The 370,026-nt window shown below is 63.3% G+C and carries 377 protein-coding genes, 9 tRNA genes and 3 pseudogenes; 180 read left to right on the top strand and 209 right to left on the bottom strand.

Features of this window, described 5'->3' with window-relative positions:
• Nucleotides 1-395 precede the first annotated feature (395 nt).
• Nucleotides 396-1,118 (top strand): endonuclease III domain-containing protein, encoded by a 723-nt coding sequence (locus CF15_RS07840; protein ID WP_058371294.1) that lies wholly within the window; start codon nucleotides 396-398, stop codon nucleotides 1,116-1,118.
• On the opposite strand, the gene CF15_RS07835 is transcribed toward CF15_RS07840, so the two are convergent.
• The 3 genes from CF15_RS07835 to cutA form a co-directional block, all read right to left on the bottom strand.
• Complete coding sequence (locus CF15_RS07835) at nucleotides 1,115-1,459, bottom strand: hypothetical protein (protein WP_058371293.1); 345 nt, start codon at nucleotides 1,457-1,459, stop codon at nucleotides 1,115-1,117. The two genes, CF15_RS07840 and CF15_RS07835, sit on opposite strands and share 4 nt — an antisense overlap.
• Nucleotides 1,460-1,587: 128 nt before the next feature.
• Nucleotides 1,588-1,695, bottom strand: a tRNA-Lys gene (locus CF15_RS07830).
• Nucleotides 1,696-1,741: 46 nt separating this feature from the next.
• Complete coding sequence (cutA, locus tag CF15_RS07825; protein WP_058371292.1) at nucleotides 1,742-2,071, bottom strand: divalent-cation tolerance protein CutA; 330 nt, start codon at nucleotides 2,069-2,071, stop codon at nucleotides 1,742-1,744.
• Between the two features lie 87 nt (nucleotides 2,072-2,158).
• Between cutA and CF15_RS07820 the strand changes: the two genes are divergently transcribed.
• Nucleotides 2,159-2,680 (top strand): phosphate-starvation-inducible PsiE family protein, encoded by a 522-nt coding sequence (locus CF15_RS07820; RefSeq protein WP_058371291.1) that lies wholly within the window; start codon nucleotides 2,159-2,161, stop codon nucleotides 2,678-2,680.
• Here CF15_RS07820 and CF15_RS07815 read toward each other — a convergent pair.
• From CF15_RS07815 to CF15_RS09100, 3 genes are all read right to left on the bottom strand, one after another.
• Nucleotides 2,677-3,699 carry an FAD-dependent oxidoreductase gene (locus CF15_RS07815; RefSeq protein WP_058371290.1) on the bottom strand — a complete coding sequence of 341 codons (1,023 nt, stop codon included), beginning with the start codon at nucleotides 3,697-3,699 and terminating at the stop codon, nucleotides 2,677-2,679. The genes CF15_RS07820 and CF15_RS07815 overlap by 4 nt on opposite strands.
• Before the next feature lie 149 nt (nucleotides 3,700-3,848).
• Nucleotides 3,849-5,021 (bottom strand): inositol-3-phosphate synthase, encoded by a 1,173-nt coding sequence (locus CF15_RS07810; RefSeq protein ID WP_058371289.1) that lies wholly within the window; start codon nucleotides 5,019-5,021, stop codon nucleotides 3,849-3,851.
• Between the two features lie 242 nt (nucleotides 5,022-5,263).
• Nucleotides 5,264-5,779 (bottom strand): GIY-YIG nuclease family protein, encoded by a 516-nt coding sequence (locus tag CF15_RS09100; RefSeq protein ID WP_083494612.1) that lies wholly within the window; start codon nucleotides 5,777-5,779, stop codon nucleotides 5,264-5,266.
• A 99-nt stretch (nucleotides 5,780-5,878) separates the two neighbouring features.
• Between CF15_RS09100 and CF15_RS07800 the strand changes: the two genes are divergently transcribed.
• A complete protein-coding gene (locus CF15_RS07800; protein ID WP_058371287.1) occupies nucleotides 5,879-6,289 on the top strand; it encodes a hypothetical protein in 411 nt (136 codons plus the stop codon).
• Between the two features lie 10 nt (nucleotides 6,290-6,299).
• Here the strand turns inward: CF15_RS07800 and CF15_RS07795 are convergent, their stop codons facing one another.
• Both CF15_RS07795 and CF15_RS07790 read right to left on the bottom strand, forming a co-directional pair.
• Entirely contained in the window at nucleotides 6,300-7,271 is a 972-nt protein-coding gene (locus CF15_RS07795) for a ribose 1,5-bisphosphate isomerase (RefSeq protein ID WP_058371286.1), read from the bottom strand.
• Nucleotides 7,272-7,277: 6 nt separating this feature from the next.
• On the bottom strand, nucleotides 7,278-8,267 hold the full coding sequence (locus CF15_RS07790; protein ID WP_168371346.1) for an eIF2B alpha/beta/delta subunit family protein: 990 nt from the start codon (nucleotides 8,265-8,267) through the stop codon (nucleotides 7,278-7,280).
• 81 nt (nucleotides 8,268-8,348) lie between these two features.
• On the opposite strand from CF15_RS07790, the gene CF15_RS07785 reads away from it, so the two are divergent.
• On the top strand, nucleotides 8,349-9,011 hold the full coding sequence (locus tag CF15_RS07785; RefSeq protein ID WP_058371284.1) for a biotin transporter BioY: 663 nt from the start codon (nucleotides 8,349-8,351) through the stop codon (nucleotides 9,009-9,011).
• 6 nt (nucleotides 9,012-9,017) lie between these two features.
• Here the strand turns inward: CF15_RS07785 and CF15_RS07780 are convergent, their stop codons facing one another.
• On the bottom strand, nucleotides 9,018-10,361 hold the full coding sequence (locus CF15_RS07780; protein WP_058371283.1) for an amidohydrolase: 1,344 nt from the start codon (nucleotides 10,359-10,361) through the stop codon (nucleotides 9,018-9,020).
• 129 nt (nucleotides 10,362-10,490) lie between these two features.
• On the opposite strand from CF15_RS07780, the gene CF15_RS09000 reads away from it, so the two are divergent.
• The 4 genes from CF15_RS09000 to CF15_RS07760 all read left to right on the top strand — a co-directional run bounded on the left by CF15_RS09000 (nucleotide 10,491) and on the right by CF15_RS07760 (nucleotide 13,202).
• A complete protein-coding gene (locus CF15_RS09000; RefSeq protein ID WP_058371282.1) occupies nucleotides 10,491-10,976 on the top strand; it encodes a MogA/MoaB family molybdenum cofactor biosynthesis protein in 486 nt (161 codons plus the stop codon).
• 153 nt (nucleotides 10,977-11,129) lie between these two features.
• Nucleotides 11,130-11,525, top strand: coding sequence for a hypothetical protein (locus CF15_RS07770; RefSeq protein ID WP_168371345.1), 396 nt, complete (start codon nucleotides 11,130-11,132; stop codon nucleotides 11,523-11,525).
• An 85-nt stretch (nucleotides 11,526-11,610) separates the two neighbouring features.
• On the top strand, nucleotides 11,611-12,123 hold the full coding sequence (locus CF15_RS07765) for a YbhB/YbcL family Raf kinase inhibitor-like protein (protein WP_201783102.1): 513 nt from the start codon (nucleotides 11,611-11,613) through the stop codon (nucleotides 12,121-12,123).
• Nucleotides 12,124-12,239: 116 nt separating this feature from the next.
• Complete coding sequence (locus CF15_RS07760) at nucleotides 12,240-13,202, top strand: carbamate kinase (protein WP_236698179.1); 963 nt, start codon at nucleotides 12,240-12,242, stop codon at nucleotides 13,200-13,202.
• Here CF15_RS07760 and CF15_RS07755 read toward each other — a convergent pair.
• Together CF15_RS07755 and CF15_RS07750 are read right to left on the bottom strand one after the other, a co-directional pair.
• Nucleotides 13,199-13,642 carry a hypothetical protein gene (locus CF15_RS07755; protein WP_058371279.1) on the bottom strand — a complete coding sequence of 148 codons (444 nt, stop codon included), beginning with the start codon at nucleotides 13,640-13,642 and terminating at the stop codon, nucleotides 13,199-13,201. The two genes, CF15_RS07760 and CF15_RS07755, sit on opposite strands and share 4 nt — an antisense overlap.
• Nucleotides 13,643-13,768: 126 nt before the next feature.
• Nucleotides 13,769-14,380 carry a hypothetical protein gene (locus CF15_RS07750; RefSeq protein WP_236698178.1) on the bottom strand — a complete coding sequence of 204 codons (612 nt, stop codon included), beginning with the start codon at nucleotides 14,378-14,380 and terminating at the stop codon, nucleotides 13,769-13,771.
• A 186-nt stretch (nucleotides 14,381-14,566) separates the two neighbouring features.
• Between CF15_RS07750 and CF15_RS07745 the strand changes: the two genes are divergently transcribed.
• The 4 genes from CF15_RS07745 to CF15_RS07730 all read left to right on the top strand — a co-directional run bounded on the left by CF15_RS07745 (nucleotide 14,567) and on the right by CF15_RS07730 (nucleotide 18,444).
• A tRNA-Leu gene (locus tag CF15_RS07745) sits at nucleotides 14,567-14,654 on the top strand.
• Nucleotides 14,655-14,829: 175 nt separating this feature from the next.
• Nucleotides 14,830-15,582 carry a Fe-S cluster assembly ATPase SufC gene (sufC, locus tag CF15_RS07740; RefSeq protein ID WP_058371278.1) on the top strand — a complete coding sequence of 251 codons (753 nt, stop codon included), beginning with the start codon at nucleotides 14,830-14,832 and terminating at the stop codon, nucleotides 15,580-15,582.
• Nucleotides 15,583-15,662: 80 nt separating this feature from the next.
• On the top strand, nucleotides 15,663-17,093 hold the full coding sequence (gene sufB, locus CF15_RS07735) for a Fe-S cluster assembly protein SufB (protein ID WP_058371277.1): 1,431 nt from the start codon (nucleotides 15,663-15,665) through the stop codon (nucleotides 17,091-17,093).
• 148 nt (nucleotides 17,094-17,241) lie between these two features.
• Nucleotides 17,242-18,444: a SufB/SufD family protein gene (locus CF15_RS07730; protein ID WP_058371276.1), complete on the top strand. Its 1,203-nt coding sequence runs from the start codon at nucleotides 17,242-17,244 to the stop codon at nucleotides 18,442-18,444.
• 357 nt (nucleotides 18,445-18,801) lie between these two features.
• On the opposite strand, the gene CF15_RS07725 is transcribed toward CF15_RS07730, so the two are convergent.
• Together CF15_RS07725 and argC are read right to left on the bottom strand one after the other, a co-directional pair.
• Nucleotides 18,802-19,623 (bottom strand): [LysW]-aminoadipate/[LysW]-glutamate kinase, encoded by an 822-nt coding sequence (locus CF15_RS07725; RefSeq protein WP_236698177.1) that lies wholly within the window; start codon nucleotides 19,621-19,623, stop codon nucleotides 18,802-18,804.
• 23 nt (nucleotides 19,624-19,646) lie between these two features.
• A complete protein-coding gene (argC, locus tag CF15_RS07720; RefSeq protein WP_058371275.1) occupies nucleotides 19,647-20,705 on the bottom strand; it encodes an N-acetyl-gamma-glutamyl-phosphate reductase in 1,059 nt (352 codons plus the stop codon).
• Nucleotides 20,706-21,015: 310 nt separating this feature from the next.
• On the opposite strand from argC, the gene lysW/argW reads away from it, so the two are divergent.
• From lysW/argW to CF15_RS07700, 4 genes are all read left to right on the top strand, one after another.
• Complete coding sequence (gene lysW/argW / locus CF15_RS07715; RefSeq protein ID WP_058371274.1) at nucleotides 21,016-21,189, top strand: alpha-aminoadipate/glutamate carrier protein LysW; 174 nt, start codon at nucleotides 21,016-21,018, stop codon at nucleotides 21,187-21,189.
• Nucleotides 21,190-21,343: 154 nt separating this feature from the next.
• Complete coding sequence (gene lysX, locus CF15_RS07710; protein ID WP_058371273.1) at nucleotides 21,344-22,204, top strand: lysine biosynthesis protein LysX; 861 nt, start codon at nucleotides 21,344-21,346, stop codon at nucleotides 22,202-22,204.
• Between the two features lie 39 nt (nucleotides 22,205-22,243).
• Nucleotides 22,244-23,410 (top strand): aspartate aminotransferase family protein, encoded by a 1,167-nt coding sequence (locus tag CF15_RS07705; RefSeq protein ID WP_058371272.1) that lies wholly within the window; start codon nucleotides 22,244-22,246, stop codon nucleotides 23,408-23,410.
• Nucleotides 23,385-24,476: a M20/M25/M40 family metallo-hydrolase gene (locus tag CF15_RS07700; protein WP_058371271.1), complete on the top strand. Its 1,092-nt coding sequence runs from the start codon at nucleotides 23,385-23,387 to the stop codon at nucleotides 24,474-24,476. Before CF15_RS07705 ends, CF15_RS07700 begins: the two co-directional genes overlap by 26 nt.
• A 206-nt stretch (nucleotides 24,477-24,682) precedes the next feature.
• On the opposite strand, the gene CF15_RS07695 is transcribed toward CF15_RS07700, so the two are convergent.
• The 3 genes from CF15_RS07695 to CF15_RS07685 all read right to left on the bottom strand — a co-directional run bounded on the left by CF15_RS07695 (nucleotide 24,683) and on the right by CF15_RS07685 (nucleotide 27,232).
• On the bottom strand, nucleotides 24,683-26,155 hold the full coding sequence (locus CF15_RS07695) for a B12-binding domain-containing radical SAM protein (RefSeq protein ID WP_058371453.1): 1,473 nt from the start codon (nucleotides 26,153-26,155) through the stop codon (nucleotides 24,683-24,685).
• 63 nt (nucleotides 26,156-26,218) lie between these two features.
• Nucleotides 26,219-26,584 carry a hypothetical protein gene (locus CF15_RS07690; protein ID WP_058371270.1) on the bottom strand — a complete coding sequence of 122 codons (366 nt, stop codon included), beginning with the start codon at nucleotides 26,582-26,584 and terminating at the stop codon, nucleotides 26,219-26,221.
• A gap of 315 nt (nucleotides 26,585-26,899) precedes the next feature.
• Complete coding sequence (locus tag CF15_RS07685) at nucleotides 26,900-27,232, bottom strand: PadR family transcriptional regulator (RefSeq protein WP_058371269.1); 333 nt, start codon at nucleotides 27,230-27,232, stop codon at nucleotides 26,900-26,902.
• Nucleotides 27,233-27,432: 200 nt separating this feature from the next.
• Between CF15_RS07685 and CF15_RS07680 the strand changes: the two genes are divergently transcribed.
• The 4 genes from CF15_RS07680 to CF15_RS07665 all read left to right on the top strand — a co-directional run bounded on the left by CF15_RS07680 (nucleotide 27,433) and on the right by CF15_RS07665 (nucleotide 30,557).
• Entirely contained in the window at nucleotides 27,433-28,239 is an 807-nt protein-coding gene (locus CF15_RS07680) for a sulfite exporter TauE/SafE family protein (RefSeq protein WP_168371343.1), read from the top strand.
• A gap of 70 nt (nucleotides 28,240-28,309) precedes the next feature.
• Nucleotides 28,310-28,678, top strand: coding sequence for a hypothetical protein (locus CF15_RS07675; RefSeq protein WP_058371267.1), 369 nt, complete (start codon nucleotides 28,310-28,312; stop codon nucleotides 28,676-28,678).
• Between the two features lie 44 nt (nucleotides 28,679-28,722).
• Nucleotides 28,723-29,661: an ADP-ribosylglycohydrolase family protein gene (locus tag CF15_RS07670; RefSeq protein WP_058371266.1), complete on the top strand. Its 939-nt coding sequence runs from the start codon at nucleotides 28,723-28,725 to the stop codon at nucleotides 29,659-29,661.
• Between the two features lie 206 nt (nucleotides 29,662-29,867).
• On the top strand, nucleotides 29,868-30,557 hold the full coding sequence (locus CF15_RS07665; RefSeq protein ID WP_168371342.1) for a hypothetical protein: 690 nt from the start codon (nucleotides 29,868-29,870) through the stop codon (nucleotides 30,555-30,557).
• Between the two features lie 142 nt (nucleotides 30,558-30,699).
• Here CF15_RS07665 and bchH read toward each other — a convergent pair whose 3' ends face one another.
• The 6 genes from bchH to CF15_RS08995 all read right to left on the bottom strand — a co-directional run bounded on the left by bchH (nucleotide 30,700) and on the right by CF15_RS08995 (nucleotide 40,327).
• Complete coding sequence (bchH, locus tag CF15_RS07660) at nucleotides 30,700-34,266, bottom strand: magnesium chelatase subunit H (protein ID WP_058371264.1); 3,567 nt, start codon at nucleotides 34,264-34,266, stop codon at nucleotides 30,700-30,702.
• A gap of 445 nt (nucleotides 34,267-34,711) precedes the next feature.
• Nucleotides 34,712-35,554 carry a CbiQ family ECF transporter T component gene (locus tag CF15_RS07655; protein ID WP_058371263.1) on the bottom strand — a complete coding sequence of 281 codons (843 nt, stop codon included), beginning with the start codon at nucleotides 35,552-35,554 and terminating at the stop codon, nucleotides 34,712-34,714.
• On the bottom strand, nucleotides 35,547-36,899 hold the full coding sequence (locus CF15_RS07650) for an ATP-binding cassette domain-containing protein (RefSeq protein WP_058371262.1): 1,353 nt from the start codon (nucleotides 36,897-36,899) through the stop codon (nucleotides 35,547-35,549). Before CF15_RS07650 ends, CF15_RS07655 begins: the two co-directional genes overlap by 8 nt.
• Entirely contained in the window at nucleotides 36,880-38,424 is a 1,545-nt protein-coding gene (locus tag CF15_RS07645) for a hypothetical protein (protein ID WP_058371261.1), read from the bottom strand. The genes CF15_RS07650 and CF15_RS07645 overlap by 20 nt, the downstream gene beginning before the upstream one ends.
• Nucleotides 38,425-38,426: 2 nt before the next feature.
• Nucleotides 38,427-40,100: an outer membrane protein assembly factor BamB family protein gene (locus CF15_RS07640; RefSeq protein ID WP_083494572.1), complete on the bottom strand. Its 1,674-nt coding sequence runs from the start codon at nucleotides 40,098-40,100 to the stop codon at nucleotides 38,427-38,429.
• Entirely contained in the window at nucleotides 40,097-40,327 is a 231-nt protein-coding gene (locus CF15_RS08995; RefSeq protein WP_168371341.1) for a hypothetical protein, read from the bottom strand. The genes CF15_RS07640 and CF15_RS08995 overlap by 4 nt, the downstream gene beginning before the upstream one ends.
• A 113-nt stretch (nucleotides 40,328-40,440) precedes the next feature.
• On the opposite strand from CF15_RS08995, the gene CF15_RS09310 reads away from it, so the two are divergent.
• From CF15_RS09310 to CF15_RS07620, 3 genes are read left to right on the top strand one after another with little or no spacing between them, the layout of a single operon-like run.
• Complete coding sequence (locus tag CF15_RS09310) at nucleotides 40,441-42,849, top strand: cobaltochelatase subunit CobN (protein WP_168371340.1); 2,409 nt, start codon at nucleotides 40,441-40,443, stop codon at nucleotides 42,847-42,849.
• A complete protein-coding gene (locus CF15_RS09305; protein ID WP_058371257.1) occupies nucleotides 42,846-44,423 on the top strand; it encodes a cobaltochelatase subunit CobN in 1,578 nt (525 codons plus the stop codon). The genes CF15_RS09310 and CF15_RS09305 overlap by 4 nt, the downstream gene beginning before the upstream one ends.
• A gap of 56 nt (nucleotides 44,424-44,479) precedes the next feature.
• Nucleotides 44,480-46,516 carry a VWA domain-containing protein gene (locus tag CF15_RS07620; protein WP_058371256.1) on the top strand — a complete coding sequence of 679 codons (2,037 nt, stop codon included), beginning with the start codon at nucleotides 44,480-44,482 and terminating at the stop codon, nucleotides 46,514-46,516.
• A 120-nt stretch (nucleotides 46,517-46,636) separates the two neighbouring features.
• Here the strand turns inward: CF15_RS07620 and CF15_RS07615 are convergent, their stop codons facing one another.
• On the bottom strand, nucleotides 46,637-48,106 hold the full coding sequence (locus tag CF15_RS07615; RefSeq protein ID WP_058371255.1) for a leucyl aminopeptidase: 1,470 nt from the start codon (nucleotides 48,104-48,106) through the stop codon (nucleotides 46,637-46,639).
• A gap of 194 nt (nucleotides 48,107-48,300) precedes the next feature.
• Between CF15_RS07615 and CF15_RS07610 the strand changes: the two genes are divergently transcribed.
• Together CF15_RS07610 and CF15_RS07605 are read left to right on the top strand one after the other, a co-directional pair.
• Nucleotides 48,301-48,498 (top strand): hypothetical protein, encoded by a 198-nt coding sequence (locus tag CF15_RS07610; RefSeq protein WP_058371254.1) that lies wholly within the window; start codon nucleotides 48,301-48,303, stop codon nucleotides 48,496-48,498.
• Between the two features lie 125 nt (nucleotides 48,499-48,623).
• The gene (locus CF15_RS07605) at nucleotides 48,624-50,609 is read left to right on the top strand and encodes a beta-propeller domain-containing protein (RefSeq protein WP_058371253.1); all 1,986 of its coding nucleotides are present in this window, start codon (nucleotides 48,624-48,626) and stop codon (nucleotides 50,607-50,609) included.
• On the opposite strand, the gene CF15_RS07600 is transcribed toward CF15_RS07605, so the two are convergent.
• Nucleotides 50,606-51,073, bottom strand: a complete 468-nt coding sequence (locus tag CF15_RS07600) for an acyl-CoA thioesterase (RefSeq protein WP_058371252.1) — start codon at nucleotides 51,071-51,073, stop codon at nucleotides 50,606-50,608. The two genes, CF15_RS07605 and CF15_RS07600, sit on opposite strands and share 4 nt — an antisense overlap.
• A 79-nt stretch (nucleotides 51,074-51,152) precedes the next feature.
• Between CF15_RS07600 and CF15_RS07595 the strand changes: the two genes are divergently transcribed.
• Complete coding sequence (locus CF15_RS07595) at nucleotides 51,153-51,455, top strand: transcriptional regulator (RefSeq protein ID WP_058371251.1); 303 nt, start codon at nucleotides 51,153-51,155, stop codon at nucleotides 51,453-51,455.
• Here CF15_RS07595 and CF15_RS07590 read toward each other — a convergent pair.
• Nucleotides 51,452-52,174 carry a nucleotidyltransferase family protein gene (locus CF15_RS07590; RefSeq protein WP_058371250.1) on the bottom strand — a complete coding sequence of 241 codons (723 nt, stop codon included), beginning with the start codon at nucleotides 52,172-52,174 and terminating at the stop codon, nucleotides 51,452-51,454. The two genes, CF15_RS07595 and CF15_RS07590, sit on opposite strands and share 4 nt — an antisense overlap.
• A gap of 167 nt (nucleotides 52,175-52,341) precedes the next feature.
• On the opposite strand from CF15_RS07590, the gene CF15_RS07585 reads away from it, so the two are divergent.
• The 3 genes from CF15_RS07585 to CF15_RS07575 all read left to right on the top strand — a co-directional run bounded on the left by CF15_RS07585 (nucleotide 52,342) and on the right by CF15_RS07575 (nucleotide 54,644).
• Nucleotides 52,342-52,665 (top strand): hypothetical protein, encoded by a 324-nt coding sequence (locus CF15_RS07585; protein WP_058371249.1) that lies wholly within the window; start codon nucleotides 52,342-52,344, stop codon nucleotides 52,663-52,665.
• 105 nt (nucleotides 52,666-52,770) lie between these two features.
• Nucleotides 52,771-53,775, top strand: coding sequence for an ATP-binding cassette domain-containing protein (locus CF15_RS07580; RefSeq protein WP_058371248.1), 1,005 nt, complete (start codon nucleotides 52,771-52,773; stop codon nucleotides 53,773-53,775).
• Between the two features lie 17 nt (nucleotides 53,776-53,792).
• On the top strand, nucleotides 53,793-54,644 hold the full coding sequence (locus tag CF15_RS07575) for an ABC transporter permease (protein ID WP_058371247.1): 852 nt from the start codon (nucleotides 53,793-53,795) through the stop codon (nucleotides 54,642-54,644).
• Here the strand turns inward: CF15_RS07575 and CF15_RS07570 are convergent.
• Entirely contained in the window at nucleotides 54,641-56,008 is a 1,368-nt protein-coding gene (locus tag CF15_RS07570) for a bifunctional hydroxymethylpyrimidine kinase/phosphomethylpyrimidine kinase (protein ID WP_058371246.1), read from the bottom strand. The two genes, CF15_RS07575 and CF15_RS07570, sit on opposite strands and share 4 nt — an antisense overlap.
• 239 nt (nucleotides 56,009-56,247) lie before the next feature.
• On the opposite strand from CF15_RS07570, the gene CF15_RS07565 reads away from it, so the two are divergent.
• The 4 genes from CF15_RS07565 to CF15_RS07550 all read left to right on the top strand — a co-directional run bounded on the left by CF15_RS07565 (nucleotide 56,248) and on the right by CF15_RS07550 (nucleotide 60,681).
• Nucleotides 56,248-57,285 (top strand): MraY family glycosyltransferase, encoded by a 1,038-nt coding sequence (locus CF15_RS07565; RefSeq protein ID WP_236698176.1) that lies wholly within the window; start codon nucleotides 56,248-56,250, stop codon nucleotides 57,283-57,285.
• A 101-nt stretch (nucleotides 57,286-57,386) separates the two neighbouring features.
• The gene (locus CF15_RS07560; protein WP_058371244.1) at nucleotides 57,387-59,351 is read left to right on the top strand and encodes a hypothetical protein; all 1,965 of its coding nucleotides are present in this window, start codon (nucleotides 57,387-57,389) and stop codon (nucleotides 59,349-59,351) included.
• A 129-nt stretch (nucleotides 59,352-59,480) separates the two neighbouring features.
• Nucleotides 59,481-60,059 (top strand): hypothetical protein, encoded by a 579-nt coding sequence (locus CF15_RS07555; protein WP_058371243.1) that lies wholly within the window; start codon nucleotides 59,481-59,483, stop codon nucleotides 60,057-60,059.
• Nucleotides 60,060-60,138: 79 nt separating this feature from the next.
• A complete protein-coding gene (locus CF15_RS07550; protein WP_058371242.1) occupies nucleotides 60,139-60,681 on the top strand; it encodes a hypothetical protein in 543 nt (180 codons plus the stop codon).
• Here CF15_RS07550 and CF15_RS07545 read toward each other — a convergent pair.
• Together CF15_RS07545 and CF15_RS07540 are read right to left on the bottom strand one after the other, a co-directional pair.
• Nucleotides 60,662-61,363, bottom strand: coding sequence for a DUF432 domain-containing protein (locus tag CF15_RS07545; RefSeq protein ID WP_058371241.1), 702 nt, complete (start codon nucleotides 61,361-61,363; stop codon nucleotides 60,662-60,664). The genes CF15_RS07550 and CF15_RS07545 overlap by 20 nt on opposite strands.
• Nucleotides 61,364-61,433: 70 nt before the next feature.
• Nucleotides 61,434-61,655, bottom strand: coding sequence for an Lrp/AsnC ligand binding domain-containing protein (locus CF15_RS07540; protein ID WP_236698175.1), 222 nt, complete (start codon nucleotides 61,653-61,655; stop codon nucleotides 61,434-61,436).
• Nucleotides 61,656-61,982: 327 nt separating this feature from the next.
• On the opposite strand from CF15_RS07540, the gene CF15_RS07535 reads away from it, so the two are divergent.
• Nucleotides 61,983-62,294: a helix-turn-helix domain-containing protein gene (locus tag CF15_RS07535; RefSeq protein ID WP_058371239.1), complete on the top strand. Its 312-nt coding sequence runs from the start codon at nucleotides 61,983-61,985 to the stop codon at nucleotides 62,292-62,294.
• Nucleotides 62,295-62,305: 11 nt separating this feature from the next.
• Here CF15_RS07535 and rimI read toward each other — a convergent pair whose 3' ends face one another.
• The 6 genes from rimI to CF15_RS07505 all read right to left on the bottom strand — a co-directional run bounded on the left by rimI (nucleotide 62,306) and on the right by CF15_RS07505 (nucleotide 66,652).
• Nucleotides 62,306-62,818: a ribosomal protein S18-alanine N-acetyltransferase gene (gene rimI, locus CF15_RS07530; protein WP_420820198.1), complete on the bottom strand. Its 513-nt coding sequence runs from the start codon at nucleotides 62,816-62,818 to the stop codon at nucleotides 62,306-62,308.
• Between the two features lie 95 nt (nucleotides 62,819-62,913).
• Nucleotides 62,914-63,897: a 2-oxoacid:ferredoxin oxidoreductase subunit beta gene (locus CF15_RS07525; RefSeq protein WP_058371238.1), complete on the bottom strand. Its 984-nt coding sequence runs from the start codon at nucleotides 63,895-63,897 to the stop codon at nucleotides 62,914-62,916.
• Nucleotides 63,887-64,507, bottom strand: a complete 621-nt coding sequence (locus CF15_RS07520; RefSeq protein ID WP_058371237.1) for a transketolase C-terminal domain-containing protein — start codon at nucleotides 64,505-64,507, stop codon at nucleotides 63,887-63,889. Before CF15_RS07520 ends, CF15_RS07525 begins: the two co-directional genes overlap by 11 nt.
• Nucleotides 64,498-65,421: a 2-oxoacid:acceptor oxidoreductase family protein gene (locus CF15_RS07515; protein ID WP_058371236.1), complete on the bottom strand. Its 924-nt coding sequence runs from the start codon at nucleotides 65,419-65,421 to the stop codon at nucleotides 64,498-64,500. The genes CF15_RS07520 and CF15_RS07515 overlap by 10 nt, the downstream gene beginning before the upstream one ends.
• Nucleotides 65,422-65,749: 328 nt before the next feature.
• Nucleotides 65,750-65,827: transfer RNA gene (locus CF15_RS07510), tRNA-Val, on the bottom strand.
• A gap of 219 nt (nucleotides 65,828-66,046) precedes the next feature.
• A complete protein-coding gene (locus CF15_RS07505) occupies nucleotides 66,047-66,652 on the bottom strand; it encodes an alpha/beta fold hydrolase (RefSeq protein ID WP_168371339.1) in 606 nt (201 codons plus the stop codon).
• Between the two features lie 469 nt (nucleotides 66,653-67,121).
• Between CF15_RS07505 and CF15_RS07500 the strand changes: the two genes are divergently transcribed.
• From CF15_RS07500 to CF15_RS07455, 10 genes are all read left to right on the top strand, one after another.
• Nucleotides 67,122-67,200: transfer RNA gene (locus CF15_RS07500), tRNA-Gly, on the top strand.
• A 191-nt stretch (nucleotides 67,201-67,391) separates the two neighbouring features.
• Entirely contained in the window at nucleotides 67,392-67,838 is a 447-nt protein-coding gene (locus tag CF15_RS07495; RefSeq protein WP_058371234.1) for a hypothetical protein, read from the top strand.
• Nucleotides 67,804-70,617, top strand: coding sequence for a YncE family protein (locus tag CF15_RS07490; RefSeq protein WP_058371233.1), 2,814 nt, complete (start codon nucleotides 67,804-67,806; stop codon nucleotides 70,615-70,617). The genes CF15_RS07495 and CF15_RS07490 overlap by 35 nt, the downstream gene beginning before the upstream one ends.
• 20 nt (nucleotides 70,618-70,637) lie before the next feature.
• Nucleotides 70,638-72,035, top strand: a complete 1,398-nt coding sequence (locus tag CF15_RS07485) for a hypothetical protein (RefSeq protein WP_058371232.1) — start codon at nucleotides 70,638-70,640, stop codon at nucleotides 72,033-72,035.
• 97 nt (nucleotides 72,036-72,132) lie between these two features.
• Nucleotides 72,133-72,210 (top strand) — tRNA-Glu (locus tag CF15_RS07480).
• A 261-nt stretch (nucleotides 72,211-72,471) separates the two neighbouring features.
• A complete protein-coding gene (locus CF15_RS07475) occupies nucleotides 72,472-74,364 on the top strand; it encodes a CBS domain-containing protein (RefSeq protein ID WP_058371231.1) in 1,893 nt (630 codons plus the stop codon).
• Between the two features lie 133 nt (nucleotides 74,365-74,497).
• Complete coding sequence (locus CF15_RS09095; protein WP_201783101.1) at nucleotides 74,498-75,331, top strand: phosphocholine cytidylyltransferase family protein; 834 nt, start codon at nucleotides 74,498-74,500, stop codon at nucleotides 75,329-75,331.
• Nucleotides 75,306-75,968, top strand: coding sequence for a CDP-alcohol phosphatidyltransferase family protein (locus CF15_RS07465; RefSeq protein WP_058371229.1), 663 nt, complete (start codon nucleotides 75,306-75,308; stop codon nucleotides 75,966-75,968). Before CF15_RS09095 ends, CF15_RS07465 begins: the two co-directional genes overlap by 26 nt.
• 68 nt (nucleotides 75,969-76,036) lie before the next feature.
• A complete protein-coding gene (locus CF15_RS07460; protein ID WP_058371228.1) occupies nucleotides 76,037-76,624 on the top strand; it encodes a DUF445 domain-containing protein in 588 nt (195 codons plus the stop codon).
• Between the two features lie 68 nt (nucleotides 76,625-76,692).
• Nucleotides 76,693-77,811 carry a formate--phosphoribosylaminoimidazolecarboxamide ligase family protein gene (locus tag CF15_RS07455; protein ID WP_083494568.1) on the top strand — a complete coding sequence of 373 codons (1,119 nt, stop codon included), beginning with the start codon at nucleotides 76,693-76,695 and terminating at the stop codon, nucleotides 77,809-77,811.
• Here the strand turns inward: CF15_RS07455 and CF15_RS07450 are convergent.
• The 4 genes and pseudogenes from CF15_RS07450 to CF15_RS07440 form a co-directional block, all read right to left on the bottom strand.
• Nucleotides 77,804-78,511 (bottom strand): acetate--CoA ligase family protein, encoded by a 708-nt coding sequence (locus CF15_RS07450; protein ID WP_058371450.1) that lies wholly within the window; start codon nucleotides 78,509-78,511, stop codon nucleotides 77,804-77,806. The two genes, CF15_RS07455 and CF15_RS07450, sit on opposite strands and share 8 nt — an antisense overlap.
• A gap of 47 nt (nucleotides 78,512-78,558) precedes the next feature.
• Nucleotides 78,559-79,032, bottom strand: a complete 474-nt coding sequence (locus CF15_RS09340; RefSeq protein ID WP_338052284.1) for an AMP-binding enzyme — start codon at nucleotides 79,030-79,032, stop codon at nucleotides 78,559-78,561.
• Nucleotides 79,033-79,092: 60 nt separating this feature from the next.
• Nucleotides 79,093-80,156, bottom strand: a pseudogene (locus CF15_RS09215) (AMP-binding protein); the annotation flags it as partial.
• Nucleotides 80,157-80,494: 338 nt separating this feature from the next.
• A complete protein-coding gene (locus CF15_RS07440; RefSeq protein ID WP_058371227.1) occupies nucleotides 80,495-81,160 on the bottom strand; it encodes a PDDEXK family nuclease in 666 nt (221 codons plus the stop codon).
• A 329-nt stretch (nucleotides 81,161-81,489) separates the two neighbouring features.
• Here CF15_RS07440 and CF15_RS07435 point away from each other — a divergent pair, with 329 nt between their 5' ends.
• Together CF15_RS07435 and cimA are read left to right on the top strand one after the other, a co-directional pair.
• Complete coding sequence (locus tag CF15_RS07435) at nucleotides 81,490-82,692, top strand: FAD-dependent oxidoreductase (protein WP_058371226.1); 1,203 nt, start codon at nucleotides 81,490-81,492, stop codon at nucleotides 82,690-82,692.
• 173 nt (nucleotides 82,693-82,865) lie between these two features.
• On the top strand, nucleotides 82,866-84,551 hold the full coding sequence (cimA, locus tag CF15_RS07430; protein ID WP_083494567.1) for a citramalate synthase: 1,686 nt from the start codon (nucleotides 82,866-82,868) through the stop codon (nucleotides 84,549-84,551).
• On the opposite strand, the gene CF15_RS07425 is transcribed toward cimA, so the two are convergent.
• Complete coding sequence (locus tag CF15_RS07425) at nucleotides 84,548-85,027, bottom strand: hypothetical protein (protein ID WP_058371225.1); 480 nt, start codon at nucleotides 85,025-85,027, stop codon at nucleotides 84,548-84,550. The genes cimA and CF15_RS07425 overlap by 4 nt on opposite strands.
• Before the next feature lie 799 nt (nucleotides 85,028-85,826).
• Here CF15_RS07425 and CF15_RS08985 point away from each other — a divergent pair.
• From CF15_RS08985 to CF15_RS07415, 3 genes are all read left to right on the top strand, one after another.
• The gene (locus CF15_RS08985) at nucleotides 85,827-85,982 is read left to right on the top strand and encodes a hypothetical protein (RefSeq protein ID WP_168371338.1); all 156 of its coding nucleotides are present in this window, start codon (nucleotides 85,827-85,829) and stop codon (nucleotides 85,980-85,982) included.
• Nucleotides 85,983-85,988: 6 nt separating this feature from the next.
• Nucleotides 85,989-86,471: a hypothetical protein gene (locus tag CF15_RS07420; RefSeq protein ID WP_168371337.1), complete on the top strand. Its 483-nt coding sequence runs from the start codon at nucleotides 85,989-85,991 to the stop codon at nucleotides 86,469-86,471.
• Nucleotides 86,472-86,892: 421 nt separating this feature from the next.
• Nucleotides 86,893-87,474 carry a DUF998 domain-containing protein gene (locus tag CF15_RS07415; protein WP_058371223.1) on the top strand — a complete coding sequence of 194 codons (582 nt, stop codon included), beginning with the start codon at nucleotides 86,893-86,895 and terminating at the stop codon, nucleotides 87,472-87,474.
• Here CF15_RS07415 and hemA read toward each other — a convergent pair.
• On the bottom strand, nucleotides 87,471-88,766 hold the full coding sequence (hemA, locus tag CF15_RS07410) for a glutamyl-tRNA reductase (protein ID WP_058371222.1): 1,296 nt from the start codon (nucleotides 88,764-88,766) through the stop codon (nucleotides 87,471-87,473). The two genes, CF15_RS07415 and hemA, sit on opposite strands and share 4 nt — an antisense overlap.
• Before the next feature lie 375 nt (nucleotides 88,767-89,141).
• Here hemA and CF15_RS07405 point away from each other — a divergent pair, with 375 nt between their 5' ends.
• Complete coding sequence (locus CF15_RS07405) at nucleotides 89,142-89,624, top strand: DUF2795 domain-containing protein (protein WP_058371221.1); 483 nt, start codon at nucleotides 89,142-89,144, stop codon at nucleotides 89,622-89,624.
• Nucleotides 89,625-89,681: 57 nt separating this feature from the next.
• Here CF15_RS07405 and CF15_RS07400 read toward each other — a convergent pair whose 3' ends face one another.
• The 7 genes from CF15_RS07400 to CF15_RS07370 all read right to left on the bottom strand — a co-directional run bounded on the left by CF15_RS07400 (nucleotide 89,682) and on the right by CF15_RS07370 (nucleotide 96,518).
• Nucleotides 89,682-89,996: a hypothetical protein gene (locus CF15_RS07400; protein ID WP_058371220.1), complete on the bottom strand. Its 315-nt coding sequence runs from the start codon at nucleotides 89,994-89,996 to the stop codon at nucleotides 89,682-89,684.
• A gap of 231 nt (nucleotides 89,997-90,227) precedes the next feature.
• Complete coding sequence (locus tag CF15_RS07395; RefSeq protein WP_058371219.1) at nucleotides 90,228-91,796, bottom strand: DUF7125 family protein; 1,569 nt, start codon at nucleotides 91,794-91,796, stop codon at nucleotides 90,228-90,230.
• 549 nt (nucleotides 91,797-92,345) lie between these two features.
• On the bottom strand, nucleotides 92,346-93,239 hold the full coding sequence (locus CF15_RS07390; RefSeq protein ID WP_058371218.1) for a type II secretion system F family protein: 894 nt from the start codon (nucleotides 93,237-93,239) through the stop codon (nucleotides 92,346-92,348).
• A gap of 28 nt (nucleotides 93,240-93,267) precedes the next feature.
• A complete protein-coding gene (locus CF15_RS07385) occupies nucleotides 93,268-94,125 on the bottom strand; it encodes a type II secretion system F family protein (RefSeq protein ID WP_236698205.1) in 858 nt (285 codons plus the stop codon).
• Nucleotides 94,126-94,141: 16 nt separating this feature from the next.
• Nucleotides 94,142-95,716 (bottom strand): type II/IV secretion system ATPase subunit, encoded by a 1,575-nt coding sequence (locus CF15_RS07380; protein WP_058371216.1) that lies wholly within the window; start codon nucleotides 95,714-95,716, stop codon nucleotides 94,142-94,144.
• 323 nt (nucleotides 95,717-96,039) lie between these two features.
• Complete coding sequence (locus tag CF15_RS07375) at nucleotides 96,040-96,279, bottom strand: hypothetical protein (protein WP_168371336.1); 240 nt, start codon at nucleotides 96,277-96,279, stop codon at nucleotides 96,040-96,042.
• Nucleotides 96,249-96,518 (bottom strand): archaellin/type IV pilin N-terminal domain-containing protein, encoded by a 270-nt coding sequence (locus tag CF15_RS07370; RefSeq protein WP_058371214.1) that lies wholly within the window; start codon nucleotides 96,516-96,518, stop codon nucleotides 96,249-96,251. The genes CF15_RS07375 and CF15_RS07370 overlap by 31 nt, the downstream gene beginning before the upstream one ends.
• Before the next feature lie 274 nt (nucleotides 96,519-96,792).
• Here CF15_RS07370 and CF15_RS07365 point away from each other — a divergent pair, with 274 nt between their 5' ends.
• From CF15_RS07365 to CF15_RS08975, 4 genes are all read left to right on the top strand, one after another.
• Complete coding sequence (locus CF15_RS07365) at nucleotides 96,793-97,080, top strand: hypothetical protein (RefSeq protein WP_058371213.1); 288 nt, start codon at nucleotides 96,793-96,795, stop codon at nucleotides 97,078-97,080.
• A gap of 58 nt (nucleotides 97,081-97,138) precedes the next feature.
• On the top strand, nucleotides 97,139-97,768 hold the full coding sequence (locus CF15_RS08980; RefSeq protein WP_058371212.1) for a hypothetical protein: 630 nt from the start codon (nucleotides 97,139-97,141) through the stop codon (nucleotides 97,766-97,768).
• A 143-nt stretch (nucleotides 97,769-97,911) separates the two neighbouring features.
• Complete coding sequence (locus tag CF15_RS07355; protein ID WP_058371211.1) at nucleotides 97,912-98,139, top strand: hypothetical protein; 228 nt, start codon at nucleotides 97,912-97,914, stop codon at nucleotides 98,137-98,139.
• 51 nt (nucleotides 98,140-98,190) lie between these two features.
• Nucleotides 98,191-98,361: a hypothetical protein gene (locus CF15_RS08975; RefSeq protein ID WP_168371335.1), complete on the top strand. Its 171-nt coding sequence runs from the start codon at nucleotides 98,191-98,193 to the stop codon at nucleotides 98,359-98,361.
• Here the strand turns inward: CF15_RS08975 and purB are convergent.
• The 4 genes from purB to CF15_RS07335 form a co-directional block, all read right to left on the bottom strand.
• Complete coding sequence (gene purB, locus CF15_RS07350) at nucleotides 98,358-99,737, bottom strand: adenylosuccinate lyase (protein ID WP_058371210.1); 1,380 nt, start codon at nucleotides 99,735-99,737, stop codon at nucleotides 98,358-98,360. The two genes, CF15_RS08975 and purB, sit on opposite strands and share 4 nt — an antisense overlap.
• A 54-nt stretch (nucleotides 99,738-99,791) precedes the next feature.
• Complete coding sequence (locus tag CF15_RS07345; RefSeq protein WP_058371209.1) at nucleotides 99,792-101,225, bottom strand: NAD(P)/FAD-dependent oxidoreductase; 1,434 nt, start codon at nucleotides 101,223-101,225, stop codon at nucleotides 99,792-99,794.
• Nucleotides 101,225-102,244 (bottom strand): adenylosuccinate synthetase, encoded by a 1,020-nt coding sequence (locus CF15_RS07340; protein WP_058371208.1) that lies wholly within the window; start codon nucleotides 102,242-102,244, stop codon nucleotides 101,225-101,227. Before CF15_RS07340 ends, CF15_RS07345 begins: the two co-directional genes overlap by 1 nt.
• Nucleotides 102,245-102,364: 120 nt before the next feature.
• A complete protein-coding gene (locus CF15_RS07335) occupies nucleotides 102,365-102,595 on the bottom strand; it encodes a hypothetical protein (protein ID WP_058371207.1) in 231 nt (76 codons plus the stop codon).
• 292 nt (nucleotides 102,596-102,887) lie between these two features.
• Here CF15_RS07335 and CF15_RS07330 point away from each other — a divergent pair, with 292 nt between their 5' ends.
• From CF15_RS07330 to CF15_RS07320, 4 genes are all read left to right on the top strand, one after another.
• Nucleotides 102,888-103,280, top strand: coding sequence for a hypothetical protein (locus CF15_RS07330; protein ID WP_058371206.1), 393 nt, complete (start codon nucleotides 102,888-102,890; stop codon nucleotides 103,278-103,280).
• Nucleotides 103,281-103,409: 129 nt separating this feature from the next.
• The gene (locus tag CF15_RS08970) at nucleotides 103,410-103,568 is read left to right on the top strand and encodes a hypothetical protein (RefSeq protein WP_168371334.1); all 159 of its coding nucleotides are present in this window, start codon (nucleotides 103,410-103,412) and stop codon (nucleotides 103,566-103,568) included.
• Between the two features lie 58 nt (nucleotides 103,569-103,626).
• A complete protein-coding gene (locus CF15_RS07325) occupies nucleotides 103,627-104,334 on the top strand; it encodes a B3/B4 domain-containing protein (RefSeq protein WP_058371205.1) in 708 nt (235 codons plus the stop codon).
• 12 nt (nucleotides 104,335-104,346) lie between these two features.
• Entirely contained in the window at nucleotides 104,347-104,640 is a 294-nt protein-coding gene (locus CF15_RS07320; protein WP_058371204.1) for a hypothetical protein, read from the top strand.
• On the opposite strand, the gene CF15_RS07315 is transcribed toward CF15_RS07320, so the two are convergent.
• The gene (locus tag CF15_RS07315) at nucleotides 104,612-104,947 is read right to left on the bottom strand and encodes a cupin domain-containing protein (protein ID WP_083494563.1); all 336 of its coding nucleotides are present in this window, start codon (nucleotides 104,945-104,947) and stop codon (nucleotides 104,612-104,614) included. The genes CF15_RS07320 and CF15_RS07315 overlap by 29 nt on opposite strands.
• 79 nt (nucleotides 104,948-105,026) lie before the next feature.
• Between CF15_RS07315 and CF15_RS07310 the strand changes: the two genes are divergently transcribed.
• The 13 genes from CF15_RS07310 to CF15_RS07250 all read left to right on the top strand — a co-directional run bounded on the left by CF15_RS07310 (nucleotide 105,027) and on the right by CF15_RS07250 (nucleotide 115,806).
• Complete coding sequence (locus CF15_RS07310; RefSeq protein ID WP_168371333.1) at nucleotides 105,027-105,683, top strand: LysO family transporter; 657 nt, start codon at nucleotides 105,027-105,029, stop codon at nucleotides 105,681-105,683.
• Nucleotides 105,684-105,696: 13 nt separating this feature from the next.
• Nucleotides 105,697-105,906 carry a hypothetical protein gene (locus CF15_RS07305; RefSeq protein WP_058371201.1) on the top strand — a complete coding sequence of 70 codons (210 nt, stop codon included), beginning with the start codon at nucleotides 105,697-105,699 and terminating at the stop codon, nucleotides 105,904-105,906.
• 61 nt (nucleotides 105,907-105,967) lie between these two features.
• Nucleotides 105,968-106,303 (top strand): BMP family lipoprotein, encoded by a 336-nt coding sequence (locus CF15_RS09300; RefSeq protein ID WP_058371200.1) that lies wholly within the window; start codon nucleotides 105,968-105,970, stop codon nucleotides 106,301-106,303.
• Nucleotides 106,294-106,581, top strand: coding sequence for a BMP family lipoprotein (locus CF15_RS09295; RefSeq protein WP_058371199.1), 288 nt, complete (start codon nucleotides 106,294-106,296; stop codon nucleotides 106,579-106,581). The genes CF15_RS09300 and CF15_RS09295 overlap by 10 nt, the downstream gene beginning before the upstream one ends.
• Before the next feature lie 3 nt (nucleotides 106,582-106,584).
• Nucleotides 106,585-107,055, top strand: a complete 471-nt coding sequence (locus CF15_RS09205) for a type 1 periplasmic-binding domain-containing protein (protein ID WP_058371198.1) — start codon at nucleotides 106,585-106,587, stop codon at nucleotides 107,053-107,055.
• 200 nt (nucleotides 107,056-107,255) lie between these two features.
• Complete coding sequence (locus tag CF15_RS07285; protein WP_058371197.1) at nucleotides 107,256-107,801, top strand: hypothetical protein; 546 nt, start codon at nucleotides 107,256-107,258, stop codon at nucleotides 107,799-107,801.
• A 150-nt stretch (nucleotides 107,802-107,951) separates the two neighbouring features.
• Nucleotides 107,952-109,379, top strand: a complete 1,428-nt coding sequence (locus CF15_RS07280; RefSeq protein ID WP_058371196.1) for a B12-binding domain-containing radical SAM protein — start codon at nucleotides 107,952-107,954, stop codon at nucleotides 109,377-109,379.
• Entirely contained in the window at nucleotides 109,376-110,917 is a 1,542-nt protein-coding gene (locus tag CF15_RS07275) for a radical SAM/SPASM domain-containing protein (RefSeq protein ID WP_058371195.1), read from the top strand. Before CF15_RS07280 ends, CF15_RS07275 begins: the two co-directional genes overlap by 4 nt.
• Nucleotides 110,918-111,152: 235 nt before the next feature.
• A complete protein-coding gene (locus CF15_RS07270; protein ID WP_058371194.1) occupies nucleotides 111,153-112,166 on the top strand; it encodes an arsenic resistance protein in 1,014 nt (337 codons plus the stop codon).
• 70 nt (nucleotides 112,167-112,236) lie between these two features.
• Nucleotides 112,237-112,752 (top strand): ATP-binding cassette domain-containing protein, encoded by a 516-nt coding sequence (locus CF15_RS07265; protein WP_236698173.1) that lies wholly within the window; start codon nucleotides 112,237-112,239, stop codon nucleotides 112,750-112,752.
• A 278-nt stretch (nucleotides 112,753-113,030) separates the two neighbouring features.
• Nucleotides 113,031-113,678 carry an L-threonylcarbamoyladenylate synthase gene (locus CF15_RS07260; protein WP_201783097.1) on the top strand — a complete coding sequence of 216 codons (648 nt, stop codon included), beginning with the start codon at nucleotides 113,031-113,033 and terminating at the stop codon, nucleotides 113,676-113,678.
• Between the two features lie 432 nt (nucleotides 113,679-114,110).
• Nucleotides 114,111-114,995 (top strand): mechanosensitive ion channel family protein, encoded by an 885-nt coding sequence (locus tag CF15_RS07255; RefSeq protein WP_236698172.1) that lies wholly within the window; start codon nucleotides 114,111-114,113, stop codon nucleotides 114,993-114,995.
• Nucleotides 114,949-115,806: a Rossmann-like domain-containing protein gene (locus CF15_RS07250; protein ID WP_058371192.1), complete on the top strand. Its 858-nt coding sequence runs from the start codon at nucleotides 114,949-114,951 to the stop codon at nucleotides 115,804-115,806. The genes CF15_RS07255 and CF15_RS07250 overlap by 47 nt, the downstream gene beginning before the upstream one ends.
• On the opposite strand, the gene CF15_RS07245 is transcribed toward CF15_RS07250, so the two are convergent.
• Nucleotides 115,766-117,091: a radical SAM protein gene (locus tag CF15_RS07245; protein WP_058371191.1), complete on the bottom strand. Its 1,326-nt coding sequence runs from the start codon at nucleotides 117,089-117,091 to the stop codon at nucleotides 115,766-115,768. The two genes, CF15_RS07250 and CF15_RS07245, sit on opposite strands and share 41 nt — an antisense overlap.
• A gap of 254 nt (nucleotides 117,092-117,345) precedes the next feature.
• Here CF15_RS07245 and CF15_RS07240 point away from each other — a divergent pair, with 254 nt between their 5' ends.
• On the top strand, nucleotides 117,346-119,484 hold the full coding sequence (locus CF15_RS07240) for an ATP-binding protein (protein WP_058371190.1): 2,139 nt from the start codon (nucleotides 117,346-117,348) through the stop codon (nucleotides 119,482-119,484).
• 23 nt (nucleotides 119,485-119,507) lie between these two features.
• A complete protein-coding gene (locus CF15_RS07235; RefSeq protein WP_201783096.1) occupies nucleotides 119,508-120,404 on the top strand; it encodes an ornithine cyclodeaminase family protein in 897 nt (298 codons plus the stop codon).
• Here the strand turns inward: CF15_RS07235 and CF15_RS07230 are convergent.
• From CF15_RS07230 to CF15_RS07215, 4 genes are read right to left on the bottom strand one after another with little or no spacing between them, the layout of a single operon-like run.
• Entirely contained in the window at nucleotides 120,348-121,505 is a 1,158-nt protein-coding gene (locus CF15_RS07230) for a branched-chain amino acid ABC transporter permease (protein WP_058371189.1), read from the bottom strand. The two genes, CF15_RS07235 and CF15_RS07230, sit on opposite strands and share 57 nt — an antisense overlap.
• Before the next feature lie 16 nt (nucleotides 121,506-121,521).
• Nucleotides 121,522-122,484: a branched-chain amino acid ABC transporter permease gene (locus tag CF15_RS07225; RefSeq protein ID WP_058371188.1), complete on the bottom strand. Its 963-nt coding sequence runs from the start codon at nucleotides 122,482-122,484 to the stop codon at nucleotides 121,522-121,524.
• 17 nt (nucleotides 122,485-122,501) lie between these two features.
• Nucleotides 122,502-123,227, bottom strand: coding sequence for an ABC transporter ATP-binding protein (locus CF15_RS07220; protein ID WP_058371187.1), 726 nt, complete (start codon nucleotides 123,225-123,227; stop codon nucleotides 122,502-122,504).
• Between the two features lie 6 nt (nucleotides 123,228-123,233).
• Nucleotides 123,234-124,037 (bottom strand): ABC transporter ATP-binding protein, encoded by an 804-nt coding sequence (locus CF15_RS07215; protein ID WP_058371186.1) that lies wholly within the window; start codon nucleotides 124,035-124,037, stop codon nucleotides 123,234-123,236.
• A gap of 214 nt (nucleotides 124,038-124,251) precedes the next feature.
• Here CF15_RS07215 and CF15_RS07210 point away from each other — a divergent pair, with 214 nt between their 5' ends.
• Nucleotides 124,252-125,622 carry an ABC transporter substrate-binding protein gene (locus CF15_RS07210; protein WP_058371185.1) on the top strand — a complete coding sequence of 457 codons (1,371 nt, stop codon included), beginning with the start codon at nucleotides 124,252-124,254 and terminating at the stop codon, nucleotides 125,620-125,622.
• Nucleotides 125,623-125,862: 240 nt separating this feature from the next.
• Here the strand turns inward: CF15_RS07210 and CF15_RS07205 are convergent, their stop codons facing one another.
• The gene (locus tag CF15_RS07205; protein WP_058371184.1) at nucleotides 125,863-126,762 is read right to left on the bottom strand and encodes a carbon-nitrogen hydrolase family protein; all 900 of its coding nucleotides are present in this window, start codon (nucleotides 126,760-126,762) and stop codon (nucleotides 125,863-125,865) included.
• Nucleotides 126,763-127,173: 411 nt separating this feature from the next.
• Here CF15_RS07205 and CF15_RS07200 point away from each other — a divergent pair, with 411 nt between their 5' ends.
• Both CF15_RS07200 and CF15_RS07195 read left to right on the top strand, forming a co-directional pair.
• The gene (locus CF15_RS07200; protein ID WP_058371183.1) at nucleotides 127,174-128,946 is read left to right on the top strand and encodes a hypothetical protein; all 1,773 of its coding nucleotides are present in this window, start codon (nucleotides 127,174-127,176) and stop codon (nucleotides 128,944-128,946) included.
• A 296-nt stretch (nucleotides 128,947-129,242) separates the two neighbouring features.
• Nucleotides 129,243-130,181, top strand: a complete 939-nt coding sequence (locus CF15_RS07195) for a cation efflux transmembrane domain-containing protein (protein WP_058371182.1) — start codon at nucleotides 129,243-129,245, stop codon at nucleotides 130,179-130,181.
• A gap of 6 nt (nucleotides 130,182-130,187) precedes the next feature.
• Here the strand turns inward: CF15_RS07195 and coaBC are convergent, their stop codons facing one another.
• The gene (coaBC, locus tag CF15_RS07190) at nucleotides 130,188-131,486 is read right to left on the bottom strand and encodes a bifunctional phosphopantothenoylcysteine decarboxylase/phosphopantothenate--cysteine ligase CoaBC (RefSeq protein WP_168371332.1); all 1,299 of its coding nucleotides are present in this window, start codon (nucleotides 131,484-131,486) and stop codon (nucleotides 130,188-130,190) included.
• A gap of 36 nt (nucleotides 131,487-131,522) precedes the next feature.
• On the opposite strand from coaBC, the gene CF15_RS07185 reads away from it, so the two are divergent.
• The 5 genes from CF15_RS07185 (at nucleotide 131,523) to CF15_RS07165 (ending at nucleotide 135,933) form a co-directional block, all read left to right on the top strand.
• Nucleotides 131,523-132,497 carry a GHMP family kinase ATP-binding protein gene (locus CF15_RS07185; RefSeq protein ID WP_083494559.1) on the top strand — a complete coding sequence of 325 codons (975 nt, stop codon included), beginning with the start codon at nucleotides 131,523-131,525 and terminating at the stop codon, nucleotides 132,495-132,497.
• Between the two features lie 52 nt (nucleotides 132,498-132,549).
• A complete protein-coding gene (locus tag CF15_RS07180; protein ID WP_058371179.1) occupies nucleotides 132,550-133,545 on the top strand; it encodes an acyl-CoA thioesterase in 996 nt (331 codons plus the stop codon).
• Nucleotides 133,546-133,548: 3 nt separating this feature from the next.
• Nucleotides 133,549-134,496, top strand: coding sequence for a ketopantoate reductase family protein (locus CF15_RS07175; protein ID WP_058371178.1), 948 nt, complete (start codon nucleotides 133,549-133,551; stop codon nucleotides 134,494-134,496).
• Complete coding sequence (gene panB, locus CF15_RS07170) at nucleotides 134,460-135,323, top strand: 3-methyl-2-oxobutanoate hydroxymethyltransferase (RefSeq protein WP_058371177.1); 864 nt, start codon at nucleotides 134,460-134,462, stop codon at nucleotides 135,321-135,323. The genes CF15_RS07175 and panB overlap by 37 nt, the downstream gene beginning before the upstream one ends.
• A gap of 277 nt (nucleotides 135,324-135,600) precedes the next feature.
• Nucleotides 135,601-135,933, top strand: a complete 333-nt coding sequence (locus CF15_RS07165; protein ID WP_058371176.1) for a hypothetical protein — start codon at nucleotides 135,601-135,603, stop codon at nucleotides 135,931-135,933.
• On the opposite strand, the gene CF15_RS07160 is transcribed toward CF15_RS07165, so the two are convergent.
• From CF15_RS07160 to CF15_RS07150, 3 genes are read right to left on the bottom strand one after another with little or no spacing between them, the layout of a single operon-like run.
• On the bottom strand, nucleotides 135,930-136,679 hold the full coding sequence (locus tag CF15_RS07160; RefSeq protein WP_201783095.1) for a CoA-transferase subunit beta: 750 nt from the start codon (nucleotides 136,677-136,679) through the stop codon (nucleotides 135,930-135,932). The two genes, CF15_RS07165 and CF15_RS07160, sit on opposite strands and share 4 nt — an antisense overlap.
• 13 nt (nucleotides 136,680-136,692) lie before the next feature.
• Nucleotides 136,693-137,517 (bottom strand): CoA transferase subunit A, encoded by an 825-nt coding sequence (locus CF15_RS07155; RefSeq protein WP_070807841.1) that lies wholly within the window; start codon nucleotides 137,515-137,517, stop codon nucleotides 136,693-136,695.
• A gap of 26 nt (nucleotides 137,518-137,543) precedes the next feature.
• Nucleotides 137,544-139,508: an acetate--CoA ligase gene (locus tag CF15_RS07150; protein ID WP_058371174.1), complete on the bottom strand. Its 1,965-nt coding sequence runs from the start codon at nucleotides 139,506-139,508 to the stop codon at nucleotides 137,544-137,546.
• Nucleotides 139,509-139,730: 222 nt separating this feature from the next.
• Between CF15_RS07150 and CF15_RS07145 the strand changes: the two genes are divergently transcribed.
• The 9 genes from CF15_RS07145 to CF15_RS07105 all read left to right on the top strand — a co-directional run bounded on the left by CF15_RS07145 (nucleotide 139,731) and on the right by CF15_RS07105 (nucleotide 149,535).
• Nucleotides 139,731-140,486: an ABC transporter ATP-binding protein gene (locus CF15_RS07145; RefSeq protein WP_058371173.1), complete on the top strand. Its 756-nt coding sequence runs from the start codon at nucleotides 139,731-139,733 to the stop codon at nucleotides 140,484-140,486.
• The gene (locus CF15_RS07140) at nucleotides 140,483-141,643 is read left to right on the top strand and encodes an ABC transporter permease subunit (RefSeq protein ID WP_058371172.1); all 1,161 of its coding nucleotides are present in this window, start codon (nucleotides 140,483-140,485) and stop codon (nucleotides 141,641-141,643) included. Before CF15_RS07145 ends, CF15_RS07140 begins: the two co-directional genes overlap by 4 nt.
• Before the next feature lie 23 nt (nucleotides 141,644-141,666).
• A complete protein-coding gene (locus CF15_RS07135) occupies nucleotides 141,667-142,440 on the top strand; it encodes a hypothetical protein (RefSeq protein WP_058371171.1) in 774 nt (257 codons plus the stop codon).
• Nucleotides 142,441-142,658: 218 nt separating this feature from the next.
• Nucleotides 142,659-143,819 carry an NrfD/PsrC family molybdoenzyme membrane anchor subunit gene (locus tag CF15_RS07130; protein ID WP_058371170.1) on the top strand — a complete coding sequence of 387 codons (1,161 nt, stop codon included), beginning with the start codon at nucleotides 142,659-142,661 and terminating at the stop codon, nucleotides 143,817-143,819.
• A gap of 13 nt (nucleotides 143,820-143,832) precedes the next feature.
• Entirely contained in the window at nucleotides 143,833-146,469 is a 2,637-nt protein-coding gene (locus tag CF15_RS07125; RefSeq protein ID WP_058371169.1) for a molybdopterin-containing oxidoreductase family protein, read from the top strand.
• 12 nt (nucleotides 146,470-146,481) lie between these two features.
• Nucleotides 146,482-147,126, top strand: a complete 645-nt coding sequence (locus CF15_RS07120; RefSeq protein ID WP_058371168.1) for a 4Fe-4S dicluster domain-containing protein — start codon at nucleotides 146,482-146,484, stop codon at nucleotides 147,124-147,126.
• A gap of 194 nt (nucleotides 147,127-147,320) precedes the next feature.
• On the top strand, nucleotides 147,321-147,986 hold the full coding sequence (locus tag CF15_RS07115; RefSeq protein WP_168371331.1) for a restriction endonuclease: 666 nt from the start codon (nucleotides 147,321-147,323) through the stop codon (nucleotides 147,984-147,986).
• Between the two features lie 32 nt (nucleotides 147,987-148,018).
• A complete protein-coding gene (locus tag CF15_RS07110; protein ID WP_168371330.1) occupies nucleotides 148,019-149,038 on the top strand; it encodes a molybdopterin-dependent oxidoreductase in 1,020 nt (339 codons plus the stop codon).
• A 56-nt stretch (nucleotides 149,039-149,094) separates the two neighbouring features.
• Entirely contained in the window at nucleotides 149,095-149,535 is a 441-nt protein-coding gene (locus tag CF15_RS07105; protein ID WP_058371165.1) for an RNA-binding domain-containing protein, read from the top strand.
• Between the two features lie 25 nt (nucleotides 149,536-149,560).
• On the opposite strand, the gene CF15_RS07100 is transcribed toward CF15_RS07105, so the two are convergent.
• From CF15_RS07100 to CF15_RS07090, 3 genes are read right to left on the bottom strand one after another with little or no spacing between them, the layout of a single operon-like run.
• Nucleotides 149,561-150,319: a P-loop NTPase gene (locus CF15_RS07100; protein WP_058371164.1), complete on the bottom strand. Its 759-nt coding sequence runs from the start codon at nucleotides 150,317-150,319 to the stop codon at nucleotides 149,561-149,563.
• An 8-nt stretch (nucleotides 150,320-150,327) separates the two neighbouring features.
• Entirely contained in the window at nucleotides 150,328-150,747 is a 420-nt protein-coding gene (gene hypA, locus CF15_RS07095) for a hydrogenase nickel incorporation protein HypA (protein ID WP_058371163.1), read from the bottom strand.
• A 56-nt stretch (nucleotides 150,748-150,803) separates the two neighbouring features.
• Nucleotides 150,804-151,223: a 5-(carboxyamino)imidazole ribonucleotide mutase gene (locus CF15_RS07090; RefSeq protein ID WP_236698171.1), complete on the bottom strand. Its 420-nt coding sequence runs from the start codon at nucleotides 151,221-151,223 to the stop codon at nucleotides 150,804-150,806.
• Between the two features lie 362 nt (nucleotides 151,224-151,585).
• Here CF15_RS07090 and rgy point away from each other — a divergent pair, with 362 nt between their 5' ends.
• Entirely contained in the window at nucleotides 151,586-155,857 is a 4,272-nt protein-coding gene (gene rgy / locus CF15_RS07085) for a reverse gyrase (protein ID WP_058371162.1), read from the top strand.
• On the opposite strand, the gene CF15_RS07080 is transcribed toward rgy, so the two are convergent.
• Entirely contained in the window at nucleotides 155,854-156,447 is a 594-nt protein-coding gene (locus CF15_RS07080) for a class I SAM-dependent methyltransferase (RefSeq protein ID WP_058371161.1), read from the bottom strand. The two genes, rgy and CF15_RS07080, sit on opposite strands and share 4 nt — an antisense overlap.
• A 131-nt stretch (nucleotides 156,448-156,578) precedes the next feature.
• Between CF15_RS07080 and ileS the strand changes: the two genes are divergently transcribed.
• Nucleotides 156,579-159,536, top strand: coding sequence for an isoleucine--tRNA ligase (gene ileS, locus CF15_RS07075; protein WP_058371160.1), 2,958 nt, complete (start codon nucleotides 156,579-156,581; stop codon nucleotides 159,534-159,536).
• A gap of 161 nt (nucleotides 159,537-159,697) precedes the next feature.
• Nucleotides 159,698-160,966 carry a hypothetical protein gene (locus CF15_RS07070; protein ID WP_058371159.1) on the top strand — a complete coding sequence of 423 codons (1,269 nt, stop codon included), beginning with the start codon at nucleotides 159,698-159,700 and terminating at the stop codon, nucleotides 160,964-160,966.
• 55 nt (nucleotides 160,967-161,021) lie between these two features.
• Here CF15_RS07070 and CF15_RS09290 read toward each other — a convergent pair whose 3' ends face one another.
• Nucleotides 161,022-161,867, bottom strand: a complete 846-nt coding sequence (locus CF15_RS09290) for a protein phosphatase 2C domain-containing protein (RefSeq protein ID WP_058371158.1) — start codon at nucleotides 161,865-161,867, stop codon at nucleotides 161,022-161,024.
• Between the two features lie 132 nt (nucleotides 161,868-161,999).
• Here CF15_RS09290 and CF15_RS09075 point away from each other — a divergent pair, with 132 nt between their 5' ends.
• Complete coding sequence (locus CF15_RS09075; RefSeq protein ID WP_201783094.1) at nucleotides 162,000-165,890, top strand: PKD domain-containing protein; 3,891 nt, start codon at nucleotides 162,000-162,002, stop codon at nucleotides 165,888-165,890.
• Between the two features lie 90 nt (nucleotides 165,891-165,980).
• Entirely contained in the window at nucleotides 165,981-166,550 is a 570-nt protein-coding gene (locus CF15_RS07055; RefSeq protein ID WP_058371156.1) for a nucleotidyltransferase, read from the top strand.
• 48 nt (nucleotides 166,551-166,598) lie between these two features.
• Here CF15_RS07055 and CF15_RS08960 read toward each other — a convergent pair whose 3' ends face one another.
• Nucleotides 166,599-166,763 carry a hypothetical protein gene (locus tag CF15_RS08960; RefSeq protein WP_168371329.1) on the bottom strand — a complete coding sequence of 55 codons (165 nt, stop codon included), beginning with the start codon at nucleotides 166,761-166,763 and terminating at the stop codon, nucleotides 166,599-166,601.
• Nucleotides 166,764-166,980: 217 nt separating this feature from the next.
• Here CF15_RS08960 and CF15_RS07050 point away from each other — a divergent pair, with 217 nt between their 5' ends.
• The gene (locus CF15_RS07050; RefSeq protein ID WP_058371155.1) at nucleotides 166,981-167,388 is read left to right on the top strand and encodes a hypothetical protein; all 408 of its coding nucleotides are present in this window, start codon (nucleotides 166,981-166,983) and stop codon (nucleotides 167,386-167,388) included.
• A 50-nt stretch (nucleotides 167,389-167,438) separates the two neighbouring features.
• Here the strand turns inward: CF15_RS07050 and CF15_RS07045 are convergent, their stop codons facing one another.
• Entirely contained in the window at nucleotides 167,439-168,020 is a 582-nt protein-coding gene (locus CF15_RS07045; protein WP_058371154.1) for a signal peptidase I, read from the bottom strand.
• A gap of 39 nt (nucleotides 168,021-168,059) precedes the next feature.
• A complete protein-coding gene (locus tag CF15_RS07040) occupies nucleotides 168,060-169,199 on the bottom strand; it encodes an ATP-binding protein (RefSeq protein ID WP_058371153.1) in 1,140 nt (379 codons plus the stop codon).
• A 181-nt stretch (nucleotides 169,200-169,380) separates the two neighbouring features.
• Here CF15_RS07040 and CF15_RS07035 point away from each other — a divergent pair, with 181 nt between their 5' ends.
• The gene (locus CF15_RS07035) at nucleotides 169,381-170,625 is read left to right on the top strand and encodes a hypothetical protein (RefSeq protein ID WP_058371152.1); all 1,245 of its coding nucleotides are present in this window, start codon (nucleotides 169,381-169,383) and stop codon (nucleotides 170,623-170,625) included.
• 153 nt (nucleotides 170,626-170,778) lie between these two features.
• Here CF15_RS07035 and cyaB read toward each other — a convergent pair whose 3' ends face one another.
• Nucleotides 170,779-171,339 carry a class IV adenylate cyclase gene (cyaB, locus tag CF15_RS07030; protein WP_058371151.1) on the bottom strand — a complete coding sequence of 187 codons (561 nt, stop codon included), beginning with the start codon at nucleotides 171,337-171,339 and terminating at the stop codon, nucleotides 170,779-170,781.
• A 138-nt stretch (nucleotides 171,340-171,477) separates the two neighbouring features.
• On the opposite strand from cyaB, the gene CF15_RS07025 reads away from it, so the two are divergent.
• Nucleotides 171,478-172,782, top strand: a complete 1,305-nt coding sequence (locus tag CF15_RS07025) for an ATP-binding protein (RefSeq protein ID WP_058371150.1) — start codon at nucleotides 171,478-171,480, stop codon at nucleotides 172,780-172,782.
• On the opposite strand, the gene CF15_RS07020 is transcribed toward CF15_RS07025, so the two are convergent.
• Together CF15_RS07020 and CF15_RS07015 are read right to left on the bottom strand one after the other, a co-directional pair.
• On the bottom strand, nucleotides 172,779-174,152 hold the full coding sequence (locus CF15_RS07020) for a phosphoadenosine phosphosulfate reductase domain-containing protein (RefSeq protein ID WP_058371149.1): 1,374 nt from the start codon (nucleotides 174,150-174,152) through the stop codon (nucleotides 172,779-172,781). The two genes, CF15_RS07025 and CF15_RS07020, sit on opposite strands and share 4 nt — an antisense overlap.
• A gap of 38 nt (nucleotides 174,153-174,190) precedes the next feature.
• Entirely contained in the window at nucleotides 174,191-175,378 is a 1,188-nt protein-coding gene (locus CF15_RS07015) for an MBL fold metallo-hydrolase (RefSeq protein ID WP_058371148.1), read from the bottom strand.
• 114 nt (nucleotides 175,379-175,492) lie between these two features.
• Between CF15_RS07015 and CF15_RS07010 the strand changes: the two genes are divergently transcribed.
• The 6 genes from CF15_RS07010 to CF15_RS06990 all read left to right on the top strand — a co-directional run bounded on the left by CF15_RS07010 (nucleotide 175,493) and on the right by CF15_RS06990 (nucleotide 182,736).
• Nucleotides 175,493-177,151 carry an ATP-binding protein gene (locus tag CF15_RS07010; RefSeq protein ID WP_058371147.1) on the top strand — a complete coding sequence of 553 codons (1,659 nt, stop codon included), beginning with the start codon at nucleotides 175,493-175,495 and terminating at the stop codon, nucleotides 177,149-177,151.
• A complete protein-coding gene (locus CF15_RS07005; protein ID WP_058371146.1) occupies nucleotides 177,108-178,325 on the top strand; it encodes a DNA double-strand break repair nuclease NurA in 1,218 nt (405 codons plus the stop codon). The genes CF15_RS07010 and CF15_RS07005 overlap by 44 nt, the downstream gene beginning before the upstream one ends.
• 21 nt (nucleotides 178,326-178,346) lie before the next feature.
• A complete protein-coding gene (locus tag CF15_RS07000; protein ID WP_236698204.1) occupies nucleotides 178,347-178,931 on the top strand; it encodes a CDP-alcohol phosphatidyltransferase family protein in 585 nt (194 codons plus the stop codon).
• 66 nt (nucleotides 178,932-178,997) lie between these two features.
• The gene (locus CF15_RS09195; protein ID WP_236698170.1) at nucleotides 178,998-179,615 is read left to right on the top strand and encodes a hydantoinase/oxoprolinase N-terminal domain-containing protein; all 618 of its coding nucleotides are present in this window, start codon (nucleotides 178,998-179,000) and stop codon (nucleotides 179,613-179,615) included.
• Nucleotides 179,612-181,045 (top strand): hydantoinase/oxoprolinase family protein, encoded by a 1,434-nt coding sequence (locus tag CF15_RS06995; RefSeq protein ID WP_236698169.1) that lies wholly within the window; start codon nucleotides 179,612-179,614, stop codon nucleotides 181,043-181,045. The genes CF15_RS09195 and CF15_RS06995 overlap by 4 nt, the downstream gene beginning before the upstream one ends.
• A gap of 14 nt (nucleotides 181,046-181,059) precedes the next feature.
• Nucleotides 181,060-182,736 (top strand): hydantoinase B/oxoprolinase family protein, encoded by a 1,677-nt coding sequence (locus tag CF15_RS06990; RefSeq protein WP_058371144.1) that lies wholly within the window; start codon nucleotides 181,060-181,062, stop codon nucleotides 182,734-182,736.
• An 86-nt stretch (nucleotides 182,737-182,822) separates the two neighbouring features.
• On the opposite strand, the gene CF15_RS06985 is transcribed toward CF15_RS06990, so the two are convergent.
• The 5 genes from CF15_RS06985 to pyrD form a co-directional block, all read right to left on the bottom strand.
• Nucleotides 182,823-183,074 (bottom strand): hypothetical protein, encoded by a 252-nt coding sequence (locus CF15_RS06985; protein WP_058371445.1) that lies wholly within the window; start codon nucleotides 183,072-183,074, stop codon nucleotides 182,823-182,825.
• A 94-nt stretch (nucleotides 183,075-183,168) separates the two neighbouring features.
• Nucleotides 183,169-184,164, bottom strand: a complete 996-nt coding sequence (locus tag CF15_RS06980; protein ID WP_058371143.1) for an SIS domain-containing protein — start codon at nucleotides 184,162-184,164, stop codon at nucleotides 183,169-183,171.
• Nucleotides 184,165-184,301: 137 nt separating this feature from the next.
• Nucleotides 184,302-184,378 (bottom strand) — tRNA-Ile (locus CF15_RS06975).
• Between the two features lie 301 nt (nucleotides 184,379-184,679).
• The gene (locus CF15_RS06970; protein WP_168371328.1) at nucleotides 184,680-185,210 is read right to left on the bottom strand and encodes a hypothetical protein; all 531 of its coding nucleotides are present in this window, start codon (nucleotides 185,208-185,210) and stop codon (nucleotides 184,680-184,682) included.
• A gap of 116 nt (nucleotides 185,211-185,326) precedes the next feature.
• Nucleotides 185,327-186,235, bottom strand: a complete 909-nt coding sequence (gene pyrD / locus CF15_RS06965) for a dihydroorotate dehydrogenase PyrD (protein WP_168371327.1) — start codon at nucleotides 186,233-186,235, stop codon at nucleotides 185,327-185,329.
• 77 nt (nucleotides 186,236-186,312) lie between these two features.
• Here pyrD and CF15_RS06960 point away from each other — a divergent pair, with 77 nt between their 5' ends.
• Both CF15_RS06960 and CF15_RS06955 read left to right on the top strand, forming a co-directional pair.
• Nucleotides 186,313-186,552, top strand: a complete 240-nt coding sequence (locus CF15_RS06960; protein WP_058371141.1) for a hypothetical protein — start codon at nucleotides 186,313-186,315, stop codon at nucleotides 186,550-186,552.
• A gap of 82 nt (nucleotides 186,553-186,634) precedes the next feature.
• Nucleotides 186,635-187,129, top strand: a complete 495-nt coding sequence (locus CF15_RS06955; protein ID WP_058371140.1) for an NUDIX hydrolase — start codon at nucleotides 186,635-186,637, stop codon at nucleotides 187,127-187,129.
• A 12-nt stretch (nucleotides 187,130-187,141) separates the two neighbouring features.
• Here the strand turns inward: CF15_RS06955 and CF15_RS06950 are convergent, their stop codons facing one another.
• From CF15_RS06950 to CF15_RS06915, 8 genes are all read right to left on the bottom strand, one after another.
• On the bottom strand, nucleotides 187,142-188,302 hold the full coding sequence (locus CF15_RS06950; protein WP_058371139.1) for a hypothetical protein: 1,161 nt from the start codon (nucleotides 188,300-188,302) through the stop codon (nucleotides 187,142-187,144).
• A gap of 157 nt (nucleotides 188,303-188,459) precedes the next feature.
• The gene (locus CF15_RS06945; protein ID WP_058371138.1) at nucleotides 188,460-189,503 is read right to left on the bottom strand and encodes a hypothetical protein; all 1,044 of its coding nucleotides are present in this window, start codon (nucleotides 189,501-189,503) and stop codon (nucleotides 188,460-188,462) included.
• A gap of 22 nt (nucleotides 189,504-189,525) precedes the next feature.
• The gene (locus tag CF15_RS06940) at nucleotides 189,526-190,314 is read right to left on the bottom strand and encodes a VWA domain-containing protein (RefSeq protein WP_168371326.1); all 789 of its coding nucleotides are present in this window, start codon (nucleotides 190,312-190,314) and stop codon (nucleotides 189,526-189,528) included.
• A 45-nt stretch (nucleotides 190,315-190,359) separates the two neighbouring features.
• Nucleotides 190,360-191,145: a hypothetical protein gene (locus CF15_RS06935; RefSeq protein ID WP_058371136.1), complete on the bottom strand. Its 786-nt coding sequence runs from the start codon at nucleotides 191,143-191,145 to the stop codon at nucleotides 190,360-190,362.
• A 148-nt stretch (nucleotides 191,146-191,293) separates the two neighbouring features.
• Nucleotides 191,294-193,150, bottom strand: a complete 1,857-nt coding sequence (locus tag CF15_RS06930; RefSeq protein WP_058371135.1) for a WD40 repeat domain-containing protein — start codon at nucleotides 193,148-193,150, stop codon at nucleotides 191,294-191,296.
• A 132-nt stretch (nucleotides 193,151-193,282) separates the two neighbouring features.
• A complete protein-coding gene (locus tag CF15_RS06925) occupies nucleotides 193,283-193,861 on the bottom strand; it encodes a hypothetical protein (protein ID WP_058371134.1) in 579 nt (192 codons plus the stop codon).
• Nucleotides 193,858-195,363: an oxygen-binding di-iron domain-containing protein gene (locus CF15_RS06920; protein ID WP_058371133.1), complete on the bottom strand. Its 1,506-nt coding sequence runs from the start codon at nucleotides 195,361-195,363 to the stop codon at nucleotides 193,858-193,860. The genes CF15_RS06925 and CF15_RS06920 overlap by 4 nt, the downstream gene beginning before the upstream one ends.
• 154 nt (nucleotides 195,364-195,517) lie before the next feature.
• Complete coding sequence (locus CF15_RS06915; protein ID WP_058371132.1) at nucleotides 195,518-196,072, bottom strand: hypothetical protein; 555 nt, start codon at nucleotides 196,070-196,072, stop codon at nucleotides 195,518-195,520.
• Nucleotides 196,073-196,272: 200 nt separating this feature from the next.
• On the opposite strand from CF15_RS06915, the gene CF15_RS06910 reads away from it, so the two are divergent.
• From CF15_RS06910 to CF15_RS06895, 4 genes are all read left to right on the top strand, one after another.
• Nucleotides 196,273-197,100, top strand: a complete 828-nt coding sequence (locus CF15_RS06910; RefSeq protein ID WP_058371131.1) for a hypothetical protein — start codon at nucleotides 196,273-196,275, stop codon at nucleotides 197,098-197,100.
• A 26-nt stretch (nucleotides 197,101-197,126) separates the two neighbouring features.
• Complete coding sequence (locus CF15_RS06905; protein ID WP_058371130.1) at nucleotides 197,127-197,375, top strand: hypothetical protein; 249 nt, start codon at nucleotides 197,127-197,129, stop codon at nucleotides 197,373-197,375.
• A 9-nt stretch (nucleotides 197,376-197,384) separates the two neighbouring features.
• The gene (locus CF15_RS06900; RefSeq protein WP_058371129.1) at nucleotides 197,385-197,822 is read left to right on the top strand and encodes a PIN domain-containing protein; all 438 of its coding nucleotides are present in this window, start codon (nucleotides 197,385-197,387) and stop codon (nucleotides 197,820-197,822) included.
• Nucleotides 197,823-197,990: 168 nt separating this feature from the next.
• Nucleotides 197,991-198,839 (top strand): hypothetical protein, encoded by an 849-nt coding sequence (locus CF15_RS06895; protein ID WP_058371128.1) that lies wholly within the window; start codon nucleotides 197,991-197,993, stop codon nucleotides 198,837-198,839.
• Here the strand turns inward: CF15_RS06895 and CF15_RS06890 are convergent.
• Nucleotides 198,836-199,438, bottom strand: a complete 603-nt coding sequence (locus tag CF15_RS06890) for a hypothetical protein (RefSeq protein ID WP_058371127.1) — start codon at nucleotides 199,436-199,438, stop codon at nucleotides 198,836-198,838. The two genes, CF15_RS06895 and CF15_RS06890, sit on opposite strands and share 4 nt — an antisense overlap.
• Nucleotides 199,439-199,577: 139 nt before the next feature.
• Here CF15_RS06890 and CF15_RS06885 point away from each other — a divergent pair, with 139 nt between their 5' ends.
• Nucleotides 199,578-201,221, top strand: a complete 1,644-nt coding sequence (locus tag CF15_RS06885; protein WP_058371126.1) for an ABC-ATPase domain-containing protein — start codon at nucleotides 199,578-199,580, stop codon at nucleotides 201,219-201,221.
• Between the two features lie 175 nt (nucleotides 201,222-201,396).
• Here the strand turns inward: CF15_RS06885 and CF15_RS06880 are convergent, their stop codons facing one another.
• The 8 genes from CF15_RS06880 to CF15_RS06845 form a co-directional block, all read right to left on the bottom strand.
• Nucleotides 201,397-202,515, bottom strand: coding sequence for a hypothetical protein (locus CF15_RS06880; protein WP_058371125.1), 1,119 nt, complete (start codon nucleotides 202,513-202,515; stop codon nucleotides 201,397-201,399).
• Between the two features lie 777 nt (nucleotides 202,516-203,292).
• On the bottom strand, nucleotides 203,293-204,081 hold the full coding sequence (locus CF15_RS06875) for a hypothetical protein (protein ID WP_058371124.1): 789 nt from the start codon (nucleotides 204,079-204,081) through the stop codon (nucleotides 203,293-203,295).
• Between the two features lie 151 nt (nucleotides 204,082-204,232).
• Nucleotides 204,233-205,093 (bottom strand): 7-cyano-7-deazaguanine synthase, encoded by an 861-nt coding sequence (locus CF15_RS06870; RefSeq protein ID WP_083494553.1) that lies wholly within the window; start codon nucleotides 205,091-205,093, stop codon nucleotides 204,233-204,235.
• A gap of 45 nt (nucleotides 205,094-205,138) precedes the next feature.
• Complete coding sequence (locus CF15_RS06865) at nucleotides 205,139-205,876, bottom strand: tRNA(His) guanylyltransferase Thg1 family protein (RefSeq protein WP_083494552.1); 738 nt, start codon at nucleotides 205,874-205,876, stop codon at nucleotides 205,139-205,141.
• A gap of 20 nt (nucleotides 205,877-205,896) precedes the next feature.
• Nucleotides 205,897-207,120: a pyridoxal phosphate-dependent aminotransferase gene (locus tag CF15_RS06860; RefSeq protein WP_236698168.1), complete on the bottom strand. Its 1,224-nt coding sequence runs from the start codon at nucleotides 207,118-207,120 to the stop codon at nucleotides 205,897-205,899.
• A 252-nt stretch (nucleotides 207,121-207,372) separates the two neighbouring features.
• The gene (gene nrfD / locus CF15_RS06855; RefSeq protein ID WP_058371122.1) at nucleotides 207,373-208,617 is read right to left on the bottom strand and encodes an NrfD/PsrC family molybdoenzyme membrane anchor subunit; all 1,245 of its coding nucleotides are present in this window, start codon (nucleotides 208,615-208,617) and stop codon (nucleotides 207,373-207,375) included.
• A 5-nt stretch (nucleotides 208,618-208,622) separates the two neighbouring features.
• On the bottom strand, nucleotides 208,623-209,285 hold the full coding sequence (locus tag CF15_RS06850) for a 4Fe-4S dicluster domain-containing protein (protein ID WP_058371121.1): 663 nt from the start codon (nucleotides 209,283-209,285) through the stop codon (nucleotides 208,623-208,625).
• Nucleotides 209,286-209,307: 22 nt separating this feature from the next.
• Nucleotides 209,308-211,851, bottom strand: a complete 2,544-nt coding sequence (locus CF15_RS06845) for a molybdopterin-dependent oxidoreductase (protein WP_058371120.1) — start codon at nucleotides 211,849-211,851, stop codon at nucleotides 209,308-209,310.
• 174 nt (nucleotides 211,852-212,025) lie between these two features.
• Between CF15_RS06845 and CF15_RS06840 the strand changes: the two genes are divergently transcribed.
• Together CF15_RS06840 and CF15_RS06835 are read left to right on the top strand one after the other, a co-directional pair.
• Nucleotides 212,026-212,475: a hypothetical protein gene (locus CF15_RS06840; protein WP_058371119.1), complete on the top strand. Its 450-nt coding sequence runs from the start codon at nucleotides 212,026-212,028 to the stop codon at nucleotides 212,473-212,475.
• Nucleotides 212,476-212,517: 42 nt separating this feature from the next.
• A tRNA-Ala gene (locus tag CF15_RS06835) sits at nucleotides 212,518-212,594 on the top strand.
• On the opposite strand, the gene CF15_RS08620 is transcribed toward CF15_RS06835, so the two are convergent.
• From CF15_RS08620 to CF15_RS06825, 3 genes are all read right to left on the bottom strand, one after another.
• Nucleotides 212,573-213,088 carry a hypothetical protein gene (locus CF15_RS08620; RefSeq protein WP_083494551.1) on the bottom strand — a complete coding sequence of 172 codons (516 nt, stop codon included), beginning with the start codon at nucleotides 213,086-213,088 and terminating at the stop codon, nucleotides 212,573-212,575. The two genes, CF15_RS06835 and CF15_RS08620, sit on opposite strands and share 22 nt — an antisense overlap.
• Nucleotides 213,089-213,299: 211 nt before the next feature.
• Nucleotides 213,300-214,028, bottom strand: a complete 729-nt coding sequence (locus tag CF15_RS06830; RefSeq protein WP_269082830.1) for an HAD-IC family P-type ATPase — start codon at nucleotides 214,026-214,028, stop codon at nucleotides 213,300-213,302.
• Nucleotides 214,029-214,116: 88 nt separating this feature from the next.
• On the bottom strand, nucleotides 214,117-215,022 hold the full coding sequence (locus CF15_RS06825) for an HAD-IC family P-type ATPase (RefSeq protein WP_168371325.1): 906 nt from the start codon (nucleotides 215,020-215,022) through the stop codon (nucleotides 214,117-214,119).
• A gap of 151 nt (nucleotides 215,023-215,173) precedes the next feature.
• Between CF15_RS06825 and CF15_RS08615 the strand changes: the two genes are divergently transcribed.
• Nucleotides 215,174-215,278 carry a CopG family ribbon-helix-helix protein gene (locus CF15_RS08615; RefSeq protein ID WP_168371324.1) on the top strand — a complete coding sequence of 35 codons (105 nt, stop codon included), beginning with the start codon at nucleotides 215,174-215,176 and terminating at the stop codon, nucleotides 215,276-215,278.
• Nucleotides 215,275-215,553: a hypothetical protein gene (locus tag CF15_RS06820; protein WP_058371116.1), complete on the top strand. Its 279-nt coding sequence runs from the start codon at nucleotides 215,275-215,277 to the stop codon at nucleotides 215,551-215,553. The genes CF15_RS08615 and CF15_RS06820 overlap by 4 nt, the downstream gene beginning before the upstream one ends.
• Here CF15_RS06820 and aroE read toward each other — a convergent pair.
• Both aroE and CF15_RS09070 read right to left on the bottom strand, forming a co-directional pair.
• Nucleotides 215,550-216,401 carry a shikimate dehydrogenase gene (aroE, locus tag CF15_RS06815; protein WP_058371115.1) on the bottom strand — a complete coding sequence of 284 codons (852 nt, stop codon included), beginning with the start codon at nucleotides 216,399-216,401 and terminating at the stop codon, nucleotides 215,550-215,552. The two genes, CF15_RS06820 and aroE, sit on opposite strands and share 4 nt — an antisense overlap.
• A gap of 162 nt (nucleotides 216,402-216,563) precedes the next feature.
• Nucleotides 216,564-218,720 carry a hypothetical protein gene (locus CF15_RS09070; RefSeq protein WP_058371114.1) on the bottom strand — a complete coding sequence of 719 codons (2,157 nt, stop codon included), beginning with the start codon at nucleotides 218,718-218,720 and terminating at the stop codon, nucleotides 216,564-216,566.
• A gap of 216 nt (nucleotides 218,721-218,936) precedes the next feature.
• Here CF15_RS09070 and CF15_RS06805 point away from each other — a divergent pair, with 216 nt between their 5' ends.
• Nucleotides 218,937-220,145, top strand: coding sequence for a helix-turn-helix transcriptional regulator (locus CF15_RS06805; RefSeq protein ID WP_058371113.1), 1,209 nt, complete (start codon nucleotides 218,937-218,939; stop codon nucleotides 220,143-220,145).
• On the opposite strand, the gene CF15_RS06800 is transcribed toward CF15_RS06805, so the two are convergent.
• From CF15_RS06800 to lpdA, 8 genes are all read right to left on the bottom strand, one after another.
• Nucleotides 220,142-220,918, bottom strand: coding sequence for a beta/alpha barrel domain-containing protein (locus CF15_RS06800; RefSeq protein ID WP_058371112.1), 777 nt, complete (start codon nucleotides 220,916-220,918; stop codon nucleotides 220,142-220,144). The two genes, CF15_RS06805 and CF15_RS06800, sit on opposite strands and share 4 nt — an antisense overlap.
• A 34-nt stretch (nucleotides 220,919-220,952) precedes the next feature.
• Nucleotides 220,953-221,519 (bottom strand): anthranilate synthase component II, encoded by a 567-nt coding sequence (locus CF15_RS06795; protein WP_058371111.1) that lies wholly within the window; start codon nucleotides 221,517-221,519, stop codon nucleotides 220,953-220,955.
• Nucleotides 221,520-221,549: 30 nt separating this feature from the next.
• Nucleotides 221,550-222,842, bottom strand: coding sequence for an anthranilate synthase component I family protein (locus CF15_RS06790; protein ID WP_058371110.1), 1,293 nt, complete (start codon nucleotides 222,840-222,842; stop codon nucleotides 221,550-221,552).
• Nucleotides 222,833-223,489: a phosphoribosylanthranilate isomerase gene (locus CF15_RS06785; protein WP_058371109.1), complete on the bottom strand. Its 657-nt coding sequence runs from the start codon at nucleotides 223,487-223,489 to the stop codon at nucleotides 222,833-222,835. The genes CF15_RS06790 and CF15_RS06785 overlap by 10 nt, the downstream gene beginning before the upstream one ends.
• Complete coding sequence (gene trpD / locus CF15_RS06780) at nucleotides 223,477-224,517, bottom strand: anthranilate phosphoribosyltransferase (RefSeq protein ID WP_236698166.1); 1,041 nt, start codon at nucleotides 224,515-224,517, stop codon at nucleotides 223,477-223,479. The genes CF15_RS06785 and trpD overlap by 13 nt, the downstream gene beginning before the upstream one ends.
• On the bottom strand, nucleotides 224,514-225,809 hold the full coding sequence (locus CF15_RS06775) for a TrpB-like pyridoxal phosphate-dependent enzyme (RefSeq protein ID WP_058371108.1): 1,296 nt from the start codon (nucleotides 225,807-225,809) through the stop codon (nucleotides 224,514-224,516). The genes trpD and CF15_RS06775 overlap by 4 nt, the downstream gene beginning before the upstream one ends.
• Nucleotides 225,810-225,811: 2 nt before the next feature.
• Nucleotides 225,812-226,573, bottom strand: coding sequence for a tryptophan synthase subunit alpha (gene trpA / locus CF15_RS06770; protein ID WP_058371107.1), 762 nt, complete (start codon nucleotides 226,571-226,573; stop codon nucleotides 225,812-225,814).
• Between the two features lie 83 nt (nucleotides 226,574-226,656).
• The gene (lpdA, locus tag CF15_RS06765; protein WP_058371106.1) at nucleotides 226,657-228,033 is read right to left on the bottom strand and encodes a dihydrolipoyl dehydrogenase; all 1,377 of its coding nucleotides are present in this window, start codon (nucleotides 228,031-228,033) and stop codon (nucleotides 226,657-226,659) included.
• A gap of 90 nt (nucleotides 228,034-228,123) precedes the next feature.
• On the opposite strand from lpdA, the gene CF15_RS06760 reads away from it, so the two are divergent.
• Nucleotides 228,124-228,615 carry an alanyl-tRNA editing protein gene (locus tag CF15_RS06760; protein ID WP_058371105.1) on the top strand — a complete coding sequence of 164 codons (492 nt, stop codon included), beginning with the start codon at nucleotides 228,124-228,126 and terminating at the stop codon, nucleotides 228,613-228,615.
• Here the strand turns inward: CF15_RS06760 and CF15_RS06755 are convergent.
• Genes CF15_RS06755 through aroF form a run of 3 tightly spaced genes read right to left on the bottom strand, consistent with a single transcriptional unit; the run spans nucleotide 228,612 to nucleotide 231,221 of the window.
• A complete protein-coding gene (locus CF15_RS06755) occupies nucleotides 228,612-229,316 on the bottom strand; it encodes a type I 3-dehydroquinate dehydratase (protein ID WP_058371104.1) in 705 nt (234 codons plus the stop codon). The two genes, CF15_RS06760 and CF15_RS06755, sit on opposite strands and share 4 nt — an antisense overlap.
• Nucleotides 229,291-230,406, bottom strand: a complete 1,116-nt coding sequence (gene aroB / locus CF15_RS06750) for a 3-dehydroquinate synthase (RefSeq protein ID WP_058371103.1) — start codon at nucleotides 230,404-230,406, stop codon at nucleotides 229,291-229,293. Before aroB ends, CF15_RS06755 begins: the two co-directional genes overlap by 26 nt.
• On the bottom strand, nucleotides 230,403-231,221 hold the full coding sequence (aroF, locus tag CF15_RS06745) for a 3-deoxy-7-phosphoheptulonate synthase (RefSeq protein ID WP_058371102.1): 819 nt from the start codon (nucleotides 231,219-231,221) through the stop codon (nucleotides 230,403-230,405). Before aroF ends, aroB begins: the two co-directional genes overlap by 4 nt.
• Nucleotides 231,222-231,402: 181 nt before the next feature.
• Between aroF and CF15_RS06740 the strand changes: the two genes are divergently transcribed.
• The 3 genes and pseudogenes from CF15_RS06740 to CF15_RS09370 form a co-directional block, all read left to right on the top strand.
• Entirely contained in the window at nucleotides 231,403-232,209 is an 807-nt protein-coding gene (locus CF15_RS06740) for a transketolase (RefSeq protein ID WP_058371101.1), read from the top strand.
• On the top strand, nucleotides 232,187-233,155 hold the full coding sequence (locus CF15_RS06735) for a transketolase family protein (protein ID WP_058371100.1): 969 nt from the start codon (nucleotides 232,187-232,189) through the stop codon (nucleotides 233,153-233,155). The genes CF15_RS06740 and CF15_RS06735 overlap by 23 nt, the downstream gene beginning before the upstream one ends.
• A gap of 9 nt (nucleotides 233,156-233,164) precedes the next feature.
• Nucleotides 233,165-233,788 (top strand): annotated as a pseudogene (locus tag CF15_RS09370) (prephenate dehydrogenase/arogenate dehydrogenase family protein); the annotation flags it as partial.
• Nucleotides 233,789-234,493: 705 nt separating this feature from the next.
• Here CF15_RS09370 and aroC read toward each other — a convergent pair.
• Complete coding sequence (gene aroC, locus CF15_RS06725; RefSeq protein WP_070807840.1) at nucleotides 234,494-235,732, bottom strand: chorismate synthase; 1,239 nt, start codon at nucleotides 235,730-235,732, stop codon at nucleotides 234,494-234,496.
• Between the two features lie 43 nt (nucleotides 235,733-235,775).
• Nucleotides 235,776-237,080 carry a 3-phosphoshikimate 1-carboxyvinyltransferase gene (aroA, locus tag CF15_RS06720; RefSeq protein WP_058371098.1) on the bottom strand — a complete coding sequence of 435 codons (1,305 nt, stop codon included), beginning with the start codon at nucleotides 237,078-237,080 and terminating at the stop codon, nucleotides 235,776-235,778.
• Between the two features lie 104 nt (nucleotides 237,081-237,184).
• Here aroA and CF15_RS06715 point away from each other — a divergent pair, with 104 nt between their 5' ends.
• Nucleotides 237,185-238,069, top strand: a complete 885-nt coding sequence (locus tag CF15_RS06715; RefSeq protein ID WP_058371097.1) for a shikimate kinase — start codon at nucleotides 237,185-237,187, stop codon at nucleotides 238,067-238,069.
• Nucleotides 238,070-238,145: 76 nt separating this feature from the next.
• Here the strand turns inward: CF15_RS06715 and CF15_RS06710 are convergent, their stop codons facing one another.
• The 5 genes from CF15_RS06710 to pstS form a co-directional block, all read right to left on the bottom strand.
• Nucleotides 238,146-241,571, bottom strand: coding sequence for a hypothetical protein (locus CF15_RS06710; RefSeq protein ID WP_058371096.1), 3,426 nt, complete (start codon nucleotides 241,569-241,571; stop codon nucleotides 238,146-238,148).
• A gap of 184 nt (nucleotides 241,572-241,755) precedes the next feature.
• Complete coding sequence (locus tag CF15_RS06705; RefSeq protein ID WP_058371095.1) at nucleotides 241,756-242,517, bottom strand: phosphate ABC transporter ATP-binding protein; 762 nt, start codon at nucleotides 242,515-242,517, stop codon at nucleotides 241,756-241,758.
• A gap of 1 nt (nucleotide 242,518) precedes the next feature.
• Nucleotides 242,519-243,388, bottom strand: a complete 870-nt coding sequence (gene pstA, locus CF15_RS06700; RefSeq protein WP_058371094.1) for a phosphate ABC transporter permease PstA — start codon at nucleotides 243,386-243,388, stop codon at nucleotides 242,519-242,521.
• Complete coding sequence (gene pstC / locus CF15_RS06695) at nucleotides 243,381-244,367, bottom strand: phosphate ABC transporter permease subunit PstC (protein ID WP_201783093.1); 987 nt, start codon at nucleotides 244,365-244,367, stop codon at nucleotides 243,381-243,383. Before pstC ends, pstA begins: the two co-directional genes overlap by 8 nt.
• A 22-nt stretch (nucleotides 244,368-244,389) precedes the next feature.
• Nucleotides 244,390-245,589 carry a phosphate ABC transporter substrate-binding protein PstS gene (gene pstS, locus CF15_RS06690; RefSeq protein ID WP_058371093.1) on the bottom strand — a complete coding sequence of 400 codons (1,200 nt, stop codon included), beginning with the start codon at nucleotides 245,587-245,589 and terminating at the stop codon, nucleotides 244,390-244,392.
• A gap of 418 nt (nucleotides 245,590-246,007) precedes the next feature.
• Here pstS and CF15_RS06685 point away from each other — a divergent pair, with 418 nt between their 5' ends.
• The gene (locus tag CF15_RS06685; protein WP_058371092.1) at nucleotides 246,008-246,352 is read left to right on the top strand and encodes an MTH1187 family thiamine-binding protein; all 345 of its coding nucleotides are present in this window, start codon (nucleotides 246,008-246,010) and stop codon (nucleotides 246,350-246,352) included.
• Nucleotides 246,353-246,376: 24 nt separating this feature from the next.
• On the opposite strand, the gene CF15_RS06680 is transcribed toward CF15_RS06685, so the two are convergent.
• Nucleotides 246,377-247,429 (bottom strand): 60S ribosomal export protein NMD3, encoded by a 1,053-nt coding sequence (locus tag CF15_RS06680; RefSeq protein ID WP_083494544.1) that lies wholly within the window; start codon nucleotides 247,427-247,429, stop codon nucleotides 246,377-246,379.
• 164 nt (nucleotides 247,430-247,593) lie between these two features.
• On the opposite strand from CF15_RS06680, the gene CF15_RS06675 reads away from it, so the two are divergent.
• Both CF15_RS06675 and CF15_RS06670 read left to right on the top strand, forming a co-directional pair.
• The gene (locus CF15_RS06675; protein WP_058371090.1) at nucleotides 247,594-249,147 is read left to right on the top strand and encodes an amidohydrolase; all 1,554 of its coding nucleotides are present in this window, start codon (nucleotides 247,594-247,596) and stop codon (nucleotides 249,145-249,147) included.
• A complete protein-coding gene (locus CF15_RS06670; protein ID WP_058371089.1) occupies nucleotides 249,132-250,046 on the top strand; it encodes a triphosphoribosyl-dephospho-CoA synthase in 915 nt (304 codons plus the stop codon). The genes CF15_RS06675 and CF15_RS06670 overlap by 16 nt, the downstream gene beginning before the upstream one ends.
• Here CF15_RS06670 and CF15_RS06665 read toward each other — a convergent pair.
• Nucleotides 249,976-253,107 carry a DEAD/DEAH box helicase gene (locus CF15_RS06665; RefSeq protein ID WP_058371088.1) on the bottom strand — a complete coding sequence of 1,044 codons (3,132 nt, stop codon included), beginning with the start codon at nucleotides 253,105-253,107 and terminating at the stop codon, nucleotides 249,976-249,978. The two genes, CF15_RS06670 and CF15_RS06665, sit on opposite strands and share 71 nt — an antisense overlap.
• 92 nt (nucleotides 253,108-253,199) lie before the next feature.
• Here CF15_RS06665 and CF15_RS06660 point away from each other — a divergent pair, with 92 nt between their 5' ends.
• On the top strand, nucleotides 253,200-253,892 hold the full coding sequence (locus CF15_RS06660) for a diphthine--ammonia ligase (RefSeq protein ID WP_058371087.1): 693 nt from the start codon (nucleotides 253,200-253,202) through the stop codon (nucleotides 253,890-253,892).
• Nucleotides 253,893-254,491: 599 nt separating this feature from the next.
• On the opposite strand, the gene CF15_RS06655 is transcribed toward CF15_RS06660, so the two are convergent.
• Both CF15_RS06655 and CF15_RS06650 read right to left on the bottom strand, forming a co-directional pair.
• Nucleotides 254,492-254,734 carry a hypothetical protein gene (locus CF15_RS06655; RefSeq protein ID WP_058371086.1) on the bottom strand — a complete coding sequence of 81 codons (243 nt, stop codon included), beginning with the start codon at nucleotides 254,732-254,734 and terminating at the stop codon, nucleotides 254,492-254,494.
• The gene (locus CF15_RS06650) at nucleotides 254,731-255,531 is read right to left on the bottom strand and encodes a nucleoside phosphorylase (RefSeq protein ID WP_058371085.1); all 801 of its coding nucleotides are present in this window, start codon (nucleotides 255,529-255,531) and stop codon (nucleotides 254,731-254,733) included. Before CF15_RS06650 ends, CF15_RS06655 begins: the two co-directional genes overlap by 4 nt.
• A gap of 210 nt (nucleotides 255,532-255,741) precedes the next feature.
• Between CF15_RS06650 and speD the strand changes: the two genes are divergently transcribed.
• Nucleotides 255,742-256,137: an adenosylmethionine decarboxylase gene (gene speD, locus CF15_RS06645; protein WP_058371439.1), complete on the top strand. Its 396-nt coding sequence runs from the start codon at nucleotides 255,742-255,744 to the stop codon at nucleotides 256,135-256,137.
• 64 nt (nucleotides 256,138-256,201) lie between these two features.
• On the opposite strand, the gene CF15_RS06640 is transcribed toward speD, so the two are convergent.
• From CF15_RS06640 to glmM, 5 genes are all read right to left on the bottom strand, one after another.
• Nucleotides 256,202-257,200: a hypothetical protein gene (locus CF15_RS06640; RefSeq protein ID WP_058371084.1), complete on the bottom strand. Its 999-nt coding sequence runs from the start codon at nucleotides 257,198-257,200 to the stop codon at nucleotides 256,202-256,204.
• Between the two features lie 96 nt (nucleotides 257,201-257,296).
• Nucleotides 257,297-257,530 (bottom strand): hypothetical protein, encoded by a 234-nt coding sequence (locus CF15_RS06635; RefSeq protein ID WP_058371083.1) that lies wholly within the window; start codon nucleotides 257,528-257,530, stop codon nucleotides 257,297-257,299.
• 138 nt (nucleotides 257,531-257,668) lie between these two features.
• Nucleotides 257,669-258,514 carry a 5'/3'-nucleotidase SurE gene (surE, locus tag CF15_RS06630; RefSeq protein WP_236698165.1) on the bottom strand — a complete coding sequence of 282 codons (846 nt, stop codon included), beginning with the start codon at nucleotides 258,512-258,514 and terminating at the stop codon, nucleotides 257,669-257,671.
• Nucleotides 258,515-258,577: 63 nt separating this feature from the next.
• The gene (locus tag CF15_RS06625) at nucleotides 258,578-259,003 is read right to left on the bottom strand and encodes a Trm112 family protein (RefSeq protein ID WP_058371082.1); all 426 of its coding nucleotides are present in this window, start codon (nucleotides 259,001-259,003) and stop codon (nucleotides 258,578-258,580) included.
• The gene (gene glmM / locus CF15_RS06620) at nucleotides 259,000-260,385 is read right to left on the bottom strand and encodes a phosphoglucosamine mutase (protein ID WP_058371081.1); all 1,386 of its coding nucleotides are present in this window, start codon (nucleotides 260,383-260,385) and stop codon (nucleotides 259,000-259,002) included. The genes CF15_RS06625 and glmM overlap by 4 nt, the downstream gene beginning before the upstream one ends.
• A 117-nt stretch (nucleotides 260,386-260,502) precedes the next feature.
• Here glmM and CF15_RS06615 point away from each other — a divergent pair, with 117 nt between their 5' ends.
• The gene (locus CF15_RS06615) at nucleotides 260,503-261,525 is read left to right on the top strand and encodes a DUF1152 domain-containing protein (RefSeq protein WP_058371080.1); all 1,023 of its coding nucleotides are present in this window, start codon (nucleotides 260,503-260,505) and stop codon (nucleotides 261,523-261,525) included.
• Nucleotides 261,526-261,562: 37 nt separating this feature from the next.
• Here the strand turns inward: CF15_RS06615 and CF15_RS08950 are convergent, their stop codons facing one another.
• The 4 genes from CF15_RS08950 to CF15_RS06600 form a co-directional block, all read right to left on the bottom strand.
• Nucleotides 261,563-261,718, bottom strand: a complete 156-nt coding sequence (locus CF15_RS08950; RefSeq protein ID WP_168371323.1) for a hypothetical protein — start codon at nucleotides 261,716-261,718, stop codon at nucleotides 261,563-261,565.
• 97 nt (nucleotides 261,719-261,815) lie between these two features.
• A complete protein-coding gene (locus CF15_RS06610; RefSeq protein ID WP_058371079.1) occupies nucleotides 261,816-262,244 on the bottom strand; it encodes an Hsp20/alpha crystallin family protein in 429 nt (142 codons plus the stop codon).
• Between the two features lie 20 nt (nucleotides 262,245-262,264).
• Complete coding sequence (locus CF15_RS06605; protein WP_058371078.1) at nucleotides 262,265-263,038, bottom strand: proteasome assembly chaperone family protein; 774 nt, start codon at nucleotides 263,036-263,038, stop codon at nucleotides 262,265-262,267.
• A gap of 150 nt (nucleotides 263,039-263,188) precedes the next feature.
• Nucleotides 263,189-263,542, bottom strand: coding sequence for a hypothetical protein (locus tag CF15_RS06600; protein ID WP_168371322.1), 354 nt, complete (start codon nucleotides 263,540-263,542; stop codon nucleotides 263,189-263,191).
• A gap of 261 nt (nucleotides 263,543-263,803) precedes the next feature.
• Here CF15_RS06600 and CF15_RS06595 point away from each other — a divergent pair, with 261 nt between their 5' ends.
• Nucleotides 263,804-264,133: a hypothetical protein gene (locus tag CF15_RS06595; RefSeq protein ID WP_058371076.1), complete on the top strand. Its 330-nt coding sequence runs from the start codon at nucleotides 263,804-263,806 to the stop codon at nucleotides 264,131-264,133.
• Here the strand turns inward: CF15_RS06595 and CF15_RS06590 are convergent.
• Nucleotides 264,081-264,404 (bottom strand): DUF424 domain-containing protein, encoded by a 324-nt coding sequence (locus CF15_RS06590; RefSeq protein WP_058371075.1) that lies wholly within the window; start codon nucleotides 264,402-264,404, stop codon nucleotides 264,081-264,083. The two genes, CF15_RS06595 and CF15_RS06590, sit on opposite strands and share 53 nt — an antisense overlap.
• Before the next feature lie 90 nt (nucleotides 264,405-264,494).
• On the opposite strand from CF15_RS06590, the gene CF15_RS06585 reads away from it, so the two are divergent.
• The 3 genes from CF15_RS06585 (at nucleotide 264,495) to uppS (ending at nucleotide 266,754) form a co-directional block, all read left to right on the top strand.
• The gene (locus tag CF15_RS06585; RefSeq protein ID WP_058371074.1) at nucleotides 264,495-264,941 is read left to right on the top strand and encodes a translation initiation factor IF-2 subunit beta; all 447 of its coding nucleotides are present in this window, start codon (nucleotides 264,495-264,497) and stop codon (nucleotides 264,939-264,941) included.
• A gap of 62 nt (nucleotides 264,942-265,003) precedes the next feature.
• Nucleotides 265,004-265,897 carry a CBS domain-containing protein gene (locus tag CF15_RS06580; protein WP_058371073.1) on the top strand — a complete coding sequence of 298 codons (894 nt, stop codon included), beginning with the start codon at nucleotides 265,004-265,006 and terminating at the stop codon, nucleotides 265,895-265,897.
• 95 nt (nucleotides 265,898-265,992) lie between these two features.
• Nucleotides 265,993-266,754 (top strand): polyprenyl diphosphate synthase, encoded by a 762-nt coding sequence (gene uppS / locus CF15_RS06575; protein ID WP_236698163.1) that lies wholly within the window; start codon nucleotides 265,993-265,995, stop codon nucleotides 266,752-266,754.
• On the opposite strand, the gene CF15_RS06570 is transcribed toward uppS, so the two are convergent.
• From CF15_RS06570 to CF15_RS06550, 5 genes are all read right to left on the bottom strand, one after another.
• On the bottom strand, nucleotides 266,663-267,820 hold the full coding sequence (locus CF15_RS06570) for a DUF373 family protein (RefSeq protein ID WP_058371071.1): 1,158 nt from the start codon (nucleotides 267,818-267,820) through the stop codon (nucleotides 266,663-266,665). The genes uppS and CF15_RS06570 overlap by 92 nt on opposite strands.
• The gene (locus tag CF15_RS06565) at nucleotides 267,783-268,721 is read right to left on the bottom strand and encodes a coiled-coil protein (RefSeq protein ID WP_058371070.1); all 939 of its coding nucleotides are present in this window, start codon (nucleotides 268,719-268,721) and stop codon (nucleotides 267,783-267,785) included. The genes CF15_RS06570 and CF15_RS06565 overlap by 38 nt, the downstream gene beginning before the upstream one ends.
• Nucleotides 268,722-268,800: 79 nt before the next feature.
• Nucleotides 268,801-269,208 carry an SWIM zinc finger family protein gene (locus CF15_RS06560; RefSeq protein WP_058371069.1) on the bottom strand — a complete coding sequence of 136 codons (408 nt, stop codon included), beginning with the start codon at nucleotides 269,206-269,208 and terminating at the stop codon, nucleotides 268,801-268,803.
• Entirely contained in the window at nucleotides 269,205-269,954 is a 750-nt protein-coding gene (gene rpiA, locus CF15_RS06555; protein WP_058371068.1) for a ribose 5-phosphate isomerase A, read from the bottom strand. Before rpiA ends, CF15_RS06560 begins: the two co-directional genes overlap by 4 nt.
• Complete coding sequence (locus CF15_RS06550; protein WP_058371437.1) at nucleotides 269,944-271,239, bottom strand: tRNA (N(6)-L-threonylcarbamoyladenosine(37)-C(2))-methylthiotransferase; 1,296 nt, start codon at nucleotides 271,237-271,239, stop codon at nucleotides 269,944-269,946. Before CF15_RS06550 ends, rpiA begins: the two co-directional genes overlap by 11 nt.
• 166 nt (nucleotides 271,240-271,405) lie before the next feature.
• Here CF15_RS06550 and CF15_RS06545 point away from each other — a divergent pair, with 166 nt between their 5' ends.
• Entirely contained in the window at nucleotides 271,406-272,011 is a 606-nt protein-coding gene (locus CF15_RS06545) for a YbhB/YbcL family Raf kinase inhibitor-like protein (protein WP_070807838.1), read from the top strand.
• Between the two features lies 1 nt (nucleotide 272,012).
• On the opposite strand, the gene CF15_RS06540 is transcribed toward CF15_RS06545, so the two are convergent.
• Complete coding sequence (locus CF15_RS06540; RefSeq protein ID WP_058371067.1) at nucleotides 272,013-272,288, bottom strand: MoaD/ThiS family protein; 276 nt, start codon at nucleotides 272,286-272,288, stop codon at nucleotides 272,013-272,015.
• 202 nt (nucleotides 272,289-272,490) lie between these two features.
• Between CF15_RS06540 and CF15_RS06535 the strand changes: the two genes are divergently transcribed.
• On the top strand, nucleotides 272,491-272,886 hold the full coding sequence (locus CF15_RS06535) for a thioredoxin family protein (protein WP_058371066.1): 396 nt from the start codon (nucleotides 272,491-272,493) through the stop codon (nucleotides 272,884-272,886).
• Nucleotides 272,887-272,926: 40 nt separating this feature from the next.
• On the opposite strand, the gene CF15_RS06530 is transcribed toward CF15_RS06535, so the two are convergent.
• The 33 genes and pseudogenes from CF15_RS06530 to CF15_RS06370 all read right to left on the bottom strand — a co-directional run bounded on the left by CF15_RS06530 (nucleotide 272,927) and on the right by CF15_RS06370 (nucleotide 293,922).
• Nucleotides 272,927-273,256, bottom strand: coding sequence for a P-II family nitrogen regulator (locus CF15_RS06530; protein WP_058371065.1), 330 nt, complete (start codon nucleotides 273,254-273,256; stop codon nucleotides 272,927-272,929).
• A gap of 3 nt (nucleotides 273,257-273,259) precedes the next feature.
• Nucleotides 273,260-274,455, bottom strand: a pseudogene (locus CF15_RS06525) (ammonium transporter).
• 373 nt (nucleotides 274,456-274,828) lie between these two features.
• A tRNA-Ser gene (locus CF15_RS06520) sits at nucleotides 274,829-274,916 on the bottom strand.
• Between the two features lie 44 nt (nucleotides 274,917-274,960).
• A complete protein-coding gene (locus CF15_RS06515) occupies nucleotides 274,961-275,578 on the bottom strand; it encodes a class I SAM-dependent methyltransferase (RefSeq protein ID WP_058371064.1) in 618 nt (205 codons plus the stop codon).
• The gene (locus CF15_RS06510; RefSeq protein WP_083494540.1) at nucleotides 275,575-276,618 is read right to left on the bottom strand and encodes an RNA-guided pseudouridylation complex pseudouridine synthase subunit Cbf5; all 1,044 of its coding nucleotides are present in this window, start codon (nucleotides 276,616-276,618) and stop codon (nucleotides 275,575-275,577) included. Before CF15_RS06510 ends, CF15_RS06515 begins: the two co-directional genes overlap by 4 nt.
• Nucleotides 276,619-276,765: 147 nt before the next feature.
• Nucleotides 276,766-277,062: a 50S ribosomal protein L14e gene (locus CF15_RS06505; RefSeq protein ID WP_058371063.1), complete on the bottom strand. Its 297-nt coding sequence runs from the start codon at nucleotides 277,060-277,062 to the stop codon at nucleotides 276,766-276,768.
• Nucleotides 277,063-277,118: 56 nt separating this feature from the next.
• Nucleotides 277,119-277,712: a (d)CMP kinase gene (cmk, locus tag CF15_RS06500; RefSeq protein ID WP_083494605.1), complete on the bottom strand. Its 594-nt coding sequence runs from the start codon at nucleotides 277,710-277,712 to the stop codon at nucleotides 277,119-277,121.
• Between the two features lie 157 nt (nucleotides 277,713-277,869).
• Nucleotides 277,870-278,175 (bottom strand): 50S ribosomal protein L34e, encoded by a 306-nt coding sequence (locus CF15_RS06495; protein WP_058371062.1) that lies wholly within the window; start codon nucleotides 278,173-278,175, stop codon nucleotides 277,870-277,872.
• Between the two features lie 23 nt (nucleotides 278,176-278,198).
• On the bottom strand, nucleotides 278,199-278,699 hold the full coding sequence (locus CF15_RS06490; RefSeq protein ID WP_058371061.1) for a hypothetical protein: 501 nt from the start codon (nucleotides 278,697-278,699) through the stop codon (nucleotides 278,199-278,201).
• 68 nt (nucleotides 278,700-278,767) lie between these two features.
• Nucleotides 278,768-279,385 carry an adenylate kinase gene (locus CF15_RS06485; protein ID WP_058371060.1) on the bottom strand — a complete coding sequence of 206 codons (618 nt, stop codon included), beginning with the start codon at nucleotides 279,383-279,385 and terminating at the stop codon, nucleotides 278,768-278,770.
• Between the two features lie 116 nt (nucleotides 279,386-279,501).
• Nucleotides 279,502-280,881: a preprotein translocase subunit SecY gene (gene secY, locus CF15_RS06480; RefSeq protein WP_058371059.1), complete on the bottom strand. Its 1,380-nt coding sequence runs from the start codon at nucleotides 280,879-280,881 to the stop codon at nucleotides 279,502-279,504.
• 213 nt (nucleotides 280,882-281,094) lie between these two features.
• Nucleotides 281,095-281,556: an uL15 family ribosomal protein gene (locus CF15_RS06475; protein ID WP_058371058.1), complete on the bottom strand. Its 462-nt coding sequence runs from the start codon at nucleotides 281,554-281,556 to the stop codon at nucleotides 281,095-281,097.
• Between the two features lie 25 nt (nucleotides 281,557-281,581).
• Complete coding sequence (locus tag CF15_RS06470; RefSeq protein WP_058371433.1) at nucleotides 281,582-282,112, bottom strand: 50S ribosomal protein L30; 531 nt, start codon at nucleotides 282,110-282,112, stop codon at nucleotides 281,582-281,584.
• A gap of 122 nt (nucleotides 282,113-282,234) precedes the next feature.
• Entirely contained in the window at nucleotides 282,235-282,885 is a 651-nt protein-coding gene (locus CF15_RS06465) for a 30S ribosomal protein S5 (RefSeq protein WP_058371057.1), read from the bottom strand.
• Nucleotides 282,882-283,520 carry a 50S ribosomal protein L18 gene (locus CF15_RS06460; protein ID WP_058371056.1) on the bottom strand — a complete coding sequence of 213 codons (639 nt, stop codon included), beginning with the start codon at nucleotides 283,518-283,520 and terminating at the stop codon, nucleotides 282,882-282,884. Before CF15_RS06460 ends, CF15_RS06465 begins: the two co-directional genes overlap by 4 nt.
• Nucleotides 283,521-283,662: 142 nt before the next feature.
• Nucleotides 283,663-284,109, bottom strand: coding sequence for a 50S ribosomal protein L19e (locus tag CF15_RS06455; RefSeq protein ID WP_058371432.1), 447 nt, complete (start codon nucleotides 284,107-284,109; stop codon nucleotides 283,663-283,665).
• A gap of 98 nt (nucleotides 284,110-284,207) precedes the next feature.
• A complete protein-coding gene (locus tag CF15_RS06450; protein ID WP_058371055.1) occupies nucleotides 284,208-284,594 on the bottom strand; it encodes a 50S ribosomal protein L32e in 387 nt (128 codons plus the stop codon).
• Nucleotides 284,594-285,154 carry a 50S ribosomal protein L6 gene (locus tag CF15_RS06445; protein WP_058371054.1) on the bottom strand — a complete coding sequence of 187 codons (561 nt, stop codon included), beginning with the start codon at nucleotides 285,152-285,154 and terminating at the stop codon, nucleotides 284,594-284,596. The genes CF15_RS06450 and CF15_RS06445 overlap by 1 nt, the downstream gene beginning before the upstream one ends.
• A gap of 107 nt (nucleotides 285,155-285,261) precedes the next feature.
• Entirely contained in the window at nucleotides 285,262-285,663 is a 402-nt protein-coding gene (locus CF15_RS06440) for a 30S ribosomal protein S8 (RefSeq protein WP_058371053.1), read from the bottom strand.
• A 24-nt stretch (nucleotides 285,664-285,687) separates the two neighbouring features.
• A complete protein-coding gene (locus CF15_RS06435; protein ID WP_058371052.1) occupies nucleotides 285,688-285,852 on the bottom strand; it encodes a 30S ribosomal protein S14 in 165 nt (54 codons plus the stop codon).
• 29 nt (nucleotides 285,853-285,881) lie between these two features.
• Complete coding sequence (locus CF15_RS06430; RefSeq protein WP_058371051.1) at nucleotides 285,882-286,478, bottom strand: 50S ribosomal protein L5; 597 nt, start codon at nucleotides 286,476-286,478, stop codon at nucleotides 285,882-285,884.
• Complete coding sequence (locus CF15_RS06425; RefSeq protein WP_058371050.1) at nucleotides 286,475-287,245, bottom strand: 30S ribosomal protein S4e; 771 nt, start codon at nucleotides 287,243-287,245, stop codon at nucleotides 286,475-286,477. Before CF15_RS06425 ends, CF15_RS06430 begins: the two co-directional genes overlap by 4 nt.
• Before the next feature lie 20 nt (nucleotides 287,246-287,265).
• Nucleotides 287,266-287,712 (bottom strand): 50S ribosomal protein L24, encoded by a 447-nt coding sequence (gene rplX, locus CF15_RS06420; protein WP_058371049.1) that lies wholly within the window; start codon nucleotides 287,710-287,712, stop codon nucleotides 287,266-287,268.
• Nucleotides 287,713-287,727: 15 nt separating this feature from the next.
• Nucleotides 287,728-288,144 (bottom strand): 50S ribosomal protein L14, encoded by a 417-nt coding sequence (locus tag CF15_RS06415; protein ID WP_058371048.1) that lies wholly within the window; start codon nucleotides 288,142-288,144, stop codon nucleotides 287,728-287,730.
• An 84-nt stretch (nucleotides 288,145-288,228) separates the two neighbouring features.
• Entirely contained in the window at nucleotides 288,229-288,579 is a 351-nt protein-coding gene (locus tag CF15_RS06410) for a 30S ribosomal protein S17 (RefSeq protein ID WP_058371047.1), read from the bottom strand.
• Entirely contained in the window at nucleotides 288,518-288,871 is a 354-nt protein-coding gene (locus CF15_RS06405) for a ribonuclease P protein component 1 (protein ID WP_058371046.1), read from the bottom strand. Before CF15_RS06405 ends, CF15_RS06410 begins: the two co-directional genes overlap by 62 nt.
• Complete coding sequence (gene rpmC / locus CF15_RS06400; protein ID WP_070807927.1) at nucleotides 288,868-289,089, bottom strand: 50S ribosomal protein L29; 222 nt, start codon at nucleotides 289,087-289,089, stop codon at nucleotides 288,868-288,870. Before rpmC ends, CF15_RS06405 begins: the two co-directional genes overlap by 4 nt.
• Nucleotides 289,090-289,146: 57 nt before the next feature.
• On the bottom strand, nucleotides 289,147-289,893 hold the full coding sequence (locus CF15_RS06395) for a 30S ribosomal protein S3 (protein ID WP_058371045.1): 747 nt from the start codon (nucleotides 289,891-289,893) through the stop codon (nucleotides 289,147-289,149).
• Nucleotides 289,894-289,895: 2 nt separating this feature from the next.
• The gene (locus CF15_RS06390) at nucleotides 289,896-290,366 is read right to left on the bottom strand and encodes a 50S ribosomal protein L22 (protein WP_058371044.1); all 471 of its coding nucleotides are present in this window, start codon (nucleotides 290,364-290,366) and stop codon (nucleotides 289,896-289,898) included.
• Between the two features lie 445 nt (nucleotides 290,367-290,811).
• On the bottom strand, nucleotides 290,812-291,072 hold the full coding sequence (locus tag CF15_RS06385) for a 50S ribosomal protein L23 (protein WP_058371043.1): 261 nt from the start codon (nucleotides 291,070-291,072) through the stop codon (nucleotides 290,812-290,814).
• Nucleotides 291,073-291,085: 13 nt separating this feature from the next.
• Complete coding sequence (gene rpl4p, locus CF15_RS06380) at nucleotides 291,086-291,916, bottom strand: 50S ribosomal protein L4 (RefSeq protein WP_083494539.1); 831 nt, start codon at nucleotides 291,914-291,916, stop codon at nucleotides 291,086-291,088.
• Between the two features lie 25 nt (nucleotides 291,917-291,941).
• Nucleotides 291,942-292,985 (bottom strand): 50S ribosomal protein L3, encoded by a 1,044-nt coding sequence (locus CF15_RS06375; RefSeq protein ID WP_058371042.1) that lies wholly within the window; start codon nucleotides 292,983-292,985, stop codon nucleotides 291,942-291,944.
• Nucleotides 292,986-293,070: 85 nt separating this feature from the next.
• Nucleotides 293,071-293,922 carry a putative RNA uridine N3 methyltransferase gene (locus tag CF15_RS06370; protein WP_058371041.1) on the bottom strand — a complete coding sequence of 284 codons (852 nt, stop codon included), beginning with the start codon at nucleotides 293,920-293,922 and terminating at the stop codon, nucleotides 293,071-293,073.
• Between the two features lie 487 nt (nucleotides 293,923-294,409).
• Between CF15_RS06370 and CF15_RS06365 the strand changes: the two genes are divergently transcribed.
• Both CF15_RS06365 and CF15_RS06360 read left to right on the top strand, forming a co-directional pair.
• Entirely contained in the window at nucleotides 294,410-294,985 is a 576-nt protein-coding gene (locus tag CF15_RS06365; protein WP_058371040.1) for a YkgJ family cysteine cluster protein, read from the top strand.
• Between the two features lie 2 nt (nucleotides 294,986-294,987).
• Nucleotides 294,988-295,266 carry a hypothetical protein gene (locus CF15_RS06360; RefSeq protein WP_058371039.1) on the top strand — a complete coding sequence of 93 codons (279 nt, stop codon included), beginning with the start codon at nucleotides 294,988-294,990 and terminating at the stop codon, nucleotides 295,264-295,266.
• 3 nt (nucleotides 295,267-295,269) lie between these two features.
• Here CF15_RS06360 and CF15_RS06355 read toward each other — a convergent pair whose 3' ends face one another.
• Both CF15_RS06355 and CF15_RS06350 read right to left on the bottom strand, forming a co-directional pair.
• Nucleotides 295,270-297,285 (bottom strand): VWA domain-containing protein, encoded by a 2,016-nt coding sequence (locus tag CF15_RS06355; RefSeq protein WP_058371038.1) that lies wholly within the window; start codon nucleotides 297,283-297,285, stop codon nucleotides 295,270-295,272.
• Complete coding sequence (locus CF15_RS06350) at nucleotides 297,245-298,261, bottom strand: AAA family ATPase (RefSeq protein ID WP_083494538.1); 1,017 nt, start codon at nucleotides 298,259-298,261, stop codon at nucleotides 297,245-297,247. Before CF15_RS06350 ends, CF15_RS06355 begins: the two co-directional genes overlap by 41 nt.
• Nucleotides 298,262-298,427: 166 nt before the next feature.
• On the opposite strand from CF15_RS06350, the gene CF15_RS08945 reads away from it, so the two are divergent.
• A complete protein-coding gene (locus tag CF15_RS08945; RefSeq protein ID WP_058371037.1) occupies nucleotides 298,428-298,880 on the top strand; it encodes a hypothetical protein in 453 nt (150 codons plus the stop codon).
• On the opposite strand, the gene CF15_RS08610 is transcribed toward CF15_RS08945, so the two are convergent.
• From CF15_RS08610 to CF15_RS06315, 7 genes are all read right to left on the bottom strand, one after another.
• Complete coding sequence (locus CF15_RS08610; protein ID WP_083494537.1) at nucleotides 298,796-299,473, bottom strand: class I SAM-dependent methyltransferase; 678 nt, start codon at nucleotides 299,471-299,473, stop codon at nucleotides 298,796-298,798. The genes CF15_RS08945 and CF15_RS08610 overlap by 85 nt on opposite strands.
• 121 nt (nucleotides 299,474-299,594) lie before the next feature.
• Nucleotides 299,595-300,029 (bottom strand): 30S ribosomal protein S19, encoded by a 435-nt coding sequence (locus CF15_RS06340; RefSeq protein ID WP_058371428.1) that lies wholly within the window; start codon nucleotides 300,027-300,029, stop codon nucleotides 299,595-299,597.
• A gap of 79 nt (nucleotides 300,030-300,108) precedes the next feature.
• Entirely contained in the window at nucleotides 300,109-300,825 is a 717-nt protein-coding gene (locus CF15_RS06335; RefSeq protein WP_058371036.1) for a 50S ribosomal protein L2, read from the bottom strand.
• Nucleotides 300,791-302,251 carry an ATP-binding protein gene (locus CF15_RS08940; protein ID WP_168371321.1) on the bottom strand — a complete coding sequence of 487 codons (1,461 nt, stop codon included), beginning with the start codon at nucleotides 302,249-302,251 and terminating at the stop codon, nucleotides 300,791-300,793. Before CF15_RS08940 ends, CF15_RS06335 begins: the two co-directional genes overlap by 35 nt.
• A gap of 174 nt (nucleotides 302,252-302,425) precedes the next feature.
• Nucleotides 302,426-303,883 carry a hypothetical protein gene (locus tag CF15_RS06325; protein ID WP_058371034.1) on the bottom strand — a complete coding sequence of 486 codons (1,458 nt, stop codon included), beginning with the start codon at nucleotides 303,881-303,883 and terminating at the stop codon, nucleotides 302,426-302,428.
• Nucleotides 303,884-303,896: 13 nt separating this feature from the next.
• Entirely contained in the window at nucleotides 303,897-304,172 is a 276-nt protein-coding gene (gene cedA1 / locus CF15_RS06320) for a DNA import protein CedA1 (RefSeq protein ID WP_058371033.1), read from the bottom strand.
• Nucleotides 304,173-304,231: 59 nt separating this feature from the next.
• Nucleotides 304,232-307,093 carry a DEAD/DEAH box helicase gene (locus CF15_RS06315; protein ID WP_058371032.1) on the bottom strand — a complete coding sequence of 954 codons (2,862 nt, stop codon included), beginning with the start codon at nucleotides 307,091-307,093 and terminating at the stop codon, nucleotides 304,232-304,234.
• Between the two features lie 92 nt (nucleotides 307,094-307,185).
• Here CF15_RS06315 and CF15_RS06310 point away from each other — a divergent pair, with 92 nt between their 5' ends.
• Nucleotides 307,186-309,033, top strand: coding sequence for an ATP-binding protein (locus CF15_RS06310; protein ID WP_168371320.1), 1,848 nt, complete (start codon nucleotides 307,186-307,188; stop codon nucleotides 309,031-309,033).
• Nucleotides 309,034-309,125: 92 nt separating this feature from the next.
• Nucleotides 309,126-309,350 carry an RNA polymerase subunit Rpo13 gene (locus tag CF15_RS06305; RefSeq protein ID WP_058371030.1) on the top strand — a complete coding sequence of 75 codons (225 nt, stop codon included), beginning with the start codon at nucleotides 309,126-309,128 and terminating at the stop codon, nucleotides 309,348-309,350.
• 25 nt (nucleotides 309,351-309,375) lie between these two features.
• On the opposite strand, the gene CF15_RS06300 is transcribed toward CF15_RS06305, so the two are convergent.
• On the bottom strand, nucleotides 309,376-309,636 hold the full coding sequence (locus tag CF15_RS06300) for a hypothetical protein (protein WP_236698161.1): 261 nt from the start codon (nucleotides 309,634-309,636) through the stop codon (nucleotides 309,376-309,378).
• A gap of 389 nt (nucleotides 309,637-310,025) precedes the next feature.
• Here CF15_RS06300 and CF15_RS06295 point away from each other — a divergent pair, with 389 nt between their 5' ends.
• Nucleotides 310,026-310,268 (top strand): hypothetical protein, encoded by a 243-nt coding sequence (locus tag CF15_RS06295; protein ID WP_058371028.1) that lies wholly within the window; start codon nucleotides 310,026-310,028, stop codon nucleotides 310,266-310,268.
• A gap of 32 nt (nucleotides 310,269-310,300) precedes the next feature.
• Here CF15_RS06295 and CF15_RS06290 read toward each other — a convergent pair whose 3' ends face one another.
• From CF15_RS06290 to CF15_RS06275, 4 genes are all read right to left on the bottom strand, one after another.
• Nucleotides 310,301-311,062, bottom strand: a complete 762-nt coding sequence (locus tag CF15_RS06290) for a DNA polymerase sliding clamp (RefSeq protein WP_058371027.1) — start codon at nucleotides 311,060-311,062, stop codon at nucleotides 310,301-310,303.
• Between the two features lie 177 nt (nucleotides 311,063-311,239).
• On the bottom strand, nucleotides 311,240-312,037 hold the full coding sequence (locus CF15_RS06285) for a DUF72 domain-containing protein (RefSeq protein ID WP_058371026.1): 798 nt from the start codon (nucleotides 312,035-312,037) through the stop codon (nucleotides 311,240-311,242).
• A gap of 15 nt (nucleotides 312,038-312,052) precedes the next feature.
• Nucleotides 312,053-312,463 carry an AbrB/MazE/SpoVT family DNA-binding domain-containing protein gene (locus CF15_RS06280; protein WP_058371025.1) on the bottom strand — a complete coding sequence of 137 codons (411 nt, stop codon included), beginning with the start codon at nucleotides 312,461-312,463 and terminating at the stop codon, nucleotides 312,053-312,055.
• A gap of 56 nt (nucleotides 312,464-312,519) precedes the next feature.
• A complete protein-coding gene (locus tag CF15_RS06275) occupies nucleotides 312,520-313,392 on the bottom strand; it encodes an Mrp/NBP35 family ATP-binding protein (RefSeq protein ID WP_058371024.1) in 873 nt (290 codons plus the stop codon).
• Nucleotides 313,393-313,559: 167 nt separating this feature from the next.
• On the opposite strand from CF15_RS06275, the gene CF15_RS06270 reads away from it, so the two are divergent.
• The 4 genes from CF15_RS06270 to CF15_RS08935 all read left to right on the top strand — a co-directional run bounded on the left by CF15_RS06270 (nucleotide 313,560) and on the right by CF15_RS08935 (nucleotide 317,582).
• Nucleotides 313,560-314,240, top strand: a complete 681-nt coding sequence (locus CF15_RS06270; RefSeq protein WP_058371023.1) for a helix-turn-helix domain-containing protein — start codon at nucleotides 313,560-313,562, stop codon at nucleotides 314,238-314,240.
• A gap of 8 nt (nucleotides 314,241-314,248) precedes the next feature.
• Entirely contained in the window at nucleotides 314,249-314,794 is a 546-nt protein-coding gene (locus tag CF15_RS06265) for a hypothetical protein (RefSeq protein ID WP_168371319.1), read from the top strand.
• A gap of 123 nt (nucleotides 314,795-314,917) precedes the next feature.
• A complete protein-coding gene (locus tag CF15_RS06260; protein WP_070807836.1) occupies nucleotides 314,918-316,453 on the top strand; it encodes a DEAD/DEAH box helicase in 1,536 nt (511 codons plus the stop codon).
• 637 nt (nucleotides 316,454-317,090) lie between these two features.
• Nucleotides 317,091-317,582, top strand: coding sequence for a CARDB domain-containing protein (locus CF15_RS08935; RefSeq protein WP_168371318.1), 492 nt, complete (start codon nucleotides 317,091-317,093; stop codon nucleotides 317,580-317,582).
• A gap of 75 nt (nucleotides 317,583-317,657) precedes the next feature.
• Here CF15_RS08935 and hjc read toward each other — a convergent pair whose 3' ends face one another.
• Complete coding sequence (hjc, locus tag CF15_RS06250; RefSeq protein ID WP_058371019.1) at nucleotides 317,658-318,116, bottom strand: Holliday junction resolvase Hjc; 459 nt, start codon at nucleotides 318,114-318,116, stop codon at nucleotides 317,658-317,660.
• Between the two features lie 39 nt (nucleotides 318,117-318,155).
• Nucleotides 318,156-319,715, bottom strand: coding sequence for a PINc/VapC family ATPase (locus CF15_RS06245; protein ID WP_058371018.1), 1,560 nt, complete (start codon nucleotides 319,713-319,715; stop codon nucleotides 318,156-318,158).
• A 148-nt stretch (nucleotides 319,716-319,863) separates the two neighbouring features.
• Here CF15_RS06245 and CF15_RS06240 point away from each other — a divergent pair, with 148 nt between their 5' ends.
• From CF15_RS06240 to CF15_RS06230, 3 genes are all read left to right on the top strand, one after another.
• Nucleotides 319,864-320,082, top strand: coding sequence for a helix-turn-helix domain-containing protein (locus CF15_RS06240; RefSeq protein WP_168371317.1), 219 nt, complete (start codon nucleotides 319,864-319,866; stop codon nucleotides 320,080-320,082).
• Nucleotide 320,083: 1 nt separating this feature from the next.
• On the top strand, nucleotides 320,084-320,413 hold the full coding sequence (locus CF15_RS06235; RefSeq protein WP_058371016.1) for a hypothetical protein: 330 nt from the start codon (nucleotides 320,084-320,086) through the stop codon (nucleotides 320,411-320,413).
• A 160-nt stretch (nucleotides 320,414-320,573) separates the two neighbouring features.
• Nucleotides 320,574-321,092 carry a DUF2286 domain-containing protein gene (locus CF15_RS06230; RefSeq protein ID WP_058371015.1) on the top strand — a complete coding sequence of 173 codons (519 nt, stop codon included), beginning with the start codon at nucleotides 320,574-320,576 and terminating at the stop codon, nucleotides 321,090-321,092.
• 11 nt (nucleotides 321,093-321,103) lie between these two features.
• Here CF15_RS06230 and CF15_RS06225 read toward each other — a convergent pair whose 3' ends face one another.
• Nucleotides 321,104-324,145 carry a DNA-directed DNA polymerase I gene (locus CF15_RS06225; RefSeq protein ID WP_236698160.1) on the bottom strand — a complete coding sequence of 1,014 codons (3,042 nt, stop codon included), beginning with the start codon at nucleotides 324,143-324,145 and terminating at the stop codon, nucleotides 321,104-321,106.
• A gap of 138 nt (nucleotides 324,146-324,283) precedes the next feature.
• Here CF15_RS06225 and CF15_RS06220 point away from each other — a divergent pair.
• Nucleotides 324,284-324,361 (top strand) — tRNA-Arg (locus CF15_RS06220).
• A 131-nt stretch (nucleotides 324,362-324,492) separates the two neighbouring features.
• Complete coding sequence (locus CF15_RS06215) at nucleotides 324,493-325,410, top strand: hypothetical protein (RefSeq protein ID WP_168371316.1); 918 nt, start codon at nucleotides 324,493-324,495, stop codon at nucleotides 325,408-325,410.
• A 75-nt stretch (nucleotides 325,411-325,485) separates the two neighbouring features.
• On the opposite strand, the gene CF15_RS06210 is transcribed toward CF15_RS06215, so the two are convergent.
• Together CF15_RS06210 and CF15_RS06205 are read right to left on the bottom strand one after the other, a co-directional pair.
• Nucleotides 325,486-325,815, bottom strand: coding sequence for a hypothetical protein (locus CF15_RS06210; RefSeq protein ID WP_236698159.1), 330 nt, complete (start codon nucleotides 325,813-325,815; stop codon nucleotides 325,486-325,488).
• Nucleotides 325,816-325,874: 59 nt separating this feature from the next.
• Nucleotides 325,875-326,165 (bottom strand): hypothetical protein, encoded by a 291-nt coding sequence (locus CF15_RS06205; protein WP_168371315.1) that lies wholly within the window; start codon nucleotides 326,163-326,165, stop codon nucleotides 325,875-325,877.
• A gap of 349 nt (nucleotides 326,166-326,514) precedes the next feature.
• Between CF15_RS06205 and CF15_RS06200 the strand changes: the two genes are divergently transcribed.
• Nucleotides 326,515-326,901 (top strand): hypothetical protein, encoded by a 387-nt coding sequence (locus CF15_RS06200; protein ID WP_058371011.1) that lies wholly within the window; start codon nucleotides 326,515-326,517, stop codon nucleotides 326,899-326,901.
• Complete coding sequence (locus CF15_RS06195; protein WP_236698158.1) at nucleotides 326,867-327,493, top strand: MarC family protein; 627 nt, start codon at nucleotides 326,867-326,869, stop codon at nucleotides 327,491-327,493. Before CF15_RS06200 ends, CF15_RS06195 begins: the two co-directional genes overlap by 35 nt.
• A gap of 36 nt (nucleotides 327,494-327,529) precedes the next feature.
• On the opposite strand, the gene ppsA is transcribed toward CF15_RS06195, so the two are convergent.
• Complete coding sequence (gene ppsA / locus CF15_RS06190) at nucleotides 327,530-329,956, bottom strand: phosphoenolpyruvate synthase (RefSeq protein WP_058371010.1); 2,427 nt, start codon at nucleotides 329,954-329,956, stop codon at nucleotides 327,530-327,532.
• Nucleotides 329,957-330,140: 184 nt separating this feature from the next.
• Nucleotides 330,141-330,497, bottom strand: coding sequence for a hypothetical protein (locus CF15_RS06185; RefSeq protein WP_058371009.1), 357 nt, complete (start codon nucleotides 330,495-330,497; stop codon nucleotides 330,141-330,143).
• A 473-nt stretch (nucleotides 330,498-330,970) separates the two neighbouring features.
• Between CF15_RS06185 and CF15_RS06180 the strand changes: the two genes are divergently transcribed.
• Both CF15_RS06180 and CF15_RS06175 read left to right on the top strand, forming a co-directional pair.
• Nucleotides 330,971-332,131 carry an AAA family ATPase gene (locus CF15_RS06180; protein WP_058371008.1) on the top strand — a complete coding sequence of 387 codons (1,161 nt, stop codon included), beginning with the start codon at nucleotides 330,971-330,973 and terminating at the stop codon, nucleotides 332,129-332,131.
• A gap of 3 nt (nucleotides 332,132-332,134) precedes the next feature.
• Nucleotides 332,135-333,448, top strand: a complete 1,314-nt coding sequence (locus CF15_RS06175; protein ID WP_058371007.1) for a vWA domain-containing protein — start codon at nucleotides 332,135-332,137, stop codon at nucleotides 333,446-333,448.
• Here the strand turns inward: CF15_RS06175 and CF15_RS06170 are convergent.
• Complete coding sequence (locus CF15_RS06170) at nucleotides 333,445-334,308, bottom strand: TatD family hydrolase (protein ID WP_058371006.1); 864 nt, start codon at nucleotides 334,306-334,308, stop codon at nucleotides 333,445-333,447. The genes CF15_RS06175 and CF15_RS06170 overlap by 4 nt on opposite strands.
• A 352-nt stretch (nucleotides 334,309-334,660) precedes the next feature.
• On the opposite strand from CF15_RS06170, the gene CF15_RS06165 reads away from it, so the two are divergent.
• The gene (locus tag CF15_RS06165; protein WP_083494535.1) at nucleotides 334,661-335,203 is read left to right on the top strand and encodes a stage II sporulation protein M; all 543 of its coding nucleotides are present in this window, start codon (nucleotides 334,661-334,663) and stop codon (nucleotides 335,201-335,203) included.
• A gap of 107 nt (nucleotides 335,204-335,310) precedes the next feature.
• Nucleotides 335,311-335,712 carry an Lrs14 family HTH-type transcriptional regulator gene (gene lrs14, locus CF15_RS06160; RefSeq protein ID WP_058371004.1) on the top strand — a complete coding sequence of 134 codons (402 nt, stop codon included), beginning with the start codon at nucleotides 335,311-335,313 and terminating at the stop codon, nucleotides 335,710-335,712.
• A gap of 104 nt (nucleotides 335,713-335,816) precedes the next feature.
• Here lrs14 and CF15_RS06155 read toward each other — a convergent pair whose 3' ends face one another.
• Entirely contained in the window at nucleotides 335,817-336,116 is a 300-nt protein-coding gene (locus CF15_RS06155; protein ID WP_236698202.1) for a ribbon-helix-helix domain-containing protein, read from the bottom strand.
• A 141-nt stretch (nucleotides 336,117-336,257) separates the two neighbouring features.
• On the opposite strand from CF15_RS06155, the gene CF15_RS06150 reads away from it, so the two are divergent.
• A complete protein-coding gene (locus tag CF15_RS06150) occupies nucleotides 336,258-337,004 on the top strand; it encodes a ZPR1 zinc finger domain-containing protein (protein ID WP_236698157.1) in 747 nt (248 codons plus the stop codon).
• Between the two features lie 2 nt (nucleotides 337,005-337,006).
• Here the strand turns inward: CF15_RS06150 and hsp20 are convergent, their stop codons facing one another.
• On the bottom strand, nucleotides 337,007-337,546 hold the full coding sequence (hsp20, locus tag CF15_RS06145; protein WP_058371002.1) for an archaeal heat shock protein Hsp20: 540 nt from the start codon (nucleotides 337,544-337,546) through the stop codon (nucleotides 337,007-337,009).
• 130 nt (nucleotides 337,547-337,676) lie between these two features.
• On the opposite strand from hsp20, the gene CF15_RS06140 reads away from it, so the two are divergent.
• The 3 genes from CF15_RS06140 to CF15_RS06130 are packed head-to-tail and all read left to right on the top strand — an operon-like array spanning nucleotide 337,677 to nucleotide 340,221.
• Nucleotides 337,677-339,032, top strand: a complete 1,356-nt coding sequence (locus CF15_RS06140; RefSeq protein WP_058371001.1) for a digeranylgeranylglycerophospholipid reductase — start codon at nucleotides 337,677-337,679, stop codon at nucleotides 339,030-339,032.
• 13 nt (nucleotides 339,033-339,045) lie between these two features.
• Nucleotides 339,046-339,288, top strand: coding sequence for a hypothetical protein (locus tag CF15_RS06135; RefSeq protein WP_058371000.1), 243 nt, complete (start codon nucleotides 339,046-339,048; stop codon nucleotides 339,286-339,288).
• 6 nt (nucleotides 339,289-339,294) lie between these two features.
• Nucleotides 339,295-340,221 (top strand): PfkB family carbohydrate kinase, encoded by a 927-nt coding sequence (locus CF15_RS06130; protein WP_058370999.1) that lies wholly within the window; start codon nucleotides 339,295-339,297, stop codon nucleotides 340,219-340,221.
• Here CF15_RS06130 and CF15_RS06125 read toward each other — a convergent pair.
• Nucleotides 340,165-340,590, bottom strand: a complete 426-nt coding sequence (locus CF15_RS06125) for a thioredoxin domain-containing protein (protein ID WP_058370998.1) — start codon at nucleotides 340,588-340,590, stop codon at nucleotides 340,165-340,167. The two genes, CF15_RS06130 and CF15_RS06125, sit on opposite strands and share 57 nt — an antisense overlap.
• 218 nt (nucleotides 340,591-340,808) lie before the next feature.
• Here CF15_RS06125 and CF15_RS06120 point away from each other — a divergent pair, with 218 nt between their 5' ends.
• The 10 genes from CF15_RS06120 (at nucleotide 340,809) to tes (ending at nucleotide 351,097) form a co-directional block, all read left to right on the top strand.
• Nucleotides 340,809-341,072: a hypothetical protein gene (locus CF15_RS06120; protein ID WP_058370997.1), complete on the top strand. Its 264-nt coding sequence runs from the start codon at nucleotides 340,809-340,811 to the stop codon at nucleotides 341,070-341,072.
• A gap of 54 nt (nucleotides 341,073-341,126) precedes the next feature.
• A complete protein-coding gene (gene glyA / locus CF15_RS06115; protein ID WP_058370996.1) occupies nucleotides 341,127-342,443 on the top strand; it encodes a serine hydroxymethyltransferase in 1,317 nt (438 codons plus the stop codon).
• Nucleotides 342,444-342,598: 155 nt separating this feature from the next.
• Nucleotides 342,599-343,393: a nicotinamide mononucleotide deamidase-related protein gene (locus tag CF15_RS06110; protein ID WP_058370995.1), complete on the top strand. Its 795-nt coding sequence runs from the start codon at nucleotides 342,599-342,601 to the stop codon at nucleotides 343,391-343,393.
• Nucleotides 343,359-343,577, top strand: a complete 219-nt coding sequence (locus tag CF15_RS06105; RefSeq protein ID WP_058370994.1) for a hypothetical protein — start codon at nucleotides 343,359-343,361, stop codon at nucleotides 343,575-343,577. Before CF15_RS06110 ends, CF15_RS06105 begins: the two co-directional genes overlap by 35 nt.
• A gap of 110 nt (nucleotides 343,578-343,687) precedes the next feature.
• Nucleotides 343,688-344,137 (top strand): metal-sulfur cluster assembly factor, encoded by a 450-nt coding sequence (locus CF15_RS06100; RefSeq protein ID WP_070807834.1) that lies wholly within the window; start codon nucleotides 343,688-343,690, stop codon nucleotides 344,135-344,137.
• 321 nt (nucleotides 344,138-344,458) lie between these two features.
• Nucleotides 344,459-345,838: a serine--tRNA ligase gene (gene serS / locus CF15_RS06095; RefSeq protein ID WP_058370993.1), complete on the top strand. Its 1,380-nt coding sequence runs from the start codon at nucleotides 344,459-344,461 to the stop codon at nucleotides 345,836-345,838.
• Between the two features lie 64 nt (nucleotides 345,839-345,902).
• Complete coding sequence (locus tag CF15_RS06090; RefSeq protein ID WP_058370992.1) at nucleotides 345,903-346,181, top strand: hypothetical protein; 279 nt, start codon at nucleotides 345,903-345,905, stop codon at nucleotides 346,179-346,181.
• Between the two features lie 58 nt (nucleotides 346,182-346,239).
• Nucleotides 346,240-347,400 carry a radical SAM protein gene (locus tag CF15_RS06085; RefSeq protein WP_058370991.1) on the top strand — a complete coding sequence of 387 codons (1,161 nt, stop codon included), beginning with the start codon at nucleotides 346,240-346,242 and terminating at the stop codon, nucleotides 347,398-347,400.
• Nucleotides 347,401-347,437: 37 nt separating this feature from the next.
• Nucleotides 347,438-349,150, top strand: a complete 1,713-nt coding sequence (locus CF15_RS06080) for a radical SAM protein (protein WP_058370990.1) — start codon at nucleotides 347,438-347,440, stop codon at nucleotides 349,148-349,150.
• Nucleotides 349,151-349,267: 117 nt separating this feature from the next.
• The gene (gene tes, locus CF15_RS06075) at nucleotides 349,268-351,097 is read left to right on the top strand and encodes a tetraether lipid synthase Tes (protein ID WP_058370989.1); all 1,830 of its coding nucleotides are present in this window, start codon (nucleotides 349,268-349,270) and stop codon (nucleotides 351,095-351,097) included.
• 14 nt (nucleotides 351,098-351,111) lie between these two features.
• Here the strand turns inward: tes and CF15_RS06070 are convergent, their stop codons facing one another.
• Both CF15_RS06070 and CF15_RS06065 read right to left on the bottom strand, forming a co-directional pair.
• Complete coding sequence (locus tag CF15_RS06070; RefSeq protein WP_058370988.1) at nucleotides 351,112-351,855, bottom strand: TatD family hydrolase; 744 nt, start codon at nucleotides 351,853-351,855, stop codon at nucleotides 351,112-351,114.
• A gap of 229 nt (nucleotides 351,856-352,084) precedes the next feature.
• Nucleotides 352,085-352,768 carry a metallophosphoesterase family protein gene (locus tag CF15_RS06065; protein WP_236698201.1) on the bottom strand — a complete coding sequence of 228 codons (684 nt, stop codon included), beginning with the start codon at nucleotides 352,766-352,768 and terminating at the stop codon, nucleotides 352,085-352,087.
• Between the two features lie 392 nt (nucleotides 352,769-353,160).
• Between CF15_RS06065 and CF15_RS06060 the strand changes: the two genes are divergently transcribed.
• Nucleotides 353,161-353,853 (top strand): hypothetical protein, encoded by a 693-nt coding sequence (locus tag CF15_RS06060; RefSeq protein ID WP_058370987.1) that lies wholly within the window; start codon nucleotides 353,161-353,163, stop codon nucleotides 353,851-353,853.
• A gap of 30 nt (nucleotides 353,854-353,883) precedes the next feature.
• Here CF15_RS06060 and leuS read toward each other — a convergent pair whose 3' ends face one another.
• Nucleotides 353,884-356,952 (bottom strand): leucine--tRNA ligase, encoded by a 3,069-nt coding sequence (leuS, locus tag CF15_RS06055; RefSeq protein ID WP_083494533.1) that lies wholly within the window; start codon nucleotides 356,950-356,952, stop codon nucleotides 353,884-353,886.
• A 140-nt stretch (nucleotides 356,953-357,092) separates the two neighbouring features.
• On the opposite strand from leuS, the gene hxlB reads away from it, so the two are divergent.
• Both hxlB and CF15_RS06045 read left to right on the top strand, forming a co-directional pair.
• The gene (gene hxlB, locus CF15_RS06050) at nucleotides 357,093-357,725 is read left to right on the top strand and encodes a 6-phospho-3-hexuloisomerase (RefSeq protein WP_058370986.1); all 633 of its coding nucleotides are present in this window, start codon (nucleotides 357,093-357,095) and stop codon (nucleotides 357,723-357,725) included.
• 51 nt (nucleotides 357,726-357,776) lie between these two features.
• Nucleotides 357,777-358,778 carry an SPL family radical SAM protein gene (locus CF15_RS06045; protein ID WP_058371421.1) on the top strand — a complete coding sequence of 334 codons (1,002 nt, stop codon included), beginning with the start codon at nucleotides 357,777-357,779 and terminating at the stop codon, nucleotides 358,776-358,778.
• Here the strand turns inward: CF15_RS06045 and CF15_RS06040 are convergent.
• The 4 genes from CF15_RS06040 to CF15_RS06025 all read right to left on the bottom strand — a co-directional run bounded on the left by CF15_RS06040 (nucleotide 358,725) and on the right by CF15_RS06025 (nucleotide 360,656).
• Nucleotides 358,725-359,102 carry a hypothetical protein gene (locus CF15_RS06040; RefSeq protein ID WP_058370985.1) on the bottom strand — a complete coding sequence of 126 codons (378 nt, stop codon included), beginning with the start codon at nucleotides 359,100-359,102 and terminating at the stop codon, nucleotides 358,725-358,727. The genes CF15_RS06045 and CF15_RS06040 overlap by 54 nt on opposite strands.
• Entirely contained in the window at nucleotides 359,077-359,526 is a 450-nt protein-coding gene (locus CF15_RS06035) for a hypothetical protein (protein ID WP_058370984.1), read from the bottom strand. The genes CF15_RS06040 and CF15_RS06035 overlap by 26 nt, the downstream gene beginning before the upstream one ends.
• An 84-nt stretch (nucleotides 359,527-359,610) precedes the next feature.
• Nucleotides 359,611-359,925 carry a hypothetical protein gene (locus CF15_RS06030; protein WP_058370983.1) on the bottom strand — a complete coding sequence of 105 codons (315 nt, stop codon included), beginning with the start codon at nucleotides 359,923-359,925 and terminating at the stop codon, nucleotides 359,611-359,613.
• Nucleotides 359,922-360,656: a 60S ribosomal export protein NMD3 gene (locus CF15_RS06025; RefSeq protein ID WP_058370982.1), complete on the bottom strand. Its 735-nt coding sequence runs from the start codon at nucleotides 360,654-360,656 to the stop codon at nucleotides 359,922-359,924. Before CF15_RS06025 ends, CF15_RS06030 begins: the two co-directional genes overlap by 4 nt.
• 252 nt (nucleotides 360,657-360,908) lie before the next feature.
• On the opposite strand from CF15_RS06025, the gene CF15_RS06020 reads away from it, so the two are divergent.
• Nucleotides 360,909-361,400, top strand: a complete 492-nt coding sequence (locus tag CF15_RS06020) for a hypothetical protein (RefSeq protein WP_058370981.1) — start codon at nucleotides 360,909-360,911, stop codon at nucleotides 361,398-361,400.
• 3 nt (nucleotides 361,401-361,403) lie between these two features.
• Nucleotides 361,404-361,721, top strand: coding sequence for a hypothetical protein (locus tag CF15_RS06015; protein ID WP_058370980.1), 318 nt, complete (start codon nucleotides 361,404-361,406; stop codon nucleotides 361,719-361,721).
• A gap of 48 nt (nucleotides 361,722-361,769) precedes the next feature.
• Here CF15_RS06015 and CF15_RS06010 read toward each other — a convergent pair whose 3' ends face one another.
• The gene (locus CF15_RS06010; RefSeq protein WP_168371313.1) at nucleotides 361,770-362,270 is read right to left on the bottom strand and encodes a hypothetical protein; all 501 of its coding nucleotides are present in this window, start codon (nucleotides 362,268-362,270) and stop codon (nucleotides 361,770-361,772) included.
• A gap of 202 nt (nucleotides 362,271-362,472) precedes the next feature.
• A complete protein-coding gene (locus CF15_RS06005) occupies nucleotides 362,473-362,976 on the bottom strand; it encodes an adenosine-specific kinase (protein ID WP_058370978.1) in 504 nt (167 codons plus the stop codon).
• A gap of 163 nt (nucleotides 362,977-363,139) precedes the next feature.
• Here CF15_RS06005 and CF15_RS06000 point away from each other — a divergent pair, with 163 nt between their 5' ends.
• A complete protein-coding gene (locus CF15_RS06000) occupies nucleotides 363,140-363,751 on the top strand; it encodes a hypothetical protein (RefSeq protein WP_058370977.1) in 612 nt (203 codons plus the stop codon).
• A gap of 23 nt (nucleotides 363,752-363,774) precedes the next feature.
• On the opposite strand, the gene CF15_RS05995 is transcribed toward CF15_RS06000, so the two are convergent.
• Nucleotides 363,775-364,800, bottom strand: a complete 1,026-nt coding sequence (locus tag CF15_RS05995; protein WP_058370976.1) for an NAD(P)/FAD-dependent oxidoreductase — start codon at nucleotides 364,798-364,800, stop codon at nucleotides 363,775-363,777.
• 208 nt (nucleotides 364,801-365,008) lie between these two features.
• On the opposite strand from CF15_RS05995, the gene CF15_RS05990 reads away from it, so the two are divergent.
• The gene (locus CF15_RS05990) at nucleotides 365,009-365,323 is read left to right on the top strand and encodes an RNA-binding protein (protein ID WP_058370975.1); all 315 of its coding nucleotides are present in this window, start codon (nucleotides 365,009-365,011) and stop codon (nucleotides 365,321-365,323) included.
• 48 nt (nucleotides 365,324-365,371) lie between these two features.
• Here CF15_RS05990 and CF15_RS05985 read toward each other — a convergent pair whose 3' ends face one another.
• A complete protein-coding gene (locus CF15_RS05985) occupies nucleotides 365,372-365,767 on the bottom strand; it encodes a hypothetical protein (protein ID WP_058370974.1) in 396 nt (131 codons plus the stop codon).
• A 130-nt stretch (nucleotides 365,768-365,897) separates the two neighbouring features.
• Entirely contained in the window at nucleotides 365,898-366,215 is a 318-nt protein-coding gene (locus CF15_RS05980; protein ID WP_083494532.1) for a helix-turn-helix domain-containing protein, read from the bottom strand.
• A 180-nt stretch (nucleotides 366,216-366,395) separates the two neighbouring features.
• On the opposite strand from CF15_RS05980, the gene CF15_RS05975 reads away from it, so the two are divergent.
• The 4 genes from CF15_RS05975 (at nucleotide 366,396) to CF15_RS05960 (ending at nucleotide 368,402) form a co-directional block, all read left to right on the top strand.
• The gene (locus CF15_RS05975) at nucleotides 366,396-366,767 is read left to right on the top strand and encodes a hypothetical protein (protein ID WP_058370973.1); all 372 of its coding nucleotides are present in this window, start codon (nucleotides 366,396-366,398) and stop codon (nucleotides 366,765-366,767) included.
• A 153-nt stretch (nucleotides 366,768-366,920) separates the two neighbouring features.
• Nucleotides 366,921-367,280, top strand: coding sequence for a hypothetical protein (locus CF15_RS05970; protein WP_058370972.1), 360 nt, complete (start codon nucleotides 366,921-366,923; stop codon nucleotides 367,278-367,280).
• 87 nt (nucleotides 367,281-367,367) lie between these two features.
• The gene (locus CF15_RS05965) at nucleotides 367,368-367,961 is read left to right on the top strand and encodes a transcriptional regulator (RefSeq protein WP_058370971.1); all 594 of its coding nucleotides are present in this window, start codon (nucleotides 367,368-367,370) and stop codon (nucleotides 367,959-367,961) included.
• 30 nt (nucleotides 367,962-367,991) lie between these two features.
• Complete coding sequence (locus CF15_RS05960; RefSeq protein ID WP_058370970.1) at nucleotides 367,992-368,402, top strand: hypothetical protein; 411 nt, start codon at nucleotides 367,992-367,994, stop codon at nucleotides 368,400-368,402.
• On the opposite strand, the gene CF15_RS05955 is transcribed toward CF15_RS05960, so the two are convergent.
• Nucleotides 368,399-368,713, bottom strand: a complete 315-nt coding sequence (locus tag CF15_RS05955; protein ID WP_058370969.1) for a hypothetical protein — start codon at nucleotides 368,711-368,713, stop codon at nucleotides 368,399-368,401. The genes CF15_RS05960 and CF15_RS05955 overlap by 4 nt on opposite strands.
• A gap of 150 nt (nucleotides 368,714-368,863) precedes the next feature.
• Between CF15_RS05955 and prf1 the strand changes: the two genes are divergently transcribed.
• Nucleotides 368,864-369,976 carry a peptide chain release factor aRF-1 gene (gene prf1, locus CF15_RS05950; protein WP_058370968.1) on the top strand — a complete coding sequence of 371 codons (1,113 nt, stop codon included), beginning with the start codon at nucleotides 368,864-368,866 and terminating at the stop codon, nucleotides 369,974-369,976.
• Nucleotides 369,977-370,026 lie beyond the last annotated feature (50 nt).

Here is a 370,026-nt window from a genome sequence, read left to right as displayed (position 1 = left end):
CCCCCACCCCCACCTCCTCCCTCCCGTGAAGGGCCTCCCGGGCGCCCTCGCGTCGGCTTATCCCCCGTGTTGTTGAGGGCCCTGCGGCCCTCTGCCCGGCTTTGTGCTGGCTGATTCGGGCCCTCATTGGAGTGTTTTAGTTGCTAGTGGTGTTATGTAGCTCCTGTACATGTGCCGCCCCATATTTACCTATATGTAACGTGTTGTATAGGGTGCTATGGACGCCTCTACAGGCAGCGGCATAGAACGATTTACAGTAACATAAATCCTTGTCCCCGCCCCAGCCGAGGGGCCATGCATTACTTGCCCGAGGAATCCCGGGCCGGCGGAGCTAGCGGGCGCCAATACTATAGTAGAGGCGGCTCCGCGCGACTGGGGGTCCGGCGAGGAGGCCCTTGGCCGGCGGAGCTAGCATCTCCGAGCGGGTCGACGGGAAGACAGTGTTTAGGATCCTCTCCAGGAGCCTCCGCGTGGACTGGCGGGACTACGTGGTGCTTGTAGCCGACAGGCTTGACGGGAACCCCTTCGCCGTCCTGGCCGCAATCATACTAAGCCAGAATACGAGCTCCCGGAGCTCGATAAGAGCCTACCATAGCCTCCGGATGCTGCTGGGCCGTGTCACCCCGGAGGCTGTGCTGAGCGTGCCCGAGGAGAAGCTCGGGGAGGCGATAAGGGCCGCGGGGCTCTGGAGGCAGAAGGCCCGGGCGCTCCGGGAGGCGGCCCGTAGGATACTCGAGGCCGGGGGAGAGAGGGTCCTCATGGAGATGCCGCCGGAGAAGCTGCGTGAGTTCCTCCTCTCGATACCCGGGGTGGGGAAGAAGACTGCCGACGTGTTCCTCTCCTTTAAGCGCCGCGCCCCGGTCTTCGCCGTGGACACGCATGCGCTCCGCATAGCAAAGCGCTGGGGCCTGGTGGGCGAGAAGGCCGGCTACGACGAGGCCTCCCGGGCGCTCCTAGAGTTCTTCGGCCCCGAGAGGAGCGAGGAGGCCCACCGCCTCCTCATAGCGCTGGGCCGCCAGTACTGCCGCGCCCGGGGCCCGCGGTGCAGCGAGTGCCCTCTCCGAGGCTACTGCCCGTACCCCAGGCGGGCCGGCGGGGAGGCGAGAGCCGGGGGCTAGCGGCCGCCCCTGCAGGCGGCGAGCCTCCCCCGGGACCAGGCCTCCATAGCCTCTCCGAGCACCTCCCCCTCGCTCCTGCCCGTCTCCAGGAGCTGCCACTCCGCGTACCCAGGCTTCCTCTCGCCCCTTCCGAGCCGCCTGGCCTCCAGCTCCACCGCCCGCCGCGCCGGGTGAGCGGCAACCATGGCGTAGGCTCTCACAAGCGCGGCCACGACTGCCTCGTGGAGCACTATGACCTGGTCGCCGAGGTCCAGGAGGAACCTGGCGTGGAGATGGCCCTCGGGTATGAATGCTACTATCTTCCTGACGCACTCGTTCGGGTAGATCCTGGGCTCTTGCAAGACCCGGGCAACCCTCCGGGAGGAATAGGGCGAGGCGCTGGAGCATGCTAGGAGCGTAGGGACGTGCGCCGGGAGGCAAGCCCACGTGGAAGGGTAGGAGGAGGGGGTAGTGGATCCCGGCGTAGGTGTGGCGGGCCCGCCGGGATTCGAACCCGGGACCTCCGCCCAGCCAGGCCGAAGGCCCGCTGGTCTACGGGTTAAGAGCCCGCCGCTCTACCAGGCTGAGCTACGGGCCCAGCCACGCGGCTCCATGTCCTACCCGGCCACAGCAGCTGGGGGTATTTAAGCATTTCTCTGAGGCTTGGTCTCGCTGCGGGCCCAGCGACAGTAGTCACCCAGGCACGCGATGACGGGGAGAGCTATAACCTCGGGCACGCTATACGGGTGGATCTCCTTCACGCGCTCAATAAGCTCCTCCAGCCTCGAGACAGTGGTCTTTATAACGAGCAGCTCCTCCTCATCCTCCTCGATCCTCCCCTCCCACCAGTACATGCTCCTCACGCTCCCCACGTTGACGCAGGCGGCGAGCCGCTCTCCGAGAAGCCGGCGCGCTATCTCAGCCCCCTTGCCGCGGGGCGCGGTCACGAACACCACAACGAGCCCGGACTCCACGGCTTCATCCCCGTGAAACTCCTCTAGGCACCAGGCATAAAATCCTCCAAGCAGCTTGCACCAGCCGTGAGGGTGCCCGGCTGAGCCGTGACCGGCTGCGACGCTGAAGACGAGGAGAAGACCCGCGAAAGCAGGCTTGTACACATTATCGCGGAGATATATGAGGCCTTCGAGATTGCAGCCCTAGCGGCGCTCGTAACCGCGACCTCCCTAGCCATAGCCGACTTCTTCTACACAGTGCTCGTGCACGGCTTCATATACAACGAGGCGGTTGAGAGGATACTCCTCATATTCGTCTTCATAGACCTCACGCGCACAGTGGTAGGGAGCCTCATAGAGGGGCGCTTCAGAATGGACATACTCTTCGAGGCGATAACGATAGCCGTGGCGAGAGACCTCATAGGCACACTGGCACTCATGGGCACTAGCTTCGACGTTACGAGGACGGCGGTGCTTACCGGCATGCTGGCCACAGTGGTGGCGCTGTGGGTGCTGGCTAGGAGGACGGAGGTGCGGGAACCCGCTCCCCTGGGCGTGTATAGATACTTGAGGAAGGGGAGGCCGTCCGGCAAGGAGGCCGGAAAGAGGAGGGGCGGGGGAAAGGGCTAGACGTCAGTCCTCCAGCCTATCTCCCCGTTGAGGTACTTCTCGATAGCCTCCGCCGCCTCAAGCCCGCTCTTCATAGCAGGACCTATCAGGCTGGGCCCGTGGGCCACGTCTCCCGCGGCGAACACTGGCTCCCTGGTGGTCCTCTTGTACTCGTCGACGTCTATGGTGCCGTTGCTTCTCAGCCTTATCCCGTAGTCTCCCCCATTGAACGGGGGTGTCGGTATGAGCCCCACAGCCTCCAGCACCATGTCCGCCTCTATCGTAATGTACTCGCCGGGCACCGGGACGGGTCTGGGCCTCTTCTCCCCCGGCTGCTCCACGAGCCGCATACGCTGCAGCCTCACCGCTGCGACACGGCCCCCGCTGCCCAGGTACTCGACGGGCGTGACGAGCTCGTGTACTATGGCGCCTGCCTCCTCGGCCTCCCGGAACCCCTTCTCCCCGGCGGGGGCGTAGCGGCGGGTGCGCCGGTAGACCAGGTGTATCTCCTCGGCGCCGAGCCACTTGGCTACATGGACCGTGTCGACCGCTGTCAGCCCGCCGCCCACCACCACCACGCGGCGGCCCACCGGCGGCCTCTCAGCCCTATAGCCGTAGCGCCACATGTGGTAGCCCACTATCCACTCCATGGCTGGCAGCACTCCCTCCTGCTCCGAGCCGGGTATTCGGAGCCTCCTGCTCCTCCACGTCCCCGTGGCTATGAGGACGGCGTCGTACTCTTTTATCAGGTCGCCGAGCATCACATCCCTGCCGACCCGCGTCTCCTGCCGGAACTCTACGCCCATCTGCCGCAGCTCCTCTATCCCCTTGCGCACGCCATTCTTATCTATGTGTATGTCCAGCACGCCGAAGATTAGGAAGCCGCCGGGCTCCGGGTTCTGGTCATAGACCGTCACCCTGAAGCCGCGGCACCGGAGGTAGCCGGCAGCATAGAGGCCGGCGGGGCCAGCGCCGACTATCGCCACTCTCTCCCGCCGCTCGCCATGCTCGCCCGGCTTGCAGCGCAACACGAAGCGCATAGAGCATCATCCAGCTTCAGGGGCCGCCCCGCCCCCGGTAAATAGAGCTGCGTACAGGTGGGCAAGGGGAGTGAGAGGTGGGTAGGGGGAGGCACCGGCAGGCCCCAGGAGGAGAGGGATGCAGCCGGTGGCGTGCAGTAAAACAGCTCTTAGGCCTTGATTACGCCCTTCTCTCTCAGGTAGTCGAGCAGCTGGTAGTAGGCGCGTATACGGGCTATGTTCCTGGCGCCGCGGGGCCCCGGATCCTTCATGAAGAAGGCGTTCACCGGGTATGCTGTACCCTTGACGCCCCTCTCCACCAGCGCCTTACCTATCCTCACCAGGTCGGTTAGCAGGCCCGCCAGGGCGGGGCTGTCGTTTATCCTCATGTTCACCACTAGCTCGTCCTCCAGCCCGTTGAAGGTCTTCCACCATATATGCATGGAGACGAACTTCTTGTCGCCCAGCGGCTCCAGGTAGCCGGTGGGCTTGATGTAGTGGGGCGCATCGTAGCCGAGTATGTCCTTTACTATGCTGCTCTTGGTCTCCTCCTTCATCTTGTTGCGCTCTGGCACACTTAGGGCCAGGAAGTCGGTGTTGCCGCCTATGTTGAACTGGGCTATGCTGAGCACGTAGCGGTTCCTCTCCGCGAGGTGCTCGAGCAGGTCAGCGGTCAGGGGGGTCGCGCCAGTGGCGCCATCGTCGCCAAGCACGAGGCTCTCGGCCTCCTCGAAGAGCTTCGCCACCGCGTCGTCGCGGGCTATCGGGCTGGGTATAACGTTCACGAAGACCACCCTCCTCCCGGTCTCCTTGGCGTAGAGGTAGGCGGCGTATGCGTAGGCGTGGCTGGCGCTCAGCCTCCTCCTATCATCCCTCTCTATCGCCTCCTCGAGGGCCTTCACGTCGTTAAACGCCTTGGCTGGCTCGGTGGTTGCCACCTCCACTATCACGTCGGGCTGGAGCTGCTTCCACTCCTCAACAAGCCTCTCTATCGCGGCCTTGGTGGAGCCCAGCTCGTCCTCGAGCCCCTTGACCCGGAAGGGCAGGCCCTCGAGGGAGCCCAGGTGGATGCCGCGCCTAACAGTGACACTCTTGAGCGTCTCGGGCACCGGCAGTATGTCGCCGACGGACTTGATGGCTACATCGTAGAGGGTCTTGCCCACCTTCTCCTCGTCCACGTCGTAGCTGCCCACGATCTCTATGTCCTTTATATCGTAGACCATGTTGTACTTGGCGAAGGGCACTCCGTAGGGCTCTACCTCTCCCTTCTTTATCCTCTCCACGCCTACGGCGAAGTGCGTAGCCACGAGACCCTGGCCCACCAGCACCACGCGCACAGCCATGGCTACCACCCACCACGGAGTACATGTGGCTGCCTCGCGGGGGCCGTGGTAACGGAGCGCTAGGAGACCCTATGCAGGGAGCAATAACCTATGGATACCCATTTGGGTTTTCAAGGCCTCCCGGCTGCTGAGCCTGCGTTGAAGAGGCTTAATGAACTACTGGGTGTCAACGGCCCCAGGCTCCACCGCTAACAGGCCGGGCTTTATTTAAGCATTGCGCTCACGCAAACCATCAATTACTATTAAATTGAATTAATATGCTTATAGTGCCGGGGGCCGGCCAGGCCAGGGGCGGCCATATGGACCGCCAGGAGGCCGGGCAGGGAGGAGGCGAGGCCCAGGGCCGCCGAGAGGCAGTCGCGGGCAGCGCAGCGGAGCACATGGCTGAGCCCGTAGGGGTCGTCGGTGCCCCCGAGGCCGGGCTCGAGGGGCTCAAAGCACCTGGAGGCGTAGGCCGCGGCTGCGAGCAGGGGCTCAGAGCCGCGCGGAGCCCTCACAGCCACCGCGCCCAGGGGCCTGTAGCCCGGGGCAGCGGCTAGGTAGTCCATGTGCCAGTGGAGCCTGGCACGGCGGCCGTAGAGGTGGCGGCAGAGCCTGGCACGCACCCCGCCGGGGCCCCAGGCGCTCCCGAGGTAGGCGTAGACCCCGGGCTCGAGGCTCACAGCGGCCCGGGAGCCCACCCTGCCCCGGTAGCCCTCGCGGAGGGCGAAGACGACTATGTAGACGCCCTTCCAGCCTGGCAGCTGGGCGCAGGGCATCTTGCAGCCTCCTGCAGCCCGCCGGGGCCCGTAGCCGCTGGACCGGAGCATCCATTAACACTGCCCCCGTGGGGCCTGAGCCCCGGGGGTGGAGCCGGGATGGCCGAGGAGGCGGGCATACCCGGCCACGCGGCTAAGACTGGCTGGGCTAAGAGGCTGCAGGGCTTCCTCCGCGACCGTGGCATCAGCTTCGAGGCGGAGGGCGAGGCTACAAGGATACACCTGGGCGACATAGTGGTCGAGGTTGCCGAGGCCGGCGGGGGCAGGGGCTACGCGGTGGTGATAACCGTGCCGCTGCCGGGCTCCAGCCGCGAGGCCGACGAGGCTGCCGGGAGAGCGCTGGCCGACGCTATCCGGCTAGCCGGACTCCTAGGCGCTGAGGGGCTGGGCTACGAGCTGGACACGAGCCTGCCGGGCTACCCTAGCCTGAGGATAATAGTGGAGTACAGGGATCCACGGGAGCTTGCCGATACCCTGATAGCTGCGCTGGAGAAGTACCTGGCCGCCTAGCCCCCGGGTTTTAGGCCGTGGCGTCCTCCTCCACCTTCACGCCGCCGGCCTCGGCTGGGCGGCGGCGGAAGAGTTCCCAGAGCACGAGGGCCACCGACTTCGGGGGTATGATGCCCCTCTCGGTCACTATCATGTCTACATACTCGGGCGGCGTCGCGTCGAAGGCCGGGTTGCGTATGACGACGCCCTCCGGGGGGTTCTCCAGCACCTCCTCTGGGGGCCTCTCCTCTATCTCGACGGGCTGGCCCACGACCGTGTAGGGGCTGAACTTGTAGGTCTCGGTGGCCACTATGAATGGGATCCTATGGAGGTGGGCGGCGAGGGCTATCTGGCTGGTGCCGATCTTGTTTATCACCGCGCCGTTGGCGGCGATGGTGTCGGCGCCTACTATCACCCTGGTTATCCTCCTGGACCTCATCACGCTTAGCACCGCTGAGTCCGGCACAAGGGTGACGGGTATACCCTCCCTAGCCAGGTTCCTCGCTGTTATATAGCCCTGGAACCTGGGCCTCGTCTCGGTGGCGTAGACGTGGAACCTCTTCCCACTCCTCCACGCGGTCACCAGTATCGACTCCACGGCGTTGCTGTTGCAGTGGGTGATTATCCTATCCCCCGTCTCGATCAGCCTCGAGCCTATCTCGCCTATCCTCCTCACCGCCTGCAGCGAGTACTCTATGAAGTCCCTGGCCGCCTCCACTACCGCCTTGCGGGCATCCTCGGGGGACTGGAACCTGCCTTCGCGGAGCGCCCGCATGACGTAGTTGACCGCGTTAGGCAGGCTTACTGCCGTGGGCCGGGTGGAGATCAGGAGCCTCGCCACCTCCTCCATGTAGGCCCGGAAGTCTTCGAGGCTGTCCCCCTTGTAGGCCTCGGCCGCCAGCATGAGGGTCTGGGCCGCGGCTCTCGCTATGCGGCCGGCTCCGCGTATCCTCATAGCCTTTATGTCCTCGGCTATCCTCCTAACCTCCTCCGGCAGCTCCACTACGTGTCACCTATTCTCGGCCCTGGCTAGCTCCCTGAGCCTCTCCCTAGCCCTGGCGAAGAGCTTGTCGAGGGGCTCGAGGCGTGGGGGCCACTCGCCGTACTCCTCCCGTATAAGCACGGGCACCGCCTCGGGGGCTACGAGGCCCTTCTCCGTGGCGAGCGCGTCCACCAGGTTCGGCGGGATGTGCTCGAAGAGGGGCGCGTAGCCGCGGACTCCCAGCCTCCGGTGCTCCTCCGGAATTATCTCGTCGCCGAGCGCGGGGGTCTCTATGGAGAGGCCGTAGACCGTGTCGGGGTAGAGCTTGTAGGAGCCCGCCACCACGATGAGGCGCACCCGTGCCTCGTTGGCCGCGAGCGCCAGGAGCCCGGCGCCGGTCCTCGATATCACCGTGCCGTCAGCTGTCACCGCGTCGGCCCCTATGAGCGCTCTGGTGGCGTCCTTCACCATGAACCTCATAGCCGAGTCTACTATCAGCGTCACCTCTATGCCTATCCTGGCGAGCGCCCGGGCCGCCTCCACGCCGTCCAGGAGAGGCCTTGACTCGGCCACTATAACGCGTATATCCTTCCCCATCGCGGCCGCCTTCTCCAGGGCCCGTATGACGCTCCTGCTATACCCCTGGGTTAGCACAACGTCGCCATCCTCCAGCCTCCTGGCCGCTATCTCGGCAGCCGCCTCGGTCTCCTCCACGACCCTAGCCAGCACCCTATCGACGCTCTCGCTTATGCTCTTCCTAGCCTCGCCTATGCTTTCATACTCTTTCGACGCGAGGGCCTCGAGTATGCCCCGCGCGGTATTGACCAGAGGGGCGGAGAAGGGCCTGGCCGCTATACGGGCCTCCAGGAAGTCCAGGGCCTCCAGGAGCCCCCAGACGTCGCGGGCCTCCTCCACCAGCCTCCTAAGCCCCTTGAGAGCCTCCTCCGCCGCCTCGGTGGCCCCCAGCCCCCGGACGCCGTGGAGGCTGGGCTGCCGCCAGCTAGGCTCCTGGGGCAAGAGCAGGCATCCCAGGGTGCGGAGGAGCATAGAGGAGGCTAAATTAGCAGGCACCTGGGGGGCGGCGCCGGGGGCTGGACGGTGGGGGAGAGGGCTAGCCGTATAGCCGCGCTCCTGGCGGGGGGCAGCGTTGAGCAGGGCATGGTGAGGCTTGAGGGGCTCCTCCTGAGCCCGGGGAGGGCGGCTCTGGTCTCCCTCGCCGAGGCCGCCGTGGGGGTAGGTCTTCTCGCCGTCTCGGCCCGCGCCTCCCTCCGGCTCCTGGGCCTCCCGGTGCCGTTCACGCTCCAGACGTTCGCGCTCACGCTGCTCGTAGTGCTTCTGGGTCCGAGGGCTTGGAGGGCTGTGGCAGCCTACCTGGCCGCCGGGCTTGCCGGGGCACCTGTCTTCGCGCTGGGCGGGGGCCCCGGCTACCTGGCTTCGCCGAGCTTCGGCTACCTTCTCGGCTTCCTGCTGGCCGCCCTGGTGGCGGGCAGGCTCTCCCGGCCCTACAGCCGCCGGGCCCTCCTCCGGGGTGCGCTCCTGGTGCTGCCCCTAGTCTACCTCCCCGGGGCCCTCTGGCTATCCGGCTGGCTGGCGGCAGCGGGTGGCATGGCCTGGCGGGGGGCTGTGGCGGAGGCTCTCTGGGCCGGGGTGCTCGTCTTCCTGCCCTGGGACGTGCTGAAAGCTGTTGCCGCGGCCGAGGCCTCCTATCATCTCCTCAGGCTCCTCTACCGGGCCGGGCAGGCGGGGCGGCGGGGCGCCTAGCCCCTCTCACCGGCTGCAGGCCTGGGGCGGGCTGCAGGGCGGCTCGGGGTCCCGGCCCTCCCCTATCCTCTCCAGGAACCGGTTCAGCTGCTCTGCGCTCCTCTCCGCCAGGCTCCACAGCCTCTCCCGGTTCTCGGGCGTGTAGACGGGCCGGCCGTCTACGATGGTGTAGAGGGTGTCGCCGCCGGCCGCGGAGTAGAGCAGTGCCGAGGCCAGGTTGTCGGCGCGCAGGGGGAGGCTCCAGGGCCTGGATAGGTCGAGCACGAGTATGTCCGCCGGCGCCCCGGGCTCTATGGCGCCGGCGCCCCTCACCCCCATGGCCCGGGCTCCTCCCCGGGTGGCTGCCTCCAGGAGGTGGCGGGCCTTCACGCGGGTGTCCCAGTAGCTGTGGCGCTGGAGGAGGAGCCCCGTCTTCGCCTCCCTTATCATGTCGAGGCTGTTGTTGGAGGCTGGGCCGTTAGTGCCGAGCGCCACGTTCACCCCGGACTCCATGGCCTCGTAGAGGGGGAAGCTGCCCGCGGTGGCCAGCTTCATGTTGCTCGTGGGGCAGTGGACTAGGCTAGCCCCGGCGCGGCGCACCGCCTCCAGCTCCCAGCTGGCTATCCAGCCGGCGTGCACCAGCACAGCCCTCGGGCCCAGGGCGCCGAGGCTCTCGAGCAGCTCCACGGGGAACTTCCCAAACCTTTTCTTGGCCTCGTAGACCTCCCTCCTGGTCTCCGAGACGTGGATGTGGAAGGGCACGCCGAGCTCCTCAGCCGCCCTGTAGCCCTCCCGCACCGCCTCCAGCGGGGCGGCGTAGATGCTGTGCACATTCACCACCCCACCCGCCAGGGGGTCGCCCTGCAGGCTCCGGGCGAACCTGACTGCCTCTTCAACCGCCTTGTAGGGGTCGACGTCGCCCATTATGACCGGGCCTAGCCGGGCGCGCAGCCCCAGCTCCCGGGCCGCCCTAAGGGTCTCATGGGGCCAGAAGTACATGTCCATGAAGCCGCAGGTGCCCGTGGAGGCCATCTCCACCACTGCCAGGAGGGAGGCGTGGTAGGCCACGTCCGGGGTGACACGCTTCTCCACATGCCACATCCTCTCCAGCCACTCGTGCAGCTCGCTGTCGTCGTGGAAGCCGCGGAGCAGGGTCATGGCGGCGTGGGTGTGGGCGTTGTAGAGGCATGGCATGGCCACGGCGTAGCGGGGGCAGTCCACCACGGCGCCCCTCTTGGCGCCCGCCGGGGGCCCGTCGCCGATGTAGCCTATCCTCCCGTCCTCCACGTACACAGCCACGCCGGTGAGGGGGCTGCAGGAGGCGCATGGGAGCAGGAGCCGGCAGCGGAGCAGCAGCGGCTCTCCCCGCAAGGCTCCGCACTTGTGTCCACCAGGCACCCGCGCCCCGGGGCTTATCAGCGTAAGGCGCCGGGCCCCGGCGCTCCGCAATGCTTCTCTCCCCGGGAGCCTCCTCGGGGATGCAGGGGAGGAGAGGCCGCCGTGGCCCGCTGGGGCCTCGTAGTTACAAGCGACCGCGTGAAGGCTGACCCCTCGCTCGACAGGATAACCCCGGCGCTGCGCAGGATGCTCGCGGAGAACGGGCACGAGCTGGCCTACGCCGCGGTGGCCGGGAACGACCCAGTGGAGATACTCTACCGGCTGGCCGAGGCCCTCTACAAGGGGGCCGAGGTGGTCCTAGTGACGGGGGGCACCGGGCCCAGCCCCCGCGACGTCTCCGCGGACCTAGCGGCCAGGCTCTGCGACCGTGTCCTCCCCGGCGTGGGGGAGGAGTTCCGGCGCCGCAGCCTGGAGCAGGGCGTGGCCAACGCGGTGCTGAGCAGGGCCATGGCGTGCAGCTTCCGCGACCGCCTCATAGTGGTTAGCCCCGGCAACCCCGACGCCGCGAAGCTCATGGCGGAGCTCCTGCTGGGTGTGGTGGACCACGCGCTCCACCAGCTCCGGGGCCACCGCCACGGCGAGCGCTGAGGAGCCCTGCCCCCGGGCTCTGAGGAACCGTTTATTTGGATTCCAGCCCCACTCTATAGCTGAGACACCCGGGGCTGGTAACCTATGCCTCCGCTAGTACCCCAGAGAGCGCAGGGCGGGGCTGCGGACGCCAGGGGCCAGCTTCAGGGGCCCGTGGCTGCCGTGAGGCACGTGGTCCGGAGGCTGCAGAGGCTGGTGAACCAGGAGTACCCGAGGCTGGCTGACGCCGGCACGTGCGGGCACGAGTTCCTCGGGTTCGTGGATGCCCTGGAGAGGGAGGCGGACAGGGAGATGGCCTCCAGGGGGTTCGAGAAGCTTCCATCCCCCGCCGCCAGGGAGAGGCGCGACCTGGTCCTCGGCTGGTACCGGGGCGACGGCTTCGTAGTGGAGCTAGGCCTCCAGGGGCTCAACCGCTGCGGGGTGCTCCGGGAGCTGACCGGGGGAGAGCCACCCCACGTCTATGCGCGGTTCTACATCGGCGGGCAGGCGGCCTTCGTTATAGAGGCCGGCAAGGAGGAGGAGCTAGCGAAGACCACCTACATAATCTAGCGGCTTCCGCGGCCGGCGGACCGCCATTCTGCAGTAGAGCTTTATCCAGCGCCCCCGGGGGTGTAGGGTGGAGGAGGCCCGGGCTATGGTTCTGTTCCGCCGTCACCGGGAGTACCTGGTACGCAGCGGGATTCAGTTCACCCTCTCCTCCCCCGCCTTCAGCGACGGGGAGAGGATCCCTAGCCGCTACACCTGCGACGGCGAGAACGTGTCCCCCGCCCTCGAGTGGAGCGGGGCCCCCTCCACAACGGCTAGCTACGCCCTCATAGTCTACGACCCCGACGCCCCCAGGGGTACGTTCATCCACTGGGTGATCTACGATATACCCCGGGGGCTTAACGGGCTCCCGGAGGGGGTGCCCCGGGACCCGGTTGTGGAGGGCCTGGGCATCCAGGGCGTGAGCGACTTCGGCGAGATCGGGTACGGCGGCCCCTGTCCTCCGCGGGGCAACCGGCCGCACCGCTACGTTTTCGCCCTCCACGCGCTGGATCTGGAGAGCCTTGGCCTGGGCCCTGGGGCCAGGGCCGGCGAGGTGCTGGAGAGGATCAAGGGCCACGTAGTGGGCTATGCTGTGCTAACCGGGACCTATTCTAGGTGAACCAGGTAACTGGGTGGTCTCGCCTAGGGAATGGAGGAGGCCGCGGGGCGCCACGCCCTGGGCCCATCCCCGCCTCCATGCTCCTTGTGGACCCCTGGGGAGGGTGTAGCCGGGCTGTGCGGGGACTCCTCGTCGTTGCTCTCGGCGGCAACGCGTTCGTGAGGAAGGGGGAGGGGCTCGATAGCCAATGGCGCAACGTAAGGGCTGCGGCGGAGGCTGTGGCAAGGCTTGTGGAGAGGGGCTACCGGCTCGTGGTGACCCATGGCAACGGGCCGCAGGTTGGCGCGGTCCTGGAGTGCGCCCATAGCTGCCCTGGCCCCCGGGGAGCCGGGAGGGCTATCACCATGGACGTGGCCGTGGCTATGACCCAGGGCTGGCTGGGCTACATGCTCCAGCAGGCTATAGGCGACGCGCTGGAGGAGAAGGGGCTTGAGAGGAGGGTGGCCACGGTGGTCACGCAGGTGCTTGTGGGCAGGGACGACCCCGCATTCAGGAGGCCGAGTAAGCCGGTGGGGCCCTTCTATACCCGCGAGGAGGCGGAGAGGGCTGCTAGGGAGACCGGCTGGGCATTCGCAAAGGACCCCCGTGGCGGGTATCGTCGCGTTGTGCCGAGCCCGCGGCCGCGTGGGGTGGTGGAGATGGGCGCCATAGAGGCGCTGCTCCGAGCCGGCTACGTCGTCGTGGCCGGCGGGGGTGGGGGAGTCCCCGTGGTGCGGGGCGAGAGGTGGCTCCACGGCGTGGAGGCGGTGGTGGATAAGGACTACACCTCCAGCCTGATCGCCCGGCTGCTCGGGGCGGAGGCCCTCATCATACTCACCGATGTCCCCTACGTCTACCTGGACTATGGGAGGCCCGGGCAGAGGCCGCTGGAGAGGCTCACAGTCAGCGAGGCCCGGAGGCTGCTGGAGGAGGGCAAGCTCCCTCCAGGCAGCATGGGCCCGAAGGTGGAGGCGGCCGTGGAGTACGTTGAGGAGAGGGCTAGGAGCGGCTGCGTAGAGTGCTACGCCGCGATAGGGAGGCTTGAGGACGCGGAGCAGGTGGTTGAGGGGAAGAAAGGGACGAGGGTGGTACTGGGCTAGGCCCGCTGGTAGAGCGGGCAGAGGCCGCAGAACCAGGGCGCCTCCGCCACCTTCACCCGGTAGACGCCGTTGTCCTCCGCCACCGCCGTCTTGAGCCTCTCCGCGGCCTCGCGGCTGAGCCTCCACAGCCTGCAGACGCCGCCGCTGTTATAGATGCATGTCTGGGACTTCCAGCCCCCGATCATTGAGGCGGTCTGCTTGAAGGCCTCGAGGTCGGCTATACGCTGCTCGTAGAGGCTTAGGGAGGCCGCGTAGCCCTCAACCTGGCTCTGCAGGCTCTTCAGCGAGACGCCGGCCTCGGCCAAGCCCTCCTCGAGCCGCTGCAGCCTCTCCCGGAGCTCCTCGACCTCCCTCCAGGGCCTCTCCGCGGCGCCGGGCTCCGGCTCTATGAGTGCGTGGCGGTGCCCGTTCCTCTCAACGGCTAGCAGCTCGGCCGCCAATGCGCTTGTCACCTCCCTCCCCTCTTCTCTGGCTACAGTGGGTGGGCGGGGATTGCCCGAGCCCCAGGGGTGTGGTTGGCTACGGCTAGAGGCTAGGAGGCGTCCGGCCTGCTAACACCCGAGGGGCTATTGGCGCTCCTTCTGCTTCTTGAGGAAGGCGTCTAGGCCCATCTGCCTCCCCTTCTCCTCCATCTTGCTGAGGCTCTCCAGCCTCTCCATAATGCTTCTAGGGGGGCGGGGTTTCTCGCCGCGCAGGAGCTGGAGGAAGAAGGTGTCGCGCACAGGCTCGTAGACGAGTTTGTAGAACCTCTGGGGGTCGCGGAGCACCCACTCGGGGAAAAGGGAGACGTACTCCAGCGCGGCCTGCCACGCCTTATCCCAGGGGACGACCCTGGAGGCCCTGGAGGCGACCTCGCGGTCGAAGTCCCTTGGTGTCTGTTCCTCGCCCCCGATGGAGTACCATCCCCTGGGTCCGATGGCGACGCACTCTCCCAGCTCCTCCACCATGCCTTCCGGGCAGCGGCCTGCTCTCCCCTCCTCCGCGCCGCTGGGGCGGCGGAGGAGTTCCTCCAGCCTAGCGGCCCTCCTCCAGCCCCGGGGCCCGTAGTGCTTGGCCCACGCGTAGAATATGGCGCGATTTAGTCCCCAGCTCTTCGCCTTCTCCAGATCGCCCCGGAGCCTATAATGGCGGGCGGCCTGCAGCAGCGCCATCACCTGGAACCGGCCCACACCGGCCATGCGGAGCAGGTCCTCTGGCCTCGGCAGCCCTGGCACCCCCCGGGGGATGCCGGAGACCCCAGGAGTGCAACTATGAATCCTTATAGCCGGGTGGACGCCGCTACGCTCCCCATGGGCTGTGGGCCCCGGCGCCGGCCGCTGCGGGGATCTTCCGGCTCCGGCCCCCTTAGGCCGCCTATCCTGGAGGCGGGGGTGCCCGAGCCAGGTCGAAGGGGGCGGGCTCAAGACCCGCTGGCGTAGGCCGGCGTGGGTTCAAATCCCACCCCCCGCACCACGCTCTGGGCCCCATCGCGGTGTTGCTGCCTCCGCCCCTGGCCCGTCTTAGCTGCCCGAGCGCCCTCGTGCCGGTCCGCGTCTACGATTACGCTTTGTCTCTATCGCTGCGGGGGCTGGGCAACGCTATGCTTAATAGCGACTTTAACACCTGATAAAGGTGGGGTGCGTCGGAGATGGCTCTGGAGACGAGAAATCTAACAGCAGGCCCCGGGGATAAGGTAGTACTTCACGGCGTTAACATTAAGGTTTCTCCCGGGGAGATTGTAGCTCTAATGGGGCCCAACGGCAGTGGTAAAACAACGCTGGCCAGCGTCATCATGGGGCACCCGCGTTACAGGGTGAGGGAGGGCGACGTACTGCTCGACGGTGAACCGATAACCAAGCTGCCCACCTACGAGAGGGCCCGTAAGGGCGTGATGCTGGCCTTCCAGAACCCGGTGGAGGTGCCGGGGGTACGCTTCCTAAACTTCATAGCCGCCGCCTACAATAGGCGGTTTGGGCTGGAGGAGAGGCTGATAGGCGCTCCCAGGCCCGAGCTGCTGAAGCAGGCCAGCGAGCTGGCCGTGAAGCTCGGGCTGCGCCCGGACATGTTGCAGAGGGAGGTTAACGTCGGCTTCAGCGGCGGCGAGAAGAAGAGGGCTGAGATGCTGCAGCTCCTCCTCCTGCGCCCACGCTATGCCATACTCGACGAGCCCGACAGCGGCCTCGACGTGGACGGTGTACGTGTGATAGCGGGAGCGATAAATGAGCTGGCAGACCAGGGCGCAGGCGTAATAGTCATAACTCACTACGCGAGGATCCTAGAGTTCGTCGAGCCAAACCACGTGGTTGTGCTGGTGAACGGTCGCGTGGTTGATGAGGGCGGGCCCGAGCTGGCCCGCAGGATCGAGAAGGAGGGTTACGCGCGCTACCTGAGCTCGAAGTAGCTCTTGCCTATATCTCCCCATCCCGTGCACATGCCCCAAGACAGCTCCGTGGTAAAGCTCATGGGTTAGGGGTGCCTCCCATGGCGAGCGTGCGTCCCGCGCCCATAAAGGAGGTGCTCGAGGCTCGTAGTATCGAGGACCTCCTGGGCATTGAGAAGCCCTACCCGAAGGAGATCGAGATACGCGGCAGGATTGAAAGGAGCCTTGTCGAGGAGATCTCGCGGATAAAGAAGGAGCCGGACTGGATGCGTCGCCTCCGCCTCCGCGCGCTGGAGATGTTCTACAAGCTGCCAATGCCCCGCTGGGTCCGGGGGATCGAGGAGATTGATCTCGAGGAGCTGGCAGCCTATGTGAAGCCTAAGGCGGAGAAGGTAGAGAGCTGGGATGAGCTGCCGGACTGGATTAAGGAGTACTATGCCAAGCTGGGGCTGCCCGAGGCCGAGGCTAAGGCTCTCTCAGGGTTGACTGCTGTATTCGACAGCGAGGCCGTGCTCAACAAGGCTAAGGAGGAGCTGCGCAAGAAGGGTGTCATACTACTGCCTTTGGAGGAGGCCGTGCAGCGCTACCCCGACCTGGTGAAGCAGTACTTCGGCAGGGTCTTCCCCGTCGCCGACCACAAGTTTGCTGCACTGCACTACGCGCTCTGGAGCGGCGGCGCCTTCGTCTACGTGCCGCCGGGGGTGAAGGTGAGGCAGCCGATAGAGGCGTTCTTCTTCGTCGGCAGCGATCTCGAGGGCCAGTTCGAGCACTCCCTCATAGTGGCCGACGAGAACAGCTACCTGGAGTTCATAGAGGGCTGCGCCGCCCCGGTGCTGAAGAAGTTCAGCTTCCACGACGGCATGGTTGAGCTGTACGCGCACCGCGGCTCCAGGGTATACTTCTACACTGTGCAGAACTGGAGCAGGAATATAATCAACTTCAACAACAAGCGCGCTATAGCCGAGGAGGGTGCGTACGTAGAATGGCTGGAGGGTAGTATAGGCAGCAGGATGACCTACACCTACCCCTCCACTATCCTCAGGGGCCGCGGCGCCTCCACCAGAAACGTGTCAGTGGCTATAGCTAACGGTCCCTACATCAAGGACACCGGCGGCAAGGCTATACATGCTGCACCCGAGACCAGGAGCGTCATAGTATCGAAGAGCATTTCCAGCAACGGCGGCCTGGCAGTCTACCGGGGCCTAGTCCGCGTGAACCGCGGCGCCTACAACAGTGTGAGCCACGTGGAGTGTGACAGCCTAGTGCTTGACGAGAAGAGCAAGTCCTACACCTATCCGAGGAACGAGATAGAGGAGCCGACTGCCGAGGTAACCCACGAGGCCAGCGTGGGCAGGCTGGGCGAGGACCAGCTATTCTACATGACCAGCCGCGGGCTCACAGAGGGCGAGGTCAAGGCGTTGATAGTGCTGGGCTTCATACAGGATATACTGAAGAGCCTGCCGCTGGAGTACCTCAGCGTGCTCACTAAGGTGATAGAGCTGGAGTTTAGCGAGTACGGCGCCGTAGGCTGACACGCCCCGGGGAGCCCCCTGGAGGCACAGGGGCCCAGGACCCCCCACACACCTTTTCCAGGGTGGCCGAGGGGCCCATGGGCTGCACCCTAGTGCGAGACGCGCGTGTCGGCGCAGGGTTCCGGGTAGAGAAGAGGGTGAGGCAGTAGTGTCGAGGCAGGCTGTAGCCGGCCTGGAGGAGGCTAGGGAGAGGGCTAGGAGCCTTCTCGACAAGCTGCCCTGGCAGCACATAGCTGACTCCCCGACGACCAAGTACTATACGGACTGGAAGCTGTTCGAGGAGAAGCTGGAGAAGGCGCTCAGCGAGCCCCAGGCAGTGGGGGCCGGCGCCGGGGCTGGAAGGGGGCTGGAGGGCTATGACGCGGCTATAGGCTGCGGGGGCGGCGCTGCCGGGGGCATCCGCGTCTATAGGCTAGAGGAGGCGCCTAGCGAGCTAGCCAGGTTCTTCGCCTCGATGCTGCATCCGGATGAGAGCAGGCTTACAGCCGCACATTACGCGTTCCTCCGGGAAGCCTACGTGCTGGAGATCCGGGAGCCCGGCGTCTACAAGGTGGCAGTCTGCGGGCCGCGCGGCGTCTGGGCCAGCAGCCATCTACTCGTAGCAGTGATGCCGGGGGTTGAGGCCGGCCTGGTGCTGGACAATAGGCCCTCCTCCAGCGGCTCCACCGCTGTGGAGATGCTGGTAGGGGAGAAGGCGAAGCTTGAGCTGTTCACCCTGGCGAGGGCGCCGGAGGAGGCCGTCCACGCGCTGATGGGCCGCCGCTTGGTGCTGCATGGTGCCGAGCTGCGCTCCGCCACCATAGCGCTGGGCTCCGCCATGCACCGTGTGGAGGAGGAGACGAGGCTGGCCAACGGCTCCAGCTACACCCACTACGGCGCGGCCGTGGGCAGGTGGAGGCAGAGGCTGGACATGATAGCCGATACAATCCACCAGGGCGCTGGGAGCAGGAGCCGTGTGAGGGTCTACGGGTTCGCGCTGGATGAGAGCCTGGTGTCGGCTAGGGGGCTTGCAAGCATAAAGGAGAGCGCCCGCGGCAGTAGCACAGTCTTCGAGGCCGAGGTGCTCGTGATAGGCGAGAAGGCTAAGGGCTACACCATGCCCTTCCTGGAGATAGACACGGGCGACGTGGAGGAGGCCAGCCACCGCGCGGCCGAGTACAGGATATCGGGGGAGCAGCTCTTCTACCTGGAGAGCAGGGGGCTGAGCGAGGAGGACGCCCTGCAGCTCCTGCTGAGCGAGAGGCTGAGGACCGCGGCGGGGCACCTGGAGAGGCTCGCAGGCGAGGCAGAGAAGATGATAGAGGCTATACTGGTGGAGCTTTTCCACCCCCAGGGGCAGTGTAGTTTTTGATTGTTGTTGGAAAGTTTATATTGGTTGATGTTTAAATGTTATACCTGAAAACCCTGGGGGGTGATGGGGGCAGTGCTCCAAGCCCCTCAGGGCATAAGATCTTGGATGGGAGCCCCGTGCCGTTGGGCTCGACAGCCACCCATGACCCCATAACTCTAAGGAAAGAGTTATGGGCGAGGTGGAACTCCCTAGATGCAAACATAAACCCATATAAAATTGGGATGAACATCTAGGGAGAAACGGTAGGCTACGCACCACCCCCAGGGGCCGTGTGGAGGGCTGCAGCCGCCCTGATGGGCCGCCGAGCCCCCCCGGGCGGTGAGGTGGGCGAGGGACGGCCGAAGCCCTCCTGGCCTCCTAGCCCTTCTCGACGACAGTGCCTCTGCCTTCTAGCCCGCGCTGAACCGGGTCGGGCTGGGAGGCGCTGGTTATCACTGCACGGGCTACGCCCTCCTCGACCGCCCGGGCTATCTCGTAGAGCTTCCTGTTCATCCCCGCGCCTACTCGGCCCTCCTCCAGCAGCCTCCGGGCCTCGCTGACTGTGAGCCTCTCGACGAGCCTCCCGTCGAGGAGCAGGCCGTCGACGTCGGTGAGCACTATGAGCGCGTCGGCGTGGAGGGCTGCCGCTATTCGCGCCGCGGCCTGGTCGCCGTCGACGTTGAGTAGCGTGGCCTCCCGGGGGTCGAAGGCTATGGGGGCTACCACGGGAGTGTAGCCGTTATCGAGAAGCTTCTCGAGGAAGCCCGTGTCTACGCTGGTTATCCTCCCGGTGTAGCCGCCTTCAACGACGCGCTTCCTCCCGGTCTCGGGGTCCAGGACTACTATCCTCCGCCTCCTCTCGGCCTGGAGCACTAGGCCGTCGACGCCCGTGAGGCCTACCGGCCTGGCCCCCAGGCTTGCGAGCCGGCTGCAGATTCTCTTATTGAGGAGGCCGCCGAGCACCATTACGAAGACCTCCAGCTCCTCCCTCGTCGTGTACCTGCTCCTCACCCCCTGGGGGCTGGTCACGAACCTGGGCTCTATGCCGAGCCTCTTCTCGTACTCCGTCACCAGGTCGCCTCCCCCGTGGACGAACACCAGGCGGTGGCCCCGCCTGGCGGCGGAGGCTACGGAGGCTACTATGTTATCCATGTTGGCCATGAGGGCTCTGCCGCCGGCCTTGACCACCAGGGTTGCCACTCCACCGGCACCCCTCTCCCTCTCTAGGCTGGCTTGAGCGGGGGCAGGCGGAGCCCCGTGTCCTCGGGGAGCCCTGCTGCTATGTTCCAGGCCTGCACTGCCTGGCCGGCAGCGCCCTTAACCAGGTTGTCTATGGCGGCGAAGCCCGTCACCCTGCCCAGCCTCTTCTCGAGCGCGAACCCCACGTCAGCGTAATTGCTGCCGGCCACGTACTTCGGGTCGGGATAGCCCGGGGGAGTGCCGTGGACCAGGCGTACAAAGGGGCTGTCGCGGTAGAAGCCGGCGTAGAGCCGCAGCAGCGTCTGCTCCTCCACCTCTCTCAAGAGCCAGGCGTGGCCGCTGGCCAGGGCGCCCCTTATCGAGGAGACTGCGTGGGGGATGAGGGAGACCCTGACCTCTGAGCCGGCTAGCCGGGATAACTCCTGCTCCGCCTCGGCTGCGTGCCGGTGGCCCCGGGGCTCGTAGGGCCTTATCGCGTTCTCCCTCTCAGGGTGGTGGCTGCCCCTAGTGGGCTTCGAGCCCCCCTCGCTGCTCCCCACCTTCACATCGACTATTATCCTGGAGAGGTCCACCAGCCTCTCCTTGGCGAGAGGTGCGAGCGCAAGTATGGCCGCGGTGGCGTTGCAGCCGGGGGATGCTATCAGCCTGGCTCCTCTCAGCTCCTCCCTGTGGAGCTCGGGGAGCCCGTAGACCGCCTTCTCGAGCAGGTCGGGGTAGGGGTGCTCGAACCCGTACCAGGTCTTGTAGGCCTCGGGGTTCCTGAGGCGGTAGTCGGCACTGAGGTCCACCACGGTGAGGCCGGACTCGTAGAAGGTCTTAGTGTACTCTAGCCCCACGCCGTGGGGGAGGGCCGAGAACACCACATCGGCCTCGCTCTTCAGCACCGCGTCGACGCTGAAGGGCGTGAAGCGGAGCCCCCGGTACCAGCCCCGGAGATTGAAGTGGACGAAGTGCACCGGCTTGCCGGCATACTCCCTGGAGGTGGCAGCTACAACCTCTACCTCGGGGTGGAGGGCCAGCAGCCGGAGCAGCTCCCCTCCCGTGTAGCCCGACGCCCCCAGGACAGCGACCCGGTAGGCCATCCCGGCAGCGGCACCCAGGGCCCAGCCCCGAGCCAGGGGGTTTTAGGGGTCTGGTACGCCCACCGCACCAAGCCACGGCGGAGCCCCGCTGGCTGCACCAGAAGCTGCTCAGAGCAACAATTAGTGCACCTTGACGGGTTCTAGCCGGGGCTCCAGTTTAGATCGGTCCCTCCAAGCAGGGGGAACGAGGAGCACCACTCTATCGGCTGGTGCGGATACCGTTCAGGCCGGTAGATGAATCCGTACTGCACGAAAAGGGACAGCATTATTAGGGCTAATCGCGGCCCCGGCTCCCCCCGGGTGGCACGGTATGCCGACACTCAAGTGCCCCGTGTGCGGTGGCCCCGTAGAGGTCCCCGACGACGCCATGCCCGGCGAGCTGATAGACCACGACTGCGGCGTCACCCTGGAGGTCGTCAAGAGGGATGACGGCAGCATAGAGCTGAGGCCCTTCGAGGGCGTCGGCGAGGACTGGGGCGAGTAGCGGGAGGGGCCTCGGAGAAGCCACCGCTCCGCCCAGAGCCTTTCACCGAGGAGAGGGGCCTGGTCCCGGAGCCCGCGGGCCGGGTGCCTCTCCTCCCGGGGCTTGTCCCCGCGGATGGCGGTTGCACGGCCCCACTACCTGGATGGGAGGATGCATGGGGTTGGCCAAGATAGGCATGGCGTACATGGTGGCTAGGTGGGAGGAGAAGTCCATAGCCTCTGCCGCCAGGAAGCGGGGAGCCGATATCACGCTCATCCATCTCTCCAGCTTTCACGCTGTTATAGGAGACAGGGAGCTGGGCGGGAAGCTGCCGGGCGTGGTGCTCCAGAGGAGTGTGAGCCACTACGTCGCCGTTTCCTCCAGCCTTGTCCTGGAGAGCCTCGGGCTGCGGGTGGTGAACCGGGGCCAGGCCACCGCCGCCGCCAACGACAAGGTGTGGAGCCTGGCTCTCCTGCGCGCCGCGGGGATTCCCACCCCTGTCACCGGGGTCGCGTTCGGCTCCGAGGCTGCCGGGAGGCTCGCGGATGAGATAGGCTACCCGGTCGTGGTGAAGCCCACCAACGGGAGCTGGGGAAGGATGGTGGCGCTGGCCGACGACTGGGAGGATCTCCGTGTGATCCTGGAACATAGGGAGTACATGCCGCAGCCCGAGATGAAGGTCCACTTGATCCAGGAGTATGTGAGGAAGCCGGGACGCGACATAAGGGTCACCGTGGTGGGTGGTAGGCCCGTGGCGGCTATCTACAGGTACTCCAGCCACTGGATCACAAACACGGCGCGCGGGGGGAAGGCCGAGCCGGCGCCGGTCGAGGGGGAGCTGGGCGAGCTGGCGGTACGGGCTGCGGAGGCCGTGGGCCTGGAGATAGCCGGGGTAGACCTCTTCGAGGACCCGGAGCGGGGCTACCTGGTGAACGAGGTCAACCCGGTGCCAGAGTTCAAGAACACGGTGGCGGTCACCGGGGTGGACGTGGCGGCCGAGATAGTGGATTACCTCCTCGAGCTGGCCCGCCGCTAGGCCCGGGGCACCACCTCCAGGGGGGAGGCGTAGAGGGTCTTGGTACTCCGCTACCTCCACTTCTACGCTCCCCGCGGGCTCCGGGTCGCGAGGGCCCAGGGCCAGTATATCTGGGACCTTGAGGGCCGTCGCTACCTCGACGCCCACACGGGCCACGGGGTGGCGTTCCTGGGCCACCGGCACCCGAGGATAGTGGAGGCTCTCCGCGAGGCGCTGGACACCGTTATGGTCGCGCCGCCGGGGATGGCGGGGCCGTGGCTCGAGGAGATGCTCGAGGCCCTCACCCCCCTGCTGCCTGGTAGGATGGAGTACGTGACGCTGCTTAACAGCGGCGCGGAGGCCGTGGAGCTCGCGCTGAAGATAGCGCGCCGGGTGACCGGCCGGAGGGGGATAGTCTACTTCACCGGCAGCTTCCACGGGAGAACGATGGGTGCGCTCTCCGTCACCTCGAGCAACCCCCTCTACCGGAAGGGCTACGAGCCCCTGATCCCGGGGACCAGGAGGGCCAGGTTCAACCACCCCGAGGACCTTGACAAGGCTATAGGGGAGGACACGGCCGCCGCGATAGTGGAGCCCATACAGGGCGAGGGCGGCGTGAACCCCGCCACCCCCGAGTTCATGAAGGAGCTTAGGAGGAGGTGCGACGAGGCGGGCTGCCTGCTGGTCGTCGACGAGGTCCAGACGGGGTTCGGCCGCACCGGGAGGGTCTGGGCCCACGAGCACTACGGAGTAGAGCCCGACATACTAGCCGCGGGCAAGGCCATCGGGGGAGGCTTCCCGGTCAGCATGGTTGCGGTGCCGGGCTGGGTGGCGGAGAAGCTCCCCCCGGGCTTCCACGGCAGCACCTACGGCGGCAACCCTATGGCTATGAAGGCCGTGGCCGCGGCCAGCAGGGTACTCGTCGAGGAGAGGGTGCCGGAGCAGGCGGCGGAGAAGGGGGCAAGGCTCCGCGGCATACTGGAGGAGATGCTGGAAGGGGCCAGGGTGGTTAGGAGGGTGAAGGGAATGGGTCTCATGATCGGGGTGGAGCTGAGGCTCCGGCCCGACCCGGTTCTCCGCTGCCTCCAGGAGGAGAAGGCGATACTAGCCCTCAAGGCCGGCTCCACCGTGGTACGGCTCCTGCCCCCCTACCTGCTGGCCGGGAAGGACGTGGAGGCGCTGGCGCGGGGAGTGGCGGACTGTGTACTACGGCTCCAGGGCGGCTAGGCTGCTCCAGTCCCTGGTCGAGGCCTACAGCCCCACCTTCATGGAGAGGGACGCCGCCAGGCTGCTGGTCGAGGAGGCCTGGCGGCTCGGCTACAGCCAGGCCTACCTAGACGATGCGGGGAACGCCAGGCTCCTAGTTGAGCCCATGGAGCGGGTCGAGGAGCCTCCCAGGATAGCGCTGGTCAGCCACATAGACACTGTGCCAGGCTGGGTCGAGCCAGCCAGCCCGCCCTGCGTGGTGAGGGGCCGGGGGGCTGTGGACGCTAAGGCCCCGCTGGCAGCCATGGTGGCCGCCGCCTCCCTCTACCGGCCGAGGAGGGCGGTGGTCGAGGTCGTGGCGGCCGTGGGCGAGGAGGGGCCCAGCCACGGCGCATGGCACCTCGTGAAGACGGGGTGGAGGGCGGACGCCGTCATAATAGGGGAGCCAACTAACACGACTAAGGTGGCTATAGGCTACCGCGGCGGCGCCAGGCTCCGGGTCCACTGCCTCGGCGAGCCGGGGCACGCGAGCAGCAGCTGGCTCTACAGGAGCGCCTGCAGCCTCGTGGTGGAGGCCTACCAGGCGGTGGAGGAGCTGAGCGAGGCCACCGCGAGGGGCTATACCTACACCGTGACCGCTATGAGCTGTGGCTCCGGCGGCAACGTGGTAGCCGACGAGGCGACGCTGGTGGTGGACCTCCGCATACCGCCAGGCGGGAGTCTAGAGGAGGCCCTCGAGAAGCTGGGGCGGAGGCTCCCCGAGGGCTGCTGGGCGGAGAAGCCGGGCAGCTGGCTCCCACCGGTAGCCGTTAGGCCGGGCAGCCCCGCCGCCAGGGCGCTGATGCGCGGCCTTCTAGCCGAGGGCTACCGGGCCCAGCCCGTGCTGAAGGCCGGGACAAGCGACATGAACATACTCTACAGGGTGGCCGGGAGCATCGCCGCCTACGGCCCGGGAAGGAGCGAGCTGAGCCACACGCGGCACGAGGAGGTGACGCTGGCGGAGCTAGACCTGGCGGTGAGGGTCTACATAAACGCTATACGCTGGCTTGAGGACACGCTGGCCAAGACGAGGAGAAGTGCCGGCTGAGAGGCGGCAGCCCCCGAGGCCCCGCCCCACCTGCTCTTAGGGGCCGGCGAGCTCTCCAAGCCCTCCACATCCCGGCAGGGGTGGAAGTGCCCCTCTCCTCGCTAACGGGCGGGAGGCGTGGGTCCCTCCTACACGCTTCTCAGCCCTGAAGCCCCGGCGGGCGCCGAAAGAATAGTGACTGCGGAGCAGGAGCGGGCAAAAGGGGGCTAGGCGCGGAGCATGGCCTCGATCTTCGGCAGCATCTTCTCAGCCTTCCTCCTGGCATACTTTATGAAGGCCTCTATGCCCATCCTCACCGGCAGCATGTGCGGCTCCCGGAGGTAGAACTTGCTCAGTATGTCCTCGGCCCAGTAGAGGGAGTGGAGCAGCGTCCTCTTAAGCACCTCCACGTGCTCGGGCCTTAGCAGGTTCCTCTTGAACCAGTCCCTGTTCTTCAGCACGCCCATCGGCACGAAGAACATCGGCACTATGAGGCTCCTATAGGGCCTCAGCCTATCAAGCATCTCCGCCGTCATCTCCACATCCTCCGGCCTCTCCTCGGGGAGCCCTAGTATCAGCGTACCTGCCGGGATTATGTTATTCTCATGCATGATCCTGAAAGCATCCTCAACCACGTCCGGCCATTTCTCGGCCGGATAGGGGGCGGACTTGGCGGGCATTATTATCTTGGCTAGCCTCGGGCTCAGCGTCTCGATGCCTACCTCAACGCCGAGGAAACGCTGGTTAGTGAGCACTATATCGTTCATTATCCTCGAGACTAGGCGGTGCTTCTCCTCCGCGTACTTCACCGCCGCCAGGCTAGCGTGGCTCCAGGCTATGGTGCCAGGGACGAGCCTGCGAACCCTCTCATGGAGCTTGATGAGAGGCTCGGGCCTAGGCTTCACGCCATCAGCACCATAGAGGAGCACGTCCTCGCTGTGGAGTATCACAGACTTCACGCCGTTCCTGAGGTTCACCTTTATCTCTGCCTCGATCTTGTCGAACGGCATGTAGCGGAGCGGGCGGAGGGTGACGCTGCAGAACTTGCAGCCCCTCGGGCACCCCCTCATTATCTCCACTAGGCCGTTGACGCTAGCGCCCTTTATCACCGGGATCTCCTCTATGCTCGGGCTGTCCTGCGGCCCTACGTAGATGTAGTCGGGCAGGGGCCCACCGCTGAGAGCCCTCTCGGCGAGGTCCACTACCACCTTCTCGGCCTCACCATCGATTACCGTGTCCACGCCCCACTTCTGCCACTCCTCGAGGGACCAGAGCCACTGCCACGCCGCAGGCCCCCCGGCGATGATCTTCACTCCTTTCTCCTTAGCCTTCCTCACCGCCGGGCTCTCCATGAACCTCCTGAAGGACCTCCGATTCACCGGCTCCTTGCCGGTTATCATCCACCACTCACTGCTCGGAGGCCCGTAGGCGAAGTAGTCGTGATGACCTATCATAAGAACCTTCATAGTATCTAAGTGCTTATGCAGATGGTCGGGGTCGACTATAGCGGCGTTGAAGCCTGCATCCACAAGCTTTGCCTCTATCTTGCGGAGCCCGTAGGGCGCCTCACGGGGCCTGCCAAGCTCATCGGTCTCAACCTTGGGCGCTGCGAGCCACATCCAGACGCGCTCCGGCATCCCTATGGCAGGCCCCGTGGTCATGAAGCCTATGAACTCCCTGCCGTGGTGGTTGCTCATCATGGTGCGGTCTGTGGAGATCACTATCTCGAAGCCCTTCACTACCCCACACCTCCTGGCCTATGCCTAGACAACCACAGGGTTTAAACCATGCTCTCGCAAGATAGAAATATACTCCGGCAAATGAGAGTCAACAATATAGACGGCTTCATCACCCAGCTTCCTGGCGAGGTCCTCCAGGCTCCCCAGGTCTTCTCCATGATACCGGACCGAAAGCGTATAGACTATATTGTTCTGGATGAGCGTCCTCAACAGCTCCATGTACTCTACCCTTCCCAATGGCGAGACCACGTGTATCACGAACCTCGAGCTAACCTTGGGATCGCGGCTCCGGAGCTCATGCAGCTTCATAAGAGCCCGGGATATGACTCTCCCTCCCTCCCTACTAAATACTAGCACTACGTGCTTTGCACCCTCCTCGACCCACACCATCGCCCTACACCCCGGAGCCTCCGGGGAAGAGTCTCCTAAGGGGAAGCTTCCTGGGGCAGGAGCCGCGCTGGGCGAGGACCTTCAGGACGTCTATCATCCATGTGCGCCTACCTCGAGCATCTTGGGGGCGGGAGTGCCGCAGAGCATTGCATGCTCCTGGGTTGTCCTTTGCAGGAGGCCGGTGGATTCCATCTATCATTGTTTTGCTATACGCGTTTCTCTTGCTAGAATGGAGCGCTGCTGCAACCGGCCATGGACTGGGGAATGCCGACGCTACTGGCTGAAGGCCCGGCATGGCCCCATAGAGCCTGGGGACTACTTCCCGGCGCCGGTCTCCGGCCCCTCCGCCAGCGCCTCGATAGCCCTGCTCAGCTCCCAGAAGACGCTGTAGAGCTTGCGGAGCTTGAATACCCCCTTCTCCGTTATCTCGTAGAGCACTACCTGTCTCCCATCTTTCTCGCCTCTGACGGCTCTCACGAGGCCGCGCTGCGACATCCGGGAGAGGGCTGTGTATACGACGGCCTCGCTCACGTCGAGGCCGGCTGCGCGTAGCCTCTTGTAGAGACCGTAGCCGCATAGAGGCCCCTGCTTCTCGAGGAGTATGAGTATGGCTAGCTGTATGTAGGGTATACAGCCCTGGCGCGGCATTGCTCCCAACCGTCTGGGGGCGTCTAGCCTCTAAAGCCCTCTCCGGGGCGGCGGCGCAGCGCGCTCCAGCGGCTCTGGGCGGTTTGCCGCTACCATGTCGCCACTATATCGTATCACTATATCGTATTATGTCGTATTATGCGACGTAGATAAATTAATAACTGCAACTGTCCTGTAGGAAATGCCCTATCGGTGATAGGGTGCAGGGGGTCCAACAGCTCGCCCTAGCACCGGTGATAGGCTTTGTACTAAACATTATGGGCGGCTACCTCGGCCTAGGCGGCTGCGCGGTAATGCTTCCAGCAGTGCTTATGATTATTTTTAAGGAGCCTGTGCCCGTCGCGGTGGGTACGACCGCGTTGGCTGTGCTCATAAGCGCCAGCATAATAACCACGCGGGCCGGGCTCAGGATGATAGACCGGAGGTCCATGCTCGTCCTCGGCGCGTGGGGCGCCCTCGGGGCTGCTATAGGCGACCTCCTCTACGCCGCGGCGGCCAGGAAGCCGTGGGTGCTGTTGCTCAGCCTGAGCGCCGTCTTCGCCTACGCCGCGTTCAGAATGGTATGGGAAACGGTAAGGGGCGCCAGGGTACTCGCGGGGAGGCAGCTCGCCCGGCGCATGCCTGGAGGCGCTGTGGCGAAGTCCCTGCTGGGCCTCGTGGACGGCTTCGGGGCAGGGTTCCTAGGGCTCGGGACCTGCATCGTGATACCGGTCTCAATATACGTGCTGGGCGCCGAGCCCGGGGTAGCGGTGATGACTGCCATGTCCTCGCTCGTGTGGGCTGTGCTAGTGTCCTCTGCCCAGAAGCTGGCTATAGGCGCGGCTAGTGTGGTGGACGCAGTCCTACTAGCTGTGGGCATCATAGTGGGTGCTGTGGTTGGCGCCAGGCTTGTGCCTAGGACGCCTGGCTGGGCCGTAGTCCGGCTGAGGCAGCTATTCGCCATAATATTCGCGGCGGTCTCGGTCAAGCTGCTGCTGAGCGGGCTCGCATTGATGCATGCGGGCTAGCCGGGTGGCTTGATTTATACTCCCCCTGGGCGGTGCGCTAGTGGCTCAATTCCTGGGGGCTTCCCTGATCTTGGACCGCAGCGGGATATTGATGGGCTACACGCTCCCCTGCCGGAGGAGCGCTGCCCTAGACTTTCTCGGGAGGGTTGAGAGGAGTCTAAGGCTGGAGAGGCTTAACGCGCTTGTGGTACTCATAGTGGTGGTCGCTGTGCCTGGGCTGCTTCTCCCCTCGGCCCGGCTTACCAGGGCCGCGGAGGCGCTGCTAGAGGGCCTCTTCACCCTCGGGGCAGCGGCAGCCGGCGCCTCTGCCGTGTGGAGGACCATGCTCCTCGGGAGGCTGAGGAGGCTCCGCGCCAGGCTGGAGGCCCTTGGGGTGGAGGAGCTGCCCCAGGATCTCTGCAGCGTGGAGCTGAGAAGGCTGTTGAGCGGGGCTGGGTAGATAAGCCCCCCGCCGGCTGAGCGTGGACGGATAGGGCCTAGGCAGTGCCGCTCCTAGAGCCGCTGGATAGCGCTGCAAGGCTGTTCCAGGAGGTGCTCCTAGCAGCTGTACTGGGTGACGCGGTCGGCCTCCCGGTGGCCATGACTGGGGCGCCCGGCGCGCCGGGCATAGTGGTTGACGGGCTCTACGCCTACGGGAGCATCGCCGAGATGATGCTCCTGCTCGCCGAGAGCGTCGCCGAGAACTGCGGCTTCAACCCCCGCGGCTACGCGGAGGCCCTTGCCAGCCGCGCCGACGTGGAGAACCCGCTCCGCCTCTACCACCCGGCCACCGCCGCGGCGATAAACGGGATCCGGCGGGGCAAGCCCTGGTGGGAGGCGAGGCGCCAGCCCCTCCAGGACGGGCCCAGGATGGACGCGGCCGCGCGGGCGGTGCCAATAGCCCTCTTCTACCGCTCCAGGCGCGTAGCCGCCTCCATGGCTGAGGCCCAGACGCTCGTGACGCATACCAGCAGCCACGACGTGGAGGCCGCGAGGCTATACGTGATAGCCCTCTACGAGACGCTCCGGGGGCTAAGCCCCCGCCGGCTGGCCGGCGTGCTCGCCGACGAGGCAGGGGACCCGGTGCTCAGAGAGCTGATGGCGAGGCTCGAGGACCTGGCAGGGGAGCCCCTGGGGAGAGCGGCGAGGCTCCTAGCCCCGGTGCCGGGCGGCGACCCCCACCCCTTCGCTGCAGCCCTCTACGCCTACATGGAGAGCCCGGGCAACCCGCTCGAGGCGGCCAGGACCGCTGCGGCCGTAGCCCCCGGCTCCGCCGACGCCGCCGCGGCTATGGCGGCCGCGCTCGCCGCCGCCCACGGCGGGCTCGAGGCAGTTGACCCGGGGCTGCTAGGCCGGCTGGAGGCCGGGAGCTGGGCCCTAGAGGCCGGGAGGAGGCTCTACCAGGCAGCGAGGAGCCGCCACGGGGAGAGCCCAGCCTCCTAGACGCCCGGGTCCCCCCTCCCGGCGCCGCCAGGCCTCCACCGGCGGGGCTACCCGGGGGTAGCTCCTGATAATACGCCGGGGCTTCGGCCAGGCGGGGCTCCAGGACTGTACCCCGCTTCTAGATGTTACCCCGGAGCTATACCAAGGTCCCCGGGGGCTCCGGGGAGAAGGAGGGGTGTCTGCCGTTGGACCCCGCGGCGCCCGGTGTGAGGGAGAGGGTGCTGGAGTTTCTCGCGGAGTACGGTGAGAGAGGCTACGCCGTGCTCCGCGCCGCTGTGGACGCTGCGCTCGCCTCCCGGGGGCGCCGTGGGGTCCGCCTGGGCGACTTCAGCCACCGCGAGGTCGTGGCCAGGCTCAAGGCGTGGGGGATGGACTATAACCCCTCAATGCTCCTCCGCGCCCTGGAGCGGGGCTACGGGGTCATCGAGACGAGCTACCGGAGCAGCAACCAGCACTGGTGGAGGTTCCTAGACCTGGACGCGGTGGTGGAGGCGCTGGAGGCCTACGACCGGGGCGTCGAAGCCGCCGAGCCCGCGGGGGAGGAGGACGAGGAGCTCGACCCGGAGACGGAGCTGCTCCGGATACAGATAGCCAGCATAGACCCCGAGGGCGTGCTCGAGGAGCTGCGCCGGCTGGCGGCCAAGCCGAGGCTGGCCCGGCAGGACCTTGCCCGGCTGAGGATGCTAGCCTTCAACGAGCTGGAGCTGGCGGCCAAGCTGCTGCGGCGAGCCGGGGAGCTGGGCTACGAGGGCCCGGAGGTGGAGATGCTGCGCGAGGTCCTCAGGCTCGCCTCCAGGCTGAGCCGCCGCCTCCTCTCCAGCTCCAGGCTCCAGGCCGAGAGCCGCCGCACCCTGAGCGAGCTGGCCCGGGCGGGCTCGGAGCTGCTGAAGCCCTAGCATCAAACAGCATCCTATAGCCGTTGACTACGAAAAGAGTGGAGCGGAGGACAGGAGTACCTCGTGGTGCACTACGGCCAGGCCCTAAAAGCGTGATGCGGCGGAGCCCTGCAGGAATGAGGCTCGCAGCATAAAGGAGCCTCTAAGCTTCCTCCTCAAGCATCGCGTCAAGCTCCATATACCTCTCTTTTATCTTTTTAAGCACCTTCCTGTCCGCCTTCCAGTAACCTCTTTCGCTTGCCTCAAGAAGCCTCTCTAGGATCTTCTTTGCTGCATATGGGTTGCTGCTCTTTATCCTCTCGAAGAGGTTTTCATCGAGCACAAAGCGCTCAGCAACCTTGTCCCAGACCCAGTTCTCGACCGCCCCGGTAGTCGCAGCTAGGCCAAGGAGATACTCTACTCTATCAGCTATCTTCTGGGCTCCGTGGAACCCGTGTTTCAGCATAGCTTCTATCCACTTCGGGTTTAAAGTTCTCGTTATTGTCCCCCTTGTTATCGACTCTCTAACGTCTTCGACCTTCACCATCTCCCCGGTTGTGTCGGCTATCAGCATCTCTGGCTTCTTCCCTCTTAGCTGCTCAACGGACTTCGCTAAGCCGCCGAAGAACTCGTAGTAGTGGTCTAGATCCGTAATCTCATAGTCTTGTGAGTCTCTGACTTGTGTAACCATGTCGACCCTCTTTAGCAGGTCTTCGAATAGTTGCCTCGCCTTTTGAGAGTATATGCCTTCACCATACGCGTAGCTCATTGATTCCATGTAGGCCTCAGCTAAGTCTGCCTCATCTTTCCAGGCGCTGTCTTCGACTAGCTGGAGCATCCTAGTGCCATACTCTGTTGCTCTCGGCCCGAAGATTCTTACCTTTGCGAGACTTCCAAAGCCTCTAAGCTCCTTTACATGCTTCTTGACAAAGTTGAGCTCCTCGGGTTCATCGAGCTCCGCGACAAGCTTCACGGCCCTATCTATCAAAGCCATCACGTTTGGAAACATTTCCCTGAAGAACCCGCATATTGTGACCACGACATCTATACGTGGGTGGCCAAGCTCGCTGAGGGGTATGACTCTGAGCTCCTTCTCCCAGGGCGATTTGTGGATAACCTCAACCCCCAGATACTCAAATATCTGTGCAACGGTCTCGCCATAGGTCTTAGCCGTCTCAAAGCCCCATAGCACTACCCCAACGCTCTCGGGATATCTTCCATGCTTCTCAAAGTACTTTCTCAGAGTCTCTCTTGCAATGTATCTGCCCCTCTCTGTTGCAGCCTCCGTCGGCACTTTTAGCGGGTCGAATTGGTAGATGTTTCTCCCGGTCGGCAAAGCCTCAGGATTCCTTATCACATCTCCGCCAGGCGATGGCTCGATGTAATTACCTTTTAGGCCCTCTAGCAGGTTCTTTATCTCGAGAGAATTATCTGCATATTTCTTGGCGATCTCGAGGCTGTATCTCAGTGTCTTCTCATACCTTGCTGGGACTTTCTCACCTTTAAGGAACTTCTGGACTATTTGCCGAGCCTCCCTGTCCACCTCTCTAAGCCTCCTTGGATCCTTCAAAACCTCTTCGTAGCTCCACCCCTTGTCCTCACATATTAGTCTGTTGAGCGACTTTATCTCTCCTCTGTCATACCTTGCGAGAAGCACTATGAAGTCTTCGAGTTCTTCTAGGCTGTATTTCTGGCCGAGAACGTGTAGGCCCTTAGGTATTATTGAGCGCTTATACTCATATAGCTTCGCCTCAACCTCCTCAAGGTCTTCGCCTAGGTGAAGCTTCCTCGCTAGCTCAAGGGCCTTCCTCTTTGCGATCTCTGCCCTAGCTCTGTCTCCGCTGCTCAATGCCTCACGGTACTCGTCGAGATATCCCTCTAGCCTTGCATAGTCCTCGTAGAGATCTGCGGTTGTATAGGGAGGCGAGTTGTAACTTATAAGTGTCGCATAGAGTCTCCTCTTGGCTAGCGTGGCCTCAGACGTGTTGACGACATGATATATGTACAAGCTAGGCATGTCACCTATCAGTATGTCTGGGAAACACCTAGAGGAGAGGCCAACCTCCTTCCCCTTCATGAACTCGGCTGTACCATGAGTTCCTACATGGATGACGGCATCCGCCTTGAACACTCTTTGAAGCCAGAAGTAGAAGGCTAGGTACTGGTGGTGGGGGGGCCTAGTCGGGTCATGGATTGCATGGTAGACGTCCTCTTCCCTGGCTAGTGGCGGTCTTGATGGCTGGACGCCTATGAACACGTTCCCAAGCACAACCCCGGGTATTAATATACCCTTGTCATCTACCATTATTTCGCCAGGTGGCTCGCCCCAGTATCTTACCACCTCTCTTCTGACATCCTCCGGTAGCTCGTTGAAGTACTTCAGATACTCTTTGACGCTCATTCTCGGGCAGTCAATCTTCTCGGGAGGATAAATTGTTGGGTTGAAGAGCTTCTTCTCAATAAACATTTTCTTGAGGTCTTTAACTTCTGGGACCTGGTAGCCCTCCCTTCTAAGCTCCTCTAGTATTCTCTCTACGCTCTTGAAGGTGTCAAGGTAAGCTGCGTTGCCTAGATTCTCCTCGCCCGGCGGGTAATTGTATATTATTATCGCTATTCTCTTCTCATGGTTGGGCTTCCTCCGGAGTTCTAGCCACCTAGCAACCCTTCTAGCAACCTTATCCACTCTGTCATCGATAGGGACAACTTCGTCACCCTTAACCCCGCCCAGGGGTATAGGCTCGACGCCGCCGTCCATCTCAGGGAGGGTCACAGCAGTTACCGTTGTGAGTGCGTTTAACCCTCTCTCGCTTTTCCTCCAGTCCTCTATCTTTTGGTTATACATCATTACGGGGGTGAATAGCTTAGCCTTAAGCCTCTTCAATAGCTCGACAGTGGGCCTTGGGTCTCCACCATAGGGGCCGCCGTTCAGTCTGAACCAGAGAAGGCTTATTATCGCATCGACACCAGTGAAGAATTTTTCAACAGGTTTTAGCGCGAGTATACCGTCTGTATAGGCGGGTATAACATTTATATTCATCTCTTCGAGCCGTTTTACAAGCTCTTCAAGCGTTTTGGCGCATTGCCCGAAGTGCATTCCGCCATAGAAGAGTATGCCTACTGTCGGCTTACTTGGATCGATTATAGGATTGTAGTTGAAGCCGTGAACCGGATGGTATAGCCCATACTCCTGGAACTCGATGGGCTCTCTAACTTCTACTCTGGCTCCAGCTCTCCGGGCTAGGAGGAGAAACATGTTCTTGTAGTTCTCATAGCCCCCATTAGCCCAGTACTTTACCAGCCTCACATAGTCCCTTGCATCTCTTAGAGCGCCGAAGGGAATAATTCTTCCAAGGCTTTCAATAATCCTTTCCATCCTCTTTATCTTTGCAACCATAGATTCAGGGCTACTGACTGCTATGGACGCAGCTTTCGCAGGCATTCTAAATCTTCCAAGCTTCGTCCTAGCCATTAGGGTTGGCGAGCCGCCAACCAGGTAAACTACGTCCTTCTCTTTATAGTCTATTTCGCTGAGTACACCGGGGTCGCCCCTGACATCTATCAGGATTACGTCTGCCCAGTCAACGAGTCTCTGGAGATCCTCCCTGCTATAGCTCGGCAACTGGTGAGAATACAGCAGTTTAACATCCACATAGCTGCTAACATCTTTAATCGCTCTCTTCAAGTCACCGCTGATAACAGTAGATATTAGTAGAACCTTAAGCCTCCCCAAGTGCACCACCCGGGAGCCTGTGGTGCACCCGCATTAATGGTGTCGCCGCTGTATAAATACCTGGCCTTCATGATTCCGAGGACCGTGCTATGGGGGAGCATAGCCCTGGCAGCATTGTTCTGAAGAGTGACAAGTGCAGATGGAATACTTGTCGTAATCTATCTCAGCAGCCTCGACAGGTTTAACGCCTATAGCGTGTAGAGTGTGCCATAATCCTCCACATAAGCTACGGCCATTGCTTAAGCTTTTTCAGCCTGGTGCGGCTATAAGTTCATGGCTCAAGAAGGAGCCCCGCTACTGAGAGGAGCTGGGCCCTGCCTGCCCCTAGCTTTCCCGAGTCCGCTTTCCTCTTAGCTGGAGTGTGGTATGGCTGCACATTTCCACCCATTATATTGCAGCATGCTGCCCCTCCGGAGAAATGCTCCAGTGCATAGGCCACACTATGCTATGAGAACCAGAGCCTTAGCCACTCATAGAGCTCTTGTAGGAAGGGGCTGTAGAGCACCCCAGCGGAGTAGAGGAGATAGAGCACGTAAAGCACCATGAGGAGAGATGCTAGCCCGAAGAGCATCAGGGCTACTATGCCCCAGCCCTCAGCTACTCGGACGGGAGATGAATACTCTAAGGCTAGGGCGGTTGATGTAGCTCCAGCCTCTATGCGTCTTACAATCAATGGGATGAGCTTGTGGAGCCTCGAGAAGCCTAGACGCGCACCTGTAAGCTTTAGAGAGGCTAGCCCTTCTTCCAGCTCGTCGAGAAGCTTCTCGAGGCCACGGAGCCCAGCTAGAAGCGCTGCGAGAAGCCTAGGATGCCTGGCCAGGAGAGCATAGATGTCCATAATGCTCGTTGACGATGCCAGGCCCGCGCCTGCATATAGGCCTGCTAGCGCTCGCAGGCTCTGGCGGAAGCCGTAGCCTAGCCCCTCATAGTATATGTATATGCCACCCGTAAACCTGCCTATAATGGGTGTAGTCGACGGCACTAAGACCGCTATAGGTGTTCTAGGCGAGCCTTGGTAGAAGAGAGCCTGGGCAAGCACAATGCTCCAAACCACCGCCGCGGCTAGGAGGGATACAGAGAGGAGCTTGCGCAGACTGGGGCCCGAGAGCAGGAAGAATACTATACTGGCTGTTGCCAGGGCTACAAGCACCTCAATCCTACCGAAGACCATGCTTGACACCGATACGAGGAAGACGTAGGCGAGTCTTGTTCCAGGCCTAAGCCTGGAGAGGGGACCTCTACTGCGCCTCACATAGTCCCGTGAGAGTTTTAGAAGCCTCTCAGCCAACCATGTAGCACCCCCTATCAACCCTGTAGATGAGGTCGAATTCCCGGAGAAACTCCAGGTCGTGGGTTACTACTACTGAGCAACCTCCGCTGCGGGCTACAAGCCGAGCCGCCTCTAGGACAACCTCAGCGCTTCTCCTATCCTGGCCTCGGAGAGGTTCGTCGAGGAGAAGCAGCCTAGGCTTCTTCACAACAGCTCGTGCCACAGCAAGCCTGACCATCTCGCCTCCACTAAGCCTCCATGGCTTCTCTCCTAGGTACTCTTGTAGCCCAAGCAGCTTTAACACCTCTAAGGCGTCCTCCCTGAACGAGGAGCTTCCAGCCCTGCGGGCAGCCACAGCTACCTCGTCGAACACCGTGTCTTCCAGAAAGGATAGCCAGGGCGAGGCGGGGGCGTAGCCTATCATCCTCCAGTCCCAGCGCCCCCATGCGTAGTAGACACGGCCCCTCCAGGGCTTGGCCACTCCAGCAAGCAGCCTCAACATAGTCGTCTTACCCGAGCCGTTGGGGCCTATAACAGCCACCATGGCCCCTCTAGGACATATAAAGCTAAGGCCTTTTAGCACGGCCCTACCCTCGTACCCTGCGTAGACGTTCTCTAGCCCGGCCACAGCATCCTTCCAGCCACTAACGCTCTTGCAGCTGACATCAATCTCTACTTGTTCTCCAGTAGCGTCTGCAGGGCGTACACCGATATCCTCAGCAATCCGGAGACCCCCCTCCACGTTTTTACCGTAGTAGACTGGCCTCCCATCCTTACCGAGCACAAGGATCTTGTCGGCGAGCCCAGCAAGCTTTGAGACGCGGTGCTCAGCGACTATAACAGACCCTCCTTCCCCTGCGACTTCCTTGACGGTCCTATATGCTAGGCTTGATGAATATACGTCAAGATTTGCAAGAGGCTCGTCGAGGAGGACTATGCTCCTCCCCTGGCCGAGGACGGCTGAGAGGAGCAGTCTTTGTAGCTGCCCACTGCTCATCTCGGATACTCTCCGCTCCAGTAGCTCCTCTACCTCTAGGCGGGGCTTGGCGCCATAGAGGAGAAGTATCTCGGCACCGTAATCCCCTAAAGCTAGCTCGCTAGGGTCCTGGGGCATGTATGCTACCGGCCTGCGCCCCGGCGGCAGGCCTTCAATGCTTTCACCATGTACGAGTATGCTTCCATGTAGATGAGCATCCTCTATGAAGGGTATCACTCCTGCTATGGTTTTGAGAAGGGTGCTCTTCCCAGAGCCACTGGGCCCTACGACCAGCAACACCTCGCCAGGCTCTAGGCTTACATGGACGTTCTCGACAGCCACCCTACCCCCTGGATACGTGACCCGTCTAACCTGTGCCTCCAGCATGGCCACGCACCATTCTCAGTGCGAGGAGTGTGCCAAGGGAGGCGTAGAACCCCATTCCAAGACTGTATGCTGCAACATACCAGTGCGCATAGTATAGCCTGTATATGAATGCGTACAGGTTTATGTCAACGTAGCTGTCGAGGATCTTCGCGAGGCCGAAGTAAATGGGGAGCAGGCCTAGACGAGTACGTAGGGCTGCATACCCCGCTAGAGCTACCACGGAAAGCGTCGTGAGCACCCAGAGGCTACTGAGCACTATATTGCCGGGGCTGAGTATGAGCGATGAAAGCAGCCACTCAACAAGCACAGCGCCTGCCGTGACCATCCAATCACCTGTCGCGGCAAGACAGGCCGCCAGCAGGCCATAGTAAAGCCCACTGGTTACCGGGCCATAGACTATCCAGTCGAAGGGCCCCAGCACTTGCGAGAGACGGAGGAGGATACCCCCGATGATCCGTACAAGGGCGGTGAGAGAAGCACCCGTAAGAGCCATATAGGCTATCCTCCTGCTATCCTTCACCCTCGCGAGGGGGACAAGCACTAGGGCACCTGTAAGAGTTGCCGCGAGAGCAGTAACTATGTCACCGTGATATAGCAGCCTTACAATCACGTCATGGCTGTAGGTGGCTAGAGGCCTAGCAGACCCGGGCAGATATAGTCCCAGCGTGAGGCGATACCTTCCAGGCGGTATCACTTCCGCTAGAGACCATAGGGGGACCACAATACAGCCATGATATTCATTCCTTCCAGCAGTGCTGTTAACCACCACCATGGATCTTATGTAGGGGGAGCCCGCTCCCGGAGTTATGACCGTACTCGCCACTGGAGCAGGGCGGCCTTTAGAGTCGTATACGCGGCCGAGGACCAGGAAGCTGCCCGGCATACTCGACCTGACGCAAACACGCATGTAGCCGAGGAGAATGTTCTCCCCCACGCCCAGCAGCTTACGCAGGGGCGAGGGGTAGGACTCTACAAGGGTGAAAGGCTCTCTCCGTGGATCCCTCACACCCAGATAGTCTACAGGAAGGTAGACACTGCTAAAACCCGCCTTAAGCTCTACATTAGCTACGTGGAGGGCTATGCTGCGGGTGCGGTTCTGGGCTTGGAGCCGGGCAATCAGCTTGAAGCCTCCGCTACCAGCCTCGATGAGCCCATATAGTATGGCTCTATCCCCGTAGCCTTGCAGCACGCCTTCAAGGGGGCCGGATAGCTTCTCTAGGCTTGCATCACCCTCCACCTTCAAGTCGAGTTTGTATCTGACGAGTCTACCCGTATTGGACTCCACTATGAGCCAGAAGATGTAGCTACCCGGCAGGGGTAGTTTGAGAGAAGTATTGCTGTAATGCTTCTGGCCCGGGGGTAGCTCGACTACAAGGCTTACAGGGGGGCTGCCCCCTGCCCCCTTAGCATGTGCGTGTACAAGTAGGCTGCCGAGCAGGGCTAGGGCCGATAGGAGTGCGGCTACCCAGAGGAGCTTACCAGAGGAAAAACCCTCCGGGCCTCTCGGCACCGCGTTACCCCCCAACTCTAGCCAAGGCTGTATACCAGGATGCGGTAGCTGCCAACGAACCTCGGGTTCTCTAGCGTACCCAGGTTTATTGGATAAGTAACCGCCACGACCTTGGAGCCGTCGGGGCTTATGGCTCCCCCGATGACCACGCCGGCGTCTCTCGGCGGCTTAACCATGTATGTCAATGCCTCCCCGCTCCTAACCGCTTCGATGTCTGTGAGGTTGAGCACATAGACGCCGGTATACACCATTGTTCTGCTTATATAGTCGTGGCCCACTGGGACTGCTAGGAGGCCCTTAGCAGGGGAGTAAGTTGCCCACTGCTCGTAGTTTGGCCTACCATGCAGGGGATACTTTGCTACGAGCACCAGTTTTCCTCCCACCCATTCATATATGAAGAGGGAGTTCGCGTCAGGGTGGTTGAGGGTGGGCCTAGCGTTCTTACCTAGTGCTGTGACGCCGTAGGTGTTGCTTGTCCTCACTAGGAGTAGTGTACGGCCGTTAGGTGTTCTAAGGACCTTACTGTAGCCACTGAACGCGTAGGCATAGCCCTCCTCAGTAGTATTGCTTCCCTTGGGGATGACAAGGACCGGCAAGGGATTAGTCACGTTGATCTCGGCCTTCTCGGTGAGATTGGGCGCCTGTAGTATATGGATGATGCCGACGTCTGTCACATAAGCTATGGTTGTATTGTCGAGCCAGCCTAATCCGTTCCAGCTGCCGCACCAGCGGAATGGTGGGCGTGGGCTGGGCCGGAACCTGGCAAGCAGCTTCCCTGTAGCAGCGTCTAGTAGGAGGAGGTCGCCGCCCTTCCAGGCCTTGCCGCGGTAGTACCAGGTGGCCGCTGCTAGGTATGAGCCGTCAGGGCTCAACTCTATATCGCTTACAAGTGTGTCTATAAAGCCCTCTGGGGGGTACCTCCAGAGCAGCTGGCCCGTCTTAGCGTCAAAGCAGTATATTACCGAGTTCTTCCCATAGGAGGCTTGTGGCTTGGCCGCAGCCGCTACATAGACTCTTCCACCCCTATACCTTATAGCATGTACTTGCGGCCAGTACCACCTCGGCTCACGGGGGTCCCCCTTGCCAAGATCTCTACTGGTCGCATAGCTCCAGAGCATCCTGCCCGTTGACGCGTTAACCGCTACCACTCTCCCATCAATGCTGTCCTCTCCTATGAAGAGGATTGCGCCGTCACTGCTCCAGGCGAGGGAGCGGACATAGCCGCTCCCCACGCTGAACCTCCATAGCTCAGCGACCTTTCCACCCTCGACGCTGAACACGCGTACCTCGCTAACGGGCTTACCTCCTACAAATCTCGTCACTGTCACTGCGAACTCGTCTGAGGATGGTGCGAAGACTATCAAAGTGTATGGAGCGTGGCTACGCCATGACGATACCTGGACATAGGTGTAGGGTGGGAGCGAGCTTCTCGACGCGATAGGGATGTCGGCGAGGAGTCTAGGCCTTCTAGCCTCCTCGATAACAACAGTCCTAGTTACCGGTACTGTTACTGTCCTGGTGGTCGCCACGGTCTTTACAAGCGTAGCAGCCGGTGTAGCAACAGTTGTCCTGGCCACCGTTGTCGCCACAGTTTTCGACGCCGTGGAGGGGTGGCTGAGGACCTCGTAGCCGGCTACAAGGCCTGCAGCAATCAGTACTGCTACCACCGTGATTAGCCAAGTCCGGCTCATACCTGAGAACCCTCCATCAGAGGGGTAGGTGCACCAGAGAATATAAATCTGGTGCTGGTCGCCACGGTCTTTACAAGCGTAGCAGCCGGTGTAGCAACAGTTGTCCTGGCCACCGTTGTCGCCACAGTTTTCGACGCCGTGGAGGGGTGGCTGAGGACCTCGTAGCCGGCTACAAGGCCTGCAGCAATCAGTACTGCTACCACCGTGATTAGCCAAGTCCGGCTCATACCTGAGAACCCTCCATCAGAGGGGTAGGTGCACCAGAGAATATAAATCTGGTGCACCAGATTTATATTCTCTGGTGGCTTGGGAGTGGGGGAGGGTGCCCGGGGGGCTGTTCATGGGCTCGCTAGTCACGCTTGTAATAGGCTATGACAGCCCCGTGATAGAGCTGCTGCGCAGACTTGGAGCTGAGATGGGGGAGGCTGGCCAGTTCATCAGAGTCTTTTCCCCAAACACGCTTGAGGGGGGTAAGGGCCTGGATGATCTCAGAAGCTCCAGGGTAATCTTCCTCTACACGCATAGGCTTCCAAAAGAGGCGGAGGAGGCCATAGCATCATCGAGTGCCAGGTTTGTGATACCCGCGGGGGAGAGCTATGCGTATCTAGCCCGTGGAGAGGAGGGCGCTCTGCTCCAGGCGATGAAGTATTTTAGGATCGGTGGCGAGGAGAACCTGGGCCTCCTTCTCCGGTATCTCTTGTATCTGGCAGGTCTCGTGGAAGAAGAGCCCCCGCCTCCCAGGGAGATCCCTCTGCACGGGGTGTGGCACCCAAAGCTAGGCGTCTACGAGGATATCGACGACTATCTACGCGACTATTATATGGCTGACAAGCCTCTCATAGGCATACTTTACTACCGTAGCCTCTGGCTCTACGGGAACCGAAGACCCCTTGAAGCGCTCATAGATGCTTTGGAGACTGAGGGGCTTGGCGTCATTCCCGTCTTCACGCAGGGCTATAGGGATAGCGTGCTGGGCGGACCCAGCGCTGAGGACACTATACGCAGCTTCTTCCTAGGCGCTAAAGGGGCTAGAATAGATGTGCTCATAGATATGCTTAGCTTCTTCCTCCTCGACCATGGAAGCTACTCAAGAAGCACGGTTGACGAGAGGTTTAGGATTGTTAGAGGCGTTGAGCTGCTCCAACGCCTCGGGGTCCCAGTGCTTAAGCCCATCCGCGAGTGGTATCAGAGTGAGCACGAGTGGCTCGAGAACCCCCAGGGAGTCAACTATCTGACACAAGTATATGAAGTCATCATGCCCGAGGTTGACGGCGCAGTAGAGCCCATCGTCATTAGCACATCGACTAGGGTCTCCGATTACAGGAAGCACATACCCTATGAGCCTCACGTCAGGCTCATAGCTAGGAGGGTTAAGCGCTGGGTGATCCTGCGCAGGAAGAAGCCCAGCGAGAGGCGGATAGCCATAATACTCAATAATCCCCCATGTAGGCAGCTTGAGGCATCGATAGGAGTCGGGTTCGGGCTCGATGTGCCTGAGAGCCTTGTACGCTTCCTCCACCGTCTCCGCAGCCTAGGCTACTACACTGGCGAAGGCGAGCTGCCGAAAACGGGAGACGAGCTAATCCACTTGATACTCGAGAGGAGGGCTACGAGCGAGTTCCGCTGGACCCCCGTCGAGGAAATAGTTAGGCGGGGAGGATACCTTGACATGGTTGACCTCGACACATACATGAAGTGGTTCATGGAGCTTCCAGAGGAGGCTAGGAAGGTTATGCTTAAGTGGTGGGGTGATCCCCGTGACATCCTAAGCGGCAAGGTTAAGAGGCTATTCGCCGGCGCGGTGTACAACGGGAAGTTCGTAATACCCGGCATACGTTTCGGCAACATAGTTATCATGCCGCAGCCGAAGTTTGGCTGCGCCGGCGCCCTATGCGATGGGAGGGTCTGCAAGATACTCCACAACCCCACTATCCCTCCCCCGCACCAGTGGCTGGCAGCCTACCGGTGGGTGACCAGGATCTTCCGCGCAGACGTGATGATACATTGGGGGACGCATGGGTATCTTGAGTTCCGCCCAGGCAAGGGTGTCGGGCTTTCGCCCTACTGCTGGCCAGAGATAACAGTTGACGACATACCCTTCCTCTACATATACAATGTGACAAACCCCATGGAGGGTGTCATGGCTAAGAGGAGAGGCTACGCGGTGATAATAGACCATGCCCACCCGCCGTACATGAAGGCTGACACAGCTCTTGAGGAGCTTGACGAGCTCCTGGAGGAGTACAGCCGTGCAAAAAGCCTAGGCGAGGAGGCCCGTGCAAAAGTAATCTTTGAGCAGATTGTTGAGAAAGCTCGAGAGCGTGGCATCGATGTAGGCAAAGGGAGCCCTGATAAGATCACTGAGAGGCTTCATGAGTTCCTGGACGAGACAAGAGGAAGTACCGTCGAGAACGGGCTCCACGTCTTTGGTGAAACGCCTTCAGATCCTGAAAAGCTTGCAGAGCATGTAGCAGCTATAATGTCCTGGGACACTGGCGAGTGGATATCAATAGAGAGGGCAGTGGCAACACTACTCGGCCTAGACTACGACAAGATAGTGTCGAAGCCCAGCGAGTTCTGCAAGAAGCTGGGGGTTAGCAACAGGAAGGCTAGAGAGATCCTCCACAGTATAGCTGTTAGGGTCCTCGAGAAACTCTTGTCAAAGGATATAGATCCTGACATGCTTTCTTTCAATCTTCTCCAAGACCTTGTGGCTGAGGCTGCGCGCGGGGAGGGGGTGAAGATTTGACAGAGTTAGTCCAGCTTCAGAAGCCCTTAGGGGAGGAGACCAGACAAGCCTTAAACGCTTTCAGGAAGGCACTCCTAATTGCTAGGCTGTACCGGGAGAGCGGTAGGCACGAGATAGAGGGCCTACTCAGCGGGCTCTCTGGAGGCTTTGTGCCGCCAGGCCCCTCGGGAGCCATAACCCGCGGCAAGATAAATGTGCTACCCACGGGCAGGAACTTCTACGCCGTAGACCCAGAGGCTCTTCCCACACGTGCCGCGTGGAGGATAGGCGTTGAAACGGCTAAGAAGCTTCTAGAGGAGGCTAGGAGGAGGCTAGGCCGCTACCCCGAAACCATGGGTGAAGTATTGTGGAGCATTGACGGCTACAAGGCTGACGGAGAGCAGCTTGCCAGGGTTCTCTACCTGCTAGGCGTGCGTCCTGTATGGGATGCTAGCGGCAGAGTGAAGGGTGTGGAGGTCATACCGCTCAAAGAGCTTGGTAGGCCACGGGTAGACGTCTTCGTGAGGATAAGCGGTATAGTACGCGACACGCTGCCAAACTATGTGAGCTTGATAGATGAGGCTGTAGAGAAAGTTGTTAATCTAGATGAGCCGCTTGAGCTTAATTATCCACGCAAGCATTATCTCGAGTTCCTTGAAAGGCTGAGAAGGGAGGGTGTAGGCGAAGAAGATGCTAGAGAACTTGCCCGTGCACGCGTATGGGCTGCGCCACCCGGAGCCTATGGCACAGGAGTCAACTATGCTATATTCGCCTCCGCATGGCGCGACGAGAGAGACCTAGCAAAGGTGTGGGTTCAGTGGAGCAGCCACCCGTATACGCGGAGGACTTGGGGCAAGTCTCATCCAGCTGCAGCTAAGGCCCTAGTCCTACAGGTTTCACGCATAGACGTAGTGGCGAGAAACCATATAAGCGATGAGCATGACCCGCTGAACTGCTGCTCCTACTTCTCACATCAGGGCGGCTTGCACGCCCTCGTCAAGGTTGTCCGAGGGCGTGAGCCGCTAAACATGGTTGTCGATACCCGTGAACCCTTACGCCCCAAGATACGTGAGGTAAAGGATGAGCTGCTACGTGTAACCTACGGCAAGCTCCTAAACCCACGATGGATCGAGGGCATGAAGAGGCACGGGTACAGAGGAGCATACGAGATAATGAAGAAGATACAGAACCTCTACGGCTGGCATGCGACGACACACGCTGTCCCCGACAGGGTGTGGGACCAGATAACATACACGTACCTAGGAGACAAGACCAACAGGGAATGGATGAAGAAGGCTAACCCGTATGCGCTCGAGGAGATAACACGCCGTCTAGCAGAGGCTGTGGAGAGGAAGCTATGGAGGCCCAGCCCTGAGGCGCTGAGGATCCTCCGGGAGGCCCGTGCCGAGGTAGAGGCGCTACTCGAGGGCGAGGCGCCGTCAGGTGAAGCACAGGGTGGAGAGATATGGGTCTACACCAGCGAGGACGTTAAGGAGTGGGCAGAGAGCGCGAAGCCTGCCGAAGAAGCGCTTCAGTGGGCCCGCTCCCTGCTCTCTTCAAGACGCTCAACTAGGAGGGGAGGTGGGGGCTTCTGAACAGCCCGGAGGAGCGCGAGAGGAGGTTATACCTGCCCTTCACAGCAATAGTAGGCATGGAGAAAGCCAAGCTCGCCCTCCTGGCTGCAGTCATAGACCCTGAGGTAGGGGGAGTGCTGCTGGTAGGTGATAAGGGTACTGGGAAGACCACGCTTGTGAGAAGCCTCGCACAAGTGCTGTCAGAGATACCGGTGATTAAGGGCTGCCCCTTCAACTGTAACCCCTTCAACCCCAGGGAAATGTGCGACAAGCACTACAAGATGTGGCTGAGAGGCGAGAGGTTTGAAGTCGAGTGGAGGCCCATGAGGGTTATAGACCTGCCCCTCAACATTAGCGTTGATAGGCTCGTGGGGAGCATAGATGTCGATGCTGCACTGAAGAGAGGAGAGGTTGTGTTTAAGCCAGGGCTCCTGGCGGAGGCAAACCGTAACATACTCTACATAGATGAAGTCAACCTACTTGACGACCACATAGCAGATCTCATACTCGACGCTGCTGCTACTGGCTGGAATGTTGTGGAGAGGGAGGGCTTCTCGATCCGCCACCCCGCACGCTTCATACTGGTCGGCAGCATGAACCCGGAGGAGGGCGAGCTTAGACCTCAGCTTCTCGACCGCTTTGGCCTCTATGTTGATGTTAATGCCTCACAGGACCCAGAGGAGAGGGCACTGATAGTCGAGAGAGTTGAGGAGTTTCGCCGAGACCCTATAGGCTTCATGAAGCGGTACGAGAAGCAGGAGGCAGAGCTACGTCAGAGGATTAGGCGTGCTAGGGAGCTATTCCCCAGAGTAGAGATACCGAGAAGCCTACTGCGCCTCATTACAGAAACGACGGTTAAGCTCGGAATAAGGACGCATAGAGCAGACATAGTTACTGCACGGACAGCTAAAGCTCTGGCAGCGCTCGATGGCCGGACCACTGTAAGCATCGAGGATGTAAAGAAGGCTATGGAGCTAGCGCTGCCGCATAGGCTGCGTTCACAGCCCTTTGAGAGCCCAGAGGAGAAGATGAAAAAGCTACAAACCCTTCTGCAGAATCTAGGCCGGGATGGGCAACAGGATACAGGTAGGCAAAAAAATAGGCCAGAAAATGGGCGGAAAAATCCCCTAATCAACAACAGAAGCATGAATAACGGAAGCAAAGGCGGCGAGAGGGTGCAGGGAGGCAGAGAGGATGGCGGAGAAGACTACAGTGGCAAGCCAACCACGGGCTCTATTGGTAGCGGTGCAGGGTCCGGCGCCACGCCTCTCGCCAGGCTTGGAGACGTTAGGGCAGATCCCTGGTTCCATGAACCCCCCAGAAGCATTTACTATCTACCGGAGCATGCCGCGATAGCTCCTACAGGGCCTAGAGGAAGGGTACGCTGGCAACGCTACCGGGTAAGCTTCTATGGCTGGGGAAGGCATGTAGACTCTATACCCTTCCTCCGGGAGCCCGAGAGGCTCGGGGAAGGCTACCAGGTAGACTATTATGCTACCCTCCGTGCTGCCCTAAGGCGTAGAGCCAGGAGGCCATCGGTCCACGACATACATGTCCGTGTGTACCGTGAGGAGCCTGAGGTACTGCACATGATTCTGCTAGATGCCAGTGGCAGCATGTATGCTGAGAGAAGGCTCGTCCTAGCCAAATCTATAGCTGAGGGAGTGACGCGTAGGAGCTACGTCGAGCGCACATGGGTAGGCCTTATAGCGTTTCAGGGAAGGAATGCGCAAACCCTTGTGAAGCCTACGCGTAACTGGAAGAAGCTCATGGAGGCTCTAAACCAGGTCACTATAGGAGGTTCTACTCCCCTGCCTGCAGCATTGCTTGAAGCTAGTAGGCAGGCCAAAGGGTTCCTACTGAAGAGGCCTAACGCGCATCTAGTGCTCCATATAATAACTGATGGAAGGGCTAACGTTCCGCTAACGAACAGCATCGAAAGCGACATAATTAGAGTCTCTCAGGAGCTTAGGAGGCTAAAGGTGAAGGCAATAGTGTATGATACAAAGAGTACCAGGAGTCTAAAGCTACTAGACTATACGGAGCTGCTGGCAAAAGCCCTTGGAGCTGAAGTAGTCAAAATACCGTATCGGATGCCGGGGATTGATGCCTAAGACGGGCCCCCGGGGAGGCCCTGGGCGCTTACATGGAGGGCCTTTTGTAAAACATCTAGGGCCGGGGCCCGCGATTCCCGTAGCCCTGTTAAAGTTCAAAGCTTATAAAATAATATGATATTAGAGGCCCCGGAGGTACTCTACAACTGTTCTTACGCCCCAGCCGGTGGCGCCTCCTTGGTGGTAGTAGGGCTTCCAGGGTCCCTTCTCCTGCACCCAGGCCACGCCCGCTATGTCTAGGTGCGCCCAGGGCCTCCCATCGACGAACTTCTCCAGGAACTTGGCTGCCGTTATCGCTCCCGCCCAGCGGCCGCCTATGTTATTGGTGTCCGCCACCTTGCTCTCCAGCTGCTTCTCGTAGACCGGCCACATGGGAAGCCTCCAGGCGGGCTCGCCGGCGGCCCAGGCGGCCTTCTCGATCCCTGAGGCTAGGTCCTCGTTGTTGGACATGAGGGCTGCTGCGTGGTTTCCTAAGGCCACCACGGCGGCCCCGGTGAGGGTTGCAAGGTCTATCATTGCGTCGGGCTTGTACTTCTCCGCCGCGTATGCCAGGGCGTCTGCTAGTATTAGCCTTCCCTCTGCGTCAGTGTTCCCGACCTCGACAGTCAAGCCATTGTACATCTTTATCACGTCTAGGGGCTTGTAGGAGCGGCCGCTGGGCATGTTCTCCACGGCGGGGATCAGGGCTACGAGTTCTACGGGGAGGCGGAGCCTGGCGGCAGCGGCTATGATGCCCATGGCTGCCGCGCCGCCGCTCTTATCATACTTCATCTCCAGCATGTACTGGGAGGGCTTGAGGTCGAGGCCGCCGGAGTCGAAGGCCACCGCCTTGCCCACTACTGCTACCCTGCGGCCGCCGCCGTGGTACTCGAGCACTATGAGCCTGGGCTCCTTGTCGCTGCCGCTTCCGACGGCCAGTATCCCGCCCATGCCGAGGCTCTCCAGCTCGCCGCGGTGGAGCACTCTTATCCCGAGGCCTAGCCTCTTGGCCAGCTCTCTCGCGGCGTCCTCGAGGCCGTCCGGCCCCATTATGTTGGCCGGCGCGTTGGCCAGGTCTCTGGCCAGCCTCACGCCCTCGGCGATCGCGCTGGCACTCTCGAGGGCCTTCTCGTCGCCGGGCCCGATCCGGATCTCGTCCAGCACGTGGGGGCGGTCGCCGCGTCCATGGAGGCTGTAGACGTAGTTGGCCATGTCGGCGGCTATGAGGGCCTGCTCCACGGCCCACCTCTCGCCACGGCCCTCGCTGGCGGCCTTCTCGAGGAGCCCCTTCTCGACGACTATCCCTAGCCTACGGATCTGGCGGAGCCTCCGGGCCTGCTTTACCGCCGCCGCCACCGCCACGCGGAGCCGCTCGGCGTGGCCGATCCACTCGTCCTCGCCGCCAGCGCCCGAGAGAATAAGCCTGGGGACGCCCTCCAAGCGGTAGATGAGAGCGGTCTCCTCGAGCCCGGCCTTGAAGTCGCCCAGCTCTATCACACGGGACGCGGCCGGGTCCACGCCGCGGAGCCAGTCCAGGGCCTCGCGGCCAGCGACATACGCTATAGCGTCAACACCCTCGGCGGCGTCGCCCACCCTTATGGAGCCGCGCATAACAAGGCACCGGGGCGTAGGGATTACCATGCCTGGAGGGGTGATAAGAGCGCCGCCTGCCGGCAGCCGGGTCATGCAAAGTGTTTTGAACAGCACAGAGCAGGGGTAGGGTTCAATAACACAGTTCAATAACACAAGGGGTTAGTTAGGGGAGGGGCCTGGGGGAGCCCCCCGGGACCCCCTGGGGTGGCAGGGTGCCGCCCCTAATCATACCCAGCCTGGGAGCAGCTATAGCTCTTGTACTCTTCGCCAGCGCTAGGCTGCTCCGCAAGCGCAGAGACGAGGCCGATGGCCTGCTGAGGGGCTTCGAGACCTTCACAGGGATAGTATTGATGCTCGTAGCTGCGATGCTCCTGGTCGCGCTCCACGCCGCCGCCACCGCAGGCCACTGAGAACGCTGTCGAAGGCTTGTGAAGGCATGTTGGAGCTCCGGGGCCGGGCGGCAGAGATATTTTAGCGTAGATGTCAGCATATCGCAGCGTGGCCTCGGGCTCAGACCCTAATGGTGCACCACGCTTTGGGCAGGATCTCGTACAGCAGCATCACGATTATGGTCGCTGTCCTCCTCCTCGGTATTGCTGCCGGCTACATGCTCGGCTCCATCCACGGGAGGCCGGGCGGGGCCCAGCCGGAGGCAGCGACCGCCACGGTGACCACCACTGTTACCGCCGCGGCGGGGAGCGGGGCAGGGCCGCCGTCCACTACGACGGCCGGCGGCCGGGCTAACACCAGTCTAGCCGTGTCATGGACGGGCTATGGCTACAGAGTGCCGTGGAGCGTTGTGGAGGAGCTTGCTAGGCTGAGGCCTCAGAGCCCGGTGATGCCGCTGGGTGGGGCGTCCCCCGCGGGCCCGGCCACGAGGGAGGTGGGGGCTGCACCGGAGTATAGCTCCACTAACGTCCAGGTAGCCGGGGTGGACGAGCCCGATATAGTCAAGACTAACGGCACCCACATAGCCGTTGCAGCAGGCAGCGCGGCTGAGGTGTACAATGTATACCCGCCGGAGGCTCTCAGGCTTGTCAGTGTTTTCAACGCTAGCCGGGAGGTGGAGGAGCTTGTAGGCGACGAGGAGCTGGCACTGATATCCCATGGCAGGGTAGAGCCCGTCGCCAGGGTTGTGCACCGCGTGTGGGTGAGAGGCCTATTCATGGAGAACGGCCAGCTGGTGGTGGTGGCCGAGGAGGCTAGGAGCCCATGGCTGCTCCCCTCCAGGACCTGGGTGATCAAGCTAGGGCCTGGGATGAAGCCCCTATGGGCTAGGGCTGTCACCGGCAGCTTCTACGACGCGAGGCTCTACAACGATACGCTCCTGCTGATAACCTATACCGGCTTCCTCGTGCGCCCCCTGCTACTCGGGGCGGGCAGCGGCCCCACCCCCGTCCCGGAGCCGCCGCTCATCGTGGGCCCAGAGCCGCTCGAGACCATAGTGGCTGCCTTCAGCCTCAGGACCGGCCGTGTCTCCACGCTGACCCTCATAGGGGCCCACCCCTCCGCCATGTATATGCCGCGTGGAGGCCGGCTCTACGTAGTGCTTCCGGGGGTGGAGGAGCTCCACCGGATCCTGGGAGACAGGGGCAACGTGACCCCCGGGGAGCTGGCGGCGGATCTCCGGAGGCTATGGGGGTCTCCAAGCCGGTGGTCCCGGAGCCTGCTTGTCGAGCTGGCGGTGGAGCCGGGGCCAAGGCTGTCCGTCAGGGCTGTCGCCCGCCTACCCGGCGTGGTGAGGAAGCAGTGGATGCTCGACGAGTACCGTGGCGTGCTCCGCGCCGTCGTCGAGGAGCAGGGCTTCGAGGAGGGAAGGTGGGTTACGAGAGTGAGCCTCTACCTGTTCAACTCCACGAACCTGAGGGCGATAGCGAACACCAGCATCGTGGTGGGGGAGAGGGTGCACGCTACCCTCTTCCTAGGGCCCCGGCTCTACCTCGTAACGTACCGGAGGATTGACCCGCTATTCACCGTGGACCTGAGCGATCCACGTAGGCCGAGGGTGGTGGGGTTCATCAAGTCTCCGGGGTTCGACGAGTACCTCTACCCGGTAAACGAAACGCTCCTCATCGGCGTGGGGCGGGATGGACCCGCGCTGAGGGTGAGCCTCTACAAGGTTCAGCGTGGAGGCGTGGAGGTACTGGGCAGGGTCCACGTCGGGGGCAGGGGCTACGTGTGGAGCCCGGTGCTGGACCCGAGGCTGGGCCACCGGGCCTTCACCTTCGACCCTAGGCATGGCTACATACTGCTGCCGGTTAGCGGCGCTGTGGCCGTGCCCCTGAAGGGGGCCACCGGCATGGAGAAGGTGTACGGCGGTGTGGCTGTGGTGAAGCTTGATGCACGGCGTGGAGGGCTGGAGCTGCTGGGGGTGCTCGGCCACTCTGGCGCCGCTAGGAGCGTCTACATAGATGATGCCATATACACCGTCTCTCCCTACTCACTGCCCCGGGTGAAGGCATTCAACGCGACCACGCTGGAGCCCGTGACCGCCGCCCCCGCGGGAGGAGGGAGGGGCTAGCCCTCCTCTCCCCGGGCTTGGCTGTTCTTCTCCCTCTCAACGGCTCCTATCTCCAGCAGCTTTCTCCTCATCTCCTCCGGTATTGGTATCGACCTTCCCTCGGCTATGCTGTAGGCCACCGCCACGATGCTGCACTCCGCAGAGGGGCTGCCCAGGGTCTCATTCACGATCCTGAAGCTGTATCTTATACTCTTCCTGCCCAGCTCTATACCCGTGACCTCTACGCGGTAGGTATCGCCGAGCCTCAGCGGGGCCTGGTAAAGGCACTCGGCATGCACCCTGGGGAAGACTATCCTGGGCGGCATCTGGCCCACAATAGAGTCCATGAGGCCTAGACTGGCTAGCATGTCCTCCTCGCAGCGCTCCAGGGCGCGGAAGAAGTTGCTGAAATGCATTATCCCCGCGGCGTCTGTCTCGCTCCAGTGTACACGGTACCTTGCCGCGAACAGGGGCTCTCCCGCCACTGGGTGCCCCTGGGCCGGCTCTGCGCTGTCAGATTTTTATAGCACGTCCCGGGCGTTTACTGGCAGGGGGTATGAAGGGATGCCCTCTGACCGTGCTGTAGGCGCAGCTCTAATAGTGGTTTCACTGCTGGTGATAATAGTCTATGGCTGGCTGCTCTTCGCGCCGCCCAGGAAGGGGATAGATCTAGCCCTATTGAAGCTCACAGCTTTCATAGCCGTGGCGGGCGTCTTCGGCATACTTGCATGGATAGGCTACACCCTCGCCACAACACCGCCGCCCAAGCCGGTGGAGGAGATTGAGAAGGAGATAGAGGAGGAGATTAAGAAGCTCCAAGAGGAGCTAGAGAAGGAGGAGAAGGCGGGGAAGAGCGGGGAGAGCTAGGCTTTTTTGCTAAGAAGCTTCTCCTCTAGACGAAGAGCCCGGATCTGCTGGGCCGCCTCCTCTAGATCCTTCACCGTGTCTATGCTGCGCCAGTACGCGTCGGTAAACCGCTCCCCTAGGATGCGCCGCTCCTCGGCGAGCCTGGGGAACGCTGTACGCTCTATATCGCCCTTCTCGGGGAGGTAGTCGAGCACCTCTGGCTTCATCACGTACACGCCAGCGTTGATCCAGTAGTCGAGGGTGGGCTTCTCGACGAACTTGACCACGTGGTCCTCCTCGTCAAGCTCCACTACTCCATAGGGGCTCCGGAGGGGCACCAACGCTATCGCCGCGACGGCGTCTTCTCTACTCCTCAGCCTTGAGACGAGCCTCCCGAGGTCTAGATCAGTCACTATATCACCGTTGATGACTATGAAGAGGTCCTCGCCACGGAGGAGGTGTTCAGCATTCTTTATAGCGCCGCCCGTGCCGAGCGGCTCGTCCTCTACTACATAGGCTATTCTAACCCCGAGCTTGTGGCCGCTGCCCAGGTGCTCTACAAGCCTTTCCCACTTGTAGCCTAGGAGGACCACGATATCCTTCATACCATGGCTCCGGAGCCACAGGATCTGCCACTCTATGATGGGGCGCCCCGCCACCTCTACAAGTGGCTTGGGCCTGTCTTCTGTGAGGGGGCGGAGGCGCTTACCGAACCCGCCCGCGAGTATTACTGCCTTCAAAGCCCCTACCACCAGCCGGTGACACGGAGAGCTGCAGCCCTGGGGGTAGTCTGGGGCCAAGGTGCATAGGCCTGGCGACACGTTAAATATTATAGTATAGTGAGTGCCCATCTTGTTTGTCTGGTGCAGAGAGTGTAGACTCGGGGGAGCCTGGAGCGTGACAGGCCATGGCGTGGTGGCAGGGCCCGGGCTATGGCTACGGGTACTGGTGGGGCTATGGCGGTAGGAGGAAGAAGACGCACGGCAGGGAGGAGCCTCCGCCGCCACCGCCGTCGGAGCTTGCATCCTACTACCCTCCGCCCCCGCTGCTCTGGGCTGTGCCGCCCTACCCTGGGCCGTGGGGTAGGCCTAGCCCGGAGATAGAGCTTGAGATACTCCGGGCTCAGCGCAGCTGGCTGGAGACAATCAAGAAGATGATTGATGAGCAGATTAGGGAGATTGACGAACGCATTAAGGAGGTTGAGCGCGAGATAAAGGGGGATGAGGGCTAGGCCGGCCAGCCTCCGGGGAAGACGCCCCCATATATCGGAGGCCGACAGGTCTTTTTGGACCCGCAAGTCTCTCCGCTTCCGGGCCTACCGCAGGGAGGCTGCTTCATGGACGACTATGTGATTATCACGGAAGGGCTCCGGAAGAGCTACAACGGTTTCGAAGCAGTTAGAGGCGTCAGCTTTAGGGTCCGGCGTGGGACGGTGTACGGCCTACTAGGCCCCAACGGGGCCGGGAAGACAACTACCATAGGCATGCTCACCACCATTATCAAGCCTAGTGGGGGCCGGGCCCTGGTAGCAGGCTTCGACGTTACGCGTGATCCTCAGCGCGTAAGGGAGCACATAGGGGTTGTATTCCAGGAGCCTACCGTGGATCGCGACCTCACCGCGTGGCAGAACATGCTGACTCACGGCCTCATACATGGGCTCCCCAGGAGGCTGGTCGAGCAACGCATCCCCGAGCTGCTGGACCTCGTAGGGCTCAGGGAGCATGCGCATAGGCCGCTCAAGAGCTACAGCGGCGGCATGATACGCCGCCTAGAGATAGCCAGGGCGCTCCTCAACGAGCCGGATGTAGTGTTCCTCGACGAGCCCACCATAGGCCTGGACCCCCAGGCTAGGATGAAGGTCTGGGAGGTTATAGACAAGCTGCGCCGCAGTGGTGTGACCGTGTTCCTCACAACCCACTACATGGATGAGGCTGAGAGGCTCTGCGACAGGATAGCCATAATAGATCATGGCAGGATCATCGCGGAGGGCTCGCCGGAGGAGCTGAAGAGCATGGTCGGCGGCGACACGGTCTACGTCAAGCTGCCTGGCAGGGATGCGGCAGAGAAGCTGGCCTCCCTGCTCAGGGAGAGAGGGCTAGGCGAGGACGTCTCCGTGGCGGGCGACATGGTGGCGGTGGTGGCCCGGGACGCACCGAGGCTCATGCCTAGAATACTCTCGCTGGCCCAGGAGGCGGGCATTAGGGTCCTTGAGGCCCGCTACACCAGGCCGAGTTTAAACGACGTGTTTGTAAAGCTCACCGGCCGTAGCCTGCGCGACGAGGAGGGCGACTGGAGGGACTTCCTCAGACTGCATATACATGCCGGGAGGAGAGCCAGGTAGGGAGGTGGGGTTGAGGGTTGACGGAGCCGGTTAGCGAGGCCCGCGCCGGGGTGGAGGGTCTGGGGAGGCCGCGCCGCGGCGGGGCCCCGTCCTTCTGGCTGCAGGCCTTCGCCGCCATGGCTTACAGGCAGCTGGCGCGGTTCCGGGCCGCCCCGAGCAGGATTGTCAACTCTCTAGTGTTCCCGCTGATATGGCTCCTGTTCTTTGGGCTTGGCTGGAGCGCAGCGTTCAACGTTATAGGCCCTATGGCTAGGCAGCTCTTCAAGGGGCTGGACTACCTGGAGTTCCTGGCGCCGGGCATAATAGTGATGACTGTGTTCACGAGCGGGTTTGGCAGCGGCCTCGGGGTGATATGGGACCGCGAGTTTGGCTACCTCAAGGAGATACTCGTGTCGCCCGCCCCTCGTAGCGCTGTGCTCCTGGGGCGGATGACCGGGGACACCCTGGCTACCATGCTGCAGGGCGCAGTCATGGCCTTGCTGGTCTCCGTAGCGGCGGGTTATACTAGCGTGCAGGGTGTACTGGCTGGGCTGCTGGCGGCCTTCATAGCTGCCTACGCGTCTGCTAGCATAGGCACGCTCATAGCGCTGTCGATGAGGAGCCCGGAGGGCTTCCATACGGTCATAAGCCTTATAATGATGCCGATGCTGTTCCTCAGCGGCGCCTTCTACCCTATAGACCCGCTGCCGGGCTGGCTGAAGGCGCTGGCCTACGTGAACCCGCTGACATATGCTGTTGATCTCACACGGGGGCTTATGTACGGCGTCTATAGCCTATCGCCGGGTCTCGATATACTGGGGCTGCTGGCCGTTACCGGCGCCTTCACGGCCCTCGCTCTGGCCAAGTTCGGCAGGACATACATGGCCTAGCTGTGGGAGGCTCTCTCGAGTATTTTGAGGAGCTTTCTAGCCGCCTCCACGGCTGTACCAGCGAAGATTCTTATCATTGGCTCCTTGCCCCAGTCCCCCTCATCGTAGACTAGGTCGGCCGGGCTGTGGGGGAACACGCTCCTGGCTATCCACTTCATGGTGCCTCCTTCGGCTGTCCTTGTCTCGGGCGGCTCAGCTGCCCGGTCTATGCGGGCTACCCGGTAGCCTAGCTTGCGGGCTGCCTCGACGAGTTCCGGGGAGTACCTTATGTTTATCACCGACCTTATCCAGGGGGTATACTTCATCACTTCCAGTACCAGCCTGGCCAGGTGGTCCGAGGCCCCGAAGGCTACGGGGCCGGCGCGTAGCCCGCGGGGCGTCCTCACTATGCGGCCCAGTATCCCCGCTACATCCTCCCGGCTGCGGGCGTAGGGGGCCGGGAGGGCCTCTACCACGTTGGTGCCGACCTCGGGCACGTGGGGTGCTACCAGGCTTTCCGCCTGGAGGATCATCGAGCTGGCCCTCTCGACGCTCCGGGCTACCCTCCATCTCCACGCGTCCATCTCCAGGGCCGCTACGGGGTTCACGGGGCACGCCCCGCGGCCCAGCCTAGCTGCATACTCTATTGCTGCTGTCACCAGGCTCTTAGCTGTCCTGACTGCCTCTTCCAGGGGCCTGCCCTTGGCCAGCTCTGCTGTTATCGCTGCCGAGAGCGTGCAGCCCGTGCCGTGGCTGCAGCCGTGGCTCAGCCTCGGGGCCCGGTATTCGTGGAAGCCGCCCCTGTGGTAGAGCACGTCTATGCTCTCCCTGCCCCCTAGGTGCCCGCCCTTGACTAGGGCTGCCTCTGCGCCGTACTCCTCTACGAGGAGCTTCGCAGCTCTGCGTGCCTCCTCGATGCTCGTTATCCTAATGCCTGTGAGCATCTCGGCCTCAAGTGCATTGGGTGTCACGAGTGCTGCGCGCGGGAGCAGCTTCTCCCGCAGGGCTTCCAGCGCCCTGTCCGGCATGAGCCTCGTGCCGTCACTCTCAGCGGCCGTTACCGGGTCGACCACCAGGGGGAAGTCGTAGCTCTCCAGAACCCGTGCCACCTCCAGTATGGTCTCGGCGCTGCCCAGCATCCCGGTCTTGGCCGCGTCCACCCCCATGTCCTCGGCCACCGCCCTTATCTGGGCGGCCACCAGCCCGGGCGGGATTAGGTGGACCGCCTGGACCCCGAGCGTGTTCTGGGCGGTGACGGCGGTCACCGCGGCCGCTCCATGGACTCCCAGCGCCGCGAACGTCTTTAGATCGGCCTCTACACCCGCGCCTCCGCCGGAGTCGCTGCCAGCTATGGTCAGCGCCACCGGCCTTATGCGCCGCTCCATACCCCTTCAGCCCTCACGGGGAGCCCGGGGTGCTCCAAGGCTGCTTTAAGGGGTCTACCCGACCTGGAGCCTGCGGGCCGGTGAAGAGCATTGCCTCAGGGTCCTACCCGCCGACGCTAGGCAGTGGGGATCCCGGCAGGAGCTGAGGCCCCGCTTTCCTCCCGCGCCGAGGCCCGGTAGCGCTATTTACCTTGGCAGCCGCCTCGGCGCATTGAATGCCTCGGAGAAGGGCGTGCATCTTGACGCCAGGCGAGGCTGCGTACCTGCTGGCGTCGGCGGCGGTGGCGTTCACCCTCGTAATTGTGGTAGAGCCGGCGTGGATACGGGTCGCCAGAGAGAGGGGCCTCGTAGGCCGGGATATGAACAAGCCCGGTAGAGTCATGGTTGCCGAGGCCGGCGGCATCTGGGCCGTGGTGGCGGCCGCGTTCGGGTTGTTGACGCTCGAGGCCCTCTACACCTACCTCGGGGGCGGGCTCTACAGGCCCGCGGAGCTCTTTGCACTTGTGGCACTGCTCCTCCTCTCCAGCGTGCTGGGCTTCGTGGACGACATACTGGGGTGGAAGAAGGGGCTACCACGATGGCAGCGCGTAGTGTTCATGGCCCCTGTCTCGCTGCCGCTCGTGGTGATTAAGGCGGGTCATTCACGCCTAGAGCTGCCCCTTATAGGCGCTGTGGACCTGGGCCTAGCCTATCCTCTCGTAGCGGTGCCCATAGGCGTGCTGGGAGCGGCTAACGCGTTCAACATGATCGCCGGGTTCAACGGGCTAGAGGCGGGTATGGGGCTGCTCCTAATGCTCTTCACCGCAGCCTACGCGTACATGAAGAAGGTCTACTTCGTCCTCCAGGGCTCAGTCATAATGGCGGCAGCCCTGGCGGGCTTCCTGGTCTACAACTGGTACCCTGCCCGAGTCTTCCCGGGGAACGGGTTCACCTACGGGGTCGGGGCCTACTATGCGGCACTCGTGATAATAGGCAATATGGAGAAGTTCGGCCTATTCCTATTCACACTATACTTCATAAAGGCCCTCCTGAACCTTAGGGGCTACCTGCACCACGTCTGGAAGCCAGGCGTCATAGAGGACTTTGGCGTGCCGCTGCCAGATGGTACGCTGGACTCGCCGCTGGAGGGAATATACACGCTAACCCACGCTGTAATAAAGCTGCTTAAGAGGCTCAAGGGATCGGCGCGCGAGCCCGAAGTAGTAGCAGTCATCCTTGTGATGCAGGCTTTGATAGGCATAGCAGCCCTCATACTCGCTGCCCGCGGTATCCTCTAGCCCCCGGGGGCAGCCTCCTCGGAGTGAAGCCCGGCAATAGTTCCGGTCGACCGGCACGCAGCGGCAGCCCCCACCCCGGCTGACAGCAGTGGGAGAAGGTGATGAGAGGGCTTGGAAGCATTCTGGGAAGCGCGCTCCTTGCATCCATAGCAATAGTCTCCATAGCGGCGGTCACAGCCATGATGCACTACTGGGCCCTAAACCTCCAGGAATCCGTCGAGAAGGCAGCCGCCCTAGCGGCCCCGCCTCGGATGATCCTAGAGCCTCTGGAAGCATGCAACGCCAGCGGGTGGATGAAGGCGGCGCTGACCGTGAGGCCCCCTACCGGTGATGTCCGGCCCTGGATTGTGGAGGTGTACAGCGTCGCGGATAAGAAACTCCTATACACGGGAACCTTCAGCTCCAACGGGACAGCCGTACTCGACATACCCTGCAGCAGTAATGTCGAGATAGTAGTCAAGGGCAGGAACGGCGGTGCATGGCTCTATAGGTACGAGCTAGACCCCACTAAGCCATGCCTCTCCGGCCCTCGGGTCAACGGCAAGGTACTGCTGGAGAACGCTACAGCATGCATAGCTAGCCAGGACCCGAAGCAGGTAGTAGAGCGCGTAACGAGAAAGGCTGTTGCGGAGATGCTATCCCTGCAGTACGGCCCCCTCCTGCAGCCCCTGTGGATAGCAAGCGCCCTCCCACCTAACGTCGATCCCAGGTATGCTGCCAGCTGGGGCGTGGTACCGGGGCTCGATGTAGACACTACAAGGCTGAAGATGTACCCCATAAGTGAGTGGCCGGTTAAAGAGGTGAGGGACCGCATCGATGCGGCCCCATTACCTGAGAAAAGGTATACCCCGGGAGTAAGAAGGATCTACCTCTATCGCCGGATACTCGCACCCTATGCTGGCGGCGCATGGATAGTAGAGCACCGCGAGGCAGACATAATCGCGAAAAACTACCTGAGCAACATATATTACCAATTGTATCTAAGATTCACACCTGAAGGAATACTAGAGACGTACTACAAGCTATGTGGACTTGACAACAGCTGCAGCGATATACAAGGCTTCAGTATACCCGGCAAGCTCGACGTACAGAACACAGCTACATGGAGCCCAGTTTACTGGAAATCGGTAGGCGCCATAGGGGCATTCTACATACCATTCCTCATAACAGGGAATGCCGCGCAGAAGAATATAGCAGTGGTGATCGAGCCCTGGGGCTCAACCACCGCATACATGAAAGCAACCACACACACCATAGACTGTATCAACATAAACTTCTGCCTCCGCGACATGGAGAACACATACTTCATGAAGCCTCCTCTAGCACCAGCCTATGTATCGGTAAAACTGCATCTATTCTCCATCAACGGCTATGAGCCCGGGAAACTGATAGTAACACGTAAGCTTATCGGCAAGGTTGAAACCGGCTGGCAGAGCAGGGTAATCGAGCCGCTATACACTTACACACTACTAGACGCAGCCAAATTAGACCATCCAATACTTCTAAAAGTACCGCTAGGAGCTGAGCTCGTCAGAAAACTTGGCCCAACAGCTACCGCCGCCATAGCCGTTATCGAGGTAGACTATGCCGCAGGGGTGAGCAGGTGGATAACGAGCAGTCTTAGAGACGCTGCAGCAGTGGGGATAAGCTTCCTACTATACATAGCTGATGATCACACCGAGACAGCTAAGGCCGACGCGTTGCTCATACCATCAATATTCGATGTATCGTCCTGTGCCAGGAAAGAGATTGTTAAGGAAATATACATCTGGAACCATACATGGCGTTACTCTGATGTGAGGAAGGATGCATGTGGCGTATGTGGGCTCAAGAAGTACATACTATCCTACTATGTCGCGTCGGTGCTGGATGACCCGAAGCTGATACTCTGCCATGTAAAGCGGGGAACGCAGGTCAAGCTAACAGTAGAAGGGGGCTCCAGCGCGTCCCCCGCGGGCGGTGTTGCCGTAACACTTGACTCCGCGGATTTGAGCAGAGCCGTGTTCCCACGTAGCCTTATTGACGAGATCAGGGAGGAGGGGGCTAGCCCTCTGATAGTAAGCTAGGTCCTCCCTCACTATCTACACGTGCTTTTTCCCAGGTTTTTACTCGTGTCCCGGCTCTAGGGGAGGGCTCGTCGCCGCCTCCTAGAGGTTTAAAGAAGAGGCCCTAATTGGGAGGAGCTGGGTCGCTGCATGTCCAGCCGTAAGGGGGCTAGGAAGCTTATAGCAGTGCCCGAGGAGATTCTGCAAGAGCTCTCAGTAATAGCTAAACGCTCTGGTCTTACAATATCGGAGCTTGCATCCCTGATACTATCCTTCGCCGCACGTGCCCTCCACGGCAGGGATAATATTGCATCGCTTTTCACAGAGATGACGCTGCTCACCGACATGAGGAGGCTAGGGGGAGTGATTGTTCCACAGAAAGGGCTGGTAGAGCTGGTTAACTCTGCAGACCCAAGCGCCCGTGACACTTTTATAAAGGAGGTTGGGCGGCTCGCGACCTCCATAGCAGTGTTCGCAAAGGTGCGCGGGCTCGATGATATACTCACGAAGGATATAATATCGCTTTTCGTGCCAAACGCCTCCATAGAGGAGATCAATGATGGCAACTCGGGGAAGATAATCATATCAATAACGGAGAAGCCCTACTCGGGTATGCTTGATATGCTGAAAACCATAGCGACCAGCGTACTCGAGGCTATGGGCAAGAGGGTTGAGAAGATAGACGAGTATGATTCCATACTAGTTATCAACTATAGGCAGAGTAGCTAGCTTGCAGCAAGCCCCTAGGGGCGGCCAAACCTCTATCTCAGATACCCGAGCCTCTCAGCTGCTTCGGGGATACATCAGCTTGTCCGAGGAGAGCGCCGGCAGGAAGAGAAGACCCATAATGATCGACTCGAAGCTTGTCGACCTAATTAAGGGCATAGCCGCCAGGCACGGCATGACTGTATCGGCCTACATGAGGGCGCTCTTAACCGGGGCGGTGGAAGCCGAGGAGAGCAGTTCATTTGCGCCTCTCGTGCTCAGAAAGGCGCTGATATATAGTAAGCTTCGCCGTGTAGGCGTGGTGCTTATTCCTCTCTCGCTCCTGGATAGCTGCAATAACGCTAATATCCATGAACTTGCACGGGAGGAGGGGAGGAGGCTAGGTGCCCTACTGCGCAGCCTAGAGATTGGCCTAGAGGAGGCTCTTGACATAATGCTTGAGGACTCGAGGATAGCCATACGTGAGCGGGATAAGGTAATTCTGCTCCCCGCCACAAAACCCGGCGAAAAGGCCGTTAAGAGCATGATTGAGGGTGTTGCGGAGAGCTATGGAGCCGAAATAACGCGGGACAGCTCGGGCGTAGTAACTATAGCCCTCCCAGAGGCTAGATACCATAGCTCATGACGAAGCTCTGGCTCCATCTAGCCTGTGAGCCTACTCCGCTCCTCTGCAGCAGCCGCGGCGCCTCCCTGAAGCCCTCCAGCCTCTCCGGCTCCCGGAGGGAGACGATTGCTGTGAAGGGACTGGTTACTGTAACCTCTATATTTGAGCCCACAACCGCCCCCTCACCGTCATAGTAGAGGCTTAGGGCGCTGGCCGGAAATACTATCCTCGATACCCGTGCGGGCCTAGAGGACTTGCTTCTCGCAACAACCCTTACCATCGCGCTGCAGTCCTCCCTCTGCTGCCTGGGTAGCGGCCTTGCAGGGATAAACCGGGCTAGTATCCCCCGGCTGGGAGGCCCGTAGAGCGCGTACTTTCCAATCCCTTTAGACGGCATTGCATCGACCAGCTCATAGCCCGCGCCCTGAGAGCCTACTACAGCCACTATATCGTACTCAAGGCTGAGCCAGAACTCCTCTCCGCCCCCGCTCTCGACTACCACCGGCTCCTCCAGCCTCACCATAATGTAGCTGGCCAGGTACTCTGGGTAGAAGACAGGGGCTGCAGGGTAAAGGTGGGTTGACGTGCAGGGTACTATCGCTTTGACACCGTCCCTCCGGTACCTGCACTTACCCTCGTACTCCTCTAGCGATACTTCAAACCCGCATACCTTGTGGCTGCCAAGCGTTATCCTGCCGAACACGTAGATGCACCTTCACCTCTAGGAGCCGGAGAGAGGCCCAGAGGAGGCAAAAATCGGGGGCATACAGCAGCTAGGCAGCGATGAGAGTTACAGTCCTCATTACACCCGGGAGGCTCCTTATCATGGTCACAACCTTATCCACCTTCTTAAGCCCATCAGCCACAATCTTAGCCGCTACATCGTACTCTCCATAGACCACGTAGGCCTCAACTTCAACATCTGTCCGACGCGCAATATCCTTTATCCCTTCAACGACGTCATACTCCTTACCTATCTCGGTTACCGCGAGCACGAAGGCCACAACCTTCTCCTCTGCCAAAGGGACGCCACCCCAAACCTCTACCTAGCAACACGGGGGCTCTCGTCGCTAGAGGGAGGGTGCCGCGGCACCTCTTCATCCAGGAGGCTCAGCATATAGCCCGAGGCGTCATAGCCCCTGAAACCAGTCTAGCCTAGATACCGTGATATGAGCATTACCCTCTAGAGGGCCTCTAAAGCCCGATGGTAGTAGCGGCTTCATCACGCCAGTATTAGTGTATAGGCGGGTGGGGGGTCTGTGGTATGGAACCGAATGCTGAAATAAAGGCTGGAGAGCTGGAGAGCCAGGGCAGGAGCAGCAATGCCCTCCGTGGACGAATGCCTGGAGATTGTGGAGAAGCTCTACAGCCAGGGGCTGCCAGTAAAGGAGATAGCTAAACAATGCGGCAATAGTATGAGCACAGTGTACAAGACGCTTGATAGGCTGGAGGCTATGGGGAGGATACGCAGGAGGAAAGGACGCTACCGTAGGCACCGGCGGCTGAGCGACGAGGAGCTGGAGCAGATAAGAAGACTCTACCTCAGCGGGGCATCAGTGTACGAGATAGCCAGGCGCATGGATAGACCCGAGTCAACCATATACTATGCGTTGAAACGACTCGGCCTAAAATAGCCCGGGAAAGCCTACAGCTCCCGAGCCATTAGATACGCGTCCTCGCCATCAAGATAATACATCGGTATAACCCGGACCTTCTTAAACCCCAGTTTCTCGTAGAGCCTTATGGCAGGCTCGTTGGAGACACGTACCTCTAGATACACCTCCTTACAGCCATATCTCTCCTTAAGCGCCTTTAGGGCAGCTTTCATCAGCGCTGTCCCTATGCCGCGGCGCCTATACCCCTCCAGGACAGCGATAGATACGATATGACCCTTCTTGACTATCAAGCCCTTCGTGAATGTGGGAGCACCATACTCCACCCTGGACATTACGTAGCCGACTATCCTCCCTTCAACCTCGGCGACGAAGAAGGCGTCACCCCATTTCTCCAAGTGATCCCGCCAGAACCACTCAGGGTAATTCTCCGGCAGAGTGGCACGATTAATAGCTATTATCATTGGCAAGTCTTCTAGCCTGGCCTTCCTGATTAGGAATGGTTCCTCCCGGGCTGCCGCATTACTAGCATACACTGGCTCCACAAGAACCCCCCAGAGGGTGTTCTCAGGGTCCAGCCCTATGAATCCCTGGATTAGGCTTTCCGGTGAAAATTCTAAAAGCTTCAAATAGATGAGGGCTAGAGGGGGCTGGCAACCCGCTGTTTTCCTCTCACACCGCTCCTAACCGGTATGAGCTTACTCCTGAATATGCGGCGTACGGCCTCGCTATCGATAAGCGGCCTGCCATCCTCGGTGGATATCCTCTGGCGGGCCGGCGGTGCCTCGAGGTAGTTGCCCAGGCGTCTCTGCAGCCTCTCCTCGAAGCTCGGCTTCAGCGGGTTATGGTAGAAGATGCCTATCGGTATACGCTTACCCCACTCCATTGCCTTCGCCATAGCTTTCAGCCTCTTCTCCTCCTCCTCAGAGGGGTCGTGGACCAGGGGATCCCAGCCTGGATCGTCCTCCAAGCGGTACACTGCCTCACGGTAGAACTGGACGGTGTAGACATTGTTGTATGTAGGGCAGGGCTGCAGCACGTCTATGAAGGCGGAGCCGCGGTGCCTAATAGCCTGCTTCATGAGCTCCTTCAAGTGGGCCACGTCGGTCGCCAGGGCCCTGGCGACGAAGGTGTAGCCGCTCGCAAGCGCTACGAGAAGCGGGTTTATCGCATCTTGTATATTCGGCCCAGGCAGCGCCTTGGTCTGGACGCCCTCTGGGAGCGTGGGGGAGGCCTGGCCCTTAGTTAGCCCGTAGACCTGGGTGTCATGCATTATCACGGTAATGTCTACGTTGCGGCGGCCTAGGGCCACGAAGTGGCCGGCACCTATCCCCAGTAGGTCGCCATCACCACCGTTCACTATGACTGTTAGCTCGGGGTTTGCCAGTTTTATCCCAGTAGCGAACGGTATAGCCCTACCATGCAGCGTGTGCACGCCATTAACTTTCAGGAAGTGTGGCGTCTTCCCTGAACAGCCTATCCCCGACACCACCACAGTCTTCAGAGGGTCGAGGTCCAGCTCCGCCATAGCCTGCGCCATGGCTGTTAGTATGCCATAGTTGCCGCAGCCAGGGCACCAATCTACCCACAGGCTGGTACGGTACTCCATAGGGTTACGCGCCATAGTCGAGCACCACCCTCTCCTCTCCCTCAAGTATGCGGTGAACGGCTTCAACAAGCTCATGCGTGTAAATAGGCCGGCCCGTGAACTTGACAATACTCTTACGTATCACACGGCCGGTCTCCATGGCTATGAGCTTGGCCACCAGCGCCCCGTAGCTGTGCTCCACTGCGACAACCCTATCGGCGCCCATCCTGTCGAGAAGGCTGCTGATCATGCTTGTAGCCAATGGGTACATGTAGCGCACATTGAGGTACGATGCCTCTACCCCCTTCTCACGGAGGAGCCTAGCTGCCTCCAGCGCCGGGCCCTTAACGGAGCCCCAGCCTACTAGAAGTATGTCCGGCTCCCTACTGCCGTAGAGCTGGGCGCGCCTCTCCTCCGGTATCTCGCGCCTAATTATATCCATCTTCTGTATGCGCTTGGAGTACATCCTCTCCCGCATTATGGGGTCCTCGCATATATGGCCGTACTCGTCGTGCTCATCGCCCGCATGCCAGGACACCGCGTAGCCTAGAGGCGCGCGAGGCGAGACCGGCTCCTCTAGGCTGAACCGCTTATAGTTGAAGGGGTCCTTGACCTTGGTTACGAGCTTACCCCTGTCTATGACCATGCTGCCGGTGTCGGGGACCGGATGGTCGCTATGCTATTGGCGAGAAACTTGTCGAGGAGATGTATCACCGGGACCTGGTAGCGCTCAGCCACGTTGAACGCCTCCACCGCATCCCGCAGGGCTTCTTCATGGTCGCCAGAGGTTATGACCACGCGGGGGAACTCGCCATGGCCCGAGAAGAGGGCGGCGAATAGGTCGCTCTGAGACCCGCGGGTCGGCAGCCCGGTGGAGGGGCCTCCCCTCTGGTAGAAGGTTATCACCACCGGAGCCTCGTTCATGCCGGCCCAGGAGAGCCCCTCAACCATCAGGTCGAAGCCGGGACCGCTTGTCGCCGTCGCAGCCCTGGCACCGGCGAGGGAGGCTCCTATAGCCGATGCTATGGCCGCTATCTCGTCCTCGGTCTGGAATACTACTACAGAGCCAAGCTGCCTATCCCCGTCTTCTAGGCGCTCGTACTCTTCTAGGAAGAAGCTCTCATCCTGCGCCGGTGTGATCGGGTAGTAGGACTGGAACCTTAGCCCACCCACGACCTTGCCTATAGCTACTGCATCGTTACCGCTAACCACCATTAGCTCATCGTAGCCTAGCCTGCTCTCCTCGAGCCTAAGGGCATGACCATACTTGCTGGACACAGCGTCCGCCACGATGGATGCTACATACACGTTAGGATCCACAAGGCGCCTCCTCCGCTCACCGAAGCGGTAGAGGAGGCCCGCGCGCAGCGACTCCTCATCGAGGCCCATGAGGCCCGCTATGGCGCCGACTATTATGGAGCTAGTAAACCTTGAGAGGAGGCTATGACTGATACCATACTTCTCGTGGAGCTTCGCGAGCACCTCTTTATAGTCTATGCCTATTACGCGCACGCCTCTTGACTCGAGATACTCTACAACATCCCTGAGTACGGGCTCCACGCCCTTGCTCCTCAGGCTCTCCGTTTCTCCCTACCGCTTCATTTTGTGTGAGAGTGTATCACTTTAGGGAGTTCCACCTCAGCCATCTGGATTGAGAAATCCAGATGGCTTCACTGGTGGCGGTCGAGGCTAACGGCACGAGCCTCCCATCCACGGGAAAACCCTCCAGGGCTTAGAGCAGAGCCCCCATCACCCTGGAGGGCCCTCAAATTACACACCTACACACAACAATACACAATGAAACCTATAAAGTTTTCTGCCCTAGGGGAGAACCTTCCGGGGCTTCCAGAGAATGTGTGTGGACAACCCTGTGAGGAGGCTGGGGTGATGGTGGGCCCGCGGGGATTTGAACCCCGGACCTCCGCCGTGTGAGGGCGGCGTCCTAACCAGGCTAGACGACGGGCCCAGCCTGCAGGGGCTCCCATCAGACCCGGAAGCCGGCTTCCGGGGTTTTAAGCATTAGCCCTGTCTCCCGCCTTAGCCCCCGGGCGCCGTGCCCAGGCTCCCAGGTGCTCGTGACTGTAGAGCCTCCCACCCCTCTCCATTGATAGCCTGCCCCGGGGACGAGCCCCAGCCTTCGACTCCGAGGGGTGTACGGGACTGCCTCGGAAGCCCTAGGCGGCTCTCAAGCCGTGAACTCTTCCAGGAACTTTCTGAGTATCTCTCTGAAGGCTTCGGGCGAGTCTCTTTGGACCACATGCCCCGCGCCCTCGACGACCTCCAGCCTAGCATTGGGGAACACATTCAAGAGTTTCTCGACGGCACCCCTCCTAACGACCCTATCCCTATCACCCCAGACTATGAGCACCGGCGCCCTGACGCTCCTCGCCAGCTCCCAGGCTCTCTCATCCCTCCCCAGGGCGGGGCCTACCAGGACCAGCCCTTTGACGCTGGCCGAGTGGGCTAGGTACACGGCGTACCTAGCGCCTAGGCTCGCTCCGACTACAACGGCCTGCTCGATACCGGCTCTGCGAGCGGCCTCCCCCGCTACTGCAAGGTTTACATCAATCCTGGGGGTTCTTGAGGTGCATGAGGTCGACCTACCGTAGGGCATGTCGGGGGCTGCCCATGAGAGGCCTAGGCTCGCCGGCGCCTCCACGGCCCCTGTTTCCGTCCAGACCGTATACCTGAAGCTGTACCCGTGGAGGAAGAGGACTCCTGGGTTGCGGCCCCTCTCCACAAGGGCGCGGCACTCTACACCATTGCCTCCAACCACTACCTCAAGGGGCACCCTTACCCACCCTAAGCCACGCCTGTCGTATAGAGCCAGGGCCCCAGGCTCTGTATAGACGGCCACAGCCGGCTATGTAGAGCCTAAGCATCCACCCCCAGAGCCTCCACTTGGGGGCCTGCTGTGGCCGCCCCCTGCCGCCCGGCTCCACTGCCGGCGGGCCAGGGCCAGCCGCCGTGTGTCTAGCCTCCTCTGGCATCCATGATGCCGCGCGGTTGCTGCCGAGACGCTCGCGATGGGGGCGGGCTTCCCGCAATGCTTGTCGTAGGTGTTGTAAACCGTTATTATGGTGCTCCCTCCTGCTACGGCAGCCTCGCCTGGGGGCTGTGGGGAGGCCCTTTCGTGCCCGACCCTCCATGGCTGGGGATGTGGTGAGCCCCGACTCCCCTTAGCCCCCGCTGAGCCTCCGTAAAGCTTCTTAACCCGGGCCGGGCTAGGCCCTACACTACATGGCTGCCGGGGCCTGGACGCGGCGGTCGTCTAGCCTGGACTAGGACGCCGGCCTGCCAAGCCGGCGATCCCGGGTTCAAATCCCGGCCGCCGCACCAATCTTCCTACCCCCTCAAGCCCTTCGGCCGGGCTCTAGAGGCACCACGGCCCCCACCATACGCCCCGCCCATTGCCTAAGGTATGGTGTGCAGGGGCTGCGGCGTCCTGCTGCCAGTGCCTCAGGAAGCGCGCCTAGGCAGCATATATTAGGGCAAATGATGTTGTTCATCAGGATACACGGGGCCGTGCCATGCGCTATCGCGGTGTGAGCGAGCTTCTGTCGGCGACGCTGCTAGCGCTCATAGTGATATCGGTGGGCGGCTTCCTGCTGGCAAAAGTGCTCAGCACTGTTAACGAGAGGATGAACGAGATATCGCAGAGCGCTCTCAGGGCTGAGAACAGGCTCCACCAGGCGCTTGATATAGCCATGGCGTACATCGATTCTAGCGGAAACCTCCAGGTTGTAGTAGCCTCGGGCGACTACCCGGTGAAGCTGCAGAGGCTCTACGTCAACTCGACTTCTGCGAACTGTACAGTCTACCTGACCAATGGAGACCAGGGGCCGGTTGAGGGCTTCACCGTACCCCCCTACTCTCTCGCCAGGATAACCTGCAGCCTCGGGTCCGGTGCCGAGTCGGCTGACGTGAAGGTGGTCTATCAAGGTGGAGAGGTATATGCTCATGCGCAGAGGGTATAGGTCCGTAGGCAGTATAGTCGGCATGGTCCTCATAGCGGTGCTGGTGTTCATAGCGCTAGGCTTCTCGCTCGTAATTATATCGACCTTCGAGAAGTACGGCTCACTAATCTCAGCCATGCTTAGCGAGCGTGCAGCCTCGCTGGCGATAGCCCAGAGCATCCAGGGCTGGTGGCTCCTCCAGGGCGGTACTTTGACCGTGCACCTCGAGACAAGCTACCCCAAGACGGTGCTGCTGACCGGGGTCACGGTGCTCTGGAGCGATGGCAGCACCACTCTAATGGATCAGGGCAACGGCACCCTAAGCTCCGTGGCGATCACCGTCAAGGAGCCCAGCGGCGCAGTCCACAATGTGGCGGGGCTGCCGGTGGCGCTGGGCCCGGGCTATAGGCTCAACATAACACTACGCGCGCCGGCGGGGGTAGAGCCCGTCTCCATAGTAGCCAGCTTCTCGGCGAGCCCGGCAGTGGTGGTCATCCCGGTGAGGAGGTACGTACCCCCCTCGGGCAACGTGACCCCGGCTCCTCCCCCGAGCGGTAACTACACGTCCCCCGCCGTGTCCCTACAGCTCCTCCCCCAGGTGCTCTCGGGCTACACCACCGCGACCAGGATATACCAGGCAGTGCTCAGCCCAAGCCGGGTCCTGGAGCCTAGCGGCTACAGCATAGTCTACGGAACCCACGTGTCGGGCAGCCTATCCAGCCTCTCCGCCAGGGATGGCGACACGCTGAACATACAGTCCAGCGGGACAGTGCTCTGCCCAGCCTACACCGGGTGGCGCTACTACCGCGAGGTCACGGTAACCAACCCCAACCCCTACAGCTACACGGATATACAGGTGAGGATAGAGCTCGACACCACGAACTTCGACTTCAACAAGGCTAGGAGCGATGGAAGCGATATCCGCGTGCTCACGGAGGATTGTCGGCCCCTGCCCTACTGGGTGGAGGAGTGGAACACCACAGCAGGCAGGGCAGTCATATGGGTGAAGATACCCAGCATCCAGGCGAATGGACGGGTAAAGATCCTCTTAGTCTATGGCAACCCCTCAGCCACCCAGCCGGACCCGGACTACTACGGCCTAGAGAAGGTAATGACGCCCCTCCCAGCGGGCGACGGGCCCGGCTACACCATCCAGTACCAGGAGTGGGTAATGCCGCGCAGGGGAGTCATACCCGGCGGCACCCCCATGGGCTGGCACGCCGATGATGGTGCATGGAGGTATACGCTTCCCTTCAGCTTCCCCTTCTACGATAGAAGGCTCAGCAGCGTCTACGTGTGCAGCAACGGGTTCATATCCCAGAGCCGTATCACAGACTGGAGTGACAGCACGTACGAGCTAGAGAGGAGGCTAATGATAGCACCCTTCTGGGAGGACCTAATGACTTCCGGCGACGCGCACGACATATACATACTGAGCGGCTACAGCGACCAATACGGCTCCGGGGTAGTCATACGCTGGCACACCGACTTCTACTGGCACCACGGTGTAGCTGACTTCGACGTCGTGCTCTACGAGAACGGGCTCATAAGGTTCGACTACGGCTCAATAAACGGGTATAGCGGCGACAGGCCGACCATAGGCATCTCGCTCGGAGATAGGAGGCACTACACTATATCCAGCTACAACAACGCGAGGGCCAGCAGCCTCAACAACGCCCCCTCGCTGATGTTCTGGCCCCGGAAGAAGCCGGTGAGAGAGCTGGAGGCCGAGGTGGGGCCGGAGCGCCTCTTCACCATTCACAGGGCGGGCGTGGAGATAAGCTACAATACCAGCGGCAGGATCTCGATAACCGGCATCGAGGTATACGCTAATGACCCAGGCAGCCCCTACAGCTACCAGGTATCCATCATAAGCGGCGGCGTTCCCGTCTACAGCGTCGAGGCAGGCAATGCGAGCGGCCCCCTCAGCATAAGCCTCTCCGGCCTCAGGATACCCGTTGAGGGCTCCTTCAGTGTCAGGATAGTGGTCAGCCGGTTCACGGGCTTCCAGCTGCAGCTCGACCTGGTGAGTATCAACGCAAGCACGGTGACTATAACGGGCAGCAGGATAGCGATAGCCAGCGAGCAGTCAAGCAGTCTGCTGATATACGATCCCGCGAGCGGTGCAGCGGAGCAGGTGGACCTAACGGCCGCGGGGCTCCCAGGCACCGGGGCGACGCTGCTAGCCATGGACCCGGTGGTTAGGGGGGCGTCCACATGGCTCTGGGTGCTGCGTGGCAGCCGTGCAGTACCCTACGACCTCTTTAGGCGGCAGTGGCTGGCCAACAAGACTATAACGCTCGGCAGCAGCATAGCTGAGGGAGGCTTCGCAGCCTCCAACGGCACCCACCTATACGTGTACCCCGGCGGGGGCCTGGACAGGGTGTACGTCTACAGCATAGAGAACGGCACGCTGGTCTCCACCATACAGCTGCCCCTGGCGCCGGGCAACTATACTTCAACAGCGCAGGCCGGCTCGATCCTCTACATACACACCGGCGAGGCCGGCCGGCTCCTAGCGCTGAGCCTCTCCGACGGCAGGGTGCGGGACCTCGGCCCGGTGCCAGCCCTCTACCCGGTGGGCATGGACTACGACCCGGACCGTGGGAGGCTCTGGGCGATGCTCCGGGGCGGCGAGCTGGAATACTACGACCTCGCGGCTGGCTCCTGGAGCGCCTACCCGGTGACAGCGCCCTACTACCCCATGAGCCCGGGCGACCGGCTGGTATACATGGACGGCAAGCTCTACCACGTCAGAGAGGATGGCACGAGCAGCCTACTCGTACTCCAACTCGGCTAGGCGCCGCCTGGGTGTGGGCGATGCGCGGGGGCTCACGCGCGGTAGGCACGCTGGTGGGGGGCGTAATCCTGGCGCTGATACTGCTCTCAATACTGGGTGTGGGTATCCTCCTCCTCCGCTTCCTCGACAGCTATGGCCAGCTCGCCTCCCGCCTCGTGAAAGAGAAGTCCAAGTCCCCGATTGTAGCCAAGGCGCTCGACATCTTCTGGAGCCTAGACGGCTCCAACCTAACCATTGAGATAGCCTCCCGCTACGCCGACGCCCTGCTCGTCACCGGCGTCACGGTGCTCTGGAACGACTCGAGCATAACCATGCTCGACAGGTTGAACTCGAGCGGGGTAAGGATAGTCGCTGAAAGCCCTGACGGGAGCACCTACGTGGCTGACAGGCTCCCCGTAGCCCTGGGGCCGGGGTACCGGGTAAACATCACGCTGGTAGGGTACGCTAGTGGCCGCACCCCGGTGGCGGTGATCCCCGTTGTGAGTGGCAGCCCCCTGGTAGCCCCTGTGCCGGCGGCCCCGAGGGCCGCCGCGGCTGGGGGCGCCGCTAGCCAGCCCACCCGGTATTCCCTGGCCCTCCTCGAGTCCACAATGCTGGACTGCACGGTCACGTGGCTGGGCAGCGCCACGGTGAACGGGGCTGCGTCGACGATCCTGCTCGTCGCAAGAGGCGGCTCGAGAGACATAGAGGTCTACAACGTTACCGGCGCCGGGCTGGCCTACCTCTACAGCATCGACGCGGGCACGGTGTTCAACTGTAGCGCCGACATAGTGTATAGCCCCGCGAAGAGCCTGCTATACCTGGTCAACGCCAGCGGCATCTACGCCCGCAGCCTAAGCCAGGCGGACACCTGGAAGCTAGCAACCAGCGCGTGCAGAGCCCTGGGGCCGGGGACCCGCATCGAGGCCCTGGAGGCCCAGGGGCGCCCCTACCTCTTCGTCGCCCAGGGGGGCGGGAGCAGCTACTGCATCATAGATCTCACGGGCCAGGGTAAAACAATCGGGGCCGGCCACGTATCCGCGGGTGAGATGATTGTTAATGGTGGCAGGCTCGTGGCCGGGAACTACACCGTCTCGGCGGCTAGCGGCGACACAGTCTACATCCTAGCCTATAATGAGACCACTGGGGAGCCCTACATAGCGCTGTACAACGCCACCTCCTCGAGCTGGAGCCTCTTGGCGAAGGCCCCGGGCCGCTACGCGGTGGGAATGGCGTGCAACGGTACCACGCTCTGGCTCCTCCTCCAGCACAGCGGCCTCTACAAGATCGACGCCGGCACGGGGAGGCTGAGCCATGTAGACACGCTGCTCCCGGCAGCGCCCTGGGGGCCTGGAGACAGGCTGGAGTACCTGGGAGGCACGCTCGTCTTCATCCGGGCGGACGGAACCAGGGAGGCCTGGCTCATCAGCCCCGGGTAGCCCGTCAGCCAGCATGACTAAACCTAATTAAACCCTGCAGGGGGCACCCGCCCGTCAAGGGCCGCGGCCTCCCCCAGGCAAAGGGGCTGCGCGGCGTGCCGCGGTAGTATAGCCCGGCCAAGTATGCGGGCCTTTCAAGCCCGTGACCCGGGTTCAAATCCCGGCCGCGGCACCACCCCACCAGATCCTTCATGAGGCACCGGGTCCCCCGCCCCCCGCTCAGCTCCACAGCGTTCCGCCGGGCGCAACCCCTAGGGGGTCTCCGCAGCGACACCCGTTGCCAGGCGGCCCTGGGAGGGGTTTGAGAAGCACTCCATTGGAGAGAACGGTGCCCCTCACGGCCCCCCGGCCTGCTCTTCTTCTGTTAGGCCCTCATCTAACCATGAGTCTTTAATCCTCATGCACCCCCCTCTTCTATCCCTGGGTGGGCTTCGTAATGAAGGTGTGGGAGGCTGCTAGGAAGCCGCGGGTGGTGGTGCCCCCCGACACCCCTGCCACGGTGGTTAGGGCCCTGCTCCGGGAGAACGAGGAGCCTATAGCGGTGCTCGTGGACAGCGAGAAGACTATGAAGCTGCAGGGCTACGTCACCTGGAGGGAGGTTATACAGATAACCAGCCACTACTCCAGCCTCCGCGCCAAGGACATCGCGCTCGACTGGCCTGTCGCCTACCGCGACGAGGACGTGAGGGATGCTGTCAAGAGGATGGAGGAGGAGCGGGTATACGCTGTACCCGTGGTAGAGTCCAGGGACAACCCAGTTGTTGTGGGCGTGGTGAGCGTCGCGGACATAGTGAAGGCGCTGATGGCCGCCGGCTTCGAGCCCGCCGCTGAAACCGTCGCGGAGGTTATGACCACCGAGGGGCTGGAGGAGTACATTACCACCCAGCATGAGGGAGTTAACAAGGTCTGGAGCGACCTGGTCTACCACGGCAAGCTCGGCAAGATTGTTGTTAGGAGCAGGGAGGAGCCCATACCTGTAGGCATAGTATCGCTCAGAGAGTTCGCCGAGACCGGCCGCTGGTTCTTCCACCGCGAGTCCGAGAGGGGGTTGAAGAGCATAGCCAAGGTACGCAGTATAATGCTGCGCGGCGCGCCGGCCGCCACCCCCGAGACCCCGGTCCAGTACGCCGCCAAGATAATGGTGGAGAACGACTTCCCCGTGCTGCCTGTCGTAGACGAGGAGACGGGCAGGCTGGTGGGCGTGCTGACGATATTCGATGTGGCGAGGGCCTACCTGGAGGGCGCGAAGCCCGGCCGCGTGAAGCCGGCTAGGAGGGCTGCGCTGCCGATAGAGGTTAGGCCTGAGGAGCGCGTAACCTACGCCAGTACCGAGACGGTGCTGCAGCAGGTGCTTGTAGCCAAGCCGCAGGCTGAGGCTCTGGTGGGGCTCAGCGCCGCCGACGTGGCTAGGCCAGAGCTGCCGGCGGTGACGGTGAACGATACCGTGGAGCACGCCCGGAGGATGATGCTCCGCTACCGGACCAACTACCTGCTGGTGGTGGATGAGAAGGGCGAGATAGTAGGCGTGGTTAGCAAGTGGAGCATGCTACGTGCCATAGGCCTCAAGGACCCCATCTGGAAGAGGAGGGTGCATGACCGCTACTTCATAGACTACGTCATGGACACCGACATACCAAGGGTCAGGCCGGATGACAGCATCGAGCAGGTAGCGCTCCGCATGGTTGAGTCGAAGGCCGAGGTAGCGATAGTGGTCGGTGATGACGGCCGCCCCGTCGGCTTCATAACCAAGGACGATCTCGTGGACGCCTACGCGCGGCTCCAGGCCGGCCGCGCCAGGGTAGAGAACGTGATGACACCGGGCAGAATAGGGATAGTGCACCCGCACCACAGCCTCCACCACGCGGTCAAGAAGATGCAGACCTTCTACCTTGACGCCCTCACGGTCTACGACGGCTCCAGGATAATAGGAGTGGTCTCCGCCAACCGGCTGCCCTTCGTAGCCTACGAGGACGCCGTCACCGGGATCCGGAGCCGCAGGCTGGTATGGGTCAGGAAGCTCGTCCGCGGCGCCGCCAAGAAGGGCCGCTACGTCAAGGTGACCCCGCTCCTGGTGATAGACGCCACGGTGCCGCTCCGCGACGTATACGTGAGGACGAGCGACGACACGGTCAAGTCTATAGAGCTGATGCGCGAGCACAACGTGGACGGCGTGCCGGTTGTGGACGAGGAGGGCCGCGTAGTCGGCGTGGTGACGAAAACCGACATTGTGAGAGAGCTCGCGAGGACAGCCAGGCTCCGCATAGAGCGCGGCGAGACCGTGAAGATAGAGAAGAAGGAGAAGCCCGAGGCCAAGCCGAAGGCCGGGTAGGGGGCTCCTGCAGCCAGCCCTTCTTTTAACTGGGCCCCTGCACCTCCGGGGGCATCCCCGTAGGGCCCCTCTCCCGCTCCCTGGGGGTGAGCGGAGCCACCGACACTGAAGCCCCCGGGCCTCCGGGGGCGTGTTGAAGCCCAGCGATGGCGACCCCCTCGACGCCCTGCAGCCCGTGCGTTGGCCGCCACAGCTCGGAGGTGCCGGCCTCGTGGCCGCTGCCCGGTATGCGGTGCTGCTCGCGGCGGGGCTAGGGAGGAGGCTCGGCGGCCCCAAGCCCCTGGTGAGGCTCCGCGGCCGGCCCCTCGCCTGGTACCCGCTCAGCGTCCTCCACCTGCTAGGCGTCTCCGAGGCGTGCATAGTGACCCGGAGGGAGCTGGCCGGCGAGCTTAGGGGGCTGGCGGAGAGCATCTACGGCCCCGGGGCGGTGGACGTGGTTGTGAACGAGGAGCCGTGGAGGGAGAACGGCTACAGCCTCCTACTGGCTAGCCGGGGCTGCCCGGGCCTGGGCTGGGAGCCGGTCTACGTATCGATGAGCGACCACGTCTACTCGCCCCTCCTCCCGGCCAGGCTCCAGCCCCTCCCCGGCTGGGCCCACTACGGCATCGCCGGCGACGGCGACCCCTGCTGCGTGGACGTGGAGGAGGCGACCCGGCTGCAGGCATCCGGCGGCATAGGCTACGCGGTGGGGAAGGGGCTGCGGTACTGGAGCCACGTGGACACCGGGGTCCACGCGGCGAGGCCCGCCGGCCTGGCCGAGGAAGCCCGCCGGGCCCTCGCCTCCGGGGGCGGGGTCCTCTCCCTCAACACGCTCACCAGCGGCCTGGCGGCCCGGGGCCTCCTCTACGTGGCGGAGGCCTCCGGGCAGCCCTGGACGGAGATAGACACGCCCCGGGACCTCGAGGAGGCGGAGAAGGGGGAGAGGAGGAGGGTGGTGGACCATGTCCTCTCCTGGCTCCGCTGCTAGGCCGGCGGGCCTGGCTAAGCCCACCGACGGGCTTGTCTCGAGGCTGATAAACAGGAGGCTCTCAACCCGGATAACCCTGATGCTCCTACGCCTCCCGAGGCCCCCGAGCCCCGACGCGGTGACTGTGCTGGCCACCGTCCTCGTGGCCCTCGGGGGCCTGGCGTTCGCCGCCGGGCTTCCCTGGCTGGGCGGGCTCCTGGCGCAGGCGGGCTCCATAGTGGATGGGGTGGACGGGGAGCTGGCCAGGGCCCTTGGCAGGCAGAGCAGGGCAGGCGCGCTCCTAGACACGGTGCTGGACAGGCTCTCCGACATAGCCCTCCTAGCGGGCATGTCCCTCGCGGTGCTCGCCAGCCACGGGGGCCTGGCGGCGGGGGCGGCCGCGCTGCTCGCCGTCACGGGCGACCTGATGGTGTCCTACCTGCATGGCGTGGGGGAGAAGCTGGCCGGCCGGCACCCGGTGCTGGTGGGAAGGATACCGGGCATAGCGGGGAGGGATGTGAGGCTCTTTATAGTCTTCCTCGCCGGGCTCGCCGGCAGCCCCCTGGCGGGGCTCGTGGCGGTGGCGGCGCTCGGCCACTGCTACGTGGCCTGCAAGACCGTTGAGCTTCTCCGCTACATGGAGGAGCAGGGGCTCTAGGGTGCCCTATATACCGGGGCCGGGGGGCGGCCCCCCGGGGGCCTGCAGGAAAGAGGTGCCTAGCGGCCGTGGCCGGGGCCTTGGCTACGCTGCTCGTGTCCACGCTCGTGGGTGCCCTCGTCGGCTACGTTACCAACGTGGTGGCTGTCCAGCTCCTCTTCCGCCCCTACAGGCCCGTCCGCATACCCCTCCTCGGCCTGAGGGTGCAGGGGCTGATCCCCGCTAAGAAGGAGGAGTTCGCCAGGAGGCTCGGGGAGATCGCGGAGGAGTACCTGAAGACCCCGAGGCTGCAGCGGGACCTGCAGTCCAGCATGGAGGAGGCGGCGAGGAGCGCCATAGAGAACGCTCTCAGGGGCATGCTCCGCTCCAACCCTATCCTATACGCGGCGCTCGAGGGCTACGTGGCCAAGATAGCTGACGCTGTCTCGGAGAGCATAGTCTCGCCCATACTCCAGTCCCTAGCCTCCTCCGCGGCCGGCAGGGTCAGGGTTGGGGAGCTCGTCGCCGAGCAGGTATCAGCCCTCGACTCGAGGGAGATGGAGGCCCTCTTCCGCAGGATAGCGGGCAGGGAGCTACGCTTCATAGAGCTCGCCGGCCTAGCCCTCGGCGCGGTGATAGGTCTCGCCGAGGGCCTCGTGCTCGTAGCCCTCCAGTAGCCCCCACGGGGGAAGGGGCTGTTTTATCCCGCGCCCGGGGCCTCAGCGGCCCATACGGTGCCCCGGGCTTGCCCATAGAGCGTGGAGAGGTGGAGGAGGTACTCCGCCGCTACGACCCCTCCCGGGTAACCATAGGCGTACTCGCCAGCCACTCCGCCCTAGACGTGCTCCGCGGGGCCCGGAGGCTCGGGTTCCGCACCCTCGCCGTGGCCAAGCGGGGCCGGGACCTGGCGTACCGCATGCTCCCCGTGGTGGACGAGCTGCTGGTCCTGGACGACTACCGGGACATGCTCCGGGATGAAGTGCAGGAGAAGATGAGGAGGCTCAACACCGTCTTCGTGCCCAACAGGAGCTTCGCGGTCTACGTGGGCTACGAGGGGATAGAGAACGAGTTCCTCGTGCCAGTGTTCGGGAACCGGTTCCTCCTCCGCTGGGAGGAGAGGGTCGGGGGGAAGAACTACTACCGCCTCCTAGACGAGGCGGGCATCCCCAGGCCGAGGGTCTACGAGAGGCCCGAGGACGCGGACGGCCCCGTAATAGTGAAGCTCCCCGAGGCCAGGAGGAGGGTGGAGAGAGCCTTCTTCATAGCCCGCGACGGGAAGGCGGCGGTCGAGAAGCTCAGGGAGCTCATGGAGAAGGGGGTTATAGACGAGGAGAGCCTCAAGGCCATGACGGTTGAGGAGTATGTGCCGGGCGCCCACTTCAACCTCAACTTCTTCCAGAGCCTCGTCTACGGGAGGCTCGAGCTGCACAGCATAGACAGGAGGCTCCAGACCAACATAGACGATCTAAACAGGCTCCCGGCCTGGATCCAGGAGGGGCTTGAGGGCGCGGTGGAGCCCAGGATGATAGAGATAGGCCACATACCCGTGACGATAAGGGAGAGCATGCTCCACCGGGTGTTCGAGCTGGGCCTCCGCTTCGCCGAGGCGGCTGCGAGGCTCGAGCCCCCCGGCGTCCTGGGCCCATTTACCCTCCAGGCCATAGCGACCCCTGAGCTGGGCCTGGTGGTCTACGATATAGCCCCCAGGATAGGCGGTGGCACCAACGCGGTCATGGCCTGGGGCGGGCAGTACAGCAGCCTCTACTTCGACAGGCCCCTCAGCCTCGGGGAGAGAATAGCGCTGGAGATACACGAGGCCCTGCGGAGGGGCGGCGTCGAGGCCCTAGCCAGGCTGGTCACCTAGCCCCCTCCCCGAGCACCACGCGCGCGTCCACAGCCAGGGCCCCCTCCGGGTAGCTCAGCACCGGGTTTATGTCGAGCCCCCGCACCTCCGGGTTCTCCTCCATGAGCCTCTGGACAGCCATAACTATGTCGACGAGCGCCCCTATATCCCTCGGCGGCAGCCCCCTCACGCCCCGGAGGATGCGGTACGCCCTCACCTCCCTGATCATCTCCTCCGCGTCCCTCCGGGTGAAGGGCGACACGCGGAAGCTCACGTCCCGGAAGACCTCCACGAAGATCCCGCCCAGCCCGAACATGACCGCGGGGCCGAAGACGGGGTCCCGGACAGCCCCGACCACGAGCTCGACGCCGCCCGGGGGAGCCATGGCCTGCACCAGCACGCCCACCACGCGGGCCCCCGGCGCCCTCTCCCTCACCCTCTCGATTACCTCGCTGTAGGCCTTCTCCACCTCCCCGGGCGTGCCGAGGCCCAGCACCACGCCGCCCACATCGCTCTTATGCACTATGTCGGGGCTCACTATCTTCAGGGCCACCGGGAACCCGATCTCCCTGGCGGCCTCGGCGGCCTCGCGGGGGCTCCGGGCCAGCCGGTAGCCCGGAACCCGCACCCCGTAGGCCTCCACGAGCGCTAGGGCCTCGTGCTCGAGGAGCTTGGAGCGGCCCTCCCTGAGGGCTGCGGCGACTATGCTCCGGGGGTCCACGGGCAACGCGGTGCATCCTCGCCGCCGAGCCTAGGGCCCCGGGGGTGCTAGCCTTTCCCCTCCCCCGGAGCCTCCCCGGCCAGTATGCCGCGGAGCTGCGCTCTTAGCTTCTTCTTGTCTATCTTCCCGACGCTTGTCCTGGGCAGCTGGTCTACAACCACCACGCGGCCGGGGAGCCACCACTTCGGTATAGCGCCCTTCTCGACGAAGTTCTCCATGAGGAAGCGCCTTATCTCCTCCGTGGTCACCCTGTCCCCGCAGCCCGGCCTCGGAACCACGGCTGCCACGGGGCGCTCCTGCCACTTCGGATGGTAGGCCGCCACAACCGCCACCTCCGCCACGCAGGGGTGGAGGCTTATCGCGTCCTCCAGCCTCGTGGAGCTTATCCACTCGCCCCCACTCTTGATGATATCCTTCTCCCTGTCCACTATCACCACGCTGCCGTCGGGGTACCAGACCGCCACGTCGCCGGTGTGGAACCAGCCCCCGCGCCAGGCCTCCCGGGTCTTCTCACTGTCCATGTAGTACTCGGGCGCCACCCAGGGGGCGCGGACCACTATCTCGCCCATGGTCCTCCCGTCCCTGGGCACGGGCCTCATCTCCTCGTCCACGACCTGGAGGTCGACGAGGGGCACCGGCCAGCCGGTGCGGAGGGCGTAGTCCAGCCACCTCTCCTCCGCGTCCCGTATCCCGGCGTGGGGCAGCGCAATCGTCAGCACCGGCGCCGTCTCGGTCATGCCGTAGCCGACTACCACCCTTACCCCGCGCTTGGCCGCGAGCTCGGCCAGGCCCCTGGGGAGCGCGGAGCCGCCATTGATGAACTTGAGGCCCCTAAGGTCGTAGCGCTCGGAGTCGGGGTGGCTGAGCAGCATGTAGAGTATCGTCGGCACCCCGGCGGTGAGGGTGACCCCCTCCTCAGCTATGAGGCGGAGGAGCACGCCCGCGTCCAGCTTGTTAGGGTCACCTGCTTCATGCCCAGCAGGGTGGCTAGGTAGGGGAGCCCCCAGCTGTAGACATGGAACATCGGGACTATGTGGAGTATCGTGTCCCCGCTGCTCACCCTCACGCTGGGCGAGGACGCGGCCAGGTGCAGGCCGGCGGCCAGGGTGTGGAGCACTATCATCCGGTGGCTGTGGTACACCCCCTTCGGGAGCCCGGTGGTGCCGCTGGTATACCCCATTGCGGCGGGCTGGTCCTCGTCCAGCTCGGGCCACTCGTAGCCGCCCCGGTGCTCCCTCACCAGGTCCTCGTAGTTGTAGAGGGGCCTGCCGGCGATATGGTCGGGGTGGGACTCGGCGTCCACCACTATGACCGCCCGGAGCCGCTCGAGCTGCGGCGCCACAGCCTCCACCAGGGGGGAGGAAGTCGCGGTGGACTATCGCGACCCGGTCCCCGGCCTGCCTCATAATGTAGGCTATCTCCGCCGGAGCGAGCCGGACGTTGACCGGGTGGAGCACAGCCCCCATCATGGGACGGCGAAGTACGCCTCGTAGTGCCAGTGGGTGTTCCAGTCAAGGGTGGCCACCGGCTCGAGGCGGCCCACCCCGAGGCTCTCGAGGCCGGCGGCCAGGGCCTGCATCCTCTCGGCAGCGGCGGAGAAGGTGTACCTCTCCACGCCCCGCCGGGTACGGTAGACGATCTCCATCCCTGGGAAGAGGCTGAGCGTCCGCTCATAGATCCTCCTGAGGGTCAGCTCGTAGCCAGGCCTCCGGGGCACACGCTCGGGGAGCCCGGGCAAGGCCAGGCGCCTGAGACTGAAGGGATAACGGTCCAAGCCCGGATTAAACGGTTACCCCCCGCGTCTTCGCACCGCCCCCGTGGGCCAGCCCTCCTCCGCCGGAGCCCCCCGGGCGTGGGAGGCGGGTCTAAAGGGAGGGTCGGCGATGCGGGGCTCCAGTCACCCCCTCCCCCGGCCCCCCGGGGGAGGGTCTTCAGCCGGGTCTCACCGGGGTTACTCGTCACCCCCCTGAAGCCCTCAGGGGGCTAGAGGTGTACCGGTAGATCCCCCTGGTAGACCAGCTCCAGCCTCCCACCCCGGCAGCGGGCCCCGACACGGTAGGCCCGCAGCCCCAGCCTCGGAGCCCAGGCGGCCAGGAGCCCCCTCAAGCCATGATCCCGGACCGCGAGCCCCCCGGCGGGCCCCGCCACCGCCACCACAAGCTCGGCCCTCGCGCCTGCCTCCCCCGCGGCCCTCCACATGACCTCCAGCTGCCTCGCCAGCCTCGGGTCCACGCGGCCCCTAGGGTAGACCGCCTCCCCCAGGCCAGCATGCACCACGGTCTTGTGCTCCACCAGCACCAGGCCCCCGCGGGTGGAGACCAGGTAGTCCACCCTGGCGCCGTTGAGCCACCTCTCCCTCTCCACCACCGCCCCGGGGTCGCGGTAGAGGAGCCCAGCAGCCCTTGGAAACCCCGCTTCCACAAGCCGGTGGTCCACCGGCAGCAGGAGGCCCCCGCGGGCCACGGCAGCCAGCCTGTAGCCCCCGAGCCCGGAGGGCGTGAGGAGGAGCCTCTCCGCCCCGGCCACCAGCACCCGGGGAGCCTTGGCCGCGCTCACCCGGACCAGCCTGCCGCCGAGCCGCGCCAGGAGCCAGGGCCAGCGCAGCCCCGCAGGCTCGGCTTCCACCACCCGTGCCTCGGCAAGGATCAACCAGGGGCGCCCCCCGGGGGCTTATCGCCCTAGCCCTCCCGTCGCCCCCCTTTATCTCCCAGGCCTATACCGTGGAAGAGTTTCAATCATTATGTGTATAAAGTTTCGCATTGCTATGTGTATTGCCCTCGGGATCGGGGCCCCCGGGGGCTCCGCGCCCACCCGGGCCCCGCCCGCAGCGTTCTGCTAAGAGCCCGCCTCACCGAAGCAACTCCAACCAAGTCTATTATTTTCAATACGATGCAACTACGTTTTTATGCCCCTACACCCCGCGATGTATTTACACGCCCGAATACATGAAGGATAGCGCCAGGAGAGGGCGTGGAGCCATGGCCGGCCAGAAGAAGAGGGTAGTCATAATCGGCGGCGGCATAGCCGGCATGGGCGCGGCCCACAACCTGGTGGACCGCGTCGGCGACCAGGTAGAGGTGACGGTCATAACCAAGGACCCGTTCTACATGACCGGGCCCAGCCGCCCCCTGCTCCTGACCGGCGAGCAGAAGTATGAGAGGATGATACGCGGCTACGAGGAGGCTGCCGCCAAGGGCATCAACTTCGTGTTCGGCAACGTCTACAAGATCGACCCGGCCGAGCGCCGCGTCTACTACACCGAGTCCCCCACCAGGAGCTACGTCACCAGGAAGGAGAACAGCATAGAGTACGACTACCTCATAGTAGCCCCGGGCATCGTGTTCGACGGCTCCAGCATAGAGGGCTACAGGGAGAACTGGCACAGGATAGCCAACGTCTATGAGCCCGGCCGCGTGGACGTGCTGAAGCACCGCGTATGGACCGCCACCAAGGGCACAGTCGTCGTCTACGCCCCGCCCATGCCCTACCGCTGTGCCCCCGCCCCGACCGAGACAGCTATGGCCATCGACCAGGTGCTCCGCTACCGCGGCGTGAGGAACAACTTCAGGATAGTCCACGTGGACGCCAATCCGAAGACCCAGCCCCCCGTGATAGCCGACGTGGTGGCCAGGCTCTACGAGGAGGCCGGCATAGAGCTGATAACAAGCCAGAAGATAGTCGAGATAACCCCCAACGAGGTAGTGCTCGAGAGCGGCGAGAAGATAGAGTACACGATACTAGCCCTCCTGGAGCCCAACCGCGCCCCCAGGTTCATAGCCGAGGCGGGCCTCGGAGACCCCTGGATGGAGGTAAGGAACCCCACCGACCCCAGGAGCCCGAAGTACGACGACGTGCTGGCGGCCGGCGACACCGCGAAGCTGCCCTTCCCCAAGAACCAGGAGATAGCCTACGAGAGCGCCCTGTACGCATCCAACAAGATCATAGAGGAGCTGGGCGGCCAGCCGGCCAGCGTCCAGTACGCCTTCCTCGGCTGGGCCTACGTGGGCAACACCCAGGGCAAGCTGGAGACACTCAGCGTCCAGTTCGGCCTCAACTTCACCACCCAGCCGCCGAAGCCCAGCAAGGACCCGGAGCCCAAGCGCGACTACACCCTCCAGAAGGACCGCTGGGAGCAGAGCTACCTCAACCGCCTCTTCCACCCCAAGGAGGAGCAGAAGTAGCCCCGAACCCCCAGGGGCCCGCCTCCCCCTCTTTTGCACGCCCGCGGCTAGCCCTCCCCCAGCACCTCGCCCAAGCCCCTCAGCCCTCCCCAGGCGCCGCGGCACGTTTATAGAGGCCGCCGGCCCCCAGCCCACCCGCCTCCCACCCGCGGCGGGAGGGACGGAGGCTATGGGTGGTCGGGAAATCCGCGGCTAGACTCCACGCAGCCAGGTACCTCAAGCTCCTCCCAGGGGACGCGAGGCTCCCCGAGAGCGTCGAGGTCCTCGACACGACTCTCCGCGACGGCGCCCAGGCCCGCGGCGTCTCCTTCAGCCTCCAGGCCAAGGTGAGGATAGCGCTCGAGCTCGACAGGCTCGGGGTAGCGTTCATCGAGGCGGGCTGGCCCGGCAGCAACCCTAAGGACGCTGAGGTGTTCCGCGTCCTAAGGGACTACAGCCTCGAGAACGCCGAGATAGTGGCCTTCACCTCCACCCGGCGCAAGGGCGTGAGGCCCCAGGACGACCCGCTGCTCTCCAGGGTGCTCGACGCCGGCACACGCTGGGTAACAGTGTTCGGCAAGGCCTGGACCCTCCACGTGAGGGAGGTGCTCCGGGCCAGCCCCGAGGAGAACCTGGACATGGTCTACGACACCGTCCGCTACCTCCGCGAGCACGGGGTCCGCGTCATATTCGACGCCGAGCACTTCTTCGACGGCTACCTGGAGGACCCGGACTACGCGCTCAGCGTCCTCCGGGCGGCCGAGGAGGCTGGGGCCGAGAGGCTGGTCCTAGCCGACACCAACGGCGGCACGCCGCCCCACGTGGTCTACCAGGTGGTGCGCGAGGTACGCGGCAGGGTGAAGACGCCCCTGGGGCTGCACATGCACAACGACTGCGGCTGCGCCGTAGCCAACACGCTCATAGGCGTGGCCGCGGGCGCGTCCCACGTCCAGGCCACGGTCAACGGTATCGGGGAGAGGACGGGGAACGCCGACCTCTGCCAGGTGGTCCCCGGCCTGGAGCTGAAGCTCGGCGTCAGGGCGCTGCGGAACCCCGAGGGGCTCCGCCTCCTCCGCAGCGTCTCCAGGCTCGTCTACGAGCTAGCGGGGCTGAAGCCGAACCCCTACCAGCCCTACGTGGGCGACAACGCGTTCGCCCACAAGGCGGGGGTCCACGTCGACGCGGTCCTGAAGACCCCCAGGGCCTACGAGCACATAGACCCGGGCCTCGTCGGGAACGAGAGGAGGCTCACAGTCTCGGAGCTGAGCGGCGCAGCCAACCTCGCCGCCTGGGCTAGGAGCGAGCTGGGCCTGGAGCTGGACAAGCGGGACCCGAGGCTCCGCAGGGCCCTTGAGAGGGTGAAGCAGCTGGAGAACAGCGGCTACAGCTTCGACAACGCCCCGGCATCCGCGCTCCTCATCCTGGCGGAGGAGCTGGGCCTACGCGAGGAGGCCTTCCGGCTCGAGGCCTGGAGGGTGGTAAGCGAGGGCGGCCCACGGGGCTCAAGGAGCTGGGCGCTGGTGAAGCTCTCCACCGGCGCGGCCGAGGCGCTGGCGGCAGGCGAGGGGGGAGGCCCGGTGCACGCGGTCGACGAGGCCCTCAGGGCGGCGCTGGAGAAGCTGCTGCCCGGCACACCGGGGAACGTGAGGCTCATAGACTACCGCGTGACCCTCCCCGGCGAGGCCCGGCACACAGCCAGCAAGGTGAGAGTGGAGGTAACCCTCACCGACGGCTCCAGGGCATGGACAACTGTAGCGGTCTCCGACAACATCGTGGAGGCGAGCCTCGACGCGCTCATCCAGGGCGTAGAGTACTACCTCCTCCTCCGCCGCCTAGCCCAGGGGAAGAGGAGCCCGGAGAGCAGGCCCACCCCCGCCTAGCCCCTCCCCAGCCGCGCCTCCAGCTCCTCCACCAGCCTCCCAGCCCTCCCAGCCATGGCCTCCAGGTGCCTCTCATCGCCGATACCCTCCTTCCACGCTATATACGCGGCCAGCCCCGCATACCAGGCGTCAGCAGCCGCGCCCAGCTCCCCCATAGCCTCCGAGACAAGGCGCCAGTACTCCGCAAGCCCCCCAGGCCTCTCGCCCCCACGGAGGAGCGAGAGAGCATCAAGCGCCATGAGCACAGAGGCCCAGACACGGCGGAAAGCATCCCCAAGCCTACCCTCCCCAGCCAGCTCCCTGGCATGCTCCAGGCTCGTACGGGCAGCATCCAGCAGAGCCCCAGGCCTCTCCCCCGGCTCCACAAGCCGCAGGAGCATCCCTACAATCACAGCCTCTGGGGTACTCTCCCTCCTCTCAGCCTCCCTCTCCAGAGCACGTAGGATAGAATCCGGCAGGACGACACGCCCGGGCAACCCAGAGGCCACCACGCATATAGCCCCGGGAGGCCAGCTATACGCCTAGCCACCCACCACGCTCCCGGCAGAGCAGTGCACGCGTGCATCAACCGGTACACCCACCCACGGCCGCCCACAGCCCCTCCAGCCACCGGCTGACAGGTTAGGCGAGAGGCTTACACAGGCCCCAGGGTATACGGGCTTGCCCGCACACCCGAAGGCCCGGCGCACACCCCACGGAGGGTAACACCCAGGGCACAAGCCAACCTATTAACAGACGGGCAAACAACAAAACATGTCTGCACGCGGCAGTATAGGTTCCCCGGAGCCTTGACGCGGAGACGGGCGCACAGGGGCTAGCTAGCATGCAGGCGCCCCACGGCGCCGGGGGCCCACACGTATCACTCATCGAGGATCCTAACAGGTACGCCCAGGCTAATATACAAGCATGCCCCAAACATTAAACCCTGTGCTTAAAAGATTCGGAGAGAACAGCCCGCCGGGCGGGGCGTGGACGGGCTAGCTAGCGGGGGCCGGGGCCACGGGGCCGGCCGGGCACACGTAATACTCATGACGGCGCCTATACTGTAGCGCCTGCGTGAACCAGGTTAGGGAACCGGTTTATTTTTATTCACCTATTCGCGGGGTTCTGTAGCCCTTAGGGGCCGCTGGCGCGGCATTGCACTACTAGGGGTGTACCAGCGCTGCACCCCTTTGAAGCTAGATTATGTTCAATACCGGCCAGGTTGCACTCGTTTAGAGCGAGTGTGGGCTGAGCAAGGTTATCCCGATACGCCGTGAGGTCACGCCACCGGCTATGTACCTCTACGACAGGGGAGGCGACAAGGCCATACTGGCGGCTGTGCTAACGCTAGCCGCCTCCATCGCCGTGCTCGGCTTGATAGCAATGTTTGCCACCAAGCTGCCCGCCCACTACGCTGCGCGTAACAGTAGCCAGGAGGCCGTGCACTAGGCGCCCGTGGAGACGCAGGCTGCCAGCACCCCGGGGAGGAGCCACGTGGCCAGCACCACAGCCAAGGCAGGGGCGGAGGGCGAGAAGCCACCGCCCGCCCATAGCCCGGGTGCCCGGGTCCTCGTCGAGATATCCCCCCTGAGGCTCAACGCCACGCCCCCCTCGAGCGGCCAGCTAACGCTCCACGGCTGGATGAAGGTGCACATACCGGGCGGGAGTGGCGGGGTTAAGGTGGCACTGGTGCTCGCTAACGCCGAGCAGCTCGCAGCCTACTTCAACATGTTCGACATAGTCGTGGTGGACCCGCATACCGCCAGGGTGGTAGCGGTCCTAAGCATAGCAAAGCCCCGGGCGGTGGTGAGCCTTGGGGAGAGCGGCCCCGCTCCCAAGACCCTGGTGTTCGACGCCGTTGTGCGCTACGAGGAGCGTGAGCCCCTCCCCCACCCTCTCCCGGTGACGGTGAAGGCCGAGATCCAGGGGGCCGGATAGCCCCCGGGCCCCTGGGCCACGCTGGTGCAGGGTGTCATGCAGCCCTGGGGCTCCGCTACCGCCCCCGGGGCCTGGGACCTCTGGGGCGGCGGGGAGGCTGCTGCATCGCGGCCTGGGAGGCCCTGGCCAAGTGGCGGGCGGGTACTCGGGCGATGGTGCAGTTAACTGGCGGTTAACTTGACGCCCAGTAGAGTTAACCACCCATACCGGATTCGAAAGACCCGGCGCGCCGCCCGCGCCCCCACCCAAACGCCATGGAGAAGCCCCCGGGGCGGGGGAGTGGTAGGGCTCTGGGGCCTCCCTTCAAGGGCCTGCTGCGCTCTCCTGCCCCGGTGGCTCCGGGGTTTTAGCCCGGGGCCCCGGGGCTGCACCCCGGGGGCTCTCTGGCGCCGAGGCCGCGCGTGGGGGTGGCTGGCTCCTCTTGGCCAGGGCTGGCAGGCTTGTGGCGGTGCTGGCGGCCCTGGTGGTGGTCCTCGGCTGGGCCGTGATACTGGCCGCGTGGAGCCTTAACCCCTGGTTTAGCCCGCTCCGCGGCGCCTACAGCGACCTAGGCTCCCCCAGGGCCTGCTGCCCCCTGGTCTTCAACCTCGGCCTGGCTGTGGCCGGGCTGCTCGTCCTCTGCCTGGGCGCCGCCGTCTACAGGGCGTCGGCTACGCGGCTCGAGGCCGCCGGCGCGGCGCTGCTCGCGGAGGCCGGCGTCTTCCTCTCAATGATAGGCTTGTTCCCCGAGGGGAGTTATCCGCACAGGTTTGTCTCCTACTGGTTCTTCCTCCAGCTCTACGCCTCCTACACGGTGCTGGGCGCCGCGCTTTCGAGGAGGGGGCTGCGGGGGCTCGGCGCCTCGCTGGCGCTCCTGGGGCTCCTCGCCGCCCCGGCGGCGCTGCTCGTGGAGGCCCTGGCGGGCTGGCCTTCTATAGCGGTGCTGGAGACCTACGCGGTGCTGGTCGCGGATGCGGGCGCCCTGCTGCTGGCTGCGGCCTACACCCGGGCCGGTGGCCGCTAGCGGGGGCAGCTGGGCCTGCCCCTGGCGGGGCTGTCGCGCTCCGGCCTCGCCGAGGTCTTCTTCTCTATCTCGCGGCGGAACATCTCGACCAGCTCCTCCAGGTTCCCTGTCCTCCCGTTCTCGGCCGCGCGGTGGGCATAGACTATGAGGGGGCGGAGGAGCTTCTTCGCCAGGCTCTGGGCGAAGTCCCTGGTGATGCTTGCCGCCGCCCCGTCGACGCCGAGGCCCTGGAGCCTGCCCTGCAGCTCCCGCAGCTCCTCCTCGACGACCTGGCCCGCGTACTCCATCATCACCGTTATGGCCTCGTCGGCGGCCCTCCTCATCCAGGCCTTGCGGAACAGCGCCAGCTGCTCCTCGATCATCCTCCCCGCCTTCGGCACCTCCATGCGGCGGCGCTCCAGCGTCTTCTCGATAACCCTTTCGAGGCCCTGCAGCCCTATGTAGCCGAGGTGCTCGGGCACGGGCTGCTCTACCGCCGGCGGGTTCGAGACGTCCACTATCAGCGTGCCGGGCCTGACACGCTCGAGCATGCTCCGGGTGATCAGCGGCTCTCTCGCGGTGACGGCCAGGAAGACAACGTCCGCTCCCTCGAGGAGGCCTGGCAGCTCGTCGAGCCCGTGGGCCTCTCCCCGCACTCTCTCCGCGAGCTCCGCGGCCTTCTCGAGCGTCCTGTTGGCTACTATTATGCGGGCGCTCCGGCTCTTCTGCCGCACCAGGCTCGCTATTATCGAGCCCGCCTCCCCCGCGCCTACGACCAGCACGGTGCGCCTATCGTAGCTCCCCAGGAGCTTCTCCGCGGCGTGCACGGCGGCGCCCGGGGCGCCGACGTTGCCGTAGGATATCTGCGTCCTGCTCCTAACCAGCTTCCCGGTCTTCACCGCGTAGTGGAAGAGGAGAGACATGTACTTCCCGGCGTGGCCCCGCCTCCTCGCCTCCTCGTAGGCCTTGGCCACCTGGCCGAGGATCTCGTCCTCCCCCAGTATGGCCGACTCGAGCCCGGAGGCCACCCGGAAGAGGTGCCGGGCGGCGTCCAGCCCCCGGAGAACCCTGGCGTAGCGGGCGTAGCTGCCCAGGAAGCTCTCCGCCTCGGCGAGGAGCCGGGGCGAGTACAGGGCGTAGACCTCAAACCGGTTACAGGTGGCGAGCACCACCATCTCGTCCGTGTGGGCGTGGAGGCGCTCGTACGCCTCCCCCGCCCTGGGCTCCAGGGCCCCCACTACGCGGAGGGGCGCGGTACGGTGGTTGACCGTGACAACTACGAGGTCTTCCAGGGGCCTAGCCACGAGCACCACCAGGATGAACCCGGCCTCCCTCGACGCCCGCTGGGCGCGGTAGGGCTGTACCCTTTCTCCATGGTCACGTGTTTAGAATGCCTCTCCCGGATTAAATAGGTTAAACCGCACGGCTTCCGCCCTAGGCCGTGGACGGCTGCGGTGAGGGGTAGCACCGCTCCACAGCAGCCGCCGGCACCCCGGCCGCGAAGCCCGGGGCGTCGGTGCACCGGTGGATCCACCGGCCCCGCCGGCCTCCCCTGGAGGCTCTGCAGCGCCACGGGGAGGGAATCCCCCAGAACCTCCGGGGAAGCATTTAAGTAGAAGCGCTTCCTAATAACATAATGAATGTGCAGGAAATCCACGGATACTGTAGAAGAGTAGAGGTGGAGACCCATGCCCCGCCGGGGCATCAACTGGGCTGTAGAGGTGCTCAAGAGGATACGCGGGCTAGGCTTCCCGGTAACCAAGGAGCAGCTCCGCGAGAGGCTCAAGGACTTCTACTACCACGGGATACCCGCCACAAGGATCCTCGACGAGGCTGAGAAGGAGAGCTTCGCGAGCCCCGCGGAGCTGCTGCACGAGCTCGCCGAGGCGATAAGGAGGCTGGAGGAGCGCGGCGAGCTGCCGGTGACCGCCAGGAGGGGCATCAACTGGGCTGTAGAGGTGCTCAAGAGGATACGCGGGCTAGGCTTCCCGGTAACCAAGGAGCAGGTTAAGGAGAAGCTTGCCGGCCTAGCATGGCACGGCGTTAGCATAGAGAGGATCCTTGACGAGGTTGAGAAGGAGAGCTTCGGGAGCCCCGCGGAGCTGCTGCACGAGCTCGCCGAGGCGATAAGGAGGCTGGAGGAGAGAGGGGAGCTGCAGCCAGCCGCCTAGCCCCTCCAACCCACTGTTTTAACCCTCCCCGGGCGTCCATCAATGCAGCCCGGGGGGCTACCCCTTCTTCAGCCGGTTTATCAGCTGCTTTAGGGGCTCCGGGTCCCCCTTCTCGAGCGCGTCTATAGCCTCCAGCACCTCTGTGGCCGACTGGGCGAAGGGGAGCAGGATGCTGCGGAGGAGTAGGCGCGCCTTATGGGGGCTCCGCTGGTAGGCTAGGAGCACCTTGTACGCGGCCTGGGGGTCCCTCAGGAGGAGGGTAGCGAAGTCCACGCGGTACGTGGCGAAGGAGAGGCTGTCCAGGACCGCGAGCGCGCCCAGAGCGATACTGCGCAGCCTCTCCCGGATAAGCTGCACCGCCCTCTCCTCCATTCCAGGCCCCTCGGGCTGGGACGGGGCCGTGCTGCCCCCCCCCATAGCCCTAGGGGTGAGCAAGCAATTAGGTGTTTACCGCAGCGCTGCTGGGAGGCCAGGTAAGGAGGAGGACCCATACAGCGTAATACACAATGCCAGTGAGGAGAATAAATTATTGGCTAGGCTATTAGGTATCGACGCGCCTGGTACATGCCACCGGCCCCGGATGAGGGGCCGGGGAGGTTAGCTTTAGCCAAAGCAGTTCCAGCGGAGGAGCCGGTAGGTGTCTACGAGCATATTGAAGCTCGTATGGGCTATAGCGTGGTAAACCTCCAGGCTCAGCCCCAGTGCGAGCTTGCTGGCTCTACCCATTAGCTGGGACGACGTGTAGGGGCTGCCCTCAATATATATCCCCATGTCGAACATGGAGGCGAGCGCCTGCTTCAACATCGCCTGGCGGAGCGGGAATGACTGGAGCCAGAGCCCGGTAATGCCCCTCCTCTTGTACCGGAGCACCATATTGTACATGTTATATGCTATAGAGTTCTCGTTCCCCTTGCCGGCCACCGCCTCGAGTATTTCAAGCCCCTCCGTTATGGCTATGTCTGGCTTGAGCCTCCGCACAGCCAGGTCTATCATGTCGTTGATCTCGTTGACCGTGTAGGCGGTCGGGTTGAGCGATACCACGTATAACAGGTCATCTACTCTGCAGCTGTCCCCGCCCCCCTCCCGCTCGTTCCCCGCGTCGCTGCATGCCAGGCACCGTACAAGGCTCATTATGGACTGTGGGCTCGACTTGAAGCTCACCACTAGCGTTCTCCTGCCACTCTCCCTAGTGAGGGCTGCTGCTAGGAGGGAGGCTATTAGCTTGCTGCTAACTGTGCTCGAGAGGCCTACGAGAACCTGGGCCCCTCCGGGTATAGAGAGTATGCTGGATAGTACTTTCCGTGCATCCTCCCTATCCCTACGTGTTCCGGGCAGGCTTACCTCGATGAGCTTCTCCCCGCCTATGCTTAGGGCTAGGAGGGCTTCGAGCACGTTGCAGGTCCTGGTGTAGTCTACCGGGGGCACCTCTTCCGGCTCCTCTGGCAGGCTTATCTCAACCACGATGCCTGGCCTCATGTAGAAGGGCAGCTCTGCCTGATGTATTGGCGCCCACCGGGCTTTCCGCAGCTCTAGTATGCGCTGCAGCTTCCCCTGCTCTATCTTGAACCTTAGTATGAACACGGCGTCTACTATGAACTCTTCTATGCCGTGGCCTACGACTCTCGCTCCGTAGGGGTACTCCGCTATCAGGACTGATGTTATTCCGAGGGGCTTGAGGCCGTTGACGAAGAAGTTTTGGAGCAGCTCCCTGACCTTCGGTTTATCCTGGAGTATCTGGAGTATGGCGCTTATACTGTCTATCACTACCCTCTTTGCATTCATCTCTGTAGCCGTCCTTATTATGTCCTCGAGCTGGGATGCCAGCGTCTCTTCATCGGCTACGGTTAGGGCTTCCACGTAGCGGAAGAGCCCTTCCTCCTCAAGCGGCTCGAACTCCATGCCTAGCGAGGCCATGTGTCTGAGGAAGTCATGCCTCGGCTCCACGAAGCTGACGTATATGCCCGGCTCTTTGAGCTGGAGGGCGCCCTCGTATAGGAACTTGGCTGCGAATGTCGTCTTACCCGTGCCGGGGTTGCCGGCTAGTAGTATTACGGCTCCCCGGGGGAAGCCTCCTTGGAGCAGCTTGTCGAGCCCTGGTATCCCGGAGGGCGAGATCTCCATCTTGGCGCTGCCCATGCCGGTTAGCCCGTTAACGCCTGCGTCGGCCGTCACGGGGAGCCACCCTGTATCCGGGATTAGCATGTGTGAAAAACCGTGTTGTGGGGGCTCAGCATCCAGTGTATGCCCGGTGTCCTGGGCCGCGTTCCCGCACTCCTATACCCCATCCTGCGTGACCACTGTACTTCGCACCTCTCATTTATTGTTTATAGTATAACGCTGTTATGATATAAATTATAGTTTATAGTATGTTTATAGTCTGTGGCGCGGGGTGCCGTCTCCTCCGTGGGGCAGAAAACTTTATAGGTTTCATTGTGTATTGTTGTGTGTAGGTGTGTAATTTGAGGGCCCTCCAGGGTGATGGGGGCTCTGCTCTAAGCCCTGGAGGGTTTTCCCGTGGATGGGAGGCTCGTGCCGTTAGCCTCGACCGCCACCAGTGAAGCCATCTGGATTTCTCAATCCAGATGGCTGAGGTGGAACTCCCTAAAGTGATACACTCTCACACAAAATGAAGCGGTAGGGAGAAACGGCTGTGCACTGATGGGGTATATGGTGGCTTGTCATGGATGCGTCTTGAGGGGGCTCGGTGCTAGGGTGTATGCTCTAGCTTATCAGGAGGGGTGAGGCTAGGAAGGCTAGCATGCTTGCCGCTGTGAGCAGCATTATGTACTTTGACGCTAGTATGGTGTAGCCGTGGACAACCTTGGCTATCACTATCGATGAGGCAACGTTTATGACGAGGAGGGAGTAGAAGTAGAGGCCTCCGAGGAGGCCTGGGCTAACCATTGAGCTGAAGAAGCCGCCTCCAGCGGCCACCTTCTCCACGAGGGCCTGGACTATCCCTGCGGCCACGGCGTAGGTGAGCGACGCGAGTGAGACTACGAAGCTGTACTCTGAGAGTCTCGACTGGGTTAGCTTGCCCAGCCTCCTGCTCTCCCTGGTGTGGGTCGCTGCCGCCGAGAGGACCTCGTGGACTAGCCCGCCGCTCTTGGAGGCTGCCACTATGCTGCGGGCGAGCAGCCTGACCCGCGCGGGCGCGCCGCGGAAGGCTTCATCGAAGGCCTTCTCGAGGTCCCCGGTCACCTTGTATATCCTGGCCATCCTCTCCACGTAGGTGTTTAGCGGCGGCTTTATCACCTTCGAGGCCATTAGGAGGGCCTCGGCCACCGACCTGCTGGAGGCGATCAGCCCCGCGTAGGTTGAGAGGAGCTCCGCCAGCTCGTCATCCAGCCTCTCCATAACCTTGACGTAGCGCCTCGCGTAGAGGTAGATGGGCAGCGCCGCCGCGGCCAGCGCGCCTGCTATGAGTATCATTGTGCCCTTGTCGGTCACCACCGGGACCATGTAGAAGACTGTTATACTGTACCTGGGCGTGACCCACTCCGCGTGGAGCAGCCGGGCCAGCCTCGGGGCGAGGGCCGGGTAGCCTATAACCCAGGCGGCCGCGAGGCCCACAGCGGCTGCAACGGCCACTGCCTTCGCGAGCCCCCTCTCCATGGCCTACGCCCCCTCTCCACGGCCCCCTCTAGATCCTCACTCTGGACAGCATAGAGTCCACCAGCACCACCACGGTGGCGCTGACCACGGGCACGGCTATGAATGTTAGCAGGAACAGTATACTGTTTATGTTGAGCCCGGGTATTGCAGCGGCACCCTGGAAGCCTATGGCTAGTAGGAGGCCCACCACGCCCACCGCCACTGGGAGCATCGCGCTGGCAGCCACGTACACCTCGAGGATAGCGCCGAGACTCCTGGAGAGACGCTCTATCTCGGTCTCCAGGGAGTAGAGGTGCTCCCTTATCGCCGCCAGCACTATCTCGCGGACCCCGGTGCCCGTGCGGGCGGCTGCCGCCAGGCTTGTGAAGAGCCTCTTGAGGCTGGGGGATGGGGTCAGCCTGGCGGCCTCCTCTAGGACTCCCTCCGGGGGCATGCCGGCCCTCAGCCCGGAGGCTATGTACTCCACCTCTAGGAGGAAGTCCCTGAGCTCCTCCGCCTCCATCTCGTAGGTCATTATGAAGGCTGTGGCCAGGTCTGCGCCGGCGAGGAGCTTGGTGGAGAGCGACTCGGCGAAGAGCAGGAACCGGGGCTCCAGCTTGCTCCCCCTGTTGGCGTAGGCCAGCATTGGGAGCGAGATGTAGGAGGCAAGCATGATGGTGAAGGTGGCCAGGCCGCTCCCCGCCGCAGCGGCTGCGGCGACCGCGGCGGGGAGACCCCTGTACTCGAGGAGGGTGAACACGGCGGCGGCTACGCTGGGCACGGCTATAGCCATTACTATTAGGTATGCGAGCGTGTAGCGCTCCAGGCTAGTGGAGAGCCCGGAGCCGAGGACGTGGTAGCGTAGGTCCGGGTTCAGCTTCTCCCCGATGCCGGCCAGCCAGGCCACGGGGCTCAATGGGTGCTCACCGTGGGGGCTTGAACTCGTAGGGCTCTACCTCGGCCAGTGCCTCCTGGTACGTCTTCTCAGGGTCGCGCATATACCTTCTAACCGTCTCGTGCAGCTCCAGCGTGTCCATGCCCCGCTTGGCGGCCCAGCGGAGCACTGTGGCCCTCATCTGTAGGTCCCTCCAGACGTCCTCCGGCCTGACCACTAGAAGCTCGGCTATGGATTTTACGAAGCTGCTCTCCCTCGCCATAAGCCTCCAGTCGTCCTCGCTGCTCATCCACTGGAAGAGCCTTGCGAGCTCTATCTCGTCGCGGTCGGGGTCGTAGGATCCCGTCTCGTCCACGCGGGTGACCCTTCGGATCACCTGCCCGCCCCTCTCTATGCGGAGGATGTTCACGTAGAGCTTGGCGGCCGCTATTATGCTCTTAGGCACGTTCATTGGCGGCGAGGCGAGCCTCCTGATAAGCACGTCCGCCGACTCAGCGTGCACCGTGGTCAGCCCCCCGTGCCCCGTCGCCAGCGCCTGGAAGAAGGCATAGGCCTCGCGGCTGCGTATCTCGCCCACTATTATCACGTCGGGCCTCATCCTGAGCGCGCTCTCCACCTGGGCCTGCAGGGTCACGTTCTGGACGCCCGGGGCGTCGGAGAGCCTCGTGTGCATGGCGGCCCAGTTGTCGTGGAACGGTATGTAGATCTCCGGCGTGTCCTCGATAGTGACGATCTTGTACTCGGGGGGCAGGAGCATGGCCAGCGCGTTCAGCAGCGTAGTCTTGCCGGACCCCGTGGGCCCGTAGATAACCACGCCCTGCTTATACTGGATTGCCGCCCAGAGGGCCGCCGCGACACCCTCGTCGAGGGTGCGCCGCTGCAGCAGCTCCACGATGGTGAAGGGCTCGGCCCGGAACTTTCTAATGGTGAAGCTGTGGCCCCTCCGCGACACTATATCGAGCACTATGTGCACGCGGTAGCCCTCGGGCCGTAGCACGCCCTCAACCACGGGCCGGGCCAGGCTGGGCTCCTGGCCAGCCCGCAGGGCAAGCTTCATCACGACCCGCTCGAGCTCCCCCCTGTCGTTGAACGTGAGGCTCGTGGTGAGCCACTCGAACTCGGTATGGTAGACGAACACGGGGCTGTAGAGGCCGTTACACGATATATCCTCTATATGGGGGTCGCGGATGAGCGGGTCGAGCCTCCCATACCCCACAAGGTCCCGCGCGATATAGTACGCCACGCCCATGGCCTCCTTCTCCGGGTCCACGCCGGCCTTCCTAAGCCTCCTCCCCCACCGCCGGAGCAGGGGCTTAGCCAGGGCGTAGGCCTCCCGCAGCCCCTCACCCAGGTCCTCGAGCTCCGAGAACCGGCGCAGCAGCCGCAGGTCCCCCATGATCCTCCTCAACAGCTCCCCTTGCGCCCTCCTCCCGGCATCGGTGAGCTGCGGCTCCTCCACATGGTAGAAGCGCCTCCCATCCACATCCTCGACAACCTTCACAGCGACCCGGGGCTCCTCGAGCAGCGTGTACTCGCGCAGGACCCGCTGCCCCTCCCCCTTCGCGCCCTCCCCGGGCTCCCCGCCCTCAGCACTGCTCTCCATGGCTAGGCCCCCATGGGCTCCCTGTGGCGCCACCCAGCTCTAAGCTATAGAGTGTTCAGCCAGGCCACTCGCTTAGAATGCTCTCCCCCAGGCCGTGTAGATCATGCATGGATGCCTGGAGCGTGGATCGTGCGGCTGCCTGGCTGGAAGGGAGGGCTCCCTGGGAGCTGCACACTATAGGGGCTAGAGCTAGAACGGGTAGAGCACTGTAGAACGTGGAGCGCGTTGTAGTGGAGGCGAGGCCGGGGCTCCCCGGGAGAAAGAGGGGCTCGTTGTGGAGGGGCTTAGGCTGCCCCCGGGGGCTCCGCTGCCTAGCCCTGCCTTTAGCCTCTCAGCGTCAGGATGTATGTGGCCTCGACACCGTCCTGGGTTACCACCTTTATCTGCACCACTCTGCCAAGCTCGTTGGCGGGCACATTGTTTATGGTAACGGTCTCCACCTTGCCGGGCGCTATGGTGACGTTAAGGGTTGTGTAGGAGCCTGCCACGGTGCCGTTCTCGTTAATCACGTAGGCGCTGCTTATTCTTGCAGCTATCTGGCCGACGTTGCGCACATACGCCATGAAGTTATAGTAAGTGCCGCGAAGTTATAGTAAGTGCCGCTGCTGGTTGTGTTCTTGGTGTATTCTACCGCGTCTATCTTGATCTGCTCCTGCAGCTGGTTGGCGTTCTGGGGCACGTTCTGTACGGTGCCGCTTACCCATAGGTATAGGAGGGCTGCCGTGACCACTGATATGAGTATTAGCAGTGCCGTCGCTACTACCGGGGATACTCCTCTTAGGCGCGGCTTCTCGGGCCTCATTGCAGCCTCACTTCCAACTCTGCATAGAGGATGGCGGTCGTTTATTAGGATTTTGTCAAACTAGTCTGTCCAAACTGGACTGGTCTATCATGTGCGGCAATCCCCTACAGCATTCGGGGGCGTGCTAGCGCTCAGGGGCACGGTGTTACTGGTTTGTCCCGGCATATAGTATTCCAGCCATACTGAACTGAATAATAATATGTTTGTGGTTATCAACTGTGGCTGTGGGAGCAGTTAATTATGGCCCCGCGCCCCCGCTGCGGCGGGGCTCCTCGTGGACGCGTACCCGGCTCTGAGCCCCTCGGTAGGGCTTGCTTGGAGGCTTCAGCGGCTCCTGGATGCTGAGGGCTTCTACGTGTCCAGGCATGCCTCAAGCATGCTGGTCATGAGCGGGGGCAGGATCGTGGCGACGGTGCACGTGCACGGCGATACCTGCAGCATCCACCTCTATAGGCCGTGGCTGGGGGAGAACCGGGAGGCCGCTGAGAGGCTTAAGATCCTGGCGCGCAGGGTTTGCGGCAGGGTGGTCGAGGAGGAGGTGCCCTGGGAGAGCCCGCTGTAGCCCCGGCCGGCGGGCTCCCGGCGCGCCTCCATGGCCTTGGTGTGGGAGTGTCCCCGGGTTGAGCGGGGAGAAGGGTGGAGCGGCTGGCGGGCCGGCGGGTCCTGGCCCGCTGGGCCGGCTCGCGGGTAGGACCGGCCTCTGGGGCCTAGTGCTCATAGTGCTCGGGCTCTGGCTCGCCGAGGCCCTGCACTACGCCGTGGTGGCCGGCAGCCTTCACGGCCTCTCGGGGCTGGGGCTCCTGGCCTACTACGCGAGGGTTGCCGTGTTCGCCTCCGTCCTCGCTGCCACCCGGTGGCTCCTCTACATGGGTGCTGTGTGGCTCTTCGCCTGGCTTCTCGGGCTCCGGGGCCTCGACGGGAGGAGGGCGCTGGTGGCCGCGGCCTACACCGCGCCTGCCCACGCCCTCGTGGCCCTCGCCGCTACCCCCGCCTGGCTCCTCTCCGGGGGAGGGGGGCGCGCGGGGGTGCTGGTGGTTGTGGCTAGCTACTACTCCTCCCTGGCGGCTGCCGCCGCCGCCCTGGCCTGGGCGGTGAGGAGGATCACCGGCGGGGGCTGGGGCCGCGCCGCGGCCGCCGCCGCGCTCTCGGCGCTCCTGGTGGGGCTGCCGCCGGCCGCCATGCTGACGCCGGGCTTCAACGTCTATAGCGTCGTGCTCTACGTGCTGCAGCGGGGCCAGCCCGCCGGCTAGCGGCCCCCGGGGTTTGGGGTGGCCCCGGCCCCTATAGCCCCCCGGGTCGTCCGGCGGGCCTGGAGGGGCCTTGCTCTGGTTCGTGCTTACCATGGGCGGCTGCAACCTGCGCTGCAGGTACTGCGGGGTTCCCGGCGGAGGTTGTGCCGCCGCTCCCACGGTACCGTGTCGGGGAGCTTGTGGAGACCATTGAGAGGCTCGATAGGAGCCCGGTGGTGTTCTTCTACGGGGGCGAGCCGCTGCCCAACCCCAGGATGATAATGGAGGTTGTGGACCTGCTACCGGGGCCCGGCTCGGGATCCAGGCCAATGGCCTGCTCTACCGCAGGCTGCCGGACAGGTGCTGGGCCGGGTTCGGCAGGGTGCTGCTGAGCATAGACGGGGTGGAGCGGGCGGCGGGTCACGGACCGGTGGAGGGGCCGGATGGAGAGCGGGTACTGGCCCAGGGGTCTGCTGGAGGAGCTGGACCGGGTGACCAGGAGGAGCATAGACGTGGTGCTCTCCACGGTGGTGCCGGCGGTTGGGAGGGGCCTCATGAGCCCCGGCGACGTCTTCTACGACCCGCTGGAGGAGTCCACCGAGGTCGTCCCCTAGCCCTCCTCGAGGGGCGGGCAGGGGGCCCGGAGCACCCGCTCCGCGTAGCCCAGCGCCTGCTCCACCAGCCACCCCGCCGAGCCCGTGTAGCGCAGGGGGTCGAGGATCTCCCGGAGCCTCTCCGGGGGCACTCGGCCGGCCAGCGCGGGGTGGCTCGCCGCTAGCTCGTGGAGGGGCCTGCCGGTGGAGGCCGCCTCCTCCGAGAGCTTCTTCGCGAGCCTGTAGGCCTCCGGCCTGCTCATGCCGAGCTCCCTTATGAGCAGGCCCATGAGGGCCTCAGCCATTACCGCCCCGTGGCTCAGCTCCAGGTTCCTCCTCATCCTCTCTGGGCTGTAGCGGAGCCTGCCGAGCAGGGCCAGCGTGTCCTCCAGCATCTGGTCGAGGGTGAGCAGGAGGTGGGGGATGGCCACCCTCTCGGAGCCGCTGTTGCTCAGGTCGCGCTCGTGCCAGAGGACTATGTTCTCGAGGAAGGCTGTGGAGAGGCTCCTGGCTATCCTGGCCAGCCCGCTTATCCTCTCAGCCGTGACCGGGTTCGCCTTGTGGGGCATGGCGCTGCTCCCCAGGGTGCCGGCACGGTCCTCCCAAACCTCCATTATCTCTGGCCTTGCCAGCTCCCGGACCTCGGTGGCGAGGCGGTCCAGCTGGCTCGCGAGGATAGCGAGCGCGGCTGCGACCTCCGCGAAGCCGTCGCGGGGCGCCACCTGGGTGGTTATGACGTGGGGCTCGAGCCCGAGCCTCCTCGCCGCGGCCTCCCGCACCCTGGGCCCCGCCTCGCCCCACGCGGCCATGGTGCCCACAGCGCCGCCTATCTTAGCCCTCACCGCCCTGGAGGCGGCGGCGCATATCCTCTCCCGGCTGCGGGCGAGCTCGTAGACGTAGTTGGCTAGCTTGAACCCCAGGGTTATGGGGAGCGCGTGCTGCCCGTGCGTCCTCCCTATCATCACCACGTCCCTGGTCTCCCTGGCGAGCTGGGAGAGCCTCTGAACCAACCTGGAGAGTTTGCCGAGGAGCAGCCTTAGGGCGTCGCGGAGGACCAGCGCCCAGGCCGTGTCCACTATATCGTTGCTCGTCGCGCCGTAGTGGATCCAGCGGGCCGCCTCGCCCCCCGCCTTCTCTGCCAGCGCCTCAACGAGCGCTATCACCTCGTGCCCGGTCTCCCGCTCCCTCTCGTAGACCTCCTCCGGGTGCACCCTGGAGGCGGCCTCCCGGAGCCTCTCCGCGGCCTCCCTCGGGGCCAGCCCCGCCTCGGCCAGCGCCTCGAGGAGGGCCACCTCGACCCGGATCATCCTCTCGATAATGCCGCGGCGCGATACTATGGCTCTCATCTCCGGGCTGCCGTACCGCCACTCGAACGCGCAGACACTGTCAGCGCTCATGGCCGGGCGCCCTCGGCGAGCCCCCTGGAGCCGCGGGCCCCTACAGCCCGCCTCCTAGTCGCTCTCCTCCACGGGGAGCCTGGCCTCCGCCCCCAGCCTCTCGGCGGCGCCGCGCGCCGCCAGGTAGCCCGTAGCGGCCGCCACGTTGATCCCGCGGCTCAGCCCCGCCCCGTCACCCGCGGCGTACACGCCGGGGAGGCTGGTCTCCATGGTCGGCGTGCTCACCTTGACCTTGAGCGAGTAGTACTTGACCTCGGGGGCGTAGAGCAGGGTGTGCTTGCTCCAGACGCCCGGCGCCAGGTCGTCCAGCCTCTCCAGGCCCTCCAGTATGTCTGTGAGCACGCGGTACGGGAGCGCCATCCCTATATCGCCCGGCGTAGCGTCCTTCAGCGTGGGCTCCACGACGCTGCGCTCTATCCTCTCCGGGGTGCTCCTGCGGCCCGCCAGCAGGTCGCCCAGCCTCTGGACCAGGGGCTCGCCTCCCCCCAGCTTCGTGGCCATCCTTGCTATGCTCCTGCCGTACTCCAGCGCGTCCTCCATAGGGTCAGTAAGCTTTATGGTCACCAGGAAGGCGAAGTTGGTGTTCATGCTGCGTCTCGCGGCGAAGGTCTCGCCGTTCACGCCTACGAGGCCGTCCCCGTAGACCTCCTTCACGACGAAGCCGCCGGGGTTGGTGCAGAACGTCCTCACGCGGTCGTCGTAGGTCCTGGTGTGGAATATAACCTTGGGGTCCCAGACCACGCTTGTGAGGGGCTCCATAACCGTGTAGGGCACCTCCACCCTGACCCCGACGTCGAGGGGGCCGGGCTCGGTGTCGAGGCCCAGCCTCTTCGCCTCCCCGGCCAGCCAGTGGGCCCCGCTCCTGCCGGGCGCCAGGATTACCGTCTCAGCCTCCAGCTCGCCCCGGCTGGTGCGGAGCGTGTAGCCCCCGCCGGGCCGGGGGTCCACGTGCTCGACCCTGGTCCTGGTGTGGAGCCTCACGCCCTTCTTCTCCAGGTAGACAGTCATAGCCTCTATAACCTTAACGGTGTTGTCCGTGCCCATGTGCCGCTGCCTTATCGGGATGAACTTGGCCCCTGCCCTCACAGCCTTCCTCTCCAGCTCCCTCACCCTGGCGGGGTCGGGCTCGAATAGCCTGTCCCTGGGCGCGCCGAAGTAGAGGAACACCCTGTCAACCAGCTCTATGAGCTGCTGCGCCTGCTCCCAGCTGCCCAGGAGCCGGTGCAGCTCCCCGCCCACGTCGGGCCTCAGGTTTATTATCCCGCTGCTGAGCGCGCCCGCCCCGCCCACGCCCTGCATTATGGCGCAGGGCCTGCAGTTGGGGCACACCCCTATCTCGCGGAGCGGGCACCTCCGCTGCGAGGCGCGCAGCCCCTCCTCGATGAGTGCTACGCGGAGCCTGCCCCTCTCGGCCTCGCCGGCAAGGGCCAGGGCTGCGAACAGCCCCGCGGGGCCGGCCCCGACTATCGCCACGTCATAGCGGGGCATTAGGCCTCCACCCCCTTCTCCCTGGAGAGGTCTATGGTGCACTCCACGTCCTCGCCCGTACCTATGACCGTGACGGGGACCCCGAGCTTGTCCTCCACCTCCTCTATCCAGGCCCTGGCCTCCCGGGGGAGGTCCTCCCAGCGCCTCCTGCACCTGGCGCCGGGGAAGACCCGGTCCACCTTGGTGAGGGCCACGTCTGTGGCCGCGTTGGCCCGGACGGCGCGCCGGGCCAGCTCGGGGTTGAAGGGGGCCACCCTCCTCGGCCTACCGGTCACGGTGCCGTACTCGGCCCAGCCCAGCTCCAGGGCCTTATCCTGCGGCAGCTCGCCGGGCAGGGGGCCGCCCCCCACCCTGGTGACGTAGGCCTTGAGCACGACCGTTACCCGCTCCACGCTCCTGGGGCCCAGGCCCAGCTCGCTCAGCGCAGCCGCGGCGGTGGTGTCGCGGCTGGTCACGTAGGGGTAGGTGCCGTGGTAGAGGCTGAGCCAGTAGCCCTGCGAGGCCTCCACCAGGACCAGCTCGCCCCTGTCGAGCGCGTCGAGCAGCTCCGCCTGGGTGTCGGCCAGGTAGCCCCTCAGCTCGGGGTAGTCTCGGGCGAGCCGGAGCCGGCGGAGCACCCTGTCAACCATCGCGGCCCCCACGCCGGTGCCCGTGGAGCCTATGGTCTTCATCAGGTGGGGGTCGCTCCTCTCCCTCTCCACGTGATCCCGGGTTATGACCCCGGTGTTGTAGTCGAGCCATATCCTGCCCTGCAGCCCCAGGGCCTCGGCCTCGGCGAGGAAGACCTCCAGGTCCACGAGCGCGCCCCTGGCTATGTAGAGCCGGGCCCTGGGGTGGAGGAAGCCGCTCGGCGTGGCCCGCAGCTTCCAGACCCTGCCCTGGTACACCACCGTGTGGCCCGCGTTGGTCGCGCCGGTGCGGGCGCAGGCCCAGGGCCGGCGGGCGAGGGCTAGGTGGGCAGCTACCCTGCCCTTCCCCTCGTCTCCGAAGAAGCCGCCTACAACTACGTGTACCGGCACCGGGCTCCCAAACGCGCCGACGCCCGCCAGCAGGCTGAATATAACTGTTTCCGCTATCTGTAGCTCTCAGCCCACTTTACAACACCTCTTGTAAAAACGCCTCAGCCTCCTCCGGAGTCTTCACATGCTCTTCCCCAGCCGGATGGTGAAAGCCAGGGCCACCAGGTAGAGCAGGGTAACCGCGGCAGCCATAGCCCAGACCACAGCCTCCATGCCCCCGGGCAGCAGCCTCCCCGCGTCGAAGACGCCGCGGAGCGAGCCCAGGTAGAGGAGCGTGACCAGCACGAAGCCGACCATCAAGCCCCTCCTGCCGGTGAAGAGCGCAGCGACGCGCTTCGCCACACACGTCATAGCCGTGCAGACACCCCTGGGAAAGCCAGGGCTCCCAGGCCTCCGGGATACGCTTGTCCACAGCCCCTACCCGCCGGATGCATGCACAGCCTAAGAGCCCCCGGAGCCTCGGCATGTCGTAGTAGACTCGTTCACCATGATAAGCTCGGAAAAGCATTTAGTCTATTAGCCAGCTATACGAGGTTCTCGGAATGCACTTTCGAGCTAGATATGTTATCTACTTAGTAGCGTAGCCCTACGCATCGCCCTGGTCGAGCCTCCGACGAATACCGTGACTGGGGAGGTGTGCATCTTGAGCTCCAGGAGCGGCTCTGGGGAGAAGAGGGTGGGCATGGGGCCGGGCGCGGGCTTGGCCTCGGAGCTACTCGAGGCGGCGGTGAAGAACCCGGAGGCCGCGGCATACTGGCTCATGGTGTATATGACCTACTTCCGCAACGTGGTTGTTGAAGCTGCAGCCCACCTCTACCGGAGTATGGGGCTCCGGGCCGGCATGATGCAGCTTGGCAACATGGTTGAGGAGGCTATATACAAGAGCTTCCACGTGCAGGAAGCAGCGGCCAGGGCCCGCGGCGCGAGGCTGGAGACCCTGGACGACCTGCTTGAGCAGAGCCGGGTCTGCCACCACGATGCAGCGGCCAAGCTCTCACCGCTGGGTATAGAGATATTCCGATATAGGGAGGGATGAGCAGGGCCGCTACTACATGGAGACGGGCGAGTGCAACTTGTTCAAGCTCGTCGACGAGGTACCGATAGTAAGGGTGTTCCCCGTAGCCCTTGTCTCGGGGCTGATAAGGGGCCTCGGCTACCGGAGCAGGTGGCTCACAAGCCCCGGGGAGAAGAGGAGGCTCTGCCAGAGCATAGCCGGGGCCACGCGGAGAGGTATGACTACGTGGTCTACCTCGACGAGTCGGTGAAGCCTCCGGCCTGCAGGATACTCGTGGAGAAGCTCGACTGCGGCAAGGAGCTGGGCTAGCCCCGGGCCCCCTTTTTAAGCCCCCTCCTCACGCCGGCGGCCCCGGGTGGCCGCGGGCATGGATGACTGCGCCGGGCTCTGCAGCAGCCTCGACAGCCTGGTTGAGGTGGATGAGGAGGCCGGGGGGCTCGGGGCCCGGGTGGCCTACAGCCTCTCCTGGGGCAGGCCCGTCGGGGAGCTGAGCCCCGGGCCCCTCCGGGCTGAGGAGGAGAAGCTGCTCCACGAGCTGGCCGGGCGCTACAGCCTCGAGGCGCTCCGCGGGGAGCCGCTGGTGAGGGCTTACAGGGACTTCTACTGGAGGATAGGCATAGACCCCACCAAGACCCGGCCGAGCAGCGAGGCCCTGGTGCGCCGCGCCCTCCGGGGCCGCTGGCCCAGGGTCAACCCGGTGGTCGACGCCGGCAACATAGCCTCGGCCAGGCTCATGGTGCCGATAGGCCTCTACGACGCGGAGCGCTTCCAGCCGCCGGCGAGGATAACCCTCTCGAGGGGAGGCGAGCTGTTCAACCCCATAGGCGGGGAGCCGGAGAGGCTGGAGAAAGGGGTCCCCGTAATGGTGGACTCCCGGGGCGTGGTGATGCACCTCTACCCGCACCGGGACAGCAGGGAGACGATGATCAGGCCCGAGACCCGGTGCGTGCTGGTCCTCGCGGCCGGGGTGCCGGGGGTCCCCGCGGAGCGGCTGGGGGAGGCTGTCGGGGAGGTGCAGAGGCTCCTGGGGCTCCTCGGCTGGCAGGCCTGCGGCAGGGTGGCGCACGCGCCCTAAAGGGTGGCCCTCTTGCTGCTCCTCCCCCTGGCTCTCGCGGCCGGGGCGCTGCTGGGCCTGGCCCTCGAGAGGCTGGGCATCTACAGCCGCGTGTCGCGGCACGTAGGGCGGCTCATCGAGGCCCTGGTGTACCTGCTCGTCTTCCTCGTGGGCCTGGAGGCGGGCTCGGCGCTCCGCGGGGGCTCCCGCAGCCCAGTCCTCGTGGTGCTCGAGGCCCTCGCCTACGCCGCCGCCTCCAGCCTGGCGAGCCTCGCCTCCGCTGTAGCCCTGGCGCGCCTCACCCGCAGCCGGCGCCGAGCCTCCTAGCCAGCTCCAGCCGGTCGGGGGTTGCGGGCGCGTTAACGTCCACCACGAGGCTGTCCTCGAGCGCCTCGGCCCAGTGCGGGACGCCCGGCGGTATCACCCTGTAGCTGCCGGGGCCCAGCTCCTCGGCCCCCCGGCCCTCGACTCCCAGGAGGAGCCTCCCCCGTATCACGAAGGTGGCCTGCACCCCCTCGTGGCTGTGCCTCGGCACCCTCACACCCCTCTTCACGAGGGTCTCAACGACAACCATGTCCCTGCTGCAGTAGACCAGCCTGGAGCACACGCCCTCAAGGAGCTCCCTGCACTCCAAGGCTCTCAGAGCCCTCCTACAGCGCCCGGAGCCTCCCGGGGTGATAAGGGTGGGCCCCTGGGGCACCCCTTTAGAGGGGGTGCCGGCCCGCCAGCGCCTCCACGCCCAGGGCGCTGCCGGGGTGGCTGAGAGGCCGCCGCTGCCGCAGCCGGCCGCGACGCTGCTGGTCCTCCTGGCCGGCGTCGCCGCGGGCTATGCTGGGCTCCGGGCCCCGGAGGGGCTGGTGGAGCCGCTCCTCGCCGCGCTCATACTGGCGGCGGGGGTTGCCGTGGGCGGGCAGCTTCCCGCCCAGGAGGCGAGGCTGGCCCAGGCGGCCTCCCGGGGGCTGCTGCTGGCGGCCTCGACCATGGCCGCCAGCGCCTCCGCCTCCGCGGCGCTAGCCGCCTTCACCGGGACCATGCCTCCGGGGGCCGCTGCGGCCCTCGGAGCCGCCGCCGGCTGGTACAGCCTCGCGGGCCCCGCCCTGGCGGCGGTGGACCCTGTCTACGGGCTGGTGGCCTTCCTGGCCAACCTGGCTAGGGAGGCGATGCACCTGGCCTTCTACCCGGCGCTGGCCCGGCGGGGGCTGAGGGTCGAGGGGATAGCGGTCGGGGGAGCGACTACCATGGACACCGGGCTCCCCGTGGTGGCGCTCCACGGCGGGCCCTACGAGGCCGCCGTGGCGCTGGTTCACGGCGTGGTCATAACCCTCGTGGCGCCCGCCGTGGTCCCCCTCCTAGCGGCCGCCGGGAGGTAGCCCCGGAGACCTATTGAGGGCCCTCCTTGCCCTCGCGGTGGGGCAGTGTATGAGCGGCAGGACGCTGGCCGCCGCCCTGGCCGTAGTGGTCATAGTGGCTGCTGCAGCCGCCGCGCTCATGGCGATGAGGAGCGGCACCCACGGCGGGGCCGCGTCCCCCACAACGACGGCGGCTCCCCTGCCCAGCCACCAGCGCCGGCAAGACGGCTACCGCCCAGCTTAAGCGCAACAAGATCTGCGCCGTCTACGATATCCGCCTCCGCGGCGACCTAAGCTTCAACGACATGGCCTACCTGGGCGCGAGCAGGGCCGCCGGGGACTTCGGCCTCCAGCTGATAGAGGTGCAGAGCACGAGTGAGAGCGACTACCTGCCCAACCTCCACACCCTCGCCAGGCGCGGCTACTGCGCGGTGATAGTGGCTGTAGGCTTCCTCATGGCCGACGCCGTGAAGAAGGTGGCGGACGAGTACCCGGACCAGCTCTTCGCCATAATAGACGGCTACGTGCCCGACAAGCTCAACGCGCTGAGCGTGCTCTTCAAGGAGCCTGGGGGCAGCGTGCTCGCCGGCGCCTTGGCGGGCATGGGGCCCACTACTAGGGCTGCAAGGCGGTGGGCGTAGTGCTGGGCATGGAGATACCCGTGCTCTACAAGTTCGAGGCGGGCTACTACTGGGGCATCCGCTACGGCGAGAAGCTCTACGAGAAGCACACAGGAAAGAGGGTGGAGCCCCTCACGATGCTCTACACCTACACCGGCGCCTTCAACGACCCTGCCAGGGGCAAGACGGCCACCGAGGCCCAGCTGGCCCAGGGAGCCTGCATAGTATACAACGTGGCGGGCGCGACGGGCCTGGGCATATTCGAGGCGGTTGAGGAGGCTGCCAAGAAGCAGGGCTAGACCATGGGCCCGGCCTTCGCCGTAGGCGTCGACGCCGACCAGGACTGGATAAAGCCGGGCTTCATCCTAGCCAGCGTGATGAAGCGGGTCGACGTCGGCGTCTACAAGGCGGCCGGGAAGGCCCTCAAGTACTACCGCGGCGAGATCGAGAAGTACGGCGGCGTCATGGAGCTCGGCCTAGCCGATGGCGGTGTAGCGCTGAGCAGGCTAGAGGACCTCGAGACCCTCCTAGACCTAGCAGTGAAGGCTGGCAGCATAAAGCCTGAGCAGAAGCAGGAGATATACGAGAAGGTCGAGAAGATGAGGGAGCAGATACCGGGCTGGATCTGGGAGGAGGTCTACAAGCTAGCCGACACGCTCAAGAAGAATAAGGACCCGGAGGCCATGGGCGTGAAGTTCAGCGACATAGGGAAGGCGATACCCCTCGACTCCAAGGAGATACGGGAGATACGCGAGAAGCTCAAGGCGGGCTAACCCTATCCCCTCAGCCACCCGGGGGGCTGGAGGCCGGCAACGAGGCGCTTATCTCCAGCCCCAGGGCCCCTCCCCGGGGATAGGGGTTGCCCGCTCTGTGAAGCTGCAGCCATTCCTCGTCGAGGCGGTGGCGTGGTCGCTCGATAGGCTGCTGGGGAAGTGTGTTGAGCTGGGGCTGCGCTGCACCGACCCCCCCGGCGGTGATAACCCCTCTGCTGAGGTGCCTCGGCTACAACGAGTACCGGGTCCGCCGGTTCTGGGCCCTCCTGGAGGAGGCGGGGAGCCCCCTGGACATAGAGCTCTACCGCTACCCCCCGCTGAGCTTCAGCCTCACGCTCATCCACCGGAAGGGCGCGGTGGCTCACCTGCGTGACGGCTGCGTGCCCCTGGACGAGCTGGACTGCAAGACGCTGGGGGACGAGTGTATAAGGACGCCCCACTCACACATGCTCTACATCTACGTGGGCGGGGGCCTGGGCCAGGCCCAGGTGAGGGTGAACGCTGTGAGGCTCCTCCACCTCCTCCACCGGAGGAGCCCCGAGGCCGCGGAGAGGCTCCTCGACGCGGTGGTCGAGGCTGCCTGGGGCCGCGCGGGCCCCGAGAGGCTCTACGAGAGCGTCCTCGAGGCCCTCCGCGCGGGGAGTGACGTGCTGCACCTGGTCCTCCCCCTTGTCCCCTCCACGCTGGAGGAGCTGGCGCGGGTCTCGCCCGCCCTCCGTAGGCTGGCCCCTCTCCCCGGGCGCTAGGAGGGGCCCCGGGGGGTGCAGCGTAACCCGCACCATTCCCATACATTGTACATTCGTTAATCTGCGGGAGAACATGAGCCCCCTCGGTAACCGATCTACGGGCACCCGTATCAGTACGCGATAGGGTATTACCTACCGACGGGTGGATTATTGAAGGTCCTCCTCACGGTACCCCCCGACGTGCACCGGCTGGAGATCTACCGCGTGGCCGGGATGAAGGCGCCGCCGCTCGGCCTCGCCTACATAGCGGCGGTGCTGGAGCGCGCCGGCCACAAGGTCAAGATAATTGACACACCCACCCTCGAGATGGACACCAAGACCTGGCTCCACGAGGTCAAGTCCTGGAGCCCCGACGTGGTAGGCATCTCGATGCTCACCCCAACCGCGCCCAAGGGCTACATGGCGGCCAGGCTGGTGAAGCAGGAGCTGGGAGACGACGTGGTAGTGCTGGCTGGAGGCCCCCACCCCACGTTCATGTACGAGGAGGCCCTCAGCAACGGCGTCGACATAGTGGTGAGGGGTGAGGGAGAGTACACCACCCTGGAAGTGGTGAACGCGCTGGAGAAGTACGGGTTCAGCAGGGAGGTGCTCAGCGACATAAAAGGGATAGCGTTCAGGGACGAGGACGGCAAGGTCAAGGTTACACCACCCAGGCCGTTCATAAAGAACCTCGACGAGCTCCCCTGGCCGGCACGCCACCTCCTCCCCATGGAGAAGTACACGCTCTTCGGCAAGCCGATCCAGATAGCCCATGTCATGGCCAGCAGGGGGTGCCCCTACGGCTGCATGTACTGTATAACCAGCTACTTCTGGGGCCGCCGGATAAGGTTCCGCAGCCACGAGGATGTCGCTAACGAGATAGAGTTTCTGGTGGACAGGTACAAGGCCAAGCACATAGCATTCGCGGACGACGACCTGGCTATAAACAGGAGGTTCATCTACGGGCTCATAGACGAGCTGAAGAAGCGGGGGCTCGACATAACCTTCTCCTGCGGCTCCAGGGTAAGCCACATGGACAAGAAGACTCTGAAGCTCCTCTACGACAACGGGTGCACAGCCCTCTACTTCGGCGTCGAGTCGGCTAGCCAGGAGACGCTGGACAGGATAGGGAAGAAGGTGAGGCTCGAGCAGGCTGTGAGGGTGTTCCAGTGGGTGAAGGAGCTTAAGGGCTTCGCCCTAGGCTCCTTCATACTAGGCTTCCCCTGGGAGACTATAGAGGACATGAAGAGGACGGTGGAGTTCGCTATAAAGCTCGACCCCAACTACGCGCAGTTCACAGTGCTCACCCCCTACCCCGGCACCCCCCTCTACTACTACGCGAAGAAGCACAACCTGATAGAGGACTGGAACTGGGAGCACTACACCACGATAAGGCCGGTTATGAGGGGCTTCCACTTCACCCGCGAGGACCTCGGCAGGATGATCAAGTACGCCTACCGCCGTTTCTACCTCAGGCCCGCCTTCATAGGCAGGGAGCTGAGGGCGGGCAGGCTCCGGGACCTCGCCGGGATTCTCTTCAAGGAGGTTTTCTCCTGGATAAAGGATACCATTGTACACTACATGAGGTGGGGTAGATGAGCAGCGAGATGGTGGACACCCTGGTGGAGGGGCAGGGCGGCGGGAAAGAGCGGGGCGGGATGGGGGCCCTCCTGGCGGGCCTCCGCCTGCTCTTCAACAACCCCGCCACCAGGGCGCTGCTCCGCGCCGCCTGCCGGGACGCCAAGTGCGTCTACGACGGCAGGGAGGTGGAGGCGCCGGCGATATACCATGCCCTCTCGATGTTCGCGGGCGAGAGCGTCACCTCCTGTCCGGTGACAGCCAGGTTCATAGGAGTGGTGATAAAGCACATGCTGAAGCTCGGCGTCAGGCTGCTCCACGGCAACGAGGAGGAGGCCCGGGAGGCCCTCCGCGACCCGGCGGTGCGCCGCGGAGTAGCCCTGGTCATGAAGGGCCTGGGGCTCTACGGTGTCACCGTGCCCCAGAAGATGCCGGCGCCCTTCCTCGTAGTCTGGAACTTCACTAACATGTGCAACCTCCGCTGCCTCCACTGCTACCAGAGGGCGGACAGGCCGCTCCCCAACGAGCTGACCCTTGAGGAGAAGCTGAGGGTCGTGGATCAGCTCGACCGGGCCGGGGTGGCGGCGGTGGCGCTGAGCGGCGGCGAGCCGACAATACACCCTCATTTCTACACGGTGCTCCACGAGATAGCCTCCCGGGGCATGTACGCCGCAGTAGCCACTAACGGCTGGACCTTCGCGGATATAGAGAAGCTGGAGAAGGCTAGGAAGCTGGGCCTCCGCTACGTGGAGGTGTCGGTGGACAGCGCCAAGCCCGAGAGGCATGACAGGTTCCGCGGCGTGCCCGGCGCCTGGCAGAGGGCTGTGAAGGCGCTCGAGAACGCCGTCAAGCTCGGCATAAACCACGGCATGGCGGTCACGGTCACCAAGATAAATATTGACGAGGTAGAGGATATACTAGACCTAGCTGAGTCCATAGGAGTGAAGAGGGTGGTGTTCTTCAACTTCGTGCCGACGGGCCGCGGCAAGGAGAACATGTGGCTAGACCTTGACCCCGTGGAGAGGGAGGAGTTCCTACGCACAATATTCAAGGAGATGCAGCGGAGGAAGATAGAGATAGTGAGCACCGCCCCCCAGTACGGCAGGGTCGCCCTGCAGCTCAGCGGCGGCAGTAAGGTGGCTCCGACCCACTTCTACGTGGGCAACGACCCAGTGGTAAAGGCTGTAGCGGAGTTCGTGGGAGGCTGCGGCGCCGGGAGGATATACGCAGCGATAGAGCCCGAGGGCACGGTGACCCCCTGCGTCTTCCTGCCAATACCCGTGGGCAACCTGAGGGAGAAGACCTTCTGGGACATATGGAGCAACGCGCCCCTCTTCAAGCTTCTGAGGGACCGGTCGAAGCTCAAGAGCTTCTGCGGCAAGTGCCCCTACAGGAACATCTGCGGAGGCTGCAGGGCAAGGGCCTACGCCTACTTCGGCGACCCCACGGCGCCGGACCCCGGCTGCATATACAACAAGAGGGACTGGGACAGGCTAGTCGAGGAGTTCAAGAAGGTGCACAACATCAAGGTTCGGGTGGACGGTAAGGTGGTGGGCTAGCCGCCGCCCCGTTTTTCTCTCCGCCTTCCTCCCCGCGCCGTGCGCCTCCTCTCCTCCTTCTATTGGCCCCTGGTCTCGCCCGCGTCACGCGCTGCATCCAGCCGTGGCGGTGGCATTCCTCGACGCGTGTTAACATGGTATTTTGGTTATTGCACGCTGCAGCCAACAATATGTTTTTATACAGCATCTCTTCAATATCAGTGATAGGGGTCAGTGATAGGGATAGGTGGTTCATATGCCTGCCAGGGTTAAGCGTATAGCGAAGAACCTCTCGGAGAACATGCTGCAGTACACGATAATAGCCATTATACTCGGGCTCGTGACAGGCTATTACTTCAACCTCAGGCCGCTCTCGGTATTGATAACGCCTGTGGTCCTCCTAATGATCTACCCAATGATGGTTAACCTTTCGCTGGCCAGCCTGCTGAGGATACGGGAGACACTGAAGCCCGTTCTCGAGGCGCTTGTGCTGAACTTCGCGGTAGCGCCGGCTCTGATATACACGCTGGTAGAGGCGTTTCACGCTTCGACCTACATGAAGATAGCGTTGATGCTGCTGTCCGTGGCCCCGAGCTGCAGCATGGGGCTCGGCTACGTGGGGCTCGCGGGAGGCGACATGCTGACGGCCACTACAATAGTTGCCTCGGCCTTCCTGCTATCCCTCGCGGCGCTCCCGGCTGTGGGCTACGTGGCTGCCGGCTCCTCGCTCGGGGTGCCGCCGGGCCTCATACTCAAGAGCCTCGCGGTGGTGCTGGTGGCGCCGCTAGTCCTCGGCGTGGCCGCCAGGGAGTTCATCGAGAGACGCTATGGACTGGAGAAGTACGGGGAGCTGAAGCCATACTTCTCAACGGTGACCCTGGTGAACCTGTACCTGCTGATATACCTTATATTCGCCGTTAAGGCTAGGCTGGTGGTCAGCCACTACCACGACCTAGTGGTGCTCGCCCCGCTGATGCTGGTCTACTACGCTGCCGCTATCTCTCTGCTCCTGGCTGTCAACCTCAAGCTGCTGGGGCTGAGCTACGAGCAGCACCAGGCGGTTGTGTTCACTACTGCGGGCAAGAACGTGGCCCTCACGATAGCTGTGCTGGCCACAGCCTTCGGCAAGGCGGGTAGGTTTATGGCCGTGTACCCGGCTATGGTGGCTCTCATCCAGCCGATCGTGCTGATACTCTACCTCCGGTACAGCGGCCGCGTCAAGGCCTGGTTCGCCGCGAGGACCGCGGCCGCGCAGCGGGTGCCAGCTTAGCCCCCGGGCCTGGCCTATGTTTTTCATCCCCTTGCGGCCTCGGGCCTAACCCCCTCGGGGCCTAGGGGGATTGCAGCCCGGTGGCAGCCCCATCGTCGAGATGAGGGGTATAGTGAAGATCTATCCTGACGGCACCGCCGCGCTCCGTGGCGTCGACCTCCGGCTCGAGCCGGGGGAGATACACGGGCTCCTCGGGGAGAACGGCGCTGGGAAGACCACGCTTATGAAGATCCTTGCCGGCCTCCTCCGCCCCCCCCCCACCCGGGGCGAGATAATCCTCCGGGGTGGGCGGGTCCGGCTCCGGAGTGCAGCCGACGCCCTCCGCCATGGTATTGGGATGGTTCACCAGCACCTCTCCCTGGTCCCCGTGTTCACGGCCTACGAGAACATCGTGCCAGGGCTCGGGGGCAGGGAGCTTAGGACTGCCCGCCGGCGGATCGAGGAGCTTATGCGGGAGACGGGGCTCCACGTGCCGCTCGACGAGCCGGTGGAGAGCCTGTCCTTCGGGGCCCGGCAGAGGGTTGAGATACTCCGGATGCTCCTCCGCGAGGTCGACGTGCTGATACTTGATAGGGCCAACCACTAACCTCACTCCGCTGGAGACCCGGGAGCTCTTCCAGGCCCTCAGGAGGCTGAGGGGCCGCGGGAAGTGGGCGGCGCCGCGCTCTTCGGCTTCTTCGACACCCTCCGCGAGTGGGTCAAGGTCCTCCCGGCTGTGAAGGCCGTGGTGCCCCGACACGCTGATCAACACGATGCCCTACCTGGTGACCCTGGCGGCGGTGGCGGGTGTGCCGCGCCGCGTGAGGCCTCCAAGCCATATTAGGAGTGCCCTACCGCCGCGAGTAGGGGGGAAGGGAGGCCCCCTTGGCGCCGCCCAGGATACTCTACGCCTGGGGCATCCAGGAGGCCCGCCGCGCCGCGCTGGAGGCCTCCTGGCTGGTCAGGGCCGGGGGCTTGGTCGTCTACCCCACCGACACTGTCTACGGGCTCGGCGCCGACCCGCTGAACCCCTGGGCTGTGCTCCGCGTGTACCAGGCCAAGGAGAGGCCGCTGGACAGGCCCCTACCGGTCCTCGTCTCCGGCCCGGAGGAGGCGGAGAAGCTGGTAGCCGTCACCCCCGAGGCGCGGAGGCTCATGGAGAGGCTCTGGCCCGGCCCCCTGACCCTCGTGCTGGAGGCTAGGCCCGGCGTGCCCCGGGTGCTCCACGCCGACACCGGGAGGCTCGGGGTGAGGATGCCCAACCACCCGGCTGCGCTAGCGCTCATAGAGGCCTCCGGCGGCGCCCTGGTCGGGACCAGTGCCAACCTCCACCGGGGCCCCAGCCCGAGGACGGCGCGGGAGGCGCTGGAGCAGCTGGGCTCGAGGGTCGACGCGGTCATCGACGCCGGCCCTGCGCCCGGCGGCACCCCATCCACGGTCCTGGATCTCACCACTAGGCCCCCCAGGCTGGTCCGGAGGGGGCCGGTGGCGAGGGAGGAGATCGAGAGGATCCTCGGAGGCCCGGTTGAGTAGAATGAGTAGAATGTGGAGGAGGGGCCTCGGCGGCGCCCAAACCGCTCACCGCCCCCCGGAGGGCTCGCTCCCCGCAAGGTGGACGGCTCCCCACCGGCCCCCGGGGGCTGGCAGCCCGGGGCCCAGGGGCCTTGTGGCCGCCGCCCCCTGCCGGAGGGGCTGCAGGATGCCCCGGGCTCTGGTCCTCGTGGCTGCGGCTGCACCGTCCCGGGAGGAGCCTGCAGCGCCGGGGGCTATGCAGGGCCGCGAGGAGCAGCCCGGGGATGCGGGGAGCTGGACGCCGCCCTGTGGACCCCGCCCTCATCCAGCTTCCGGGGCGCCGCCCCGGCGTCCGGGCGGGTGGGCCGCCCGCCGTGCCTGGAGCCCAGCGAGCCCTGAGGCTTAAACCCGTCCCGCCCGGCCCTCCTCTAGCCAGCGTGCCCGGGGCCCGGGTTGGCCGGCTCTCTGGCGGCGCTGCTGGCTACGATCGGCTCCTACGTGTACCGGGGCCTCATCTTCGCGGCGGTCATGTCGGCCGGCGTGCTGGTAGCCATGATGGTCCGCCGCATGGTCCGGAGGACCCTCGAGCTGAGCCAGCTCCCCATGCCCGTGGTGGATATAGCGGCGAAGCTCACCTACTATAGCCTCGTGGCCCTCGTGGGCGTCCTGGCCCTTGGGCTGGCGGGCTTCAGCCTGACCGGCTTCGCGTTCGCGGGCAGCATGATAGGCGTCGCGCTCGGCTTCGCCAGCCAGACCGTGGCGTCCAACTTCTTCAGCGGCCTCTTCCTCTACTTCGACAAGCCCCTGAAGCCGGGGGATATAGTGGAGCTGCCGGAGACAGGCGTGCTGGGCCGCGTAGAGGATGTAACCATGTTCTCCACGAGGATAACGACCCTCGACGGGCTCAGCGTACGGGTACCCAACGAGACGGTGTTCCGGAGCACGATAAAGAACCTCTACAGCCACCCAGCCCGGAGGATAGAGTACCTGGTCGGCATAGGCTACGGGGAGAGCATCGAGGAGGCGCGGGAGACAATACTCCGCGTGCTGGCCGGCCACCCCCTGGTGCTGGCCGAGCCCGAGCCCAGGGTGTTCGTAGAGGAGCTGGGCGATAGCGCCGTGGTGCTTCGCGTAGCCTTCTGGGTGCCGAGCACCAAGTGGCTGGAGGTCAAGTGGGAGATGCTCGGCAGGATAAAGGAGGCGCTGGACGAGGCCGGGATAGAGATACCCTTCCCCCAGCGCGTGGTCTGGCTGAGGCGGGAGGAGCCCAGCGCCCCGGAGGAGGCGGGTGATGGAGGCCGGGGAGCCCTGGAGGAGGCTCTCGAGGGCGCTGCTTGAGGCCCTCGACGGCCCCCTCCGCCGCTGGGCGGGGCTGAGGCTGGCGGACGCCTTCGCGGGGCTCAGCCACGTCTACCTCGAGCTGGAGGGCGGCTGGTGCGGGGTCAGCCTGGTCCCCCGCTGGCTCCCCCTGGAGCCGCTCGACGCGGTGCTGGAGGACGCGACCCCCAGGATGCTCGCCAGGCTGGCCGCCCGCGGGGGAGGCCTGGCGGCAGCCTTCGCCGTCGCGGCGGTCAACGCCGCCACGGGTGCGTGGATAGAGTGCAGCCCCGAGCCGGGGGTGGCGGTGCAGAGGACCGGGCTCGCCAGCCTCCTCCGCGTGGAGCGGGGCGACACCGTGGTGATGCTCGGCTACATGCCCGGGCTAGCGGGGGAGCTGGCCGCCCGGGGCGCCAGGGTGGCGGTGGCGGAGCTGGACCCCTCCCTCCTCTCGGAGGCGGAGAGGGCGGGCTACCCCGTGCTCCGCTCCATGGAGGAGACGCTGGAGGCCCTCCGGGCCGCGGACATAGTAGTCGCCTCGGGGAGCGCCGTGCTCGACCCGCCTAGGCTCCTCAAGGAGCTGGCCGCCGCGGGGGCTGCGAGGGAGCGGGTGCTGGCCGGCCCCACCTCCAGCTTCCACCCCCTCGTCGCCGGGAGGCTCGGGGCCACCCTGGTCGCGGGGACCTACATCGATCGGAGCGTCTGCAGGGAGCTGCGCTGGGCGGTGGCGGCCGGCGCCGGGCCCCACAGCCTAGAGCGGCGGCGCCGGGCCCGGCTGGTCAAGTGGGTCGCTAGACCCCCGCCGCCATCCCCCACTCGCGGAGCCCGTTGACGGCCATGTAGAGGCTCCGCTGCATCGCGTGGGCCGTGTAGAGGCTGGCCGTCCTCGTGAGCCTGTAGCAGTCCCCCCTCCTCTCCTCGCCGATCATCCTTAGCAGCGCCTGCACCGTCGCGCTGAGCGGGGCTGCCAGCCGGCCGTAGCGCTCCAGCAGCACTGCGGGGCACCAGCGGAGCCCGAAGGCCATGGCCGAGGCGTAGTAGAGCATGTCCTCCACGGGGCTGAGCCTCCTGGCTAGCAGGGCTGCATGGCCCCTCCTCTCGACCATCCTCATGTAGCCCTCGGGGGTGAAGCAGTTAACGTATACATAGCGCCTGGTGCGGCCTATCCCGCTGAGCCCCAGCGCGAGGAACCTGTCATATTCAACCACGTACTCGTCTATGAGCCTAGAGCCCCGGTTCATACACCAGGGGGTCGCCGGCTGGTAGCCGGCCTCCAGGGCGGCCCTGAGTACAGCCTCATAGAGCCCCGGCTCCTCCGGGTGCCAGGGCCCCTCGCCCCGGATCATCATCAGCCTCCTCCGCCCCGGCGGGGGCATCAACGGGTAGAAGGTGACCTGGCTCGCTCCGAGCCTGAGCGCCCTCAGGGCTTCCTCGTACACCGTCCCGCGCGTGTCCCCCGTGGCGCCCCAGATCATGTCTATATTGAGGGTCTCGAACCGGCCCCTCGCAGCCTCCACTGCCCTCACCGCATCCTCCACTCTGTGGCTGAGCCTGCCGAGCCTCCGCAGCCTCTCGGCGGTAAGCGCCTGGACCCCTATGCTCAGCCTCCTCACGCCCGCCGAGCGGAGCACAGAGACACTTTCATCATTTATATCTATAGGGTTGGCCTCCACCGACACGGCCAGGCCGCGGCCGAAGTAGCTCCGGAGCACATCTATCGTCTCCGCCAGCCCGTATACATCCACGGTGGGCGTACCCCCGCCTATGTAGACGAGGGGCACCCGGACCCTCTCAGCAGTGGAGGCTAGCCACGCGGCCTCCACCGCTAGGGCCTTGAGGTACCTCCGGCTCCTCTCGGGGTCGAAGGGGTAGCGGACGAAGCTGCAGAAGCTGCAGAGAGGCTGGTGGCAGAAAGGCATGTGGACGTAGAGCGCGTGGTCCCCCTCCGCCGCGGCAACCTCCTTCACGTGGCTACGGGGCTCGGCCCTGCTCTCCCGGAGGCCTGTGAAGAACCTCTCGGCCTGCTGGAGCGCCGCGGCCGCGAGCACCCGGGCCAGCCGCACTGAAGCGGGCGGGATCCCGTAGGTCGGCGGCCTCTCGCCTTCTCTGCTGCCCAACCGCCGATCCCACGCCTATTTCTGCGGGATAGTAAGGCTAAATATGCGTCGATTATTTTGTTTATTAGTTTTGTTTCTTGTCTTGGTTTCCGGGATTCCGCTCCCGGGGGCCTCTCCGGGGCTTCTCCTGTCAGGCTCTGGGCCTGGATCTTGGAGACCTATACTTAAAGTAATACCTCCCATCCTAGGGGATGGGGCAGGGGTCCCTGGAGCAAGGACCCCCGGGATAGACTCTGCGGGGATGCAGCGGGGCCTTGAGGGGGAGTGCCAAGGGCGGCGAGCCGGTAGGCATGGTGACCGGTGACTCCAGGCCGGACTACTTCGTCTTCACCGTAGACCCCGAGAGGATACCACCCCTCTACGACTACGTCTACGTTGAGGCCTGGGAGACGCCGCCCGGCGAGGACACGAGGGTTATGGTGAAGATACTCGCCCAGATACGGGCGATGCGCCGGCTCGCCGTGGGCGTGTCCCCCGAGCACCCCTGGCCGGTGATAAGGAACCTCAGCCTCCCCCGGGGCAGCGACACTGTTGTCGCGGCGGCCCGGGTCCTGGGCTATAAGTGGAAGGGCCGCATCTACCTGCCCCGCCACGCTCCTCCGGTGGGGAGCTGGGTCTACCTCGCCTCCGACGAGCTTCTCCGCGACTTCTACTCGGTGGAGGAGCCCCGCCGGCTCCACGTGGGCAGCCTCATCTCGCGGCCCAGCGTCCCTGCCTACCTGGATCTCGAGGGCGTGAAGAGGCATGTGGCGATAATAGCGGCGACGGGCGCGGGGAAGACGTGGGCCAGCGTGGTGCTTATAGAGGAGCTGCTGAAGAAGGGTGCAACCATAGTTGTCCTGGACCCCCACGGCGAGTACACGGCTATGAAGAGGACGGCGTTCCGCCTGGGCCCTGGCTTCGAGGACTCGGTGCGCGTCCTCAAGGCCAGGAGGGACCAGGAGGGGGACATCCAGTACCGGGTCAGCGTGGCCAGCATGTCGGCGGAGGAGCTGGCCTCCATAGCCGGTGTGCCGGCTAAGGCCACGAGGATAAGGAGCGTGATCTACGGCGCTAAGCGGCTCGCCCGCTGGGTGGCCGAGGCGACGGGGGAGAAGAAGTGGCTAGGCCTCCGCGGCATGATAAAGGTGGTGCAGGCCGCCATAGACGCGGCCGAGGTCGCCAAACTGCAGGGTAGCAGGCTGGACCGGTTCGCCGCCGAGCTTCTGCGCCGCCTCAGCGTCACGGCTAGCAGGGACCTGCAGAAGGCCGCGGCCACGGGGAGGCGGCTGGAGGAGATACTCTCGGCCGACGAGGGGCTCGGCCGGGGGATAAGGAGGCTCTGGCTGGCCCTCAGCAAGGACAGCAGCCCCGGCTACGACGCGATACGCTACCTGGAGGAGCTGCGCCGCATAGGGGTCTACGGGGTCGCCCGCCTCCCCCTGGACCAGCTGCTCTGGCCGGGCACGGTCACGGTGGTGAACCTGGCCGGGCTCCGGGCCGAGGTGCAGGACCACCTGGCGTTCAACATCCTCTCGAGGGTGTTCAACGCGAGGCTCCGCCACGTGAGGGGCGTGGGCGGCGAGAGCTACCCCTACCCCGTGGTGGTCGTGGTGGAGGAGGCCCACAGGTTCATGCCGCCTAAGACGCAGAGGCAGACGCGGAGCCGCGACATAGCGGCGACCATAGCCAGTGAGGGCAGGAAGTTCGGCGTCTTCCTCGTAGCTATAACCCAGAGGCCCTCCAGGATAGACCCGGACGTGCTCAGCCAGCTCCAGGGCCAGGTGATACTCCGGATAGTGAACCCCAGGGACCAGGAGGCGGTCCGGGACGCCAGCGAGCAAGTGAGCCAGGACCTGCTGGACAACCTGCCGGGCCTCAACACCGGCGAGGCAGTGGTTGTGGGGCCCCTGGCCCCCAGCCCCATCATGCTCCGGCTCCGGGACAGGGTGCTGGACTACAGTGGCGGCGACCTGAGCCTCGCTGAGGCCTGGGCCGGCGGCCGCGAGGACGCTAGGCTGGTGGAGGAGATCAGAAAGGAGGCCCTGGAGAAGGCCGGCGAGCTTCTCGGCGAGAAGCCCAGCGACCTCGGGGACGCCTTGGCTGCTATAGCCGGGCTCGACCCGGCGCCGGAGATACTGGAGAGGGCGCTCCGGCTCCTCGCCAGGGAGAGGGTGTGGGCCAGCTACAGCGAGGAGACCGGCACGGTCTACGGCGAGGTGGAGACCAGCGGCGGCCGCACCTACGAGGCGAAGGTGAGCCTCGCCGACCGCCGGAGCAGCTGCAGCTGCGGCTCTAGGCAGCCCTGCAGCCACGCGGTCGCTGTCCTCCTCCGCGCCCTGCTCGACGGGCTCCTCGCGGCGCCCAGGCAGCGTGGCGGCCAGGAGGACGCCTGGTGGAGCGACTTCCTCTAGACCCCGTGGAGGTGTGGGCCTCCTTGACGGTCTACCTGGATGCAGGGGACGTGGACCGCCTGGTCGACCCGGAGGGCCTCGTGGAGGATGTGGAGAGGCTGCTGGCCTCCGGGGCCTCTGCGCCTCCCAGGCTCTCGCTGGAGCACCGCGGCTCCTGGCTCGGCGTGATGCCCGCGGCGGGCCAGGGCTTCTACGCGGTTAAGATCGTCGGGGTCTACCCTGGCAACCCGGGGCGGGGCCTGCCCCTGGTCCGGGGCCGCCTGCTCCTCCTGGACGCCGAGACGGGGGAGGCCCTGCTAGAGGCCGACGCCGCCCCCGCCACCGGCTGGAGGACGGCCGCCGCCACGGCCGCCGCGCTCCGCCTCCTGGGCGGGACCAGCGGGGTGCTCGGCGTAGTCGGCGCGGGGGTGCAGGCCCGCTACCACCTCAGGCTGCTAACTCGCCTATACAGCTACAGCACGGTCCTGGTAGCTTCGAGGAACAAGGCGAGGGCGTGGGAGCTGGCCAAGAGCTACGGGGGCGAGGCCGTCTCCCTGGAGAAGCTTCTCCGCCGCTCCGACGTGGTGGTGGCAGCCACCACGTCCCCCAGCCCGGTGGTGCTGGGAGGCCTCCTGCGCAGCGGCGCCGTGGTGGCCAGCGTGGGCGCGCCGAGGCCGGTCAGGGAGCTGGACCGGGAGGTGCTGCTCCGGGCCCGCTGCGCCCTGGTGGACACGAGGGAGGGCGTGCTGAGGGAGAGCGGCGACCTCGACGAGGAGGCGGTGGGGGAGACGGGGGTGGAGCTGGTGGAGCTTGGGGAGGCGCTCCGGGGGAGGAAATGCGGCTGGGGCGATATCGGGCTCTATAAGAGCGTTGGGACCGCGCTGCTAGACCTTGCTGCCGCCCTCCACCTCTACCGCAGGCTGCGCTCCGCCGGCTCTTAGCCCCTGGGCCTTCTCTTCCAGCCTCTTCCTGGGCAGCGGGTAGGTGGTCTTCTCGGGCAGCAGGCCCTGCGGCCTCACCATCAGCAGTATCACTAGCAGGGAGCCCAGCACCAGGTAGTCGAGCCAGGCGGGGTCGAAGGGCAGGTAGGGCGCTATAGCGGTCTTATTGTAGGTTATCATCTGGCGGACCAGCACCAGGGTGAAGACGCCCAGCAGCACGCCCAGGTTGTTAGCCATGCCGCCCAGTATCATCATGGCCCAGACCCAGAAGGTCCAGGACACCCTGTTGTAGGTGGTGGCTATCCAGCCCAGCGACCACGTCATGAACAGCGCGCCCGCCAGCGCCGCCAGAGCGGAGCCCACCATGAGGGTCTTCAGCTTTATCCTCGCCACGTCCTTGCCCAGGCTCTCGGCCGCGACCTCGTTCTCGCGTATGCTCTTCAGCAGCCTGCCCACCGGCGCGCGGGCCAGCAGCTCCATGTAGGCATAGGTTAATGCTGCTATCAGCAGGGTTATCAGCAGCACCGACACCGTGTGGGCGTGGGGCACGCCGGCGCCTCGGAGCATGCTATCCAGCCACACCAGCGTGTTGGGGACCGTCAGCCCCAGGGTGCCGCCCAGCTGGGGGGCGTTGTAGGCCACCCTCAGCGTCGCCTCGGCGGCGGCGAGCAGGAGTATGGCCAGGTAGTCCGCCCGGAGCCTTGCAGCCGGGTAGGCGGCCAGCCAGCCCACCACGGCGCCCAGTGCAGCTGCCACTACCAGCACCAGCAGGAAGAGGCCGGCGGCGAGCCCCGGGTGGGCTGCATAGTACTTGGTCAGCGCCTCCGCTATGAACGCGTTGTACTCGCCGGCGTAGTTGAGGCTCCCCCCAGTGGTTGAGGCCAGCTGCTGCTTCAGACTCTCGGGGAGCAGCGCCACCCCCAGGTAGCCCGGCAGGGCTGCCGCGACAACAGCGCCTATGATCACCGGCAGGTGCTTGCCGAAGTTGGGTATACCTGTTATACCGGCCTCCAGGTTGAGGCTGAGCGCCACGATAGAGTAGACCGCTACCCAGAGCCAGAAGCTAGGCTGGAGCGCCACACCTATAACCGGGATGGCCACGCCCCATCACCCCCTCCTAGCTTGTCTCAACAGCCTCCTCCCTCCTCAGGGTTACGCGTTTAACAAACTTCCTCCAGTTGACCCCCATCAGCCCCTCGGGGGCCAGGAGCAGTACTATAACTATGAGGGATAGGGAGACCACCTTACGGTAGACGACCAGCCCAGGCATGTTGAGCGCCTCGGCGAGCATGCCGGTGCCGAGGGTCTCGCTGAGCCCCACCAGGTAGCCGCCGAGCACGGCGCCCAGCAGGCTCTGCAGCCCGCCCACTATGCTGGCGGCAAACACGCTCACCACCTCCTCGCTGCCCACCACGGGGTTGATGCGGAGCACGAATGAGAGCAGCCCGCCGGCAAGCCCCGCGAACCCGCCGGCGATAATCCAGGAGAGCATGTAGACCAGGTCCACGTTGACCCCTAGCACCTCCGCCAGGCTGGGGTTCTCGATGCTAGCCCTCATCGCCACGCCGAGCCTGGTCCTTGTCAACAGCAGGTAGAGCGCCACCAGGCCGGCGAGCGTGAGACCGACGGAGATCCAGAAGCCCTCCGTCGCGCCCGCGACTCTGCCAGAGACCATGCCGCGGAGGCTCCAGTCCCTGCTCGTGCCCGTGGCCGGGTGCATGCCGGTCAGTATATCGGCGTATATGTTGAGAACGCCTATGAGGAATATGTCGACGCCCAGCGTGGATATCATGAGGCCCAGGGGGTCAGTGCCCCTCCGCTGGAGCGTGCGGAGGACGAGAATATACTGGAGCAGCCCCGCCAGGGCGCCGGCCAGGAAGGACGCGGCAAACCCCAGGCCTATTCCATGCCTATACACCGCTACCACGGTGAACAGCGCGTAGGCGCCCACGATGGCGAGGCTGCCGTGCGCGAAGTTGGGTATCTTAGTGGTTAGGTAGGTCAGCGTGAGCCCTATAGCGAGCAGCGTCAAAGCGTTGGCGTAGATGAGGCTGTTCTGGAGGAATATTATCGACACCATCGCCCCGGGCCTCCGGCTCAGCCCTCGCTGCTGACAAGGCCGAGGTACATGCGGGCCAGGTCTGGGTGCTTGAGGAGCTCGTCCGCCCCTCCCTCGAATGCCACGCGGCCGCCCACCAGGAGGACCGCGTGGTCGCCGTACTCGAGGGCCTTCCTGGCGTTCTGCTCCACCAGCAGGACCGTTATCTTGTACTCGTCGCGGAGCCTCGCTATTATATCGAGTATCTCGAGAGCTATCTTCGGCGCCAGCGCGGCAGTGGGCTCGTCGAAGAGTATGAGCTTGGGCCTCCTTATCAATGCTATCGCTATGGCCAGCATCTGCCTCTCGCCGCCGCTAAGCGTTCCCGCCCGCTGCCCCATCCTCTCCCGTAGCCGGGGGAAAAGCTCCAGGACCTCCTCCACCCGGTCCTGGGCCTGGTTCTCGTCGAGCCCGTAGGTTGCCATGGACAGGTTCTCCCTGACGGTGAGGTTGGCGAACACATTGTTGGTCTGCGGCACGTAGGCCACGCCGAGCTTGGCTATCCTGTGAGGCGGCAGGCCGGCTATGTTCTTGCCGTCGAGGAGTACCTCGCCGCTGTAGATGGTGGTGAGCCCGAATATGGTCTTCAGCGTAGTGCTCTTACCGCTCCCATTGGGCCCCACTATAACGGTTATCTTCTCCGGGGGCACGGTGAAGCTGACGTCAAACAGTATCTGGAGCTTACCATACCCTGCGTTTACCCCGCGGAGCTCAAGCTTGGGCACGGCTCATCACCCTCCAAGGTAGCTGTCGATTACGAGCGGGTTGGATACAACCTCCTCCGGCCTGCCCTCCGCTATGACCCGTCCCCGGGCCATGGCGTAGGCGTAGTCCACGTACTTCATAGCTATATCGAGCCTGTGCTCTATTATAAAGAAGGTTATGCCCTGGTCACGGAGCCTAACTATAAAGTCGAGTATCCTATGCGCGAGCGTAGGGTTAACGCCGGCAATAGGCTCGTCCATGAGCACGAGCTTGGCCCCGCTCATGAGGGTGCGGGCTATCTCCAGCAGCTTCATCTGGCCGCCGCTCAGCTGCCCCGCCGGATGGTCCCAGAGATGGTCGAGGCCCACAAGCCTGAGTATGGAGAAGGCCTTGTCCACGAGCTCCTCCTCCACGGGGAGCCACTTGCCCCGGGCGAGCGGGGCGGTGAAGGACTCGCCCGGGTGCCTCTTCGCAGCGAGGAGGACGTTCTCGAGCACGGTCAGCTTGGGGAAGGGCTGGGGCACCTGGAAGGTCCGGGCCATGCCCAGATGGTAGAGCCTGTGGGGCGGCAGGCCGGTCACATCCCTGCCCTCGAACACCACTCTCCCACCGTCGGGCCGGTAGTAGCCGGCTATCACGTTGAGGAGGGTGGTCTTGCCGCTCCCGTTGGGGCCGATCAGCAGCGTTATGGTCTTCCTGCGTATCTTGACCGTGGCATTGTCCACTGCCACCAGGCCGCCGAACCTCTTCACTATTCTCTCCGCAACAAGTATGTACTCGTTGCCGTGCCCCTCCCTGGGCTCCACCCGCTCCCCCGCCACGGCCTCCATGGAGGACCCTAGGCCCACGAATAGGGCATTAGAGTATTAAAGAGCTTATTCCGGCACACAGGTCAAGCATATAGTGTTATTGATAACGATTAATGATTAGGCAACCAATTATGGGTGCGCTTGGCTCGAAAACATAAAAGGGAGTGGGAATCCCGTACCCCCCGGCCATCAGAGGAATCACGGTCGCGTACGCGTGGGTGGAGGTGAATAGGCCGTGGCGAGCAGCCGTGTAGCCGCAGCAGCTGCAGCCATAATAGTCATCGCTATAGTCGCGCTCGCAGCCTACATGGCCAGCCACAGAGGCGGCGCCCCCAGCGCGCCGGCCAGCGCCCCGGCAACCACAGGTACCCCGCCGGCCGCCACCACGCCGGCGACAACGCAGCAGACGCAGACGGCGCAGGCAACCAGCACCGCTGCCCCCTCGGGCGGCCTCCAGGGCGAGGTGCTGATAGGCGCCCTGCTCCCGCTCACCGGCGACCTCGCCAGCTACGGTGAGAACAGTAAGGCAGCTCTCGAGCTAGCCCAGAAGGATATAAACAACTTCCTGGCCAAGGCCGGCGCGCCCTTCAGGATAAAGATAGTGGTCGAGGACACCCAGACCAAGCCCGAGGTCTGCCTCCAGAAGGTCCAGGCCATGGCCGCTAAGGGCATAAAGTTCTTCATAGGCCCCCAGACCAGCGCCGAGGTGCGCCAGATACTCAACTACGTCAACCAGAACCACCTGCTAATCATAAGCCAGAGCAGCACCGCCCCCAGCCTAGCCATACCCGACGACTACGTGTTCCGCTTCTGCCCCACCGACAACATACAGGGCCCAGTGATAGCCAAGATGGCCAAGTACTTCGGCGCCAAGGCTATAGTGATCATGTGGCGCGGCGACGCCTGGGGCGACGGCCTCCACGATGCCATTAAGAAGGAGGCCCAGAAGCTCGGCATAGAGGTCATCGACGGCCCCAGGTACGACCCCAAGGCCAAGGAGTTCAGCACCGAGGTAGACAGGCTAGCCAGCCTCGTGCAGCAGGCGGTACAGAAGTACGGCAAGGACCACGTGGCAGTAGTCTACATAGGCTTCAACGAGGTAGTCCAGGTGTTCCAGGTGGCCAGCCAGTATGACATACTGAAGCAGGTCCGCTGGTTCGGCAGCGACGGCACCGCCCTGCTAAGCGAGCTGATAAAGGACCCGACCGCCGCCGAGTTCGCCGCCCAGGTGAAGTTCCTCAACCCGATATTCGCTGCCACCCGGAGCCAGAAGTACGAGAAGATAGTAAGCGAGCTCAAGAAGATGCTAGGCCGCGAGCCCGACACCTACGCCCTGGCAGCGTATGACGCTGCCTGGGTGCTGACCCTATCCCTGCTGGCCACCCAGAAGTACGACCCCACCGCTGTCAAGAATATACTGCCCGACGTTGCCTACAACTACTTCGGCGCCACCGGCTGGATAGTGCTTGACAAGGCTGGCGATAGGGCGTTCGCCGACTACAACCTATGGGTGGTGGTCAAGACTCCGCAGGGCTACGATTGGAAGCTGGCCGGCGTCTACCACTACTCCAGCGACAGCTTTAGCTGGTACATCAACCTCCAGTAGGGGAGGGGGGCCTCTGCATCAGGTGCCGGTCCAGGCCATGAACGTAACTCTAGATTCTTTTTAGCAGCCTGCTTAGGCCCCTTACTCCGGCTGCGTCGTGATGCATGAGTCTCCACTCCTTTATCTGCTCGCCGCACCTGCATGGCCGCGGCTGCTCTCGGTGCAGGCATTTTATGCTCGCAGCCCTGTATCCGGCGGCTACTTGGTAGCGGTGCGGGTTGGAGGCTGCTCTACATCTTCCTAGGTCGGCTCTTTCTCCTCGTTACTGGTGCCTGTTGCCAGCTTGTAGCGGCCTGCAAGGTTCTCCACTAGGCTGTCCTTGGCGGCTTTGCAGTATATCGATGAGAGGGCCTTGGCTCGGAGGCTTGTATCAATAATGTCGCGTATGTTGCTTGGCTGCTCCATGACCTCTACCAGCAGGAACGTGTCCTTGGGCTCGTTTATCTCCTCCACTATCCCGCTCTGCGGCTCCACCACCATGGTGGGCATCTCCACTATCTTGTCCACGGTCTCGAAGACAGAGCCCACCGCGAGTATCGGGACGTTGTTCTCCACGCTACGGGCTAGGAGGCTTAGCTTCACCCGGTGCTCGTCCTCCCCGGGCCGGAGGCTCGCTATGAACACTGTCGCGCCCTCGAGGAGGAGGCTGCGGGCCACCTCCGGGTAGTAGATGTCGTCTTCCGCTAGGAGGCCTATGCTCCGGCCGACCTCGTCTACCACTACCAGGCTGCGGCCCGGGCTTATCCCTAGCTCCTCGTCGAGCCCGTTGCTCGCTATCTTGCGGTACTTCGCCAGGAGCGTGCCGTTGGGCGCTATCACCACGGTTGTGAGGAATATCTTGGGGCCCGCCCTCTCTATGATGGGGCCCGCCACCAGGTAGACGCCGTTCTCCAGCGCCACCATGGAGAGATACTCGAAAGTGTTGCCGGGTATCCTCTCCGCCTGGTTCCTGGTTACAGCCCGGTTCCTGGTCCGCGGGTAGTGGAGGAAGAAGGGGCCGACGTTGACGAAGCCCGGGAGGACTACGAGCCTCGCACCCTTGAGCGCGGCCTCCTTCACCAGCTTCCTAGCCTTCTCCAGGTTCGACTTCTTGGCTAGGGGCTTCAGCCTCATATGCACCAGGGCCACAGTTATAGGCACACGCACCTACCTCCGAGCATCCTCCACTCCAGCCCGCTCCAGGGAGCGTAGGGGGACGCGACGCCCCCGGGGGGTGGGCAGCTGGCCCGGGCCCGCGGCGTCTCCTATGCGGTATCTCATGGGGATAAAACCTCTTAGGGCCGGCTCCTCCCTGGCCGCGCTGCCCCTCTTGCAGCGCTGCAGGCCCCCAGGGGGAGCCTGCACGGTCTCCTCCCGCCGGCCCCTCCCAGTACCCCATGCAGACGCCCGGGGATATAGAGGGTCTAGTCGGGAACCAAGCCCCGGGTCAGGCTGAACGAGCCCCCGGGGGCTGGGGCGGCGGTGGCAGCGGGTAGTTTCACCCGCCTCCAGGATACTAACACTATATCACAGGAGGGCTGCTGCGGTGGTAGCTGTGGATGTGAGGACTGAGTGGAAGACATAGCTAGGCATACCCCGTACCATGCCAGGGCGGCGCGCCTCGCAGCCGTGGCGCTCCTCTCCCTGATCCTCCTCGTCCCCGCGCCCATGGCCCCGGCGGGGGCCCAGCAGGCGGCCGGGCTCCGCGTGGAGGTCCACAACTCGACGCTAGCCATACTCGTCTACCCGGATGGCTCGATAAGGCCGGTCTACCATCTCGAGGCCAGCTTCTACCCCGTCAAGGGGACGGGCGCCGAGGGAACGGTTAACGCCAGCTACACTACGTACTATAACGGCTCGCTCGAGCGCCATGTGCTCAACGCTACAGCCCAGCTGGCCTTCTCCAAGCCGGTGGAGAATGGCAGCGCGGTTTTCAGGCTGAACGGCAGCTACAGCTACAGCAACGGCAGCGGGGAGGCTGTGGCCAGCGGCGGCCTGGTGGCGGTGAGCGGCGGCAGCGAGACCAGGCTGGGCCTGGAGGAGCTGAGGGTAACGCTCTCCAACGCCTCCGAGATCCTGGTGGATGCCAGGCTGCTTCTGCCCAGTGGCAGCGTGGACCCAGGCCAGCTGCCCCCGGCGAGCCAGCTGAACATGCTGCTGGCGGTCCAGGGGATAAGCTACCTAAGGGTGAGAGAGCTTAGCGCCAGCGAGCAGAGCGACGGCAGGGTACTCCTCCACCTGGCGCTAGCCATAGACGCCGACGCGATGCTGGAGTCGGCCGCAGGCATGGGGCTCAGCGCGGGCGACGTGGCAGCGATAAGGGATATGCTGGGCTCCGACATAAGCGTCAACGGCTCCTTCAGCCTCAACGCCAGCGAGGAATCGAGAGGCGCCTCGTTGAGGGCATCGCTCAGCTACATTGACACCCACATGGGGGACCTGGAGAACGCGAGTAGCATCGCCGCCAGGGCGGCGCCGGCCCTGGAGCACCTAGTGGCAGTGCTAGCGGCGAGAGCGGCGGCCCCCTACCCCGGGGCCCCCGGCGCCGGGATCGGGGCCCAGCTCCCGGTCCAGATAGCGCCCCTCCCGCTAGGCTGGCTAACGGCGCTCCACGAGCTGGTCTCAGCCACCCCGCCGGGGCTCGTCAGGGCCCCCGGCGAGGCGGCCGTAGAGGCCAGGCTGGCGCTCCACATGGATAGGGCCGACCTGGTGCTCGACTACACGGGCTACAGGCTCCACACCGCCAACACCACGGGCAGTCCCGCCCGAGACGCGTCCAACGCCCTCACCGCGGTCTCAGCAGCCTACACTGCGGCGCAGCCGGCCATAGAGCAGGCGGGCAGCGTGGCCCCAGGCATAGTGCCGGAGGAGGCGAGGCTCATCCCTGCGGGCAGCGAGGTCAGCATCCATCCCAGCCACGCCCCGCTCCCGGAGCTGGGCAGCGTGGTGGTTGTGATAGGGGGTGAGAGCAGCCAGGGCCAGCCTTCCACGACGGCCACGCCGCCAGCCACCACAACCACTACTACAACCGCGCCGGCCACGACTACAACCTCGACAACAGCTACAATCACCACCACTACATCTACCACAGCGGCCACAACAGCCACGCCCACTACAGGGTCCACTACAGGGACAACGACGACAGCGGGCGCAACCACAACGGCGGCAGCCACAGGAACCCCGGCGTCGACAACCCTCCCGGCAGCCTCCAGCACGCCAGCGGCCACGGCTAGCCCCAGCCCCGGCGGTGGCCACGGCCGCGCAGCAGCCTACGCGGCGGGCGGCATAGCAGCCGCGGTAGGAGTGGCGCTGCTGCTCAAATGGCTGCTTGCAGCCAAGCCCTAAGGCGGCCTGCCTCTCGGCACTCTCCCAGGCAGCGCACCCCACCCTAATCCTTCTTTCCACTGGCCTCCCAGACGTCCCCATGCTCTCCTCCACCAGCTCCATGGCCTAGCCCACACCTTATCCACTCCTGCCTCTCCTACGGGCCTGCCCTCAGCGCCGTAGGGTCCTGGAGGAAGGTGGTTACGTGGAGAGGGACTGGAGGCGGCGGGGAGGGGGGAGGAGGGGATGCCCGAGGGCCTTATCAGAGCCTCCCGTCGAGCCCCGCCTGGGCGACGGAGCTCCTGGGGGAAGGGGCTGTGCGGGCCAGGGGTCTCCCGGCGGTGGTGCTGCTCAGCCTCGCCGGCGCGGCTGTCAAGATCTACGGCTCGCTGGCCTACGGTAGCAGGGCTCTCCTAGTTGATGCCCTAACCTGTGTAGCCAGCCTCGTCTCCCTGGCGGCGGTGGTCTGGTACCTGAGCATCGCCAGCGCTCCTCCAGACGAGGACCACCCCTATGGACACCACCGGCTCCGCTACGGGGGCGCGCTGGCGAGCCTCTCGGCCTACATGTTCGCCGCCGGCTTCTCCGCCGCTGTGCTGGCCGCGAGCACGGGGGGCTACCGGGTGGGTGGGGAGAGCAGCCTAGCCGCCCTGGTGGGCGGGGGCTTCTACGCCGCCGCTGTGCTCGCCGCCCGGGGGCTTGACCCGGTGCTCCGCGTCTACGCCGGGTTCACGGCCAGCGAGCTGGTTGAGAGCGTTGTTACCGCCGCCAGCAGCTGGCTCGGCTCGAGCCTCGGCTACCTCTACGACCTCGCCGGTGGAGCCCTGGTGCTCGCCTACCTCCTCTACGAGGCGGTCGAGACCCACCGGAGGCTGCTCCGCGTATTCTCCGACACGGCCGCGCCTAGAAGGCTGTACGAGCTCGTCGAGAGGGAGGCCCGGCTCCGCGGCCTGGAGCCTCTCCGGCTTAGGCTCCGTATGCTCGACGAGGCGCGGTGCAGCGGCGACCTGATAGTGGTCCCCGAGAGGGGGATGCCGCTGGACGTGGCCGATATACTTGCCGACGAGCTCCGCCAGGAGATGGAGGCCAGGGGCTGCGACCTGGTGATACACGTGGGTGTCCAGGAGAGGCGCGAGGCCGCTGCAGGGGGTGGAGGCCTCGGGGTGGGACCCGCCGGCTCACCCCAGGCCCGGGGAGCGGGCCCCGGCGTCGCCGGCGCGGCCTCCATGGCCGCAGAGAGTGGGGGCTCCTCGTGATAAACCCTAGCGCGGCCTATGCCCCTCCCGCAGCAGCCTGCCGACGGTGTCGAGGAGCCGGCGGGCGGCCAGCCTCTTGTGCATCCTGGGGATCTCTATCCTCTCGCCCCTCCAGGTCACCACGAGCAGCCGGTTGGTGTCGTAGCCGAAGCCGGCGCCGGGCTCGAGCACGTTATTGGCCGCCACGGCGTCGAGCTTGTAGCGCTCCAGCTTCTCCCTGGCCTTCTCCTCCAGCTCCCTATCATCCCTCGCGGTCTCCGCGGCGAAGCCCACGTGCACTGCCCTAGGGGCCTCGGCCACCGCCTCCTCCACTATCTTCGGGGTCGGCTCCAGCTCCACGCTCAGCCTGCCCCCAGTGCTCGGTATCTTCTCCCCGCTGCTCCTGGCGGGCCGGTAGTCCGCTACCGCGGCGGCGTAGAGGGCGGCGTCAACCCTCCTCACAGCCCTGAGCACCGTGGCCATCATCTCCTCGCTGGTCTCAACCCTCACGGCCTCATCAAGGTAGCCTGTCCAGCCTCGGGGGAGCCCGGCGCAGAGCGGGCCGTGGACGAGCCTCACCCTCGCGCCCCGCCACGCCGCCTCCAGCGCCAGGGAGACGCCCATCTTCCCGGTGGAGGGGTTGGTGACAACCCTCACCGGGTCCAGGTGCTCCCGGGTGGGCCCGGCGGTGACGAGGACGTGGACGCCCTGGAGGTCCCTGCCCCTGGTCACCACGGCCTCGGCCCACCAGGCGGTGAGCTCCACCGGAGGGTACTTCGCCTGCTCCCCCTCAACCAGGGGGTGGAGCACGTGGAAGCCCTGCCTCTCCAGCTCCTCGACCAGCCTCCCGGCCCTCCTCCACATGCCCATGTGCATCGCGGGGACGAGGAGCACGGGCTTCCCCAGCCCCGCCGCCTCCTGGGCCAGGGCTGAGACGGGGGTCGAGGCGCGGAGGCTGGCTATCTCGGAGAGCGTGTCCAGGCTCGCCGGCGCCACCAGCACGGCGTCGCAGAGACGGGCGAGCGCCACGTGCTCTATCGCCCCGGTTATCTCCGTGACCGCGGGGAGCCCGGTGGCCCACTCGAAGAGGCTTGGGGAGACCAGCTCGGCGGCCGCCCTCGTCATGGCTACGCGGACCACGGCGCCGTAGCGCATAAGCAGCCTCGCGAGGTCGATGCTCCTGTATACAGCCGCGCTCCCCGTGACCCCGAGGGCGATGCAGCGGCCCTCGAGGTCGCCGCCCAGCTCCCCTATGATCCCGGCGCTGGGGTGGCGGGCGCCCCAGAGCCAGGGCTCCAGGCCGCGGGTCAAGGCCTGCAGCGCCACCCGCCGCTGTTCCCCGGCCCCCCGGGTTTGAATTAGATGGCGCCAGGCGGTGGCCCCCAGGGGCTGCGGGGAGGACCAGTGGCGGGCAGCGGCTGCCTCTACCGTGTCCGGGTCCCGCTCCATGTAACCGGGCTCTGGCTCCCGGTCTGGCGGCCCTCCCGGAGGGAGACGGGAAGCCTGGGCGCGGGCCTCCTCCTGGAGCCCGGGGCGGTGGCGCGGGTCGCCAGCTGCAGCGGCGGGGGCTGCGGCGCCCTAGTGGTGGCGGCTGGCGCGAGGCTCGAGGAGCAGCCCAGCGTTCTGAGGGAGCTCTACAGGCTCCTCGGCGGCCCCCGGGCCCGCGTCCTGGTAGAGATCCCCGTCCCCCTCGCCGTGGGCTACGCGGGCTCGGCTGCCCTGGCCCTGGCGGTGGCTGCTGGGGAGGCGGCTGTGAGGGGCATGAGCCTGGAGGAGGCGGCGGCGCTCGCACACGAGGCCGAGGTGGCCGCCGGCACCGGGCTGGGGGACGTGGCCGCCATGTTCCTCGGCCGCGGCCTGGAGGTCAGGCTCGCCCCCGGAGCCCCCGGGCTCGCCAGGCTGGCCAGCTACCCGGTGCCGGTGGCGAGTGTCTACAGCCTGGAGCTGGGCAGGATGACCACGGATGAGATGCACCGGGGGCTCGGGGAGAGGCTCCATGTGCTCGCCGCGCCAAGGCTGGCCAGGCTGGCCAGGAGCCCCGGGCTCGAGCGCTTCCTGGAGGAGGCCCGCGGCTTCAGCATCGAGGCGGGCTTCGCCCCCGGCTGGCTGGCGGAGGAGCTGGACGCGCTGAGGGAGAGGGGGCTCCTCCTGGGTTGGTACGCTAAGAAGAAGGTGGCGGTGGCCGTGCCGAGGCCTGGCCGCGAGCGGGAGGCCTGGAGGGCCATCGAGAGCCTAGCGGCGGGCCACGGGCTGGCTGCGAGGCTCCACCGGCCCGCCCCCGGCCCCCTGACCCTGGAGCCCTGCCCCGGGGAGCCGGGCGCGGAGGCCTGGCACTAATAGCCCGCGGCCCCTGGCCCCCCCCCCCCGGGGCCTGGAGGCCAGCAGGGCCGTGGCCCGGAGGCTCTGTACCGAGGAGAGCCTTGTCACCGTGCTCCGCCCCATATACCCCAGGCACACTAACCGCTACGGCACGCTCCACGGGGGCAGGCTCGCCGGCTGGATGCTCGAGGCCGGCGGCATGGCTGCTATGAGGGCCTCCAGGGGCTACACGGTGCTCGGCGCGATGGACTACCTCTTCATGCTCAGCCCTGGGAGGCTCGGGGAGAACCTCCACGTCTACGCGTGGGTGATAGGCTCCACGACCCACACGCTCGACGTGCTGGTCTACGCGGAGGCCCACCCGATAGGGGGCGGCGGGGCCCGGCCGGTGAGCGTCAGCCTCCAGACCCACGTGGCTGTCGACGGGGAGGGGAGGCCCAGGCCCCACGGGGTCGAGGCGGGGCCCTGCAGCCTCGAGGCGGAGGAGCTGGCGGAGACGCACCGCTACTGGCTCGAGGCCCGGAGGCCCCTCGTGGAGAGGAGGAGGGAGATAGCCTCCAGCAGCGCCCCCCTCGACGCGGTGTACAGGAGGACGAGCTACTTCTTCGTCTCCCCCGAGGACACGTTCACCCTCCCCGGCGTGCTCGACGCATCAAGGCTCTTCTACTATATAGACCAGATGGCGGCCGTGCCCGCCATAGAGTTCACCGGCGCCCCGATGGTGACGGCGGGCTTCGACGCAGCCGTGTTCGCCTCCCCCGCGAGGGTGGGGGACCTGGTGAAGCTGGAGTCCGGGATAACCGGGGCGGGGAGGAGCAGCCTCGAGGTAGCGGTACGAGTCGCGGCCAAGAACCCCCAGCTCGAGGAGACGGAGAGGACGGTGGCCCTCCTCTACGCGACCATGGTGGCTGTAGACGAGGAGGGGAGGCCCAGGCCCCTCCCCCGCCGCCCCCTGCTGAGCGGGGAGAGGATGAGAGAGTACCTGGAGAGGAGGAGGCTGCGCGAGGATAGGAGGAGGGGGGTAGGGAGGATAGTGGAGCAGGCCCGTAGGCTCGCCGGTGGCTGAGCCTTGGAGCCCCTGGTGGCCGTGGTGGGCGGCTGCGGCGCCGTCGGGAGCGTGGCCGCGGTCGCGCTCGCCAGGGCCGGGGCCCGCGTGGCCGCGGTGTCCAGGAGGCCCGGGGGCTGCAGGGAGGAGGCCCTGGAGGCCCGCGGCCTGGGGGCGGCCCGTCTCCCCGTCTGCGGCTGGCAGGGGGCCCGCCGGCTCCGGCCCAGGGTGGTGGTCTACGCGACCAAGGCCTACGACCTGGATGGGGCGGTTGAGGCATCCCTAAGGGCGGGCTGGTCCCCCGAGCTGGCGGTCTCGATGCAGAACGGGCTCGGCAGCCTCGAGCTGCTCGAGCAGGCCTACGGCCCGGGGAGGGCCGCCGCGGCGCTAGCCTACTACGGCGCCACCAGGCTCCCCGGGGGCTGCGGCGCGAGGCTCGCCGGCTCCAGCCGCAGGGTTGCGGTCGGCTGCCGGGCCAGGGCGGGGGGCGCCTGCAGCCCCCTGGCCAGGAGGCTGGCGGAGCTCCTCTCCAGCGGCGGGCTCGAGGCCGAGTACGTGGGCGACGTGGAGCCCTACAGGTGGGAGAAGCTGGCGGTGAACGCGGCCGTGAACCCTGTAACGGTGCTGGCCTGGGATAGGAACAGGGTGGTGGTGGAGAACCCCTGGGCCCGCGGCCTGGCCGAGGCCCTCGCCCGGGAGGTTGGGAGGGTGGCCAGGGCCGCGGGGGTCGAGCCGGCCAGCGACCCCGTGGAGGCTGCGCTCCGGGTGGCGGAGGCGACTGGGGACAACTGCTCCTCGATGCTGGAGGACGTGGCCGCGGGGAGGCGGACCGAGATAGACTATATCAACGGCGCTGTATGGAGGCTCGGCGAGAGCCACGGGGTGCCCGCCCCTGCGAACCGGGCGGTCCACCACGCTGTGAGGCTGCTCGAGCCATGGCTGGCCGGGAGAAGGTCACCGTGCGCCACGTGATTAGGGCTAAGCAGAGGGGGGAGAAGCTGGTAATGGTCACAGCCTACGACACGCCGACAGCCCGGCTGGTGGACGAGGCGGGGGTCGACATGATCCTGGTGGGCGACTCGCTCGGCATGGTAGTCCTGGGGCTCCCCTCAACCCTCCAGGTCACCATGGAGGACATGGTGCGCCACACCGAGGCGGTTGCCCGGGCCCAGCCACGGGCACTAGTGGTCGGAGACATGCCGTTCATGAGCTACGAGGCCTCGGTGGCCGAGGCGGTTAGGAACGCCGGCCGCCTCCTCTCGGCGGGAGCAGACGCGGTGAAGATAGAGGGCGGGAGCGAGTACACGGACGTGATAAAGGCTATGCGCCGCGCCGGGATACCGGTGATGGCGCACGTGGGGCTCACGCCCCAGAAGCACAAGCTGCTAGGCGGCTACAGGCTGGTGGGGAAGACGGCGGAGGAGGCCCTAGAGGTCATACGCGACGCCGAGGAGGCCGCCGAGGCGGGGGCCTTCGCGGTAGTGGTGGAGTTCACCGCCTGGGAGGTGGCGAGGGAGATAACAAGGAGGATAAGCGTGCCCACGATATGCATAGGCAGCGGCCCCCACTGCGACGGCCAGGTGCTGGTCATCCACGACATGCTCGGCCTAACCCCCAGCCCGCCGCCCTTCGCCAAGCGCTACGCCGACGTGGCCTCGGTGATACGCGGCGCGGTCGAGGCCTACGCCCGCGAGGTGAGGAGCGGAGCATTCCCGGGCGAGGGCATGTACTGGGGCATGAAGAGCGGCGAGCACCAGCGCCTCCTAAAGCTGCTGGAGGGCAGGGGGGAGAAGCGCTAGAGAACCCCCGGGCCGGGAGGAGAGGGGGTCGGCATTCGCTCCCCCTCCACGCAGCCCCCGGGGGAGGGCTCGGCGAAGCCGGGCACACTCCCCATCCAGCCCGAGAGGCGGCTCCGGGGAGAGGGGAGGCTAAATTTCCGCTAAACCTCCGGAGGGGCGGGGACAGGCTTCAGGAAGGCGTTAGGTTGCAACCCCGCCCCCGCCCAGGGCCCTGGGGCTGGGTGGAGGGGCGGAAGAGAGATAGCCTGGGAGGAGCCCTTATCCTTAGGGCCTCCAGGTGCTGGTCCTGCCCTGCGACCGTGGCGCCGCGCTGGCTAAGCTGGAGCGGCTCCACCGCCGGCTCCGGGGCAGGCTGCTGGGCGTTCTGGCGTCCTCCACCCTCGCTGCCCTGCTGGTGCTCGCCGCTGTAACCCTCCTCCCGCTGCCCGGCCTGGCCCTCGTGGCCCTCGCCATCCTCGCCCTCCTCCTCGCGGCCACGCCGCTCCTAGCCTACGCCCGGCTGCTGCGCCCGCTCCTGCTCGTGGAGAGGCTCCGCCGCGGCCTGGCGGACGGCTCCATCGATATCAGCGAGGTCTGCGGCCGCCCCCTCCTGGAGCCGCCCAGCCGCTAGCCCATGCGCTGGAGGTAGCGGAGCCCCTCGGGGTCGTGCTCCCTTATCACCTTCTCCTCCTCGGGCGTCAGGGGGTCCAGGGTCTCCACGCCTCCGCGGGGCACCCTTATCCTCATCGATGAGTTGGAGAGCACCTCCTCAACCGTCACGCCTGGGAGGAGCATGCGGAGCACCGGCCCCTCCCTCGTGTACTCTATCAGGGCCTTGTTCGTGCAGAGCAGGTGGCGGAACCCCTTCTCTATCCTGACCCTCCCCGGCCCGGTGACGAAGTCGACGCGGGGCACCAGCACCCTGGGCTCGTGCCTCGCCCATATGATGAGCTTCGGCACTAGGGGGAAGAGGTAGGCCGTGGCGGCGCCTCCGGGCAGCTTCACCCTGGGCTTGTCGTAGCCGCCTATGGCTGTGAGGTTTGTGTTCCCCTCCTCGTCGACCTGGGCGGCGCCGAAGAACATTGTCGTGAGCCTCCCCTTGGCGGCGAGGTCGAAGGCGTCTATGGTTGTGAGCACCCCCAGGGGCTCCGGCTCGGTGTAGGGGTCCCCGGTGCTGGGGGCCAGCCTGACCGCCTCCACCCTTGGCTCTAGGTGCTCCACGACGCTGGCCCATGTGAAGTCTACGCCGTAGACGCGGCGGGCCAGAGCCATGGCTAGGACGGGGAGGGGGCTGGTGAGCCCGTGGTACACCACGTCCCCGTCCTCTATCAGCCTGGCCATGCATTTTATCATGTGGTCTGTGGGCCTGCTGGCCACGGCCGTCTACCCCTCACCCCCTCATCCTGGAAAGGTTGGCCTTCACCCACTCCATGGCCCTGCCCTGCCTCGCCGCCTCGACGTAGCCGCGTATCGCCTCGTAGTCTGCCCGGTAGAGCCCCGGCATCGCTGTCGGCCAGGCGCCCCTGGGCGCGTGGACCACCGCGTCCACGTGGAGGCTTGTAGCTGAGAGCGTGTGCCTGAAGCCTCTCAGCTCCTCCGGCTCCACGATCCTCTCGGCCGAGATTATCACGTGGCGGGCGGCGCGTATCTTCAGCTCGTCCTCGAACCTCGGGCCCTCTATCACAGCGTTCCCGTAGGGGTCGCTGACGTGGACGTGGACCAGCGCGTAGTCCGGCTCTATCGCCCGTACAGCCACCAGCTCCTCGCCGGTCCAGGGGTCCCTTATCCTCCTCCACGTCCCCCAGCGCTTCTCATGCAGCTCGAGCAGCTGGCTTCCCAGTATCCCCCGGGCGGGCATGAAGGGGACGCCCTGGGCCCCCGCCCGGAGCCCGGCTATCACCGCGCCGCAGGTGTCCTCGATGTACTCCACCTCCCCCCTCTCGGCCAGCCTCCTCACCGTCGGGGCCAGCCCGTAGAGCTCGAAGCTGGCCATAGCGGCCCTCACGCAGCGGAGCAGGCCGGCCGCAGCCATAACGTCCAGCGCGAACCCGGGCTCCCGGTCTATGAAGCAGAGGTCCCTGGCGCCGCGCTCCACCAGCGCGGCCACAAGGGCGGAGGGGTTCCTCACGAACGTTATACCGCTCACCGTGACGCTGGAGCCGGGCTCCACCAGCTCCGCGGCGTAGTCCAGGTCCACGAGCTTGGGGCTCGGCACCCCTAGGCCACCCCCTCCATCCAGCCTTAGCCCCTGGCCGCGCTCTCCATGGCTCTGCGGAACTCCTCGACCGCGCGCCTCACCTCCTCCACCCCTGCCTCGTCCTCGAGAGTGCTGAGGTCGCCCAGCGGGGCGCCGGTGAGCACCGCGCGGAGCACGCGGCGCAGGATCTTGCCGGTCCTGGTCTTCGGCAGCTTGTCCACCACGTAGACCCCCTTGACCACGGCGACGGGGCCGTACCTCCTCCTTATCATCTCCCTGACCTCCCCCGCCAGCCTGGCCCGATCGACCTCCACATCCATCTTCGGGACCACGAAGACGGCGAGGACCGTGCCCCTAAGCTCGTCCGGCACGCCCACCACGGCGGCCTCCGCCACGGCGGGGTGCTCGAGCACGGTGTTCTCGACCTCTGCGGGGCCTAGCCGGTGGCCAGCCACCTTCAGCACGTCGTCGGCCCTGCCGAGGATGTAGACGTAGCCGTCGCTGTCTACGTAGCCGTAGTCGCCGGTGTAGTAGTAGCCGGGGAACCTGCTCCAGTAGGTCCTCACATACCTCTCCCTGTCGCTCCATACACCGTAGGCGAAGGCCGGGGGCACCGGCGCCTTGATAGCTATGTAGCCCTTCTCCCCCGGCGCCGCCTCGCTGCCGTCGTCGCGTAGGACGCGGAGGTCTATCCCGGGGTAGGGGAGCCCGACGCTCCCCCTGCGGTAGGCTATGCCCCCTACAAGCCCGTAGCCGCCCGGCGCGGTGATGAAGCCGCTGTTCTCCGTCTGGCCCCAGGTCTCCACCACGTGGCAGCCCTGGCGGCTCCTGCAGACGTGGTTGACCAGCCAGTGCCAGGGCTCGAGGCCGAGGATCTCCCCCGCGCTGACTATGAGCCGGAGGGTCTCGAGGCTATAGCTACGGGGCACCTTCTCCCCGTAGCGGATGAGCAGCCTGACAGCGGTCGGCGCCACCCAGGCCATGTTGACGCTGTAGGAATCCACTATGTCCCACCAGGCGCCGGGCCCCGGGTGGTCGGGGGCGTCGCTGTACCAGACCACGGTGGAGCCGTTGAGGAGCGGCCCGTAGGTGGCGTAGCTGTGGCCGTTTATCCAGCCTATGTCCACTGGGACGAAGAACACGTCGTTGTCCAGGAAGCCGAAGAGCCACCGGGTATGAGCGTAGGTCCAGACCATGTACTGGCCGTGGAGGTGTAGCATCCCCTTGGGCTTACCCGTGGTGCCGCTGGTGTATAGTATGAAGAGCGGCTCCTCGGACCTCACCATTACGGGCTTGAAGCCCACCCTCCGGGGGTACTTCTCAAGCTCCTCGTGGACCCAGAAGTCGCGGCCAGGCCTCATCTCGACCTCGTTGCCGGCCACGCGGTGGACGAGGACCTTCTCCACCACCCCGCCGGCCTCGGCCACCGCCTCGTCGACCACGGGCTTCAGGGGTATGAGCCTCCCCCTCCTCCTCATCCCGTCCGCGGTCACCACAACCCGGGCGCCGGAGTCGCGTATCCTCTCGGCAAGGGCCCTGCTCCCGAACCCGCTGAAGACGACCACGTGGGCGGCCCCGAGCCTGGCCACGGCGAGCATAGTATACATCGCCTCGGGCACCATGGGCATGTATAGTACCACGCGGTCGCCCCGCCGGACACCCATGTCCCGGAGCAGGGAGGCGTAGCGGTTCACCTCCCTCAGGAGGTCGCTGTAGCGGATTATCCTCTCCTCGCCCTCCCCGCTCCTCCAGATCAACGCGGCCTTGTTGCCCAAGCCCTTCTCGATGCTCCGCTCCAGAATGTTGTAGGTTATGTTGGTGACGCCTCCCACGAACCAGCGGTAGAACGGGGGATCAGTGTCGTCGAGCGTGGTGTCCCAGCGCCGGGCCCAGTAGAGTTCGCGGGCCACCCGGGCCCAGAAGCCCTCCGGGTCCCGGAGGCTCTCCTCAACCACCTCCTTCTGCCTCTCCACAAGCTCGCGCTCCCAGGCATCCCCGCGGGGCTCCATGGCTACCAGCCTGCAGTCGCGGCGCTACGCGCGCGGAGCGTAAAGAAGAGGTACAGAGCTAAGATATAAACCTGCTATTTTACCTAATCTATGCCCACAGTTCCGTGTCGCCGTGCCGGCTTACCGTGGGCCCAGGCAGCGATGGACGCGCCTGGGGTACCTCTTCTTAAACTCCAGCCCCGCCCCCGGACTGGGCGCTCCACCAGGGGCGGGCATGGAGGCATGCCGCTGCTGGAGGTCCAGGGGCTCGTCAAGATCTACCCCGGCGGGGTGGAGGCCCTCCGCGGCGTGAGCTTCAGCCTCGAGGAGGGCGAGGTCTTCGGCCTCGTCGGGCCCAACGGCTCGGGGAAGACGACGCTCCTCCGCATAGTGGCCACGCTGCTCAAGCCCACCAGGGGCAGGGTGGTCCTCGACGGGGTGGATGCGGTAAGGGAGCCCGGGGAGGCCCGTAGAAGGCTAGCCTATGTCCCCGAGGAGGTTGGGGGCTATCGCCGGCTCACGGGGCTCGAGTACCTCTCCTTCGTTGTGGGGGCCTTCCTCTCCGCCCGTGGCGCCTCGATGAGGGAGGTGGAGGAGGCGCTGGAGGAGGCGGTGAGGCTCACCGGGCTCAGCCGCCGGCAGCTGGGGAGGAGGATGCAGGAGTACAGCAAGGGTATGAAGCGCCGCCTCCAGGTGGCCTGGGCGCTGGCGGTGAAGCCTAGGCTGGCTATACTCGACGAGCCCACCTCCGGCCTCGACATGGAGGCCGGCTACGAGCTTCGCAGGGTCATAGCGGGGTACGCTAGGTCCCACGGCGTGACGGTGCTGATGAGCAGCCATAACCTCTTCGAGGTCGAGTACCTCTGCGACCGGGTCGCCTTCATGAAGAATGGGAGGGTGATCGATATGGGCTCCCCGAGGGAGCTTATAGCCAGGTACGGTGCCCGCAACCTGGAGGAGGCCTACATGAGCGCTGTGGCGGAGCGTGGCGCGGCTTGAGAAGCCTCATAGCAAAGGAGCTTAAAACGCTTATAAGGGAGCCGATGGTAGTAATGATGATAGTTATGCCTGTGCTTGTCTACGCGCTCAGCGCCCCCTTCTACAGCGGTGCCGCCCGCCAGGCTGAGGAGGCGGCCAGGCTCCGAGGGGTCCGCCTGGCCCTCCTCTCCTGCCACGGTGGGGGCCTCGTCCTCAGGCTTCTGGCGGCCTCCCTCCGCTCGGCCAACGTGAGCGTGGACGTGGTGGACAAGTGCAGCCCGGTAGAGGTGCTAGAGGAGGGCTATGACGTGGCGGTGGCGGTCAACGCTACGGGCGGGCGGCTCCGCCTAGAGATATACGTTGGAGGGGACCTCGCCAGGCTCGCCCGCACCCTCGCCCTCCCCGGCTCCCTCACCAGCGTCCTGGCCCGCGCCATGTCTCCCGGGGGCAACGTGTCGAGCAGGGCCTACGTGCTGCTTAACGGCCGGCTCTGGGGCTTCGAGGAGCTGAGCAGCGTCTACTACACGGGCGTCACCATGGGCTACGCCTCGCTCTTCATACTCTTCCCCGCCGCCTCGCTGGGCGCGGCGCTCATAGGGGCTGAGAGGGAGGAGCGCATGCTTGACGTGCTCCTCTCCCTCCCGGTGCCCAGGAGGAGCATAGCCCTCTCCAAGGCCGTTGCCGCGCTCGTGGTGGCCCTCCTCGCAGCGGGCTCGGCGTTCGCGGGGCTCTTCATCCTCTTCTCCTCCCTGGGGCTCCGGCTCAGCCTGCCGAGCTACTATACGCCGGCGAGCCTCGGGCTCTACACCCTCTCCCTCGCCTCCGAGTCCCTGCTGGCCACGGCTCTGGCGATGCTGGTGGGCCTCTTCGCCTCAACGGTGCGCGGCGCCCAGTCGGCGGCCGCGCTGGTCGCGTTCCCCGCCCTGATCCCGTTCCTCGCGACCCTGGCGGGGCTGCCCTCCTCAAGCCTCTTCGCCCTGGCCCCATACGCTGCCTCCATCTACACCGGGCTCTCCCCGATCCTCGGGCTGAGGCCGGCAGCCCTGGCGACCCTCGCCCAGCTCGCCGAGGCCGCCGCAGCCCTCCTAGCGCTGGCCAGGCTGCTGGAGTCCGAGACTGCTGTAACCGGGCCGGAGACGCTTAGGAGGCTGCTCTCCAGGCTAAGAGCGAGGAGGTAGCACCCCGCGGGGCCCCGGCGGCCTTGGCCAGGGTGAAGCATGTAGCCGGCGTGACCGTGGCTGTCCTGGAGCACGGGCCCACGCCCCTCTCCCCCCTGGGCGGCATGCTCTCCAAGCTCGGGGAGGTCTACCGGAGGGCCCGCCCGGGGGAGAAGCCCGACTACGTGGAGCTGCACCTCTACCCGAGCATCCTGGCCCTGGCGGAGGCCCTTGAAGGCGAGGCTCTGCGGGCCGGCGCGGGGGTCTCGGCGGCCTACCCCGTGGCCTACGAGGCCTGGACCGGCATACCCAGGATACATGCGGTGCCGGGCGAGCTGGCCAGCCTGCCTGGCGGCCTCTCCCTGCTAGCCCACGAGGCCGTGCACAGCATCCTACACCAGGGCCCGGGCTACTACATTGTCCGCCTCCCCCGCGGGCTCCCCGCCCACAGCGGCGTCCTCGTGGCCCACGCCGCCGCAACGGTAGTCAAGGACCTGGAGGTCCACCTCTGGATGGCCGAGAGGGGGCTAGCCGGCGACCTAGGGGCGCTGAGGAGCTACTGGCTCCACAGCCTCCCCCGCGAGGCCCCCTGCACCCGGCTCACACTGGCCGGGGATGTGCTCAGAGCCGCCACCGCCTGGATAGCCGAGGGCCTCGAGCCCCCGCTCCCCCAGGGCTGCAGCAGCCTAGCCCCGCTCCTAGGCGTACTCCAGAGCATGGCCGAGGGGTGGCGGAGAGGGCTGAGGCCCTGGGGCCAGGTGGACAGGCTGGTAGAGGAGATGGCCCGCCTCGCGGCGGACGGCACGCTCACACCGTAGCATCGGGGCTCCACAGCCCCCGGGCTGCAGCCCGGCAACCAGGCCCCCAGCATTTCCATCATATATATCATTATACTCTAATGATTCACGTTATAGTATTTTATCATGATATTATATTAATGCGTTATTATGCAATTTATTGAGATAGAAATAAATAGAGCAATCAAGCGTTGAAATGTCACGGCCAAGGCGTGGAATACATTGAGGTGCTATTGTGTATGGATAGCAGGATAGCACTCGCGATAGGCATAGTGGTGCTGCTTGTAGGCCTCGCCGCGCTTGTGCCCGGCCTCCAGCGCTACTGCCCGAGCTGCGTAGTGGAGCGCAGCCCCTACCCGTTCACTGTGATGATGGTGGCCTACACCACCTACGCCGGCCTGGCAGCGGGGATAGTGATGGCGGTCTCCCTTGCGAGGCTCGCCGGTAGGCTGGACGAGAAGTGGATGAGCCACGCATACTGGGCGGCGCTCGGCCTGCTGATAGCTGCCTGGATAACAGTGTTCCTCGACCTCGGCCGCCCGGACCACGCCGTCTGGCTGGTGGAGGGCTGGCACCCGACCAGCAGGGTCGCCTGGATGCCGGTGTTCTACATACTCCTCCTGATACCGCTGCTCACAGTGCTGGTGGGCTGCATAAGGGAGAGCAGGGTCTGCTCCAACGGCGTGGCGGTGGGCGCGGCTCTCCTCACAGCGGCGCTGCTCGAGCTCAACCTTGGCAGCGTCTTCGGCTTCGCTGTCGGGGTCCCGGCGTGGCAGGGGCTCTACCCTGCCCTCAGCTTCCTAGTGGCCGGCGTGGCAGGGGGTGCCGCGGCTGCGGCCTTGCTGGTCCCTCTAGGCGCTAAGCTCCACGGCTCCGGCTCCGACACGGCGAAGGCCGTCAGGCCGCTGGCCGGGATAGCCTTCGCCGGAGCGCTGCTCGAGCTGATCCTCGAGTACTGGAGGGGGCTCCAGGCGGGCTACTACCCCGGTGTTGAGGCCTACTTCAGCCTGGCAGGCTCCAGCATATGGGTGGAGGCGGGCCTGCTGGTAGCGGCGCTGATAGTCCTGGCTGCGGCCTATGCGAGGAGGAGCTACTGGGCCCTGGTGCTGGGCTCCCTGCTCCTCATAGCTGGGGTGGTGGCCGGGAAGTACGGCTTCATAATACACGGCGAGGAGGCCAGGATAGAGGCCCAGACATTCACCCCGGTGAACCCCTACAACGTCCTCTACGGGGGCGAGCACTACAGCATCTCGGGGGCCGACGCGGCGGCTGTGGCTGCGGCGCTCCTCATAGGCCTTGGGGTGTTCATGATTGGCGAGCCTCTTCTCGCTCTCGAGCCTGGTGAGAAGCCTAGACTGCTTTTCTTCCGTAGCGCAGGCGGAGTAGAAGCTAAGCGGTAGAGGGGTGGCCTACGTGTCGAAGCTCTCTAGGCGTGAGTTCCTCAAGGCCGCGGGCGCCACCGGCGTAGCATTGGCAGCGGCTGAAGCGCTCAAGCTGGGCGTGGGGAGGCGCGGCTCAGGCCCGGGCCTCATGCTCGAGGCGGGCAGCGGGGATGCCGAGCTTGTGCCCAACGTCTGCAGGATGTGCACCGCGGCGTGCAGCGTGATGGTCCGCGTTAGGGACGGCAGGCCTGAGAGGATAATAGGCAACCCCTACGCCGACGTGCTGAACTCGACGGCAATCTGCGCCCGGGGCAACGCCGGCGTCTTCCGCGCCCTCAGCCCCGATAGGCCCAGGAGGCCCCTGCTGAGGACGGGCGGCGCCCGCGGCACCTGGAGCTTCAGGGAGGCGGACTACGAGGAGGCTGTGGCCAGGGCCGCGGAGATACTTGGCAAGCTCTACAGGGAGGGGAGGGGGGACAAGCTCATAGTAATCATAGGCCAGATAGGCTGTGCTACCTATCACCCGCACTCGGCAAGCCTCGCCGCGGTCCTGGGGAGCCCCAACATCATAAGCATGCCGCTCTCGACCTGCATAATGCCTAAGGGCGCTGCCTGGGGCGTAACCGGCCTAGCAGGCAAGCACACCGAGATCCTGCCGGACTACCCGAGGACCAGGTACTTCCTCAGCTTCGGCCGCAACCTCGGCGGCGCCGTGGCGGTATCATACCAGACGAGGAGGGCCGGCGAGAACATCCGCAGCTTCAAGCTCGTGGTCCTCGACCCCAGGCTCAGCGAGTGGGCCGCCAAGGCTGATGAGTGGATCCAGATCAGGCCTGGCACCGACCTGGCGTTCCTCCTGGCGATGATAAACGTGATAGTGAGCGAGGGGCTCTACGACAGAGAGTACCTGGCCAAGTACACCAACGCGCCTATGATAATCGCGGGTGACGGCCTAGCCCCGGTGAAGACCAGGAGCATCAAGAAGAACATAGCCGGTAAGGAGGTGGAGCTGGTAGACTTCCTGGTCTACGACCTAGCCTCTAGGGAGTTCAGGTGGGCTAGCGAGGCGCTGATGCCGGCGCTCGAGCTCCCGCCCGGGGCCCGCGAGTATGAGGGCAAGCCGGTGCGCACGGTGTTCGAGGCCCTCCGCGACCACGTGAAGCAGTACACCCCCGAGTGGGCCTCGAGGATAACCGGAGTGCCGGCAGAGACCATCAGGAGGATTGCAAGAGAGTTCGCCACGACAAAGCCGGCGGCGATCGAGACCGGCTGGAACTCGAACAAGTACTGGAACGGGTTCCAGCTGTACCGCGCGGCAGCAGTGCTAGCGGCGCTCACTGGCAACCTGCTCCGGCCGGGCGGCGTGGTCCTCTCAGCAGCCGGGATAAGCAGCGTGCTCTCTAGGGCAGGGCCCCCAATGCTGCCTCCGACCTCGGTCGTCCAGAAGGCGGATCTCTCCACCGAGATAACCCTCAGCGACGGCACCAAGGTCAAGGGGCCGCTCCTCCCGCTGGGCTTCAACTACACCGAGAAGCTCCCCGAGCTGCTCAGCAGGGACAAGGGCTGGGTGATACTGGTCATAGGGGCCAACCCCGCTAAGACTATGATGGGCACGGCGTTCAAGAAGATAGCCACACTACCCACAGTTGATGCCGTGATAGACCTAGGCTACAATCTGGACGATACCGTGCTCTACAGCGACGTGTTCATACCCGAGTGCGCCTACATCGAGAGGAGCTACAACATACACGGGGCCTGGTTCACCCCCGCTAAGGCTGTACGCGCTGCATTCAAGGCCGCTGACCCGCCGCGGGGCGTGCAGTGCAAGGGGCTTGTGGAGATCATAGCGGACATACTTGCCAGGATAGACGAGGAGCTCGTTGAGAAGTATGCCGAGCACCTGGCCAGCCACCTGGGCATGCCCAGCTGCGCCGAGGGCTTCATCGAGGCTGCCCGCCGCTACCTGCAGACGAGGCGCCACGACGAGTTCATGTCCGGTATAATAGAGGCGCAGGCCAAGTGCATGGGGCTGAACCTGGCCAAGCTGAGGAGGGAGGGCATAGTAGTCATTAAGCCGGAGGAGTGGGGCCTGGAGATGAACAGGAAGATACTGGAGAACGGCTGGCTCAACAGCCCGACGGGCAAGGTGGAGATACTCCCGCTCAAGATACTGGGGCTCATGAAGAAGCGCGGCTTCCCGCTGAAGCCTGAGTGGCACCCGTTCCCCACATGGGTGCCCCCAAGGTGGATGCGCGGGCAGCTGGGCGGGGACGAGTTCGTGGTGATAACGGGCAAGGTGCCCACCATGAGCCACGAGTCTACCTATGACAACCCGCTGCTCGCGGCCAAGCTCACGCCGCCGGAGCATGAGAGCGTGTGGATCCACAGCTCCAGGGCCCAGGCGCTCGGCGTGAGAACCGGGGACGTGGTGGAGGTGTGCGGCGAGAGCGGCAAGTGCTTCAAGGCAAGGGTGTGGGTGACCGACTGGATCCACCCGGACGCGGCCTACATACCGCCGCACTACGGCGCCGAGCCGGAGCTGAGGAAGAGGCTACGCTTCTACAGCGCAGAGGTGCCGCCGCTGGCAGAACTGGCCCCGCTGATCACGGAGCCCGTGGCAGGGAGCCACCTCATGTCCGACTTCAAGGTCAAGATAAGGAAGGCCTAGAGGTGGCTGGCCGTGACGAGGCGTATAATGGTCATAGACCTGGAGAAGTGCATAGGCTGCAACGCCTGCACAGCAGCATGCGTGGCCGAGAACCTCAACAGCCCGATCTACTACAACCCGCCGCCGGTGGCCAAGCTGCTCGGGCTCGCGGAGAATGCTAAGAGCCCCGAGGAGGCTAAGACGCTGATCCACGAGCTGCTGTGGCTCCGCACGAGGACCCACCGCGTCTACCGAGACGGCGACATGACAGTATACCATATCATGTGCCAGCACTGCGACGACGCCCCATGCGTGGCCGCCTGCCCCACCGGCGCCAGCTACCAGAGGAAGGATGGCATAGTGCTGGTGAACCCGGAGAAGTGCATCCTATGCGGCTACTGCATCGCTGCCTGCCCCTACGGCGCCCGCCACGTGAACCCATTCACGAGGACAGTGGACAAGTGCACCCTCTGCGCCCACAGGGTGGACAGGGGAGAGCTGCCGGCCTGCGTCGAGACCTGCCCCACCGGCGCCAGGATGTTCGGCGACCTCGACGACCCCAACGACCCTGTTGCGAGGCTGGTGAGGACAGGGCAGGCCAGGCCGGGCTCGGTCGGGGGCGTCCTCGGCCCCACGAGGCCGAGAGTCTACACGGTGCCGCCGCAGAAGAAGAGGTAGCCCCACGCCCAGCCGCTTTTCCAGCCCCACCCCTCTTCTCCATCAGCCTCCCGGGGGCCAGGCAGCCTGCCCGTGGGGCTCCGCAAGCCCCCTCCCAGGCATAGCCAGGCATAGCCCCCGGCCCCGCAGCGCGGGCGTCCCTATAGCGCCCCTGGGCCCTGGGGCTCCACCGGGGAGGTGCCTCGGCGCTCCCGGTGGCGGCGGTCGCGGCTTTGCTGCTCGAGAGGGGGAGGGGCTGCACCCCGCTCGGCGAGATGGCTGCCAGGCTCTTCCTCCGTCCCGGGCTCGTGGAGGCGGCTGCCGCGAGGCTCGCCGGCGCCGGCGGCCTCAGGCTGGAGGGGGACGCGGCCTGCGTGGACGACCCGCTGGCCCTGGCCCTCGCCGCCGTCAAGCTGGGCGTCTCCGAGACCGCTGTTGCCCGGCACCTGGACTGGAGGATGTTCGAGGAATACGCCGCGCGGGCTCTGGCGGAGGCCGGGTTCGAGGCCCTCCAGGGCCTCCGGGTCCACGGCCCCGGGGGTCTGGAGCTGGACGTGCTGGGCCTTGACGCGGCCGCCGGGCTGGCGGTGGCTGTGGACTGCAAACACTGGAGTCCTAGGGTCTCGACCCCTTCTAGGCTCCGCGCGGCGGCGGCCAGGCACCGGGAGAGGCTTGGTAGGCTTATCCGCCACTGGCGGAGGCTCGGCCTCCCGCCCGGCAGGTGGAGGATAGTCCCGGCCCTCCTGGTGCTCAGGGAGCACGCCCCCAGGCTGGCCGAGGGGGTGCCGGTGGTGCCCGCGTCGAGGCTCCGCGGCTTCCTGGAGGAGCTGCCGGCGCTCGCCGAGGACCCTGCCGTGTACGTCGCAAGGCTTGAAGCCTAGAAGGCCCCGTGGAGCAGGAGGGCGGCTCCTCCGTGCCCGCAGAGGTGACGGGCTGCCGGGTCTACGTAAACACGCTGGCCGAGGCCAGGCCGGTGGTCGTGGCAGACTGCGCCGCGGCGGGCACCGTGGACTCCCGGGGCGAGGCCCTCAAGGCCCTCCAAGGCCTGCTGGGCCTCCTATCGAGGGAGCTATCCCTACGCCTAGAGCCAGAGGGCCCTGAGAGCTACGAGGCCGAGCCACTGGCCAGGAGGAGGTACACCGTCCATATCCTCCGGCTCCGCGGGGGAGGGGAGGCGAGGCTCGTGGAGGCCCGTGGAGGCGTGCTCGCCGCCGCCCTCGTGGCGCCCCTGGACGCGGTGCCAGGGGCGCGGGAGGCCCTCGCCGGCGGAGCGGTCGAGGTGGGCGAGGCGCCTCGGCCCCCGGTGCTGCTCCGCAGGCCCATCCTGGAGCCCGACGGGGAGCCCGCGGGGCAGGGGAGGATACCCCGCTTCGTAACCTACGCGGTCGAGGGCCTCCCCGCCAGGGCCCCCAGGGCCTGGGAGATACTGGTCCACACCCCCGGCGGGCGCCGCCGGCTGGGCCAGGAGCTGATCGAGGAGAGGGCAGGGTGGAGGCTGCTGTACCTGCACTGCGTCACCGGCTGGAGCGTCGGGCCCCGGAAGTGGCTCGCCGCCCCCCTGGGGGAGGTCCTCCGCGCCGCCCGCGCCCCCCTCCCCGGGGACGGGTGGCTCCTGGCCCGCAGCGCGGGCGGCTACTCCGCTGTCCTCCCCCTCCCCCTGGCCCTCGAGGCCGCCTACCTCGCCGTGGGGCTCGAGGAGGGGCCCCTCCCCCTGGAGCGGGGCGCCCCGGTGAGGCTGCTCGCCCCGACGCTCTACGGCTGGAAGAGCGTCAAGTGGCTGCGGGAGATACACGTCCTCGAGAGCTACGTGGACGGCTACTGGGAGGCCCGGGGCTACCACGAGCGGGGCCTGGTGGCGGCCGAGGAGAGGTTTAAGCTCCGGAACCCCGGGCTCCTCGAGGACCACGCCCTCAAGCCCCCGGAGCCTAGATAGGAGCGGCCCCGGTGGATGCGCACCCGGGGTCGCCGGGCAGGGGTGTGGCCCAGGGCATGCAGACACGGGTCAGGGTGGAGGCGGAGGCCAGGCCCACGGAGGATGTCGAGAAGGTCAAGCGGGCCATACTCAACGTGTTCACGCCCGATAGGATGTGGGTTGAGGACCTGGGCCGCGGCTACCGGCTGGTCGTGGCGGAGGCCTATAGCCTCCGCAGCCTCCTGAGGCTCCACGAGCTGCTCCGCCGCGAGAGGATCCTGGACGCAGCCCGCAGCTACATGCTCCACGGCATCGACCAGGGCGTGCTGGTGTTTAAGATAAACAAGCAGGCGGCCTATGTGGGCAGGCTGAGCCTCGTAGACATGGACGCGGAGGCGGCGATGGGCCCGATAACCTTCATCGTAGAGTACAGGGACCCGAGAGCGGTGGTGGACTGGCTAGCCCCTCCCACTAGGATGGGGCGCCCCCTCTACGAGAACCCGATGCCCGGGGACTAGCCCGGGGCCGGCGGCGCGGCGTGGGCTAGATGCCGAGGTCCTCGAGGAGCCTGTCAACCGCCTCCGCGACGTCCCTGGCCATGCCGGTTGAGAGCAACTTCTCGGGGTCGCCGAGGGCCTCCTCGACGGAGGGGTCGAGCCTCACCCTCCCCAGGTACCTGGCCCCGTACTTCTCGGCCAGGTCCTCGAGCCCGTCGCCCCCCGCGTACATGTTGACGAGGAGGTAGCGGGGCTGTCCCTGCTCCTCCAGCAGGGCTAGCAGCCTCTCCACCCCGGCGCGGGCCAGCCTCGAGGGAGTGGCGACAGCCACCACCCTGGGGTCCGGCAGGTACTCCAGCGTGTCCAGGGCCTCGTCCCGGAGGCCCGGCGGCGTGTCGACTATCAGCAGGTCCAGCTCCCCCCAGTTGGTGACTGCCAGCACCTCCCTGATAGCGTCGTCGACGGCCTGGCCGCGGAGCGGCGTCGGCCTGTCCCAGGTATAGTAGGCCACTGTCATGAACCTGACGCCCGCCACGAGCGGGGGGACTACGCCGTTCTTCTCCTCCGGCTGCAGGCTCCCCGGGTCCACGCCGAGGGCTATGTGGGCGGAGGGGCTCGTCACGTCCAGGTCGAGGAGCCCGGTCCTCCTACCCCGCCTCGCGGCGTGGAGCGCGGCGATCACCGCCACCAGGGTCTTGCCGACGCCGCCCTTAGCGCTCATAACGGGGACCACGGCCCTGACCCTGGAGAGCATCTGCCTCGCTCCGGCCAGCCTGGGGTCGAGCACGGCCTCTCCACGCGCCATCCCCGGGCTCACCTCCCCTCTCCCGCCGCCTCCTCGCCCTTCCTCCTAACGGCCAGGGCGAGCTTAACCCCGCGGCCCTGGACTATATCGTAGTCCCTGCTCCCGCAGCGGGGGCAGCGGACGAAGCTGTAGACGGCCTCCGGCACGAAGTGGATGGCCTCACGGGTCTCCTCGTCCAGCTCCACCTCGTCGAGGCCCCACTCGTAGCCGCAGACCCTGCAGCGGAACCTGGCGGGCTCCTCCACGTAGACCACTCTAGCCCCGGGGGCTATCTCGGGGAGAGCCTTCCCCAGGTACGCCTCGACAACGCCGCGGTCGACGTTCTGCAGCTCCCCGAGGATAATCTTGACCTCCTCCACCCCGTAGCCCTGGCGCACCTTGTCCTCTATCTCCGCTATTATCGCGTTCACGAGCGCCCACTCGTGCAAAGCCCTGGGCGCACCCCGCGACAAGGAGAGGTGCACCAGCGCGTGGATAAAAAGCTCTACTCCCCGCAGCGGCTCCCGGCGGCCAGGACCCGGAGGGCGAACAGCGCAGCATTCTCCGCGGCGCCGATGCCCACAGAGGCCACCGGCACACCCCGGGGCATCTGCACGATGGAGAGGAGGGCGTCAACACCCTTCAACGGGCCCACCGGCAGGGGGACGCCCACGACAGGCTTACCGCACCTCGAGGCAATATACCCGGGGAGCGCGGCGGAAAGCCCGGCCATAGCGATGTAGACGTCCACCCTGCCGCAGCTAGACCGGATAAACTCGTCGAGAGCCTCCGGGTCCCGGTGCGCGCTCAAAACCCGGACCTCAACCTCCACGCCGGCCCCACGCAGCACCTTCTCGGCACGCTCCGCATACTCCAAGTCGCTCCTACTACCGACCACGACCGCTACACGGCCCCGGCAGCGCAAGCCAGGAACCCCGCCTCCCGGGGGCCGCAGCATCCCCGGAGCAGCTAGAAAACCATAGAGCCCCCGGGGGCTGGGCCACGCGCTAGAAGCCCTAGACGCCATCAAGACGCTCAACCCTGCATACGCGTAGCAGTAGCCGGGGGCAGCCTAGGAAGGGCTCCAAGCAAGGCTATAGCCCGGGGCTGCAGCAGCGGGGCTAGGCGCTCGCCGGGCCCGCGGACGGTGGGTTGACATAGGGGCTGCGTGGCCCGGGGACGCAAAAACGTTATTACAATTATAAGCTCGCTGCACGGGGGCTTGGGGCTTCCAGGGCCCGGGCCCCTCGGGGCGTGTATGGCCTCTACGCGGGGAATGGTGCTGCCTTGAGCTGGGCCGGTGGCTCCGAGCCTGCTAGGGGTGTGTACTTCTTCTCCTGCCCGGGCTGCTGCGGCCCAGAGGGGGATGACCGGCTCCAGCTCGGGCTCCCCTGCCCCCGCTGCCTGCCGGAGCGGGTTGCCGCCGAGTCCGTCCTCGATGTGGCGGAGGCTGTGGAGAAGGCTAGGGGGCTGAGGAAGGGGAGCCCGCTGGAGCGCTATGCGAGGGTTGAGAGGGAGGCTAGGGAGGTCGAGGCTCTCTTCGAGAAGGCTACGGGCTCCAGGCTCTGGAGCGCGCAGCGTGCATGGGTTAGGAGGGTGCTTAAGGGGAAGAGCTTCGCGGCCATAGCCCCGACTGGTGTGGGTAAGACCACGTTCGGCGTGCTGATGGCCGTCTACCTGGCCTCGCGGGGGGAGAAGAGCTACATAGTTGTCCCCACCACGCCCCTGGTGAAGATGGTTGAGGAGCGGGCTCTCCGCCTGGCCGACGCCGCGGGGGTCCCGGCTAGGATAGTAGCGCTCCACAGCCGGCTCTCCCAGAAGCAGAGGAGGCGGCTGCTGGAGAGGGTGGCGGAGGGCGACTTCGACATACTGATCACTACCAGCCAGTACCTAGTGAGGAACGCTGAGACGCTCGCCGGCCTCAGGGAGCAGTGGGGGAGGGGCTTCCGCTTCGTATTCGTGGACGACGTGGACGCGGTGCTGAAAAGCGGGAGGAGCGTAGACGCGGTCCTCCGCGTGGTGGGGTTCAGCAGGGAGGAGGTGGAGCTGGGCTGGAGGCTCCTCCAGCTCCAGCGCCGCCTCGTCTGGGAGACCCGGAGGGCCCAGAAGGAGCTGGCCAGGAGGCTTGAGAGGCTGAGGCAGCAGGCCAGGAGGAGGGGCCGCCGCCTCACCGCCGAGGAGGTGCGGGAGCTGCGTAGGAGGGTGTTCGAGGAGACCCTGGAGCCCCTCTACCGGGAGCTGAGGAGGATAGAGGAGAGGCTCGAGAAGGCCCGGCGCCGGGCGGCGGTGCTCGTGGTCAGCAGCGCCACCGGGAGGCCTAGGGGCAGCAGGGTGAGGCTCTTCCAGGCGCTGCTCGGCTTCCAGGCGGGCTCGGCGGGGGAGGCGATAAGGAACATCGTGGACTCCTACACCTCCCCCGGCCCCGGGGGGCTCGAGGAGCGGGTTGTCGAGATAGTCTCGAAGCTGGGGGACGGCGGGCTAGTGTACGTGCCGGTGGACCGGGGCGCTGAGTATGCTGAGAGGCTCGCCGAGCTCCTCCGCAGCCGCGGGGTGGCGGCGGAGGCGTTCACCTCCCAGAACCCAGGGGCGCTGGAGAGGTTCCGGAGCGGCGAGACCCAGGTGCTGGTGGGCGTAGCCGTCTACTACGGCGTGGCTGTGAGGGGCCTCGATCTGCCGGAGAGGATCCGCTACGCGGTCTTCGCCGGCGTGCCCCGGCTCCGCTTCAGCGCCAGGTTCGAGGACCCGCACCCCCTGAGCATCCTCCGCGCCCTCGCGGTGCTGGCCGAACACGCGCCGAGGGACGTGGCTGAGAGGGCGCAGACGCTCCTGGGCAAGCTGAGGGCGCTCGCCCGGAGACTGAGCCAGGCGGCGCTGGCGAGGGTCGCGGAGGAGCTCCGGAGCGGGAGGCCCGGGAGCGATGCCGCCAGGGAGTTCGCCTCGGCTCTCGAGTGGCTCCGGGACACTATGAGGAGGGAGGATGTCTGGAGGGCCCTGGAGCGGGCCGACGACATAGCAGTGGTGAGGGAGGAGGGGCGGGCCTACATACTGGTGCCCGATGTAGCCACCTACATCCAGGCCTCGGGCAGGACGAGCAGGCTCTTCGCCGGGGGGATAACCAAGGGGCTGAGCGTGGTTGTGGCCGACGACCCGAGGCTGCTCAACGGGCTGATGAGGAGGACCCGCTGGCTGGTGGAGGCGGAGTGGAGGAGGTTCGAGGAGCTGGACCTCCCATCGCTGCTCCGCGAGATAAACATGGACAGGGAGAGGGTCAGGGCGGTCCTCGAGGGGAGGGTTAAGCCGGAGACCATGGAGCTCGTCAGGACGGCGCTGCTGGTGGTGGAGAGCCCGAACAAGGCGAGGACTATAGCAGGGTTCTTCGGGAGGCCCAGCGCCCGGCAGATAGGCCCGCTGAGGGTCTACGAGGTCTCCACCGGCGACTACGTCCTCCTAGTCGCTGCGAGCGGGGGCCACGTCTACGACCTCGTGAAGCCCGCCACGCCCCGAGAGCTGGCGGGCCCCGAGTGGCTGCTCGACGAGCTGCGGGGCTCTGTGGAGGGCTACGACTGGCCCAGCGCCCGGAATGTCCACGGCGTCCTGGTGGCCCGCGGGGGTGGGAGGCGCTTCCTGCCCGTCTACGCCCCCCTGGCCCGCTGCCTCGCCTGCGGCCACCAGTGGCCAGTGAGCCCCGAGGACTACAACCCGGTCACCGGGAGGGGGGAGCTGCGCTGCCCCGTCTGCGGCTCGCCGCTGGTGAAGAGCAGCTGGGACATAGTGGAGGCCCTCCGCGACCTGGCCAGCGAGGTTGACGTGGTGATGATAGGCACTGACCCCGACACCGAGGGCGAGAAGATAGGCTGGGACCTGGCCAGCCTGATAAGACCCATGGCGAGGAGCATTGTGAGGGTGGAGTTTCACGAGATAACCCGCCGCGCGATACTAGAGGCTATACACGGGGCAAGGCCCTTCCTCGAGAGGCTGGTGGAGGCCCAGATAGTCCGGAGGGTGGAGGACCGCTGGATAGGCTTCACACTGAGCCCGGTGCTCTGGACCAAGTTCTGGCCGCGCTTCTGCACCTGGAGCCGCGAGTCCCGGCTCCAGAGCGCCAGGAGAAGGCTGAGGGACGCCAAGGCAATGCTCAATGCTATGGAGAGGGATGCGATGCTTAGAGAGGAGTGCAGCAGGCCCAACTACAACCTCAGCGCCGGCCGCGTCCAGACACCGGTGCTCGGCTGGATAGTGGAGCACACGCTGGGCGCCAGGTTTCTCCGCATTCCCCTCTACAGGCTCCGGCTCCGCGACGGGGACGGCAGGGAGCTGGAGGTCGAGGTGAGGGGCGACGAGGCCAGCGATAGGATAAGAGAGGCGCTGGAGGAGGCCAGGGGGCTGCTGGAGGAGGCGCTGCGCCGCCACGAGGTGCTGGAGAGGCTCGGCGGGCTCGAGGAGGCGCGCCGGAGGAAGGCCAGGGTGATAAGGGAGGTCAACAGCGCGCTCCGCGGGGGCGCGGCCGTCAGGGCCGTGGTGGGTGACGTCGAGGAGTGGGAGGACGAGCTGAAGCCCCTCCCACCCTTCACCACCGACGCCATGCTGGCGGAGGCTGCGGCGAGGCTGGGGCTCTCAGCGCCCGAGGCCATGAAGCTGGCCCAGGACCTCTTCGAGCTCGGCCTAATAACCTACCACCGCACCGACAGCACCAGGGTGAGCGACGCGGGCCTAACAGTGGCCAGGGAGTATCTCCGCTACCGCTACGGCGAGGACCGGCTGGAGGAGGTGTTCCAGCCCCGCCGCTGGGGCGAGGGCGGGGCCCACGAGGCGATAAGGCCCACCAGGCCCATCGACTCTGAGACCCTCCGCCGCCTAGTCGGGGAGGGCGCGCTCCAGCTGGCGAGGCCGCTGACGCAGCGCCACTACCGGCTCTACGACCTCATATTCCGCAGGTTCATAGCGAGCCAGATGGGGTCTGCAAGGGTGAGGAGGCAGAGGGCGAGGGTAACGGTGGAGATCAGCCTGCCCGGCGAGAAGCCGAAGAGAATTGAGAGGACCGAGGAGCGCATAGTCGAGGTCATTGAGCCGGGCTGGCTCGACGTCTACCAGGCGGTGAGGCCTCAGCCACGGCTGGAGCCGGGCGAGTACCGGCTGGAGAGTGTAGGGGTCAGGGTCTGGAGCCCCCTCCGGCTCCTCAGCCAGGCGGAGGTGGTGAGGATGATGAAGGAGAGGGGCATAGGGAGGCCCAGCACCTACGCCAAGATCATCGACACACTGCTTCGCCGCGGCTACGTGGTCTCCGCCGGCAGGGCGGGGGCTATGATAGCCACCACGCGGGGCATAGGGGTCTACGACTTCCTCATGAAGAGGTTCGGCGGCCTGGTCTCAGAGGAGGTCACAAGGAGGCTGCAGGACACCATGGACAGGATAGAAGAGGGCGCCGTGGACTACCAGAAGGTGCTCAGCGAGGTCCTCGAGGAGCTGCGCAGGGCCCTCCACAGCCCTCAGAGCGGCCTCACCGGGGAGGAGGCCGAGCGCCTGCTGCCAGTCCAGCAGGAGCCCCCGGGTGGGGCCTAGGGGCGGGCCCGGCTGCTCCCCGGGGCGGCCGCGCGGCAGGCCAGCATCCTGTAGGTCGGAAGCCCCTGGTCGGCCTCCATCATTACCACCCTCATCATGTTCTCCTGCAGCTTCTCCGCCACCTCGCTGGGCCTCGCGAACCTAGCGGGGAAGCCGAGGAGCCTCTCGGCTAGCTCCACCAGCTTGCCGGAGAGCCTCCCGGCGTCGATATCGTCTATTAGGATGCACTCTGCCGCCCGCGCCGCCTCCGCTAGAGCCTCCCAGGGCCGGTGGAAGTGGTGAAGGGCGTCATGCAGCACAGCCATGTCGACCGCGCGGCCTCGGAGGGGGAGCCTCTCGGCGGAGGCCTGGATCCTCTCGATCCAGGCCCTGGAGGGGGCTGCCGCGAGGAGGAGGCTGTCGACGTCGAGCGCGAGGTAGTAGCTCGGCAGGTAGCCATGGTCCTCTAGCGCCCGGGCTAGGAGGGCGTTGGCCGAGCCTATATCAGCCACGAGGCGGGGCCCAGCCTCCGCCAGGGCCTTGGCCGCCGAGTGGTGTAGGAAGAGCGGCCCCCGGCGGTAGAAGACCCGTAGCAGCCGCTGGCCTAGCATGGGAGGCAGGCCCCTAGGCGTAGAGCCGTGGCGTGTACTAAAAACGTGCAGAGGGGCGGCCGCGGAGGGTTTAAGGGAGCCGGCCCTGCCACGATGGCCAGCGGTGATGCCCATTATCCGCGAGGCCCCCGCTGAAGCGAAGCTATAGCCCCCTAGAGGTCGAGGAGTGGGTTCTCCGCTTCTGGGACAAGAACAAGGTATATGAGAAGGTCAAGCGGATGACGTGGGACGAGAGGCCCAATGCGCCTCTATTCGCGTTCCTTGAGGGCCCGCCGACCGCCAACGGGTTCATGCACGTGGGCCACGCCAGGGGCAGGACCCTGAAGGACGTGAAGCTGCGCTACGCCAGGATGAGGGGCTACCGAGTCTGGGACCAGGCCGGCTGGGACACCCAGGGGCTCCCCGTGGAGCTTGAGGCGGAGAAGAAGCTTGGCATGAGGAGCAAGAGGGATATCGAGCGATACGGCGTCGACCGCTTCATCGAGGAGTGCAGGCGGCTGGTAGACTACTACATCGAGCACTGGGAGAGGGCGAGCAAGAGGCTCGGGCTGTGGCTGGACTATGGCCACGCCTACCAGACGAGGCACCCCCGCTACATAGAGGCTATCTGGGAGTTCATCAAGAAGGCGCATGAGAAGGGGCTCCTCTACGAGGGCCGCCGCGTGGTCCCCCGGTGCCCCCGCTGCGGCACAGCGCTCAGCAGCCACGAGGTGGCGCAGGGCTACCAGGAGGTGGATGACCCCAGCGTCTACTTCAAGCTCCCCCTGGAGGGGCTCGACAACACCTACCTTGTAGCCTGGACCACCACGCCGTGGACGATAATAGCCAACGAGGCGGCGGCCGTCCACCCGGACGAGTGGTACGTGTTCATCTCAGTCGGCGATGAGATATGGGTGGTGGCTGAGAAGAGGCTGGAGGCCTTCGCCAGGGAGGTGGGGCTGGAGAAGTACATGGTTGTCGAGAGGGTGAAGGGCGCCACCCTCGCGGGGATGAGGTACCGGCACCCCCTGGCGGAGGAGGTACCCTACCACCAGCGCCACGAGCCCCCCTACCACACGGTGCTCGCCGCCAACTGGGTGACCATGGAGGATGGCACCGGGGTAGTGCACCTGGCCCCCGCCCACGGCCCCGAGGACTTTGAGGAGTGCAGCAAGAGGGGGATAGAGGCCTACACCCCGCTCCGCGAGGACGGCTACTTCGGCCCCGAGTCCGGCGCCTTCAAGGGCATGTGGTTCGAGGACGCCGGGGAGAAGGTGATAGAGGTACTCCGGGGCAAGGGGCTCCTAGTCCACGCGGGCACGGTGAGACACGAGTACCCGTTCTGCTGGCGCTGCGGCACCAGGCTCTTCTACTACGCGTCCCGCCAGTGGTTCATAAGGATAACGGACGAGATCCGGAGGAAGATGGTCGACGGGGTACGCTCGATGCGCTGGGCCCCCAGCTGGGCGGCCAGGAGGATGAGCGACTGGGTTGAGAACGCCCGCGACTGGTGTATAAGCCGCGAGCGGTACTGGGGCACCCCCCTCCCCGTGTGGCGCTGCACCAGCTGCGGCCACACTGTGGTCGTGGGGAGCCTCGAGGAGCTCAGGAGGCTAGCCGTGGACCCCTCCAGCGTGCCCGACGACCTCCACCGGCCCTACATAGACCGTGTGGAGCTCCGCTGCCCCAAGTGCGGCGGCGTGATGAGGAGGGAGCCGTTCGTGGTCGACGTCTGGATGGACAGCGGCGTGGCCCACACCGCGGCGCTGAAGCAGTACGGCTGGCTCAGGCTATGGGACCAGCTCTACCCCTACACCTGGATAACCGAGGCCGCTGACCAGACCAGGGGCTGGTTCTACACACTGCTCGTGACCGGCGTGGTGTGGCACGGCAAGGCCCCCTACCGCTCGGTGCTGCTCCAGGGCCACGTGCTGGACAAGGAGGGCAAGAAGATGAGCAAGAGCAAGGGCAACGTGGTGTGGGCGCTGGAGTGGATGGAGAAGCACGGCGCCGACCCTATGAGGATGCTTCTCCTGAGCCGCGCGCCCTGGGACAGCGTGAACTTCGACCCCGACGAGGTGGAGAGGTACCGGGGCTACCTCAACATACTATGGAACACCGTGAAGTTCGCCGACACCTACATGGAGCTCGACAAGTGGAGCCCCGGGCCCCCGGAGCCCGGGAGGCTCCAGGCAGAGGACCGCTGGATAATCTACAGGCTAAGCCAGGCGCTGAAGAGGGTGGAGGAGGCGGTCGAGAACGACAACATGCACCAGGCGCTCCAGACGCTGGTCGACCTGGTGGTGGAGCAGCTGAGCCACCGCTACATCCCCCTGGTCAGGCCGAGGGTCTGGGAGGAGGAGGCCACAGAGAGCAAGGAGGCGGCATACGCCACCCTCTACTACGTGCTCCGGAGGACCATAGCCGCCATGGCGCCCTTCACGCCCTTCATAGCCGAGTACCTCTACCAGGCCTTCGTAAAGAAGTACGAGCCCGGGGCGCCCGAGAGCGTCCACATGCTAGAGTGGCCGAGCGTCGACGAGAAGCTCCTCGACGAGGAGAGCTACCTCGCCGTCGAGGAGGCGCTAGAGGCGGCGGAGAAGGTGCTCGCACTGAGGAGCGAGAGGAGGCTGAAGAGGCGCTGGCCCCTCCGCCGCGCCGCTATAGCAGCCAAGCCCGGCTCCAGCCTCCCAGTGGAGAGGCTGCGGGAGGCAGCTGACGTGCTAGCCAGGTTCGCCAACATAAAGGCAGTGGAGGTGGTGGATTCGGAGCCCGGCTGGGCCCCCAGAGCGGAGAAAATAGAGACCAGCAGCATGACAGTGTACGTGGACATGCAGCTGGACGAGGAGACTATGCTGGAGGGCCTCGCCAGGGAGGTCATACGCCGCGCCCAGGTGCTCAGGAAGGAGCTGGACCTCCCCGTAGACCACACCGCTAGGAGGCTCCTAGTCTACGCCACGGGGAAGCTGCGGGAGGCGGTGGAGAGGCACCGGGAGCTGATAGCACGGGAGGTGAGGGTCGGCAGCATCGAGCTAGCCTCCAGCCCGCCTAGAGACGGGAAGAAGTGGCGAATAGAAGGCGAGGAGCTGGTGCTAAGCCTAGAGCCCTAGCCTCCCCAACCCCGGGGGCCGCACAGCCCAAGACAGGCCAGCAGCCCGCTAGGCACAGCACATAATGCTACACTGCACTTATTTAATGCCGCCTCGCCCAGCCTATACCCGGCTTTGCAGCTTAACATTCATGGCTAGGGCAGCCCGGGTGCCCTAGAGCCTTGAACCACCGCTCAGCAGCCCTCGCCCTGGCCGCCCTCGCCGCCTCGGCTGCCGCCCTCGCCCTGCTAGCAGGCTTCGCCACCACCCAGAGCCCGCTGAGCAGCTTCCACGCGGTGGGCGGCGCGCAGGCGCCCAACGAGCCCATAAGCCTCCAGCAGCTCGGCAGCATAACCATAAGCCCCGCAGCGGGCTCCCAGGGAGTAGTGGAGGTGACCACCTGGCTCAAAATAACAAGGCACAGTGATGTCGACTATGTGAAGCTGGAGCTGAGCCTGGAGAACATAGAGTACCTGGAGAGGCTCTTCAGGTACCTGGCCGTGGTCGTAGAGGTGGGGGAGCCCGCCGCCGGGAGCGCCGCCCCGCCCCCCGCTATGAGCTACAACGTTACGCTGGTGGACGCCCCCCTCTACATGTTCGACTGCTGGTGGGGGGCGCTGGTGGACAGGACTGAAGCCCTATGGCTGCTGAGCAACGCGCTGGCCAAGGCGGGCGTGAAGAATGCAAACGCTGCCGCAAACAGGCTCTGGCGCAATGCCTCCTACGCTGTAGTGAGGTTCTCGTACGGCAACTCCACTGCCGGCGGGGAGGTAAGCCTGGCGCCGGAGAACAGCACCGCTCCAGGCATTATTGTGGACTCGCTGAAGAGGGGTAAGCTCTTCGCGTACGTGCTTGACCGCGAGCCGCCGCAGGGGGCTAGGTTGTCGGTGTACATGCAGGCCGGCGTACTTGGCCCATGGCGGTTTGAGAGGGTTGTACTCGACTCTAGGGACTACGGGGTCTGGCTGCTCAATGGCAGCGTCGAGGGAGGGTTTGACATCGTCTACTCTGCATTGAACTGGACCCTCTCCCTAGACTTCTACGACGCCAGCGGCCGGTGGCTCTTCAGCATATGGTGGCGCGGCTACTACACCTATGTCAATAAGAGCAGCGTCACTATCGGCAACGCCAATATTACTGTACCACAGCGGGGCAGGTACAACTGGATAGACGTTAAAGAGGGCGCCACAGTCTCCGCCCAGGCGGTGCCCGTCCAGGCTGCTCGGGCCGGCCAGGGCGGGCATGCCGGCGCCAGGGTTGTGCTCGGCTTTGACTCCTCCAGCGGCTGGTCCGTGCCGGAGGCTGTGCTCGTGCTGGACAACTCCTCCTGGCTCTACGATGGAGGCCGGGCGGCGGTCCTGGGCGCCCGGGTGTACTACGAGGCTAGGGAGGGCGTGCTCTTCGACAGCGTGCCCCTGGTGATCAACGCCAGGGTGGTTGAGACGGGCTAGGGGGCGGCGGCCCCAGGGCACACCTCACACCTTTTTCCCTCTGCATCCCCGCCTCTCAGCGCCCTAGCCGCCCGGGGGCCTGGCTGGCCCAATACGCCAGCGCTATCGTCGCATCATCCTCCAGCCCCCCGGCCCGCTGCTGGATGCGGCTGAGCAGCAGGGAGGCGGGGTTCCCCTCCGCCGCGTCCTCCGGCACCCCTCTTCGGGCCAGCTCCACAAGCTCCTCCGCCAGCGCCGCGGGATCCACCCCGTCCGTCGCGAGCGCCAGCAGGGTGTCGCCTGGGAGCCTGGTCTCCAGGACCACCGGCTCCCCCTGGAGCCCCCTGCCGACCTCGATGAAGCGGGCTAGCCGGCTCCCCTCGTAGAACTGTGGCAGCGCGCCCCATAGGAGCCAGGTGGACTCCTTGCTCCCCGTCGTAGCCACAACCACGCCGTCGCCCGCCAGCACCAGTGCCAGCTGGCCCCCGGGGCCCAGGAGGGCCGCTAGAAGGGTCGTGGAGGGCGCCTGCCCGCCGCCCCCCTCCTGCGGGGCCTGGGCCTCGAGCCTAGCCGGCTCCCATGGGCTCATCGGCCTGGTGCAGGGGGCCCCGCAGCCCCTGTAGTAGAGGCGCTTAGCCTCCGCCGCGGTGTCGGCGTCGCGTGGGGACGCCTCCCGAGCCGCTTCGTCGAGGAGCTCTAGGCAGCGGCGCGCCGCGCCGGCTATGCTCCCCCGCCACCCCGGCAGGACGGCCCTGCAGAACGCTGTGAACCCCCAGGCTGCTAGGAGGGAGGCTCCCCCGCCGCGGCTCGTGGAGACACCGTCCGCCACGGCTATGGCGCCGTAGCCCCCGTGGAGCCACAGGCTGGCGTCGTCCTCGTAGTGGACCGTGTTCGCGGTTGCCACCCAGGCGCGCCACGCCACCCTCCGCGGCCCCTCCCCCGGGTAGCACCCAAAGACCCTATTATGTTACGTAGGGCTAGGCTGATTACCCTCCCTGGAGGCTGGACTACGGTTTTTAAGTACTAGCATGCTGGGGCTCAGCCGGGGCCAAGCTTGAAGCCCGGAAGGCTGTTGATGCTCATTCTCCTCCTACTAGCGCTCGCGGCGCCGCTGCTCGCAGGCCTCCCGGCGGGGGCGAGCGGGCCCACGGCGATAGACCGCGATATAACGGTTAACACTGTTCTGACCCGCGACGGGAGCCCCTACGTGGTAACCAGGGATATACGCATAATGGCGCAGGTCAAGATAGAGAGCGGTGTCACAATCATATTCGCGCCCGGCGTCACCGTCACTGTGGAGCGGGGGGTTATACTCGCTGAGGGCACGCGGAGCGAGCCCGTCATCCTCGTCGGCCGCGGCACCCTCGTGGTTGTTAGCTCTGTGCTCGTCTTCAAGCACGTCGTGGTGAGAAACGGGCTTGAGTTCGCAGAGTTCACAAGCTCCAACGCGACGTTCATAGACTCCGTGGTGCAGGGAGGCATCTCCTTCCGGTCAGCATACAGGAGCCTCTACAACTCAAGCCTCCTGCTGGACAACGTGACCATACAGGGGGACCTTGAGCTGGAGTCTATCGGCCTGGGTAACGAGTCTACAGTGGTCTACGGGTCCCGGATAGAGCTGAGCCGCGTCAACGCCACCGGCGCCTTCACGATACACGCGCGCGCGACGGGGCTGCAGCTGCGGGTCCCCGTTACCTACAACGTGACCGCCGGCAATAAGACTGTCACTGTTACCAGCTACAAGCTCATACCAGCCATCATGTACGCCGTGTACGACTCCAACATAACGGTGTCGGACTCCAGCTTCTCCAACATGAGCATAGTGGTTGACAGGAGCTACGCCGGGGAGGGGGCGGCGGTGTTCCGCAGCACCGTAACCCTGGAGCGCGTCAGGCTCGGCAAGCTCATCGTGGAGGGCCCTGACGGGCTCCTCTCCTCCCAGTTCAGCGTGCTCGACTCCTCGCTGGAGGGCGTCGTCCTCCACGGCTACGGCCTCTACAACGGGACCTCCTCCGGCCGGGCGCTTGACTACTCGAGCTTCACGGCGGTGAACTCCGTCCTAGGCTCCGTGGCTGTGAGGGGGGAGAGCATAGCGGACAACTGGATACGCGAGGACTGGGGCCTCTACGGGAAGTCGACGGTTATGAGGCTTGAGAGGTGCCAGCTCGACAGCCTGACCGTGGACGGCGAGAAGGGCGGCGTGGGCAATAAGGCGAGGCTGCTTGTCCTATACTCCAGGATCAACGGCGGCATATACATCAAGAGCGTTGAAGACGCCACGGCGGTGGTGAGCTACAGCTGCCCCCTGGGCCAGGGGCTCTACGGGCTCCGGGTGGACAGCGGCTACGTCTACGCGGGGCACAACTGGTGGGGCGACCCCTCCGGCCCCGCAGCCCCCGGGAACACGGGCGGCAAGGGGAGCAGGATAATGCTCGGCGAGAAGGCGACGGTCGACTACCGGCCCTGGCTCACCACCCGGCCCACCTGGTGCGTGAAGGGCAGGCCCCCCGTGGCGGGCTTCTGGTTCACGCCTAGACGCGTCTACTGGGGCTCCAACGTCACCTTCTACGGGCTCCTCTCCTACGACCCCGACGGCAACATCACGGAGTACCACTGGGACTTCGGCGACGGCACGGTGGCGAGCGGCGCGATAGTCACGCACGTCTTCGAGAAGCCCGGCGTCTACAACGTCACGCTCACCGTAGTCGACAACACGGGGCTGAGGGGCTCGAAGACGGCGGCTATAGAGGTGCTCAGGAGGCCCGCCAGGGTAGAGGCCCAGAGCATAATCGTCACCCGCGGCAGCCTGGCCCGCCTAGAGGCTCGGCTCCTCGACGGGCTCTCGGGCAGGCCCATCGTGGGGCGCTCTGTCAGCTTCTACGTGGATGGGAGGCTCGTCGGCACGGGCCGCACCGACCGCAGCGGCGTGGCGGTGGTGGAGTTTGACACCTCATGGCTCGGGCTGGGCAGGCACGATGTAGTGGCCAGGTTCGAGGGGGACAGCCTCTACGCCCCCGCGAAGGCCGGCGCGGCGGTAGAGGTGGTGTCCTACCGGGTATCCCTCACGGGCTACACGGCGTCCCCCGGGAGCGTGGACCCAGGCGGCCAGGCGATAGCCACCCTCCGGCTGCGGCTGGAGGGCGAGGGCTCGGTCGACGCGACGCTCGTCATAAACATGTTCGGGAAGAGCTACAGCGCCAAGGCCCCCCTCTTCCCCGGCGCGAACGTAGTGGAGGTCCCCATCCAGGTCCCCAGGGACGCGGCCGCCGGCAGCTACGACGCCAGCGCGACGCTCTACATAGCGGGCAAGCCCTACGCCTCCTGGAGGCTCCACAACCTGCTCCAGGTCAAGCCCGTGGTCTCCGCGAGCGTGGAGGAGGTGCGTGTCCTAGACCTGCCCGTTGTGGGTAAGAGCTTCCGGGTAGAGGTGAAGGTGGCCAACGAGGGGAACACGGCGGCCAAGCTGAGGGTCCACATATCCATAGAGGGCCTTGGGGAGGCCGACTCGGCGGAGGAGCTGGTCCCCCTGGGCGGCGACACGAGCTTCATAGTGAGCATCCCAGTCCCCCCTACAGCCTACCCGGGCACCTACACGGCCAGCATAGAGGTGCTGGACTCGAGCGGCAGGGCTGTAGCCACGGCCACTACGAGCATAAGGATACGGTCGGTGGTTGTGGAGCCGCAGCTCGAGAGCGCGAGCGTCGACATAGCTAGGAGGGGGCTGGTGGCCCACGTATCCTTCTACAACCCCAGCGAGCGCGACTCTGTGTTCCTGGCCAGGTTCCTGGTGGTCAGGGGCCAGGGGAACTGTGTGAACGTCAGCGCCTGCGCCATCTACGACTACGCCCAGGTAGTCACGGTGCCCGCTAGGAGCCACCGCACGCTGGACGTGAGCATGAGCCTGGGAACGGTGAGCCTCAAGCCCCTGGACGTTCTGAGCGTGGTCCTGGAGATCTACGATGACACGGGCAGCTACCTGCTCAAGAGGTACCAGATTGCCAGGGTGCCGGTGATAGAGCTCCTGCGCCGCAGCGTGGGGGTCGACGTGACGCCCAGCTACATCGCCGCCCCGCCCGGCGGCAAGGTTGACGTCAAGATAGTGGTTTCCTCGGGCGTCAGGATAGCGGGCGCGGCGCTGGAGCCGGTTAACGAGAGCTCCATAGCCAGGCTCTTCCTCCCGGCAACCCGCGTGGATATAGAGCCTGGGGAGTTCACCACCCTGTGGGCCGGGGTCCAGGTGTCCCCGGTGGCCGCGCCGGGGAGCGAGGACACGCTGTACCTCGTGCTCCGGCTGGGCGGCCAGGCGCTGGCAACAGTGCCCATCAGGGTCAAGGTGCCCTACGTGAAGCTTGAGGTGAAGAAGCTGGAGAGCTATAGGAACCTCGCAGTGCTGGAGGTCAGCGTGGCCAACCTAGACTCCATAGACTTCAAGAACGCCATACTCAGCATATCGTTCCCAGATAGTGTGACAGTGCTCGAAGCCGAGCCGGGCAACCACACGGCGGGGACCGCCTCCCTGCGGAGCGGCCTGCTGCGCCCAGGCGAGACCCTGTCCATGAGGGTGAAGGTGGCGTTGAGGAGCGGCAGCAGCATACCATACAGCGTCGTGCTTAGAGCGGTGCCGGATGGGGCGAGCGAGTCATTCACACTGGCAAGCACAAGCGGGCAGATACCCCTCGGCCCGAGCCGCGCCGGTCCCACCACGGCGTCCCAGAGGCCTACGACACCCACCACAGCAACGCCGGCGGGAGGCGCCGCGACACCCACCACGGCCGCCCACGCCACGCCCGCACCCGCCGCGGGAGGGGTGACGCTGACCCGCCGCCAGCGGGCCCTCATAGTGCTTGCGGTCAGCATCGTGGCGGTGGTCTCGCTGCTCGCCGCCATGGGCAAGCTGAGGCTCAGGCGCAGCCGCGGGGCCAGGAGGGCCAGCCGGGGGCCATGAGGCGGTAGCCATCTAAACCCTAAACCCAGGGGCCGCCACTAGCGGGCCACATGGGGGAGGCCCACCGCTCCCTTGGAGGGTGCATAGCCCGTGTACAGCATTCAGGACCTGGCGTGGCTGCTTTCGAGGCTGCAGCGGCACGGGGTGAAAGGGGTCATAGTGGGGAGCACGGTCGTAGAGCTAGAGCTGCGGCGTAGACGGTTCGAGGACGACGTAGACATCTTCGCCCTGGAGCCCAGCCCGCTGATAGAGGAGGAAAGGTACCACGCCATAGCGGAGGAGGAGGGCTGGCAGGTAGCCTACACGGCGCTGGGCACGCCGAAGTTCGTGGCGAGGCTCCCCAGCGGCGAGGAGGTTATAGTGGAGTTCTACGAGAATATCCACGACTACTACATACCGCCCGAGATGCTCGAGAGGGCGGGCAAGAGGAGGCTAGGGAACATCGAGGCCAGGCTGCTAAGGCTCGAAGACTACATAGTGCTCAAGGCGAAGGCGGCGCGGGAGACCGACATAGAGGACCTGAAGATAATACGCGAGTACATAGACGAGGGCAGGCTCAAGGTGGACGAGAGGCTGATCAGGCAGGGCATAGAGCTGCTGCCCGAAGAGGACAAGCGGTTTGTGGCCAACAAGCTACGGGAGATAGGCTTCAACATATAGAGCCCTCCGGCGCTGCCGGCCGGAAAAGAGGGAAGCCCAGGGGCTTCCTCACCGGGACGCCAGGAGGACAGCGCCCACGGCTACGAGGATGGCGCCAATCACCAGCGAGAAGGGTATGAGCAGCGCGCCGATGACTATGAGCGCAATACCAATCCAGTACCTTGTCTCGTCTTCCTCATCCCTGTAGCCGGGCTGGTCGGGCACGCCCCTCATCTCCGCTAGAGAATTATGGGCGTCAGCCCGCTAAAAATCATCGTTGATACCCGGGGGCCTGGAGGAGCAGAGCCATCCAGGGTTTAGGTAGCCCTTCTCCCCGCAGAATCCTCGGGGGATAAACCCTGGGTTTGCTCTACGCTTTTCGTGGCCCAGCCACGTTACCGTTATATTAGGCATTATAGTTGATAATCCTCGGCATTAGTGGTGGTTCTGCATGCTAAAAGAGTTCATTGTACCGGGCCTCATAGCGCTCATCGCGTCATCACTCATAATAGGCGTCATAGCCCAGTACGTTAAGACGGTCGTAAACCAGGCCGGTATGGATCTCGTGGAGGTGGCTAACGCGATTGCACAGAACAAGCTGAATAGGACAATAGTTGACAAGGTTAGCAGCGACTTTATAAGTATTGTAAACAAGTCTAACACGTTGATGATAAGCCTCCACCCTCTCGGTAATAGCAGTTTCATACTTGATGTTAACGGCTTCAAGACGCTGGTTAACAGCGAGGAGCTTGGGGAGGTGTGCAGGCAGATCTACAGCCTCAACCAGACGCTGGCAGAGAAGCTAGCCATATGCAGGCCCTTCCTGCACGCCGGCAGCAACACCAGTGCCTCCCGGTAGTCCTACCCGCCAGCCTACCGCATTAGTGTTTCTAGCGTTTGCCGAGACATCTACATGTAGCTCTCGAGGTCCTCACGTATACCTTTACTATAGCTCCTCACAGTGCTTAGCAGGAGCACCAGGGACGAGAGCATCATGACTATCACGAATATCCTCCCTACCGGGTTGGTTAGCACCAGGCCGAAGCTGCCCAGGCTGGCCACCTTCTCGGCCTTGCCCAGCACGCCCTGAGGGAGCACATACCAGGGGTCTGGCGTGGGGTTGTTGTCGCCTTTGGTGCGGAAGTAGAGGTGCCCGTTGATAACCTTCTTGCCTATCACGCGGTGGACCACTATTACCGTGCGTCTTACGTCTACGGGCCTCCCCTGGCTATCGATATCATATGCCACCAGGTTGAAGGCTATTATGTCACCTATGTGTATGTCATTAGGGTTTACATGGGTTATCATAACAACGTCGCCGGGCACGAGGGTTGGAACCATGCTCGTCGTCTGGATCACCGCGAAGCGCGGCAGAGTGCCCCGCAGGCTTAGCCCAACCGCTACAATGACGCCGAGCACGGCCAGGGCTAGTAGGGCTCCAGTCAGTGAGCCCTCCTCCGGCACAGTGAGGTCTAGGTAGTCGTTGCTCATACCATCCCCCACCTGCAGCCTGGGGGGCGCGGCCCCTCTTTAGGGGGCCGATACGGATTTCATATGCACGAGCACGCCTACCAGCATCAGCACCAGGCCCACGACTATGTACGGCAGCTTGAGGCCTGGTGGCACGAGGTTTATCATTGAGAGTGTTACGGCCATCGTGCCCAGTACTACGAGCCCGCCGGCCAGGAGGCCGTTGACGTAGCGGCGTAGGATGACGGCTCGGATCTGGGTTAGGGGTATCGCCCCGCGACGGGCCTGGAGGATCCTTCTGGCGAGCACGTTCGCGTGTGAAACGCTTACCAGGCGTGAGCGCGAGCTGGCCGCTATCCTTAGGAGCTCGTCGAGCTTCTCTAGGTACACGCGGGGGGTGTCATCGCCTATCACGTCGTAGAGCACGTTTATGACGCTCTGGTCCCTGATGGGGTGGAGGGGGTAGCGGCTCAGGGTGGCGGCCGCCTTCTTGCTTAGGCTGCGGGGCCGTACCCGCTGGAAGTGGGCGTAGATAAGCCTCGCCAGGTCGCTGGGGGATTTCACCAGGTGCTCGTCCATGTCTATAACCTCCATGTAGGATTTTATCAGCCCCCTGGTGAGCGGGTCGAGGCTGAGCCTCGCCAGGGTGTCACGGGCCATGCTGAACACTATGAGCAGGCTGCGGCCCAGCTCCCGCTGGGCCGAGGTGAGGGTTGTGAGCAGCTTGATCACGTCGTCGATGTTCCCGCCCGCCATCCTGTCGATATCGTCTACTAGCAGAGCCATAGCCCCCTTCTCGGCGGCCCTCTCCCGGAGCTTTTCCCTCAGCGAGTCGAGGCTCGGCTCGGTGCAGCCGAGTATCGTGCAGAGGCCGGCCACCAGGTCGTCGAGGCTGCGGCCCGAGGCGTTGACGTAGACCGAGTACACGCCTCCCCGGCGGAGCCGGCTGTGAAGCGTCTTGAGCAGCGTCGTCTTGCCCGAGCCGGGGCCGCCGACTACTACGTATATCCCGCCCCTGCCCGACACCGCCTGGTCCACGAGGCTCTCCAGAACCGAGCCGGCGCCGCCTATGTCGGCGAACGGTGGGTCAGTCATCTTGGAGGCGTCGAGGGTCTCCACCGGCCAGCGCTCCATGAGCCAGACGTCCGCTAGCCTCAGCTCCCTCCTCACCCTCGCGCGCCGGGGAAGCCTCAGCCTCATAGAGTACACCTCTGCCCAGAGGCGTCGATGCCAGCCGGGTGGCCCTCAGACCCCGGCAAAACCTTGCGCGTGGTGCTCCTGGCTACAGGCTCTGCCTTGAAACACGGGGCCTGCACTATATAAGCGTCTCCAGTGCCCAGCCGCCCCCGGGGTACGCTGTCCCTCGGGGAGGCCGTCCTGCATGAGGCGTGCCAGCCTCGCCCTGGCGCTGATACTATCCGCGCTAGCCCTTGCGCTGGCGGCGGTGTTCGCCACCACGCTGAGCCCCCTGAACGACTTCTACGCCGTGGGCGGGGCCAGGGCCGTCCACAAGCCGGTGGAGGTCTCCATCATAGAGACGCCCGTGCTCAGGACGGGAGGGGCCTGCAGCGTCGAGAGCCTCGACGTCGGCAGGTGGATCCGCGTAGAGCCGGCCCCGGGGGTGCGGCTGGCCAAGCTGGTGGTCAGCCTAGCGGACGCCAGCCTGCTGAGGGCCTGGCTCAGCTACCTCCACATCGAGGTCTACAACACGCTTAACAACGAGCTGCTCGCAACACTGTCCCTCGACAAGCCCTCAGCAGCCATAGTGCTCGACGCGGATAGCTGGGCCGGCAGCGGCGACAGCCGCTACGCGGTCCTCGGGGCAAGGATATACTACATGCCGAGAAACTGCACGGCAGCGGTGCAGCTGCCAGTCCTGGTCTCCATATCCGACGAGGAGACGGGCACAATATACTTCACACCCACAGCAACCCCCAGAGCCACCATAACGCAGACCACCCAGCCAACCACCACGGGCCAGGCCACAGCGCCAGCCGCCCCGACAGCCACAGGCACCACAGCCCCCCAGGGCAACACGACAACCATCACAACAACCAGAGCCACAACTAGCACATGGAGCAGCACTACGGGGACGAGGAGCGGCACGAGCACCACCAGCGCCACCAACACCTCCAAGGAGGAAGAGGAAGAGGGCCGTCACTGCCCCCGCGCCTGGGTACTCCACGGGAGAACAAGCATCCCCATCCGCCTCGACTGCAGCTGCAAAGCCGCAGACCACGGCGAGGAGGAGGGGATATGCAGGCTAGTAGCGAACTACACGCTCTACATCATACTCGACCGCAGCTGCGGCTGCAGCGGGGGCGCACCCATAGACGCCCTGACAATAGCCCTCAAATCCATGCACCCGTGCTCACTAATCCGCAGCCTGAGAATAGACCTCTACAGCCCAGCCCACGAGCACAAAGCCACCCTAACACCGCAGAAACCAGCGGCAACCATACCCATAGACAAATCCAACTGCGTCGAGCTAAGACTCGGAGACCGAACCTACCCCGCGGCAGTGCTCCAGGCAAGAATAGAGGCCACAGTAGACAGGAACGACAAGCTTCACTGCATCAGCATAGTGCTCGACTACACCACAGACCCTCCACACTGCAGGCCATAGACCCGCCGCCAGCCACCCCCGCCATACAGTGTCATAGACGATATTGGTGATAATCGTAGCCTTATGGAACCAGCACCCCATATAGGACCGGGTTCCCGGTGCAAGGTGTACCGCTGCGGGGGCTGCGGGGCACCCATCCAGCCCCGTGGCCCCCTAGGCTTCCGGAGCTTTCTTCTCCAGGAGGAGCTCTAGGTAGGACTTGTAGATCCTTTCCCTCTCTGCGACGCCCAGCTTCTCTAGGGCCTCCTCTATAGCTCTCGCCGCCTCCTGGCCCCCCTCGCCCGTGTACTCTGCCTCGAGGAAGCAGCCGAGCCCCTCCACCCTGTCGAGGGAGACTGATACGCCGTCCAGCCGGTAGTAGCTTCTCCTCTTCCTCACCACTGCGGCGGGCCGGAAGCCGAGGGCCTCCAGTATCCTCCTGGCGCTGCTGGGGTCCTCGAGCGTTATTGTGTACTCTGCCCTGGCCTTGGAGCCCCCGATTATCCTCTTGGGCCCCTTGTAGGTCAGCTCCGCCCTGCCGTCTACGAGCCTTACGCGGAGGGCCTCGTCGGTCTCTGCGAAGTCGCGGCAGGGGTGCTGGTAGTAGGTGTCCTCCTCTGCAACATCCTCCTCGTGGACCGCCCCCAGCTCCTGGAGCCTCTTCTCGACCTCCTCCAGCTCCCTGCAGTCCCGGAGCCTCAGCTTGGCCTCAACCTCAACCCCGCCCCCAGCCAATACACTGTCCCCGCTGCTGGCCCCTAGGGCCCGGCTGGGCGGATAAAGGGGTAGCCCTCCAAGGGGGCTGCCGATGCCCTGTAACTCTGGTTATATAGTGGCTGTTATATAGTGGTAGTGTCCTGGAGGTCCTCGGGGTTGCCGGCGGCGCTGGACCGGTGGGAGTGCAGCTACCTCGCCTCGCGGCGCCAGGGCTGGCTGCTGGTCTACGGGAGGAGGAAGACGGGGAAGACCTGGCTGCTCCGCCGCTGCGTCGACTGGGGGCTCTACGCCACAGCCACGGGGGACGGCGAGTGCATCGTGGAGGAGAGGGGCGGCGGCCCGAGGATAACGGGGCTGGGCGACTGTGTCAGCCTGGTCGCCGGGTGGCTGCGGAGGGGCCGGGGCCTGGCGGTGCTCGACGAGTTCCAGAGGCTGCCCCGGCGCTACTGGGAGCTCCTAGCCGCTGTGGCGGGGGAGGCGGAGCCAGGCCTCATAGCCTGCGGCTCCAGCATGGGGGTGGTGCGGCGGGTGTTCGACCGCCGTAGCCCCCTCCTGGGCCTCTTCGAGGCCTTCCACGTGGACCTGGTCGACGTAGCCGACGCCATCGCGTCGCTGCGTCGCCTGGGCCTCGGGGCCAGGGAGGCCGTGCTCTGGGCTGTGGTGGCCCGGGACCCCTGGCTGCTCCGCCACGTGGAGCCCCGGGGGGACCCCTGGAGGGCTCTAGCCGCCCACGCGGCGGGCCTCACGCCGGCCGCCCGGGGGCTGGTGGGCGAGGTGTTCGAGGAGGAGGAGAGGCAGCTCACCAGGGTCTACGATGCCGTGCTCCGCCTGCTCGCCGAGGGCTACTGGAGGGCCGCCGAGATAGCGGCAAGGCTCTACGAGGCGGGGCTCGTCTCGAGCCCGCAGCCCGGCTCAGCCACCGGAGTGCTCAGGGTGCTGGAGGAGATGGGGCTGGTGAAGAGGGTGCCCCTCTGGAGGACCCGGGGCGCCCGCGTCTACTACCGGCACCGGTCGCCCCTCCTCTCCCTCCTCTACAGCGTCGCCGACGTGGTGGAGGAGCTGGGCCAGCCGCCCAGCGTGGAGGCCCTCCGCTCAAGGTACGGGGTGGAGCTGCAGTTCACCCTGGGCGAGCTTCTCGCCAGGCTTCACGGGGCCCGGAGGGGGTACTCCCTCCAGCCCAGCGGCAGGGACGTGGACGTGGTGCTCCTCGACGGGAGGGGGCGCCCGCTCATAGGGTACGAGGTGAAGATGGGGAGGATGGCCGCGGGGGAGGCGGAGGGCTACGCCTCCTGGATACGGGGCCTGGGCATACCCAGGGCGGGCGCCGTGGCGCTTGAGGGCTTCACGGCCCCGCCCCGGGGGCTGGACGAGGCGCTGGACGCCGAGGCGGTCGCGGAGGCGGCTGAGGAGCTGAGCAGGAGGAGCAGGGCCGAGGCCGCGGAGGGCCGTATCCCCGGCTAGCCCCGGTCCTGGATCCAGGTCCCGGGCTCCCCCTGGCGGCGCCACCGGCCGGAGAGGAGGAGGCGCAGCGCCTCCCCGGGGTCGATGCCCTCCCTCCGGGCGACCGCCTCGGCGAGGCGGCGGTACCAGGATGGGTGGAGCCGGTAGGCGAGGTGGATCTCGTAGAGGTGCATCGCGGGGCAGGCGATGCAGCCTATCCTGGTCAGCCCCTCCTGGTAGAGCTGGCTCAGGGGGATCCCCCTCTCGGCCAGGTAGAGCTGGACTGCTAGCCGGGGCCAGTGGTGGATGGGCAGCGCCCTCGCCACGCCGGGGATGAGCGGGTTCTCCCCGAGCCTCGGCGTCCTGGCCCGGCTGCTGCTCTCCCACCGCCTGGCCCCGTCGAGGATGAGCCTCGCCCCGACCCGCTGGTAGAAGCGGCGGAGGGGCCCGAGCTTGAAGACCCTGGTGCACCACCTATTATCCCTCGTCATCAACCCCCTCCTCTCTATCTCCTCCAGGGGGTCGACGCCTGGCTCCACGACCTCGAGGTCGACGCCGAGGATGGAGGCTATCCTCTCCACGTGCCTCCTCGCCTCCGGGAACTCCATCCCCGTGTCGGCGTAGACCGCCACCACCCTCTCGGCGCCCAGCGCCTCCCTGGCGAGGCTGAGCACTGCGGTGGAGTCGGCGCCGCCGCTGAAGGCTACGTAGACCCTGCCCCTGCTCGCCTGCACCCTCGCGTAGGCCCTCCTGATGAACTCCCTGGCTTCGGAGGCCAGGGCGCCGACCAGCTCGGCGTTCCTCTCCACGGCCTCGTCGAGCCCGGCCGGCGGGAGCGGCTCCAGACCCCGCGGCGCCATGTCCTTGACCTTGGCCAGGCAGGCCCCGTCCTCGACCCGGTCCACCCTCGCCGGGCCCAGCCAGCCCCGGGAGGAGACGATGACCCAGCGGCGGCCCCTGCAGGCCCCCGCGGGGAGCCGGACACGCTTGCCCTTCAGCCTCCCCCCTGCCGGGGCCTGCACCGCCTCGGCCCCGAGGCTGGCGGCCAGGCTCGCCAGGGCGCCGCTGGGGTGGAGCCTCCAGCCCCTGCTCGTGTACTCCACCACGCCGAGGCGGAGGGCCTCCCCGAAGGCCTCGGCGGCGTACTCGCCGCCCGGCGCGGGGGCGCGGTGGAGGACCACCAGCTTCTCCCGGAGCCCCGGGTCTACGCCGAAGGCCAGCTGGGCCAGGGAGTCTAGGATCCTCTTCTCGTAGCGGCCCGCCAGCCAGTAGTCCCCCCGGACTCTCCAGCAGGCCCGGCCGGAGCCCCTGCAGCCGATGACGGGGACGCTGGGCTCGCGGAGCCAGCCGAGCCTTGCAAGCGCCTCTTGCAGCTCCTCCCCGGGCGCCAACGCCTCCCTTCTCCTCCCCCCGGGCTGCGCCCCCGGGGCTAGCCTGGCCCGGATAGCAGCTTCCCCAGGGCCCGGTGGAGCCAGTCTCCCCGGGGCTCCAGAGCCCCCAGAGCCTCCATGCCGCAGGCCTGGAGCCTGGCCGCGAGAAGGGCCGCGGGCGACGTGGCGCCGGGGCCGTGGAGGATGAGCAGCCTCTGCCTGGAGGCGGCGTGGCTGCAGAGGAGGTTGACGAGGAATGAGAGGGGCGGCGGCGCTCCCCCGTCCCAGGGCCGGCCGAAGCCCATGACTATGTAGGCGGCGTCGACAGCGTCGCCCAGGATCTCCGAGATGTTGGGCCGCCGGGTCTCGGTGAACCCGTAAACAGCGACATCCACGTCCTTCTCCTCCAGGGCCTCGGCGAGCCTCTCAACCGCCTCGGCCACCGGGCCCGAGTCCAGGTCGAGGTAGACCGCGACAGCCTTGCCCGGGTCCAGCCTGCCCCGGGCCCAGCCAGTGTAGAGCTGCAGCGCCTCCGCGGCCCGGGCCTCCAGCGCCAGGCCGTGGAGAGGTGCCAGCAGCCTGGGGCCGAGGGCAGCCAGCTTCTCCAGCAGCCTCTGGAGCCTACCCCTGTAGGGCCCTATGACAGTGGCGAAGTACTTCCTCATAAAGTAGGTGTAGTAGCTGAACAGCTCCACGTCCTCGCGGTCAACCATTATGGGGGGCGTGGAGTAGCCGGAGAACAGGTCGCCGGTAAACACCAGGCCGTGGGGCTCCAGCACTAGGATGCCTCCGGGCCAGGGCGGCTGCCCCGTCGGCAGGAAGAGCCTCCAGCCGCCCCCGAGGCTGATGCCCTCCCCGGGCTCCAGCACGGCCGCCCTGAGGCCCGGCGGCTCCCCGAGCCCTGGGAGGGTGTAGAGCCTCACGCCGCCAGCCTCCCGGAGCAGGTGCTCGGCCGCGGCCAGGTGGGAGGTGTGCTGGAGGACAACCGCATCCAGGTCCCGGGGCCCGGCGGCTCTCCGGAGCAGCTCCAGCAGCGCCGCGGCATGCCTCCTCTCCGCGAGCCCAACGAGGACCAGCTTCTCCGGCCCGGCCACCAGGTAGGCGTTGTAGGTTACCCCTTCCGGGACCTCCCAGACAGAGTCGAAGAACTTGACCCTATAGTCGGCGATCCTGAGCATGTACACGCCACTGTCTATCTCCTGGGCCTCGCAGCGCCCCGGGCACCAGCCCCCAATGCTGGGCGTCAACAGCTCCGTGCCTCCCCTCCCCCTTCTACCTCTCCGCAGCCCCTTCCCGGGCAGCGGCCCCGGGCGGATATAGCTAGGGCCCCGCCCAGGATAAGCCGGGGATGGGCATAAGCCTTGAAGCCGATAGGAGTGGTGCTCAGCGGCTCCACAACGGAGACCCTGAAGATACAGCTCACCCTCGAGGGGGAGAGGCTGGCCCGCGAGGGCCTCCTGGTGTTGGTGGAGGCCCGGAGGGGCGAGGACAGGGCCCTGGCGAGGATAGACAGGATAGTCCCCGTCAACGAGTTCTACCTCGAGGGCGACCTCTGGAGCGAGGCTAGGCGCCGTGGCCTCGAGCCGCCCCTGCTAGAGGAGGCGGCCCGCCGCTACACGGTGGCCGAGGCGACGGTGCTCGGCCGCCCCGGGGACCGGGGGCTGGAGGAGCTGCAAGCACCGCCCCTCCCCGGCGACCGTGTCCGGCTCCTGGGACCGGGGGAGCTGAGAGAGGCACTGGGCCTCGGCGAGGAGGAGCCAGGGGTGGTGTGGTTCGGTGAGCTGCTCGGCTACCAGGGCCTAGGCCTCCCCCTCGACGTGGAGAACATAACCATGCATGTCGGCGTGTTCGGCGAGACGGGGAGCGGGAAGAGCTACGGGGTGGGCTACCTCCTCGAGCTGCTCTCCAGAATCCCCCTCGGCGGCGGCCTCGAGGGCGCCCTCCCGGCAATAGTAGTGGACGCCAACGGGGACTACATGGACTACCACGAGGCCTACGCCTCCGGCAGGAAGGTGGGGGCCTACAGGAGGGTCTACAGGCTCGTGTTCCCCGGGAGCCCGGCGAGGTACCGGCCCTACACCCTGCCGATAACGATAAGCCTCGACGGCTTCACCGCCAGGGAGCTGGCGGAGTTCATAATAACCTACAAGACGGGGGGCGTGGAGCTCAACGAGCTCCAGGTCTCGGCGCTGGAGAGGGCGCTCCGGGAGCTGGAGGCAATGGGCTACGGGTTCACGGAGCTCCTCACGTCCAGGGTGGGCCTCGTCTACGAGACCCTGGAGGATCTCAGCACGGGGAGGGGCGCGCCCATCCACGCCCAGACAGCGAGGGCTGTCCGCGCCGCAGTGGAGAAGTTCCACCGCGACATAGTCGAGGGCTACCGGGTGATCTCCGGGAGGCCGAGCCTGGACCCGGGCTTCGTGGACACCCTGACTCGGGAGCCGGGGCTCGCCATACTAGACTTCTCCGCTGAGGGCGCACCGGGAGTGCCGCTGCCTGTCCGCCAGCTGGTGGTCGCGTACCTGGCCAGGCTCCTCTACAAGCAGTTCACGGGCTACAAGACCAGGGGCGAGGAGCGCTACCTGGTCCTGGTCCTGGAGGAGGCGCAGAACTACGCGCCCAACCCCCGCAGCTACCCGGTGGCCTGGAGCCTGGCGAGGGACTACCTCTCCCTCATAGCCACGCAGGGGAGGAAGTTCGGCCTCAGCCTGGTGCTGGTGAGCCAGCGCCCGGTCTTCGTGGACCCCGTGGTCCTCTCGATGCTCAACACGTGGATCATCTACAGGCTCCCCGTCGAGGACGTGGCCTACGTCTCCCGGGCGGCCGGGGGGCTCCCAGCGGGGCTCGAGAGGAGGCTCACCAGGCTCCCCCGCGGCGTGGCGGTGGTGACGGGGCAGATGAACATGCTGGGCTTCCCCGCCCTGGTCCGGACCGGGAGGAGGAGCGTGGGCCACGCAATGGGGAGGACCAGGGTAGTTGAGACGCTCCGCCGCCTATACGGGGGTGGTGGTAGTGGCTAGCAGCTGGGGCCTCCCAGAGCCCCTGGCCAGGAAGGCCAGGGAGATGATGGACCTGGAGAGGAGCGAGCCCGCGCTGGTCCAGAGGCTGCTGGAGAAGGCGCTGCAGAGGGCGAGGGAGAGGCGGGACATCTACCAGAGGCTCCGCGAGGCCGGGGTGGAGGCTCTCCGGGAGGCGCTCAGCCGCGGCCTCATCCGCGAGGCGCCGGAGCCTGAGCCGTCCGCGAGGAGCTACGGGGCGGACGGCTCCCGGCAGCTGGTGGGCGGGGGCATGGGCAGCTACTACGCGCTCCTCTCCGCCGTGGTGGTAGGCCTCCCCGAGGGCATCGCGTCGAGGAGCCCGGTCATCCTCTACCCGGGGGCCGAGGTGGTCGAGATCCTCGACCCCACCGGCGCCGCCGCCGAGGCCGCGGCGGAGGCCGCCCAGATGGTGCTGGAGACCCTCGCCCTCTCCAGGCTGGAGTGCATGGAGCCCGGCGTTGTGTTTATCGACGGGCCGGTGGCCGACCCGCCCTCCAGGCTCGACCCGGCCGCCTCGGCGCGGGCGGTGGCAGGGCTCCTGGGGGTTGATCCCTCCGAGGCCCTCCGGCTGGTGGAGGGCTACCACTGCGCCCGGGCAGCCGTGGTGGCGGCCCTGCTCGAGCGGGGCCACCTCGCCGCCGGCGTGGTGAAGAGGATCGGCAGGGTCCGGCTCCTCGCCTCCAGGCTCCGGAGCGCAGCCGGGCTGCCCGGCATGGGGGACGAGGAGCTGGCCGCCGCGCTCGCGGCCGCGGCCCGTTCCAGGCTGGGCAGGCCCTTCTACACCGAGCCCCTGGAGGCCTCCAGCATCCCCAGGGACGTCTACCGCTGCTACCGCCGCAGGGGGCTGAGGATCTACGCGAGCTACACCGTCTCCCCCTACACGCTCCGGCCATACCGGCTGGAGGCGCCGGTCCCCGAGGGCGGCGACCCCCACGCCGTCATGGAGAGGCTGGCCGCGGCCGCCCACGGACTGACCCTGCCCGGCCAGAGCCACCCGCTCCCAGTGGTCCTGGCCCACGAGAAGGCGAGGCTCCGCAGGGGCCTGGCCGAGCTGGTCTACAGGGAGATCATAGCCAGGGCTACGCTCCCCGAGGGGGACCCCGAGGCCGATACCCTCAAGGCGCTCCTCGCAGGCCTGGACATGGCTCACGAGTAGCCGGGGCGGCCGGGAGCCTTGATGGGCAGGCTACGTGGGAGGATAAAGGGCTTCGTGGAGGCGGCGGCCAGGCCCCTGGCCTCGCTGCCGGGTGACGTCTACACGCTGCTGGGCCTGGCTGCCTCCCTGGCCTACCTCGCCGCCGCGGCCGCGGGGAGCCCCCTGCTCGCCGTGCTCCTCCTCGCGGTGAGCGGGCTCCTGGACGCGCTCGACGGCGCGGTGGCAAGGCTGCGCGGCGAGGCGGGGCCGCGGGGGGCCTACCTCGACAGCCTCCTGGACCGCGTGGAGGACACGGTGTACGCCGCCGGCTTCATGGAGCTGGGCTACCCCGCCTGGGCGGTGCTCGCCTTCCTCACCGGGGCGCTCCTGACCAGCTACGCCCGCGCCCGCTACGAGTCGCTGGCGGGCGGGAGCATGGAGGGGACGGGGCTCCTCGAGAGGAGCGACCGGGTGGTGGCGCAGCTGCTCGTGCTCCTGGTCCACGCCGCCCTGGGCGTGGGGGTGGCCGTGTACCTCTACAGCCTGCTAGCCGTCCTAGCGTGGACGACCTTCGCCCAGAGGCTTGTGGAGGGCTACCGTGCCCTGCCCAGGACGCGCGCCGGCTAAGCCCCCCGGGGGGCCCTGGTATTAGGCCGGCGGCGCCGCAGCCCCTCTGGGGTGCCGGCCCGGGCCTTGAGGAGGATAGGGGTTGACATCGGGGGCACCTTCACCGACCTCGTAGCCTTCGACGAGGAGTTGGGGAGGGTTGTGAGCCTCAAGACCCTCACCACCCCGAGGGAGCCGTGGAGGGGCGTGCTGAACGCCCTCGCGATGCTCGGCTGGAGCCTCGACACAGTGGAGGTCATAGTCCACGCCTCCACCCTTGGCACCAACATGTTCCTGGGCCAGGAGGGGCTGGAGCCGCCGGAGGCAGTCCTCGTGACCAATGAAGGCTTCCGGGACGTGCTGGAGCTGGGCAGGCAGGCCCGCCCCACCCTCTACGACCCCTTCTTCCAGCGGCCCAGGCCCCTCGTGCCCAGGGAGCGGAGGCTGACCGTCAGGGGCCGGGTAGGGCCCCGCGGGGAAGAGATAGAGCCCCTCGACGGGGAGGCCGTCAGGAGGATCGCGAGGGAGTGGTGCGGCCGAGCCAGGGTGTTCGTCGTCTCGTTCCTCCATAGCTACGCCAACCCGGGGCACGAGGAGGAGGCGAAGAGGATTATCCTAAAGGAGTGCCCCGGCGCCGAGGTGGTGGCGAGCCATGAGGTAGACCCTGCGCCCGCGAGTACGAGAGGGCCAGCACCGCTGTGGTGAACGCGCTGCTCCGGCCGCTGCTCTCCGGCTACCTGGCCAGGCTCCTGGAGGAGCTGCGGCGCCGCGGGTTCCGGGGGACGCTCCTGGTCATGCAGAGCAGCGGCGGGGTGGCCGGGGTCGAGCAGGCTGTCGAGAGGCCCGCGGCGTTCATCGAGAGCGGGCCCGCCGCCGGCGCGGTCGCGGCGGCCTACTTCTCCAGGCTGATGGGGGTCGAGCACGCCGTGGGCTTCGATATGGGCGGCACCACGGCGAAGGCTGTCGCCGTGGTGGGCGGGGAGCCGCTCGTGGTGGGCGAGTACGAGGTCGGCGGCAGGGCCCACATGGGGAGGAAGCTGAGGGGCTCCGGGTACCCGGTACGCTACCCCTTCATAGACCTCGTGGAGGTCAGCGCGGGCGGGGGCAGCATCGCCTGGGTCGACGCGGGGGGCGCGCTCCGCGTGGGCCCGGTGAGCGCGGGCTCCGACCCGGGGCCGGCCTGCTACGGCCGGGGCGGGAGGGAGCCGACGGTTACGGACGCGCAGCTCGTCCTCGGGAGGCTCCCCGAGGCCCTCGCCGGCGGCGTCCTCCGGCTCCGCAGGGACCTGGCGCTGGAGGCTCTCACGGGGCTCGGGGAGAAGCTGGGCATGGACCTGGTCGAGGCAGCGGCGGCGGTGGTTAGGATAGCCAACACTATTATGGCGAGGGCGCTCCGGATAGTGACCGTGGAGAGGGGCTACGACCCCCGGCGCTTCACCCTCTACGCCTATGGGGGCGCCGGGCCCCTCCACGCGGCTGAGCTGGCGGGGGAGCTGGGGATGGAGAGGGTCGTGGTCCCGCCGATGCCCGGCGTCTTCTCCGCCCTCGGGCTCCTGCTCACCGACTACCGGCACGACCTCCACGCGGCTGTGGCGAGGGCCGCCGGCGAGGTCTCCGAGGAGGAGCTCGACAGGGTGTTCGAGAGCCTCGCGGAGAAGGCCCTGGCAATGCTCAGGGCGGAGGGCGTGCCGGGCAACAAGATAGTGATGACAAGGAGCCTGGAGATGAGGTACATGGGCCAGGCCTACAGCATCACGGTCCCCTACCGCGGCAGCCTGGGCGAGGCGGTGGAGGAGTTCCACCGGCTCCACGAGGCCCGGTACGGCTACAGGCTCCGGGAGGCGCCGGTCTTCATAGTCGCGGCCCGGCTCACCGCCTACGGGAGGACGGGGAAGCCCAGGCTGCCGCAGGGGGAGCCGAGGCCCCACCGGCCAGAGCCGCGGGGGCGGAGGCGCGTCTACTTCGAGGAGGCGGGCTGGGTTGAGGCCCCGGTGTACTGGAGGCCCCTCCTGAGGCCTGGGGCCGAGATCACGGGCCCCGCGGTGGTCGAGGAGGAGGACTCCACCGTCCTGGTGCCGCCGGGCCACGCTGCCCGGGTGGATGGGCTCTACGCGCTCCACATCGAGAGGGTCTAGGAGGGGTGGCGGGGATGGTCGACCGGGTTACCGTGGAGGTGGTGAGGCACGCCGCTATAGCGGCCGCCGAGGAGATGGGGGTTGTGCTCCGCAACGCGTCAATGAGCCCGAATATACGGGACCGGCTGGACTTCTCCTGCGCGGTCCTCAGCCCCGAGGGCGAGCTGGTGGCGCAGGCGGAGCACATACCCGTCCACCTGGGCAGCATGCCCGTCGGCGCCAGGGCGGTGCTCGGGGAGCTGGAGAGGCTCGGCGTCGAGCCCGGCCCCGGGGACGTGGTGGTGTCCAACGACCCGTACCTCACCGGCACTCACATCAACGACGTCATGATGCTGGCGCCCGTCCACGCCGGCGGGAGGCTGGCGGCCTACGTCGCGTGCAAGGCCCACTACGTGGACGTGGGGGGCTGCGTGCCCGGGGGCATAGGCCCCGGGGCCAGGAGCCTCAGGGACGAGGGCCTCGTGGTCCCGCCGGTCAAGCTGGTGGAGGCGGGCCGTGTCCGCTGGGACGTGCTCCGGCTCCTGGAGGCCAACGTCAGGGAGCCGGGGAGGGTGAGGGGCGACGCGATGGCACAACTGGCCGCGCTGAGGAGGGGCGCCGAGAGGATAAGGGAGCTCGCGGGCCGCTACGGCACCGGCACGCTGCTGGAGGCCTGGAGGGAGATACTCGGCTATACTGAGCGCTACACCCGCAGCGTGCTGGCCCGCCTCGTGGAGGAGCACGGCGGGGGAGTCTACGAGGCGGAGGACGGCCTCGAGACCGCCTCCGGCAGGCTGCTCCGGATACGGGCCCGGCTCGAGGTCACCAGGTCAAGGGTGAGGGTAGACTTCTCCGGCACCAGCCCCCAGGTCGAGGAGCCCCTCAACGCCGTCTACGGGGTCACAGTGGCAGCTACAACCTACGCCCTGAAGACCGTGCTCGACCCCGATATGCCCATGAACAGCGGCTTCTACCGCGTCGCCGAGATCCACGCGCCCGAGGGCACCCTGGTGAACCCCAGGCCGCCGGCCCCGGTCGGCGGGGGCAACGTGGAGACCTCCCAGAGGATAGCGGACGTCGTGCTCCGGGCCCTCGCCGAGGCGTTCCCGGGCAGGGTGCCGGCGGCAAGCTGCGGGACGATGAGCAACCTGATACTCGCCGGGAGAGGCTGGGTGTTCTACGAAACCATAGGCTGCGGCGCTGGCGCTAGGCCCTGCTGCGACGGGGTCGACGGGGTCCAGACCAACATGACCAACACCCTCAACACCCCGGTGGAGGTGGCGGAGGCGGAGTATCCACTGCGCTTCAGGAGGTACGAGCTGAGGCCAGGGAGCGGGGGCCCGGGCCGCTGGAGGGGCGGCCTGGGGGTTGTACGCGCGATAACCGTCCTCGAGGATGGGGTGGTGGCGACAGTGTATGCGGAGCGCTCGAGGACCAGGCCCTGGGGCCTGGAGGGCGGCGGCCCCGGCGCCCCCTTCCGCGCCCTCCTCGTGAGGGGGAGCGGCGAGAGGCTGGAGCTGGCCTCTAAGACAACCCTGGTGCTGAGTAGGGGCGACACTATCTACATCGAGACCCCAGGCGGCGGGGGCTATGGCGACCCCTGCGCCAGGCCCAGGGAGCTGGTCGAGCGCGACCTAGCCGAGGGGAGGATAAGCCTGGAGGAGGCCCGGAAGCACTACTGCTACGAGGACCAGGGCGGCGGGGGCTCGTAGCCCTAGGGTCCTCTGCCCTCCCCTGCCCCCGGGGGCTAAAAACCGGCCGGTGCTGCTCCGCCCAGAGGGCGGCCCAAGGCCCCATCCTAGAGCTGGACGTCGAGGGTCCTGGTTATCGTCGCCGCGAGGTGCTCGGGCTTGGTGTACCACTTGTCGTAGGTGTACTTCTTGCCCTTGAAGCTCAGCTCAACTATCTCGCCCTTGTCGGCGATGTTCATCACGGTGTTGCCGTCCTTGACGAGCTTCATGGTCGAGCCAACAACCATCACCTTTATCCCCTTCTCCTGGGCCTTGGGCTTTATCAGGTCCTTCAGCTTGGAGAGGTACTCGCTAGCCATAGCACCCACCTCCATGCCGGGGACGGGCCGGCCAAGCTCTATTAAAAATTACCCCTTGCAATCCCGGGGGCCTGGAGGGCGCGGCGGCCTGGGGCTAGCTGTGGGCATCCCAGCCGCTAGTCTCCTCCACCACGCGGCGGAAAGCCTTGATAGTCTTCACTGGCTCCGGCTCCAGGCCCTCCTCCAGCGCTAGGCGGACAGAGGCCAGGCCCGCCAGCCAGGTGCCCCACACCATCCTGGAGAGCGGGCTCCCGCCCTGCAGCCTAGCCACATGTATGCTGGCGGGCCTCGCGAGGCCCGCGAATTCATGGAGGAGAGTGCTCCACGGCTCCTCCCCAGGGTCTATGAGGAGTAGCCTGGAGTCACCATCCCTCGCCAGCGCCTCGAGAAGGTTATGCCCCGCCTCCGGCACCTGCATAGCCACAGCGGAGGTCTTAGCATTCTCGGCGAGCTCGCTCACAGCCCTCACCGCCACCGGGTAGTAGGGCTCTGGCGCCAGAACCGCCAGCCTCCCCCGGCTCTCCCGGAGCCACGCCACAAGCTCCCCGGCCTCGGCCTCAGCCCTCTCACGCTCCCCGAGAAGCTGCAGAGACTCCTCCACATGGCTCTCGGGCACCTGGATCAACCCAGCCGCCTTCAGGCTGCCCAGCAGCGTGTAGAAGAGCTGCGGCCACCCCGCCCGCGGGGCAGGAGCCTCCTCCACCAGCGCCACCGGCGCCCCCACGCTCCGTGCCCAGGAGGCCAGCCTCCCACCAGTGGTGACCGCGACTACCAGGCCGCCGAGCCTATAGGCGCGCGAGGCACAGCTCAGCGTCTCCCTAGTGTTACCCGAGAAGCTCACCGCATAGACAAGGCTCCCCCGCACCCACGCCGGCGGCTCAGCCGACTTCACAACGTAGACCGGGAGCCCGCCATACCGGGCCGACAGGGCGGCGAGATAGTCGCCAGCAGCACCGCTACCACCCATGCCACAGACCACCACCTCCCCGGCCCTGGCATAGCCCTGGGGCAGCTGCAGCGCCACCCCAGAGGAATAGGCGCGCCGGGCAGGCCCAGCCCAGCCAAGATAATACTCGTAGAACCCGGCCATCCCGCCCACGCACCCCTTAGAACAGCGCCGCGGGGAAGGAAGACACCAGCCCCTAAAGAACCAGCCCCTAAAGAGGGAGCCGGCAGGAGAACCAGATGGAAGAGCAGCAGGCCCCGTCCCTCCGGGGCCGGAGGAGGTGGTGGGCCCGGGGGGATTCGAACCCCCGACCTCCCGGTTATCAGCCGGGCGCTCCGCCGGGCTGAGCTACGGGCCCGTCTGCAGGCCCCAGTACTAACGCGATGGAGCGGACCGGGGATATTTCAGCACTACGGCCAGGCCCCCGACCAGCCCGGCATCCGCCACGACAACCCGGTAGATAAGAAACGGCTTGAAAGACCTCTAACACATTTATATGCATTAAACGAGGAAGCTCGGGAGAAGTCCGGCAAGACGGAGATGTGGATTAGAGGCCAGGAGTCTCCACAAGGGAGGTGAGAGTGGCGAGGAATGTTAGGAGCCAAGTGTAGGGGGTAAAAGGATGGGGTTTGGCTTCTGGAGGCTGCCGCCCCCGCGCCTTAGCTGGTGCTGAGCACCTGGAAGTTGAAGATCACCGGCATGCTGTCGAACAGCATGCCCTCCTTGACCTCGTAGTAGGCGTGGAAGCTCAGCGTCGCCTGGTTGTCACCGCCTATGTCGTTCTGGTCGAGCACTATGACGGCGCTGGGCTTCTCCAGGCTCACCATGGCCTTAGCCTCGCCGTTGTCGTTGGCTATGGTTATCTCCAGGTAGTCGAAGTACTTCTTCAGCTGCTCGGCGTTGGCGAGGGTGGCCCTTATCTTCACAACGTTCACGTTGCTGCCGGCCTTCACCGTCACAGTGCCTATGTCGGCATCGCCCTGCGCGCCGGCGGCGGGCGATATGCCGCTGAGGTTGCTGGTTATGGTGACGGGCTCGTTGGGCGCCTGCGCGCCACCCACCGCGTAGAAGCTGCTCAGCGGGCTCTGGGTGGTGGCGAAGCCTGCTAGCAGGGCGAGGGCGGCAGCCGAGGCGACGAGGCCGGCTAGAGCCAGGCTCGTGTACCTCATACGCCTCACCAGACCCTTCACGGGTCATGTAAATGAGGGCGACTTCGGGGAAATAAAAACTATCTAATCATGACCCATTCTGGTAATATGCTACGCGTGTTAATATGCCTGTTATGCTTGCTCTTCTTTTTGCTGTGCTAGTTTTTGTGGGCTGCTCCCACAACGTCTTGGATGCTCGTGGCGCCTACTTCCTGGAGGTACTTCTGGAGCCCTTGTACTATCTCGCTTATGACTGTCTCGCCTCTGGTTATTACCGCGGTGCCAACCTGTACCGCCCGGGCGCCGGCTAGGATCATCTCCGCCGCTGTGCGCCAGTCCTCGACCCCGCCCACCCCTATTATGTCGGTCCTGTACTCCCGGTAGACCTCGTAGACCGCGCGCACCGCCACGGGGTGGATGGCGGGGCCCGAGAGCCCGCCCACGCCGTGACCCAGGACGGGCTTCATGGCGTAGACGTCGATAGCCATGGCCCGTATGGTGTTTATGAGCACCAGGCCCCTCGCCCCTGCCTCGAGCGCCTTGCCGGCAACCTCCACGAGCCTATCCACCACGCCGAGCTTGGCGAGCACCGGTATGGTCACCGTGGAGGCGGCGGCGCCGGCCACCTCCCTGACCGCGACGGGGTCCATGCCTATCTCGAGGCCCCTTCCCCTCGCGTGGGGGCAGCTGAGGTTCAGCTCCACCGCCGCCGCGCCCGCCTCCTCGGCAGCGGCCGCTATCTCGGCGAACTCCTCCGGGGTGGAGCCAGCTATGCTGACGATCACCGGCTTGCCCAGCCCCCGGATCCTCTCCAGGAGCCCTGGGAGCGCCTCGAGCCCCGGGTTCGAGAGCCCCACGGCGTTGAGCAGGCCCTGGGGGATGGGCACGGCTATCGGCGTCGGGTAGCCGCTCCGCGGCTCGCGGGTGAAGGACTTCGTGACCAGCGCCGCGGAGCCGGCGCGCGCGAGCCTCTCCAGCGCCTCAGGCCTGGAGCCCAGGATGCCGCTTGCATTCATAACCGGGTGCTCCAGCTCTAGGCCCGCAGCCCTGACCCGCAGGACGGGCAAATGGCACCCCCACACCGGCGCCCCCGGGCCCCCGGTTTATAGCGCCGGGGCCCCGGGGGAGCCCCCCGGGAGGCCGGATGAGCTACGAGTGCGAGGAGCCGCCGTGCCTCCACGTGGCGGTCGACTATCCCCGTAGGCGCTTCGTGGTCTTCCTGGAGACGGGCGGCGGGGAGCTGATATACATACCCTTCGAGAGGCTGGAGAGGGCCTACAGGCAGGCCCAGGAGCTGCTCTCGAGGAGGTTCAGGGAGGCCCGCGGCGGGGAGGTGGACGAGGTGGCCAGGGAGGTGCTGGGGGCCGAGCCCCTCGAGGAGTAGTGGCGCCCCAGGGGCGTCGAGGGGCCACGGTCTAAGAGCCCCTGGGCCCCCGGTTTACACACCCCTGGGGTGCCGGCCGGGCTTGTCCAGGAGGGGTGGGCTCCACGGCCCAGTGGTGGGCGTGGGCGCGATAGTGGCCCTCGGGCAGGGGGCGGGGCTCAGGGTGCTCCTCGTGAAGCGCCGCTACCCGCCCTTCCCTGGGCTCTGGAGCTTCCCCGGGGGCCACCTGGAGCCCGGGGAGACCGTGCTGGAGGCGGCCCGGAGGGAGCTCATGGAGGAGACCGGGGTGGACGCAGAGCCCCTGGGGGTGGTGCATATCCACGAGCTGCTGGCCATGGGCCCCGTGGGCCCCGAGCACTACGTCATAATGGACGTGCTGATGAGGTACCGGGGCGGCGAGCCCCGGGGCGGGAGCGACGCCGCGGATGCCAGGTTCTTCCCCTACCGGGAGGCCCTCCAGCTGCCCCTAACCCCCGGGGCGCGGGTGGTCCTCGAGAAGCTCCCGGAGCTTCTGCGTGGATGCATTCTCAGGCCGGCGAGGACGGAGACCCTGGACGCGGGGGTGGAGAGAGGCTAGGCGCCCAGGAGGCTAGCCCGTCTCAACCACCCTGGCGTTGATCACCAGGGGCACGCTGTCGAAGAGCACGCCCTCCCTAGCCTCGTAGTACACCCGGGCGCCCAGGACCGCCGCCCGGCCTCCATCGTAGAGCCAGGAGTCCCCGTCCACAGCGACCACTGCGCTGGGCTTACCCAGGCTGAGCACGGCCCTAACGTTGCCCAGCTTGAGGACCGGCCGGGCGACGCTGAGATACTCGTACGAGGCCCAGTTGTTAAAGCGGCCGCCGGCATAGCTGTAGTAGATCGTGTCCCACCATATGGCGAACAGCCAGTTGCCGGAGCTATCGTAGAAGTCTAGCCGCAGGGTGAAGTTGAGAGCGGACGCGGGCCTGTGGCCGCTCGTACCGTTGCCCACTATTATGCCGTAATCCGCGGAGTCGAAGAACAGTGTTGGGGGCTGCGTGTCGGCCTCAATCACTACGTGGTGGAAGCCTCTACCGTCAGCGTAGGGCGTGTGGACCACTATCCCGCTTCCCCGGACCAGGTGGCGGGCTATCTCGTGGAGGGTCTCGTTGATTGCTGTGCCGTTGCCCGGGGCCAGGTATAGGGTGCCGTTGTAGGTGTAGTTGCGGTAGGCTAGGGTTATGGTGGCGTAGGAGACTCTGCTGAGTATGTCCTGCACCGCGGCATCGACGTCTATTCCCTTCTGCACGTGGCCCCGCAGGACGTGCTTAAGCTTCTCGGCTATATCCTTCCCGTGGCCGTCTATGGCCCAGGAGAGGTGCGGCCACTCATCCTGAGGAGCCCTCTTACAGTACGGCTGATCCGTCGTCACGTTGCCCTCGAAGACCTGGTATGCCTCCCTAACCTCTATGCTTAGGTAGTCTAGGAGCCGGCGCAGCTGATCCGCGTTCTCCAGGCTCAGCTCCAGCTTCACATAGTCGACATCACTGTGCCTTGTTATCTTGAGCCACTCGGGCTCCTCGAGAGAGCCCTCGGCCCCGGAGGCTGGGGCTATGGTTATGCTGCCGAGCTGCTGGAGGCTTATGGGCTCGTTGGGCGCCTGCGCGCAGCCCACCGCGTAGAAGCTGCTCAGCGGGCTCTGGGTGGTGGCGAAGCCTGCTAGCAGGGCGAGGGCGGCAGCCGAGGCGGCGAGGGCGGCCAGGGCGAGGGCTGCTGAGCGGTGGTTCAAGGCTCTAGGGCACCCCTATACCGGCCAGCCCTCCCTCATTGGCAGCCGGGGCGGGACTCCCTCCACAGTATGGGCTTGACTGTGGTCCGTCCTACTAATCTCTACCCCTGGCGGGCGGGGCGGCAGCTCCATGAGAGGCTGCGGGGCCGCCCGGGGGCTAGAATATTGACGAGAGTGGGTAGCTCGGCATGCCCCGCCGCTCGCCCGGGTCGACGATGAAGACGTGGTACATCGCCTCCACCACGTCCTCGCCAAGGCTTCTCCACAGCTTGCTCAGCTCCAGGTACTCGGTCTGGTCCAGGTAGCCCTGGTCCACCATGCTCAGCGGGGGCCAGCCGCCCGGGTAGCCCTGCGCGGCCTCGGCCTCCACTATCTCTAGCCAGTAGCTGCTGCTCAGCACGGGGAGGCCGTGGAAGGGACTGAGGCCGCTGTAGACCAGCGCCACCAGCTGCAGGCCGTACCAGGTCGGGGTCCAGGCTATCCAGGAGAGGATGGGCCTGGGGAGCCGGGAGGGCTGGAGGGGTATGGGCAGCTCGCCCGGGTCCGGGGGCTGTATCTCAACCCCGGCCTCGGCCAGCACCTCCACGGGGAGGAGGTTGGCGTCGCGGGCGGGGAGAACGGTGAGGGGGTAGTCCTCGGAGCCTATAATGCCCGCCGTCTCGTAGTCGTAGAGGAATACCCCTCTAGTCTCCCCGACCCTGCCGTAGGCCGCGTTGGGCGTCGTAGCGTCGACATGGACTATGTCGGCCGCGTCTAGGCAGGCGAGGCCCCGCAGCACCTCGCGGGCGAACCGCCTCCTCTCCTCCAGGCTGTGCCTCTCGAGGTACTCCCCCAGCAGCTCCGGGTTGTTCACCAGCTCGGATACCGTAGTGAAGTCCTCCACCTCCCGGAACACTAGCACGGCCCTGTCCTCGAGGGCTCCCACGGCTACGGGGAGGCCGCGGGCCCAGAGGCTCTCGGGTATCGACCCCCCACACCTCCTGCGGAGCCTAGTGAGCCTCCTAAGCATCTCAGCGATGCGCTCCACCGGCCGGGCGAGCCCCGTGTACTTGGGCGTATACAGCTTGACTATGTAGCTCTGCCCGCCCCGGAGCCTAGCCCGGTATATGTCGGCCTCGCCGCCGCTATCGAGCAGCTCCCACTCATCGCTATCAGTGGACACCACGAAGCCGCTGTGGAAAACCAGGCTGAGCCTAGCCATGGGGGCTGACACCCTAGAAGGCCTAGACCGTAGCCGTCTCGCTCAGCCTCTCCACGAACCTCCTCACAGCCTCCTCCCACTCGCGCGTTATACGGTCATCGGCGGGCGCGTCTATGAACATCTTCTCGTGGTAGGGCGGGTCCACCAGGTCCAGGAGCCCCCGGTCCTCGAGGACACGGCGCTGCGCCTCACGCAGGAAGCTCGCTATATCCCTCAGCGTCTCCCTGTCGGCGTCCTGGCCGAGGGCTATGGTTGCGAGGCCTATACGGTTCCTCTCGTTGAGCTTCTTCATCCTCTCCGCCAGCTCCATGGTTATCTTCTCCGCTGCCACCACCACGTCGTCCACCGTTCTCCTGGTCTCCCTGCCGTCGGTGAAGAGGAAGAGAGTCCCATACTTCTCCGGCGGCAGCGTCAACTGGTCCACATACCGCTCGACCACGGACGCCGCCGCCTCCAGCGCGTCAGCCATGGCGGTCATGCCGTAGGGCCGGTTCCTCTCCGCACTCTTACGGAACACGTCGAGCGCCACGTTCCTCGGGGCGACGGGGAAGTAGACCTCGCCGTTCCACTCAACCACCTCGACGTCGTCGCTGAACCAGACGAAGCCGACCCGGAAGGCGGGGGCCATCCTGCTGCGGCCCAGCCTGCGTAGGAGAGCCTCAACCAGGTCCACTAGGTGGAACCACTTGCCGCGGTAGTCATAGGTCTTGGGCTCCATCATGCTCAGGGAGCGGTCTAGTATGAAGAGGACTAGGACAGTGTAGCTGAGCGGGCGCCTACGCAGCAGCCTCATAACAAACGGCTTTGACAAGCTCATCAGCCTCCAAGGGCGGCTGGGAGACTGGGGCATCAGCCTCTACGACGCCCCGGAGCCGGAGGCGCCGGCCTCCTCTCCGCCACCCTGCTGCAGCACGGTGGCCACAGATATTTTACCCGCTACATTGGCCACTATAAGGCTTTTGTCACCCGATACTACGAGGCGTGAAACCTCGCCATCACCGAGAATACCCAGGGCCTCAACAAGCCTAGAGTAGGCGTCGGAGAGGGCCCTCGCTATCGTGCTAGCCTCCTCCTCGCCCAGCCCCTCCGAGTTTATCACGACCCCGCGGCTGAGGTCCACTGCTATACTGCGTAGCCTGCCCTGGATCCTCGCGCTACCCCCCTGGGCGAGGTTTATGAGCTCCAGGAGCTCGATGAAGTAGTCCCCGAGCCTGCCCCCGGAGACCCGGGGCTGCAGAGTGGCGGGGAACACGCTGACCAGCGTGACCATTATACGGTTTATTACGCGCGAGAGGGCGTCACCGCCGTACTCCTCGACGAGCTTACCCTCCCCCTCAGCCTCGAGGTAGAGGCGGCACCCGCTGCCCTTGCTGACCCCGACAACCCGCACGGAGCCGTGGAGGTCGCCCCGGAGGAGCAGCTCCAGGCGGTCAGCCTCGACCCTCTCCTCGGCCTCCACCCGCAGGCTGCCGTACCTGGCGGAGGCGAAGGTAAGCACCTTCACGCCGCGCTTCTCTCCCTGGCCGCTGAGCCTGGCCGCGCCCGCCAGGAAGGAGGAGGGGTCGCGGGAGGATAGCAGCCGTATAACCCGGTCGCAGGGGGCGGCTACGTCGAGCACCGCGCTCCTCTTAACAGGGGCCAAGGTCTATAACCCCGCCCTCTCAATCCCTCCAGGGCCGTGCCGACACTAAATACGCGTCGCCCATGGCGCGGGGCCGCCGCAGCGAGCCATGGCGCTGCCAGGCGCGTAGAGGAATGTAGGGGCGGACACGGACCGGCCTCCGAAAAGCCTAAGCGGCGCCGCCTCTCCTGCCGCCCCTCCTCCTATGACCCGCTACGAGCATGAGAAGGCCTATAGCCGTCAGGGCCGCCACGATCCCTGCCGCGGCCAGCCTGCTGCCGGACCAGGCTCCCCCGGCGGCGCTGGTGGCCGCGCTGGCCGCGGGCCCCCTGGAGGCCGAGCTGGCCGGAGGCGTGGCTGCACCCCCGCAGGCTCCAGCCGGGGTCGTGGTCACCGTCCTCGTCACGGTAGTGGTGACAGTGGTTGTTACCGTCCTTGTAGCTGCTCCGGGGGCCGGCGCCACTAGGCCCTGGATGCGGCTGAAGTACTTGGCTAGTATGACTGTGGCCGGGACCAGGTTATCCACCCTTATCTCGGAGGCCAGCCTGCCGGGCCGGCCCCCGTAGTACACCGCGATGTAGGGCGCTGCCTGCAGCCTAACCAGTACATGCTCCCTGTCGCCGAGGAGCCGCAGGCTACTGGTCTCGGAGAGGGCTAGCACCGCCCGGCCATGGACGCTCACATTAGACTCCTGGTAGCCGTATTTTATGCCGTGGCAGGATATCTCTAGAGGCTTGTCGAGCAGCATAGTTGCTACAGTCATATTGGTGTCCATTTCCTTCAGCTCCACCACGTTCACCTCAAGCACGACGTTGCAGGGCAGCCTAACCTGCTCCAGGACCGCGTCGAAGGATACATTATAGCTGCCCACGTTCAGCGAAAGCACGGACGGCAGGTCTATGACAGTCCTGAACAACACCACGGGCCTATCATCAATGGCTACGCTGATCAGGGTGTAGACGGTGCTCACCCCAGACACTATCTTGGCAAGCCTCTCGTAGATGAAGTCGGCGGCGTTGAACGAGGCTACGACACCCTTCTCCACGCCTATGGCCAGCTGGGAGCCGTCGGGGCTGACCGCGATAGCTGTTATCGGGGCAAGCGAGACCCTGTCTATGTCTACCAGCTCGAGGCCTCCTCGGCCGTACTGGAAGAGGTAGAGGTCGCCGCCTAGATCACCCGCTATGAGGTAGTTGCCCGTGACCGCTATCGAGGTGATAAGCGTCTCGACGCTATAGGAGGCCATAACCTCCCCTCTAGCGAGCGATAGCAGGTAGAGCCTTGAGACACCGTGGCTCTTGTCGATGACGGCTGCCGCCACAACATCGCCGCCGAGAGCCATGCCGGCCAGCTGCCCCCCGAGGCTGGGCGACACCCAGACGGGCTTGCCGGAAATGAGGGAGACGAGGGCTATGTAGCCGTTGCGCATGCCTACAACCACCTGCTCCTTCCCGGGTATGCAGGCTATGGAGGCCACGCCGCCATAGTCCCCATCCCCTAGGCTTATCACCGCCAGGCTGCGCGGCTCCAGGGACCCCGTCGGCCCCTGGACCAGCTTGTAGAGGTGGAGCCTCGGCCTCCCCGACTCCCCCGCGACGAGGAAGCCGGTGGAGACCCAGCAGACGCTCGCCAGGTCGCCCCATATGCTGAATATCCTCGCGGCCTCCCTCCCGGTGGCAGCGTCGAGCACGTATACGTAGTGCCATATCCTCCCAGCGGCCACTGCCACAAGCCTCCCGTCGGGGGAGAACGCCACGTCGTAGACCGGCTCCTTGGGCAGCAGCCCCCACACCTTGTGGCCGGACCGGTCGAGCAGGACGGCGCCGCCGCTAGTGCCCACTAACAAGTGGTCGCTAGAGGTGTTCCAGGCTAGCCTGGTGACGCTGTATCCCAGGATGACGCTCCACGAGGGCTGGGGGGTGCTAGACCCGGCCTCCGCGGCGTGGACGGGCTTGAGGAGATAGAGCGCCGCGGCCAGGATGGCGAGCAGCAGGAGCGTCCTGGCGAGGGCCACCAGCGTCACCATGCAGCAGGCGGAAGTTCCGTAGGATAAAAGCCTATGTCCACTAGAAGCCCTGGAGCCGGGGAGAGGCCCCTACGGGCAGCCCGGGGGGCTGCGGAGGCAGCTGGAGGCGCCTAGGGGCTCCGTGCCGTCACGCTAGACGGATGTATTGTAGACCGTTAGGAGGGCCTCCGAGCTGGACTGGAGCGTGGCCAGCAGCGTCTCCGCCTGGCGGGGGCTCAGGGGCTTCCCCAGCTGGGCGGCCGCCACCACCCTGCCGCCGCGAACGGCCAGAAAGTAGTCGCTGTCTGGCATGGTTACACGGAGCAGGGCCGAGCGGCCCCGGAGCCTATCGTAGTTGAAGCCGGAGGGGTGGCCCCGGTAGAGGACGGGGGCCTGGATGACGGTGTTGACTATGTAGCCCGCATCAGATAGGCGCTTCGAGAGCTCGCTGTCCCAGGAGCCATGGTCGACCCAGAGCGGCGGGGCAGCAGCCTCCCGCTCCACCTTCTCCTTGGCGCCGCCCTGCTTGTCACCTCTCCTGGCCAGCCGCAGGGTACCGTCCTCCGCCAGGCTCGCCTGGAGCCCCTGGAGCCGGGCCCACGCCTCCACGAGGGGCACCGCCTCGGGGTCTACCGCGAGCCGCAGCTCCCTCACACCCTCCATGCTCCTCTCCAGCTCCCTGTAGGGGATGAAGCCACGGTATCCCCGGAGGTCAAGGTACGGGCCCTTCACTCCGCCTCACCCTCCGCCACGAGCTCCGCCGCCTCGCCGAGCAGCGACTTTACACGCTCCACTCCTTCAACGAGGGGGCCGTAGCGCGGGGCCAGCCTCTCAACCTCCAGGCCCTGGACCGTCTTCAGCCAGCGGCCCAGGGCCTGGGGCGTGAGCGTGCTCCGCAGGTAGGCGCGGAGGGCACGCCGGAGCACGGGGTCCCCGGCGTAGGGCAGGCCGGGTGGAAGCAGGAAGCCCAGCACGGGGCCTGTGAAGAGCGTCCTCGAGGCCTGGTCGTAGAGGGACAGCATGCCGCCGCAGCAGCTGGCCGGTATTACGTGTAGCTCGCTCCGCCCCAGCCTGACGCGGCCCCCGGTTAGGGGTACGGCCGACACGCGGTCCGGCTGGTCTAGGAGGCCTGCTAGCTGGGCCCAGGCGTAGGGCGGGGCCAGCACCTGGGCGGGGGAGGCGGCGTAGAGCTCCCTAAGCAGGGGGTAGGTGGATGCGCTCGCATCCCCGGCCACTATGAGGCGCAGCTGCTCCATGTCGCCGACGAGGCCGCGTACAGCCTGGCTCCACTCCGCGGGCCCCGCCGGGTCCACCACGGCGTACTCGTAGCCGTCGCCTACGATGTACGTGGAGACTGTCAGCCCGCCGTACTCGGGGCGCCCGCCGGGCCACAGCCTGTAGACCGCGTGCCGCCCCTCCTCGTAGACCGGCTGGGGGGCGTTGACCCTCACCCTATGGCGCTGGCCTCCGAGGGCCCAGGCGAGTAGGCGGACGCGGTGGCTTGGGGGCTTCCACGCGGTCTTCAGCGCGTCCTCGCCCCGGACGCTGTGCCCGTCCATCTCGGCGTAGACGCCGGTCACGCTGCGGCCGCGGATGACCAGGCGGGCGAGGTAGTAGTACTCGTGGAGCATACCCTGTATCTCCGCCAGGTACTCGCCGGGGCCCAGGGCGGCTATGACACGGTACGCCGCCTCGACGAGCACGTTCTTCACGGGGGTGAAGCTGTCATAGAACACCAGCGCCGCGTCCTGCACGCCCGCAGCGGCCAGCTCGTCGTCGGCGCCGGAGAGGCTCACCGTGGGCCAGGCCTCCTCGACTACACCCGCTATAGCCTCCCTCACGCCCCTAACCAGGCTACCCGCCGCCGGGGATAGCCTGCCGCTGCCACCGCCGCTGACAACTATGTGCACGCCCTCGCCCACATCAGCTATACTTACCACCAGGACCAGGGAGTCGGCGCCGCGGCCCAGGAGGACCACCAGCGCGTTCTCGAGCCTATAGACGTGCATGTCCAGCCGCATAGGCCTGGAGCCGAGCCTCAGGATGCCGAAGCGCCGGGGGACACGGAGAACGACGTACCCGTCGCCGACCTCCTCCACAAGTTCTATCCTGGAGAGCACACGCTTGAAGTCGCTTATGAGCGAGTGTATGCTCTCCGCGTCGAGGGGGACCACTAGAGGCTCGCCCGGGCCGCCGCCTAGCAGCGGGCCAGGCGTCACGGAGCCTGTCGGCAAGGCCCGTCAACGCTCCCCAGGGCTTTAGCGGCCCCTGCAGCGGGCCTGCTGGGACCTTCCCCCACGCGTCCCCGCGCATTCTCCTTATTAACCTTGTTAATCATCCGGTATGGGGCTAGCGAGGCCTGCGGGAGCGCCGGCGCGCCTGGGCCGCCTACTCCCCGGGCTCCCGGGCCTTGTACACGCTAACAGCCAGTACCACCGGCACCTCGCCCCCGTCGCCCGGGCTACCCCGGAGCCTGTACTCCACGAGGGCGTCCACCCAGGCTAGGCCGCCCGGGCCGCAGGAGATGTTTACATCCAGGGCCGGGTGAAGGGCGTCTAGCACGCCAAGCCTCTCTCCCCGGGGCCCCTTAAGGACGATGCTAAGCCCGTCAAGCCTGGCCTCCACGACGTCCCTGTCGGCGAGCTGCACCCGTAGGCCCACTGTGCCCGTGCTGCTGTTCCGGCAGAGGAGCGTGAGCCACCTATCCACCCTGGCGCTCTGGGCTGCGCCCGGGAGGCGGACGCTGGGCCGGACGTCTACTAGCACCCCTCCCGAGGGCTGGACGACTGTTGTCAGCAGCACGCTGGGCCCGGGCTTGTCGGGGGAGAGCATGCTTGCAAGCGCCGCCAGAGAGGCCAGGGCAGCCAGCGCGGCCAGGACGGCGAAGGGCCGGAGCCGCATTCCTGAGCCGCCGTTCCCGGCTGTAAGCGGTCTCTGGGGCATCTCGGGGCCACCCCTCTGGCGGCGCTGCAGCCGCGTTTCTAAGCGGCGGCCCACGGCAACATGTATTTTACGATTAACTGTGTGGCTGAATTGACGGGGCTACCATGGTTCTGGCTGTGGAGGCGTGGGACTAGCCCATTGCCGGGGCTAAGCAATTTAAAAAGCCAAGGCATGTGCACCAAGCTAGGGAGCCGGGCTCCTTGTCCGTGCCAGCGCAGGAGAGGGCCAAAGCGGAGTCGCCGGAGGAGGTTCTCACAAGGCTTATAGCGTTGGCCTCCTCCGTCGACGGCATAGATGTCACTGTGGCCGCGTACGAGGGCTTCACCTACGCCGTCAACGCTAGGAACCCGGACTACGAGGCGGCTGCGGACGAGCTGGCGGCTATTGCCTCGGCCTACCTCCAGGCGTTCCGCCAGCGTATCCCCGGGGGCGAGATAGCAGCGAGGGTAGCGCTCGGCGAGTACAAGGGCAGAGCTGTCCTCGTGGCGGACGTGGGAGGGGGCTTCACGTTCATAGCGCTCGGCGAGTACCCGGGGGTGTCCTCCCTCCTCGACCCGGTCCGCAGGCTTGTGGAGGGCAAACCCCTCCGGTGCCCCTCCTGCGGGGTAGTGCTCGACGTCTACACAGCCACGTGCCCTAGCTGCGGGCACACTACACCCTTTACACAGCCCGTCTGCCCCTTCTGCGGCCACGTGCTCAACAGGAAGCCCTGCCCCAACTGCGGCACCATGCTCAGCCTCTCGGTGTCACGGGTGGAGGCTGTGAAAGCCGCTGCGGAGCCCTCTGTAGGGGAGAAGGTGGCCGAAGAGGCTGCAGCCCCCGCAGAGGCTGAGAGGGCCGCGGCAGCCCCCATCACCGCTGGCCCCAACTCTCTGAGAAGGCTTAAGACCATGCTCAAGGTGATTATAGGCTCCTCGGTAGCAGTCATCTACTTCGCGTCAGCCTACCTGCTGGGCGCCGACATGACGGCAGCCGCCCTGGCCGGGATAGTCCCCCTGGCCACGGTGTTCGCGCTGCTGCTCAGCTAGCGGAGCAGCCCGGGGGGCCTGGCTGCATGGCCGGCGGCGATGGGCTTCAACGGCTTATACGGAGGCTTGCGCTCAGGCTCGTCGAGCACGGGGTAGCGGGTAGCCGGGAGCACGCGGAGAGGATTATAGCGGTCTCAGGCGCCGTCCACCTGGTAGACGTTGTCAGGGCGCTCGAGGAGTCGAGGAGGCTCGTGGAGCGCTACATGAGGGAGGGCGGGCCCCCGGTCGAGCCCCCCAAGCCCCTGGAGGCTGCCGCTGAGCGGGAGAGAGGGTGACTACCCCACTTGAGGGACTGCATCTACCTTGACACAACCTTCCTGCTCGCCTTAGCCCAGGAGCACGGTGCTTTCCGCGAGCGCGCCCTGGAGCTGCTTGAGGAGTTCCGGAGGGGTGGCAGGGCCCTCGTATCCTCCCACCTGGCCCGGGCGGAGCTTGTCGCGCTAATCGCCTCCAGGAGGCCCGGCCTGGGCCTTGAGGGGGTTTACGCGCTAGCAGACTACGCTATACGCCGCGCGGGGGCCGAGGTAAGGGACCCGGACTACAACAGAATTGTGCGGGAGGCCCAGCTCTACGGGGGGCTCATCCGGCTTAGGCTTGGCAGCCTGCTCCACCTCCTGGCCGCGCTGTCGCTCGGCTGCCTCTCCATAGCTACCTTCGACACGGCCATCATAGAGCGCTCTGGCAGGGTGAGCGAGATCCTGGGCGTCGAGGTGGTGCACTAGCCGTAGCCGCCCCGGCTGCCCCGAGGAGGGCCGTCTTGGGGATGCTCCTCGAGCCCCCACGGCGAGCCTATATTAGCGCGCCACGTGGCCGCCCTCCTCGGGGCTAGGCGTAGCCCCTCGTATAGTCACGCTTAGGAGTAGGCGGGACCTCACCGAGGCTCCTCGGCTATGTTCGTCTCGAGAGGGAGGACCAGGGGATTCATACAGCTCGGGCCCAGCACGCTGAGGGAAGCCATCGCGGAGGCCCTCGGCGGGCTCGGGAAAGAGGGGCTGAGGCTCGTCTACTACACGCCAGAGGGGCTCCAGGTCTACCTGGAGGCCTCGCCTAGCCTGCTGGCGTGCATAGCCGCCGCCCCGGGCGGCGCCGTGGCCGCTGGAGAGGAGTGCCTAGAGCTCCTGGCCAGGCGCGCGGATGATAGGCGGGGCGTGGTGGAGATTATAGAGCTGACCGAGCACCAGGTGGCAGTGGATGCCGAGGAGAGGCCGGAGGCCGTCGTGCCCGGGGGCCTGGAGAGGCTCCGGGCCGTTCTCGCGGGGGTCGGGCGTGGAGAGGGGGCCGGCGGCCCCCAGCCCGCCCCCGGGGAGGCCGCCGCGCGGCCGGCGGAGCAGGAGGCGGGGCCCGCGGCAGGCCCCGGGGAGGCCGTGGAGGCTGCGGGGGAGGAGGACCTAGAGGAGCTCATGGAGATGCTGCGTGTAAGGGGGCTGAGGCTCTCGGACACGTTCAATGTCCTCGCTCTTGCAGCGCTCTCCTCCAGGGGGAGGGCGGTGGAGGTAAGGGCGGGGGATAAGCCCTGCATGGATATCGTTGACGACGCGCTGGCCCTCCACACGAGGGTCGCCGTGGTGTGCAGGGGCGGTGGGGGCACCCTCTACGTCTACGCCGACCCGGGCGCCGGGAGGCTCGAGGCATACTACATGGATGACGGCGGTGGGGCCCTCCTCGGGGCCGAGGCGCTCCGGAGAGCGGGCAGGCTGGTGCCGAGGGAGGTTAGGGTCTACGTGGAGGCCGGGGGCTAGGGGAGCTGGAACTCTATCCTCTCATAGCCCCCGGTGCGGCCGCCGCGCCGGCCGTAGATCGCCAGCGTGCTCTCCCCGACAATGTCCCAGTCCTCGCTCCCCGGGCCCATGTCGACCGAGAGCACCCTGGAGCCCGGCGGGAAGACCCAGTAGGCCTCGTAGCTGTACTCTATCTCCTCGGGCTCGTACCTGTTCTCGTAGACGTTCCGGCCCCTCCGGAGCGGGGCCCGGAACCGGAGGGCGAAGACTATGAAGACCCTGCTCCTGCTCCCCCGGAACCCTATATCAACCATCTCCACCCTCGGCCTCACCCTCTCCCCGTTGACCACGACCTCCTCCTGGTCCACCAGCTCCTGCATGTTGTAGTAGAGCTTGGTGGTCTCCTCCTCGTAGAGCCTCTCGTCCCTCAGCACGGCGTCGTAGTAGCCGAGGGGGTCTATGTAGTCGAAGACGAGGTAGTAGGCTATGTAGCGGTAGCCCACGTAGAAGAAGCCCTGGCCGTGCACCGGCTGGACCTGCTCGCTAGCCTGGCTGAGAAACTCGCTGCTCGCGCCGGGGCCCCGGCGGCCTCCCCTCCCCCCTCTCCCCCTGCCTGGCACCCCCGCGGCGCCTCCGGGGTGCTGCGGGCGCGTAGACCCGCTATGAGGCTTTGCCGCGCAGCCGGCGGGCCCCCGGGGCCCTGGGGGAGATGGAGCCTTAGCCGCCCGGGGGGCCTCGGGGCCCCGGCGTGGGTGAGCATTGGCTGCCAGGGGCGCTAGCATCAGCCGCGTGCTCCGCGTGATAGACGGGCGGGGCTACAAGGCGTATAGGGAGCTCAGGGGCGCCGAGGAGAGGGTCCGGGGCCTCCTCATCCGCGTCGTGAGGGTGCAGGGGGACCCCTTCGCGCCGCCGAGCGTTGTGAGGATAGAGGCCAGGCCGGGGCTGCCCCGGTGGGCGCTCGAGCACCCGGTGGCGGCCGCTGACTACATCTACCGGAGGCTCCACCAGGCGCTCCGCCGCTACTCAGCGAGGCTCGGCGAGGGCCACAGTGGGCTCCTCGCGGTGCCTCGGCCCGGGCCGGTGATGCTGCGGAGGAGCGGCGCTGAGCTGGGGAGGGATGGGCTGGTCCTCCGCGTCTGGGCGGGGCTGCCCAGCAGGAGGCGCCGGGTCCTCGGCGACGCGGCCGAGGAGCTTCTCCTGGAGAGGCTGCCCCGCGCCGTAGAGGAGGCGCTGAGGGTGGACATGGAGGGGCTGAGACGCCACGTGGAGGCGTGGAGACTGCAGGAGGAGATACGCTCCAGGCTCCCCGGCATGGGGCTCGTCTCCTTCGTGGGGGATGGGAGCATCCTGCCCAGGCGCTGCGGGGGCTGCGAGGACCCACTCCCCGGCGCTGTGCCCTTCGAGTCGCCGCCGAGCCTCCGGGTGGAGATCGAGACCAGCCTGGGGCCGGTGACGGGTATGGGCGTCCGCAGGGGTGTCACGGTGATAGCGGGGACGGCCTTCCACGGGAAGACGACGCTGCTGGAGGCTATACAGAGCGGCATCTACAACCACGTGCCCGGCGACGGCAGGGAGAGGGTTGTGACGATAAGGGAGGCCGTCAAGGTCCGAGCGGAGGACGGGAGGAGCGTGGAGTGCGTGGACATATCGAGCTTCATCCACAGCCTCCCCGGCGGCAGGGACACGGGCTGCTTCACCACTCGGGACGCGAGCGGGGCTACAAGCATGGCGGCCGCGGTGCAGGAGGCTGTGGAGGCGGGGGCCAGGCTCATACTCGTAGACGAGGACACCTCGGCGACGAACCTGCTCTTCTACGACGAGCGCGCCGAGCCCCTGATACGGAGGAAGACGGTCACCACGATAGCCGAGCAGGCCGCCTCCATGGCCGAGAAGGGGGTCTCCCTGGTGATAGTCTCCAGCGGCTCCCTCCCCCTCATAGCCTCCGCCGACACGGTAATAGTCATGGAGGACTACCGGGCCCGCGACGCGACCAGCGAGGCCAGGAGGCTAGCCGTAGGGAGGAGAAGCTACGCCGCCTACAGGCCCCCGGCCAGGAGGCTGCTGGCCGAGACGCCGAGGCTGGAGAAGCCGAGGCTGCGGGGCTCCTGGCTCGTAGCCCGGGGGCTCGAGGAGCCCCTGGACCTCGAGTCCAACGAGCAGCTGGTGGAGGAGGGGCAGCTCCACCTCCTAGTAGCGCTCGCCGGGAGGCTGGACATGTTCAGGGGCAAGCTGATGAAGGAGGTGGCGGAGAGCGTTGACGACGCGCTGCGGGAGGGCTTCGGGAGGCTCCTGGGCGGCGAGCCCGGGCCAGGCTACTCGGAGGTAAGGGGCCTCGACCTTGTCCACATGGTTAACAGGATACCTGGGATAGGGGTGAGGCAGGAGAGGCGGGGAAAGCCTTAAGAGGGCCCTGGGAGCGGCGGCCTGCGTCAAAATAGTGGGGTGTCGACGAGGGCGCGCGGAGGACCCGGGGGTCTGGAGGGGAGAGTCCTCCGGGCTCCCACCCGCTCCTCTCCTATCCGGTGTCCCGTCTGCTATATTCCTAGTGGTCCTGGGGTGGGCGCGTAACGCGTAAAGCCTAGCGGGGCAGGGGGCGCTGGGGCTGCAGCAGCCCCAGCCGGAGCCTCTTCTCGCCATCAGCCTCCTCCACCTCGACAAGGGCCAGACCGTGAGCCATGAGGGGCGCCAGAGCGTCCATAGTCTCGCCCACACCGGCCTCGAGGCCGTCCAGGCGCAGGACATCGCCGTCCAGCGCGGCCGTGGCCTCGAGCCAGTGTAGGCCGGCGGGGAGGCAGGGGGGCTCCACGGGGCAGCCCAGCCTGGGGAGGCAGTTGAGCCTCCGGGCGGCGCGGCCGGCGAGGACCTGGAGCAGCTCCCGGCGCTCCGCGGGGCAGGCCTCCAGGCTCTGGAGCGCAGCGTCCACTAGGTCGCTTATGGGGCTGGGGAGGGTGTAGAAGGGCTCCAGCTCCCGGAGCCCGAGGAGCCTCGCGCCCGCGTAGACTAGGCAGCGGTAGCGGTGGAGGGGGGAGCTCTCCCGGGCGCGGAGCAGCCTCCTACGAGGGTCCCCCTGGGGCCCGGGGAGCTCCGCGTGCTCCTCGAGGCCGAGGTCCTCCAGCCCCCCGGCGCCGAGGCTCTCGAGCAGCGCCCCCGTCACCGTGGCGGAGGCGCTGTAGAGGACCAGGGCCTCGCGGCTGTAGGGCGGCATGCCGCGGATCAGGGCTGTGAGGAGGCGGTGCAGCGCCTCGGGGGCCCACATGGGGTCCCCGGTGTCGAGCTGGCCCGGCTCCGGGGGCGTGGCTCCCAGGCTCTCGAGCAGCGCCCGGGCAGCGTCGGCGACCGCCTCGATCGCCGCGAGGGGCTTGGTCTTGGAGGAGGCTACCCGGATCCCCCAGCCGGCCAGCCGGAGGGGGAGGCCGTCGCGCAGCCGGGCGGCTAGCCTCTCGGGCTGCGCGACGTACACGCCTACCACGTCGCGGTAGAAGCGGGCGAGGCTCCGCGGGGGGTACCTCTGCTCCCTGTGGATGGATGCCTGGAACCCGCCGAGCAGCATCTCCGCTGCAGGGCCGAGGTCGACTAGCTCGGAGAGATCCCTACCCTCTACGGTCGCCAGGAGCCTGCGCCTCGCCTCTAGGAACCCGGCGGCCTCTCGGTAGACGGCGGCGGCGTAGTCCTCCAGGAAGCCCCTGAGCCCGGGCAACCAGCTGCCCCCGGGCGTGAGGAAGGCGGCCCCCGTAATGCTAGTTACCGCCCGCAAAGCGGGCACGGGTACCGGGGCCCCGAGGGCTTAGGCTCGAGGCCGCCCTCCAGGCGCTAGGAGCCGGCAGGCGGAGCTAGCCATAGGGGCCTGCACGGGGCGCCGCCGGCGGAGGTGGAGAAGCTCCCCAGCCTCGCCGGGCTGGTCGCGCCGATCCACTGCAGCGGCAGCGCGGCGAGCTACATCGCCAGGAGGCGCCCGGGCCGCTACATGGGGGCGGCCGCGGGCACAGTGATGGAGGTCTGGGATCAGGGGTCAGCCACACTAGGGCTCCCCACCCGGAGCGGGGGTCGGCATTGCTACCCCTCATCACGCGCTGGGGCCGGGGAGAGGGGCCGCCTCAGCGGCGGCGGGCCCGCGCACCGGCCCCCGGGGGACGCGGAGGAGGGCCTCGCAATCTGCCCCGGGCAGGGGCTGCACGTTGATCCCGGTGCCTCACCGGCGGCCCCCTGGAGGCACGCTGGGAGAAGCCCTTGGCCCGGGGGCGAGATTGATTCCCCCGGGGCGTTATTACACCCTAGGCCCCGTGGGGCTGTGAGGAGGTGCTTTTCGCCCGAAGAGGGCTGGAGGGTGTGGACCGCTTGCCGCTCCGAGCCCCCAATGGCCGGCAGGGGGTGATGAGCCCACCCTTGCCGCTATCCCGGGGGTCTCCCGGGGCGTGGCGGAGCCCCTCTAGGGGCTGCCCGGGCTGCATGTCTCTCGCCGCTGACCCCCTAGGGCCTAGGGCGGTATAGTGTTCGCCATCTCCTCCCGGAGCTGCTTAACCACCCTGTGGCGTATCCAGGGTGGTTCTGCGGGAACTAGGCTGTCCACCTTGTCCGCGATCTGCGGGTCGAGCCTTATAGCGCCAGATACTACGAGCCTCGTGAAGGCCTTAGTAGCTGTGTAGGCGGTGTAGAGGCGGCTGGCGCCCCGGCTGGCCGCTTGGGCGAGCTCCCTCAGTATACGGTAGACCGTCTTCACCTCCCCCTTGCTGTGGGGCCTCAGATAGGCCGTGGAGCGGCTCTTGCCGGCTATACTGTAGAGCCACTCCATTATCCTTGCCGGGACCGCCACGTAGACCCTGCCGCCGGAGCTGAAGGCGGCGGGGAGCGCGTTCCAGGCCGCGCGGTGGATGTGGGCGAGCAGGCTCCCCTGTATATGCTCGCCCTGAGCCGTGGAGCCGAGCTGCATGACCTGCAGGCCCGCCCCCCGCCGATAGGTGTAGAGGACCGTCACGCTCCCCGCGCCCACCGCTGCTCCCGCAGCCTGGAGCCACTCGGCCACGAGGCCGGCCTCCTCGGGCCGGAGCACTCTGCGGCTGTGGAAGAGGGCTATCTCGCGGAAGAGGAGGAAGAGGGGAAGAGCGATTACGCCGACCACAGCCCCCGTGACTATGGCCAGGCCTAGGGGGGAGCCTCCAACCAGTATAAGGGCGGCGGCCGCCGCGGCTACGCCCACCGCCCCGAGATCGGGCCGGGGAGGGAGCAGCGTGGGCGTAGCAAGGTCTGACCTCTTTTTAGCTTCCACCCTCCCAAGGCACCCCCGCCGTGGCGCCCCAGGGCCCTGCCCAGCCAAGAGTTCCCAAGGGCCCTGGGCATGTATCCATAAATATTACCACGGGTACATCCCAATAAGTCCTACCCCCAGCCCGCCGGCCAGGGGTCCCGGCGCCGGTGGTCTAGGCGCTCCGGGGCTCGGCTAGCCTCCTGCAGCTCCTGTGGACGTAGGCGTCGCCGACCCGTACGAACTCGCTGGGGTCGCCGGGCGGGGTCTCGTAGAGGGTGCAGTCCGGCAGCCCAGCCTCGAGGAACGCGCTGTGCCTGCTCCTGCAGCTCTCGCAGCGGCCGCAGTGGTAGCGGCCGGAGAGGTAGCAGCTCCAGGTCTCGTAGATCAGGTCGCCTACGAGGCTGTAGGTCCTCTTGAGGCCCTCGGCCTTGGTTAGGCCCTCGCGGCTTGGGCTCCAGATCTCGAGCCTCCTCTCTCCCCGGAAGTGGCAGATGCGGAGCGCTGTCTGCAGTGCCTCCAGGCACTCGGGGCTGCAGTCGGGGTAGAGGGGCTCCCAGGTGTCGCTCCTCGGCGCTATGTCGTTGTAGTGGGCGCCGTAGACCACGTAGACGCTCTCGCCCGGGTGCTGCTGGGCCAGGCTGTAGGCGTAGGCGCTCGCTATGCTGAGCATCACCACGTTCCTTATGGGCACCACCACCGTGGGCTGGTACCTCTCCTCCACCGCAATGCTCTCGTCCGTGAGCTGGCTCCCCCTCCACAGCTCGGCCATGAAGCTCATATCCACTATCCTGTGCTCCACCACCCTGCCCCAGCCCTTCCTGGACTCGGCTAGCCGGTTCGCCTCCTCTATGAGGCGCTTAGCCACCTCGAGCTCCTTGCTCCCCTTCTGCCCGTAGTTGAAGCTGAGCGCGTGCACGCTGCAGCCCCTGGCGAGCCACTGGACCATGTAGCCGAAGCTGTCCGGGCCACCGCTCACAATAGCCACGACGCGGCAGGGCTTTCTCACGACGGGCTCCACGCCCCGCAGGGCCAAGAGCAGGCACCTCCCCCGAGGGGTCCAGCCGAGGAGCCCCCGGGGCTATAGCTCCTCGCCGGCCCCGAGGGCCTCCAGGCAGGCCTCCAGCCCGCCGTCTAGTATCAGCAGCCTCCTCCTCTCCGCCACCACGCCGGGCGGCTCGACGAGCCTCCGGGACGGGGCGTAGACCAGGCAGCTGCCGACGAGCCTCCAGGCGGGCTCCTCCAGGGGGTCGCGGCCCCTGCGGCGTAGCTCGCCTATCATCTCCCGCAGCCCCGGCGTGCGGCCGGCCCCTCTGGGCGACGCCGCGTGGTAGATGCTGGAGACGTAGTTGTTGAGCCCCACCCGGGCCCGGTGGAGCAGGTAGCGGGCCGCGTCGCGGCCGGAATAGAGCTTCACCACCCTAGCGTCGAGGAAGAGGGGCCTCCCCAGGCTGAGCGAAACCCCTGCAGAGACCACTCCGGAGGAGATGCTCACGAGCTTCTCCACCCTGCCAGAGTAGGGCGGCTCCCCGGTGAACACTAGGCTCGCCTCATCGCTCACCACCAGGGCGCAGCAGCCGCCGAGGAGCCGGAGCGCCTCCGCCACCGCCCTGGCCAGGGCCCGGTGAACCCTCTCGTCCCTAGGCCACCCGAAGCCCTGGAGCCTCCTCCCCCAGCCAACCCCGTCGAGCCGCAGGGCGAAGGGGGGCTCCACCCGCTCCCCCTGGAAGATCTCCCTGGCCTTGTACTCCTCCTCGAGCGCGGCGGGGTTTAGGCGGAGGAGCCTCTCGAGGAGGCCCCGGTCCACGCCTGGGGCCACCCTTCCCGGGAGAAGGGGGGCTAGCGGCGGCCCCTCTCGGCCAGGAGCTTCTCGACCTCCTCCCTTATCCTGCCCACGCCCTCCCGGATCTTCTCCACGCTGACCGCGTAGCTCAGCCTTATGAAGCCCTCGCCCGCCTTCTCGGGGAACACTGTGCCCGGCAGCGTCACAACCCCGCGGCTGTAGAGGAGGTGGTCGACGAACTCCTCGGTGCTCATGCCTATCTCCTCGAGCACCTTGGCAACCCTGGGGAAGATGTAGAACGCTCCACGGGGCACCGGGACCTCGAAGCCGGGGACGCGGCGCAGCTCCTCAACCACCGCGTCGCGGCGGCGGCGGAACTCCTCGACCATCCTCCTGACCGGCTCCCAGGGGCCGCGGAGCGCTGCGACGCCGGCGCGCTGGCTTATGCTCGGAGCGCAGCTGTACACGTTCACCGCCAGCCTCTTCAGCCTCTCTATCACCGGCCTGGCCGCTGCCAGGTAGCCGAGCCGCCACCCCGTCATGGAGAAGGTCTTGGAGTGCCCGTTCACGTATAGCACGTTGTCCTTCCAGCCGCTGTAGGTTAGTATGCTCCTGAAGCCTCCCTCGTAGACGAAGTTGTCGTATATCTCGTCAGCCAGGACTACCAGGTTATGCCTCCTAGCTATCTCGAGCACCGCCTCAACCTGCTCTGGGGGGAAGACCTCGCCCGTCGGGTTATGCGGGTTCGTGAGCACTATCATCTTGGTGCGGCTCGTCACAGCCTCCTCTATGGCCTCCACGTCCAGCTCGAAGCCCCTCTCCTGGCCCTTCCAGCGGAGCGGCACAAAGACCGGCCTCGCGCCCATGGCGCGGGCGGCCTCGGGGTAGGCGGGGTAGCTAGGCTCCGGCACCACCACCTCGTCCCCGGGGCCGAGGTACGCGGCTATGGCGAGGAATATCGCGGTCTTAGCGCCCGTGGTGACGAGCACCTCGTCCGGGCCAACCTCGGCCTGGTACCTCGAGTTGAGATAGTCCGCTATGGCCTCCCGGAGCTCGGGTATGCCCACGGTCTCCGTGTACCCGGTGAACCTCTCATCCAGAGCCCTCTTAGCCTCCTCGATTATATGGTCGAATGTGGGGATGTCGGGCTGCCCAACCCCGAAGCTTATAACCTTGACGCCGCGGCTGGCGAGCTCACGCGCCTTGGCTATATAGGCGAAGCCTGCCTCCCCCCGGAGGCCCTGGATAACGGGCCTCATAAGCCTCTCAACCGCGGACACGGCGGAGAACACCCCCGCGCCGGGCTGGAAGCCGGCACGCCCAGGGGTTGAAAGAAGTCGCGTACGCCAAGGAAGGAGGGGTCGCGGCTAAGGGCGTCCCTCCCCATGCCCCCGGGAGGGTCGGCTGTTAAGGCCCCGCTCATCCCCCGGAAGGGCCCTGGGAGTGGCTGGGAGAAGGGAGCCCTCTTTCTAGGCACTGCGGGCCCCGGGGAGGCCGGGGGAAAAGCCGGGGGCGGGGGCTCTATAGCTGCGCTACCTGAACACGAGTATCCGGCGCGGCTTCTCGCCGGGCTCCACCGCTAACAGCCGCAGCCCCGCCACGTAGAAGAGGAGCCAGAGGCCGAAGCCGCCGACGAAGGCCGCCGCCTCCACGCTGTTTGACAGCAGCTCGTGGAGCGCCTCGGACTCGAAGCCGCCGCCCAGAGCGGCTGCGGCTAGCCCATGGTAGCCTGGCAGGGCCTCAAGCCGGGCCACCTGGCCTGCCGCCACCAGCGAGTGGAGCATGAGGAAGCCGCCGACTATTGCTAGCACCGAGCCCGTGAACATGGCGGCTCTGCTCCTTCTAGCGCCAGCGTAGAGCCCCAGCGCTATCGGAGCAGCGACGGCGAAGGCCACGCTGAGCCAGAAGAGCCATGCCACGCTGCCCCCGGCGAGCATGGAGGCCGCCTGCCTGGATAGCCCCCAGCCCTCGTACTGCTGTACTAGCGTCCAGGCCGCCAGGAAGCCTACAGCCACCGCCATGCCGGCGAGCTCCTTGGAGACCCCGTGGATACAGCACTCGCGCCACTTCTCCCTCGGGAGCGCCGTGAGCTTAACCGCTATCTCCCCTATCCCTATCCCAGTCCAGGCGGCGCCTAGCAGGAAGGCCAGCGCTATGTTGAGCACCCCCAGCGGGGCCGCGAACCAGCCCGGCACCGCCAGGTTCTGGCCGAAGGCCATGGCCAGGTTGTACTCAAGGATTAGGCTCGCCAGCAGCCCTCCTACCAGCAGCGCGCGGCCCCCCAGCCCCGTGAGCGCCCCCTCTCCACGGGCTATGGCGTAGACCAGCGCTGCCACCAGGAACACGGCATAGATTATGTAGAGTATACCGTTCCATGCTATCCTCGACGAGGGGTTGAATCCAAGGTATATCCAGGAGGCGTGCATTACGTGGGTAAGGTCTGCGAATACCAGCACTATGCCGGGTATTAGTAGGGCTAGTGAGAGCCAGAGGGTCTTACGCGCCAGCGGCAGCGCCTCCCTCTCACAGTAGACCGCAAGCCTTATCGCGAGGGCGTCGAACACCCCGCCGCTGGATATCGCGAAGAACGCGTAGCCTGTAACCATTATCCCCCAGGGCACTAGTGCGTGCAGCGGAGACGCTTTGCTCAGTGTCTGGTAAGCATATATCCCATAGAGCATTAGTAGCGTCAACGCCGCGCCCACGCCTAGGAGCGTATAGCCGGCTGCGCCGAGCCTCCCCCTGGCGATTGCCGGCTCAGCCCTCTCCTCGACCATGGTGCTCACCTCCTACGGGGTACGGCCGGGACCCTCTGGGGAGGTATGAAGAAGAGCTTGGGCCTGGTGCCCAGCTCCGGTGCCAGCGTCACAGCCTTACCGCTCCTAACTAGCCTCGCCACCTCGCTATCAGGGTCGTCCAGGTCGCCGAAGACCCTGGCGTTGAAGGCGCAGGCTTCGACGCAGGCTGGTACCCAGTTGCTAGAGCCCTCTCCCCCACGGTGTATGCAGAACGTGCACTTATCGGGATAGCCTACTGCGAGCGCCTCCCTGCTCGCCGGAACCCAGCCGGTGAGCACCCTGCCGCGATACACTGTTCTAGCGCCGTAGGGACAGGCTATAACGCAGGCTCTACAGCCTATGCACTTCCTGTGGTCCAGCATCACCACACCGTTCTTGGTTATGTAGGTGGCTCCGGTGGGGCATGCGATGGCGCAGGGGGCGTTCTCGCAGTGCATACACTGTATGAAGTAGGTGGTCTTGTATAGTGGCTCGCCCTCGACAGGCATCTCGACGGGCTTGGTGCGCGCATAGAAGATGCTATTACCCTCGGGCAGTTCGAGGCCCTCGCCACTCTGCCTCATAACGTTCTCGCGTATACATGCTATGACGCAGGCCTGGCACTGGACACAGCGGTTAAGGTCTATAACCATAGCCATGCGGGCCATCGTATACCACCTCCCTCACGGGCTAGAGCTTCTCAACCCTCACAACAAAATCGTGCTGGGCGGCCCTGTAGCCCTCCTCAGGCACAACGCTCACCATGGGGTCTCCCAGGAAGTTGTTGTTCACGCCATAGCCTCCACCGTCTCCGAATAGCTTGACCGTGAGAGTGCCGCTGGAAGTCTCAACCACAACCTTATTGGGTACAACCCTTTCGTCAAGAGCTGTGGCATGGGGTGCTGCTAGAACCATGGGGTGCACCTTCTCGGTGACTATGACCCTAGCTGTTACCTCACCGTTGGGGCCCACCAGCCTCACCAGGTCGCCATCCCTGAGCCCGAGCCTCCTGGCCCTTGAGGGGTGCATCTGGACGCCGTAGAGCCTCCCCCACTTGAGCGAGTCACTCACCAGTCTGGCGAACCTCATGAAGTTGTTTATCGCTGTCAACGGATCCTGGAACTCGACCACCACGAACTCGTTATCGGCAAGGCCGCCCTTCCTCATCCAGAGGGGCGGTACCCAGCAGGGCAGCGGGTTGAGCGGCGACTCCTTACCTATGTAGCTCCTGTACTTGGCAAGCCACTCTACGTTCACCAGCTCGAGCTCGCCCGTGGTTGTGGGGAGCGGCTTGCCGCCCCAGGGGTGGTATTTGGGCTTGGTCCAGAGCAGGGCGTAGCCTTTCCTCCTCAGCTCGGCATAGTTTATGCCAGCCTCCTCAGCCTGCTTCCTCTTGACTGCTATGGGGTCCACCGAGGCACCGGGGGGCAGCTTGCCGAGCCTCTTCGCAATCTCTACAAGTATCCACCAGGTGGGCCTAGCGTCCACGCCTCTCGGCGGGTCCAGGGCCTTCTGCGGGTCCACCACTACGCTTACATAGCTCTTCTTAGCATAGTTTAGCGTTATCGGCTCGTACTCGAAGAAGAATGGTACCGGCAGCACCAGGTCTGCATACATCGTTGTCTCGTTGAACACTGTGTCGAGTACTACTATGAACTCCACGCGGTTCTCGTCCTTAAGCGCTTCAGCCAGCTTACGGCCCCCTAGGACGTGGCTTACGAAGTTCTCTAGGTGTATGAAGAGCACGCCTATCGGATACGGCTTGCCCTCGATAATCGACCTTGCCACGAGCATGCTCCAGCAGCCAGGGCGGATGTTCTCCACGCCCTGGCTGGCCCAGTACCCCGGTATCGAGGTGCCCCTTGGCTTCGTCTTGGCTATGCCCAGTATGTCTATTGGGGACTTGAAGTGGGGCTTCCCAGCCGGGTAGGCTATGCCGCCCTTCGCCCCTAGGCTGCCGAGCATTATGTTTATGAGCATATTCACCCTGTTCAGCATGCCCTCGTTGTAGTAGCGGGTACCCTTGTAGCCGTGGTCTATGAAGGCCTTGGGCGCTGCATCGGCGAGCTCGTGGGCTAGCCTGCGTATAGCGTTGGCCGGGACGCCAGTTATCTTCTCGGCCCACTCGGGCGTATAGTTCTTGACGGCGTCGCGTATGGCTAGGAGCACGGTCTTAACGGGGCGGCCCTGGTAGGTGCCCTCGTACTCCAGGGCTGGGCTCAGGGCCTCAGTCTTCAGCCTGAACTTCCCGTCAGCCTCGTCGTAGACTAGGTAGGTCTTCTTGCCCTTCATCAGCGGGTTAGGGGCGAGCTTCACGGGCTCCATGGTGTCCGCGTAGACCAGCATTGGAGCGTTAGTCCACTTGACAAGGTAGTCCTTGTTGTAGAGCCTCTCGCTGAGTATGATGTTGAGCAGGGCGAGGCTCACCGCGAGGTCGGTGCCCGGGGGTATTATGTAGTACTCGTCGGCTAGCTCGGTCAGACGGCTCTCACGGACATCGAACACCACCAGCTTCATCTTGTTGGCGCGGCCCTCGGTGAACATCTTGGTCCACGCCGAGGCCACTATGCCCCCGGCCGGGTTGCGGCCCATGAAGACGGCGAGCTTAGCATTGGCATAGTCCGGCATGAAGGCCGAGGGGCCCTTATAGGCGCCGAAGATGGGTTTACGGCCTATATCGCAGCCGGTATGGCAGGTGTCGCAGTGCTGGGTAGTGTTCGGGGTGCCCAGCACGCTCTCGAAGAATGAGCGTACCAGGCCGCCTTCAAAGCCCTGGTGGCTGAGCACCACGATGCGCCATGGCTCATCGAGGTACTTCTTCAGCTTCTCGGCGAGTATGTTGAGGGCCTCCTCCCAGCTTATCTCCCTAAACCTGCCCTCGCCCCTTGCTCCTACACGGAGTAGGGGCCTACGGATGCGCTGGGGCAGGAAGCGCAGCTCCGGGATGGCCTGGGGCCTGCCGCAGGCTGCGAAGTACCGGTCGTACTCAGGGTCGGTGTTGTACACGACCTTCGCTACTACCTGCTCGCCACCCACCTCTGCCACGTATATCCTGATGGGGCACCTCTGCCCGCAGATAATGCAGGCAGTGTTGGCCACGCGTATCGAGGTCGGTGCTGCAGAGCTGCCGGCTCTCGCCCGGGGAAGCCTCCTTCTCGGGATAGAGAGTGGGAGCGCTGAAGAAGCTGCAGCGACGGCGGCGAGTTTGAGCGCCTCGCGGCGCGTTATCCTCAACCGATACCCACCCTGGTCCAGTGTTCCACCAATACCTGTACATGGTTGAACATTAATAAAATTACTTATATTAATTACCTTAATTATCAAGAAAATATCATGTGACTGGCCTGCAGCACTTATCCTAAGGCCGGCTGCGGTGCAGCCGGCGGCCGGGCCGGAGGGCCTAAAGGCATGAGAGAGGGCGGGAAGCTGGCAAGGCTTCTCGAGAAGGCGCTCAAGCCCATTGTAGAGGCTCTCGGCATAGACATAAATGACGTGGAGAACCTCGAGATAGACCCGTACGGGCCCAGGGTGGTGCTGGAGGCGCGGCCCCGGAGGGGGAGAACCCGCAGCGTGTTCCTCGACGCCAGCCCGGATGGGGTGGAGCTCGTAGCCTCCCTCGAGGCGCCTAGGGGCCTGGACCCCAGGGAGCTGGAGGAGAGGCTAGCCGAGCTGCTGGAGGAGTCGCCGGAGACCCAGGGCGTGGAGGAGTACGACGTGGACTACGACCCCGAGGCCGGCGAGGCGAGGATAACGCTCCACGCGCGCCTTGTAGCCGAGCTGCCCGGCGTAGGGGAGCTGGAGAGGCTCCTAGAGGAGGCGCTGGGGGGCCTGCAGACTGGGGGCCGAACCGCTAAATAGCCCCTAGGCGAGGGGCCGTAAGATACTACCATGGAGGAGGGTGGGCCGGTAGCTCAGCCTGGAAGAGCGCTCGGCTTGCACCCGAGAGGTCCCGGGTTCAAATCCCGGCCGGTCCACCACCCCCGCCGCTGCCGCCGGCTGCGCGCCTCCTCACGTCCTCTATCTCCCGGAGCACCTTCTCCTTCTCCTCCCTGGGGGCGGGGAGAGCCTTTACAAGCCTCTCCAGCTCCTCGAGCTGGAACGATATGAAACGGAGCACGCTCTTGGTGGCCGCTCCTGCCGCCTTGGGGGGTAGGGCTACCAGGAGGCTGAGGGCCTCACTGGTAGCCGTTGACAGTGCCTCTAGGAGCCTGGAGAAAGCCGGGGTCCGGGCCTGCTCCAGCCTGCTGTGAAGGTACTGGCTGGCCAGCTTCTCGGCCTGGTCCGGGGGTACTCCGTTCTCGACCAGCTCCCGGTAGAATCTAGCTACCTCCTTGCCCAGACTGGACTCGTCCGGCTTCTGCAGCCCGGCGGTGTAGGCTGCTAATTTCCTCACGCGATCCAGCACCGCCGCTATCGACTCCAGGAGGCTGCGTAACTCCTCGCGGCCCTCCTGCCCACTGGTGGGTGCCAAGAGCCTCGCCCCGGGTACCATACTGACCATACTGCTAACGCTTGATTATAAATTGTTGCGGACATACTCTTCCCGTTGTCTTGTGGTATTACTAGTATTACCTAGCGGGCGGCTCCCTAGCCTTCCCAGCAGCGAGCTTAGCCTTCCTCCCTTCCTCCAGGCAAAGCCCGCGGCGAGGCTGACAGAGGCCGCGGCAACGAGTGTGACCCCATCATCGCCGAGGACTAGCACTGGGGGGAGGGAGATGACGCCCGCTAAGCCCGCCACAATTACTGCCAGCTTTAGCAGCGTGGCGGCTGCAAGCCCAGTGTAGAGGGAGGCCAGATAAGTCCTGGATCCGCGGAGCAGGTCTGGCAGGCCCCGGAGCCCCCCGGGTGGATACAGCGTCGGCGCTTCTAGCCACCAGCGCTATACGCGCCATGGCGACGCCGACATCGCTGGCGGCTAGCATGGGGATGTCGTTGACCCCGTCCCCGGCTACTAGGACAGGGCCCTCCCGCCGGAGATTTTCAACCAGCCTCTTCTTCTCATGAGGCCGTAGGCCCCCGTAGTAGTCTATGCCGAGCCTCTCGGCGATCATTCTCACCGATGAGCTCGAGTCGCCGCTGGCAACCACGACTCTAAGCCCCATGTTTTTCAGCGTCTCCACCACCCGCTCTGCCCCGGGGTCCAGCTCTTCTTCCAGGCAGAACGAGGCCACGTAGGCGCCGTCCACTGCAGCATAGACTACGGGCCCTTCGCAAGGGTTGCCGGGCGGCAGGCCGCCGGCGTGCTCCTCGACAAGGCTCCTACTACCCAGGACCACTAGATGCCCCTCAACCCTGGCTACCACGCCCTTGCCAGGGATCTCGTTGACCTCCTCCACCTCTGCAATCTCATTGCTCAGCCTAGCCACCGCCTCGGCTGCGGGGTGGAGGCTGGCCCTTGCAGCCGAGGCTATGAGGCGTATCGTCTCCCGGCTGGATCCCGGCCCTCATAGTGTATGCGAGCCACGCGAAGGCTGCCGAGGGTGATTGTGCCGGTCTTGTCTAGCACAACCGTCCTGGCCCGGGAGGCGTTCTCGAGGCTCTGGGGCTCCTCACCACCACGCCTCGACGTGCCAGCTGGCCCAGGACTAGCATGTAGGTGTAGCTCGACACCACTATGTAGGCGCTCGGGCAGCCAGCCAGGAGGAAGACTAGGCTTCTCTCCGGGCCAAGTATTGCTGATGCAGCCGCGTAGGAGGCTAGGAGCAGGCCTATGTACCAGGGGGCGATGCGCTCTATGAGGCGCTGGTGCCTCGTCTTCTTCTCCAGCGTCTCCAGGGCCTCGCGCACCAGTAGCTGGATTGCACTCTCCCTAGCAGGCTTTACAGCCCTGACCCCCACAGCCATACCGCCTATATTCATGTAGCCGCTCTCTACCGGGTCGCCTCTCGTCAGCCTCCTCGGCTCGTGCTCCCCGGTGACCATAGATGTATCAAAAACCGCCTCCTCGCTTAGCAGCATGGAGTCGAGAGGCACCATGCCCCCATGCGGGACTATGATCACGTCGCCAGGCTTCACCTCGTCAATGTGAACCTTCTCTACGTTGCCGCGGCGGACCAGGGCGGTGCGCGGCAGAAGCTCCCGGAGGCTCGTAAGCCTCCTCTCTGCAGCCTCCTCCGCAGCATCCTCCAGTATCTCCGACGCAGCGTACAGCGTGGCCACAAGCGCTGCCTCAGAGGTAAGACCGTATTTCAACATCACTAGGACGGAGAGCCCCATCAAGAGGTCTACAGTAACCCTGCCCCTTGCCAACATGACAGTGAACCTTGCCAACAATCCAGCTGCAACCGCTGCAAGGATGAACCAGGCCAGCTGGTCTAGCCCTAGCAGGCTGAGCGATAGTACTAGAAGCCCGAGGATAAGCAGCGCCAGCCACCAACCGTCATGCAGGAATCCACAGCACTTCACACCACTCATCACTGCAGGGCTACAAAACACCATTCATATAATAATTCTTCTTGTTAAACTAGACATGAACATATTATGTAGAATTTATTAGGTCGGCAATCGCGTTACTAGTATACCGCGCCACAGCCGAGGATGAATGAGCATGCCCGTAGTGAGCATATCCATTCCCGAAAACCTGCTCAAGAAGATAGACATGTACGCTGAGAGGCTCGGATTTACTGGAAGATCCGAATACGTGAGGCGGCTAGGAGGATGATAGAACAGTTTGAGGCATCTAATAGCCTCGAGGGGAAGAGGGCATGGATAATAGCAACCGTTGTATGCCACGAGGAGACTTCAGCCGAGCGCAGAGTGATAGGGGTGATCCACCGCTACCTTCACCTGGTCCGATCGTTCCACCACCAGCTTCTCGACGAGAAGCACTGCATCAATATAGCCGTGGCTGCTGCATCGGCCACTGAGCTGAGGCCCCTCATGGAGGAGCTGAGGAGGATCCGGGGAGTGGAGAGGGTGATGCTCCTCCCGGTCTAGCTGCTCGCCAGCGCCTCCAGCGCGGCCTTTCTGGCTGTCTCGTAGAGCTCCCGGGTGGGCTCTATGCCTAGCCATATTCTGTCCGCGTGGAGGGCCTGCCAGACGAGCATGCAGAGCCCGTCAACGGTCCTGGCCCCGCGCTCCCTCGCCGCCCGGAGCAGCCGGGTCTCCAGAGGCCGGTAAACCATGTCGAAGACTAGCTGGCCCTCGCGGAGCCCCTCCAGCACGGGCGGGGCCTGGTCAGGGCAGCAGGCCAGGCTGCCCAGCGGGGTTGCGTTCACCACTGTGTCCGCGTGGGCTGCGGGCACCGCCGCCTCCTCCAGGGGGGTGGGGGTGGCGTCTAGGCCGAGGCGGCCGGCCCACCCTGCGAGCCTCCTAGCCCTCTCTGCCCCCCTGTTAGCTATGTAGACCTTCTCCGCGCCTAGCCGGTAGAGCGCATAGACGGCTGCCCTAGCCGCGCCACCCGCGCCTATGACCAGTGCTACTCGCGGCCGGCTGCCCCTGAGGCACTCGGCCACGCCGAGGTAGTCGGTGTTGTAGCCTACTAGCTCCCCGTCCTCGTTCCTCACCGTGTTCACGGCCCCTATCTCCGCGGCCTCGGCCTCCACGCGGTCGAGGAGGCTGAGGACGGCCTCCTTGAGGGGTGTGGTTACGTTGAAGCCGTGGGCGAGGCTTCTCAGCGCCTCCAGCCTCTCCTCCAGCCTCTCCAGCGGAGTCTCCCAGGCCAGGTAGACAGCGTCTACACCCGCTCGGCGGTAGACCTCGCAGTGTATGGCGGGGCTCAGGCTATGGGAGACTGGGCTGCCTATAAGCCCGTAGAGCCTGGTCGAGGGGCTACAGCGCCTCAAGACGTGGAAGCCTCCTCCGAGGGGCCCGGGGCTGTACTACTGCGGGAGATCCTGGAGCCGGGCCTCCTAGTGTGCGTGGGCCGCCGAGGAAGAGGGGTGGGAGGAGAGGGAAAAACGTAGCCCCATGGGCCGGATGCGTCTTAGCGACGGCCTCTCTCCGGGTTACCCGTGGCCGCCCCTGCCGCGGCCTCCATGCTCGCCATGCTCGCCGTGGCCCCTCTGCCCGCCGCCCCCATGCTCGCCATGCTTCAGCTTCTCCTCGAGCATCTTCAGTGTGTGCTCAACCTTCTCCAGCATGTTCTTAGCTACGTTTATGAGGGCCTTGGCCGGCTGTGTCTGCCCCTTCTTAGCCAGCTCCTTAGCCTGTAGCAGGAGCGCTACAGCGCTCTGGAGCATCGAAGAGGCCCTGTGGACCAGGGCGGCGGCTGCCGGGTTGGCGCTGGTCTCGTTCCGGAGCTGGGCTAGCTCCTGGCCCAGCTCCTTGGCCTCGCCGAGCAGCTCGTCGATATCCTCGGTTATGTTGCCGGTCACATTCGCCTCGCCGGGCTTTATCCAGCCGCCGTGCTTCTCATGCTCGTGAGGGAGGCGGGGTATCGGCGGCCGGAAGCCCTTGCCGAGGCTGGCTAGCCACGAGGCTACTCTGACATCATTGAGAGCCTGCCCTATCTTTACCAGGGCCTTCTGGTAGAGCTGGAAGGCGGCAGCCGTGCTGCCCTCCGCCAGCTTCTCCTGGGCTTCCTTGGCCAGGTCTATGGCCTCTTCCAGCTTCTCTCTTGCCTCCTCCAGCTTCTCCATAGCCTTCTCCTTTATCTTGGTGTTGTTTATCCCCTGGACGGCCTCCATGGTCTTGTTTATAGCCCTACTCGCCTCCGCTATCCTCTCCTGCACTGCCCTCTGCAGCCTCTCCAGCGCCTTGGAGAGGCCTGGCGGGGCAGCGTGCTTGGCCGGGCCCTGCTTGCCGACGCCCAGGTGGCCGTGGAGGCGGCCACCGAGCGCTATGGCTATGTTGGCCCTTGCCAGGTAGATGCCCGCCTTGGCCACGAGGCTGGACGCCATCCCCAGGTCCTTTGCCGCTATAGGTATCTCGCCCTTCTCGAGCGCCGCCCTGGACTCGTTTATGAGGCGTGATGCCTTCGCCAACGCGTCCTTAGCTGCCTTCACCAGCTCCTGCACAATGGTGTTGTTGGTAGCGTTCTCTAGGAGGCTGGCCTCCTCCATGAGTATGCTTATCTTTGTCTCGAGCTTCTCTATCCTGGCCTGGAAGGCTGCGGCAACCGCACCCTTTATAACAGCGGTAGCGTTTGCGGTGGCGTTGCCGCCTGCCGCTATGCTAGCCGCCAGCGCTACATGGCCCACCGTCTCGTTGGCATCCTCGAGCCTCTCGAGGGCCTCCTCAAGGGCTTCACCGACTTCTGTCTCGTTGGCTGCGCGCAGCCTCTTCGACAGCGTCTTCACTAGGTGGAGGGATTTGGCGAAGCTCTTGTTGAGCCTGGCCAGGTAATCCTGGAGGCTCGTGGCATTGCCAGCCTCGGCTGCCTCGACCAGCTGCGCTATGGTGGCGTTGTCTATAGTGGTGGCCATCATGAATATCTTCGCCGCCTCTATCCGGGCCACCACGCTCGACATTATACTGGTTAAGTTCTCCCGGGTGTAGTTGCCACTGAGCGCCATGCTGCGGAGCTGCTGGGCCAGGGCAGCGAGCTGGGTGTCGTTGAGCTGCCTCGCGAGCTGCTCCACGGTATGGGATATGCGTAGCAGTAGGTGTCGCTGCATCTGCCTCTGTATCCTCTCCCTAGCCTCTTCGGCCGCGTGGAGGTTGGCCTCCACCATCTTCTTGGCCAGCGCCCGGTAGGCTGAGGCCACCTTCTGGAGCAGCTCAGCGGCCTGCTGACTGGTCATGTTGCCGAGGGTTCTGGGCAGGTTGAGCGCCTCCTTCAGCGTCTCAGCGGTCTCTAGCGAGACGTTCAGGGCGGCCGCTATCTCTGCAGGGGTGGCGTTGAGCAGGCCCATCCTGGCCAGGGTGCTGCGTATCATAGCGCTGTAGGCTAGCAGCAGGGCGCGCACCGCGCCGGGGCTAAGCTGCGCGCCGGCGGTGGTGTTCGTAGCGGCTGCCGTGGTGTTGCCGCTGGTGCTTGCCGTTGCAGCCACGTTACTATTAGTGGTATTGGTTGTAGTGGTATTGGTGTTGTTTCCTGCTGGGCCGTTCTCCGCCAGGGCGACCGGGGCTAGCAGCGGTGATAGAGTGGCTGCTAGCAGTAGGGCCAGTACGCTCAGCGCGGCTGCTCCTAGGAGCCCGGTTCTATGGGCGCGTGCCTGCATCCGCCTCACCCTGTCCGCCTGGGTCCCCTGGTGTCCTCGGGTCCTCATAAGGGGGATGCTGGAACGTGTGCGGGAAACTGTTGTCCCGTAAGCGGTGGAACAAACCAGTTGTTCCTGGGAGTACCCGCTCCGGGGAGAGGGCCGCAAGAAGCTAATACCCGCGCCGCATCATGACAGCTATGAGCCGCCTAGAGTCTCATGGAGGGAGGAGAAGCGATGAGCCGGGTGTTGCTCTGCATAGCGCTGCCGGCGGCCATGCTGCTGCTCGCCTTCTCCGCCGCCGCGCACGCGGAGCTCTCCAAGACGCCAGTGGTCACTATACGGGACGACGGGACCGTCGTGGTGGAGATATGGGGCACCGCGGAGCCGGGGATGAACGAGTACCCTGCCCCGGTACCAGCGATACCCGCCACGATAGAGGCTAGGCTCGGCGGGAGCCTCGTCTCCGCTATCTACAGCGGCGGCAAGATCTACGTGGCCGCCTCGGGGAGGGGGAGCGTGTACATAGACTACCTGGGCAACGTCACCGAGCAGAATGGTGTGCTCCAGTTCCTGGTGAACTACACCGGCCTGGTGGAGCTGAGGGTCAGCCCGGGCGTAGTGCTGCTCAGCCTCCCCGAGGGCCTGGTGAACGCCACAACAGTGAACAACACGGTGGTGCTGTACCTGAGGGGCCCCGCCACCATCCGGTACGTGCTCGCGCCCCAGACGCCGCCGACCGCCACGGCAAAGACTAAGACCGGGGCCGCTGCGACTACAAGTACCCCCGCGTCAAAGACTTCAAAGACTACCGCTACCACCTTCACTACTACCACTACTACTACCAAGGCTGCTGCTAAGCCTGGAGGCACAACTACAACAACAAGAACAAGTGTAACAAGGGCGACTAAAGCCACGAGTACCACAACAGCCAGCACGACAGCTAGGACGGCAACTGCAACAAGCACCACTACCCCGGCAGCGCCCGTAGCCCCTGCAACTACGTCGACTGCTCTAGCGACCACGCGGCTCTCCACAACCATGAGGCCGGCGACAACCACCGGGAGGCCTTCGAGCCCACCGCCCGCCGCTGGCTCTAAGGGGCCCAGCACCGCGCTGATAGGAGGAGTTGCAGCTGTGCTGGTGGTAGCCGTGGCTGCCGGCCTGGCTCTCGCCCGCCGTGGGGGAGTTTTTGGCGGCGGGGGCGGCGTCCCCTCTAACGCCGCGGCCCCCATATCATCCACAGGCCTGGATGAGGTGGACCTGCTTATCCTCAGTAAGCTGGAGGAGCATGGGGGCTCTGTGCTCCAGAGCCAGCTGCTCCGGGAGACCGGGATTCCGAAGACCACGCTCTGGAGGCACGTCCGGAGGCTCGCAGCGATGGGGTACATAAGGATAGTTAAGGAGGGGAAGGCTAACAGGCTGATACTCCTAAAGAAGCCCTAGCTCCTGGAGCCCCGGAGCCTATCCCGGAGCCCCGCCAGCCCCCCTGGGCTCTTCATGGCCCATGTGCCTATGAGGAGCGCGTCAGCGCCCGCCCGGGCGAGCTCCAGGGCCTTCCCGGGGCTGTCTATGCTGCTCTCCGCCACTAGGAGAGCCCTGCTCGGCTTCCTCTCGGCGGCCCGGGCGATCTCCTCTAGGAGCCTCCGGTAGCTGACCTCCAGCGTCTCCAGGTTCCTCGCGTTTATCCCCACCAGGGCCTCGGGGTAGCTATTCATCGCCTCCACCGCCGGGCCCGCGCTCGTGGTCTCTATTAGGGCTTCCAGGCCGAGGCTCCTCGCCTCCTGGTAGAGCGCGTCCAGCCGCCTCCACCCCAGCATGTCCAGTATCAGGAGGGCCGCCGAGGCCCCGTGGCGGCGGTACAGCTGGAGCTGCTCGGCGGTGGAGGCGAAGTCCTTAGCCAGCACGGGGCGGTGGCGGGCGAAGAAGGCCACCAGCTCGGGGCTGCCGCAGAACCAGTAGGGCTCCACCAGCACCGAGTAGGCGTCTGCCACGCTTAGCGTGGCCTCCAGGTACTCCCAGGGGGTGCGCCAGGCCACGAAGCCCCCGGGGCTGCACCGCTTGTACTCTATCAGCAGCCCGGGCCTCCCCTCGGAGAGGGCCTTCTCCACCGCGCCGCGGAGGCTGCCGGGCCGCGGTGGAGAGCCCAGCAGCCTGGAGCGCTCCAGGCTCCTCCCGAGAGCCTCCCCCAGGAAGCCTCCAGGACGCCCCTCCCCCAAGGCCGCCCCTGCCTCCTTCCCTGCACCGGCGCCTCTACCACGGGTCGTCGAGGAAGTTGCGGAGCAGCCTGGGGCCGTGGGGGGTTGCTATGCTCTCCGGGTGGAACTGGACCCCGTGGACTGGGTGCTCCCGGTGCCGGACCCCCATTACCTCGCCGTCGCTCCTGCTCCTTGCCGTGACCTCCAGCACTGGGGGGATCTCGTCCAGCACGAGGCTGTGGTACCTGGCGGCGGTGAACACCCTGGGCACCCCGCGGTAGAGGCTGCCGCCGTAGTGCTCTATCTCGTCCGTCTTCCCGTGCATTATCCTCCGGGCGCGCCTCACCTTGGCGCCGTAGGCTACGCCCACCACCTGGTGGCCTAGGCAGACGCCTAGCACCGGGATCCTGGGGCCGAGCCTCTTCACGGCCTCCACGGACACGCCTACATCGCGGGCGGAGAGGGGGCTGCCGGGGCCCGGCGAGACTATTATCCTGTCCGGGTTTATCCTCTCTATCCCCGACACGGTTATCTCGTCGTTCCTCACGACTATGCTCCTGGCCCCGAGCTCCGCGAGCACGTTCACCAGGTTGTAGACGAAGCTGTCGTAGTTGTCTATTATGAGGACTAGGGTGTCGTAGGCCGTTCCTGCTCACCTCCCGCCGCCGGCTCCCAGGGCCCGGTGGATCGCGGCAAGCTTGTGTACGGTCTCCATGTACTCTCTCTCGGGCCTGGAGTCGTAGACTATCCCCGCGCCCGCCCTAGTCTCCAGCGTGGAGTCGTCTATGCTCCAGACGCTCCTTATCACTATGGCTGTCTCGCCCGCCTGGTCCGAGTAGACCCCGACGGCGCCGGCGTAGGGGCCGCGGGGCCTGTCCTCGAGCCTAGCTATGGTCTCCATTGCCCTCGGCTTCGGGGCGCCGGACACCGTGCCGGCGGGGTTGACCGCTGCCAGGACGTCGGCGTAGCCCAGCCCGGGCCGGGCCACAGCCTCCACCCTGCTCACGATATGCTGGACCGCGCTGTACTTCTCCACGTCCATGAGCCTCGTCACTCTCACCGTGCCGGGCAACGCTACCCGGCCCAGGTCGTTCCTGGCGAGGTCGACGAGCATGAGGTGCTCCGCCCTCTCCTTCTCGTCGCCCAGCAGCTCCTCCTCGAGGGCCAGGTCCTCCTCCGGCGTCCTGCCGCGGGGCCGGGTCCCGGCTATAGGGTGCGTCTCCAGCCTCCCCCCGTCCATCCTGACGAGCAGCTCGGGGCTGGAGCCGGCTATCCACCTCTCCCCCAGCCTCATGTAGAACATGTAGGGGGAGGGGTTCCGGTCCGCCAGCCTGGCGTAGAGCGCCAGCGGCTCGCCCTGGTACTCGTAGCGCTCGAATCTCGAGAGCACTACTTGTAGGAACTCGCCCCTCTCAAGCATCTCCCTGGCCTCTGCCACCCACTGCTCGAAGAGCCTGCGGGGCGTCTCCTCCACGGGGCCCCTGGCCGGGCTCCAGCCGCCGAGAGGCTTCTCCCCGGCCTCGGCGTCCCCGGGGCAGAGCGTGGCGTGGCCCCTGGCGTGGTCGTAGACCACGAGGGTCTCGGGCTCGAAGACTAGGAGCGCCGGCCACTCGTGGCGGCCCAGCATCGGGGCCAGCCAGGGCTCCGCCCCGGCCACCGCCTCGTAGCCGACCACGCCGAAGAGCATGCTCCTGCAGGGGATGCTGGCGCAGCCCCTGCCCGCGGCTGCCTCGCGGAGCCTGGCGTAGGCCTCCAGGGGGCTGCCCTCCACCACCCGGCGGGCCCCGTAGGCCACCAGGGTGTAGCGGGCCTTCTCCCCCGGCCCCGCGCCGCTCTCGAGCAGCGCGACATAGCCGTAGCGCTCCTCCGCCCACACCGCCAGCCGGCGGGGCTCCGGGGCGCTTGGGAGGGGGACGCGGCGGCACCCGGCCCAGTCTAGCTGCATGAGCGCAGCACCTCCAGCAGCTTCTCCACCCTGGAGAGGTCCTTGCGGCCCGGCTCGGCCTCGACGCCGCTGCTCACGTCGAGCATCGAGACCCCGGTGGAGGCGACGAGGCAGGCGTTCTCCGGCACCACCCCGCCGGCGGCTGCCGCGCGGCTGCTGCACACTGCCGCCCGGAGGTACGCCTCGAGGGGCGCCCTCAGGCCCCCGGCGTAGCGGAGGCCCAGCCCCTTGACGGCGTCCACTAGGAGGTACTCGTGCCCCGGCGCCACGGTCGCCGCCTCGCAGGGGTCTGGGCTCAGCCTCCTGCCGTCCCAGAGGGAGACGGGGGCCAGGGAGACTCCTATCGAGCCCAGCTCCCTGGCCAGGCCGGCGAGCACCTCGGGGCCCGCGGGCTCGTGGTACTGGAGCACCCTGAACGCCTCGAGCCTCGCCGCCAGCTCCACTGCGTCGCGGGGCCCATAGCCGGCCGCCACCAGGACGGGGCGGCTCCTAGACACGGTCTCGGCCAGGCTCCTGGCCTCCCCGGGGCTCAGCACGCGGGGGCTCAGCCTCGACGGGGCGACCACGAAGCCCAGGTAGTCGGCGGCGCCGTCGAGCGCCTCCACGTCCTCTGGCCGGGTGAGCCCGCAGATCTTTAGCCGCAGCAAGCCCTGCAGGCCTCCACGAGCCTCTCAAGGTAGGCCGCCACTGTGCCGTCCCCGAGGGCCTGGAGGGCCTGCTCGGCGGCGTCCCTGAGGCTCCCCGCCAGCCCTGCAGCGTAGATTGCCGCGGCCGCGTTGGCTGCTATGAAGTCGCGGTCCTGCCTCCTCCCGGCGCCGCGGGCCACGGCTAGGAAGCGCTCCACGCTCTCCCCGGGCGCCTCCACCCGGAGGTCCGCCAGCCGGTGGCGGCCGAGCCCCAGGTCCTCGGGCTCTATGCTGTACTCCTCCACCCTGCCGCCCCGGATCTCGTAGACGGTGGTCCTGCCGGAGACGCTGACCTCGTCTATCCCTGGCTCGCCGTGGACCAGGAGGAGCCTCTCGTAGCCCAGCAGCCGGGCCGCCCCCGCCATGACCTCGAGCAGCTCGGGCCTCGCGACGCCGAGCACCTGGCGGCGCACCCCGGCGGGGTTGGAGAGGGGGCCCACAAGGTTGAAGACCGTCCTTATCCCGAGCCTCCTGCGGACCGGCATCACCCTCTTCATTGCCGGGTGGTAGCGGGGCGCGTAGAGGAAGGCGAAGCCGGCGCGGCTGAGCATGCAGGCGGCCTCGGCGGGGCCGTGGTCGATCCGGTAGCCCAGGGCCTCCATGAAGTCGGCGCTCCCGCTCCTGCTGCTCACGCCGCGGTTACCGTGCTTGGCCACCCTGGCGCCCAGGCTAGCGGCGACTATCGCGGCCGCGGTGGAGGCGTTGAGCGTGTGGGCCCCGTCTCCGCCGGTGCCGGCGGTGTCTATCGGCTCCAGGCCCCCGGCGGGCACCTTCACGCAGGTCTCGCGCAGCGCTGCCGAGAAGCCCGCCACCGTCTCCGCTGTCTCGCCCTTGGCCCTCAGGGCGACCAGTATCGCCGCTATAGCCACGTCGTCCAGGCCGCCCCGGAGCATCTCTAGGGCGACGCTCCTGGCCTCCTCGAAGCCCATGCCGCGGCCGGAGAGCAGGTCCTCCAGCAGCCTGGGGAGGTCGGCCACAGCCGCGGTCACCTCCTGGTCCCCGTGGGCTCGGGGAGCCTGCCCTCGACTATCCTGGAGGAGAGAGTCTCGTAGGCGTCGATATCCATGAGCCCGTGGCCGCTGAGGTTGAAAGCTATCACCGTGCCCTTGGGCGCGCGGCGGGCGATGTCGATCACAGCCCTTATCGCGTGGGCGCTCTCCGGCGCCGGGAGCAGGGCCTCGGAGCGGGCGAAGATCCGGGCCGCCTCGAACACCTCCTCCTGGCCGTAGGCCACGGCCTCCACCAGACCGAGCCTGCGCAGCAGCGAGAGGCTCGCGGCGGCCCCGTGGTAGCGGAGCCCGGCAGCGTGTATCGGGGGCGGCACGTAGTCCTTGCCGAGGCTGTACATCCTCGCCAGGGGGAGGACCAGGCCGGTGTCTAGGCCGTCGTACCTGTAGCTCCCCTTCGTCAGCCGGGGGGCTGCCGCCGACTCAGCCGCCACGAAGCGGGTCTTCTCGAAGCCCTCGCCGCGGAGCCTCATCCCTATAGCGGGGTAGGTGAACCCGGCCAGGTTGCTGCCTCCGCCGACGCAGGCTACCATGTAGTCCGGCTCCTCCGGCAGCTGCTGGAGAACCTCCTGGCCTATCACCGTCTGGTGGGTAACGACGCTCTCCATGACTGAGCCGGCTACGTAGCGGCGCTTGGGGTTCCCAAGCACGTACTCTATAGCCTCCGTTATGGCGAGGCCCAGGCTACCGGGGTGGTCGGGCCTCTCCTCCAGCGCCCTCCTCCCAGCCTCGGTGACCCTGCTGGGGCTGGGGTACACCGTGGCGCCCATGGCCTGCATTGCGAGCCTCCTGGGCTTCTTCCGCTCGTAGCTGCTCCTAGTCATGAACACCGTCGCCTTGACACCCAGCATGGCCGCCGCTGTGGCGACCGCGAGGCCCCACTGGCCCGCCCCCGTCTCGGTGGCCACCTCCTCCGCTCCGTCCAGGAGCGCGTAGTAGACCTGGGGTAGCGCCGTGTTCAGCTTATGGCTCCCCGTGGGCAGGGCGCCCTCGTACTTGTAGTAGATCCTCACCCTCCCGCTCACGCCCAGCGCCCTCTCCAGCCCCTCGGCGCGGAGCAGCGGGGTAGGCCTCCCCGCCCTGGCGTAGGCCTCGCGTATCCTCTCTGGTATCGGGATGAGCCTGCTCAGCGTGTACTCCTCGTCTATCAGCCTGGAGGGGAGTATCCTCACCAGCAGCGCTATCCTCGACTCCTCGTCGTCGAGCGGGTCGATGAGGGGCGGCAGCGGCTCCGGGAGATCCGCCACAATGTTGTACCAGTACCTGGGCACCACGGCTACGCAGCCCCGCGGGCAGCGCTGTGGACAGCCCGGTGGATGCTGCAGGCCAGCCCCCTGGCCTCCTCGACGCCTCCCTCCTCCAGGGCGCGCAGCACCGCCGAGCCCACTACCACGGCGTCGGCGCCGGCGCGTATCAGGGCGGCGGCTGCCTCCGGGTGGCGGATGGCGAAGCCGGTGAGCAGGTAGCGGTCGCCGACAAGCCTCCTGGCGAGCCTCACGTTCTTCTCCACCGCTATCGGCAGCTCCACACCGGTGGCGGGCTGGAGGCCTAGGTAGATGTAGAGCGGGTCGAGGGCCGCGTAGCGCTGGAGCCAGGCGTGGGGGAACCTGCTGGAGGCGAAGAAGCAGGGCCGGAGCCCGGCCCTCTCGCTCTCCTCGACGTAGCGGTCCAGCTCGCCGGGGTAGTCGAAGGCTAGGTCGGGCAGCAGCACGCAGCCCGCGCCAGCGCTGGCAGCGGCCTCCATGAGGCCCCGCAGGCTCCCAGCATAGTCCTCCATGTAGGCCATTAGGGTGAATGGCTTCCCCACACTGGTCCTCTCAAGGAGCCTCAGCGCCTCTAGGCCCCGGAGGCCCCTCGCCACGACGCGCCTATGGCTAGCGCGCACCGTCGGGCCGTCGTACTTGGGCCTCGCCGTGGGCAGGCCGAGCTCGTAGAAGTCGACACAGGCCTCGAGGGCCTCGAGGGCCTGGGGGAACCGGGCCGGCTCGGGGAACCCGATGGTCAGGTAGACGCTGAACCCCGGCCGGCTCAAAGCCATTGGCGCTCCATCACGCCCTCCCTCCATCGCCCAGGGATCAGGGTCCAGGCCTGGCAGGCCCACGGGGCTCCCACTATTAAAGCCTAGCGGCCCCGCCTCTTCACCAGGTAGTGGGTCGGCCTCCCGAGCGCGGCCGCAGCCGCCTCCCCCAGCGCCTCCACCAGGGATGGATGGGGGTGGATGAGGCCGGCAACCTCCTCCAGCGTGAGGCCCCTCTCCACCGCGAGCGCCGCCTCGCCGGCGATCTCCGAGGCCCGGGGCGCCGCAATCACCACCCCCAGTAGCTTGAGGCTGCGCCTGTCATAGACGAGCTTCACCAGGCCCGCCTCAGCGCCCTCTATCACCGCGGAGGCCACTCCCCCCAGCCTTATCCGGGCCTCCGCGGCGTCGTAACCCGCTCTCCTGGCCTCCTCGAGCGTATAGCCTACCTGGAGCAGCTCCGGCTCGGTGTAGACAACGAGTGGCACCGCCCGGGGCTTGTAAGCGGCGTTGCCGCCGGCCGCGTTGACCCCCGCCACTATGGACTGGGCCATAGCCTTGTGGGCCAGGAGCGGCGGCCCGGTAGCGTCGCCCGCCGCGTAGACCCCGGGGGCGCTGGTGGCCATTCTCTCGTCCACCCTTATGTAGCCCTTCTCGTCCACCTCTACTCCCAGCTCCTCGAGGCCCAGCCCCCTGGTGGCGGGCCTCCTCCCCGTGACCACGAGGACGGCGTCGACCTCCAGCCTCTCCCCCTTATCAAGCACAGCTACCACCGTGTCCCCGTGCCTCTCGAGGCCGGCTACACGCGTCGAGGTGTAGACCCTCACGCCCAGCTCGCGGAGGACGCGGCGCGCGGCCAGGGAGAGGTCGCGGTCCATGCTCGGGAGGAGCCTGGGCATCATCTCGACAAGGGTTACCTCGGCCCCCAGCCTGGCCATGGTCTCGGCGTACTCTACGCCCGCCGGGCCGCCGCCCACAACAAGCAGCCTAGAGGGCAGGTCCTCGAGGGAGACTATGCTCCTATTATCATGGACTAGGCGGCCGTCGGGCTCCAGGCCCGGGGGATAGGCGGGCACCGTGCCCGGAGCGAGCACTATACGCTCCGCCTCCAGGACGCTGCCCCCCGCCTCTACTGCGCGGCCGCTGCGGAGCCTGGCGCGGGCCCGCAGGACCTCAACCCCGTAGCCCTCCATGAGGCTCTCGAGGCCGGAGCGGAGCCTCGCCACAACCCTCCTAGCCTCCTCCAGGGCCTTGCGGGCGTCTACCTCGACCCGGGCTATCCTCGAGGCAACGCTGGCCGCCTCGGCGAGCCTGTGGAGGGCCTTACTGGGTATGCAGCCATAGTTGGTGCACTCTCCCCCCAGCGCCCGCTCCTCGACCAGCGCCACCCGTAGGCCGGCCCGGGCGGCGTGGATCGCCGCGGGGTAGCCGCCGGGGCCCCCTCCGACCACGACGAGGTCGTAGCGCCTGGAGCCGGGCAACCAGACCGTACCCAGCCCCTCCGGCCCCGGGGGCTGCCGGTATTAACAGGGCTCCCCCACCGAGGTGGGCGCGCGGGAGGCTGGGAGGGATTGGGCTGCACGGGCTCCTACCCGGTAGAGGTGCGCACCCACACAGCTCTCCACGTGCTGAAGGGGGCTGTCGTCCGGGTCCTGGGCGAGGCCGCCAGGTGGACGGCCTCCACCTACGTCAAGGGGGGCCATGGGAGGCTCGTGGTCCAGTTCGACAGGAAGCCCAGCCCCGAGGAGCTGGCCAGGATAGAGGAGCTGGCAAACAAGACGGTGGAGTGGGACCTTCCAGTGGAGGTGGTAACCCTTCCTAGGAGGGAGGCCGAGGAGAGGTACGGGGATGCGATATACGATCTCTTCCCGGTGCCCGAGGACGTGCAGGAGCTCAGCATAGTCCTGATAAGGGACCCCGGGGGCGGGATATGGAACATAAACGCGTGCAACAAGGAGCACACAGCCAGCACCGGATGCATAGGCCGCCTATCCCTGGGGAAGCCGAGGTTCAGGAGGAGCAAGAGGCTGCTAGAGCTACCCTTCGACATCGAGCCCGGCTAGGCCTCCTCCCCCAGCACGCCCATGAGCCTCCAGGCCTCGAGCAGCTCCTCCAGGGACAGCTGGCCCGGCGCCACCGGGTCGCCGAGGCTAGCATAGGTGAGGGCCCCGCCTATCAAGGGGGCCAGTATCCTTGAGAGCCTCCCGCGCCTCCCCATGGCGAAGGCTGCCACCCTGCCCGGCCACCTGGCGTTGACGCCGAGGATCCTCCAGTTGTCCCCCAGGCTCCGGGCCATGGTAGCTATCTTCGCCACCGCGGCGCCCCGGCGCAGCATGTCGCCGGCGTAGCTGTAGAGCACCTCCGGGGGCGGGGTCCAGCGGAAGTCGTGGATCGAGGCGAGCACCCGGCCGGGGGCCTGGCGGAGGGCCTCGTCTAGCAGGGGGAACCGGTACTCCACATCTATCAGCCAGGCGCCGTGGTCGAGCATGTAGAGGAGCGTCTCCAGCTTCTCCTCGGCGGGGCCGCTGTAGCGGCCTCCCTCCCCCGCGTCGCGGAGGGTGGCTATGACGCGCACCCCGTGCGGGGACAGCCTCTCCAGCGCCTGGCGGGCCTCGGCGCGGCTGTAGCCTAGGATGTCGAGCCTCAGCTCGACGAGCCTGCAGCCGGCCGAGAGGGCCTCCTCCGCGAGCCTCCCCGGCGGCGCGGGCCTGGGTATGCAGGCCACCCTCTCCAGGAGGCTACTCCCCGCCGGCCCCCGCCGCAATCCTCCACGCCTCCTCTAGGAGGCTCAGCGCCTCCCCAAGCTCCATCTCGACTATCACCGGGTCGCCCACGGCGCGGAGCATGGGGACCAGTATGCGGCCGCCGCGCCTCTTCTTGTCCAGCTTCACCGCCTCCAAAGCGCTCCTCGGGTCTAGCTCCCGTGGTGGCGCGATGGGGAGGCCTAGGCTGGCGAGCAGCTCCCTGACCTCCTCCACCGTCTCCCTGGGCAGGCCCAGTTTAAGGGAGGCCGCTATACCCTCCACAACGAGGCCCACGGCTACCGCGTGGCCGTGACGCATCGTGTAGCCCGTGGCCTTCTCCAGCGCGTGGGCCACCGTGTGGCCCAGGTTGAGGAGCATCCTGTCCCCCTTTCTCTCCCTATAGTCCCTGGCCACTATCCTCATCTTCGCGTCGAGGCTCCTCCTGACAGCCTCGGTGAGCACGGCGAGGTCGCGCTCCAGGAGGCGCCCGGCGCTGCGGCGGAGCCAGTCTAGGAACTCTCTCCCCTCTAGGAGGGCGTGCTTCACTACCTCCGCGAGGCCGGAGACATAGTCCTCCCTGGGCAGGGTCTCTGCGAGCTCCACGTCGGCCAGTACTATCCTCGGGTGGTGAAACGCGCCGACGATATTCTTGGCTGAGAGGTTGACCGCTGTCTTCCCGCCTACCGCGGCGTCGGCCATAGAGAGGAGGGTTGTCGGCACCGTGGCCCAGTCTATGCCCCTCATGTAGGTGGCGGCGGCGAAGCCCGCGGTGTCGGAGACCGCTCCCCCGCCGTAGGCGACTAGGAGCGTGTCCCTGGGGAGCCCGTGCCCCGCCATCCAGCCCCAGAGGCCGACGAGGGTTTCGAGGTTCTTGACCCCCTCGCCTCCCGGGAGCGTCTTCTCGTAGACGGGGAGCCCCGCGGCGCGCAGCGCCTCGGCTAAGTCGCGTAGGGGGCCCCTGGGCGCGCCCCCGTCCGCCACGAGGGCTGCGGCGGAGTAGGGGCCCGCCTCCCGGGCTAGCCGGCCCAGCTCCCGGCGGGCTCCGGGGCCGACAACAATCTCAACCTCTATGCTGTCCTCTACCCTCCAGCGGCTCCTCTCGAGGCTCATATCAGCCCGGCACCTCTCAGCTCCCTGGCGAGCTTCTCGAACATATCGAAGCTGAGCTGCTGCTTCGCGTCGCTCAGCGCCTTGTCGGGGCTGGGGTGGACCTCTATCATCACCCCATGGGCTCCCGCCGCGAGGGCTGCCTTGGCCAGGGGCGGGACTAGGCTGCGGCGGCCTGCGGGGTGGCTCACGTCGACTATTATGGGCAGCCTCGAGACCTCCCTTATTATTGGCACCACGGTTATGTCGAGGGTGAAGCGGGCGTACTCGTTTATCCCCCTCGTCCCCCTCTCTATCAGTGCCACCTCCTCCAGGCCGCCGGCTAGGAGGTACTCGGCGCTGCAGAGCCACTCGTTTATCGTGGCGCCGAAGTGCCTCTTGAGGAGCACGGGCTTCCCTGCCTTGGCCAGCTCGCGGAGGAGCGGGGTGTTCTGCATATTCCGGGCCCCCACCCATATCGCGTCAACGTACTCCGCCGCAGTCCCCACGTCCCTCGGATCCAACACCTCGGTGGCGACGGGGAGCCCCGTCTTGTCGCCGGCCTCGCGGAGCCATTCAAGCGCCCTGGCGCCATGGCCCTGGAAGCTGTAGGGGCTCGTGCGGGGCTTCCAGGCGCCTCCCCGGAGCACCACATTGGTGAAGCCCAGCTCGTCGACGAGTATCCTCTTTATAGCCATGGCGGTCTCTATTATCATCTCCCTGCTCTCGACGCTGCAGGGACCCGCTATTATGAGGGGCTTGTCACCGTTGACCTCGACGCCGCGTATATGGAAGCGCACCGGCTCCCCGTGCTCCCGGAGGACGAGCCTACAGTCCATGAGTGGTTCCACCTCTCTCCAGCTCTCCGGGGGCTCTGGCCCCGTGTCCCCGGGCGCGCGAAAGAACTTTATACCGTTCCCACCCCGGTGGGAACATGGCGCGACATGAAGCATAAAATCGAGGCAGAGGGGACCGCCTATTGTATCGCAGCTAGAGGCTGGGCTGGGTGATGCCCTTGGAATGGGGGGAGATGCCCTTGGAATTCGGCTCGAGAGGCTCCACGAGATAGCCCGCCGCGCCCGCCGCCGCGTCGTGCGGATGGGCGTGGTTGAGAGGAGCGTGCACGTGGGGGCCTCGCTCAGCGTTCTCGACATACTGGTCGCGATCTACTTCGGCAGGGGGCTCCGGAGGAGCGGGGAGAAGCCTACCGAGAGGGACTGGCTCATCCTGAGCAAGGGCCACGCCGTCCCAGCCCTCTACGCGGTTCTCGCTGAGGCCGGTGTCATACCCGAAGAGAAGCTGGAGAAGATAAGGGCTATAGACGGGCTCGAGGGCCACCCAGATTTCACCACCAGCGGGGTCGATGTCTCCACCGGGAGCCTCGGCCAGGGCCTCAGCATAGCGGCCGGCATCGCCTACGCTATGAGGCTTGACGGGACGGAGGATAGGCACCGGGTATACGTCATACTGGGCGATGGGGAGCTTGACGAGGGCCAGGTCTGGGAGGCGGCAGCCACGGTCTCCCACCTCGGGCTCCGGAGCGTGGTCGCCATCGTTGATGTTAACGGCTTCCAGCTCGACGGGCCCGTGGAGGCTGTGAAGACGAAGGGCGACCTGGCGGCTAGGTGGAGGAGTCTAGGCTGGAGCGTCATCGAGGTCGACGGCCACGACTACGAGATGTTCCTGGAGGCGCTGAGGGCCGCCGACGTGGCGGGGAGGCCGACGGTGGTGCTCGCCTACACCCGTAGGGGGAAGGGTCTAGGCTTCCTGGAGGCTAGCGGGGGGCAGCACATTGACCCTAAGCATGCAGGGAGCTTCACCGAGTAGCCCGGGTGGCCTCGGCACCATTAGGGATGCTGTGGGCAAGGCGCTGCTCTACCTAGGCGACGCCGATCCAGATGTGGTAGTGGTCACCGCCGACGTCGCGAGGAGCACGAGGACCGCCTGGTTCGGCGAGAGGTTCCCGGAGAGGTTCGTGAACATCGGGATCTCGGAGCAGGACCTGGTGGACTTCGCCGCCGGGCTCGCGCTGGCCGGGAAGCGGCCCTACGCCGCCGCCTTCGCCATGTTCATGATGAGGGCCTGGGAGCAGATAAGGAACACCGTGGATAGGATGAGGCTCGACGTGAAGCTGGTGGCTACCCACAGCGGGTTCAGCGACCACGGGGACGGGGCGAGCCACCAGAGCCTCGAGGACATAGCGTTGATGCGCGTGCTCCACAACATGACCGTGGTGGTGCCTGCCGACCCGCCGCAGGCCTACAAGGCTCTGGTAAGGGTGCACGAGCAGGTGAGGGGCCCGGTCTACTTCCGCGTCGGCCGCGACTACTCGCCGCTGGTTACCGACCCCGGGGCCGAGTACAGGCTCGGGAGGCTCGAGATCCTGCGTGACGGGAGCGACGTGGCGCTGGTCTCCGCCGGGCCCCTCCTGGCCCAGGTGCTCGAGGCCGCTAGGATGCTCGGTGAGAGGGGCGTCAGCGCCGCTGTGGCCAACCTCCACACTGTTAAGCCGCTGGACGAGGAGGGGTTGGAGAGGCTGGCCAGGGCTACCGGGCTTGTCGTCGTGGTTGAGGAGCACCTGCCGAGGGGAGGGCTCTTCGGCGCCGTGGCCGAGGCGCTTGCGCAGCGCTACCCGGCCCCCGTGTACCCGGTGGCCGCGAGGGGCTACGGGCACAGCGCGAGGAGCGTGCTCGACCTCTACCGGGAGCACGGGCTCCTGGCCGAGCAGATAGCGAGGAGGGTGCTGGAGCTGCTCGCGGGGAGGGAGGGGTGAGCCCCGGGGATGGAGGGGGCTGCTGAGGCGCTGCGAAGCAGCCTGCTCCGCATAGACAGGAGCCTGGTCAGCCTCGTGGCGGCGAGGCTCAACATCGCGGACGTGCTGGGCAGTGTCAAGCGCGGGGAGGGTATGCCCGTCTACGACCCCTCGAGGGAGATAGCGGTAGCCAACCTCCTGGTGGAGGAGGCAAGGAGGCTGGGGGTCCCGGAGAACCTGGTGAAGGAGATCTACTTCCTGCTCGCGAGGGAGTCCAGGTGCAGGCAGCTCTACTGCCCCGAGGCGCTGCGCGTAGCCTTCTACGGCTACGGCCGCATGGCCAGGACCCTCGCCTCCGCCATGGCTAGGGGCGGCTGCTGGGTGGCGATCACCGGGAGGAGCGTGGAGAAGGCTAGGGAGGCCGCCGGCGCCGTGGGCGCCAAGTACATGGAGCCCGGGAGGGCGCTGGACTGGGCCGACGTGCTGGTCTACGCTGTGCCCGGCGATGCCGTGCCCGGGCTGCTCCGCGAACACCTACCCATGCTCCGGGAGAGCATGCTGGTGGCGGACATAGCCTCCGTGAAGACCCCGCTGGTGAGGGAGATCGCCGGGCTCCTTGGGGACGGCGGCCCGGAGTACGCCAGCCTCCACCCCCTCTTCGGCCCCCTTGACTGCCCCGCCGGCGAGACCGTAGCCATAGTGCCGGTCAGGCTCCAGCGCTGGAGGCCCCGGCTCGAGAGGCTGCTGGCCGGGCTGGGACTCTCCCCAGCGTACCTCAGCGCCGAGGAGCACGACAAAGTGATGGCCGTCAACCAGGTGCTCCACCACCTTGTCTACGACCTCTACCGTGAGGCCGCGAGGCTGCTCGAGGAGAGGCTGGACATCCCCACGGACAAGAGGAAGGAGCTGGTGACGCATAGCCTCCGCTCCACGGAGAGGGTGGCGGCGAGGCTGGAGAGGCTGCGCGGGGTGGTCGAGGAGATACGCCGGCTGAACCCCTACACCGGGGAAGTGCTCAAGGCCCTCAGGGAGGCGCTGGAGGGGCTGGCGGCCAGCACCGACAGCGGCCTCGAGCCTCGGGGGTAGCCCGCTGCCTTTTCCACGCCGACCGGGGGCCTCCCGGGGGCTCCGCGGGAGAGCGGGGGAGGGCTTGTAAGAGGCCCCCTGGGGCCTATAGACCGGCCGGTGGCAGGGGCTGCCATGGGTTTGCGGGGCTGCTTGACGCCGCACTGCATGAGCATACACATGGTCGTGGCCGGGCCTTTGGGGCTGCTTCTGGCAGCCCTCCTACTGGCTGCCTGGCTGGCGGTGACGGTCTACGTCTACCGTGACGCCTCGCTCCGGTATCCCAGGGGCAGCCTAGCCCCCCTCATCTGGGCCCTCGCCACGCTCCTGGGGGGCCCTCTGGTGCTCCTCTTTTACCTCCTTGTCCGGCCTCCCAGGGGGAGGGGGGAAGGCGGCTAGAAGGCCTCTCTCGAGCCGGTGGTAGTGCTCCAGCCTCCAGGGGAGCCAGCGGAGCAGGTGGTCGGCCACCACCAGGGCCGCCATGGCCTCCACTACGGGGACGGCGCGGACCGCTATGGCAGGGTCGTGGCGGCCTCTGCCGGTTATGACTGCCTCATCCAGGCCGCGCCAGTCTATGGTTCTCAGCGGCCTCCTTATCGTCGAGGTGGGCTTGAAAGCAACCCTGGCCACTATCGGGGCGCCGGCGGAGAGGCCTCCAAGCACTCCCCCGCTGTGGCCCGGGGTGGGGAGCGGCTCGCCGCCGGGGCCCAGTGTGAGCTCGTCTGTCGCCTCCGAGCCCCTCATCCTGGCAGCCTTCATCCCGAGGCCTATCTCGAAGCCCCTGGCGCCCGGTATGGCGAAGAAGGCCTTCGCCAGGTCGCCGTCAAGGGTGTCGAAGGGGGGCTCGCCGAGGCCTGGCGGCGTGCCGAGGATCCAGACCTCCACGAGGCCTCCGAGGCTGTCGCCGGCCTTGACCGCCTCCACCAGGGCCTCCTCCATCCTCTTGGAGGCGTCGGGGTCGTGGCAGAAGAAGGGGCTCCGGTTCCTCTCCCTTCTCAGCTCCTCGAGCGCCTCGGAGCCCCGCTCCATGAGCTCCCGTGGCTCGGGGCACTCGGCGTGCCCGAGGCCCCGGAGGTAGGCGTAGAACTCTACACCGTGGAGCCCCGCTATCTTCTTGGCCACTGCTCCGGCGGCTACCACTGCCGCCGTGAGCCTGCCGGAGAACGGGCCCCCGCCGCGGTAGTCGTTGAACCCCATGCTGCGGAGCCTCGCGGTTAGGTCGGCGTGGCCCGGGCGGGGGCGGTGGCGGACGACCTGCTCGTAGAAGCTGCTGTCCACGTCCCGGTTGCGTATTATCATCGCCAGGGGTGCTCCGGTCGTGTGGCCCATGTATACGCCGGAGAGTATCTCGACCCGGTCCTCCTCCCTCCTCGGGGTGGTGAACCGTCTCCCGGGCCGGCGGAGGGCCAGCTCCCTGTCTATCTCCTCGCTGGAGACCGGTATGCCCGGCGGCACGCCCTCGAGCACTGCGCCTATGCAGCAGCCGTGGCTCTCCCCGAATATGGTTAGGCGGAGCATCCTGCCCAGAGGCAAGGCCTCTGCTGCACCCCGGCGGCGTGGTCCCCGAGGGGAGGGTTCAGCCCTCCGCCAGCGCCACGCCCAGGCCGCGGAGGGCCTCCCAGAAGCCCGGGTACGACTTGGCAACCACGTCGGCCGGCTCGACCACCACCGGTTTCTCCGAGGCGAGGCCCATCAGCGCCGCCGCCATTGCTACCCTGTGGTCCCCGTGGCTGCTGTAGGCTACGCCCCCGGGCAGCCTGCCGCAGCGGCCCCTCACCTCTATGCAGAGGCCCATGCCGGGCTCCTCGGCGAGCCTGGCCTCGACGCGGGAGCGGTGGAGGAGGTCCAGCACCGCCTCCACCCGGTCACTCTCCTTGAGCCTCAGGCGGTCGGCGCAGCATATCCTGGAGACGCCGCAGGCCGGGGCGGCGAGGGCAGCCAGCAGGGGTGCCAGGTCGGGGCTGTCCCGGATACAGGCTGTGAAGGCCTCGAGCCTCCCCGTAGACTCCGCCTCCACCAGGGAGCCGGAGACCCGCACCCGGGCGCCCGCCTCCCGGAGCACCTCCACCACCGCCCTGTCTGGCTGCGGGTCCCCCGGGTCGAGGCCCGCGACGCCCACCCGGCCGGCGAGCGCGCCCGCGGCGAGGAGGGGGGCGGCGCTGCTCCAGTCGCCCGGGACCCGGTACCGGGTGGCCCGGAGCCCGCCGGCCACGCGGAACCAGGAGTAGCCGCTCCTCTCCACCCTGGCGCCGAACGCCTCCAGAACCCTCACAGTCACGTCCACATAGGGCCTGGACTCGAGCCTCTCAACGCTCACCTCGAGGCCCCCGGGGAGCCCGGCGCCGAGGATGAGGAGCGCCGAGAGGTACTGGCTGCTCCCCCATGCATCCACCTTCGTGGAGCCGCTCTGGGCCGGGCCCTGGACTGAGTGGGGAGGACAGCAGCCGGAGGCGAGGTAGCGGACGCCGAGCCCCGCCAGCGCCTCAAGGAGGGGCCGGACCGGCCTCCGGTGGAGCCTCCCCCTCCCGTAGACGAGGACCGGCCTGTCGAGCAGCGAGGCCACCGCGGTGACGAGCCTCATAGTGGTGCCGGACTCCGCCGCGTCTATGCAGGGCGTCCAGGAGAGGCCCGCGGCGCCGGGAGAGCTGAGCCTGGCGACGCGCCCCCGGCTCTCAACGCTGGCGCCGAGCCTCTCCACCGCCTCCAGGGTGGCGAGCGTGTCGCCGCTCCAGAGCGGGTTCTCCACCAGGGACACGCCCCCGGCGAGGAGGGCCGCCAGCAGGGCCCGGTGGGTGTAGCTCTTCGATGGAGGGGCGTCGGCCCGCCCCTCCACCGGGCCCGGCGAGACAATGATGCGCCTGGGGAGCCAGTGGCTGTGCATAGCGCCCAGACCTGTCGTCCCCTCAGGCCCGGGGAGCCCGGGGGCCCTCTAGGGGATAAACCCTTGCCCACCCGGCTCCCACACGAGGAGGGCTGGCAGGGGCCTTGGAGCGCTCACGGAGCAGGGCCCACGCCGCGCTGGGGCTGGTGAACGCTATAGGCACCGGCGGCCTGGGGGCCGCCGCGGCCCTCGACCTCTGGGTCGAGGTCGAGGTGTGGAGGTGCAGCAGCCCCAGGGGCTACACGGTCACGAGGGGCGAGAGGGTCGAGATACACCCGGCTATACTGGAGTCCGTCTCCGAGGCGGCCGCCGGGCTCCTGGGCCGCAGCCCCGGCCCCGTGTGCGCCCGCGGCTCCTCCGATATCCCCCTGGAGGCCGGGTTGAAGGGGAGCAGCGCCCTGGTGAACGCGCTCCTCGAGGCCGTGCTGAGGCTCCACGGCGTGAGCGTGGGGGTGGAGGAGCTGGCTAGGCTGGGGGTTGAGGCTGCGAGGCGGGCAGGGCTCACCGTGACCGGGGCGCTGGACGACCATCTAGCGGTCAGCGGCTGCGGGGGCTACGCCACCGACAACACCAGGCAGGCCATAGTCGCCAGGATGCCGAGGGTGAGCGGCTACGCTGCAGTAGTGGTGCCGGGGAGGAGGAGCATAAGGAGCATAGACCCGGGCAGCTTCGCGAAGTACAGGAGGCTCTACATGGCTGCCTGGAGGCTGCTCGAGAGCGGCGACTGGCTCTCAGCAGCCACCGTTAACGGCGCCGCAACCATGCTGGCCACAGGGGGCGAGCCGGGGAGGCTCCTAGGCCTTCTAGGGGAGGAGGGCGCGCTCGCAGTAGGAGTCTCGGGCAAGGGGCCCGCCGCCTACATAGTGGCCGGCTCCAGGGGCGAGGCGGAGAGGCTCCTAGAGCCCCTGGCGGCGGCGCTAGGCGCGGGGGAGGCTCTGACCGCGAGGATACTGCCATGCCCCGGCGGGGAGGCCGGCCCACGCCCGTAGAGCCTGGGGCGGGCTGGCGGGCAGCAGCCCCAGGCCCTGACGCCGGGGAGGGAAAAAGGTCCCGGCAGGGTTGGGGCTAGCCTGGGTAGTACGCTAGGCTCAGGGTTACTGTGAGCGTCGCCACCGCCCCGGCGGGCCCGGCCTCCAGGCCTACCAGGGTGACCGAGAGCGTGGACCCCGGCGGGCCCGCGACGGCGAGCTCTATCCTGGCTGCGGCCGGCGCCTCGACTGCCAGCACGCGGAGCCCTGGCAGGATCTCGCCGTAGTCGCTGGCCGGGGCGCCGGAGACCTTGATCCTGGCGCCTGGTGGGCCCTCCACGAGTATGTAGTAGGTGCCGGGCTTTACGCTGTAGACCAGCTCCGCGTGGTCGCTGTAGAGGGTGTAGGACACGGAGATGCTGCCGCGGGCGAGGGGCTTTGACGGGCCGGCCGGCTGCCTGGAGCCGCTGCCTGCCTTGGCCGCCGTCCCCGCGCGGTAGAGGGCCACCGCCACGGGGCCGGGGCTGCCTCGGATCACCAGCCTGGCCCCGGCCTCCTCCTTGGCCTCTACAGTCAGTATCTTGACGCCAGCCGCGGGCTGCTCTACCCGGGCCGTGGCGGCGCCCTCTAGCTCTACCTCCACGCCCCCACTGCTCTTCACTGCTATGTAGTAGGTGCCGGGGCCTAGCGTATAGTCTAGCGTGCTGCCGCCCGGCGAGGCCAGGATGAAGTTGCTCGCCACGAGGCCGGCACTGGAGTCGATGCCCTTCACGTACTTCTCGAGCTCTCCTAGGATCTCCTCGGCTGCGCTCTTCACCTCCTCCCCCGCGCCCGGCCGCCTCGGCTTCATGGCCCAGTCGAGGGCCTCGAGCAGCAGGGTCCTGGCAGCATCGTTGGAGCCGGCCTCTACCTCGAAGCTGAAGTACACGGAGCGGTACCAGTGCTCCCGGTCCCGGTAGCGGTCGTACGCCACTATCCCGGCCAGGCCGTCGGGGGAGACCGCCACCAGGCTCGCCGGAGGGGAGGGGAGCAGCTGCTCGGCGAGCTCCCCGCCGAGGCCCGCCGGGAGGCCCAGCTGTAGCGTCTTGGAGGCCGCCCGGAGCCTCAATGCTATCCTAGCCTCCCCGTCCACGATGCTAGTGTTGGCCAGGGCGCTGCGGAGCAGGGGCAGCCCCCTCGAGGCGGCGTCCTCTACGCCCCTCCAGGCCGGCGCCATGCGCCCCGTAATGTTGGCCACCAGGCTGTCGAGCAGCTGGTAGTAGGCCCTCGACTCCCCCACCAGCCTGGGCAGGAGCTTCAGCACCGTCCAGCCGCCGGCCTGAGGGAGGCCGAGCTGCCAGCCCACAAGGGTGTATGCCTTAATGCTAGCATTGGCCTCCATATACGGGTTAGGCACCACCACGGGCTCGTCTGGTACTCTCCAGCCCATCTGCTTGGCCGCGTCGGTGGCCACAAGCCTGCCGTCCCAGGGCACCCACGGGTAGAGAAGCGGCGTAGAGCCCAGGAGCAGGCCCAGTGCCGCCAGCAATGAGTCCCCGGAGCCGTACTGGAGCAGGGTCTCGGCCACCGTGTCGCGGAGCTGCTCGTAGACCGGGATGAGGCGGAGGCCCAGCATGGCCGCCAGCGAGCCCGAGTCCAGCGAGTCGCTTAGAGTGTAGCCTGCATGGCCCCGGGCCATCACCTTGACCCTCCTGCCGTCCCCGAGCCAGACTACCAGGTCGCTGAGGGTCGCATGCGTGGCTATGAGGCCGGCGTGGTTCTCCTCGATGTAGTTGACGAGGGCTCTCCACGCCCTAGGGTGGTCGCGGAGATCCCAGTCGAGAACGCTGGAGCCCGTGGCGCTGAGGCCTGGCCACAGGTTGCTCAGGATAATTGCGTCCGGCTTGTACTCGTCTAGCGCCTCGGGCAGCTCGTCGATGCTCGTAACCACTACGAGGCGGTACCTGGCGCCCACGTATTCCCAGTGGTGGAACACCAGCAGCGGCGCGAGCCGGCTGGAGGCGTTAAGCAGGCTGAGGGCCTCCTCGAGATAGGCGGAGAGGAAGGGGAGGCCCCTGGCCAGGCTGCTCCCGGCGAGCAAGGCGAGCCGGGCCGCGTTATACTTGGCCAGCCAGAGCGGCACGCTGGGGTCCACTACCAGCACGGTCTTATCCGAGTCGCTGTTGTAGACGTAGTAGAGGCCTGCGGGGCTCGTGACAGAGTTGAGGCCCTTGTGGCTCTCGTCGCTCGCCTCCGCCCTGAAGAGCACGTAGCTGCCGGGGGGCTGGCCAGGTATCTCCCCATACATGGCCTTCACGTCGGGGCATGTGGTGTAGGGGGAGCCCCTGGCCAAAGGGGCCAGGATGCTGCTGAACCCCTCGAGGAACTTGTTGACCAGGAACACTAGGCTGCCGCACTGCCTCCGCATCCCGGCGAGCAGGGCGGAGGTGCCGGGGTAATCGCTTAGGCCCAGCCTCACCCAGTCGCCGCCGTTAACCGAGACGTAGAGGCCGATACCGCTGAGGCCCCTATCATCCACCGCTATAACGGTCACCGGCAGCGGTCTGAAGCCGGGGTAGCTCCAGCCCCTTGGCGAGAGCCCGAGCGCCTCCTCCCCCCGAAGGCCTGCTGCTAGCTGCAGCTTCCCCGCGAAGGCCAGCACGAGCGGCGGGAGGTCGGCCAGCTCAGCGCCAGGCTTGAGGGGCTTTACCCTGTAGCTGTTGCTGTAGACCGTCTTGCCGTCCACAAGCACGTTGTACTCCACGCGGGAGTCCAATATTACCCGTATGCTCTTAACCACCTTTCCTCTAAGGTCGTAGAGGTCAAGCTTGTAGAGTATGTACTTGAATAGATTGTCTGGCAGGCTAGTGTTGAAGGCCGGTAGACCCGGCATCAGGGCAACATAGTAGCCGCCTATGGGGGCCATGGGCACCGAGAAGGGCATCTTCAGCTCGGTGGAGCTAGCTCCCGTAAAAGCTTCCTCTATAGCCTTCATCACCGGGCTGGCTGTGATCTCCACCTTCTGGATGGCCGTGGGAGGCTGTGCCGCTCCGACGCTGCCCGAGCCCACGTACTCGTAGAGCCCGTCGCCATCGGCATCGTAGAACGCGTAGACCTTGAATGCTTCGCCGGGCTTGCCCGCCCTCACGGCCGCGTAGCCATTAAGGCTCGCCCGGGCGCTGCAGACCTCGCCGGTGCTGGCGCTCTCCACTAGGAGGAGCGCGTTCGATGCAGGCTCCCCATTGTCAAGGCGGACGGTCACATCTATTTCCGCCGAGCCCCTGCAGCCGGGGAGCTTAGCCACCTCTACACCGGCTGATATATTGATGAGTATGCTGCCCTCGACACTGGCCTTACCCGCCCCGGGGCCGCCGGCCGGGTAGTAGACTATGACGGGCTGCCCCGCCAGGGGCTCCGCGGGGTACTGGCCGGCCGCCTTGCTGGGGTCCTCAGCCCTGGCTATACCGGCTATAGATGCCGACAGCAGCAGGGTGGCTGCCAGAAGGAGGAGAGCAGCTCTGGGCGCCCTTAATCGTGCATTCATCTCCCGGGAAACACCTCGAAGCGACCGAGGTGTACGCGCATTATTAACCTTAGGGCGTACTTGGGCTGGAGGAGCCGCGTGCAAGACGCCAGGTCTTTGTACAACGCGGGGGCCGCGGCTGGAGACGGTGCAGGAGCGGAGGCCCCGGGTGAGGGATGGGGGCTGCCTCGGAGCCCCCCGGGGGCTAGATCTGGCGGAGCAGATACCTCTCGGTCAGCTTGCTGCGGGGCTCCGTGAACACCCTGCTTGTCGGCCCCACCTCGACCAGCTCGCCCATGTAGAGGAATGCGGTGTAGTCGGATATCCGGGCTGCCTGCTGCGGGTTATGAGTCACTATGATTATCGGTATCTCCTTCTTCAGGCTTATCACGAGCTCCTCTATCTTCTCCGTCGCCACGGGATCCAGGTTGGCCGTGGGCTCATCCATGAGGAGCAGCCGGGGCTTCAGCGCCAGGGCACGGGCTATGCTGAGCCTCTGCTTCTGGCCGCCGCTGAGCTTCGCAGCCGGCACGTGCAGGCGATCCTTCACCTCGTCCCAGAGGAAGGCCTTCTCTAGGGCCCAGCGGACCAGCTCGTCGAGCTCCTTCTTGTTCTTAACCATCCTGTTGAGCCGGGGGCCTATGGCCACGTTATCGTATATGCTCAGGTGGGGGAACGGGTTGGGGTGCTGGAACACCATCCCTATCCTGCGGCGCACCCAGGTGGGATCGACGTCCGGCGCATAGATGTCGATACCGTCGAAGTATACGTGGCCTTCCACCCTGGCTTCCTCGTAGAGGTCGATTATCCTATTGAGCGCCCGCAGCAGCGTCGACTTGCCCGAGCCGCTGGGGCCCATTAGGGCGAACACGCTCCGGTCCGGCACCTCGAAGCTCACGTTCTTCACGACATGCTTCTCGCTATACCATATGTTGAGGTTCTCTACGCGGAGCACCGGGCCGGCCATGCTAGAGCTCCACCTCCTTCACTAGCATCCTCGCCGCTATCATTATCGCGAATATTATCACCAGCAGCACGAGGCTCGCGCCCCAGGCCAGCTCATGATAGCCGTCCCCGGGCTGCTGTATAAACTCGTATATAAGAAGGGGCACCGCGCCCCCGGGCTTAAGCAGCCCCGAGGGGGGCTCGCCATACGTGCCGCCTAGGGTGAAGAGTAGGGGTGCCGTCTCGCCCGCCACCTTCGCGAGGCCGACCAGTATGCCTACCAGTATGCCGCGGCGCGCTATGCCGAGTATAACCCTGTACACAGTCTTGAGCCGTGGGAGGCCCAGGCTGAAGGCTGCCTCCCGGAGCTCGTGGGGCACGCCGCGGAGGGCCTCGCTTACATGAACAATCACGTAGGGCATCATGACCAGGGCTAATGCCAGTGCGCCGGCCAGCACGCTGTAGGTGCCCAGGGGCTCCACCAGGGTAGCGTATATGTAGAGGCCCATTAGTATGGTGGGGAACTCCACCAGCAGCAGTCCGAGCACCAGCACCAGCCTGGAGATGCCGGCGCGGCGGAACTCGGCCACTAAAACGCCCGCCGGCAGCGCCATGGCCACGCCCATCAGCGAGGATAGGGCGACCAGCACCAGGCTGCCGAGCAGCACCGGGCCTATGCCGCCGGGGTTCTCGGGGTTCTGGGGCCTGGGGGGCGCAGTTAGGAACTCCCAGAGCCCAGACCTGGCTATAGCCTTGTACCCATTGACCGCGACGGTGTAAACTATGTGGAGGAGGGGCGCTACAGCCGCCGCGGCCAGGGCGGCTATGAGTGCGAGGCCAAGCACGTTCTTAGCCCTTCTCCAGGCGTCTATACGTGGCGCCTCCCTAGACACGGCTGATCTCCTCCTCCCAGCGCCTTATGTAGAGCATCCCTATGACGTTCACCGCCAGGCCTATCACGAATAGGGCTAGGCCGCCCGCAAAGAGGGCGCTCTCCATGTACTTGTAGTAGCTAGCCGTCTTGAACATGCTTGCTATGAGGCTTGACACCGTTATACCTGGTTTCGAGACCGCCACGGGTATGTCGAATGCGTTGCCCACCACCAGGCTGACCGCCACGGTCTCCCCCATAGCCCTGCCGAACGCAAGCACTAAGCCAGCAACTATGCTAGGCTTCACGAGGCCGAGAAGTATCCGGATCACCTCGAACCTCGTGGCCCCGATGCTGTAGGCCGCCTCGCGGAGGTGCTGGGGCACCATAGAGTACGCCTCCCTTATCAGGGCGGCCGCATATGGGACAACCATTATGCCCAGCATGACGCCCGCGGTGGCTATGGTATAGCCCGTCACCGGGGGCTCGCTGAAGAAAGGTATCCAGCCGAAATGCCTGTACATGAAGTCGAGGAAGTTTCTCATAACCGGGGCCAGGTAGACCATGGCCCAGACACCGTAGATTATCGTGGGGGTGGCAGCCATCAGGTCTACTAGGGTTGCTACGAGGCCCCGGAGCCTCTTGGGGGTCAGCTCCTCCAGCGCCACTGCCAGGCTTATCGAGAGGGGCGCCGCTATCAGCACAGCTATGACGCTGGTGTATATTGTGCCATATATTGCTGCGAGGAGCCCGTACTCCTCCTTCTCCGGGTTGTCCTCGACCGCTCTCCACACGTTCTTCACGAACACCGAGAGGCCCTCGTGACGTATCACCGGGAGAGACTTGACGAGTATCACTGCGAGCATCGAGGCTAGTATGAGGAATACGAGAATAGAGACCGGGATGTGGACTATGAAGAACCGCTTGTCGTCGCGGCTGCGGAGGCGGGGTAGGAACCCTTCGGTAAAAATGCGTGCACTGGTTCTAGCCTTGGCCCGCACCCCCTCGGCACCCCCCGGGGGGTTAGCCGCACTCCAGGAGGCTGGCAGCCTTTAGCACAACGTTCCTAAGCACCTGGGGCAGCGGCGCGTAGCCTGGTGGCAGGTTCTCCTGGCCCTTAGTAGCTATGTACTCTAGGAACTGCTTCATAGCATTGCACTTTGCGGGGTCGCTCCACTTCTTCCAGACCAGCAGGAAGGTCTGGCCCGCTATGGGGTAGGCGTCGGGGCTGGCGTTAGAGTATATGAACGTCTTTGCAACATTGCTCCAGTCGTCAAGCGGGCTTGGCGGGTTCTTCAGGGCGAAGGCGGCTGATACGGTCTCGGGGGTGGGTGCTACGAACTTGCCGGCGGGGTTCTGTATCCTAGCGTAGGGCATGTGGTACTTCAACGCGTAGGCGAGCTCCACGTAGCCTATCGAGTACTTGGTGCTGAGTACTGCCTGGGTCACGCCGGGGTTACCGTTCTGGCCTACGCCGCGGCCGAGCTTGTCGACGGGCCAGTTCACAGACTTGCCGGAACCAACCTTCTCGGCCCACTCCTTGGAGGTCTTTGAGAGGAAGGTTGTGAATATCTGCGTGGTACCGCTGGCGTCGCTACGGTGCACAGCTATTATCTCCTTGTGGGGTAGCTTGTCCGCCACGCCAGGGTTCAGCTGCTTTATAGCGGGGTCGTCCCAGTACTTGATCTCGCCCAGGTATATCTTGGCTATAACCTCGCCGGTGAGGTTCAGCTGCGTATTGCCTATCTCGGGCACGTTGTAGACAACCACCACTGCGCCCAGCTCCACGGGGAACTGGAGTATCTGGCCACGGTGCTTCTCCCAGATGCTGCGTGGCAGCGGCGGGTCGCTACCAGCGAAGTCCACTAGGTGATGGAGTATATCGTTGACTCCCTTGCCGCTGCCGCCGCCGGTGTATTCTATGTGTATGTTGGGGTGCTCCGCCTCGAACCCTGCTATCCACTTGTTCATGGCCGGCCATACGAAGGTGGAGCCGCTGCCTATCAGAGTGATCTTCCCGCCTGCGGCCGCGCCTGAAGTAGTAGTGCCTGGCTGCGTGGATGCAGCTGTTGTCGTAGCTGCTGCTGTTGTAGTAATCGTGGTTGTTGCTGTGGCCGTCTGGGTTGTATGGCCACCGCCGCTCCTCATGAGCGCTGCTCCCGCGGCGGCTACGGCTATGACGATTATCGCCACGGCTATTATGCCTAGGGTCTTGCTATCCATTTCCAGCACCTCTCTTCCACGAGTCCTTTGCAGTCCCTCTTGGTCCGGGTGTCCCCCACTGGGGCCGCTGCTCTATAGAGTCTACGTACTGTGGCTACATACGCTACAGAGCATATGTGGAGCTTATGTAGGCCTCTATACGCTCTAGAGTGGCTGGGCTCCACCTGCCTAGGGCTGTATGGTGGAGGAGTGGAGCAGGGGGCAGGCCCTGGGGGCTCAGACTAGGTGTTGCTCCCCATTGCCCCGGGGGAGGGCTCGGCCTCGGCTGTAGTCAGCACCTTTCCTCCTTGGCTGTGTCTCCGGCAGGCTCGCAGGTATAAGTATCAGCTATGCCTCCTCTAGTGCCGGGCTAAGCCCGGGAGGCCTTGCCGCACCTCCCCTCGGGCCCCTGGGGCTGGCTTGATGGAGGGATAGTGGGATGCCCATAGTCTCGCTCAAGGTTATGCCCATGGGTGTGGGGACTAGCGTCTCGCGCTACATAGCCAGGGTGGTTGCCCTCCTAGAGGCGCATGGCTACAAGCCGGAGGTGACGCCCGACACCACGGTCATACAGGTTAGCGATCTAAGTGAGGTCGGTGCAATAGTCCGGATGGTGCATGACGAGCTCTACAGCATGGGTGTGCCCCGGGTAGTCACCATCGTGATGATAGATGATAGGAGGGATGTGGAGGAGGCTAGCCCGGAGGAGATGGTTCAGAAGGTGCTGAGGAAGGTCGAGGAGGAGAGGAAGAACGTTAAGGGCGACGTCCACGGCGTGATGTAGCCGCCTCTCCTGCGGTCCAGGATGCTACTCCCGGCGGGGTATTAGGTAGTAGTGGTTTTTATGTATGAGTAGCTCTGCCTCCACGCCCTCCCGCAGCTCGCCCTCGACTCTCAGCCCGCTCCTGGGTATCTCGAGGTACTCGTAGCCTCCGTCGAGGTACTGGAGGTGCACCCAGCCCGGCTCCAGCGCCACCACCATGACGCGGCGGTGGTCGTCGAGCCTAGGCTCGCTTAGGAGCCTCCAGGCGTCCTCCACTGTTAGGCGGTGGAGCCTGCGGCCGCCAAGCCTGCGGATGAGCACGTAGCCCTTGTCTATCTCCTCTACCCTAGCTAGCTCGCCCTGGTACTCGACTATGTTGCCTGGCTTGAAGAATGGGAGGCGGACGGAGAGGGTTAGCCTCGATACCCTGCGGCCGTCGTTCCTCCTCCCCACAACCTTGTGGCTCTCCTTGACTCGGGCCGCGAGCTTGCTGCGCAGCTTCGCCGCTAGGGCGCGGGCCGCGTTCTGGTCGAGCAGCTTGAGGTCTATCCCCTCCCTCAGCTCGTCCACCGAGAGTATAGCATCCGCTATGTAGTCGTCGAGCTCGCTCATAACATCCTCTACCGCTTCTCGCTCCTCCTCGCTGAGCCGGCCGCCGGGGCCCCTTACCTGCACTATCGCCGCGGGGGAGCCGGCCGCCTTCTGGAAGCAGACGGGGCAGAGCTGCTTCCTGACGACAATGGGCACGGTGTAGACTACCGAGACCTCCTCGTCGACTCCCCTGAGCCGGCCGGCCGCCCTCACGACCGCCCTGCCCGTCTCGTAGTCTATACTGGCCTCCTCGACCCGATAGTACTCGGTGTGCTCCGAGGGCCGGAAGCTGGCCTGAAAGAGGAGGGCTGCCACCTCCTCTAGCCCCCCGCCGGGCGGGGGGAGCCACCTGCCCTGGTACCGGTAGCTCCCGCACCTGGGGCAGACTACTATGCTCAGCCGCTCCGGCGGCTTCCCGAGCCCGTGGAGCTCGAGGTAGCAGCTGGGGCAGAGCCTCCCGTCTACCAGCCTATCCACCTCTCGGCCGCAGCGGATGCACATAGGCATGCCGGCGTCACGCCTCCCCCGTTATCCCGGGGCGCCTGGCTGTTCCCACAGAGGCCCCCTGGGGAGGAGCCCTCGGGGCACCCAGGTATCTAGCCTCCGGCCGGCTAGCCGCGCGGTATAGAGGGGAGCCCTCAGGGTTTGTTCCAGCCGGGGCTTGGAGGAGCTTGCCCGGCGGCAGCTGCCCCGTTGTATTTACAGCCGAGAGGATCTACACCGGGTTCAAGCCGACCAGGTATGTGGAGGCGCTGGCTCTACACGGGGGGAGGGTGGTCTACGCGGGCTACGCCGCCGAGGCCGCCCGGGTGGCGAGGGAGATAGCGGGCGCCACGGGCTGCGGCCGCCCGCGGGTCATGGAGGCCGGCGGCGTAGCCCTGCCCGGGTTCGTGGACGCCCACCTCCACGTGGCGGGGCTGGGAGCTGCCAAGTACTCAATAGACCTCACCGACGTGGAGTCTATGGAGGAGCTGCTGGAGAAGGTGGCGAGGGAGGCCGGGAGGTTCACCGGCTGGGTGCTGGGCAGGGGCTGGGACCAGGAGAGGCTCGGGGGCTGGCCGACCCGCTACGAGCTGGACGAGGCCGTCGGGGATAAGCCCGTGGTCCTCCTCCGCGTCTGCGGCCACGCAGCCGCGCTCAACACGCGAGCCATGAAGCTGCTGGGGCTCCTCGACTCCGACAGCCCGCTGGTGGACAGGGGCTGCGACGGCAAGCCTACGGGGATAGTGTTCGAGGAGCTCGCCGCCAAGGCGTACCGGGAGGCGGTGAGGAGCATTGACCCGGTCCAGCTGGTGCTCGAAGGAGCTAGCGAGGCGCTGCGCAACGGCGTAACCATGGCAGGCGCCATGGACGTTGACGCCCACGGGTTCCAGGGCCTCGTCTTGGCGTGGAGGCTCGGGCTCCTGGCCATCAGGCTCCGCGTCTACCTCTCCAGCGAGCTGTTCACCCAGCTCGACCGGGTCGGGGCGGTCCCAGCACTGGGCGACGAGATGCTCCGCGTAGCAGGGGTCAAGGCCTACATGGACGGGAGCCTCGGGGCCAGGACCGCATGGCTCCGGGAGCCCTACAGCGATGACCCCGGAGCCCGGGGAAGGAGGCTCCTCTCAGCCGGGGAGCTAGCCAGGCTCGCGGAGAGGGCTAGACGCTGGGGCCTAGACCTGGCGGTCCACGCTATAGGCGACGCCGCCGTCGAGGAGGCGCTGAGGGGCATGGCTGCGGCGGGCTGCAGGTGCAGGATAGAGCACGCCAGCCTCGCGCCCCCGGATCTCATAGAGCGGATGGCCTCGCTGGGCGTCAGGGCGGCAGTGCAGCCCAGGTTCCTGGCGAGCGACTACTGGGCTGCCGAGAGGCTGGGCCCCCGGAGGGCCAGGTGGCTCTACCCGTTCCGCAGCATGCTCTCCGCCGGGGTAGCCCTGGGCTTCTCCAGCGACGCACCGGTGGAGCCCGTTAACCCGCTCGAGGGGGTGCATGCAGCCGTCACCAGGGGCAGCCTGGCCGAGTACAGCAGGGAGGAGGCGCTCGACGTGGAGACCGCGCTCCACCTCTACACGGCGGGCTCCGCCATGGTGCTCGGCGAGACCAGGGCGGGGTGCCTGGAGCCCGGCTGCTACGCCGACATAGCTGTCCTGGACCGCGACCCCCTCGAGGTGGATGTGGAGGAGCTGCCCGGGCTGAGGGTTGAGGAGACCCTGGTGGCGGGAGAGCTGGCTTGGAGCCGGAGGTAGCCTGCCGCCTCTTCGCCCGCGCCTGCTCGGCCGCCGTGGCAGTGGACGCTGCGGTGCCGAGGCCGGGGCTCACGAGCTTCCAGCGGCCCCGTAGAGACCTGGACCCCCTAGCATTCGCGGGGCTCACGGGCCTCGCCTACGAGGCCTGCCTCTGCAGCTGCCTCGCAGCCGCCGCGGGCGAGCTGGGCGCCTGGCCGGGCTGCTGGCTAGCCGCCGTCGAGGACATGGCGGCTGCCTGGGGGAACCCGGGGCTCGGGAGCCTCTTCCTGCTCACCCTCCAGGCCGCCGGCCTGGGCTACGCCGAGGCGCGGGGGAGGAGGAGCCTAGAGGCCGTGATGGCGTCGACGGGACTCGCCGTGGACGCCGGCGGGGTGGAGGCTGCAGCAGCCTTCTACCGGGGGCTCCAGCTGGCCTCGCCGAGCTACCTGGCCCGCATCTCCTGGAGCGGGCTCCCCGAGGTGGACGGCAGGCTCTCCATAATGGAGGTGTGGGAGAAGAGGGTGACGCTCAGGGAGCTGCTGGAGAAGGCCTCCCTCTACGACCCGGTCTCCAGGGACGCTGCGGGGATGATGAGGCTCAGCCTGGGCATGGCGTTGCCTACGCTGCTAGAGGAGGAATGTCTCGGCCGGGGGGTGAGGAGGGCAACCTACCTGCTGGCAGGCCTGGAGGGCGATCTCCTGGTCTCGAGGAAGTCCGGCCGGGTGACCCGGGAGCTGTGGCTACGGGCCGCGCGGGGCGACCCCGGGGCGGAGGAGGAGCTGTGGCGGCTCCTAGCCGGGGCCGGGCCCGGCTCTGCCGCCGACCTGGTGGTGAATGCTGTGGCGAGGCTCATCTACGAGTATCTCTCCGGTCTCCGGCCCCGGCCGAGGCTTCACTGCGGCTTCCGGTCTCCACCCTGATCCTCCCCTTCTCCGCCGCCAGGAGGATCCTGTAGGCCGCAGCGGTCATCGCTGAGGCTAGGCTGCGCAGCGCGTTCTCAAGCTCCTCAGGGTCGCGGCGGGCCTTCGCCTTGTTGGCCCACTCGAGGTAGCTCCTAACCCTGGGCTCCACGAGGGTGAGGAGAGGGGTATCGCCGGCGAGCCTGCTAGCCCTCTCAGCCGCGTCCACCAGGCGGCCCTCCTGCTCCGCCGCCCGGAGCGCCATCACGCCAGTGTAGCTGCCCGCGAGGAGGCGGATGAACATGTTCCGCTGCTCCTGCCCGTAGTAGGCTACGCGGAGCCCCTGGCTGAGCAGCCGGTCCAGGTGCTTAAGGGCCATCCTTGCCAGCTGGGCGGAGGAGTCTAGCCCAATGCCGCCACGGTAGCTGTCAACCTCCATCCGCTCTCCATCGTAGCTAGCCACCGCCGCGACCGACACGGTCTTGCCGTCGGCCTCCAGGGTCTCGTACACTGCCGCCACCGCTCCTATGCCGTGGCTCTTCGAGGGCCTCGGATGCTCGACAACAACACCCCCAGCCCGGACGGCCCGGGAGCCGGCAACAACCCTGGCCGCGTGGGCTGCTAGCTCGCGGAGCCTCTCGACAGGGACCTCACCCCTCATCACCCTCACCGCAGAGGATGGGTCGATGGCGGCCAGGAGGGGGACCGTTATGCCCGGGTAGTCGAAGCGCTCCACCTTCTCCGCCACCTCCATCCAGTCGAGGGACTCGAGCAGACCTGCCGCCTCCTGCTCCCAGAGGTGGATCAGCTTAACCGGCCCGACGGAGACCACCCTGTATCTTATCAGGCCTAGGGGGATGGCGTAGCCGGGGTCGAGGCGGAGGTAGACTAGGAGGGCTGCCAGGCCGAGGCGGAGGTCCTCTGAGGAGATCACGCCGGGAGCCTCAAAGACATAGCCATAGGTGTAGTCCCGGTACCTGCCGGCCACCGGGGCGTTCAGCTCCAGCGAGGCGACCTCGTGGTAGACCCTCACCATCCCGCCGGCCCGGCCGGCGAGGCGCGGGCGGCGGCTCTCGACCAGCCACTCGACCTCTACGGGCTCCTCTACAAGCTCTCCGAAGCCGCCCGTTGGGGCGGAGACGTTGAGAACGGCCACGGTGAATATCCTGCCATAGCGGAGGTCGTTGTTAAACTCCGGCCTCTCGCCCCAGGCCCTCTTGAGGTCCTCATACCTCGCCAGGGCTCGAGCCAGCCAGTCGTGCTCCTCCACCGCCTCCTCGGGGGGCTGCTCGTAGATCCTCAGCTCTCTGGGCTCAACCCGCACCACTATGGACTCGCTGACCGGGTCATAGGTGCCGGGCTGGTACTTCTCCACCACGTCCCGATGGGAGACCTCCTCGTTCCGCAGCACCGTCTCCTTGCCAGCCCTCACCAAGACCTTGCGGTAGCCGTATGGAGGGCCGTGCTCGTAGAAGCCCAGGTCGTTCCAGAATGCCCATCCCTTGCGGCTGAGGGTGAGCCTGCCACCGCTCAGCGACTGGTACTCCTCCACGAGGCCTAGCTCACAGAGGAGCCTCTCCTCCCCGGGCTCGACGGGAAGGCCGCGGAGAAGCTTCCACATGGCGCTGAATATCCTGGCGTAGGCATTCGACGGGTTTATGTAGAGCTTCTCGAGGGGCAGGCTAAGCCACTGCTTCAGCGCCGAGCCCCCGGCCTCCAGCAGCTTCCGGTCCCATAGCCCGGAGGGCACCACCACAGTCTCGGTGACCCCCAGCTCGCGGCGCCTCCCCTTCCTCCCCTCCCTCTGCATGAACTCCCTGAGATCGCTAGGCAGCCCGACATGAACTACGCGCTTAACACTCCCAATGTCTATGCCCTGGGCGAGCGTGCGCACCGTTATTATCATGGCTATCTTGCCTCTCCGCGCCGCCTCCTCGAGCGCCTCACGCCTCTGCTTCGGCACCAGGTGGTGGTGGACCCCGACGAGCCTCTGTTTCTCCGCCGGAAGCCTCTCTATCAGCCTCCGGTAGAGCCGCTCAGCCATCCTGATGCTCCTGGTGAAGACCAGGGTCACCGTGCCGGGCTCCGAGGCCTCGAGGACGGCCTGGAGCACCTCCACCGGGTCAAGGCCGGGCCTGGGGGGCCGGAGGCCTATCGCTTCTAGGGCCTCGTAGACCTCGTACAAGTGCTCGCGGAACTCCTCCTCGTTGTGGAGCATGTCGAGTATCCAGGGGGCCCGGGAGGCTATTACGCTCGAGTACGCGCGTATGTAGTCCCGGAGCGCCTCGACCCCCTTGCCTATAACGACTATCATCCTGTTAGGGGTCTTGAACGGCTTGCCCTCGATAACCCTCGTCTCCCTGCCGGTGATCCTGGTCAGCAGGGAGGCCAGCTCTCCCGGGTTGCCCAGGGTGGCAGAGAGCACCACCACCCTCGGGGGCTTGGAGGCCAGATGCCTGGAGACAAGTTCCACTATGGCTAGGAGTAGGTGGGCGCCGCGGGGCCCGTAGAAGTCTAGCTCGTCGAACACCAGGAGGTCCACGTGGGAGAGGTAGTCCTCCAGCAGGGCCCGGTTGGGGTGGACCGCGAGCCTCTTCATCTCTGCAAGGAGGAAGGCCGGGTTAGTTACAACAATCCGCGCGGAGGCCAGCAGCCTTAGCAGCTCCTCGCCCCGGCGCCCCCTTCTCTCGAGGCTCGGCCGGTCTATCCTCACCACCGCCCCGGGGAGCCCGGCGGCGGCGTAGTAGCTCTCGAGTCTCCTAATCTGGTCGGCGGCGAGGGCCAGGGTGGGGTAGACCGCTAGAACCCGCCAGCCCTCCCGGAGCGCCGCCAGGGCCCAGGCCTCAGTCTTGCCGGAGCCCGTCCTCGCTGTGAGCACCACGTTCATCCCGGAGGAGAGGGCCTCCACGGCCTCCAGCTGGTGCCTGTAGAGGCGGAGCCCCGCCTTCTCATGGCCCCGGAGGGAGGGGGCCACGTCGGCGAAGGTCTTGCCGGCCTGCTCAGGCTCCTCGCCGGGCTCCTCCCAGACCAGTATCTCGTAGCCCAGGCTCCTCAGCGCCGCCGCCACCCTGGAGCCTGCCATCCCTCACCCCTTCGCGCCCCGGCATACAGCCTGGATGGCCCTCCTGGGGTTAAAGGACGCTGAGCCTCGGCCAGGATGCTCAGGGGCTGCGGGTGCGGGCCTGCAGCATGTTCAGCGGCGGGAAGGACAGCACCTACGCGCTTCACTGGGCGGTGCTCCACGGCTTCCAGGTCTGCTGCCTGGTGACCCTTAGACCGAGGCTGGGCTGGGCGAGCATGCTGTTCCACTATCCTGGCGTGGAGCTCACCAGGCTCCAGGCAGAGGCTCTGGAGCTGCCTCTGGTCGAGGGCGAGGCCGGGGAGGACGAAGAGGCGGGGCTTGTGGAGGTGCTGCGTAGGGCCCGTGGACGGGGCTGCGAGGCGGTGGTTGCCGGGGCTCTGCTGAGCGACTACCAGAGGCTGAGGTTTGCAGCCGCCGCCGAGGAGGTGGGGCTCCGCATCTTTACGCCGCTCTGGAGGATAAACCAGGTAGAGTACATGAGGAGCCTGGTGCGCGAGGGCTTCAAGGTGATGGTGGTGAGCGTTCAGGCCTACGGGCTCCCTGGGAGCCTCGTTGGAAGAGTTCTCGACGAGGAGACGGTGGAGGAGATAATAGAGAGAGCGAGGCGCTACGGCTTTAACCCGGCCTTCGAGGGCGGGGAAGCGGAGACACTAGTCCTTGATGCTCCACTTTTCCGAAAACAGCTTAGAGTTGAGGGCGTCGTAGAGCGGCTTGGACCAGACCACTATTTCTATAAGATCACCCGTGCATGGCTTGTCCCTAAGCATGGGGTCCCTGGCGGCTAGCACTCGGAGGCTGAGGCAGGCCAGCCCGCCTAGCAGCCTCCAGAGCGGCTCCACGAGCAGCGGGAGCCCCACGACTGTGGCGGCAGCGGCGTAGAGCCCGGGGCTCACCGGGGCGATGGGAGCCTCCTTCTCCACCACCTGCTGGGCTTCAGGCATCGCCTGCAGCACCCAGTCCAGGAGCTGGCCCAGCCACTCGATAGAGCCCTTGGCCACTAGCGCCGCGGCGGGCGGCGCCACTATCGTGGCGAGGGCCCCCGTCAAGGGGTCGAAGAGGGGTCGGGGCGCCGGCTCCTCAGCCTCCCCGGCGCGCTCCAGCAAGATGCCCGCGAGCCTGTAGACGTAGGACGAGGAGAGGTAGGAGACCGTGCCGGCCGAGGCCCCGGCGGCGAGCCATAGCGCCAGCGCGGGGCCGGGCAGGCCCAGCGCGAGGAGCGCTAGCGAGGAAGCGAAGAGCACCGCTGCGGCTAGCGCGGCTGCCCTGCTAAGCCGTCTCGCCAGGTCTAGGGGGGCTAGGAGCCGCCCGTGCACGCCTCAGCACCGCCGCTGGCACCGGTTTCCACGAGTACACTGCGGTGCTGCAAAACCTCTCCTCGCGGTATTTAAGCGGGGTCCCCGGCTCCGCAGCCCCTGGAGGCGAGGCTGTAGAGTACACCCCGTAGCTCGGCAAGCTTGTCGCGGAGCCTAACCAGGGAGGTGTAGGTGGAATAGACGCTCCCCGGGCTCACGCGCTCCCCGCTGCTTGCCGCCTCAGCCAGCTCGCCTACAGACTTCTCCACGAGCTCCAGAAGGGCCATAGCCTCGTCTAGGAGGCGTAGGGCCTCGTCCGCCTCGCCGCGGCTCATAGCCCAGCACCGGGCCTAGGCGAGGAGAGCTTAATACCCTTCATCTTCTCCATGTGCAGGGCCAGCGCCTCGAGCAGGGGCCGGAGTAGCCTCTCGATGCTGTCTAGCACCTTTTTGCGCAGCTCCTCCGACTCCTCCTCTAGATACGAGGAGCCCCTCTCGATTCCCTTGGGGAGGCTCGACTCGATGACGAGAACCGAGGCTGACATCAGCCTCCTGCTCATGGACACCGTGAATAGCGACGCGGTGTCCATGTCTAGGGCGAGGGCTATCTTGCCGTAGAGCCGGGCGCCCTGCTCCAGCAGCTGTTCATTGAGGTAGAACGTGTCAAGGCTCCAGACCACCCCCGCCACTGTCTTTATGTCGTGGATCTCGAGCGACTGCTGTATATGGCGGAGCAGCGTATAGTCGGGTATGGCCGGCACCTCCATTGGCGCGTAGGTCTTCGAAACCCCGTCGCCCTTTATCGCCGCCGTGGCCAGTACAACGCTACCGATACCCAGGCTGGGCGATATGGCGAGCCCGGTATCCAGGTGGAGCAGCACCCGGGCGCCGAGCCTCGACAGCTCCTCTATGAGTATAGCGAGGGCCGAGGGCCCCACGGGCCTCAGCGCCACCGAGAGCCGGGCACGGTGGATGCTCCCCGTCGCCAGCCTGAAGCCGGGCCTCCCAGGCCTCTCCACAACATCGTGGAGGAGGCTTACAGCATGCTCATAGACCTCTTCAAGGCTAGTTACAAGCACATGAGTTGACACGTCACCCTTGCCAGCCTTGGTGAAGGGCTGAATCCTGGGCAACACCTTGGCACCCTAGATAGCGAACCTTCCCCCGCCATCCAAGCGTAGCGGGCACCAGACTCGTAGGGGTTAATCAATGCTCTACCCTAAGCCCGGAGGGCAGACATCGGGGATGTACGGGAGCGCGCCACCCCCGAGCGCGGCGGCCCGGGGGGAGGGGGTAAGTCTTAAAGCTAATCATAGCTGTGCCCCCCTCCCCCGGTGAGCACTATGGAGACGACGCCCGTTATCAAGCCAAGGCCTCAGCCAGCGCCGGGCGAGCCCAGGGTCTACGGCAAGCATGTCTACGGCAACCTCTACGAGTGCGACCGCGAAGTGCTGAGCAACGAGGAGAGGCTACGCCAGATAGTGGTCAACGCCGCCAAGCTGGGCAACATGACCCTGCTGGATGTGAGGAGCTGGAAAATAGGCGAGGGCGTCAGCGTGGTCGCGATAGTGCTGGAGAGCCATATAACAATACACACCTGGCCCGAGTACTCGTTCGCAACCGTAGATGTTTACAGCTGCGGCAAGCACACCGACCCGGAGAAGGCCTTCAACTACATAGCTGCTGCGCTGCGTGCTAAGCGCATCGAGAAGAAGGTCACAGAGAGGCACCTAGAATAGGAGTTCCCAGCGCTAATACCTCCAGAGTTTTTAGCTGGTAAGGCCCCCTACTCCTCGCAGCTCTCTACACCGCTCCGACGCCAACAACCCTTCTCAGCGCCTCCGAGGCCTTAAGCGCCGCATCCGCGCCTATAAGTAGGTGCTCGCCTCCATCAACGACCAGCCTGCCCCCCGAAACCACTGTCTCGACTCTAGGCCTAGAGGCGGTAAGGCTCCAGGGCCTTGCAGCCCTGGGCTCGGGTAGCCAGCCGGGCGGCTCAGAGGCGTCCACCACCACGAGGTGGGCGGGGGCGCCGTAGACCCGGTAGCCCGGGTCCAGGACTCCATGGATTCCCTTGGCCAGCGTCTTGTACGCGTCGAGACGGCCCCGGCTCATTAGGCTCCAGGGGCTCGCCTCGTGGGGGTAGAGGGGCTCCAGCCTCAGCTGCCCAGCGCCCGGCGCCTCCAGCACACCGTTATCCATCCTATAGACTACCTCGGCCTTCTCGGGCACGCCTTCTGGAGGCTCCGGGCCGCAGAGCGCGACGCCAACGCGCACCTTGCTCCTGTCTATCCCGCGGGCCTCGAGGCCTCTAAGGGCCTCCTCGAAGCTCCTCCGGGGCGTCAGGCTACAGCCCTGGGGATAGAGGACGGCGCCCTCAAGCCCCGAGTCGATTATCGCCCTGGCCACTGCCTCCAGGTGGGGGTCTATGGCTATCACCCTGGTGTAGCCGTGGAGGGCGAGGTCGTAGGCCGCCATGAGGGCCGCGTAGTAGGCCTCGCGCTCCCCCAGCTGCGCCACCCTGGAAGCCACGCTGCTCCAGGGATACTCCCGGGGCTCGACACCGTCGAGCTGGCTGCGGAAGGGGTAGAGCTCGAGGTAGACTGGGGGAGAGGCGAACCCCGGGTAGACTATCCTCCCGGGCCCCCCGGCCACTAGTTCAGCGGCCTGCATCTCCTCCGGCGGCTCCCCCTCCCCGATGCCGTCTACACCGCCTCCTGAGAGGCGGATATAGCCCGGGCCGTGAGCCACGCCGTCCTCGTCAAAGTAGTAGATGTCGTGGAAGAGGATGCGGAGAGGCAAGCCGCTGCTCCACCTCTAGGTCGTGCGTGGCGAGGCTCAACCGGGGGGTGCCGTGCAGCCACGGGGGATAGAAGGCTGGCGCCCCCGGGGCGGCGGCTAGTCGGGGCACACCCAGTCGGAGACGACACGTATCCTTGAGGGGCCGCAGATAGCCATGCACGCAAGGCAGACGGTACAGAGCCCCGGCTCTACGACAACGCGGCCCGCGTCGAAGCGTAGCGCGTCGGTGGGGCAGACGCTGCTGCATTCCTCGGGGTCGAGGTCGCCGAGGACCTCTATACTCCGGGCCACTATGGTGCAGGGCTTCTCCGGTCTACGCCTCCACGCCATAGCGCGGCGCCCAGCGCTGGGCAGGGGATGCCTGTGTACCCGAGGTCGGACCCGGCGCCATATCACCCCGGGAGCCGGGGGTCATCTCGTCCGCCGGGCCACCACCCCGGGAGAGCTGGGTGTAATGGTGCTCCGCTGTTAACTCTTGCTGGCCCCGGCCAGCTCGGCCTCGACAAGGCTCACCATGGGCTTCAGCTTCTCGACCATAGTGCTCCAGGAGCTCCTCGGCGGGTTCATGTTGAGCGAGAGCGGGGTCACCGCTATAGCGTTCTCCACATGGACCACGTATACATCGGAGCCGGGCTCCGGCTCCACTAGTGTGCCGTAAAGCCAGTAGTACTTCCTACCGCGGGGGTCGTAGAGGACGCTCACCTTCTGCAGGAACTTTATCCTAGCAGCCGGCGCTATCTTGACCCTGGTCTCCCTGGTCACCCTCCGGGGGAAGTTGACGCTGATAATGTCGGCGCCCTCGGGGATCCCGTTATCCAGCACCCATAGGACTATGCGGCGTATAATCTTCTTGATGTTCTCCCAGGTCTCCCTGTCCTCCTCGAGCTGGCTGGCCTCGTCCACGTTGGCTGAGAAGGCTAGGCCTGGTATGCCGAGTAGTGCGGCCTGGGCGGCTGCACCTATGGTTCCCGACGAGAGTATGACCTGTATACTCGTGTTATCGCCTATATTGACCCCGGAGACTACTATGTCGAGATGGGGGGAGAACTCCTCTATAGCCAGGTATATCACGTCGCTGGGTGTGCCGTTAGTCATGTAGACGTCTACGTCGCTCCAAAGCCTCACTCTGGTTATCCGCAAGGGCTTGTGGAGCGTTATGCCAAGCCCGCTGGCGCTCTTAGGGGTCTCGGGTGCGAGGACGTAGGCTTTCCCTATATCCTTTACAGCCTCATATAGCAGTCTGAGCCCTGGGCTGTAGACGCCATCGTCGTTAGTTACCAGTATCTTAGGCGTGCTCCCCGCCACTACGGTCACACCCGGAAGGCTCCTTAGCGAAAAGGTGCCCTGTAAAGGAGGCTGGCCTAGGGTGGCGCCCCCTTAGCTCCCGCGGAGGTTCCAGGGCTTGCCATGGCGGACTATCTTCTCGGGGAGCCGGTCCTGGTACTTGCGGAGGAAGCGTAGGTCCTCCTCCTTCTTCCGCAGGTTGTCGGGAAGCATCCTGGGTATCTCATCTATTATCGGGTACCAGCGGCCGCAGTTGGGACAGTAGAGGACGCCGGTAACGACCTCGACCTTCAAGCACTCGGCGCAGGGGGCTGCAGAGCCGACCTCCTCTATCTTCTTGCCTACGGGGGTCTGGAGCCGGTAGCAGTAGAGCTCGCAGAGCGGCGGCTTGAAGCGCTCAAGCAGCTTCCTTATCTCCTGCTCCCTCTCCGGGTACGTCCTCTCCTCTATCACGTAGAGCTCCAGGGGGAAGTGTTTACACATAGGGCATGCTGCGAGGTCCATGAACCGGTACTTCATCCCGCTGCCAGCCTCCTCGCCTTCTCCACGAGGCTCTCGGCAAGCTCTTTAGCCCTATCTGGGCTCCTCGCCTCCACCATCACCCTTAGCACCGGCTCGGTGCCGCTGGGGCGGACGAGGAACCAGTAGTCGTCCGCATCAACCCTCAATCCGTCTATGGTCAGCACGCGGTAGCCGGGCTTGCCGCTGTACTCCTGCCTCAGCGCCTCCACAACCCTGACTGCCTTCTCCCTCGGCATCGGCACCTTGGTCTTCACAGCGTAGTAGCGGGGCAGCTCGCCGTAGAGCTGGGAAGCCCGGACACTCCTCCGGGCGAGCATCTCGAGGAAGAGGGCCAGCGTCATGCCGCCGTCGCGGGCCAGGAGGTGGGGAGGGTAGATGAAGCCGCCGTTATCCTCGAAGCCGGCGAGCCCGCCCTCCTCGAGGAGCCGGTAGCTTATGTTTACGGAGCCCACAGGGGTCCAGGCAACCTCTATCCCCCGGGGCTTGAGGTAGTCCTCCACAAGCCTGCTGCTGGAGACCGCTGTGTAGATCCTTTTGGGCGTGTCCAGGAGCTTTTCCTCGGCTATGTAGGCTGAGAGCAGTGCCCCGGTGCGGTCGCCCCACCAGGCCTCCCCCTTCTCATCCACGATTATCGCGCGGTCGCCGTCGCCGTCGTGGCCGACTCCCAGGTCGAGGCCCAGCGCTGTGACCGTCCTCGCCGCCTCCGCCAGGCTGCTGGGCGTCGGCTCGGGCTCCCGGTAGGGGATAGGGCTTAGATCGCAGGCTATTGTATAGGCTTTGACGCCGAGCCTCCGCAGTATCCTGGGCGTGGTGAGCGATGAGACGTTATTAGCGCAGTCGACTAGGACGCGGAAGCCCCTACTCCTTATCAGGGTCTTGTCTACCCGGTCCACCACCGCCTCCACGTAGATGTCTAGCACGCGGGGCTCGACCGTGGTGTCGTGCACCGCGCGGCTCCAGGGCACCCGGCGGAGCCGCTGCTCGAAGAAGATCTCCTCTATCTGCCTCTCGGTCTCCCGGTCCACCTCTATGCCCATTGGACCTATAACCTTGATGCCGTTGTACTGGGGCGGGTTATGGCTAGCAGTAACCACTACGCCCAGGTCGTAGCCCAGCTCCTTCACAGCATACTGGACCGCAGGGGTCGGGGCGAAGCCCCCGTCAGCCACCACGTGGACGCGGGCGCCGGAGGAGAGGAGGCCCGCGGCGACAGCATGGAGTATCATGTCGCCGCCTGCTCTCGCGTCGCGGCCGAGGAGCACGTGGACCCCTTCGCCGAAGTGGCTGGCTATGGCGGAGCCGAGGCGTAGAGCCAGCTCGGGGGTGAGCTGCTCGTTCACAACCCCTCGGACGCCGTCAGTGCCGAAGAGCCTGCCCAGGATGCAGACACCTCCCGGCCACCTGCTTCTCCTGCGCGTCTAGCTGCAGGAGGAGGACTAAGATTTCTAGCCGCCCTGAGCCCCGGGGCCCGGCGCGAGACGCTTGGGGGCCCTGCGGTGTGCATCACTGAGAGCATCTACGGCTGGAGGCCGCGCTGCGTCCTAGTAGTCTCGACCGGCGGCGGCGGGGACGTGGCCACAGCCTCGGTGCTGGCTGAGGCACTGCGCCGCGGGGGCGTCGAGGCCGTTGTAGCGGCTAGCCTCTGGGAGAGGTTCGTGAGGGACCCGGAGCCGGGGCCAATACCGCTCCACAGCATAGTAGGTGCGGAGCCCGTAGCCGGGGGAGCCGCGGCCCGCCTCCATCCAGGCTGCTACGCCGTCCGGGGCAGGATCCTAGAGCCTGGGGCCTGCCGGGCGGCGGGGCTCCTACGCGGCCTAGCCTTCTATGCCTTGGACGCCTGGGGTGGCGAGCTGGCCCTACGGAGGGCTCTGGAGGAGATAGCAGGGCTCCATGGCTGCGAGGCGCTGCTCGACGTGGACGTCGGCGGCGACGTGCTGGCGGAGGGCCGGGAGGAGGGCCTCTGGAGCCCCCTCGGCGACAGCCTCGGGCTAGCGGCGTCGGCCAACACGGGGCTCCCCGGGGTGCTCGGCGTCCACGCGCTGGGGGCGGACGGCGAGCTGGGGGAGGAGGAGCTGCTGGCCCGTATAGCAGCCGTGGCGGCGAGGGGCGGCTACCGCTGGATACGCGGCCTCGACCGCAGCGACCTGGAGCTGCTGGAGGAGGTGCTGAAGGCGGTGGAGACAGAGGCGAGCAGGATACCTCTCCTCGCCGCCCGCGGCGCCTACGGCTGGCTGGAGATACGCGGCGGCACGAGGAGGGTCCGCGTCACAGTGTACCAGGCCGCCACCGTGTTCCTAGGCCTCCGTGAGGCCTACGAGGCGACCCCGACCGCCAGGGCGGTGGCGGGGACGAGCAGCCTCGAGGAGGCCCGGGAGAGGCTCAACAGCCTCGGAGTCTACACCGAGCTGGACCTGGAGGAGGACATCCACCCCCTCCTGGAGCTCGGCCTGCTCACCCCCGAGAGGCTTCTCGATGCCAGGAGGGCTGGGCGGAGGAGGCTAGGAGCCCCGAAGAATTGACAGCCCTAAAAACTGGGAAGGGCGTGAGCTGTGCAGTCTACTTGTAGACCACTATGACGAGCCTGCCGCGCCACTCGCTCATCTCGATCTTGACCCGGTCGCCCTCGCGCCAGCGGAGGCTGGCCACTAGCTCCTCGGGGAGTCGGATCAAGTAGCCCTTCTCATCCTTGTCTATTACGCCTTCATACCCCATTCTCGCGCACCCCGCGTGGCTGGAAGACCCGCGTCACCGCATCCCAGCCGGGTTCAGCGTAATTAAAAGCTCCCAGACGGCTCCCGGGGCCTCCTCTCTACTCACGCTTCTTGGGCAGTGTTATCTCCACTATCTTGTTCGGCCTAACCCTCACCTGGACGCCGCTGGGGTCGGCGTCGGGTGGAAGGGTGAGCTCATGCTTATAGTGGCGGAAGGTCAGCCCGTGCCCCATCGATGTACCATAGATGTCGCTGAACCGGACCTCGCGCTCCAGCTTGGCCTCAAGGATCAGCTTGTCGCCGGAGACCTTCACCTCCAGGGACGAGGTGTCGGCGGCCGCCAGGTCGACGAGTATGGTGTAATGGTCGGGGTGCTCGTAGACCGTGTAGAGCGGGCGGAGCGCTCCCTCGGGAGACCAGCCTGCATGAACGATCTCCTCCAGCTCGTAGAACAGCCTATCCATCTCCTCGATTATCCTGCGCCGCAGCCTCTCCCACTCGCGGCGCAGCTCCTCGTAGGCGGACAATGCACCCCACCCCTCCGCCTCTAGGCGTACATTAGGGAGCTTGGAGCCCTCATCTCCGCCATGGCCTGCCTCGTCTGCTTCATGAGGCCGCGGAGCCTCAGCCGTATCATCTCTGCCTGCTCGAGCAGCTTCTTGACGTCGATCTCAATATTCACTATTCTCGAGATTACCTTTAGGACCTCTGCGGCGGCCTCGGGGTCGGGGAACTCCACGTAGGCGTCTGCGAGCAGCACGAGGTTGGCGACGCGCCTGCGTATAGCCTGCTTGAGTATGAGCGCGTAGGGGCCTACCAGGTAGCCGTTGGAGAAGTTCCTTATATCAAGACCGTCTACGAGTTTCTGTGCCTTCTCGCTGCTAGCTATCCAGTAGACGCCAGGCTTATCCATATTGATCCGGTTGGGAGAGGCTATACCAACTATCGACATAACGTAGTCAACGCCACTCTTCATGGCATAGTCTATTAGGAGTCTCGAAAGCGGGTATATAGCTGGCGGAGGCACCGGAGTCTCAGCCGTAACCACGAGCAGATTATCGCGCGCATATATCCTTATGGGAGGGCGTACAGCGCCGTTAGATATGACTGCTACCGGAGGCATCATTGAGAGTATGTCTATCCCCGCAACCTCCCTCATCTGAAGCGTTTCCACCAGATGGCTTGACGATATGACACCGACGAGCCCTGTATCGGGAAGCCCCAGCACCATGAAGCTTGGCTTCTTCAGCTTGAATTCCTCGTACTCCGCGAGGAGGAGACTGTCAAACTCCTCCTCATAGACCGGGCGGCTTACGGGCATCGATCCTCCCCCTAGAGCTGAGGGCTACACGACTGCATGTAGAGCCCCCTTCTGGGGAGGGGCTGGTCACGGCAGCCAGCCCTTCTACCCGGGTTAGGGGTAAGATTGGACTATGGCTCCGCATCATATAGATGCTGCTAGCCTAGGGGTCTAGAGAGCTAGAGCCGCCAGCTCCTCGGGCATCCTGCTAAACAGTAGGTACTCCTCCAGAACTATTTTAGTCCTCCTGCCGGCCCGCGCTAGGTTGAGCGCCATGCCCGCCACCCGGTAGGCGACTATGTAGGGTGGGGCTCCCGTAGCCAGCGCTACCAGTATGGAGGGCGCGCCCGCTAGGGCCGCCAGGACGCGTATCCGGTCAAGCCTCCCTATGTGCTCGTGTTCCAGCAACCGGCTCACACTGCCCATGGCGGCGGCTGCCTCCTTCACCGCCTCAGCTAGACTGCTATAGGAGTGCGCGAGCTCTCCAGCGACTCTTGCCGCCTCGGACGCCCTTACCGTGCCCACCGTCTCCACCTCTCGGAGGTCTCTCCAGCGGCTTCACTCCTTTACTGCAGTGTTGTAAGGCGTGCAACGGGCAATACTACCCAGGTGCTACCGGGCTTGGGGCGGGCAGGCGTCCGGAGCAGAGCTAGCCCTTGGGGGAGGCTACAGCGTGTGCTCCGCTGTAATTGTAATGGCTCACGTGGCAATCAATGTTGCGTAATGGCTCTCAAACATGTTTTAGGGCCCCGGGTCCCCGGGGGCCGGGGGCCGGGGAGGAGCCCTTTGGTTGAGGTCGAGATAACCACGAGAGAGAACGATGGCGCAGCCTGGTACAAGGATAACGTGATATACATAAATGTGAGGTGGCTCCAACTAGAGGAGGAGGCTGAATGGTTTATTGACGAAAGCTTCATGCACGAGTACATAGAGCACGTGCTCGGCCTGGGCCACGAGAAGGCTATCTTCATAGAGATGGTGTTACGCGACAGCCTCTACCGGGACTGGTACGGCGTCAACCCTCTTAAGCTGCTGTACCACCCTGCTCCGAGAGAGAGCAGGGCTAGTAGAGCATTCTCACAGCTTGAGCATGAGGCACTCCAGCTATCCTTATAACGGCCTCCGGGTGCACGAGCCCCTCTCTTATCGCTGCGTTCACCACGTTCTCCCCCACAAGGTTTAGAACCGTGGCCTCACGCGCCTTGGTAATCGCGTAGCTGAGCGGCACCAGCTGGCCTCCGTAGAACCTCTCACTCACGTGAAGCGCAATACGGCCGTCTACAAGCTTTACACCGAGCAGCTCCTCGTCGCACATAGCTATTATCTTCTCGCCCTGGGCCTCTATCACGTTGATGTAGACTAGAGGCTCGGCGGCATCCTCCGGCATAGCCAGGCTACCCCGGTACCTTGCACCCTAAGCGGCTACGGATTAATTAGCTGCCCGAGGGTTCACCAGGTGCTGTGGGGATGGGGAGAGTTGGGCCAGGCTAGAGGAGGCAGGATCCAGCTGATATACGACTATGAATACCTGTTGAGGAGGCTCTATGAGAGGCTGCCGGCCAAGACTGCTAAGGCTTCTAGATTCGAGCTGCCCAGGCTCGTGGTTGAGAGGGTGGGCACCAAGACCGTTATAAGGAACTTCAAGCAGGTAGCCGACGTTATGAGGCGGGAGCCCAGGCTGCTGATGAGGTACCTGCTCAAGGAGCTTGGAACAAGCGGCAACTATGACGAGGAGAACGGTATGCTGGTGATAAACGCCAAAGTGTCTACGGCGACGCTCAATAACCTGATCCAGAGATTCGTAAAGACCTACGTCATATGCCCGACATGTGGCGCCCCCGACACGAGGCTGGTGCGCAAGGGGAAGACGTGGATACTCGTCTGCGACGCCTGCGGCGCGGAGCAGCCCGTGCCGCCCTTCTAGCCCCAGGAGGCCACACTCTTTCTATACGCCGGGTGTACGCCTCATACATGTAGGGGCACGCTTTGCCCAGGAGGCTTGTGCTCCTAGGACAGTATCCGCCCACTGTGGTGCTTGAGCCCGGTCAGAGCCTGCTCGAGGCCCTCCTGGCCCTTGACCAGAGAGGGGTGCGCCATGGAGTCGTTGTCGACAATGAGGGTAGGCTGCAGGGCATACTCTCGATACGCCGCATACTATCCTTAATAGACCGGCGGCTCGGCCAGGGAGAGAGCGTCTACAAGGGGCTCGAGGAGTCGCGTGTAGAGGAGCTGATGTGGCGTAACCCGCCCCGTGTCATCCTAGGGGAGTACGGTATAGAGGACGTAATCTACATAATGTCGAGGCTCAACGTGGGCGCAGTCACCGTCGTGGATAGGGATGAGAGGGTGCTCGGTATTGTCTCTGAGAAGCATATAACCGGCATAATGGCTATGACCAGCATCAATGTAGCGGTGCACGAGATTATGACTAGCCCAGCTGAGAGCCTTGGGAGGGATGCCAGGCTACGTGAGGCTCTGAGCATAATGGCCTCTCATCGGTATAGGCATGTGCCTCTAGTGGACGAGGAGGGCAGAGTTGAGGAGATGGTGACTGCCAGGGACATTATAGGCTACGTGGCTCTCGAGCCCACACTGGAGAAGCTAAGAGAGGGGAGGGATAGCGAGGTGTTCAACATCCCTGCGTCGAGCATCGCTACCGGCGCCCCCGCCACGGTGGAACCCGACGTGGATGTGTCGAGGGCTCTCCGGGCCATGAAGAAGATGGGTATAAGCGGCTTGGCCGTGGTCGACCAGGAGGGGAGGCTTCAGGGCATTGTTACCGAGAGGGATGCCGTGATAAAGCTGCCGAAGGTAGTCGGCACGGAGATATTCTATGACCAGGCACGCTCCCGCCTCTATGTGGCGAGGATAGTATCATAGCTCCCGGGGCCTTATAACCCCTTAAGCCCCGGGGGCCTAGTAGGCATAAAGAGCTAGAGGATATCCCCCGGAGGCTAGCACTTCTCGGCGGGGTAGTGGCTGGGGCTCTACTCGGCTGGGTGGGCAATACGGTGTACCGGAGGCTGTTGGCGAGGCTGCTGCGGAGGAGGCTGGCGAGGGATAAGCTGCCCCACCACGTGGCCATCATACCTGATGGTAACCGGCGCTGGGCCCGCCGGCGGGGGCTGCCAGCTGTAGCCGGCCATCTACGGGGCTACCAGGTTGCCAGGAGAACGCTCGACCTGCTCTGGAGCCTGGGGGTCCGTCACGTCACCTTCTACGGGCTCTCTAGGGAGAACTGCCTCTACAGGCCGAGGGAGGAGCTGGAGAACCTTCACCGCCTGCTGGGCCGGGCTGTAGAGGAGCTGGCGAGGGATAAGCGTGTCGAGAGTGGCCGGACGAGGGTGTTCTTCGGTGGCGATCTCTCCCTTCTGCCAGGCTGGCTCGTGGAGAGCATGGAGTGGATAAACAGCTCAACAAAGGGTAACGCCCCCTACACACTGGCGGTAGCGGTCTGCTACAGCGGGCGCTGGGAGGTGGAGGAGGCGGCCCGGAGGCTCTGCAGAGAGGCGGGGGCCTGGGAGGGGCTCCGCAAGGCCATGGTATTCGGCTGGCTCCCCGAGCCCGACCTGCTGATCAGGACAGGAGGAGAGCTGAGACTCAGCGGCTTCCTCCTCTACCATGTGGCGTACACCGAGTTCTACTTCACTCGCCGTCTCTGGCCCGCGTTTGACGAGGCTGAGCTGTACCGTGCTCTTCTCTCCTTTCAGCGGAGGGAGAGGAGGTTCGGTAGGTAGGCCTCTCCAGCAGCCTAGCCGCGCGCCATGCTATGGCCATCAATAGTACCGAGACTATAGTGTAGACGGCGAAGTTGCTGGCCATCAACGCGTGTATCAGCGAGCTGAGGCTGAAGCTGTTCATCATATCCAACGCCTCTGCCAGCGTGTCGAGGAGCACTACAACGGCTACAACAGTAACTATCGAGACAAGCTCCCGGCCCAGCCTGGTGCTGCCGGAAACAAACTTCGAGGCAGCATGGCCGAGAATGGCGATGCTCGCCGCGAAGCCCAGTAGACCGGTGGCGCCCCGTATCGTGTCGGCCACCACGCCTGGCGTCACTGTCTCAGCGTGGATGAACTGAAGGACTGCAAGGACTATGCCTAGAGCGGCTGATATGCCTGCTATGGCGTAGGATACGAGAGCCACCGGGGTCTCCGTCAGTGTCTTCACTATCCTTTCCTCCAGGTCGAAGCCCCTTACAACCATGGCTGCGCCGGCCAGCATAAGCACTACTAGGAGGGCCTCGCGGAGCATGTGCATGAGGGCGAGCACCGAGAAAGCCACGAGGATTATGCCGGGCACCCCTAGGAACATGCGGGAGAACCTCGGCTCGGTAATCACCTTCTTGATATACTTGGCCAGGAGGATGTAGGTCTCCTCGACTCCCCGGAGCTGTTTTATGACGAGACGGTGAACCCCGTAGACGGGGGCCAGGGAGGACACCATTGGCACGAGTAGCTCGTCCTCGGAGCCGTCAGAGACCACCACCACGCCATCCGGCTGGTACTCCTCTATCAGCCTTTCAAGCTCCTGCCTGGCCCTCATACTCGCCTCTGCGCCACCCAGCTCGCTGCCGGCGACCACCGCAGGCGCTGCGTCATAGCCCTTGCCGCGTAGCTCGTCGGCCAGCTTCACCGCCGCGAAAAGCACGTTGGCGTCAGAATCCTCGGGGTCGTAGAGAGCGAAGCGTATAGCTGCATCTAGGACCCGGTCACGGCCGAGTATAGGGGTAGGTATACCTGCACGGCCTAGATCGTTGTCAAGGTCAACCGCCAGCACTAGTATCCTCTTCGCGTCCCTCATTACCCTCTTCCTCTAGCTCCTCTAGCTGTGATGCGTACAACAGCCTCAACTCCTCTAGTGTTAACGGCTCGCCTCGTTTAAGCTTCTCCTCAACTTGGCGCTTCCTCTCCGCGTATATCTGGAGGAGCCTCTCCTTCTCCATGCCGGTGTAGAGGTTCTTCAACTGCTGGCTGAGCTGCCGTAGCTCCTGGACCTTGCTGTTTATCTCCTCCCTGAGCCGGTCTATCTCCTTGCTCTTCTCATCTATGGTCTTGGTCAGCTCGTCTATCCTTGGACTGAGCTTGTCTAGCTCCTGCCTCAGCTCGTTTATCCTCTCATCTATCCTTGATATGCGCTCGCTCCGGGACCTTATCTCCTCGCCGTAGCTGCGGAGCTGGAGACGGAGCCCCATCAATTCCGCCCGCTTCTCCGCCAGCTCCTGGAGAACCTGGCGCGCCTCCAGCGTCTTCTGGAGCAGCGCCTCAAGGCGGACTATCTCGTCCACTATCTCCTTCTCCTGCTCAGGCGTGAGGACCTGGGTCTGCTGCCTCCACTCCAGCTCCTCTATCCTCCTGCGTATCGCGTTTATACTCCGGCGGGCGAGGGGCCGCAGCTCTGCAGCTATCTTCCGCTGCTGCTCTAGCTCGTTGACCGTGGAGCGGAGCTTCTCGAGCAGCTCACGGCGCTGCTGGCGGAGGCTCCTGACCTCCTCCACGAGCTTCCTCCTCTTCTCGCGGAGCTGGCGCAGCTGGTCCCGAAGCAGCCTAGCCCTTTCTATGAGGCTTCGCCTCTCCTGGCGGAGGCTCCTGACCTCCTCTATCAGCGAGTACCGCTTCTCCTTGAGCCTCTTTATCTCCTCTCTCAGCTCGGTCATCCTGTCCAGTATCTCCTTCTCTGAGGCCCCTGCTAGGCCTGGCTGCAAGGATGCATCAACCCTTCCGGAGCCTGGTGGACGCGCGTGGGCCCGAGAGGGTTATGGGCCCTGCCGCCCAGGCTATATTTTACTGCTTCCCTTGGCGGCTCTGCTGGTAGAGGAGCCTTCTCAGGGTGCGGGTCCTCCCCTCGAAAATAGTTTCAAGCAGCACGTCTACCAGCTTGTCGCCTCTAAGCACCATTGACAAGTCGTGGAACCTCCCGGTTCTCCTTGCTATGTCGACTGCCACTAGGTGGTAGCAGGGCTCGCTCGACTCCCCGCCGGCGACCCTTATGGTGAAGTGGGGGCAGCTACAGTACGTGCCTGGTATTGCTATATAGTCGGACTCCCTCCCCATAACTATCCAGAGTTCCACGGGGCTACGGGCTATACGTACCGCCCTCATCTCCCCCGCTGCCGCGGCCTCCTGGCCCCGGGCCTCCTCGCTCCTCCTAGCTATCCGGCGCCGGAGCTCCATGAGCCTGGGGGTAGTCAAAGCGTCGGGTTCCTCCAGCGCCTTCTGCACTCATAGACCTCTGAGCCGCCGTCACCCCTGCCCACTACGAGGGCATCGGCATAGCCTATGAACAAGCCGTGGCCCATCACGCCAGGAATCCTATCGAGGAGGCTGGAGTACTCCATGGGCTCTATGACCCCCCAGGGCCAGGTATCCACCACCACGCCACAGTTATCCGTGAGAGCGGGGCCGTCACGGCAGCCGCAGCCGAGCCGGGGTTCGGCTCTCACCCCACGGGCCCTAAGCTCCTCGATGACCGGCTGGAGGGCGGGCTCCAGCACCTCCACGGGGACGGGCTTCCCCAGCTCTCCGAGCCGGCTGGAGAGCTTAGACTCGTCCACCACTATCACGGTGTACCTGCTGTTGTAGGCCATTATCTTCTCCCGCAGCATCGCCGCGCCCCTGCCCTTCACCAGCATGCACTCGCCGCCGACCGGGGCTGCCTCGTCGGCTCCGTCGAAGTAGAGGTCCAGGCCCCTGCCCGGCACCTGGGTGTAGGCCTCCACTCCATGGCTGCGCAGCAGGAGGAGGGTTGAGAGGCTTGAGGCGTAGACCCTAGCCCCTCTAAGCGCCCTGGACAGCTCGGGGTCGCGTAGCAGCGCCTCCACCACCGCCGCCACGGTGGAGCCGGTGCCGACTCCCACTCTCTCCGCCTCGAGGAGCCTTGGCCGAAGTAGCTCGACCGCCCTCTCCGCGGCGGCACGCTTAGCCGGGCTAGCAGTCAAGAACGCGTCCCCGGAGATCATACCAGGTGGCGTCGGTTACTTCAATGCACCTCCACTCACCAGGCTCCGCAGAGCCCTCGGGGAGTATCACCGGAGTGTAGTTGTAGAGCTTCGCGTCCAGGCCTCCGCGTTCGCCCCGTGAGACCACGAGCGCGCGGGCCCGGGAGCCGATGTACTTCCGGTGCTCCTCGAGCCCTATCCTCTCCACCACCGCCATGAGCCTCTTAGAGCGGCTCTTCTTCACCGGGTCCGGGACCTGGGGCAGCCCCGCTGCCACTGTGCGGGGCCGGGGCGTGTACTGGGCTAGGTGCACTCTCTCGAACCTTAGCTCCTCGACGAGCCTCACAGTGTTGCCGAAGGCCTCCTCGTCCTCGCCGGGGTGTCCCACTATTATGTCGGTGGCCACCATTACGCCGGGTATCTTGCTCCTTATCTCCCTCACCATTGAGCGGTACTCGTCCACCGTGTAGCGGCGCTTCATTATCCTGAGCACCCTGTCGTCACCGCTCTGGACCGGGAGGTGGATGAACTTGAAGAACCTAGGCGCCTTCAGCGCCTCTATGAACTCGTCGAGTATGGGCATAAGCTGGTCGGGGCTCATCATGCCGACGCGTATCATGAAGCTACCCGGCAGCTCTGCTAGGCGCTGGAGCAGCTCCGGGAGCATCCTCTTCCCGTAGATGTCTACACCGTATACCGCCACATCCTGGCCAGTTATCCTGATCTCCACCACGCCCCGGCGGGCAAGAGCCCTTACGAGGTCGACAACCTTCTCCATCGGGCGGCTGTAGACCCTGCGGCGGGCAAGCTTGGTTATGCAGAAGCTGCAGTCGTTGAGGCAGCCGTCGGCTATCGGGACCTCCGCCACCCTACCTCTTTGCATCAGCCCCGGCTCCGGGGTGTAGAGGGTCTTAGGCCTAGGAGGCTCGCCGAGAAGGTCCCGGCCCTGCTCCAGCGCCTCGTGCACACGGTGCACATTATAGGTTGCTACGAGCAGCGCCTCTGGCGCAATCCGCTTCACGGTGTAGGGCTGGGCGGTGGCCATGCAGCCTGCCACAACTAGGGCTGCAGACCGGCTCCGGGCAAGCTTGTACAGCTCCCTTATCCTCCTCCTCATCTTCTCCTCGGTGTCCAGCCTCACCGTGCAGGTATTCACTACTATCACGTCTGCGTCCTCGAGGCTATCCACTATCTCGTAGCCCCTACGGGCCAGCGCACTCTTCATTATAGCGGTGTCGGCGTGATTGAGCGCGCAGCCATAGGTCTCGAAGTAGACCCTAGCCATAGCGGCGGCCACCTCTGCAGCAGCCCTCGGCCGCAGCCAGGGGGCTCCGGGCCAACATCATTCCAGTGCATGAATTCCTGAGAGAGGGCTAATCTAGAGTTCTCTAGGAGCAACCGTTCTAGAGCCCCTGGAGCGCCAGGACTACAGAGCCGGGGCGGGGGGCTCCTTGAGGCGGGAAGTGCTCCTGGCAGCCCTCCTGCTTGCGGCCCTCCTGGCTGCAGTCATCTACCTCCACCGGCAGGGCGGCGGGGCGCCTAGAGGGGCCGGGGAGCTGCCGCTCCCCGAGCTGGTGGCCGGGGCGCCCAGGAGCATCGAGGTAGCGTCGCCTGCGTTCAGCGAAGGGGGGAGGATTCCTAGCCGCTATACCTGCGACGGCGGGGACGTGTCGCCCCCGCTCCTCCTGAAGGGTGTGCCTGAGAAGGCTAGGAGCCTGCTTATACTGGTCTACGACCCCGACGCGCCTGGGGGAGTTTTCATCCACTGGCTCCTCTACAGCATACCCCCTGCAACCACCTATATCCCGGAGGCCGTGCCCAAGACGCCCGTAGTCCAGGGCCTAGGGGTCCAGGGCCGTAACAGCTTCGGCAGGATAGGCTACAACGGGCCCTGCCCGCCCCGCGGCGACCGGCCACACCGCTACGTCTTCCTCGTGGTTGCGCTCGACGTGCCCAGCACGGGGCTGGGGCCTGGAGCTACGTGGAAAACCTTGGAGGAGCGGGTAAGGGGCCACGTGCTCGCCTACGGCTACACCTACGGGCTCTACTCCCGCTAGGCTAGCCGCCGGAGGCCGGCGGGAGTAACACCACCTCGTCCCCGGGCCCCACCCTTGTATCCCTCGAGGCACTCCTCCCGTTAACCAGGTAGACTACCTGCATCCCCCTCCTCTCCAGCTCCTCGACTAGGCTGCGGAGCCTGGGATGTCTGGCGAACAGCTTCTCTAGGACCTCCCCCAGCGTGGCGCCGTCGCCACCGAGCTCAAGCTCTAGCTCCTGCTGCCCGCCGACGGCCTCGCGGAGGAGGGAAACGAGCCTCACCCTGACACCCGCCAAGACGCGTCAGCCCCCTGCTCAGCTGAGGCCCTCGGTACGGCTAGGAGCCTGGGAGGGTTAACTCGCTCATCCCCAGAGCGCCTCATGCGATGGTGTGGCCGGCGCTACCCTCTATAGAGGGATGCCTCACGGGGGTATCTGCTGGGCCTGCTCCCAGTATAGAAGTATGGGTAGGCTCGTAGCCAGCTAGAAGGTGGTTACTATGATGGAGGAGGTAGACTTCTATACGAGAATGTACGATGAGATAGAGAGGATGAGGAAGGAGGGTATAGTGGAATATGTAACCAGCTATGCCAGGTTCCGCGAGATACTAAAGAACCACCGCGTCACTGTGGCGGTATTCACCACGCCCACATGCACCGCCTGCATGGTGTATAAGCCGATATTCTACATGACCGCCGAGAAGCTCCGCGACCAGGCCAAGTGGATAGAGGTGGACGCCTACGAGGCCCCCGAGGCGGCGTTCGAGTGGGGGGTGACGGCCACGCCGACAACAATAGTCTACGTGAACGGCGAGGCTGTAGAGGCCTTCGTCGGCGTCCTCGACGATGAGAGTCTCGAGGAAATAGTCAAAGGAGCGGTCGAGAGAGTGAAATAATGATAGAAACATGAGGGCTTCAGAGGAGTCCCAGCCCCTTCTATTCCTGCACCTCACCAGTACGCACCTTGATGGCTTTCTCCACCGGTACTATGAAGACCCTGCCGTCGCCGGGCCTCCCCGTCCGCGCGTTCTCCGCTATTATCCTGGCCACCTTCTCCGCGTCCTCGTCGGGGACAACCACCTCTATCTGAACTTTCGGTATCAGGTCGACCATTATCGACCTGCCGCGGAACTCTAGGCTTATGCCACCCTGCTCTCCACGACCCCTGGCCTCGATCACTGTCATGGCTGTGTAGCCGTTCTCCCCGAGCGCTCTCTTAACCTGCTCAAGCTTCTCCGGCCTTATTACTGCTATAACCATCTTCATAGGCTACTCACCCCACGCGTAGGCCTCCTCTCCATGCTGGGCCAGGTCTAGGCCCACGTACTCCTCTTCAGTGCTCACGCGCAGCCCTATCAACGCGTCTACGAGTTTTGCAAGCACGTAGGTCGCCACCACAGTGTAGGCTACAGCTACGCCCACATCAACCAGCTGAGCCAGGAACTGGGCCACGCCGCCGTAGAGCAGGCCCCTCGCACCGCCCACGCTGGGGTCGGCGAATATCCCGGTGGCTATCGAGCCCCAGACGCCGCCGATGCCGTGGACTGCCCAGGCGTCCAAGCTCTCGTCGAGGCCGCGAGATACGCGGAAAAGCATGGCGGCGTAGCATAGCATCCCTGCTAGCGCCCCTATGATTATCGCAGCGCCCACGCCGACGTAGCCTGCTGCAGGCGTTATTGCCACGAGGCCTGCTACCGCGCCGCTGGCTAGGCCCAGTGAGCTGGGCTTGCCGCGCGCCCAGCTTGCGAGCAGCCAGGCAAGGGCGCCGGAGGCGGCAGCTATATGGGTTACGAGCAGCGCGTTAGCTGCGGAGGCGTTCGCCGCGAGAGCACTCCCGGCGTTGAACCCGAACCAGCCGAACCAGAGCAGCGCTGTGCCTATGAGAGTTAGAGGTATGTTGTGAGGAGGCATATTGTACTCGCCGTAGCCCAACCTCTTGCCTATTACCAGGGCTAGCACGAGCGCTGCGAAGCCCGAGGTTATATGCACCACAGTGCCGCCGGCGAAGTCTAGCGGCACCGCACCCAGGACCCGGTGAAGCCAGGTGTGGAGCCAGCCTCCTCCCCAGACCCAGTGGGCCACCGGGTCGTAGACGAGGGTCGTCCAGAGCAGGCCCAGGAGGAGGAAGGCGCCCAGCTTAGCCCTCTCGGCGAGAGCGCTGGTGAGTATAGCCAGCGTTATAGCCGCAAAGGCCATCTGGAAAGCTACGAACGCCGTGTGGGGCAGCTGGCTAGCCCCAGGCGCTGGCTGGTCTGGCGTCACGCCGCGGAGGCCAATGTACTTCAGCCCGCCTATGAAGCTTCCCAGCACCTTGTCCCCGAAGCTCAGGCTGTACCCTAGCAGGGCCACTGGAGGCTCACCAGGGCCAGTGACACGAACGAGAGTATTATCATTGATACAGCATTCTTCCTCCTGACCATGCCGCCATAGAAGAAGCCCAGCCCCATAGTCATCAATACTACCATCGATGTTGACGCCAGCAGCCAGGCCGTATCCCCGGAGCTGAAGGCCGCCACTGCTATCGACCGGGGGCCGCCGCCGCTACGAACGCCGCTAAGGTGATTACCACCAAGGAGGGCTGCATGCGTACAGGGTTCACGTCAACACAAATGCAGAAAATACCAACAGCTGTACGGAATTGATGTACAGTAGCCGACCTATCAAGGGTGCAGCATCAAGGTGTGAGAGTACAGACGTCTAGTGGGGTGCCTAGGCAACAGAACTCTAGCTCTATAGTAGCGCCGGCTCCCGGGGCCGTGAGGCATACTGCAGAGGCGGCTCGAGGTACAGGGCCCCCAGGAGGTGTAGGGAGATGGGGGATCTAGGGTTGCGGAGATGTGGCGCCGGGGGCGGGATTTGAACCCGCGCGGCCTGCGCGGCCACCGGCTCTCCAGGCCGGCCCCTTGGACCGCTCGGGCACCCCGGCGCCCGGGAGGCCCCTGGAGTAGGAGAGGGGCGGCACCGGGGAGGTTATTGGCTTTCCCCGGGGCCCTGGCCCAGCTTCCTCGCGTATAGTATGGTGTAGCCTTTCTTCCGTAGCAGTACACGGGCCTCCCCGAAGACGCTCCTCATAAGCTCTAGGGCCTTGTTGGCCCCCTTCTTCATCACCAGCTGGAGGCTGCCGCCGGGCGCCAAGTGGCGCGGGGCACCGCGTATAATCTCCTCAACGGTCTTCATGCCCGCCGCGAGGGGAGGGTTGGAGAGTATGGCGTCGAACACCATGCCCTCGACGGGCTCGTAGAGGCTTCCCTGCAGCACCGTGACGCGGTCCTCGACCCCGTTGTGCCTGGCGTTGAGCCTGGCCAGCTCCACGGCGCGCGGGTTAACATCCACCATGACCACGCGCAGCCCCGGGTACGCCTTGGCGAGGGTTATGCCTATCACTCCGTAGCCGCAGCCCAGGTCGAGCACCGTGCCCCTCTCGGGCACCAGCGCGTGTTCGATCAGGAGGCGTGTGCCCGTGTCGACCTCGCCCGGGGAGAAGACGTCGGTGGAGACGTAGAACTCCACCGTGACGCCGCGGAGGTGGTCGCTGACCAGCCACCTGGGGCCGCGGCGCCCCCGCGGCCTGAAGTAGTGGCTGGTCAACTCCTCCCACGCCGCTTCCAGGCTTGGGGGTAGACCCCGGGCTTCATTATGACCCGGCGCATCTTCACCGCTATGCCGCGCCGCGCCTTAGCTATCTCCTCGCTGCTCATCTGCGCCACCCCCACCGCCACCAGCTCCCCCTTGAGCGTGAAGAGGGCTACGAGGTCGCCCCGTTTGATGCCCTCGTGGAGCCTCGCTATCCCCGGCACCGCGAGGTTCGCGCCATGGGCTATGGCGTCCACCGCGGTATCGCGTATAACTATCTTGGGCAGGTGGCTCACGGCGTACTCGACGGGCTTGATGTAGCTCCGCAGCAGGTCCTCCTTGCCCTCGTTCTTCCAGCGGTAGAGGGCCTCGCTCAGCTCCTGCAGCCGGACCAGCCCGTGCTGCTCGCGGAAGGGGCCGCTCTTGGTGCGCCTCAGCTCCCTCATGTGGGCGCCCACGCCGAGGATGAGGCCGGCGTCGTGGCAGAGCTTTCTCATGTATGTGCCGGCCTCGCAGAGCACCCTCATGAGCGCGTACCTGCCGTTGTACTCCAGCAGCTCTATCTCGTATATCCTCTTGACGCGGAGGCTTCTCTTAACACTGCTGCGGAGCGGCGGCCTCTGGTAGATCTCGCCCACGAACATGCCTAGAACGCGGCGCAGCTCCTCCTCCGGCACCGGGCGGTGGAGCTGCATTACGCACATGTACTCCTTGCTCGTGTGCACCACCAGGCCTATGACCTTGGTTGCTTCCTCCAGGGCTACGGGGAGGACGCCGGTGACCTTCGGGTCCAGCGTGCCTCCGTGACCCGCCTTGGAGAGGCCGAACATCCTCTTAACCCAGGCGACGACCTCGTGGCTCGTAGGCCCCGGCGGCTTGTCTAGAGCTATGACGCCCAGCCGGATGTGCTGCTCTATCGGCCTCCTCCAGGGCGGCACGCCGTACTCGGGGCTCGTATCCTCCTCAACCTTGACTATCCACCGTCTATCGAGCCCCGCGAACCTGTCAAGGCCCTCTATGAACTCTAGGCCCTGCCTCGTGAGGCTGCTCGACAAGGCTTTCCGGGTCCCCTCCACCCGCTACCCGGGGGAGGACCGGGAGGGGCGGCAGCACTGAATAAACCCCTGGTCAACGAGGCCTCCCGGCTCCACGACTACGCGGGATACCCTGGGAGGGCGCAGGGAAGGAGGGGGCTAGAAGGGTTAGAGTAGGCCGGGTTTCAGCTCTACGCGCACCCTCTCCTTCATGAAGTCTAGGAGCCCGGCCTCCTCAAGCGCCTTTTTGACTTCCTCGTCGCTGGCGCCAGGCTCAATGTTGATCTTCTCGGGGAGCACTTCTATGTGATTGATGTTAGCCCTTCTCCTCTTAACCCCCGAGACGTCCTTGGGCCCGGTTATTAGCACAAAGTTGTCATCTATAATCTCCACTATGACACACTTCCTACCAGCCTCGCGGCCGCGTATCTTGACACAGAGCCTGCCGACCTCTATCGCGGGCACCGCTTCCTCAACCCCCAACCTCTAGGCCCCGGGGGCCGGCGAGCTTCATTTAAGCCTTACCGGCTGCACGCGCCTAGCCTAAACCCCCTTCTTGCTAGCAGCCTGCAGGTGTAGGTCCTTATCATGAAGTACGCCTCCTCTATATCGAGAGGCTCCGTGTCCACTACAAGATTGAAGATCTGCAGGTTGGTTACATCAACCCCGTAGTAGTCGAGGAAGCGGCGCCAGTGCATGTACTCTCTGGCCACGGTCTCCCGGTAGACCTCCTTCAGCGGCCTCCCCTCCCGAGAGGCTATCCTCCTAATCCTCGCCTCGAGCGGCGCCGTCACGTATATCTTGACGTCCGCGACGCCGGCGAGAACCCAGGCGACGAGGTGTCCCTCGAGCACCACGCCGCCCCGGCAGCCCAGCTCCAGGGTCCTCCGGTCTATCTCAAGGTCTATGCTCGGGTCGCTGGCCGCCACGCGGTTGAGCTCCTCCACGCTGACGCCGCGGCTACGCGCCACCTCGCGGAAAATCATGCCCGCGGAGTAGTAGTCTAGGCCGAGGTCCTCCGCCAGCCGCCGGGCGTAGGTGGTCTTCCCGCTACCGGGGGGCCCGCTCACAGCTATCGTGGGGCCCTTCTTCCCGCCGCTGCACCCCGCGCTGATCAAACTGTACGCCCCGGTGGAGTCGTGGAACCCGGGCTGCGAGGATAAGACTGCTTGTAGGCGTGCGGGAGGCGCTGAGCCAGAGAGGGGATGCAGACGCGCCGGAGGGGGCCTGGCCCCGGTGGAAAGCGCTCTGCGAGGCCCCGGGGGGCAGGGGCTACTGGCTTGCCCGGGCTGCGCGCAGCTGCTCTAGGAGCTGGCTCCTTATAGTCTTCTTGAGGAGCTTGGCGAGGCAGCTGGGGCAGATTACGCCCCCGTACATGCGCTCGGGCCTCTTGGCAGTCTTCGGCAGCTTCCTCAGCTCCACGGGGCGCAGCCTCGGCACGCCGTTGAGAGGCCTGCCGCATATAGCGCACCGGGCCGGGCCCGGCCTCCTCTTCTCATAGTGTATCTTCGTCTCGCCGCCTGGAGTCCTCACATACACTCTGCGCAGCGAGCGGCTCCTCTGATGAGGCCTAGGCATAGCCGTGCACACCCCGCGCTAGCCTATACCCCGGGCTCCCGGTCAGCATGCCTCCAGGCTTTCTTAAGCATTAGCACCCCGACGAGGTCATACTGGACCACGGGCAGGGACGCGAGGAAGGCGAGCGCCGCCACCAGCCCGGAGGGGGCCACGCAGACCCCGGAGCCCCCCAGGGTGAGGGCCGGGATGCAGCAGGCCGAGGGGAAGAGCACTGGGCGGATAGTAAATGCGATCACGGCTGCAGCGTAGACGGGGGTGAGAAGGCTCAGGCGGAGCAGGGCATAGCGGCGCACGGTCCTCTGCAGCACCGGCAGCCTAGAGTGCAGCTTCCCGGCCCGCCTCTGGGCCCGCTTATCCCCCCGGCCGCGGAGGCTGCGGTACGTGCTGAGCAGCTGCTCCAGCTCCACGCGGGCCTCGAGATAGGCCGCGCCGGCCACCCGGTAGAATATGGTCTCGGCCGCGGCCACCCCGAGCAGGGCGAGTAGGACCACGTATGCCTCGTAGGCTAGCAGGTCTACGTCCAACAGGGGACCCTCTGCCGTTATGCCGCTCGGGGAGGAGCCGCCGGAGGGAAAGAAGAGGGCCCCGGGGGCTAGCGGAGCATGTAGGCGAGCTCGACTACTTTCCCTGCAGCCACCCGGGGATTGCCCTCAACGTTTTCGACGATGTAGACGCTGGCCGCCACCAGCACCGCGCTCGACATGGCAGCGGAGCGGGCCATGTCGAGCAGCAGCTTTATAGCCTCGACACCTCCTATGTCGCTCCTAACCCTTGTCTTGTCCCTCTGCTGCCTCGCGAGTATAACCTCGGGCGGCGCCTCAACGAGAACTATGGAGTCGGGCCGCAGCTCCTTAACGACGTTCTCGGGCAACCCGGGCCAGTACCCTGTAGACGTCTTGATAACCGCATGGGTGTCTATGAATAGGAAGCCGCGCTCCGAGAGCCCCTGCTCCGCGTCGCTCCTTATGCTCCTGGCGGCGTGCTCCTGCAGCTCAAGCTGCTTCCGGAGGGGGAGGTGCCGCATCTCATCCCGGTGTTTGACCAGCCCCTGCTCCGAGGCTACACGGAACATGTAGTCGCCGAAGTTCACCACCAGGATCTCGCCGCCTCTCTCCCTAATCATCTCCGATACATGGTTGAGCACGGTGGTCTTCCCTACGCCGGGCACGCCCGTCACAATTATTGTTACGAAAGGGTTACGCAGCACCACCGGCCTCCACCCCTCTCAACGGCTCTAGAGAGGCCCACGGCCCGTGGGCCTCCCGTGGGTCTCCGGCTGCCTGACCGCGGTGCAGCCGAGGGCGCTTTAAAAACCTGGCAGGAGGGCTAGCCTCCTATTATCCTCTGAAGTATTGGGTACATCTCCAGCGTCCTCTCGTAGGTCAGCGTCTCGTAGAAGCTATACACTATACCCACTAGCAGCACTAGGCCCGAGCCGGTGCCGTAGGCGCCGAATATGTCTGCAATGATGGCGAGCGCTGTGACGAGCAGCGAGCTTATCACGGTGAGCGGGTAGATGTACCTCGCCAGCACCTTCTCGAGCAGCTTCACGTTCCGCCTGAGCCCGGGAAGCTCCATACCCGATTTTATCAGGTTCTCGGCCTGCTGCCTCGGGCTCAGCCCCGCTATCTCGACCCAGATGAAGCCATAGAGGAGGCCCATCGCCAGCCACGCGAGGGCGAAGATGAGTGTGCGCAGCGGCGTGTGCACGGCGTCGAGGAGGCCCTGCGGCGGCCTCGTGTAATGGTAGAGCACGTAGAGCGCCCTAGAGAGTGGGTCTGTGCCTCCCGTCACGCCGGCTATCATCTCGTAGAATACTGCCAGGTCGGACACTGTTATGGCTACGAAGAGTATAGGTATGTTAGTCACGTATATGAAGTTGAGCGGTATCCTCGTCTTTATGCTGCCGTACCTGGGGCTGGTTACCGGGATGTATACCCTCATTAGCTGGAAGTAGGTGAGCACCATGATTATAGCTATGGTGGCTAGCAGCCCAACGAGATCGGGCAGCCCGTAGCGGAGTATAGCCGGGTCGCCGGTCTTGACCACGTGGACGAGCCAGCCATAGTACTCGGTGGGGTTGCTGCGAACCAGCACGGGGCCTGCGAGGCGCCAGAAGAGGCCCTTAACCACGTTAGCCACTATGAAGAGGCTGAGCGCCGAGCCGATACCCCACCCTTCGCGGACCAGGTCGTCGAACCACATTAGTATGAGCGTGGCGAACACTAGCTGGAGCACGACCAGCGCCTTGATCCCGAGGCCCACCGGGCAGCCTCCACCGCCCAGCGCCGTGGTCCAGAACCGGCAGCCAGCGGCATAGGCTGCTGCCTCGAGGAGGGCGAAGAGTAGCGCTAGGGTACGCTGGGCACCCATGAATATCTTGCGGTCCCTGGGCTTAGTGAGGTCCATCTCTACGAGGCCGCCGCCCACCAGCACCTCGAGCACTATACCGGCGGTCACTATCGGGCCTATACCCAGCGTCATCAACGAGCCCAGGTCCATACCCAGCAGCAGGGAGGCCAGCGCCTGCGTCGTCTGCTGCCGGTAGCCGAGGACGCCATAGAGCGGTATCTCGCTCATAATCAGGTAGAGGAGCACAACTATACCCGTCCACGCCAGCCTGGTCGGCAGAGGGGGCCTCCTAGCAGGCTTGCCCACCGCGGGTATGTACTTTGAGATCTCGGCGAGAGCCTCTAGAACGCCCACTGGAAGCTCGCCTCCCCTAGTACTCCCCGGAGGCCGGCTGGACTCCACATTACAGCACTATTTAAAGAAGCAGCAGCCCGGCCCCGGCGAGCTTCTCGAAGCCGGCATTGGCCCGGGGGAGCAGGAGAAGGGAGCCCGGGGGATGGCCCCGTAAAGAGGGCCGAGAGCTTCTAGGCTGGAGCCCTGCAGGCGTCTCTGGGGTGGGAGGAGGGGCTACTCCTCTCCCTCCTCGCCCGGGACCGCTACCTCGCCGCCGGCCTCCCTTATCTTGCGCACCGCTGACTCGGTGGCTGCAGGCACTATCACCTTGACGGGCCTAGTTATCTTGCCGCGGCCCAGCAGCTTGTTGTAGCCTAGGCTAGCCAGGTCTACCACTATCCTGCCCTCCTCCTCCCTCGCCTTGCCCTCGCGCAGCCACGCGTCGAGCTTCTCGGACAGCTCGCCCACGTTTATAGCATTGATCTTGACCTCGTAGGTTAGGGGCCGGTTGAACCCGTGCTTGCCGAACCAGGTGGGAGCGTATTTGACAACCCAGGTCCACATGTGCTTATGCATGCCCGCTGCACCGAAGCCTCCACGGCTGCCGCTGCCGCGGTGCTGGCCTATACGGCCCCAGCCCATGGTCCTCGTGCGGCCCCTTAGGTGCCTGCTCTTCCTCCTGCGGCGGACGACCAAGACCGCCTCCCCTCGCGGGCCGCGTCTAGAGCATTCTCCTTATAAGCTCGTTTATCGCGGGCCCCCGGTAGCCCAGCTCGCCGCCAGCCCCGTAGGGCTTCTTTATGCTCCCCCGGAACCCGCCGCGCGGCGGGTGCAGCCTAAACACAGGCTTGATCAACCAGATCTTCCTCCTCTTGTCGTATAGCCGGTGGAGCACTATCTCCGCCCTGAGCAGCTTGTCGGCAAGTTCCTCTATGCCTCCCTTGAGGCCCAGCTTCTCGCGGACATAGTCATCGGTGAGCGGCTTGTTGCCTGGCACCCTGCCGCGGCGGCGCAGCAGCTCTATCAGAGTCTCCCTGTCTATCTCGCCCCAGGTAGCCCAGTCCTTGACCTTGTGGAGCATCCCCCATATGCCGGGAAGCGTGGAGGGGTAAAGGACCAGGTGGAACTTTCGGTGCAGCCGCAGCAGAGCCAGGGTGTGCTCCACGTCCGGGTGGACATCCACCCTGCCACGTATCCTTATTACCGCGTAGAGCCTCACCTGGCTAGCCTGAGCCTTCTCCCCCTCGGCCATTGATACCGCCACGGCGTGCCACCCCGCTCGGCCTCTGGAGGGCATGGGCTAAGGGCTCTGCGAGCCCTAAACCAGCGGCCTGGAAACCGGAAGGATTTAACATAGGGTGCGGCCACGGGGCTCTAGGCTGTGCCGGCCCGGGCCCAGTCGATGGGGGTCACGAACTTGTAGGTCTGCTTGAGCGCGTTATAGGTGGCCTTCACGAAGTTGAGCGTAGTCCTTGTATCACCGCGGGTGAAGCTCCAGACGTCCTTTATCCCGGCCATGCGTAGCACCACCTTCGCGGCATCGCCGGCCACTAGCCCGGTGCCTCGGGGCGCGGGCTTCAGCACTATCTCCACGCTGCCGCTCTTACCCCGCACTGTGAAGGGCACGCTGTGGGGCTGATCGCAGAGGCACTCCCAGCTGCCGCAGCCACGCCTCACTGGGATTATGTTGAGCTTTGCGTTACGCGTCGCCTTCTCTATCGCTGTGCGGAGCTGTCTAGCCTTCCCCTGGCCGACGCCGACGAAGCCGTTCTCATTACCTATGACCACTACTACCCTGAACCTGTTAATCCTGCCTGCGTCGGTCATCTTCTGGACCAGCCTAACGTCGACGGTCTCGGACTTCAGCTCAGGGCCTATGAGGTAATCGACTATCTCCGGCTCGAGTATCGGCAGGTTGCGCTCGAATATCTCGCTGAGGCTCTGTATCCTTCCCTCCTTCACCAGCCTGCCTACGAAGGTACGGGGCTTCCACTCCTGCTCAAGCTCGTAGGGCGAGACGCTCATTGCGAGGCAGCCTCCTTGGCAGCCTTTACCTTCCCAAGAACGTCGCGGTAGTCCTCCAGTATTTTATTCTTAACCTCCTCAAAATGCTTGGGTAGGTCCTCCGGCTTTAGCCCACGCTTTAGGTAGAGGCCGAACCTCCGCTCGTACAGCTCCGGGTTCTCCTGCGCGAGCATAGCAGCATACTTGGCTACATGCTCACCCCGAATCCTGTACTCCTCTGGCAATATCTCCTCGCTGTGGGGTATCTCGAGGCCAGCGTCCACCGCCCCCTTCATGGCAGCAAATACCCTGGAGCCCTTCACTGGCCGGTGCAGCCCAATGTCGAGAACCGCGTAGGTTATGCCCGCGCGGAGAGCGCGCAGCCCGGCGAGCATGCCAGTCAGGTAGGCGGCCGAGGTGTTCTTGGTGCCGCCAAGCCATCCATAGCGCTTGACAAGCTCCCTGCTATGAGCAGCCGCCACCGTGACATCGCCCTGAGGCTTAGCTATAATCACCTGAGCCCATATGTACTGGTTGGTCCTCCTCACAACAAACCGAGGCTTACCCGAGAGCACCATGACATAGCGCTTGTAGTAGTTGGTCTTACCCTCCCTACGCCGCCTCCTCGGCACCTTATACCTAGGACCATGTGCCATGTCTGTCCACCAGCCCTAGCCGTGCACCCGGGGCGGAGGCCCCGGCAGCACGAGCCCTAAATAAATACAAGCCATGCACGCGGGAAAGCCATGCAGAGAGGAGAGCAGGACCGGGAAGGAGGCCGACGGGTGCGCCGGCGGCCTACTTCCTCACGCTCGTCGGGTACCCGTGCTCCTCGAGCCAGCGCTTCAGCGAGGCGAAGGTGGGGAACATGCCGCCCTTGGCCCACATGTAGAGCTTCCGGTATGTCCTCCGGTCTATTACCCCGTGGTCACGGAGGAAGCGGAGGTAGCGGCGCATCTTCCTTATCCTGCTGGCCCACTCCTCCTTCGGGTCCCGCCGGGCGGTGGCCTCGCCCTTACGCCTCCCGTAGCCGCGATGCCTGCCCCTCTTACGCGCCTCGTGGCGCTCCCGCCAGCGGCCCCGGGAGGGGCTGTGAGCTGGCTTAACCCTGATAACACCCTCCTTGATGAGCCTGCGTACCTCGTCCCTAGTTATAGCGCTGGCAACATCCTCTATTCTTGCAGGGTCTATCCATATCCTTGACTCGCCCACCCCGAGTATCTCCGCCGCAAGCCTACGCTGCATCGACAGGTCCTGCGCCAAGGGCCCGCCACCTCGTTAACCCTGCCCGAAACCCCGGGAGGGGACGCCGGAGGCCGGGAGGGGTATAATAAAGGAGAGGACTAGGCGTTAGCTACCTTGAAGCCCTTCTCCCGGGCCTTCTTCAGTATCTCTAGCCTCTTCCTCAGCCCAACCCCGGCGGCGATGTAGACTATGTGCCTCGAGGGGTCCAAGTTCTCCAGCTCAGCAGGGCTCGATACCCGCACCGGCTGGAGCCCCGTAGGGTGGAAGCCGCGGACCGCGGCGGGGGAGCCGTAGCCTATCTCGACCATTGGCTGCCTGCCCTTCAGCTTCAGCCTGATTGGGTTGTCAATGCCCTTAGGCCTACGCCACTTGGGGTCATTCTTGAACTTGGGGAACTTCCACCAGAGGGTGCGTAGGAACTCGGGCTTCTTGGACTTGAGCCTCTTCCTTACACGGAGCAGCCTCTCCACATCCTGGTTCGCCATTACTCAGCCACCCCCTTCTCGTAGATGTATATGCCGTCGAGGAAAACGCGTCTATCCTTATCCTTCACCTTAGTTGCCTGCTCTATGTTAGCTGCGGTCTGCCCTACAGCCTCTATATCGATACCCTCCACTATAACGTCATCCTTCTGGACCTTCACTGTGACGCCTGGCATTATCCTTGCTATCCTAGGCGCCTTCTCGCCTAGGAAGTTCTCTATAACAACCTTGTCGCCCTGCACCTTGACTGTTACCGGGAAGTGGGAGAATACCACCTTGAGCTTGTACCGGAACCCCTTGGTGACACCAGTTATCATGTTCTCTATATGGGCTGCAATTGTGCCGACCAGCGCTTTCAGCCTCCTATCGGCAAAGTAGCTCTCAATAACAACCTTCCTGCCCTCCTCGTCCTCGTCGACACGTATAATCACGCCTTTGGCGTGGGAGAAGTCCCTCGTGAGCTCCCCCTTCGGTCCCTTGACTGTTACCTTCATGCCGTCGACGCTTACCTCCACGCCCTCCGGTATAGGCACCTCTTCAACCACGTGGGTTATCTTGGGCATCCCTCCACACCCTCAACATGGCTAGACACGAGCTCCCAGGCGGCTGGCGGCGAGCTGGGAGGAGAGCTGTTCAGGAGTAAAACCCGGTATTGTAGGCGCTCGGCACCTTAGTAGACGTAGGCCAGGAGTACGCCGCCTATCTTACGCTCGAGAGCCTCCCTGTGTGATATGACGCCCTGGCTAGTAGATATTATCAGTATCCCGATGTCCCTGCTGGGCAGGTACTTGCGGAGCCACTCGGGCATCCTTATGAGGTCGCGGTACTTGACCGAGTACCTGGGCTTTATCACGCCAGCCTTGTTTATACGGCCCAGCAGCCTTACCCTGATCTTGCCCCAGCGGCCGTCATCGATGTACTCGAACTCGCCCACGTAGCCTTCACGCTGCATGACGCGCAGCACGTTGGCTATCAGCTTGGACGCGGGCATTATCACTACCTCGGGCTTAGCCCTCATCTCAGCATTGACTATCGCGGCCATAGCGTTCGCGAGGGTATCAAGCATCACCATGGCTCGGCCACCTCGAGGCTCATGCTACATGTACTTGCGGAAACCCAGGCTGACTGCAAGCTCGCGGAAGCACTGGCGGCAGAGCATGAGGCCATACTTCTTTATCACGGCGTCGCGGCTGCCGCAGCGCTGACACTTGTAGGCACCGCGGCCATATCTCACAACCTTGGGCGGCCTGTACTTGCCCATACCACCGCACCCGCGTGAGGTGGCCACTTTCACCTGGGCTCTATAACTACTCCGAACATCTCGTGGAGGAGCACCATTGACTCCTCCTTGGTCACTCTATGGCGCCTCGGTATCCTGCTGCGGGCCCTCCTCCTCCTAGCCACGCGGTAGCCGGGCCTCTCAACAGTCACCACAACATCCATACCGAAGACGCCTATTTCGGGGTCGTAGCGTACGCCGGGGATCAGTATGTGCTCCTTTATCCCGAAGGCCACGTTGCCGAACTCGTCGAACTGGCTGGCCCGGAGCTTGTTGCCCACCGCCTGCAGAGCCTTGCGGAGGAACTCTACCGCCCGCCCGCGGCGTAGAGTAACCACCGCCGCTATGGGCTCCCCCTTCCTTATGCCGAAGTCTCGTATGGTCCTCTTAGCTCTCCTGACCGAGGGCTTCTGCCCAGTGAGCATCTCTAGTACTCTGACGGCCTTCTGCAGCCTCTCACCGGACTCGCCGACGCCGATGTTCACAGTCACCTTGACGAGCCGCGGTTTCAGCATAGGGTTCTGCTCCCAGCGGCGTTTGATCTCCTCAACCCGCTCCGGGGGCAGGGGGAGGGAAGAGGACTCCTGGGCGGCGGCTAGCTGGCTCATTTCCACGCACCCTCGGGCAGGCTTATCCAGGGCTCCTCTCCGGGCGGTGCGATCACGAAGATGTAGTCCAGGCTTGTCTGGAGCTTCTCGCCGCGGGCGTCCTCGAGGGTCACTATGCTCCTCTTCCGGCCGATTCCACGCTGTATGGATACCACCCTGCCGACGCGGCCCACGTTCCGGCCGCCCACCACTATGGCAAGGCTGTCCGTCTCCAGCGGGGCGTAGCCGAGGAGCTCCTGCTGGGGTAGGCTTATCTTGACAGTGCCCAGGGTGCGGTACTCCTTAGCCTCCACCGGGTTGGTGGGATCCGAGACCCGTATCAGCACATTTCTCCCATCATGCAGGTGCAGCTGCACGTGGCCGCCCTTCACTGTGGATTTGTCCTCTATCCTGCCTAGCTTGAAGCCAGCCTCCTCCCTGGGTATGGGGTGGAGGGTGAAGAAGCGCACCGGGTAGGGCAGTAGCCGGTAGGCCTCACCCGTATCTACTATCTCGACTACATCCATGAAGCCCACAGGGTACTTGTAGTTCCTCCTAACCCTGCCATCTATCTTGAAGTGGCCCTCGGCTATCAGCTTCCTGGCCTCCCGGCCGGTCTTGGCGTAGCCGAGTACATCTCTCACCAGTATCAGCAGCGGTATCGACCTCTCCACGGGGTGGGGCCCCGGCGAGGGCTTCACGGTGAAGACGCCGACTCGCTGCCTCACGGGCCAGAACTTAGGCGCAGCCAGCGTCTTGAGGTGCCTACGCCCGCCCATCCGCGCCATTGTGTGCCACCTCGTTAACCCTACTGCTGGGCCCCCTGCTCCCGGCCCCCTATAGCCTGCTCTCCCCCGCCACGGAGGAGGGCGAGCTGGGCCTCGCGCTGCTTGCGCTTACGCTCTATTATCTCGCGGCGCCTCTTGTCGTCAAGGTTGAGCGAGACTATCATGACCTTGGAGGGGTGGAGCGGGTAGTACCTGGGCTCGCCCCTGGCATTATTCACGGTGACACCGTCAACGTATATCCTCATGCGGCGCAGGTCTACCTTGACCACCTTGCCCTTGTGGCCCTTGAAGTCGCCCCTCATCACTACTACCTCGTCACCCGTCCTCACTGGAAGGCTGCGTATACCATACTGCCTGCGCAGCTCCGGGCTTAGAGGCGCCGCCATGAGCTTCTGCCTCTTGTGGAGGGGAGCGTTGAAGAGCGCCCTCCTCTGCTTCCTCGGCTGCCTGGACTTGACCCACCTCACACCGACCACCCAGAGCTATATTATTATACTGGCTATGTTGGCTACCCTGGGCCAGCGCTCGGCAGCCTCCCGGGCCACCGGGCCACGGATCTCACTGCCCTTAGGGGCGCCGTCAGGGCTCACTATAACCACAGCATTGTCCTCGAAAGCCACCCAGGTGCCGTCGGGCCTCCGATACGGCCTCCTCTGCCTAATCACTATAGCCCTTGTAACCTGCCTCCTCATCTCCGGCGTGCCCTTCTTCACGGTCACAACAACCATGTCGCCGACTGCCGCCGGAGGGATCCTGCGGAGGCGGCCACGGTAGCCTATCACACCTATAATCATGGCCTCCTTGGCCCCGCTGTTATCGGCAACCCTGACGTAGCTGCCCACCTGCAGGCCGGGAGCTATGTGCCGCCTGGATCCTGCGCCTGCACCGCCCTTGGGCATAGAGGCTGGCACCCCCAGGTGTCGAGGCCCCCAAGCGCCTAGAGCTATTTAAAGATGGCAACAACGTAACCTTCATTGGTTCCTTCAGCTCATGGTCTTCCTGCCCACGACGCCCAGGACCACGAAGTGTACCGTCTTTGCCAGCGGCCTGGTCTCGCCTATCACCACAATATCGCCCGGCTTAGCGTTGATGCAGGGCGGGTTGTGGGCATGTATCCTGCTCCTCCTCTTCTCGTATCTCTTGTACTTCCGGTCATAGTAGACGTACTCACGCTCCACAACCACGGTGTTCTTCATCTTAGCCTTGACCACGACGCCCGTCAGTACAAGGCCGCGCACCCGCACCCTGCCATGCCAAGGACACTTGGAGTCGTTACACGTCCTCTCCGGAGGGTTGACCCCAGGTATACCTACGCTTCTCACCCGCGCGGACAAGCCATCCTACCCCCTTGCTCCTCTCCAGCCGCTTGAGCCGCTCAGACTGCACACCCCGTATTTCTTCCCCTCGTACAACAACCCAGCTGCCGCCCGGCAGCTGGATTAGGAATATAGCATTTGCCTTCGAGACCCAGAGCCTCCGCCCATCGGCCTCCAGGAGGAGGCCGCGCCGTGTCTCTAGCAGAATTCTACCCTCGACACCACGGAGACCGGGGTCTGGATGGAGGAGCACACGGGCACGGAGGCCGACAAGCGTATGGAAAATAATGTTCCACTCGGTGTGCCTCAAGACCTTTTGCCCGCTACGTGCTGCTGCTTAAGCTCCTCCTCCCGCATCACGGTGAGTATCCTTGCTATAGTCTTCCTTATGGCGCGTATAGCGCCGGGGTTCTCGAGGGTACCCACCGAGGCCTTTAGACGGAGCTTGACCAGCTCCTCCCGGAGCTCCTCGAGCTTCTTGAGCCTCTCCTCGGGGCTCATTTTACGTATATCATCGGTCCTTATCATGTACTTGGCCACCGGGGCCACCCCTCCAGGAGCCTCTCTAGGGAGGCGGGAGAAGGGCTAGACTTTGGCCTCCTCGGGCTCCTCCTCTTCCACAGCCTCAGCCTCCTCGCTGGGGGCCTCGGCCGCAGCCTCCTTAAGCTTTTCAGCCTCAGCTGCGCGGATCTTCTCTAGCTCCTCGCGCACCTCCTCTATGAAGTCCTTGGCTTCCTCGGGCTCCTTGATCCGGACGTAGTCGCTGGGCTTAGCAGGTTTAACTATAGTGACCTCTATGCCGAAGGTGCCGGGCTTTAGAGTTATATGCATCACGGCGCGGTCAACCATATACTCTACCTGGTAGCCCGTGGAGTACACCTTACCCACGCGGACCTTCTCGTACCTAGCCCTCTCGGTGCGCAGCTTACCGCTTATGATTATCTGCACGCCTATGGCGCCTGCATTCAGTATGCGGCGGGCCATAACGTTTGCCACGCGGCGGTAGTAGGCACCTCTCTCAAGGAACACCGCTATCCTCGAGGCGGCGACCCGAGCGTTCAGGTCAGGGTTCTCCACGCGGCGTACAGTTATCTGCGGGTTCTGGAGCCCAAACTGGTGCTCAAATATGGCGGCTAGCTGCCTTATCGTCTCGCCCCTCCTGCCTATTATCATTGCAGGCCTCTCAGCGTCTATGAACACCTTCGTGCCCAGGGGGAACTGTATTATCTGCACGCCAGCGTAGCCGGCGCGGTAGAAGCGCTTGGCGAGGTACTCATCTATCCTGGCCTGGGCTATAGCCTTCTCGACGAAGAACTTCTTCACGAGCACCATCGCTACTCTTCCTCCGCCACAACCACTTCTATATGGCTATACTTCCTGAACCTGGGGCTCGAGCGGCCGAAGGCACGGGGCATCCACTTCTTAATCACGCGGCCCTTATGCACGCCTATATGTACGATGCGAAGCTTCTCAGTATCAAGCCCCTTTACCTCGGCGTTATTGGACACGCTCTCGAGGAGCTTGAGCAGTATGCGTGCAGCCTTAACAGGGTAGCGTCCCACTGGCCACCTGTACCTGGCCGCAAGCCCGCGGTGGTGAGCCTGCTTCCCCATGTACCTGCGGACCGGTATGGGCTCCTTACCAGCCGCTACCCGCTCAAGGAGCCGCTTCGCATCCTCTAGCCTCATGCCGCGCAGGAGCCGTGCAAGGTCTATAACCTTCTTGTAGGATATGGGCGCGTCCCACATCACAGCCTTAGCCGAGCGCTCCTCGTCAACCCTCACCGAGTAACGCCATACCGGCAAGACCTAAGCCACCCTCCCTGCTGCCACATCCCCCGGGCGGTGAGCCGCAGCCCTGCACGCCTAAATAAGTGAATAGAGCCCCTGGGACACGGGTAGTCCAGTGCACTCCCCGGGGGGATGAGCGCGCTGACCTGCACCGAGGCTATGCCGGGATGAGGAGCGGCTTTAGAGAGGTGCAGCGACCCCTACATCTCCTCCCCTCATCCCTCAGGGAAGCGTGTAAGGGGGGCCGTGACGCCTAGGGGTGGAGCCTCCACGCGCTCACCGGGCCCCGGGACACGGGGCACTCGCGCGGGCCTAGCTCCCGGTGTTGGGAGAGAGGCTGGGGGTTTCAACGCTTTCCTGGGGAGAGGCTAAGGCCTGGGGGACCCGGGGAGGGGTGCGAGCGGCGCGTCGCCCCTAGAGGAGGACCTGGAGGAGGCGGAGGGAGGGGGACGCCCAAAAGCTAGAGCATGCCTAGCCTAGCGGCCACGTCGCTGGCATTGTAGCCCCGGGCCAGCTTGACGTAGGCCTTCTTCTCGCCGCGGGGCGTTATCAGCGTATTAACCTTCTCGACCTTGACGCCGAAGGCTTGCTCAACAGCCCTCTTTATGTCGTGCTTAGTGGCGCTTCTGGCCACTATGAAGGTTAGCGTGTTCTGCTCCTCTATCAGCCTGAGAGCCTTCTCGCTCTGCACCGGCCTTATTATGATGCTCCAGGCGCTCACGCCGCCCACCTCCCTATGCGAGTATTATGCTATCAAACCTCTTGGCGAGCGCTTCCAGCGCGGATCTAGACACCACGGTGAGCCTGCCGGGCACACCGCCGGGGGCCAGCTGGAGCACGTTCACGTGCCAGGGGTCGGCGACGTCGACCCCTGGCAGGCCTGCAACCGCTCTCGCTAGCGGCGAGGTGTGGCTGCCAAGTATGAACAGGATGCTGCGCGGCGTTATGTAGCGCCTACCCCTCCTTTTGCCCTTGCCGGCGCGTATCCTGGTCCTCTCCTTAGCCCTCTCTATGTCCGGCCACACGCCCAGCTTCTCCAGGAGGGCCCTAGCGTCGCGGACACGGGATATAGCCTGCTCAGCCTCATCCTCTATGACCACTGGCACTGCCTCGGAGGTGAAGCGGTGGCCCCGCCTCTCCACAAACTCTCTCCTCGCCGTGGCCGCTAGCGCGGAGGCGGTGGCTAGCCTCTTCTCCTTCTTGTTTATCTCCTCGTGGATCCTCTTCTCAACCCTAGGCGGGTGAGCCAGGTGGCCGCCCACGGCAGAGTTTATGAAGGCCGCACGGCCCAGCCCGGGGATCCTCGGCACCCTTGCTATGCCCAGGCCGACGCCAAAGCTCCTGGCAGTGGTCCTCTTACCGGCCATCGGGTCGCGGCCCTTAGGCTGGAGCCTGGCGGTGAACTCTGAGAGGAAGGCACGCCTTATCAGATCAATGCGGACTGGCAGCCCGTAGACCCTAGGCAGCTTCACCTCGCCGGATTTCTCGCCAGACGCGCTGTACACCGGCACCGCCGGGGGCTCCTGGGCCAGGAGGAATACCATTGAGCCGAGCCTGCCAGGCATAGTTCATCCACCTCGCGGGTGGGGGTTAGTTGCCCTGCTTGCTCTGTAGGCTGATGTACGTGATCTTGGGGGCGGACTCGGGGGTCCAAGAGGGCCTGACAGGATGGCGGAGCACTATTGGCCTCTTGGGGGTGCCTGGTATGCTGCCGGCGAGCATGACGTAGGTGCTCCTCACTATGCCGTAGTGGGGGAAGCCTCCGGATGGGGTTACCTCCAGGCCGTTGTCGCCTATCCGGAGTATCCTCTTGTTGTACTCCGTCCTCCTATGGAACCCCATCTGGCCGGGCTGGGGCACCTCGCTCCAGGAGAAGGTGGTGGCGGGGCCCCTGCTGCCGGGACCGCTGCGGCTCCCCTTACGGTGCTTATGCCATCTCGGCAGCTCCTTTACGCCATACCTCTTTATTACACCCTGGAAGCCCTTACCCTTGGTAACCGCTATCACGTCGACTAGCTGGCCTTCTCTGAATACGCTCCTAACGTCTAAGGGGTTGCCCAGGAGCTTTACCGCATAGCCAAACCTGTCCTCGATACCCTTGCCACCGCCTATCTTTATCTCTATGAGGTCGGGCTTCTTCTTGCTAAGACCGCCCACGAGCCTAGGCTGGGTCGCAGCTATTATCCTCACGTCGTATACGCTGCCAAGCTTCTCCTCGAGCTTCTTAACAGCCTTCTCGGCGTCGGGGAACCGTAGCCTGGGTATAACGCGGTTTAGGCCGAGCTTGTACTTCTCCTCAAGGGTTTCGGGTTGGGCCCAGGCCTCTCCGAGGGTGTAGAGGCCTATGTTGGGGTCATAGCCGTAGACGCGGACTGCCGTCACTATCATGGGCGGCGTCTCCACTATCGTGACGGGCACGAATATCTCCCTGCCGTGCGTGAGCGAGCCAGGCTCATCGTCTATGACGAATACGTGGGTCATGCCCGCCTTGTAGCCTAGGAAGGCGAGTGGCAGAGGATTCTCACTCTCTACGTTAGGCCAGCTCTTAACCCGCGGCACGATACTTGAAGCTCTCTTACGTGGCCTTACAGCTAGACTGCCCCTACGAGGCGCGTGCTTCTTTCTTGCGCCCACTGGTCACCACCGCCGCTAGAGCAGCCCCATCCCCCACGCGGCCTCCGGCTACTAGCTTTTAACCCTAAGCCCGCGTTGGCTAGATCTACTCCAGGAAGAGGTTCAGTATGGATAGGGTGGCGGCGAGCGCCTCCTCGACGCGTACCGTACGGGTTCCCTGAAGCGGCACCGTGTTGTATATCCTATCCACCGACTCCTCCAGCACCATGCCCTCCCGCCTCGCCATCTCGTGAAGTCCCGCGTCGGGCGCCCCTAGGAGAACCGCCACCCCTCCCCGGGCCCGAGCCTCCAGGGAGTCGCGCCTCAGCTTCTCAGGAGTCACGGCTTCCCCCAGCCTACTTGTAGCAATCCGCAGGAGTCCCCGGGTGGCCTCCAGCGCGCCTCGGAGCCCCCTGGCCAGCTTCACTGTGAACCCCGTGTAGACCCTCTCCTCCCCCGGCTGGAGGATGCGGATCCGGGGCGGCTCCAATGAGATGATCTCCACCAGCACTCTCCTGCTGTGGAGGCGGCCAGGCTTTCTGCACCTAACCGGCCTCCCGAGGCCTGCCTCGAGCACCACTGCGTCGCCGAGATCGCGTATCACGAGCGCCTCGCGCACCTCACCAGCACGGGGGCCTCCAACCCCGTGGGTGGGCAGCTGGAGGGGAGGAAGGACGCCCGCATACCGTAGCTCTGGTTTGAGCGGGTATAGGAGCTTCCGGAGATAAGGTGCTGTCGCTATGTACTCCAGTATCTCTCTTAGCAGCTCCGCGTCTCTTTCAACCCCTGCCCTGTCCACGTATATGATGAGCCTGGTGACGCGGAACACGGCTAGCAGCCTAGCTAGTATCCCTGCTTTCACCGTCTTGAGGAGGAGGGTATGCTCTGTGGAAAGGTAGGAGGCTGGAACCGCGGCCACGAGTTCTAGCCTGCGGGGAGGAGCAGGCAGGGCAGCCATCCCTTTACCTATCCTCTGGCCGATCTAAGCCCTCCCGCGGGACACCGCTAAAAAACCGGCATAGGCTCCAGGGATTCGATACTGGCGGGTCAACGCTCGCGCTTGCCTGCGCGGCGCTGCTGCTTGCTCTTCTTGGCTGTGGACTCCTCCTTGGACATGAAGAGGCTGGTCCTCTGCCTACCGCCCATGCAGCATACCCGTGGTGGCTCACCTGGGCCCGGCTTAGGTACATTACTGCTTCGCTACAGCGTATAGGCCCCTGGGGCCGGTGACGTGTTTGCCGAGTGCTGAGCGGACAAGCCGTGCTGAGTAGACCCCTTCTACCGAGGCCCGCCAGCGGCTCTGGGGGCTCAGACGGGTTCAGCTCGTCACTGCCCTCGGGCGGCTAGGCGTTTGCACCCCTCATCACTGCCCGGCGATGGTCCAGCGGTCCTGGTAAAATACTGGAGCAGCTGAAGCCCGGTTTAGCCCAGGGTGCCTGGGCAGCATGGCCCGCGGGCTGCCTGTATTCAAGTGTCTCTTCTGCGAGCACTGCTGCTACTTCTCCGAGGAGTATGAGATGCCTGTAGTGTACCCCTGGGAGAAGAGGAGGCTTGAGGAGATAGCCTCGGTGCTGGGCGCCAAGCTCAGCTTCAAGCCGCTCCAAGTCTACATGGATGATGAGGGTAACTGCGCTGTCGCCCTCTACAGGTGGGTGATAAGGGGATTCTGCCCCTTCTTTGACCGGGCCACTAAGAGGTGCAGAATACACGAGGACAAGCCTCTTGCATGCAAGATGTACCCGATATTGCTGGAGATGCCCTCCGGCAACCTCCTCGTATCTGGGAAATGCGACTGGGTTAAGAAGCAGGGCCCCCAGCTCATGGAGAGGCTTGCCGCACGCCCAAATGATATACCCCGCGTATTCCCATCCGAGTTCGAAGCTGCCAAGAAGGCTTTCATAGAGTTCCTCACAATAGCCTCCTTCACAAAGGCGCATAGGCTGAGGCCGGTAAACGTTAATAAGCTAGAGGACTGCAAGAGCGTTGTAGACATGGACGACTACATGGCGAGGTTCGAGTAGGCTTGGGCAGGAAGAAGCGGCTCGTCAGGGTGTTCTTCAACACCTACTACGAAGATGTGGCGAGAGATGTGGTCAAGGGTCTAGAGGGCCTGGGTTACCCGGTGAGGATGTCGGCCTCGAGAGTTGTGCCGGAGCTATACTACGCTGAGATAGAGGTTGGAGAGGGTGATCTCGGTAAGGCTGTAGAAGAGGCGCGTAGGCTTCTCGAGGAGGCAAAGGCTAGGCATGGCGGCCTCCTTTTCGGGGTAAAGGTGTATGGTGTAGACGCGTCCTCGGAGTGAAGGCTAAGCGCGGACTATTCTCATCATAACCCTAGCCACATCCTCTGCCGAGCGCACCACGTGTAGGCGGGCATAGCTCTGTATACGCTGCGCCACTTCCACGTCGTACCGCGGCGGGAGTACTATTGTGATCCACCAGCCGCGGCGCCAGAGGCCCTCAAGAACCTCTTCTACGCGTGCAGAGGCCGCCACTGTCTGCCGGAGATCGCTTACAAGCACCAGGTGACCGGGGTTCAGGCCGGCTGCTGCCTGCTGTAGAGCCGACACTATGTCGGTGTAGCCGGAGAACTTTGTTGAGAATATCAGGTCGACCACGCGCAGCGGGTATAAGCGGCTAAGATTATTGTAGACCGTTACGTTCTCGTCGAATACCACTAGCCGCCTTATACTTGCCGCCAGGGAGGACGCTACAAGCACCGCATAGACCGCGTAGGGCTTCATACTACCGCTTTTGTCCACCACTACCACATACTGCCTCAGAGCATACTTGGCCCTGCGCACCAGGGGGCTGGGGTTCAGCCTCACCAGGTTTGCGAGCGTCCTGCGTACGTGGAGTCTGCCCTGCACGGGGCTGAACCTCGTCCTCCGAGATGGCCTTAGCCCGTAGCGGGCTCGGGCCTCTCTCCAGAGCTTCTTCATGAGCATTAGTGCGTAGTTTCTCAGCCTCCCGTCTCCCGTGCTACTGTACACTTCGTGGAGAAGCTTCAACGCCCCAAAGGCGTCCATATGCCTGACCATGCCTTTTAGGATGGTGTACGCGTCTCCACGCCTGGCCGCCTCCAGCAGCTGGCGGAGCTGGAGCATCTCCGATTCTATGATGTCCACTATTCTTCCATGGTAATTCTTCCTTATCTCCTCCCATCTCGCCACCGCCCTGCCAAGCTCGTACTCGGCATACTCGAGAGCTGCGCCCGTTGGGTCGGAGAGGCCTTTCAGAAGGTAGCTCTTCGCGGTAGCCACGGTGTTAAGGGTATCCAGCACCTCGTCGGGGGCTTCGCCTATGCTGCTGAGAAGTCCTGGCTCGTTTCTCTCGAGGATCTCGGACAGTGCACCCCGCCTGGAGGAGCGGGCGCCCAGCGCGCGTAGGGCTACCTCTACCGCCCCCTCCCGGTCGTGCCTAGCCATCTCTGCTGCTATGTCGAGAAGCGCCTCTCTCCCGAAGTCCCTGGCAGCCTTTTCGGCAAGGCGGGGGTTTCGCTCGAGTATATTTCGCAGGTGGTGCTGGCTCAGTACTCCTTCTCTACGGAGTATCTCGTAGACGCTTTCAGCGCTCGTATAGTGCTCTCCCCGGCCTACCTTGTCTGCTATTAGCCTGGACACGATGCGCCTAAGCTGTTTGTCTCTGCCCGCGTAGCGGTATAGCTTCACCAGCTCATCTACGCTGAAATCGCGAAGATCTATATAGTTGAGTACATCAACACCCATTGTAGCTATGAGGCTGCCGTTGCGTTTAATGCCTTGTTTTATGGCGTCCCTCACTGCCTCCCGGTAGCCCCCGTAGCGCCGCGCGAGGCTATCGATCATGCGGCGGGCCTGGCTGCTGCTGACTACATACTCTCCCTTGCGGCCTTTACGTATTATGCCCAGGAGGCGGAGCCTGGCATAGGCGCTTCGGGCCCGGCTGCTGGACGCGTAGTCCCTACGGCGCAGCTTGGCGCCATAGTAGAGGCCCAGGCTCTGGAGGTCCCTCTCTATCTCCTCCTCTATCCTCCTTGCAGGGTTCCCGGCCTGGCGGCGGCCGAACAGCTCCTCCACAGCCTCTCTCACTATCCTCTCCTCGCCCGCCCGCTTAGCATAGACGGAGGCTAGTACGAAGGCTATCTCCTCCGGGGACTGAGGCTTGAAGCCGGCTACCGCGGTGTAGAGGGCTAGGAGCCTCGAGGCCTCCACGATCTCGGCTGTAGATATGCGTAGTCCCTTTCTCCTCGCCTCGACTGCTACACGTAGCGCTAGCTCGCGGGGATCCTGGAGCCCGTCCCTAGGGCCGCAGCCCGAATACCTTCTCGAGGACCTCGTCAACTATCTCCTCCTCGTTAACCCTCTTGTAGAGGACTATGGTGGCCGCTTCGACAACGTCTCTTACAGCTGCCTGCCTCCTGCCCCGGAGGGCTGCCAGCCTGCCGGCTATGCGGGCCCAGAGCACGGTGTCGGCTGGCCCGGGCTTATAGGCTGCCTTCTGCCGCAGCAGGTTAACCACCTCTATCATCGACTTCAGTAGCCCGGAGTCGAGTTCAGCATCGGCGTCATACCTTAGCCTTACTATTTTAGCCTCGAGCTCCGGTGGGGGGTAGTTGAAGGGTATGCGCACCACTCTTCTTAGGAAGGCGTCGCTTAGCTCTCCCTGCGCATAGTCCTCGGGATTACTGGTGAAGATTACCTGGAAGCCCTCTCCCTTGGCGCGGAAGACGCGGCGCAGCTCTGGGACTATTATACGACGCTTATCTATAACGTCTAACAGCAAGTTCTGGAACTCCTCATTGCTCCTCCTTATCTCGTCTACGAGGACCCCCGTGTCGAGTATCATTGCGGCGAGCAGCGGCCGGGGTATGAAGCTCTTCTCGTTGAAGCCGTAGCGCAGCGCCATTAATGGGTGGAAGTCGCCTATGACGCGGTACTCGTCGTAGTTCTCGCTGCATGGTATCACTAGTGCAGGCTTCCCAGCCCATAGGGAGAGTATTGCCTCGCCTATCTCTGTCTTACCCGTGCCTGGGGGCCCCTCGAAGAGCACGGGTCTGCCGGCGAGAAAGGCCGCCACTGTTAGCGTCACGGTTTTCTTGTCAACGAGTAGTCTGTACTCTTTCTTGAGTATCTCGGTCATCTTGTCTACGTCGCGCACTGGCTTCCTCTTATGCTTCTCCACGACATCAGCGTATATGCTCGCAACCTTCTCCTCAATGCTCTCGCTTACCTGTTCACCTGCCTCGTGTAGGACCTCTCTTATGGCCGTAGCTTCAGCTTCCTGGTTATCCCAGCCACTGGTCTCCGGGCCGCTCATACCTGTGTACCCTTCTCTAAGCGTCCCCCGGGAGGGCTCCCTGAAGCTCCCTATCGATGGAGATGCTGGCTCTAGTCTTATAGGTGCTTACGGGAGTCCTACATAGATGGGCTGCGAGGCTTTATGAGGAGAATTAGGGGTCAGCCCCTCCCTACGGGGCCGTGCTTTGACCGGAGGGAGTAGGGAGCCAAACGTTATATATAGCGTCTGGGTGCGCCGCGGCCCCGACGTGCTTCACTACGACATGGTGTTTGACAGGGACGCGTTAAGGCTGATCTATCTCGGCGAGCATTGGGAAAGTATAAGGCCCAGGACGGGGCTGCAGAGGCGTGTCGACCTATTTATATACTCCCTCCGTAAGAGGAGGGAGAGGCTCCGGGGCGGTGAGGAGGTTGTTATAAGCTACTGTGATATCGTGGGGTATAAGCTTCTAAAGCCGCGTCCAAGGCCGCGTGAAGCCACGCTGGCGCCGGGCCTTCTGGAGGTGCTGCTGCGCGATGGAAGGCGTATACGCGTGGAGTTCTCCCCCAAGGTCTACGATATGGTCAAGAGCGCCGTTAAGAAGTATCTGGATGTAAGGCTTGGAGACTGCCGAGGGGCTGTGAAGAGGGCCCGATAGGCTGACCATCTAGAGCCGTGATGAGGGATCAACCGGCAGAGCCCCTGGCTGCTCTTACGTATGAAGACATAGTCCTTCGAGGTCTCTCCCGCGTAGAGCCCGTATTTCGGAATCTTCCTGGCAAACTGGTGGGCCTTCTTCAAACTGGTCACTATAGTATAGAGTTTAGTCACCCTGTCCATTTCCTTCAACGCTCTCGCTTTATCCTCGACTAGATCTACCACAGTGAACGAGAAAGTGTAGTCTATGCTCTTGCTGCGTAGGGGTATGTTCTCCGCGTCAGCTTCAATGCACTCAACCAGGTGGCCCAGGTTCAGGCTCGCTATGCGCCTTCTAGCGACCCGAAGCATCCCGGGAGATAGGTCTAGACAAATGTAGTAGAGGAGTCCTCCCAGCATGCCGGTAGTGTATAGGTATTCTAGGAGGAGGGCTGTGCCACAGCCGTCGTCGAGAACCTTTCCCCGGGGCTCTAGGAGGCGCATAGCGAGCCTGTACTTCTCGTACTGCTCATTCCTATAAAGCTCGTCGTAGCCAGAGCTGGTTACGTTGTACCTCTCCCGCATCACTGCCTTTATAGGCTTCTTGGATGCCAAAAGCTGCAGCACCTCGTTGTCGCCAGTTGTTTGCCTCGGAGAGTAGGATGCAGGGACTGCCGGGAGTACCGTGGGAGGAGGGAGGGGAAAGTCTGCTGGGTAGGGAAAACGGCGCCAGGAGCTACTTGAGGGCTACGTGGAGGCTGCTCCTCGTAGCTTTTAGACCCGGCTCGCCGTGCTGCACCTGGCGGCAGGTGGGGCTGAACTCGCCGAGATAATGGCCTATCATCTCGGGTGTTATGCGCACGGGGATGAACTCCTTCCCGTTGTAGACGGCTATGGTCATGCCGACCATCTCGGGCAGTATTATCATATCCCTCACGTGCGTCTTGACCACGACCTTCTTGCCTTGCAAGATCTTCTGGCGGGCCCGCCGTATCTTCCATAGGAGCCTGCGCTGGGCGTCGGTAAGGCCTCGTAGGAGGCTCCTCCTCTGCCTCGCGGGGAGCAGCTTTATGAAAGTATCCATAGGCATCGAGAGGAGCTGCTCTAAGGTGTAGCCGCGGTAACGGAACTTAAGCCACTCGGGCGGGAGCGTTTCAAGCCACTTTTTCATCTCTTCGTCGAGCTGCGGCCTAGCCTGCACTCATACCCACCCCAGGCCGGCTTCAGGGCCGCGTGCAGGGGGTTTAACGCTACCCCTTCCTGCGGCCCGTGGAGCGTGCAGCTATGTGGCCAACCTTCCTGCCTGGAGGAGCGTTCCTCGATACGGTGGTTGGGAAGCTTGGGCTCTGGTGGCTACCGCCGCCATGGGGATGGTCCACAGCGTTCATTGCCACGCCGCGTACGCGTGGCCATACGTGCGGCTTCGCGCTCCACTTGTAGTAGGCTGCACCAGCCTTGAGCAGCGGCTTCTCGGGGCGGCCGCCCCCAGCAGCTATGCCTACAGTAGCCCTGGCGTCATTAGGGATCTCCTTAACCTTGCCGCTTGGCAGCTGGACTATCGTCTTATTACCGCTACGCCCGAGGACGATGCCGTAAGCGCCGGAGGAGCGGGCCAGCTTCCCGCCATCACCAGGCCTTACCTCTATATTGTATACTTGAGTGCCCTCCGGTATCTTGCCAATAGGGAGGATGTTGCCGTTGGAGGGCTTGGCATCCGGGCCCACCTCTATTATCTGGCCCACATACATGCCCTCAGCAGCGGGTATCCAGAACTCCTCGCCATTCTCAAGAACCACATGAGCTAGAGGAACCCAGCGGCCAGGATCATGCACTAGCTCCACTACACGACCGCGGAGCGTCACCGGCACGAGTGGCGGATACCTGGCTGGAGCCGGATGGAGCCAGGGCCTGCTACGATATAGCGGCGACCCCCTACCTCTGCGCTGCACTATCAGCCGCTTGCCCATAACGTACCCTACCCCAGCTGCCCGTCCCGCCTACACCCGGATTCTTAACTGTTATCGGTGCCTGGAGGACTCTCACCGGGAGAGCCCTCCGCGAGCCATGATACTGCACAAGCGCCTCTCCAACCCCTAGACGGCGGATAAAGGAGACATCCTGAGAGGCCATCCCGCTAAGCCTCTTAATGCTCTCGAGATATGTTTCGTCGTGAGAGCCGAACACCACCGAGTTGCTTGAGTTACTCCATACATCGGGGCCGAAATCCTCCGGCTGCTGGGAGACCAGCATGAGGCTAATACCGCTGCTCCTCCCCTCCCTCACGATCTTCCTGACCACATAGCTCTCCTTAACCCGCCAGAACTCGTCGACTATGAGGAGCGATCTTCTACCAACGCCTTGCAGTAGCGAGAAGGCGTCTGACAAAGCTGTTTCGAGATGCAGGTATTTCTCCCCCTCACTTAGGTACCGTATGTCCACAACCACAATACCTCCTACGCTCTCGCCGAGGGCGCGAAGAATCCTAGAAGCAAGATAGGCTGCATCTCTGCTACTCTCAACCTCCACATGGACGGCTAGGCCGCTCCAGGATAACAGGCTCCATAGATCACCCTTGGGATCCACCGCCACCACTGTAGCGTTATGCAGCAGAGAAGAGAGCACAGCTACCAGTGCTGCAAGACTCGTCTTGCCCCTTCCGGTAGGCCCTACAACAACTGTATGCCTCGCCCCAGTGTCATCCCAGAGCGGGATGCCTACAATACGTCCCAGGAGGATGTCATAGCCTATAGGCACAAACGCTGACTCAACATACCGTGTCATAGAGTCTAAGTAATCCACTAGCTCCCAGAACTTGCCCAGAATGAGGCCGCGAGGCTGTATAACCCTCTTATTGAAACTTTTCAAAAAATTTACGCTAACACATTTAGGGCGGAGCTTACACCCTAACAGCGCTAGGGAGTCTGCGACACCGCGGTAGACGTCAACTATGGTTTCTGGCCCCCCGCAAACCATTATATGGAGGGAGGGCTCAACAGGCTCATCGCGCTCTACTATCGTCCTATAGATTTCTCGTAGCGTATCCAGTTTCACCCGTGCACGCATATTTTCGGGATTCCTTTCCAATTCTACCTCATAAGTTAGTATTTTAGATTCAAGCAGCCTAGCTGCGTAGCTGCTCCTAACACGCCTATATAGTATGAAGATGCCGCATATCCTGCTATCAATAAGGCTGAGCCTGTCGCTGAAGAGCTTTTTAAAACAGAGCTCGTCACCCTTAACTTCAGCAACAACGCCACTGATACCAGAGCCGATGTTTGTTACGCATAACCCTCCCACCCTCGCTATCCCGCTGGCCCAACTCCTGCTCCTACGTAGTTTAGATATATGATTAGTGATACTAGATATAATTCTGCTAATTATCATAGCTATCACCAACTACTTCTTATAAGCATAAATATAACTATATTTATTACCGATATTACAAATAGATACATATTTTTTGATAGCATACCATACATGGCTCCATAAAGGGAGATGCCGAGAGCTATGTACAAGGATCTTCTAAACGTTACCGCCAACTTCAATTTATTCACCACCAGCACGGTATTAGTCAAATATCACACGAGGATACGAGGCACCGATCACCCTCGCAAGGCTCAAAGACACCATCGACATAACTGTTAGGTAGGAGAAAACCGCAAGAGGGAAAGTTATCCCATTAACTATTATATCAATCGCAATATCTTCCAGCGAGCGCTCAGGATAAATCATGCCTTCCGAGAGCTCGAGATCATTCAGCTGGTAAAGCTCATGATAGTCGATATTCTTATAGAATTCTAGCGAGAGGGCTGTTGAGGCATTAGCCATTTCTAGAGTTATCGTCTTTACGTAGACTCTTACGCCCCTCCAAGGCTTCTCGCTTATGTTTACATAGTAGTTGTAGACGCCGTTTAGAGTATTAGGTTGCAGCTTGACATCGTTCGCGCCTAAGGAGTATATGTCGATCCTAACGTTGCCAGATAGCGGTGTGCACTTAAGCTTTAGCATCTTAAGGGACTGGTACACATTTTCTATATTGCATCCCTTGACTATCATAAGGCCTATGGGTTCGATGAATACTGCATCCCTCTCAACGGTTATATCCATGCGGTACTTTGCCTCGTCCAGCTCGTAGGTCAGCCTAGCGTCTCGTGGAAGATTCACGATAGCTTTGCTAGAGTTGAGAAGCACAGATAGGTACTCTACCTCTACTCTGTAGCTTCCACTGGGCAGCATCTTGAGCGGCTTGGTGACATAGTAGCAGCCGTCTACATGGATTATGAACTGGAACACTGCGCCATTGCTGTTTATAAACTTGACTAAGCCTACAGGTGGACGGTAGTTATAGGCGTCTTTTACCTCCCCCCACACATGTACCGGCTCTGTATTGTTTAGCAGGACTTCCACTGCCTTGGATCTCACTAGTGTTTGCTCAGAGCCAACACTGCTAGATATCAAGTTGATCCATTGAGGTAGGAATGGGAGCATTATGTTGCTTACAAGGATAAATGATAGGAGCGAGGCGCCAGCGTTCCTACCTATACGGAATGGTATAGATATTAGTGCTATTGCGAGAGCTGTGAGCTTAGCCTTAGCCGCTGAGATTATGCTTGCTAGCACAACTACCGTCGCTGCAGTCGTTACTATGCCCTGGATCACTAGTGAGAAGGGAAATGTGATTATGCTAAAGATTCTGCCTACGAGGCTATGGGCTATTGAGGCTACACCGACAAGCAGCTGCAATGCATAGTTCATTAGTATGAATTTCTCGAGCGTTAACTCCATATATGCTATTATCTCGCTTAGGGTGTGGCCGCTAAGCCTGGCAAGGCTGTCGGAGAAGCTGAGCAGTGCCGAGTATAGTGTCATCAATATGCTTGCCCAGAGGCTGTCCTGTATCAGCGTTGGAGCCCAGCGCTTGACCCCCCGCACTGGTATGGGTAACATGTACAACAGTACTCCCAGATAGTATGTCAGTACTGCGAGCTGGGCTGTTATTAGGAGGAAGTAGCCCGTCAGTATCAAAGGAGGGTCCCTCTTAGCCGGCGGTGGCGTTGAAGGGTACTGGGGGAGGTGACGCGATAGAGCTCACTATGTGGGATACGAGGGCGAATATTGAGGAACCCAGGGCTAGCCAGAAGGCCGCCCAAACAGCGTCCTCCACGAAGTCTTGACCTACCCTCTTGACTCTTAGGAGGGGTATCGGCGCTCCCCTGAGGAGCCAGCCTATGCTCCATGTCAGCAGAAAGAGGCCCCATGCTATACTTATCACTTTTATTGTAAGTGTGTTGATAAACTCCACTATGTTGTTCATGCGCCCCTACACATGCCCCGCCTTTAGGAAGCGTATTGAGCCGGGGGCGGCCGCAAGTATTACATGGCGCCGCTAGCCCTGCCTTTTCTCGAGCCTTTCTCGAGCCGATGCTTATACCGGTGATAGTTCGCCTCCGCCTCTACTATGGCACGGTAGAATGCATCCTCGCCAAACACTAGCTTCTGGAGCACCCGTCTAGCAGTCTGGGCCCCTATACCCGTTGACACAAGCGCTTCCACCGCCTTTTTGCCATAGCTAAGTACTAGATTGGCAGACTCCATGACCTCGTTCAACGCCTTCTTCTCCTGGGGGGAGAGGCGAGATCCTCTCCTCCTCTTTTCAAGAAGCCTCCTAGCCATGTTTATGCGGTCCTGGGAGAGGGCTGGGTACACGAGGCGGGCGGCACAGCGAGGACATTTCACCTCATTCTCCAGGTGCTTTAGCTGCCTTCTCCAAACATTACCGCACATTAGGCAGAGTAGCAGGATCTCCTTTGACTCTATCCTACGCTTAACGGCTTCGACAAGCACTGTTGAGGGTATGCTATTCGATACTACACGGTCTCCAAGCCTGGCCTCGGCTAAAGCATGCTCTGCGAGAGGAGAAGGTGTCCTAAGGCTCACTACGGCTAGCTCTATCCGGCCCCTTCTAAGATCCTCGAGAAACTTTAAGAGTATCCTGGAGTCTATTTTCCGTGTCTCTATTTCACGATACGCCTCTATACCTAGCAGGGTGTCCCTGAGCTTCTGTATAACCGACTTAACCCGCTTGATGTCTATGTCCCTACTTCTCCGCACGGCACCGCTTCTCACAGCAACGTGCAGCATAATCCACTGGAATAGCCTGCTGCCCAGAACCGCCTTATGCAGGAGCTTCTCCACCTCGTCCCGGGGCAGGCTGGCTATGCTACGAAGCACCTTCTCCATAAAGCCGGCGTGCTCGCGGGATGCAAGCCGGACTGCGACAATGTAGGGTGTGCTTGCAGTTACTGGGGAGTAGCCCTTAATCTCCGATATATAGGCTGATATAACGTACTCCAGTGCCTTGTTCCCCCTGCTCCCAAGCATACTATAGATTATGAAGGTGTCTCCATAATGCTCTATTACCACCCTTCTGTCGCTCGGCAGCGGCAGCCCTCTCGAAATGTGCCTAGACAGCGTTTCGTCGACAAGACGCCTAGCATTAGGGTCAAGCGGGTATAGGCCTAGTACACTGCTTCCCAGCCTCTCGTAGCGCCGTAGCACGCTACCTATCTCACGTGCGACGCTATACTCTACCGGGATTAGGTCGCCCTCCCATGCAGGCGGGATCAGCCTTTCCTCCTTCGTCTGCCTAACTCTTACTCCAGCCTCCTCTACATTTACCACCTCCCAGGTCTGCCCGCCCAGGACGAACTTCGAGCCAGGCTCTAGGGTTGCTACAAACTCTTCGTCGAGCACACCGATCTTCCTGCCAGTGCCCACCTCGTATACATTGTACTGTTTGGTATCCGGTATCATTGTGACCGTGAAGTAGTAGCTCTTCGTGGCGGGGCCGAGTCTGACCCTATGCCCTCTAACCCTTGCGAGACCTGCAGCCTCCATGTAGCTTAACACTTGACGGAGCTCGTCAAGGCTGAGCTCCCTATAATAGCCGCTAGCGGACACAACATTATATATGGTGTTTATGCTTGTCTCGCCCAGCTCTACGAGCATCCCCGCAATCTGATGCACAAGGACGTCATAGGGTTTCCTTGGGTAACAAAACTTCTCCAAATTACCTCTCATAGCTCTTGCAGCTATAACCGCAGACTCAAGCACGTCAAACACATTGCCCGCAGCTACTATAACGCCCCTAGACACATCCGACACTCGGTGCCCCGCCCTGCCTACGCGCTGAACAAGCTTCACAACCTGCCTCGGAGACATGTACTGGATAACCCTGCTTACCGCGCCAACATCTATACCCAGCTCGAGGCTTGACGTGGCCACAACAGCCTTCACTTCACCGCTTCGGAGCCTCTGCTCAACATCAACCCTCCTCTCACGGCTTAGACTACCGTGATGAACCTCTACTGCATTCTCGCCGAGAGCCTGCTTGAGCAGGGCACCTAGTACCTCGGCAGTGTCTCGCGTGTTTGTGAACACCAGAACATTGCCTCCAGTCCCCTCTATTATCCTCTTTATTATCGCTATCCTTGAGGCAAGCTCTCTCTGTGGATCACCACTCGTAGAGGCCGGCGGTGCCGTAACCGTTACATGGTATCGCTTAGCGCCGTCGGCCTCTACGATGCGTACATACCTATCGCCCGCGAGAAGCCTTGCAATGGTGAAGGGGTCGCTGACAGTAGCGGAGAGACCTATTATCTGAAGCCTTGACCTAGCATAGAGTCTAGCCACTCTCTCTATGGCCAGGGATAGCTCTGCACCACGCTTATCCGAGACAAGCTCATGTGCTTCGTCAACTATTATGTATTTGAGCCCCCTTATACTCTGGCGGAATCGATCGACACTCAGGAGGAAGTAGAAGGACTCCGGAGTGGTAACCATTATGTGCGGAGGGTTCTCGAGGAACCTCTTCTTCTCGCTAGCCGTGCTGTCGCCGTGACGTACCACTAGCTCGAGCCCGATAGCTGCCGCTATAGACTTCATGCGCTTGAATATGTCGCGGTTAAGGCTGCGCAAGGGGGTTATGTAGACAGCGTACACGCTGCCAGGCCGGGCACCTATAAGGCTCGAGAAAACCGGGAAGAGGGCTGCCTCAGTCTTCCCGCTACCCGTGGGGGCTATCGCTAGCACATGGTTGCCGCGCAGAACCTCCGGTATCACCTTCTCCTGAATCTCGGTCAGCCTTATGTACCCATAGCGGGCTAGCACCTTCTGGAGAACGGGGTGCAGCAGCCGGAAGGCGCCCCGGATTCTTCCATCACTACGCCTGGTCATAGTATACTATTTCACCCTTAGGCCGCAGCCGGTGCTCCGGGCCACCACCAGGGGCCAGGGGCTTGGACGCCACCGCCAGAGTCCGTTCATGGGTGCTAGCGCTAGTATTACTTTCGCTGGTCTCCACGCTCCTCAGCGCCTGGGGCGGCTCTACAGGCTATACATCATCGATGACGCTCATAGCTGTAGTAGCTGCACTCCTCTCAAGATCCCTCGCCATAGCGGTAATCGCGCTGCTGCACAACGCGGCTATAGGCATCTACTCGCTCGCATCAAGCATTTCAAAACCCGGGACGAGCCAGGCCGGCACACTCCAAGGCGGCATCGAGGCTCTCTGGAGAGGCTTTGCTTCAGACATACCCCTACTCTTGGCTCTAGTAGCCTCGGGAGCTGTATTCATAGCGAGACTTGTATCGCTGATACGCTCAAGGCCATACATAGATGTGGCGGCAAGGAACCTCCTACAGGCTATTAAGCCGAGCCTGCTGGAATACAGCCTCTGCACGGCACGCAGAAATGCAGCCATCATACTGATAACTTCATCCCTGCTGGCCTTCCCTGTAGAGGAGATGGTGAACCCGGTAAACTACATCGGGCAGAGCCTCTACCAGGCACTGCTTCTCTCATCAGCGGTCCTCGCAGTACCGGTGTCCCTTGTATCCTCGTTAGACACGTTAACAGCCGGCCTCCTCCTCCCGGTGCTCGTCGCCGCGCTCGCCTTGCCACAACCACTGCTGCTAGTGGCAATGGTATCAGTACTCCCCGTCGAAGCACTACCCACTACACTAAGGCTCGCCGAGCGCACCGGCTACCGGCTAGGCGTCCTTGAAGCCGTGATGGTTTATGCCCCCACCATACGCTACACTATAACACAGACGCAGCCGATAACAGGCGCCTGGTGGGCGCCGAGCTACCCGAGGGTGGACTACCGCCTGGCCACAGCCACAACACGAGAGAACCCTCACGTGCTGATAACAGGAACGACGGGGGCGGGCAAGTCGTCCACAGCAATCCGGCTAGCAAGATCAATACTGGAGGAAGCCAAGAGCCCAATACTGCTGGTCATAGACCCCCATGGAGAATACTCCACAATGCTCGGCGGGGTACCCGGCGTGAGGATAGTAGACGCCTCCAAGGAGGCACCCAACCCCCTTGACTTCACAGGGCAAAGCCCCCGAGAGAGGGCATTGGAGCTTGTAGAACTCATAGCAGAGCTCTACCAGCTGGGCCCGATACAGTCTAGAATACTCGAAGAAGCCATCCTGCTCGCCTACGAGAATGCCGGGATAAGGGAGGACGATCCCTCAACGTGGAACAGGAAGCTGCCAACAATTACCGACGTAGTGAAGATACTAGAGGGTATGGCCAAGAAGGAGCCCAGGGCCGGCATAGTAGCTATGTACCTGTCGTCCCTAGCCACGGCATTCGGAGGGAGCAGTGTGCCGTTCCCCCTGCCTGGCAGCAGGACAGCAGCCATAGTCTTTGACCTATCCCGGCTGGCTACGAGGGAGCAAATGATACTATACACGGACACCTTACTTTACAAACTGTACTACATGGTTAAGAGGCTAGGCCCCTCGGACAAGCTGCGCTACATACTCCTTATAGACGAGGCACACCTCTTCGCGCGCAAGACGAGAAAACGTAACATAGTAGCCCTCATAGCTGCTGAGCTTAGGAAGTATGGGGTAATGCTAGTTCTTGTAACCCAGAGAGCGAGCGAGATAGATAAGACAGTGGCGGCCAACATGGGTACAGTGATATGCCTTAGGCATACAGATCCTGCAGAGGCAAAATTCGCGGCAGAGGCCATCTCGAAGAACTCTGCCGACGACTCCCCAGAGGCGCTCGCTTACACAATAGCGAGGCTGCCGAAAGGCTACGTGGTTGTAGGCGATGTAGGGTTAGACGCGCCACTGCTAGTAAATATTGCTCGGTGATCACTATCCGGGAGTTGTGATTGAAGAGGTTTAGGTAAGAGTTTATTGCCGGAAACCCGGGGGATGGCGGGTACGCTAGGGTGAGGGCGGCAATGTCGGAGGAGGTATTCGAGGAAGTCAGCGAGAAGGCCCACGAGAGTGAGGAAGAAGTTGAGGAGGAGGCTATCGATATTAACGCAGCTCTCCTCGAGGCCATGGTTAAGCGCACAGAGATACTTGAGAAGTATGTAAAGGGGGAGGTCGGGAAGGCCGAAGCCACTAGCATGCTTAGTGCGGTGAAAGTGCCTACCCTGGGTAGGAGACGTAGAAGGAAATAGCCTGCATAACCTCCGGGCCTGCAAGCTAAAACACCTTCTTTATTTCGACCTTGTAGCCCAGCGCCCGTAGCGCGTCGACAATGATGTCAACGTCTACTCTCCTATCAAACACTATTACAACCCGTTTCTCCTCGTCCTCCTTATAGAGCTTGATCTTGTCCACAACTACTGCACCCCTGATATAGTCTTCCGGCTTGTGCGGCGGCGCAATATAGTCCTTGAACTTCTTGCGCATATACGTGTAGAACTCGTCGAAATTCCTAATATACCTTATAACCTCCTGCATATCCGGCGTAAGCCCACCTCTAAGCTCACCAATCTTTTCTAGAAGTTTTAGAGCTTCATCGCCTGGAAGATCCACCATCTTGTACTTAGCCATATCGACCTCTACCACTACGCGCTGCATGGAGGCATCCCAGCTAGCCCAGAGTTAACGCGCAAATAACTCTTATACCGCACAAGGCGGCTACGGCATCATCCCTCGTGCCAGCCTACACCACGGGGCGGCAGAGCCCCGAGAGCTGTGCCCCGCCGCGATTACTGGCTACTCATCGGTCAGCCGTCGCCAGTACAGCGCGGAGACACCCGGGATAAACCCTATCTAGTCAACCCGGGGCCTCATGGCATTTATAGCTTGGGACGCGGGGGCATACACCGTACCGGGTGCTTGAAGTATTGAGCATATTCTGGGAGCGCTGCAGTATATGCGGGCGCCACTACCCAGTGAAGCAGTGCTGGCTTCACAGTGAGCGGAATGTCTGCCCCTACTGCTGCCTAGCCTGTCCCGAGCGCAGTATCTGCCCGAAGCCTGTATGGTTTCCAAAGCTGCGCAGGCTCTACGCGAGAAGGAGGCAGGAGGAGAGGACTGAGGCCAAGAAGGCGCTAGAAGAGTTGTTGAAAAGGCTTGAGTCGCCCTAGCATTTTACATTTTAGAATGCAGCCATACCTAGCTATATTCTCGGTGACACCCAGTATATCAGCAGCCCGCCGCTGGGTAGATCGAAGCTTATCCTCATAGGGAGAGCTTCCCCGTACTGGATGGTCACGGTGTCTGCAGCAGATGTCGCCTTTACACTGGCCTTCAGCAAGTCTATAGAGTACTTAGCCTTCACGGGAGTGCTACCCTCAACCTCTAGGCTGATGAGGAGCTCGCCTACACGGAATACACCATGATAGCGTTTCTGAGCGGACTCCGCATAAACCTCCATTCTATCCTCGTAGCTGCTGAACTCCACTTCATCGCTCACCACCTTGGCATCATTTATAATGTTTTTGAAGTCGTCGGCAACCATTCTGGCAGTGACTGTAAGCTCTACCTGGGGCTCGCTCAGCTCCTCGACAACACCCTCCCTCAGCGGCACGTAGAAGCTTCTCACAACACCCGTCTTCTTATCTATGAAGTTCACTTCGAGACGGCGATGCTCCTCGTCGAGCTTAAGCTCTACAAGATCGTTACGGGTACCCCTCTTGGCTATACGGTTAAGCTCGTCAGAGGGTACTATAAACGTCTTCTTATCCTCCGTGAGCTCGTACTCCTCGAACGTCGTTACTGGGAGTCTCATTACAATCATTGTAGTCTTGTCAGGGGTCAGCGTTCTCACATCGAGCCCTTCATGGGTCGCTGTGAAGGGTATCTCATCCATAACCTTAACTATCGACTGGACTATGTACTTAAACTTCGTAGCTGCAGGATAGACCGCCCTGAAGGTCAACGTAGACCACCCTGCCCCGGGAATAGGTTTGTAGGGATGGGCAGGCTTTCACTATTTTCCGGGCACCTTAGTACCCTGGGGGCCGCTGTGATGCAGCTCTACCCGCCTGGAGCGCGCGGGCTGTGAAGAGCAATACCACCGGCTGAGTGGCCCCAGGGTACCAGGTAGGTAGCTGGACTAGATTACCCGGAGTCCCATGCCCGCGGCTATCTCCCTAAACCTCTGGGCATCCTCCCCCATATAGATATTGTTAAACATAACATAGACTTCCCTTACACTGTCATACTCCTCTAATATGCTGGCCAGGATGGATGCAAGCCTGGCCAGGTCCTCATCTCTATACTTGTACCGGTAGTTCACCTCCCTCCCCCCGAGGCCATGAAGACGGAAATATAGTAGCTCTTGTCCCTCACATACAACCGGCGGCCTTCTAAGAATGTCAACAACATGTATGAGGCCGGGCCTGCCACAAACTATATCCTTTATAGCATCATAGTTCTCGAGCCAACTACCTCTAGGCTCCCAGCCTACAAGCATGGCGTCCCCGACTGCCTCCAACGCTCTGGAGAAGAATTCCCTAGCGTTACGCTCGTTCTCGCCGCTGTAACCGAAGCTCGGGGGAGTCTGCAGGACCATAACCCTTGCCCGCAGCGTCTCCGCGATCTCCACGCTCTTACGCCACGCTTCAAGGTTCTCAGGGGTAGGTCTCAGGTAGCCATAGTTCTCCAGCCTGCCCTGAGGACGCCTCCTCATGCGTCTCCATGTGGGGCTTGTAGGGGGGTGCGTTATGACCTGCCACGCCTTCATGTTAAATATGAAGGAGCTGGGCGCCTCTCTACGCCATTTCTCGGCAAGGCTCCTCTCGGGGAGATCGTAGAAGGTCTGCTGCAGCTCAACCGTGGAGAACAACTCGTAGTACTTCTTCCTAGAGAATGGGAAGCCGCAGCATCCAACAAAAACCGCGGCAGGCGCCATGGGGGCCCCGGGGACCTAGCGCTGGAGAGGTCTGGCCTGTATAAAACGGACTTCCTCGAGCGAGGATAGCTCCTTCTTTACAGTTTCTATGTTCTTATCACTGTGGGAGAGATCTATAATTATTATGCACTCTGCATACTCTCCCCGCTTGACTGTGGTGCACTGCGTAGTAACCTGGTCAACTCCTAACTCGGCTAGTTTCTCCGAGGCTCTCGCCAGAGCCCCTGGTACATCTTTGAACTCTATGCGTAGCTCATAGAGCCTGCTCTCCGCACTGGGCAGCGGGGTTAGGACAATCTCACGCTTGTCTGGGTCGGCGATTAGGATTAGATTCATACCCTCGACTATATTGAGGGCCACGCGCACCACTAGGGGGATTGTGACCCTGCCCTTGCTATCAACCTTTACTATCTCGGCAAGTCGCACCTAAGTCCACCGTTCGACATGCAGAAATATATTGAAATATAAGTCTTGCCAACCATCTACCCACCGGTTCCCTGTTCTACGATCTCTGCTATGGTCTTAGCCAGCTCCAGTATAACCTTAGAAGCCTTGCTGTCCGGGTACTTTACGAAGAAAGGCTCCCCCGCGTCATTGGCACGGGATATGCGAGGGTCTATAGGTACCTCGCCTAGGAATCTTATTCCATACTTCTCCGCTATCTTCTTAGCCACGCCCTCTCCAAATATGTAGTGTTTAGATCCATCAGGACACTCGAAGTAGCTCATATTCTCTATAATGCCTACTATTGGGACGTTCAGCTTACGTGCGAAATTAACAGCCTTCGCTACGACAACCCTAGACACGTCAGAGGGTATGGTGACTATTATCGTGCCGGTAAGATCCTTTATCAACTGAGCTATAGTGAGCTGCTCGTCCCCAGTGCCCGGAGGCAGGTCTATGAAGAGGTAGTCGAGCTCACTCCAGTCAGTATAGGCTAGCATCTCCCGGATGGCCGAGGTTGAGAGCGGGCCGCGCCAGATAACGGGCACATCCTCCTCCGGTAGGAGCAGGCCTATGGAGATTACCTTGACGCCTAGAGGGGCTGTAACTGGTATAATTCTTCCATCCGATGTAGCCATAACCGACTGGCCCTGCACACCCATCATCTTGGGTATTGACGGCCCGTATATATCAGCATCTAGAACACCTACCTTGCGCCCTAGATAGCTCATAGCGAATGCGAGACTCGCTGTGATAAAGGACTTCCCGACGCCACCCTTACCGCTCAATACTGCTATCTTGTACTTTATCTTTTTCATATTCTCTTCTACTTTCTTCTCCTGCTCGCGTATCTTCTTGAAAGCCTCTATACGCGCTTTGACCTCTGGAGGAATCCTTGCCTGGGAGGACACCGCAGCCCCCTCTCCATAAGTGCTTGTGAGTGTGGCCTAGTATTTCTACATACTCCCGAGGAACGTTAATATTTAGCATACTCGCTTCACACCTCCACTGCCAGGCGACGTACAACACATGCTGCCATGGCACTGACTGGCAACATTATCTGGGGAGGGCTAACACTATGAGGATTGACGAGTTGGCGAGGAGAACCATATCTATAAGCATGCTCCGGTTTCTGCACCGCTTCTACACCTACAGGGAGCTGAGCAGCAAGCTCTCAATACCACCATCTATGATAAGCAGGTATTTGCGTGGCCACACCCTGCCTAGTATGAAGCATGCGGAGCTAATAATCAAGTTGTTCACGGGCGATACTAACGTGAAGAGGTACCTAGCTAGAATAATCTCGTCGGAAGCTATAGACGACATAGTCGGGGACATGGAAGTTCTCGAGATCCTCGCGTTTATGCTCACGGAGCGTGTACGTGAAGCGGGGCAAATATTTGATCGCGTCCTGGTAGTGAACGATTTGTCATCCGTAATAGGGCTCCGTGTGTCACAGAAGCTAGCGATCCCCCTTATGATAGGGTTCATCCCTCCCCTTGCGCCTCCCGGAGCTACAACATGCGTGACCATAGGCCAGTACATTAGTTCACTCACTCTATGTCTTAATATAGAGGGCGTCGGCAGGCTACGTCGATTAAGTGTACTCTTCATCCAGCCTCTAACTCTTCCCGCAAGGTACATGCCCTATGTAAGGGAGAGACTCCTTGATCTCTTCGGGCAAGTGTATGTAGCTTCGCCCATATGTAGAGGGGGTGAAGCGAATAGCGGTGCCTTGTGCGGACTTATAGTAGGGTAGTTATGCCTGTGTGCGGTACTACCGAAGAGGCGGCGATGACCGAGGTTTTAAACACTGAGAAGAAGAGAGATGATGTGGAACCCACGCAGGGAGCCTCTTTCTGCGCCATACTGAAGAAACATAGAGGTCTTTACATAGGCGCATTTGCAGAGCTAAATGACTGTAAATATGTTATCGCATATACCCTTGGGAGACTCGAGGGCTCCGACATACTAGTTGGCTGCGTATTCCGAGTTCTAATGCCGCTAGAGCCTCTCAGCGAAGACGGGCCGCCGAGGATAATTCTAGAGGGGTTGCTCATTGCCGCTAGACCGCCAAGCCGGGCCATAGATCTACTTGAGGAGAGGGCTAGCATTACTGACATATTATACGTTGATAGAGATAGCAAGATATTCATTGCAATAGTCGAGAATGATTCCGAGCCTTCAAAGATTATTGAGAGGAGCGTCGCGAGGGACGTGCATGCCGGAAGCATAGGCTATATGTGTGTGTCCTCATTCAGCGAGCTGCGGGATAAGGCATTTACTGTATTACCGAGCCGTAATGCTGCATAGCGAGTATCGGCAATGACGGCTTCCGGGCCGCTATACCTGCGGTAGCGATGCGGTGGTAGTTTGTATCTGCGGTTCCGAATATGCCGATGGCTTGATAGAGAAGATTTCCGCCGAATAGCCAGCATGGCATCCTATCTAGGCAGACGTGATGGCTGTAGCTGGTTCGAGCTAACAACGGACATAAGTAATGTTGACAAACTAACAGATATTATTGACACCTTGAAGTCCTATGGCGCGGAGCTTGACAAAGACTCGCGCAGCGTTCTTGAAAAGCTCCTTGAAGAGTCAAGCATAGTTGAGATATATGCATCCCCCAAGGGATTCCTTCTACGATCAAAACGCCTCCTAACAGATTATCTTGCCGTATTTAGGGATAAAGGGGTCGTCAGATACTCTAGGGCTCTTAGAGGATTCGTAGTGAAGCCTTACGCGCTGCTTGATGTAATTGAGAGGCTACGGCATGAAGGCTTCAGTATACATGACCGTACAGGGCTTCTCGGGACAGGCAGCTACCCTATCTCGTTCAGGGGAAAACTGCGTGACTACCAGGAGGAGGCAGTAGATACTTGGATACGTAACGGGTATCGTGGAGTTATCGCGTTGCCCACTGGAGCCGGCAAAACGGTGGTAGCGCTGGCGGCCATGGCCAGGCTCTCTGTGCCTACACTCATAGTAGTTTACACCCGTGAGCAGCTCGTGGAGTGGATGGATAAGATAGAAAAGTTCACCTCCCTCTCCAAATCGTCTGTCGGTGCCTTCTACTCTGACGAGAAGAGCGTGAAGCCTGTTACTATCGCTACTTATCAGTCCGCCTTCCGTAACATCGGCTTGCTATTTGATAAGTTCTCTCTCCTCGTAGTTGATGAGGCTCACCACCTGCCTGCTGATAAGTTTAGGGCTATTGCAGAATCCGTGCTTGCACCCTATAGGCTTGGTTTATCGGCTACACCATACCGGGAGGATGGTAAACATGAGGAGCTTTTCCGGCTCGTAGGCGGAGTAGTCTATGAACGTTCTATCGAGGACCTCATGTCTGCTGGGTACATAGCATCATTCGAAATAATTCCCGTGCTTGTGGATCTTAGCCGGAAGGAGCTGGAGGAGTACAAGAGGCTCCGTAAGGACTACCTAGTACTAGCTAGGGGTAGGAGGGTAGAGGAACTCGTAAAGGCTGCGTCGATGGGCGACGAGTCGGCCCGTAAAGCTCTGCAGCTATTGGCTCGGATTAGGCGTATACTAGCACTGTCAAAGTCCAAGCTTGAGAAGGCTCGGAGCATTATAGAGGCTGAGTACATGAGAGGCTCGAAGATAATAGTATTTACGCAGTATGTTGACCAGGCCCAGGCTGTTGGAAAAGAGCTTGGAATCCCCGTGGTGACTGGAAAGACGGAGAAAAGCAAGAGGAAAATCATATTCGAGCTATTTAAGCATAATAGGTTAAAAGCGCTTGTACTCACAACTGTAGGGGATGAGGGTATAGATATACCTGATGCTAATGTAGGCGTGGTGCTCTCCGGCACTGCCTCAAGAAGACAGTTTATACAGAGGCTTGGAAGACTGCTCAGGCCGAAACCCGGCAAATCTGCAAAACTCTACTATATAGCAATACGAGGCACTCAAGAGGAGGCTACTCTAAGAAAGCTGCTACGCTCCCTCTGACCGCTAGTAGCATGTCGTAGTTCCAGCCTTGCCCGGCCTGCCAGGCTCTTGATCCATGGAGGCACGTAATGTACTAAAAGTGGAACGTTATCACCAGAATGCTGGAAGGAGGGACTACTCTATGAGTGATGGAGGTCTGCAACTATACGTTAGCGGCCAGGGTAACATGGATCTAGTGTATGAGAATAGCTTGCCCGAGGTCACGTTAGGGGGTTCCGGGCACCCAACTACCTACTCGACAACATTCGAGCATGGCATAAGATCCGCCACTGTGGACAAGGCGCTGCTCGAGGTTGGGGCAAGGAGCGCTACCATGGAGATACCCCGGTGGAAGGTGCTATTTAACGGTGTTGTAGTTACGAGAGAGTTTAAGCCGAGTATATGTGCCAGAATGGGGGATGGCTTTTTCTGTAAGCTGGTGTTCGATGTCACACCCATAGTCAACTCGAAGCGACGCAAGGATCACACTGTGGGCATCGAGTATATGGGTGTAAGAGAGTTTGTGGTAGACCATGTAGGTCTACTGCTCATGGGATCCTATGATACAGTCCGCTCGTTTTACCATTTCTGGAGCGGTGCGATATCACTCAAACCCGGCGATGTCATTGAGCTGAGCCTACCGGGGCGGCTCAGCGGTATGAAGGCTAGAATAGTGGCTTACATACCACACACGAGTGCGAGCCTTGTAGTTAGCACCGGTGAGGGTACTTCAACGATAAGCAAAAGCGTTGGTACAAACGAGTTTGCCCTGGATATAGGCGATGCAGTACAACTTAGGCTTGAGCATAAAGGCACCGGCGAGTACTATCCCAGGGAGCTGCTAGTGTCTTCGATACTCGTGTACCGCATCGAAGCACCGGAGCCTAGGATAGAAGCCAGCTACAGTGTTAGCGCTGATGCTTTAAAGCTCGAAGTGTCCAATGCCGGCGACGATAGGGCCGAGAATCTTGTCGTGACAGTATTCGCGGTAGGAAACGTGGTCGACAGGGCTGTGGTGGGCGAGCTGAAGCCAGGCGAGTCAAAGACGCTCAATCTAAGGCTGAAGCCAGGCTCTACGAACACAGTGCGTGTGATATGGAGGCATCGTGGCAAGCTTATGTTCAGGGATATAAGGCTTAGGCCTGACTAGGGCTCACCGGCCGCTAGGCATAGGTGCGTGATGAGTTACTCCCGGACGGATAAGCATGTGGGGGATGAAGATAACTTACCCAGCTGAGTCCTGGCCCCTCTTCATGAAGCTCTCCAGGCTAGTATTCGTAGCGTAGGTTACGAACTCTTCCAGGCTCATGGCCTTCTTGAGCACTTCCTCGTCTATCCTTATTCTCCCGGAGGAGGTCTCCTTGGCCACTCTTAGCGGTACTAGGCGCCAGCCCTGATGCGGCCTCTTAACTGCTATCAAGGGTGTGGCTCCTGCCCTGCGAGCAAACTCTAGGAGTTTCTGTATCTGCTCCTTCTCGATGTAGATGGGGGAGTTGTCACTGCGGTATTTAACCTCAAGCGCGAATATCTTGCCTTTAAACATGGCCACTATATCCGGGTACACGGCTTTCCTCACACGGGCGCCGCTAGCGGGTGCGCGCACGACAGCGAAGCCGCTGCCCCAGAGCTTCCTCACAAGCTCCCGCTCAGCTTCAAAACCCCTCCTCCGCCTAGTATCGCTCATTGCGTATCCGCCCGCTCCCTCTGAGGGATGGAGGGGCGGCTAGCCCGTCATATTGACCCTTATGGATACCCCGTACTTGTCCTCGAGCTTCTTTATCTTCTTCATCTTCTTCATGAGTGCCTTAGCCGCAACCCTCGGCACGTTAACAACTACTAGGTTGTCCTTCACCTCCACCTCGGCTCCAGGAAGCATACGCTCTATTAGCCTCTTTATCCTTTCTCCGAACGCTGAAAATGATACCTGTTTCACGGGCACTACTACGGTCTGCTCTCCGAATGTGTAGATCTCGTAGGCTAACTCGCCGGTGAGAGCATCACGAACCTCTACAACCGGTCTAGCAAGCTCTGCTTCCCGGAGCCCCGTGGGCAGCTTCACCGTCATACGGAGCTCGTATACGGTTTCCACGCGTCCCTTGTTTATGAATATCACAGTGTCTATTATGCTTGGGAGCATGCCTATATCTACTCTACGGATGAACCGCTGCACCGCGTCTATCGGCGTGGTAGCGTGAACTACTCCAATCATCCCAATGCCTGCTAGGCGTAGGTCTATGTAGAGGCGGAAGTCCTGGTCGTCGCGGAGCTCGTCGAAGACCGTGTAGTCGGGCCTGCTGAGGAGGAGTATATCATGGAGCTCTCCTATGTCAGCACAGTTCTTTGAGTATTGCGTTATGTCCGGAGGCAGTATCATGTCGCGTGGCGATTCTATTGTCTTAACCACCTTGCCTTTACGCGCATAGTACTCTGCAAGAGCTTGGGCGAAGGTTGTCTTGCCCATGCCCGGCGCCCCTGCTATTAGTATGCCCTCCGCTCTTTCGTCAAGCCGGCGCAGGAGCTTCGACGGCAAGTTGTAGTCCTCTATGTGGAGCTTCTTCACGGGCCTTACTGCCGTTATCTCCCAGCCCTCGCTTAGTGGCGGCCTAGTTATCACTATCCTGTAGCTGCCGAGCTGGATTATGGTTGAGCCTTCCCGGTCTATCTCTATGAACCCGTCCGGGCGGCGTTTAGCGGCTTCAACGGTCTCCTGGGCTATGGTTTCCACGTCCTCCCTGCTTAGCGGCTTAGCGGACAGGTCTACGAGGACCCAGTTGCCGGGGGTGCCCTTCTTTGCCCGGGGAGGACTCCCCTCTTTGAGATGGACGCTCATAGTGTTCTCGTCGAAGAATTCTTCAAGGCGTAGCTTCTCCTCCCCATGCGGCTGTATGTATATTACACTTACTCCTATTGCCTCGGCTACTAGCGCTTGTATGCGGTCGGCTGTGATGAGAGTTGCACCCGCCTCATAGGCATAGTCCCTTATGATGGCATCTATCGCGCCTATCCCAGCGCCTCTGATTTCCTGCAGGCTTGGCCTCTGGCCAGCCAGCTCGAGGTCTATGAGGCCCTTCTCGGCTAGCTCTCTTAGCCTGCGTATCTCCTCAAGGCCTGCGTAGCCAGTGGCCCTCCCCTTGTTGGCCTGGCTCTCAAGCTCGGCTATGACGGCTCTGTGGATTATTATCTTGCCCCTTATTTTTCCCTCACTAATGAGTTTTGAGACCACGCCCTCCACAATGACGCTTGTATCCGGCACATACACTGGCACATGCTCTAGAGTGTACACGGCCCCATGCAGCCCCCGCTATGATGCATAGTACCACCTGGAGAGGCTCTAAAGCTCTAATTCTCTCAGCAGAGAGGAGGCGTAGCCATTAGCTTCGGCTGCCTCCCAGAAGCGTAGCCGCAGGACCGCCGACGCTAATGGGGAGGAGATGCCGCGCGTGAGGATTGATGTTAGCAGGCTTGCGTCCACACTACTAACGCTAGGCTATATATATGTAACGGTTGACCAGCTGGCCTACATACTTGGAGTCTCCACACGGACCGCCGGCAGGATTCTGGCGGAGATGGCTAGGCGTGGGCTGGCCAGACGATGGAGCAGAAGAGCATATAAGCTTGAGCTTCCAAGCCGCTACGAGGTGAGCGGTTAAGGTGACTAAGCCCGTCAAGCTCGTGCTGGTGACAGCAGAACATCACCCGCAACACCGGCTATGGGTACAGCTATTAGAGGAGGTCGCCAAGGAGACGGGCCTAGAAAAGGAGATACGAATAGAGGACTACCTACTGCTCACAGAGCACGGCGATACCGATGATCTAGGCATGCCCTGGCTCCCACAGCTCCTAGTGCAGCTGGATGATGGCTCATTCCAGGTCCTGCTCTCCCGCCTACCTCTTGGAAAGGATCTAAACCCTGATATCGAGGAAGCTAAACACATAGTACTTAAAAACATTAGAGAGCTGCAAAACCCCCCAGAGCCTTAGCTATATGTTTTACTACTGCAACTAGTGTAACAGGGTGGAGCGCAGCCTATACCCATATTAGGACAAGACTAGAGGCTGAGCCAGGCCCTCGGAAACCCTAGCAATGCCGCTTCAGAGGTAGTATGCAGAAACACGGGCTAAACTCCAAGGGTGACAGGGCGTGAAAATCCTAGTAATAAGATCCGATGAGGGCAAGCTAACCCGCTCAGACGTAGTCGAAGGCGATTTTAATACAGTAGCGAAGGACATAGTAAGGAAAGCCCTGGAGGAGTGGCACCCTAGCGAAAGCGATCTAACAGCCCTACGGACCAAGTTTGAGCTAAGATACAAGCTCCCAATAGACCCCGACCTCTATGATAAGCTGGTAGAACTCAACCTAGAACTCATGAGGGAAGGTAACGAGCTTGTAGTTAATCTACCGGTACTGACCATAAGCTTCGATAATGCATGGCTCGAGGACGCATACCTTGACAGACGCATGTATGTGATATCCTACTACCTTGACGAGGCGGCAAAACGACAGCTAGAGGAGTACGCCATAGAGGCAACAAAAGAGCCCAAGAAGATGGGCGGGGAGGCACAGCTATCGCTTGGCGAAGAGGAGATCAAGCGACTCGAGGAAGGCTTGGAAGAGCTAGAGGAGAGGCCTAAGAAGAGGCGTAGAAGCCGGAAAAGATAGCTTTCTTCAAGCTAGCCCCGGCGGCTAAAGAAGGCCTCAAGCCTCGAGGAGCCTATTATCTCATCCCACGACATACTTATTGCAAGCAGTAGCTGTTCAAACACATTCCTCATGCTCTCCACATACTTCTCTACATCAACCTCCGGCAGTCTTGCGAGTTGGACCGGCTTAACACCCTCCTTGCCCTTCACTTTAACGAAGGATATGACATCACCTGGCAGCACCTGCACCCCCGCCCTTATGAGCTGCCGCGCAGCCTTCACATGCTGGGGCGTATTCTTGGTATAGGCCTCAACGGGCTTGTTTAAAGCCATCCTTATGGCTAGCTCGTCTAAGTTGAACTCCAGGTCGCGCAGGCCATGGTATACTTTGCGCAGCCTTTCACGTATAACTCTCCTCACCTTTATGAAGTCCTCAGGGCTCTTAACAGAGCCTATAACTGCTAGCATCTCGCTAAACTCCTTCTTGAGGAACTCCGGCGTATTACGCTTCTTAGCGACCATACCCTTGACATCGATGCTTCCATCCTCGTAGGCGCCTATATAGTTCTTCTTCAGGCCGCTAAATGTCACGAATTTATAGACCTTATCAACCTCAAGGTCTAGGCCAAAGTTCTTCTCTACATACTCTTGCAGCTCCCGCAGCTTATCCTCATCTGGATTCCATATGAATAGTGAGTCCGTATCGCCATAGAGCACGCGGAGCCCTAGTTCGCCAGCCTTCTGCAGCGTCTGCTTGATAGTATACCTGCCTATGGCTGTGACGCTCTCCGCTACCGGCGGCGCGTAGAACGGGAAGCTCTCGGCCCCGAAGACTCCATAGCTGGCATTTATATACACCTTCATGGCTGCCTGGACTGTATTATACCATGCTCTAACATCATCCGGCAGACTCTTATCCTTGGCCTTCTTCTTGTATATCTTGACTCGATAGTCCCTAAGCAGGCCAACTATCTGCGAGGTCAGGCCGGGTATGCTCATGCACACCTTATGCCCTACATCGGGAACCTCCACTAGCTTCGATTCGGGGCAGTATACGGGGTTTACGGTCTCGTAGCTTAGGTTCCACCTCTTTATTATACTGGGGTACAGGCTGGCGAAGTCAAGCACCACTATGTTGAAGTATATGCCGCTAGGCGGGTCAAGGACTAGCGCCCCCTGATACTTCTTACCCTTTATCAGGGCTTCAGAGCGGGTGGTGCCCTTAAGCCGTATTATCTCCTCCCTTGATGGTATTAGGTAGCCCCTCCTCCTATGCTCCCAGTAGAATAAGCTCTTCACCCAAGCTGAGACCTGGCTTCTCGTGACATCCTCCAGAGGCAGCTTGGAGATACGCATTAGCAGTATGATAAGGGACCATACCAGGTCGTTGTTGAACGTTGTTAGCCTAAGGGTTAGATCAGCGTCACGCACATTATACCTGACCAGCTCAAAGAATGGTAGGTCGCTTACAGTAGACTCGACCTCCACCTTGTGCTCCCCCAGCAACGCAGAGGCTATAGCATCAAGGGTGAACTCCTGGTAAGCGTTGCCGAAGGCATATGCCTGAACCGCCTTGGTGCTGAAGAACTTATAGAGGTCTATATGGAAGCCGTACTCCAATGTCACATAGTCGCTTCTAGCACGGAATGGTATGTACTCGCGTGGTATGCCTAGTTTTACTGCCCGGTTGTAGAGGTAGGGGAGGTCAAAGTTATCACCGTTGAAGGTGAGCAGCACCGGGTAGTTTGATATAAGCCGGAACGCCTCCAATATGAGTGCACGCTCATCGTCGAATATCTCTACGTGTAGATTCTCGGGTAATGGGCCACGCGGGGGATTCATAGGCACGCCCGGGCGCGCCAGCACATAGACCGCGCGCCACCCCTCGTCCGAGGACATAGCTACACTGATTACAGGGTAGCTGGCTGTGGAAGGGTCTGGTATACGGCCCTTGAAGGGAGTGAATACCTCGATGTCCACTGCAAGTCTACGAGGCTTAGGGGGAGGCTGCTCAAACAGGGAGAGCCATTTTACTGCCATCTCAATAGTGCTTTCATCCTCACCACTGAATATCTCGCGTATATGGCGCTCATCGTCCCCGCTAGCCTCTCCCCCCAGGAGGATTAGCCTGCCCTTCCCGACGCGGTACTTCATTCCAGGCACTAGCCCATAATCATATATATAGTTGTGGTGAAACTTTATATTGGCCTCCCAGGCGCGTGGAACCTTGTCACGGAGCACCCTCACCACATCGGGGGTCTTTACAACGATCTTAGTAACCTTCCTACGCTGCCAACGCAGGAGATCAAACTTCTCCACAACCTCAACATGGTCGAACCCCTTATGCCGCACCACCTCGTGAAGCTCCTGCAGCTTGTCCGGTGGTATATCGGTTAGAAAGTATGGCATGTAACCAGTCCTATCAAAGTAGACGTAGACAATGCCATTACGGTCGTCATATATCTTAGCCGCCGCAACACCCCTCTCCCCGTCATACATTGTTTGAAGCAGGAAACCCTCAACCCCATCACGCGCTTCCAGGGGTTTGCGCGTAAGCGGGAGAGCGGAAAGTCTCTCAAGGGCACCCCGTGAGCCCCCTAGCAGCGAACCCAGCTTCCCTGCCAGATCATCTCCATACCCCGCGGGGGGCGTAGAGCTCTGAGGCACCATAGTGCTCCATGCATGCTGCTCAGCCCAGGTTTCTGCATCCACGTTCACCACGGCCTTCTCTGTCGTTAGCCCTTGGTGCGTAGCAAGCTGCGGCTGAGCCTTCATGCCGCCAGTGAGATCAGCCCCCTCCCGATCATCGTCTCTTGGATGGCTAGACCCGCGTCTCCTAGATGAGGATATTTCCGATAACAGTTCGTAGAGGCTGTTATCGTATAGCCTCTCCACCCCGGCCCTCCTGGCCGTATTCCCCTCCCAGAGGGGCTTAGCACCATCCCTCTCGCTGCCCGTACCATCCCCGCTCTCGGTGGTTCGGCCCTTAGCCCTGCGGGCGCCGGTTACGCCACCAGCTAGGAACTCGAGTAGGTCGCGCTCCCCTCCACGCCTCTTTGAGCGCCTAACCACGCACCGCCCCCTATCCAGCTCCCACGTATCACCGTATAAGGTGGGTGACCTAAGCCGCGCGCAGAGTCCCTTAGAATTGCATGTAATGTTTAAAAGGAGCCTGGAGCGCCTTGAGCCTATGGATGGAGTGGCCCGGGCGGGCCCGTAGTCTAGCCAGGATAGGACGCCGGCCTGCGGAGCCGGTAGTCCGGGGTTCAAATCCCCGCGGGCCCGCCACAGCACATCCTCGCCGCTCATAACCTGCATGGATGACCGTCTTGGCTGGCTACCCAGACGCTGCCACGCTGCCCCCGTGGTGTACAGGCCGCAGACCATCCAGTACTCCTCTATCCCCCGGCGACATCCTAGTGGCTGGAGATGGGCGGGTACTCCTCTACGTACGCCGCCTCAACGCCGCAAAGATCCTGGTGGTCCCCAAGTATATCAGCGGCCCAGGACCCTGGAGACTGCCCCGCCTAACCAGCCTCAGACGAGTAATAGGCACATACTCTCCCCGTGGGGTGGCCTCGCTAAGCCATCTCACTGATAAGGAGCATCTCCCCTACTACGGCGTCGAAGCCCCCGTCTACGACATGGCCTCACACCGAGGGCTTGTATGCAGCCTACGCCCGCCGGTCGAGAATTACATTAACGAGCTGGATAAGATCTCTGGAGGCTACTGGTCGCTCCTTGCTGAGAGGCTGCCAGGGCTACTCGAGTGCGGCAAGCCTACGGGATCGCTGCTCACAGCATCAATAAGGGAATTCTCCGACATAGACGTGGTATACGTCATCGATAGTAGCTCCTGCATAAAAGCACTGGAAGAGCATCTGGAAAGCCGAGTCACGCCGCTCCCCAGAAGCCAGCTCGAAGAGTGGGCCCTGAGGGAGGCAAGGGCCCGGAGCCTCCCCGCGAGCACTGTTGCTAGGCTCTACCGCCCCTGGGCCCGGTTCATACTGGGAAGGAGAACAATCTCATTCTCAGCAGCTTCATGGAGGCTCCGCTGGAGAGAGGAGAGGAGAATCATCCATGTGACGGGAGGGCCCCTAGAGGTGAAGCTACGTCTCGAGCCTCTTAGCCCGGGACTAGCCGATTTCCCCGGTATAGCTGAGACTAGGGAAGGTATACAGCTAATTGTCTATGATGGCTTGTTCCTTCCGGCCCTATACGAGGGGGGAGTGTTCAGGGTGCGGGGGCTCGCTGCAACAATAACTCTCCCAGGGGGGGACGCCGAGGCTGTAGTGGTGGGGGTTAGGGAAGCGCTAACCTTCATAGAACCATTATAGAAGTGCAGTCCATGCCCCTGGCAACGCGGCCCGCTGGAGAGCTAATGAAAAACGTCAACAAGCCTATCAAGGCTGCTAGGTAGTTGCATGCTCTAGGCTTGACCGCAGTATCTCTACCGCGCGCTCCAGAGCCTTCTTCCTCTCCTCCTCGCTCCCCGCGGCCAGCGCATCCACAACCGCTGCGAAAAGGCGGTAGAGATTGGCTACCTCACCCCTAAGCTTGTCGGTTTTCTCCTCTAGGTCGGATATACGCGTATTCATAGTATCCATCAATACGTCTATGGTGTGAAGCAGCTCATCAAGCCCCTCCGCATGATGATGGTGGTGGTGCTCATGCTCGTGATGGGTCTCGGCGACCTCCTCAACCACCTTCTGCAGGTCTGCCTCCTTCTTAGGGAGAGTCATACGCATGCGCTTACCCATTATGCATCACCGCTGCCGAAGCGCTCCTCCTTCAGCAGGGTTTAACCCTCGTCCTCCTCCCCTTCAAATACCTCCTCCTCGAATTCATCGAATTCACCGGTGAGCACGAGATCTCTACTATACCTGCTGCCATTGGCCAGGTATAGGATGACCTTCTTGGCGCCCCGCGAGTCTATGCACTTGGTCTCGTACTGTACACCATTAACATCCTCGGCGATAATACGCCTCATACCAGGCGCGTCGCAGTCTTCGGCCCAGAACCTCTTAATGAGGCCGAGGGCTGCCATACCCTCCATATAGGCTACGTGAATACGCCTACGCTGCTCTGTCATGTACACCCCCTTCCCCGTAATCGGTATGCACAGGTATATCATTAAACTCTGCCGCCAAACCGGCCTCCGACTGGCGTCTAAGCCCCTCAGGCTATGCCGCAGCAATGCACTAGTGATATAATAATTGAGGCTAGAGCTATTAGCGAAGCAAGCATGTTAACAGAGCGCAGCGCCTCCGGCCTACCGCTGCGTGGAACAAGCATTCTCTGAGCGGCGGATGTAAGAGCGAGAAGTACAGTACCCGCGTATATTATAGCAAGTGCCGAGCCGCTGCACAAGGGGGGCCCAGCCTCCAGGCTGCCCCCACCCCGAGGGGTGCTTAACGACTTTAGCTAGCAGCCCCGGGGCGATGCCTTCCAGGGGCGGCAGCACCGTGGAGGGCAGCGATAAGCTCGCTGAGCTTGCCCTGCGCATGGCCAGAGCATTCAAATCCTTCCAGGGGTTTATCTACCAGCGGGGAATAGACGATCCGAGAGATGTACTAGCGGTAGCAAGGTCCAGCGGCATAGGCATGCTACTGAACAATATTGTCCTAAGCCAGGAGCATGGAATATACGCGCTGCTCCCGAACGATAGGGCCTGCAGGACCGAATGCACCTATGAAAGAGGCTGCAAGCCTAATGATAGCGAATGCATAAACAAGTGCATGAACGAGTGCAGGTCAAGGACTGTAGAAAGAATAGTGGAGGCGCTGGAAAAGTATGCCGGCTCCAGACGTGGGCATGGTAAGCCTTAACGCGCTTATCCGCTCTCTCCTGGTACTCTTCATAGCAATAGACCCGCTGGGGAATGCTCCACTATTCTACGGGCTCACCGCAACCCTGTCCGACGAGAGGCGCAGCACGATAATAAAGAAGAGCTGCGAGGTAGCAACACTGATACTCATAGCATTCGCGCTGGGCGGAGACATGCTGCTCTACTACTTCGGGCTATCGCTAGCAGACTTCCGCATCTCCGGCGGCATAATACTGCTCATCTACGGCATAGCTGGCATATTCGGCTGGACGGAGGCAACGATGCTCCAACGCCCAGAAGACGCCGAAACCATAGCCATAGTGCCCCTGGCGACGCCTCTGCTAGCAGGACCCGCTGCAATAGCTACCGTGCTATACGTCAAGGCCGTATACGGCATACTGTACGCGATCACCGCCATACTAGTCAACACCATTATAACCTTCATAACGCTCATAAACAGCGATAAGCTGATGAAGCTGCTTGGTAGCAATGGTGCAATAGCACTATCCAAGATTATGTCGATACTCCTAGCCGCAATAGCGGTTGCCATGATACGAGAAGGGATAATAGAAGCCATGAACGAGGCAGGGTAAGAGTTTAGCAGAAAAACACTCTTAGCTTGCTAAAGGCTAGAGCTCCATGCCCCCTTTAAGCTCACGGAGAGCTTTCTCTACCTCCTCAAGCCTGCGCATCATTAGGCGGCGCTCTATCGAAGCCACGAGACGCCTAGTGGGTATCACCGCGTCGGGATTCACGCTGATGCTATCAATACCGCTGGCAACGAGGAACTCAACAACCTCCGGGTAGACGCTCGGAGCCTGCCCACATATCGATACCGTACGGCCGTGGCGGTGGGCGGCGTCTATGAGCATTTTTATCGCCCTCAGCACAGCGGGGTCACGCTCGTCGAAGTAGCCCATACCAGCCAGCAGCTGCGAATCCCTGTCAACACCTAGCACAAGCTGGGTTAGATCGTTGCTGCCTATGCTGAATCCGTCCACAAGCTTCGAGAACTCGTCGGCAAGCAGTACTACGCTAGGCACCTCAGCCATTATCCATACTTTGAAGTCCTTACCCCGCTGAAGCCCCTCGTCAGCCATTATCTCGAGGACCTTCTCAACCTCCCACGTGGTCCTCACGAAGGGCAGCATCACCCATACGTTCTTCAGGCCCATCTCGTCGCGAACCTTCTTTATCGCCCTTACCTCGAGGCGGAAAGCCTTCTCGTAGGCAGGGTGGATGTACCTAGAGACGCCGCGCCAGCCCAGCATTGGGTTGCGCTCTTCAGGCTCGTACTTCTCGCCGCCCTTGAGCCCGCGGTACTCGTTGGTCTTGAAGTCGCTGAACCTCACAACAACAGGCCGCGGGTATATCGCGCTAGCAACCTTAGCTATACCCTCTGCGAGCCTGTCTACAAAGAAGTCGGCCTTACCGGTCTCTATGAGGTAGAGCGGGTGATAGCCTATCCAGTCGGTGAGTATGAACTCTATCCTCATCAGCCCAATGCCGTCGAACGGGAGGTGCACATACTTGTCTATAACGTCGGGCTCGCCGAGGTTCATGTATATCTTGGTGCCCGTGACGGGGTAGAGATTGCGGAGGGTCTCAGGGTCTATGGCTGCAGCGGCTGCGGCGGCCTCCTCCCCTGCCTTGCTCCTGGATATCTCGACTCTCCCCTCGTAGACCACGCCGCGGCTGCCATCAACCGTTACCAGGGTGCCCGTCTTAATGACCTTTGTAGCGTTTCCTGTGCCGACCACAGCGGGTATACCGAGCTCGCGGGAGACTATGGCGGCGTGGCTCGTCATACCGCCCTCGTCGGTGACTATGGCGGCCGCCTTCTTCATCAAAGGAACCCAGTCGGGATCGGTCATCCTGGTTACCAGTACGTCGCCTTCACGGAATTCCTGCGCTTCAGGGCTATGGGGGTCAAGGATTACCCTGGCTACGCCAGTAGCTACGCCAGGGCTTGCAGGGAGGCCGCGGACCAGTACCCTGCCGCCGGTCTCCTCTGCCGCCTTAGCCTCGGCCTCCCTCGCTTCGCCGGCTTCGGCCTTTCTCCTGCTCCAGACCGTCTCGTATCTAGCCTGTACTATGAATATGTTGTTGGGAGGCTGAATATCCTTATCGATGGCCCACTCAATATCCATTGGGTGATTGTAGTGCTTCTCTATCATTAGCCCATACCTGGCCAGGGCCTTTACCTCGTCATCGCTCAGGCTAGGCTCGGTTGCCTTATCCTCGGGGAGCTTTACCTCAACCGTCCCGCCGGTCTCCGGGTCATAGGTTATCATTATCTCCTTGCGGCTTATCTTCTTATCAACTATCTCCAGGGTCTTCTTGTCTACAACGAACTCGTCCGGCGTCACCTTACCCGCCACGACAGCCTCGCCCAGACCCCAGCTTGACTCTATGACGATAACGCTAGTATCTCCCGTGACCGGGTGAAGCGTGAACATGACACCCGCGGAGCGGGCGTTAACCATCTTCTGGACTACAACGGCCATAGCAGTCTTGAAATGGTCTATCCCATGCTGTGCCCTGTAGAATATGGCGCGGGCAGTGAAGAGGCTAGCCCAGCAGGCCTTAACCTTCTCAACAACCTGGTTGGCACCCTTAACGTTTAGATAGGTGTCCTGCTGCCCTGCGAAGCTGGCCTCCGGAAGATCCTCTGCGGAAGCGCTGCTCCTAACAGCGACGAGAGGCTCCTCGATACCGACGCGCTTGCCCAGCTCGATGTAATAGCTCTTCACAACCTCTGCTATCTCTCTTGGCATCTCAGCAGCCATTATCATCTCTCTTATCTTCCTGCTAGCCTCCTCAAGGGCTCTGGTATCGTTCACATCAAGGTTCTCGAGAATGCTCTTAATCTTATCCCGGAGCCCGGTGCTCTCGATGAATTTCTTGTATGCTTCAGTCGTGACAACAAAGCCGGGCGGGACAGGGACACCGGCCGAGACGAGCTCGCCGAGGTTTGCACCCTTGCCACCAGCAAGCTCAACATCGTTAGCACGTAGCTCCTCGATCCATACAACGAGAGGCCTCTGCCCGGCCAAGACCCCATCCCGGGGCCTCCTCTAGCGGGAGATCCACAATATAAGCATTCAAACAAGGGATAACAGTAGCAAAAACTCAGAGCCATAATCGTTTATAATGACTAATCATTCTGTTGCGGTTAACTGGGGAGCCCCAGGACAATCAGTCGCAAGGCATCTAGTTACAATGCAAGGACGGGAATGGTCAATCTTGCTTCTCGGAGTGGCGACGGAGGCCTATGCGATACTCCCTGTCGCCTACAGCAATTATCGCGTAGACCTCATCTAGATCCTCTACGGGGCCAAAGTATATCTCAACGCTCGACCCAGGGGCAACTCTCCTGCCAAGCGTTATGCGCTCTGTTATTTCCCTCCGGATGGTTTTCGCCTCAACCTCGCCGGAAAGATGCTCGCTTTTCAACACCCTTACACTATACTTTACCTCAACAGCTTTGAGGTCCAAGCCCTCCTTGCAGCCGTTAACAACTACTATATAGGGTCCCTCCACCCTGTAGTACATGCACTCGGCCAACTGCTCAACAATGTCTCCAGACTGGGTCATGTACTCCACCCCATTATACTGAGGGGAGAGCTCCTATATTTAACCTGGAGGCTGCGACATTGACGGTCAGAACCGGTGGAGGCCACTCATCGCCCCTAGGCTGCGGGGCTTGTAGACGTGCAATCTTCTTCATCCCGTATGTGAGCCACAGCATAACCCAGCCTAATAAGGAGGAAGCCCGGGCCACTGGCCGGCCGGGGAGTGATGATAAACCCCGTCTCGCGAGCCCCTCCGGCGGTGAAGAGTGCACCGGTTACTGACCCTCTTCAATAAAATCATGCACCCTGGCCGGCTGGCTACGTGTCTTAGAGGGCGGCTGGCATCGGCAGAGCAACTCCTCGTCACCATGTCAGCTGAAAACCGGGCTCATCCCAGCCAGCCGCCCTGGGGGAGGGGGGCCCCACGCTATGGGGGAGCGGTAAATATTTTCCCTATGAATGAGAAAGAGGTGTCTACTCTCGGGCAGTGCTAGTTTGACCGGCAATACGGACTCGTCACGGGTATCAACTCTGCTTAACCGTGTACACCAGTTCTATACGTCGCTAGCGGAGCCCTTCGTGGGGAGGGAGGAGGAGGCTAGAGTTATCACACTAGCCATTATAGCCAGAGAGCACACAGTACTTATCGGGGAGCCTGGCACAGCAAAGTCAGCCATGGCCAGGCGCAGCGCCGAGCTAATAAACGCCAAGTTCTTCAAGTACCTGCTAACCAAGTATACGGAGCCGAGCGAGCTCTTCGGCCCCCTAGATCTTAACGCCCTCAAGGAAGGCAGGTATGTCAGGATAACTAAGGGTAAGATGCCGGAGGCCGAGATTGTATTCCTAGACGAGGTCTTCAACGCCAACTCGGCAGTGCTTAATGCGCTACTAAGCATAATGCAGGAGCGTATATGGTACGACGGCTACACCGAGATCAAGGTCCCCCTCTGGACTCTGATAGGCGCCACTAACCGTGTACCGGAGGAGCCCGAGCTCGAGGCTATATATGACAGGTTCCTATTAAGACAGTACGCCAGGCCGCTCCCGGAGAACAGGTGGGGCGAGCTGCTAGAGGCCGGGTGGAGAATAGAGTCCGGTAAAATGCCTCCCGCGAAGCCGGTACTAGACATGACCACTCTCACTGAAGTACATAAGCTCGTGTTTAATGTCGACATATCAGGCATCAAGCCAAAGCTGCTACGCCTATTCGCAGTGCTGGAGGAGAGAGGGCTCCACCTCACTGATAGACGTAAGGCAAAGTCACTTAAGATAATCGCCGCTAATGCCCTGCTCGAGGGCAGGATGAAGGCAGAGGAGCGTGACCTCATAGTACTGAAGTACATAGCTCCAAAGGACATAGAGGACTTTGACAAGGTCAATATCGTGCTCTCCGAGGAGCTACGCATGCCCGAGCGCTTCATAAAGGAGCTCAACGACATCAAGGCCAACGTGAAGGAGGCAGGCAGGCTAGTAGACTCCATGAGAAGCTATGACCCGCGTCTTGTCGATCTCTTCCGCAGCCTCAAGATAGCCAAGAGCAGAATACTTAACATACTCAAGGAGACCGATGACGAGCGTGTCAGAGCGCTCGCAAACGAGACCCTTCACGAGATAGATGAACTCCTTGAGAAAATCTCATATAAGCTGGGGATGTAGGCCATGAGCATACTCAGGGGCGTTAAGTATGATGACCCCCCCGTGAGGTATCGGGGGGAGCGCATAATATCTCTACTGCATAAGCTCCTACCCGAGCCCATTAAGACTCCAGACTACCTCAATGTGGACCTGGCGATAACAGTATACTACTCTCTCTTCCTGCCCTACCCCCTGCTAGAGAGGCCCAGCAACGCCGATGAGAGGGAACTGCTACATTACGCTATAGTGTCCAAGATGCTCTCCTCCCCGAAGATATCTGAGGTAAAGAAGCACACCATAGCGGACACAACCACTAGCATGGTAGCCTCCGCAGTGTTCCTCGAATCGCTAGCCCAGAGGCTCAATAGGATGCCGAGGCCTCAGGGCGGTGACGCATCATCAGAGGAAAGCCGGGGAGCGGAGGAGGCCACGCAGGAGACTAGCAAGCTTGAGAAGGCGGTTGAGAAGGCGCTGGACTCTGCACAGGAGGCTGCGAGGCAGGCTAAGGAGATAACCAATCTGGCAATGAAGTTCGCCGCCGGGAACGCGTCCATGCTGAGCCTCGACGAGGTTATAAAAGATGTTATAAACCTAGCCCGCAATACCGATATAAACATGCTCCTCGAGGCCCTAAAGACTATTGAAAGTACGAAGTCCTACATAAAGTCAAAGAAGCTGCCGAGCCCGCGTGGCGAGCTTGACGGCTACGAGCTGGGCGACAACATAGAAAGGGTTGTTGCCAGCGAGCTTGCTCTGCCCCAGGAACTATTCCTGGTTAAGCTTGCTGAGCGCAACCTGCTACTCTACAAGAAGGTCGTAAACGAGGACTATGGAAAGTTCTATGTACTGCTTGATAAGAGCGGCAGCATGATGGGCATGAAGATTATCTGGGCTAAGGCCGTGGCTCTGGCGCTTGCCCAGAGGGCTGTGAGGGAGCGGCGGGAATTCTACCTGAGGTTCTTCGATAGCATACCATACCCGCCATTCCACATATCCAAGAGAATCCATGGGAGAGATGTGGTAAAGCTACTCGAGTATATAGCAAAGATTAGGGCTAACGGTGGTACCGATATAACCAGAGCTATACTTACGGCTGTAAACGATATAATGACGCGCAGTGCTGCATCAAGGGTATCCGACATAATACTGATAACGGATGGCGAAGACCGCGTGGCCATAGAGACTGTTAGGCGTGCCCTGGCTAGAGCTAATGCCAGGCTACACACCGTGATGATATACGGCAATAACCCTGATCTCAGGGCGCTCTCCGACAGCTACATGATAGCCACTAAGCTGGATAAGGAAGAGGCCCTCAAGGTGGTTATGGCGGGGAGCTAGGGCGGCTCCGCCCTATAGAATTTCACCACGTTATCCACGTTTACCCTGTAGAGTTTCTCCTCGTCCACAACTCCCTCTCTCAGCAGCTCCAGCTGCCTATCAATGATCTCCCAGGGGCATGAGGATACGCAGGGCCTCTTCGGGTCATCTATATAGTCTGACTCTATCATTATATAGTCTGTGTTGGCCTCGGTAAACGCCCTTCTCATGGCCTCCTTCTTGCCCGGTATTGTAGCCCAGAAGCCCTTCTCACCGGCGCGCTTAGCAACGCGGGTTGAGGCGTGGTGGAAGAGGACCCTACTCCTAGGAGCCGACGCCAGCTCGACAAGCTTCTCCGTCGTGTCCACGGTCACGGGGCCTGCATTCTCGAGGTGCAGGTGGACCAGGCAGTCATAGTCACGGGCGTGCTCCAATGCTCTAGTAGTTACCGTGGCTGCTATAGCCAGTCTCTCCGGCATCGTCTTGTAGTGCTGCCTCCCGACCTCGCCTATCCCATCGAGCATACCGCTTCTACACAGCTGGGCCATGTGGTCCACAACGCGCAGGCCCAGGCTGAGAACCTCCTCCGGCTTCATACCCGCTGATACCAGCCGGTCTACCTCGGCCGGATGGAACCCCGCCAGGCATGCAACCCGCAGACCCGCCTCACGAGCCCTCCTACATTCGGTCAGGAACCTCTCGAGAGCCTTGAAGTACATCTCTATTCCTGGAGGGGCGTCTACCCCGTAGTGCCAGGGAGGGAGCATTACAAGGGCCATGAACCAGCCGCCCTTCTCCCGGAATCTCCTGGCTATCTCAGCTGCTCCCAGGCCAGTGGGACTACTATGGGCGTGAGCATCCGCGAACAAGAGCTTCACCATACCGGGCACCTCCTAGAGCATTGCAGCAGGGGCGCCCCGGAGTTATAGAGAGGGCTACGCAAGCCCAAGGGTCGGTGTAGGACCACTCTATCATCCCCCGGAACTTAGACCCCCGGGGCTCCGGGGTAGGGGCGTCCTCATCCCCGAAGAAGCATACCGGGCGGGTATAAACGGTGGAATGTCAGCCCTCACACGGCTCCTCACCGGGCCCGCAGAGACGCGGGAGCCTCAGGCCGGAATCGTTCATCACGTAGCCTCTTCCAGGAGCACTGGAAGAGCATTGGGCAGAATATAATCTAAGGCTGAGCCTTTCTCCGACTAGGCTCGAGGCCGCGCTTCCGGGGGCAAGAGATTGGCAAGAGACTCCTGGAGCTCGACTATTAAATCAGCGTTTCTCTTCACATTGCTAGTGTTCAACGGGAGCATAGCACTGGGCTTCAGGTTCCCCAGTACATCCATGCTACAGGACATTGAGAAGAGCTTCCAGAGCATAGAAGCACTCCCACTATTTCATAAATATGTCGCGATAGCTCTAAACAACATAGTGTTGGCCCTACTTCTGGCTGCCGCATCCATAGCAGTACTGCCTGGACTAGCGCTACTGGCGTATAACGGCTACATAATAGGTGCCTTGGCCAGGGTCTGGGTGGAGAGCGGCCAGCCAGTAGAAGGCTTTCTCATAAGTATACTGCCCCATGGCATATTCGAGCTTACAGCCATGCTCTATGCATCCTCCATAGGGTTGAGCCTCGCCGCTACGTACCTCTCCGGCGGCCTTAGCCGGGACAGCCTGCGGAGAGCACTGGCTAGCCTAGCCATTGTAGTCTATCTGCTCCTCATTGCCGCTGCAGTAGAAGTTACCCTAACACCTTACCTGGCTTCACACTATGGCTAGGATGCCTGGCACGTCTATTACCCTAAAACTTTGAAAAAAGAATAAATATATCTTTCATGTACTTACTCTCTACGCAATAGTGTAGTAGGGCTGTGGGGCTCTGGGCCATGGCAAACCTTATTGAGATGAAGCTCAAGCTGCCTACTGGGCGTGAAGCTGCTCTCGTAGAGGGTCTACGCTTCTGCTATGATCTCAGCGAGACCGATGCGCTGATTCTCTTCGAGCTGCTGAAGGGCGGTCAGTACACTGTAGATGACCTTACCAAGAAGCTTGGACTTAGTAAGGCTACCGTCAATAGGAGCCTAGCCAAGCTTATGGAGGCTGGCTTCGTCTCGAGATCCCGGGAAAAGCGTGCAGGCGTAGGGAGACCCCGATACAAATACTACATAGAAGACCCCGAGAAAGTAATAAATAAGATAATTGACGACTTTGACAAGTGTTCTCAATCCTTCAGGGAAGCCCTAACCGAGTTGCTTAGATCTATAAGAGCCCAGAGAGGCCAGAAGTAGTCGAATAGCCGAGAAGAGGGTGAGGGTGCCAGGGGTACCCCGGCATAGTACATCCTCGCGACAATACGTCGATAAAGATAAAATAAAATGCCGGCTAAGCAGGTCTAGTCGCTATCTGCCTCATCGCTCAAAATGGGTTCATTCATATCTTTGTTTCCAACTATAGCCGTTGACACCGATGATTTAAGGGTCTGGCTTGACGCCACGACTTGCATGTAGTAGAGTATCGCCTCTCTTATGAATTCGCTCCTGCTTGTGTAGCCTAGAGAGCGCCAAAGCCTATCCATCTCCTCAATTATATCCACCTCAAGTTTTACTGAGACCACTTTCTTTGGCGGTGATACTGGTACCTCAAACACGTTGCCGGTCTCAATTCTCTGTTCAATTCTCTGTTTAGAAGCCATCACAGCAGCACCAGGGTCCTACAGCTCTCCACGCGTCTGTGAAGGAAGCTTGGCTACACTAATAACAGAGTGTTTTCGATTATACTACATAACATGCCATGGTATACCCGCCTATGTGCTTAATTAACTCAACTTAACAAGGTGCCTAGTAGTACCGGAGAGGGGCTGGAACGGAGGTATACGCTGCTCTTCAACCCTGTGCCCAGCCAGCTCAAGTACCCCCTCCCCCGGATAGCCTCCAGTAGAGAGGGCGCTGCCATGGATAGCAAACCGGAAAAACCGGAGAGCAGGGAGCCGGTAAAGGTGAATGAAGCTGTTATCCAGTGCCCAGTGTGTGGGAAGCATACTCTCCGCGTAGAGGATTATTTATACGAGATACCTATGATTGGCAAGGTTATACTCACCACAGGGAAGTGTAGCAACTGCGGCTATCGATTTAATGACGTGCGGCTAGCCGAGGCCCAAGAGCCTAGAAAGATACTCCTTAACGTGGAGAAGGCAGAAGACCTTAATGCGCTTGTTGTAAGGGCCTCCTCCGCCTCAATACTGATACCGGAGCTCGGGATGAGCATGACTCCGGGCCCCGCGTCGGAGGGGTTCATAACGACTGTTGAGGGTGTGCTAGAGCGTTTCCTAGAGGCCCTCACGGCTGCATGCTCGAGCCCCGACGCTGATAAAGAGGCCTGCGAGAAAGCTAAGAGGCTGATAGAGGACGCTAAGGAGGGGAAGCTGAAGTTCACTCTCGTACTCGTAGACCCGGAGGGTGTGAGCACCATAGTGTCTAGCAAGGCTAGGGTCGAGCCCGTCAGCAAGAAGGAACTTGAGGAGCTTGGCTACATAGTGACGAATGCTCCAGGCGAAGAGAGCAGTGAGAGTGGTAAAAACTAGCTTTACTCAACCCTTATCTTTATACCGCCCTTTTCCTCCTCCTCTTCTTTCCTCTCTTTCTCGATGACTACCTCAAGGACGCCGTTCTTATACTTGGCCTTGGCGGTCTCGGGCTTTATGTCGGGGGGTAGCTCTATCTCCTTGTAGTACTTCCTATCCTTATCCTCCGCCTTTATTATTAGCTTCCCGTCCTTAACCCGGACGTCTATCTTGTCCTTGTCCACGCCTGGCATCTCAGCTACAACCACTACCCTATCCTTCTCATCTATCACGTCGACGAGCGGTTCTCGGCGCTCTTCGACTATCGCTCTGCGGCCACGCCTCTTCACGTTGCCAAACTCCTCTATTATCGGCCTGCCATCAGGCCCTATTGTTATCCTCACGCCGTAGATCAGTGGCCCCCTCACTTCTTCGCCGGGGTATCCGAGGGCTCTGGCCCCTATATTCTCCATCATACTCATCGCTAGCCTTTCCATCTCCCTTATCATGTCCTCTATCTCATCGAATATATCACTGAACCTGCGCCTCCATATGAAGGACATGCCCTATCCCTCCATACTACATTAAGAAGGGCCGCAAGGGTCCTATTAAGGCTCTTGGTAGGACTATAGTGCTGCATAAAAAGGCCCCTTTCGGGGCTCATCTCGTGGCTGCCGCAGCGGGGCGTCACTGATGCAAGCCAGATACGACGCTGTCATAGCCGGGCTCGGTCCTGCGGGCAGTGTTGCATTATGGCATCTCGCCAGGATGGGGTTCCGGGTTGCAGGGTTCGACATGAGGGATCCCAGCGACGTGTGGGGTAAGCCGTGCGGCGACGCCATCGGGGCTCATCACCCTAGGGAGGCCGGTCTCCCGGAGCCGCCGAGCCACGTGGTTAAGAACAAGGTTAGAGCTATCGACATCTACTCTCCCGGCGAGACCACGAGATACCGTATATATGGAGAGGGCTATATAATAGACCGCGCCAGGTTCGGGAAGTGGCTCCTAGACGAGGCCTCCAACAAGGGGGCTGAGGTGTACTTTAATGCAAGAGTCCTAGGCCCCATAATCAGCAATGGCATGGTTACTGGGCTCCGCGTGAAGACGGAGAACGGCGTTAGGGAAGTATATGCAAACGTGGTGGTGGAGGCTACCGGGTTCTCGAGGGCAGTCAGATCCCGGCTGCCTCGAGACTGGCCCATATACGAGGATATAGACCCCAAGGACACTAATATAGCGTACCGGGAGATAATAGAATACGAGGACTACACGATAGAGGAGCCGGACGTAATAAGGATATACATTGACCAGAATATTGCGCCTGGGGGCTACTGGTGGTACTTCCCCGAATCCAGCCACGGCGTCAACGTGGGGCTCGGCGTCCAGGGCGGTATGGGCCACCCTAACCCCATGACTCTTTACCGCGAGAAGCTGCTGAACCATCCTCTAATGAGGCATCGGTTCAGGGTAGTGAAGAGTGCTGGAGCCCCACTGCCCACCCGGCGGCCATCTAACACGCTGGCCGGCCCTGGGATACTCGTTGTGGGCGATGCCGGCTACACTGTTAACCCGGTGCACGGGGGTGGGATGGGGTACGCGTTCCGCGCTGCCTACTATGCAGCGCTGGCCTACGAGGAGGCCTACAACGCTAACGACTTCAGCGAGCGGGGGCTCTGGGGTATAAATAGAAGGTACATGAGGGACCTGGGGGCTAAGCAGGCTGCCCTAGACATATTCCGCAGGTTCCTCCAGAGGCTGAGCAACGATGAGATAAGATTCGGCATGGAGAAGAGGCTTGTGCCGGAGCAGGACGTGTACTATACGAGTAGCAGCGGCGAGCTAAGAATACCCGTAGTAGAGAAAGCTATGATAGTGCTCCGCGGCTTGAGAAGGCCGAGCCTACTGGCCAAGCTGAAGACAGTGGCTGACTATATGAAGCGCATAAGACAGCTCTACACGGAGTACCCGGAGGAGCCCAGCGGGCTGCCTAGCTGGATTAAAAAGGTTAACATGCTTATCGAGGAGTACGAGGCCAGGATAAGCGGGTAGGGGGCCGAGGGCAGTGTCTCTACAGTGGGACCCCAAGTGGGAGGAAGTGGTCGTGGAAGTCGACGGTGTGAGGGTCAAGGCTCTCAGAGACCGGGTTACAATGCTGCTCGCCTGCCCCATATGCGGCACGGGCGACAAGGCCTCCTACTTCTTTAGCCCAAGGGACCTGGTGAACCACCTGTTCTCCCACACCAGTAGGGCTTCCGGGATCCGGGTTGTGGCTGCTCCGGCCGAGGAGCAGGACAGAGAGGAGTAGACTACAATGCTGGTTATCGACGTCTACTCCTCCCCAACGCTAGACGTTATAGAGGATAGGCTCTGCAGAGGCGGGCCGGCCTACTACGCCCAGCTCGCACTCCATGCTATAGGGGCTGCTGATGCACGTGTCAGGCTTGCACTCCCTACATGCATTGACGCAGAATGGTACCTTGACGCCGACTGGTGCCCCGGCTCAGTCCACGCGGAGGGCTACGAGTGCGCCACAGTGTTTGCTGTAAAGGAGGGCCACGGGGGGAGAAGGCTGCGAGTGCTGCGAGAGCCCGACCCCCTGGAGCCGGATCCCCGCGGAGACGCGGCACTCGTGTCCCCGGTTCTAGGCGAGCTGGAGCCCGCGGAGGCGGCGAGACTGCTCACCCACTACCGGCTGGCCATAGTCGACGTGCAGGGGTTTGGCAGGGTTAACGGCGGCGGCGAGGTCGAGGCTTTCAGCAGAGGCGTACTCGCATTCCTCGAGCAGCCCGCGGAGCCTGGAGGCTTCGCTGCGGTTAAGCTCAGCCTAGAGGATGTGGCGGGGGCGGCGTGGGCCGCAGAGGCGGTTCGGCTACACCGTCACGCCCCCTACTCAGCCCTCCTTGTCACCGCTGGGCCGAGGGGGGCGCTCGCCGTGCTAGGGGACGGCAGCGCCCTGGCCGTGAGGCCTCGCCGGGTGGAGGCCGTCTCCACCGGAGCGGGCGACATGTTATCAGTACTGACGCTCTATGGGCTCTGGAAGGGCTGGGACCTGGAGGACGCGGTGGCCGGGGCTGCGGCTGCCGTCGCGTGCATACTCCTGGAGAGAAGCCGCAGGGGGAGAGTAGAGGAAGGAGCTTGTAAGGCGAGCTTCATGGGGAGGCGCGGTGTAAGCGTGGAGAAGCTACCAGGCGGATGCAGCAGCGCTGACTGCATCGTCATGGCCTTTGAACAAGGGTAGGCCATGCGGCTTATCTCCCTTGTAGCCGAGGAGAGATAGGGCCGTATCAACTATCTCCTCGACCCCAGGCACCCGGCCCTCGGAGACCTCCATCCCGTTTATGACGAGTACGGGTAGGTTGTAGGGGGTAATCGTCCCTATATGAGCTATATCCCAGTACACCGTGCTGGGTATTATCAGCGCCTCGATCCCATACTCCTCCTTCAGTATCTTGGCCGCTTTACGCGCATTGGCTATAAGCTCCTCTGTTGCGGGGTCTAGAGCGCCGCAAACATGGATCTCTATGTCAGCTGCAAATGCCGCCTCCGCCTCGAGGGCGATGCCTGCCTCGTATACGGGGACCGCCGCTCCGGCCTCTGCTGCAGACACGGAGAGACCCCGGTGCAAGTATTCGGGACAACGCGCTGCGGCTTAAGCTACTACAGCCAGGTAACCCGGGGAACAGCCACCCACCTGCTGACGGAAGCGCCTATAGGTGCCGGCGCCCTAGACCGCGGATACAGCTACATTCTAATCCAGTAGTACGTTTAGCCGAGAGTAACACCAAATAGAGGAGAGACCCCCGACAGAGGGCCTGGGGCCCGACGTTGACTGGTAGGAGTAGGGCTAAGACGGGCGACTATATTGATGAGAGGATGCTCTCGGCCGCTGACCGCGCGGCAGAGGTGCTGGTAGAGCACATGGACGAGTGGAAAGACCCGATAGACGCTTACTGGCTGCTTCGGAGGCTCGAGCATGAGGTGGGCGTCCCGGTCACCTACGATATAGTTGAGCAGGCTGTGGAGAAGGCGCGTAGAATCATAGAGTCTGCCAGGCACCCTGCCGCTCAGCACGCCAGAGCTCAGGCTTAGGAGGGTTTCCACTATTACCCCCCGTTTTTACCGTGTTAACTGGTGCCCAGCATAATGCAGGACTCTGGGAGTAGCCGGCTCTCCACGCTGCCCAAGGAGCTGCGCGAGGTTCTCGAGTTCACAAGGATGCACAACCGGTGGAGGAGATTCGAGACCATAAACCTGATAGCAAGCGAGAACGTAATGAGCCCTCTGGCAGACTCCGCCTACATGAGCGATATGATGCACCGCTACGCTGAAGGGAAGCCCTTCAAGCGCTACTACCAGGGGACCCGCTATGTAGACGAGGTAGAGGTTAGAGTTATGAGGCTCATGGGGGAGCTGCTTAACGCCGGCTATGTGGACCCGAGGCCTATCAGCGGCACCACTGCCAACGCCTCCGTTTTCCGCGTCCTCGGCGCTTGCGGCTCCAAGGCGGTAATAGCCCCGGTCCAGGCAGGCGCGCATGTGAGCCACACGAAGTTCGGCACTCTAGGCGCGCTCTGTATAGAGCACATAGAGATGCCCTACGATCCGGAGCGTATGAATGTTGACGTGGACAAGGCCGTCAAGTTGATAGAGGAGGTTAAGCCCAGCTTCGTCGTCCTCGGGGCTAGCGTCTACCTCTTCCCGCACCCCGTGAAAGAGGTAGCTGAAGCAGCCCACTCCGTGGGCGCAAAGCTAGTCTATGATGCCGCCCACGTGCTCGGCCTCATAGCTGGCAAGAGGTGGCGCAATCCCCTAGACCATGGTGCAGACGTGATGACTGCCTCGACCCACAAGACGTTTCCAGGGCCGCAGGGAGGCATAATAGCTACAAGGGATGAGGAGATCTACAAGCGCGTATCCCGCGCCGTTTTCCCCTACTTCGTCAGTAATCACCACCTTCACCGCCTTCCAGCCCTAGCTGTTACAGCTGTAGAGATGAAGTACTTCGGCGAGGCCTACGCGGATCAAGTCGTCAGAAACGCCAGGGCGCTGGCTGAGGCTCTGGCTGCTGAGGGCTTCAAAGTGCTGGGGGAGCATCTGGGGTACACGAAGAGCCACCAGGTTGTGCTCGACGTCAGGCCTCAGGGAGGTGGCGCTAAGGCGGCCAAGCTGCTAGAGGACGCCAACATAATAGTTAACAAAAACCTGCTGCCCTATGACCCACCTGACGCGATAAAGGATCCGAGCGGGCTCCGGCTTGGCGTCCAGGAGATGACCAGATTCGGTATGAAGGAAGACAATATGAAGGATATAGCAAGGTTTATGAGGAGAGTTCTAATAGACAGGGAGGACCCAAGGAAGGTGGCTGAGGAGGTTAAGGAGTACAGAAAGGAGTATACGAGGGTTCATTACTGCTTCGACGTGGACACCATAGAGGATGGGAAGCTCTACCTGCTATACTAGGCCACGGGTCTCGGCAGCGCTGAGGCGGTGAGCAACGAAGATTGCGGGAGGCAAGTCCCCTTACCCTCATCCAGGCCCCGTGCCGCGGGGCTGTCCGGGGGGCGGCGCGCCGGTTGAATACTAGCCGTTACGCCCGAGTTTTAGGGTAGCGCCCCTTGTACAGGCCGCGCGCCTGGATAATAACTATCGGCAATGAGCTCCTTATAGGCAGGACTGTGAACACTAATGCAGCCACAATAGCCAGGGAGCTTACCCTACGCGGCGTGCTCGTGAAGCGTATAGTAGTCGTAGGGGATAGCATCGACGAGATAGCTACAGCTGTAAGAGAGGCCCTGGGGAGCGCTGACATAGTCGTGACCACGGGGGGCCTCGGGCCGACGGATGATGACATGACTATGGAGGCTGTTGCAGCCGCCATAGACGAGCCGCTAGTCCTAAACCCGGAGGCCCTGGAGATGGTTAAGAAGTTTTATGGGGAGAAGGGGCTACCCCTAACCAGGGAGAGGATAAAAATGGCCTATCTGCCTAGGGGGGCAGAGCCGCTCCCCAACCCGGTGGGCGCGGCTCCTGGCGCCTACATAATCTACTCTGGATCCCATATCATAATGCTGCCAGGCGTCCCCGCGGAGATGGAGGCAATGCTCCAGGAGGCTCTAAAGAAGCTTAAACCCTTCCTCCCAAGACTCTGCGTGGTCGAGGAGGGAATCACCATAAGAGGTGTGCCCGAGTCCACCCTGGCTCCGCTGCTCCGACGGGCCGCGAAGAGCTGCAGCGACTGTTACGTGAAGAGCCACCCTAAGGGCCACGAAGTAAGGGAGCCGGTAGTAGAGGTTAAGGTGCTAGCGTCAGCGCCCAACTGCGAAACAGCAAAATCTAGAGTGCGGAATATGCTGGGTAAACTGGAGGCCCTCCTTAATGCTACACATAGCCCAGGAAAGCGAGGCCTTTAAGAGGGGTGCCGCCATCATTAACGCCCTGCTTATCCCCCTGGCTGCTGCTGCAATCTACATAGCATACCTCGGCGCCACTAGGCAGAGTACAGCTCTACTCGTAGCGGGTATAACGCTGACCCTTGCATCCCCCTTCATAGCCTACCTGGCTGCACGCGCTACCCTGCTCCGGAGACTCTTTTAGAGAAGCCTACGGGGCGGCTAGATATGCCGTGTAGCCTCTAGCGCTAAAGATATACTTCAAGCTACCCGCTTCAAGTTAGTGTGGATAAAAGCTTGGGGGTATAGAGTGCCTTGGCAGGCACACAGGCGCAGGCAGTTAAGCAGAGTGGACAGAATGAGGCGAATGCCGAGGAGATAAAGAAGAAGGTCATAGAGGCACTTAGAACGGTGTACGACCCGGAAATACCTGTAAATGTCTACGATCTAGGGCTAGTGTATGACATTAAGTTCGAGGGTGGCAAGGTGAAGGTTAGGCTCGGCGTAACCGCCCCTGGGTGCCCGGTTACAGGCCAGATAGCACTCATGGCTGAGGAGGCCATTCGCCAGAACGTGCCCGAGGTTAAGGACGTCGAGGTCGAGCTTGATATAGAGACGCCCTGGGACCCGCGAAGGGTGACACCGGAGGGTCGCAAGCTTCTGCAGGAGCTCTTCGGCTATGACGTGGTGGAAGAGTGGATCAAGCGTTACGACGAAATGTATGGCGGCTCCCAGGAGGAAGGCGGGAAGAACGAGGATAGCTGAGCCACCGCCCAGGGGAGCGCGTCCCCCCTAACGCCGTATAGGGGATTGGAAGCCGCCGGCACTGATATCATGATTTATCCCGGCTCATTTATTCCGCCAGGCTCCCTGGGTGGGCATCCCCAGGGGCCGGGTGTGACAGAACAAAAGAGCAAAGGCTGGCATCCGACACCTTCGGTGGGGAGGGGACCACCAGAGCTGACCCGGCCCCTCCCTCTCGGCCCAACATTTCCCCTCTGAAAGACGCGGGGCAACGCCAATGGACCCTGCCTTAGCCTTTATAGAGATGGGGGTGGTGCTGTCTACAATGGGTGCCTATCAGGCTTGACGTGGAGCCTGCTCCGCTACCTCCGAGAGAGCCCGGATGTGCTCCGGGAGAGCCTGCGGAAGCGCTTCATGGATCCCTCTATGGTTGATAGGCTCCGCGGCCTGGACGAGCAATGGCGTAGGCTCAAGCGTACCGTCGACGAGATTAGGCATAAGCATAACGTGATTACACATAGCATAGCCAGGACTAAGGATCCAGAGGAGAGGAGGAAGCTGATAGAAGAGGCTAAAAGACTGCTAAAAGAGAGGGAGAGGCTCGAGGCAGAGCTTAAGCGGGTAGAGGAGGAGCGGGAGAGACTGCTTCTCTCGCTCCCCAACATAGTCCATGAATCCGTGCCTGTGGGCGAGTCGGATGAGTACAATATGCCCATAAGGTTCTGGGGGAGGCCCAAGGTCTACCGCGGCTTCCTTGACAGGTTCCGCGAGCAGACAGAAAAGTGGGGCTTCAAGGTAGACTACGAGGTTATTGACTGGAAGCCGGTAGGCCACGCGGATATGCTGGAAAGAGTACTTAAGCTAGGCAACACTGCAAAGGCCGCCGAGGTGGCTGGCTCCAGGTTCTACTACCTCTTTGACGACCTCGTCTGGCTGGACTTTGCCCTGCTCATGTACGCGATAGACAAGCTTACCTCAAAGGGCTATCGGCTGGTGCTCCCGCCCTACATGATAAGACACCGGATACTCATGGGGGTAATAGACATGGAGACGTTTAGGGACGCCATATACAAGGTTGAGGGCGAGGATCTCTACCTCATAGCTACGGCCGAGCACCCGCTGGCGGGCCTCTACTCAAACGAGGAGATAATGGAGGACGAGCTGCCAATAAAACTGGTCGGGGTAAGCCCATGCTTCCGCAAGGAGGCTGGCGCCGGCAATAGGGACCTCAAGGGTATATTCCGGGTACACCAGTTCCACAAGGTGGAGCAGTTCGTCTACGCGAAGCCCGAGGAGAGCTGGGATATACTCGAGGAACTCATACGCAATGCCGAGGAGCTATTCCAGGGTCTCGGAATACCCTACCGGGTAGTCAACGCGGCCTCCGGCGAGCTCGGAGCGCCCGCGGCGAAGAAGTATGATCTCGAGGCTTGGATGCCTGCTCAGGGCAGGTACCGGGAGATGGTCAGCGCAAGCAACACTACCGACTGGCAGAGCTATAGGCTCAACATAAGGCTTGTGAGGAGAAAGGGCATGGTTAGGGAGTATGTCCACACCCTAAACTCCACAGCTATAGCGTCAACGAGGACTATAACGGCAATACTGGAGAACTTCCAGGAGCCCGACGGCACTGTTGTCATACCGAAGGTGCTGCGCAAATACCTAGAGCCGTTCTCCAAGGCACCCAAGGAAGCAATATACCCTGCCGGGAAGCGGGAGTAGCCGCCCGACAGCATAATAGTGCGTGCCCGAACCCTTTCATACGTATTAGGGCCTCCTAATGGACTTGAAGAGCCGCATATTAAGCCTCGTAGAGGGGGCCCCGCGGGCTAACCAGGCGGCTTTCTACAGCGACCCCTACGTGTCAGCCCTAGTGGAGGAGCTCCACCGGCGGTGGAGTAGAGCAGGCCATAGAGGAGAGCCCATAGACTTCGCCACTAGGGAGGAGCTTATGAGGCTCTACGAGCTTGCTGAGTACTATGCATCCCTCCCCGAGTGGAAGGCCTACCGTATATTCATGGAGAGGCGTGGGGAGGCGGTAGGGCAGAGGAGTGGCAGAGACTAAGGGGGGCCCGGTGGGCCGAGGCGCAGGGACTATAGAGTTGGTGGGGTGTAGACTCTCCTTGCTTCTATTTGAGCGCTTCGTGCCGGAGAGGCTCTGGAGAAGGCTTAGGCCCGACGCGGTGGCGGTATGGAGCGACCCTGAGGTAAGGAGGAGGCTCTCATGGTACTACCGCGTGATGAGGGATGAGGCGCCGGCCAAGTTCATGATAGCCAGGAGTGTAGAGGTTGATGAGGACCCCTGGCGCCTCGACTATGAGGGGCTCCAGGATCTGAAAAAATCCGCGAGGAGGGTCTTCGAGAGCCTTCTCCGCGAGGCTCGGAGAGGGGAGCTAACCCTCGAGGCACTTAGGAAGGAGTTCCGCAGCAAGCCCAGGTATACACTGCTACACGTTGACGCTGTCCTGGCCTGGAGGCTTGCGAACCCCTGTAGGCTCTGCGAGAGGAGATGCATGATAGACAGGAGCAGGAGGATCGGAGCCTGCAGGCTCGACTCGAGGGTCTATGTGCATAGCTGGTTCCACCATCTAGGGGAGGAGGCACCCCTCGTCCCCAGCGGCACCATATTCTATGGAGGCTGCAACTTTACCTGCGTCTACTGCCAGAACCACGATGTTAGCCAGACTGCCGCCCGCAGGGGCGAGGCTATAAACGCTAGGAAACTAGCCTGGATCCAGAAGATGCTAAGAGTACACGGCGCTAGGAATATAAACCATGTTGGGGGCGAGCCTACGCCCAGCCTGCCGGTTATTGTAGAGTCTCTACTCCACCTGGATGTAAACGTGCCGCAGATATGGAACTCCAACATGTACATGACTCCGGAGGCTCTGGATATACTCGTGGATATAGTGGATCTCTGGCTCCCCGACTTCAAGTACGGCAATGACCGCTGCGCTATGAGGCTCTCGGCCGTCCCGCGCTACTTTGAGGTGGTTACCCGCAACCTACGGGCCGCGGTGGAGTGGGCTGACATGATAATAAGGCACCTGGTGCTGCCCTCGCATGTCGAGTGCTGCAGCATACCAGTGCTTAGGTGGATAGCCGAGAACCTGCCCCGGGACCGGGTGCTCGTCAATATAATGGACCAGTACCGGCCTGAGCACCTGGTGGCCCGGTATCCTCGACGCTGGCCCGAGATAGCCAGGACCCCCACGAGGGAGGAGATTGAGAGGGTCTACGAGTATGCCAGGAGGCTCGGCCTCGTCTTCGAGCCTGTCAGCTGAGGGGCTCCTCGCTACCTGAATAGAGTCGGGTGGGGCTATGGCTAAGCCCCGTAGGGTGCTGATCCTAGACGGCTATACCGATGAGCCGGCAGGCTTCGGCGTGCCGCCTTACATAGACGTTTACCCACGCTATATAGCCGGGGCCTTCTGGCTTGCAGACAAGACGACAGTCATACACTACATAACCGTGGACGAGGCTAGGAGGGATGTAGCCGGGTTCATAAGGAGGGCCAACACCTACGACACGGTGGTTGTCATAGCGGGTGCTGTCGTGCCTGGCAAGTACCTGGGCGGGGAGCCGATAAGGCTGGAGGAGCTGAAGCAGTGGTTCCGGCTAGTGGAGAAGCCCTTCAAGATCCTCGCAGGAGCGGCTGCGCGCTGGGGCATAGGGAACGAGGGCGGCACAGTAGCGGCCCTGCCTAGAGAGGTTAGAGACGCGTTTGACGTGATAGTCACCGGCGACCCGGAGGCCTACATGATAGACTACGCCCGCTACGGCCCAGAGAGGGCTGAGCCCTGGCGCATAATGACTGATATGAAGCTTGTTGGTGAGATAGCTGTAAAGGGTGCCCGGATAGCCGAACAACACCCGAACCACGGCTACAACCTGGTTGCAGAGATAGAGACGTACCGGAGCTGCAGCAGGTGGATAAGCGGCGGCTGTAGCTTCTGTGTTACAAAGCTCTACGGTAGGCCGAGGCAGAGGGAGCCCAGAGACGTAGTCCGGGAGGTGGAGGCGCTCTACCGGGCAGGTGTGAGGCACTTCAGGCTGGGCAGGCAGGCCGACATACTAGTCTACGGGAGCCCTGAGCTAGACCAGGAGGAGTGGCCTAAGCCCAGCCCAGAGGCGCTTGAGAGGCTGCTCCACGGGATAAGGGCTGCCGCACCCGGGCTAAAGACCCTCCACATAGACAACGTGAACCCAGGCACCATAGTGAGGCATGAGAAGGAGAGTATAGAGGCGCTCAAGACCATAATAAGGTACCACACACCTGGCGACGTAGCAGCGCTGGGAATAGAGACAGCCGACCCCAAAGTCGTGAAGGAGAACAACCTCAAGACGATGCCGGATGAGTCGCTCAAGGCTATAGAGATTATAAACAAGTATGGCTCGGCTAGGGGCTACAACGGGCTCCCCGAGCTACTGCCCGGGCTCAACTTCGTGCTCGGCCTCCGGGGGGAGACGGCTGAGACGTATAGGCTGAACGAGGAGTTTCTCAAGACTGTATACGAGCGGGGACTGCTGGTACGCCGTATAAATGTTAGGAAAGTGCTCGTGCTTCCAGGCACGTCCATGGCTAGTGTTGGGACGAGGCTTGTTGAGAGGCACCGCAGTCTAGCTAAGAGGTTCCAGCATATAGCTAACATATACTCGAGGCTCTTCCTGGAGAGGCTGCTTCCCCGAGGCTCGGTGCTGAGAGAAGTCTATATAGAGCGCTACGACTCGCACCGCGGGGTCACCTTCGCTAGGCAGGCTGGCAGCTACCCCGTAGTAGTGGAGATACCTTGCAGAATAGAGGGCAGGAAAGTTATCGATATAGCTGTATACGGTTACTCCGCCAGGAGCGTCCGAGGCCTCCCAGTGCCCCTCGACGCCAATAGGGCTAGCTTAACGCTCCTCTCCAAGCTCATCGGGAGGGCCAAAGCGGCGGAGGTTGCGAGGCGTCGCCCCTTCCGGGGAGACCATGAGCTTGGCAGGCTGCTTGGGGGCCAGATGCATCTTCTCTCCGTATCCGGCTTTGCATGCTAATGCGAATAGGACAATAGACGGTCAGTACCTGGCACTATGCTCACACGGCTAGCCCTTTTTATACAAGGGCTAATGGCTACCCAGCTCAGGATGTGGAGATGCCAGGGGGAAGGTGCTATGGCTCTCTCAACCAAGATCCCTCGGAACAACGCAGCTGGGTCTAATAAGCCTGATATCCTGGAGTCTCCTGCGATCTACGATGCTAGGAGCAAGGTAGTTGTGGTGGCTGGTAAGCGGATCCCGATAGGCGGCCCTATCCCGAAGCTCAAGGAGGGCGAGAAGTTCGTTGCCTACACCACTAGTATCTGCCCGTACTGCTCGAGGCTGCTGCCTGCGGTGATCTATGAGAAGGAGGGCAAGATATACATGCGTAAGACCTGCCCGACACATGGCACCATTGATGAGCTGTACTTCAGCGACGCCAGGATCTACCGCAAGTTCATGAAGTATGAGGAGGAGGGTGTCGGCGTAACTCCCCACGTGAAGCTGACAGCTCCCTGCCCCTATAACTGCGGCCTCTGCTCTAGGCACAAGAACCACACCGCTCTCGCCAACCTGGTAGTGACAAACCGCTGCGACCTGTCATGCTGGTACTGCTTCTTCTATGCGGAGAAGATGGGCTACGTCTACGAGCCAACGCTTGAACAGATACGCCACATGATACGCCAGTATAAGAAGGAGGGTGTATCAATGGCCGTTCAGATAACCGGCGGCGAGCCGACGCTGCGCGAGGACCTGGTGGATATAGTAAAGCTGCTCAAGGAGGAGGGTGTAACCCACATACAGCTAAACACTCACGGCATAACGTTCGCTAGGCTCTGGTTCGAGAAGGGCCTCGACGCGGCTGTTAAGTATACGAGGGAGCTACGTGAGGCTGGTGTAAACACCGTATACATGAGCTTTGACGGTGTAACGCCCAGGGCTAACCCGAAGAACCACTGGGAGGTCCCCTACACCCTCGAGGTGTTCCGCAAGGCTGGCATGACAAGCGTGGTGCTCGTGCCGACAGTCATAAGGACGATTAACGACCAGGAGTTGGGCGCCATAGTCAAGTTCGCGGCAAAGCATATAGACGTTGTACGCGGCGTCAACTTCCAGCCCGTGAGCCTCACCGGCCGCATGAAGAAGGAGGCGAGGCGCCGCTATAGGGTAACCATAGCCGACGTGCTGAAATGGGTGGAGGAGCAGACCGACGGCCAGATACCTGCCGACGCCTGGTTCCCCATACCGGTTGCGGCAAAGTTCGCCTACTTCATAGAGGCTCTCAGCGGCGAGCTAAAGGTATGCATGGGCAACCACCCCGCCTGCGGCTCCGCGACATACGTGTTCGTTGAGAGGGGCGGTGATGGGCTGCCCAAGCGCTTTGTACCGATAACAGAGTTCTTCGACGTCGAAGGCTTCATCGAGTATATGGAGCAGAAGACTGGAGAGCTGCGGAAGGATGCCGAGTCAAGCTTCAGCAAGTTTAGACGCGCTCTACGAATAGCATCCATAGTCAAGGATCTGCCGAAGTTCGTTGACCGCGAGAAACTACCTAAGAACCTTAACATAACAAAGCTGCTAACCAACGTGTTCCTTAAGAGGAGCTATGAGGCGCTGGGGGAGCTACACTACAAGATGCTATTCCTAGGCAACATGCACTTCATGGACCAGTACAACTACGATGTGGAGAGAGTTATGAGGTGCAACATCCACTACCTCTCGCCCGACGGCAGGGTGATACCATTCTGCACCTACAATGTGCTCAACGACATATACCGCGACCATATACTCAAGAAGTTCAGGATACCTATAGAGGAGTACGTAAAGAAGTATGGTAAGGACAAGGTAGGCCCCGACGTGAAGTATGTACGCAACATAAAGCTGCTGAAGAGTAACCCGATATACTATGAGGCCTACAGGGGCATAGTGCCCGACGAAATACTCTTCGGCAAGAAGAAGAACTAGAGGCGGAGCCTGGTCTAGACTCCATGCAGTTTTTTCAGGTTGAGTCTAATCTGCTGCGCCACTGTTGAAGCATCCATGTTCTTTACAGCTGCTATTACTTCGAGAACCTCCTCCACCATCAACGGGTTCAGCCGCATGCCCTTATACTCGTAGGGGCCGTCGCTCTCGGTCAACATTATCGAGAGTGGGGCATTCTCTACGACGGCACGATGCTTACGCTGGATCTTCACGGCGGGGTTTATTGATATCATATAGCCCGACGCCTCTATGTCCCTTATGAGATATATTGGGCCTGTGTACCAGTGGAACATAGCCTTTTCTATATCATATTTTACGAGAAGTTGGTAGACTTCCTCCCATGTGCCGGCAGTATGCAGGTTGAGCACTAGCTTGTAATCCCTTGCAGCCTCTAGGAATACTTTGAAGACCTCACGTTGAAGCTCAATGGTTTCTGGGACGAACTTGGTGTCTAAGCCTACCTCGCCTATGCATCTAACCCCGCTGCTCAATGCGATCTCTACTATTTTCCTAGCCTTCTCTACGCCCTCCTCACGGCTCTTCACATTCCATGGGTGAAGGCCTATGCAGGGAATCACGTTCGGCTTTGCTCTAGCTATTTCAAGTACCCTCCTGCTAGTCTCTATATCTTCCCCCACAGCCACGATGGTCATCCCACGTGATAGTATGGACTCCAGCTCCTCGTTGCCGAACTCGTATAGGTGGCAGTGCGCGTCTACAAGCGGCCTACTAGCCTGCATGGGCCCCAGCCTCCCGGGGTGTGAGGCCTTCTCTGCAGCCCTTGAACAGCTGGCTTGGGGCTAATATAGGGGGATGTGCCACGACGGGGGTGGGAGTGCTCTCGTGGGGCGATGAGGAGCATCCCGAACCAGGAGGCCCCGCCGATGATTATGTGGCGGCTGACTGAGCCCCTCAGCCCGTAAAAGAGTCATCACCTACTCAGCATAGGCGGCCACAAGCATCACCGGGCTAGAGATCGATAACCGCCACATCTCCACGTGCTGGGAGGGCCACGTTGATTACACGGGTTCTGCCCAATACAGCCTCCAGCCTCTTTGAGCGGTGAGCGTGGCCGTGGATAGCCAGGTCGGGTGCTGTTTCAAGCACCACCCTCTCCATTATCGTGCTCCCTAGCTCGGGCCATATTCTTGGATCCTCTCCTTCGAGTGTTAGGCGGGTCGGCGCATAATGCGTCACGAGTATAACCTTGTCCGCCTTGCCACGCAGCTCTCGGAGCGCGGCTGCAGCTCTCTCAGCTCTATGGCGGTAGATCGCCTCTATGCCTGGTATGTGCCTGCGCTGCCACCTGGTGGGCCTGTCTAGAACACCCCTGCTACCATATATGGCCAGCTTTATGTCCTCCTCGACCACTATGTAGGTGTCGTTGAGCCATACTACGGAGGGGTAGCGTCTAATAAACTCCTCCTCCCTGTCCATGTATTCCTCGTTACCGAAGACAGCCACTATTCTCGCGGAGGGGCAGCTCCTCCTCGAGGCCTCCACCACGGCCTCGAGCGCGCTAACCCTGCCACGGTCCACCATGTCACCTGCCCATATGAGAATGCCTGCTCTGCTGCACTCATCGCGGTGCTTTGCAAGTGCGGCCATGTACTGTAGCAGGTACCTTGGACTATGCACATCGCCGGCTGCCACAATGATCAAGGCTCCTGCTGCACCTCCTCCTTCCCCAGGAGAGCGGGAGGAGAGGGGCCAGAGAAAGGGCGCGGTGAATACGTCCCGGCCCTGCTCATCCCAGAGAGGCTCCAAGGGCGGAGCTGTTGCAGGGCCAGATTACCGGGAAGAGCACCCGGCGGGTGTAAAGACATTGCGCCTGCTCTAGAGGATGGTGCAGGGAGGAGGGTCAGCCAGGGTTCCGGCACTCATCACGGCGGGGCGTCAGCGACCCTCTTACACATCACGGTCCACGGGCAGCCGTGCGGCAAGGAGGACCGTCCAGCCTTCATAAAAGTCTCCTAGCTCGTGTTATTCTCCCTGGGAGTGCTGGGAGGATGAGGAGCTGAGGGCTGAGCCCCTGGAAGGGGGCTGTGAGGAGGCTGAGCTACGCTGAACCCTGCTGGAAGAGTGGCATACACGCTGCAGGGGAGGCGGAGCAGGCAATGAGCCCGGGAGGGATAGTTTCCATCCTCGGGCGGGGACTGAGAGTTTACATAACGCCGCCGCTACGGCGTGTGTCGATAAGCCTTGGCCTCGTGGCCGCCTACAACGCAGGCACAATACTCTATACGGAGGAGTCGCTGGCTCCTGTCGTATCCGCTGCTGCAGAGGCCGCAGGGCTCGGGGTCGAGGTGAGAGGCTGCAGTGAGGGCGGCGGGCCCGGAGGCGTCTTCCTCTGGTGTGCTCCCGGCAGCAGCCCTGTACTCGTTGCCGGCTATGAGCTGCGGCGCCCCTCCAGCTATGGATTGAGGAGGCTGGTGGTGAAGCGGATATCTCCAAACATCTATCTGCTAGAGCTGCCGGGGACGGGGCTTAAGGAGTATATCGAGATTAGGGGCCATCTCCCCGTGCCTACGAAGCCACCATGCATGCGAGACCCTCTAGAGGCGCTGGCATCGGTGTTCGGCGGGGCGCCCGCCCCTATTAGAGACGCTGTCGACGTGGTCTCCCACGCCATGGGGGTGAAGCGGGAGGAGGCAAGGAGGATGCTCCACGATCTAGCGGAGAAGGGCTGTATAGAGATAACCAGAGAGGGCATGGTTAAGGTGAGGGGGCCTCTATAGGCGGGGGTAAAAGAGGCCTATATAGGAGCGCTATTCTATGAGGATTGCAGGCCTCAGCGGAGTAACCTGGTTCAGCTTGCTCTCGGGGAGACGGCCTGCGGCCTCCTCCACATAGTAGACGCTGATCTCCCTTATCCTGGTCTTAGCCGATATATAATCTCTCATAGCCTCTATGGCGTACTTCTCGTCGAACACGTCGACACCCTCTATGAGCGAGAGCAGCTCCTCGTCTACGCTCTGTAACAGCTCGTAGAGCCTGCGGACCAGCCTAGCAGCCTCCTTGCCCGGAGCCCCCGCCTCTATGGCGGCGTGTATCGCGTCGCGAAGCTGGCTTCTTCTTGCGACGTGGGCTGCTACTATCCTGGCTATTCTCCAGCTGCTGGGACTGGCGACCGCTACGACTAGCCTCCTAGGCTCGCCCTTGTAGACCCTAAGAATTGACTTTACATCCTCGACTAGACGGTCCACATAGGCTACCATGAGCTCTGCCTGGAGGTCGCGTCTACTGGGGTCCGGAGAGGGCCACTTCTCCAATGAGACGAAGCTCTCCTTGCCAAGGATCTCGTGCCAGACCTCCTCTGCTATGTGAGGCGCTATTGGCGACAGCATCTTGGTCCAGGCCTCTATGTACTCGCGTAGTGCGGGCCCGGGCTCGCCGCCGCGGATTTCAAGATACTTGACCACATCATTGCTCATCTCGTAGAGCACTGTAACCGTCGCCGCCCTGGTCCTCAACTCCTCAAAGGCCTTGGTCACCTCCTCCACGCGGCGCTGGAGTATACTGCGGAGCCACCGGTCGGCAACCGTCTCCTCGCCGCCGGCCTCACGGGCCCGCTGGGCATAGCTCTCGAACCTGCGAAGCCTATCCATGACGCTCCTGGCCAGCTCGTCAGAGAAGTTTGCATCCTGCAGCAGCTCTGCAGCCGCGAGCAGCGTAGCCCGCACCGTGTCGGCTCCATAGACGCGCAGCGCTCTTCGCAGCGGTATTATGTTGCGGAGGCTCTTACTCATCTTCTTTCCTTCCAGCAGGACGAAGCCATTCACCACTATCTGTCTAGGCCACTTCTCCCTCGGGAAGATGGCAGCATGGTTGAATATGAAGAACGTTAGATGGTTCGGCACCAGGTCCCTACCGCTATGCCGCGAGTCCAGCGGATACCAGTAGTTAAACTCCCTACGGAGATCTTCAAGCACATCCCTACCAATGCCCGTCTTCTCGGAAACCTTGTCGGGGTCACCCTTGCCCAGCAGTACATAGTCCCAAAACCCTGTGGTTAGCTGCTCCGGCTTCAGGCCGTATCTCCTTATCTTGTGTATAACAGTGTAGAACGCCATGTATATTGTAGAGTCGCTTAGACTTTCTATGATCCAGCCCTTGCTCCACGGCAGCTCTGTGCCGAGGCCGCGGGTGCGGGCAGCCGCTCTCTCGTGGAGCCATTCTATAGTCTTGACGAACTCCTCCCTAACCTCGTCAGGGACTACCCTCATAGAGTTAAGTAGCTCGTAGGCAAGCTTCTTCCACTCGGGGTTCCCATAATCTATAAACCACTGGTCCTTCAGGACTTTGACCACTATCTCGTTTCCACATCTGCAGTAGACGGGGCGGTTCATTATCTCGTACATCCTGTCGCCGTAGCCTAGCGCTGCGAGCCATCTGGCAGCCGCGTCGCGGGCCTCCGGAACACTTCTCCCAGCGATCCAGGCCTTCACCGGTGCTATGGCAAAACTGCGGTAGGGCTCCGGCATATCCGGGTAAATGTAATTTAGTATATCCTCCCTGACTATGCCGCTATGATACTCATCGCTGTAGAGCTTCCTGGTGGCTTCATCAAGCAGCTTCCTCTGAAGCTGGCTCTTAATTCCCATCTTCTCTACTATATCCCTCGCCGGTATCTCACCGTATCCCTTAACCCTTATGAGGGGTATTGGCTCTAGCTCGGCGGGGTCGACTCCGAGCTTCTTTAGAGTGTCCAGCTTCTCCCTCTTCAGCTCCTCTAAGGCTACGTAGTCGTAAGGGGCGTGGGCTGGCACGCTCATTACTACTCCAGTGGCCGTGTTAGGATCGACGAAGTCCGCGGGGAGTATGGGCACCGCCCTGCCCGTTGCGGGGTTGCGTACGCGTCTTCCCAGAAGCTCCTCGCCGCGGAGCTTCCTCTCAACCACCACGTTATCGCGCTGGAACCTTAGCTTGAAGGCGGCCCTCTCGCTCACTACATAGCGTCTACCATCAATGGCTACTATTACGTAGTCTGCAGCAGGGTTTACCCATACATTGGTGACGCCGAACACTGTCTCTGGTCTAAGCGTTGCGGCAGGAAGGTAGAGGCCGTCCTCCAGCTCGAAGAGTATTAGTGTGAATTCCCCTATCTCCGGCTCCACGTCACCCTTGGTATCGTGCATGCCGACGGGCATGTTGTGTACTGGGCACCAGCCGACGGGGTGAGTGCCCTTCTTCAGCAGCCCTTTCTCCTTCAGCCTTGTGAACTGCCATACAATGAACTTTTTGAACTCCTCGTCTATTGTTGTGAACTCTCTTCTCCAGTCAATACTGTAGCCGGACTCTATCATCGCCTGCTTTGCGTCGCGGCTGAAGTATCTTGCGAGCGAGAGGGGGTCCTTAAGCTTGTCTATATCCTCTGGCGGCACGTCGTACACGTTTATCATTAGGTCTATGAGGTCCTTGTCGCCATTGGCTATAGCTTCTGCCATGGTTAGGATCGGTGTGCCGGTGAAGTGGAAGCCCATCGGGAACAGCACGTTGTAACCTCTCATCCGCATGAAGCGCGCGTACGCATCCGTTATGGTGTATGTTCTGCTATGCCCCAGATGCAGCGGGCTATTGGGATAGGGGAAGGCCGCGGTTATGAAGAACTTTGGCTTGCTCTCATCCGGGTCGGCCTCGAATATGCGGGACCTCAGCCATCTTTCCTGCCACTTACGCGCTATCTTGTAGAGCTTCTCAGCGAACTCGTTTATAGGCTCCCTCCTGGAGATTATCCTCGAAGCAATAGCTGACCCCCTCCCCGCAACTTGTCGTCCTCGCCGGCTACCCGGAGGGCCCAGTGGGCCTGGAGCTGGGGCGAGCCGGGCTGCGGCCATACCCGGGCCCGCAAATAAGGCTTCACCTAGCGCAGCTCGGCTGGCTTTGAAGCCCTAAGGGGCCCGTGCAGGGGTCTCCACATGTAGCCTGGAGCAGGGTAAGGGATAAGGTGGGAGCTGTGTAGGCCTTCCCAGGGATTATGGAGCGCTGGCCGGAGGCTGGCCCCCTCTTGGAGTATGTCAAGAAGACGATGAAGGAGATTGTAGTGTTCATAGACAAGGTTATAGACAGGCTGAAGCCGGAGCAGGTAAACAGTATGCTTGAGGTACTAGAGAGAGTGTACCGCGACGGGCACAAGGTACTGGTAATGGGTGCCGGCCGGAGCGGCCTAGTGGGACGCGCATTCGCTATGAGGCTCATGCATATGGGCTTCAACGTGTACGTGCTTGGAGAGAGTATAACCCCCAGTATAGGAGAGAACGATGCGGTTGTAGCTATATCCGGCTCGGGTAGGACGAAGCTAATAGTCACGGCGGCCGAGGCAGCCAAGAAGGTGGGTGCAGTCATAGTAGCTGTAACCAGTTACCCTGACAGCCCTCTGGGGCAGCTAGCAGACGTCGTGGTCGAGATACCTGGCCGCACCAAGATGGCACCTGATATAGACTACTTCGCACGCCAGATACTAGGCATACATGAACCCTTAGCACCGCTTGGCACGCTGTTCGAGGATACTGCACTGGTGTTCCTCGACGGCGTTGTAGTGGAGCTGATGCACCGCCTGGGCAAGAGCGAAGATGATCTCCGCGCTAAGCACGCGAATATCGAGCTATAGCCGCCGCGGGGTTCCAGAAGGGACGCATAGCGGGAGAAGCCCTTGGGTAATATGCCGGGAAGGGGGCGGAGGCCTCTACTGCCCGAAGGCAGGCTTATAAAGACCTTTGACCCCTGGGGGAGCAGTCTCTGCACATGCCCGGTTAAGTATTCTTTAAACCCATATACCGGATGCAGCCACTTCTGCCTCTATTGCTATGCGACCGCATACATAGGGGTTAGGAGGAGTACCCCGAAAAAGGACTACAGGGAGAGGCTCCTGAGGGATCTAGTAAGGATAGACCCCAGGTACCACATAGACATCTCGACGAGCAGCGACCCATACCCCCCGGAGGAGGAGAGGTACCGGCTGACCAGGTGGACGCTGGAGCAGCTGTTGCCCCGCGGGTTCCGTGTACTCATAATAACCAAGGGTGCGCTCGTGGCCAGGGACGCCAACATACTCTCCCAGGGGAACGCCGCGGTCACCATGACCATAACCACTATGGACCGCAGGCTCGCCGCTAGACTGGAGCCGGGCGCGCCGCCGCCGAGGGATAGGGTAAGGGCGCTCGAGAAGCTGAACGAGGCCGGGGTGCCGCTAGGGATCCGGCTCGACCCGGTTTTCCCAGGCCTCACCGACAGCGAGGAAATGATACAAGAGGTCTTGGAGGCTGCCAGGGCCGCTGAGGCAAGGTTCGTGGTTACATCGATCTACAAGGCTAGGCCCGACAACCTACGTAGGATGCTGGAGGCCTTCCCGGAGCTGGAAGAGGAGTACCGGAGGCTCTACCCTGCCGGGCGCAGGTGGATAAACGGCTACTGGTACGCGCCGCTAGAGGTGAGGGCTAGAATCGTTGAAAGAGTGAGGAGGATAGCCCTCCGCCTAGGAATGGAGTTCGCCACGTGCAGAGAGGGCATGCAGCACCTCCACACCGCGCCGACATGCGACGGCTCCCACCTGATACCCCTTAGGATAAGGCCCCGGGAGCCGCCGCGGTCCGGCAGGCTGGACGAGTGGCTATCCCCGCAACAGGCTGGAGAGGCCAGCGCTAAGCCTGCGGAGCTCAGCTAGAACGAGGCTCCGCGGCGGCCACTCCCTCGGCAAGCCGCCGAGCCTGGCCAGGCACTCCCTGCACACCCTTGCTACCGGTGTCACCTGGACAGAGCACTCATCGCAGACAGGGCGGCCGCAGATGCTGCAGCTCGCAACCGCCAGCCTGGCTCCGCATATGCTGCACGACGTCTCCCTGCAGACTATGCAGCGGTCGCCGGCCCAGTCTTCATCGCATACCCTGCGGCCGCACATGGGGCATACGTGGGCCGCCGGCGCCTCGCCGCAGACCTCGCAGAGGGTTCCCGCAGACCCGCTGCTACTCCTCTCCCTCTTGCTCCTCATCAGCTTCCTCCACCTCCTCTTCCTCCTCGCCCCTAGCCTCCTCCCCTATGCTCCGGCCACGGCGTACCTGGAGCGAGGCTATCACGGACTCGGCCAGCCTCTTAACCCTCTCAAGTTCGCTCTTCGTACTAGCATAGATGACTGCCTTGTAGCTGTCCAGACCATCCGGCTCTATAGCTATGACCGCATTGCCCTCAGCCATATGCATCTTTGTAGCGAACCTGCTAACCTTAGTAGCAGGCACTTCTACGTAGCCGCTATACTTCATACCATTCACTGGAGGCTTCTCAACGCTCTCAGCAACCATCCCGTAAGGCGCTGCGCTGCGCGTCCTCTGCCTGCCTCTTCTACGCCTCCCCCGCTGGATAGTGTATACCTCCTTGAGTAGTAGCCAGACGTCGCCATGCCTTATCAGCACCCTCAAATCGCCCCCCACCTTTAGTTGTAGCTTGACCTATAGTATTAAGGATGCCCACCAAGGATTATGAGTGCCACCCGAATAACGCAGCTACTCCGGCTCAAGAACTCCCAGGCGGTCGCCTATCACGCCCCTTCGGACGAGAGCCTCGTAAGTGCGCCATATGCGCTTTATAGTGACATGCCTGGTTTCGAACCCCTTCTCCTCAAGTATCCGCAGCACGTACTCGGGGAGCCCGTCAGGATGGCCGCTGAAGCTCCTAACCGCCTCTATCACAGCCTCCACCAAGTCGCGTGAGCTCGGGTAGGGCTTCATCCTCCTTCTACGCCTAGGAAGTATCTCCCGCTCAGCCTCCAGCACCTCCTTAAGTACATCCTCGGGCACGTAGTCCAGCTCGTCGCTCATCTCCGCCTCTCCTCGAGCAGGTGGAGAGATAATACGAGGCGCCTCCTTAGCCTGCCTCGGGAGGTTATGCCAACATCCTCGCCAGTGGCGCCGAGGCGGACGCGATAGTACTTCCTAAGCTGCCGTACTATCTTAGATGCACTGCCACGGTCTAGAAGCAGGAAGTCTACACCATCACCATACTCCACTATATCTACTATAGAGTTGGCGAGCTGCCTGCTAGACTCCAACAGTGGTGATAAAACCTTTGCCAGCTTTGCAGGCTTCTCACCCCTCACCTGGAGGAGGACGTTGTAATCGCCTCCGCGCGCGTCCTTACAAGCCGGGCATATGGTTGGCTTAGCCCTCACCTCAACGGTGTAGCTCACCCTTACCGCTCTATCGACACCCCGTAGCCTGGCGGAGAAGACCACCCTGTACATTGTACGCCAAGAGGGAGCTGTGAGAGGCTCCACGGACTCGAGGCGGAAGCTCTCAACCTCCTTAACGCAGGGCTCTACATGCTCGCTGAGGTGGCGTTCAAGAAATTTTGCCGAGGCCTCACCTAGCTCTCCCCCCTCGACCCATTTATACCCAATCCTGATAGACCCGCAGTACCTGCAGTAGTCGAATTCTAGCCGCTCGGGGACGCATAGGATCCTATGGGTTTCGATGAAGCACTCCAGGCAGAGGGGGCCTACACTCCCTCCCTCAACTAGCGGCCTGCCGCATCTTATACACACTAGCTGCATAGTGGCTTCCTCTCCCCGGGTTAACGGAGAAGACAAGCCCCCTAATCTGCCTCGGCCACCACCCCTCTAGGCCAGGGGATGACGAGATAAACCCGGTTTGAGGCCCGGGGGGCCGCTGCCTCCTGGGGCGGTGAAGAATCCTAGTCCAGCGGACCCCTTCCCATGGAGCAGGACCCTGGGGCCGAGTGTTACCAGCCCCGTAGAGCTATCCCTACGGCATTACCTCAGCCATTTATCCTCGGGGAGGGCCTCGTGTCCACAGCTGGAACGGATCTCCAAGCCACATCGCTCGGGCAGCTGCCCAGGAGTATAGACACAAGCCAGGAAGCTACGAGCCTGGCGCGGGACATAGCCGTGGTGGCCTCCATAAGCTCAGCCCTCGACGGGCTTGGCATACCCTGCACCGAGTGCAGGGACCATTTCTACACGCTGATTGCCAATTATTCCCGGCACGTCGACGCCGAGTATACCGAGAACACCGCGGTACTGGCATCGATGAAGAAGAGGGATGCTGCACATCTCGTGGACGCCTGGGGGGAGGAGCACTTCGCGGCAGCACTGGAGTACCTAGCCTCGGACACATGTGACGTGGAGATGCTTAGAGAGATGTTTGAAGATATACTGGAGGCGCTGGAATTCAGTAGAGAGGCCGCCGAAGAGCTTAGGGGCAGAGCCGCTAGGGCCGGCTGCAGGGAGCTGCGCGGGTTAATCCTTACAGCACTAATAGTGCCGCCGAGGGGCTAGGCCGTGGGGTATGCCAGGCTGGACCTCGTCTACGTAGTCAGCAAGCTCGCCGAGGCAGCTATAAGAAGGGCCACAGGGCTTAGTTATAGTCTCAGCGATGTGCCTTCAAGCCTCCAGGAGGTGGGCAAGGAGATAGTGGAGAGGGTGGCCGAGCAACTCATAATCGACGATGGGGAGACTCTCCGCTGCAGGATATGCGGCAGAGGGCCATTTACCCGGAAGGGCCTCTACCTCCACATAAGGAGGGTTCACCTGGACAGCATATACGACATGGTTAGAAGCGAGCTGGAAGCCTATCTCTGGAGGCTGAAGAACACCTAGGGAGGACATGTGGAAGGGTCTGTAGGGGTGGAGCCCGCTCATCGCCTCCTAGGCTCCAGAGGATCCGGGCTCGCCACTGGAGTCTTTCTTCACCCCCGCCAGCATGTCTCTAGACACAAGTCTTACGCCGCGATCGGTCTCTAGTATAACTCCCCACACTCCCTCCGGGAGCTCAATCCTCCCTAGAGATATGTAGAGCTCCCCGGGAGGCTTCACGGCGGGGAGGGGCTGGAGCGGCCGGCTCCCCCTGAGCTCCTCCTCTATAACGCGCACCACTATGAGGCGGGCTGGACGCGGGAACAACACCGTTCCCACAACAGTGGCGAACACTGACGCCTCGACTTCCTCTCCACGCTTGTTATACCTCACCACCTCCACTACGTAGCCTGGCGTGTTAGCGTATCTTTCGCGTAGATCGCTTACCGCGTCGAGAACCTCAGCGCTACCAAGCTCTATCTCCTTCTCTAGCCTAAGCAGTGTTAGCCGTACACCAGCTATACTGGCGTCAAACGCATGGTATAGCCGGGCCACAGTACCTGCTCTACCCATGTCAGCCCCCCGGGTCGGAGTACGGCATATCACAGCCTCTGGTAATAGATGCCCTGGAGCCTCAGGCTAGTATCTATAGGGGCGGCCTGCCACCGGCTACACCGGCGGCCCCGTGAAGACGAACCTCCATGCCAACCTACGGCGGGTCTGAAGAAAAGGTGCCTTCCCGGTGAAGAATCAGCCGGGCCTTGAGGGCCGCCGCCTACTTCTTGTAGCCTATCTTTCTCAGGAAGGCTCTTCTCTCTGCACGATCCTCCTCTGTTTCAACCCCTACCGGGGTATAGCCATCCACTACCCCTATGACCCCCCTTCCTTGGCTCGTCTCCGCGACGAGGACCTGGAGTGGGTTAGCAGTGGCGGCGAATATCGTGACTACCTCCTGCACGTTCTTTATGGCATTAAGCACGTTTATGGGCCACGCGTCCTTAATGTATATGACGAACACGTGGCCTGCAGCTATTCTCCTAGCGGCCTCTATCGCCAGCTTCTCAAGCCCCTCATCGTTGCCTTCGTAGCGTATTAGCCTCTTCTGGCTGGCCTCGCAGAATGCCAGCCCAAACTTTATCCCGGGGGCACTGGTTACAAGGGCCTCGTACAAGTCCTCAACGGTCTTTATGAAGTGGGCCTGGCCCACTATTACATTGGTCCCCTCCGGCACAGGTATGTCCACGACATGTATCCGGGGGCTCTCGCCGGTAGCAGGCAAGGGGGATGCCGCACCCCCGATACCCTATCCAGTAAGGAGCGGCTTGAAGAGCTATAATGGCCCCTGGCCAGGAAGGAGGGTATGAAGCCGCTCCGAATGCCGAAGAGTAGATTATTTAGAGTACTTACGAGTTCTATAACCAACGGTATTCTGGGGAACGCGTATGGCTCTGCAGCAGCGTAGGCGGCTGGACTTCCTCCGACACATAGTGAATAGGATACTAGCCGAGTCTAATGCTCCCAGGCAGCTGTTGGATGATATACGTCGAGCAGTAGGTAGCGCCGAGGACAAGTACAAGTTCAACGCGTTTGGGGGCGATGTGAAGAGACTCGCAGACTACCTGCGCAGCCGCGACTTCGACGATTTGATAACCATTGCACGCTCCGACCGCAGCGGCCAGGGGCTAGAGCTGCTCCGGCGGATACTGGAGGAGGCGCGGAAAGTCTACAGTGACATACCAGAGGTCGTCGATGCTATTGATGCAAGGCTCAGGGAGCTAGAGGCTGGAGGGAAGAAGGGGGAGGACAAACTGGACACGCTCTACTCCATTCTGAAGGATCTCGAAAAGCTTGGTGCTAAAATCGAGAAGGATGAGAAGGGGAGGAAGCTGCTTGTAAAGCTCCCCGGCGATAAGCTAAGTGCAACCATAAGCTATGACGAGAAGATGAACACGTACAGGCTGGAGCTGGTAGTGAAGGAGAGTGCAGAGTTCTTAACTCCAAGCGAGGTACACGCACATCTAAAGAGGGTTATGGAGACTATAGGCTCCGGGTAGAGCTTTCCAGCCGCTTCTCAAAATCATAGCAGCGCTGTAATGCCTTTTACCAGGTAGTGTGGCCCGCGGAGCCTGCCTTCAAGCCATGTCTTTATCAAGTCTTCGGGCGCCTTGCTGAGAATTCTCTCCACGCCCATTTTACCCAGCGCGGAGGCCGCGAGCAGCATGAGCGAGTGGGTCCTAGACTCTATTGAAAGGCTTCTTACCCCCTCCCTGTACCTCCTCGCGTCCAGAAACGGCCTGCCATCATCGTCTAGCGATACCGCATCGGCAAGAGCTCTTGCCGAGAGGACTGCCGGGCGTATTCCCTCCCCTCCAAGACTCATCACTAGGCCCGCCGCCTCACCCGTCTTCACTACACCGCTTCTCGTGAGGAGCTCTATGCGTGGAAAGACTGTCACCAGCGAGTAGGCCTCTCCACGTAGCTTCGGCAGCTGGCCGAGAGCCTTGGATACGAGCTTCACCGATACTTCTCTCGGGTTTTTCACGTCCATAAAGCCTCCGCCTATGTTGAGCATATGGCCGTGAGGGAACACCCACGCGAGGCCAAGTCTCCCCGGCAGGAAGATGAGGTATACAGACTCGCCATCGATGCCCGGATTGTCTGCATAGGCTCTCCAAACGGGTATCTTCACCCCCTTGGAGGAGAATGGGCCCCGTGCATCGGCTACGAGGCTGTGGCTATCCAGGAGGCTCTCGGGATCCACAGGCTTGCTCACCACGTTGAGCCGGCTACGTAGGCCATCTATCCAGCGGCTCTTATCTATCGTGTACCATACTGGCCTCTTAGACTCGTATACTCTCACAACCTCAGCATCAACCATGAATATAAACCTCTTGATGACATTGAGGATCCTAGGCTTTTCAACCGCCTCGGGCCAGTCCTGGTCGAGCAGTCCCGCAGGCACTGCTTCACCGCATGGCTTCCGGTAGGAAGGAGTAATGTCATAGACTACGGTGCTTATGCCCTTAGCCTGGAGTAGCGTAGCCAGCACTGAGCCTGCAACACCGGCCCCTACTACCGCCACTTCTCCCCTAGGCCTCTGCAAAGGACTGCAGCCCCTGTGCCCCGCGCAGCAACCGGCTGCGCAGGCTAGAATAACATGTGTCTCCTCCGCAACATAATTAAGCCGCCGTGGGTAGGGATTTAAAATGATGCAGATACGGCATGGCACAATTAGGCGAGGTGTGAGCCATTTTTAACATTGGTGCCGCCCCCGGCGCCGTGGCGCCGGGCCAGTAGCGGGGTGCATAGCCTTGGCGGGCACACGCATATCCAACGAGGAGCTCGATAAGATTCTCAGCCAGGCGGAGGAGAAGGAGCGCAAGGACCCTAAGAAGAGATGGATAGCACGTATGATACGCAGCGCCAAACAGTATCATAAAATGTGCCCCTACTATGATAAGCGTACAGGCAAGTGCTTCCTCAAGCTCGGCGAGAAGTGTGAGCGTGACGGCAAGTTCGACGGCTGCCCGGTGTTCATAGAATGGCTGTCCCGGAAGTACGACGAGCTAAAGGCCAAGGGCAGGCCCCTGCCCATGGACTTCCTAGACCTCACTTTATCCGTCTAAATACGGTCTATAGCTGTTCACGAGCCTTGAACCATCTAAATTTTTAGCTTATGAATATAGCCCTGCAAAATACGTAGCAGCTAGCAAAGCCGTTGCCGCCGTGATGCTTGTGGCAAGCATCGCCGATGACCTGCTCCTCCTCTCCTCGAGGACTGCATTGGGCAGCGTGAGTAGGGCTATGAGTCTGAGCGGCAGAGGGGCCGGCGCAACTATCGCAGCCATGTTAAATATGTAGGGAGCATATAGCACAGCCATCCTCCTAACCCCCTGGATCTCGTCCTCTATGAACACTGAGGGCGATGGCAACATTCCATCAGTATCTATGCTGAAGCGTGCGCTGTAGCCTAGTAACCTGGCCGCCGCGTAGTGGAGCAGCTCGTGCATGGTCATGTAGGCTGCCGCCCAGAAGGCTAGGCTTAGGTAGCCGGCTACCAGCGGCTGCATCGGAGGCCCCGGGTTAGGCTGCTCTACTACAACCACCTCTTCTCAAAAGAGTTACCATGAAAGTTTTGCCAGACCACATGGAGCCATAGATGGATAAGATGGGTGAAACTTCTCCTGGGAAAACATAAGCCTATACGTAGTATGCGTAGTACCTACCCTCCTCGTCGCTTTCTACTATACCCTCCTCCGCGAGCCTGTTTAACGCGTAGCGTATCTTGTCCTCGCTAGCCAGGCCAGAGAGGATTGAGTGCAGCTCACGTACGGTCATAGGCCTTTCACGTAGGAGCCGGAGGATAATGTCTCTCAACTGATCCTCGTTGGGAGCGACAACTACAACCACCTCATCGTCCTCGTAGAGCTTATGGAGAACTATGTCCTTGTTGTACACATAGGTCTCTCTACCACTAGAGCTGTCGTTGAAGTTGTTCTGCTTGGGGCTGGCCGGCACGGCTCCACTCCTCCGGGGCTTATAACCAGGAGCCCACACCCTTATATAGGGGTTAGTCTTTGAGCATCTAGAATTACTCAAGACGCGTATGACTGATAGATGCCCCGCGTTATTATCGCCCCTAACTCCTCTCCACCATATTAACTCCGGGATAGCTTGCACCTAGGGGCTGGAGGCTTCATGGGATTTAGGCTTAGGGCTGAGCTGCTAGGCCTATGCGCGCAGCTGGAAGCGCTCTCTAACAGCCTTGAGCGCTACCGCGCCAGCTACTCGGCCAAGCTCTCTGAGCTTAAGGAGAGGCCCGGCACGGAGGGGATGAAGGCTACTTTATCCCGTGTCCTGGATGAGCTGGAAGCCGTGGCAGACGTGGTCAATAGAATCAGATCGCTAGCGTGCAGCGGCGAGCCAGGGCTCCAGACACTTGTGCGCGCCTACCACATAGCAGACCAAGCCTACTACAAGATGGTGGCCGGGCACGGTGCCTCCGTACCTGCCAGCATAAGGTCGGCGTTCTACGAGATTTATAGAACCCTGAAGAGTATAGCGCTCTAGCCGGCGCGGGGTCAACGGCCTAAAGCGTCGCCATCGCCCTCCAAGTCCGTAGAGGCCTTTACCTATCATCCCCCGGTGAGGGCTAAGCCCTGGAGTAAGCTTGATTATATAGGTTTCAGCGGTCTCCAGCGGGCAAAAGACGGGGACAAGGCATTGCAGTTGATTGAGGCTGTGCGCACCAGCCTGAGGGCGGCCAAGGTCCCCGGCCAAGTAGCTGCTAAAGCCATAGCTATTGTCGAAGAAGCCCTGGAGACATACGGTGTAAAGAACACCAAGGAGATGTACGAGCTGCCGGACTGGAATCTCTGGCTCATACTCGTAAAGTCCATAGTGTCACCACTAACCAAGATGCTTAGAAGAGAGGGCTACTGCCACGCCAACAGCTACCTCATAGGCGGCCTGATGGCGCTTGACGAGAGGGCTGCCTCAATGCTACGCGAGTGGGTCAGGGCTAAATGCGGGGCAGGCAGCGATCCATGCTGCAAGAACCCCAAGTGCTGCAACATACTGTAGCACCGCAGCCCTGCTGGCATGGGCAAGGGCCCTCTAGAACGTTAACCCTCGGGCTTTCCACCAGGTGGAGCCTGGGCGAGGAGACGCTTGCCGGAGAGGCTTGACCTGGCTAATGTGCCTCTAAGGCCGGCCTCGAGAAGGGAGATACTGCTCCTGGAGACCGGCCTGATCGTCGGTACGCTCTACCGCCCCGACATAATGGAGCTGATAAGAGACCCCCTAGAGAGGGCGACATGGCTTGACAGCCTCGCTGTGGCGGCGGCCGCTCTAGCCCGCGAGAAGGCTGGATACACTGTGAGCCAGATAGCCGAGGAGCTTGGGAGGAGTGAGACCACGATAAGAGCCCACCTGAGCGGGAAGACCAAGGCCGGCAAGATAGTCAGGGAGACCTATGAGATTCTCGCCAGGGGGCAGCTAGAGCTCGTGATACCCTTCACGCTGCCGGCCTGCAGCGAGGCCGAGGAGGAGCTGAAGCGGCTCAAGGAGGAGAACGAGAAGCTGCGGAGGGAGCTGGAGAAGTGCAGCGAGGTGGACGAGGTCAGGAGGCAGCTCGAGGAGATAAGGAGCCGGCTCGAGGAACTCGAGGGCGAGAAGAGGGAAATGGAGAAAGAGCTGGAGAGGTGTAGGGGGCAGGCCAGCCTACTCGAGGAGGCGCGCAAGCTCCTCTGCAGAGCAGGGTGAAGGCCTACTACCGCGGGGAGGGGGCCTGGCGTGCCGTGTCCCTGGTACCGCAACGGCATGTGTACATCACCTAAGCTGTCGAGGCCCACTGCCGCTGTCACCTCTCCCTCAAGGTGCCAGGGGAGCGAGGCTGAGTACAGGGCATGCCAGTTCTATGTCGACCCGGACAAGGGACAGAGGAGGCGCACCGGCCTGGAGGCCGGGTTAAGACCCGCCATAGCTGATCAGCTGAAGCCGTACCCGCCCATACACCTGCTTACCTCGAGGCCGCAGCAGCGCTGCCCCTTCATGAGGGTCTACGAGTACAGTGGGGGCTACCTGGCCCAGTGCCGCGTACTCAATAGGCTACTGACGAGGAGCGAGGCCGAGAAGTGCGAGAAATACTGGCAGTCGTGCCCCTTCTACAAGGTTGGTGTTCAGCAGAAGGCTGCTGAAGCCTAGTCAGCCAGGGTTACAGGAGGGAGGGGGAACCCGGCAACCCCGACTCCAGCCGCACCGGCCACGGCCAGTATGTAGTCCGCCAGTTTCTCCGGGTCAGCCTTTATGGAGGGTATGTACACCTCAACATTGTTGGCTAGCACTACCGGCTCGAAGAGCCCCTCGGAGTCGAGTACCGGCACCGGGACCTCTACATAGTCGACCGCGAGGCCCAGCTCGCGGAGGGCCTCCACCGCTAGCCTAGCGTTGTCGCGCACCCCCTTACTAACCGGGCCGAAGCCGTGTATCACAGCTATTTCGAGCACCTGGTACAAGTGCAGACCCCGCGGCTCAAGCTACACAGACTGGGAGCGCTGGTTAGGCTGAGGCCCAAGTAATACATATAAGACTAGCCACGCTGTGCTGGTGTGATACTCCATATAAACTGTGCCGGTCTAAAAAACCTCCAATAGGGTGTTGTGCCGATGAGCAGCCTAGAGAAGCTCACGGTGGACAAGAGGACGCTCAAACGCATAATACGCGAGCTTAAAAAGTGGAAGGCGCCGGCAACGGTGCTGCTGAGCCTATACATACCCCCGGGTAGGCCGATAAGTGACGTAGCTAGCCTGTTGAGGACGGAGTACTCTATAACAGACAACATAAAGCTGAAGAGGACCAGGGACGCCGTCCAACGCGCGCTATCATCAGCCATGGATAGGCTGAGCAGGATGCAGAAGGTGCCTCCCAACGGCCTGGTACTCTTCTGCGGCGAGGACATGGAGACCCACGACTTCATCTGCCTAATGTTCTCGCCGCCCGAGCCGGTGCCAGTGTTCTTCTACCGCACCGACAAGTGGTTCCACACGGAGTTCCTAGAGGAGATGGTAGAGCATGAGGAGACGTTTGGCCTAGTCATAGTGGAGAGGGACCAGGCTACCATAGGCCTGCTCAAGGGTAGTAGGATCCAGGTGCTGGAGGAACTGGAGGGCTACGTACCCGGCAAACACCATAAGGGCGGGCAGAGCCAGAGGCGATTTGACCGCCAGATAGAGCAGTTCGTAAAGGGCTTCTATAAGGAGGTCGCCGAGGCTATGAATAAGCACTTCCTCCCGCTCATAGAGAAGAACGCGTTGAAGGCCATAATCGTAGGCGGCCCGGGCTATGCTAAGCAGGACTTCCTAGAAGAGGCTAAGGAGTTCCTAGACTACAGGATTAGGCAGAAGATAGCCAGCGAGCTGATAGACGTCGCCTATCAGGGTCCTGCAGGGCTCAGAGAGCTTTCAATAAAGGCCTCAGATATAATAGCTAAGAACAAGTACGCTGAGCTTGTGAAGGCTATAGAGGAGTTCAAGCGCCACCTTGTAAGGGATGATGGACTTGCTGTCTACGGAGACAAGATGGTTAGGCAAGCCCTAGAGATGGGAGCCCTTAAGTTCATAATACTCGATGAGGACCGGGAGGACGCCGAGGCGCTGGCCGAGGAGGCTAAGAAGTACGGTACAGAGGTTTACTTCCTCTCGGACGGTGTACCGGAGGCAGAGTGGATAAAGAAGACGTTCAAGGGCCTGGTAGGGGTGCTAAGGTTCAAGATAGCTTAGGGCCCTAGCGCCCACAGAGCCTTAACCCCCTTTTGCAAGGCTTCCCACCC

Source organism: Pyrodictium occultum (assembly GCF_001462395.1).
Classification (GTDB): domain Archaea; phylum Thermoproteota; class Thermoprotei_A; order Sulfolobales; family Pyrodictiaceae; genus Pyrodictium; species Pyrodictium occultum.
This window is presented reverse-complemented; position numbering and strand designations above follow the sequence as displayed.

Excerpts from the sequence above, each read along its gene's own strand:
- CF15_RS06805 (WP_058371113.1), top strand. The coding sequence starts at position 218,937 with ATGAGCCGGGTGTTGCTCTGCATAGCGCTGCCGGCGGCCATGCTGCTG.
- CF15_RS07800 (WP_058371287.1), top strand. The coding sequence starts at position 5,879 with ATGGCCGAGGAGGCGGGCATACCCGGCCACGCGGCTAAGACTGGCTGG.
- CF15_RS06195 (WP_236698158.1), top strand. The coding sequence starts at position 326,867 with ATGCCGGCTCCAGACGTGGGCATGGTAAGCCTTAACGCGCTTATCCGC.
- CF15_RS07035 (WP_058371152.1), top strand. The coding sequence starts at position 169,381 with ATGAGGCGTGCCAGCCTCGCCCTGGCGCTGATACTATCCGCGCTAGCC.
- CF15_RS06680 (WP_083494544.1), bottom strand. The coding sequence starts at position 247,429 with ATGCCTATGTGCATCCGCTGCGGCCGAGAGGTGGATAGGCTGGTAGAC.
- CF15_RS07325 (WP_058371205.1), top strand. The coding sequence starts at position 103,627 with ATGGATGACTGCGCCGGGCTCTGCAGCAGCCTCGACAGCCTGGTTGAG.
- CF15_RS06270 (WP_058371023.1), top strand. The coding sequence starts at position 313,560 with ATGAGGATTGACGAGTTGGCGAGGAGAACCATATCTATAAGCATGCTC.
- CF15_RS06655 (WP_058371086.1), bottom strand. The coding sequence starts at position 254,734 with ATGAGCCGCGGCGAGGCGGACGAGGCCCTACGCCTCCTAGACGAGGCT.
- CF15_RS06465 (WP_058371057.1), bottom strand. The coding sequence starts at position 282,885 with ATGAGCGTCTCGCCCTACGAGCTTGAGCAGGAGTGGAAGCCCCGTACC.
- CF15_RS08985 (WP_168371338.1), top strand. The coding sequence starts at position 85,827 with ATGTACCTCTACGACAGGGGAGGCGACAAGGCCATACTGGCGGCTGTG.
- cedA1 (WP_058371033.1), bottom strand. The coding sequence starts at position 304,172 with ATGAACAACATAGTGGAGTTTATCAACACACTTACAATAAAAGTGATA.
- CF15_RS06665 (WP_058371088.1), bottom strand. The coding sequence starts at position 253,107 with ATGGCAGGCTCCAGGGTGGCGGCGGCGCTGAGGAGCCTGGGCTACGAG.
- CF15_RS07150 (WP_058371174.1), bottom strand. The coding sequence starts at position 139,508 with ATGGAGCCCCGCGGGGATGCCTGGGAGCGCGAGCTTGTGGAGAGGCAG.
- CF15_RS07225 (WP_058371188.1), bottom strand. The coding sequence starts at position 122,484 with ATGGTGTCGATAATATTCCTCCAGAACAGCCTCATCTACGCCAACGCT.
- CF15_RS06010 (WP_168371313.1), bottom strand. The coding sequence starts at position 362,270 with ATGGGTAGAGCAGGTACTGTGGCCCGGCTATACCATGCGTTTGACGCC.
- CF15_RS07690 (WP_058371270.1), bottom strand. The coding sequence starts at position 26,584 with ATGGTGTGGGTCGAGGAGGGTGCAAAGCACGTAGTGCTAGTATTTAGT.
- CF15_RS07185 (WP_083494559.1), top strand. The coding sequence starts at position 131,523 with ATGGCGCCAGGCGGTGGCCCCCAGGGGCTGCGGGGAGGACCAGTGGCG.
- CF15_RS06440 (WP_058371053.1), bottom strand. The coding sequence starts at position 285,663 with ATGGTGATGCTTGATACCCTCGCGAACGCTATGGCCGCGATAGTCAAT.
- CF15_RS09070 (WP_058371114.1), bottom strand. The coding sequence starts at position 218,720 with ATGCAGGCACGCGCCCATAGAACCGGGCTCCTAGGAGCAGCCGCGCTG.
- aroF (WP_058371102.1), bottom strand. The coding sequence starts at position 231,221 with ATGGACTGTAGGCTCGTCCTCCGGGAGCACGGGGAGCCGGTGCGCTTC.
- CF15_RS07525 (WP_058371238.1), bottom strand. The coding sequence starts at position 63,897 with ATGGCGCGTAACCCTATGGAGTACCGTACCAGCCTGTGGGTAGATTGG.
- hxlB (WP_058370986.1), top strand. The coding sequence starts at position 357,093 with ATGGAGCGCTGGCCGGAGGCTGGCCCCCTCTTGGAGTATGTCAAGAAG.
- CF15_RS06430 (WP_058371051.1), bottom strand. The coding sequence starts at position 286,478 with ATGAGCCAGCTAGCCGCCGCCCAGGAGTCCTCTTCCCTCCCCCTGCCC.
- CF15_RS06455 (WP_058371432.1), bottom strand. The coding sequence starts at position 284,109 with ATGCAGCGTAGGCTTGCGGCGGAGATACTCGGGGTGGGCGAGTCAAGG.
- lrs14 (WP_058371004.1), top strand. The coding sequence starts at position 335,311 with ATGGCAAACCTTATTGAGATGAAGCTCAAGCTGCCTACTGGGCGTGAA.
- CF15_RS07815 (WP_058371290.1), bottom strand. The coding sequence starts at position 3,699 with ATGCGCTTCGTGTTGCGCTGCAAGCCGGGCGAGCATGGCGAGCGGCGG.
- rpl4p (WP_083494539.1), bottom strand. The coding sequence starts at position 291,916 with ATGCCTGGCAGGCTCGGCTCAATGGTATTCCTCCTGGCCCAGGAGCCC.
- CF15_RS07145 (WP_058371173.1), top strand. The coding sequence starts at position 139,731 with ATGCCGCTGCTGGAGGTCCAGGGGCTCGTCAAGATCTACCCCGGCGGG.
- CF15_RS06915 (WP_058371132.1), bottom strand. The coding sequence starts at position 196,072 with ATGCCCCAGAGACCGCTTACAGCCGGGAACGGCGGCTCAGGAATGCGG.
- CF15_RS07390 (WP_058371218.1), bottom strand. The coding sequence starts at position 93,239 with ATGGAGAGGGGGCTCGCGAAGGCAGTGGCCGTTGCAGCCGCTGTGGGC.
- CF15_RS07620 (WP_058371256.1), top strand. The coding sequence starts at position 44,480 with ATGGAGAAAGCCAAGCTCGCCCTCCTGGCTGCAGTCATAGACCCTGAG.
- CF15_RS06130 (WP_058370999.1), top strand. The coding sequence starts at position 339,295 with ATGCTGGTTATCGACGTCTACTCCTCCCCAACGCTAGACGTTATAGAG.
- CF15_RS07595 (WP_058371251.1), top strand. The coding sequence starts at position 51,153 with ATGCCCTCTGACCGTGCTGTAGGCGCAGCTCTAATAGTGGTTTCACTG.
- CF15_RS06205 (WP_168371315.1), bottom strand. The coding sequence starts at position 326,165 with ATGACAGAGCAGCGTAGGCGTATTCACGTAGCCTATATGGAGGGTATG.
- CF15_RS07335 (WP_058371207.1), bottom strand. The coding sequence starts at position 102,595 with ATGACGTGTGTGGCGAAGCGCGTCGCTGCGCTCTTCACCGGCAGGAGG.
- CF15_RS06705 (WP_058371095.1), bottom strand. The coding sequence starts at position 242,517 with ATGGCCGGCCCGGTGCTCCGCGTAGAGAACCTCAACATATGGTATAGC.
- CF15_RS08935 (WP_168371318.1), top strand. The coding sequence starts at position 317,091 with ATGAAGGCTAGAATAGTGGCTTACATACCACACACGAGTGCGAGCCTT.
- CF15_RS07750 (WP_236698178.1), bottom strand. The coding sequence starts at position 14,380 with ATGGCCGGTGTGGGCCGGTTCCAGGTGATGGCGCTGCTGCAGGCCGCC.
- CF15_RS06790 (WP_058371110.1), bottom strand. The coding sequence starts at position 222,842 with ATGCAGCTAGACTGGGCCGGGTGCCGCCGCGTCCCCCTCCCAAGCGCC.
- CF15_RS06450 (WP_058371055.1), bottom strand. The coding sequence starts at position 284,594 with ATGGCGAACCAGGATGTGGAGAGGCTGCTCCGTGTAAGGAAGAGGCTC.
- CF15_RS07040 (WP_058371153.1), bottom strand. The coding sequence starts at position 169,199 with ATGAGGCTGAGGCTTCCCCGGCGCGCGAGGGTGAGGAGGGAGCTGAGG.
- CF15_RS06045 (WP_058371421.1), top strand. The coding sequence starts at position 357,777 with ATGCCGGGAAGGGGGCGGAGGCCTCTACTGCCCGAAGGCAGGCTTATA.
- panB (WP_058371177.1), top strand. The coding sequence starts at position 134,460 with ATGGCTGGCCGGGAGAAGGTCACCGTGCGCCACGTGATTAGGGCTAAG.
- CF15_RS07585 (WP_058371249.1), top strand. The coding sequence starts at position 52,342 with ATGGCGTGGTGGCAGGGCCCGGGCTATGGCTACGGGTACTGGTGGGGC.
- CF15_RS06590 (WP_058371075.1), bottom strand. The coding sequence starts at position 264,404 with ATGCCGGAGGATGCCGCCGAGCCTCTAGTCTACATCAACGTGATAGAG.
- CF15_RS06905 (WP_058371130.1), top strand. The coding sequence starts at position 197,127 with ATGGCCGGCGGCGATGGGCTTCAACGGCTTATACGGAGGCTTGCGCTC.
- CF15_RS06570 (WP_058371071.1), bottom strand. The coding sequence starts at position 267,820 with ATGAGGGACGCGAAGAGGATACTAGTGCTGGCGGTTGACCTTGACAAC.
- CF15_RS07215 (WP_058371186.1), bottom strand. The coding sequence starts at position 124,037 with ATGGAGGCCGTGGCGGGGGAGCGGGTGGAGCCCAGGGAGGGGCACGGC.
- CF15_RS06840 (WP_058371119.1), top strand. The coding sequence starts at position 212,026 with ATGAGAGAGGGCGGGAAGCTGGCAAGGCTTCTCGAGAAGGCGCTCAAG.
- CF15_RS07100 (WP_058371164.1), bottom strand. The coding sequence starts at position 150,319 with ATGGCGCGTGGAGAGGCCGTGCTCGACCCCAGGCTGGCCGGAGCGAGG.
- CF15_RS08960 (WP_168371329.1), bottom strand. The coding sequence starts at position 166,763 with ATGAGGGGCGTGCCCGACCAGCCCGGCTACAGGGATGAGGAAGACGAG.
- lysW/argW (WP_058371274.1), top strand. The coding sequence starts at position 21,016 with ATGCCGACACTCAAGTGCCCCGTGTGCGGTGGCCCCGTAGAGGTCCCC.
- CF15_RS06030 (WP_058370983.1), bottom strand. The coding sequence starts at position 359,925 with ATGAGCGACGAGCTGGACTACGTGCCCGAGGATGTACTTAAGGAGGTG.
- CF15_RS07375 (WP_168371336.1), bottom strand. The coding sequence starts at position 96,279 with ATGGCGTATGTGCGCAACGTCGGCCAGATAGCTGCAAGAATAAGCAGC.
- CF15_RS06170 (WP_058371006.1), bottom strand. The coding sequence starts at position 334,308 with ATGGTGAAGCTCTTGTTCGCGGATGCTCACGCCCATAGTAGTCCCACT.
- CF15_RS07650 (WP_058371262.1), bottom strand. The coding sequence starts at position 36,899 with ATGCTGGAGGCACAGGTTAGACGGGTCACGTATCCAGGGGGTAGGGTG.
- CF15_RS06470 (WP_058371433.1), bottom strand. The coding sequence starts at position 282,112 with ATGGCCGAGGGGGAGAAGGCTCAGGCTAGCCAGGTGAGGCTCTACGCG.
- CF15_RS06000 (WP_058370977.1), top strand. The coding sequence starts at position 363,140 with ATGGCTCTGCAGCAGCGTAGGCGGCTGGACTTCCTCCGACACATAGTG.
- CF15_RS07520 (WP_058371237.1), bottom strand. The coding sequence starts at position 64,507 with ATGGTCATAGACAGGGGTAAGCTCGTAACCAAGGTCAAGGACCCCTTC.
- CF15_RS06625 (WP_058371082.1), bottom strand. The coding sequence starts at position 259,003 with ATGAAGTACCGGTTCATGGACCTCGCAGCATGCCCTATGTGTAAACAC.
- CF15_RS07570 (WP_058371246.1), bottom strand. The coding sequence starts at position 56,008 with ATGGAGCGGCGCATAAGGCCGGTGGCGCTGACCATAGCTGGCAGCGAC.
- CF15_RS06175 (WP_058371007.1), top strand. The coding sequence starts at position 332,135 with ATGAGCATACTCAGGGGCGTTAAGTATGATGACCCCCCCGTGAGGTAT.
- CF15_RS06185 (WP_058371009.1), bottom strand. The coding sequence starts at position 330,497 with ATGACCCAGTCTGGAGACATTGTTGAGCAGTTGGCCGAGTGCATGTAC.
- CF15_RS09300 (WP_058371200.1), top strand. The coding sequence starts at position 105,968 with ATGGCCTACCTGGGCGCGAGCAGGGCCGCCGGGGACTTCGGCCTCCAG.
- CF15_RS07495 (WP_058371234.1), top strand. The coding sequence starts at position 67,392 with ATGCGCTATCGCGGTGTGAGCGAGCTTCTGTCGGCGACGCTGCTAGCG.
- CF15_RS07555 (WP_058371243.1), top strand. The coding sequence starts at position 59,481 with ATGTCCAGCCGTAAGGGGGCTAGGAAGCTTATAGCAGTGCCCGAGGAG.
- CF15_RS06895 (WP_058371128.1), top strand. The coding sequence starts at position 197,991 with ATGTTCGTCTCGAGAGGGAGGACCAGGGGATTCATACAGCTCGGGCCC.
- CF15_RS05985 (WP_058370974.1), bottom strand. The coding sequence starts at position 365,767 with ATGCAGCCGCTGGTAGCCGGCTACCTAAGCCTAGCCTTCTGGGCGGCA.
- CF15_RS06635 (WP_058371083.1), bottom strand. The coding sequence starts at position 257,530 with ATGGCGTGGAGGCGTAGACCGGAGAAGCCCTGCACCATAGTGGCCCGG.
- CF15_RS07615 (WP_058371255.1), bottom strand. The coding sequence starts at position 48,106 with ATGCGCGGCTCCATAAGGGTGGGCGACGCCGCCGAGGGTGTTGACGCT.
- CF15_RS07465 (WP_058371229.1), top strand. The coding sequence starts at position 75,306 with ATGTCCTCTCCTGGCTCCGCTGCTAGGCCGGCGGGCCTGGCTAAGCCC.
- CF15_RS09310 (WP_168371340.1), top strand. The coding sequence starts at position 40,441 with ATGGGCTCGCTAGTCACGCTTGTAATAGGCTATGACAGCCCCGTGATA.
- CF15_RS06460 (WP_058371056.1), bottom strand. The coding sequence starts at position 283,520 with ATGGCACATGGTCCTAGGTATAAGGTGCCGAGGAGGCGGCGTAGGGAG.
- aroA (WP_058371098.1), bottom strand. The coding sequence starts at position 237,080 with ATGCACAGCCACTGGCTCCCCAGGCGCATCATTGTCTCGCCGGGCCCG.
- CF15_RS08995 (WP_168371341.1), bottom strand. The coding sequence starts at position 40,327 with ATGAGCCGGACTTGGCTAATCACGGTGGTAGCAGTACTGATTGCTGCA.
- hjc (WP_058371019.1), bottom strand. The coding sequence starts at position 318,116 with ATGAGCGATACTAGGCGGAGGAGGGGTTTTGAAGCTGAGCGGGAGCTT.
- rpmC (WP_070807927.1), bottom strand. The coding sequence starts at position 289,089 with ATGATAAGGACCGATGATATACGTAAAATGAGCCCCGAGGAGAGGCTC.
- CF15_RS09340 (WP_338052284.1), bottom strand. The coding sequence starts at position 79,032 with ATGGACAGTGAGAAGACCCGGGAGGCCTGGCGCGGGGGCTGGTTCCAC.
- CF15_RS07045 (WP_058371154.1), bottom strand. The coding sequence starts at position 168,020 with ATGAGCAACGACTACCTAGACCTCACTGTGCCGGAGGAGGGCTCACTG.
- sufC (WP_058371278.1), top strand. The coding sequence starts at position 14,830 with ATGGCTCTGGAGACGAGAAATCTAACAGCAGGCCCCGGGGATAAGGTA.
- CF15_RS07370 (WP_058371214.1), bottom strand. The coding sequence starts at position 96,518 with ATGAGGCCCGAGAAGCCGCGCCTAAGAGGAGTATCCCCGGTAGTAGCG.
- CF15_RS06365 (WP_058371040.1), top strand. The coding sequence starts at position 294,410 with ATGGCCCGCGGGCTGCCTGTATTCAAGTGTCTCTTCTGCGAGCACTGC.
- CF15_RS06985 (WP_058371445.1), bottom strand. The coding sequence starts at position 183,074 with ATGGCTAGCGAGTACCTCTCCAAGCTGAAGGACCTGATAAAGCCCAAG.
- CF15_RS07685 (WP_058371269.1), bottom strand. The coding sequence starts at position 27,232 with ATGCCGCGCCAGGGCTGTATACCCTACATACAGCTAGCCATACTCATA.
- CF15_RS06335 (WP_058371036.1), bottom strand. The coding sequence starts at position 300,825 with ATGGGCAAGCGGCTGATAGTGCAGCGCAGAGGTAGGGGGTCGCCGCTA.
- argC (WP_058371275.1), bottom strand. The coding sequence starts at position 20,705 with ATGGCCTACCGGGTCGCTGTCCTGGGGGCGTCGGGCTACACGGGAGGG.
- CF15_RS07380 (WP_058371216.1), bottom strand. The coding sequence starts at position 95,716 with ATGGAGAGCAGTGCTGAGGGCGGGGAGCCCGGGGAGGGCGCGAAGGGG.
- CF15_RS06445 (WP_058371054.1), bottom strand. The coding sequence starts at position 285,154 with ATGCCCAAGATAACCCACGTGGTTGAAGAGGTGCCTATACCGGAGGGC.
- CF15_RS07050 (WP_058371155.1), top strand. The coding sequence starts at position 166,981 with ATGCTAAAAGAGTTCATTGTACCGGGCCTCATAGCGCTCATCGCGTCA.
- CF15_RS07250 (WP_058371192.1), top strand. The coding sequence starts at position 114,949 with ATGGAGGCCGGGGAGCCCTGGAGGAGGCTCTCGAGGGCGCTGCTTGAG.
- CF15_RS07275 (WP_058371195.1), top strand. The coding sequence starts at position 109,376 with ATGAGCAGCGAGATGGTGGACACCCTGGTGGAGGGGCAGGGCGGCGGG.
- CF15_RS07130 (WP_058371170.1), top strand. The coding sequence starts at position 142,659 with ATGGATAGCAGGATAGCACTCGCGATAGGCATAGTGGTGCTGCTTGTA.
- CF15_RS06850 (WP_058371121.1), bottom strand. The coding sequence starts at position 209,285 with ATGGCCCGCATGGCTATGGTTATAGACCTTAACCGCTGTGTCCAGTGC.
- CF15_RS06990 (WP_058371144.1), top strand. The coding sequence starts at position 181,060 with ATGGTCGACCGGGTTACCGTGGAGGTGGTGAGGCACGCCGCTATAGCG.
- CF15_RS07105 (WP_058371165.1), top strand. The coding sequence starts at position 149,095 with ATGCAGACACGGGTCAGGGTGGAGGCGGAGGCCAGGCCCACGGAGGAT.
- CF15_RS07080 (WP_058371161.1), bottom strand. The coding sequence starts at position 156,447 with ATGCTAGGCCAGCGGCTGCTACGGGTCTTCTACCGCCGGGGGCCGCTC.
- CF15_RS06495 (WP_058371062.1), bottom strand. The coding sequence starts at position 278,175 with ATGCCTAGGCCTCATCAGAGGAGCCGCTCGCTGCGCAGAGTGTATGTG.
- CF15_RS06740 (WP_058371101.1), top strand. The coding sequence starts at position 231,403 with ATGGGGGGAGATGCCCTTGGAATTCGGCTCGAGAGGCTCCACGAGATA.
- CF15_RS06200 (WP_058371011.1), top strand. The coding sequence starts at position 326,515 with ATGCCTTCCAGGGGCGGCAGCACCGTGGAGGGCAGCGATAAGCTCGCT.
- CF15_RS06305 (WP_058371030.1), top strand. The coding sequence starts at position 309,126 with ATGTCGGAGGAGGTATTCGAGGAAGTCAGCGAGAAGGCCCACGAGAGT.
- CF15_RS07270 (WP_058371194.1), top strand. The coding sequence starts at position 111,153 with ATGCCTGCCAGGGTTAAGCGTATAGCGAAGAACCTCTCGGAGAACATG.
- CF15_RS06710 (WP_058371096.1), bottom strand. The coding sequence starts at position 241,571 with ATGAATGCACGATTAAGGGCGCCCAGAGCTGCTCTCCTCCTTCTGGCA.
- aroB (WP_058371103.1), bottom strand. The coding sequence starts at position 230,406 with ATGAGCCTCGAGAGGAGCCGCTGGAGGGTAGAGGACAGCATAGAGGTT.
- glyA (WP_058370996.1), top strand. The coding sequence starts at position 341,127 with ATGCAGGACTCTGGGAGTAGCCGGCTCTCCACGCTGCCCAAGGAGCTG.
- CF15_RS06685 (WP_058371092.1), top strand. The coding sequence starts at position 246,008 with ATGCCCATAGTCTCGCTCAAGGTTATGCCCATGGGTGTGGGGACTAGC.
- CF15_RS06285 (WP_058371026.1), bottom strand. The coding sequence starts at position 312,037 with ATGGCGCCTGCCGCGGTTTTTGTTGGATGCTGCGGCTTCCCATTCTCT.
- CF15_RS06980 (WP_058371143.1), bottom strand. The coding sequence starts at position 184,164 with ATGGCCGGGTTCTACGAGTATTATCTTGGCTGGGCTGGGCCTGCCCGG.
- CF15_RS06315 (WP_058371032.1), bottom strand. The coding sequence starts at position 307,093 with ATGACCAGGCGTAGTGATGGAAGAATCCGGGGCGCCTTCCGGCTGCTG.
- CF15_RS06605 (WP_058371078.1), bottom strand. The coding sequence starts at position 263,038 with ATGCCCGTAAGCCGCCCGGTCTATGAGGAGGAGTTTGACAGTCTCCTC.
- CF15_RS06155 (WP_236698202.1), bottom strand. The coding sequence starts at position 336,116 with ATGGCTTCTAAACAGAGAATTGAACAGAGAATTGAGACCGGCAACGTG.
- CF15_RS07695 (WP_058371453.1), bottom strand. The coding sequence starts at position 26,155 with ATGATGAGCAACCACCACGGCAGGGAGTTCATAGGCTTCATGACCACG.
- CF15_RS06425 (WP_058371050.1), bottom strand. The coding sequence starts at position 287,245 with ATGGCGCGGATGGGCGGGCGTAGGCACCTCAAGACGCTGGCTGCGCCT.
- CF15_RS06415 (WP_058371048.1), bottom strand. The coding sequence starts at position 288,144 with ATGCCCAAGGGCGGTGCAGGCGCAGGATCCAGGCGGCACATAGCTCCC.
- CF15_RS06960 (WP_058371141.1), top strand. The coding sequence starts at position 186,313 with ATGAGCTACGAGTGCGAGGAGCCGCCGTGCCTCCACGTGGCGGTCGAC.
- CF15_RS05975 (WP_058370973.1), top strand. The coding sequence starts at position 366,396 with ATGGGATTTAGGCTTAGGGCTGAGCTGCTAGGCCTATGCGCGCAGCTG.
- CF15_RS06945 (WP_058371138.1), bottom strand. The coding sequence starts at position 189,503 with ATGGCTAGGCTCAGCCTGGTTTTCCACAGCGGCTTCGTGGTGTCCACT.
- CF15_RS07580 (WP_058371248.1), top strand. The coding sequence starts at position 52,771 with ATGGACGACTATGTGATTATCACGGAAGGGCTCCGGAAGAGCTACAAC.
- CF15_RS07560 (WP_058371244.1), top strand. The coding sequence starts at position 57,387 with ATGAGAGGGCTTGGAAGCATTCTGGGAAGCGCGCTCCTTGCATCCATA.
- CF15_RS07405 (WP_058371221.1), top strand. The coding sequence starts at position 89,142 with ATGCCCCGCCGGGGCATCAACTGGGCTGTAGAGGTGCTCAAGAGGATA.
- prf1 (WP_058370968.1), top strand. The coding sequence starts at position 368,864 with ATGAGCAGCCTAGAGAAGCTCACGGTGGACAAGAGGACGCTCAAACGC.
- CF15_RS06535 (WP_058371066.1), top strand. The coding sequence starts at position 272,491 with ATGATGGAGGAGGTAGACTTCTATACGAGAATGTACGATGAGATAGAG.
- CF15_RS06210 (WP_236698159.1), bottom strand. The coding sequence starts at position 325,815 with ATGACTCTCCCTAAGAAGGAGGCAGACCTGCAGAAGGTGGTTGAGGAG.
- CF15_RS06260 (WP_070807836.1), top strand. The coding sequence starts at position 314,918 with ATGGCATCCTATCTAGGCAGACGTGATGGCTGTAGCTGGTTCGAGCTA.
- tes (WP_058370989.1), top strand. The coding sequence starts at position 349,268 with ATGGCTCTCTCAACCAAGATCCCTCGGAACAACGCAGCTGGGTCTAAT.
- CF15_RS07640 (WP_083494572.1), bottom strand. The coding sequence starts at position 40,100 with ATGAGCCGGACTTGGCTAATCACGGTGGTAGCAGTACTGATTGCTGCA.
- CF15_RS06735 (WP_058371100.1), top strand. The coding sequence starts at position 232,187 with ATGCAGGGAGCTTCACCGAGTAGCCCGGGTGGCCTCGGCACCATTAGG.
- CF15_RS07810 (WP_058371289.1), bottom strand. The coding sequence starts at position 5,021 with ATGGCTGTGCGCGTGGTGCTGGTGGGCCAGGGTCTCGTGGCTACGCAC.
- CF15_RS07485 (WP_058371232.1), top strand. The coding sequence starts at position 70,638 with ATGCGCGGGGGCTCACGCGCGGTAGGCACGCTGGTGGGGGGCGTAATC.
- CF15_RS06370 (WP_058371041.1), bottom strand. The coding sequence starts at position 293,922 with ATGGCTGCCCTGCCTGCTCCTCCCCGCAGGCTAGAACTCGTGGCCGCG.
- CF15_RS08950 (WP_168371323.1), bottom strand. The coding sequence starts at position 261,718 with ATGGGGTATGAAGGCGTAATAGACAAGGATGAGAAGGGCTACTTGATC.
- nrfD (WP_058371122.1), bottom strand. The coding sequence starts at position 208,617 with ATGGTCGAGGAGAGGGCTGAGCCGGCAATCGCCAGGGGGAGGCTCGGC.
- CF15_RS07535 (WP_058371239.1), top strand. The coding sequence starts at position 61,983 with ATGCCCTCCGTGGACGAATGCCTGGAGATTGTGGAGAAGCTCTACAGC.
- CF15_RS06105 (WP_058370994.1), top strand. The coding sequence starts at position 343,359 with ATGCTACACATAGCCCAGGAAAGCGAGGCCTTTAAGAGGGGTGCCGCC.
- CF15_RS06350 (WP_083494538.1), bottom strand. The coding sequence starts at position 298,261 with ATGAGCGGCCCGGAGACCAGTGGCTGGGATAACCAGGAAGCTGAAGCT.
- CF15_RS06820 (WP_058371116.1), top strand. The coding sequence starts at position 215,275 with ATGATAGAACAGTTTGAGGCATCTAATAGCCTCGAGGGGAAGAGGGCA.
- speD (WP_058371439.1), top strand. The coding sequence starts at position 255,742 with ATGGAGACGACGCCCGTTATCAAGCCAAGGCCTCAGCCAGCGCCGGGC.
- trpA (WP_058371107.1), bottom strand. The coding sequence starts at position 226,573 with ATGGCTTTGAGCCGGCCGGGGTTCAGCGTCTACCTGACCATCGGGTTC.
- CF15_RS06240 (WP_168371317.1), top strand. The coding sequence starts at position 319,864 with ATGCCGCGCGTGAGGATTGATGTTAGCAGGCTTGCGTCCACACTACTA.
- CF15_RS06080 (WP_058370990.1), top strand. The coding sequence starts at position 347,438 with ATGGCTAAGCCCCGTAGGGTGCTGATCCTAGACGGCTATACCGATGAG.
- CF15_RS07000 (WP_236698204.1), top strand. The coding sequence starts at position 178,347 with ATGGGCAGGCTACGTGGGAGGATAAAGGGCTTCGTGGAGGCGGCGGCC.
- pstS (WP_058371093.1), bottom strand. The coding sequence starts at position 245,589 with ATGGATAGCAAGACCCTAGGCATAATAGCCGTGGCGATAATCGTCATA.
- CF15_RS06435 (WP_058371052.1), bottom strand. The coding sequence starts at position 285,852 with ATGGGCAAGTACAGGCCGCCCAAGGTTGTGAGATATGGCCGCGGTGCC.
- CF15_RS06040 (WP_058370985.1), bottom strand. The coding sequence starts at position 359,102 with ATGAGGAGCAAGAGGGAGAGGAGTAGCAGCGGGTCTGCGGGAACCCTC.
- sufB (WP_058371277.1), top strand. The coding sequence starts at position 15,663 with ATGGCGAGCGTGCGTCCCGCGCCCATAAAGGAGGTGCTCGAGGCTCGT.
- CF15_RS09205 (WP_058371198.1), top strand. The coding sequence starts at position 106,585 with ATGGGCCCGGCCTTCGCCGTAGGCGTCGACGCCGACCAGGACTGGATA.
- CF15_RS06300 (WP_236698161.1), bottom strand. The coding sequence starts at position 309,636 with ATGCAGGAGGTTATAAGGTATATTAGGAATTTCGACGAGTTCTACACG.
- CF15_RS06530 (WP_058371065.1), bottom strand. The coding sequence starts at position 273,256 with ATGAAGATGGTTATAGCAGTAATAAGGCCGGAGAAGCTTGAGCAGGTT.
- CF15_RS06340 (WP_058371428.1), bottom strand. The coding sequence starts at position 300,029 with ATGAAAAAGTGGCTTGAAACGCTCCCGCCCGAGTGGCTTAAGTTCCGT.
- CF15_RS06070 (WP_058370988.1), bottom strand. The coding sequence starts at position 351,855 with ATGCAGGCTAGTAGGCCGCTTGTAGACGCGCACTGCCACCTATACGAG.
- leuS (WP_083494533.1), bottom strand. The coding sequence starts at position 356,952 with ATGGCCGCAGCCCGGCTCGCCCCAGCTCCAGGCCCACTGGGCCCTCCG.
- CF15_RS07345 (WP_058371209.1), bottom strand. The coding sequence starts at position 101,225 with ATGCCCCGCTATGACGTGGCGATAGTCGGGGCCGGCCCCGCGGGGCTG.
- CF15_RS06930 (WP_058371135.1), bottom strand. The coding sequence starts at position 193,150 with ATGGTGACGCTGGTGGCCCTCGCCAGGACGCTCCTGCTGCTCGCCATC.
- CF15_RS09100 (WP_083494612.1), bottom strand. The coding sequence starts at position 5,779 with ATGCCCTGCGCCCAGCTGCCAGGCTGGAAGGGCGTCTACATAGTCGTC.
- lysX (WP_058371273.1), top strand. The coding sequence starts at position 21,344 with ATGGGGTTGGCCAAGATAGGCATGGCGTACATGGTGGCTAGGTGGGAG.
- CF15_RS07400 (WP_058371220.1), bottom strand. The coding sequence starts at position 89,996 with ATGGAGGAGAGGGCGGTGCAGCTTATCCGGGAGAGGCTGCGCAGTATC.
- CF15_RS06140 (WP_058371001.1), top strand. The coding sequence starts at position 337,677 with ATGCAAGCCAGATACGACGCTGTCATAGCCGGGCTCGGTCCTGCGGGC.
- CF15_RS07435 (WP_058371226.1), top strand. The coding sequence starts at position 81,490 with ATGGCCGGCCAGAAGAAGAGGGTAGTCATAATCGGCGGCGGCATAGCC.
- CF15_RS07765 (WP_201783102.1), top strand. The coding sequence starts at position 11,611 with ATGGTTCTGTTCCGCCGTCACCGGGAGTACCTGGTACGCAGCGGGATT.
- purB (WP_058371210.1), bottom strand. The coding sequence starts at position 99,737 with ATGAGCGCTGACAGTGTCTGCGCGTTCGAGTGGCGGTACGGCAGCCCG.
- CF15_RS06395 (WP_058371045.1), bottom strand. The coding sequence starts at position 289,893 with ATGGTGCTCGTGAAGAAGTTCTTCGTCGAGAAGGCTATAGCCCAGGCC.
- CF15_RS06025 (WP_058370982.1), bottom strand. The coding sequence starts at position 360,656 with ATGCAGCTAGTGTGTATAAGATGCGGCAGGCCGCTAGTTGAGGGAGGG.
- CF15_RS08975 (WP_168371335.1), top strand. The coding sequence starts at position 98,191 with ATGGAGAGCGGGTACTGGCCCAGGGGTCTGCTGGAGGAGCTGGACCGG.
- CF15_RS07475 (WP_058371231.1), top strand. The coding sequence starts at position 72,472 with ATGAAGGTGTGGGAGGCTGCTAGGAAGCCGCGGGTGGTGGTGCCCCCC.
- CF15_RS06550 (WP_058371437.1), bottom strand. The coding sequence starts at position 271,239 with ATGGCTAGGGTCTACTTCGAGACCTATGGCTGCGCGCTCAATCACGCC.
- hsp20 (WP_058371002.1), bottom strand. The coding sequence starts at position 337,546 with ATGTCCTTCATATGGAGGCGCAGGTTCAGTGATATATTCGATGAGATA.